This is a genomic window from Streptomyces camelliae, from assembly GCF_027625935.1.
Taxonomy (GTDB): domain Bacteria; phylum Actinomycetota; class Actinomycetes; order Streptomycetales; family Streptomycetaceae; genus Streptomyces; species Streptomyces camelliae.
The window spans coordinates 1,254,064-1,715,436 of the sequence record NZ_CP115300.1 but is presented as its reverse complement, the minus strand read 5'-3'; the positions used below and the strand labels follow the sequence as shown (position 1 = coordinate 1,715,436).

Annotated in this window: 395 protein-coding genes, 4 tRNA genes, 14 pseudogenes and 1 riboswitch (1 of these 414 only partly in view); of the genes and pseudogenes, 213 read left to right on the top strand and 200 right to left on the bottom strand. The window is 72.1% G+C overall.

Going from position 1 to position 461,373, the window contains the following annotated elements; translation table 11 throughout:
• Positions 1–30 precede the first annotated feature (30 nt).
• Complete coding sequence (gene dnaK / locus O1G22_RS07985; protein ID WP_270080675.1) at positions 31–1,893, top strand: molecular chaperone DnaK; 1,863 nt, start codon at positions 31–33, stop codon at positions 1,891–1,893.
• 607 nt (positions 1,894–2,500) lie between these two features.
• On the opposite strand, the gene O1G22_RS07980 is transcribed toward dnaK, so the two are convergent.
• From O1G22_RS07980 to O1G22_RS07960, 5 genes and pseudogenes are all read right to left on the bottom strand, one after another.
• Positions 2,501–2,734, bottom strand: coding sequence for a hypothetical protein (locus O1G22_RS07980; RefSeq protein WP_270080674.1), 234 nt, complete (start codon positions 2,732–2,734; stop codon positions 2,501–2,503).
• Between the two features lie 208 nt (positions 2,735–2,942).
• A pseudogene (locus O1G22_RS44515) lies at positions 2,943–3,242 on the bottom strand (right-handed parallel beta-helix repeat-containing protein); the annotation flags it as partial.
• Between the two features lie 61 nt (positions 3,243–3,303).
• The gene (locus O1G22_RS07970) at positions 3,304–4,113 is read right to left on the bottom strand and encodes an SAM-dependent methyltransferase (protein WP_270080672.1); all 810 of its coding nucleotides are present in this window, start codon (positions 4,111–4,113) and stop codon (positions 3,304–3,306) included.
• A 90-nt stretch (positions 4,114–4,203) separates the two neighbouring features.
• Positions 4,204–5,067 (bottom strand): helix-turn-helix domain-containing protein, encoded by an 864-nt coding sequence (locus tag O1G22_RS07965; protein ID WP_270080671.1) that lies wholly within the window; start codon positions 5,065–5,067, stop codon positions 4,204–4,206.
• 106 nt (positions 5,068–5,173) lie between these two features.
• Positions 5,174–6,028: a helix-turn-helix domain-containing protein gene (locus O1G22_RS07960; protein WP_270080670.1), complete on the bottom strand. Its 855-nt coding sequence runs from the start codon at positions 6,026–6,028 to the stop codon at positions 5,174–5,176.
• A 45-nt stretch (positions 6,029–6,073) separates the two neighbouring features.
• Between O1G22_RS07960 and O1G22_RS07955 the strand changes: the two genes are divergently transcribed.
• The 3 genes from O1G22_RS07955 (at position 6,074) to O1G22_RS07945 (ending at position 8,445) form a co-directional block, all read left to right on the top strand.
• Complete coding sequence (locus O1G22_RS07955) at positions 6,074–7,210, top strand: ADP-ribosylglycohydrolase family protein (RefSeq protein ID WP_428986332.1); 1,137 nt, start codon at positions 6,074–6,076, stop codon at positions 7,208–7,210.
• 174 nt (positions 7,211–7,384) lie between these two features.
• The gene (locus O1G22_RS07950) at positions 7,385–7,690 is read left to right on the top strand and encodes a 4a-hydroxytetrahydrobiopterin dehydratase (RefSeq protein ID WP_225095372.1); all 306 of its coding nucleotides are present in this window, start codon (positions 7,385–7,387) and stop codon (positions 7,688–7,690) included.
• A 5-nt stretch (positions 7,691–7,695) separates the two neighbouring features.
• On the top strand, positions 7,696–8,445 hold the full coding sequence (locus O1G22_RS07945; protein WP_270080669.1) for a class I SAM-dependent methyltransferase: 750 nt from the start codon (positions 7,696–7,698) through the stop codon (positions 8,443–8,445).
• Positions 8,446–8,530: 85 nt separating this feature from the next.
• On the opposite strand, the gene O1G22_RS07940 is transcribed toward O1G22_RS07945, so the two are convergent.
• The gene (locus O1G22_RS07940) at positions 8,531–11,203 is read right to left on the bottom strand and encodes a cellulose binding domain-containing protein (RefSeq protein ID WP_270080668.1); all 2,673 of its coding nucleotides are present in this window, start codon (positions 11,201–11,203) and stop codon (positions 8,531–8,533) included.
• Between the two features lie 158 nt (positions 11,204–11,361).
• Entirely contained in the window at positions 11,362–14,280 is a 2,919-nt protein-coding gene (locus O1G22_RS07935) for a glycoside hydrolase family 48 protein (RefSeq protein ID WP_270080667.1), read from the bottom strand.
• 260 nt (positions 14,281–14,540) lie between these two features.
• Here O1G22_RS07935 and O1G22_RS07930 point away from each other — a divergent pair, with 260 nt between their 5' ends.
• The 5 genes from O1G22_RS07930 (at position 14,541) to O1G22_RS07910 (ending at position 20,504) form a co-directional block, all read left to right on the top strand.
• A complete protein-coding gene (locus O1G22_RS07930) occupies positions 14,541–16,019 on the top strand; it encodes a cellulase family glycosylhydrolase (RefSeq protein ID WP_270080666.1) in 1,479 nt (492 codons plus the stop codon).
• A gap of 30 nt (positions 16,020–16,049) precedes the next feature.
• A complete protein-coding gene (locus tag O1G22_RS07925) occupies positions 16,050–17,786 on the top strand; it encodes a glycoside hydrolase family 6 protein (RefSeq protein ID WP_270080665.1) in 1,737 nt (578 codons plus the stop codon).
• Positions 17,787–17,961: 175 nt separating this feature from the next.
• Complete coding sequence (locus O1G22_RS07920) at positions 17,962–18,879, top strand: class I SAM-dependent methyltransferase (RefSeq protein ID WP_270080664.1); 918 nt, start codon at positions 17,962–17,964, stop codon at positions 18,877–18,879.
• A gap of 87 nt (positions 18,880–18,966) precedes the next feature.
• On the top strand, positions 18,967–19,668 hold the full coding sequence (locus O1G22_RS07915; protein WP_270080663.1) for an SDR family oxidoreductase: 702 nt from the start codon (positions 18,967–18,969) through the stop codon (positions 19,666–19,668).
• A 221-nt stretch (positions 19,669–19,889) separates the two neighbouring features.
• Complete coding sequence (locus O1G22_RS07910; protein WP_270080662.1) at positions 19,890–20,504, top strand: hypothetical protein; 615 nt, start codon at positions 19,890–19,892, stop codon at positions 20,502–20,504.
• Positions 20,505–20,586: 82 nt separating this feature from the next.
• Here the strand turns inward: O1G22_RS07910 and O1G22_RS07905 are convergent, their stop codons facing one another.
• The 3 genes from O1G22_RS07905 to O1G22_RS07895 all read right to left on the bottom strand — a co-directional run bounded on the left by O1G22_RS07905 (position 20,587) and on the right by O1G22_RS07895 (position 24,600).
• Positions 20,587–21,423, bottom strand: coding sequence for an aldo/keto reductase (locus O1G22_RS07905; protein ID WP_270080661.1), 837 nt, complete (start codon positions 21,421–21,423; stop codon positions 20,587–20,589).
• Between the two features lie 169 nt (positions 21,424–21,592).
• Positions 21,593–23,419: an AMP-dependent synthetase/ligase gene (locus tag O1G22_RS07900; protein WP_270080660.1), complete on the bottom strand. Its 1,827-nt coding sequence runs from the start codon at positions 23,417–23,419 to the stop codon at positions 21,593–21,595.
• 311 nt (positions 23,420–23,730) lie between these two features.
• The gene (locus tag O1G22_RS07895) at positions 23,731–24,600 is read right to left on the bottom strand and encodes a LysR substrate-binding domain-containing protein (protein ID WP_270080659.1); all 870 of its coding nucleotides are present in this window, start codon (positions 24,598–24,600) and stop codon (positions 23,731–23,733) included.
• Between the two features lie 174 nt (positions 24,601–24,774).
• Here O1G22_RS07895 and O1G22_RS07890 point away from each other — a divergent pair, with 174 nt between their 5' ends.
• Positions 24,775–25,821 (top strand): bile acid:sodium symporter family protein, encoded by a 1,047-nt coding sequence (locus O1G22_RS07890; RefSeq protein ID WP_270080658.1) that lies wholly within the window; start codon positions 24,775–24,777, stop codon positions 25,819–25,821.
• On the opposite strand, the gene O1G22_RS07885 is transcribed toward O1G22_RS07890, so the two are convergent.
• Both O1G22_RS07885 and O1G22_RS07880 read right to left on the bottom strand, forming a co-directional pair.
• Positions 25,771–27,648 carry a sialidase family protein gene (locus O1G22_RS07885; RefSeq protein ID WP_270080657.1) on the bottom strand — a complete coding sequence of 626 codons (1,878 nt, stop codon included), beginning with the start codon at positions 27,646–27,648 and terminating at the stop codon, positions 25,771–25,773. The genes O1G22_RS07890 and O1G22_RS07885 overlap by 51 nt on opposite strands.
• Before the next feature lie 129 nt (positions 27,649–27,777).
• Entirely contained in the window at positions 27,778–28,695 is a 918-nt protein-coding gene (locus tag O1G22_RS07880) for a quinone oxidoreductase family protein (protein ID WP_270080656.1), read from the bottom strand.
• A gap of 125 nt (positions 28,696–28,820) precedes the next feature.
• On the opposite strand from O1G22_RS07880, the gene O1G22_RS07875 reads away from it, so the two are divergent.
• Together O1G22_RS07875 and O1G22_RS44830 are read left to right on the top strand one after the other, a co-directional pair.
• Positions 28,821–29,258 (top strand): MarR family winged helix-turn-helix transcriptional regulator, encoded by a 438-nt coding sequence (locus tag O1G22_RS07875; protein ID WP_270080655.1) that lies wholly within the window; start codon positions 28,821–28,823, stop codon positions 29,256–29,258.
• A gap of 136 nt (positions 29,259–29,394) precedes the next feature.
• Positions 29,395–29,613: a hypothetical protein gene (locus O1G22_RS44830; protein WP_428986331.1), complete on the top strand. Its 219-nt coding sequence runs from the start codon at positions 29,395–29,397 to the stop codon at positions 29,611–29,613.
• A 37-nt stretch (positions 29,614–29,650) separates the two neighbouring features.
• On the opposite strand, the gene O1G22_RS07865 is transcribed toward O1G22_RS44830, so the two are convergent.
• The gene (locus tag O1G22_RS07865; protein WP_270080654.1) at positions 29,651–30,370 is read right to left on the bottom strand and encodes an SDR family oxidoreductase; all 720 of its coding nucleotides are present in this window, start codon (positions 30,368–30,370) and stop codon (positions 29,651–29,653) included.
• A 120-nt stretch (positions 30,371–30,490) separates the two neighbouring features.
• Here O1G22_RS07865 and O1G22_RS07860 point away from each other — a divergent pair, with 120 nt between their 5' ends.
• A complete protein-coding gene (locus tag O1G22_RS07860; RefSeq protein WP_270080653.1) occupies positions 30,491–31,318 on the top strand; it encodes a LysR family transcriptional regulator in 828 nt (275 codons plus the stop codon).
• Between the two features lie 73 nt (positions 31,319–31,391).
• Here the strand turns inward: O1G22_RS07860 and fdhD are convergent, their stop codons facing one another.
• Positions 31,392–32,240: a formate dehydrogenase accessory sulfurtransferase FdhD gene (fdhD, locus tag O1G22_RS07855; RefSeq protein ID WP_270080652.1), complete on the bottom strand. Its 849-nt coding sequence runs from the start codon at positions 32,238–32,240 to the stop codon at positions 31,392–31,394.
• 7 nt (positions 32,241–32,247) lie between these two features.
• Positions 32,248–32,722, bottom strand: a pseudogene (locus O1G22_RS07850) (2Fe-2S iron-sulfur cluster-binding protein); the annotation flags it as partial.
• A 266-nt stretch (positions 32,723–32,988) separates the two neighbouring features.
• Here O1G22_RS07850 and O1G22_RS07845 point away from each other — a divergent pair.
• The 4 genes from O1G22_RS07845 (at position 32,989) to O1G22_RS07830 (ending at position 36,345) form a co-directional block, all read left to right on the top strand.
• Positions 32,989–34,323, top strand: a complete 1,335-nt coding sequence (locus O1G22_RS07845; protein WP_270080651.1) for an OFA family MFS transporter — start codon at positions 32,989–32,991, stop codon at positions 34,321–34,323.
• Positions 34,298–34,426, top strand: coding sequence for an MFS transporter small subunit (locus tag O1G22_RS07840; RefSeq protein WP_270080650.1), 129 nt, complete (start codon positions 34,298–34,300; stop codon positions 34,424–34,426). Before O1G22_RS07845 ends, O1G22_RS07840 begins: the two co-directional genes overlap by 26 nt.
• 137 nt (positions 34,427–34,563) lie before the next feature.
• The gene (locus tag O1G22_RS07835) at positions 34,564–35,511 is read left to right on the top strand and encodes a beta-ketoacyl-ACP synthase III (RefSeq protein ID WP_270080649.1); all 948 of its coding nucleotides are present in this window, start codon (positions 34,564–34,566) and stop codon (positions 35,509–35,511) included.
• Between the two features lie 156 nt (positions 35,512–35,667).
• Complete coding sequence (locus O1G22_RS07830; protein ID WP_270080648.1) at positions 35,668–36,345, top strand: GntR family transcriptional regulator; 678 nt, start codon at positions 35,668–35,670, stop codon at positions 36,343–36,345.
• Positions 36,346–36,373: 28 nt separating this feature from the next.
• Here the strand turns inward: O1G22_RS07830 and O1G22_RS07825 are convergent, their stop codons facing one another.
• Both O1G22_RS07825 and O1G22_RS07820 read right to left on the bottom strand, forming a co-directional pair.
• The gene (locus O1G22_RS07825) at positions 36,374–36,691 is read right to left on the bottom strand and encodes a hypothetical protein (protein WP_270080647.1); all 318 of its coding nucleotides are present in this window, start codon (positions 36,689–36,691) and stop codon (positions 36,374–36,376) included.
• Entirely contained in the window at positions 36,625–36,831 is a 207-nt protein-coding gene (locus O1G22_RS07820) for a hypothetical protein (protein WP_270086698.1), read from the bottom strand. The genes O1G22_RS07825 and O1G22_RS07820 overlap by 67 nt, the downstream gene beginning before the upstream one ends.
• Positions 36,832–37,104: 273 nt before the next feature.
• On the opposite strand from O1G22_RS07820, the gene O1G22_RS07815 reads away from it, so the two are divergent.
• Positions 37,105–37,189: transfer RNA gene (locus tag O1G22_RS07815), tRNA-Leu, on the top strand.
• Between the two features lie 280 nt (positions 37,190–37,469).
• Here the strand turns inward: O1G22_RS07815 and O1G22_RS07810 are convergent.
• The 13 genes from O1G22_RS07810 to O1G22_RS07750 form a co-directional block, all read right to left on the bottom strand.
• A complete protein-coding gene (locus O1G22_RS07810) occupies positions 37,470–38,258 on the bottom strand; it encodes a hypothetical protein (protein WP_270080646.1) in 789 nt (262 codons plus the stop codon).
• A gap of 34 nt (positions 38,259–38,292) precedes the next feature.
• Positions 38,293–38,781 carry a hypothetical protein gene (locus tag O1G22_RS07805; RefSeq protein WP_270080645.1) on the bottom strand — a complete coding sequence of 163 codons (489 nt, stop codon included), beginning with the start codon at positions 38,779–38,781 and terminating at the stop codon, positions 38,293–38,295.
• Positions 38,778–40,052, bottom strand: a complete 1,275-nt coding sequence (locus O1G22_RS07800) for an MCE family protein (protein WP_270080644.1) — start codon at positions 40,050–40,052, stop codon at positions 38,778–38,780. The genes O1G22_RS07805 and O1G22_RS07800 overlap by 4 nt, the downstream gene beginning before the upstream one ends.
• Positions 40,049–41,332: an MCE family protein gene (locus tag O1G22_RS07795; protein WP_270080643.1), complete on the bottom strand. Its 1,284-nt coding sequence runs from the start codon at positions 41,330–41,332 to the stop codon at positions 40,049–40,051. The genes O1G22_RS07800 and O1G22_RS07795 overlap by 4 nt, the downstream gene beginning before the upstream one ends.
• Positions 41,329–42,438, bottom strand: coding sequence for an MCE family protein (locus tag O1G22_RS07790; RefSeq protein ID WP_270080642.1), 1,110 nt, complete (start codon positions 42,436–42,438; stop codon positions 41,329–41,331). The genes O1G22_RS07795 and O1G22_RS07790 overlap by 4 nt, the downstream gene beginning before the upstream one ends.
• The gene (locus tag O1G22_RS07785) at positions 42,435–43,436 is read right to left on the bottom strand and encodes an MCE family protein (protein ID WP_428986482.1); all 1,002 of its coding nucleotides are present in this window, start codon (positions 43,434–43,436) and stop codon (positions 42,435–42,437) included. Before O1G22_RS07785 ends, O1G22_RS07790 begins: the two co-directional genes overlap by 4 nt.
• Before the next feature lie 236 nt (positions 43,437–43,672).
• Complete coding sequence (locus O1G22_RS07780; RefSeq protein WP_270080641.1) at positions 43,673–44,713, bottom strand: MCE family protein; 1,041 nt, start codon at positions 44,711–44,713, stop codon at positions 43,673–43,675.
• Positions 44,710–45,957 (bottom strand): MCE family protein, encoded by a 1,248-nt coding sequence (locus tag O1G22_RS07775; RefSeq protein WP_270080640.1) that lies wholly within the window; start codon positions 45,955–45,957, stop codon positions 44,710–44,712. The genes O1G22_RS07780 and O1G22_RS07775 overlap by 4 nt, the downstream gene beginning before the upstream one ends.
• A gap of 11 nt (positions 45,958–45,968) precedes the next feature.
• Positions 45,969–46,772, bottom strand: coding sequence for an MlaE family ABC transporter permease (locus O1G22_RS07770; protein ID WP_270080639.1), 804 nt, complete (start codon positions 46,770–46,772; stop codon positions 45,969–45,971).
• 3 nt (positions 46,773–46,775) lie between these two features.
• A complete protein-coding gene (locus O1G22_RS07765) occupies positions 46,776–47,546 on the bottom strand; it encodes an MlaE family ABC transporter permease (protein ID WP_270080638.1) in 771 nt (256 codons plus the stop codon).
• Positions 47,543–48,472 carry an ABC transporter ATP-binding protein gene (locus tag O1G22_RS07760; RefSeq protein WP_270080637.1) on the bottom strand — a complete coding sequence of 310 codons (930 nt, stop codon included), beginning with the start codon at positions 48,470–48,472 and terminating at the stop codon, positions 47,543–47,545. The genes O1G22_RS07765 and O1G22_RS07760 overlap by 4 nt, the downstream gene beginning before the upstream one ends.
• 109 nt (positions 48,473–48,581) lie before the next feature.
• Positions 48,582–49,649: an RNA polymerase sigma factor gene (locus O1G22_RS07755; RefSeq protein WP_270080636.1), complete on the bottom strand. Its 1,068-nt coding sequence runs from the start codon at positions 49,647–49,649 to the stop codon at positions 48,582–48,584.
• Positions 49,650–49,702: 53 nt separating this feature from the next.
• The gene (locus O1G22_RS07750) at positions 49,703–50,728 is read right to left on the bottom strand and encodes a lytic transglycosylase domain-containing protein (RefSeq protein ID WP_270086362.1); all 1,026 of its coding nucleotides are present in this window, start codon (positions 50,726–50,728) and stop codon (positions 49,703–49,705) included.
• Positions 50,729–51,134: 406 nt separating this feature from the next.
• Between O1G22_RS07750 and O1G22_RS07745 the strand changes: the two genes are divergently transcribed.
• Positions 51,135–53,753, top strand: a complete 2,619-nt coding sequence (locus tag O1G22_RS07745) for a LamG-like jellyroll fold domain-containing protein (RefSeq protein WP_270080635.1) — start codon at positions 51,135–51,137, stop codon at positions 53,751–53,753.
• A gap of 105 nt (positions 53,754–53,858) precedes the next feature.
• On the opposite strand, the gene O1G22_RS07740 is transcribed toward O1G22_RS07745, so the two are convergent.
• Positions 53,859–54,278 carry a ribonuclease domain-containing protein gene (locus O1G22_RS07740; protein ID WP_270080634.1) on the bottom strand — a complete coding sequence of 140 codons (420 nt, stop codon included), beginning with the start codon at positions 54,276–54,278 and terminating at the stop codon, positions 53,859–53,861.
• Between the two features lie 542 nt (positions 54,279–54,820).
• On the opposite strand from O1G22_RS07740, the gene O1G22_RS07735 reads away from it, so the two are divergent.
• Entirely contained in the window at positions 54,821–58,153 is a 3,333-nt protein-coding gene (locus O1G22_RS07735) for a lectin (RefSeq protein ID WP_270080633.1), read from the top strand.
• 82 nt (positions 58,154–58,235) lie between these two features.
• Here O1G22_RS07735 and O1G22_RS07730 read toward each other — a convergent pair whose 3' ends face one another.
• Positions 58,236–60,995 carry a trypsin-like peptidase domain-containing protein gene (locus O1G22_RS07730; protein WP_270080632.1) on the bottom strand — a complete coding sequence of 920 codons (2,760 nt, stop codon included), beginning with the start codon at positions 60,993–60,995 and terminating at the stop codon, positions 58,236–58,238.
• Between the two features lie 4 nt (positions 60,996–60,999).
• Complete coding sequence (locus tag O1G22_RS07725; RefSeq protein WP_270080631.1) at positions 61,000–61,341, bottom strand: CU044_2847 family protein; 342 nt, start codon at positions 61,339–61,341, stop codon at positions 61,000–61,002.
• A gap of 316 nt (positions 61,342–61,657) precedes the next feature.
• On the opposite strand from O1G22_RS07725, the gene O1G22_RS07720 reads away from it, so the two are divergent.
• The 3 genes and pseudogenes from O1G22_RS07720 to O1G22_RS07710 all read left to right on the top strand — a co-directional run.
• On the top strand, positions 61,658–63,214 hold the full coding sequence (locus O1G22_RS07720) for a Re/Si-specific NAD(P)(+) transhydrogenase subunit alpha (protein WP_270080630.1): 1,557 nt from the start codon (positions 61,658–61,660) through the stop codon (positions 63,212–63,214).
• A 6-nt stretch (positions 63,215–63,220) separates the two neighbouring features.
• Positions 63,221–64,687: a Re/Si-specific NAD(P)(+) transhydrogenase subunit beta gene (pntB, locus tag O1G22_RS07715; protein WP_270080629.1), complete on the top strand. Its 1,467-nt coding sequence runs from the start codon at positions 63,221–63,223 to the stop codon at positions 64,685–64,687.
• 100 nt (positions 64,688–64,787) lie between these two features.
• Positions 64,788–65,075, top strand: a pseudogene (locus O1G22_RS07710) (class II aldolase/adducin family protein); the annotation flags it as partial.
• Between the two features lie 8 nt (positions 65,076–65,083).
• Here O1G22_RS07710 and O1G22_RS07705 read toward each other — a convergent pair.
• A complete protein-coding gene (locus tag O1G22_RS07705) occupies positions 65,084–66,007 on the bottom strand; it encodes an alpha/beta fold hydrolase (RefSeq protein ID WP_270080628.1) in 924 nt (307 codons plus the stop codon).
• A 384-nt stretch (positions 66,008–66,391) separates the two neighbouring features.
• Here O1G22_RS07705 and O1G22_RS07700 point away from each other — a divergent pair, with 384 nt between their 5' ends.
• The 3 genes from O1G22_RS07700 to O1G22_RS07690 are packed head-to-tail and all read left to right on the top strand — an operon-like array spanning position 66,392 to position 72,221.
• Entirely contained in the window at positions 66,392–67,378 is a 987-nt protein-coding gene (locus O1G22_RS07700) for a hypothetical protein (protein WP_270080627.1), read from the top strand.
• Positions 67,379–67,428: 50 nt separating this feature from the next.
• A complete protein-coding gene (locus tag O1G22_RS07695) occupies positions 67,429–69,285 on the top strand; it encodes an HSP90 family protein (RefSeq protein WP_270080626.1) in 1,857 nt (618 codons plus the stop codon).
• Positions 69,286–69,287: 2 nt separating this feature from the next.
• Entirely contained in the window at positions 69,288–72,221 is a 2,934-nt protein-coding gene (locus O1G22_RS07690) for a hypothetical protein (RefSeq protein ID WP_270080625.1), read from the top strand.
• A gap of 100 nt (positions 72,222–72,321) precedes the next feature.
• On the opposite strand, the gene O1G22_RS07685 is transcribed toward O1G22_RS07690, so the two are convergent.
• Entirely contained in the window at positions 72,322–73,335 is a 1,014-nt protein-coding gene (locus tag O1G22_RS07685) for an ABC transporter permease (RefSeq protein ID WP_270080624.1), read from the bottom strand.
• Between the two features lie 39 nt (positions 73,336–73,374).
• Entirely contained in the window at positions 73,375–74,415 is a 1,041-nt protein-coding gene (locus tag O1G22_RS07680; protein WP_270080623.1) for a substrate-binding domain-containing protein, read from the bottom strand.
• 126 nt (positions 74,416–74,541) lie between these two features.
• Here O1G22_RS07680 and O1G22_RS07675 point away from each other — a divergent pair, with 126 nt between their 5' ends.
• On the top strand, positions 74,542–75,303 hold the full coding sequence (locus O1G22_RS07675; protein ID WP_270080622.1) for an ATP-binding cassette domain-containing protein: 762 nt from the start codon (positions 74,542–74,544) through the stop codon (positions 75,301–75,303).
• Between the two features lie 93 nt (positions 75,304–75,396).
• On the opposite strand, the gene O1G22_RS07670 is transcribed toward O1G22_RS07675, so the two are convergent.
• A complete protein-coding gene (locus O1G22_RS07670; protein ID WP_270080621.1) occupies positions 75,397–75,963 on the bottom strand; it encodes a TetR/AcrR family transcriptional regulator in 567 nt (188 codons plus the stop codon).
• Between the two features lie 79 nt (positions 75,964–76,042).
• On the opposite strand from O1G22_RS07670, the gene O1G22_RS07665 reads away from it, so the two are divergent.
• The gene (locus tag O1G22_RS07665; protein WP_270080620.1) at positions 76,043–76,963 is read left to right on the top strand and encodes an alpha/beta fold hydrolase; all 921 of its coding nucleotides are present in this window, start codon (positions 76,043–76,045) and stop codon (positions 76,961–76,963) included.
• A gap of 81 nt (positions 76,964–77,044) precedes the next feature.
• On the opposite strand, the gene O1G22_RS07660 is transcribed toward O1G22_RS07665, so the two are convergent.
• From O1G22_RS07660 to O1G22_RS07620, 9 genes are all read right to left on the bottom strand, one after another.
• Positions 77,045–78,676, bottom strand: coding sequence for a S53 family peptidase (locus O1G22_RS07660; RefSeq protein WP_270080619.1), 1,632 nt, complete (start codon positions 78,674–78,676; stop codon positions 77,045–77,047).
• Positions 78,677–78,792: 116 nt separating this feature from the next.
• Positions 78,793–81,699 carry a LuxR family transcriptional regulator gene (locus tag O1G22_RS07655; RefSeq protein ID WP_270080618.1) on the bottom strand — a complete coding sequence of 969 codons (2,907 nt, stop codon included), beginning with the start codon at positions 81,697–81,699 and terminating at the stop codon, positions 78,793–78,795.
• Positions 81,700–81,948: 249 nt separating this feature from the next.
• Positions 81,949–82,143 (bottom strand): DUF397 domain-containing protein, encoded by a 195-nt coding sequence (locus O1G22_RS07650; RefSeq protein ID WP_270080617.1) that lies wholly within the window; start codon positions 82,141–82,143, stop codon positions 81,949–81,951.
• Positions 82,140–84,479, bottom strand: coding sequence for a tetratricopeptide repeat protein (locus O1G22_RS07645; RefSeq protein WP_270080616.1), 2,340 nt, complete (start codon positions 84,477–84,479; stop codon positions 82,140–82,142). Before O1G22_RS07645 ends, O1G22_RS07650 begins: the two co-directional genes overlap by 4 nt.
• The gene (locus O1G22_RS07640; protein WP_270080615.1) at positions 84,476–84,895 is read right to left on the bottom strand and encodes a hypothetical protein; all 420 of its coding nucleotides are present in this window, start codon (positions 84,893–84,895) and stop codon (positions 84,476–84,478) included. Before O1G22_RS07640 ends, O1G22_RS07645 begins: the two co-directional genes overlap by 4 nt.
• Positions 84,896–85,076: 181 nt before the next feature.
• Positions 85,077–87,464 carry a protein kinase domain-containing protein gene (locus O1G22_RS07635; RefSeq protein ID WP_270080614.1) on the bottom strand — a complete coding sequence of 796 codons (2,388 nt, stop codon included), beginning with the start codon at positions 87,462–87,464 and terminating at the stop codon, positions 85,077–85,079.
• 147 nt (positions 87,465–87,611) lie between these two features.
• Positions 87,612–88,865 (bottom strand): LacI family DNA-binding transcriptional regulator, encoded by a 1,254-nt coding sequence (locus tag O1G22_RS07630; protein WP_270080613.1) that lies wholly within the window; start codon positions 88,863–88,865, stop codon positions 87,612–87,614.
• An 88-nt stretch (positions 88,866–88,953) separates the two neighbouring features.
• The gene (locus O1G22_RS07625; RefSeq protein WP_270086361.1) at positions 88,954–89,538 is read right to left on the bottom strand and encodes a TerD family protein; all 585 of its coding nucleotides are present in this window, start codon (positions 89,536–89,538) and stop codon (positions 88,954–88,956) included.
• A 45-nt stretch (positions 89,539–89,583) separates the two neighbouring features.
• The gene (locus O1G22_RS07620) at positions 89,584–90,465 is read right to left on the bottom strand and encodes a helix-turn-helix domain-containing protein (RefSeq protein ID WP_270080612.1); all 882 of its coding nucleotides are present in this window, start codon (positions 90,463–90,465) and stop codon (positions 89,584–89,586) included.
• Between the two features lie 144 nt (positions 90,466–90,609).
• Here O1G22_RS07620 and O1G22_RS07615 point away from each other — a divergent pair, with 144 nt between their 5' ends.
• Together O1G22_RS07615 and O1G22_RS07610 are read left to right on the top strand one after the other, a co-directional pair.
• Complete coding sequence (locus O1G22_RS07615) at positions 90,610–91,626, top strand: zinc-dependent alcohol dehydrogenase family protein (protein ID WP_270080611.1); 1,017 nt, start codon at positions 90,610–90,612, stop codon at positions 91,624–91,626.
• Positions 91,627–91,916: 290 nt separating this feature from the next.
• Positions 91,917–92,186 carry a hypothetical protein gene (locus O1G22_RS07610; protein ID WP_270080610.1) on the top strand — a complete coding sequence of 90 codons (270 nt, stop codon included), beginning with the start codon at positions 91,917–91,919 and terminating at the stop codon, positions 92,184–92,186.
• 263 nt (positions 92,187–92,449) lie between these two features.
• Here O1G22_RS07610 and ggt read toward each other — a convergent pair whose 3' ends face one another.
• Positions 92,450–94,300 carry a gamma-glutamyltransferase gene (ggt, locus tag O1G22_RS07605; protein ID WP_270080609.1) on the bottom strand — a complete coding sequence of 617 codons (1,851 nt, stop codon included), beginning with the start codon at positions 94,298–94,300 and terminating at the stop codon, positions 92,450–92,452.
• A 650-nt stretch (positions 94,301–94,950) separates the two neighbouring features.
• On the opposite strand from ggt, the gene O1G22_RS07600 reads away from it, so the two are divergent.
• Genes O1G22_RS07600 through O1G22_RS07590 form a run of 3 tightly spaced genes read left to right on the top strand, consistent with a single transcriptional unit; the run spans position 94,951 to position 97,262 of the window.
• The gene (locus tag O1G22_RS07600; RefSeq protein ID WP_270080608.1) at positions 94,951–95,895 is read left to right on the top strand and encodes a heavy metal-binding domain-containing protein; all 945 of its coding nucleotides are present in this window, start codon (positions 94,951–94,953) and stop codon (positions 95,893–95,895) included.
• Between the two features lie 14 nt (positions 95,896–95,909).
• A complete protein-coding gene (locus O1G22_RS07595; protein ID WP_270080607.1) occupies positions 95,910–96,773 on the top strand; it encodes a heavy metal-binding domain-containing protein in 864 nt (287 codons plus the stop codon).
• Between the two features lie 51 nt (positions 96,774–96,824).
• On the top strand, positions 96,825–97,262 hold the full coding sequence (locus O1G22_RS07590; RefSeq protein WP_270080606.1) for a hypothetical protein: 438 nt from the start codon (positions 96,825–96,827) through the stop codon (positions 97,260–97,262).
• A gap of 37 nt (positions 97,263–97,299) precedes the next feature.
• Here the strand turns inward: O1G22_RS07590 and O1G22_RS07585 are convergent, their stop codons facing one another.
• On the bottom strand, positions 97,300–98,382 hold the full coding sequence (locus tag O1G22_RS07585; RefSeq protein WP_270080605.1) for a LacI family DNA-binding transcriptional regulator: 1,083 nt from the start codon (positions 98,380–98,382) through the stop codon (positions 97,300–97,302).
• A 280-nt stretch (positions 98,383–98,662) separates the two neighbouring features.
• Here O1G22_RS07585 and O1G22_RS07580 point away from each other — a divergent pair, with 280 nt between their 5' ends.
• The 6 genes from O1G22_RS07580 (at position 98,663) to O1G22_RS07550 (ending at position 106,980) form a co-directional block, all read left to right on the top strand.
• Entirely contained in the window at positions 98,663–100,252 is a 1,590-nt protein-coding gene (locus O1G22_RS07580; RefSeq protein WP_270080604.1) for a sugar ABC transporter ATP-binding protein, read from the top strand.
• On the top strand, positions 100,249–101,343 hold the full coding sequence (locus O1G22_RS07575) for an ABC transporter permease (protein WP_270080603.1): 1,095 nt from the start codon (positions 100,249–100,251) through the stop codon (positions 101,341–101,343). Before O1G22_RS07580 ends, O1G22_RS07575 begins: the two co-directional genes overlap by 4 nt.
• Positions 101,344–101,403: 60 nt before the next feature.
• A complete protein-coding gene (locus tag O1G22_RS07570; RefSeq protein WP_270080602.1) occupies positions 101,404–102,423 on the top strand; it encodes a substrate-binding domain-containing protein in 1,020 nt (339 codons plus the stop codon).
• Positions 102,424–102,802: 379 nt separating this feature from the next.
• Positions 102,803–104,884: an elongation factor G gene (fusA, locus tag O1G22_RS07565; RefSeq protein WP_270080601.1), complete on the top strand. Its 2,082-nt coding sequence runs from the start codon at positions 102,803–102,805 to the stop codon at positions 104,882–104,884.
• A gap of 770 nt (positions 104,885–105,654) precedes the next feature.
• Positions 105,655–106,230, top strand: a complete 576-nt coding sequence (locus tag O1G22_RS07555) for a hypothetical protein (protein WP_270080600.1) — start codon at positions 105,655–105,657, stop codon at positions 106,228–106,230.
• A gap of 39 nt (positions 106,231–106,269) precedes the next feature.
• Positions 106,270–106,980, top strand: a complete 711-nt coding sequence (locus tag O1G22_RS07550) for a YcnI family copper-binding membrane protein (RefSeq protein WP_270080599.1) — start codon at positions 106,270–106,272, stop codon at positions 106,978–106,980.
• Positions 106,981–107,049: 69 nt separating this feature from the next.
• On the opposite strand, the gene O1G22_RS07545 is transcribed toward O1G22_RS07550, so the two are convergent.
• Positions 107,050–107,817, bottom strand: a complete 768-nt coding sequence (locus O1G22_RS07545; protein WP_270080598.1) for a CDP-alcohol phosphatidyltransferase family protein — start codon at positions 107,815–107,817, stop codon at positions 107,050–107,052.
• Positions 107,818–107,923: 106 nt separating this feature from the next.
• On the opposite strand from O1G22_RS07545, the gene O1G22_RS07540 reads away from it, so the two are divergent.
• The 5 genes and pseudogenes from O1G22_RS07540 to O1G22_RS07520 form a co-directional block, all read left to right on the top strand.
• Positions 107,924–108,913 (top strand): zinc-dependent alcohol dehydrogenase, encoded by a 990-nt coding sequence (locus O1G22_RS07540; protein WP_270080597.1) that lies wholly within the window; start codon positions 107,924–107,926, stop codon positions 108,911–108,913.
• 144 nt (positions 108,914–109,057) lie between these two features.
• Entirely contained in the window at positions 109,058–109,456 is a 399-nt protein-coding gene (locus tag O1G22_RS07535) for a 6-pyruvoyl trahydropterin synthase family protein (RefSeq protein ID WP_270080596.1), read from the top strand.
• Positions 109,457–109,479: 23 nt separating this feature from the next.
• Positions 109,480–110,664, top strand: a complete 1,185-nt coding sequence (locus tag O1G22_RS07530; RefSeq protein WP_270086360.1) for a glycosyltransferase family 4 protein — start codon at positions 109,480–109,482, stop codon at positions 110,662–110,664.
• On the top strand, positions 110,661–111,791 hold the full coding sequence (locus O1G22_RS07525) for a class I SAM-dependent methyltransferase (RefSeq protein ID WP_270080595.1): 1,131 nt from the start codon (positions 110,661–110,663) through the stop codon (positions 111,789–111,791). Before O1G22_RS07530 ends, O1G22_RS07525 begins: the two co-directional genes overlap by 4 nt.
• Positions 111,788–112,807: pseudogene (locus tag O1G22_RS07520) on the top strand (lysylphosphatidylglycerol synthase transmembrane domain-containing protein); the annotation flags it as partial. The gene O1G22_RS07525 and the pseudogene O1G22_RS07520, both read left to right, overlap by 4 nt.
• Before the next feature lie 101 nt (positions 112,808–112,908).
• On the opposite strand, the gene O1G22_RS07515 reads toward O1G22_RS07520, so the two are convergent.
• Positions 112,909–113,697 carry a creatininase family protein gene (locus tag O1G22_RS07515; protein WP_333492478.1) on the bottom strand — a complete coding sequence of 263 codons (789 nt, stop codon included), beginning with the start codon at positions 113,695–113,697 and terminating at the stop codon, positions 112,909–112,911.
• 37 nt (positions 113,698–113,734) lie between these two features.
• Here O1G22_RS07515 and ribA point away from each other — a divergent pair, with 37 nt between their 5' ends.
• Positions 113,735–114,406 (top strand): GTP cyclohydrolase II, encoded by a 672-nt coding sequence (ribA, locus tag O1G22_RS07510; RefSeq protein ID WP_270080593.1) that lies wholly within the window; start codon positions 113,735–113,737, stop codon positions 114,404–114,406.
• 30 nt (positions 114,407–114,436) lie between these two features.
• Here ribA and O1G22_RS07505 read toward each other — a convergent pair whose 3' ends face one another.
• The 3 genes from O1G22_RS07505 to O1G22_RS07495 form a co-directional block, all read right to left on the bottom strand.
• Complete coding sequence (locus tag O1G22_RS07505; protein ID WP_270080592.1) at positions 114,437–115,696, bottom strand: serine hydrolase domain-containing protein; 1,260 nt, start codon at positions 115,694–115,696, stop codon at positions 114,437–114,439.
• Positions 115,697–115,760: 64 nt separating this feature from the next.
• Entirely contained in the window at positions 115,761–117,110 is a 1,350-nt protein-coding gene (locus tag O1G22_RS07500; RefSeq protein ID WP_270080591.1) for an MFS transporter, read from the bottom strand.
• Entirely contained in the window at positions 117,107–117,685 is a 579-nt protein-coding gene (locus O1G22_RS07495) for a TetR/AcrR family transcriptional regulator (RefSeq protein WP_270080590.1), read from the bottom strand. The genes O1G22_RS07500 and O1G22_RS07495 overlap by 4 nt, the downstream gene beginning before the upstream one ends.
• Positions 117,686–117,774: 89 nt before the next feature.
• Between O1G22_RS07495 and O1G22_RS07490 the strand changes: the two genes are divergently transcribed.
• Entirely contained in the window at positions 117,775–118,215 is a 441-nt protein-coding gene (locus O1G22_RS07490; protein ID WP_270080589.1) for a PPOX class F420-dependent oxidoreductase, read from the top strand.
• Positions 118,216–118,261: 46 nt separating this feature from the next.
• On the opposite strand, the gene O1G22_RS07485 is transcribed toward O1G22_RS07490, so the two are convergent.
• Positions 118,262–119,242, bottom strand: a complete 981-nt coding sequence (locus O1G22_RS07485; RefSeq protein WP_270086359.1) for an NAD(P)-dependent oxidoreductase — start codon at positions 119,240–119,242, stop codon at positions 118,262–118,264.
• A 2-nt stretch (positions 119,243–119,244) separates the two neighbouring features.
• Between O1G22_RS07485 and O1G22_RS07480 the strand changes: the two genes are divergently transcribed.
• Positions 119,245–119,841, top strand: coding sequence for a TetR/AcrR family transcriptional regulator (locus O1G22_RS07480; RefSeq protein WP_270080588.1), 597 nt, complete (start codon positions 119,245–119,247; stop codon positions 119,839–119,841).
• Positions 119,842–119,873: 32 nt separating this feature from the next.
• On the opposite strand, the gene O1G22_RS07475 is transcribed toward O1G22_RS07480, so the two are convergent.
• The 5 genes from O1G22_RS07475 to O1G22_RS07455 form a co-directional block, all read right to left on the bottom strand.
• The gene (locus O1G22_RS07475; RefSeq protein WP_270080587.1) at positions 119,874–120,899 is read right to left on the bottom strand and encodes a magnesium transporter CorA family protein; all 1,026 of its coding nucleotides are present in this window, start codon (positions 120,897–120,899) and stop codon (positions 119,874–119,876) included.
• Positions 120,900–120,966: 67 nt separating this feature from the next.
• Positions 120,967–121,398: a DUF7144 family membrane protein gene (locus O1G22_RS07470; protein ID WP_270080586.1), complete on the bottom strand. Its 432-nt coding sequence runs from the start codon at positions 121,396–121,398 to the stop codon at positions 120,967–120,969.
• Between the two features lie 33 nt (positions 121,399–121,431).
• Positions 121,432–121,875: an SHOCT domain-containing protein gene (locus O1G22_RS07465; RefSeq protein ID WP_270080585.1), complete on the bottom strand. Its 444-nt coding sequence runs from the start codon at positions 121,873–121,875 to the stop codon at positions 121,432–121,434.
• 235 nt (positions 121,876–122,110) lie between these two features.
• On the bottom strand, positions 122,111–122,308 hold the full coding sequence (locus tag O1G22_RS07460) for a hypothetical protein (protein WP_270080584.1): 198 nt from the start codon (positions 122,306–122,308) through the stop codon (positions 122,111–122,113).
• Between the two features lie 86 nt (positions 122,309–122,394).
• Entirely contained in the window at positions 122,395–125,073 is a 2,679-nt protein-coding gene (locus O1G22_RS07455; RefSeq protein WP_270086358.1) for a winged helix-turn-helix domain-containing protein, read from the bottom strand.
• Between the two features lie 237 nt (positions 125,074–125,310).
• Here O1G22_RS07455 and O1G22_RS07450 point away from each other — a divergent pair, with 237 nt between their 5' ends.
• Positions 125,311–125,652, top strand: coding sequence for a VOC family protein (locus O1G22_RS07450; RefSeq protein WP_225095275.1), 342 nt, complete (start codon positions 125,311–125,313; stop codon positions 125,650–125,652).
• Between the two features lie 240 nt (positions 125,653–125,892).
• Here O1G22_RS07450 and O1G22_RS07445 read toward each other — a convergent pair whose 3' ends face one another.
• Both O1G22_RS07445 and O1G22_RS07440 read right to left on the bottom strand, forming a co-directional pair.
• Positions 125,893–127,251, bottom strand: a complete 1,359-nt coding sequence (locus O1G22_RS07445; protein WP_270080583.1) for an MFS transporter — start codon at positions 127,249–127,251, stop codon at positions 125,893–125,895.
• Between the two features lie 185 nt (positions 127,252–127,436).
• Positions 127,437–128,102, bottom strand: a complete 666-nt coding sequence (locus O1G22_RS07440) for a TetR/AcrR family transcriptional regulator (RefSeq protein WP_225095273.1) — start codon at positions 128,100–128,102, stop codon at positions 127,437–127,439.
• 168 nt (positions 128,103–128,270) lie between these two features.
• On the opposite strand from O1G22_RS07440, the gene O1G22_RS07435 reads away from it, so the two are divergent.
• From O1G22_RS07435 to O1G22_RS07425, 3 genes are all read left to right on the top strand, one after another.
• A complete protein-coding gene (locus O1G22_RS07435; protein WP_270080582.1) occupies positions 128,271–129,167 on the top strand; it encodes a shikimate dehydrogenase in 897 nt (298 codons plus the stop codon).
• Positions 129,167–130,966, top strand: coding sequence for a sugar phosphate isomerase/epimerase and 4-hydroxyphenylpyruvate domain-containing protein (locus O1G22_RS07430; RefSeq protein WP_270086357.1), 1,800 nt, complete (start codon positions 129,167–129,169; stop codon positions 130,964–130,966). Before O1G22_RS07435 ends, O1G22_RS07430 begins: the two co-directional genes overlap by 1 nt.
• Positions 130,967–131,142: 176 nt before the next feature.
• Complete coding sequence (locus O1G22_RS07425) at positions 131,143–133,029, top strand: ArnT family glycosyltransferase (RefSeq protein WP_270080581.1); 1,887 nt, start codon at positions 131,143–131,145, stop codon at positions 133,027–133,029.
• Positions 133,030–133,059: 30 nt separating this feature from the next.
• Here the strand turns inward: O1G22_RS07425 and O1G22_RS07420 are convergent, their stop codons facing one another.
• The 7 genes from O1G22_RS07420 to tkt form a co-directional block, all read right to left on the bottom strand.
• Entirely contained in the window at positions 133,060–133,653 is a 594-nt protein-coding gene (locus tag O1G22_RS07420; RefSeq protein ID WP_270080580.1) for a histidine phosphatase family protein, read from the bottom strand.
• 6 nt (positions 133,654–133,659) lie between these two features.
• Complete coding sequence (gene gnd / locus O1G22_RS07415) at positions 133,660–134,538, bottom strand: phosphogluconate dehydrogenase (NAD(+)-dependent, decarboxylating) (RefSeq protein ID WP_270080579.1); 879 nt, start codon at positions 134,536–134,538, stop codon at positions 133,660–133,662.
• Positions 134,539–134,540: 2 nt separating this feature from the next.
• Positions 134,541–136,211 carry a glucose-6-phosphate isomerase gene (gene pgi / locus O1G22_RS07410; RefSeq protein ID WP_270080578.1) on the bottom strand — a complete coding sequence of 557 codons (1,671 nt, stop codon included), beginning with the start codon at positions 136,209–136,211 and terminating at the stop codon, positions 134,541–134,543.
• Position 136,212: 1 nt separating this feature from the next.
• The gene (opcA, locus tag O1G22_RS07405; RefSeq protein ID WP_270080577.1) at positions 136,213–137,139 is read right to left on the bottom strand and encodes a glucose-6-phosphate dehydrogenase assembly protein OpcA; all 927 of its coding nucleotides are present in this window, start codon (positions 137,137–137,139) and stop codon (positions 136,213–136,215) included.
• Positions 137,136–138,782, bottom strand: a complete 1,647-nt coding sequence (gene zwf, locus O1G22_RS07400) for a glucose-6-phosphate dehydrogenase (RefSeq protein WP_270080576.1) — start codon at positions 138,780–138,782, stop codon at positions 137,136–137,138. The genes opcA and zwf overlap by 4 nt, the downstream gene beginning before the upstream one ends.
• The gene (gene tal, locus O1G22_RS07395; protein ID WP_270080575.1) at positions 138,779–139,924 is read right to left on the bottom strand and encodes a transaldolase; all 1,146 of its coding nucleotides are present in this window, start codon (positions 139,922–139,924) and stop codon (positions 138,779–138,781) included. Before tal ends, zwf begins: the two co-directional genes overlap by 4 nt.
• A gap of 67 nt (positions 139,925–139,991) precedes the next feature.
• Positions 139,992–142,067 carry a transketolase gene (gene tkt, locus O1G22_RS07390; RefSeq protein ID WP_270080574.1) on the bottom strand — a complete coding sequence of 692 codons (2,076 nt, stop codon included), beginning with the start codon at positions 142,065–142,067 and terminating at the stop codon, positions 139,992–139,994.
• Positions 142,068–142,213: 146 nt separating this feature from the next.
• Between tkt and O1G22_RS07385 the strand changes: the two genes are divergently transcribed.
• Entirely contained in the window at positions 142,214–143,119 is a 906-nt protein-coding gene (locus O1G22_RS07385; RefSeq protein ID WP_270080573.1) for a helix-turn-helix domain-containing protein, read from the top strand.
• Positions 143,120–143,199: 80 nt separating this feature from the next.
• Here O1G22_RS07385 and O1G22_RS07380 read toward each other — a convergent pair whose 3' ends face one another.
• The 10 genes from O1G22_RS07380 to O1G22_RS07335 form a co-directional block, all read right to left on the bottom strand.
• On the bottom strand, positions 143,200–144,597 hold the full coding sequence (locus O1G22_RS07380; protein ID WP_270080572.1) for a glycoside hydrolase family 16 protein: 1,398 nt from the start codon (positions 144,595–144,597) through the stop codon (positions 143,200–143,202).
• Positions 144,598–145,021: 424 nt separating this feature from the next.
• Complete coding sequence (locus O1G22_RS07375) at positions 145,022–145,780, bottom strand: IclR family transcriptional regulator (protein WP_270080571.1); 759 nt, start codon at positions 145,778–145,780, stop codon at positions 145,022–145,024.
• 145 nt (positions 145,781–145,925) lie between these two features.
• Positions 145,926–147,623 carry a histidinol-phosphatase gene (locus O1G22_RS07370; protein ID WP_270080570.1) on the bottom strand — a complete coding sequence of 566 codons (1,698 nt, stop codon included), beginning with the start codon at positions 147,621–147,623 and terminating at the stop codon, positions 145,926–145,928.
• A gap of 26 nt (positions 147,624–147,649) precedes the next feature.
• The gene (locus O1G22_RS07365) at positions 147,650–149,488 is read right to left on the bottom strand and encodes a LamG-like jellyroll fold domain-containing protein (protein ID WP_270080569.1); all 1,839 of its coding nucleotides are present in this window, start codon (positions 149,486–149,488) and stop codon (positions 147,650–147,652) included.
• A 45-nt stretch (positions 149,489–149,533) separates the two neighbouring features.
• A complete protein-coding gene (locus O1G22_RS07360) occupies positions 149,534–152,467 on the bottom strand; it encodes a glycoside hydrolase family 2 TIM barrel-domain containing protein (RefSeq protein WP_270080568.1) in 2,934 nt (977 codons plus the stop codon).
• A complete protein-coding gene (locus O1G22_RS07355; protein ID WP_270086356.1) occupies positions 152,464–153,366 on the bottom strand; it encodes an alkaline phosphatase family protein in 903 nt (300 codons plus the stop codon). The genes O1G22_RS07360 and O1G22_RS07355 overlap by 4 nt, the downstream gene beginning before the upstream one ends.
• 218 nt (positions 153,367–153,584) lie before the next feature.
• Positions 153,585–154,433, bottom strand: coding sequence for a carbohydrate ABC transporter permease (locus tag O1G22_RS07350; RefSeq protein WP_270080567.1), 849 nt, complete (start codon positions 154,431–154,433; stop codon positions 153,585–153,587).
• Positions 154,430–155,404: a carbohydrate ABC transporter permease gene (locus O1G22_RS07345; RefSeq protein ID WP_333492477.1), complete on the bottom strand. Its 975-nt coding sequence runs from the start codon at positions 155,402–155,404 to the stop codon at positions 154,430–154,432. Before O1G22_RS07345 ends, O1G22_RS07350 begins: the two co-directional genes overlap by 4 nt.
• 34 nt (positions 155,405–155,438) lie before the next feature.
• Positions 155,439–156,716 carry an ABC transporter substrate-binding protein gene (locus O1G22_RS07340; protein WP_270080565.1) on the bottom strand — a complete coding sequence of 426 codons (1,278 nt, stop codon included), beginning with the start codon at positions 156,714–156,716 and terminating at the stop codon, positions 155,439–155,441.
• 46 nt (positions 156,717–156,762) lie between these two features.
• The gene (locus O1G22_RS07335; protein WP_270080564.1) at positions 156,763–157,815 is read right to left on the bottom strand and encodes a carbohydrate kinase family protein; all 1,053 of its coding nucleotides are present in this window, start codon (positions 157,813–157,815) and stop codon (positions 156,763–156,765) included.
• 128 nt (positions 157,816–157,943) lie between these two features.
• Here O1G22_RS07335 and O1G22_RS07330 point away from each other — a divergent pair, with 128 nt between their 5' ends.
• From O1G22_RS07330 to O1G22_RS07320, 3 genes are read left to right on the top strand one after another with little or no spacing between them, the layout of a single operon-like run.
• The gene (locus O1G22_RS07330; RefSeq protein WP_270080563.1) at positions 157,944–158,708 is read left to right on the top strand and encodes a DeoR/GlpR family DNA-binding transcription regulator; all 765 of its coding nucleotides are present in this window, start codon (positions 157,944–157,946) and stop codon (positions 158,706–158,708) included.
• On the top strand, positions 158,705–160,042 hold the full coding sequence (locus tag O1G22_RS07325) for a 6-phospho-beta-glucosidase (protein ID WP_270080562.1): 1,338 nt from the start codon (positions 158,705–158,707) through the stop codon (positions 160,040–160,042). Before O1G22_RS07330 ends, O1G22_RS07325 begins: the two co-directional genes overlap by 4 nt.
• A 45-nt stretch (positions 160,043–160,087) precedes the next feature.
• Complete coding sequence (locus O1G22_RS07320; protein ID WP_270080561.1) at positions 160,088–163,135, top strand: glycoside hydrolase family 38 N-terminal domain-containing protein; 3,048 nt, start codon at positions 160,088–160,090, stop codon at positions 163,133–163,135.
• An 80-nt stretch (positions 163,136–163,215) separates the two neighbouring features.
• Here O1G22_RS07320 and O1G22_RS07315 read toward each other — a convergent pair whose 3' ends face one another.
• A complete protein-coding gene (locus O1G22_RS07315) occupies positions 163,216–164,331 on the bottom strand; it encodes an ATP-grasp domain-containing protein (protein WP_270080560.1) in 1,116 nt (371 codons plus the stop codon).
• A gap of 258 nt (positions 164,332–164,589) precedes the next feature.
• On the opposite strand from O1G22_RS07315, the gene O1G22_RS07310 reads away from it, so the two are divergent.
• Both O1G22_RS07310 and O1G22_RS07305 read left to right on the top strand, forming a co-directional pair.
• A complete protein-coding gene (locus O1G22_RS07310; RefSeq protein WP_270080559.1) occupies positions 164,590–165,495 on the top strand; it encodes a metallophosphoesterase family protein in 906 nt (301 codons plus the stop codon).
• Positions 165,443–166,123, top strand: a complete 681-nt coding sequence (locus O1G22_RS07305) for a 4'-phosphopantetheinyl transferase family protein (RefSeq protein WP_270080558.1) — start codon at positions 165,443–165,445, stop codon at positions 166,121–166,123. Before O1G22_RS07310 ends, O1G22_RS07305 begins: the two co-directional genes overlap by 53 nt.
• 40 nt (positions 166,124–166,163) lie before the next feature.
• Here O1G22_RS07305 and O1G22_RS07300 read toward each other — a convergent pair whose 3' ends face one another.
• The 3 genes from O1G22_RS07300 to O1G22_RS07290 form a co-directional block, all read right to left on the bottom strand.
• Positions 166,164–166,391 (bottom strand): hypothetical protein, encoded by a 228-nt coding sequence (locus O1G22_RS07300; RefSeq protein ID WP_225095247.1) that lies wholly within the window; start codon positions 166,389–166,391, stop codon positions 166,164–166,166.
• A 176-nt stretch (positions 166,392–166,567) separates the two neighbouring features.
• The gene (locus O1G22_RS07295) at positions 166,568–167,110 is read right to left on the bottom strand and encodes a toxin-antitoxin system, toxin component (protein ID WP_270086355.1); all 543 of its coding nucleotides are present in this window, start codon (positions 167,108–167,110) and stop codon (positions 166,568–166,570) included.
• Between the two features lie 32 nt (positions 167,111–167,142).
• Positions 167,143–167,799 (bottom strand): helix-turn-helix domain-containing protein, encoded by a 657-nt coding sequence (locus O1G22_RS07290; protein WP_270080557.1) that lies wholly within the window; start codon positions 167,797–167,799, stop codon positions 167,143–167,145.
• A gap of 261 nt (positions 167,800–168,060) precedes the next feature.
• Between O1G22_RS07290 and O1G22_RS07285 the strand changes: the two genes are divergently transcribed.
• A complete protein-coding gene (locus tag O1G22_RS07285; protein ID WP_225095245.1) occupies positions 168,061–168,732 on the top strand; it encodes an MmyB family transcriptional regulator in 672 nt (223 codons plus the stop codon).
• 97 nt (positions 168,733–168,829) lie between these two features.
• Here O1G22_RS07285 and O1G22_RS07280 read toward each other — a convergent pair whose 3' ends face one another.
• Genes O1G22_RS07280 through O1G22_RS07270 form a run of 3 tightly spaced genes read right to left on the bottom strand, consistent with a single transcriptional unit; the run spans position 168,830 to position 170,987 of the window.
• Entirely contained in the window at positions 168,830–169,759 is a 930-nt protein-coding gene (locus O1G22_RS07280; protein ID WP_270080556.1) for a PDR/VanB family oxidoreductase, read from the bottom strand.
• Entirely contained in the window at positions 169,756–169,926 is a 171-nt protein-coding gene (locus O1G22_RS07275) for a hypothetical protein (RefSeq protein ID WP_270080555.1), read from the bottom strand. The genes O1G22_RS07280 and O1G22_RS07275 overlap by 4 nt, the downstream gene beginning before the upstream one ends.
• Positions 169,923–170,987 carry an aromatic ring-hydroxylating dioxygenase subunit alpha gene (locus tag O1G22_RS07270; RefSeq protein ID WP_270080554.1) on the bottom strand — a complete coding sequence of 355 codons (1,065 nt, stop codon included), beginning with the start codon at positions 170,985–170,987 and terminating at the stop codon, positions 169,923–169,925. The genes O1G22_RS07275 and O1G22_RS07270 overlap by 4 nt, the downstream gene beginning before the upstream one ends.
• Before the next feature lie 201 nt (positions 170,988–171,188).
• Between O1G22_RS07270 and O1G22_RS07265 the strand changes: the two genes are divergently transcribed.
• From O1G22_RS07265 to O1G22_RS07250, 4 genes are all read left to right on the top strand, one after another.
• Entirely contained in the window at positions 171,189–171,611 is a 423-nt protein-coding gene (locus tag O1G22_RS07265) for a cold-shock protein (RefSeq protein ID WP_270080553.1), read from the top strand.
• Between the two features lie 14 nt (positions 171,612–171,625).
• On the top strand, positions 171,626–173,464 hold the full coding sequence (htpG, locus tag O1G22_RS07260; protein ID WP_270080552.1) for a molecular chaperone HtpG: 1,839 nt from the start codon (positions 171,626–171,628) through the stop codon (positions 173,462–173,464).
• 212 nt (positions 173,465–173,676) lie between these two features.
• Positions 173,677–175,725, top strand: a complete 2,049-nt coding sequence (locus O1G22_RS07255) for a phosphocholine-specific phospholipase C (RefSeq protein ID WP_270080551.1) — start codon at positions 173,677–173,679, stop codon at positions 175,723–175,725.
• A 66-nt stretch (positions 175,726–175,791) separates the two neighbouring features.
• Positions 175,792–176,640, top strand: a complete 849-nt coding sequence (locus O1G22_RS07250) for an LURP-one-related family protein (RefSeq protein WP_270080550.1) — start codon at positions 175,792–175,794, stop codon at positions 176,638–176,640.
• A gap of 93 nt (positions 176,641–176,733) precedes the next feature.
• Here O1G22_RS07250 and O1G22_RS07245 read toward each other — a convergent pair whose 3' ends face one another.
• The 3 genes and pseudogenes from O1G22_RS07245 to O1G22_RS45115 form a co-directional block, all read right to left on the bottom strand.
• Positions 176,734–177,696, bottom strand: a complete 963-nt coding sequence (locus O1G22_RS07245; RefSeq protein ID WP_270080549.1) for a hypothetical protein — start codon at positions 177,694–177,696, stop codon at positions 176,734–176,736.
• On the bottom strand, positions 177,693–178,496 hold the full coding sequence (locus O1G22_RS07240) for a phosphatase PAP2 family protein (protein ID WP_270080548.1): 804 nt from the start codon (positions 178,494–178,496) through the stop codon (positions 177,693–177,695). Before O1G22_RS07240 ends, O1G22_RS07245 begins: the two co-directional genes overlap by 4 nt.
• 12 nt (positions 178,497–178,508) lie before the next feature.
• A pseudogene (locus tag O1G22_RS45115) lies at positions 178,509–178,634 on the bottom strand (hypothetical protein); the annotation flags it as partial.
• A 26-nt stretch (positions 178,635–178,660) separates the two neighbouring features.
• Between O1G22_RS45115 and O1G22_RS07235 the strand changes: the two are divergent.
• Positions 178,661–179,305, top strand: coding sequence for a TetR/AcrR family transcriptional regulator (locus tag O1G22_RS07235; RefSeq protein ID WP_270080547.1), 645 nt, complete (start codon positions 178,661–178,663; stop codon positions 179,303–179,305).
• Positions 179,306–179,432: 127 nt separating this feature from the next.
• Here O1G22_RS07235 and O1G22_RS07230 read toward each other — a convergent pair whose 3' ends face one another.
• Complete coding sequence (locus O1G22_RS07230; RefSeq protein WP_270080546.1) at positions 179,433–180,533, bottom strand: DUF2510 domain-containing protein; 1,101 nt, start codon at positions 180,531–180,533, stop codon at positions 179,433–179,435.
• Positions 180,534–180,870: 337 nt separating this feature from the next.
• On the opposite strand from O1G22_RS07230, the gene O1G22_RS07225 reads away from it, so the two are divergent.
• Complete coding sequence (locus tag O1G22_RS07225; protein ID WP_270080545.1) at positions 180,871–183,555, top strand: ATP-binding protein; 2,685 nt, start codon at positions 180,871–180,873, stop codon at positions 183,553–183,555.
• Positions 183,556–183,562: 7 nt separating this feature from the next.
• Here O1G22_RS07225 and O1G22_RS07220 read toward each other — a convergent pair whose 3' ends face one another.
• The 8 genes from O1G22_RS07220 to O1G22_RS07185 all read right to left on the bottom strand — a co-directional run bounded on the left by O1G22_RS07220 (position 183,563) and on the right by O1G22_RS07185 (position 190,914).
• Complete coding sequence (locus tag O1G22_RS07220) at positions 183,563–184,354, bottom strand: SDR family NAD(P)-dependent oxidoreductase (protein WP_270080544.1); 792 nt, start codon at positions 184,352–184,354, stop codon at positions 183,563–183,565.
• A gap of 77 nt (positions 184,355–184,431) precedes the next feature.
• Complete coding sequence (pcaDC, locus tag O1G22_RS07215) at positions 184,432–185,565, bottom strand: bifunctional 3-oxoadipate enol-lactonase/4-carboxymuconolactone decarboxylase PcaDC (protein ID WP_270080543.1); 1,134 nt, start codon at positions 185,563–185,565, stop codon at positions 184,432–184,434.
• Positions 185,562–186,896, bottom strand: a complete 1,335-nt coding sequence (gene pcaB / locus O1G22_RS07210; RefSeq protein WP_270080542.1) for a 3-carboxy-cis,cis-muconate cycloisomerase — start codon at positions 186,894–186,896, stop codon at positions 185,562–185,564. The genes pcaDC and pcaB overlap by 4 nt, the downstream gene beginning before the upstream one ends.
• Positions 186,893–187,495 carry a protocatechuate 3,4-dioxygenase subunit alpha gene (gene pcaG, locus O1G22_RS07205; protein ID WP_270080541.1) on the bottom strand — a complete coding sequence of 201 codons (603 nt, stop codon included), beginning with the start codon at positions 187,493–187,495 and terminating at the stop codon, positions 186,893–186,895. The genes pcaB and pcaG overlap by 4 nt, the downstream gene beginning before the upstream one ends.
• A 5-nt stretch (positions 187,496–187,500) precedes the next feature.
• Positions 187,501–188,274 (bottom strand): protocatechuate 3,4-dioxygenase subunit beta, encoded by a 774-nt coding sequence (gene pcaH / locus O1G22_RS07200; protein ID WP_270080540.1) that lies wholly within the window; start codon positions 188,272–188,274, stop codon positions 187,501–187,503.
• Positions 188,275–188,315: 41 nt separating this feature from the next.
• A complete protein-coding gene (locus tag O1G22_RS07195) occupies positions 188,316–189,518 on the bottom strand; it encodes a thiolase family protein (protein ID WP_270080539.1) in 1,203 nt (400 codons plus the stop codon).
• Positions 189,515–190,159 carry a CoA transferase subunit B gene (locus tag O1G22_RS07190; protein ID WP_225095225.1) on the bottom strand — a complete coding sequence of 215 codons (645 nt, stop codon included), beginning with the start codon at positions 190,157–190,159 and terminating at the stop codon, positions 189,515–189,517. Before O1G22_RS07190 ends, O1G22_RS07195 begins: the two co-directional genes overlap by 4 nt.
• Positions 190,159–190,914 (bottom strand): CoA transferase subunit A, encoded by a 756-nt coding sequence (locus tag O1G22_RS07185; RefSeq protein WP_225095224.1) that lies wholly within the window; start codon positions 190,912–190,914, stop codon positions 190,159–190,161. The genes O1G22_RS07190 and O1G22_RS07185 overlap by 1 nt, the downstream gene beginning before the upstream one ends.
• Before the next feature lie 181 nt (positions 190,915–191,095).
• On the opposite strand from O1G22_RS07185, the gene O1G22_RS07180 reads away from it, so the two are divergent.
• Positions 191,096–191,560, top strand: a complete 465-nt coding sequence (locus O1G22_RS07180; RefSeq protein WP_270080538.1) for a MarR family winged helix-turn-helix transcriptional regulator — start codon at positions 191,096–191,098, stop codon at positions 191,558–191,560.
• A gap of 63 nt (positions 191,561–191,623) precedes the next feature.
• Here O1G22_RS07180 and O1G22_RS44825 read toward each other — a convergent pair whose 3' ends face one another.
• The 3 genes and pseudogenes from O1G22_RS44825 to O1G22_RS07170 form a co-directional block, all read right to left on the bottom strand.
• Entirely contained in the window at positions 191,624–191,905 is a 282-nt protein-coding gene (locus O1G22_RS44825) for a hypothetical protein (RefSeq protein WP_428986330.1), read from the bottom strand.
• Positions 191,906–191,935: 30 nt separating this feature from the next.
• Entirely contained in the window at positions 191,936–192,199 is a 264-nt protein-coding gene (locus O1G22_RS44820; RefSeq protein WP_428986329.1) for a hypothetical protein, read from the bottom strand.
• A 68-nt stretch (positions 192,200–192,267) separates the two neighbouring features.
• Positions 192,268–193,332: pseudogene (locus O1G22_RS07170) on the bottom strand (ATP-dependent DNA ligase); the annotation flags it as partial.
• Positions 193,333–193,406: 74 nt separating this feature from the next.
• On the opposite strand from O1G22_RS07170, the gene ligD reads away from it, so the two are divergent.
• From ligD to O1G22_RS07155, 3 genes are all read left to right on the top strand, one after another.
• Positions 193,407–194,426 carry a non-homologous end-joining DNA ligase gene (gene ligD / locus O1G22_RS07165; protein WP_225095220.1) on the top strand — a complete coding sequence of 340 codons (1,020 nt, stop codon included), beginning with the start codon at positions 193,407–193,409 and terminating at the stop codon, positions 194,424–194,426.
• Between the two features lie 162 nt (positions 194,427–194,588).
• A complete protein-coding gene (locus O1G22_RS07160) occupies positions 194,589–195,527 on the top strand; it encodes an ornithine cyclodeaminase family protein (protein ID WP_270080536.1) in 939 nt (312 codons plus the stop codon).
• Between the two features lie 417 nt (positions 195,528–195,944).
• A complete protein-coding gene (locus O1G22_RS07155) occupies positions 195,945–197,018 on the top strand; it encodes a LacI family DNA-binding transcriptional regulator (RefSeq protein WP_270080535.1) in 1,074 nt (357 codons plus the stop codon).
• Between the two features lie 87 nt (positions 197,019–197,105).
• Here O1G22_RS07155 and O1G22_RS07150 read toward each other — a convergent pair whose 3' ends face one another.
• On the bottom strand, positions 197,106–197,897 hold the full coding sequence (locus O1G22_RS07150; protein WP_270080534.1) for a VOC family protein: 792 nt from the start codon (positions 197,895–197,897) through the stop codon (positions 197,106–197,108).
• 236 nt (positions 197,898–198,133) lie between these two features.
• On the opposite strand from O1G22_RS07150, the gene O1G22_RS07145 reads away from it, so the two are divergent.
• Entirely contained in the window at positions 198,134–198,379 is a 246-nt protein-coding gene (locus O1G22_RS07145) for a WhiB family transcriptional regulator (protein WP_225095216.1), read from the top strand.
• A gap of 28 nt (positions 198,380–198,407) precedes the next feature.
• Here the strand turns inward: O1G22_RS07145 and O1G22_RS07140 are convergent, their stop codons facing one another.
• The 4 genes from O1G22_RS07140 to ssgD form a co-directional block, all read right to left on the bottom strand.
• The gene (locus tag O1G22_RS07140; protein WP_270080533.1) at positions 198,408–199,382 is read right to left on the bottom strand and encodes an acyl-ACP desaturase; all 975 of its coding nucleotides are present in this window, start codon (positions 199,380–199,382) and stop codon (positions 198,408–198,410) included.
• 249 nt (positions 199,383–199,631) lie between these two features.
• Positions 199,632–200,408 (bottom strand): dimethylargininase, encoded by a 777-nt coding sequence (gene ddaH, locus O1G22_RS07135; protein WP_270080532.1) that lies wholly within the window; start codon positions 200,406–200,408, stop codon positions 199,632–199,634.
• Between the two features lie 172 nt (positions 200,409–200,580).
• A complete protein-coding gene (locus O1G22_RS07130) occupies positions 200,581–202,197 on the bottom strand; it encodes an ABC-F family ATP-binding cassette domain-containing protein (protein WP_270080531.1) in 1,617 nt (538 codons plus the stop codon).
• Between the two features lie 298 nt (positions 202,198–202,495).
• Positions 202,496–202,912 (bottom strand): spore wall synthesis regulator SsgD, encoded by a 417-nt coding sequence (gene ssgD, locus O1G22_RS07125; RefSeq protein WP_270080530.1) that lies wholly within the window; start codon positions 202,910–202,912, stop codon positions 202,496–202,498.
• Positions 202,913–203,164: 252 nt separating this feature from the next.
• On the opposite strand from ssgD, the gene O1G22_RS07120 reads away from it, so the two are divergent.
• The gene (locus tag O1G22_RS07120) at positions 203,165–204,274 is read left to right on the top strand and encodes a WD40/YVTN/BNR-like repeat-containing protein (protein ID WP_270080529.1); all 1,110 of its coding nucleotides are present in this window, start codon (positions 203,165–203,167) and stop codon (positions 204,272–204,274) included.
• 13 nt (positions 204,275–204,287) lie between these two features.
• Here the strand turns inward: O1G22_RS07120 and O1G22_RS07115 are convergent, their stop codons facing one another.
• Complete coding sequence (locus O1G22_RS07115; RefSeq protein ID WP_270080528.1) at positions 204,288–204,584, bottom strand: YciI family protein; 297 nt, start codon at positions 204,582–204,584, stop codon at positions 204,288–204,290.
• A 60-nt stretch (positions 204,585–204,644) separates the two neighbouring features.
• On the opposite strand from O1G22_RS07115, the gene O1G22_RS07110 reads away from it, so the two are divergent.
• A complete protein-coding gene (locus O1G22_RS07110) occupies positions 204,645–205,355 on the top strand; it encodes an endonuclease V (protein ID WP_270080527.1) in 711 nt (236 codons plus the stop codon).
• On the opposite strand, the gene O1G22_RS07105 is transcribed toward O1G22_RS07110, so the two are convergent.
• Positions 205,316–205,507, bottom strand: a complete 192-nt coding sequence (locus tag O1G22_RS07105) for a hypothetical protein (RefSeq protein WP_225095208.1) — start codon at positions 205,505–205,507, stop codon at positions 205,316–205,318. The genes O1G22_RS07110 and O1G22_RS07105 overlap by 40 nt on opposite strands.
• Positions 205,508–205,673: 166 nt before the next feature.
• Positions 205,674–206,852 carry a saccharopine dehydrogenase family protein gene (locus tag O1G22_RS07100; RefSeq protein WP_270080526.1) on the bottom strand — a complete coding sequence of 393 codons (1,179 nt, stop codon included), beginning with the start codon at positions 206,850–206,852 and terminating at the stop codon, positions 205,674–205,676.
• Between the two features lie 277 nt (positions 206,853–207,129).
• On the opposite strand from O1G22_RS07100, the gene O1G22_RS07095 reads away from it, so the two are divergent.
• From O1G22_RS07095 to O1G22_RS07085, 3 genes are all read left to right on the top strand, one after another.
• Positions 207,130–208,266 (top strand): CaiB/BaiF CoA transferase family protein, encoded by a 1,137-nt coding sequence (locus O1G22_RS07095; protein ID WP_270080525.1) that lies wholly within the window; start codon positions 207,130–207,132, stop codon positions 208,264–208,266.
• Positions 208,267–208,330: 64 nt separating this feature from the next.
• On the top strand, positions 208,331–209,545 hold the full coding sequence (locus tag O1G22_RS07090) for an acetyl-CoA C-acetyltransferase (protein ID WP_270080524.1): 1,215 nt from the start codon (positions 208,331–208,333) through the stop codon (positions 209,543–209,545).
• 41 nt (positions 209,546–209,586) lie between these two features.
• Positions 209,587–211,779, top strand: a complete 2,193-nt coding sequence (locus O1G22_RS07085) for a 3-hydroxyacyl-CoA dehydrogenase NAD-binding domain-containing protein (RefSeq protein ID WP_270080523.1) — start codon at positions 209,587–209,589, stop codon at positions 211,777–211,779.
• On the opposite strand, the gene O1G22_RS07080 is transcribed toward O1G22_RS07085, so the two are convergent.
• Positions 211,765–212,484: a MerR family transcriptional regulator gene (locus O1G22_RS07080; protein ID WP_270080522.1), complete on the bottom strand. Its 720-nt coding sequence runs from the start codon at positions 212,482–212,484 to the stop codon at positions 211,765–211,767. The genes O1G22_RS07085 and O1G22_RS07080 overlap by 15 nt on opposite strands.
• Positions 212,485–212,719: 235 nt before the next feature.
• Between O1G22_RS07080 and O1G22_RS07075 the strand changes: the two genes are divergently transcribed.
• Genes O1G22_RS07075 through O1G22_RS07065 form a run of 3 tightly spaced genes read left to right on the top strand, consistent with a single transcriptional unit; the run spans position 212,720 to position 215,631 of the window.
• Positions 212,720–214,186: an amino acid permease gene (locus tag O1G22_RS07075; protein WP_225095202.1), complete on the top strand. Its 1,467-nt coding sequence runs from the start codon at positions 212,720–212,722 to the stop codon at positions 214,184–214,186.
• A 42-nt stretch (positions 214,187–214,228) separates the two neighbouring features.
• Positions 214,229–214,717 carry a macro domain-containing protein gene (locus tag O1G22_RS07070; RefSeq protein ID WP_270080521.1) on the top strand — a complete coding sequence of 163 codons (489 nt, stop codon included), beginning with the start codon at positions 214,229–214,231 and terminating at the stop codon, positions 214,715–214,717.
• Complete coding sequence (locus O1G22_RS07065) at positions 214,714–215,631, top strand: PfkB family carbohydrate kinase (RefSeq protein WP_270080520.1); 918 nt, start codon at positions 214,714–214,716, stop codon at positions 215,629–215,631. The genes O1G22_RS07070 and O1G22_RS07065 overlap by 4 nt, the downstream gene beginning before the upstream one ends.
• Before the next feature lie 95 nt (positions 215,632–215,726).
• On the opposite strand, the gene O1G22_RS07060 is transcribed toward O1G22_RS07065, so the two are convergent.
• Positions 215,727–217,229, bottom strand: a complete 1,503-nt coding sequence (locus O1G22_RS07060) for a M1 family metallopeptidase (protein ID WP_270080519.1) — start codon at positions 217,227–217,229, stop codon at positions 215,727–215,729.
• Positions 217,230–217,428: 199 nt separating this feature from the next.
• Between O1G22_RS07060 and O1G22_RS07055 the strand changes: the two genes are divergently transcribed.
• Entirely contained in the window at positions 217,429–219,429 is a 2,001-nt protein-coding gene (locus O1G22_RS07055) for a Xaa-Pro dipeptidyl-peptidase (protein WP_270080518.1), read from the top strand.
• Positions 219,430–219,691: 262 nt separating this feature from the next.
• On the opposite strand, the gene O1G22_RS07050 is transcribed toward O1G22_RS07055, so the two are convergent.
• Complete coding sequence (locus O1G22_RS07050; RefSeq protein ID WP_428986481.1) at positions 219,692–220,606, bottom strand: FAD-dependent oxidoreductase; 915 nt, start codon at positions 220,604–220,606, stop codon at positions 219,692–219,694.
• Between the two features lie 65 nt (positions 220,607–220,671).
• Here O1G22_RS07050 and O1G22_RS07045 point away from each other — a divergent pair, with 65 nt between their 5' ends.
• Positions 220,672–221,733 carry an oxidoreductase gene (locus O1G22_RS07045; protein ID WP_270080516.1) on the top strand — a complete coding sequence of 354 codons (1,062 nt, stop codon included), beginning with the start codon at positions 220,672–220,674 and terminating at the stop codon, positions 221,731–221,733.
• Positions 221,734–221,769: 36 nt separating this feature from the next.
• Complete coding sequence (locus O1G22_RS07040; RefSeq protein WP_270080515.1) at positions 221,770–223,410, top strand: ABC-F family ATP-binding cassette domain-containing protein; 1,641 nt, start codon at positions 221,770–221,772, stop codon at positions 223,408–223,410.
• Positions 223,411–223,578: 168 nt separating this feature from the next.
• Here the strand turns inward: O1G22_RS07040 and O1G22_RS07035 are convergent, their stop codons facing one another.
• Both O1G22_RS07035 and O1G22_RS07030 read right to left on the bottom strand, forming a co-directional pair.
• A complete protein-coding gene (locus tag O1G22_RS07035) occupies positions 223,579–224,148 on the bottom strand; it encodes a DinB family protein (RefSeq protein ID WP_270080514.1) in 570 nt (189 codons plus the stop codon).
• 103 nt (positions 224,149–224,251) lie between these two features.
• On the bottom strand, positions 224,252–226,651 hold the full coding sequence (locus O1G22_RS07030; protein WP_270080513.1) for a Tex family protein: 2,400 nt from the start codon (positions 226,649–226,651) through the stop codon (positions 224,252–224,254).
• A gap of 181 nt (positions 226,652–226,832) precedes the next feature.
• Here O1G22_RS07030 and O1G22_RS07025 point away from each other — a divergent pair.
• From O1G22_RS07025 to O1G22_RS07015, 3 genes and pseudogenes are all read left to right on the top strand, one after another.
• Positions 226,833–227,227: pseudogene (locus tag O1G22_RS07025) on the top strand (VOC family protein); the annotation flags it as partial.
• Between the two features lie 83 nt (positions 227,228–227,310).
• Positions 227,311–228,270, top strand: coding sequence for a GlxA family transcriptional regulator (locus O1G22_RS07020; RefSeq protein WP_270080512.1), 960 nt, complete (start codon positions 227,311–227,313; stop codon positions 228,268–228,270).
• A 22-nt stretch (positions 228,271–228,292) separates the two neighbouring features.
• Positions 228,293–228,928: a DJ-1/PfpI family protein gene (locus O1G22_RS07015; RefSeq protein WP_225095191.1), complete on the top strand. Its 636-nt coding sequence runs from the start codon at positions 228,293–228,295 to the stop codon at positions 228,926–228,928.
• On the opposite strand, the gene O1G22_RS07010 is transcribed toward O1G22_RS07015, so the two are convergent.
• Complete coding sequence (locus tag O1G22_RS07010) at positions 228,915–229,670, bottom strand: enoyl-CoA hydratase/isomerase family protein (protein ID WP_270080511.1); 756 nt, start codon at positions 229,668–229,670, stop codon at positions 228,915–228,917. The two genes, O1G22_RS07015 and O1G22_RS07010, sit on opposite strands and share 14 nt — an antisense overlap.
• Positions 229,671–229,963: 293 nt before the next feature.
• Between O1G22_RS07010 and O1G22_RS07005 the strand changes: the two genes are divergently transcribed.
• Positions 229,964–230,458 carry an ATP-binding protein gene (locus O1G22_RS07005; protein ID WP_270086354.1) on the top strand — a complete coding sequence of 165 codons (495 nt, stop codon included), beginning with the start codon at positions 229,964–229,966 and terminating at the stop codon, positions 230,456–230,458.
• Positions 230,459–230,491: 33 nt separating this feature from the next.
• Here O1G22_RS07005 and idi read toward each other — a convergent pair whose 3' ends face one another.
• Positions 230,492–231,085, bottom strand: coding sequence for an isopentenyl-diphosphate Delta-isomerase (idi, locus tag O1G22_RS07000; RefSeq protein ID WP_270080510.1), 594 nt, complete (start codon positions 231,083–231,085; stop codon positions 230,492–230,494).
• Between the two features lie 397 nt (positions 231,086–231,482).
• The gene (gene galE / locus O1G22_RS06995) at positions 231,483–232,454 is read right to left on the bottom strand and encodes a UDP-glucose 4-epimerase GalE (protein WP_270080509.1); all 972 of its coding nucleotides are present in this window, start codon (positions 232,452–232,454) and stop codon (positions 231,483–231,485) included.
• A 265-nt stretch (positions 232,455–232,719) separates the two neighbouring features.
• On the opposite strand from galE, the gene O1G22_RS06990 reads away from it, so the two are divergent.
• The 18 genes from O1G22_RS06990 to O1G22_RS06910 all read left to right on the top strand — a co-directional run bounded on the left by O1G22_RS06990 (position 232,720) and on the right by O1G22_RS06910 (position 253,068).
• Positions 232,720–234,516 (top strand): DUF5941 domain-containing protein, encoded by a 1,797-nt coding sequence (locus O1G22_RS06990; protein WP_270080508.1) that lies wholly within the window; start codon positions 232,720–232,722, stop codon positions 234,514–234,516.
• Positions 234,513–235,265, top strand: coding sequence for a phosphocholine cytidylyltransferase family protein (locus tag O1G22_RS06985; RefSeq protein WP_270080507.1), 753 nt, complete (start codon positions 234,513–234,515; stop codon positions 235,263–235,265). The genes O1G22_RS06990 and O1G22_RS06985 overlap by 4 nt, the downstream gene beginning before the upstream one ends.
• The gene (locus O1G22_RS06980; protein ID WP_270080506.1) at positions 235,253–236,314 is read left to right on the top strand and encodes an iron-containing alcohol dehydrogenase family protein; all 1,062 of its coding nucleotides are present in this window, start codon (positions 235,253–235,255) and stop codon (positions 236,312–236,314) included. The genes O1G22_RS06985 and O1G22_RS06980 overlap by 13 nt, the downstream gene beginning before the upstream one ends.
• Positions 236,292–237,071, top strand: coding sequence for a CDP-alcohol phosphatidyltransferase family protein (locus O1G22_RS06975; protein ID WP_270080505.1), 780 nt, complete (start codon positions 236,292–236,294; stop codon positions 237,069–237,071). The genes O1G22_RS06980 and O1G22_RS06975 overlap by 23 nt, the downstream gene beginning before the upstream one ends.
• Before the next feature lie 32 nt (positions 237,072–237,103).
• On the top strand, positions 237,104–237,949 hold the full coding sequence (locus O1G22_RS06970) for a glycosyltransferase family 2 protein (protein WP_270086353.1): 846 nt from the start codon (positions 237,104–237,106) through the stop codon (positions 237,947–237,949).
• Between the two features lie 58 nt (positions 237,950–238,007).
• Positions 238,008–238,937, top strand: coding sequence for an ABC transporter permease (locus tag O1G22_RS06965; protein WP_270080504.1), 930 nt, complete (start codon positions 238,008–238,010; stop codon positions 238,935–238,937).
• Entirely contained in the window at positions 238,930–239,730 is an 801-nt protein-coding gene (locus tag O1G22_RS06960; RefSeq protein ID WP_270080503.1) for an ABC transporter ATP-binding protein, read from the top strand. The genes O1G22_RS06965 and O1G22_RS06960 overlap by 8 nt, the downstream gene beginning before the upstream one ends.
• Before the next feature lie 359 nt (positions 239,731–240,089).
• A complete protein-coding gene (gene hpnC / locus O1G22_RS06955) occupies positions 240,090–240,986 on the top strand; it encodes a squalene synthase HpnC (RefSeq protein WP_270080502.1) in 897 nt (298 codons plus the stop codon).
• Positions 240,983–241,945: a presqualene diphosphate synthase HpnD gene (hpnD, locus tag O1G22_RS06950; protein ID WP_270080501.1), complete on the top strand. Its 963-nt coding sequence runs from the start codon at positions 240,983–240,985 to the stop codon at positions 241,943–241,945. Before hpnC ends, hpnD begins: the two co-directional genes overlap by 4 nt.
• Positions 241,945–242,073, top strand: coding sequence for a DUF6380 family protein (locus O1G22_RS44815; RefSeq protein ID WP_428986328.1), 129 nt, complete (start codon positions 241,945–241,947; stop codon positions 242,071–242,073). Before hpnD ends, O1G22_RS44815 begins: the two co-directional genes overlap by 1 nt.
• Positions 242,070–243,506: a hydroxysqualene dehydroxylase HpnE gene (gene hpnE / locus O1G22_RS06945; RefSeq protein ID WP_270080500.1), complete on the top strand. Its 1,437-nt coding sequence runs from the start codon at positions 242,070–242,072 to the stop codon at positions 243,504–243,506. Before O1G22_RS44815 ends, hpnE begins: the two co-directional genes overlap by 4 nt.
• A 233-nt stretch (positions 243,507–243,739) precedes the next feature.
• On the top strand, positions 243,740–244,804 hold the full coding sequence (locus O1G22_RS06940; RefSeq protein WP_225095427.1) for a polyprenyl synthetase family protein: 1,065 nt from the start codon (positions 243,740–243,742) through the stop codon (positions 244,802–244,804).
• A 119-nt stretch (positions 244,805–244,923) separates the two neighbouring features.
• Positions 244,924–246,948: a squalene--hopene cyclase gene (gene shc / locus O1G22_RS06935; protein ID WP_270080499.1), complete on the top strand. Its 2,025-nt coding sequence runs from the start codon at positions 244,924–244,926 to the stop codon at positions 246,946–246,948.
• Between the two features lies 1 nt (position 246,949).
• Complete coding sequence (locus tag O1G22_RS06930; protein ID WP_270080498.1) at positions 246,950–247,591, top strand: phosphorylase family protein; 642 nt, start codon at positions 246,950–246,952, stop codon at positions 247,589–247,591.
• A gap of 5 nt (positions 247,592–247,596) precedes the next feature.
• Positions 247,597–248,619 (top strand): adenosyl-hopene transferase HpnH, encoded by a 1,023-nt coding sequence (hpnH, locus tag O1G22_RS06925; RefSeq protein WP_270080497.1) that lies wholly within the window; start codon positions 247,597–247,599, stop codon positions 248,617–248,619.
• A gap of 4 nt (positions 248,620–248,623) precedes the next feature.
• Entirely contained in the window at positions 248,624–249,757 is a 1,134-nt protein-coding gene (ispG, locus tag O1G22_RS06920; RefSeq protein ID WP_270080496.1) for a flavodoxin-dependent (E)-4-hydroxy-3-methylbut-2-enyl-diphosphate synthase, read from the top strand.
• A gap of 30 nt (positions 249,758–249,787) precedes the next feature.
• Positions 249,788–251,686 carry a 1-deoxy-D-xylulose-5-phosphate synthase gene (dxs, locus tag O1G22_RS06915; protein ID WP_270080495.1) on the top strand — a complete coding sequence of 633 codons (1,899 nt, stop codon included), beginning with the start codon at positions 249,788–249,790 and terminating at the stop codon, positions 251,684–251,686.
• Positions 251,683–253,068, top strand: a complete 1,386-nt coding sequence (locus O1G22_RS06910) for an aspartate aminotransferase family protein (protein ID WP_270080494.1) — start codon at positions 251,683–251,685, stop codon at positions 253,066–253,068. The genes dxs and O1G22_RS06910 overlap by 4 nt, the downstream gene beginning before the upstream one ends.
• A gap of 13 nt (positions 253,069–253,081) precedes the next feature.
• Here O1G22_RS06910 and O1G22_RS06905 read toward each other — a convergent pair whose 3' ends face one another.
• A complete protein-coding gene (locus O1G22_RS06905; protein ID WP_270080493.1) occupies positions 253,082–253,381 on the bottom strand; it encodes a hypothetical protein in 300 nt (99 codons plus the stop codon).
• A gap of 147 nt (positions 253,382–253,528) precedes the next feature.
• Here O1G22_RS06905 and O1G22_RS06900 point away from each other — a divergent pair, with 147 nt between their 5' ends.
• Positions 253,529–254,152, top strand: coding sequence for a helix-turn-helix domain-containing protein (locus O1G22_RS06900; protein WP_270080492.1), 624 nt, complete (start codon positions 253,529–253,531; stop codon positions 254,150–254,152).
• Positions 254,149–254,271, top strand: coding sequence for a DUF6126 family protein (locus tag O1G22_RS06895; protein ID WP_225095170.1), 123 nt, complete (start codon positions 254,149–254,151; stop codon positions 254,269–254,271). Before O1G22_RS06900 ends, O1G22_RS06895 begins: the two co-directional genes overlap by 4 nt.
• 31 nt (positions 254,272–254,302) lie before the next feature.
• Here the strand turns inward: O1G22_RS06895 and O1G22_RS06890 are convergent, their stop codons facing one another.
• The gene (locus tag O1G22_RS06890) at positions 254,303–255,100 is read right to left on the bottom strand and encodes a tyrosine-protein phosphatase (protein WP_225095169.1); all 798 of its coding nucleotides are present in this window, start codon (positions 255,098–255,100) and stop codon (positions 254,303–254,305) included.
• 216 nt (positions 255,101–255,316) lie between these two features.
• On the opposite strand from O1G22_RS06890, the gene O1G22_RS06885 reads away from it, so the two are divergent.
• The 3 genes from O1G22_RS06885 to O1G22_RS06875 all read left to right on the top strand — a co-directional run bounded on the left by O1G22_RS06885 (position 255,317) and on the right by O1G22_RS06875 (position 259,290).
• A complete protein-coding gene (locus O1G22_RS06885) occupies positions 255,317–257,389 on the top strand; it encodes an alpha-galactosidase (protein WP_270086352.1) in 2,073 nt (690 codons plus the stop codon).
• A 254-nt stretch (positions 257,390–257,643) separates the two neighbouring features.
• A complete protein-coding gene (locus tag O1G22_RS06880; protein WP_270080491.1) occupies positions 257,644–258,360 on the top strand; it encodes a DUF6250 domain-containing protein in 717 nt (238 codons plus the stop codon).
• Positions 258,361–258,504: 144 nt separating this feature from the next.
• Positions 258,505–259,290 carry an SGNH/GDSL hydrolase family protein gene (locus tag O1G22_RS06875; RefSeq protein ID WP_225095425.1) on the top strand — a complete coding sequence of 262 codons (786 nt, stop codon included), beginning with the start codon at positions 258,505–258,507 and terminating at the stop codon, positions 259,288–259,290.
• Between the two features lie 81 nt (positions 259,291–259,371).
• Here the strand turns inward: O1G22_RS06875 and O1G22_RS06870 are convergent, their stop codons facing one another.
• Positions 259,372–259,992, bottom strand: a complete 621-nt coding sequence (locus O1G22_RS06870) for a TetR/AcrR family transcriptional regulator (protein ID WP_270080490.1) — start codon at positions 259,990–259,992, stop codon at positions 259,372–259,374.
• Between the two features lie 120 nt (positions 259,993–260,112).
• Positions 260,113–261,297: a glutamate dehydrogenase gene (locus O1G22_RS06865; RefSeq protein WP_270080489.1), complete on the bottom strand. Its 1,185-nt coding sequence runs from the start codon at positions 261,295–261,297 to the stop codon at positions 260,113–260,115.
• A gap of 291 nt (positions 261,298–261,588) precedes the next feature.
• Between O1G22_RS06865 and O1G22_RS06860 the strand changes: the two genes are divergently transcribed.
• The 13 genes and pseudogenes from O1G22_RS06860 to O1G22_RS44810 form a co-directional block, all read left to right on the top strand.
• Complete coding sequence (locus tag O1G22_RS06860) at positions 261,589–262,755, top strand: MBL fold metallo-hydrolase (protein WP_270080488.1); 1,167 nt, start codon at positions 261,589–261,591, stop codon at positions 262,753–262,755.
• A gap of 416 nt (positions 262,756–263,171) precedes the next feature.
• On the top strand, positions 263,172–265,319 hold the full coding sequence (locus O1G22_RS06855) for an ATP-binding protein (protein ID WP_270080487.1): 2,148 nt from the start codon (positions 263,172–263,174) through the stop codon (positions 265,317–265,319).
• A 112-nt stretch (positions 265,320–265,431) separates the two neighbouring features.
• On the top strand, positions 265,432–265,866 hold the full coding sequence (locus tag O1G22_RS06850) for a roadblock/LC7 domain-containing protein (protein WP_225095163.1): 435 nt from the start codon (positions 265,432–265,434) through the stop codon (positions 265,864–265,866).
• A 2-nt stretch (positions 265,867–265,868) separates the two neighbouring features.
• Positions 265,869–266,240 (top strand): DUF742 domain-containing protein, encoded by a 372-nt coding sequence (locus O1G22_RS06845; protein ID WP_270080486.1) that lies wholly within the window; start codon positions 265,869–265,871, stop codon positions 266,238–266,240.
• Positions 266,218–266,817, top strand: coding sequence for a GTP-binding protein (locus O1G22_RS06840; protein ID WP_270080485.1), 600 nt, complete (start codon positions 266,218–266,220; stop codon positions 266,815–266,817). The genes O1G22_RS06845 and O1G22_RS06840 overlap by 23 nt, the downstream gene beginning before the upstream one ends.
• Before the next feature lie 109 nt (positions 266,818–266,926).
• Positions 266,927–267,502: a GAF domain-containing protein gene (locus O1G22_RS06835; RefSeq protein WP_270080484.1), complete on the top strand. Its 576-nt coding sequence runs from the start codon at positions 266,927–266,929 to the stop codon at positions 267,500–267,502.
• Between the two features lie 196 nt (positions 267,503–267,698).
• Positions 267,699–268,727: an L-threonine 3-dehydrogenase gene (gene tdh / locus O1G22_RS06830; RefSeq protein ID WP_270080483.1), complete on the top strand. Its 1,029-nt coding sequence runs from the start codon at positions 267,699–267,701 to the stop codon at positions 268,725–268,727.
• Between the two features lie 46 nt (positions 268,728–268,773).
• Positions 268,774–269,967: a glycine C-acetyltransferase gene (locus O1G22_RS06825; protein WP_270080482.1), complete on the top strand. Its 1,194-nt coding sequence runs from the start codon at positions 268,774–268,776 to the stop codon at positions 269,965–269,967.
• A 31-nt stretch (positions 269,968–269,998) separates the two neighbouring features.
• On the top strand, positions 269,999–270,904 hold the full coding sequence (locus O1G22_RS06820) for a LysR family transcriptional regulator (protein WP_270080481.1): 906 nt from the start codon (positions 269,999–270,001) through the stop codon (positions 270,902–270,904).
• A gap of 46 nt (positions 270,905–270,950) precedes the next feature.
• The gene (locus O1G22_RS06815) at positions 270,951–271,532 is read left to right on the top strand and encodes a helix-turn-helix domain-containing protein (RefSeq protein ID WP_270080480.1); all 582 of its coding nucleotides are present in this window, start codon (positions 270,951–270,953) and stop codon (positions 271,530–271,532) included.
• Positions 271,529–272,050, top strand: a complete 522-nt coding sequence (locus O1G22_RS06810; RefSeq protein ID WP_270080479.1) for a GNAT family N-acetyltransferase — start codon at positions 271,529–271,531, stop codon at positions 272,048–272,050. The genes O1G22_RS06815 and O1G22_RS06810 overlap by 4 nt, the downstream gene beginning before the upstream one ends.
• Before the next feature lie 30 nt (positions 272,051–272,080).
• On the top strand, positions 272,081–272,440 hold the full coding sequence (locus tag O1G22_RS06805) for an MmcQ/YjbR family DNA-binding protein (protein ID WP_270080478.1): 360 nt from the start codon (positions 272,081–272,083) through the stop codon (positions 272,438–272,440).
• Positions 272,441–272,578: 138 nt separating this feature from the next.
• Positions 272,579–273,197 (top strand): annotated as a pseudogene (locus tag O1G22_RS44810) (MFS transporter); the annotation flags it as partial.
• 109 nt (positions 273,198–273,306) lie between these two features.
• On the opposite strand, the gene O1G22_RS06795 reads toward O1G22_RS44810, so the two are convergent.
• Together O1G22_RS06795 and O1G22_RS06790 are read right to left on the bottom strand one after the other, a co-directional pair.
• Complete coding sequence (locus O1G22_RS06795) at positions 273,307–274,230, bottom strand: transketolase family protein (RefSeq protein ID WP_270080477.1); 924 nt, start codon at positions 274,228–274,230, stop codon at positions 273,307–273,309.
• Positions 274,231–274,261: 31 nt separating this feature from the next.
• Positions 274,262–274,969 (bottom strand): thiamine pyrophosphate-dependent enzyme, encoded by a 708-nt coding sequence (locus O1G22_RS06790; protein ID WP_270080476.1) that lies wholly within the window; start codon positions 274,967–274,969, stop codon positions 274,262–274,264.
• Between the two features lie 126 nt (positions 274,970–275,095).
• Between O1G22_RS06790 and O1G22_RS06785 the strand changes: the two genes are divergently transcribed.
• Together O1G22_RS06785 and O1G22_RS06780 are read left to right on the top strand one after the other, a co-directional pair.
• Positions 275,096–275,172 (top strand) — tRNA-Pro (locus O1G22_RS06785).
• A 412-nt stretch (positions 275,173–275,584) separates the two neighbouring features.
• Positions 275,585–276,916 (top strand): alkaline phosphatase family protein, encoded by a 1,332-nt coding sequence (locus tag O1G22_RS06780; protein WP_270080475.1) that lies wholly within the window; start codon positions 275,585–275,587, stop codon positions 276,914–276,916.
• Between the two features lie 174 nt (positions 276,917–277,090).
• Here the strand turns inward: O1G22_RS06780 and O1G22_RS06775 are convergent, their stop codons facing one another.
• The 5 genes from O1G22_RS06775 to O1G22_RS06755 form a co-directional block, all read right to left on the bottom strand.
• Complete coding sequence (locus O1G22_RS06775; protein ID WP_270080474.1) at positions 277,091–277,888, bottom strand: COG4705 family protein; 798 nt, start codon at positions 277,886–277,888, stop codon at positions 277,091–277,093.
• A 183-nt stretch (positions 277,889–278,071) separates the two neighbouring features.
• A complete protein-coding gene (locus O1G22_RS06770; RefSeq protein WP_270080473.1) occupies positions 278,072–278,599 on the bottom strand; it encodes an NUDIX hydrolase family protein in 528 nt (175 codons plus the stop codon).
• A gap of 16 nt (positions 278,600–278,615) precedes the next feature.
• Positions 278,616–279,803, bottom strand: coding sequence for an amidohydrolase family protein (locus O1G22_RS06765; RefSeq protein WP_270080472.1), 1,188 nt, complete (start codon positions 279,801–279,803; stop codon positions 278,616–278,618).
• 2 nt (positions 279,804–279,805) lie between these two features.
• Entirely contained in the window at positions 279,806–281,209 is a 1,404-nt protein-coding gene (locus O1G22_RS06760; RefSeq protein WP_270080471.1) for a type I glutamate--ammonia ligase, read from the bottom strand.
• A 60-nt stretch (positions 281,210–281,269) separates the two neighbouring features.
• A complete protein-coding gene (locus tag O1G22_RS06755) occupies positions 281,270–282,079 on the bottom strand; it encodes an SAM-dependent methyltransferase (protein ID WP_270080470.1) in 810 nt (269 codons plus the stop codon).
• Between the two features lie 193 nt (positions 282,080–282,272).
• On the opposite strand from O1G22_RS06755, the gene O1G22_RS06750 reads away from it, so the two are divergent.
• On the top strand, positions 282,273–283,127 hold the full coding sequence (locus O1G22_RS06750) for a Cof-type HAD-IIB family hydrolase (protein WP_270080469.1): 855 nt from the start codon (positions 282,273–282,275) through the stop codon (positions 283,125–283,127).
• A 91-nt stretch (positions 283,128–283,218) separates the two neighbouring features.
• On the opposite strand, the gene O1G22_RS06745 is transcribed toward O1G22_RS06750, so the two are convergent.
• Entirely contained in the window at positions 283,219–284,016 is a 798-nt protein-coding gene (locus O1G22_RS06745) for an SAM-dependent methyltransferase (protein ID WP_270080468.1), read from the bottom strand.
• Positions 284,017–284,163: 147 nt separating this feature from the next.
• On the bottom strand, positions 284,164–284,973 hold the full coding sequence (locus O1G22_RS06740; RefSeq protein WP_270080467.1) for an alpha/beta hydrolase: 810 nt from the start codon (positions 284,971–284,973) through the stop codon (positions 284,164–284,166).
• Between the two features lie 148 nt (positions 284,974–285,121).
• On the opposite strand from O1G22_RS06740, the gene O1G22_RS06735 reads away from it, so the two are divergent.
• From O1G22_RS06735 to O1G22_RS06725, 3 genes are all read left to right on the top strand, one after another.
• Entirely contained in the window at positions 285,122–286,309 is a 1,188-nt protein-coding gene (locus O1G22_RS06735; RefSeq protein WP_270080466.1) for a thiolase family protein, read from the top strand.
• Positions 286,310–286,370: 61 nt separating this feature from the next.
• Complete coding sequence (locus tag O1G22_RS06730; RefSeq protein ID WP_270080465.1) at positions 286,371–287,888, top strand: long-chain-fatty-acid--CoA ligase; 1,518 nt, start codon at positions 286,371–286,373, stop codon at positions 287,886–287,888.
• A gap of 73 nt (positions 287,889–287,961) precedes the next feature.
• Positions 287,962–288,744 (top strand): sulfite exporter TauE/SafE family protein, encoded by a 783-nt coding sequence (locus O1G22_RS06725; RefSeq protein ID WP_270080464.1) that lies wholly within the window; start codon positions 287,962–287,964, stop codon positions 288,742–288,744.
• Here the strand turns inward: O1G22_RS06725 and O1G22_RS06720 are convergent.
• On the bottom strand, positions 288,733–289,512 hold the full coding sequence (locus O1G22_RS06720; RefSeq protein WP_270080463.1) for an HAD-IIA family hydrolase: 780 nt from the start codon (positions 289,510–289,512) through the stop codon (positions 288,733–288,735). The two genes, O1G22_RS06725 and O1G22_RS06720, sit on opposite strands and share 12 nt — an antisense overlap.
• Before the next feature lie 60 nt (positions 289,513–289,572).
• On the opposite strand from O1G22_RS06720, the gene O1G22_RS06715 reads away from it, so the two are divergent.
• Positions 289,573–290,319 (top strand): cobalt-precorrin-6A reductase, encoded by a 747-nt coding sequence (locus O1G22_RS06715; RefSeq protein ID WP_270080462.1) that lies wholly within the window; start codon positions 289,573–289,575, stop codon positions 290,317–290,319.
• Here O1G22_RS06715 and O1G22_RS06710 read toward each other — a convergent pair.
• The 4 genes and pseudogenes from O1G22_RS06710 to O1G22_RS06695 all read right to left on the bottom strand — a co-directional run bounded on the left by O1G22_RS06710 (position 290,306) and on the right by O1G22_RS06695 (position 292,866).
• Complete coding sequence (locus tag O1G22_RS06710) at positions 290,306–290,803, bottom strand: hypothetical protein (RefSeq protein WP_270080461.1); 498 nt, start codon at positions 290,801–290,803, stop codon at positions 290,306–290,308. The genes O1G22_RS06715 and O1G22_RS06710 overlap by 14 nt on opposite strands.
• 127 nt (positions 290,804–290,930) lie before the next feature.
• Positions 290,931–291,441 (bottom strand): annotated as a pseudogene (locus O1G22_RS06705) (MFS transporter); the annotation flags it as partial.
• Positions 291,442–291,500: 59 nt separating this feature from the next.
• Positions 291,501–292,274, bottom strand: a complete 774-nt coding sequence (cobF, locus tag O1G22_RS06700) for a precorrin-6A synthase (deacetylating) (RefSeq protein ID WP_270080460.1) — start codon at positions 292,272–292,274, stop codon at positions 291,501–291,503.
• Between the two features lie 73 nt (positions 292,275–292,347).
• Positions 292,348–292,866 (bottom strand): DUF309 domain-containing protein, encoded by a 519-nt coding sequence (locus O1G22_RS06695; protein ID WP_270080459.1) that lies wholly within the window; start codon positions 292,864–292,866, stop codon positions 292,348–292,350.
• Between the two features lie 105 nt (positions 292,867–292,971).
• On the opposite strand from O1G22_RS06695, the gene O1G22_RS06690 reads away from it, so the two are divergent.
• Positions 292,972–293,045 (top strand) — tRNA-Pro (locus tag O1G22_RS06690).
• A gap of 366 nt (positions 293,046–293,411) precedes the next feature.
• On the opposite strand, the gene O1G22_RS06685 is transcribed toward O1G22_RS06690, so the two are convergent.
• From O1G22_RS06685 to O1G22_RS06665, 5 genes are all read right to left on the bottom strand, one after another.
• Positions 293,412–294,077, bottom strand: a complete 666-nt coding sequence (locus O1G22_RS06685) for a hypothetical protein (RefSeq protein WP_270080458.1) — start codon at positions 294,075–294,077, stop codon at positions 293,412–293,414.
• A gap of 40 nt (positions 294,078–294,117) precedes the next feature.
• Positions 294,118–295,722 carry a serine/threonine protein kinase gene (locus O1G22_RS06680; RefSeq protein WP_270080457.1) on the bottom strand — a complete coding sequence of 535 codons (1,605 nt, stop codon included), beginning with the start codon at positions 295,720–295,722 and terminating at the stop codon, positions 294,118–294,120.
• A gap of 174 nt (positions 295,723–295,896) precedes the next feature.
• The gene (locus O1G22_RS06675; RefSeq protein ID WP_270080456.1) at positions 295,897–296,178 is read right to left on the bottom strand and encodes a hypothetical protein; all 282 of its coding nucleotides are present in this window, start codon (positions 296,176–296,178) and stop codon (positions 295,897–295,899) included.
• Between the two features lie 97 nt (positions 296,179–296,275).
• Positions 296,276–297,430, bottom strand: coding sequence for a sensor histidine kinase (locus O1G22_RS06670; RefSeq protein ID WP_270080455.1), 1,155 nt, complete (start codon positions 297,428–297,430; stop codon positions 296,276–296,278).
• Positions 297,427–298,122, bottom strand: a complete 696-nt coding sequence (locus O1G22_RS06665) for a LuxR C-terminal-related transcriptional regulator (protein ID WP_270080454.1) — start codon at positions 298,120–298,122, stop codon at positions 297,427–297,429. The genes O1G22_RS06670 and O1G22_RS06665 overlap by 4 nt, the downstream gene beginning before the upstream one ends.
• A 52-nt stretch (positions 298,123–298,174) precedes the next feature.
• Between O1G22_RS06665 and O1G22_RS06660 the strand changes: the two genes are divergently transcribed.
• Positions 298,175–298,303: a hypothetical protein gene (locus tag O1G22_RS06660; RefSeq protein ID WP_270080453.1), complete on the top strand. Its 129-nt coding sequence runs from the start codon at positions 298,175–298,177 to the stop codon at positions 298,301–298,303.
• A 92-nt stretch (positions 298,304–298,395) separates the two neighbouring features.
• A complete protein-coding gene (locus O1G22_RS06655) occupies positions 298,396–300,567 on the top strand; it encodes a TerD family protein (RefSeq protein WP_270080452.1) in 2,172 nt (723 codons plus the stop codon).
• Positions 300,568–300,736: 169 nt separating this feature from the next.
• Here the strand turns inward: O1G22_RS06655 and O1G22_RS06650 are convergent.
• A pseudogene (locus O1G22_RS06650) lies at positions 300,737–300,955 on the bottom strand (IS5/IS1182 family transposase); the annotation flags it as partial.
• 170 nt (positions 300,956–301,125) lie between these two features.
• On the opposite strand from O1G22_RS06650, the gene O1G22_RS06645 reads away from it, so the two are divergent.
• Positions 301,126–301,824, top strand: coding sequence for a hypothetical protein (locus O1G22_RS06645; RefSeq protein ID WP_270080451.1), 699 nt, complete (start codon positions 301,126–301,128; stop codon positions 301,822–301,824).
• 103 nt (positions 301,825–301,927) lie between these two features.
• On the opposite strand, the gene O1G22_RS06640 is transcribed toward O1G22_RS06645, so the two are convergent.
• The 4 genes from O1G22_RS06640 to O1G22_RS06625 all read right to left on the bottom strand — a co-directional run bounded on the left by O1G22_RS06640 (position 301,928) and on the right by O1G22_RS06625 (position 306,130).
• Complete coding sequence (locus tag O1G22_RS06640; protein WP_225095130.1) at positions 301,928–302,815, bottom strand: carbohydrate ABC transporter permease; 888 nt, start codon at positions 302,813–302,815, stop codon at positions 301,928–301,930.
• Positions 302,812–303,792 (bottom strand): carbohydrate ABC transporter permease, encoded by a 981-nt coding sequence (locus O1G22_RS06635; RefSeq protein WP_270080450.1) that lies wholly within the window; start codon positions 303,790–303,792, stop codon positions 302,812–302,814. Before O1G22_RS06635 ends, O1G22_RS06640 begins: the two co-directional genes overlap by 4 nt.
• Before the next feature lie 8 nt (positions 303,793–303,800).
• Complete coding sequence (locus O1G22_RS06630) at positions 303,801–305,114, bottom strand: ABC transporter substrate-binding protein (RefSeq protein WP_270080449.1); 1,314 nt, start codon at positions 305,112–305,114, stop codon at positions 303,801–303,803.
• 224 nt (positions 305,115–305,338) lie between these two features.
• On the bottom strand, positions 305,339–306,130 hold the full coding sequence (locus O1G22_RS06625) for a GntR family transcriptional regulator (protein WP_270080448.1): 792 nt from the start codon (positions 306,128–306,130) through the stop codon (positions 305,339–305,341).
• Positions 306,131–306,306: 176 nt separating this feature from the next.
• On the opposite strand from O1G22_RS06625, the gene O1G22_RS06620 reads away from it, so the two are divergent.
• The 5 genes from O1G22_RS06620 (at position 306,307) to O1G22_RS06600 (ending at position 310,538) form a co-directional block, all read left to right on the top strand.
• Entirely contained in the window at positions 306,307–307,326 is a 1,020-nt protein-coding gene (locus tag O1G22_RS06620) for a sugar ABC transporter substrate-binding protein (RefSeq protein ID WP_270080447.1), read from the top strand.
• Positions 307,326–308,402 carry an ABC transporter permease gene (locus tag O1G22_RS06615; protein ID WP_270080446.1) on the top strand — a complete coding sequence of 359 codons (1,077 nt, stop codon included), beginning with the start codon at positions 307,326–307,328 and terminating at the stop codon, positions 308,400–308,402. The genes O1G22_RS06620 and O1G22_RS06615 overlap by 1 nt, the downstream gene beginning before the upstream one ends.
• A gap of 3 nt (positions 308,403–308,405) precedes the next feature.
• Positions 308,406–309,317, top strand: coding sequence for an ATP-binding cassette domain-containing protein (locus O1G22_RS06610; protein WP_270080445.1), 912 nt, complete (start codon positions 308,406–308,408; stop codon positions 309,315–309,317).
• 2 nt (positions 309,318–309,319) lie between these two features.
• Positions 309,320–310,228, top strand: coding sequence for a sugar phosphate isomerase/epimerase family protein (locus O1G22_RS06605; protein ID WP_270080444.1), 909 nt, complete (start codon positions 309,320–309,322; stop codon positions 310,226–310,228).
• Positions 310,229–310,349: 121 nt separating this feature from the next.
• Entirely contained in the window at positions 310,350–310,538 is a 189-nt protein-coding gene (locus O1G22_RS06600) for a hypothetical protein (RefSeq protein WP_225095122.1), read from the top strand.
• Between the two features lie 47 nt (positions 310,539–310,585).
• Here the strand turns inward: O1G22_RS06600 and O1G22_RS06595 are convergent, their stop codons facing one another.
• The 3 genes from O1G22_RS06595 to O1G22_RS06585 are packed head-to-tail and all read right to left on the bottom strand — an operon-like array spanning position 310,586 to position 313,583.
• Complete coding sequence (locus O1G22_RS06595) at positions 310,586–311,590, bottom strand: Gfo/Idh/MocA family protein (protein WP_270080443.1); 1,005 nt, start codon at positions 311,588–311,590, stop codon at positions 310,586–310,588.
• Between the two features lie 34 nt (positions 311,591–311,624).
• A complete protein-coding gene (locus O1G22_RS06590) occupies positions 311,625–312,401 on the bottom strand; it encodes an SDR family oxidoreductase (protein WP_270080442.1) in 777 nt (258 codons plus the stop codon).
• Positions 312,402–312,416: 15 nt separating this feature from the next.
• A complete protein-coding gene (locus O1G22_RS06585) occupies positions 312,417–313,583 on the bottom strand; it encodes a phytanoyl-CoA dioxygenase family protein (protein WP_270080441.1) in 1,167 nt (388 codons plus the stop codon).
• Positions 313,584–313,709: 126 nt separating this feature from the next.
• On the opposite strand from O1G22_RS06585, the gene O1G22_RS06580 reads away from it, so the two are divergent.
• Positions 313,710–314,741 carry a LacI family DNA-binding transcriptional regulator gene (locus O1G22_RS06580; RefSeq protein ID WP_270080440.1) on the top strand — a complete coding sequence of 344 codons (1,032 nt, stop codon included), beginning with the start codon at positions 313,710–313,712 and terminating at the stop codon, positions 314,739–314,741.
• An 11-nt stretch (positions 314,742–314,752) separates the two neighbouring features.
• Entirely contained in the window at positions 314,753–315,355 is a 603-nt protein-coding gene (locus tag O1G22_RS06575) for a poly-gamma-glutamate hydrolase family protein (protein WP_270080439.1), read from the top strand.
• Here O1G22_RS06575 and O1G22_RS06570 read toward each other — a convergent pair.
• Together O1G22_RS06570 and O1G22_RS06565 are read right to left on the bottom strand one after the other, a co-directional pair.
• On the bottom strand, positions 315,328–315,681 hold the full coding sequence (locus O1G22_RS06570) for a cupin domain-containing protein (RefSeq protein WP_270080438.1): 354 nt from the start codon (positions 315,679–315,681) through the stop codon (positions 315,328–315,330). The two genes, O1G22_RS06575 and O1G22_RS06570, sit on opposite strands and share 28 nt — an antisense overlap.
• 285 nt (positions 315,682–315,966) lie before the next feature.
• Positions 315,967–316,545, bottom strand: a complete 579-nt coding sequence (locus tag O1G22_RS06565) for a TetR/AcrR family transcriptional regulator (RefSeq protein WP_270080437.1) — start codon at positions 316,543–316,545, stop codon at positions 315,967–315,969.
• Positions 316,546–316,696: 151 nt separating this feature from the next.
• On the opposite strand from O1G22_RS06565, the gene O1G22_RS06560 reads away from it, so the two are divergent.
• The gene (locus tag O1G22_RS06560; protein WP_270080436.1) at positions 316,697–318,121 is read left to right on the top strand and encodes an MFS transporter; all 1,425 of its coding nucleotides are present in this window, start codon (positions 316,697–316,699) and stop codon (positions 318,119–318,121) included.
• A 48-nt stretch (positions 318,122–318,169) separates the two neighbouring features.
• Positions 318,170–318,243 (top strand) — tRNA-Pro (locus O1G22_RS06555).
• Positions 318,244–318,394: 151 nt separating this feature from the next.
• On the opposite strand, the gene O1G22_RS06550 is transcribed toward O1G22_RS06555, so the two are convergent.
• A complete protein-coding gene (locus O1G22_RS06550) occupies positions 318,395–318,685 on the bottom strand; it encodes a hypothetical protein (RefSeq protein ID WP_270080435.1) in 291 nt (96 codons plus the stop codon).
• Positions 318,686–318,950: 265 nt separating this feature from the next.
• On the opposite strand from O1G22_RS06550, the gene O1G22_RS06545 reads away from it, so the two are divergent.
• Complete coding sequence (locus O1G22_RS06545; protein ID WP_270080434.1) at positions 318,951–319,724, top strand: hypothetical protein; 774 nt, start codon at positions 318,951–318,953, stop codon at positions 319,722–319,724.
• Between the two features lie 165 nt (positions 319,725–319,889).
• Here the strand turns inward: O1G22_RS06545 and O1G22_RS06540 are convergent, their stop codons facing one another.
• The 3 genes from O1G22_RS06540 to O1G22_RS06530 all read right to left on the bottom strand — a co-directional run bounded on the left by O1G22_RS06540 (position 319,890) and on the right by O1G22_RS06530 (position 323,997).
• Positions 319,890–320,918: an MASE1 domain-containing protein gene (locus tag O1G22_RS06540; RefSeq protein WP_270080433.1), complete on the bottom strand. Its 1,029-nt coding sequence runs from the start codon at positions 320,916–320,918 to the stop codon at positions 319,890–319,892.
• Between the two features lie 111 nt (positions 320,919–321,029).
• Positions 321,030–322,364, bottom strand: coding sequence for a PP2C family protein-serine/threonine phosphatase (locus tag O1G22_RS06535; protein ID WP_270080432.1), 1,335 nt, complete (start codon positions 322,362–322,364; stop codon positions 321,030–321,032).
• 205 nt (positions 322,365–322,569) lie between these two features.
• Positions 322,570–323,997, bottom strand: coding sequence for an amino acid permease (locus tag O1G22_RS06530; protein ID WP_270080431.1), 1,428 nt, complete (start codon positions 323,995–323,997; stop codon positions 322,570–322,572).
• 208 nt (positions 323,998–324,205) lie between these two features.
• On the opposite strand from O1G22_RS06530, the gene O1G22_RS06525 reads away from it, so the two are divergent.
• Positions 324,206–325,366: a hypothetical protein gene (locus O1G22_RS06525; protein ID WP_270080430.1), complete on the top strand. Its 1,161-nt coding sequence runs from the start codon at positions 324,206–324,208 to the stop codon at positions 325,364–325,366.
• Between the two features lie 134 nt (positions 325,367–325,500).
• On the opposite strand, the gene O1G22_RS06520 is transcribed toward O1G22_RS06525, so the two are convergent.
• The 6 genes from O1G22_RS06520 to O1G22_RS06495 are packed head-to-tail and all read right to left on the bottom strand — an operon-like array spanning position 325,501 to position 331,061.
• Positions 325,501–326,196, bottom strand: a complete 696-nt coding sequence (locus tag O1G22_RS06520; RefSeq protein ID WP_270080429.1) for a GntR family transcriptional regulator — start codon at positions 326,194–326,196, stop codon at positions 325,501–325,503.
• Between the two features lie 33 nt (positions 326,197–326,229).
• Positions 326,230–327,231: a proline racemase family protein gene (locus O1G22_RS06515; protein WP_270080428.1), complete on the bottom strand. Its 1,002-nt coding sequence runs from the start codon at positions 327,229–327,231 to the stop codon at positions 326,230–326,232.
• 28 nt (positions 327,232–327,259) lie between these two features.
• On the bottom strand, positions 327,260–328,156 hold the full coding sequence (locus O1G22_RS06510) for a dihydrodipicolinate synthase family protein (protein ID WP_270080427.1): 897 nt from the start codon (positions 328,154–328,156) through the stop codon (positions 327,260–327,262).
• A 40-nt stretch (positions 328,157–328,196) separates the two neighbouring features.
• On the bottom strand, positions 328,197–329,597 hold the full coding sequence (locus O1G22_RS06505) for an FAD/NAD(P)-dependent oxidoreductase (RefSeq protein WP_270080426.1): 1,401 nt from the start codon (positions 329,595–329,597) through the stop codon (positions 328,197–328,199).
• Positions 329,590–329,892 carry a (2Fe-2S)-binding protein gene (locus O1G22_RS06500; RefSeq protein WP_270080425.1) on the bottom strand — a complete coding sequence of 101 codons (303 nt, stop codon included), beginning with the start codon at positions 329,890–329,892 and terminating at the stop codon, positions 329,590–329,592. Before O1G22_RS06500 ends, O1G22_RS06505 begins: the two co-directional genes overlap by 8 nt.
• Positions 329,889–331,061: an NAD(P)/FAD-dependent oxidoreductase gene (locus O1G22_RS06495; protein WP_270080424.1), complete on the bottom strand. Its 1,173-nt coding sequence runs from the start codon at positions 331,059–331,061 to the stop codon at positions 329,889–329,891. The genes O1G22_RS06500 and O1G22_RS06495 overlap by 4 nt, the downstream gene beginning before the upstream one ends.
• Positions 331,062–331,224: 163 nt before the next feature.
• On the opposite strand from O1G22_RS06495, the gene O1G22_RS06490 reads away from it, so the two are divergent.
• The 12 genes and pseudogenes from O1G22_RS06490 (at position 331,225) to O1G22_RS06435 (ending at position 341,103) form a co-directional block, all read left to right on the top strand.
• Positions 331,225–331,347 (top strand): putative leader peptide, encoded by a 123-nt coding sequence (locus O1G22_RS06490; RefSeq protein WP_263635646.1) that lies wholly within the window; start codon positions 331,225–331,227, stop codon positions 331,345–331,347.
• Positions 331,348–331,423: 76 nt separating this feature from the next.
• Entirely contained in the window at positions 331,424–332,311 is an 888-nt protein-coding gene (locus O1G22_RS06485) for a glutathione S-transferase C-terminal domain-containing protein (RefSeq protein WP_270080423.1), read from the top strand.
• Between the two features lie 79 nt (positions 332,312–332,390).
• Positions 332,391–332,503, top strand: a riboswitch (SAM riboswitch).
• 33 nt (positions 332,504–332,536) lie between these two features.
• Positions 332,537–332,686: a hypothetical protein gene (locus O1G22_RS06480; RefSeq protein ID WP_225095100.1), complete on the top strand. Its 150-nt coding sequence runs from the start codon at positions 332,537–332,539 to the stop codon at positions 332,684–332,686.
• Positions 332,687–332,859: 173 nt separating this feature from the next.
• Positions 332,860–333,840 carry an amino acid ABC transporter permease gene (locus tag O1G22_RS06475; RefSeq protein WP_270080422.1) on the top strand — a complete coding sequence of 327 codons (981 nt, stop codon included), beginning with the start codon at positions 332,860–332,862 and terminating at the stop codon, positions 333,838–333,840.
• Positions 333,837–334,634 (top strand): amino acid ABC transporter ATP-binding protein, encoded by a 798-nt coding sequence (locus O1G22_RS06470; protein ID WP_270080421.1) that lies wholly within the window; start codon positions 333,837–333,839, stop codon positions 334,632–334,634. The genes O1G22_RS06475 and O1G22_RS06470 overlap by 4 nt, the downstream gene beginning before the upstream one ends.
• 44 nt (positions 334,635–334,678) lie before the next feature.
• Positions 334,679–335,698, top strand: a complete 1,020-nt coding sequence (locus O1G22_RS06465; protein WP_270080420.1) for an ABC transporter substrate-binding protein — start codon at positions 334,679–334,681, stop codon at positions 335,696–335,698.
• A 50-nt stretch (positions 335,699–335,748) separates the two neighbouring features.
• Positions 335,749–336,535, top strand: a pseudogene (locus O1G22_RS06460) (GNAT family N-acetyltransferase).
• 291 nt (positions 336,536–336,826) lie between these two features.
• Positions 336,827–338,029, top strand: coding sequence for an LLM class flavin-dependent oxidoreductase (locus O1G22_RS06455; protein WP_225095095.1), 1,203 nt, complete (start codon positions 336,827–336,829; stop codon positions 338,027–338,029).
• A gap of 26 nt (positions 338,030–338,055) precedes the next feature.
• Complete coding sequence (locus tag O1G22_RS06450) at positions 338,056–339,438, top strand: NtaA/DmoA family FMN-dependent monooxygenase (RefSeq protein WP_270080419.1); 1,383 nt, start codon at positions 338,056–338,058, stop codon at positions 339,436–339,438.
• The gene (locus O1G22_RS06445; RefSeq protein ID WP_270080418.1) at positions 339,435–340,508 is read left to right on the top strand and encodes an LLM class flavin-dependent oxidoreductase; all 1,074 of its coding nucleotides are present in this window, start codon (positions 339,435–339,437) and stop codon (positions 340,506–340,508) included. The genes O1G22_RS06450 and O1G22_RS06445 overlap by 4 nt, the downstream gene beginning before the upstream one ends.
• A gap of 5 nt (positions 340,509–340,513) precedes the next feature.
• Positions 340,514–340,954 (top strand): annotated as a pseudogene (locus O1G22_RS06440) (LLM class flavin-dependent oxidoreductase); the annotation flags it as partial.
• A gap of 11 nt (positions 340,955–340,965) precedes the next feature.
• Complete coding sequence (locus O1G22_RS06435; RefSeq protein WP_270080417.1) at positions 340,966–341,103, top strand: hypothetical protein; 138 nt, start codon at positions 340,966–340,968, stop codon at positions 341,101–341,103.
• Positions 341,104–341,119: 16 nt separating this feature from the next.
• Here O1G22_RS06435 and O1G22_RS06430 read toward each other — a convergent pair whose 3' ends face one another.
• From O1G22_RS06430 to absR1, 3 genes are all read right to left on the bottom strand, one after another.
• Entirely contained in the window at positions 341,120–341,494 is a 375-nt protein-coding gene (locus O1G22_RS06430; RefSeq protein ID WP_270080416.1) for a hypothetical protein, read from the bottom strand.
• 81 nt (positions 341,495–341,575) lie between these two features.
• Positions 341,576–343,093 carry an MFS transporter gene (locus O1G22_RS06425; RefSeq protein WP_270080415.1) on the bottom strand — a complete coding sequence of 506 codons (1,518 nt, stop codon included), beginning with the start codon at positions 343,091–343,093 and terminating at the stop codon, positions 341,576–341,578.
• A 220-nt stretch (positions 343,094–343,313) separates the two neighbouring features.
• Complete coding sequence (gene absR1, locus O1G22_RS06420; protein WP_270080414.1) at positions 343,314–344,399, bottom strand: beta-glucuronidase AbsR1; 1,086 nt, start codon at positions 344,397–344,399, stop codon at positions 343,314–343,316.
• 94 nt (positions 344,400–344,493) lie between these two features.
• Here absR1 and O1G22_RS06415 point away from each other — a divergent pair, with 94 nt between their 5' ends.
• Positions 344,494–346,221: a LuxR family transcriptional regulator AbsR2 gene (locus O1G22_RS06415; protein WP_270080413.1), complete on the top strand. Its 1,728-nt coding sequence runs from the start codon at positions 344,494–344,496 to the stop codon at positions 346,219–346,221.
• A 3-nt stretch (positions 346,222–346,224) separates the two neighbouring features.
• Here O1G22_RS06415 and O1G22_RS06410 read toward each other — a convergent pair whose 3' ends face one another.
• Positions 346,225–348,828 (bottom strand): CHAT domain-containing protein, encoded by a 2,604-nt coding sequence (locus O1G22_RS06410; protein WP_270080412.1) that lies wholly within the window; start codon positions 348,826–348,828, stop codon positions 346,225–346,227.
• Positions 348,829–348,914: 86 nt separating this feature from the next.
• Between O1G22_RS06410 and O1G22_RS06405 the strand changes: the two genes are divergently transcribed.
• The 3 genes from O1G22_RS06405 to O1G22_RS06395 all read left to right on the top strand — a co-directional run bounded on the left by O1G22_RS06405 (position 348,915) and on the right by O1G22_RS06395 (position 351,741).
• Entirely contained in the window at positions 348,915–350,354 is a 1,440-nt protein-coding gene (locus O1G22_RS06405) for a S8 family peptidase (RefSeq protein ID WP_270080411.1), read from the top strand.
• On the top strand, positions 350,351–350,989 hold the full coding sequence (locus tag O1G22_RS06400; RefSeq protein ID WP_270080410.1) for an RNA polymerase sigma factor: 639 nt from the start codon (positions 350,351–350,353) through the stop codon (positions 350,987–350,989). The genes O1G22_RS06405 and O1G22_RS06400 overlap by 4 nt, the downstream gene beginning before the upstream one ends.
• 260 nt (positions 350,990–351,249) lie before the next feature.
• Positions 351,250–351,741, top strand: a complete 492-nt coding sequence (locus tag O1G22_RS06395) for a hypothetical protein (protein ID WP_428986480.1) — start codon at positions 351,250–351,252, stop codon at positions 351,739–351,741.
• Between the two features lie 6 nt (positions 351,742–351,747).
• Here the strand turns inward: O1G22_RS06395 and O1G22_RS06390 are convergent, their stop codons facing one another.
• The 8 genes from O1G22_RS06390 to O1G22_RS06355 all read right to left on the bottom strand — a co-directional run bounded on the left by O1G22_RS06390 (position 351,748) and on the right by O1G22_RS06355 (position 362,891).
• Positions 351,748–352,971 (bottom strand): cytochrome P450, encoded by a 1,224-nt coding sequence (locus O1G22_RS06390; RefSeq protein ID WP_270080409.1) that lies wholly within the window; start codon positions 352,969–352,971, stop codon positions 351,748–351,750.
• A 59-nt stretch (positions 352,972–353,030) separates the two neighbouring features.
• Positions 353,031–353,810, bottom strand: a complete 780-nt coding sequence (locus O1G22_RS06385; RefSeq protein WP_270080408.1) for an N-formylglutamate amidohydrolase — start codon at positions 353,808–353,810, stop codon at positions 353,031–353,033.
• 69 nt (positions 353,811–353,879) lie between these two features.
• Positions 353,880–355,007: a homoserine O-acetyltransferase MetX gene (metX, locus tag O1G22_RS06380; protein WP_270080407.1), complete on the bottom strand. Its 1,128-nt coding sequence runs from the start codon at positions 355,005–355,007 to the stop codon at positions 353,880–353,882.
• An 8-nt stretch (positions 355,008–355,015) separates the two neighbouring features.
• A complete protein-coding gene (locus tag O1G22_RS06375) occupies positions 355,016–356,329 on the bottom strand; it encodes a bifunctional o-acetylhomoserine/o-acetylserine sulfhydrylase (protein WP_270080406.1) in 1,314 nt (437 codons plus the stop codon).
• A gap of 354 nt (positions 356,330–356,683) precedes the next feature.
• Positions 356,684–358,903, bottom strand: a complete 2,220-nt coding sequence (locus O1G22_RS06370; RefSeq protein ID WP_270080405.1) for an NADP-dependent isocitrate dehydrogenase — start codon at positions 358,901–358,903, stop codon at positions 356,684–356,686.
• A gap of 149 nt (positions 358,904–359,052) precedes the next feature.
• Positions 359,053–360,138, bottom strand: a complete 1,086-nt coding sequence (locus O1G22_RS06365) for a mechanosensitive ion channel family protein (protein ID WP_270080404.1) — start codon at positions 360,136–360,138, stop codon at positions 359,053–359,055.
• A 183-nt stretch (positions 360,139–360,321) separates the two neighbouring features.
• Entirely contained in the window at positions 360,322–361,866 is a 1,545-nt protein-coding gene (locus O1G22_RS06360; RefSeq protein WP_270080403.1) for an amino acid permease, read from the bottom strand.
• A gap of 50 nt (positions 361,867–361,916) precedes the next feature.
• Positions 361,917–362,891 (bottom strand): hypothetical protein, encoded by a 975-nt coding sequence (locus tag O1G22_RS06355; protein WP_270080402.1) that lies wholly within the window; start codon positions 362,889–362,891, stop codon positions 361,917–361,919.
• 254 nt (positions 362,892–363,145) lie between these two features.
• Between O1G22_RS06355 and O1G22_RS06350 the strand changes: the two genes are divergently transcribed.
• From O1G22_RS06350 to O1G22_RS06340, 3 genes are all read left to right on the top strand, one after another.
• Positions 363,146–364,576: an FGGY family carbohydrate kinase gene (locus tag O1G22_RS06350; RefSeq protein ID WP_270080401.1), complete on the top strand. Its 1,431-nt coding sequence runs from the start codon at positions 363,146–363,148 to the stop codon at positions 364,574–364,576.
• Positions 364,573–365,976, top strand: coding sequence for an NAD(P)/FAD-dependent oxidoreductase (locus O1G22_RS06345; protein WP_270080400.1), 1,404 nt, complete (start codon positions 364,573–364,575; stop codon positions 365,974–365,976). Before O1G22_RS06350 ends, O1G22_RS06345 begins: the two co-directional genes overlap by 4 nt.
• 77 nt (positions 365,977–366,053) lie before the next feature.
• Complete coding sequence (locus tag O1G22_RS06340) at positions 366,054–367,445, top strand: NAD(P)/FAD-dependent oxidoreductase (RefSeq protein WP_428986479.1); 1,392 nt, start codon at positions 366,054–366,056, stop codon at positions 367,443–367,445.
• 73 nt (positions 367,446–367,518) lie between these two features.
• Here O1G22_RS06340 and O1G22_RS06335 read toward each other — a convergent pair whose 3' ends face one another.
• The gene (locus O1G22_RS06335; protein WP_270080398.1) at positions 367,519–368,283 is read right to left on the bottom strand and encodes a crotonase/enoyl-CoA hydratase family protein; all 765 of its coding nucleotides are present in this window, start codon (positions 368,281–368,283) and stop codon (positions 367,519–367,521) included.
• A 39-nt stretch (positions 368,284–368,322) separates the two neighbouring features.
• Positions 368,323–369,240 carry a lysylphosphatidylglycerol synthase transmembrane domain-containing protein gene (locus O1G22_RS06330; protein ID WP_333492476.1) on the bottom strand — a complete coding sequence of 306 codons (918 nt, stop codon included), beginning with the start codon at positions 369,238–369,240 and terminating at the stop codon, positions 368,323–368,325.
• A gap of 228 nt (positions 369,241–369,468) precedes the next feature.
• On the opposite strand from O1G22_RS06330, the gene O1G22_RS06325 reads away from it, so the two are divergent.
• From O1G22_RS06325 to O1G22_RS06275, 11 genes are all read left to right on the top strand, one after another.
• The gene (locus tag O1G22_RS06325; RefSeq protein WP_270086350.1) at positions 369,469–371,328 is read left to right on the top strand and encodes an ABC transporter ATP-binding protein; all 1,860 of its coding nucleotides are present in this window, start codon (positions 369,469–369,471) and stop codon (positions 371,326–371,328) included.
• Between the two features lie 242 nt (positions 371,329–371,570).
• Positions 371,571–373,787 carry an RICIN domain-containing protein gene (locus tag O1G22_RS06320; protein WP_270080396.1) on the top strand — a complete coding sequence of 739 codons (2,217 nt, stop codon included), beginning with the start codon at positions 371,571–371,573 and terminating at the stop codon, positions 373,785–373,787.
• A gap of 122 nt (positions 373,788–373,909) precedes the next feature.
• A complete protein-coding gene (locus tag O1G22_RS06315) occupies positions 373,910–374,449 on the top strand; it encodes a (2Fe-2S)-binding protein (RefSeq protein ID WP_270080395.1) in 540 nt (179 codons plus the stop codon).
• A complete protein-coding gene (locus O1G22_RS06310) occupies positions 374,446–375,444 on the top strand; it encodes an FAD binding domain-containing protein (protein ID WP_270080394.1) in 999 nt (332 codons plus the stop codon). The genes O1G22_RS06315 and O1G22_RS06310 overlap by 4 nt, the downstream gene beginning before the upstream one ends.
• 38 nt (positions 375,445–375,482) lie before the next feature.
• Positions 375,483–377,597: a xanthine dehydrogenase family protein molybdopterin-binding subunit gene (locus tag O1G22_RS06305; protein WP_270080393.1), complete on the top strand. Its 2,115-nt coding sequence runs from the start codon at positions 375,483–375,485 to the stop codon at positions 377,595–377,597.
• Positions 377,594–379,969, top strand: a complete 2,376-nt coding sequence (locus O1G22_RS06300) for a glycoside hydrolase family 65 protein (protein WP_270086349.1) — start codon at positions 377,594–377,596, stop codon at positions 379,967–379,969. Before O1G22_RS06305 ends, O1G22_RS06300 begins: the two co-directional genes overlap by 4 nt.
• A gap of 72 nt (positions 379,970–380,041) precedes the next feature.
• Positions 380,042–380,866, top strand: a complete 825-nt coding sequence (locus O1G22_RS06295; RefSeq protein ID WP_270080392.1) for a LytR/AlgR family response regulator transcription factor — start codon at positions 380,042–380,044, stop codon at positions 380,864–380,866.
• Positions 380,867–380,976: 110 nt separating this feature from the next.
• Positions 380,977–381,348 (top strand): hypothetical protein, encoded by a 372-nt coding sequence (locus O1G22_RS06290; RefSeq protein ID WP_270080391.1) that lies wholly within the window; start codon positions 380,977–380,979, stop codon positions 381,346–381,348.
• A gap of 2 nt (positions 381,349–381,350) precedes the next feature.
• The gene (locus O1G22_RS06285; RefSeq protein ID WP_270080390.1) at positions 381,351–383,075 is read left to right on the top strand and encodes a sodium/solute symporter; all 1,725 of its coding nucleotides are present in this window, start codon (positions 381,351–381,353) and stop codon (positions 383,073–383,075) included.
• A gap of 416 nt (positions 383,076–383,491) precedes the next feature.
• Complete coding sequence (locus tag O1G22_RS06280) at positions 383,492–384,682, top strand: sensor histidine kinase (protein WP_270080389.1); 1,191 nt, start codon at positions 383,492–383,494, stop codon at positions 384,680–384,682.
• 37 nt (positions 384,683–384,719) lie between these two features.
• Positions 384,720–384,998 carry a thioredoxin family protein gene (locus O1G22_RS06275; protein ID WP_270080388.1) on the top strand — a complete coding sequence of 93 codons (279 nt, stop codon included), beginning with the start codon at positions 384,720–384,722 and terminating at the stop codon, positions 384,996–384,998.
• A 25-nt stretch (positions 384,999–385,023) separates the two neighbouring features.
• On the opposite strand, the gene O1G22_RS06270 is transcribed toward O1G22_RS06275, so the two are convergent.
• Positions 385,024–385,965, bottom strand: coding sequence for a M56 family metallopeptidase (locus O1G22_RS06270; RefSeq protein ID WP_270080387.1), 942 nt, complete (start codon positions 385,963–385,965; stop codon positions 385,024–385,026).
• A 144-nt stretch (positions 385,966–386,109) separates the two neighbouring features.
• Between O1G22_RS06270 and O1G22_RS06265 the strand changes: the two genes are divergently transcribed.
• Both O1G22_RS06265 and O1G22_RS06260 read left to right on the top strand, forming a co-directional pair.
• Positions 386,110–386,700 carry a Chromate resistance protein ChrB gene (locus O1G22_RS06265; RefSeq protein ID WP_270080386.1) on the top strand — a complete coding sequence of 197 codons (591 nt, stop codon included), beginning with the start codon at positions 386,110–386,112 and terminating at the stop codon, positions 386,698–386,700.
• Between the two features lie 26 nt (positions 386,701–386,726).
• Positions 386,727–387,854, top strand: a complete 1,128-nt coding sequence (locus O1G22_RS06260) for an MFS transporter (protein ID WP_270086348.1) — start codon at positions 386,727–386,729, stop codon at positions 387,852–387,854.
• Between the two features lie 51 nt (positions 387,855–387,905).
• Here O1G22_RS06260 and O1G22_RS06255 read toward each other — a convergent pair.
• A pseudogene (locus O1G22_RS06255) lies at positions 387,906–388,232 on the bottom strand (substrate-binding domain-containing protein); the annotation flags it as partial.
• Positions 388,233–388,279: 47 nt separating this feature from the next.
• Between O1G22_RS06255 and O1G22_RS06250 the strand changes: the two are divergent.
• The 3 genes from O1G22_RS06250 to O1G22_RS06240 all read left to right on the top strand — a co-directional run bounded on the left by O1G22_RS06250 (position 388,280) and on the right by O1G22_RS06240 (position 391,228).
• Positions 388,280–388,912 carry an NAD(P)/FAD-dependent oxidoreductase gene (locus O1G22_RS06250; RefSeq protein WP_270080385.1) on the top strand — a complete coding sequence of 211 codons (633 nt, stop codon included), beginning with the start codon at positions 388,280–388,282 and terminating at the stop codon, positions 388,910–388,912.
• Positions 388,909–389,055, top strand: a complete 147-nt coding sequence (locus O1G22_RS06245; RefSeq protein ID WP_270080384.1) for a hypothetical protein — start codon at positions 388,909–388,911, stop codon at positions 389,053–389,055. Before O1G22_RS06250 ends, O1G22_RS06245 begins: the two co-directional genes overlap by 4 nt.
• Before the next feature lie 103 nt (positions 389,056–389,158).
• Entirely contained in the window at positions 389,159–391,228 is a 2,070-nt protein-coding gene (locus O1G22_RS06240) for a SpoIIE family protein phosphatase (RefSeq protein ID WP_270080383.1), read from the top strand.
• A gap of 62 nt (positions 391,229–391,290) precedes the next feature.
• Here O1G22_RS06240 and O1G22_RS06235 read toward each other — a convergent pair whose 3' ends face one another.
• Together O1G22_RS06235 and O1G22_RS06230 are read right to left on the bottom strand one after the other, a co-directional pair.
• The gene (locus O1G22_RS06235) at positions 391,291–392,430 is read right to left on the bottom strand and encodes an ABC transporter substrate-binding protein (protein ID WP_270080382.1); all 1,140 of its coding nucleotides are present in this window, start codon (positions 392,428–392,430) and stop codon (positions 391,291–391,293) included.
• 240 nt (positions 392,431–392,670) lie between these two features.
• Positions 392,671–395,334: a SpoIIE family protein phosphatase gene (locus tag O1G22_RS06230; RefSeq protein ID WP_270086347.1), complete on the bottom strand. Its 2,664-nt coding sequence runs from the start codon at positions 395,332–395,334 to the stop codon at positions 392,671–392,673.
• Positions 395,335–395,661: 327 nt separating this feature from the next.
• Here O1G22_RS06230 and panD point away from each other — a divergent pair, with 327 nt between their 5' ends.
• A complete protein-coding gene (panD, locus tag O1G22_RS06225) occupies positions 395,662–396,084 on the top strand; it encodes an aspartate 1-decarboxylase (protein ID WP_225095061.1) in 423 nt (140 codons plus the stop codon).
• Positions 396,085–396,126: 42 nt separating this feature from the next.
• Positions 396,127–396,471 (top strand): GNAT family N-acetyltransferase, encoded by a 345-nt coding sequence (locus O1G22_RS06220; protein WP_270080381.1) that lies wholly within the window; start codon positions 396,127–396,129, stop codon positions 396,469–396,471.
• 380 nt (positions 396,472–396,851) lie between these two features.
• On the opposite strand, the gene gndA is transcribed toward O1G22_RS06220, so the two are convergent.
• Positions 396,852–398,291, bottom strand: coding sequence for an NADP-dependent phosphogluconate dehydrogenase (gndA, locus tag O1G22_RS06215; RefSeq protein ID WP_225095059.1), 1,440 nt, complete (start codon positions 398,289–398,291; stop codon positions 396,852–396,854).
• Between the two features lie 272 nt (positions 398,292–398,563).
• On the opposite strand from gndA, the gene O1G22_RS06210 reads away from it, so the two are divergent.
• Entirely contained in the window at positions 398,564–399,727 is a 1,164-nt protein-coding gene (locus O1G22_RS06210; RefSeq protein WP_270080380.1) for a transglycosylase family protein, read from the top strand.
• On the opposite strand, the gene O1G22_RS06205 is transcribed toward O1G22_RS06210, so the two are convergent.
• Positions 399,717–400,856, bottom strand: a complete 1,140-nt coding sequence (locus O1G22_RS06205; RefSeq protein WP_270080379.1) for a DMT family transporter — start codon at positions 400,854–400,856, stop codon at positions 399,717–399,719. The two genes, O1G22_RS06210 and O1G22_RS06205, sit on opposite strands and share 11 nt — an antisense overlap.
• A 174-nt stretch (positions 400,857–401,030) precedes the next feature.
• On the opposite strand from O1G22_RS06205, the gene O1G22_RS06200 reads away from it, so the two are divergent.
• From O1G22_RS06200 to O1G22_RS06175, 6 genes are all read left to right on the top strand, one after another.
• A complete protein-coding gene (locus tag O1G22_RS06200; RefSeq protein ID WP_270086346.1) occupies positions 401,031–401,777 on the top strand; it encodes a (2Fe-2S)-binding protein in 747 nt (248 codons plus the stop codon).
• Positions 401,778–401,817: 40 nt separating this feature from the next.
• Positions 401,818–402,969 carry a glycogen synthase gene (glgA, locus tag O1G22_RS06195; RefSeq protein WP_270080378.1) on the top strand — a complete coding sequence of 384 codons (1,152 nt, stop codon included), beginning with the start codon at positions 401,818–401,820 and terminating at the stop codon, positions 402,967–402,969.
• A 51-nt stretch (positions 402,970–403,020) separates the two neighbouring features.
• On the top strand, positions 403,021–404,241 hold the full coding sequence (glgC, locus tag O1G22_RS06190; RefSeq protein ID WP_270080377.1) for a glucose-1-phosphate adenylyltransferase: 1,221 nt from the start codon (positions 403,021–403,023) through the stop codon (positions 404,239–404,241).
• Positions 404,242–404,375: 134 nt separating this feature from the next.
• Positions 404,376–406,697, top strand: coding sequence for a GH92 family glycosyl hydrolase (locus O1G22_RS06185; protein WP_270080376.1), 2,322 nt, complete (start codon positions 404,376–404,378; stop codon positions 406,695–406,697).
• 164 nt (positions 406,698–406,861) lie between these two features.
• Positions 406,862–408,193, top strand: coding sequence for a wax ester/triacylglycerol synthase family O-acyltransferase (locus O1G22_RS06180; protein ID WP_270080375.1), 1,332 nt, complete (start codon positions 406,862–406,864; stop codon positions 408,191–408,193).
• 333 nt (positions 408,194–408,526) lie between these two features.
• The gene (locus O1G22_RS06175; protein ID WP_270080374.1) at positions 408,527–410,029 is read left to right on the top strand and encodes an SDR family NAD(P)-dependent oxidoreductase; all 1,503 of its coding nucleotides are present in this window, start codon (positions 408,527–408,529) and stop codon (positions 410,027–410,029) included.
• A 162-nt stretch (positions 410,030–410,191) separates the two neighbouring features.
• Here O1G22_RS06175 and O1G22_RS06170 read toward each other — a convergent pair whose 3' ends face one another.
• Positions 410,192–410,992 (bottom strand): SDR family oxidoreductase, encoded by an 801-nt coding sequence (locus O1G22_RS06170; RefSeq protein ID WP_270080373.1) that lies wholly within the window; start codon positions 410,990–410,992, stop codon positions 410,192–410,194.
• Between the two features lie 50 nt (positions 410,993–411,042).
• Positions 411,043–411,438, bottom strand: a complete 396-nt coding sequence (locus tag O1G22_RS06165; RefSeq protein WP_270080372.1) for a hypothetical protein — start codon at positions 411,436–411,438, stop codon at positions 411,043–411,045.
• Positions 411,439–411,858: 420 nt separating this feature from the next.
• Between O1G22_RS06165 and O1G22_RS06160 the strand changes: the two genes are divergently transcribed.
• Both O1G22_RS06160 and O1G22_RS06155 read left to right on the top strand, forming a co-directional pair.
• Positions 411,859–412,032 carry a hypothetical protein gene (locus tag O1G22_RS06160; RefSeq protein ID WP_270080371.1) on the top strand — a complete coding sequence of 58 codons (174 nt, stop codon included), beginning with the start codon at positions 411,859–411,861 and terminating at the stop codon, positions 412,030–412,032.
• A gap of 73 nt (positions 412,033–412,105) precedes the next feature.
• Positions 412,106–412,591, top strand: coding sequence for a GNAT family N-acetyltransferase (locus O1G22_RS06155; RefSeq protein WP_270080370.1), 486 nt, complete (start codon positions 412,106–412,108; stop codon positions 412,589–412,591).
• A 6-nt stretch (positions 412,592–412,597) separates the two neighbouring features.
• Here O1G22_RS06155 and O1G22_RS06150 read toward each other — a convergent pair whose 3' ends face one another.
• The gene (locus tag O1G22_RS06150; RefSeq protein ID WP_270080369.1) at positions 412,598–413,953 is read right to left on the bottom strand and encodes an amidase; all 1,356 of its coding nucleotides are present in this window, start codon (positions 413,951–413,953) and stop codon (positions 412,598–412,600) included.
• Positions 413,954–414,223: 270 nt separating this feature from the next.
• The gene (locus O1G22_RS06145; RefSeq protein ID WP_270080368.1) at positions 414,224–414,952 is read right to left on the bottom strand and encodes a FadR/GntR family transcriptional regulator; all 729 of its coding nucleotides are present in this window, start codon (positions 414,950–414,952) and stop codon (positions 414,224–414,226) included.
• 188 nt (positions 414,953–415,140) lie between these two features.
• Between O1G22_RS06145 and O1G22_RS06140 the strand changes: the two genes are divergently transcribed.
• The 8 genes from O1G22_RS06140 to O1G22_RS06105 are packed head-to-tail and all read left to right on the top strand — an operon-like array spanning position 415,141 to position 422,989.
• Complete coding sequence (locus O1G22_RS06140; RefSeq protein WP_270080367.1) at positions 415,141–416,205, top strand: sugar ABC transporter substrate-binding protein; 1,065 nt, start codon at positions 415,141–415,143, stop codon at positions 416,203–416,205.
• Positions 416,202–417,692 (top strand): sugar ABC transporter ATP-binding protein, encoded by a 1,491-nt coding sequence (locus O1G22_RS06135; protein ID WP_270080366.1) that lies wholly within the window; start codon positions 416,202–416,204, stop codon positions 417,690–417,692. Before O1G22_RS06140 ends, O1G22_RS06135 begins: the two co-directional genes overlap by 4 nt.
• Positions 417,685–418,713, top strand: a complete 1,029-nt coding sequence (locus O1G22_RS06130) for an ABC transporter permease (RefSeq protein ID WP_270080365.1) — start codon at positions 417,685–417,687, stop codon at positions 418,711–418,713. Before O1G22_RS06135 ends, O1G22_RS06130 begins: the two co-directional genes overlap by 8 nt.
• 38 nt (positions 418,714–418,751) lie before the next feature.
• Positions 418,752–420,092 (top strand): L-fuconate dehydratase, encoded by a 1,341-nt coding sequence (locus O1G22_RS06125; RefSeq protein WP_270080364.1) that lies wholly within the window; start codon positions 418,752–418,754, stop codon positions 420,090–420,092.
• Positions 420,089–420,844, top strand: a complete 756-nt coding sequence (locus O1G22_RS06120) for an SDR family NAD(P)-dependent oxidoreductase (protein ID WP_270080363.1) — start codon at positions 420,089–420,091, stop codon at positions 420,842–420,844. The genes O1G22_RS06125 and O1G22_RS06120 overlap by 4 nt, the downstream gene beginning before the upstream one ends.
• On the top strand, positions 420,841–421,821 hold the full coding sequence (locus O1G22_RS06115; RefSeq protein ID WP_270080362.1) for an aldo/keto reductase: 981 nt from the start codon (positions 420,841–420,843) through the stop codon (positions 421,819–421,821). The genes O1G22_RS06120 and O1G22_RS06115 overlap by 4 nt, the downstream gene beginning before the upstream one ends.
• The gene (locus O1G22_RS06110; RefSeq protein WP_270080361.1) at positions 421,818–422,168 is read left to right on the top strand and encodes an L-rhamnose mutarotase; all 351 of its coding nucleotides are present in this window, start codon (positions 421,818–421,820) and stop codon (positions 422,166–422,168) included. The genes O1G22_RS06115 and O1G22_RS06110 overlap by 4 nt, the downstream gene beginning before the upstream one ends.
• Positions 422,165–422,989, top strand: coding sequence for an amidohydrolase family protein (locus tag O1G22_RS06105; protein WP_270080360.1), 825 nt, complete (start codon positions 422,165–422,167; stop codon positions 422,987–422,989). The genes O1G22_RS06110 and O1G22_RS06105 overlap by 4 nt, the downstream gene beginning before the upstream one ends.
• Here O1G22_RS06105 and O1G22_RS06100 read toward each other — a convergent pair.
• The gene (locus O1G22_RS06100; RefSeq protein WP_270080359.1) at positions 422,977–424,398 is read right to left on the bottom strand and encodes a lipase maturation factor family protein; all 1,422 of its coding nucleotides are present in this window, start codon (positions 424,396–424,398) and stop codon (positions 422,977–422,979) included. The genes O1G22_RS06105 and O1G22_RS06100 overlap by 13 nt on opposite strands.
• A 130-nt stretch (positions 424,399–424,528) precedes the next feature.
• Between O1G22_RS06100 and O1G22_RS06095 the strand changes: the two genes are divergently transcribed.
• The 3 genes from O1G22_RS06095 to O1G22_RS06085 all read left to right on the top strand — a co-directional run bounded on the left by O1G22_RS06095 (position 424,529) and on the right by O1G22_RS06085 (position 428,791).
• Positions 424,529–425,683 (top strand): DUF6777 domain-containing protein, encoded by a 1,155-nt coding sequence (locus O1G22_RS06095; protein WP_270080358.1) that lies wholly within the window; start codon positions 424,529–424,531, stop codon positions 425,681–425,683.
• Between the two features lie 116 nt (positions 425,684–425,799).
• Positions 425,800–427,887, top strand: a complete 2,088-nt coding sequence (locus O1G22_RS06090) for a SpoIIE family protein phosphatase (protein ID WP_270080357.1) — start codon at positions 425,800–425,802, stop codon at positions 427,885–427,887.
• A 40-nt stretch (positions 427,888–427,927) separates the two neighbouring features.
• Positions 427,928–428,791: an Fpg/Nei family DNA glycosylase gene (locus tag O1G22_RS06085; RefSeq protein WP_270080356.1), complete on the top strand. Its 864-nt coding sequence runs from the start codon at positions 427,928–427,930 to the stop codon at positions 428,789–428,791.
• A gap of 3 nt (positions 428,792–428,794) precedes the next feature.
• Here O1G22_RS06085 and O1G22_RS06080 read toward each other — a convergent pair whose 3' ends face one another.
• From O1G22_RS06080 to O1G22_RS06070, 3 genes are all read right to left on the bottom strand, one after another.
• Positions 428,795–429,448 (bottom strand): zf-HC2 domain-containing protein, encoded by a 654-nt coding sequence (locus O1G22_RS06080; protein WP_270080355.1) that lies wholly within the window; start codon positions 429,446–429,448, stop codon positions 428,795–428,797.
• A gap of 151 nt (positions 429,449–429,599) precedes the next feature.
• Positions 429,600–430,115, bottom strand: coding sequence for a hypothetical protein (locus O1G22_RS06075; protein ID WP_270080354.1), 516 nt, complete (start codon positions 430,113–430,115; stop codon positions 429,600–429,602).
• Positions 430,116–430,263: 148 nt separating this feature from the next.
• Positions 430,264–430,812, bottom strand: a complete 549-nt coding sequence (locus O1G22_RS06070; RefSeq protein WP_270080353.1) for a sigma-70 family RNA polymerase sigma factor — start codon at positions 430,810–430,812, stop codon at positions 430,264–430,266.
• Between the two features lie 217 nt (positions 430,813–431,029).
• On the opposite strand from O1G22_RS06070, the pseudogene O1G22_RS06065 reads away from it, so the two are divergent.
• Positions 431,030–431,512: pseudogene (locus O1G22_RS06065) on the top strand (CapA family protein); the annotation flags it as partial.
• 51 nt (positions 431,513–431,563) lie between these two features.
• On the opposite strand, the gene O1G22_RS06060 reads toward O1G22_RS06065, so the two are convergent.
• Positions 431,564–432,988, bottom strand: a complete 1,425-nt coding sequence (locus O1G22_RS06060) for an amino acid permease (protein ID WP_270080352.1) — start codon at positions 432,986–432,988, stop codon at positions 431,564–431,566.
• A 212-nt stretch (positions 432,989–433,200) separates the two neighbouring features.
• Between O1G22_RS06060 and O1G22_RS06055 the strand changes: the two genes are divergently transcribed.
• Positions 433,201–434,451 carry an MFS transporter gene (locus O1G22_RS06055; RefSeq protein WP_270080351.1) on the top strand — a complete coding sequence of 417 codons (1,251 nt, stop codon included), beginning with the start codon at positions 433,201–433,203 and terminating at the stop codon, positions 434,449–434,451.
• On the opposite strand, the gene O1G22_RS06050 is transcribed toward O1G22_RS06055, so the two are convergent.
• Positions 434,387–434,869, bottom strand: a complete 483-nt coding sequence (locus O1G22_RS06050) for a universal stress protein (RefSeq protein WP_270080350.1) — start codon at positions 434,867–434,869, stop codon at positions 434,387–434,389. The genes O1G22_RS06055 and O1G22_RS06050 overlap by 65 nt on opposite strands.
• A gap of 133 nt (positions 434,870–435,002) precedes the next feature.
• Between O1G22_RS06050 and lysX the strand changes: the two genes are divergently transcribed.
• Entirely contained in the window at positions 435,003–438,284 is a 3,282-nt protein-coding gene (gene lysX / locus O1G22_RS06045) for a bifunctional lysylphosphatidylglycerol synthetase/lysine--tRNA ligase LysX (RefSeq protein ID WP_270080349.1), read from the top strand.
• Here the strand turns inward: lysX and O1G22_RS06040 are convergent.
• Positions 438,229–439,707, bottom strand: coding sequence for an MFS transporter (locus tag O1G22_RS06040; protein ID WP_270080348.1), 1,479 nt, complete (start codon positions 439,705–439,707; stop codon positions 438,229–438,231). The genes lysX and O1G22_RS06040 overlap by 56 nt on opposite strands.
• Positions 439,708–439,879: 172 nt before the next feature.
• Between O1G22_RS06040 and O1G22_RS06035 the strand changes: the two genes are divergently transcribed.
• Positions 439,880–440,716 carry a polysaccharide deacetylase family protein gene (locus O1G22_RS06035; RefSeq protein WP_270080347.1) on the top strand — a complete coding sequence of 279 codons (837 nt, stop codon included), beginning with the start codon at positions 439,880–439,882 and terminating at the stop codon, positions 440,714–440,716.
• A gap of 40 nt (positions 440,717–440,756) precedes the next feature.
• On the opposite strand, the gene O1G22_RS06030 is transcribed toward O1G22_RS06035, so the two are convergent.
• From O1G22_RS06030 to O1G22_RS06015, 4 genes are all read right to left on the bottom strand, one after another.
• Positions 440,757–441,422 carry a class F sortase gene (locus O1G22_RS06030; RefSeq protein ID WP_270080346.1) on the bottom strand — a complete coding sequence of 222 codons (666 nt, stop codon included), beginning with the start codon at positions 441,420–441,422 and terminating at the stop codon, positions 440,757–440,759.
• Between the two features lie 539 nt (positions 441,423–441,961).
• A complete protein-coding gene (locus tag O1G22_RS06025; RefSeq protein ID WP_270080345.1) occupies positions 441,962–442,525 on the bottom strand; it encodes a hypothetical protein in 564 nt (187 codons plus the stop codon).
• A 186-nt stretch (positions 442,526–442,711) separates the two neighbouring features.
• Positions 442,712–443,476: a bestrophin-like domain gene (locus tag O1G22_RS06020; RefSeq protein WP_270080344.1), complete on the bottom strand. Its 765-nt coding sequence runs from the start codon at positions 443,474–443,476 to the stop codon at positions 442,712–442,714.
• A gap of 31 nt (positions 443,477–443,507) precedes the next feature.
• The gene (locus O1G22_RS06015; RefSeq protein WP_270080343.1) at positions 443,508–443,636 is read right to left on the bottom strand and encodes a hypothetical protein; all 129 of its coding nucleotides are present in this window, start codon (positions 443,634–443,636) and stop codon (positions 443,508–443,510) included.
• Between the two features lie 736 nt (positions 443,637–444,372).
• On the opposite strand from O1G22_RS06015, the gene O1G22_RS06010 reads away from it, so the two are divergent.
• The 3 genes from O1G22_RS06010 to O1G22_RS06000 all read left to right on the top strand — a co-directional run bounded on the left by O1G22_RS06010 (position 444,373) and on the right by O1G22_RS06000 (position 448,580).
• Positions 444,373–445,341 (top strand): SCO0930 family lipoprotein, encoded by a 969-nt coding sequence (locus tag O1G22_RS06010; RefSeq protein ID WP_270080342.1) that lies wholly within the window; start codon positions 444,373–444,375, stop codon positions 445,339–445,341.
• Positions 445,342–445,617: 276 nt separating this feature from the next.
• Positions 445,618–446,430: an SAM-dependent methyltransferase gene (locus tag O1G22_RS06005; RefSeq protein ID WP_270080341.1), complete on the top strand. Its 813-nt coding sequence runs from the start codon at positions 445,618–445,620 to the stop codon at positions 446,428–446,430.
• A complete protein-coding gene (locus O1G22_RS06000) occupies positions 446,427–448,580 on the top strand; it encodes a putative bifunctional diguanylate cyclase/phosphodiesterase (RefSeq protein ID WP_270080340.1) in 2,154 nt (717 codons plus the stop codon). The genes O1G22_RS06005 and O1G22_RS06000 overlap by 4 nt, the downstream gene beginning before the upstream one ends.
• 144 nt (positions 448,581–448,724) lie before the next feature.
• On the opposite strand, the gene O1G22_RS05995 is transcribed toward O1G22_RS06000, so the two are convergent.
• A complete protein-coding gene (locus tag O1G22_RS05995; protein WP_270080339.1) occupies positions 448,725–449,609 on the bottom strand; it encodes a LysR family transcriptional regulator in 885 nt (294 codons plus the stop codon).
• Positions 449,610–449,728: 119 nt separating this feature from the next.
• On the opposite strand from O1G22_RS05995, the gene O1G22_RS05990 reads away from it, so the two are divergent.
• The 5 genes from O1G22_RS05990 (at position 449,729) to O1G22_RS05970 (ending at position 454,986) form a co-directional block, all read left to right on the top strand.
• A complete protein-coding gene (locus O1G22_RS05990; RefSeq protein WP_225095417.1) occupies positions 449,729–450,400 on the top strand; it encodes a succinate dehydrogenase in 672 nt (223 codons plus the stop codon).
• A 1-nt stretch (position 450,401) separates the two neighbouring features.
• Positions 450,402–452,351: a fumarate reductase/succinate dehydrogenase flavoprotein subunit gene (locus tag O1G22_RS05985; RefSeq protein WP_270080338.1), complete on the top strand. Its 1,950-nt coding sequence runs from the start codon at positions 450,402–450,404 to the stop codon at positions 452,349–452,351.
• Positions 452,348–453,097 carry a succinate dehydrogenase/fumarate reductase iron-sulfur subunit gene (locus O1G22_RS05980; RefSeq protein ID WP_270080337.1) on the top strand — a complete coding sequence of 250 codons (750 nt, stop codon included), beginning with the start codon at positions 452,348–452,350 and terminating at the stop codon, positions 453,095–453,097. The genes O1G22_RS05985 and O1G22_RS05980 overlap by 4 nt, the downstream gene beginning before the upstream one ends.
• 249 nt (positions 453,098–453,346) lie before the next feature.
• Positions 453,347–454,117: a GNAT family N-acetyltransferase gene (locus O1G22_RS05975; RefSeq protein WP_270080336.1), complete on the top strand. Its 771-nt coding sequence runs from the start codon at positions 453,347–453,349 to the stop codon at positions 454,115–454,117.
• Positions 454,117–454,986, top strand: a complete 870-nt coding sequence (locus tag O1G22_RS05970) for a lysophospholipid acyltransferase family protein (RefSeq protein WP_270080335.1) — start codon at positions 454,117–454,119, stop codon at positions 454,984–454,986. Before O1G22_RS05975 ends, O1G22_RS05970 begins: the two co-directional genes overlap by 1 nt.
• Before the next feature lie 51 nt (positions 454,987–455,037).
• Here O1G22_RS05970 and O1G22_RS05965 read toward each other — a convergent pair whose 3' ends face one another.
• The 3 genes from O1G22_RS05965 to O1G22_RS05955 form a co-directional block, all read right to left on the bottom strand.
• Positions 455,038–457,368, bottom strand: coding sequence for an excinuclease ABC subunit UvrA (locus tag O1G22_RS05965; RefSeq protein WP_270080334.1), 2,331 nt, complete (start codon positions 457,366–457,368; stop codon positions 455,038–455,040).
• A 32-nt stretch (positions 457,369–457,400) separates the two neighbouring features.
• Positions 457,401–457,595 (bottom strand): antitoxin, encoded by a 195-nt coding sequence (locus O1G22_RS05960; protein WP_270080333.1) that lies wholly within the window; start codon positions 457,593–457,595, stop codon positions 457,401–457,403.
• A 72-nt stretch (positions 457,596–457,667) separates the two neighbouring features.
• Positions 457,668–458,675, bottom strand: a complete 1,008-nt coding sequence (locus tag O1G22_RS05955; protein ID WP_270080332.1) for an LLM class flavin-dependent oxidoreductase — start codon at positions 458,673–458,675, stop codon at positions 457,668–457,670.
• A gap of 64 nt (positions 458,676–458,739) precedes the next feature.
• On the opposite strand from O1G22_RS05955, the gene O1G22_RS05950 reads away from it, so the two are divergent.
• Complete coding sequence (locus tag O1G22_RS05950) at positions 458,740–459,231, top strand: phosphatase domain-containing protein (protein ID WP_270080331.1); 492 nt, start codon at positions 458,740–458,742, stop codon at positions 459,229–459,231.
• Between the two features lie 6 nt (positions 459,232–459,237).
• Here the strand turns inward: O1G22_RS05950 and O1G22_RS05945 are convergent, their stop codons facing one another.
• Entirely contained in the window at positions 459,238–459,453 is a 216-nt protein-coding gene (locus O1G22_RS05945; protein ID WP_225095008.1) for a dodecin, read from the bottom strand.
• A 219-nt stretch (positions 459,454–459,672) separates the two neighbouring features.
• Between O1G22_RS05945 and O1G22_RS05940 the strand changes: the two genes are divergently transcribed.
• On the top strand, positions 459,673–460,926 hold the full coding sequence (locus O1G22_RS05940) for an extracellular solute-binding protein (protein ID WP_270080330.1): 1,254 nt from the start codon (positions 459,673–459,675) through the stop codon (positions 460,924–460,926).
• A gap of 13 nt (positions 460,927–460,939) precedes the next feature.
• Here O1G22_RS05940 and egtD read toward each other — a convergent pair whose 3' ends face one another.
• A protein-coding gene (gene egtD / locus O1G22_RS05935) for an L-histidine N(alpha)-methyltransferase (protein WP_270080329.1) crosses the window boundary here: on the bottom strand, positions 460,940–461,373 show its 3' portion. The gene runs 526 nt beyond the window's last position; 434 of the gene's 960 nt are visible here — the last part of the coding sequence; its start codon lies off the right edge, out of view — the gene reads right to left on this strand; the stop codon is at positions 460,940–460,942.

Genomic DNA, 461,373 nt, shown 5'->3' with positions numbered 1-461,373 from the left:
GAAGACGGCCCTGGCGGAAGGGGACGGATCATGGCACGTGCGGTCGGGATCGATCTCGGGACGACGAACTCGGTGGTGGCCGTCCTGGAGGGCGGCGAGCCCACCGTCGTCACCAACGCGGAGGGCGCGCGGACCACGCCGTCGGTGGTGGCGTTCGCGAAGAACGGGGAGGTGCTGGTCGGCGAGGTCGCCAAACGGCAGGCCGTGACGAACGTGGAGCGTACCGCCCGTTCGGTGAAGCGGCACATGGGCGACGCCGCCTGGCGCTTCCCGGACAGCGGAACGGTCGACGGCTCACGGCTGCGCGCACAGGAGCTGTCGGCGCGGGTGCTGCAGAAACTGAAGCGGGACGCGGAGGCCTATCTCGGCGAGGACGTCGCGGACGCGGTGGTCACCGTGCCCGCGTACTTCGACGACGCCCAGCGGCAGGCCACCAAGGAGGCCGGGGAAATTGCCGGCCTGAAGGTGCTCAGGATCATCAACGAGCCGACCGCCGCCGCCCTCGCCTACGGCCTGGACCGGGGCGAGGAGCAGACGGTGCTGGTCTTCGACCTCGGCGGCGGCACCTTCGACGTGTCCCTGCTGGAGATCGGCGACGGCGTGATCGAGGTGAAGGCCACCAACGGCGACACCCACCTCGGCGGCGACGACTGGGACCAGCGCATCGTCGAGCATCTGGTGAAGCGGTTCAAGGCCGGTCACGGCATCGATCTGGGCGCCGACAAGATGGCGGTGCAGCGGCTGCGGGAGGCCGCCGAGAAGGCCAAGATCGAGCTGTCGTCGTCCTCGGAGACCACCGTCAACCTGCCCTACATCACCGCGTCCGCAGAGGGCCCGCTGCACCTGGAGGAGAAACTGACGCGAGCTCAGTTCCAGGAGCTCACCGCCGACTTGCTCGACCGCTGCAAGCAGCCCTTCCACCAGGCCGTCCGGGACGCCGGGATCCAGCTGTCCGCGATCGACCACGTCATCCTCGTCGGCGGCTCCACCCGGATGCCGGCCGTCACCGACCTGGTCCGCGAACTCACCGGCAAGGACCCGCACAAGGGCGTCAACCCCGATGAGGTGGTCGCCGTCGGCGCCGCCCTCCAGGCGGGTGTCCTGCGCGGCGACGTCAAGGACGTGCTGCTGCTCGACGTCACCCCGCTGTCCCTCGGCATCGAGACCAAGGGCGGCATCATGACCAAGCTGATCGAACGCAACACCACGATCCCCACCCGCCGTTCGGAGATCTTCACCACCGCTGCCGACAACCAGCCCTCGGTCGGCATCCAGGTCTACCAGGGCGAACGCGAAATCGCCGCCTACAACAAGAAGTTGGGAGTCTTCGACCTCACCGGCCTGCCGCCCGCCCCGCGCGGTGTCCCGCAGATCGAGGTGGCCTTCGACATCGACGCCAACGGCATCATGCACGTCTCCGCCAAGGACCTCGCCACGGGCCGCGAGCAGAAGATGACCGTCACCGGCGGCTCCGCCCTGCCCAAGGACGACATCGACCGCATGATGCGCGAGGCGGAACAGTACGCCGAGGAGGACCGCAGGCGCCGCGAGGCCGCCGAAACCCGCAACCAGGCCGAGCAACTCGTCTACCAGACCGAGAAGTTCGTCCGCGACAACCAGGACCGGATACCCGCCGACACCCGCGGCGAGGTCGAGGCGGCCGTCACGGAACTGAAAACCCTGCTGGAACAGAACGCCGACACCACCGCCCTGCGCACCGGGGTGGAGAAACTCGCCACGGTCAGCCAGAAGATGGGGCAGGCCATGTACGCGGCCGCCTCCGCCGCCGGCGGTCAGGCCTCCCCGCAGGAGGAGAGCACCCACGACGCGGACGGCGTGGTCGACGCGGAGATCGTCGACGACGAACCCGACAGCAAGGGCGGCGCCGCCTGACCCCCGCCCGCCCGCTTCACGGCCGCCGCTGGACCGGCACGGCGTGACGCCTGCCCAGGGCCTCCCGCAGCCACCGCCGGACCAGCGGCGCCCGGCATCCGGCCCGTGTGTCCCGCGGCAGCCGCCACCGCACCGGCTCAGCCTGGCGCCCGGCCGGTGCGCCCCGGAGCCGCCCTGGGATCACAGCCGCCCGCCATCCGCCGACTGCACCCCGTAACCGCCTCCGGACCGGCGCGGCAGTGCCGCCTGGCCCTGGCGGTGCCGCAGTGCCGCCTGGCTTCGGCAACCGCCCGGCGGCCCGCCCCGCCCAGGGGCGCGGAGGCGGACCGTACCCGCCGCTGGACCGGTGCGGCAGTGCCGCCTGGCTCTGGCGGTGCCGCAGTGCCGCCTGGCTTCGGCAACCGCCCGGCGGCCCGCCCCGCCCAGGGGCGCGGAGGCGGACCGTACCCGCCGCTGGACCGGTGCGGCAGTGCCGCCTGGCCCTGGCGCCCGCCCGCCCGTTCGCCCTGGGCCAGGGGCCGCCGAGGTGTGCGTCCGTCCAGCGCGGTCAGTCCCGGCCGGGGCCCGCCGAGGCGCCCGCCCAGCGCGGTCAGCCCGCCGCTCCGGCTCACATGAGTGCGGTCAGGTTCCTGATCGCCGCGTGTGCCCACTCCTGTGCGCCGGCCGCCGCCCCGGCCGAGCCGCCCATCGCGACCGGGGCGAGTGCGCCCTTGAGGCCGTTCAGGGCCCGGCGCAGCCGGCCCGGCTCGGGGGTGTCGGGGCCGGTGACCTCCGCCAGTACCTCCTCGGCCGCGGCCTCGGTGTCCGCCCGGTCCCGCTCGGCGAGGCCGGACTCCGGCAATTCCCGCAGCAGTTGGCCCAGGAGCTGCGCGAGCGCCTCGTGGCCGGGGGCGATGGCGGAGTCGTTGCGCCGGTTCTGGGTGACGGTCCGGTTGTTCCAGGCGAACTGGCCGCCCGAGACCGGCCCGTGGAACCCGGCAGCCGCGCACCAGCCCCCGGGACTGCCCGACGAACAGCACCCCCTCGGCGTGTACGGCGCTGATCACACAGTCGGTGACGGACAGCTCGGCGTGGGTGTCCGCGGACATGGCGGCCCGCCCGGTGCCGGTCAGCTCGCACCCCGTCAGCTCGGCCCGCGCGTCGCTGACCCGCACGCCGTGGATCCGGCTGCCCTCGAACCGGCCGGCGCGGACCGTGACCCGGCCACCCTCGATCACCGCGAGCGCGTCGTCGGCCGCATCGGTGAACCGGCACCGCTCCACCGTGCCGGTGCTGCCCGCGAACACCGTCCGGCCGTAGAAGAAGTGACTAACCGTCAGCAGAGCCGAGGTGTCCCGGCGGGCGTGCAGACAGACCCCGCCGTGGCCCCGGACCGTGACCTCGTCCAGGACCAGGGCGCCGGCGTGCAGATCACCGCTTGACCGCCACGCCCGCGTACACCGGCACGATCCCCTCCGCCTGGGCCGCCACGTCCTCCGGCTCCGGGCGCCAGCCGTGCACCGGGATGACCCCGGGGCCCAGCAGGTCGAGGCCGGCGAAGAAGCGGGAGAACTCGGGCAGGGTGCGGGGGTGGAAGGGCGTGCCGCTGCGCTGGAACAGCTCGGCGGCCCGGTTCACCGCCTCGGGGTTCAGGTCCGGGGTGACCTGAGACAGGATCAGGAAGCTGCCCGGAGCGAGCTGCCGGACGTAGGTCTCGACCAGGCCGTGCACATCGTCCTCGGCGTCCGACAGATAGTGGGTCAGCGCCACCAGCGACAGCGCGACGGGCCGTGCGAAGTCCAGGGACGCACCGGCCTGCCGCAGGATGGTGTCCGGGTCGCGGACGTCGGCGTGGAGGTATCGCGTGCTGCCCTCGGCGGAGCTGCGTAGCAGCGCCTCGGCGTGCCGCAGCACGATCGGATCGTTGTCCGCGTACACCACCCGGGACTCCGGCGCCGTGCCCTGGGCCACCTGGTGCAGATTGGGTTCGGTCGGGATGCCGGTGCCGATGTCCAGGAACTGCCGCACTCCCGCTTCGGCCGCCGTGCGCACGGCCCGGTGCATGAACCGCCGGTTGGCCCGAGCCCCGCGCACCACCGTGCCGTCCGCGGCGAGGATCTTCCGCGCCAGCTCCTCGTCCACCGGGTAGTTGTCCTTGCCGCCCAGCCACCAGTCGTACACCCGGGCCGGATGCGGACGGCCCGTTTCGACGGGGACGGGCACGGAATCGGGCGTGGTCATACGGGTGTTCCCCCAAGGGCCGGTCAGGGTCGGGAAGAGCAGGGCAGGGCCGGTCGGGGCCGACCCGGAGGGGATGCCCCCTCCGGCAGGTCACAGGGCCGCGCGGAACTCCCGCAGCAGAGTCTGCGTGCGCTGCGCCGACGCGGCCCGCGCCGTCATGTGGTCCAGCACCTCCAGATGCGCGGCCACCTCCCGCCGCGAGTCCAGATACAGGGCGCCGGTCAGATACTCGGTGAACACCATGTCCGGCAGCTCCGGCTCGGCGAACCGGAACAGCGTGAACGGCGCGTACGTCCCCGGATGCGGGCCTGCCGCGAACTCGGCGACCTGCAGCGTGACCCGGTCCCGCTCGGCGTACTCCAGCAGCCGGTCCAGCTGGTCGCGCATCACCTCGGGGCGTGTGCTCACCGGGCGTCGCAGCACCGTCTCGTCCATGATCACCCACAGGTGCGGCGGATCGTCCCGCTCCAGCAGCCGCTGCCGCTCCAGGCGCAGCGACACATGCCGCTCGACCGTCTGCGGCGAGGTCTGCCCGATCGTACCGGCCTCCATCACCGCGCGCGCGTACTCCTCGGTCTGCAGCAGACCCGGTACGAAGTGCGGCTCGTAGGAGCGGATGATCCGGGCGGCGCCCTCCAGACTGACGTACAGGCTGAACCAGTCCGGCAGCACGTCGTGGAAACGCTGCCACCAGCCCGGCTGGTTCGCCTCCTCGGCCAGCCGCACGAACGCGGCCGCCTCCTCCTCGGGCACCCCGTAGGTGTCCAGCAGCACCTGCACGTAGGGGATCTTCAGCGCGACCTCGGCCATCTCCATCCGCCGTACGGTCGCCGACGCCACCCTGAGGACCTTGGCGGCCTCCTCACGGCTGAGGCCCGACGCCTCGCGCAGTTCCTGCAACCGCTTGCCGAGCACCACCTGGCCGACGGTGGGCGCAGCCCGTCGCTCACTCACGCCACGCCTCCCCAACGCGCCGAAGTACCCGGGCAGTCTGTCATGTGATCGCCTCTCGCACACCGGTCCGAGGGATTCCTGGTGGCGCGATTTCGCCGGGCGAGTGTCAACCGGCAAGCGTGTGCAGGTACTTGGCCGTCGCCGGGTCCGCCGGAAGGAACGTCTCGATGGCCAGCTCGGCGACCGTGACGTCCATCGGGGTGTTGAAGGTGGAGATCGACGACACGAACGACAGGATCCGGCCGTCGTGCTCGATCCGCATCGGAAGCGCGAAGTAGGCGACGGATCCGGCCGGTTCGCCGTCCTCGTCGCCGTGCGCGTCCTCCGGCACCGGGTAGGCCGCCACCTCCTCGTACAGGGCACGCAGCCGCTCCGAGCGTTGCAGGGCGATCTGCCGGTCCATCTGCGCCAGCAGATGCCCGCGCCACGTGTGCAGATTACGGATGCGCGGCGCAAGCCCCTCCGGGTGCAGCGTCAGCCGCATCGCGTTCGGCGCCGGGGACAGCAGCTTCTCCGGCACGCCGTCCAGCAGCATCGCGATGCCCCGGTTCGCGGCGACCACCGTGTAGGTCGCGTCCACCACCAGCGCCGGGTAGGGCTCGTAGCCCTGGATGAGACGCTCCATGCCGTCGCGCAGCGCGTCCAGCGCCGGGTCGTCCAGCGGGGTCTCCGGATAGTGCGGGGCGTAACCGGCTGCCAGCAGCAGGGAGTTGCGCTCACGCACCGGCACGTCCAGATGCTCGGCGAGCCGCAGCACCATCTCCTCGCTCGGCCGGGACCGGCCGGTCTCGATGAAACTGATGTGCCGCGCGGAGGAGTCGGCGCGCAGCGCCAGCTCCAGCTGCGATATCCGCCGCCGCTCCCGCCAGGCGCGCAGCAGCGGGCCGGCGCCCTTGCCGTCGGCGCTGGCGGAGGCGGGGGCAGTGGGGGACGCGGAAGGGCCGGAAGCGACAATGGTCATACGCCCGACGGTAGTCGAGGGGGCGTAGTCGAGGAGTTGCTTCAGGTGCGCAGGAACGAACCGTGGACCAAGCCGTGGCGGACGCCGTCCCTTCAGGCCGCGGCGGTGTACCGGGCCAGAGTCCGAGGCTGTCTCCTCGGCGGCGCGCTCGGTGACGCCCTCGGCTACCCGGTGGAGTTCTCCACCCTGGACCGGATCCGCGCCGCGCACGGACCGCGCGGCGTCACCGGTCTCGTCCCCGGTGCTCACGGTGCCGTCGGCCTGATCAGCGATGACACCCAGATGACCCTGTTCACCGTCGAGGCCCTGATCCAGGCACACGCCCGGCAGCGTGAGAAGGGCACCGGCGGCGCCTGGCCCCTGCTGCTGCGCCAGGCCTACGAGCGCTGGCTGGAGACCCAGTCCAAGCCCGGTCCCGAGCAGCCGGCGCCGCCGCGGCCCGGCGTACCGGTGAACGCCCCGGCAGGCACGCCGTCCGCCGGCCTGGTCACCGAGGCCTGGCTGTATGCCCGCCGCGCCCCCGGCAACGCCTGCCTCTCCGGCGTCGCCCAGATGTACGCACCCGACCCCGCGCTCCCGCTCGACGGCACACCCGGCGAGGTCAACCCCGACTCCAAGGGCTGCGGCACGGTCATGCGCTCGGCCCCCTTCGGCCTGATGGGCGGCCCCGCCGAGGAGGCGTTCGGCATGGCGGCGCGCGGCGCCCAGATCACCCACGGTCACCCCACCGGCTACTACGCGGCGGGCGCGCTCGCCGCGATCGTGGCCCACCTGGTCGCCGGTGACTCCCTGGAGGGCGCGGTGCTGCGCACGGTGCGGCTGCTGGAGCGCCACCGCGGCCACGACGAGACCACCGCCGCCCTGCGCGAGGCCCTGGACCTCGCCGCCGACGGTTCCCCGACGGCCGAGAAGGCGGAGTCCCTCGGTGCGGGCTGGGTCGCCGAGCAGGCCCTCGCCATCGGCGTCTACTGCGCGCTCGCCGAACCTCGCCCCGACGAGGCGCTGCTGCTGGCCGTCAACCACTCGGGCGACAGCGACTCCACCGGCTCGATCTGCGGCAACCTGCTCGGCGCCCTGCACGGCGACACCGGCCTGCCGCACGACTGGGTGGCCCGGGTGGAGGGCCGGGCCCGGATCGCCGCACTCGCCGACGACCTGGCGGCTGAGGCCGTACGCGGCTGACGTGGCGAAGGGCGCATGTGGCCGGCGTGGCGGAGTGCGCACGCGGCCGACGTGGCGGAGTACGTACGCGGCCGACGTGGCAGGCTGAAGTCGTATCCGGTGACCGGCCCGCCGTACACCGCCGCGCCGCCGCCGTACCCCGTCGTCCCGCCGTCGTGAAGGGAGCCGAACGCCATGGCCGTAGAACCGCTGTCGCAGAAGGAGATCGAGGACCGGCTGGCGGAGCTGCCCGGCTGGTCGCTGGACGGCGACCGGCTCACCCGCACCTACCGGCTCGGCTCGCACATCGCGGCGGCGGCGTTCGTCGCGCACATCGCCGCCGTCCAGGACGAGCTGGACCACCACTCCGACCTCACCCTCGGCTACAACACCGTCTCCCTCAGCGTGCACACCCACAGCGCGGGCGGTGCCGTCACCGCGAAGGACTTCGGTCTCGCCCGCAGGGTGGAGGACATCGCCCCAGGTCACGGCGCACACTGAGGGGCGTGCTCGATTACGACAAGGAAGCCGACGCCTACGACGCGTCCCGCGGCGGCGAGGCTCGCGCCCACGCCGCCGCAGCAGCGGTGCTCGACCTGATTCCCGAGAGGCCGGGCCGGCTCCTCGACGTGGCCTGCGGCACCGGCATCGTCACCCGCCGGCTGGCCGCCGGCCGCCCCACGCTGCGGGTGACCGGCACCGACCTCACCTCCGCCATGGTCCGCAGAGCGGGGGCGCGGCTGCCGGGCGCCGTCGTCCGGGCCGACAGCCGCCAACTCCCCTTCGGCACCGGCACCTTCGACGCGGTCACCAGTGTCTGGCTGCTCCATCTGCTGGACGATCCCGAGGACGTCCGCGCGATCATCGCCGAGTGCGCACGCGTGCTGCGGCCCGGCGGGGTCTATGTCACCACCGTCGACAAGGCCGCCGCGCACGACGTCGGCAGTGACATCGACGCCGTTCTCGCGCCCCGGCCGCGCCGTCCCGCCCAGGACGCCGCCGCCACCGTCACCGCGCACGCCGCCCGGCACGGGCTGGAGGCGGCCGGCGGCACCGAGTTCCACGGCGTCGGTCAGGGCCGCAGCCCGCGCGCCACCATCGCCGACCTGCGCCGCGGCTGGTTCACCCTGCTGCCGCCGGGCGAGCCCCGCACCGAGGAGTTCGCGACGCGCCTGGCCGCCCTCCCGGACCAGGACCGCCCCCGCCCGGACCCGGTGTTCGCGGTGCGGGCGTACCGGAAGCCGGAACAAAGCTGAGCTGCACCCAGTTCCCGGGCGGTGGTCCCCCCTGAACGGCAGCGGGCGCGCGCCCGGTTCGACGCGCGCCCGCCTTCGAAGGATGTCAACCGACCGTGCAGCTCTGATCGTTCAGGGCGAAGGAGGCCGGCTTGGAGTTGGTGCCCGACCAGCTGCCCGTGAACCCGAAGTCCACGGACGAGCCCGCCGCCACCGTCCCGTTCCAGCTCAGATTCTTCGCGGTCACCGCCGAACCCGACTGGGTGTGGTCGGCGTTCCACAGTTGCGTGATCCTCTGTCCGTCGGCGAAGGACCAGCCGAGCGACCAGCCGTTCCACGGACCTGAGCCCGTGTTCGTCAGCCGCACATCCGCCTGGAAGCCACCGGACCACTGGCTGGTCACCGTGTACGTCACCGAGCAGGCGCCGGACCCCGGGGGAGTCGTACCCCCGCCCGAGCCCGTGCCGCCGCTCGTGTCGGACGTGTCGCCGTAGACGACCCCCCGGCCGTTGGTGGAGACGTACACGCGGCCGTACACCCTCGGGTCGCCGGTGATCGCCGCTCCGGTCCAACCCCACTGGTGGGCATCGTCGTTGATGCGCGTCCAGGTCGCGCCCTCGTCGGTCGAACGGAAGATGCCCCGCACGCCGCCGATCTTCGCGCTGGTGAAGAGCGTCTGGTACGCGGCTCCGCTCGCCGCCTTGCCGAAGCCGATCGTGTCGGCCTGGTCGACGTTCGACAGCCTGGTGAAGCTCGCGCCGCCGTCCGTGGAGTGCCACAGGCCGTACGCGCCGTCCGTCGCACCGCCCGCCAGCCATACGTCGCCCTTGGTGCCGGGCAGCGCCTTGAAGCGGACGCTGTCACCGCTCGGCAGGCCGGCCGCCGCGGACGCGGTGAACGTGGCGCCGCCGTCCGAACTGACGTAGAACTTCCCGGACTTGAAGCCGTAGAAGGTCTTGGGGTCGACCCGGTCCGACTCGACGATCGCGCCGGCCGGGATGCCGCTCGACGCCGACCAGGAGGATCCGAAGCCCGTCGTGTACTGCACGCCCGTGCCGGCCGGGCTCCACACGAAGCGGCTTCCGTCGGAGGCCGCCGCCACCGTGCCGCCACCGCTCACCCCTGACGGGTCCGTGCCCGCGAACCAGTTGGCGCCGTTGTCCGTCGAGAACGCGATGTGCGGACCGGAGTCCAGATTGCCCACCCGGACCACGGTGTTCGGGTCGGTCTCGGCGAAGTCCAGGCTCGTGGTGGTCGTGAACGTCGGGGACGTGTACATCAGCGACGGCACCTTCGTCGGATCCGTGTGCCGGAAGCCGCCGATGTCACCGAGGGCGCTGAAGAGCTGGGCGCCGCCGGACGGCGGTGAGGCCAGGTCGTTGACCGAGGTCTCCTCCAGACCCTGCACCATCGGCTTCACCGCGAACTGCCCGCCGCTGTCCCAGTCGGTCAGGTTCTCGGTGCCGTACAGGGTGGCACCCGTCCCGTACATCATCCGGTTCGAGTCGAACGGGTCGATCTCCAGCGACTCCGTCATCCAGCCCAGCTTCGGCGTCTGCTCCGGCGGGGACGGATTCGCGCCGAACGTCAGCCAGGGCGAGGAGGACACGTCGATCGTGTAGCGGTTCGAACGGTTGGGATACGACGTGTAGTCCCAGGCCTTGGTCCAGGTGGCCCCGCGGTCGGTCGAGCGGAAGATCTGGGTGTCCGGCCACCAGGAACTGTATGCCGTAGCCATGATGGTCGACGGATGCATACGGTCGACCGTCAGCCCGCTGAAGCCGTAAGAGGTGTCCGACTCCGCCACCGGGCTGATGTTCGTCCACGTGCCCGTCGCGGTCGCGTACCGCCACAGCCGGCCCTTGCCGCCGTCGTACGGACCGCCCTTGTCGCTGTATGCGATATACAGAAAGCCGTTCACCGCATCCAGTACACCCTTGTGCGCCAGATACCCCGTCGGCTGGCCCGGAAGCCGCGACCACGTCGCGCCCGCGTCCGTCGACCGGTACACCGCGTTGTCCTTGTCGGCGACCCCCACGTAGATCGTCTTCGTCGCGCTCCCCGACGTCCCCGTGGACTCGTCGAAGGTGACCCACACGATCCCCTGGTTGTCGCCGGCGTACCCGGTCGTGTCGGTCGGATCCTGCTGGTAGTCGCCGGGATTCGGGAAGCTCGTCACCTGCGACCAGGTCACCCCGGAGTCCGTCGACCGCCACAGGCCCTTGCCGCTGGGCGCGCCCAGATACAGCACACTTTCCTTGTTCGGGTCGATCGCGAGCCGCTCGCCCATGCCCCGGCCCGGCATGTTGCCGCCCAGCTTGAACGGCAGATCCGTCTTCTGCCAGCTCGCGCCCCGGTCCGCGGAGCGCAGCACCGCGCCGTTCGTCGGATCCCAGCTGTTGGTGTACGTGCCGACCGCCGCGTACACCTTGTCCGGGGCGGCGGAGTCGGAGGCGAGGCTGACCACGCCCGTGTGCCCCCACTCGGCCCAGCCGACGGAGTCCAGCAGCGGGGTCCAGGTCTTCGTCGACTGCTGCCAGCGGTAGGCGCCGCCGATGTCGGTGCGGGCGTAGATCAGATTCTTCTCGGAGCGGTTGAAAATGATCCCGGGGACGAAACCGCCGCCGTCGATCCGGGCGTTCTTCCAGGTGTACGTGTCCGCGGCGACGGTCACCTTCGGCGCCGGCGCGGCCGTGGCCGCGGCCAGTGCCGGGGGAGTGCCCGCGAGCAGCCCGGCCGCGAGGGTGAGCACGGCCGCGAGTACGCGGAATCTGCGCATGGCGGGGGTCCTTCCTGCGTGCGAGGGGGTCTTTCCTTGCGTGCGAGGAGGGCATGACGTGACGACCGGGCGGTCCCCTGTGCGGGAGGGGACCGCCCGGCCCTTGTTCGACCCCGTCGCCCTGTGACGGGGTCGTGTACGCGGAGCGTCAGCGGGGACTATTCGAGGAGCTCCGCGTACGAGCCCATGGCCAGGGCGACGTCCGCCTGGGCCCAGAACCGGTGGTACGTGAAGACGGGCGCGGCACCGCCCTTGAGGTAGGCCTCGATCTTCGACCAGGCCGGGTCGTTCTTGTAGAAGGACCTGAGCGAGGTGAAGGTGGCCGAGGAGTTGATCGCGTCGCCGTTCGGCATGGTGCCGCTCCAGCCGCTCGGCACGTACACGCTGTCGCCGAACCGGCTGTAGTCGCTGCGGGTCTCGGGGACGGCGATGCCCAGGCTGTCCTGGTAGTTGTTCCACATGCCGTCCAGCAGCGCCTTCGCCGTCGACTTCGCCGTCGCGTCACCGGACTTGGCACCGTAGTACGTCAGCGTCTTCGCATACGCGGCCGCCACACCGACGTCGTTGGTGTAGTCGGCGACCGTCACGTGAAGTCCGCTGTTGGAGCCGGGACTCGACGGGTTCCAGGTGTCCGGCTGACCGGACCACTGGAGGGTCGAGGGGATCTTGTAGGTGCCGTCCGGGTTGATCGTGGTCTGCGACAGCGCCCACTTGACCCACTTGTCGAGGACCGCCTTGGCGGTCGTGTTCCCCGTCTGCTGGTAGTACTCGGCGACCCGCTCCATCGACCACGCCTGGAAGCCGAACCACTGGTTGGACGGCGGGTCGTGATAGACCGGCTCCCAGTCGTAGTACATGCCGTAGAACGTCGGTGTGCCGGCCGGCGGGGTGGCGTACCGGCCCTGCCAGCTGTTGGTCGCCCCGCCCGCGATCGCGCCTTCGGAGGACTGCAGCCACTGGTAGAACTCCAGCTGCCGCTGCAGCGACTTGCCCCAGTCCGAGGTGCCGGTCGCCGACTTGGGCTCCAGGTCCGGGTAGCTGCTCAGCGCGTAGGCGGCCAGGGGGTTCTGGTAGCCGCCGTGCACATGGCTGGAGCCGATCCGCCAGGCCCAGCCCGAGTTGGTGTCGGTGGCGCCGCCCCAGGCGTAGTACCAGGACAGCAGATAGTGCGAGGCGTCCTTGCCGGTGCCGGCCGCACAGGTCGACGGGCCCACACAGTTGCCGATCTTCTTGAAGTACTTGTCGTACATCGCGTACCGCAGGTAGTCGCCCATCTTCGCGGCCTTGGCGACCGTGGCGGACACATCGCTGCCCTTGCCCTGCTGCTTCGCCCACACGTCCGCCCAGTACGCCGCCTGCACCGCACGGGCGTCCGCGTCCGGGGCGTCGGTGTACTTCCACTGCTTGGCGTAGGAGTTGTCACCCGTGAACAGGTCCAGGTAGCCGTTCTTGCCGCCGTACTTGAAGGCGTCGCACGTCGGCTGCGGGACCGTCTCCCAGACGGACTCCTGCGGCCCGCGCTGGAAGGTGTTCAGGTACGACGGTCCGCTCGCCGTCGGGCCGCCCTCGCAGGTGCCGCCCGGCGTGTCGCCGTAGCCGTAGACGTTGTCGACGTCCTCGATCCAGTGCATGCCGTATACGTCGTCCGTACCGTATGCAGTCTTCAGTTCACCGGCTATGGGATCCGATCCCACGGACACCGACGTGTCCAGCTTCGCCGGGTACTGGTCCGGGGTGTCCTCCTCGGGCGCGTACGTCGCCGGCTTGGAGGCGTTGTAGAAGGAGTTCGTCGGCTGGTCGGCGTGCGTGGGGATCATGTACTTCTCCATCAGCGCCCACGCGCCGTTGAACTTCGACCAGTCACCGGTGACCTTGCCGTACATCGCCTGCAGCCAGAGAAGGTAGCTGTAGGCCTCCGACGTGGTCTCGTGGCCGTAGTCCGGGGCCTCCACGATCAGGGTCTCCACCGAGTGGTAGGGGATGCCCTGAGGGGAGAAGTAACCGTTCGCCGGGTCCGTGATCTTCCCGTACAGATCCAGGAACCGCTGGTCGTACGCCTTCGTCGCCGCCAGCTCCGTCACGGTGACCGTCGCCTTGGAATGGCCCGCGGCCGAGGCGGTGAAGGTCGCCGCACCGGTGCCGGAGGAGTCCGCCGAGACGGTGACCGTCTGCGCGGTGTTCCAGTTCGACGGAGTGAAGGTCAGGGAGGAGCCGCCGGACACGGACAGGCCCGTGTTGCCGGCCGTGCGCGCCACGCTCACCGTCACGTTCGCGCTCGGCTGCGTCGACAGCTTCACCCCGAACGTCCCCGACTTGCCCTGCTGGACACCGAGTTGAGCTGGCGAGGCCACCACCGCCGGGCCCGAGACGACCGTGACGCCCACCGGCGTGGACTCGGCCGACGCGCCCGTGCTGTCGTACGCCTTCGCCACCAGCGAATGACTGCCCACGGTCAAACTGGAGACGGAGAGCGAGTACGGCGCGCTCGTCGCCGTCCCCAGCAGCGTGGTGTCGTCGTAGAACTCCACCTTGCTGATCGTCGCGTTGTCCGCGGCGGCGGCCGTCGCGGCGAGCGGGATCGCGTCCCCTTGCGTGTACACCGCACCCGCACTCGGGCTGGTCAGCACGGTGACCGGCGGCTGGTGCGCGCCGGCGCAGGTCGTGCCGTTGACCGAGAACGAGGCCGGAGCCGTGTTGGTGCCGCTGTAGGTGAACTGCGCACCGGTGGTGACGGCCGTGCCCGCGGCGATGGTGCCGTTGTACGAGGCGTTCTGCACGGTGACCGTCTGGCCGGACTGGGACCAGGTGCCGTTCCAGCCGTTGGTCAGCTTCTGATTGCCGGAGTAGGCGTACGACAGCGTCCAGCCGTTGACGGCATCCGTGCCGCGGTTGGTGATGGTGAGTCCGGCGGTGAAGCCGGAACCCCAGTCGTTGGTCGTGTAGTCGACGCTGCACTGCACGGACGCCGCGTGCGCGGTCGTCGCACCGGCGGCGAGCATCGACAGAGGCAGGGCGAACGCGGCCGCCATGGCGGTGCACCACCGCCGCGCGGCTCTGCGTCTGCGTCCGGGATCCATGTGCTGGTTCCTCCTTGCGGGCTTGCGGCTCGGGAAAAGTCAAGGCTTGAACCAGTGGGAGCGCTCCCATAGTGAGGACGACCCTGTGAGGGGTCAAGGTGCTTGAAGAGTCGAAAAGATTCGACCGGAACTCTTGAGGAAAAGTCAGCAACTCCCCTGGGCAATCAATCCACTTGGCGCTACCTTCCTTCGCACCAGTGGGAGCGGTTCCAGTCAGTCGGCGCGCCTGTCACGGCGCGCCAAACTGCAAGGAGTCGCTCATGCGACACCCCCCGCGTTCAGTACTTTTAGCCGCCATCGGCGCGGTCGCGCTCATCGGGAGCGCCGTCGTCCCGGTGGTGTCGGCTCAGGGGGCCACGCCCGCGTGCACGGTGGAGTACTCCGTCACCAACCAGTGGGCAGGCGGCTTCCAGGGCTCCGTCACCATCACCAACAACCAAGCAGCACTGAGCAGTTGGCAGCTCGGCTTCGACTTCGCCGACGGCCAGAAAGTCACCCAGGGCTGGAACGCCACCTGGTCCCAGTCCGGCACCACCGTCACCGCGGCGAACGAGAGCTACAACGGCTCCCTCGGCACCGGCGCCACCGTCACCGCCGGCTTCCTCGCCTCCTGGTCGGGGAAGAACAGCGTGCCCACCACGTTCAAGCTCAACGGCACCACCTGCAACGTCGATACGCAGCCCCCCACGACACCACCGCCGACCTCGCCACCGCCCTCGACCGGCACCGCGCCCGCCCTGCATGTCTCCGGCACCAAACTCGTGGACACCTCCGGTGCGACCCACCGGCTCCTCGGCGTCAACCGCTCCGGCGGCGAGTTCATGTGCGTGCAGGGCTACGGCATCTGGGACGGGCCGGTGGACGACGCGGCGATCAAGGCGATCGCCGACTGGAAGGCCAACGCCGTCCGCATCCCCCTCAACGAGGAATGCTGGCTCGGCCTCTCCAACGTCAAACCCGAGTACGCCGGCGCCAACTACATAGGCGCCGTCAAGGACCTGGTCACCCGCGTCGAGGCACACGGCCTGACCCCGATCCTCGACCTGCACTGGTCCTACGGCCAGTACACCGGCAACTCCGCCGGCTGCTCCGACATCCACGCCACCTGCCAGAAACCCATGCCCGACAAGCAGTACAGCCCCTCGTTCTGGGCCTCGGTGGCGAGTACCTTCAAGGACGACCCGGCACCGGTGTTCGACCTGTTCAACGAGCCGTACCCGGACCGGGCGACCTCCAGCACGGCCGACGCCTGGAAGTGCTGGCGGGACGGCGGGACCTGCCCCGGGATCTCGTACGAGGTCGCCGGTATGCAGAATCTCGTCGACAGCATCCGGAACACCGGATCCAAGAACGTCATCATGGTCGGCGGTCTGGCGTATGCGAACGACCTCAGCCAGTGGACCGCATACAGACCACAGGATCCAGCAGGCAATCTCGCCGCCTCCTACCACGGCTACAACTTCAACACCTGCTCGTCGACGAGCTGCTGGAACTCCACGCTCGCCCCGGTCGCGGCACAGGTGCCGCTGATCGCCGGCGAGATCGGCGAGAACACCTGCTCGCACGGTTTCGTCGACCAAGTCATGAAGTGGTTCGACGACCGGGACCTGTCCTATCTGGGCTGGACCTGGAACACCTGGGACTGCTCCTCGGGGCCGTCCCTGATCTCCGCCTACGACGGCACACCCACCGCCTACGGCATCGGGCTGCGCGACCACCTGCGCGCCCTCAACCCGTAACTCCCCACACCGGAAGAGGAACCCGCACTCATGAGTCGTACCAGAACGCCGCTGCTCGCGGCCCTGGCGCTGATCGCCGGGGCATCCGGGACGGCGCTGACCACCACCCCGGCCTCCGCTGCGGCCGACGCCATCCCCTGCACCGTGGCCTACACGGTGCAGAATCAGTGGGACACCGGCTTCACCGCCGCCGTCACCATCACCAACAACGCGGCGGCGACGTCGAGTTGGTCGGTGAAGTGGTCGTACGCCGGCAACCAGCAGGTCACCAGCGGCTGGAACGCGCAAGTAAGCCAGAGCGGCAGCAGCGTCACCGCCGCCAACGAGAGCTACAACGCCTCCCTGGCGACCGGCGCCTCGGTCAGCTTCGGCTTCAACGCCTCCTACAGCGGCACCAACGCCCTGCCCACCGCCTTCACCCTCAACGGCGTGACCTGCAACGTCGACGACGGCACCGGCAGCGGAGGAGGCACGGGCGGCGGCACCGGCGGCGGCACGGGCGGCGGTACCGGCAGCAAGGTCGACAACCCCTACGCCGGTGCCAAGGTCTACGTGGACCCCGAGTGGTCCGCGCACGCGGCAGCCGAACCGGGCGGGAGCCGCGTTTCCAACCAGCCCACCGCCGTCTGGCTCGACCGCATCGCCACCATCAACGGCGTCAACGGCGGCATGGGCCTGCGCGACCACCTGAACGCGGCCCTGAAGCAGAAGGGCTCCGGCGACCTCGTCGTTCAACTGGTCATCTACGACCTGCCTGGCCGCGACTGCGCAGCCCTCGCTTCCAACGGCGAACTCGGCCCCGACGACATCGCCAAGTACGAGACGAACTACATCGACCCCATCGCCTCGATCCTTGCCGACCCGGCCTACGCGAGCCTCAGGATCGCCACCATCATCGAGCCCGACTCGCTGCCCAACCTGGTCACCAACTCCGGCGGCACCAACACCAGCACCCCCGCCTGCGAGACCATGAAGGCCAACGGCAACTACGAGAAGGGCGTCTCCTACGCCCTGCAGAAGCTCGGCGCCATCCCGAACGTCTACAACTACGTGGACGCCGCTCACCACGGCTGGCTCGGCTGGGACACCAACCTCGGCCCCTCCGTGCAGGAGTTCTACAAGGTTGCCACCACCAACGGCGCCAGCGTGAACGACGTCGCCGGGTTCATCGTCAACACGGCCAACTACAGCGCCCTCAGGGAGCCGTACGTCAAGATCACCGACACGGTGAACGGCACGACCGTGCGCCAGTCGAAGTGGATCGACTGGAACCAGTACGTGGACGAGCAGTCGTATGCCGTCGCCATGCGCGACAAGCTGGTCGCAGCCGGCTTCGACCCCGGCATCGGCATGCTGATCGACACCTCTCGCAACGGCTGGGGCGGCTCCGCCCGGCCCACCGGTCCCGGCGCGCTGACCTCCGTCGACACGTATGTCAACGGCGGCCGGATCGACCGACGCTTCAACGTGGGCAACTGGTGCAACCAGAGCGGCGCCGGCCTCGGCGAACGACCCACCGCCGCCCCGGCCGCCGGCATCGACGCCTACGTCTGGGCCAAGCCGCCGGGGGAGTCCGACGGGGCCAGCACGTCGATCCCCAACGACGAGGGCAAGGGCTTCGACCAGATGTGCGACCCGAGCTACGGCGGCAACGCCCGCAACGACAACAACCCCAGCGGCGCCCTGCCGAACGCGCCGCTGGCCGGGCACTGGTTCTCCGCCCAGTTCCAGCAGCTGATGCAGAACGCCTACCCGCCGCTGCCGTAACCGCCGTGACACCGGCGCGGTGAACGTCCGCCGGGGCCCCGCCGTCAGCGGCCGGGACCCCGGCGGATCCGCGGTTTTGCGAGAACAGCAACTTTTTGCGACACCGGCAACAGAACTGGCTCCCTCGCGCGGTGCCGTCGCACGCTGGCGGCAACCGAACGAGAGGCTGAGCACCATGACACACGGGCACCACGACCACCAGGAGCACCACACGCACCAGGGACACGCGGGGCACGGCCACGCTCACGGCGACGACATCGACTGGGCCGCGATGGCCGAGATGCTGGAAGCGGAGGCCGGACTGTACGGCCCGGTGTACGCGCGCGCCCTGGCCTGGCTGGGCAAGGACGTGACCGAACCCGGTCTGATCGTGGACGCGGGCAGCGGGCCCGGGGTGATCTCCTGCCTGATGGCGGAGACGTTCCCCGGCGCCCGGGTGGTCGCCGCCGACGCCTCCGCCGAACTGCTGGAGCGCGCCCGCGTCCGCGCCGCCCGCCAGGGCATCGCCGACCGCTTCGACACCCTCACCGGTGAACTCCCCGATTCACTCAAGGAGTTGGATTACCCGGCGGACCTGCTGTGGGCCAGCCGCAGCCTGCATCACCTCGGCGACCAGAAGGCCGCGCTCAGCGCGTTCGGTGCCCGGCTCGCGCCCGGCGGCACGCTGGCGATCCTGGAGGGCGGGCTGCCCGCCCGCTGGCTGCCCCGCGACCTCGGCTTCGGCCGCCCCGGACTCCAGGCCCGCCTCGACGTCGCCCAGGAGGACCGCTTCGCCCGGATGCGCGCCGAGCTGCCCGGCTCCGTCGCCGAGACCGAGGACTGGCCCGCCCTGCTGGGCGCCGCGGGCCTGAAGCACACCGGCACCCGCAGCTTCCTGCTCGACGTGCCCGCCCCCGTACCGGACCGGGCCCGCGCCTTCGTCGCCGCCGCGCTGACCCGCAGCCGGGACGTCCTCGGCGGGGCGCTGGACGCCGAGGACCGCGCCACCCTCGACCGGCTCCTCGATCCGGCCGACCCTGTGAGCGTCCACCACCGCCCCGACGTCTTCGTCCTGGCGGCCGTCACGGTGCACCGGGCGGTACGGCCGGTCTAGCGATACGGCGGGGCGGACGGGCGCTTGACTTCGAGCGCGCTCCACGTGATGGACTCCCCGGCGTCACCGACTCACAGGGGGATCCACGTGAACGACTCTCCGGTCGCACTCATCACCGGCGGCGCCACCGGCATCGGCGCCGCCGTCGCCCGGCAGCTGCTGGCCGCCGGACACCGCGTCACCGTCACCGGCCGCACCGAAGCCCGGCTGCGGGACTTCGCCGACGGGCTCGGCCGGCCCGAGGAACTGCTGACGGTCGCCGGTGACGCGTCGGCATTCGCCGATATACAGAATGCAGTCGACCGCACGCTCAAGGCATACGGTCGACTGGATACAGTCGTCGCCAATGCCGGCTTCGCCACCCATGACACCGTCGCCGAAGGGGATCCGGCCGGCTGGACCGAGATGATCCTCACCAACGTCCTCGGCCCGGCCCTGCTCATCCGCGCCTCCGTCGAGGCCCTGAAGGAGACCCGCGGCCGGATCGTCCTCGTCGGCTCCGTCGCCGGGTTCGTGAACACCCCCGGCAATCTCTACGGCGCCACCAAGTGGGCGGTCACCGGGCTGGCCGAGAACACCCGGCGCCAGGTCACCGACTTCGGGATCGGGGTGACGCTGGTCGCTCCCGGCCGGGTGGAGACCCCGTTCTGGGACGGGCTCGGCAGTCTGCCTCCGGGGCATCTGCTGACCGCCGACCAGATCGCCGACTCGGTTCTGTGGGCGATCCGGCAGCCGGCCGGGGTCGACGTCAACACCGTGGTCGTACGTCCGCTGGGTCAGCCCAACTGAGGTGAGCGCCTTCTATTAGGAAAGTTTCCTTACCTCGCGTCCGCCGCCGTGACCTTGTCGCCATGTCCCCGTCAGTCCCCGGGTTGCGAACCCCCCAATCCTGTGCGTATTGCGGTGATTTGTATGTCCGGGCAAGACTGAAGAGGACGTTTGCTCCGGTTCTTTCGGACCTGTCTGCCGCCGTCGGCCCGGCACGGTCGCGGCTGCGGGAGGTGAGACGCATGTTGTTCGTCCGCACGGTGTACGCGACCGGTGATCCGGCACAGCTGGGCACGGCCATCCGGTCCCTGAACACACAGGGCCACGACCTGCTGGAGGAACGGCCCGGCTTCCGCGGCGCGGGGGTCTTTGTCGACCGGGACCTCGGCACCCTGCTCGCGGTCAGCTGGTGGGAGTCCGCCGAGGCCCGCGACAACAGCGACGAGGTGATGCGCGAACGGCGGCCGGGCCTGCTGCGCCCGTTCGCCGGGACCGTCGCCGTCGAGAACTACGAGGCCACGGTCTTCCCCGTCGGACACCGGCCGCTCACCGGCGGCGGAATGCGCATGAGCCGGCTGGAGTTCGCGCCCGCGGACGCGGACCTGGCCTTCGACACGTTCCACTCCGGCGTGCTGCCCCGGCTGGAGGTGCTGCCCGGCTTCACCGGCGCGGCCCTGTTCCTGGACCGGGGGCGCGGCAAGGGCATGACCGCAGTCCTCTTCACCGACCGTGCCTCACTCGCCGCCTCCCGGGCGGGCCAGGCGGTGATCCGGCGCGAGAGCGTGGCCAAGGCGCACGTGAACGTCGTGGCCCTGGAGGAGTTCGAGATCGTGCACGCGGACGTACGGCCCGACTGAGCGGGGCCGGGCGTCAGCCCGAGCCGGACGCGGCCCGGGCCGACGCCGGGAAAGCGAGGCGGGCCGGCGCCCGGAAGCCGGTTCAGCCGAGGTCGAAGGTGGCCGGGTCGGGGCCCAGGCGCCGGTCCTCGTTGAGCGCGCTGATCGCCGCGAGATCCTCGTCGTCCAGGCTGAAGTCGAAGACCTCGATGTTCTCCTTGATCCGGGCCGGCGTCACGGACTTCGGGATCACGATGTTGCCGAGCTGGATGTGCCAGCGCAGCACGACCTGGGCCGGCGTACGGCCGTGCTTCTGCGCGATGGCGACGATCGCCGGTACCTCCAGCAGGCCCTTGCCCTGGCCGAGCGGGGACCAGGCCTCGGTGGCGATGCCCTGCTCCGCGTGGAACTCGCGGGCGGCGCGCTGCTGCAGATGCGGGTGCAGCTCGATCTGGTCGACCGCCGGGACGACGGACGTCTCGGCGATCAGCCGCTCAAGGTGCTCGGGAAGGAAGTTGGACACGCCGATGGCGCGGACCCGCTGGTCGGCATAGAGCTTCTCCAGCGCCTTGTAGGTGTCGACGTACCTGCCGCGGGAGGGCAGCGGCCAGTGGATCAGGTACAGGTCGACGTAGTCGAGCCCCAGCTTCGCCAGCGAGACGTCGAAGGCGCGCAGCGTCGAGTCGTAACCCTGCTCGCTGTTCCAGAGCTTGGTGGTGACGAAGACGTCCGCACGGGGCAGGCCGGAGGCGGCGATGGCCTTGCCGGTGCCCTCTTCGTTGCCGTAGATCGCGGCGGTGTCGATGCTGCGGTACCCGGCCTCCAGCGCGGTGGCGACGGCCCGCTCGGCCTCGTCGTCCGGCACCTGCCAGACGCCGTAGCCCAGCTGGGGCATCTCGATGCCGTTGTTGAGGATGATCGGGGGGACCTTGCTGCTCACGAGCCTCTTGATCCTTAGGTTGAAGACAGGTGGTACTTCCATCGTCAACGATCACGGCCCGTGCCGCATTCCTGACGGCGCAATCCGTGCCGACGACGCGTGCACGCGAACCGGCCCCGCGCGGCGAAGGCGGCAGCGGAGGCCGTACCGGAGGCGAACGCCGCAGACGTCAGGTCCGGTAGAGGGCCTCGACCTCTCTGTCGTACGCCTTCTCGATCGCCTTCCGCTTCAGCTTCAACGACGGGGTGAGCAGGCCGTGTTCCTCGGTGAACGGCTGCGCCAGGATGCGGAAGGTGCGGATCGACTCGGCCTGCGAGACAAGGGTGTTGGCGGCGACCACCGCCCGCCGCACCTCCGTCTCCAGGTCGGCGTCGCGCACCAGCTGTGCCGGGGTCATCTTCGGCTTGCCGCGCATCTGCAGCCAGTGCTCGACGGCCTCCTGGTCGAGGGTGACCAGAGCGGCGATGTAGGGCCGGTCGTTGCCGACGACGATGCACTGGTTGACCAGCGGATGCTCACGCACCCGCTCCTCCAGCACCCCGGGGGAGACGCTCTTGCCGCCGGAGGTCACGAGGATCTCCTTCTTGCGGCCGGTGATGGTCAGATAGCCGTCCTCGTCGAGCGAGCCCAGGTCGCCGGTGGCCAGCCAGCCGTCGTGCAGCGTCTCGTCCGTGGCCTTGGGGTTGTTGAGATAGCCCTGGAAGACGTTGGCGCCGTACAGCCAGATCTCCCCGTCGTCGGCGATGTGCACGGTCATCCCGGGGATGGCCTGGCCGACGGTGCCGTAGCGGGTGCGCTCGGGCGGGTTGGCGGTGGCCGCCGCCGTCGACTCGGTCAGGCCGTAGCCCTCGTAGATCTGCACGCCCGCGCCCGCGAAGAACAGCCCCAGCCGGCGGTCCATCCCCGAACCACCGGACATCGCATTCCGTATACGACCGCCCATCGCCGCGCGGACCTTGGCATAGACGACCTTGTCGAAGAACTGGTGCTGCATGCGCAGCCCCGCCGAAGGGCCGGGCCCGATGCCCCACGCCTTCGCCTCGACGGCCTCCGCGTACTTCACCGCGACGTCGACCGCCTTCTCGAACGGCCCGGACCGGCCGTCCTTCTCCGCCTTGCGGCGGGCCGCGTTGAACACCTTCTCGAAGATGTACGGCACCGCCAGCACGAACGTCGGCCGGAACGCGGCCAGATCGGGCAGCAGCGCGGCGGCGTGCAGCTGCGGCTGGTGCCCGAAGCGGACCCGGCCGCGGATCGCGGCGACCTCCACCATCCGTCCGAAGACGTGCGCGAGCGGCAGGAACAGCAGCGTGGAGGCCTCGTCGCCCTTCTTGGAGTGGAACACCGGCTCCCAGCGCCGGACCATGGTGTCGGCCTCGAACATGAAGTTGCCGTGCGAGATCACACAGCCCTTCGGTCGGCCGGTGGTGCCGGAGGTGTAGATGATCGTGGCGACGGAGTCCGGGGTGACGGCCTGCCGGTGCCGGTGCACCAGCTCGTCGTCCAGGTGCGCGCCGGCGTCGTACAGCTCCTGCACACAACCCGAGTCCAGCTGCCACAGCTGGCGCAGCTGCGGGAGGCGGTCGATGACGGTGGCGATGGTCATCGCGTGGTCCTCGTGCTCCACGATCGCCGCGGACACCTCGGCGTCGTAGAGCATCCAGAAGCACTGTTCGGCCGAGGACGTGGGGTAGACCGGCACCACCTGGGCGCCGACGGTCCACAGCGCGAAGTCGAAGAGGGTCCACTCGTAGCGGGTACGGGACATGATCGCGACGCGGTCGCCGAAGCGGATGCCGCGTGCCAGCAGGCCCTTGGCGAGGGCCAGCACCTCGTCCCGGAACTCGGCGGCGGTCACGTCCCGCCACTGCCCGGCGGCGTCCTTGCGGCCGAGGGCGATGTGCGTCGGGTCGCTCTGGGCATGCTCGAAGACCACGTCGGCCAGACCGCCCACCGACGGTGCCGACGTGAGCGGCGGGTTGGTGAACTCGCGCAAACCTCGCTCCCCGATCCTCGCTGCTTGGTCACGCCGGTGATATCCGGCACAGCGCGGTGAAAGCTACCCCACGGCGTCACCGGGCGGGAGGGGGCAGGAAACCGAGCAAACCTCACGTTTTTCCCGGGAGGTGACCGGAAAATGCCCTCACATGGGGAAGGGCCGGACACGATACTGACGGGTCAGTAAGTTTCGGTGCCGTAATCTCCACCGAATCTGTACGGGCCGATTACGGCCTGCGCCGGCCGGCCGGGTGCGTCCGCGCGTGGCCACCGGCGAGTCCCGCGCGGCCGTCCGCCGCGTGTGTCCGGTCAGTCGACGGGGCGGCGGAGTCGTTCCCCGCCCGCCAGGATCGCCGCCGCCAGCGCGTTCGCGGCCTCCTCCGCCGCGCCGTGGCGGCGGCCGTGGACCAGGACGAAATCGACCCGGCCCAGGTCGGGCAGGCCGGAGCGGTCGGGGAGGCGGGAGAGGCCGGGCGGGATGAGGCGCCGGGAGTGGGCCATCACGCCGAGCCCGGCGCGGGCCGCCGCGATGAGGCCGTTCAGGCTGCCGCTGGTGCACACGATCCGCCACGGCCGGCCCTCGCGCTCCAGCACCTGAAGCGCGCGGGCCCGGGTGATGCCGGGCGGGGGGTACACGATCAGCGGGACGGGCCGGTCGGCGTCCAGGCGCAGCCGCTCGGCGCCGATCCACACCAGGTCGTCGCGCCAGACCAGCTCGCCCCGGGGGTCCTCCCGGCGGCGCTTGGCCAGCACGAGGTCCAGCTTTCCGGCGGCCAGCTGCTCGTGCAGGGTGCCGGACAGCTCGACCGTGAGCTCCAGGTCGACCTCGGGATGATCGTGACGGAAGCCCTCCAGGATCTCCGGGAGCCGGGTGAGCACAAAGTCCTCCGACGCGCCGAACCGCAGCCGCCCGCGCACCCGGGTGCCGGTGAAGAACGCCGTCGCCTGCTCGTGCACCTGAAGGATCCGCCGGGCGAAGCCCAGCATCGCCTCGCCGTCCTCGGTCAGCTCCACCGAATGGGTGTCCCGGGCGAACAGCTGCCGGCCGGTCGCGTCCTCCAGCCGGCGTACGTGCTGGCTGACCGTGGACTGGCGCAGCCCGAGCCGGTGGGCGGCCTGGGTGAAGCTCAGGGTCTGGGCCACGGCGAGGAAGGTGCGCAGCTGCGTCGGGTCGTACACGGCACCAGCCTACGCGGCTATCACAGAGCATGATGGCAGTCAGAGTGGTGTACGGGATTCCCGATCGGCGTGGAGCGGAGGACGATGGACGGGGCTTCTGCGGGCCCGAGACCGAAAAGACAGCGAACGACCACGTCAACCCCTGACACCCGCACACAGAGCAATCGGAGCACCGTGACACGCCTGCGCCGGCCGAGCTGGATACCGATCGACCCGTACATCGTCCTGCTGCTCGGGACCGTGGGGCTGGCCGCGCTGCTGCCGGCCCGGGGAACCGCCGCCGGCGTGGCCTCGGGCGCGTCGACCGCCGCGATCGCCTTCCTCTTCTTCCTCTACGGCGCCCGCCTGTCCACCCGGGAGGCGCTGGACGGGCTGCGGCACTGGCGGCTTCACGTCACCGTGCTGCTCTGCACCTTCGTGCTCTTCCCGGTCTTCGGGCTCGCCGCGCGGGCGCTGGTACCGGCGCTGCTGACCCAGCCGCTCTACCAGGGCCTGCTGTTCCTGACGCTGGTGCCGTCCACGATCCAGTCGTCCATCGCGTTCACCTCGATCGCCCGCGGCAACGTGCCCGCGGCGATCTGCGCGGGCTCCTTCTCCTCCCTGGCCGGCATGCTCATCACACCGCTGCTGGCGGCGGCGCTCCTCGGCAGCAGCGGCGGCGGGTTCTCCGCCGACTCGCTGGTGAAGATCGTGCTCCAGCTGCTGGTGCCGTTCCTCGCCGGGCAGCTGCTGCGACGCTGGGTCGGTGGCTTCATCGCCCGGCACAAGAAGGTCCTCGGCCTGGTCGACCGCGGCTCCATCCTGCTCGTCGTCTACACCGCCTTCAGCGAGGGCATGACCCAGGGCATCTGGCACCAGGTCAGCCCCGCGCGGCTCGGCGGCCTGCTCGTCGTCGAGGCCGCGCTGCTGACGCTGATGCTGCTGCTGACCTGGTACGGAGGCAAGGCACTCGGCTTCGGCCGGGCGGACCGGATCGCCATCCAGTTCGCCGGGTCGAAGAAGTCCCTCGCCTCCGGGCTGCCCATGGCCGGCGTGCTCTTCGGCGCCCACGCCTCCCTCGCCGTGCTGCCGCTGATGCTCTTCCACCAGATGCAGCTGATGGTGTGCGCGGTCCTCGCCAAGGGCCGCGCCCGCGATCCCGAGGAGACCCTGGACGCCGCTCCCGGGATGTCAGCGGCCCACGTGGTCCAGGGGCAGCCACAGGACCGTGTCCTGCGCTGACCGCAGCGCCTTCGGGTCCGACAGCTCCTGGTCGGTCAGCGCCCGGTTCCATACGTGCACCTCGTCGATGGCGCCGGTGAAGAAGGCCCGGCTGTCCATGCGCTGACCGATGTGCACACCGAAGGGGGAGTTGCGGCTGACGGAACCCGGTATGTCGGCTACGGACGACTGCATACCGTCGACCGACAACATCAGCCGTCCTCCGCCGCGTCGGAGGACGGCGTGGTGCCACCGGCCGTCGTTGTATGCAGTATCCGTGCGAACGTACGCAGTCTGCGGAGCGTTCGCACCGTCCCGCACGGTGATCAGGCCCTGCATCCGGTGGTTCGCCGGCTCCCCGCGCAGCCACACCTGCGGCTGTGTGGTGCCGGCCCCGCCCATCCACAGCATCGGCTGCTCACCGCCGGTGGCCGTGTAGCGGAACCACAGGGACACCGTGAAGTCCTTCGTGCCGAGCGGCAGCCGACTGCTGTACGGCAGGCGTACGGCGTCGTCGGTCCCGTCGAACTCAAGCGCACCGCCGAACACCCCCGCGGTCTCCCGCGCACCGCCGAGCACCGCGGCGGGCCGGGCGTGCGGGGCGAGATCGGCGGTCACCGGGTCGCGGCCGCGGCGCGGGGCGAGCCAGTCCTCGGTGAAGCGGGCGAAACGGATCTCGTCGCGCGCGTCCACCGCACCGCCCTCGTAGACCAGGCCCACCGTGTCCCCGGCGATGCGGACCAGGTCGGAGTAGCCGGACCAGTCCGTCGTGACGACCGTGCCGCGGTCCACGCTGTCCCAGGTGCGGCCACCGTCGTAGGAGGAGCGGATCATCATGGTGCGGCGCCGGTCGGGATCGGCGGGGCAGGCGAGAAGCAGCCGGTCGCCGAGTCGCAGCAGCGAACCCTGCACCATCGGGGCGTACAGGTCGGGCAGGTCGTGGAAGGGCGCGGCGAAGCCGGCGCCGCCGTCGCGGCTGACGGCCTGGGTGCGGTGGCCGAGGTCGGTGCCGTCCTGTTCCCGGGCGCTGACCAGGATCGAGCCGTCCTCGCGCTCGGCGACGGCGAGTTCGGAGGGCTTCTGCCGGAAGGTGCCGTCCTCGGCGATGGGCCAGGTGTCCTGGGCGCCGATCCGCCAGTGACCGCCGTGGTCGTCGCTGACGATCAGTGCCGCGTGGTTGGCGGTGATCCGGATGCCGTCCCAGGACTCGGCGTTGACCCCGAAGACCAGCCGGCCCGCGTACCGGCCGCGGGTGAGCTGGATGCCGTGCGCCGGACCGGTCGCGTACCAGGAGTTCCAGGCGGAGGGCAGGATCTCCGGGCTCAGATCGCGCGGCGCGGACCAGGTCACGCCGTTGTCGTCGCTGTACTGAAGGTGCGGGGTGCGGTCGCACGGCACCGGGCAACCGGCGCTGTCCGTTCGGCCCGTGTTGTACGTCTCCACGAGCCAGACCCGGCCGGTGTCGCGGTCCACGACCGGTGCCGGGTTGCCGTGGGTGTCTCCGCCGCCCTCGGTGACCACCTGGAGCGGGCCCCAGGTGCGGCCGCCGTCGGTGGAGCGCTTGAGCACGATGTCGATGTCGGTGGCGTCCCCGCAGTTGAGGACCCGGCCCTCGGCGAACGCCAGCAGCGTGCCGTCGGCCGCTTTGACGATCGCCGGTATCCGGAAGCAGGCGTAGCCGGGATCCCGCGACGCCTTGAACAGGACCTGCTGCTCGAACTCCGCTGTGTTTTCCACCGGTTGGGCGTGTGCGGGGTGGAGGGAGGCGAGCGGCGCCAGGAGCAGTGCCGCCGCCGTGCACACGAGGGCGAGTACGGATCTGAGACGGGCACGGAGACCTGACGGCATGGTGCGGCCCTTCGCCGGGCGGACATCTGGACATCCGCACATCCCATGTCCAACGGATGCCCCACCGACGGTAGTTGGGGCATCGGGGCCCCACAAGAAGCGTGCGGCACAAGGAGTGCGCCGTCGGCCCTACGGCCGCAGGACGACCTTGCCGAGGTTGGCCCGGGTCTCGATGGCCTCGTGCGCCTTCGCCGCGTCCGCAAGCGCGAACTCGGCGTGCACGGCCGGCTTCAGGGCACCCTCGGCGAACAGCCGCCACAGCTCCTGGCGCCACTGCTCGTACAGCTCCGGCCGGCCGCGGGCGATCAGCGCCATCTGGAAGCCGATCACCGACTTGGCGCCGACCAGGAGGTCGTAGGTCTGGATCGTGCCGCCGCCCGAGCTGTAGGCGACCAGGCGGCCGTGCGGGGCGAGGGCAGCGAGGGCGGGAGCGAGCAGATCACCGCCGACCGCATCCAGTATGCAATCGACCGGATCCCCCCAGCTGTCGTCGGAATACTGGATACAATCGTCCGCACCCTGCGTGCGCACGAACTCTGCCTTCGCGGGATCGGACACGGCCCCCACCACCCGTCCGGCCCCCCGGATCCGCGCCAGTTGTACGGCGAGATGCCCGACCCCGCTCGCCGCCGCCGTGACGAGGACCGCCTCGCCCGGCGCCGGCCGGGCCGCCTCCAGCGCCCCGTACGCCACCAGCCCGCTGCGCACCAGCGCGACCGCGTCCACGGCTGTGGCGTCGTCCGGTATCGGGGAGGCCATCGCCTCGTGCAGCAGGGCGAAGTCGGCGTACCCGTGGCCGAAGCACAGTCCGGTCACCCGGTCCCCCGGCCGGAAGCGGGTCACGCCCTCGCCGGCCGCCGCCACCTCACCGGCGATCTCGCCGCCGAGCGCGATCGGTTCGGCGGCCTCGGTGACCTTGCGGACCACGGGCAGGGTCACGCCGACCGCCTCGCAGCGCACCAGCAGCTCACCGGGGCCGGGTTCGGGGACGGGGGTCTCCTCCAGGAACAGCGGGCCGCCGGTGGATTCGTACCGGACGCGACGCATCAGCACCTCCAGGGCTGGGCGGTCCCGGCGCATCGGTCGTCGGGACAGCCCAGCAACTCGTTGGGAGTTCCAACGGTATCCGGGATTCATTGGGAAGTCCAACGATTCTCGGTTAGGCTGCTGCCATGGCCGAAGCACCCCTGCCCGCGATCCGCTCCCTGCCCAGCTGGCTCCTCGGCCGGGCCGCCGCCCGGGGCCGCGCCCTGGTCGCCGACGCCCTCGCCGCCGAGGGCATGAAGATGTGGCACCACGTGGTCCTCTCCGCCGTCCGCGACCTCGCCCCCGTCGCCCAGGCCGACCTCGGCCGCAGCGTCGGCCTCGACCCCAAGGACCTGGTCGGCGTGCTCAATGACCTCCAGTCCGCCGGCCACGTCGTACGCGCCCCCGATCCCCGGGACCGGCGCAAGAATGCCGTGTCCCTCACCGAGGAGGGCGCCCGCCTCCTCCTGCGCTGCGAGAACGCGGCAAGCGCAGCCAACGATGAGCTGCTCGCCCCGCTGTCGCCCGCCGAACGCGATCGGTTCATGGGCCTGTTGATCCGTATTTCCGGCACGGACGGCTGAGGTCGGCTGACGTTCCGTCATGGCCGCAGCTCCCGTGCTCGATCCACAGCGCACCGCCCTGATCCAGACCGTCTGACGGACACTCGTACGGGTCGAACGCCCCTCGGCTGCCGAACAGCCGCCCGACAGCGCCCTCGTGGCCGGCCTGAGCCAGGACGCCGGCCTGCACGAGCTGCTGCGTGAACGCGGCATCACCACGCTGGTGTTCGGTGGAATCGCCACCAGCCTCGGCGCCGATTCCACCGCCCGCGCCGCCGGCCTCGGCCCGACCTCGTCTTCCGCCGGCCTCGGCCCGACCTCGTCTTCCGCCGGCCTCGGCCCGACCTGGTCTTCCGCCGCCTCGGCACGGTCGTGACCGCGGCCGGCGTACACCTCGCCGCCGGGCCGACCGCTCAGACCAGCGTGCCGCCGCCGTCCACGACCACCACCGATCCGGTGCTGTAACTCCCGCGCATCAGATACAGGTACGCCTCCGCCGCATCCGCCGGCTCGCCGACCCGCCCCACCGGCAGCGACTCGGCGGACGACCGGAACAGCCCCTCCCGCATCTCCTCCGGCAGGTCCCGCCACAGCTCGGTACGCACCAGACCCGGCGAGACCGCATTGACCCGCACCGGCGCCAGCTCCACGGCCAGCGCCCGGGTCAGCGACTCCATCGCCCCGCACAGCGCCGACGCGGCGCTCGAACCGGGCTGCGGCCGGCGCCCCGCCGTCCCCGTCGTCAGCACCACCGAACCGCCCGGACGGAGCCCGGCGACGCCGTACTTCACCGCCGTGTACGCCCCCCACAGCCGCGTGTCCATGAACCGCCGGGCCCGGTCGACACCCGCCTCGGCCACGCTCTGAAGCAGCAGCGGCTCACCGGCCGTGTACACCAGGTGATCGAACGCGCCGATCCGTGCGAAGAATGCCCGCACCGCGTCCTCGTCCGTCGCGTCCAGCACCTGCCCCTCGGTGCCGTCCGGCAGCCGCTTCAGCGCCGCGTCCGCACTCTCCTGCCGCCGTGAGGCGACCACCACGCCGGCACCCTCGCGCGCCGCGCCCTCGGCGACCGCCAGCCCGATGCCCGATGTACCTCCGATGACGACCACACGCTGTCCTTGCAGGCCCATGCCGTTCCCCTTTCGCCGTTGCATGCCGGGATCCAGCCTGTGACCGCCTCCGGCCCGCCGTCCAAGACCTCTTTCAGCCGTGGCGATACCCTGAAGGCATCGCCGAGGAAAGGGGCGGCCATGGACCTCGACCTGCGGAAGGTCCGCTACTTCGTGGCGGTCGCCGAACTGCTCCATTTCGGCCGTGCCGCCGAGCGGCTGCACATCGCACAACCAGTGCTGAGCCGTCAGATTCGCGCCCTGGAGAAGGACTTGGGTGCCGAATTGTTCGTACGCGACAGTCACGGCGTGACGTTGACCGACGCGGGACGGCAACTCATCGCGGAGTCACGGGAGTTGCTGGCCTCGGCCGAGGGAGCCCGGCGCCGGGTCCTGCGGGCCGCGCGCGGGCCCCGGCGGCTCGTCGTCGGCTTCCGCGCGGGAGTCGTGGTCACGGAGGCCCTGCGCGCCTTCCGCGCCGAGCACCCGGACGTCGAGACCACGGCTCGCCGGCTCGAATGGGACGATCAGGAAAGGCTTCTTCTCGACGGCACCCTCGACATCGCCTACGTGCGCTCCCCGTTCCGCGAGGAGGGCCTGGAACTGCGGCCCCTGTACACCGAGTCCCGCGTGGTGATGCTCCAGGCCGGACACCGGCTCGCGGGCAAGCCGGAACTGTCCCTGGCCGACCTCGACGGCGAGACCTGGCTCAGGTACGCCCTTCCCGGGCCCGGCGACCTCCCGGTGCGGACCGTCGAGGAGAAGTTCGAATGCGTGGCCGCCGGAACCGGCATCACGCTCGTGCCGCACTCGGTCGCCGAGCAGTACTCCCGGTCCGACATCAGCTACGTACCGGTCGTCGACGCCGAACCCGACCAGGTGCTGCTGGCCTGGGCGGCCGGCCGGCGCTCACCACTTGTCGCGGCGTTCACCGACATCGCCGAGGCCGCGGCAGCGGTACGCGACTGAGGCGGGGCCCGGGGGCGCAGGGGGCGCTCCCTGCCGGCCGGGGCCCTGCCGCCGTGCCGCGGGCAGCCGGACCTCAGCCCTGGGCGGCCGCCTCTCGCAGGGCGACGCGGTCCTCGCCCGCGTACACGTTCATCGAACTGCCCCGCAGGAAACCCACCAGGGTCAGTCCCGTCTCCGTGGCCAGGTCCACCGCCAGCGACGACGGCGCCGACACCGCCGCCAGCACCGGGATCCCCGCCATCACCGCCTTCTGCGCCAGCTCGAACGAGGCCCGCCCGGAGACCAGCAGGATCGTCCGCGACAGCGGCAGCTCGCCGTTCTGCAGTGCCCGCCCGACCAGCTTGTCCACCGCGTTGTGCCGGCCCACGTCCTCCCGTATGTCCAGCAGCTCACCGTCCTCGGCGAACAGGGCCGCCGCGTGCAGACCCCCGGTCCGGTCGAACACCCGCTGGGCCGCGCGCAGCCGGTCGGGGAGGCTCGCCAGCAGCTCCGGGGTGACCCGGACCGGGGGAGTGTCGGCGATCGGGAAGCGCGCGGTCGTGCGGACGGCGTCCAGGCTGGCCTTGCCGCACAGCCCGCACGAGGAGGACGTGTAGACGTTCCGTTCCAGGGTGAAGTCCGGCAGCGCGACATCCGGCGCGGTCTTCACGTCGACCACGTTGTAGGTGTTCACACCGTCTGCGGTCGCCCCCGCGCAGTAGACGATGTTCTGCAGATCGTCTGCAGCAGCCAGTACACCCTCGCTCACCAGAAACCCCGCCGCCAGCGCGAAGTCGTCGCCCGGCGTCCGCATCGTGATCGCGAGGGGTTTTCCGTTCAGCCGGATCTCCAGAGGCTCCTCGGCGACGAGGGTGTCCGGCCGGGTGGAGACCGCGCCCGCCCGGATGCGGAGGACCTTGCGTCGTTCCGTGACTCGTCCCATGTCCTGATCAGCCCCGGTTCTGTACGTGCTGGCAGCCGAAACGGCCCTTGATGCAGAGATTGCCGTGGGTCACCGGATTGTCGTGCGGCGAGGTGACCTTCACGATCTCATTGTCCTGCACATGGAGCGTGAGGGTGCGGCCCACTCCGCAGTACGCGCACACCGTGGACGTCTCGGTCTGCAGGGACTCGTCCCAGGTGCCCCGGCGACCGCGATCGCGAAGCTGTTCTGCCACGGCTCGCCGCCGGCGTCGACATGTCGACCACGGAGGCGAGCAGCTCCAGCACGATCTTCGGGCTGTGCCGGACCAGTTCGGTGCCGGTGCGCACCTGCATCCCGGCCTCGGCCCTGCGCGAGCAGGCCGGCACCGGCGTCCGCGAATCCTCCACCTCCACCACGCACACCCGGCAGGCGTTTCGCGGCGCCAGCGTGTCGCCTTGGCTCAGGCTCGGGATGTCCTTCCAGGCCGCCTGGCAGGCGTCGTGGACACGCCGCCTATGCGTTGGCCTTCAGGCCGAGGAAGACATTTTCGGTGTGAGGGATACCTCGGAGGTGGGGGAGAGAGGCCGTCGCCGTAGCAGCGGACTGTCGACCCGATGCTGTCGGCGAAATATTGCCAGCAGCATGGAGTCGGCGGCAGCAGGGTTCGCGCGTTGGCGACCGTTGACCGCGTGCCGCATACCGTTCACCGCATACGGTCGACCGCACGCCTTCTCAACTCCCGCTCCCCGCCCTACCGTCCGCGAGCATGAGCAGCCCCCCTCTCGCACCTCCGGGCTGGAGCCGCTGGCTCGTGCCGCCCGCCGCCCTCTCCGTCCATCTCTCCATCGGTCAGGCCTACGCCTGGAGTGTGTTCAAGCCGCCGCTCGAATCCGTGCTGCACCTCGACGGCACCCAGAGCGCGCTGCCCTTCCAGCTCGCGATCGTGATGCTCGGGCTGTCGGCCGCGTTCGGCGGCACGCTCGTCGAGCGCAACGGGCCGCGCTGGGCGATGACCGTGGCCCTGGTCTGCTTCTCCTCCGGTTTCCTGATCTCCGCGCTCGGCGCGCAGACGAAGCAGTACTGGCTGATCGTCCTCGGCTACGGCTTCGTCGGCGGGATCGGACTCGGCATCGGTTACATCTCGCCCGTCTCCACCCTGATCAAGTGGTTCCCGGACCGGCCCGGCATGGCCACCGGCATCGCCATCATGGGGTTCGGCGGCGGCGCGCTGATCGCCTCGCCCTGGTCGGCCCAGATGCTCGCGTCCTTCGGGAGCGGCCACGAGGGCATCGCGCTCGCCTTCCTGGTGCACGGGCTGTCGTACGCCGTCTTCATGACCCTCGGTGTGCTGCTGGTCCGGGTGCCGCGAGCGGCGGACCGGGAAGCGACGGCGAGCGGGCCGGACGCGGTCGCGGGGGTGCGGGTCTCGGCGCGCAGCGCGGTGCGGACCCCGCAGTTCTGGTGTCTGTGGATCGTGCTCTGCATGAACGTCACGGCAGGCATCGGCATCCTGGAGAAGGCCGCACCGATGATCACGGACTTCTTCGCGGGCGGTTCCGCCGCGGTGTCGGCGTCTGCGGCCGCCGGCTTCGTCGCCCTGCTGTCCGCCGCCAACATGGCGGGCCGCATCGGCTGGTCGTCCGCCTCGGACCGCGTCGGCCGCAAGAACATCTACCGCGTCTACCTGGGCGTCGGCGCGCTGATGTACCTGGTCATCGCGGTGTTCGGTGACTCGTCCAAGCCGCTGTTCGTGCTGTGCGCGCTGGTGATCCTCTCCTTCTACGGCGGCGGCTTCGCCACGATCCCCGCCTACCTGAAGGACCTGTTCGGCGCCCACGAGGTCGGCGCCATCCACGGCCGGCTGCTCACTGCCTGGTCCACGGCCGGTGTGCTCGGGCCACTGATCGTCAACTGGATCGCCGACCGGCAGAAGGCGGCCGGCAAGCACGGTCCGTCGCTGTACACACTGTCGTTCGGCATCATGATCGGCCTGCTCGTGGTCGGTTTCGTCGCCAACGAACTCGTCCGCCCGGTCCACGTCCGCCACCACGTCCCCGCCCCGAGGGAGGCCGCAGATGCCCAGCGACAGCAGCCCGCCTAGCCGGTGGGGACTGATCGCCCTGGCCTGGCTGTGGGTGACGGCGCCGCTCGCCTACGGGGTGTACGAGCTCGTACGGAAGGCGACCCAGCTGTTCACGGGGTGAATCCTCGGGCGTCCGAAGGTCTGCGCGAAGCCGACAACCGGGGCTCCCGATTCCTGTGGCTTCACCTGCCGTCGTACTCGCCAGTCACTGTTCAGACTGGTGGATCCCGCTACCTACGGCACGAGGGGATCCCCGCCATGCACGGCTCGCGCATCGCCGCCATCGGTCACTACCAGCCCGCCAGAGTGCTCACCAACGACGATCTGGCCGGCATGGTCGACACGAGCGACGAGTGGATCCGCAGCAGGGTGGGGATCCGCACCCGGCACATCGCCGGGCCGGACGAACCGGTCGACGAGCTGGCCGCGCACGCCGCCGCCAAGGCGCTGGCGGCCGCCGGGCTGACCCCCGGCGACATCGACCTGGTCCTCGTCGCCACCTCCACGGCGATCGACCGCTCCCCGAACACCGCCGCCCGGGTCGCGGCCCGGCTCGGCATTCCGGGGCCGGCCGCGATGGACGTGAACGTGGTGTGCGCCGGGTTCACCCACGCCCTCGCCACCGCCGACCACACGGTCCGGGCGGGCGCCGCGACCAGGGCGCTGGTCATCGGCGCCGACAAGATGTCCGACGTCACCGACTGGAGCGACCGCTCCACCTGTGTCCTTGTCGGCGACGGAGCCGGGGCCGCCGTCGTGGAGGCGTGCGGCGCGGGGGAGGAGCCCGGGATCGGGCCGGTGCTGTGGGGGTCGGTGCCGCAGATGGGGAACGCGGTGCGGATCGAGGGCACGCCGCCGCGGTTCGCGCAGGAGGGGCAGAGCGTCTACCGCTGGGCCACCACCCAGCTGCCGGCCATCGCCCGCCAGGCCTGCGAGAAGGCCGGGGTGGCGCCGGCGGACCTCGCCGGTGTCGTCCTGCACCAGGCCAACCTGCGCATCATCGAACCCCTCGCCGAGAAGCTCGGCGCCGTCAACGCCGTGGTGGCCCGCGATGTCACCGAATCCGGCAACACCTCGGCGGCCAGCATCCCGCTCGCCTTCTCCAAGCTGATCGAGCAGGGCGCGCTGCGCGGCGGCGATCCGGTGCTGCTGTTCGGCTTCGGCGGCAATCTGTCGTACGCCGGGCAGGTCGTACGCTGCCCGTGAGCGGGCGTCGGGTGCACCGGGTCTGTGTATGCAATCGGCCAGGAAGTTCGGAGAGCAGGCCTGCATTCTGTACACCGTAGACTGTAGACAAAAGCCACAAATCGATACCTGAGCGTCAGCGCCCACGCGCCAGTCCTGCCCAGGAGGGGGATCGCGATGTTGCCGACCGGACTGCCGCAGGGGGCCGTGCCTAAGCTGGAACGTCCCGGCCCGCTGCGTGAGCGCGTCTACGAGGCCCTGCTGGAGCTGATCACCACTCGCGTCCTGCAGCCCGGCCGGCATCTGGTCGAGAACGAGCTGGCCGGGCATCTCGGTGTCTCCCGCCAGCCGGTGCGTGAGGCGCTGCAGCGGCTCAACACCGAGGGCTGGGTCGATCTGCGGCCCGCGCAGGGGGCGTTCGTGCACGAGCCGACCGAGGAGGAGGCCGACCAGCTGCTCACGGTCCGCACCCTGCTGGAGGCCGAGGCGGCCCGGCTGGCGGCCCGCAACGCCGACGCGAAGGGTGTCGAGGCCCTCTTCGACATCGTCAAGGCGGGCCGGACGGCGATCGGCAAGAACGACGTGACCAGCGCGGTGGCGCTGAACGCGGCCTTCCATGCCAAGGTCATGGAGCTGGCCGGCAACGCGGTCCTCGCCGAGCTGGCCGCCCAGGTCGACCGCAGAGTCCGCTGGTACTACACCCCTGTCGCCAAGCTGCGCGGCGGTACCTCCTGGAGCGAGCACTCCGACCTGGTCTTCGCGATCAAGGAACGGGACGAGCAGAAGGCCGGCCGGCTGATGCGCGAGCACACCGAGCACACCCGGCACTCGTACCACCACCGCAACGAGTCCTGACCGGGCGCCAGTTGCCCCTCGGGCGCCGTCAGCTTCCGGTCGGCCCGGCCTCCGGGTACCCGGAGCCTTCGGGCCCGGGGTTCGGCGCCGCCGCGGCGCAGTGCCGGGTCTCCATCGTCGGCATCGCCGTCAACGCGGCGACCAGCAGCAGGAGTTCGCCGTAGACCGGCATGCGGACGCCGGCCGTGGCGGTGGCGAGGGCGAGCGGCGCGGCGACCGCCCGGTGGCGGACCGGACGGCCGTGGCTGCGGGTGTGCAGGGCGGTGTGTACGACGACCATCAGCAGGAGGCCGATGCCGAAGACCACACCGGTGTCCTGGAACACCCGGGGGTGGAGAGGGCGCACACCGGGAACGCGCCCATGCCGCACATCGGGAGCAGCCGCGAAGGGCGGTCGGGCGGCACCTGGTCGGTGAGGTGGGCGTGGGCGCCGTGCATCCGGAACAGCACGACGAGGAAGGCCTCCGGCGGCGCGCTCGTCGCCACGCTCGCCACGGACGACCGGGCCGTCTACGACCGGCTCGCCCCGCAGATCCGCGCCTTCAAGACCTGGCACGGGGGGTGCTGCGCTCCCGGTGCCCTGACTCTCACAGCGTGTACACAGAATCTCGCATTCTGTATATCGCCGGCGATCTCGGCGGCCCGTCGGTCCGGGCCGCCGCCCAGGGCACGGATACGCAGGTGAAACGCACTCCGAAACCTTGGTATTGTTGTCCATGTCGCCGCGGGGAACACCCCCGGAAAGGCGGCAGACACCTAGTCCGGGTGGCGGAATGGCAGACGCGCTAGCTTGAGGTGCTAGTGCCCTTTATCGGGCGTGGGGGTTCAAGTCCCCCCTCGGACACACAGTTGCCCCACAACACCCCATTCATGGGCAGGGGACATCGGCACCCGCTTCCGGCCTCCGGCCGGGGCGGGTGTTCTTCGTTGCGGTGCCTTCGGTCCGGGATTCTCCCTTCGTCGGCGGGTTCGGCGGGCTTCGAGTCAGCTGATGGTGATCCCTTCTGCCTGGGTGTATCCGCGGTCAGGGTCCTGGTCGCGGGGTTGTAGGTCAGGGAGACCTCCTGGCCGCGGAGGTGGGAGATCGCCTGTGCGGCCGGACGTCCCCGAATGCGTATGCCGGGTCAGAGGGCGTCGACGCCACTCACCTTCCAGCCGTCGGAGGTGTGCGTGAGCGTCAGTCGCACCCGGTTCAGGTCCAGCCGGGGCTCCGGGACCTGGGTGCTCTGGGTGACCTGGTTGACGAAGAGCAGCACGACGGCCTTGTCCGGTGTGGCCGACACGACGGACGCAGCAGGGGTGCCGCCGTCGGAGGGTGTGGCCACGGTCGCCTTCACCACGGCGTGGTACGTCGTCGCTGTCGGTGCGACCACCGTCTTGGTCGTCCTGCCGTACTGGTCGCGGAAGGGCCCGGTGAGCAGGGCGCGGGCCCGGGCGAAGTCCCGGTCCAGGTGGCGGTAGTCGTACGACAGCACGACCGGCGCCGCCTGCCGCGCGGCCGCGAGGGCCTCGCCCCGGCCCTGCTCCGCCTGCCGCCCCTGCCGGTACTGCCACCCGAGGACGGCGGCCACGACCAGGGCCGTCACGAGGACGAGGACCGGCACCGCGGTGAGCACGCTCCGGCCGGCCCTGCGCGAGGGCGCGCTCTCCTCCGGCTCATCCTCGAAGGACTCGGACTCGGACTCGGACTCGGGCGCGGGCGCGGGCGCGGGTGCAGGCTCGGGCGCGGGTGCGGGCTCGGGCTCCCGCGGGTCGTCCCGGCCGTCCGCCGGGGACTCGACGAGCAGGGTGCGCCCGGGGACGGTTTCCTCTTCCTGGCGGGCGGCGCGCTTGGCCGCCGCGCGGGCGGCCGCGGTCATCGTGCGGCGGGCCGGGGAGCCGGTGCCGCGGGTGCGGGAGGTCGGGTTCGCCACGGTGTCTCTCCTCATTGACGGCCTCACAGTCGGGTCAGCCCACGAACGTGACATCGGAGGTCAGCCAGCGGCCGGCCACGCGCACGAGGTCGAGCTGGAGCCGGTAGGTGCGCGCCTGGCCCTCGGGCGCCGCGGTGTTGGTCACCTTGCTGTCGGCCACGACCAGGACGCGGGCCGAGCGCGCGTCGGACCGCACGATGCCCGCTTCCAGGACCTGCCCCTCGGACACCGACCTGTTCTGGGCGACGAGCTTCGTCAGCTGCGCGGTCTGCGCGGCGAACTGCTTCTTGAAGTCGCCGGTGGCGCCCTGCAGCACGGTGCGGCTGTCCCGGTCGTAGTGCCGGTAGTCGAGCGAGGTGAAGTTCAGCGCCGACTGGCGGGCCGCCGCCAGGATGTCCTGACGGCGCTGCTGCGCCGCGCGCTGGTCGGCCAGCTTCAGGCCCAGCCAGACACACAGCACGGCCGTCAGCACGGTCGCGGCGACGAGCCCCGCCGACAGCAGCCTCGCCCGGCCCCCTGTCATGCCATCGGTCCCACGAGCAGCCATTGCCACGACTCCTTTCCGAACACGGTCTGTTCGCCGCCCGTCGAGCCGAGCTCGACGGGCGTGCCGTCCGGGCCGGTCACGGTGCCGGTCTCCGGGTCGTACGGGGCCACGAACGCGGCCTGGCCGGCGCTGTACCGACCGGTGGTCGCGCCGGGCGCGTTCTGGGCACCGCGCACCGAGGTCGTGCTGCCGCGCGGTGCCGTGCAGCGCGCGCCGGTGTTCGCCGGGCGCGCGGCGGTGTCGGCGGGGTCGCGCCGCTGGGTGCCGTAGCCCTGGGTGCACGCGGGCGGGTCGTCGGCGTTCACGGTCAGCCCGAAGTGGGTGGTGCCGTCGCCGGGGATGACCGTGTAGCTGCCCGCGACCGTGAGCGGAAGCGTGACCAGGGCCTGTTCGACGCCGGGCAGCCGGGCCAGGGTGATCTGGCCGCCGCTGATGAGGTTGGCCAGCAGGACCGGTACGTGCGGCCGGGTGGACTTCAGCAGGGAGTCCAGCTGCTGGGCGGCGGGCGCGGTGTTGCCGATCAGCCTGCGCAGATCGCCGTCGCTCGACTTCAGCTGCTCGGTGAGCGTGGCCAGGTCGCGGGAGAACGACTTGATGGCCGAGCCCTCGTCGGCCTGTGTCTTGAGCACCTTGCGCGAGTCCTCGATCAGCGAGACCGTCTGGGGGAGCGACTGGGATGCCGATTCCACCAGCGCGTTGCCGGAGTCCACCAGCCGGCTCAGGTTCGGTCCGGTGCCGGCGAAGGCCTTGCCCAACTCGTCCACGGTGACCCGCAGATCGTCCTTGCCGACCGAGTTGACCAGCCGGTCGAGGCTGAGGACCAGGTCGGTGACCGGCAGCGGGGTCCGGGTGCGGCTGCGCGGGATCGGGCTGCCGTCCATGAGGTACGGCCCGCCCGACCGCCGCGGCTGGAGGTCGACGTACTGCTCGCCCACCGCCGAACGGTCGGCGACCACCGCGAGCGTGTCGGCCGGGATCCTCGGGGCGCCGTCCTCGATCTTCAGCGCCACCGAGACCCCGGACCCAGTCAGCTGCAGATCGCCCACGCGGCCCACCGGCACGCCCCGGTAGGTGACCTCGGCGCCGGGGAAGACGCCCCCGGACTCGGCGAAGTCGGCGCGCACGGTGTACCCGCGGTGCAGGACGTCGTCCACGAGGCCCGTGTACCGGGCGCCGACGTACGACACCCCGAGGGCGGTGACGGTCGCGAAGGCGAGCAGCTGGGCCCTGACCGTACGTGTGATCACGGCATGATCCCCTTCAGCATCAGCTCGGCGAGGCCGAGATCGATCCCGGGCGGGAGGCGACGCGAGCCGCCCCCGGTGCTGTAGGACGCGGTGCACACAGGCGGGCACAGCAGGGTGCTGCCGTCGGAGGGCGTCGAGGGAACGGCGGGTGCGGAGGGCACGGGAGGCACGGACGGGGTGCCCGGCAGGGACGGGATGGACGGGAGAGGGGTGGGAGTGGGGAGGCCGGGGAGCCTCGGGGTCCCGGGGGCCGGGGGCTTCCCGCCCTGGCTCGGCTTGCCGGTGACGTTGCCGTACAGGTCCGCCAGGTCGAGGTCGGCGGTGATCCTCAAGTTGACGTAGTCGCCCTTGATGGCATCCGTCGCGTTGCGCGGGAACGGGTAAGTGGTGAGGATCTCCAGGGAGTTGGGCAGGTCGTCGCCCGCCTTGTTCAGTTCCTGCAGGATGGGCTGGAGGCTCTTCAGATCGGCGACGGTGTCGTCGTGGGAGGCGTTGACCACTCTGGTGCCGGTCTTGCCGAGGTCGGCCAGGGCGGTGAGCATCTTCGTCAGGTCCTTGCGCTGGTCGGCGAGGGCCTTCAGGGCGGGCGGCATGGTGTCGACGGCCAGGGCGATCGTCTTCTTCTCGTTCTTCAGCCGCTGCGCCAGCCGGTCGACGCCCCCCAGCGCGCGCACGATCTCCGCCCGCTGGTCGTCGAGGCCGCCGAGGAACGTGTCGAGCTGTTTCAGCAGGGACCTGACCCGGTCCTCACGGCCGCTGAGGGCCTTGTTCAGCTCGACGGTGATCGTCTTCAGCTGGGCCACCCCGCCACCGTTGAGCAGCGCGGACAGGGCCGACAGCACCTCTTCGACCTCCGGGTTGCGGCCGCTGCGGGACAGCGGGATGAAGTCGCCGTCGTGGAGCCGTCCGACGGGCGCGGTGCCGGCCGGCGCGGACAGGGCGACGTACTTCTCGCCGAGCATGCTCGTCTGCCTCAGGTCGGCGACCGCGTTGCCGGGCAGCTTCACCGAGTCGGCGATGCGCAGCCGTACCCGCGCGTGCCAGCCGTCCAGTTCCACCTTCTCGACCGCGCCCACGGTGACGTCGTCGACCTTGACCGCCGACTGCGGCACCAGGTCCAGCACGTCCCGGAACTCGACGGTGACGTGGTAGGCGTGGCCGTCCGAGGCGGCGCCGCCGGGGAGCGGGACGTCGTACCAGCCGTTGAACTCGCAGCCCGTCAGCAGCAGCGAGCCGATCGCCGTCCAGGCGGCCACCCGCCCCGAGCGCTTCACGTTCATGCCGGTGCCCCCAGGATTCCGCCGAGGGTCTTGTCGACCGTGCCCGTCGACGCTGGGGCCGACGGCACCTCGGGCAGGGAGTCGAAGAGCTTCTTCAGCCCGGCGCAGTTGTCGTGGTCGTCGCCGGTCGTCTTCAGGATCGAGCAGAGCAGCGATGACGGATCCTGCGGGACTTGCGCGTTGTTGCGGGTGTCGAGGGTGCCGGCGGCGGGGTTGTAGGCGTTCTGCAGGTTCGACAGGCCCGTGGGGGCGACGGTCAACAGCTCCTGAAGTGCGGCCCGTTGGGTGACGAGGACCTTGGTGACCTTGGCCAGGCCCTGCACGTCCGAGGTCAGCGCCTTCTTGTTGCCCTTCACGAAGCCGGCCACGTCACCGAGTGCGGCGGCCAGGTACTTCAGCGCGGCGGCGAGATCCTTGCGCTCCCCGGCCAGCTGCCCGGCCACGTCGGCGAGGTCGCTGTCGAACGACCGCACGCTGCTGTCGTCCGCCGCCAGGGCGGCCGTGAACACCTGAAGGTTCCGCACGGTCCCGAACAGGTCGCCGCGCCCGTCGGACAGCGTGGTGACCGCCTGGGACAGGTCGTCCACCGTCTGGTTGAGGTTCTGGCCCTGCCCCCGGAGGTTCTCAGCGCTCACCCCGAGCAGCCGGGACAGCGAGCCCTGCTTGTTGGCGCCGTTCGGGCCGAGCGCTTCGGCGGTGGTGTGCAGGCTGTCGAAGATGCGGTCCAGCTCGACGGGGACGGCCGTACGGGACTCGGGGATGACGTCTCCGTCCCGCAGGACCGCGCCCTTGCGGTACACCGGCAGCAGCTGCACGTAACGGTCGCTGACCACAGAGGAGTTGACGATGGCGGCCTGTGCGTCCGCGGGGATCTTGCGCCCCCGGTCGTACTCCAGCTCCACCCGGACCCGGTCGCCCTCCGGGGTGATCTTCCCGACCTCGCCGATGCGGACGCCGAGGACGCGGACGTCGGAGCCGGGGTAGATGCCGACGGTGCGCGGGAAGTACGCCGTGACGCGGACGGGGCCGGGGCCCGGCCAGAGGACGACGGCGAGGCCGGCGACGACCGCGAGCGCGGTGAACAGGGCAAGGAGTCTGCGGGTCATCGGGTGCCTCCCGTCCGGGGCGTGACCGGGGCGGCGACCAGGTTCTGGACGTAGGAGTCGAACCAGCGGCCGTTGCCGAGGGTGTTGGTGAAGAGCCGCACGTAGGGGGCGAGGAGCTGGACGCTGCGGTCGAGGCTCGCCTGGTTGCGTTCGAGCATCTTCAGGAAGGTGCTGAGGTTCTTCAGTGCGGGCCCGATCTCCTTGCTGTTGTCGTCGACCAGGCCGGACAGCTCGATGCCCAGCAGCGCGGAACTCTTGAGCAGCGTGTGGATCGCCGCGCGCCGGTTGTCGATCTCCTTGAACAGCGCGTCACCGTCCTTCACCAGTGCGGAGAAGTCCTTGGTGTGACCGGCCAGCACCTTGGTGACCCCGTTCGCATGGTCGAGGAGCCCGCGCAGCGCGCGGTCACGGGAGGCGACGGTCCGGGAGATCCGTGACAGTCCCTTGATCGACGCCCGCACCTCCGCGGGGGAGTCCTGGAAGGTGAGGGAGATCGTGTCGAGTGCCTTCGCGAGCCGGTCCGTGTCGACCGCCTCGGTGGTGGTCGTCAGGTCGCTGAAGGCCTGGACGACGTCGTACGCCGACACGGTCCGGCCGAGCGGGATCTCGCTGCCCGGCTTCAACTGGCCGGGCCCCTTCGGGTACAGGGCCAGGTACTTCGCGCCGAGGATCGTCTTGACGCGGATCGCCGCGCCCGTGTCGGTGCCGAACCCGGGCCGGCCCTTCACCTTGAAGGTGACCTTGACGTGGTCGCCGTCCAGGCCGACGCCCTCGACCTTGCCGACCTTGACCCCGGCGATCCGTACCTCGTCGCCCGGCTTGAGTCCGCCGGCCTCGGAGAAGGCCGCGCTGTAGGCGGTGCCGCCGCCGATCAGCGGCAGGCTGTCGGCGTTGAAGGCGGCGAACGTGAGCAGCGCGAGGACGGTGAGGCCGACGGCGCCCACGACGACCGGGTTGCGCTCACGGAAGGGCTTCAGGCGCGGCCGCTTCAGCCGGATCCTGGGCAGCTTCGGTGGCAGGACGCGCACCGTGACCAAGGGCTGGGGGCGGGGCTTGCGCTTGGGCAGCAGCCGGGGGAGTCTCGGCAGCTTCGGGGGCAGGACGCGCACCGTGACCAAGGGCTGGGGGCGGGGCTTGCGCTTGGGCAGCAGCCGGGGGAGTCTCGGCAGCTTCGGGGGCAGGACCCGTACCTTCACCAGCGGCTCGGGGCGGCGCTGCCGTGGGACACGCAGTCTCATCCGCCACACCTCGCCCGCGCCACGTGCAGGTCCGGGGTGATCACCTGCTTGGTCTTCGGCAGCACGATCCGGCCGTCGAAGTCGCAGAGGTAGAAGTTGAACCAGGAGCCGTACGACGCCGTCCCGGTCAGCGCGTTGAGCTTGTTCGGCAGCCGTTGCAGGACGCCCTCCACGGTGTGCTCGTTCTTGTTCAGCGTTCCGGTGAGATCGCCGAGCCCGGCGATGTCGTCCTTCAGCGGTGGCCGCGCGTCCTTCAGCAGCCCCGACGTGACGTCGGTGAGGTCGCCGATGCTCACCAGCGACTCCCCGATGGGCTTGCGGTCGGCCGACAGGCCCGAGATCACCCGGCGCAACTGCGTGAGCAGGTCCGAGAAGCGGGAGCCGCGCTTGTCGAGCGTGTCCAGGACGGTGTTGAGGTTGTCGACCACCGAGCCGATCAGCTGGTCGCGGTCGGCGAGGGTGGTGGTGAGCGAGGCCGTGTGCGCGAGGAGACTGTTCACCGTGCCGCCCTCGCCCTGGAGGGTCTGGACGATCTCGGTGGCGAGCTCGTTGACGTCGCTCGGGCTGAGCGCGGCGAACAGCGGCTTGAAGCCGTTCAGCAGGGCGTTGAGGTCCAGCGCCGGCTGGGTCCGGGACAGCGGGATGGTGCCGCCCGGCCGCAGCCGGGCGGTGATGTCGCCGGGGCCCTCGGTGAGCGCGATGTACCGCTGCCCGACCAGGTTGCGGTAGCGGACGACCGCGTGGGTCCCCGCGAGCAGCGGCCGGTCCGCGCTGACGGTGAACGTGACCTCCGCGAGGGTCCGGTCCTTGACCCGGATGCCCTCGACCTCTCCCACCCGCACTCCGGCCACACGGATGTCGTCGCCGGTCTCCAGCCCGGTGACGTCGGTGAACACGGCGTGGTAGGTGTCCTTCGGGGTGAAGGAGAGGTTGACGATGGTGGCGGCGAGCAGCGCCGTCGCCGCGATCGTGACCAGTGCGAAGAGGCTGAACTTGACCAGCGGGGCGGCGGTCTGCCGGGCTCCTGACCTGCTCATGCGACACTCACCGCCGTTCCGCGCGCGAGCGGACCGAACAGCAGGGTCGCGACGGGCGGCACCTGGTCGGCGGGGACGCCCATGACGGGGGCCACGAGCGAGCCGACGGCCCGCTGCTCGGCCCGGGTGGCGGACACGTTGACACCTCCGGGGAGCGCGCCGCCGGAACCTCCGGCCGACGTACCGTCGTCGAGATGGGGCTTCGGGCCGGGCACCTGAGGATGCGGCAGGCCACGGCAGTTGGGGCCGGACCGCTCGCCGTACACCGGCTCCTCACCGGGCTGGTACGCCCCTTGCGGCCGGACGACTTCGAGGGTGATCCGCATCTCGCCGCCCCGGAACGCGTCCTCCGAGGCCTTCTCCTGCCGGACCAGTCCCGTCAGCAGGCACGGGTACTCGGGGGAGTAGCGGGCGAACAGCTCCAGCGTGGGGCGGGAGACCCGGCCCAGGGTGATCAGCCGGTCGCCGTTGTCGGACAGGAAGCCGTTCGCCGTGTCCGCCACGGAAGCGGTCGAGCGGAGCGCGGCGGCCAGCTGGTCCTTCTTGTCGACGATCGTGCGGCTGGTGGTGACCGTGTTGCGCAGGATCCGCATCAGGTCGGGCGCGGCGTCGCCGTACACCTCGGCGACGTCCGCGAACCGCGCGATGTCCTCCTTGAGGGAGGGCAGGTGCGGGTTGAGGCGGCGCAGATAGCCCTCGACCCGGGTGAGGTTGTCACCGATCCGGTCGCCGCGGCCCTCCAGCGCCGTGGCGAACGCCGAGAGCGTGGCGTCGAGCTCACCCGGCTGGACCGTGCGCAGCAGCGGCAGCAGGTCGTTCATCAGCTGCTGCACCTCCATGCCGACCTTCGTGCGGTCCTGGGTGATGACGTCTCCGGCGCGGATGGGACGGGCCGAGGAGCGGGCGGGCGCCACGAGGTCGACGTACTTCTCGCCGAACAGCGTCTTGGGCAGCAGGCGGGCGTGCACGTCCGAGGGGATGTACGGGACGTACCGGGGATCGAGCGCGATGTCGAGCGTGGCCTTCGTGCCGTCCGCGTGCACCGCGCGCACCTCGCCGACCAGCAGTCCGCGCAGCTTGACGTCGGCGCGTGGATCGAGCTGGTTGCCGAGGGTGCCGGCCTGAAGGGTGATGGGCACGACGGACGTGAACGCCTGCTGGTAGACGGCCACCGCGAGCGACAGCAGCAGCGCGAGCACGGCGAGGAAGGCGATGCCGTACAGCCTGAGTCTCATTCTGTGCATGCGCACCGCTCTCACCCCGCTATCCGTACGGTCGTGGTGGCGCCCCAGATCGCGAGGCTCAGGAAGAAGTCCAGGACGTTGATGGCGACGATCGAGGTCCGCACCGCACGGCCCACCGCGACGCCGACGCCCGCCGGGCCGCCGCTCGCGTGGTAGCCGTAGTAGCAGTGCACCAGGATGATCAGCACGGCGAAGACGATCACCTTGCCGAAGGACCAGAACACGTCGACGGGCGGCAGGTATTGGTGGAAGTAGTGGTCGTAGGTGCCCGTCGACTGCCCGTAGTAGCCGGTGGTGATGGTGCGGGCGGCCAGATACGAGGACAGCAGCCCGATCACGTACAGCGGGATCACCGCGACGAAGCCGGCGATCATCCTCGTCGTCACCAGGAAGGGCAGCGACGGGACACCCATCACCTCCAGCGCGTCGGTCTCCTCGCTGATCCGCATCGCACCGAGCTGCGCGGTGAACCCGGCGCCGACCGTCGCGGACAGGGCGAGCCCGGCCACCAGCGGGGCGATCTCCCGGGTGTTGAAGTACGCCGACAGGAACGCCACGAAGTTGGAGGTGCCGAGCTGGTTGAGGGCCGCGTAGCCCTGGAGGCCGACCTCGGTGCCGGTGAAGAAGGACAGGAACGCGATCACGCCGACCGTGCCGCCGACGACGGCGAGCGCGCCGCGCCCGAAGCTCACCTCGGCGAGCAGTCGCAGGATCTCCTTCTTGTAGCGGCGCAGGGTGCGGCCGGTCCAGGCGAGCGAGCGGCCGTAGAAGGAGAGTTGGGTGCCCAGTTGCTCCAGGCGGTTCAGCAGCGCCATGCCTCAGCCCCTCTGCGGGACGACTTGGAAGTACACCGCGGTCATCACGAAGTTCGTCACGAACAGCAACATGAAGGTGATCACCACGGACTGGTTCACGGCGTCGCCCACGCCCTTCGGGCCGCCCTGCGCCGTGAGGCCCTTGTACGAGGCGACGATCGCCGCGATCGCCCCGAACACCAGCGCCTTGATCTCGGCCGCCCACAGGTCGGAGAGCTGCGCGAGCGTGGTGAAGGAGGCGAGGTAGGCACCGGGAGTGCCGTTCTGCAGGACGACGTTGAAGAAGTAGCCGCCCGCCACGCCGACCACCGACACCAGGCCGTTGAGCAGCACCGCCACCACCATCGACGCCAGCACGCGCGGTACGACGAGCCGGTGGATCGGGTCGATGCCGAGCACCTGCATCGCGTCGATCTCGTCCCGGATCTTGCGCGCCCCGAGGTCCGCACAGATCGCCGTGCCGCCCGCGCCCGCGATCAGCAGCGCGGTGACGATCGGCGAGGCCTCGCGCAGCACCGCGAGCACGGACGCGGCACCGGAGAAGGACTGCGCGCCCAACTGCCGGGTCAGGCTGCCGATCTGCAGCGCGATGACCGCACCGAAGGGGATCGAGACCAGCGCCGTCGGCAGAATGGTGACGCTCGCGACGAACCACGCCTGCTGGATGAACTCCCGTGCCTGGAAGGGCCGTCGGGGCAGGGTCCGGACGACGTCCAGGGCCATCGCGAAGAGGTTGCCCGAGTGCCGGAGCGCAGCTGTCGGGGAGAGCCTCATGCGCTGCTCACCCCCGTCCCGTGCAGCTCCGCCTCGCGTCTCGCGATCGCCTCCCAGCGGGGCGGGCGGGTGATGCCGGGGCCGGGCAGCAGGCGGGGAGTCAGGTCCCGGACGCGTGGACCCTCGTCGATCTGGGCCAGCTCCTGCTCGACCTGGGCCGCGTCCTTCTCCTCCGCCATGCCGATCGGCCCCTGCATCCGGCCGTTCAGGAACTGCCGTACGACGGGCTCGTCACTGGTCAGCAGTTCCTCGCGGGGCCCGAACAGCACCAGCTCGCGCCGGAACAGCAGCCCGATGTTGTCCGGGACCTGGCGGGCCGAGGCGATGTCGTGGGTGACGATCAGGAAGGTCGCGTCGATCTGTGCGTTGAGGTCGACGATGAGCTGGTTGAGGTAGGCCACGCGGACCGGGTCCAGGCCCGAGTCCGGCTCGTCGAACAGGATGATCTCCGGGTCGAGGACCAGGGCGCGGGCGAGCCCGGCACGCTTGCGCATACCGCCGGAGATCTCGCCGGGCAGCTTTTCCTCGGCGCCGATCAGCCCGACCATGTCCATCTTCTCCAGCACGATGCGCCGGATCTCGCTCTCGGACTTGCGGGTGTGCTCGCGCAGCGGGAAGGCGATGTTGTCGTACAGGTTCATCGAGCCGAACAGCGCGCCGTCCTGGAACAGCACGCCGAACAGCTTCCGCACCTCGTACAGGTCGTGCTCGCGGAGCCTGGTGATGTCCCGGCCCTGGATCGTGATGGAGCCGCGCTCCGGCTTCAGCAGCCCCACGAGCGTCTTGAGGAACACCGACTTGCCCGTCCCCGAGGGGCCGAGCATCACCGAGACCTCCCCGGCGGGCAGCGTCAGCGAGACGTCCTGCCAGATGACCTGGTGGCCGAAGGACTTGGTCAGCCCTTCCACACAGATCTCGACACCCATCCGGTTCCACCCTTCGCCCGTGGAGCAGCTCCGACATCTGCTCTACGGGGAGGGGCGGGGCGTCCGTCGCGGCGACCGGGAAATTTTTTTCGGACGGGTTTACGGCGTGCTACGGCAGCTTCGGCGACGGCGTGCTCGAAGGCGTCCTCGGGGCGGGGACAGGGGCGGAGAGCGGAGCGGCCGGTACCGTCGGGGCCGGGGGAAGCGACGGGAGCGACGAGGCGACCGACCCCGTCGGCAGGTCCGGCACCTTCGGCACGCCGGGCACTTTCGGCACGCCGGGCACCTTCGGGACCTGCGGCGCAGGCAGCCCCGGGAGCGGGGACGAGGACACGCCCGGCAGGGACGGCACGGGCACCGGCAGCGGCAGGACCGTTCCCCCGGTGGGGGAGGGCGTCCGCCTCCGGGCTCCGGGCGCCGTGGGCGAGGAGGTGCGCGACGCGGGGGTGCGCCCTGGGCCCGTGGCCTCGCCGGGCCGGACCTGCGCGTCGCCGGACACGGCCGGCCGCGGCGCCGGACCGGTCCCGCTTCCGCCCGCGTCGAGCGCGTACGGCAGCACCAACCCCGCCACCGCCAGGGTCGCCGCCGTCGAGGTCGCCGCGACCACCTGGGCCTTGCCACCCCCGCGCAGCCGCCCGCGCCCGACCAGGAACAGCACCAGCCCGAGCGTCCCGGCCAGTGAGGCGCGCAGCGTCCGCCGGGCCCGGGCGAGCAGCGACTCGACGGTCCGGTAGCTGAGCCCCATCCGCACCGCGACCTGGCTCACGTCCAGGTCCTCGGACTTCAGCCGGAGCGCCTCCGCCTGCCGGGCGGGCAGCTCACCGCTGCGCACGGCGAGCCACTTCGCCTCGGCCCGGTCGCACACCGCCTCCTCGACGGGTACCGGGCCCGGCGCGACGAGCGTGGGGCGGCTGCCCACCTCGGCCTCGCGGTTGACCTGCCGGTACCGGTCGACGCACAGCCGCATCGTCACCGTCGTCAGCCAGGCGCCGAGCCGCTCGTCGTCGAGGTCCGGGCGTTCCGCGGCCCGCAGCATCGCCTCGTGCACGGCGTCCTCGGCGTCCTCCTGGCTCATGGAGCGGCGCCGGGCCACCTTGAGCAGCTGCTCGCGATGACTCCACATGCGCTGCCAACGCTCGTCGGCGGCCGCTGTGTCCGCAGGCATGTCCGTCGCCATGAGGGCCCCTTCGCACTCACCCGCCGGTCCTGTGCTTCCGGCGGGTGGCGACATTACCGCCGAGTAGTCGCGGTTGTGGAGGGGGAGGCGCTCATCGTGTTCCAGCCGTTGCCGATGGTCAGCGGCCCCGCGTCGGGCAGCACGCCGCCGCCGGGCAGCGTGAGAGTCGGCTCGGGGACGGGGACCGGCGGCGCCCCGGACGCCTTCGGCGCGCCGGCCGTCGGGGACGGGCTGGGGGAGGGCGAGGCGGGCGGCGCCGACGGCGTGCGCGAGGGACCAGGGCCCGGCTTCCGGTCCTCCGAGGGCTTCGACGGCGAGGGCTTCGGCCTCTGCGGGCGGGACGGCTTCGGCCGGTCCGGCCGGGATCCGGTGGACGCGTCCGGCACCACGCGGTGTCCGGTCAGGTAGTACGCGTACCAGGCCTTGACGGTGCGCAGATAGGCGTCCGAGTGGTTGTAGCCCAGGATCGCCCGGTCCAGGTCGGCGGGGTTCGAGAGGTCCCGGCCGCCCGCGCACAGGTAGCGGCCGGCGGCGAGCGCCGCGTCGTAGACGTTGTTCGGGTCCGACCGTCCGTCGCCGTTGCCGTCCGCGCCCCAGCGGGCCCAGGTGGACGGGATGAACTGCATCGGGCCGACCGCGCGGTCGTACACCGCGTCCCCGTCGTACGCGCCGCCGTCGGTGTCCGGTACGACGGCGAAGGCGCCGCCGGTCAGCCGCGGGCCGAGGATGGGCGTCACGGTCGTACCGTCCGGGGTCACCCGGCCGCCCCATGCCTGCCCGGACTCCACCTGGCCGATCGCGGCCAGCAGCTGCCAGCGCAGCCGGCAGCCGGGCGCGCTGCGCGCCAGCTCCTCCTCGGCACGCCGGTACGCGGCGAACACGGTCGCGGGCAGGGCGCCGCCGGCCGCCGCTCCGGGTACCGAGCCGCTCTTCCGTGTCCGCAGCGGGGGGAGGCCGGTGCGGTACGGGGTGTCGCCGGACACGCTGGGGCCGTGCTCGGCGGGCGCCGCCGTCCGCGCGGGCTCCGCGGCCTCGGCCGAGACCGCCCCCGGCGCCTGCGACGCGGTCAGGACGGCCATCGCCGCCGCCGCGATCGCCGTACCCCTGGCACCCCTCAGTGCCCCCTTGAGTGCACGCGCTGTCACTGTGCAGTCCCCTCCGTGGGTGAATCCGTCGTCTGCTCTACGCGCCCGGAGGGCGGGTCCGTCGCGCGGAACCGGGGGGACCTGGATGCGGGTAGGGCGTGGTGCTGCTTGAAGAAGTCCTCCTGCACGGCTGCCTCTTGAGAACCGCGTGGTGAATGAGGCCTGGAGAAGCATTGCCGTACGAGGGGTGTTGACGGGCCTCGCCGACACCTTAAGATCCCTGCTGCTCGAAGTACCGATCGCCGTACGGGATATCGAACAAGGTTAGCTGACGCTTCGGCAGGCTGCCCTGCTCCGGCCGGTACGCAACGCAACGGTCTGTCATAAAGGAATGAGCCGCATGCCTTCAGAAGCCGGAGTGCCCCGCAGAACCGTCCTCACCGTCCTGGGCGCCGCCTCCCTCGCCGGCACCTTCGCCGCCGCCGCTCCCGCCGGGGCCGCCGAACTCACCAGCACATCCGCGAGCGCCACCGCCGCGGACCTCCCCGCCGCAGCCGCCCACTGGACCTTCGACGAAGGCGCCGGAACCCTGGCCGCCGACTCCTCCGGCAACGGTCGCAGCGCGACGCTCCAGGGTGCGGCCGGCTGGGACACGGGCAAGGTGGGCACCCACAGCCTGAGCCTCACGGCGGGCGGCAACGCCACGGCGTCCGGGCCGGCCCTCGACACCTCCAAGGCGTTCTCGGTGGGCGCCTGGGTCAACCTCGCCCAGCTCGGCGGCTACCAGACCGCCGTCAGTGTCGACGGCAAGGTCGTCAGCTCCTTCTACCTGGGGCTGCGCGACGACACCGGCACCTTCGCCTTCGCCCGGCTGGGCTCGGACGCCACCCAGAGTGCCGCGGTGGCGGCCGCCGCTTCGGCGCCCGCCGCCAACACCTGGACCCACCTGGTCGGCGTCAGCGACCCGGCCGCCGGGGTCATCCGCCTCTACGTCAACGGCGTGCTGGAGGGCGAGACCGCCTACACGGCAGGCTGGGCCGGCACCGGCGACACCGCCATCGGCCGCGCGCTCTACGGCGGCGGGCACGTCGATCAGTGGCACGGCCTGATCGACGACGTATGGATGTTCCCGTCCGTCCTCACCTCCGAGCAGGTCGCGGCGCTGGCCGGGGTCCCCGTGGAGACCACGACGCCGCTGCTGAGCGTGGACGTCGCCCACCCCGCGCACGCCGTGTCCCCCGTCCTCCCCGGTTTGATGTTCGAGGACATCAACCACTCCGGCGAGGGCGGCATCTACGCCGAGCTGGTGCAGAACCGCTCGATGATGGCCAGCGACACCACGCCCGTCCACTGGTCCGCCGTCGGCGGGACGACCCTCTCACTCGACACCGCCAATCCGCTCAACGCCGCGCTGAATCGTTCCCTCAAGGTCGTTCTGCCGAGCGGCACCGGGGCCGGAAACCGGGCCGGTGTGGCCAACGACGGCTTCTGGGGCATACCTGTGCGGCCCAGAATCACCTACACCGCCCGACTGTTCGCCAAGGCGTCGCGACGCATCGGCCCGCTCAGGGTGGCCATCGAGTCGGCGGACGGTGCGACGGTGTACGCGTCCGCCCACGTGGCCCACATCGGCACCGCCTTCCCCGGCCGCCCGTTCGAGCTGACTCTGCGCACCGGTTCGCGCACCCCCGTGGTCGGTGACGCACGGCTGACCGTCACCACCGCCGACCCCGCTGCCGCGGGCGAGACCCTGTGGCTCCAGCACGTGTCCCTGTTCCCGCCCACCTACAACAACCGGCCCAACGGCCTGCGCATCGACCTGATGGACAAACTGGTCGCTCTGAAGCCGAAGTTCCTGCGCTTCCCCGGCGGGAACTTCCTGGAGGGCAACACGATCGCGACACGGTTCAACTGGAAGAACACCATCGGTCCGGTCTGGGAGCGCCCCGGCCACATGGACGACGCCTGGGGCTACTGGTCCACGGACGGACTCGGACTCCTCGAATACCTGGAATGGGTCGAGGACATGCGTGCCCAGCCGGTCCTCGCCGTCTACGCCGGCTACGCGCTCAAGGGCGACCACGTCACCGGCGACGCACTCAAGCCGTTCGTCCAGGACGCACTCGACGAGATCGAGTACATCACCGGTCCTGTCACCAGCACCTGGGGCGCACGACGCGCCGCCGACGGACATCCGGAGCCGTTCCCGCTGGAGTACGTGGAGATCGGCAACGAGGACTGGTTCGACTCCTCGGGGTCGTACAACGAGCGGTTCGCGGCCTTCTACGACGCGATCAAGGCGAAGTACCCGCATCTGAAGCTGATCGCCACGACGTCCGTGACGAGCCGCACGCCGGACCTGATCGACGAGCACTACTACCTCGCGCCGTCCGCCGCCCAGGCCTCCACCCACAAGTACGACAACCGGGACCGCAATTCGACGAAGGTGTTCGTCGGAGAGTGGGCCGCGCAGGAGGGCCGCCCCACACCTGACCTCAACGCCGCGCTCGGTGACGCCGCGTGGCTGGCCGGGCTGATCCGCAACTCGGACCAGGTCCTCATGGAGTGCTACGCGCCGCTCTTCTCGCACGTCAAGAACAACGTCTGGGCCACCAATCTGATCGCCTACGACAACCTCACCAGCTATGTGTCGCCCAGCTACTGGGCACAGCACATGCTGACGAGCAGGCTCGGCACCACGGTGCTGCCGGCCAGCGCGCGTGCGCTGCCCGGCCTCGCCACCGTGGCCACCCGCGCCGGGAACCGCCTCTACCTCGCGGTCGTCAACTGCGGGACGGAGAAGGTGAACGTGCCGGTCGAACTGAAGGGGCTGGCCAAGGGGGTCAAGAGGCAGGCCACCGCGACGATTCTGACCGGCCCCTCGCGCACCACCACCAACACGCTGGCACAGCCCGACACGCTGGTGCCCAGGACGAGCACCGTCACCGGCGCGGCAGCGACCTTCACCAGTACCGTGCCGCCGTTGTCGGTCACCGTACTGGAACTCGTCCTGACCTGATCGCGGCGATCGAGGGGCGGTCCCGGGAGGACCGCCCCTGCTGGGCATCAGCCCACCACCCTCACCCGCTCGTCGGAGCAGGCCGGCGGAAGTCCTGCTGGAGGATCAGAGCTGGTAGAAGTCGGTGTAGTGGTTGGGCGAGTACCAGACCGCGCCGGTGTCGGAGTCGACGACGATCCGGTAGGCGTCCCGATGGGCGCCGCACGCGCGCGGGTAGACGTCGTACTCGTAGAAGGTGTCACCGGAAGGCAGCTGCCCGTCGTTGTTGTAGAACTCGCCGCCCGCGTAGCTGCACTCGCCGTCCGGCCAGTCGTACCAGCCCCGACTGGTCGGGTAGCCGAGGTCGGACCAGGTCGAGTTGGCCGAGGCTGCGTCGGAGCATCCGGCGATGTTGCAGGAGCTGTAGACCGCCGCGTTCGCGGCAGGGCTGTTGACGGCGGACACGCTGAGCACGGACGCGATGGCGGCGATCAGCACCGCGAAGCGCTTGGCCCAGGACGGCTGGGGACGTCGCAGAGTCAGCAAGGAACCCTCCAGGTAAATGCGTGCAATGGTGCGTGCATGGACATGACAGTCTGATGATCTTGCGTGACATCCGGGTGTATCGCCGGTTGCGGGGGAGGGACAATTCCCTTGTGACGCAGGCACCTTGTGCGGCTGGGTGGTCGCGGTGGCAGACCGCGGGCGTCCGGTGGAGACGCGCCGAGGTCGTTGAGCATGCCGACGGTGGCGTTCGTCGGCGGCGGCCGGAGGGCGGAGTCTTCGGCATCCGTAGTCGCACGTGCCCGTCTGTGAACTGCGCACTCAGAAAGTTGTGTTGGCCTCGTTGACATGTCACGAGCGCACACGTTTCACTCAACACTCGTGCATGGCAACGTTGTCAGGCTGCGGCAGTGGCCGGAACTGTTGCCTGTCGCCGGCGTTCCGGCGTTCTTCGGTACGCCGTCACCTGATGTGCGAAGCACGAACCGCTGCGGAGGCAACCGATGGTGAGACCCCGACGTTCAGCTGCGCCACGTGACCGCAAGAGATTCCGCCGACGCCTGGCCGTGGTCTCGGTGCTGGGCATGGCCGCCCTCCCGCTCACGGCAGGGGGAAGCGCCCATGCCGCGAGCACCGCGACGCCGGCCTTCGTGAAGGATCCCGCGTCCCTCGTCAACCCCCTCATCGGCACGTCCGGGGCCGTGGACACCTTCCCCGGTCCCGACATGCCGGCCGGCATGGTGCAGTGGGGCCCCGACACCGCGCCCCACCGCCCTGACGGCGGCGGCTACGAGTACAACGACAACAAGATCTCCGGCTTCAGCCTCACCCATGTCTCGGGACCCGGCTGCCCCGTCGCCGGCGACCTGCCCATCCTGCCGGTGACCGGCGCGCTGTCGGGCAGCCTCGGCGGCACGTCCGTCGGCTTCAGTCACGCCGACGAGCAGGCGGGCATCGGCTACTACAAGGTGACCGACGCGAGCGGCGTCAAGACCGAGTTGACCGACACCACCCGCGCCGGCCTGGGCCGCTTCACCTTCCCGGCGGGCCGGCAGGCCAACCTGCTGTTCAAGCTCAGCGGCGGTGCCACGCAGGTGGACGGAACCCGCGTCCAGGTGGTGAACGACCGGGAGATCAGCGGTGCGATCGACAGCGGCCACTTCTGCGGCGCGAGCAACAGATACACGCTGCACTTCGACATCAAGTTCGACCAGCCGTTCACGGCGAGCGGCACCTGGGTGGGCAGCACCATCAACCCCGACGCGACGTCGCTGAAGGCGGGCAAGGTCCAGCAGACCCCCCAGGCGCCCAAGTCCGCGCCGCTGAAGGAGAAGCACTTCACCGTCCCGGCGAAGCCGGCTCCGACGATCCACGGGAGCGGCGCCAAGGCCTCCGGCACGCCGTCACCGACGCCGAGCGCCGGCACCGCATCCCGGTCTTCGGCCACGGTCGAGGCCGCCCAGCCCCCCACGACGGGCGCGAACGGCATGTACCTGACCTTCGACACCTCCACCCACCCCACGGTGAGCGCGAAGGTCGGCATCTCGTACACGGATGACGCGGGCGCGGCGGACAACGTTGCCACCGAGATCAGGACATGGAACCTCGACACCGTCGAGCAGGCCAACCACAAGGCCTGGAACGCGGTGCTGAACAAGCTTCAGATCGGCGGCGGCACCCCGGACCAGCAGGCGCAGTTCTACACCGCGCTCTACCACGCGCTGCTGCACCCGAACATCTTCTCCGACGACAACGGCCGGTACATGGGGATGGACAACCAGGTCCACAAGCTGACCCGGGGGCAGAAGGCCCAGTACGCCAACTACTCGGGCTGGGACACCTACCGCTCCCAGACCCAGCTGATGGCGATGGTCGAGCCCGAGGTCGCCGGCGACGTCGTCACCTCGATGCTCAACGGCTACGACCAGACGGGTCTGCTGCCCAAGTGGGCGTCGAACAACGGGGAGAGCTACGTGATGGTCGGTGACCCGGCCGCCGGCATCATCGCCGACGCGTACGCCTTCGGCGCGACGGGCTTCGACACCGGCAAGGCGCTCGCCGCTCTCCAGCACGAGGCCACCGCCGCGAACAACGACCGCCCCGGCGAGTCGGTACGGGACGCGAGGGGCTATCTCCCGCTGGACGAGGGCGACTACGGCTGCTGCAATTTCTACGGCCCGGTCTCCACGCAACTGGAGTACGACTCCGCCGACTACGCCTTCGCCGCCTTCGCGAAGTCGCTCGGCAACACGGCCGTGTACGAGAAGTTCGCCACCCGCGCCCAGGACTGGATGAACGTCTTCAATCCGCAGACCGGCTACCTGCAGGGCAAGGACAAGGACGGCCAGTTCGCGGGCGGTTTCACCCCCGGCACCTCCAACGGCTTCGTGGAGGGCACGTCGGCCCAGTACACGCCCATGGTCCCGTTCAACCTCAAGCAGCTCATCCAGGCACGCGGCGGTGCCGACGCGTACTCGTCGTACCTGGACAGCCTGCTCGACGACATCACCAATCCCGGCAACACCAACGCCGACCTGAGCAACGAGCCCAGCGTGGAGATCCCCTGGGAGTACGACTACACGGGCCGGCCGTGGAAGACCCAGGCCGCCGTCCGCAAGGCCCAGCAGGAGCTGTACTTCAACGCCCCGGTCGGCTCCTTCGGCAACGACGACCTCGGCGCGATGAGCTCCTGGTACGTCTGGTCCGAACTCGGCCTGTACCCCGAGACCCCGGGCACGGACACCCTGGCGCTCGGCAGTCCGGTCTTCCCGGTGGCCCAGGTGACCTTCGCAGGCGGCAGGACGGTGCGGATCGACGCACCGCAGGCCGCGCCCGACGCGCCGTATGTGCAGTCGCTCAGCGTCAAGGGCAAGGAATGGAAGACCTCCTGGCTGACGTACGGGCAGTTCAAGGGCGCGGGGAGCATCGACTTCACGCTCGGCACCCAGCCCGACCCCTCCTGGGCGTCCGATCCTTCGGCGGCGCCGCCGTCGGACACCACGGGCGGCGGCCGGGTGCTGGCCGCGACCGGTCCCTCCAGCGACGGCCTGGTGCTCCAGCCGGGCACGTCCGGTGACGGCACACTCGACCTGACCAACCTCGGCAGCGCGGCCGTCACGGTCGGCTGGCAGGCGACGGCGCCCTCCGGCGTCACGCTGGACACGGCGTCCGGCTCGCTGACGGTGCCCGCCTCGGGCAGGGCCGAGGCGAAGGTCCATGTGACGGCGGGAGCGAGCGAGGGGACGTTCCCGGTCACCTTCGCGCTGACCGATCACACCACCGGTGCGGCACTGGGCGGGGCGACCCTCCGCGTGGCCGTCGCCAAGGCCGGTGCGCTGTGGCCGTACGACACCAACGAGGGCGTCTACCCCGACGGCAGCAGCTTCTCGGGCGGCTTCGACAACGGTGGCTGGGCGTTGTCGCAGAACGCGCTGTCGGCGGCGGGTGTCACCAGCGGTTCCACCCTCACGGTCGACGGCATCTCCTACACCTGGCCGACGGTGACGTCCGGTCAGCTGGACAACCTGGAGATGGCCGGCCAGACCATCTCGATGCCGGCCGGCACGTCGGGCGCCTCGCTGGGTCTGCTGGGCGCGGCGACCAACGCGCCGACCGACGGCAGCGGGGTCTCGGGCACGGTGACCGTCACCTACACCGACGGCACCGTCTCGAAGGCGACGGTCGGCTTCTCGGACTGGACGCTGGGCGGCGGGTCCGGCAAGCCGCTCCCGGGTGACACCACGGCGGTGACGACGGCCTACCGGAACACCGGGAGCGGGGGCCGGGACAACGTCAAGACCTACGTCTTCGCCACGAAGGTCCCGCTGGATCCGTCCAAGCAGGTGGCGTCGATCACGCTGCCGGTGACGGGATCGACGGGTACCGACCATCTGTTCGCCTACGGCTTCGGCCGGTAAATGACACCGCAGGCACGCACGCCGGCGGGCCGGTTCCCGGGCGCGAGCCCGGGAGCCGGCCCCGCCCGCCCGCACCGGCTCGTCAGCGCGGATCGTCGTCCGTCTCCTCCGGGTACTCGGCTGCGGTGAGCATCAACGAGTAGTCGGTGATCGATTCCCGCGCCAGGAGGCGTGCGACCGTGCGCCGGTACGGTTTCAGGCCGGCCCGTTGCGCGGGTGTCCATGGCTGTGCATCGCTCACGGCGACGGCATTCGCCAGCACCTTCGCGGCTTCTTCCGCTTCCGCCTGCCGGCCGGCCCCGCTCAGCAGCAGGCCGTAGTTGTTGTAGACCGCGGTGACCAGCCCGGCCCATCCCTGCTGGTCCTCGCGGGCCAGGCCGAGTGCGATCCCGGCGGCCTCCTCGGACGCTCGCAGCGCGGCATCCGGTTTCCCGGTCGTGGCCAGCAGGCTGCCCAGGCGAGTCAAGGCCTGCGCGAGGAGCGGCCGGTGGGCCGGGTCGCGCCGCGCCAGGGCCCTGCGTACCTTGACCGCTCGCCGGGCGACCCGCAGGGCCGGGCGGTACCGGTCGAGCTCGACCAGCCGGTAGCCGAGGACGTCGAGGCAGGCGGCATGGACGGGGCCGTAGGTGTCGGGATCGGCTCGGGCGAGCTTCGCGGCGAAGGCCGCGGCTGTGCGGGAGTGCAGCCAGGCGTGCTCCGGCTCACCGCGGGCCGCGAAGAAGTTTGCGATCTCCCACACCGCCTGGAGCAGCTGCGCGGCCCTCTCCCCGCCCTTCGAGGCCCAGATCCGGGAGGAGACGGAGCGGTCGTAGCGCAGCAGCAGCGCGCCGAGGATCGCGTGGACCATCTCCGAGTTCCGCCCCGTACGGGCCACCCGCTGGTGGAGGGGGAGCAGCACATCGACGTAATCGGCGCTCTCCAGCACCTCCCGGAACACGTTCCATCCCGGGGTTCCCGGGCTCAGTACGCCGGCTGCGGGCGGGAGGAAGTCCAGGGGACGGGTGCGGATGAGAGTGCCCATGCTCTGCGTCAGCCAGGTGGCCGGCTCGTGGGAGCCCCGCCGGTGCAGGGCGACACGGGTGCGGTCGAGGACCGTCATGGCCTGCTCGGCCTGTGCGAAGGTGCAGTCGGCGAGTACGGAGGTCAGCAGGCCGACGGACGCCTCGGCGCTGCCGGCGTCGTCGATCACCTGGGACAGCAACTGCTCGGCCAGCCGGTCGGGTTGCAGGGGTGCCCAGTACAGGCCGGGATGCGGGTACAGCCGGTGCAGCACATCGGCGGCGCCCGCCAGCGCGTTCTCCGGCACCGTCTCCAGACGGCCGAGGGCAGCCTGGGCCTGTTCTGCGGAGGCGGCGGAGAACAACGCGGGGAGCAGCAGTACACGCCTGACCGACGCGTCTTTCACGGGCAGTGGCGCCTCGTGCTCCTGCGCCAGGTCGGTCCAGTACTTCTGCTCATGCCTGAGCACGCGTCCCAGTGGGTCCCACGACCCGACGCGGACTCCGTCACGGCGCGCGAGCACCGCGTCCAGGGCCAGTGCGTGCAGGCTCAGTACGTCGTCGGGGCCGTCGGCTTCCGGCAGGGCCGGAGGCGCCGGGGTGGGCTCGCCGATGATGGCGGCGTGGAACGCCTGCCATGCCGCGGACAGCACCGGGCCGGGTCCGGTGCGCTCGCCGAGCGGGGACAGGCGGACCGGGGTGCCGTCCACGACGTCCCCGTTCTTCAGACTGTTCCACCACAGGCCGTCCGACCGGGCGAGCAGCAGAACGCGCACCCTGCCGGGCTCTTCCTGTTCCAGGGCCGTCAGCAGTGCCTTGTTGAGATCGGTGCGCGTTTCGGCGTAGTCGACCACCACCAGCACCCGGTACCCGGCGTCCAGAGCCTCCCATATGTGCGGAACGGTCTCGTGGGAGTCGCCCGGCAGGAACCCGGCGATCCAGCCCTGCTCGTCGAGCACCTGGCACAGCCGCATCGCCAGGCGGGTCTTGCCCGAGCCGCCCGGCGCGGTGACCAGCCGCATGCCCATGCCGTCCTCCCGCAGGCACCAGGCGAGAAGGTCGTCCAGTTCGGGCCGGGCGATGAAGGGCACCACCTCGTTGGCGGTCTGCAGCCACCAGGACGGCGGCCGGTCCGGCCGCGGAGCCGCGACGCGCGCCGGGTGCCGGTCCGCACCGAACAGCTGGGCGTGCAACTCGGATCTGCGCGAGGCCAGATCGAACCAGGCGGTGCCCGGCCGGTGCGGGTTCTCATCCACGGCGGCTGCCGTGTGCTCGGCGATGACGTGGGCCGGGACGATCCAGCCTCCCTGAACCTCTTCGAGTTTGCGAGACGCCTTGACCATGCCGCACACCCTGCCGGTCGTGGTGTCCAGCACCAGAGCGCCGCTGAGGCCCACCTCTATCCGGTCTTCCTTGACGCCCAGCAGGGAGCCGGCCGGGCCACGGACGGTCATCGACAGCGAGTCCCGCTGCACGCCCGGCTCGGCGGTGAACCGGCTGAAGCCGCGGGCCACGACGACCGCGCCGGCCTGCGGCGGCTCCTCGGCGAGCCACACCCCTTGCCGGTCCAGCCGCTCGCCCAGACTTACCAGGGCGATGTCCGGGCTGTCGTAGTACTCTCCGCCGCCCCGCCGGGGTGGATGGCGGGCGATCACGGTGCCGGTCCGGTCGGCGGAGCCGGAGATCCGGACCAGCACCTCGTCCGCGGCCTCCTCGACGACGTGGGCGCAGGTGACGACCAGTTCCGGGGTGAGGACGAATCCGCTGCCCTTGAACCTTCCGCCGACGTGTATCGCCACGGCGTGGCTGTCCGCGAGTTCGGCCAGACGGGGGTCCAGCGTCATGGGTTCAGCTTCCCGTCGCGGAGCCGCTCTCGGTGGCCCGGTCCCAGCCCATCCGGACGGTGACGCTGGCCTCGCCGCCGGTCTCGGCGATGACCGCCACCAGCTTTCCCGTCTTCACGGCCAGCTTGACTCCGAACTCGACGTCGATCCGGTCGGGCGGTTCGGGTAGCGACTCGCGGACGCTCTCCAGTGCCCACCGGCCGACCTCGCCCAGCGCCTGGCGGGCCTGCGACAGCCGCAGGCGTCCGGTGTCGGCCACATCGGAGCCCCCCGCCGACAGAACCTCCGCCAGTACGACCTCACCGCTGTCCAGCTCGACCTCGACCAGATGACTCCGCCCGCTCACCGCAGCCCCCCGCTGTTCCTCAGTCCGTTCGAGTGGTGGCGCGAGTATAGCGCCGCGATCGTCAGGGCGTTGCAGCACAACACGCTTGTCACAGAGGGGAGTTGGGGAGCAGCTCGGCGCGATCGGCGAGTTCGGGGGAGGGCCGCACACACCGGCTCGCTGATGCTGGTTCTCCCTCCCGACGGCCGGGTCCGCCGCCCCGGGCGACTCCGACGGGTAGGTTTCCTGTGGCGCGCGTTCACGGAACGAGTCCCGTGAACGCCCTTTTGAACGCGGATACCCGTCGAACCCTCCTCCCAAGGAGAGAACACGAGACATGTCTGCACAAGAATCTGCGCAACACCCACCCCAGCGCATCGGTGTCGTGGTCGAGTCCGCTCCCGGGGAGACGCGTGTCGCGGCGACACCGACGACGGTGCGTCAACTGCTGGGCCTCGGCTACGAGGTCGTGGTCGAGTCCGGGGCCGGCGCGGCCTCCGGTTTCGGCGACCAGGCCTACCTTGATGCCGGCGCCGGGATCGGCCAGGCCTGGGACGCGGATGTCGTCCTGAAAGTGAACGCTCCCTCCGACACGGAAATCACCCGGCTGCGGGAAGGCACGACCGTGGTCGCCCTGCTGGCCCCGGCGCAGGCGCCCGAGCTGCTCCGGAGACTGGCCGCGGCCGGCGTGACGGCTCTGGCGCTGGACGCGGTGCCTCGCATCTCGCGCGCGCAGTCGATGGACGTGCTGTCGTCGATGGCGAACATCGCCGGGTACCGGGCGGTCATCGAGGCCGCGCACGTCTTCGGCCGGTTCTTCACCGGTCAGGTCACCGCGGCGGGCAAGGTGCCGCCGGCGAAGGTGCTGGTCGCCGGGGCGGGCGTGGCCGGTCTGGCGGCGATCGGCGCCGCCTCCAGCCTCGGCGCGATCGTGCGGGCCACCGACCCGCGGCCCGAGGTGGCCGACCAGGTGAGGTCGCTGGGCGGCGAGTACCTCCCGGTGAACGTCGCCCAGGAGACCGGCACCGACGGCTATGCCAAGGCGACCTCGGCCGACTACGACCGTGCCGCCGCCGAGCTCTACCACGAGCAGGCCGCGGACGTGGACGTCGTGATCACCACCGCGCTGATCCCCGGCCGGCCGGCGCCTCGCCTGCTGTCGGCCGAGGACGTGGCCGTCATGAAGCCGGGCAGCGTCATCGTCGACATGGCCGCCGCCCAGGGCGGCAACGTCGAGGGCACCGTGCCGGGGCGCGCGGTGGTCACGGACAACGGCGTCACCATCATCGGCTACACCGACCTCGCGTCCCGGCTGCCCGCCCAGGCCTCGCAGCTGTTCGGCACCAACCTGGTGAACCTGCTGAAGCTGCTCACCCCCGCCAGGGACGGGCGGCCGGCGGTCGACTTCGACGACATCGTGCAGCGGGCCGTGACCGTGGTGCGGGACGGCGACGTCACCTGGCCGCCCCCGCCCGTGGCGGTGTCGGCCGAGCCCGCCGCGCAGCAGGCGGCCGAGCCCGCCGCACCCGAGCCGAAGCAGCGGAGGCTGACGCCTGCGGGACGCTTCGGCCTGATCGGGCTCGGCATGCTCGCGATGTTCCTGCTGGTGGCCTTCGCTCCCGCGCAACTGGCGGAGAACTTCACGGTGTTCGCGCTGGCGGTGGTGATCGGCTACTACGTCATCGGCAAGGTGCACCACGCACTGCACACGCCGCTGATGTCGGTGACCAACGCGATCTCCGGGATCGTCGTGATCGGCGCCCTGCTGCAGATCGGGCACGAGAGCCGGACCGTCACCGCGCTGTCCTGCGTGGCGATCCTGTTGACGAGCGTGAACATCTTCGGAGGTTTCGCCGTCACCCGCCGCATGCTGTCCATGTTCTCGAAAGGCTGAGCCGAGATGACCTCCCTGACGGCCTCCCACTCGGCCGACCTGGTCGCCGCGCTGCTGTTCATCCTCAGCCTGGCCGGCCTGTCCCAGCACCGCACCTCCCGCGCCGGCGTCGTCTACGGCATCGCCGGGATGGCCTGCGCACTGGTCGCCACGGTCGTGGTGGCGGCGCAGAGCATCACCGCCGGGGCGGTGACCCTGATCGTGCTGGCCATGGCACTCGGCGCGGCGATCGGCCTGTGGCGGGCCCGCCGCGTCGAGATGACGCAGATGCCGGAACTGATCGCGGTGCTGCACAGCTTCGTCGGCCTCGCCGCGGTGCTGGTGGGCTGGAACAGCTACCTGGAGGTGGAGGCGCACGGCACGGCGCAGACGCGGGTCGGCGCCGGCCTGCTGGGCATCCACCATGCCGAAGTGTTCATCGGCGTCTTCATCGGCGCCGTCACCTTCACCGGCTCGATCGTGGCGTTCCTGAAGCTCTCCGCGCGCATCAAGTCCCGTCCGCTCACGCTGCCCGGCAAGAACGTGCTGAACCTCGGCGCGCTGGGCGCGTTCGTCGCGCTGACCGTCTGGTTCACGGTTCGTCCGGACCTGCCGCTGATGATCGCGGTCACCGCGCTGGCGCTGACCCTCGGCTGGCACCTGGTCGCCTCCATCGGCGGCGGCGACATGCCCGTCGTCGTCTCCATGCTGAACAGCTACTCGGGCTGGGCTGCGGCCGCGGCGGGCTTCCTGCTCGACAACAACCTGCTGATCGTCACGGGCGCGCTGGTGGGCTCTTCCGGCGCCTACCTGTCGTACATCATGTGCAAGGCGATGAACCGGTCCTTCATCTCCGTCATCGCGGGCGGTTTCGGCATCGAAGCCCCCACGGGCGGGGGCGAGGAGCAGGGCGAGCATCGCGAGGTGCGGCCCGCGGAGGCGGCCGAGATGCTCGCCCGGGCCCGCTCGGTGATCATCACCCCCGGTTACGGCATGGCCGTCGCCCAGGCCCAGCACCCGGTGGCGGAACTGACGCGGCACCTGCGCGAGCGGGGTGTCGAGGTGCGCTTCGGCGTCCACCCCGTCGCCGGGCGCCTGCCCGGGCACATGAACGTACTGCTGGCCGAGGCGAAGGTGCCGTACGACATCGTCCTGGAGATGGACGAGATCAACGACGACTTCGCCGGCACCTCGGTCGTCCTCGTCATCGGCGCGAACGACACCGTCAACCCGGCCGCGACCGATGACCCGGGCAGCCCGATCGCCGGCATGCCGGTGCTGCGCGTCTGGGAGGCGGAGCAGGTCATCGTCTTCAAGCGCTCCATGGCCTCCGGCTACGCGGGCGTGCAGAACCCGCTCTTCTTCCGCGAGAACAGCAGCATGCTCTTCGGTGACGCCAAGCGGAGCGTCGAGGAGATCCTGCGCGCACTCGGCACCGACGGCGGCCACGGGGCGGCCCCGGCCGCGCGTCAGGCGACGACGGCCGGCCGGTGAGCCGGTTCCGATCCCGTTCGCCGTCCGACCGGCCCGCCGATGGGCGGCCCGGCACACCTCCGTGGCCGCAAGCCCACCACGGAGGTGAGCCGGCGACCCGTACAACACCGGCCGCGTCATCGTGGACACGCTGGAAGAGGGCGACCGGAAGGCCGCGGAGGTGCCCGCCGCACTCGTCGCCCACCACGGGCCCTTCACCTGGGGCGCCACCGCCCGCAAGTCCCTGGAACATGCCATCGTCTGCGAGGCCGTCGCCGACATCGCCATCCACACACTGAACCTGGCGCCCGCCGGCCCGCCGCCCCGTCACCTCCTGGAGCGGCACTACACCCGCAAACACGGCCCCAACGCCTACTACGGCAACCCGGAGATGTCCGTCTCCGGGTGACGGCGCGGTCACCTGGACGCTGCGACCGATGCCGCCGTGAGCCTGTCCACGGCTGCCGCGACCGCCTCGGGGCTGGAGATCGGCGTCAGGTGGCGGGCACCCGGGATGAGCGTGGGCGGCGGTGCGCCGATGCGCCGGGCGGTCTCCTGCGGTGTCTGCCGGGTGAACACGTCGTCCTGGGCTCCGAACACCACGGACTTGGGCAGGCGCACCCCGGTGAGCCGGGCCACCTGGTCCGCGGGCAGACCCGGCACCCCCGCGGCCAGCATGCTCCAGAGCGCGTTCTCCGCGCCCGGCACCCGGAGCGGGCGTCGCCACTGATCCAGACCGGCGGCGTCCAGGCGCGGACAGGAGGGCCCGCACTGTGCGTCGTACACGCTGCGGATCACCGCGTCGATGCCGAGCCCGAGCCGCAGCAGGCTGGTGCGGTACGGGTCGATCAGCACGTACTTCAAGGCCGGCGGCGGCCCGGCGCCCGTGTCGAGGGCGTCGCCGTCGAGGAGCATCACACCCCCCAGCCGGCCAGGGGCCCGCAGCGCCGCCTCGGCGACCACGGCGGCTCCGCTGGAGTGCCCCACCAGCAGCGGGCGCCCGCCCGGGCCGCCGAGGTGCGTGGCGTCCAGGAAGCCCAGGAGCTGCCGGGTGAAATGGGCGACGGTGTACGGGCCGTGGCGCTCGCTGTATCCGTCGCCCGTCAGGTCGAGCGCGTACACCCGGTGGTCGCGGGCGAGCAGCGGGGCAAGGCGCGACCAGGTGTCCACGGATTCGAAGGCGCCGTGCACCAGGACGACGGGTGGGCCCGCCGTACCCCAGGTCTGGTAGCGCGTGCGGATGTCGGCGGCCTGCACGTACCTGAGCCCCCGCGGCGGCGCGGCGCGCCCGGCCGTGACGGCGTTGTAGACGAACGAGGCCGCCGTGACGACCACCAGCACGACGGCACAGCCCAGCGCGGTGCGCCGCAGCCACCGCCGCAGCCGGGAGCGGCGAGGCCGGTGCGCGTGCTCGGCAGGGGGCGACGACGGAGCGGATGCCGGACCGGCGCTCCCGTCTCCGTCTGCGCCTCCGTTCTCGTTTTCGTTCCCGGTCCCGGTCCCTCTCCCGTGCCCGTTTCCGTTTCCGTCTCCGGCTCCGGCTCGGCGAAGATCAGCTGTCACAGCCCACAGCATCACTCATGGGGCACCCGCGGTCATCCTGCGGGGGGAGCCATCATGACTACTCCGCCGGGTGTATGGGGAGCGCCGATCAGCTGCAGGCGGTGTCGGTGGGGCCGCTTATGCTGCACCGGACGATCACGCGGAACCTGGGGAGGGCGCGGCATGTTCGACAGGCTGTTCGGCAGGGGTGGGGAGAGACCGGCGGCGGATCCGTACGCCCTTCCCGTCCCGCGCAGGCAGAAGAACGGGATGTACACACTGCGCGCGCTCGGAGACACGCGGGTGCTCGCGTTGGTGGAGGCGGCCGGCGCGGGTGACTGGGGGGCGGTCAAGGCGGCGCTGGCACCCTTCGACCTCGGCCGAGACCATCAAGTGCTCGGTGAGCTGGCCGACCTGGACGGTGTGCAGAACTGGATCGGCCGGGCCGTCGAGGAGGACAAGGAGCACCGGGCGACGGCTCTGCTGATATCCGGGGCGCGTCACATCACCTGGGGCTGGGAGGCGCGCACGAGCGCGCGTGCCGTGGACGTCACGCAGGAGCAGTGGCGGGTCTTCCACGAGCGGCTCCACATCGCCGAGGAGCAGCTGCTGGAGGCCGCTGAACTGCGGCCGGAGTGGGTCACGCCGTGGCGCCGCCTGCTCACCTCCGGCCGCGGCATGTCGCTGGGCCCCGCTGTCAACGAGACCCGGCTCGACGCCGCCCTGCGCCGCGACCCGCTGGACCTGGAGACCCACGTCGAGTGGGTGTCGCAGTTGCAGCCCCGTTGGGGCGGCGAGCCCGGCGAGGCCCTGGCGTACGCCCGTGAGGCGTTCGCCGCAGCGCCCGACGGCCATCGCCTCGGCTGCGTGATCGCCATGGCGCACATCGAGGACTGGGTCGAGTCCGACCGTAAGAACTGCCTCATCTCGCCCGCGATCCAGGACGAGTTGCTGGAATCGGCCGAGCGCAGCATCCTCCACCCCGCCTATGTGCGCCGCCCGGGCTGGCAGCACGACTTCAACATGTTCGCCATGGCCTTGTCCCTGGCCTCCGAGAGGCTCGTGTTGCCGCGCGTCTTCCGCGAGCTGCAGGGCGCCTACACCACGTGGCCCTGGCGGTACATGGCGAAGCCGGAAGAGATGTACGCCCGCGCCCGGCGCAACGCCTGAACCCGCCACCCCACCCGCCGCTCGTCGCTCACCTCACCCCGGACTGCCCGATGACTCTGCCCGAAACTCCTCTCAGCCCGGCCGGCGCCGACCGCACCTTCCAGGTGGATCTGCGCGGCCTCGTCGATCTCCTCTCCCACCACCTGTACTCCAGCCCTCGCGTCTATCTGCGTGAACTCCTGCAGAACGCGGTGGACGCGCTGACCGCGCGGCACGGCCTCGAACCGGCCGCCCCCGCCGATGCCTTCGGCATCCGCCTGTACGCCGACGGTTCGGTGGTCCGTGTCGAGGACGACGGCGTCGGTCTCACCGAGGCCGACGTGCACACCTTCCTCGCCACGATCGGCCGCAGCAGCAAGCGCGCCGAGAAGATCGCCGAGCAACGCGCGGACTTCATCGGCCAGTTCGGCATCGGCCTGCTGTCCTGCTTCCTGGTCGCGGACGAGATCCATGTCCTGAGCCGTTCCGCGCGTACCCACGACGCCCCGGTCGTGGAGTGGCGGGGCCGCGGCGACGGCAGCTACACCGTCCGCATCCTGCCCGCCTCCGCCCGCCCCCGGCCCGGCACCACCGTCACGCTGACGCCACGCGCCGACGCGGGCGAGTGGACCCGGCCGGCCCAGGTGCACGCGCTGGCCCGGCACTTCGGCTCCCTGCTGCGCCACCCGGTGACCTTCGACGACGGCACAGCCGGTGCGGGCGGCCCGGGCGCACCCGTCAACCCCGAGCCCGCACCCTGGGCGCGTACGTACCCCACGCCGGGAGCCCGCTCCCGCGCGCTGGCCGCGTACGGCGAAGAGGTCTTCGGGTTCACGCCGCTGGACACCATCGAGCTGGACCTGCCGGCCGTGGGCCTCAAGGGCATTGCGTGCGTGCTGCCCGAGACGGTGCCGGCCGGGCGCCGCCACGGCCATCGCGTGCACGTCAAGGGCATGCTGCTGTCCGAGCAGGCCGAGGAGATCCTGCCCGAGTGGGCGTTCTTCGTCCGCTGCGTCGTCGACGCCGAAAGCCTGCGCCCGACGGCGTCCCGCGAGTCCCTGTACGAGGACGACACCCTCGCCGCGGTCCGGGACGCCCTCGCCGAACGGCTGCGCGCGTGGATCGCCCGGACCGCCGCCAGCGACCCGGACCTCCTCGGCCGCTTCCTCCACGCCCACCACCTGGCCGTGAAGTCCCTCGCCGTGCACGACGACGAGATCCTGCGGATGCTGCTGCCGTGGCTGCCGTTCGAGACCACCGACGGACACGCCACGCTGGACGAGTTCGCACGCACCCACCGCACCGTGCTCGTGACCTCCAGCGTGGAGGAGTTCCGGCAGGTCGCGGCGATCGCCGCGGCCGCCGGGCTCGGCGTCGTCAACGGCGGCTACACCTACGACCGTGAACTGGTCCACCGGCTGCCGGAGATCAGACCGGAGGTCAGCGTCGCCGACCTCGACCCGGCCACGCTCACCGCCCACCTCGACCCCGTCGACCGGGAGACCGAACTGGCCGCCGCGGCCTACCTCGCCCTGGCCCGCGACGCCCTCGCCGTCTTCGACTGCGACGTCGCGCTGCGCACCTTCCAGCCCGCCTCCGCCCCCGCCCTCCTCCTCGACAGCCGCGAGGCCCGGCACGAGCGCACCCGTTCCCAACTCGCCCGCGAGCAGCAGGGCGGCCTGTGGGGCGACATCCTCGGCCACCTGCGCCAGGAGGCGCCACGGGCCCAGCTGATCCTCAACCAGCTCAATCCGCTGGTCCGTACGGCCGTCACCATCGACGAACCCGAACTGGCCCGCACCAGCGCCGAAGCCCTCTACGGGCAGGCCGCGATGCTGTCCCGGCGCCCGCTCAGGCCCGCCGAATCGAGCCTCATCAACCGCTCCTTCCTCGACCTTCTCGCCCACGCCCTCCGCAAGGACAGCTGACGATGCCGACCGCACCCCAGACCACCGACGAGCTGTTCCAGGCGCTGAAGGAGAACGACCGGCGCCCCTACGGCCGTACCCGCACCGTCACCGCCGAGGAACTGGTCGACGCCGCCGAGCAGTTCGCGGAGCCCGTCCCGCTCATCCACGCGCTCCTCGAACTCCAGGAGGCGTACAACTACGGCTCCGAACCCAGGAAGTCGCCCGTCGTCTTCGCCCGCCTGCTCACCCTCTTCGACGAGCAGCCCGACGTCTTCGACGAGCGCCTGCGCCACATGCTGTTCTGGCGTTTCAAGTGGGTGGGCCACGCCCTGCGCCAGCTGCCCGAGATACCGCTGGCCAGCCTGCGCCAGTGGCTGGCGGAGATGCGCGACCGGTACGAGAAGGCCGGCCTCGGCCTCCAGCCCTACTACGGACAGGCGTACCAGCTCGCCGCCCACGTCGGAGAGGACACCGCCCTCGCCTACGAGCTGTGGGCGGGCCGTACCCGCACCAGGCTCAGCGACTGCGAGGCCTGCGAGATCTGTGAGCGCGCCCTGTACCACCTCGCGGCGGGCGACGACGAGCGGGCGCTCGGCACCTGGGAGCCCGTCCTGGCCGGGAAGGAATCCTGCCAGGAGGAACCCGCCCGCTCCGTCTCGTACGCGTTGCTTCCCCTGCTGCGCACCGGCCGCACCGACCGGGCGCGTGAGCTGCACCTGGCCGGTTACCGCGGCTGCCGGCGCAATCCCGCGATGTCCGGGGAGGTCGGCCGGCACCTGGAGTTCTGCGCGCTGACCGGCAACGAGGCACGCGGCCTGGAACTGCTCGCGGAGAACCGGAGCCTGTTCGACGACGTCGACTCGCCGCTGGACCAGCTCGGCTTCCTCACGGGCCTGGAAGTCCTCCTCCAGCGCGTCGAAGTCCTCGGCCACGGCGAGCTGCCCGCCGCCGGATACGCGGGCCGCACCTGGACGGTGGCCGGGCTGCGCGCCGAGGTGCGTCGCCGCGCCGACGACCTCGCCGCCCGCTTCGACACCCGCAACGGCACCACGGCCCACACCGACCGGCGCCGGGCCCGCCTCGACCGCGCCCCCCTCCTGGACGCACTGGAACTGACCCTGCGCACCCGCGGCCTCGACGACGTGGCCCCGGCCGCCCCGGCTGCCGCGCCCGCCGCCCGTACGGCAGCCACCGCCCCCGAGTCGCTGCCCGAACTCATCACCCGGGCACGGGCGTTGGACGAGCAGGGGCATCCGGACGCGGCGGCCTGCTGGGCACGGCTTCGCACCCTCGTCGCCGCCCCCGACTACACCCACCCCGACGACCCGGCCGTGGGACCGCTCGTACGTTTGCGCGCGGACCTGCTGGCCGACGAGGCGAGCCGGGCGGGCGAGAAGGACGAGTTCGGCGAAGCCGCCGCCCGGTACGAGGAGGCCGCGCGCCTGTACGACGAGGCCGGAGCGCCGGGTCACGCGGCGCTCGCCCGCGCCTGCACCCTGCTCCCCGCCGCCGAGATCCCCGCGGAGCGTGCCGACGGAGCCGAGGCGAAGGCCGCCGCGCTGACCGCCGCCCACGCGGCCCTCGTGCGGCTGCACGAAGAGACGCCCGGCCTCTCCCCGTACCAGGAGGCCCGTCTGCTCCGGCTGCGGGCGACCGCGCTCGGCCTGCGTCTGCAGACGTCGAGGAATGAGGAGCACATCGCGCCGGTCTTCGCCGAGGCGGACCTGCTGCTCGAATTCGCCACCCGGCACGACATCGCCGGACAGGTCTCCGGCGCCCTCATGCTGCGGGCCAGTACGTACGCCCTCTCCGGCGATCTGCCCGCCGCGGTCACGGAGACCGACGCCCTCCTCGACCGGCTGAAGGCGCACGGCCCCGCCTGGCACCTGCCCCGCACGCTCGGCCTGCGCGGCCGGATCCAGCTCGGCCTCAGGGACGCGCAGGCCGCGCACGCGGACCTGACCGAGAGCCTGCGGCTGGCCGCCGACCGGCCGTCCGACTCGGCCGGCACCGCCCGCCTCCACGGTGATCTGGCCCAGGCCTGCCTGCACCTGGGCCGCCCCGACGAGGCACTGCGGCACCTGACGCGCTCCGCGGAGCTGGAACTGCGCCACGGCAGCCGGACGGACGCGTTCTGCACCTACAGCGACGCGGCCCGGCTCAGCCTCGACCTGGGCCGCGTCGAGGACTGCATCGCGCTGCTCGACTCCCTCCTGGCCGAACCGGACGTCGCCGCCGGAGAGGTGGACGACCGGCTCGTCGCCCAGCTGCGCCTGACCCGCGCCCGCGCGCTGCACGCGGGCGAGGACCTGAAGGCCGCCACCGCGGAGTTCGCCGCTCTCGCGGCCGAGTCGGCCGGCTGGGACGACGACCCCGGGAGCCACGCCATGATCGCCGCGGAGACCGCCGTGCTCCTCGCCGAGTCCGGCGAGTTCGGCCGGGCCCGCGAGGCCGCGGACCAGGCCCTCGCTGCCCACGCCCGGGCGCCGCGCTATGAGCAGCTCAGCAACTGCCTGCGCGAACTCGCCCGTCTCCAGGCCCAGAAGCAGGGTTCCGAGGGCCTGGCCGACGCCCTCGCCTGTCTCGCCGACGCGGGCAGGATCGCCGACGAGGCCCGCGCCGCGGGGTACGAGGCCCGCGGCCGCTCCCTGGACAGTGCCCTGGCCTATGAACACGGACGGGTCAACGCCTACGCCCGTGAGTACGAGACCGCCCTGGCCGCTCTGGACAAGGCGCTCACCCTGCTCGGCGAACCGGGACCCGACGAGGACCTCGCCGGTGAGTGGGCCGAGTGCGTCCGTCTCGCCGCTGCCGTGGAGGGCATCTACCTGGAACGCCCCGCCCCCGCCCTCGCCCGCCTCGACACGGCGGTCTCCCGCCTCACCGCCCTGGGCCACACCGAGGCGACCGAGCCGCTGACCTCCCTGGCGGCCGGGCTGCGCGACAAGGGGTGATGCGGCGGGCGCGGTGCCGGGGCGACAGCCCGCCCCGGCACCGGGGCGCCGCCGGCACCGCCTCCCGTACTTCCGCAGTTGCGCCCGCAGCGCGCCGTCGTCAGTGTGCGCTGCCCCTGCGCAGGACCTTGTCGACGCCGACCGCGACGACGACGAGGGTCCCGGTCGCGACGTCCTGGTAGAGGCTGTCGACACCCGCCTGGGTGAGGCCGGAGCGGAGCACGGTGACGATGAGCGTTCCGATGAGCGTCCCGATGATGCTTCCCCGGCCGCCGAAAAGGCTGGTCCCGCCGATGACGACGGCGGTGATGCTCTCCAGGTTCGCCGTCTGGTAGGAGTTGGGGTCGGCGTTGGGGATGCGGCCGAAGGACTGCCAGGCGGCGATGCCGTAGAGAAGACCGGCGGTGAGGTAGACCGACAGGACCGTGCGCCGCACGCTGATGCCGGTCAGGCGGGCGGACTCGGGTGCGTTGCCGACGGCGTAGATGTGCCGGCCCCAGGCCGTCTTGCCGAGCAAGTACCAGAAGAAGGCGAACAGACCCACGAGCAGGAACGTCCCCCAGGTGATGAGCACGCTGCCGAGGTGGACGCCGTTCCCCCAGAAGAGAAGCAGGCCGCTCGTCACCGGATAGCTGCGGGACTGGGAGTAGAGCCTGCTCACGGCGTAGATGACGGTCAGCGCACCCAGGGTCACGATGAAGGGCGGCAGGTCCAGCCGGGCCACGAGCAGACCGTTGACGAGTCCGAGGCAGGTCGCCACGGCCAGGCCCACCAGCAGCGCCGCCGCGGGGCTGCTCCCCTCGAAGACGGGCTTGGCCATGGCGAGCGTGCCGAGTACCGCGATGGCTCCGTTCGACAGGTCGATGCCCGCGGTGAGGATGATCAGGGACTGACCCAGCGCCAGCGTGCCGATCACGATGGACTGCTGCAGTACCAGTGAAAGGTTTTCCGGTGTCAGAAAGGTGTCTGTCGTGACCGAGAAGACCAGGACGGCGATGGCCAGGGCCACGAGGGGGCCGATGGCCGGTGTGCGCAGGGCGTACCGCAATGTGTCCCGCAGTGCCGTGCCCGGTTCACTGTCGTCGGCGGGACTGGTGGTGACGGGAGATCTCATGATCCGTTACTGATCCCTTCGCCGGTCGGCGTCCGAAGATCACCCCCAGCAGTGCCGGAGTCCCCAGTCGGTGTTCCGGGACGGCAGTCCCGGCACCGGCTTGTCGGTGATGAGTACCGTGCCTGTGTCCGTGAAGCCGGACGGTTTCTTCCCTTTCCTGACGAAGTCGGTGACCGCGGTCACGCCCTGGTCGGCCATCCTGATCGGGAACTGCATGACCGTGGCCGCGTACTTGCCGGATCTGACGTCGCGCACGCCCTCGCATGCGCCGTCGATGGCCCCGATGGTCACCTGCCGGGTCAGGCCGCGTGCGGCGAGGGCCGTGTAGGCGCCGTCGGCCACCGGCTCGTTGATGGCGTAGAGCGAGTTCACATCGGTGGTGCGCTGCAGCAGGTTCTCCGTCGCGGTCTGCGCCCGATTGCGGTCGCCGTTGGTGATGGCCCGTCCGCGGATCGCCGATGAGTCGTCCTTGATCCCGAAGCCGCTGAGGAACCCGTCGTGCCGGAGCCGGCTGACCGTGGACCCTTCCGTACCGTCGAGCATGAACAACTTGGGGGCCCGGCCCGCGAGCACGGCCCTGACGTAGGCGCCCTGGAGGCGTCCGGCGTTGAAGTTGTCGGTCGCGAACGTGGCGTCCGCCGCGTTCGCCGGGTCCGTCGCGGTGTCCAGCGCGATCACCAGGATGCCCTGGCGGCGGGCCTCCGCGATGGCGCCCAGGATCCCCGTCGTGTTCGACGGCGTGATCAGGATTCCCTGCACGTGACGGGCGATGAGGCTCTCGACCGCGGCGACCTGGCCCTCGTTGTCGCCGTCGAACTTGCCGGACAGGGCGATGAGCTCGGCGTTGTTCTTCCTGGCCGTGTCGGCGGCGGCCTTGCGCATGGCCACGAAGAACGGATTGGTCTCGGTCTTGGTCACCAGGCCGATCGTGACCTTCCGCGTCCTGTTGTCACCTGCGGAGTTCTGATTCCCGGCGCAGGCGGCGGCGCCGAGCAGCAAGGTGCCCACCACGAGGAGCGCCGCCCCCTGTCGGGGACGCCGTCGCCGACAGCGCTCGCGGACGGTGTGGTGGTGTGCCATCGGTGACACCCTCCTCAAGCCGGGTGCAGCGTTGCGAAACCCCCAACCCTTTTACACCATATGTCTAGATTGTTAATAAATGTTGCATTATGCTACTTGGGTCTCTCCCTCGGAGGTGAGGTTGGCTTGATTGGGCCGCCCCTGCTCGCGCTACGAGGGGTCTCCAAGCGGTTCGGCGCCGTCCAGGCTCTGAAGGACGTCGACCTGGAGATCCGCGAGGGCGAGGTCGTCGCTCTTCTGGGGGACAACGGTGCCGGCAAGTCCACCCTCGTCAAGGTCATCGCAGGTGTCGAGACCCCGGACAGGGGCGTCATCGAGTGGGAGGGCCGGGGCGTCCACATCACGAGCCCCCGGATCGCTCACCGCCTGGGCATCGCGACCGTGTACCAGACCTTGGCGTTGTGCGACGACCTCGACGTCGCCGAGAACCTCTTCCTGGGCCGGGAGCGGCGGTGCCCCGGTGTCCGGGGCCGCCTGCTCCGGCTGCTGGACTACGGCGGCATGCGCAGGCAGGCGCGCGGCCAGCTCGACGCGATGGGCATCCGGGTCCCCGATGTGCGCGCTCCGGTCGCTTCACTGTCCGCGGGGCAGCGGCAGACCGTCGCGATCTGCCGCGCCCTCCTCGGCCGCCCGAGGGTCGTCCTCCTGGACGAGCCCACCGCGGCGCTCGGCGTCCCCCAGGCCGGCCATGTTCTTGAGGTCGTCGACGAGCTGCGCGAACAGGGCGTCGGGGTGATCCTCGTGAGCCACAACCTGGGAGACGTCAAGGCTGTCGCGGACGAGGCGGCGGTGCTGCGGCTCGGCCGCAACAACGGCTTCTTCCATGTGCCGACGACCTCGCAGGAGCGGATCTTCTCCGCCATCATCGGCGCCACGGACAATCCCTAGTCCGACGTCGTCACCGGTCCTGCCGCGCCGGCCGTTCCCCCGAAGATCACCACTGAGTGACATCGAACGGCGAGGACCGCGCCCGCAGCCGGTTCAGGCGCGCATCCCGTGCAGCATTACGCCCAGGTAGCGGCGGCCGGATTCGAGGCGGGTCTTCCGGTCGTCGGCGTGGACGGTGGCGGCGTAGGCGGCCCCGCACATGAGCGGCCGCAGGTCGTCCCAGGTGACCACGCCGCGCACGGTTCCCGCCGCGTGTGCGCGGTCGAGGAGCCGGCCTGCGAGGGAGTCCAGCGTGGTGGCGAGTTCCGTGGTGCGGGGCAGGACGTGGTCCGGTGCGGCGCGCACGAGGGAGATCGAGGGGTCGGTCAGCTGCGCCTCCAGGGTGGTGCCGAGGAAGTCCGTCAGGGCCTGCCAGGGGTCGTCCTCGGTCAGCGCCTGTTCGGCATGGGCGACCAGTGCCTCCAGGCCGGGGGTGGCCACGGTCTCCATCAAGGCTTCCGGTGTCGGGAAGTGGCGGTAGACCGTGGCCACCCCCACCTCGGCGAGCCGGGCGACGTCGTTGAGCTGCAGCGGGGCGCCGTCGTCCACGAGATGGCGGGCCACGTCGACGATGCGCTGCCAGTTGCGGGCAGCGTCCTTGCGCATGGGTGCAGGGGCCATGTGCACAGCATAACCGGATAGAGCATCCGGTTGTGTCACGGTGAACTGGATACGTTATCCGGTTCGAGGTGGCACCCCCATGCCACGAGGAGGCTCCACCGTGCCGTTCACCGTCACCGACGTGCCGAACCTGCCCGCCGGGTTCACCGACACGTTCACCAGCCACACCGTCAGGACGAGCGACCTGACCCTGCACGCCGTCGTCGGCGGCGACGGGCCGCCGCTGCTGCTCCTGCCCGCCTGGCCCCAGTTCTGGTACAACTGGCGCCTCGTCATGCCCGCCCTCGCCGAGCACTTCACCGTCATCGCCGCCGGCGTCCGCGGCACCGGCGCCAGCGACAAGCCCGCCACCGGCTACGACGGCGCCACGGCCGCCGACGACATGGCCGCGCTGATGACCGGCCTGGGCCACGACCGCTTCGCCGTGGCCGGTTACGACTACGGCCTGCTCGTCGGCCACGCCCTCGCAGCGAAGCACCGTGACCGCGTCACCCGCCTCGTCGTCGGCGAGGCGATCCTGCCCGGCTTCTCCCCGTCGCCGCCGCTGATGTCGGACGCGGTCACCAACGAGTTCCTGTGGCACTTCGCCTTCAACCGCCTGGCCGACATCAACGAACGCATGGTCGCCGGCCGTGAGGAGATCTACTTCGGCCACCAGTTCGCTTCCAAGGCCGCCAGGCCCGACGCGATCCCGCAGCACGCCGTGGACGTCTACGTCGACGCGCTGCGCGACCCGGCCGCCCGGCACGCCAACTTCGAGGTCTACCGCCGCCTCGACGAGACCGCCGAGCAGTTCCAGCGCTGGCACAAGGAGGAGGGGCCGCTGACCATCCCGGTCCTGGCCATCGGCGGCGAGCACAGCACCGGCACCGCCCCGGCGGAGGACATGCGCAAGGCCGCCACGGACGTCACCGGACTGGTCATCCCCGGCTCCGGCCACTTCCTGGCCGAAGAGGTCCCGGAAGCCCTGACCAGGGCACTGCTGGACTTCCTGCGCTGACCCGGGCGGTCGGCGTCACGCCGCAGCGCGGGCCGGGGAGGATCCCCGGCCCGCGCTCTGTCGGTCGTCAGCCGTCGGTCGTCAGCCGAGCAGCTTGCTCGCCAGGGTCGCGGCGTTGTACGAGCCCCAGCCGGTGGTGAAGTCCCAGCCGGTGGCAGCGGAGTAGGCGCCGTTGCTGCCGCTGGTGATGTCGTGGAAGCCGGTGCCGCTCGCCGAGTAGAGGGCGGGGTCGGCGAAGCCGAGGTTGGCCTTGCCGGCCGCCGCGGCCTGCTGGTTGTAGAGGGCCGCGAAGGCCGCCCACTCGGGGGCCGCCGCGCTGGTGCCGCCCACCGAGGACCAGGAACCCTGCGAGTAGATCGAGACGCCGGGGCTGGGGTTGGCGTGGGCCGAGACGTCCGGCACCTGGCGGAATCCGCTGCCGGCGCTCTTCTGGACCGCCTTCTGCCAGCTCGGGATCGTGAAGACGGAGGACTTGCCGCCACCGCCCCCGGACCAGGCCACCTCCTTGCTGAAGGCGTTGGACGAGGTCACCGTCAGCTTGGTGCCACCGACGCCGGTGACGTACGGGTCGCTGGCCGGGTAGTCGACGGAGGTGCCGCCGTCGCCCGCGTCGTCGGAGCCGCTGTCACCGGAGGCCGCGTAGAAGCCGAGGCCCTGGGCGGCACCGGACTTGAAGACGGCGTCGACCGCGTTGATGCCGGAGGTCGTGCGGGCACTCTCGGCGGCACCCCAGCTGATCGAGGTGGTCGGGATGCCGCTGTCGACGATGGCCTGGTAGGTGTCCACCTCGCCGGCGTCGGAATTGGGGCCCTCGAACACGGTGACGTTCGCCTTGGGGGCGATCGCGTGCAACACCTCGATGTCCAGCTCGACCTCGACCTGGCCGTCGCCGAGTGCGCCGGAGCCGCCGTCCACCTTCTGCACGGTCGGGGTGGGCGAACCCAGGCTGTAGTGGTTGTCGTACGTGGTGATGTTGGACTGCTGGAAGCCGTCGAACTCCAGCAGCGCGATCTTCTGGCCGCTTCCGGTGTACGTGCCCGAGACGTTGTAGCCGCCCTTGAGCTGGGCCGGGGTGTAGCCGCCGCCGGGGCCGTCGTGGGGGGAGACGGTGTGCGCGGTCGCCTGGTGGTGCAGCTGGACGCGGTTGTTGAGGCCGGCCACGTCGCTGACCAGGGAGGCGAGGGAGGACGGGAGCGTCGGCGCGGAGTCGTTGGCGTAGAAGGAGCGGCCCGACTCGGTGTCCTTCCAGGTCGACAGCTTGGTGCCGAAGACCTTCTCCAGCTGGGCGGCGGTACCGCTGGCGTCGACCAGGAGGTTGCCCGAGTGGACGGTGCCGACGGTCAGGCCCTGGGCACGCAGGTAGTCCTTGAGCTGCTCGACCTCGGCGTCGGTCCGGCCGAAGCGGGCCGCGAACTGACGCTTCGTCAGGTAGTGGCCGTACGAACGCGACCGCGGGTCACTCACCTTGGCGACGAAGGTGTCAAGTGCCGTGCCACCTCTGGGAGTCAGGCTGATCGCCACGGATATCCGCTTGCCGGCCGCGACGTTTCCGGTGCGGGTCGCGTTCTGCTTCAGGCCCGGCAGGACGTCTCCGGAGATGGCGGCACGAGTCGCGTGCGGCTGCGGGCCGTTCGCGGCATAGGCGGCGGGGACGACCGCGGCGACCAGGGCCGGCGCGGCGGCCAGACCGAGCAGTTTCAGACGTGACTTCACTGAAGTCCTCCGGGGAGTGGGGGAGTTGTTCCGGAAGGGGAACGGCTTCACCGTAGAAACCCCGGCCCCCTCCCCATAAGCGGGGGAACCCTTGTGTCACGTGTTAACAGCCGATGTCACGTCAACGGCGTGTGTCGAGAGCTCGGCGGGGTCCGGGTGGGGCTGGGCCGGCTCACCGTCACGGCCTGTGCCGGGACGTCCGCCTGGCCGCCGTCGCGGGATTCGACGGCCGCCCCGGAGGCGATGACGGCGACCGCCATCGCGTGGGCGAGTGCGGTGCGCGAGCGGACCCCGACCTTGCGGTAGACCCGCGACAGAGTCCCCTCCACCGTCTTGACGCTGATGAACAGCTTCGCGGCGACTTCCCGGTTGGTGGCCCCGCCCCCGACCAGCTCGGCGATCCTGGCCTCGGTGGGGGTGAGTCCGGTTCCGCCCGCGCCCGCCTCACCGCTGCGGTCTCCGGCGTCCAGCCGCGACAGCTCGTCCCTGGCCCGCGCCGCCAGCGGGGCGGCGCCGATCCGGGTGGCGGTTTCCAGCGCCTCGCCGAGCACCGCGCGCGCCGCGCTTCTGCGGCGTGAGCGGCGCTCGACCGCGCCGAGCGCGATCAGGGTGCGCACCAGCTCGACGGGCAACGGGAGTTGACGCAGCTGGTCCACGGCGCCGCGCAGCCGCGCCGCCCCCTCCTTGGCCCGGCCGGTCCCCGCCTCCCGAAGTCCCTCCGCCCGCTCCAGAGCCGCCAGTACGCTGCCGGGCGTGTCACCGGCCGTACGGGCGTAGGCCTCGCGGACGACGGCCTCGGCCTCGTCCGTCTCGCCCAGCAGGACGAGGGCTTCGGCCAGGTCGCCGTACCAGTGCAGCAAGGGCGGGTCGGCGGCACACATGGCGGTCCCGAGTTCTCTGACGCGTTGCAGCGCCTCGACCGCGCTCGCGGCCTCCCGTGGGTCGCCGGTGAGCAGTCCGGCCTGCCCGCGCACGGCCAGCGCACGCAGCAGGAACAGCCGGTCGCCATCGGCTTCCGAGGCGCGTACCGCCTGTTCGGCCAGGTGCCGGGCCTCCTCCGCGGTGCCGCCCGCGGTGGCCGCCAGCGCGGCCGCGTACAGCGCGGGTGCCGCCTGGGGCACGGCGCGTGAGCAGCGCGCCGCGGTGTGCAGTGCCTCGCGGCAGTGTCCGGCCCGCACCTGGATGCGGGTCAGTGACACCAGCGTCGCCATGACCTCCTCGACGCCGGCGAACTCCCCGATCCGGGCGAGGAGTTCGACGACCTGCTCCCGGGCCTCGGGCACCCGGTCGGAGTCCAGGGCGAGGATCGCCCGCATCCGGATCAGCCGCCAGCTCTGCGGACCGCCGTCCGCGCCCCCCGCCAGGGCGAGCGCCTCCTTCAGCGCGACGTCCGCGGCGACGGGATCGCCGGCCAGGGACCGCACCCGGGCGAGCGTGGCGAGCGCCCCGATCCGGGTCTCCGTGTCGCCCGCCACGGCCGCCTGCCGGGCGGCGCGCCGGGCATGCCGGGCCGCCTCCGCCAACTCCCCGCACAGCAGGCCGCGTACGGCCGCCCAGTGATGCAGCCAGGCCTCGGCCTCCGGATCGCCGGCGGCGTCCCGCAGGCCCTCCTGGATCAGCGCGCGGGCACCCTCCAGCGCCTGCCCGGCGCCCCGCAGCAGCACCAGCCGGGCCCGCACCCGCCGGCGTGCCGAGCTCGACGCGGCGAGGACCGTCTCGGCGGCCTCGGCCGCCTCCTGAAGCTGCCCGGCGTCGCACGCGTACTCCGCCGCGGCCAGCAGCCGGTCGGCCCGGTCCGCGGGCCGGTCGCCGGGGGTGCGGCGGGCGGCGAGCCCGGCCAGTTCGCTGGCGGCGCCGAGCGCGCCGTCGCGGCGCGCGGACTCCGCCGCGGCCAGCAGGGTGCGGGCGGTGGCCTCGTCCTCGTGGGGGCGGGCGTGAGCGAGGTGGCGGGCCTGTTCTACAGGCTCGGTGATCGTGCGGGCCAGCAGCGCGTGTGCCTGCCGGCGGTCGTTCTCGGCTGCGTCGGCATAGACGGCGGCCCGGATCAGCGGATGCCGGAAACGTACGGTTCCGCCGGCGTCGGTCGTCGCCACGCCCAGTCGTTCGGCCTGCGCCAGGTCGGCGGCGGGATCGGGGAGCCCGGCGGCACGCAGCAGGGTGAGGTCGGGCCGGGCGGCGGCGCTCGCGAGCAGGAGGGTGCGCCGCGCCGTCTCCGGCAGCGTGCGCGCCTCGTCCAGCAGCAGGGCGCGCAGTCTCCGGGGCACGGGCAACGCCGGGCCGAAGACTCTGCGTTCCGGGCCGCGCAGGGCCACCGCTCGCCCCAGCTCCAGTGCGTACAACGGGTTTCCGGCCGCGGCGTCCTGGATCGCCCGCAGCACTCCTGGGGGCAGGTCGGCACCGATGCCGGCGCGTACGAGACGGGCCACCTCGTCGTCCGTCAGCGGCGGCACCGGAAGTTCGGTCGTGCCCGGCGGGCAGCAGCGCAGCCGCTCGGGCTGTTCACCGTCCGCCACCCGTTCGGCGGCCACCACCCGTACGTCCAGGCCGTCGAGGCGGCGCACGGCGAAGGCCAGCACCTCGGCGGTGAACTCGTCGAGCCACTGCAGGCCGTCGAGGACCAGGACGACGGGGCCGGTGGCGGCCAGCGTGCGCAGCACGTCGAGGACGGCGACGCGCACCGCGAGGCGGCCGCGCCCGTCCGCCGGTTCCGGGCCGCGCAGCAGGGCTGCCCTCAGTGCCGCCCGGGGCTCGGGCGCGAGGAGCTCCAGGGCGCTCTCCGGCACCCGCGTGAACAGGTCGACGAGCCCGGCGAACGGGAGCCCGGCGTCCTCCTGCGCGGGCGAGCAGTGCAGCACGGTGCCGACGGACGGGGCATGTGCCGTCACAGCCGCGACAAGGGCTGCCACGAGCAGGGACTTGCCGATCCCCGGGGGACCGTGGAAGAGCACTCCGGGACGGGCCGTCAGTTCGGCCCGGGCGGCGTCGAGCAGCTCGCGGCGCCCGGTCAGCGACCGCGCTCCCACCGCGGCCGCCCGTCCGTCGCGCCGGGGGCGGCGCCCGTGGCCGTCGCGCCTGATCCGTCCGGTGCCGGGGCACACCCGGCACCGAGGACGGGACCATCGGTACGGCGAGTGCGGCAGGCCTCAGGACACAGGATCATGTGTCCATGACAACTCGCACGGATTCGCCTTGTCAATGAGGGCTGTCACGCGGTCTGTTCCCGGCCCTCGGCGACCGGCCCGGCGGTGCGGCCCCCACCACGGTCGCGATCCCTACAGCTCACCGTGGAGCACGGCCTGGACGAAGGGCACCCATGAGCGGTCCGAGAAGTCGATCACCGGCCCGAGGGGATGCTTCGAGTCACGAATCGGAGCTTTGTGCGGCGGGGGGGGGATCAGCAGTTCCACGCACCCGTTGTCCGCACCGCTGTAGCTGCTCTTGCGCCACACGCGTATCGGCTCGGTCACGACTCGTCGTCCTCCTGTTCGACTTCTCTGCGGCACGCCAGCGTATCCGGGTGATCGGCGCCCAGAACGCGGACGCAGACGTCCAGCGTGCGCGCGGCCGACTCCCGTGCCGCTGCGGAGCGTCCGGTGCCCCGCAGGATCCGGGCCAGCACGATCTCGACGGAGAGCGTGTGGGGGTGTTCCGGGCCAAGGATCCGTTGTCGTACGGCACGCACCGTCTGCGCGGCTTCCAGGGCCTCGTCCCACCGGCCGAGGCGGGACAGGACGTCCGCCAGACGCTGACGTGCGGCGAGCGTCCGAGGGTGCTCCACGCCCAGCACCCGCGCGCTGCCCTCCAGCGTGACGCGGGTGTGGACCGCGGCCTCCTCCCATGCGCCGACGCCGGCGAGCACCCAGGCGAGGGCGATGCGGCTCAGCAGGGTGTGCGGGTGGTCGTCGCCGAGGGCCCGCTCGCTCACCGCGAGGTTCTCGGCGGCCAGCCGGCGGGCCTCGTCCCAGCGCCGCTGCTGCCCGATCGCCTCGGCCAGCCGGCCCCGGCTGTCGATGGTGTCCGGATGCGTGGCACCCAGGACACGGACCCGCCCTTCGGCGGCCCGGCGCATGTACCGCTCGTCCTCCGCCCAGCGCCCGAGCCCGTACAGCGCGATGCCGAGGGCGTGGGCGCTGTCGAGCGTGTCCGGGTGCGCGCGGCCGAGCAGCCCCTCGCGGGCCTCCAGCGTGGCCCGGTGGACCGCGACCGCCTCGTCGAACTGCCCGAGGGCGGCCAGCGCCCGGCCGCGCTCGTGCCGGTCGGCCAGTGCCTCCGCGGAATCCTCGCCGGCGGTGACGCGGGCGGCCTCGTCGGCGAGCGTGCGCGTCGTGGCGTAGTCGCCGCGCACGTACGACTGGTCGCGCAGCGCGCGGACGACGGCCAGCGCCGATGCGGTCGCGGCTTCGGCATGGTGTGCGGCGGCATGCCCGAGCAGGGCCGAGGCGTGGGGCGTGAACAGGCGCAGGGTGTGCGGGTCGACGTACCGGTCCGAGTCCGTGGACAGCAGCCGGCGCAGCAGACCGGCGGCGGATTCCAGCAGCGGCGCCCGCTGGTCGACCGGGATGCGGGACGCGACCGTCTCCAGCAGGAGGGGGTGCGCCTGCACGCTGCGTACGGCGGCACGCTCGGCCCCGGCGGACGCGTCGATGAGCGAGACCAGGGAGTGTGCCGTCAGCTGTTCGAGTGCGAGGTTGGCGCGTTCCCCGGTGAGCGGTGGAAGTGCGTGCGGCAGCGCGGTGGCGTCGAGCCCGGCCGGAGCGAGCACCCCGACGGGCAGTGGCGCCGCGGCGAAGCACGACAGCAGCCTGAGCAGCGTCGTCGCCTCGGGGATGCCCTGCTCGGTCAGGGCGTCCAGGGAGATCTGCCAGGTACCGGTGATCAGCCGGCGCAGTTCCTGCTCCCCGGGTGCCGCTCCGCGGTCGAGCAGCGACGGGTCGGCGTCGAGGCGCCCCAGGTATTCGTCCACGGAAACCGGCTCCAGCAGTTGTCGGCCGAGGTAGGCGCCGGCGAGCGACAGCGCGAGCGGGTGGCAGCCGAGCCGGCCCGCCAGCAGCTTGAGCTTGGCGGTGTCCTCCGCGCTGACCGCGAGGTCCCGCAGCACGTCGACGGCGTAGGAGAGGTCGAGAACGTCCAGTGGATGCCTGACGGCCCGGCGCCACTCGACGGCGTCCCGGAGCCGGCTGGTGATCAGCACGATGCCGCGGCTGCTGGACCGCAGCCACGCGCCGTGCCGGAACACGGAGGGATCGTCCGCGTTGTCCAGGACGAGCAACCAGGGCTCGGGTGACCGCTCCAGACAGTGCCAGACGAGATCGGCGTCCGGACGGCGGCCCTCCCGCGCGGCGTCGACCTCCGCTTGCGCGGCCCCGCGATCGTGGGCCACGGCCAGCATCCCGGAACGGAAGGACGAGCGGTCAGCGGCGTTGACCCACAGCCCGACGACCCCCTGGCCGGCCACGGCCTCGTCGAACACGGTCTGGGCCAGCGCCGTCTTGCCGCTGCCCGGCATGCCGTGCACGACGTGCAGGCCGTTCGGCGCCGCCGCCGGGTCACCGATGGCCTTCAGGAGCGCTTCTCGTACATCGAGACGGTCACGCAGGGGCGAACTCAGGGGAGCGACCAGGGGGGTGCGGACCGATTCGGGGCTCGTCCACCCCAACCCGGTTCCCGGAGCGGGGGGTTCGGACTGCTGGACGGTGTATTCCAGGATGATCTGGTTGCCTGCGGCCTGGTACACCCGACCGTGCCCGTCGGTGACGGCCCGCAGGACATGACCGCCCTGCGGGGCGCCCGGATGGTCCGTCATCGCTCGCCGATGTGCTGGTCCCGCCCGGCCTGGTAGACCCGCGCGTGCCCGGATGCGTGCGCGTGCAACTGCACGGTGGGAACGAGCGGTCGCCGGTCCTCGGGCAGAGAGGCGCGTGCCTGGGCCAGCACCTCCTCAAGCTCCTGGGCGACGGACGGATCCGCGGCCAGCAGGCGCCTCAGCCTGCGGCGCCAGTCCCGCTCCAGATCCTCGGCGCCCGCCGTGTCACCCTCGCGCCGCGCCACGAGGATCTCCTCACGGGTCTCCTCCAGTGCCGTGCCGATCTCGTCGGCCTGCACAGGACGTACCCGGCGCCACAGCGCCACCACACCTTCGCGTGTCCGCTGCCATGCGTCGGTCGCCATCAGCGCGACGACGGTGGTTCCCGCGGTCTGCGCCAGCATCTCCGGATCCATGACCGATTCCCCCGCACCTGTGGACACCTGACGCGATGATAGGCGGAGGGGCCGGTCGGCAGAAGAGATGATCTGCGGCATCGGCTCCGGCAAGCACGTGTGTGGCCGAAAGTGACGCACGGGCAGCCGTGTTCACCCCGGCTGCCGCACTGAGCACGAGAGGCCCGGCCGCGCCTGAGCCTCACCGGGGTCGAGTGCGGGCGAGCGTCTCGTAATGGCGTGTGGCGGGTACGGTGGCGTGCTCCGCGACGAGAGCCCGCCCCTGCTCCGGCAGTGGCGGCGGACCGATCCTGCCGTCACCGGCCCCGGGAACCAGGGCCTCGGCCACGTCACCGGCCGTCGGCCGCCGGCCCGGATCCGGCTGAAGGCACCACCGGACCACCTCCGCGAAGTCTGCGGGCAGCCCGGCGAGATCGGGTGTGCCGGCCCGGATTCCGGCGACCACGGACGGCGTGTCCCGGCCCCAGGGGCTGCGGCCCAGGGCCAGGCGGGCGAGGACGGTGCCCAGGGAGAACACATCGCTGGCGGGTGTGAAGGTCCGCTCCTCGCGCAGTTGCTCGGGGGAGGCGTACGCGTAGGTGCCGGCGAAGCCGCGCCGTGGCTCGGTGAGCCGTTCGATCTGGGCGATTCCGAAGTCGATGACGCGCGGGCCGTCCTCGGTCAGCAGCACGTTGGCCGGCTTGAGATCGAGATGCACGATGCCCTCGGCGTGGATGGCGCTCAGGGCGACGGCGATGCCCGCCCCCAGGGTGCGCACCAGGTCGGTTTCCAGCCGGCCGCACCGCTCGACGAATTCCTGCAAGGACGGGGCGGCCACGTACGGCACCGCCATCCACGGGGCCGGACCGTCGGTGTCCGCAGCGATCACCGGCACGGTGAACCGCCCGTCGACCCGCTGGGCCGCCCGCACCTCGTGGGCGAAGCCCCGCTTGATCGCGGGAGCCGCCGCGAGATGCGCGTGCAGCGTCTTGACCGCGACCATCAGCCCGTCGGGATCCTGGCACAGGTAGACCCGCCCGAAGCCGCCCTCGCCGACGCACTCCAGCACCTCGTACGTGCCGAAGACCGGTGGCCGGTCCGCCTCGTCCGCCCCGGCGGGGCGCCGCGCCCGCTCCATCTCCCGCCAGGTCCCGATGGCCGCGGCCTGCTCGTGAAACGCGACCCGGCCGCCGTCCGCCGCCCCCGCGGACACCCGCCTCTCCGCACCCGGCGAACCCGTCCCCGCCGGCTCGTCCTCCACCACGACGACCCGCGCCCTCGTCGGTTCGCCGTCCCGGAAGACGTATGCCTCGAACCGTACGTTCCCGTCGCTCAGGCGGGACACATAGAGGCCCGGCAGCCCCAACTGCTCGCACGCGCAGGCCTCTTCGGGGGCCGGTCGCAGGTCGTCGCGGGCGAAGCAGAGGGCCGTCGCCTCATAGCCGCGCCGCGTCAGGTCCCGCAGCACGGCCGCCCAGTGCTCCGGCGTCCATGCGGCCCATGTCCCTTCGCCCGCACCGGGGTTCACGACGGCGAGCCAGGTCGCGTGGGAGGTGCCGGCCTCGCGGGCCAGCACCGCGCAGGCCGTCTCGGGCGCGGTCTGCAGCGCCTCGCCCAACGCCGCCGCGGCCCGCTGCGCGATACGGAGCACCGTGCGCCCGGCCATCCGGGCGAGCTCGTCACGCTGCCCGCACAGGATGTCGTACTCCGGCGAACCGGGCCCCTCGCCCCGCAGCTCCATGCACGCGAGCACCTTCCCGAAACAGTCGACAGCCGTCTCGTGGTCCTCCGCCCGCACCGCCGCCTTCGCCTGCGCGACAAGCGCGGAGAGGACCTGGGAGCTGCCCGCCCCGTAGAGCTGCTCGGACCGTTCGGCCATCTGCCCGTACATCCGGCCCGCGCGCGGGAAGTCTCCCGCGGCTTCGACCGCGGCGGCCGTCGCGAGGAGGTCCTGCAGCCCGTCGTGGCCGCCCTCGTTGCCGAACGGCAGTCCGCCGGCGACCTCGGCGTAGCGCTGACGGGCGATGCCGACGAGCTGGTGGCCTGGGCCGAGCTCCTGCTGGGCGGTCTGCAGCATCTGGGAGAACGCGCGCAGCGCGGCCGCGTTGTCGCCGCTCTTCTGCTGCCAGTAGCCCACCTCGCACAGCAGGGTGAGCGCCGTCTCGGTGCGGTTCTCCTGCTCGGCGGACCGGCGCATGGCTTCGTAGCGGCGTACGGCCTCCTCGGGCCGGCCCGACCGGCCGTGCCAGTGGGCCAGTTGATGCCGGGCCAGTTCGGTGTCCGGATGGCCCGGTCCCTGGATCCGCTCACGGTCGGCCATGAGCCGTGCGAACAGCCGCACCGCGGCTTCCGGTTGTCCGGACTCACCGGTCCAGTGGGCCAGTTGGTGCCGCAGTGCCAGGGTGTCGGTGTCCTGCGGTCCCAGGACGCGTTCCGCCTCCGCGACCAGTTCCGCATAGCGTCCGGCGGCCTGAGCCGCGCCGAACTGACGGGCGATCAGCTCAGCCGTCACGCTGTCCGCCCGCAGCGCCGCGACGAGCTCCTCGCGGTCATCCGATGCCGCCTCGCGCCGCCTGCCGAACCACTTCACCGAGCCACCCCCATAGCCGTAGCCGGACGCGCCGAGTGGTCAGTATGCCCTACCCAAACGTTTGCGCCAATCGTTTGGGCAACACCGCCTCCTGGGCTCCGCCGGAACAGAACTGACGGGTGACCGGGGCGGTTTACGGCGTCCCGCTCACCGCAGAGCCGGCCCGATCGGCGCACCCGTGGACGCCCGCACCACGAGCTCGGGCCTGATCACCTCCGAGCGGACGGGCTCGCCCGCGATACGGCGGAGCAGCAGCCGTACGGCGCGTCTGCCCTGCTCGGCCATGGGGGAGTGGACGCTGGTGAGCGGGACGGGCAGTTCGGCGGCGAGGGGGGTGTCGTTGAACCCGGCCAGCGCGAGGTCTTCCCCCAGCCGCAGACCCAGGTCGCGGGCGGCGCCGATGGTGCCGATCGCGGCGAGGTCGTTGACGGCGAAGATCGCGGTCGGCCGGTCGGAGCCGCTCAGCAACTCGGCGGCGGCCCGGTGCCCGCCGGCCGTGTCGAAGCGGCAGTGGCGTACCCAGCGGGCGGGCAGGGGCAGGCCGGCCTCGCGGTAGCGGTCGGTGAAGCCGGTCGTGCGGTCGGTGCCGGTGCTGGCGAAGGGTTCACCGGCGACGACGGCCACCCGGCGGTGGCCCAGGGCCAGGAAGTGCTCGGCCACGAGCCGCCCGCCCAGGTGGTCGTCGCAGGTCACCGCCGGGTGGCCGGTGTCGGTGCGGCGGTTGACGAGCACGAAGGGCGTGCCGTCCAGGGCCGGGCCGGCCAGCGCTGCCCCGTCCAGGTGCGCGTCGCCGATGATGAGGCCGTCCACCCGGCGGCCCAGGACCATGCCGATCCGCTCGCGCTGGGTGGCGGGGTCGTCGTGGGTGTTGGTGACGAAGGTGGAGAGCCCTCGCCGGGTGGCCTCCTCCTCCACACCCTCGTAGATGGTGGCCACCACGATCTCCGACAGCCGGGGGAAGAGCACCCCGACCAGGTTGCTGCGCCGGGTGCGCAGGCTGGTGGCGTGCGGGTTGGGGCGGTAGCCGAGTTCGTCGGCCAGCTCGCGGATCCGGCGCGCCGTCTCGCCGGACGCCGCGCGTCCCTGCTCCCCGGACGGGCCGTTGAGGACCCGGGAGACCGTCGAGACGTGCAGCCCGAGCCGTTCCGCGATCCCGCGCAGTGTCACCGGCCCGCCGTCGCCTGCCATACCCGTCTCCCGCCTCGCCGTTCCTGAACCGCCCCCATTCTCCCCAACGGCACACCTCGGCGGACCCGGCGGACAGCCGCAGCCGAGGACGGCCGCCGTCCCGGTACGGCCGCCGCCGGCCCGGACCGGGGCGAGCCGGTGGTGCGCGGCGGCGACCTGGGCGAGCAGGATCTTCGCGGCGGCGCGGTCACCGACGTCCGTGCCGGTGACCATCACCGCGGGGTCGCCCGCGCGGCCGAGGGCTTCCTCCGGAAGAGCCGGCGGGCAGTCCGCCGGGCGGGAAGGAGCCCCGGGGAAACGGTCAGTGCTGCGGGCTGCCCATCTCCGCGCAGAAGAGCACCGGGTCACTGTCGAAGCCCCGGATCATCTCGCGCATCTCCCACGCTCCGGAGGGGGCCCGGGTGAACTCGGCGACCGTCGTGGCCGTGGCGTCGGCGACCTGGGCGAAGTCGTCCGCCAGCAACTGCTCGTACCTCTGGACGACGACGACCCCGGCGTTGGACATGTCCCCGAACGTCCGGGGCCCACCGTCCTGGTGGATGGCCACGCCGACCACCACACGCCCGTACACGGGCGCCAGCCGGTCGAATTCCAGGACCATCACCTCGACGAACCCGAAGCCCATGCCGGTCTCGCTGTGCCGGGTCATGGTGATGGTGCCGTCCGGTGACCGGCTCTCGTAGTGCACGACATACACCGGCCGCCCGTAGGGATCGTCCGCCGAGTAGGTCGCGGCGATGATGTCGAGGTGCCGGGGCGTCTCCCCGAGCGGGCTCGGGTCCCACTTGAGTCTGACCTCCACCTTGCCCAGCGCCTTGCCTCCACCACTCACCTTGCAAGCTCCCCCGTCAGAACCATGGCGAGACGTTCCCGCGCGATCAAGTATGCGTTTCTGACGGCTTTTTGACGCCTCCCTGCGCCGGCTGAGCTCTCAAGCGACGGACGGGGAGGCCGAGAGGTCCTGGTCGGCCGCCCAGGAAGCGAGGATGCGCAGCCGCTCGTGCGTGGGGGAACCGGGGGCGGCGGTCCAGACGGTCAGGTGCTGGTCCGGGTCGGTGCTCGCGGTGAGGGTGTCCCAGTCCAGGACGAGTTCGCCGACGACCGGGTGATGGAGCGTCTTGGTGCCCACCGTGCGGGCGGCGACCCGGTGTTCGCCCCACCACCGGGCGAACTGCCTGTCATGCATGGACAGTTCACCGACCAGCTCGATCAGGCGCGGGTCCTCGGGGTACTTCGCCGCCTCCATCCGCAGCTGGGCCACGGAGATCTGCGCGGAGGTCTCCCAGTCGGCGTAGAGGGTCCGCATCGCCGGATCCGTGAACTGGATGCGCGGACAGTTGCGGTGCTTTTCCGGAAGGCGGCCGAAATCGGTGACCAGCGCGGCGGCCGGCGCGTTCCACGCCAGGATGTCGCCGCGGCGTCCCTGCACGATGGCCGGGGTGGCGGTGAGGTCGTCCAGCACGCGCTGGAGCTGGGGCTGCACCTTCTGCCTGCCGCGGTGCCGGGCGCGGTTCGCGGTCTTGCCGGCGAGCTGGAAGAGGTACGCCCGCTGGTCGTCATCCAGATGGAGTACGCGGGCGAGGGTGTCCAGCACCGGAGCCGATGCCTGCATACGGCCCTGCTCCAGGCGTGTGTAGTAGTCGGTGCTGATCGAGGCGAGCTGGGCGACCTCCTCGCGGCGCAGCCCGGCCACCCGGCGGGGTGCCGTCGTCTCCGGCAGGCCGACCGTGCGCGGGCTCAGCTCCGCGCGCCGCCTTTTGAGAAATTCTCCCAGCTCATTGAGGGGGACGCTGCTGGTCATGCTTCCCAGCATCGCACCGATCTCACCGAGGCAAGGAGGGAGAAAACACTCCCAGGATGCCGCCCTCCCCGGATGCGTTTCTCCGCTTTTCGCGCCGGCCGCCCCGTGTGACGCTCGACCTGAAGGAGATCCTCTCCCACCGAAGGAAGCACCACCATGCGCGGCGCAGTAATCCACGCCCCCGGCGACGTGCGCTTCGAGGAGCGCGACGACCCCCGGATCATCCGCCCGACCGACGCGATCATCCGCACGGTCGCCACCTGCGTGTGCGGCTCGGACCTGTGGGCGTACCGCGGCCTGGAACCGGTCGACGAACCTCACCCCATGGGCCACGAGTACGTCGGCATCGTGGAGGAGGTCGGCGGCGAGGTCACCTCGGTCAAGCCGGGCCAGTTCGTCGTCGGCTCCTTCGCCACGTCGGACAACACCTGCCCGAACTGCCTGAACGGATGGCAGTCCTCCTGTCTGCACCGGGAGTTCATGAGCACCTGCCAGGCCGACTACGTCCGCATCCCGAACGCCCAGGGCACCCTGGTCGCCACGGACGACCACCCGGACGGCGCGTTCGTGCCCGGCCTGCTCGCCGTCTCCGACGTCATGGGCACCGGCTGGTACGCGGCCCTCGCCGCCGAGGTCAGGCCCGGCTCCACCGCCGTGGTCGTCGGTGACGGAGCGGTCGGCCTGTGCGGTGTGATCGCCGCCAAGGAGCTGGGTGCAGAGCGGATCATCGCGATGAGCCGCCACGAGCCCCGGCAGAAGCTGGCCCGGGAGTTCGGGGCGACGGACATCGTCACCGAGCGCGGGGAGGAAGGCGTCGCCCGCGTGAAGGAGCTGACGAAGGGCATCGGCGCCGACTCCGTCCTGGAGTGCGTCGGCACGTCCGAGGCGATGCGGCAGGCCCTGCACGCGGCCCGCCCCGGCGGCAACGTCGGCTTCGTCGGCGTCCCGCACGAAGTCGCGATCGACGGCCAGGAGCTGTTCTTCTCCCACGTCGGCCTGCGCGGCGGCCCCGCCCCCGTGCGCCGTTACCTGCCCGACCTGATCGACCGGGTCCTGTCGGGCCGGATCGACCCGGGCAAGGTCTTCGACCTCACCCTGCCCCTGGAGCAGGTCGCCGAGGGCTACCGGGCGATGGACGAGCGCCGCGCCATCAAGGCACTGCTGAAGCCCTGACCCGAGCAGCCGCCCGTCACCGGGGCCGGACATCCACGGCCCGGCCCCGGACAGCCGTCGTCTGCCGTGCCCACGCCCGCGGCGCTGCCGCTCGGCGGGAGGGCCCGCCCGCACACTCCTCGTCGCCCGGTACGCCGTGTCCCAGCGGACGAGGACGAGGCCCGCCCGCACCGAGCACGCGCCCGCCCCCGTCCCCCCGAGGAGAGACCACACGTACGCCTTCCACGACCGGGACCCGCCCCGGCAGGCTCCCCTTCGTCGTCTGGGTGCTCGCCGCCGGCACATTCCTGATGGGGACCACCGAGTTCGTAGTCGCCGGCCTGCTGCCGGAGCTCGCCGGCGACCTCGGCGTCAGCGTCTCCCGGGCCGGCCTGCTGATCACGGCCTTCGCGCTCGGCATGATCATCGGCTCGCCGGCGATGGCCATGGCCACCCTGCGTCCGCCCCCGCGCCGGACACGGCATCGCCGCCGGATCGGCGCTGGCGGGTACGGCCCTGGACTCCTCCCTCGGCCTGACCGGCCCGCCCCTGGTGGGCACCGTCCACCCTGGTGCCGCTGAGTGTCCTCGCCGTCCGCGGCTCCGGCCGGCCCGGACGGATCGTGGCGCAGCGCACCGCTCCGGCCGACGCGCGGGACGAGGAGCCCGCGCAGGCGCCGTCGCATCACTGACCGCGGGTGTGGAGACGCGTGGGCCCAGGAGGTCAGGCCCGAGCAGCCGAAGGAGGACGTGCCGACGGTGGGACGCCACAGGGGTGAGCTCCTCCGCGGCGGGAGCGTCGGCCCTCCTGGACCGGCCGGCGCTCCCGTCCTCGGCATCCGGCTTCAGGAGGTCTGATGGACGACCATCGCCGAGCCGCCGCCACGCCGTACGGGCTCGGCCACCGCGGTGACCGTCCCGCGGGGGCCGAACTCCAGCGCGGCGACCGCGCCGATCTCGGGTGACGGGGTGAAGGCCGGCGGGGCCAGGACGAAGTGCTCACCGAGGGCTTCGAGCGCGGGGCGTTCGGGTGAGTCGAGGAAGGCCGGTTCGGCTTCGGTCGTGGTGCGGTTGCGCTGCGAGATGCGCGGTGCCGCGACCGCTTCGGGCAGGGTCATGCCGAGGTCGAGGCGGTTGACCAGGGTCTGCAGGACGGTGGTGATGATGGTGGCACCGCCCGGGGAGCCCACGGCGATCAGGGGCCTGCCGTCGCGCAGCACGATCGTCGGCGACATGCTGCTGCGCGGCCGCTTGCCCGGACCCGGCAGGTTCGGGTCGGGCACGCCGGCCTGCAGGGGCGTGAAGTCGAAGTCCGTGAGCTCGTTGTTGAGCAGGAACCCGCGGCCCGGAACGGTGATGGCCGAGCCTCCGGTCTGCTCGATGGTCAGCGTGTAGGAGACGACGTTGCCCCAGCGGTCGCAGGCCACCAGGTGGGTGGTCGACGGACCCTCGTACGGCTCCTGGCTGCCGGTGCCCGGGGCGGTGCACCCCGCGGGGGCCAGCGGATCGCCCGGGGCGACGGGGCTGGTCAGCGACGTGGTGGGCGGGATCAGACAGGCGCGGTCCTTGGCGAACTCCTTGGCCAGCAGCTCCCTGGTCGGTACGTCGGAGAACGCCGGGTCGCCCACCCAGCGGTTGCGGTCGGCGAACGCGATCCGGCTGGCCTCCAGATAGTCGTGCAGCGCCTGCGCCGTGTCGGAGGGCGACAGGTGGAAGTTCTCCAGGATGTTCAGCGCCTCGCCGACCGTGGTGCCGCCGGAGGAGGACGGTGCCATGGAGTACACGTCCAGACCGTGGTACGTCGTGCGGGTCGGCGCCCGCAGGATTGCTCGGTAGCCGGCGAGGTCCGCACGCTCCATGAGCCCTGGACGCACGGTGCGCGTGGAGCCCTGGGCCACCGGCGGGTTCTGGACGGTGCGCACCACGTCGTGCCCGATGTCGCCGTGGTACAGGGCGTCCACGCCGTCGTGGGCGAGTTCCCGGTAGGTGCGGGCCAGGTCGGGATTGCGGAAGCGGGTTCCGACGACGGGCAGTTGACCGCCCGGCAGGAACAGCTGAGCGGTCGGGGTGAAGTCGCGGAAGCGTGCCTCGTTCATCTCGGTCTGGGCGCGGAACTGGTCGTTGACCACGAACCCGTCGTCCGCGATCCGCGTCGCGGGCCGCAGGGCCTGGGCCAGCGAGAGGGTGCCCCAGGTGTCCAGGGCCCGCTGCCAGGTCGCCGGGGTGCCGGGAACGCCCACGGAAAGGCCGGAGTTGACGGCTTCGTCGAACGGGATCGCCTTGCCGGTGGAGGGGTCGGTGAAGGAGTCGGACCGCATGCGCGCCGGTCCGGTCTCCCGGCCGTCGATGGTGTGCACGGTCCTGGTACGGGCGTCGTAGTAGACGAAGTAGCCGCCGCCTCCGACGCCTGCCGAGTAGGGCTCGACGACACCGAGTGCGGCGGCGGTGGCGACAGCGGCGTCGACGGCGTTGCCGCCGTGGCGCAGCACGTCGATACCGGCCTGTGTGGCATACGGGTTGACGCTGGAGACGGCGCCTCCGCTACCGACGGCGACGGCCTGTTTGGCGGGCGGCCGAAGCCCGGGCGACGTCTCCCGCCGAGCCGTGGAGGACGAAGCGGCGGCGGTGCGGGGGAGCAGGGGGAGAGTGAGGAACGCAGTTGATGCGGCGGTCAGCAGGGTACGGCGGGCGGTCACGGAACCTCCGATTCGCCCCTCGGGGGGGCGCCGACGGGGAGGTGGGGGGTGCGCGAAACCCTGGCAAACGGATGGGGGACCGGCAACCACGTGGATCAAGGTTTGCGGAAGATCTGAGGTTTCCCGTGGTGAGGGAGGGGAGCTGACGCAGGATGATGGGTCGGATCCGGCCAATGACGATCTTGATCCCGTCCGGCGTATCCCCGTTTCTCGTCGATATGCGCTGTTCGGCATTTCGGAGACAGGTCGCGGGGCGGGTTCTCCGGCGGGTCGGTCAACCATGCCGGACCGGAGGAGATGGCGATTGATGGGGTGATGGACGGCTATGGGGGAAAGAGCTGCAAAGCGTTCTTTCCCGGCCCTTGCTCTGCTCGTCCGTGCGATGGCTTGAACCCATGGATGCGCACGCTGCGCGCCTTCTGCGCCGCGGCGGCCAAAATGAGCGCGGCCCGCTCGACCGGTCCGCACAGGCGCTGCGTTCCCTGACCAGGCACTGGAGAACGATCGAGCTCAACGCCCAGTGCCCCGGCGTGATGTGACCGGCACACGGTCCGGCGCGGATCGGCGGCCCGGCTCCGCGTCCCGGGCGGGTGGGCATACACTCAAGCCGCTGTGCCCTCGGTCAGGGCACGAAGCGGGAGTTGGTGTCCATGAGCGGGGAATGGACGGGGGCCGGCCTGCCCCCGGCGGCGGCCGCGCGGATCGCGGAGCTGCGCGGCAGCGGAACCTGGTCCTCGGCGCTGTCCACCGGTGAGTTCGCCGCGCTGCGTGCCGTGGGGTTCGAGCCGGTCGGCCAGGTCATGGGCTCGGCCGTCTACCACGTCGGCCGCAGCGGCCGGTACTGGGGCTATCACGACTGCCTCTACCAGAGCGGGTGGTACGCCGGCGGGGGCGGCTACGCGCGCGTCGCCCTCTCCGGAGGCGGCGCCCCGTCCGCCGGGCTCGTCGAGGTGCTCGACCGGGCACGCCGCTCGGCCCTGGACCGGATGACCGCGGAGTGCTCGGCCCTCGGCGGCGACGGCGTCGTCGCGGCACAGCTGACGGTGGCCCCCTTCCCGGCACAGCCCAACTGCCTGGAGTTCAAGGTGATCGGGACCGCGGTGCGCGCGGCCGGAACGGTACGGCCGCCGCGGCCGTTCACCTGCCACCTCGACGGCCAGGGGTTCGCCAAGCTCGTGACCGCCGGATGGGTTCCCGTCGAGCTGCTCTACGGCATGTCCGTCGGCGTACGCCACGACGACTACACCACCCGCGCCCAGACGCGCTCGTGGAACAACACCGAGGTCAGCGGCTGGAGCGAGCTCGTCCAGGCGGTGCGCTCCGACGCCCGTGCGCATCTGCGGGCGCAGAGCGGGCGGTGGGGCGGCGACGGCGTGATCCTCTCCGCGGGCGGCCTGCGCGTCTGGGGCGAACCCTGCCTGCGCCGCGGCGGCAACAGCGAACAGGAGGACCATGTGGCCGAGGCGACGCTGGTGGGCACCACCGTCGCCCGCTTCAGGGCCCGCGAGGTGCCGCCCCGCACCCTCACCGTGATGCCGCTCGACCCGGAACGACGCCGGCGGGCCATGCGCCGTACCGCCACCGACCTGCGATGAGGGGAACTTCGTTCATGACCGTCTTCAACCCCGCCGACGGCAGCACTCCTGACGGCGTGTCGGCCCAGGGCGTGCCGGCCGACGCGATGCGGCGCCTGGCCGAACTGCAGCCGGGCAAGCCGGGTTCGATCTTCACCAGCGACCTGTCGGTCAACGAGTTCCTGCTGGTGCGCGAGGCGGGATTCCGGCCCATCGGCCTCGTCCTCGGCAGCTCGATCTACCACGTGGGCATCCAGCTGGGCCGCTGGGGCAAGAATCAGGAGCTGACGACGCTCAGCCAGGCCATGTACCACGCCCGTGAGCTGGCGATGACCCGGATGGAGGCAGAGGCGGCCCAGCTGGGCGCGGACGGCATCGTCGGTGTGCGGCTCAGCGTCGAGGCCCGTGAATTCGGCAGCGACATCGCGGAGTTCATCGCCGTCGGGACCGCCGTCAAGGCCGACCAGCCGGCGCCGGGCGCGGGCGGCGGCAGCTGGCGCAACATCAAGGGCCAGCCGTTCACCTCGGACCTCAGCGGCCAGGACTTCTGGACGCTCATCCGGGCCGGCTACGCCCCGCTGGGCATGGTGATGGGCACCTGCGTCTACCACATCGCGCACCAGAAGATGGGGCAGATGTTCTCCAACATCGGCAAGAACGTGGAGATCGAGCAGTTCACCCAGGCGCTGTACGACGCGCGGGAGCTGGCGATGGCACGGATGCAGCACGAGGCGGAGGAGCTGCGGGCCGAGGGCGTCGTCGGCGTGCAGCTCAACGCGCACAACCATCGCTGGGGCGGCCACACGACCGAGTTCTTCGCGATCGGCACGGCCGTACGGCCGCTGCGCGAGGACCATGTCATCGAGCGCCCGACGATGGTGCTCAGCCTGGACGGCTGAGCACCCCGCCCAGCACACCCGGACCGACCGCACCCCACGAGAGGCCCCGCGATGACCTCGGCACCCGACCCCGTCCCGTTCGAGCACGGCGGGGAACCGGACTCCCTCGACCTGCTGACAGCCGCGCTGCGCCGGGACGCCGCCGACCTGGACGTCTACGCCCGGGTGCTCTCCGGGACCCTCGCCGAGGCGCTGCCGCCGGGTTCCGTCGCCGTGGAGCGCAAACGGGGCATGGCCGACCGGCTCGCGGGGCGCGAGGGCCGCGTCCGGCGGGTCGAGGTCCTCCTCGGCGAGCAGCGTCTCGTGCTCGACCTGGCCGGCGGGCATCCCCAGGGCGAGGTGTGCAAGGAGGTCCGCGGCGTGGTGCTCTCCCGGCGCCCGGTGGAACTCGACACGTGGGTGCGGGAGCTCGCGACCGCCGTCGCGGCCCGCGCACGGTCCGACGCGCGAGCCCGGGTGGCACTGGAGCGGCTGGTGCTCGGCGAGTAAGGGCGCGGTTTCCCCGGCCGCGGTCCGAGACCCCTGTTCAGCGGGGGTCTTCCGCAGGGGTCTGCTGCTTTCCGGACATACGGCGCGCCATGCCGGAGCGCGGCCCCGCGGTGGTCCTCCCGATCTGCAGGGAACTGCGCAGCACTACGGTACGCAAGGGCTGTTCCGTCCCCGCGATCCGGTCCAGCAGCAGGCCCGCCGCGGTCCGTCCCAGGTCGTACGAGGGCACCTGGACCGTGGTCAGGCCGGGCTGCACCAGCGCCGCCCAGGGCACCTCGCCGAACGACAGGACACCGATCTCCGGTGGTTCCAGGCCGGCTTCGCGCACCGCCTGCAGCACCCCGACGGCCATCAGGTTGTTGGCCGCGAAGACCGCGTCCGGGCGCCGCGGCAGCGCGAGCAGATCGGCCATGGCCGCGTGCCCGCCCTCGACCTTGAAGTCGGCGTGCCGGATGTAGTCGCGCAGCAGGTCCGCTTCCCCGGCCGGAGCGCCGGGGCCGTCGTCCAGGAACTCCTGGAGCGCCCTGCGATAACCGGCGAGCCGTTCCTCGGCGGTGGAGGTGCCCTGCGGGCCGGTGATGCAGGCGACCCGCCGGTAGCCGCGGGCCAGCAGGTGTGCCGTCGCCGCCGCGCCGCCTTCCTCGTCGTCCACCAGAACGGCGTCCACCGATGCCCCGCGGGGGCGGCGGTCCACGGCGACCACCGGTATGCCGCGGCTCTGCAGGGCGGACACGTCGGTGCGGCTGCGGGACGCGGCGGCCACGATGACGCCCGCCATCCGTTCGGCGATCGCGATGTCCAGATAGCGCCGTTCCTTGTCGAGGTTCCCGTCGGTGTTGCACAGCACCACCGAGAAGCTGGTCCGCTGGGCGGCGTCCTCGACGCCGCGGGCCAGCGCCGTGAAGAACGGGTTCCCGATGTCCGGGATGATCAGTCCGACGAGGCTGCTGCGCCGCATCCGCAGCGAACGGGCGACCCGGTTGGGGGCGAAGCCCAGCTCGGCGGCCGCGCGACGGACCCGTTCGGCGCGCTCGGCCGTGACGCGGCCGCCGTTCAGGACCCGGGAAACCGTGGCGGGGGAGACCCCGGCCGCATGGGCCACGTCGTTGATCGTCGTCATGGGTCCTCCGACCTCTTGCCCGACCCCTACGGGACTCTTGACACCCTCGGAGGCCAAACCCTACGTTCCCCCTGAAAAGGATTTCAAGGATCCGCCGGGGCTCACTGTCGCCGGGCGCCTGCCTTCCCTGAATCGTCACGCTCTCAGCGGAGGGGACTGGTGTGCGATCTTCTGAAATCGTTTTCCAATCTCGGTCTTCCTGCATCACCGAAAGGTCACCGGGTCAACTTGTGCAACATGGGAGGTCCGCAATGGTGCGGATGAACGCGGACGGCGCGGCATGAGCGGCGCGCCGCCCGCCCTGCTGCGAATGCGGGGCATCAGCAAGGAGTTCCCGGGCGTCCGGGCGCTCAGCGACGTCGAACTGACCGTCCACCCCGGCGAGGTGGTGGCACTGCTCGGCGAGAACGGCGCCGGCAAGTCGACGCTGATGAACATCCTCGCCGGGGTGCACGCCGACTACGAGGGCGTCATCGAGATCGACGGCGAGCCGGTGCGGATCCACTCGCCGAAGCATGCCCAGCAGCACGGCATCGCGATGATCCACCAGGAGCTCAACCTGGTGCCCGAACTGTCCGTGTCCGACAACGTCTTCCTCGGCCGCGAACTGCGCACCGCACGCGGCACACTGGACCGCGCGGCGATGCACACCCGCACCGCCGGACTGCTGGCCGACCTCGGCCTCGACCTGCCCCCGCAGCGGCTGGTCCGCGACTGCCGCATCGCCGAGCAGCAACTCGTCGAGGTGGCCAAGGCGCTGAACGGCACCCTGCGGATCCTGGTGCTCGACGAGCCGACGTCCGCGCTCGCCGAGGCCGAGGTGGAGCGGCTGTTCGCCGTCATCCGCCGGCTGGCGGCCCGCGGCGTCGGGCTGATCTACATCTCCCACCGGCTGGAGGAGCTGGAAGAGATCGCCGACTCCGCGACCGTGCTGCGCGACGGCACCTTCGCGGGCCGCCGCCCGATCGCCGGCACCGACCGCGCCGAGCTGGTGCGGCTGATGGTGGGACGGCCCCTGGGGGAGCTCTTCCCCAGGGCGCCGCAGCAGCGGTCCGACGGCCCGGTACGGCTGCGCGTGCGGGGCCTGACCACGGCTCCCGCGCCGGCCGGCACCCGTACGCCGCTGCACTCGGTGGACCTTCAGGTGCGGGCCGGGGAGATCCTCGGCGTCGCCGGGCTGATGGGCGCCGGGCGCAGCGAGGTGCTGGAGGCACTCTTCGGCGCCGGCGACCGCGTGCGCGGCGAGATCACGCTGAACGACCGCCCGTACAGCCCGCACACCCCCCGCACGGCGATCCGCCGGGGCATCGCGCTGGTCGCCGAGGACCGCAAGACGCAGAGCCTGGTGCTCGGCAACACCGTACGGTTCAACACCACCCTGGCCGCCCTCGACCGCTACCTCAGGCCGTGGCGCACCGTGGACGCCCGCCGGGAGAAGGCCGCCGCGGCCGGCAAGGGCGCCGAACTGCGCACCAAGACGCACAGCCTGGACGCCGTCGTCGGCACCCTCTCCGGCGGCAACCAGCAGAAGGTGGTGCTGGCCAAGTGCCTGCTCACCGAGCCCTCGGTGCTGCTGCTCGACGAGCCCACGCGGGGCATCGACGTCGGCGCCAAGGCGGAGATCCACGCCCTGATGGACGCCCTCGCGGCCCAGGGCACCGCGATCATCGCCGTCTCCTCCGAGCTTCCGGAGCTGATCGGCATGTGCGACCGGATCATCGTGCTCTGCGAGGGGCGGCTGACCGGCGAGTTCCACCGCGACCCGGCCCACGGGCCGGCCGCGACCCAGGAAGCCATCCTCACCGCGGCGATGGCACGGCAGAACGTTGTGGCCGGACCACCGGCGGACGAGAACGAGGCAGAGAGATGAGCAAGACACTCCCACCCGCCGGGGACACCGCCACCGGGACCGGCCCGCACCTCCAGACGCTGCGCGGGCGCCTGTCCCGGGCCCTGCCGTCACTCGGCTCGCTGCAGAGCTACATCGGCCTGCTGCTGGTGGTCGCCGTCGGCATCGTCACCAAGGGCCAGATCTTCTGGAACCAGGACAACCTCACCAACGCGGTCACCGCTTTCGCCTCGCGCGGCATCCTCGCCGTCGGCGTCACCCTGGTCATCCTCACCGCGGGCATCGACCTGTCCGTGGGGTCGGTGCTCGGCATCGGTTCCATGACAGCGGCGATGCTGCTGGTCCACCACGGCCTGTCGCCGTGGGCGATCGTCCCGCTGTGCGCGCTGGTGGGCGCGTTCTTCGGCTTCCTCAACGGGATCGGCACCACCTGGCTGCGCATCCAGTCGTTCGTGATGACCCTGGCCATGCTCTCGGTGGTGCGCGGCATCGACCGGCAGATGAGCGACAACGTGGCCGTCGGCGTGCAGTTGGTGGACCCCCACGGCCACCTCACGCCCAAGGCCGCCGCGTTCGCCGCGCTGGGCACCCCGGGGCACACCCTGGTCGCGGGCATCGGCTACCCGGTGATCGCGTTCGTCGCGGTCTGCGTCGCGGCCCAACTGCTGCTCTCCCGGACCCGGTTCGGACGCCATGTGTACGCCGTGGGCGGCAACCCCACCGCCGCCCGGCTCTCCGGGGCCAACGTCAACCTGGTGATCATCGCCGTCTTCACGCTCTGCGGCCTGCTGGCCGGCTTCGCCGGTCCCATCGACGCCGCCTACAGCGCCTCCGCCGACCCGCTGGCCGGCACCTCCTACGAGCTGGACGCCATCGCCGCGGCCGTCATCGGCGGCACCAGCCTGGCCGGCGGCAAGGGCACCATCACCGGCACCGCCGTCGGCGCGCTGATCCTCACCCTGCTCGACAACATCCTCGGGCTCAACGCGATCAGCGACAACATGCAGATGATCATCAAGGGCCTCATCGTCGTCGTGGCCGTCGTGCTGCAGCGCCCGGGCTTCCTGAAGCCCCTCACCGAACCGCTGCGCCGCCTGCGCGCCCGCGCCTGAGCGCCGTCCCCTCCCCGCACCACCCCTCACCCTCACCCTCACCCACGCAAGGAGTCCGCTGTGTCCGCTGTGCCTGCCCTGTCACCGAGCCGTCGTACCTTTGTGGCCCTCGCCGGCGCGGTCGCCACCGTCGCCGCTCTCACCTCCTGCGCCGCCCACGCGCCGAAGACCGCAGCCGCCGGCGGCTCGGGCAGCGGCAAGAAGACGTTCGTGGTCGGCTACTCCCAGTCCAACAACGCCGAGCCGTACCGCGCCCAGCTCAACGCGCAGCTCCAGCACTTCGTCAAGAAGTACCCCGACCTCAAGCTGCTGCCCATCACCGACGCGCACCAGGACAGCGCCACGCAGGTGAGCCAGGTGCAGAACTTCGTCCAGCAGAAGGTCGACGTCCTGATCGTCTCGCCCAACGAGCCGGCCCCGCTGACCGCCGCGGTGCAGCAGGCCTGCACCGCGCACATCCCGGTCATCATCCTCGACCGGACCGTGAACACCGACTGCTACACGTCCTTCATCGGCGGCGACAACTACAAGATCGGCAAGCTCGCCGGTGAGGCGGCGGTGCAGGCCCTGCCGCACGGCGGCAACGTGGCCGAGCTGCAGGGGACCCTGTCCGACCAGCCGCAGATCGACCGCGACAAGGGCTTCAGAGACGCCATCGCCGGACACCACATCACCATCGTGTACCACCAGGAGGCGAAGTGGCTGAAGGCCAACGCCACCGCGATCATGCAGCGTTGGCTCGACCAGAACCAGAAGATCGACCTCGTCTACGGCGAGAACGACGACATGGCCCTCGGCGCGGTGCTCGCGGCCCGCGGCGCCGGCAAGGCCGACGGCATCAAGTTCGTCGGCATCGACGGCCTCGCCATCCCGACCGGGGGCATCCGCGCTGTACAGCTCGGCCAGATGTACACCACCTTCATCTACCCGACCGGCGCCCAGCAGGCGGCGGACACCGCCGAGGCCATCGTGCACGGACAGACCGTCAGCAAGCACCAGACGCTGGACACCACCAGGATCACCAAGGACAACGCGGCGGCCGTCTACAACCAGTACGACATGTCGGCCAAGCTCGGCTGAGCCGGCCCGCCCCGGACACCGTCAGAACCCATGGCCCCGGCCACGGGTTCTGACGGCGTACCCGAAAATCACGTGCCCCGGCCGCGTTCCTCTCGTACCGTCATCGCGTACCGAGCACCGCCACGACCGTACGGCGGTGCCTGTCGTCCGACATCGAGGGGAGCCCGGCCATGCGTGCGCGCAGTGCTGTTCTCGCTCCCCGTTCCCGGTACGAGGTGATCCTCGTGTCTCCGTCCGGCCGGTGCCCGCTGCGCGGCCGGCACCGGACACCCGTCACGCCCTGCTGACCTGTTCCTGAGTCCTGCACGCGGCGGCTCGCACGGGTGAATCGCGCTGCCCTTTTCTTCGGTCGATCCGATCCCCAGAAAGGCCCTGGGCCGTGCGCACGAACACCACCAGCCTCGCCGCCGTCCGCAACCTCGGCATCCTCGCCCACGTCGACGCGGGCAAGACCACCGTCACCGAGCGGATCCTGTACGCGACGGGCACCACCCACAAGCGGGGCGAGGTGCACGACGGCACCACCGTCACCGACTTCGACCCGCAGGAACGCGACCGCGGCATCACCATCTTCGCCGCCGCCGTCAGCTGCGCCTGGGACGGTCACCGCATCAACCTCATCGACACCCCCGGCCACGTCGACTTCGCCGACGAGGTCGAGCGCTCGCTGCGCGTCCTGGACGGCGCGATCGCCGTGTTCGACGCCGTCGCCGGGGTCGAGCCGCAGAGCGAGTCGGTGTGGCGGCAGGCCGACCGGTACGGCGTCCCGCGCATCGCGTTCGTCAACAAGCTGGACCGCGCGGGCGCCGACCTCGACCGGGCCGTCGCCTCGATCCGGGACCGGCTGCACCCGGCGCCGCTGGTCGTGCAGCTGCCGATCGGCGCCGAGGACACCTTCACCGGCGTCGTCGACCTGGTGCGGATGCGCGCGCTGACCTGGCACGACGCTTCGGGTACGGCCGTGGAGGGGCCCGTGCCCGAGCCGCTCGGCGCGGAGGCGGCACGCCGGCGGCGGGTGCTGGAGGAGACCGTGGCCGGGCTGCATCCGGGCGCGCTGGAGGAGTTCTGCGAGCGTGACTCGCTCACGCCCGCCACGCTCGCCGCCGCCCTGCGCGACCTCACCCGCAGCGGGGACGGCGTGGTCGTCCTCGCCGGATCCGCCTACCGCAACCGGGGGATCGAGCCGTTGCTGGACGCGGTCGTCGCCTGTCTGCCCTCCCCGCTCGACGTCCCCGCCGTACGCGGCGCACACGAGGGCGGCGAGCAGGAGCGGGCCGCCGACCCCCAAGTCCCGTTCGCGGGGCTGGTGTTCAAGGTGCAGGCGAGCGGCACCGGACGGCTCGCCCACGTCCGTGTCTACTCGGGCACGCTGGAGAAAGGAGACGTCGTGCGCGAGCAGGGCAGCGGCCGTACCGAGCGGGTGGCGCGCATCCTGCGGGTCATGGCGGACCGGCACGTCCAGCTCGACCGGGCCGTGGCCGGGGACATCGTGGCGCTCGCGGGTGTGAAGTCGGCGCGGGCCGGCTCCACGCTGTGCGACCCCGGCGCCCCGCTGCTCCTCGAACCGCCCGTGGCCGCCGAGCCCGTGGTGTCCGTCGCCGTCGAGGCCCGGCGCGCCACGGACACCGGACGGCTGGCGACGGCGCTGGCCCGGCTGGCCGAGGAGGACCCCTCGCTGACGGTGCGCACCGACACCGAGACCGGGCAGACCGTGCTGTCCGGGATGGGCGAACTCCATCTGGAGGTCGCGGTGGAGAAGGTCCGCCGGGACGGAGGACCGGAGGTCACCGTGGGCCGGCCGCGGGTCGCCTACCGCGAGACGGTCGTCGAGGGGGTGACCGGGTTCGTCTTCCGGCACGTCAAACAGGACGGCGGGGCGGGGCAGTTCGCCCACGTCGTACTGGACGTCGAGCCGCTCGGGCCCGAAGCCGGCGCCACCGGCTTCGCGTTCCGTTCCGCCGTGGTCGGCGGCCGCGTACCGCAGGAGTACGTGCGCGCGGTCGAGGCCGGATGCCGGGACGCGCTCGCCGAGGGCCCGCTGGACGGGCACCCGGTGACCGGGCTGCGGGTCACGCTCACCGACGGCTCCACCCATGTGAAGGACTCCTCCGACACGGCCTTCCGCACCGCCGGCCGGCTCGGGCTGCGCGCGGCCCTGCGCGCCTGCGCGACCGCCCTGCTGGAACCGGTCGCCGAGGTCACGGTCACCGTGCCGGAGGACGCCGTCGGCACGGTCCTCGGCGACCTGGCGGCCCGGCGCGGCCGGGTCGGCGGCTCCCGGACCCGCGGCGGCGCAGCCGTGCTGACCGCGACCGTGCCGCTGGCCGAACTGTTCGGCTACGCCACGCGGTTGCGCAGCCGCACCCAGGGCCGCGGCACCTTCACGGCCCGGCCCGCCGGGTACGCCCTCGCACCGCGACCGGCATCGGCACCGCAAGCGATGAGCGCTCCGGTCCGGTAGCGGACATCCGGGTCCCTCCCGAGAAGGGGCGGGCCGCAGCACGAGCCACCACCCGGCCCGTGCTGCGGCCCCGCGCCGTTCACAGAGCGGCCCCCGCACGCCCGTGCGTCGCCGTGCGCCGCGGGGCCCCGACCGGGAGCGATCCGGTGTGGGCGAGGTCCGAGTCCGGTGGGGGACGCATGTCATTGCCTCAAGACGGGCCTGGTGCTGCTCGGCAGGCGCAGGGCTGGTGCTCGACGAGGAGACCGCAGCCCGACTCGGCCTCCTGCGGACGGGCCGGCGGGGTGGGTCCGGGCCCGGAGGGGTGCGAGCTGACCCGCACCTCGTCCCCCCACTGATGGCGTGCGCGGCACGCGCCCGGCCGGGCAGGAACGCGCCGCCTCGCACCTCGCCGCCGCCCGCGCCCTCGGCGCCGGCCCCTGCCCTGGTACCTGCTGCGCCACGAACTCCTGCCCGTCGCCGTGCCTCCGTCGTCCGCCACGCCCCGCTCCGCCCGCCCGGCACCGCACTCGCCCTCGCCTCCCTCGGCTTCCCAGGCCTCGGCACCCGGCCGCCGTCCTCCGCGTGGGGCCACCTCCTCGTCGAGCACCAGCCCTACGCCGAACGCACCTTCCTGGACGTCCTCGCCCCGGCCGCCGTACGGCCGTGCCGGGGCGCCGGCGGTGACCTCGGCAGGCGTGCCACCACCCCGGCGCCCCCGGCACAGCATCCCGGCCTGAACAGGCCGTCCCTGCCCCGCGTATCACCCCACCGTGGGAGACTCCCTCACCATGAGCGCGTCCCCCGCGGTGAGAGGTCTGCGCGCCGCGGTGTTCGCCGCGGTGTGCGTGCTGCTCGCTGCCGCCGGGCACGGGCTCGCCATGGGGGACATGCCGCCGCTGTGGGCCGACGCGGCCGGGTTCCTCGGTGTGTTCGCGCTCGGCTGGGTGCTCGGCGGACGCGAGCGGTCGCTCGCCGGCATCGGCACCGCCATGCTGCTCACCCAGGCCGGACTCCATGTCGTCTTCGATGCCGCCCACCGCACTCCGGCCCCCGCCATGGCCGCGATGCACATGCAGGCCACGGCCCCGCCGCACGGCACCCTGCACGCCACCGCCGCCCACCTCCTCGCCGCGCTGGCCGCCTCCTGGTGGCTGCGGCGGGGCGAGGCCGCTCTGTGGTCGCTGCTGCGCCGTACCGCCGCCCTCGTGCCCGGCCTCGCCGCCTGGTGGCGCGGCGCCCCGCTGCCCTGCCCCGCCCCGCAGGCCCCGCGCGTCCCGGCCGGCCCCGCACCGCCGCGCCCGACCCCGCTGCGGCACGCGGTCACCCGGCGCGGACCCCCGCCCCCGGTCCCGTACTCGCACTGACCCTTGTCACCACGTCACCGTACGGAGACCGACTCACCCATGACCGTGACCCACCCGACCCTGCGCCGCGCCGCGGCCGTCACCGCAGGCGCCGCCGCCATCGTCCTGCTGGCCGCCGGTGCCGCCTCCGCGCACGTCACCGTCCACCCCGAGAGCTACGCCAAGGGCGCCACCGACGGCGTCCTGACCTTCCGCGTCCCCAACGAGGAGGACAGCGCGTCCACCACCAAGGTGCAGGTCTTCCTGCCCACCGACCACCCCGTCCTCGGCGTCCTGGTCCACCCGCAGGACGGCTGGACCGCCAAGGTCACCACGGCCAAGCTGAAGACCCCGGTCAAGACCGACGACGGCACCATCACGGAGGCCGCCTCCGAGATCACCTTCACGGGCGGCAGGATCGGCGCCGGACAGTACGAGGACTTCACCGTCGCCTTCGGCCAGCTCCCCGACGACACCGGCCAGTTGGTCTTCAAGACCCTCCAGACGTACTCCGACGGCAAGGTCGCCCGCTGGATCGAGGAGCCCACCGGCGGCGCCGAACCGGAGAACCCCGCCCCGGTGCTCAAGCTGACCGCCGGTGACCCCACGGCAGCACCCGCCCCCGCCAAGAGCACCGCCACCACCACCCAGGCGGCCGACTCCAGCGACTCCACGGCCCGCGGGCTCGGCATCGCCGGCCTGGTCGCCGGCGTCCTCGGCCTCGCGGCGGCCGCCTTCGCGCTCGTACGGAGCCGGGGCGCACGGTCGTAACCACGCATGACATGAAGGGCCCGGACCGGCACCCCGGTCCGGGCCCTTCACTCTCGGCCTGCCGCCCGCTCAGCGCGCCGCCAGCTCCAGCTCCCGCATCTGCTGCTCGGCCGGTATCTCCGCCGGCATCCGCGACGTACGCCACAGCCACCGCACATCCCGGCCGAAGGACCACAGCAGCGAGCCCAGGGCCAGCAGGACGATCGCCAGGTTCGCCGGGCGGGGCAGCAGTTCGGCGCCCGCCAGGAGGAGCGCGACGCCCTGCACCGCGGCCACCGTCTTGCGGGCGAACGACGGGGGCAGCGGGGCGTTCAGCCAGGGGGCGAGCCGGGCGGCGGCGACGAACGCGTACCGCATGCCGCCTATCAGCAGCACCCACGGGCCCAGCTGCGTCGCGACGTACACACTCAGCACCAGGATCAGGAACGCGTCGACCTCCATGTCGAAGCGTGCCCCCAGTGCCGTCGACGTTCCCGTACGGCGGGCCACCTTGCCGTCCACGCCGTCCAGGAGCAGGGCTATCGCGGTCAGGCCGACCAGCAGCGTCACCGGCGGCGCGCTCTCGAAGGAGTCCGCGACCAGCGCGGTCACCCCGCCCACCAGGGTCGCCCGGCCGAGCGTCACCCGGTTCGCGGGACCGAAGGAACGCAGTCGGGAGCGGTGCAGCGCGCGGGCCAGCACCGCCCAGGTGGCGAACGCGAAGGCCAGCCCCGTCAGCCAGCCGGCCGGCCCCATGCCGATCGCCGTACCGAGCAGGGCCAGCAGCAGAAGCTGCACGCCCGCTCCCACAGCGGTCTCCTGCTGGAGCCTCGCGTCATACGTGTTGTTCAGGGCCACCGCACACCCTCCGGCCAGTGACAGAGTCGATCAACGCCGCGTACTGTGCGCGGCCTGTGCACTTCTCGGTACGTGAACAACTTGCCTACTGTTCAGGAGGATGCCGATGAACCGCTCGGCCCGCGCGTTCTGGCTGCGCTCGCCCGGCCACGGAGAACTGCGTGACGTCACCCTCGCGGATCCGGCCGACGGCGAGATCGTGGTGCGCGCCCTGTACTCCGCGGTGAGCCGTGGCACCGAGACCCTCGTGTTCCGCGGCCAGGTGCCGGCAAGCCAACACGCCGTGATGCGCGCCCCGTTCCAGGAGGGTGACTTCCCGGGCCCGGTGAAGTACGGCTACCTCAGTGTCGGCGTCGTGGAGGAGGGCCCGGCCGCACTGACCGGGCGGACGGTTTTCTGCCTGTATCCGCACCAGAGCCGTTACGTCGTTCCGGTGAACGCCGTGACCGTCGTACCCGAGTCGGTGCCCGCCGCGCGGGCCGTGCTCGCCGGGACCGTGGAGACCGCCGTGAACGCCCTCTGGGACGCGTCTCCGCTGGTCGGCGACCGGATCGCGGTCGTCGGCGGCGGCATGGTCGGCTGCTCGGTGGCCGCCCTGCTCGCCCGCTTCCCCGGCGTCCGCCTCCAGCTCGTCGACGCCGACCCCGCCCGCGCCAAGACAGCCGAGGCCCTCGGCGTGGACTTCGCGACACCCGACGCCGCCCTCGGCGACTGCGACCTCGTCGTCCACGCCAGCGCCACCGAGGCCGGCCTCACCCGCGCGCTTCAGCTCCTCGCCCCCGAGGGCACCGTCGTGGAACTGAGCTGGTACGGCGACCGGCGCGTGGCCCTGCCGCTCGGCGAGGCTTTCCACTCCCGCCGGCTCACCGTGCGCAGCAGCCAGGTCGGCACCGTCTCCCCGGCCGCCCGCCCCGGCCGCGGTTACGCCGATCGGATGGCGCTCGCCCTCGACCTGCTCGCCGACCCGGCCCTGGACGCGCTCATCACCGGCGAGAGCCCGTTCGAGCAACTCCCCGACGTCATGCCGCAGCTCGCCGCCGGCGAGATCCCGGCCCTGTGCCACCGGATCCGGTACCCGGAGGCGGGTCTGACCTGAGAAAAGAGTGAGAGAGGGCTGAACACGGGGAAGCGAAGAGCCGTACTACACGTCATCCCCGGGCAGGCACGGTCCGGGGGGACACGTCCTCCCCGGCCGGCACCGTCCGGGGGACCAGACGCGCCGTACCTGGAGGGTCGTTCGTTGTTCAGCATCACCGTCCGCGATCACATCATGATCGCCCACAGCTTCCGCGGCGAGGTGTTCGGGCCCGCGCAGCGACTGCACGGCGCCACGTTCCTCGTGGACGCCACCTTCCGCCGCGCAGAGCTGGACCAGGACAACATCGTGGTCGACATCGGCCTCGCCACCCAGGAACTGCGCCTGATCACCGCCGAGCTGAACTACCGCAACCTCGACGACGAACCCGACTTCGCCGGCGTCAACACCTCCACCGAGTTCCTCGCCAAGGTCATCGCCGACCGGCTCGCCGACCGCGTCCACAAGGGCGCCCTCGGCGAAGGCGCCAAGGGCCTCGCCGGAATAACGGTCACCCTGCACGAGTCGCACATCGCCTGGGCGAGTTACGAGCGTGCCCTGTGACCGAGCTGACCGAAGTGACCGAGCTGACCGAAGTGACCCTGGACAGGGCGCGGCTCCCGTACGTGCCCGCGCAGCCCCCCGCCACCCAGCAGCCCGCCGGAATCATCCCCATGTCCCTGCGCACCGTGCACTTCGTCCTGCCGGGCGGCGTCGACGACCCGGCCGCGCCCAGCGGCGGCAACGCCTACGACCGCCGGGTCTGCCTCGACCTGCCCGGCTTCGGCTGGCAGGTCGTCCCCCACGCCGCGCCCGGCACCTGGCCGCACCCCGACCGGGCCGCCCGCGAGGAACTCGCCCGCACCCTGCGGGAGCTGCCGGACGACGCGGTGGTCCTCATGGACGGGCTCGTCGCCTGCGGCGTCCCGGAGCTCGTCACCCCGCACGCCGACCGCCTGCGCCTGGCCGTCCTCGTCCACCTGCCGCTCGGCGACGAGACCGGCCTCGCCCCCGAGACCGCCGCCGACCTCGACGCCCGCGAACGGGCCGTGCTGCGCGCCGTGCCCGCCGTCGTCGCCACCAGCGACTGGGCGGTGCGCCGGCTCGTCTCCCACCACGGCCTCGCCCCCGAACGGGTGCACGTCGCCGCCCCCGGCGCCGACATCGCCCCCCTCGCACCCGGCACCGACGGCGTCTCCCGGCTGCTGTGCGTGGCCTCGGTGACCCCGCGCAAGGGCCAGCACCGGCTCGTCGCGGCGCTCGCCGCGGTACGGGACCTGCCGTGGACCTGCGAGTGCGTCGGCGGGCTCGGCCACGACCCCGAGTACGTGACACGGCTGCGCGCCCTGATCGCCTGCCACGGCCTCACCGACCGGCTCCACCTGACCGGCCCGCGCTCCGGCGCCGCCCTGGACGCCACCTATGCCGCCGCCGACCTGATGGTCCTCACGTCGTACGCGGAGACCTACGGCATGGCGGTGACCGAGGCCCTCGCCCGCGGCATCCCGGTGCTCGCCACCGACGTCGGCGGCCTGCCGGAGGCGGTCGGCCGCGCCCCCGACGGCGGGGTGCCCGGCATCCTCGTCCCGCCGGAGGACCCCGGCGCGCTCGCCGCCGAGCTGCGCGGCTGGTTCGGCGAGCCCGACGTACGCCGCCGCCTCAAGGCCGCGGCCCGCGCCCGCCGCGCCGCACTCGACGGCTGGGCCACCACCGCCCGCAGCCTGGCCACCGTCCTCGGCCGCCTCCCCGAGGCCCCGAGGAGGGCGGCATGACCGACACCATGAAGAGCGGCACCGCCGCGATTCCGGCCCAACCGGGGCCGGCCGAAGCCGAGTCGGTGCGGGGGAGCGAGGGCGAGGAGGAGTCCGTGCGGAGGAAGGGGAACGGGGAGCACAGGATGCCGGCGGGCGTGGGCGGCGGTGAGGGGACGGTCGAGAGTGCCGCCGGTCCCGTGGGGTCCGCGGCGGCCGCCGCCGACTCGGTGCTGTCGGCCGTCGCCGGTGCCGGGCCCGTGGGCCGGCCGGGCGAGCGGGCCACCGTACGGCTGCGCGCAGGCGACCCCGAAGAACCGCCCCGGTACGCGCCCGAGTGGCTCCAGTTGCGGGAAGGGCCCGACGCGGCCGCCCGCGCCCAGGACCTGCTGGACCCGCTCAGGATCCGGCTCGCGAACCAGCCGGGCCGGGCGGGCGGACTCGCCGTGCACGACCTCGGCTGCGGCACCGGCTCGATGGGCCGCTGGCTGGCCCCCCGCCTCGACGGCGCCCAGCACTGGGTCCTCCACGACCGCGATCCCTACCTGCTGCACTTCGCCGCCGTGGCCTCCCCGCGCTCCGCCGCCGACGGCAGCCCCGTCAGCGTCGAGACCCGGCGCGGTGACGTGGCCCGGCTGACCCCGGACGCGCTGAGCGGCGCCTCCCTGGTCACCGCCTCCGCGCTGCTCGACGTCCTCACCCGGGACGAGGTCTTCGCCCTCGTCGACGCCTGTGCCGGCGCCGGCTGTCCCGCGCTGCTCACGCTGTCCGTCGCCGGCCGCGTCGAACTCACCCCGGACCACCCGCTGGACGCCGAGATCGCCGAGGCGTTCAACGCCCATCAGCGGCGCGCCGGCCTGCTCGGCCCGGACGCGGTCACCGTGGCCTGCGAGGCGTTCGCCGCGCGCGGGGCGTCCGTACGGGTGCATCCGAGCCCATGGCGGCTCGGCCCTGATCAGGCCGCGCTGACCGAGCAGTGGCTGCGCGGCTGGGTGGGCGCGGCCGTGGAACAGCGACCCGACCTGCGCGAGCGCGCCGAACCCTATCTGCACGACCGGCTCGCCGCCTGCGCGGCCGGCGCACTGCGCGTGGTGGTCCACCACAGCGATCTGCTGGCCCTGCCCCGCCCGGCGGGCGGCACCTCATGACCGCCCGGACGACGGCAGCCGACCTGCGAGGGCGCGTGACGTCCACCGGCACGGCGGCCCGCGTGCGCGTGCACGGTGTGGACGCGGGTGCCCGGCGTACGACCGTCGAGGCGGCCACCGTACCGCCGGAACCGGTCACACCCCCGTCCGAGCCCGCACCCACCCCCACCTCACCGCAGCCCCCCACCCCCCGCCGTCCCGGCCCCCGCACCCTGCGCACGCACGTCGGGACCGTCGTCGGTGTGGTCATCCTCGGCGTGCTGCTGTGGCGGCTGGGGACCGGTGCGCTGGTCGACGGACTGCGGCGGATCGATGCCGTGACCGTGCTGGCCGCGCTGGGCATCGGCGTGGTCACCACCGTGCTCAGCGCCTGGCGCTGGCAGTTGGTGGCCCGGGCACTGCGGATCCGGCTGCCGTTCGGGCCCGCCGTCGCCGACTACTACCGCGCGCTGTTCCTGAACGCGGCGCTGCCCGGCGGCGTCCTGGGCGATGTGCACCGGGCGGTACGGCACGGGCAGAGCGCCGGTGACCTGCGGCGCGGCGTGAAGGCGGTGGTGCTGGAGCGGGTCGCCGGGCAGATCGCGCTGGCCGTGTTCGGCGCGGCGGCGCTGCTCGTCCTGCCCTCGCCCGTCCGGGACGAGGCGCGCGATGTCGCCCCGCTCGCCGCCCTGGCCGTCACAGGAGCCCTCGCCGTCGTCCTCGCCGTCCGCATGAACCGCGCCTCCACCCGCCGCCGGGGCGCGCTGCGCACCGGCCTCGGCGAGGCGCGGCAGGGGCTGCTGTCCCGGCAGGCCGGCCCCGGTGTCGCGGTGGCCTCCGCCGTGATCCTGGCCGGGCACCTGGCGATGTTCGTCGTCGCGGCCCGGGTCACCGGATCCGCCGCCTCCGTGGCCGTACTGATCCCGCTCGCGGTTCTCGCCCTGGTCGCCATGGGCCTGCCCCTGAACGTCGGCGGTTTCGGCCCCCGCGAGGGCGTCACCGCCTGGGCGTTCGGCGCCGCGGGGCTCGGCGCGAGCAGCGGCGTCGCCGTCGCCGTGGTGTACGGCGTGCTCAGCTTCGTGGCGAGCCTGCCCGGCGCCGTCGTCCTCGTCGCCCGCTGGTACGGCGGGCTGCGCGGCTATTCCCCCGCCGCTGAGGAATCCTCGGCGGGCGTGAGCAACGCGAACGTCTCCGCGAACGATTCCGCCAGGCTCGCCAGCAGTTCCCTCCCCTTTTCCGCCGACCCCAGGGAAGGACGGCCGATGACGCCCGATTCGGTATAGGCGGACATTCCCACAGTGAGCAGATGACGACGGTCATCGGCGACGAAATCGGCGGACTCGTAACCAGGGCGGACGAATTCGGGATGAGCGTGCAGAAGAATCGAGGTCTCGATTTCCCCGGCATGCATGTCGGTGAGCAGCGAGGTCAGCACCCCCGCCCGCTCGCGCGCCGCCTCCCAGTCCTCGGCCGCCGGGAACAGCGCCATCCGCTCACCGCGCGCGGACGCCTCCTGCACGACATTCCCCAGAACGTAGTTGCCGCCGTGCCCGTTGACCACGACGAGCGCGTCCACCCCACCGCGCCGCAGCGACGCCGCGATGTCCCGGACCACCGCGTGCAGGGTCACGGCGGAGATGCTGACGGTCCCCGGCCAGCCGGCGTGCTCGTGCGAGCAGGAGACCGTCACCGGAGGAAGGAGATGCACGGGGTAGGCGGCGGCGATCCGACGCGCCACGGCACAGGCGACCAGTGTGTCGGTCGCCAGCGGAAGGAAGGGCCCGTGCTGTTCGAAACTGCCGACGGGAAGGACGGCGACCTGTGCTGAAACCCCCGTCCCCCGCGCCCGTACGTCTTCCGTGGTGTCCGTCGGCATCACGCCGTGCGCCGATTCACAGGCCGTCGCACGCGCACCCGAACCACTCATCATTCACGGCCTTTCGTCTCGCTTGAGGAAACAGATCATGACAGACAACACCGGCGACACCATCGGCGTTCTCGGCGCGAAGTCCCCGCGGCGATCGGGCGCGGAACGCGTCGTGAACGCACCGCTGCCCACCGTGTACGGCAAATTCCAGGCGGTCGGCTACCTGGACCACGACCGCGGCGACGAGCAAGTGGCCCTCGTATACGGGGAGATCGGCACCGAGAACGTGCTGACCCGGCTGCACTCCGAATGCCTGACCGGCGACGCGTTCGGCTCCCGGCACTGCGAGTGCGGCGACCAGCTGGCGTCCGCACTGCGCGCCGTCGTCGCCGAAGGCAGCGGCATCGTCGTCTACTTGAGGGGTCACGAGGGCCGCGGCATCGGCCTGCTCGCCAAACTGCGCGCGATGGCCCTGCAGGCGGAGGGCCTGGACACCGTGGAGGCGAACCTCGCCCTCGGCCTGCCGGTCGACGCCCGTGACTACGGCGTCGCCGCCGAGATCCTGCGCGACCTCGGCGTACGCTCGGTACGGCTGATGTCCAACAACCCGCGCAAGCGCGAAGCCCTCGTCCGGCACGGCATCCAGGTCGCCGAGCAGGTGCCGCTGCTGATCGAGCCGTGCGAGAGCAACATCACCTATCTGCGCACCAAGCGGGAACGGCTCGACCACATCCTGCCGCACCTGGACGCCGTCGCCCACGGCTCCTGACCGCCCCGGGGCGCCGGGCCGGCCGGGCGGTCAGCAGACGACCGCCTCGTGCACCAGCCGCCGCAGCTCCGGGAACACCTTCAGCGTCTTCGGGCGCACCTGGGTCATGAACTGCACCGTCAGCTCACGGGCCGGGTCCACCCAGAACGCGGTCGTGGCCGCGCCCGTCCAGCCGTACGTACCGAGGCTGGACGGGGCCAGGGTGCGGGACGGGTCGACCACCACCGAGACGTTGAAGCCGAAGCCGAGGCCGTCGTTGCCGGGCTCCTGATGCACGGGGGCACCGAAGGCGCGCAGGACGGCGCCACCGGGCAGCCGGTTGCCGGTCATCAGCGCGACGCTGACCGCCGACAGCAGCCGGACACCGTCCAGTTCGCCGCCCCGGCGCAGCATCTCCATGAACCGGTGGAAGTCGTACGCCGAGGAGACCAGCCCGCCGCTGCCGGACAGGAACCGCGGCCGGCCGTGCACCGGCAGCCCCGGCACCGGTGCGATCCCGCCCTCGTCCGTCTCCCGGTACAACTCGGCCAGCCGGGGCGCCTGTTCGGGCGCGAGGTGGAAACCCGTGTCGGTCATGCCGAGCGGGCCGAGGATCCGCGTCGAGAAGAACGCGTCCAGCGGCTGCCCGGAGACCACCTCGATCACCCGGCCGAGCACGTTCGAGGCGACCGAGTAGTTCCACTGCGTCCCCGGGTCGAACTGCAGCGGCATCCGCGCGTACACCTCGACCGTCTCGGCCAGATCGGCGCCCGGCGGCACCGAGTACTCCAGACCCGATGCGCGGTACAGGGCGTCGACCGGATGGTGATGGTAGAAGCCGAAGGTCAACCCGGCGGTGTGGGTGAGCAGGTGGCGGATCAGGATCGGGCCGGCGGCGGGCCGGGTGCGCACGCCGACGCCTTCGGTGCCCTCTGTGCTGTCGGGGCCCTCGATGCCTGAACCGCCGTCGTACACCCGGGGGCCGGCGAACGCCGGCAGATGGCGTTCCAGCGGGTCGTCGAGGCCCAGCCGGCCCTCCTCCACCAGCAGCAGCACAGCGACGGCGGTGACCGGCTTGGTCATCGAGTAGATCCGCCACAGCGTGTCCGGCCCGACCGGCAGCCCGGCCGCGACATCGCGCAGACCGTACGTGGTGAGATGCGCGACGCGGCCGCCACGGGCCACGGACAGCAGCCAGCCGGGCAGCCGGCCCTCGTCGACGTGACGGGCGAAGTGCTTCTCCAGCCGGTCCAGCGCCTCGCCGTCCAGTCCCGCCTCGTCCGGGCCGACTTCCTGTCGCAGCTGTGTCATCGCTCTCCTCCGGTCGCCTTCGTACGCGATGCCGCCCGGCCGCCCGGTCGGTCCGCACCGGTGCTCATCGTCGCGCAGGAAGCCCGTTCCGTACCCGATCTTCGGCGCCGTGTGTGACCGACGCGACGCCGCCCGCCCCGGACAGCGCGCAGGCCAGGGGCACTCCGAGCGCTGCCACGGCGGCCAGGACGAGCAGCGCCGGCCCGGTCCCGGCACCCTGCAGTGTGCTCGCCGCGGCCACGCCCAGGGCGGGGCCCACGTTGAGCGCGGTCTGCTGCAGCCCGCCCGCGACCCCGGCGGCCGCCGCCTCGGCCTGCGTCACCACGACATGGGTGGCCGCCACCATCACCGTCCCGAACCCGGCGCCCAGCAGAGCGAACCCACCGCCGAACACCGGCGCCGAGGCGGCCTGCGACAGCACGAGGACACCGAGCGCGAGCAGCGCCGTCGCCGCCGCCGTCGTACCGCGCGCCCCGAGCCGGCGCAGCAGCACCGGGCACAGCGCGGCGGACGCCACCATCAGCACCGCCAGCGGCAGGGCGCGCAGCGCGCCGGCCAACGGGTCGAGACCCAGGCCGCGTTGGAGGACGTAGACAGCCGTGAAGAGCGTGCCGAACAGGGCTGCCGAGACCGCGACCAGGACACCGAGCGCCGCCCCGACCGCCCGCGACCCGACGACGCCCGGCGGCAGCAGCGGGCACGCCGTACGCCGCTCGTGCCGGACGAGGACCGCCGCCCCGGCCCCGGCGAGGACGAGCCCCGCCCAGGAGACGGGCCGCGCGGTCAGCGCATGGACCAGGCAGGCCAGCGTCCCCGCGAGCAGCACCGCCCCCGGTACGTCCAGCGCGCTCCGGGCCCCCGCCGCAGCCCGCTCCGGGCGCCGCAGGGCCGGCAGGCCGAAGGTGAGCGCCGGCAGCACGTTCAGGAAGAACGCCGCCCGCCAGCCCAGGGACGTCACCAGAGCTCCGCCGACCACCGGTCCCGCTGCCGCCGCCAGTCCGATCGCCGCCGTCCGCACGGCCAGCGGCTTCGCCAGCGCCTCCGGCGGGAACGCGGCCCGCAGCATGCCCAGCGTGGCCGGCTGCAACAGCGCCCCGAACACCCCCTGCACCGCCCGCAGTCCGACCACCCACCCCACCCCGGGCGCGAGTCCGACGCCCGCCGACACCGCCCCGAACCCCAGCATGCCGAGCGCGAACATCCGCCGGTGCCCGAACCGGTCACCGAGCCTTCCCGCGAACACCAGCAGGCTCGCCACCGCGATCAGATACGCCGTACTGGTCCACTGCACCTCGGCGAACGATGCCCCCAACTCCCGTTGCAGGCGCGGCTGGGCGACCGTGAGGACCGTACCGTCCAGGGCTACGACCACCGCACCCGCGACACTGCTCGCCAGCGTCCACCGCCGGTTCACCGGCCGTCCTCCGCACCCAGGTGCGCGGCCAGCACCGCATCGAGCAGCGACTCGAAGTCCTCTTTCTCGACGGCCAGTTGAAGACTGTGCCAGCGCCACAACTGCGCAATACCGTGCAGATTCGCCCACAACGCGCCCGCCACCAGCCGGGCATCGGCCTCCGGCCGCACCTGCCCGACCAGCCCGGCCAGCAGACCGAACAGCGGCAGACTCGCCTCCCGCAGCCCCAGATGACCGCTTTCCAGCAGATCATGACGGAACATCAGCTCATACATGCCGGGACGGTCCAGCGCGAACTCCAGGTACGTCCGCGCCAGCCCGGCCACCCGCGCCCGCGCCCCGGCGCCCGGGCCGGGCATCCGCTCCACCCGCTCGGCCAGATCGGCGAAGCCCCGGCGCGCGATGGCCGACAGCAGCTCCAGATGGGTGGGGAAGTAGCGGCGCGGCGCCCCGTGCGAGACGCCGGCCCGCCGGGCGATCTCCCGCAGGGTCAGCGCCGACAGCCCCTCGGCGGCCAGCAGCTCCACCCCCACATCGACCAGAAGCTCCCGCAACCCCGTGTCCGACTCAGTCATAGACACTGTCTACCAGTAGGTAGTAGACGCTGTCTACCAACGTCTGGTGTGCGGGAATGCGGGGGCCGCTCCGGCGAGTTGACCCTGCTATGACTCACGACACCGCGCAGGGCGCACTGCTCGAACTGCTGTCGGAAGGCCGCGGCGGCACCCTGGTCACCCTCAAGAAGGACGGCCGCCCCCAGCTGTCCAACGTCAGTCACGCCTACTACCCCGACGAGCGGATCATCCGGATCTCCGTCACCGACGACCGCGCCAAGACCCGCAACCTGCGCCGCGACCCCCGCGCCTCCTACCACGTGACCAGCGCCGACCGCTGGGCGTACACGGTCGCCGAGGGCACGGCCGAACTGACCCCGGTGGCCCAGGACCCGCACGACGACACGGTCGAGGAACTGATCCGGCTCTACCGGGACGTCCTCGGCGAACACCCCGACTGGGACGACTACCGGGCGGCGATGGTCCGCGACCGGCGTCTGGTGGTACGGCTGCGGGTCGAGCGGGTCTACGGGATCCCGAAGAAGGGGTGACGGCCGACTGTCTGCGATCTACCGCATTCCCCATGCCCCATACGGTCTACGCCGTCCCTCCGGCGGTCCGCGCCTCGATCGCCCGCAGTACGGCGACCATGTCCTCGCCGCCGTACCCCTGGGCCACGGTCTCCTCGAACAGGGTGTGGCACGCGTCGAGGAGGGGTGAGGCCAGGTGGGCCTTGCGGGCGGCGTCGGCGATGAGGCGGTTGTTCTTCAGGACGTCCAGGGCGGCCGCCTGTACCGCGAAGTCGCGCTCGCGCAGCTTGGGTGCCTTCATCCGGGAGACCCCGCTGGCCATGGGGCCCGCGTCGAGGACGTCGAGGAACAGCCGTCGGTCCAGGCCCTGCCGCTCGGCGAAGTGGAAGGCCTCGGTCAGCCCGGTCACCAGGGTGATCAGGAACAGGTTGACCGAGAGCTTCATCAGCAGCGCGCCCGGTGCCGGGCCGCATTCGAACGTCTCCCGGCACAGGGGTGCGAGCAGGGGGCGTACGGCGGCCACGGCGTCCTCGTCGCCGGCCAGCATGGCGACCAGCTGACCCTGTTCCGCGGGGACGCGTGACCCGGAGACGGGTGCCTCGACGTAGCGGCCGCCGGCCGTGCGGATGTCGGTCTCCAGGGCGGCGGAGTACTCGGGGGAGGTCGTGCCCATGTGGACGACGGTGCGATCCGCGACCCGGGCAGCGAGGGCGGGGGTGCCGCGGCCGAGGACGCTGTCGATCGCGGCTTCGTCGGCGAGCATCAGCAGCACCACGTCCGCCCGCGAGAACACCTCGTCGACGCTCGCCGCGACGTCGGCGCCGGCAGCGCGCAGGGGTGCGGCGCGCTCCGGGGTCCGGTTCCAGACCACCAGGGGAGTGCCGGCGGACGCCAGGCGCAGGGCCATGGGCCGGCCCATCACTCCGAGACCGATGAAACCGACGTGCACGGGGGCCGTCCTTCCCTCCGGAAATCGACTATGACCGCTGTCATAGTAGCGGCCGTTATGACGCCGGTCATAGGGTGGGGCGGTGAGGAACGGAGGCAGGGATGAGTGAGCAGCGGGGTCCCCGGGAGCGGATGGTCTTCAGCGCGGCCCAGCTCATCCGGCGCCAGGGGGTCGCCGCGACCGGGATGCGCGATGTCGCCGCCCACGCCGGCGCGCCCCGCGGCTCCCTCCAGCACTACTTCCCGGGCGGCAAGGAACAGCTGGTCAACGAGGCGGTCGACTGGGCCGGACGGTACGCCGGCAAGCGGATCGCGCGCTTCCTCGCGGGGCTTGAGGAGCCGACGCCGAGCGGTCTGTTCGCTGCGATGGTCGCGCAGTGGACCGACGAGTACGCGGCGGACGGCTTCGCCGCGGGCTGCCCGGTCGCCGCGGCCACCGCGGAGTGCGCCGGTGTCGGCGGCTCGACGCGAGCGGCCGTGGCCTCCGCGTTCACGGCCTGGCGGACCCCGCTCGCCGAGGCCCTGACCGGCATGGGCGTCCCCGCGGCCCGCGCCGAGTCCCTGTCCATGCTGATGATCAGCACCCTGGAGGGCGCGATCCTGATGGCCCGCGCCGAACAGGACGTAACGCCCCTGACCACGGCCGTACGGGAACTGGGACCGCTGCTCGACGCGGCGGTGCCGCCCCCGGCCCCCTGACACGGCTCGACTCCGGCCCGGTCCCGGTGCCCTCACTCGTCTTCCGGTCCGGTCTCCTGGTCCCCGTCCCGCAGTCTCCGCCAGACACGCGTGCGGTGCAGCACGTAGAAGGCGACGAGCAGGACGACCACCTGAAGTCCCACGGCGAGCAGCCAGAAGACGTCCTTGCTCTCCAACTCGCCGGTGAGGAAGGCGAAGTTCATACCGAAGAAGCCGGTCAGGAACGACAGCGGCAGGAAGACCACCGACACGATGGTCAACCGGTTGATCACGCCGTTCTGTTCGCCCGCGACGAGGGAGCCGTAGCTGGCGAAGGTCCGGCGGGCGGCGTCCTGGAGGGACTCGATGTCCGCGAGGACCAGTCGCGCCGCGCGCTGGAACTCCTGGGCGAGCCGCTGCCGTTCCACCGGGAAGTCGCGGCTCATCATCCTGCGCGTGACCATCTCTTCGACCACCTGCAGGTACGGCAGCAACGAGTGGTGCAGAAGGGCGGCACTGCGGCGCAGCTGGGACAGACGGTAGATCTGCTCGGGCCTCCGCTCCTCGAACATGGCGTCCTCCAGCTCCTCCACCTGGAGCAGCTCACGCACCGCGGCGCGGCGGAACGTCGCCAGCGCCTCCTGGAGCAGCAGGAACAGGGTGGCCACGGCGTCATGGGGCTTCTCCCGTCGCAGGTGCGCGATGACGTCCGCCGTCAGGACGGCCGGGCCCCGGTGGGCGATCACCAGGAAGCGCTCGGAGGCCAGGGCGTGCACATGGGCGACCCGCCCGTGCCGGGCCACCGGCACGACGAAGCCGGCGATGTCGCCCAGGAATTCGGCCCGCGCGGACTGGTCCCGCCTGCCGAACCAGGCCAGTTCCTCGGTGTCCAGCCCGAGCCGGCGGGCCGGCGGTTCGTCCGCCGGCCCGCTCTCCTCCGCTCCGCCCGCCGGTCCGTCCTCCTCCGGCAGCTCGACCCCGAGGAGCAGGAAAGGGTCCGTGGCGAGCCGCTGCCGCGCCTCCGCCACGGAGATCCTGGTCGTGACCCCGTCCGGCATCGACACCATCGTCACGATCATCGCCCTCACCGCTCATCCCGTCGCCCATGGCCGGGCCGCCGGGCCGGGGCCGAGTGCCGTACGGCCCTCAGTCGAACAGGCCGGCGCCGCCGCTCCTGCCCACGCACAGGGCCCAGATGATGAATCCGGAGAAGGCGATCAGCACGATCGACCACACCGGGTAGTACGGCAGGGAGAGGAAGTTGGCGATGATGATCAGCGAGGCGATGGCCACCCCGCAGACGCGTGCCCACAGGGCGCCGGAGAAGAGGCCGAAGCCCACGAGCAGCGCGACGACGCCCAGGATCAGATGGACCCAGCCCCAGCCCGTGAGATCGAACCGGAAGACATAGCTGCGGGTCACGAGGAACACGTCGTCCTTCGCGATCGCCATGATGCCGCGGAAGACGTTCAGTGTCCCGGCGAGTACGAGCATGACCGCGCCGAAAGCGGTCAGGCCGCTCGCCCATTGCTCCCTGGCCGTGGGGGTGGACGTGGGTGTGCTGTGTGTGGCGGTCATCGTGCCACCTCGTTTCTGTGCTGTGCGATGTGCTCAGTGCGCCGAGGCGGACGGCCCGCTGCCGGTGAGGACCAGTTCCTTCGCCCGCCGGAACTCGTCGTCGGTGATGTCGCCGCGGGCGCGCATCCCGGACAGCTTCGCGAGTTCGTCGGCACTGGTGGGCGGCGTGGCCGCCTGGGCCGTCTGCCGGATGTAGGTGTCGACGGCCTGCGCTTGCGCACGGGCCTGTTCGATCTCCCGGCGGCCCATGTTCTTTCCCCGGGCGATCAGGTACACGAAGACGCCCAGGAAGGGCAGGACGACGACGAACACGACCCAGCCGGCCTTGCCCCAGCCGCCCAGGCCGTCGTCCCGGAAGATGTCGGTGATGATCCGGAAGAGCAGGACGAACCACATGATCCACAGGAAGAACACCAGCATGGACCAGAAGACACTCAGCGCCGGATAGTCGTAGGCGAGGTAGGTCTGCGCGCTCATCTGTCCTCCTCCGTTCCGGGTCCGCACCCGGTGGTCGTTCCGTACGGTGTGCGTACGGTGCGGTTCTCAGCCTGCGCGGGGCGGGAGGGCGGCCGCCTCACCCGGGGCGGGTGAACGGCCCGCACGAGAACGACGGATCTGCGGGTCACGACGGACCTGCGGGTCACGACGGACCTGCGGGTCAGGACGGACCTGCGGGTCAGGACGGACCTGCGGGTCACGACGAACCTGCGGGTCACGACGGCATCTGGCGTACTTCGAGGACCCTCAGCCCCAGGGACTGGCAGCGCGCCAGCAGCCCGTACAGGTGTGCCTCGTCGACGACCGTTCCGTAAAGGAGGGTCTGGCCGGCCATCAGCACGTGGTCGAGCTCGGGGAACGCCTTGACCAGCGTCTCGGTCATCTGTCCGTCGACGCGAATCTCGTAGCGCATGAGCTGCCCTTCCCCACGTCTCCCCGCGATCCTCCGCCCCGGCCCACCGCTCTGCCTCACCCGGGCGAGGTGATACGACCGTCGCGTCACAGGAGCCCCAGGTCACGTGCCCGGCGCACCGCGTCGTGACGCCGGTTCACGGCGAGTTTGCGGTAGGCGCTCTTGAGATGGGTCTTGACCGTGTTGACCGACACATACAGATCGGCGGCGATCTCCTCCGTCGACATCATCTGCGCCAGCCGGCGCAGGACGTCGCGTTCGCGTCCGCTCAGTTCTTCCACCACCGGCAGCGGCGGCTGCTCCCCGGCCGGCACCGGCGGGCCGGGGGTGAGCCAGCCCTCGGCCAGGGCGCGCAAGGGCACGGTGCGCAGCAACGGGCGCAGCCACGGTCCGGCGTCCACGAAGGGGCGTCGCAGCCGTTCGTGCCGGGCCTCCCGGAGCGCCTGGGCGACGAGTCCGCGCTGCCGGGCGAGGTCTCCGGCCTCGCCCGCCACCTGGGCTCCGACCAGTGCCGCCCGTACCGCGACGGCGGGGCCGACGTGGCTCTGCGGCCGTACTCTGCCGAGCAGTTCGGCCGCGGCCTCGGGCCTTCCCGCGGCCAGTTCCGCCTGCGCGGCTCCCACGAGGCACACCGGCTCGCCGTCGGGCTGTTCCGCGAGCAGCTTGACGGCCGTCTCCGGCCGTCCCTCGGCGAGGTGGGCGGCGGCGGCCACGCACGCCGTGTGCGCCGCGGCCCAGGGCGACACCTCCTCGGCCACGACGGTCCGGTCCACCGCTTCCAGCGCGGCCTGTGGGTCACCACGGGCCAGGAGCAGACGCCCGGTGACGATGGACTCCCCGGCCTGCGCCACCGGGTCCGGTGGCAGGCCCCGGGGGTCCGCGGCGGCGTCGAGGAGCGCCTGGGCCCGGTCCAGCTCGTCGCGGTCGACGGCCACCGCGGCCAGGACCAGCGGGGTCAGCCCCGGTCCGGGCGCCGGGGGCGGGTCGCGGTGGCCGTCGGCCGCGGTGACCGTGGCCCACGCCGTGCGTTCGGCCCTGCCCGGCCAGCCCTTCAGATAGTCGATCAGCGCGAGGTGGCCCAGACACTCCTGACGTGCCTGGGCCGTCGCCTCCGCCCGGCCGGAGTCGACGACCGTGGTCAGGACGGCGCGTGCCTCCCGCATCCGGCCGGCCCACAGCCGTGCCGAGCCGAGATGGGTGTGCAGGAGCGCGATCAGCTCCGGATGCTCGTCGAGAAGCCTGCCGGGCACGTCGCGCCGAAGCCGCTCAGCGGCCTGTGCCGCCGTCTCCGCCCGTCCCGGGGCACCGGTCAGGCGCGCTGCCAGCGTTTCGAGGAAGGCGCAGCTCAGCCGGGTCGCCGCCAGGCCGTCCGGATCGTCCTCGGTGGATGCGCCGCGCCGTGCGAGGGCGTGTGCCGCGAGGTGCAGGCGGGGCAGGCCGCGTTCCAGGTCGTGCCGGGACAGTTCGCGGGCGGCCCGCACGAGGTCCGTGGCGGGGCCGGCGGGTCCGGGCCCCATCGTGGCGAACAGCTCGGACAGATCGTCGACGCGCAGGCCGGTGAAGATCTCCCCGATGGCGAGATCGCCGACGAGGGCGCCGGCGGCGGTCTCCCAGTCGTGCGCGGCGGCCGCGTGGCCGAGCGTCTCGCCGAGGGACCCCGAGTGCCGCAGCCAGTGAGCGGCGCGGCGGTGGAGTTCGGTTTCCAGCCCGGGAGAGCGCACCCGCAGGTGGGCGCGGAGGATCTCCCCGAACAGCGGATGGAGACGGAACCAGTCGTGGCCGAGATACTCGACGAACGCGTTCTCGCGGTGCAGACCGGTCAGGATGAGTCCGGCGTCGGTGCGGCCGGTGAGGGCGTCGGCGAGACCGGGACAGACCCGTTCGAGGATGCTGGTCCGCAGCAGCAGGTCCTGTGTCCCGGCCTTCTGCCGCTTGAGCACCTCGGCCAGCAGGAAGTCGGCGATCGTGGTGCGGTCGGCCTCGAACTCCTGCAGATACGTGCGCGGATCCGGCTCGTCCCGCGCGGCCAGGGCGCACAGCCGCAGGCCGGCCGCCCAGCCCCGGGTGCGCTCCACCAGCGCGTCCACGTCGTCCGCCGTGAGCCGCAGCCCGTGCAGCGCCAGCAGGTCCGCTGCTTCGTCGCGGGTGAAGGCCAGCTCGGCGTTCCTGATCTCCGTGACGGCGCCGGCCGCCCGGTAGCGGTGCAGGGGGAGCAGCGGTTCGGTGCGCGTGACGAGCACCAGGCGCAGGCCGTGCCCCGCCTGCTGGAGGACGAACTCCAGCTGATCCGCGATCTCGGGGTCGGTCGCCCGGTCGTACTCGTCGACGACGACGATCAACGGCGCGGTCCGGGCGCTCAGTGCGGCGGCGAGCCGGGTGAGGAGGGCGTCGGGCACCCGGCCGGGTTCGGTGGGGAAGCCGACGTCGCTGGTCAGGGGCAGGCCGGCGAGGCGCAGGGCCTGGAGGAGGTACGCCCAGAAGGTTCCGCATCCCTTGTCCGCCACCCGGGCGGTGAGCCAGGCGACGGGCCCGTCCCGCGCCGAGGCCCAGTCGGCCACCAGCAGAGTCTTGCCCGCTCCCGCGGCTCCGTGGACCACGGTCAGCGGGGTCGGCGGGTCGTCGCCGAGATGTCCGAGCAGCCGGTCGCGCCGCAGGAACGTCACGGGACGCGTCGGGACGGCGAACCGCGTCGTGAGGAACGGGTCCCCCCGGGGATCGGCGTGCGAGGGTGCAGGCGCCGACCCGTCCTCGCCCGGTACGGCCATGGTGCTCACCACCACCCGTGATCGTCGGGTCACGGACAACCCCCTCCCACCATGGTCTTCCCGCGCTGTCACGGTGCAACAGGGCCCAGTGGTCCCTCGGCCGGGCGGAACAGCCACGATGGACAGCCAGGGGGTGTCCGAGCCCACCGGCCCGCCGGGACCGAGCCGGAAGCGGCGCCGGCCGCCGGTGGGGCGCCGGTGCTTGTCCGGCCCCGCCCGTCGCACTAACCTCCCCGCGTGATCAACGGTGCACACGTGGTGCTCTACAGCCGGGACCCGGAGGCTGACCGGGCCTTTCTGCGCGGCACCCTCTGCTGGTCGTACGTCGACGCGGGCCGTGGCTGGCTCATCTTCAAGGCGCCGCCCACCGAGGTGGCCTGCCACCCCACCGACGGCGAGCCCGCGCACGAGCTGATGCTGATGTGCGACGACCTGGACGAGACCCGGCGCCAACTCACCGAGCGCGGAGCCGACTTCAGCCGACCGGTGGAGGAGGCACCGTGGGGCCGGGTGACCGCCCTCCGCCTCCCGGGCGGCGCCGAACTGGCCCTGTACGAACCCCGCCACCCGCGCCCTTAGCCGGGGAGGTCCCGCGTGCGCGTGGGGTCACCAGTCAAGGGGTGAGCCCGGCAGGCCTTGATCTCGCACCCCTCAGTCCGGCAGGCCCCACGCGCAGCAGACCGGGCACGCCCCCCGCCCCCACGCCCCCGAAGGCAGGCACACCCCCCCTTAGACCGGCAGGCCCCCCATAGACCGGCGGCAGGCCCCCGGCGTCAGCCCTTCAGGCCGCCTCCAGGCCGCCCTCAGGCCGCCGTCCCCTCAGGCCGTCACCCGCTCCACCCCCGCCGGCTGTCGCCCCTCCCGCTCCCCGAGCAGTTCCGTCGGGACGGTGTGCGTCTCGCGGGCGGACAGTGCGGCGATGACCGGCGGTATGCACAGTGCGGCCGTGAACAGGGCCACCGCTCCCCAGTCGTCGCCGCCCGGACCGGCGATCCCGGCGGCGAAGGTGACCGCGAATCCGGCGACCGCGAAGCCGGTCTGCGTGCCGATCGCCACGCCGGACAGCCGGACCCGGGTCGCGAACATCTCGCCGTAGAAGGCGGGCCACACCCCGTTCGCGGCGCTGTAGACAAGGCCGAAGGCGACGATGCCGAGGGTCAGGGTGAGCGCGTAGGAGCCGGTGGAGATCGCCCAGAGGTAGCCGGCCATCGCCGCCGCGCTGCCGATCGCGCCGATCAGGAACACCGGCCGGCGCCCGATCCGGTCCGACAGCGTCGCCCACAGCGGGATCGCGCCGAGCGCGACCAGGTTGGCGAGGGCGCCGACCCACAGCATCGAGGTACGGGACATGCCGACCGCGTCGCTGGTGGCGTACGCCAGCGCCCACACCGTGAAGATCGTGCTGACCGAGGCGATGAGCGCGCCCGCGATCACCCGCAGCACATCGGCCCAGTGCTCGCGCAGCAGCACCGCGAGCGGCAGCCGCACCACGCCCTCGGTCGCCGCCTGCTTCGCGAAGGCCGGGGTCTCGCGCAGCCGGCGCCGGATGACGAAGCCGGCGACGGCGACCGCCACGCTCAGCCAGAACGGCACCCGCCAGCCCCAGGACAGCAGCTGGTTCTCGGGCAGCCGGGAGACCGGGATGAAGACGAGGGTGGCGATGAGCTGGCCGCCCTGGGTGCCGCTGAGCGTGAAACTGGTGAAGAACCCACGCCGGTCCGGCGGCGCGTGCTCCAGGCTCATGGAACTGGCGCTGGCCTGCTCGCCGGCCGCCGATATGCCCTGCAGGACGCGGCAGAGCACGAGCAGCACGGGGGCGAGCGAGCCGGCCTGGGCACGGGTGGGCAGACAGCCGATCAGGAACGTCGACAGACCCATCAGGAGCAGCGTGAACACCATGATCTTCTTGCGCCCGACCCGGTCGCCGACATGCCCGAGGACCAGCGCGCCGAGCGGCCGGGCGGCGTAGGCGACACCGAACGTGGCGAGTGAGAGCAGCGTGGCGGTGGCGGGGTCGGAGGCGTCGAAGAACACCTTCGGGAAGATCAGCGCGGCGGCGCTGCCGTAGACGAAGAAGTCGTAGTACTCCAGGGCGCTGCCGATCCAGGCGGCCGTCGCCGCCTTCCAGGGCTGGCCTGGAGGGGCTTCGGAGGCAGGCGTGGGGACGGGGACGGACACGGCGGTGCTCCTTCGGGGGAACTCCACCCTACGAGGGCGGAGTGAGCGACGAGGGGAGGGAGCGGGCGAGGGCCGGATCTCGGCTGCTAATTAACCCACTGGGTAGTTAGTCGTGGTGGGTGGGATGTTGCGCGCGTGTTTCCCCTGTGTCAAGAGGTGGCGCCCGAACTCGTCGGGCGCAGGCCTCAGGCGTCCGCCCGCTCCGCCGTCAGATAGGCGATCACCATGTCGCCGAGCATGGTGCGGTAGTGCTCCCGCCGACCGGGGTCCACCAGGTCGCGGCCGAACAGGGCGCCGAAGGTGGCCCGGTTGGCGACCCGGAAGAAGCAGAACGAGCTGATCATGGCGTGCAGGTCGACCGCGTCGACGTCGGCCGTGAACAGCCCGGACTCCTGTCCGGCGGCGAGGATCCGGCGGATCACGTCCAGGGCCGGGGAGCCGATCCGGCCGAGCTTCGCGGAGGCCGCGATGTGCTCGGCGCCGTGGATGTTCTCGATGCTGACCAGGCGGATGAAGTCCGGGTGCTGCTCGTGATGGTCGAGGGTCAGCTCGGCCAGGCGCCGGATCGCCGCGACCGGGTCCAGATGCTCGACGTCGAGCTGCTGCTCGGCGTCGCGGATCACGCCGTACGCCCGCTCCAGCACGGCTGTGAACAGCTGTTCCTTGCCGCCGAAGTAGTAGTAGATCATCCGCTTGGTGGTGCGGGTGCGGGCCGCTATCTCGTCGACCCGGGCGCCGTCGTAGCCGGCCCGCGCGAACTCCTGCGTGGCCACGTCGAGGATCTCGGCCTTGGTGCGGGCGGCGTCGCGCACCCGCCCGCCGGGTCGCAGGGGTTCTTCGACGCTGGTCATCGGTTTCCTTCGGGCCGGGGACACGACACCTGGGCGGAGCGCTCGTCCGTGGTGCCGGTGATTGTAGAAGCAGGGCCCCGGATGCCGTCGGGGGCTTTCTCGGGGACCCCCGCTGCTGATATAGCTAACGTACTGGTTCGTACATTAGCGCTGCCCCGGGAGGCTCGCGTGGCCAAGGACTCGTATCTCGTCGGGCTGATCGGCGCCGGTATCGGCCCCTCGCTCAGCCCCGCCCTGCACCAGCGGGAGGCCGACCGCCAGGGCCTGCGCTACCTCTACCGGCTCCTCGACACCGACGTCCTCGGTGTGGCCCCGCAGGCCGTGGGGGACCTGGTCCGCGCCGCCCGTGACCTCGGCTTCGACGGGCTGAACATCACCCACCCGTGCAAGCAGCTCGTCATCGAGCACCTGGACGCGCTCGACCCGCGGGCCGAGGCGCTCGGCGCGGTCAACACCGTCGTCTTCGAGGACGGCGGCCGGGCCGTCGGCCACAACACCGACGTCACCGGTTTCGCCGCGTCCTTCGCGCGCGGCCTGCCTGACGCCCCGCTGGAGCGGGTCGTCCAGCTCGGCGCGGGCGGCGCCGGCGCGGCCGTGGCACACGCCGTGCTCACCCTCGGCGCCGGGCGGGTGACGGTGGTGGACGCGCTGCCCGGCCGGGCGGCCGGCCTCGCCGACTCCCTCGTACGGCACTTCGGCCCCGGCCGGGCCGAGGCGGCATCCCTCGACCGGCTGCCGGCACTGCTCGCCGACGCCGACGGCACCGGCGGTCTCGTGCACGCGACCCCTACGGGTATGGCCGCCCACCCCGGACTGCCGCTGCCCGCCGAGCTGCTGCGGCCGGGGCTGTGGGTCGCGGAGGTGGTGTACCGGCCGCTGGAGACCGCGTTGGTGCGGGTCGCCCGGGAGCACGGCTGTGCCGTGCTGCCCGGGGGCGGAATGGCCGTGTTCCAGGCCGCGGACGCGTTCCGGCTGTTCACCGGGCTGGAGCCGGACAGCGGCCGGATGCTGGCCGACTTCGAGGAGCTGGCCGGACTGGAGCGCTCGGGGAGCCACGTCGGATGATGCACACCTCCATCGCCACCGTCTCCCTCAGCGGCTCCCTCACCGAGAAGCTCACCGCCGCCGCCCGGGCCGGCTTCGACGGCGTCGAGATCTTCGAGAACGACCTCCTCGCCAGCCCCCTCACCCCCGAGGAGATACGCGCCCGCTGTGCCGATCTCGGCCTGAGCATCGACCTGTACCAGCCGATGCGGGACATCGAGGCCGTCCCGCAGGAGGTGTTCAGCCGCAATCTCCGGCGCGCCCGGCACAAGTTCGAGCTGATGGAGCGGCTCGGCGCCGACACCGTCCTCGTGTGCTCCAGCGTCTCCCCGCTCGCCCTGGACGACGACGCCCTCGCCACCGAACAGCTGGCGCAACTCGCCGATCTGGCACAGGAGTCCGGGATCCGGGTGGCGTACGAGGCGCTGGCCTGGGGGCGGCATGTGAACCGTTACGACCACGCGTGGCGGATCGTCGAGGCGGCCGGGCATCCGGCGCTCGGCACCTGCCTGGACAGCTTCCACATCCTCTCCCGGGGCTCGGACCTCCGGGGCATCGAGGACATACCCGGCGAGAAGATCTTCTTCCTCCAGCTCGCCGACGCCCCGCTGCCGGCCATGGACGTCCTCCAGTGGAGCCGCCATCACCGGTGCTTCCCGGGGCAGGGCGGCTTCGACGTCGCCGGGCTGCTGCGGCACGTGCTCGCCGCCGGTTACCGGGGGCCGCTGTCGCTGGAGGTCTTCAATGACGTCTTCCGGCAGGCCGACGCCGGTTCCACCGCCGTGGACGCCCACCGCTCCCTGCTGCTGCTCCAAGAGGCCGTCGGCGCGGTCCAGTTGCCGCCGCCCGTCGTACCCACCGGGGTCGCCTTCGCCGAACTGCTCACCCCGGACGCCGAACCCGTCACCGCCCTGCTGACCGCCCTCGGCTTCACCCGCGCCGCCCGCCACCGCGGCAAACCCGTCGACCTGTGGCAGCGCGGCGAGGCCCGGATCCTGGTCAACACCGCCGCCACCGACCGCCGTGACGGCACCCGGCTCGCCGCGATCGGCCTCGCCTCCCCGGATCCGGCCGCCGCCGCCCGCCGCGCCGAGGCCCTCCACGCGCCCGTCCTGCCGCGCCGCCGCGCCCCCGAGGACGCCCCGCTCGACGCGGTCGCCGCGCCCGACGGCACGGAACTGTTCTTCGTCGCCACCGCAGACTCCGGTGAGTCCCGACTCGCCGACTGGCGGGGCGACTTCGCCGATCTGCCGGACGCCCCCGCACCGTCCGCCGGCACCCGCATCGACCACCTCGCCCTCACCCAGCCCTGGCACCACTTCGACGAGGCGACCCTCTTCCACCGCAGCGTCCTCGGGCTGGACGCCCAGGACAGCGTCGACCTCGCCGACCCCTACGGGCTGCGCCGCAGCCGGGCCGTCGCCAACCATGACGGCAGCGTCCGTATCGCCCTCACCGTCGGCGCGGCGCCCGCCGACGAGACCCTGCACGCCGCGCACCTCGCGCTGGCCACCGACGACGTGGTGGCCGCGGCCCGAGCCTTCCGCGCGGCCGGCGGCCGGCTGCTGCCGGTCCCGGCCAACTACTACGACGACCTCGCGGCCCGGTTCACCTTCGCCGAGGGCGAGTTGGAGACCTACCGCGAGCTGGGCATCCTCTACGACCAGGACGCGGGCGGCGCCTTCAGGCACTGCTACACCGAGACCATCGGCCACGTCTTCTTCGAACTGGTCCAGCGCGACCCCGGCCACCAGGGCTACGGCGCCGCGAACGCGCCGGTACGGCTCGCCGCCCAGCACACCGGACGGCTCCCGCGCTGAGCCGGCGACCGGCCGGCCTCTTACCGGATTCCCCGCGCTGGTGAGAGGCCGGTGAGACCTCCACCGGGTTCAGCCCGGGTTCAGGCTCCGTACATGTCCGGCGGCTGATACTCCGCGGGATCCGGTATGCGCGCTGCGCCCGGACACGTCCGTTCCGGGAGCCCGAAAGGCCGTTCATGCTCAAGCCCTCCACCGAGTCGGTCGTCCGCAACGACGGCCCACCGCCCGCGGCCGTGCCCCGCCCGTGGACCGACCGGTACGAGCGGCAGGCGCTCGCGGGCATCTGCCTGCTCGCGGCCGTGCTGTGCCTGTGGGGGCTGCAGCACAGCACCTACCACGCGTTCTACGCGAGCGCGGTGCGCAGCATGACCGACAGCCCGGCGGACTTCTTCTACGGCGCTTTCGACCCGGCGGGCTCCATCACCCTGGACAAGCTGCCCGGCTTCCTGTGGCCGCAGGCCCTGTCCGCGCTCGTGTTCGGCTTCCACCCGTGGGCGCTGGTACTGCCACAGGCTCTGGAAATGGTCGGCTGTGTCCTCCTGCTCCATGTGCTGGTGCGCCGCTGGGCCGGGGTGGGCGCCGGGCTGCTGGCCGCCGCGTTCCTCACCCTGACGCCGGTGACCGTCGGCCTCGGCCGGTCGGTCACCGAGGACGCGCCGTTCGTGCTGCTCCTGCTGCTGGCCGCCGAGGCCACCTGGCGGGCCGCCGAGCGGGGCCGCCCGCGCACCCTGCTGCTCGCCGGGACATGGGTGGGGCTCGCCTTCCAGTGCAAGATGCTGGAGGCGTGGGCCGTGCTGCCCGCGCTCGCCGCCACCTACCTCGTCGCCGCGCCCGCCGCAGCGCGCCGCCGGACCGCCCACGTGGCCCTGGCCGGCGCGGTGACCGTGGCGGTGTCCGTGTCGTGGATGCTGGTGGCCGCCCTCACCCCGGCCGGGTCCCGGCCGTACCTCGACGGCACCACGAACGACTCCCCGTTCGCGCTGGTCGTCGGCTACAACTTCCTGACCCGTTTCCACGCCGTCGGCGTCGACGCGGCCGGCACGGGCAGCATCGCGGTGAGCCGGGTCGCCCACGCGGGGCGGGGGGCGGGGCCCGGCATGGGCGACAGCGTGTGGAAGATGGTCGCCCCGGGCCTGGCCACCCAGACCGGCTGGCTGTACCCGCTGGCCGTCCTCGGCCTGGCCGGAGGACTCGTCGCGCTGTGGCGGCGGCGTCCGGCGCGCACCGACCGGCAGCTCACCGGGCTGGTGCTGTGGGGCTCGTGGTTCCTGACCTTCTTCACCGTCTTCAGCTTCGGCAGCGTCACCGGACACACCTACTACATGGGCGTCGTCGCGGTGGCCGTGGCCGCCCTCGCCGCCGCCGGGGTCGTCCAGGCCCGGCGCTCCCGGGTGCTGCTGCCGGCCGTGCTGGCGGTGAACGTCGTCTGGTGTGCGTCCCTGGCGCTCCGGTACCGGCACTTCGAGACCTGGGCGGCGCCCTGCGCAGCGGCCCTCGCCCTGGTCGCCGTGGCTCTCGCCGCCCTGCGCCGGCCCGCCGCACTCGCCGCGGGCCTCGCCGCCGTGCTCCTGGTCCCGGCCGCCTGGTCGGCGTCCGCCCTCTCCCTGCGCTACAACCAGCCCGGCAGCCTCGGCCGGGTCGGCCCCACCAGCGTCCGCGGTGGCAGCGCCCTGGCCACGCTCGCCCCCGGACAGCGACGGCTGCTGGCCTACCTCACCGCGCACCGGGACGGCGCCCGCTATCTGGCCGCCGTGGCCGGCTGGGAGAGCGCGGCACCGTACGTCCTCGCCGCCGACGCGCCCCTGCTGCCGATGGGCGGCTACACCGGCCAGGTCCCCTTCCCGAAGCCGGCGGCCTTCCGCACGCTGGTGGACACCGGCCGGCTCCGCTACGTCCTCGTCCCGCGCGCCGACCTGAGGCACGGCGCCCGCGACGACCGCCGCCCCGTCGGCACGCTGCTGCGCTGGACCGCCGCCCACTGCACGCTCGTACCGCGCTCCGCCTACGACCGCCACGACCGCGGCAAGCTGCTGTACGACTGCGGCCCGGCCCACCAGAGGTGAACCGGGCCGCAGTACAAGGCCGTCGGGTCGTTACGGCCGTCTGTTCCACTCGGTGATCACGGGCCGGCCGTGCTCGGTGGACAGCCGGCTGACCGTGCCGGTGGCCAGCTGGAACAGTCGGCCCTCGGCGGGCGCCAGGCCGAGGCGGCGCGCGGTGAGCACCCGCAGGAAGTGGGCGTGGGCGACGAGGACCACGTCCCCGGCGTCCTCGGCGAGCGCGGCGTCGACGCGGGCCAGCACCCGGTCGGCACGGGCGCCGACCTGCTCCGGTGACTCACCGGGGTGGCCCTCGGGGCCGGGCGGCACGCCGTCGGTCCACAGGTCCCAGGCGGGGCGCGAGCGGTGGATGTCGACCGTGGTGACGCCCTCGTAGCCGCCGTAGTCCCACTCGTGCAGATCGGGCTCGGGCACGATCCCGGTCAGGCCTGCCAGTTCGGCGGTGCGTATCGCGCGGCCCAGCGGGCTGGCCAGCGCGAGGGCGTACGTCCGCTCGGTGAGGAGCGGGGCGAGGGACTTTGCCTGTTCCTCGCCGTGCTCGGTCAGGGGCAGGTCGGTCCAGCTCGTGTGCTGTCCCGACCGGCTCCACTCCGTCTCACCGTGGCGGACCAGCAGGAGGTCGCCCACGGTGGTTCAGTCCTTCTTCTCGACCGCGTGGCCGCCGAACTGGTTGCGCAGCGCGGCGATCATCTTCATCTGCGGGGAGTCGTCCTGGCGCGAGGCGAACCGGGCGAACAGGGACGCCGTGATCGCGGGCAGCGGTACGGCGTTGTCGATGGCCGCCTCGACCGTCCAGCGGCCCTCGCCGGAGTCCTCGGCGTAGCCGCGCAGCTGCTCCAGGTGCTCGTCCTCGTCCAGGGCGTTGACCGCGAGGTCCAGCAGCCAGGACCGGATGACCGTGCCCTCCTGCCAGGAGCGGAACACCTCGCGGACGTTCTCCACGGAGTGGACCTTCTCAAGGAGCTCCCAGCCTTCGGCGTAGGCCTGCATCATGGCGTACTCGATGCCGTTGTGGACCATCTTGGAGAAGTGCCCGGCGCCGACCCGGCCCGCGTGGACGTAGCCGTACGGGCCCTCCGGCTTGAGCGCCTCGAAGATCGGCTGCAGCCGGTCCACGTGCTCCTTGTCGCCGCCGACCATGAGCGCGTAGCCGTTCTGCAGGCCCCACACACCGCCGGAGACACCGGCGTCGACGAAGCCGATGCCCTTGATGGCGAGCGCGGCCGCGTGCTTCTCGTCGTCCGTCCAGCGGGAGTTGCCGCCGTCGATCACCGTGTCGCCGGGCTCCAGCAGGTCGCCGAGCTCGTCGACGACGGTCTGGGTGGCGGTGCCGGCCGGGACCATGACCCACACCTGGCGGGGCGCGTCCAGCTTCTCGACCAGTTCTGCGAGGGACTTGACGTCGGAGACGTCGGGGTTGCGGTCGTAGCCGATGACGGTGTGGCCGGCGCGGCGGATCCGCTCGCGCATGTTGCCGCCCATCTTGCCGAGACCGATGAGACCGAGCTGCATGATCAGTTCACTTCCGATGCGTTCTTGAGGGTGCGGTAGGCGGCTACGAGGGCCTGGGAGGAGGGGTCGAGACCGGGGACGTCAGCGCCCTCGGTCAGGGCGGGCTCGACCCGCTTGGCGAGGACCTTGCCCAGCTCGACGCCCCACTGGTCGAAGGAGTCGATGTTCCAGACCGCGCCCTGGACGAACACCTTGTGCTCGTAGAGGGCGATCAGCTGGCCGAGCACGGACGGGGTCGGCTCGGGCGCGAGGATCGTGGTGGTGGGGTGGTCGCCGTGGAAGGTGCGGTGCGCCACCTGCTCCTCGGCGACGCCCTCCGCGCGGACCTCCTCGGCGGTCTTGCCGAAGGCGAGGGCCTGGGTCTGGGCGAAGAAGTTCGCCATCAACAGGTCGTGCTGCGCCTTGAGTTCCTCGCTCAGCTCACCGGCCGGGCGGGCGAAGCCGATGAAGTCCGCCGGGATCAGCTTGGTGCCCTGGTGGATCAACTGGTAGTAGGCGTGCTGCCCGTTGGTGCCCGGCGTGCCCCACACCACCGGGCCGGTCTGCCACTGCACCGGCTTGCCGTCGCGCTGCACCGACTTGCCGTTGGACTCCATGTCCAGCTGCTGGAGATAGGCGGTGAACTTCGACAGGTAGTGGCTGTACGGCAGCACCGCGTGCGACTGGGCGTCGTGGAAGTCGCCGTACCAGATGCCCAGCAGGCCCAGCAGCAAAGGCGCGTTGGCCTCGGCGGGCGCGGTGCGGAAGTGCTCGTCGACCAGGTGGAAACCGTCGAGCATCTCGCGGAACCGGTCCGAGCCGATCGCGATCATCAGGGAGAGACCGATCGCGGAGTCGTACGAGTAGCGGCCGCCGACCCAGTCCCAGAACTCGAACATGTTGTCCGGGTCGATGCCGAACTCGGTGACCTTGCCGGCGTTCGTGGACAGCGCCACGAAGTGCTTGGCCACGGCCTTGTCGTCGCCGTCGAAGGCCTTCAGCAGCCAGGACCGCGCCGACGTGGCGTTGGTGATCGTCTCGATCGTGGTGAACGTCTTGGACGCGACGATGAACAGGGTCTCCGCCGGGTCCAGGTCGCGGGTCGCCTCGTGCAGGTCGGCGCCGTCCACGTTCGACACGAAGCGGAACGTCAACTCCCGTGCGGTGTACGGGCGCAGCGCCTCGTACGCCATGGCGGGGCCGAGGTCGGAGCCGCCGATGCCGATGTTGACGACGTTCCTGATCCGCTTGCCGGTGTGGCCGGTCCACTCGCCGGAACGGACCCGGTCGGCGAAGTCGGCCATCTTGTCGAGGACGGCGTGCACCTTCGGCACCACGTTCTCGCCGTCGACCTCGACGACGGCGTCCCGCGGGGCGCGCAGCGCGGTGTGCAGCACCGCCCGGTCCTCGGTGACGTTGATCTTCTCGCCGCGGAACATGGCGTCCCGCAGGCCGAACACGCCGGTGGCGGTGGCGAGTTCCGTCAGCAGGGCCAGCGTCTCGTCGGTGATCAGGTGCTTGCTGTAGTCGATGTACAGGTCGCCGACCCGTACGACGTACCGCTCGGCCCGGCCGGGGTCCTGCGCGAACAGCTCGCGCAGGTGCGGCCGGCCCTCGGCGCGGTGGTCGGCGAGGGCCGTCCACTCGGGCCGGTGGGTGAGCTGGGGAAACCCGGAAAGCTGGGACGCTGCCATGTCAGGCGTTCTCCTTGCCGGCCTCGCCCTTCAGGGCGATGGCGTACATCTCGTCGGCGTCGAGGCGGCGCAGCTCCTCGGCGATGAGTTCGGAGGTGGGGCGGACCTTCAGGGCGAGGGTGCGCGGCGGCTGGCCCGGCAGGGTCAGGGTCGCCAGCGGTCCCTCGGGCCGGTCGATGACGATCTCGCCGTTCCCGGTGCCCAGACGTACGGCCGTGACGACCGGTCCGGCGGTGACCACACGGTCCACGCGCACGCCGAGCCGGGCCTCCAGCCAGCGCGAGAGCAGCTCGGCGCTGGGGTTGTCGGCCTCGGCCTCGACGGCCGCCGACGTGATCCGCGCGCGGGCCTGGTCCAGGGCGGCGGCCAGCATCGACCGCCACAGCGTGAGCCGCGTCCAGGCGAGGTCGGTGTCGCCCGGCGCGTAGTTGCGGGCGCGGGTCTCCAGGACCTCCATCGGCCGCTCGAACGCGTACAGGTCGGTGATCCGGCGCTGGGCGAGCGCGCCCAGCGGGTCCTTCGACGGGGCCTCGGGGGCGTCCACCGGCCACCACACGACCACCGGGGCGTCCGGCAGCAGCAGCGGCAGGACCACCGAGTCGGCGTGGTCGGACACCTCGCCGTAGGTGCGCAGCACGACCGTCTCGCCGGTGCCGGCCTCGGAGCCGACCCGCACCTCGGCGTCGAGCCGGGAGTGGGTGCGGTCGCGCAGAGTGCGCACATGCCGCTTGATGACGACCAGGGTCCGCATGGGGTGCTCGTGCGAGGCGTCCTCGGCGGCCTTGATCGAGTCGTAGGCGTTCTCCTCGTCCGTGACGATGACCATCGTCAGGACCATGCCCACGGCCGGGGTGCCGATGGCGCGGCGGCCCTGCACCAACGCCTTGTTGATCTTGCTTGCCGTGGTGTCGGTCAGGTCGATCTTCATGGCCTGCGCCAGCTCCGTCCGTCTCGTGCGAGCATCTCGTCCGCTTCCTCGGGTCCCCAGCTGCCCGACGCGTACTGCGCCGGCCTGCCGTGCGCCGTCCAGTACTCCTCGATCGGGTCGAGGATCTTCCAGGACTCTTCCACTTCCTGGTGACGGGGGAACAAATTCGCGTCGCCGAGGAGCACGTCCAGGATGAGCCGCTCGTACGCCTCCGGGCTCGACTCGGTGAACGACTCGCCGTAGGCGAAGTCCATCGACACGTCCCGGATCTCCATCGAGGTGCCCGGCACCTTGGAGCCGAAGCGGACGGTCATGCCCTCGTCGGGCTGGACGCGGATGACGATCGCGTTCTGGCCCAGCTCCTCGGTGGCCGTGGAGTCGAAGGGGGAGTGCGGGGCCCGCTTGAAGACCACCGCGATCTCGGTGACCCGGCGGCCGAGCCGCTTGCCGGTGCGCAGGTAGAAGGGGACGCCCGCCCAGCGGCGGTTGTCGATGCCCAGCTTGATCGCGGCGAAGGTGTCGGTCTTCGACGCGGGGTCGATGCCCTCCTCCTGGAGGTAGCCGACGACCTTCTCGCCGCCCTGCCAGCCCTCGGCGTACTGCCCGCGCACGGTGTGCTTGCCGAGCTCCGCCGGGAGGCGCACCGACTTCAGCACCTTCAGTTTCTCGGTGAGCAGCGCCTCCGCGTCGAACGCGATCGGCTCCTCCATGGCGGTGAGGGCCATCAGCTGGAGGAGGTGGTTCTGGATGACGTCACGGGCGGCGCCGATGCCGTCGTAGTAGCCGGCGCGGCCGCCGATGCCGATGTCCTCGGCCATGGTGATCTGCACGTGGTCGACGTACGACCGGTTCCAGATCGGCTCGTACATCTGGTTGGCGAAGCGCAGCGCCAGGATGTTCTGGACGGTCTCCTTGCCCAGGTAGTGGTCGATGCGGAACACCTGGTCCGGCTCGAACACGTCGTGCACGATCGCGTTCAGCTCGCGGGCGCTGCCCAGATCGTGGCCGAACGGCTTCTCGATGACCGCGCGCCGCCAGGAACCCGGGGGCGGGGAGGCCAGACCGTGCTTCTTCAGCTGCTGCACGACCTTGGGGAAGAACTTCGGCGGCACCGAGAGGTAGAAGGCGAAGTTGCCGCCGGTGCCGCGGGAGGCGTCCAGCTCCTCCACGGCGTCCTTGAGCTGCTTGAACGCGGTGTCGTCGTCGAAGTCGCCGGGGATGAACCGCATGCCCTCGGCGAGCTGCTGCCACACCTCCTCGCGGAACGGGGTGCGGGCGTGCTCGCGCACGGAGTCGTGGACGACCTGCGCGAAGTCCTGGTCCTCCCACTCCCGGCGGGCGAACCCGACGAGGGAGAAGCCCGGCGGCAGCAGACCCCGGTTGGCGAGGTCGTAGACGGCCGGCATCAGCTTCTTGCGGGACAGGTCACCGGTGACACCGAAGATGACCAGACCGGACGGGCCGGCGATGCGCGGGAGGCGGCGGTCGCGGGCGTCCCGGAGCGGGTTCTCCCAGCCGAACGGGTTCTCCCCGTCGGCGGCGGGGCCCGCCGGCACGGTGACCTCCGCCGGCGCCTGGTCCGGTGCCGGGGCGTCCGGCGCCGGAGCGTCGGGTGCCGGGGCGGCGGGTGCGTTCTCGGTCATCGGGCGTCAGCTCCCTTGCTCGTCAGGGACGTGGCGACGGCGTCCAGCAGGTCCTGCCAGGCCGCCTCGAACTTGGCGACGCCCTCGTCCTCCAGCTGCTGGACGATCTCGTCGTAGGAGATGCCGAGCCCCTCGACGGCGGCCAGGTCGGCGCGGGCCTCGGCGTAGCCGCCGGTCACCGTGTCGCCGGTGATCTCGCCGTGGTCGGCGACCGCGTTCAGCGTGGCCTCCGGCATGGTGTTGACGGTGCCCGGCGCGACCAGCTCGTCCACGTACAGGGTGTCCTTGTACGCCGGGTCCTTCACGCCGGTCGACGCCCACAGCGGACGCTGCTTGTTCGCCTTGTCCCCGGCGAGCGCCAGCCAGCGCTCGGAGCCGAAGACCTCCTCGTACGCCTCGTAGGCGAGGCGGGCGTTGGCGAGGGCCGCGCGGCCCTTGAGGGCGAGGGCCTCGTCGGTGCCGAGGGCGGTCAGCCGCTTGTCGATCTCGGAGTCCACGCGGGAGACGAAGAAGGACGCCACCGAGTGGATCGTGGCGAGATCGATGCCGCGCTCCTTGGCCTTCTCCAGACCGGCCAGGTAGGCGGCCATGACCTCGCGGTAGCGCTCCAGGGAGAAGATCAGGGTCACGTTGACGCTGATGCCGAGGCCGATGACCTCGGTGATCGCCGGCAGGCCCGCCTTCGTCGCCGGGATCTTGATCATCACGTTGGGGCGGTCCACCAGCCAGGCGAGCTGCTTGGCCTCGGCGATCGTCGCCGTGGTGTCGTGGGCCAGGCGCGGGTCGACCTCGATGGAGACGCGGCCGTCCACACCGTTCGATGTGCTGTACACAGCATCCAGAACATCGGCTGCGGCACGCACATCGGCGGTCGTCATCATCCGCACCGCCTCGTCGACCGTCACCCCGCGGACGGCGAGGTCGGTGAGCTGCTCCTCGTAACCCTCGCCGGAGCCGATGGCGGCCTGGAAGATCGACGGGTTGGTGGTGACGCCGACGACGTTCTTGTTCTCGATCAGCTCCGCCAGGTTGCCCGAGGCGATGCGCCCCCGCGACAGGTCGTCCAGCCAGATGGAGACCCCCTCGTCGGCGAGGCGCTTGAGGGCTCCGGCAGTGGCGATTGCTTCGGTCACGTCAGTCATCTCTCTTGTCTTCTCGTCGCGAGGTCGTGTGTCGCGGCGTAGGGAGCGGATTCTTGTCGCGGTCGGGTCAGGCGCGCGAATCGGCGAGGGACTCGCGGGCCGCGGCGGCGACGTTCTCGGGGGTGAAGCCGAACTCGGCGAACAGGGTCTTCGCGTCGGCGGAGGCACCGAAGTGCTCCAGGGAGACGATCCGGCCGGCGTCGCCGACATAGCGGTACCAGGTCAGACCGATCCCGGCCTCCACGGCGACCCTGGCCTTCACGGCCGGCGGCAGCACCGCGTCCTTGTACGCCTGGTCCTGCTCCTCGAACCACTCCACCGACGGCATCGACACCACGCGCGTGCCGATGCCCTCGGCCTCCAGCGCCTCCCGCGCGGCCACGGCCAGCTGCACCTCGGAACCCGTCGCGATGACGATCACCTCCGGGACCTCGGTCGAGGACTCGCGCAGCACGTAGCCGCCCTTGGCCGCGTCCTCGTTCGGCGCGTACACCGGCACGCCCTGGCGGGTGAGCGCGAGCCCGTGCGGGGCGGGGTCGGTGGCGTGCCTCTTCAGGATCTCGGCCCAGGCGATCGCGGTCTCGTTGGCGTCCGCCGGGCGGACGACGTTCAGACCCGGGATGGCGCGCAGCGAGGCCAGGTGCTCGACCGGCTGGTGGGTCGGGCCGTCCTCGCCGAGACCGATGGAGTCGTGCGTCCACACGTACGTCACCGGCAGCTGCATCAGCGCCGACATACGGACGGCGTTGCGCATGTAGTCGGAGAACACCAGGAAGGTGCCGCCGTAGATGCGGGTGTTGCCGTGCAGGGCGATGCCGTTCATCTCCGCGGCCATGGAGAACTCGCGGATGCCGAAGTGGACGGTACGGCCGTACGGGTCGGCCTCGGGCAGCGGGTTGCCCTTGGGCAGGAAGGAGCTGGTCCTGTCGATGGTGGTGTTGTTGGAGCCGGCGAGGTCGGCGGAGCCGCCCCACAGCTCGGGGATCACCGGGCCGAGCGCCTGCAGCACCGTGCCGGAGGCGGCACGGGTGGCGACGGACTTGCCCTCCTCGAAGACCGGGATCTTCTGCTCCCAGCCCTCGGGCAGCTCGCCCTTGCCGATCCGGTCGAACAGCGCGGCCCGCTCGCTGTCGGCGGTGCGCCACTCGGCGATCCGCTTGTCCCAGGCCGCGTGCGCCTCGGCGCCCCGGTCCAGGGCCCGGCGGGTGTGCTTCAGGACCTCGTCCGTCACCTCGAAGGTCTGCTCGGGGTCGAAGCCGAGGAGCCGCTTGGTGGCGGCGATCTCGTCCTCGCCGAGCGCGGAGCCGTGGGAGGCCTCGGTGTTCCGGGCGTTCGGGGCGGGCCAGGCGATGATCGTGCGCATCGCGATGATCGAGGGTCGTCCGGTCTCGGTCTGCGCGGCCTTCAGCGCCCGGTACAGGGCCTCGGTGTCGACGTCGCCCTCGGCGGTCGGCTCGATCCGCTGGGTGTGCCAGCCGTAGGCCTCGTACCGCTTCAGCACGTCCTCGGAGAACGCGGTGGCGGTGTCGCCCTCGATGGAGATGTGGTTGTCGTCGTAGAGGAAGACCAGATTGCCGAGCTTCTGGTGGCCGGCCAGCGAGGACGCCTCGGCGGAGACGCCCTCCTCCAGGTCGCCGTCGGACACGATCGCCCAGATGGTGTGGTCGAAGGGGGAGGTGCCCTCGGGGGCCTCCGGGTCGAACAGGCCGCGCTCGTAGCGGGCCGCCATCGCCATGCCGACCGCGTTGGCGACACCCTGGCCGAGCGGGCCGGTGGTGGTCTCGACGCCGGCGGTGTGGCCGTACTCCGGGTGGCCGGGCGTCTTGGAGCCCTTCGTGCGGAAGGCCTTGAGGTCGTCCAGCTCCAGCTCGTACCCGGCGAGGAACAGCTGGGTGTAGAGGGTCAGCGAGGTGTGGCCGGGGGAGAGGACGAAGCGGTCACGGCCGGCCCACTCCGGGTCCGCCGGGTCGTGACGCATCACCTTCTGAAAGATCGTGTACGCGGCAGGTGCCAGGCTCATCGCCGTGCCGGGGTGCCCGTTGCCGACCTTCTGTACCGCGTCGGCCGCCAGCAGGCGGGCGGTGTCCACGGCGCGCCGGTCGAGGTCGGTCCACTCGAAGCTGTCGGAAGTCTGCGTGGTCATCTTCAAGAAGTCCTCGTTCAGTGCGGAATGGCTGGCCGGACGCGTTCAAACTTAAAAGTCTGACTTTTTCGAGGGAAGGTCGAGGTGTGTCACTCTGTGGTGAATCTGGGACAGCGATCACGGAACACGGACGGCGCGAACAGGACATGGCTGACAGAACGCCACAAGCTGACGGCGGGGCTACGGACGGCGACGGCATCAGGACCTTCCCCTTCCCGACCGAGCTGGCCGTCGGCCGTGTCGGCATGCAGGTCGGCCCGATGGGCACCGACCGCCCCTGGCACGCCGACGCCCCCCTGGAGCGCGTCCACCGCATCGACTTCCACGTCGTGATGCTGTTCACCGAGGGCCCCGTACGGCACATGATCGACTTCGCCGAGTACGAGGCCGGCCCCGGGGACCTGCTGTGGATTCGCCCCGGACAGGTCCACCGCTTCTCCCGCGAGTGCGCGTACCACGGAACCGTCCTCACCATGCAGCCCGGCTTCCTGCCGCGCGCCACCGTCGAGGCCACCGGCCTGTACCGCTACGACCTCCCGCCCCTGCTGCACCCCGACCCGGCGCAGCTCGCCGCCCTCCAGGCCGCCCTGGAGCAACTGCGACGCGAGTACGAGGACACCGCCACGCTCCCGCTCAGCCTGCACACCGCCGTCCTCCGGCACACCCTCACCGCGTTCCTGCTGCGCCTCGCCCACCTCGCGGCCCGTTCCGCGGAGGCCTCCCGGCAACAGACGGACAGCACCTTCACCCGGTTCCGGGACGCCGTCGAGCAGGGCTTCGCCACCAACCACAGCGTCAGCGCCTACGCCGACGCGCTCGGCTACTCCCGCCGCACTCTCGTCCGCGCCGTGCGGGCGGCCACCGGCGAGACTCCCAAGGGCTTCATCGACAAACGCGTGATCCTGGAGGCCAAGCGCCTCCTCGCCCACACCGACCTGCCGATCGGCCGGGTCGGCGTGGCCGTCGGCTTCCCCGACGCGGCGAACTTCTCCAAGTTCTTCCAGCTGCACACCGGGCGGACGCCGGTGGGGTTCCGGGCGGAGCTGCGCTGAGAGCACCGGGGTACGGCGAAAGGGGGCTCCACGCGCGCGTGGAGCCCCCTTTCGGCGGCATGGCGCTGGCCGGGGTGGCGTCAGTGCCCGAAGTCGAACCAGTTCACGTTCACGAAGTCCGCCGGCTGGCCGCTGGAGAAGGTCAGATAGACGTCGTGCGTGCCGGTCACGGAGCTGATGTTGGCCGGGATCGTCTGCCAGGACTGCCAGCCGCCCGTGTTGGCCACCGCGAAGCTGCCGATCGGGGTACTGGTGGGGCTGTCCAGGCGTACCTGCACCAGACCGCTGACCCCGCTCGCGGCACCGCTGGCGACCCGGCCGTAGAACTGCGTGGCCGGCGTCGAGCCGAAGTTCACGCCCTTGTAGAGCGCCCAGTCGCCATTGGCGATGTATCCGATGTCCTGCCCGCCGCCGGTGTCCGTCGTGGTCTCGGTGCTGATGCCGGACTGGCTGTCGAAGGACTCGGCCTGGATCGCGCTGTAGGCGTCCCGGTTGCCGCTCGGCGGGGGAGTGGTGCCACCGCTCCCGCCGGACTGGAGCACCTGCACATAGTCCACGACCATCGGGTGGCCCGGCTCGGTGGCGCTGGTCGGGCCGCCGCCGAACGCCGCCGGGAAGGCACCGCCCATCGCCACGTTCAGGATGACGAAGAAGCCGTGGTTCGTGGCGTTGGCCCACGTCGTGGCGTCCATCTGATTCGCCGTGACCGTCTGGTAGTTGACGCCGTCGACGGAGAAGCGGATCGCCTCCGGGCTCACCGAGCGGTCCCACTCCATCGTGTAGGTATGGAAGCCCGACTGGCAGGTGGTGTTCGGGCAGGCGGTCGAATTGCCCAGGCCCGTCGTCTCGTTGCAGGGGCCGCCGGGGTTGGTGCCGCAGTGCATCGTGGCCCACGTCTTGTTCAGGCCGTTGACGTTCTCCATGATGTCCAGCTCGCCGACGCTCGGCCAGTTCTGGTAGTTGCCCCGGTACGGCGCGCCCAGCATCCAGAAGGCGGGCCAGTAGCCGGCGGCCGCGTTCCCGGTCACGTTCGGCATCTGGATCCGGGCCTCCACCCGCAGCTTCCCGCCGGCCGGCGGCTGGAAGTCGGTGCGGGTGGTCTCGATGCGGCCGGAGGTCCAGTTGCCCGAGGCGTCACGGCGCGGGGTGATGAGCAGATCGCCGTTGCCGTCCAGCGCGACGTTGTTCGTGCTCGACGTCATCGACTCGACCTCGCCGGTGCCCCAGTTCGAGGCGCCGCCCGGGTACGACGTCCCGGTGTCGTACTGCCAGTCGGTGGTGTTCACGCCGGAGCCGGCCGCCCCGTTGAAGTCGTCGAGGAAGACCTGTGTCCAGCCGGACGGGGGTGTGGGCGCGGAGGCGTCCGCGGGGGCGGTGGCGGCCGTCGCGAGGGCAGCCGACAGGCCGAGCGTGGCGACGACGGCGATGAGCGTGCGCCGCAGGGGTCGGGGTCTGGGTATGCCGGAAGGTGAACGCATGGGGGCCCTCTCGGGTATGGGTGCGGGAGCGGGTGTGAGAGCGCTCCCACGCTGATCCAAGGCTGGTCTGAGAGCGCTCTCAGGGTGCCGCCAATGTGCTCCCCGGCCTCGCAGCCGTCAAGCTTTGAAACAAGGAAAGTGCTTGATTCTCAAGGGAGTTCACCGGGTGAAGCCACCCGTACCCGCTCAGACCGCGCTGTCTGCCTGTCTGCCTGTCTGCCTGTCGGCTGGTGCCGGGCGCGGGGATGGCCGTGCGGTCACGGTGAGCCGACGGCGCCGGGACCACCTGCGCAGCCGCTGTCCCGACCGGTGCGACAGACACGCCACTTGTCACTTGTCCGGACCGTTCCTGGCACTCCGGAGGGCGCGTCGTCGTGGCGGCCCTCCGGCACCACCGCGCCCGGAGCGGCCGAGATCCCCGCGGTCAGCGCTCGGGCCGCTCCGGCCGCCAGCCCAGGGCGCGGGAGATGCCCCGGCCGGCCAGCCGGACCGCCGGGGCCAGCGCCGGCACCTGGGCGCCCGCCCGGGGCACCACCACCGACACCGCCGCGACCACCTCCCCGCCCGCACCGCGCACCGCCGCCGCGACGGACAGCGCGTCCTCCGTCACCTGACGCTCACTCACCGCCACACCCGCGCGGCGGACTTCGGCGAGCGTGCGCCGCAGCAGCGCCGGATCGGTGAGCGTGTACGGGGTGAAGGAGGCGAGCGGCCCGGCGCAGTACTCCTCCTGGAACACCGGGTCGGCGTGCGCGAGGAGGACGAGCCCGACCCCGGTGGCGTGCAGCGGCCAGCGCGCCCCGATCCGGATGTGCACGCCCACCGCCGAACGTCCCTGCAGCCACTCGACGTAGACGACCTCGCGTCCGTCCCGCACGGCCAGCTGCACGTTCTCGTGCGTCGCCTCGTACAGATCCTCCAGATACGGCAGTGCCAGCTGGCGCAGGCCGAGCCCGCGCGGGGCGAGCGCGGCCACCTCCCACAGCCGCAGGCCCACGTGGTAGACCCCGGAGGTGTCCCGCTCCAGCGCGCCCCAGGCCGTCAGCGCGCCCGTCAGCCGGTGCGCGGTGGTCAGACTGAGCCCGGCCCGGCGGCTGATGTCGGTCAGCGACAGGGCGGGATGCTCGTGGTCGAACGCGCCGAGCACGGCCAGCAACCGGTCGGCGGCGGAGAGTTCGCTCACCGGCACACACCCACCTCACCCTGTCGCCGCGCAGCCCCGCCGGCCGGGTCCGGCGGGGACGTCACTGCTGACAGTATGCGGACGAGGCCGCCGGATCAGCGGGCGCGGGTGAGAGACCGGTGTTTCGGCCGGTGTGTCACCGGGCTCACCGGGCTCCCGTCACGTCGACGAAGACCGGGTTGGAGTAGAACCAGGTGTCGGCCCACGGGTCGCCGTTCCCGGGCTCGTGCGGGACCGGGCCGTGCGGGTCGACGGACGCACCGAGGTAGCCGGCTCCGTGCCGGTTTCCGTCGCTGCCGCGCAGCCGCACGTAGAACGACTCGTCGCCGGCGGTGAGCGGGATGCGCAGGGTGTAGGTGCCGGTACGGCCGCTGACGTCCGCGGTGTGCACCACCGTGGTGTCCGGCGCCCGCCAGCTGTCCCGGTCGGTGGCCGGGCCGCGCACGGCGCCCCGGACGACGTCCACGTGCGCGAGGCGCGGCAGGATGCCGTGCGGGTTGGCGCGGGAGGCCGTCGTGACCGTCACCGACAGCGTGATCCGCTCGCCCGCGCGGACCCGCAGCCGCCCGCCGAGCGTGACGCCCGGGCCCTGGTCGCAGTCCCGCCGCACGCGCACGTCGAGCCCGTCGAGCAGATGCCCGTGGTCGACCCACACCCGGCCGGCGCGCAGGCCCGCCATCACCGCGCGGTAGCCGTAGCGGGTGACACCGACGTGGGTGCGGCTGAACTCGCCCGGCCAGAAGTCGCTGCCGGGCTGCGGGGTGTCCGTGTTCACCGGGTCGGGCAGTCTGCCGGTGTTGTCGAAGTTCCGGCCGGGCGCCCAGTCGCCGTTCTTCCAGGTGTCGAAGACCGTGCGGTGGTTGTCGGAGTTGGAGGTGATCGTGAACAGCCTGCCCTCGGCGAGCATCGAGTCCCACAGGCCGCCGACGGTCGCGGTCGCCCAGTCGAAACCGCCGTAGGTGAGGTAGGCGTCGGCCGGATAGCCGGACCACGACTGCGCGGACGGCTTGTTCTCGTACTCGCCGCGGATCGACGCCGGGCCCCGCCAGCCGGGGATGGCCGCGCCCTGGGCGCCGGGCGCGCCCTCCATGCCGATCACGATCTCGGGGGCCCACTCGTTCCCGCCGCCCCACCCTGCGTCCCGCCAGTTGCGCATCTCGTGCGGGGAGTCGATGCCGAGGCGCAGGGGGTGGTTGGCGAGCACGAGGACGTCGTCGACGTAGCCGGTGCGGCGCTGTTCGGCCAGCCACTGGATGGCCTTGACGGCGTGGGCCTCGTTGCGGGCGGTGTCCGTGCCGGTGGCGGAGCCGTCGGTGTAGCCGAGCAGCTTGCCGTCGTAGGCGAGCTCGAACCGGGTGAGCAGCTCGGTCTCGTTGGGGCCGGGCGCGGCGAACACGGTGGCGTGCTCGGCGGCCGGGATGTACCACTCCAGGCCCTGGAAGATCAGCTGACGCGGGTTCTCCGCACGGGCCTTGAGGATTTCGGCGTGCTCCAGCTTCGCGCCGTAGTAGGCGTGCCCGAAGTTGGAGTGCTCGTTGAACACCATCCAGTCCAGGCCGTACTGCGCGGCGGCCCGGGCCTGCTGGGAGAACGTGTACTTCGCGTCGTGGCTGTACACGGAGTGGACGTGGTGGTCGCCGACCAGGTAGGCGAGGTGCGGGTCCTCCCCGCCCAGGTTGTGCTGCGGGGACGCGAACGCGGGGGTCGCCGCCGACCCGAGCGCGAACGCGGCACCGAACAGGCCCGCGCGGCGCAGGAGCCCGCGTCTGGACACGCCCTGGGCGTCGAGGTCGGTGGGGGAGACGGAAGGATCGGCCCAGGTGGGCAGCTGCTGCTCGGTCATGATCGGGTAAGTCCTCTTCGAGGGCGTCAGTGGGTCATGAAGGAGGAGACGGGCAGCGCCCGGGAGACGATCCGGACGTCGCCGAGGCGGCCGTGCAGGATCTGGTCGATCTTGTCGGCGTACGTGTAGCCGCCGAGCAGCCACGGCAGTCCGACCGAGGCGATACCGGTGGCGGAAGCCTTCGGGTTGCGGACGACCGGACAGCCCTCGACGTACAGGGTCGTGTGCGTGCCGTCGTTGACGACGGCAAGGTGCCACCAGGTCTCCAGCGGCGTCTCCTGGCCCCAGTTGGTGGCGATGCCCTCCTGGTTGAGCGGGCGCATCGCCCACTGCGGCTCGCGGTCGTTGGACAACGAGAGGGTGGCCAGCGGCTCGTCGGGGTCGTCGGCGGTCTTGCCGGCCGCGCCGCCCGTGCCCCTGCGGCTGACGAGGCCGGCCCACGCGTTGTGGCCGGGGTCCCAGTCGGCCGGCAGACGGTAGAACGCCTCGATGGTGTAGCCGTCCTTGAACGTCGCCGCGTTGAGCGGCGCACCGTCGACGGTCTGGAGGTACGCGCCCTTCAGCGGGGACTTGTACCCGGTGAACTCCAGGCTGCCGTGGCCCGGCTGGTCCGGGTGGTGGTCCGCCGACCAGCCGAGGGTGCCGCCGCCCACCGAGACGACGGTGAGGTCGTTGCCGTTGCCGGACAGGTCGCGGACCGTGCCGGAGACGGCCGAGTCGAACCGCCAGTAGGCGGCCGTGCCCCGGATCAGCATCTTCGACGCGGGCCGCGCCGGGCGGGCCGGTACCGGGTCGAAGCCTGCGAAACGCTCCGCGAAGTCGATGCCGACCGAGAAGCGGTCCGCATCACCGCTCAGCTCGATCTCCTGCCGCTCCAGCTCGTTGAGGCCCTTCGCTGCCCGGCCCAGGATCCACGGCGAGACCGTCTCCACGTCGATGACGTTCCGGTCCAGGTCGAAGCGGTACAGGCGGATCATCGCCGCGCCGCCGAAGTAGCGGTTCTGGTAGTTGGTGAGGTGCAGGTGCACCTCGTTGCCGGCCGCGTTCTTGCGGGTCGCGCGGCCCGCCGGCCAGTAGTGGCCGTTGAGGGTGAGAAAGATCTGGTCGTGATCGTCGATCAGCTGGTCCCACAACTGCCGGCCGTACGTCGACAACTGGTCGTCCTCGACGACGAGTTCGTGCGTGGTGAGGATGACCGGAGTCTTCGGGTGCGCGGCGAGGACGTCCTTCGCCCAGGCGTACCCCTTCGCCGACAGCCGCCAGTCCAGCGCGAGCACCATCCACTCGCGGCCGGCCGCCTTGAAGAGGTGGTAGGTGTTGTAGCCGTCCGAAGAGGCCCCGCCGAACGTCGGCTTGCCCTGGAAACGCTGCGGCCCGAACGCGTCCAGGTACGGTGTCGGGCCGCGCTGGTCGTCCGTCGACGACTTCACGTCGTGGTTGCCGGCCAGGACGCTGTAGCCGACGCCCCGCCGGTCCAGCAGCCTGAACGCCTCGCTGATCGCGGCGAATTCGGCCTGCGCGCCGTTCTGGGTGAGGTCGCCCAGGTGGGAGAGGAAGACGATGTTCTCGCCGGATTCGCCGCCCTGCTCCAGCAGATAGCGCAGGGACGCCTCGACCGGCGCCTTGTCGATGCTGGGCCCGTCGAAGAGGTACTGGGTGTCCGGCATCACGGCGAGCGTGAAGCGACGGCTCTCGGTATCGGGCCGCCAGCCGTTCGCGCCCGCGGGAGCCGCCTCGGCGACGGCCGGCAGGCCGAGCCCGGCCGTGGCGGCGGCGCCCAGCAGCGCGGTGGCCCTCAGGAAACTGCGTCGTGCGGCACCGGCCTGCGCGGCCTCGCCCTGGTTGTGGTCATGCGACGTACACACGTGTGCTCCGTGAGAGGCGATGTGACAAGGAGGGAAGGCGGGGGGTTACAGAACGCGCAGGGTCCAGCTCCAGCGGTGGATGCCCGGGGCGATGCGGTAGGAGGGGAAAGTGTCGGGGCCGCACGAGGCCGTGCCCAGGCCCCGGTGCGCCGCGTCGATGTGCACGACACAGCCCGGACGAGGCATGAGCTCGTCGTGGTGCGCCGCGGTGGTCAGGTCCTCGGCCCGGTACCGGGTGACGGAGATCTGCCGCGGTTCGTCCAGGACGACCACGAGACCGGTGGCGTCCGGCGCCGACAGCGTGAACTGCCGTACGCCGTGCCGGCCGCCGCTCTCCTGCGGACGAAGATAAGGGGTGAACAACGCGTCGACCGGCAGCGAGTGATGGCCGACGGGCGCTCCCGCGCTCCGGTCGGGATACGACTCCCAGGGCCCCTGCCCGAACCACTCCAGCAGGTCGAGGCCCGGGGTCGTCTCGAAGACCGTGCCGACCCGCGCCACGTCGTCGAACTGCTCGGGCAGCTCGGCCTGTTCGTCGATCCGGACGCCGCCCTCGACCCGCGTGAACACCTGCCGGTGCGTGACGACCCCGACCGTGCCTGCGTACTCGGCCTCCACGGTCACCCGGCCGCCGTCCTCGCGCACCGACACGACCTTGCGGACGAGTGAGTCGAGCCCCCACGCCCGCCAGCGCTCCGCCATGCCGCCCAGCTCGTCGTTGTCGGTGGGCGCCCGCCACAGCGACAGCGTGGGGGCGGCCGCCAGCAGCGGATGGATCAGCAGGCCCTCGCCGTCGACCTCGACGGGCCGGTCCACGTGCGCGTCCTCGGCCGCGTCGGGCCCGCGCAGCCGGACCTGCGGCACGCACACCTCGGTGCCGCGCGGCGCCCACGGCTGGTCCTCGGCCACGGTCACCCGCAGCGTCAGCCAGGCCTCGCCGCCGTCGCGCGGCACCTCGAAGGGGAGCGGCACGGCGGCCGTCTCGCCGGGCCGCAGATCGGGCAGTTCAGCGGGTGCGGTCAGCGTCCGGCCGTCGGCCAGGGACAGCTCCCACTCGCCGGTCAGCCAGTCCAGGCCCCGGAAGTGCTGGTGGTTGCCGAGGACGATGCCCTCGTGCTTGAAGCACTCGATACGCACCGGCGCCGCGATCTCCCGGTGCTCGTACAGGGCGGGCTTCGGGGTGCGGTCCGGGAAGACCACGCCGTCCGCGATGAACGCGCCGTCGTGGATGGTCTCGCCGAAGTCGCCGCCGTACGCCCAGCGGTGGCCCGGCGCGGCGACACCGTTGTCATACAGTCCGGCGCCCCCACGCCCGACCGGTCTGCCGTCGTTCACACGCTGGAGAATGCCGTGGTCCCAGAACTCCCAGATGAACCCGCCCTGAAGACCTGGCGTTGACTCGATGGCCGCCCAAAGGTCCGCGAGGGTGCCGTTGCTGTTGCCCATCGCGTGGGAGTACTCGCACTGGATGAGCGGCCTGGTCTGCCGGCCCGACAGGGCGTGGGCGACGCAGTCCTCCAGCGGGGCGTACATCGGGCAGGCGATGTCGGAGCAGTCGTCCGTGGCCGCCCAGTCGAGCTTGGCGGCACCCTCGTACTGGATCGGCCGCGTCGGATCGTGCCGCCGTACCCAGCCCGCGGCCGCGTCGTGGTTCGCGCCGTAGTCGGACTCGTTGCCCAGCGACCAGACGATGACCGACGGGTGGTTCTTGTCGCGCAGCACCATCCGCGAGACCCGGTCCACGAAGGCGTTCAGATAGCGCGGGTCGTCGGCGATCTCGTGGGCATGGTCGTGCGCCTCGATGTCCGCCTCGTCCACGACGTAGAAGCCGAGTTCGTCGGCGAGGTCGTACAGCGCCGGATCGTTCGGGTAGTGCGAGGTGCGGATCGCGTTGAAGCCGAAACGCTTCAGCAGCACGAGATCCGCGCGCATGTCGTCGTACGACACCGTCCGGCCCGTCAGCGGATGGAAGTCGTGCCGGTTCACGCCCCGGATGAACACCCGCTCACCGTTGATCAGCAGGTCCCGGCCGACGATCCGGACGTCCCGGAAACCGATACGGTGCTGCGAGGTGTCGGCGACCGTCCCGTCGGCGCGGTGCAGGCGGACGGTGAGGCCGTACAGCTCGGGCGTCTCGGCGTTCCAGGTGCGCACCTCGGGGACCGTGGTGTGGATCCGGGCCTCGCCGAGGAAGTCGGAGACGCGTTCGTCCTCGACGTTGACGCGGTCGAACTCGTCGTCCTGGGCGAGGAGTCGACCCTCCAGTTCGCCGCTGACGTACCACCCGTCGGGCAGCGCCCCGCGCGCGTCCCGCACCCGGCAGTCGACGCGCAGCTCGCCGTCGAACCCGGCTCGCACGCTCACGTCGGCCAGGTGCAGCGGGTCGGTCGCGTACAGCAGTACCGACCGCGTCACGCCCCCGTGCCACCACTGGTCCTGGTCCTCGATGTGCGAGGCGTCGGACCACTTCACCACGGTCAGCCGTACGACCGACCGCTCGCCGGGACGTACGACATCCGTGAGGTCGAACTCGGCGGCCAGGTGGGAGTCCTTGGAGATGCCGGCGGGCCGCCCGTCCACGTGCACGAGCAGCACGCTCTCGGCGGCCCCGACCTGCAGCACGATCCGACGCCCGGTCCACTCGCCGGGCACGTCCACCTCGCGCTCGTACACGCCCGTCGGGTTGGCGGCGGGCGACTGCGGAGGGAATTCTGTATACGGCATACGGACGTTTGTGTACTGCGGACGGTCGTCCGTGTCCTGCATGGTCCAGACACCCGGAACGTGTGCCGACGACCACACATCGGACACCTGTGCGTCCGGAGCGGGAAGCAGCTGGAAGTGCCAGTCGCCGTCCAGGGAGAGGGCGTCGGACCGCCGGTCGACGGCGTTCATGGGGAGGCGCCCCCAGGAGGTCACCTCGGGGGCCTCCCAGGGGCGGAGGGAGATCAGGGGATCGGCGGGGAGTACGTCGGTCATGACCATTCCGGAGTCGGTGGTGGGGTGGGCCGGGGCAGGGGGCGGCCCTGCAGGCCCCAGGCGGGGTCGACGGGGATGCCGAGACGGTCCAGGACGGTGGGGGCGATGTCGACGAGGCGGGGTGTGTCGAGCCGGGTGGAGCCGGGGTCGGGCTCGGCGAGGATCACGAAGACCTCCTGTTCGGCACGGGTGTCGCCGCCGTGGCCGCCGGAGTCGAGGTGGCCGTGGTCGGTGGTGACGAGCACGGTCCAGTGCTCGTCGGCGCGTGCGGCGATCGCGTCCAGCAGCCGCCCGAGGTGGGTGTCCTGGGTCAAGAGGGCGTCGTCGTAGGCGGGGGAGAGGGGGCCCGTGGCGTGGCCGGCCTCGTCGGTGGCGCCGAAGTACACGAACACGGCGTCCGGGTCCTCCTCGGTGAGCCAGCGTTCGGCGGTGCGGGCGACCAGGCGGTCCGCGGTCTCGTAGCCGTCGGACTCGCCGTCGTAGTGCACCCGGTGGCCGATGGCGGTGCCGAGGGCGCCGCGGCGGACCAGCTCCGGCCAGGACACCGCGGCCGCGGTGCGCAGACCGGGGCGGGCGGTGCGGGCACGGCTGAGGAAGTCGGGGTAGCGGGCGTAGTCGGCGCCGGTGAAGTCGTTGCCGGTCACCCCGTGTCGGTCGGGCCACACCCCGGTCAGCACGCTCGACCAGCCGGGCCCGGAGTCGGTGTAGGCCATGCTGGTCGACGGCCCGCCCTCGGCCTGCCCGTCCGCCTCGCCGTACGGCAGCAGGCTGGTGCCGTGGGCGCCGGCGGCCATCAGGCCGTGCAGCACGGGTGCGTGGGACGGCGAGCGAAGCGAGACGGGGGTCCCGCCGGCCGGAGGCCGGGGGAGGGGCAGCCGGTCGTAGCGCAGCCCGTCCATGCCGACCACGAGCACCCTGCCGTGCGTGGTGCCGTCCCCTCCGGGGGCAGCGGCACGGTGACGAGGGAACGGCAGCCGTGCGGAAGGCCCCGTCCTCTCCCGCGCACCCTCACTCGGCGCCCGCCGTCCCCCGGCCTCGACGTCCGTCACCACGTTCCCCTCTCGTCTCTCGCGTTCTCCGGACAGGCACTGACCGCCCCGCCCCGCCGCACGCCGGATCAGCTGCCCTGCACCGCTCCCTCCGTGGCCCCCGCGATGAAGCCGCGGGCGAAGATCGTGAAGACGATCACCAGCGGGACGGACGCCATGAGCACGCCGGCCATGACCATGCTGTAGTCGGTGGTGTGGCCGACGTGGAGCTGGGCGAGCGCCACCTGGAGGGTGAGGTGGCCCGGGTCGGTGAGCACGACGAGCGGCCAGATGTAGTCGTTCCAGGCGCCGACGAAGGCGTAGATGGCGAGGAAGGACAGCGCGGGCCTGATCATCGGCAGCACGATGTTCCAGTACTGGCGGAAGAACCCGGCGCCGTCGATGCGCGCGGCGTCGAGGAGTTCGTCCGGCACGCCGCCCTCGATGTACTGGCGCAGCCAGAAGATGCCGAAGGCGTTGGCGAGGGCGGGCGGGATCAGCGCCTGGAGCGTGCCGACCCAGCCGAGGTGGGACATCAGGATGAACTGCGGCAGGACGGCCAGTTGCAGCGGCAGCATCATGAACCCCAGCAGCGTGGCGAACAGCACCCGGCGTCCGGGAAAGTCGAACTTGGCGAAGGTGAAGGCCGCCAGGGAGTCGACGAACAGGACCAGGACGGTGGTCACGCACGCGACGACGACCGTGTTGAGCATCGACCCGAAGAAGTCGATGGTGTCGAGCACGTGCCGGATGTTCTCCAGCAGGTGCGAACCGGGGGTCATCTTCGGCGGGCTCTTGTAGATGTCCTGGGTGGTGTTGGTCGCCATGACGATCGTCCACACGAACGGGAAGACCGAGATCAGGACGGCCAGGATCAGGACGATGTGCGCGGTCAGGCCCCTGGGGCGCCGGGACCGCCTCGTGTTCGTCGCGGTCATGACTTCCTCCCGCGCTGCACGATGCGCCAGTTGACGACGACCAGCACCATGATCAGTACGAAGAAGGCCCACACGATGGCCGCGCCGTAGCCGTAGTCGTTGTTGAGGAAGGCCGACTGGTAGAAGTACAGCAGCGTGGTCAGGCCGGCCTGGCCGGGGCCGCCGAGGTTCGCGTTGGCGGCGTTGCTGGCGAACAGGACCTGGGGTTCGCTGAAGCTCTGCAGACCGTTGATGGTCGAGATGACGACGGTGAACAGGATGATGGGCCGCATGACCGGCAGGGTGATCTGGAAGAAGGTACGCACGGGCCCGGCGCCGTCCAGCTTCGCCGCCTCGTAGATCTGCGTGGGGATGGCCTGGAGGCCGGCCAGGTAGATGATCATGTTGTAGCCGGTCCACATCCAGGTCATCAGCAGCGCGATGACCAGTTTGATCAGCCACGGATTGCTCAGCCACGGGACGGGCGAGATGCCGACCATGCCGAGGATCGCGTTGACCAGGCCGAAGTTGTCGCTGAACACCGCGCCGAAGAAGATCGACACGGCGACGATCGAGGTGACGTTCGGCACGTAGAGGGCGATGCGGTAGAAGCCCTTGAAGCGGCGCACCGAGTGCAGCAGCGTCGCCAGGACCAGCGCGCCGAACAGGGTGGGAACGGTGGACAGGACCCAGATCACCAGGGTGTTGCGGACCGACAGCCAGAAGACCGGGTCCTTCCACAGGAACCGGAACTGCTGCAGGCCCACGAACCGCATGGTGCCCAGGCCGTCCCAGTGCTGGAAGGCCAGATACAGCGAATAGAAGACAGGGAAGAACGAGAAGGCGAGGAAGACCAGGTAGAAGGGCGAGATCGCCAGGTACTGCCGCCAGTACGACAGCGGCCCGCGACGCCTGGGCGGCACGCTGCCCGCCGGTGGCGTGCGCCGCGGGCGGAAGCGGGCCGGGCCCGGCCCGCCGAGGCGCCCGGGCAACTCGGCGGAACCGGTGACCGGAGGTGACGTCACCTCAGCTCACCCCCTGGCGCTGGGCGATCTGCCTGGCCTGGCTGACGGCGTCCTTCCAGGCGTCGTCGGGCTTCTTGCCCTTGGCCTCGACGTTGGTCAGTTCCGTCATGTAGGGGGCCATGACGGCGGCGTCGGCGGGCGCCTCGTAGCTGTCCGGAATGGCCTGGGCGGCAGGGCCGAAGACCTCGATGATCTTCTGCCCGCCGAAGAAGGCGTCGGGGCCCGTCATGGCCGGCATCGAGTAGGCGGCCGGGGCGGCGGGGAAGATGGCGGCGTCGGTGAAGCCGCGGGCGTCGTTGGCCGGGCTGAGGATCCAGCTGATGATCTTGAAGGCCTCTTCGGGGTTGCGGCACTGCCGGGGCAGGGCCAGGTAGGAGCCGCCCTGGTTGGCCGGTCCGCCGGGCATCGCGCACACCCGCCACGTGCCCTTGGTGGCCGGGGCCGCCTGCTCGATGTCCAGCGCGTGCCAGGCCGCGCCGAGTTCGGTGGTCAGGCTCTTGCCGATGGCGGCGTTCCAGCTGTTGTCGTTGATCTTGGCGTCGAGGCCGAGCGTGTAGGGGCGGATCGCCGTGGTCCACGCGGCGCGTATGTGGTCCTGGTCGCCGATGAAGTGGTTGTTCTTGTCGATGAACCGCTTGGTGCCCTGGCCGACGGCCATGGTGAACACCGAGCTGATGTTGTTGACGAGGTAGGTGCCGGGCACCTTCTTCTTCAGCTCGGTGCCGAGCGCGAAGTAGTCGTCCCAGGTCTTGGCCGCCGCGGCGACCTTGTCGGGGTCGGTGGGCAGCCCGGCCTTCTCGAACTGGTCCGCGCGGTAGAAGAGCGCGGTGGGGCCGATGTCGATCGGGAAACCGATCTGCTTGCCGTCGGAGGTCTGGGCGAGCTTGGTCTTCCATCCCAGGTACTGGGACGAGATCTGCTTGAAGCCCAGGTCGTTCAGGTCGAGGAAGCGGGCGGCGTTGGGCAGGAAGGAGGCCATGTCCTCGCCCTTGATGCCGGTGATGTCGGGCACGGAGCTGCCCGCCGCGAGGGTGGTGGTGAGCTTCTGCTTGAAGTCGCCGCCGATGGAGGCGACGGTCAGCTTGGCCTCGCCGGCGAAGTGCGTCCTGGCCTCCGCGACCACCTTGTCGCTGAGTGCGCCACCCCAGTACCACAGGGTGAGGTTCTTGCCGTTCTTGGTGCCGCCCGAGCCCGAGCCGCCGCCGCATGCGACGGTCAGGCCGGAGGCGGCCGCGGTGAGCGCGGCGGCCTGGAGGAAGCCTCTACGAGAAAGGTCCACGGTCACTCCTGTTGTTCCTGTTCGACGTGGAGAGGGGGTTCGAGGGTCAGGGCCGCCGTTCGCGGGCGTGCGGGCCGACGGTCGGGTGAGGGGCCGGCGGGGTGACGGGGGCGTGGCGCACGGGCGGGCCGACGTCGACGGGGATACGGTCGGCCAGGAAGCCGTACGCGCGGCGCAGTTCGGGGTCCGTCAGCGAGCGCCACCAGCGGTCGACGCCGTACCAGCCGGGAGCCGCGAGCGCCCCGCCGTGATGCCGGACGGACAGGCCCGCGGCCAGGACCGCGAACCGCAGCCGCTCCGCCAGCGGCCAGCCGCCGAGCGAGGCCGCGACGAAGCTCGCGCCGAAGACGTCCCCGGCGCCCGTCGGGTCCAGGACATCGACGGCGAGGGCCGGGACCTCCGCGTACTCGCCGGTCGTCTGGTCGACGGCCATCGCGCCGTCGCCGCCCCGCGTGACCACCGCCACCGGCACCAGCTCGGCGAGCGTGCCGAGGGCCGCCGTCGCGCTGTCGGTGCGGGTGTAGGCCATCGCCTCGGTCTCGTTGGGGAGGAAGGCGTGGCACAGGGCGAGCTGGTCGAGCAGGTCCGAGGACCACTCCTGGGCCGGGTCCCAGCCGACGTCGGCGTAGATCCGGGTGCCGTTCGCGGCGGCCTTGGCGAGCCACTCGCGCGGTTCGGCCTCGATGTGCACGAGGGCCGTGCGCGCCTCGGGCGGGTCGCCCATCAGTGCGTCCTGCGAGTACGGGGGTTCCTGGCCGTGGGTCACGAGGGCCCGGTCGTGGCCGGAGGCGAGCGAGACGGTGACGGGGGTGGGCCAGTCGTCCGCGATACGGGAGAGCGAGAGGTCGACGCCTTCCTGCTCGTCGAGGACGCCACGGCAGTACGCGCCGTAGAAGTCGTCGCCGAAGACCGTGGCCAGCGAGGTGCGCAGACCGAACCGGGACGCGGCCACGGCGAGGTTGGCGATGCCGCCCGGGCCGCAACCCATGCCGGCCGTCCAGATCTCCTCGCCCGGCGTCGGCGGCTTCCCGAGCCCCGTGAGGACGAGGTCGTAGAAGAGCAGCCCGGTCAGCAGTACATCGGGCCTGTCGTCGTCCACGCGCACAGCCTCTCGTCAAAACTCGTCATTTTCGATGACCGGAATCGTGCGCTGCTCTGCGAGATTGGTCAATACCCGAGCAGAAGTGAGCATGGATTTGATTGAAGATGACGAGTAGTGTTCGTGGCGTGCTGGCAGAACGACGACACCAACTCATCCTGCGGGCCCTGCGCTCCGGCGGCCCCGCAGCTGTGACCGACCTCTCCGAGCGGCTGGGTGTGAGCCCCGCCACGATCAGACGCGATCTGGTCAAGCTGGAGGAGGACGGGCTGCTCACACGTGTCCACGGCGGCGCCGTCGTCGAGGAGGGCGACCAGCCCTTCGCCGAGGTCGCCGAGGTGCGCGTGGCCGAGAAGGACGCGCTGGCCGCGTGCGCCGCGGCGATGGTCGAGGACGGCCAGTCGGTGCTGCTCGACATCGGCACCACCGCCTTCCGGCTCGCCCGCCAGCTGCACGGTCGCCGCCTCACCGTCATCACCAGCAACCTGGTGGTGTACGAGGAACTGGCCGACGACGAGGGCATCGAGCTGGTGCTGCTCGGCGGCATGGTCCGCCGCGAGTACCGCTCCCTGGTCGGCTTCCTCACGGAGGACAACCTGCGGCAGCTGCACGCCGACTGGCTCTTCCTCGGCACCAGCGGGGTGCGCCCGGGCGGCCAGGTGATGGACACGACGGTCGTGGAGGTGCCCGTCAAGCGCGCCATGATCAAGGCGAGCGACAAGGCCGTGCTGCTTGCCGACTCGGCCAAGTTCCCGGGTACGGGCATGGCGAAGGTCTGTGGTCCCGAGGACCTGGACATGGTGGTGACCAATGCGCCGGTGGACCCGGTGACCCGAGCCGCCCTGGAGGAGGCCGGTGTCGAGGTGGTCCTGGCAGGAAAGGCTCAAGCGTGAAACTGACGATTCTGGGCGGCGGCGGGTTCCGGGTGCCGCTCGTGTACGGGGCACTGCTGACGGACCGCGGCGAGGGGCGGGTCACCGAGGTCGTGCTGCACGATCTCGACGACAGCCGACTGTATGCAGTCGCCCGTGTACTGGCTGAACAGGCGTCGACCGTCGCCGACGCCCCCACCGTGACCGCCACCACCGACCTCGACGAGGCCCTGCGTGGTGCCGACTTCGTCTTCTCGGCGATCAGGGTCGGGGGCCTGGAGGGCCGCGCCGACGACGAGCGGGTCGCGCTGGCGCAGGGCGTCCTCGGCCAGGAGACGGTCGGCGCGGGGGGTATCGCATACGGTCTGCGCACCGTCCCCGTCGCCGTCGACATCGCCCAGCGGGTGGCCCGCCTCGCCCCTGACGCCTGGGTCATCAACTTCACCAACCCCGCCGGACTGGTCACCGAAGCCATGTCCCGCCACCTCGGCGACCGTGTCATCGGCATCTGTGACTCCCCGGTCGGCCTCGGCCGCCGTATCGCCCGAGTTCTCGGTGCCGATCCGAAGGAGGCCTGGATCGACTACGTCGGCCTCAACCACCTCGGCTGGGTGCGCGGCCTGCGCATCGCGGGCCGCGACGAACTCCCGCGCCTGCTCGCCGACCCGGACCTGCTCGGCTCCTTCGAGGAGGGCAAGCTCTTCGGTGTCGACTGGCTCCGGTCCCTCGGTGCCATTCCCAACGAATACCTGCACTACTACTACTTCAACCGCGAGGCGGTCCGCGCCTACCAGCAGGCCGAGAAGACCCGCGGTGCTTTCCTGCGCGACCAGCAGGCGCATTTCTACGAGGAGGTCAGGAACCCGGGTGCGAACGCTCTGGAGGCCTGGGACCGTACCCGCGCCGAGCGCGAGGCGACCTACATGGCGGAGAACCGGGAGACGGCCGGCGCCGGCGAACGCGACGCCGACGACCTGTCCGGCGGCTACGAGAAGGTCGCTCTGGCGCTGATGCGGGCCATCGCCCGCGACGAGCGCACCACCCTGATCCTCAACGTCCGTAACCGCGGCACCCTCTCGGTGCTCGACACGGAGGCCGTCATCGAGGTGCCCTGCCTGGTCGACGCCAACGGCGCCCACCCGGTCGCCGTCGACCCGCTGCCCGGCCACGCCACCGGCCTCGTCTGCTCGGTCAAGGCCGTCGAGCGCGAGGTGCTCGCGGCCGCCGAGTCCGGTTCGCGTGCGACGGCCGTCAAGGCGTTCGCGCTGCATCCGCTGGTCGACTCGGTGAACGTGGCCCGCCGGCTGGTCGACGGGTACACCGAGGTCCATCCCGGTCTGGCCTATCTAAAGTAGTCAGCGGTCGGAAAGCGCTTTCTCACCCTCTTCTGGAGACTTCCCATGCACGACGAACGCCGCCGTATCGAGGAGCGTGTCGCACGCCTCCACGACCAGCGCATCAAGCCCGCGATCTACGCGGCCAGCGTCCCCCTGGAGGTGGCGGCCTGGCAGGCGCCCGGGGAGCCGGTTTCCTTCGAGGAGGCCGCGGCCGCCCCGTACGCGCCGTTCGCCATGGACACCCCGTGGGGTCCGCCCTGGGGTACGACCTGGTTCCGGATGAACGGCCGGGTGCCGGCCGAGTGGGCGGGCCGGCGCGTCGAGGCCGTCATCGACCTCGGCTTCACCGGCGACTGGCCCGGCAACCAGGCCGAGGCGCTCGTCCACCGCACCGACGGCACCCCGCTGAAGGCGGTCAACCCGCTCAACCAGTACGTGCCGGTGGCCCGCCCGGCAGCCGGCGGGGAAGTGGTCGAGTACCTGGTGGAGGCGGCCTCCAACCCCGACATCCTCGCGAACGAATTCGTGGCGCCCACTCCGCTCGGCGATGTACGGACGGCAGGCGACCGTCCACTGTACACATTCCGCCGCGCCGATCTCGCCGTCCTCGACGAGGAGGTCTGGCACCTCGACCTCGACCTCCAGGTGCTGCGCGAACTGATGCGGGAGCTCGGCGAGCACGACCCGCGCCGGCACGAGATCACCCACGCCCTCGACCGGGCCATGGACCTGCTCGACCTGGACGACGTCCCCGGCTCGGCGACTGCCGTACGCGAGGCCCTGCGCCCGGTCCTGGCCAAGCCCGCCCACGCCAGCGCGCACATCGTCTCCGGCGTCGGCCACGCGCACATCGACTCCGCCTGGCTGTGGCCGATCCGCGAGACCAAGCGCAAGACGTCCCGGACCTTCTCCAACGTCACCGCGCTCGCCGACGAGTACGAGGAGTTCGTCTTCGCCTGCTCCCAGGCCCAGCAGTACGAGTGGGTCCGCGACAACTACCCGCACGTGTGGGAGCGGATCAAGAAGTCCGTGGCCAAGGGCCAGTGGGCGCCGGTCGGCGGCATGTGGGTGGAGGCCGACGGCAACCTGCCCGGCGGCGAGGCGCTCGCCCGCCAGCTGATCCACGGCAAGCGGTTCTTCATGGACCACTTCGGCATCGAGACCAAGGGCGTCTGGCTGCCCGACTCCTTCGGCTACACCGCGGCCTACCCGCAGCTGGCCAAGCTTGCCGGCAACGACTGGTTCCTCACCCAGAAGATCTCCTGGAACCAGACCAACACCTTCCCCCACCACACCTTCTGGTGGGAGGGCATCGACGGCACCCGGATCTTCACCCACTTCCCGCCCATCGACACCTACAACGCCCGCTTCAGCGGCGAGGAGATGTCCCGGGCCGTACGCAACTACGCCGAGAAGGGCGGCGCCACCCGCTCCCTCGCCCCCTTCGGCTGGGGCGACGGCGGCGGCGGCCCCACCCGCGAGATCATGGAACGCGCCCGCCGCCTGAAGGACCTGGAGGGCTCGGCGAAGGTCGAGATCGAGCACCCGGACGCGTTCTTCGCCAAGGCCCGAGCCGAGTACCCGAACGCCCCGGTGTGGGTGGGCGAGCTGTACCTGGAGCTGCACCGCGCCACGTACACCACCCAGGCCCGCACCAAGCAGGGCAACCGGCGCAGCGAACACCTGCTGCGCGAGGCCGAGCTGTGGGCCACCACGGCAGCCCTGCACGCGCCGGGCTACGCCTACCCGTACGAGAAGCTCGACCGGCTGTGGAAGACGGTCCTGCTGCACCAGTTCCACGACATCCTGCCCGGCTCCTCCATCGCCTGGGTGCACCGCGAGGCCGAGGCCGAGTACGCCCGCGTGGCCGGGGAGCTGACGGCGCTCACCGGCGAGGCGATCGCCGCCCTGGGCACCGGTGCGCCCCGCGTGTTCAACACGAGCCCCCGGGACCGCGCCGAGGTGGTCCGCACCCCCGAGGGCGCACCGGTGTACGTCCGGGTGCCCGCGAACGGCTCCGCGCCCCTCGCCCCGGCCGAGCCCCCGCACCCGGTGACGGTGAGCGGCGGGCGGTGTATGGAAAATGGGATCGTCCGTGTACAGGTGACAGACGACGGAACACTGTCTTCTGTATACGATCTGCGCGCGGGCCGCGAAGTCCTCGCCGGTCCCGGCAACCTCCTCCGTCTCCACACCGACCTGCCCAACTACTGGGACGCCTGGGACATCGACGAGCACTACCGCAACCGCTACACCGACCTGCTGGAGCCGGACTCGGTCACCGTGGTCGAGGACACCCCGCTCGTCGGCGCGATCCGCGTGGTCCGCTCCTTCGGCAAGGGCTCCCGGATCACCCAGACGATCACCGTCCGCGCGGGCAGCGCCCGCGTCGACTTCGAGACGGACATCGACTGGCACGAGACGGAGAAGATCCTCAAGGCGGGCTTCCCGGTCGACGTGCGCGCCGCGCACTCCTGCGCCGAGATCCAGTTCGGCCATATTCAGCGGCCCACCCACACCAACACCACCTGGGAGGCGGCCCGCTTCGAGGTCTCCGGCCACCGCTGGGTGCACATCGCCGAACCCGGTTACGGGGTCGCGGTGATCAACGACTCCACCTACGGCCACGACGTCACCCGCACGGTCCGCGAGGACGGGGGTACGACCACCAGGGTCGGCCTCAGCCTGGTCCGCGCCCCGCGGATCCCCGACCCCGAGGCCGACCAGGGCCGCCACCGCTTCACCTACGCCCTGCTGCCCGGTGCGAGCATCGAGGACGCGGTCGCCGAGGGCTATGCCCTCAACCTCCCGCTGCGGGTGGCCGATTCGGCGGGCGAGCCCGAGCCGGTCGTCTCCGCCGAGGGCGAGGGCGTGACCGTGGAGGCGGTCAAGCTCGCCGACGACGGCTCAGGCGATGTGGTGGTCCGGCTGTACGAGTCCCGGGGCGGCCGCGCGAGCGGTGTCCTGCGCACCGGATTCCCGCTGGCCGGGGCCGAGATCACCGACCTGCTGGAACGCCCGCTCGAACCGGCCCAGACGGGCGGGAACGCCGTACCGGTGACGCTGCGGCCGTTCGAGGTACGGACACTGCGGCTGGCGGTTGCGCGCTGAGACGCCGGTAACCCCCGCGCCCCGAAGGGGCGCGGGGAACTGCGCGAGCAACCACAACGGACCCGCACGCGGCGTACGTCCTAAAGCGGCAGTACCTCCGCCGCCGAAGCCGCCTGCAAAGGCATCGCCGCCACCGGCAGCGGAACCTCGGCCTCCCGCTGCCGCGGAAACGCCGTGGGCAGCAGCGGCCGGGGCCCCGACACCACCGTGTAGTCCTGCCCCAGGAACGGCGGCTCGACCACCCCGGGGTCCTCGCCGAGGGCCAGCTGCACGGCGGCCCAGGGGGCGTTGATCCCGCACAGCGACAGCTGGTGCAGCCCCCCGGCCGGCCGGGTGTTGACGTCCAGCAGCACCGGCTCGTCGCCGTACATGCGGAACTGGATGTTGGACAGATAGTGCAGCCCGAAGCCCTCCGCGATCAGCCGGGCCGGGGCCAGCCAGCGCTCGTCCAGGGTGAAGCCCCGCCGGCGGCCGTTCTTCGTCCGGCCCACCGCGAGCCGCACCCGGTTGTCCGGCCCGGCGAGGACGTCGACGGACACCTCGGGCTGCTCCAGGCGCGGCATCACCAGCCAGTCCACCGGCTCCTCCGCCCGCCGCAGCGCATCGAGGACCAGGTCCAGCTGCACGTACGGGCCGGGGAAGCCTTCGAGGTGGGCCAGCGAGAACGGGGCGCGGGTGATCACCCGGAAGCCGACCCCGCCCGCACCGGCGGCCGGCTTGAAGCACGCCTTGTGCCCGGTTTCCTCCAACTCCTCCACAGCGGCGAGGAGTTCGTCCGCCGTGTGCACCCGCCACCACGGCGGCACCGGGACGCCCACCGAGCGGACCGCCTCGTACGCGGTCGCCTTGTCCTCGAACACGGCCACCGCCTCGGGCGTCGGCGCCAGCAGCGCCGTACCGGCCGCCGCGAACTCGGCGCGGTGTGCCACGATCGCCGCCTGGTGCAGCCGGGGCACGAAGACGTCGATGCCGCGCCGGGCGCACTGGTCGAGGGCGTACTCGACGTAACCGGCCGGGGACAGGCCGTCCGGCTCCAGGTCGGCGGTGTCGGCGGCGGCCAGCACGGGGGAGTCGGGGTCCGCGTGCGTCGCATGGATCTCCACGGCGCGGTCGCTGGGATTTCTCCGCAGCTGTTCCATGAAGAAGACGTTCTCCGCGTACGTGCGGTTGAGCCAGACGCGTACGCGAGAGAGCATGCAGGCCGCCTTTCGGGGGTTTCCGGGCAGGGCGCAGCGGCCCGTGCCCGGGCAGGAAGAAGGAAGGGACACCGAACAGCCCCCGTCAGAAGGGAGGTTGGGGCATCGGTGTTGGGGCGATCATACGGCTTTCAAGAGCCCGCGCGTGCAACGCGGGTGTTACGGATTCGCGGGGCCTGTCGGCCGGGGATCCTCTTGTCCCGGATCCGGGAATGTGCTCTTGTGGTCCGGGCGACGATGATCGGAAAGGGGCACGGGGTGGAGTCGACGGCCGGGGCCGGACAGCTGCTGGCCATCAGCGACCTGCACATCAGCTACCCGGACAACCGCGCCCTGGTCGAGAACATGCGTCCGGCGAGCGCCGACGACTGGCTGATCGTGGCCGGCGACATCGCCGAGACCGTCGCCGACATCCGCTGGACCCTCGCGACGCTCGCCGGCCGGTTCCGCAAGGTGCTGTGGGCACCGGGCAACCACGACCTGTGGACCCACCCGAAGGACACCGTCACCCTGCGCGGCGTCGCCCGTTACGAGCACCTGGTCGAGGTGTGCCGGGAGCTCGGTGTCGTCACTCCCGAGGACCCCTACCCGGTGTGGGAGGGCCCGGGCGGTCCGGTCGCCGTCGCCCCGCTGTTCCTCGGCTACGACTACTCGTTCCTGCCTGCCGGCTGCGCCACCAAGGCCGAGGGCCTGGCCTACGCGGAGAGCACGGGCATCGTCTGCAGCGACGAGTACCTGCTGCACCCCGACCCCTATCCGACCCGGGACGCCTGGTGCCGGGCCCGGGTCGCCGAGACCGAGCGCCGGCTCGCCGCGCTCCCCGCCGGCCTGTCCGTCGTACCGGTCAACCACTATCCGCTGCACCGGCACCCCACCGATGTGCTGTGGCATCCCGAGTTCGCGATGTGGTGCGGGACCACGCTGACCGCCGACTGGCACCGCCGGTTCCCCGTCGCCACGATGGTCTACGGCCATCTGCACATCCCGCGCACCACCTGGCACGACGGAGTCCGCTTCGTGGAGGTCTCCGTGGGCTACCCCCGAGAGTGGCGCAAGCGTCCGGAGCCGCCGGGCCGGCTGCGCCGTATCCTGCCGATGGAGGTCGAAACCGGTGATCGAGGAGCTGCTCCCGGAGTCGGTCGTGGTCGTGGAGGCACACCGTGACGACCCGCTGTGGGACGCCCCGCTCTTTCCCGAGGAGGAACCCCTCGTCGAGCGCGCGGTGACCAAGCGCCGCCGTGAGTTCGCCGCCGTCCGCGGCTGCGCCCGGCGCGCCATGGAGAAGCTCGGCGTGCCCGCGCAGCCCGTCGTCAGCGGCGAGCGGGGCGCGCCGGTCTGGCCGGCCGGCCTGATCGGCAGCATGACCCACTGCGACGGCTACTGCGCCGCCGTCCTCGCCCGCGCGAGCGACCTGCTCTCCCTCGGTATCGACGCCGAGCCGCACGGGCCGCTGCCGGAGGGCGTCGCCAAGACGGTCTGCCTGCCGGCCGAGTCCGTCCGGCTCGCCCGGCTCGCCGCACGGCGGCCCGACGTGCACTGGGACCGGATCCTGTTCAGCGCCAAGGAGTCCGTCTACAAGGCGTGGTTCCCGCTCACCCGCACCTGGCTGGACTTCTCCGAGGCCGACATCACCCTGCACCCGGGCCCGGACGGTACGGCGCACGGCACCCTGCGCGCCGAACTTCTCGTCCCCGGCCCCCAGGTCGCGGGCCGCAGGCTCCAGGTCTTCGACGGCCGGTGGGCCGTACGCGACGGGCTGGTCGCCACCTCCGTGGTCGTACCGCACGGGTGAGACCCGCCGACGGACCGGGCCGTCCGGCACGGCGGGCCGGTCAGGCGGTCGGGCACCATTCCCGCAGCAGGCGGAAGAACTCGGCCTCGTTGCCCGCGAGACCCGCCCGCGCCAGTGCCTGCTCCGCCTCGGCCAGCACGGCGGGCGGCACCACGGCGGGCCGGGCGTCGTCCGGCGGCCCGTCGAAGACGGCGCGCACGGTGTGCAGCAGCCGCAGGTAGGCCTGTACGGCTGTGCGCTCGCGGTCGGTCAGTACGGCGGTGGGCATCGGTCGGCTCTCCCCGAGTAGGCGTCACGGTCGTGCCCCGCGGCGGGGCACCTCTCCAGCTTGCCGCCCACCACTGACAACGCCGTCCGGCTCGGCTCCGGTCTCGCCCGCTCAGCGCAGGCCGGACCCCGGAAATCCCCTGGACGCAGCACCACGCGCGCCGCGCCGCGAAAGGCTCAGCCCTGCGGCCCCGGATAGCCCAGCGACGCCTCGATCCGGCCGGCCACATCGTCGCGCCGGCCCGCCCCGCGCAGGGCCGAACCGGCCAGCCACGTACGGCACTTGCTGGCCAGCAGCAGGCCGAAGGTCTCGGCCTGGCGCTCCTCGGCGAGGTCGAAGCGGGTCCGGGCCGCGACCCGCCGCACCGCGGCCTCAAGCGCCGCCTGGTCGGTGTCGTCGTCGTCCAGCAGCCGTGTGGCGACCCCGACCCCGTCGGTCCGGTGCCCGCGGTGGTCGGCCTGCATGTGCCACAGCTCGTGGCCGAGGATCACCAACTGGTGGCCGGGGGCGGTCCGTTCCTCCACGACGACGATGTCACGGTCGGTCAGGTCCAGCCACAGCCCGCTCGCCGTGCCGGGCGGGAAGACGGCCGTACGGAAGTGCACCGGGCGGCCCCGGCGGCGGCTCATCGCCTCGCACAGCGCGCGGTACAGCTCCTGCTCGGGCGCCGGCACGGGCAGGGTCAGCCCGCCCACCAGCTCGCCGCACAGCCGGCGCATGTCCCTGCCGATGCCCACTGTCCTCCCCCGGCTCACGACTCGGGCCGCTTGACGCTCTCCAAGAGCATGTCCAGCCACTCCGCGACCTTGTCCCGGTGCTGGTCGGTCGGCAACTGCGCCGCCCGCCAGGCGATCCCGCGCACCCCGTGGTCCTGCAGCAGCCTCTCCAGCGGATCCTCGGCGGCGTCGGCCGCGGCCCGCTCCCGGTCGGCGAGCTTCTGCAGCATCTCCTGCTCGGTGCGCTGCAGCGCGCCCGCCAGTGCCTCGGGGTCCTCCGCGGTCAGAAATCCGGCGTGCACCCGGAAGAAACGCTGCAGCGCGTCGCAGTGCTCCATGGTGGGCCGCCGGTCGCCGTTGATGAGGGCGCCGGCCTGCTGGCGGGACATGCCCGCGCCGTCGGCGATCTCCTGCTGGGTGTACTTGCGGCCGTTGGGCTTGAGCCGGGTGCGGCGCAGCAGGCTCAGTCGCTGCAGGAAGCGTGCCTGGACGTCCGGCTCGCCCGCAGGCCGGCCGCTGAGCAGGGCCCGGACCACCGGCTCCGGCACACCGCAGGCCACGGAGAGCCGGCCGACGGCGAAGACCTCCGTGTGCGGCACGCCGAGCCGGTCGGCGAGCGCGGTGACGCGGGCGACGACGGCCGGCAGCTGGGCGGTCGCCGTGGCGCCCGGATCCTCGTAGCCATCCGTCACCGACAGAACTCCTACGTCTCTTCGCGGGTTTGCAGTTGCGTCCTTCGCGCCCGCCTCGGGCATGCGTCTCGCGAGCGGTCGCCGTGAACTTCCCGGAGATTAGCCGGTGCCTCGAACTCACATCCAGGTGTCGCCACAACTGTGGCGAATTTCAGCCGTCAACAGGCAGGAAATGCCACGATAGTTGACATCGCGCTGGTCGGAGCCGCAGGATCGCAGGGGCCGCGTCAAGGCCGCAGAGGCAAGAGGGGTGACCTCCCGATGGCACATCAGGCAGGAGGGCAGCGGCCGGCGCCGCGGCCCGTCCCCGAGACGTGCGACACCCAGGCGTACCTTCAGGACTACGCCGCACTGCTGGAGTCCCTCGCCCTGCCCTCCCTGGTCGTGGACCACTGCTGGAACGTGGTCATGGCCAACGGGGCCTACACGGCGCTCTTCCGCGGGGTGGGCCCCCACCCCACCGCCATGCCCGGGGACAGCTTCCTGCGGTTCGTGCTCTTCCACCCGGACGCGGCCGAGGTCCTCGGCGAGCACGAGCAGGGCTGGTGCCTGCCGATGCTGGCCCACCTCAGGGCCGCGCTGGAGACGTACGGCCACGACCATGAACTCCAGGCGGTCCGCCGGGACATCGCCCAGGACCCGATCATGGAGGCCGCCTACCGGCAGGGTCTGCCGCACTGGATGCGCTCCGTCGGCGAGTCCGCGACCCGGCTCGACGGCGCCGTCCGCCTGCTCCTCCACCCCGACCCGCGCCGGGGCCCCACCGAGTGCCGGGTCGTCGACGAGACCCCGCAGACCCTGCGGGACATCGGCTACCGGCGCCTGACGATGGTCCTGCGCGACCCCCGCCGCCCCGCCGTCCCCGTACGCCGCCCGCGCCGCGCACGCGGCACGGCCCCCCATCTCTCCGTCGTCCCGGCCACTCAGGACTGACCCGGCACCGCCGGCGTTCAGGTCGCCGGCGGCGCCGGGCCGGGAGACCGGCGCCCCGAAGGGGTGGGACCGTACCGACGTCCGGTGTGCCGGCGTCTCACAGATCCAGCACCAGACGGGCGCCCCGGCACCGGGAGACACAGATCATCATCGTGTCGCCCGCGGCCCGCTCCTCCTCGGTGAGGACCGAGTCCCGGTGATCCGGGACGCCTTCCAGCACATCCGTCTCACAGGTGCCGCACGTCCCCTCGGTGCACGAGTACAGCACCTCGACGCCGGCGGCGCGCACCGTGTCCAGCACCGACACCCGCGGCGCGACCGTGAGGACACGGCCGCTGCGCGCGAGCTCCACCTCGAACGCGGTGTCGGAGCCGGTCGGTTGAGACTTGGGCTGAAAGCGTTCGACCCGCAGCCGGCCGGCCGGGCAGCGTTCCTCGACGGCGTCCAGCAGCGGCCCCGGGCCGCAGCAGTACACCAGGGTGCCGTCGGGGGCGCCGTCCAGTACCGGGCCCAGATCGAGCAGGCCCGTCTCGTCCTGCGGGGCGAGGGTCACCCGGTCGCCGTAGCGGGCCAGTTCCCCGGTGAAGGCCATGGAGGCGCGGGACCGGCCGCCGTACAGCAGCGACCAGGCGGCGCCCGCCGCCTCGGCCGCCGCGAGCATCGGCAGCAGCGGGGTGATGCCGATGCCGCCCGCGATGAACCGGTAGCCGGGCGCGGACTCCAGCGGGAAGTGGTTGCGCGGCCCGCGCACCCGCACCTTGTCGCCCTCGCCCAACTCCTCGTGCACATAGGTCGATCCACCCCGGCCGTGCTCCTCCCGCAGCACCGCGATCCGCCAGGCGGAGCGGTCCGCCGGGTCGGAGCACAGCGAGTACTGCCGTTCCAGCTCCGGGCCGAGCAGCAGGTCCACATGGGCGCCGGGTTCCCAGGCGGGCAGCTCCTGCCCGAGCGGATCGCGCAGGGTCAGCGACAGCACCCCGTCCGCCGCCGACTCCCGCCGCGCCACGACGAGTTCGATCTCCGTCACCGTACGTCCTCCCGGGCCTCGTGCCCCTCGGGGTGTGCCAGCATCCACTCCCACATCTCCACCGGATCCTGCGCGGTGTGCTCCGCCCCGCAGTGGCAGGTGCCGTGCAGCACGTCCGTGCCCGGCAGCCAGTCCACCCGGTAGACCTCACCGGTGGGCGTGCTCACCGGACCTCCTCCACGGGCTTGTCGCCCTCCTCGGCCAGCCGGGCCAGGATGCGGCGCGCGGCCAGGCCGCCGGTGTCGATGTTGATGCTCAGCTCCTGGTAGCCGGTGCGCTCCGAACCCAGCGTCCGCTGCAGGAGGTTGAGGGCGTCCACGTCCTGCATGACCACCGTGTGGTTGTTGCCCCGCAGGAACTCGGTGACCTCGGCGTCGTCCGTCGCCCAGTCCCGGGAGACCATCCAGAAGTCGTACACCTTGCCGTCCGCGGACGGGGTGATGGCGTAGGTGATCTCGGTGTGGATGCCGTGCGGGTCGCTGCCGTCCGGCTCGGGCACGACCCCCGTCGGCGCGATGCGGCTGTGCAGCAGATACAGGCAGGGCGCGTGGTACTCGATGTCCTGCCAGCGGGTGATCCGGCCGGTGATGCCGGTGGAGCGGGCGTAGAACGGCGGGCACTCGGCGTCGGCCATGTGCCGGCTGACCCGGACGATGCCCGCGCCCTCGTCCACCTCGGTGGTGATGGGTGTCTCGGCGACCTCCGGGGTGCCGATGTACCCGCCGTGCAGATAGGTCTCGTGGGAGAGGTCGAGGAGGTTGTCGACGAGCAGGCCGTAGTCGGCGTCGATCGGCTCCATGCCGCGGACCGTCACCCAGCCGGGGGAGTCGAGATGCCGGGCCCGCGGGACGGTGTCCGGGTCGGCGAGGGCCGGGTCGCCGATCCACACCCACACCAGGGAGTCCTGCTCCACCACCGGGTAGGCGGCGACGCGCGCGGTGCGCGGGATGCGTTTCTGGCCCGGCACATACACACAGGTGCCGGTGCGGTCGTAGGTGAAACCGTGGTAGCCGCAGACGATCCGGTCGCCGTCCAGACCGCTCTCGGAGAGCGGATAGCGGCGGTGGACGCACCGGTCGTGCAGGGCGACCGGGGTGCCGTCCTCCTCGGCGCGGTAGAGGACGAGTGGTTCGCCGAGAATCGTCCGGCCGAGCAGCTCGCGCCCGACCTCCTGGCTGTAGGCGGCGACGTACCACTGATTCCGTGCGAAGGCGGTTACATGGGGCATCGGTCCGGCTCCCGTCTGTCGTGGTGGTCGCATCGTCGAGGAGCGCGTCGCAGGGTCGCAACGCTCCTTCCGCCTCGCGGAAACACCGTGCTGGGGCACGGTGCGCGGAGCGTCGCCCGGGAATGCCGGCGGGCCTCGCGCGTCGCGTACGCTGAGCGGCGGTACAGAGGATGAGTGCGGCTTGGAACGTGGGGGTTGCGGATGGCTGTCGGTCGGGTGGTCCGGTTCGATGGGATGCGCGGGTACGGCTTCATCGCTCCGGACGAGGGGGGCGAAGACGTCTTCCTGCATGTGAACGACCTGCTGATTCCCGAGTCGTCCGTGCGCGCGGGCCTGGCGGTGGAGTTCGAGATCGAGAACGGCGGCCGCGGGCTCAAGGCCGCGTCCGTCCGTCTCGCGCAGGAGCCGGGAAGCCCGGCGGCACAGGCGGCCGAGCGGGCCGTCCCCGCGGCCACCGCGGAGGGCCAGGAGCCGATGTGTGACGTGCTCGGCTCGGCCGAGTACACGCGCGAGGTGACGGAGCTGCTGCTGACCTCCGTACCCGACCTGACGGGGCAGCAGATCGTCGCCGTACGCAGGCAGCTGGCCCTGTTCGCCAAGCGGCACGGCTGGATCGAGGACTGAGGGGAAAGGACACAATGAGCACCGAGACGCTGGAGTTCCAGGCCGAAGCGCGGCAACTCCTGCAGCTGATGGTCCATTCGATCTACTCGAACAAGGACATCTTCCTGCGGGAACTCATCTCCAACGCCTCCGACGCCCTGGACAAGCGGCGCCTCGCCGGCCTCACGGACGACCGCCTGAAGGCCGACGACCCGCACATCGCGCTGGAAGCCGACAAGGACGCCCGCACCCTGACCGTGCGCGACAACGGCATCGGCATGACACGCGACGACGTCGTCGGACTCATCGGCACCATCGCCCGCTCCGGCACGGCCGAGACCCTGCGCCGGATGAAGGAGAACGCCGAATCGGCCGAGCTGATCGGCCAGTTCGGCGTCGGCTTCTACTCCGTGTTCATGGTCGCCGACAAGGTCACCCTGGTCACCCGCAAGGCCGGCGAGGACACCGGCGTGCGCTGGGAGTCGGACGGCGGCGGCACCTACACCATCGAGACCGTCGAGGACGTGCCGGAGGGCACGGCGGTCACCGTCCACCTGCGTCCCGCGGACGAGGAGGACGCCCTCCACGACTACGCCGACGAGTGGAAGATCCGGGAGATCGTCAAGCGGTACTCGGACTTCATCGCGTTCCCCATCCGGATGGGCGACGACACCCTGAACTCGATGAAGGCGCTGTGGGCACGCCCGCGTTCGGAGGTGCAGGACGAGGAGTACCGGGAGTTCTACCGGCACATCAGCCATGACTGGACCGACCCGCTGGAGACCATCCGGATGCGGGCGGAGGGCACCTTCGAGTACGAGGCGCTGCTCTTCCTCCCCGCGCGCGCCCCGCACGACCTGTTCCAGCGCGACGCCCGCCACGGTGTCCAGCTGTACGTCAAGCGCGTGTTCATCATGGCCGACACCCGCGAACTCCTGCCGTCCCACCTGCGGTTCGTCAAGGGCGTCGTGGACGCCGCCGACCTGTCGCTGAACATCTCGCGCGAGATCCTGCAGCAGGACCGGCACATCCAGCTGATCCGGCGCCGTCTCGCCAAGAAGGTCCTGTCCACCGTCAAGGACCTCATGACGAACGACACCGACAAGTACCGTACGTTCTGGCGGGAGTTCGGTCCCGTCGTCAAGGAGGGCCTGCTCGCCCCGGGCGAGGACCACAAGGCGATCCTCGACATCGCGTCGTTCGCCACCACCGCCGGCGACGAGCCCACCACCCTCGCCGACTACGTCTCCCGGATGAAGGACGGCCAGGACAAGATCTACTTCATGACCGGCGAGAGCCGCGCCCAGGTCGAGAACTCCCCGCACCTGGAGGCCTTCCGGGCCAAGGGGTACGAGGTCCTGCTGCTCACCGACCCCGTGGACGAGATCTGGGTCGAGGCGGTGCGCGACCACGACGGCAAGGAGTTCCAGTCCGTCGCGCGAGGCACGGTCGACCTGCCCGCCGACGAGGCCGACGAGGAGCTGTCGGAGGAGAGGTCCGGCGCCTACGCCCCGCTGCTGACCTGGCTGGGCGAGACGCTCGACGCCGTCAAGGACGTACGGCTGACCACCCGCCTGACCAGCTCGCCGGCCTGCCTGGTCAGCGACGCCGACGGCATCCCGCCGGCGCTGGAGAAGATGTACAAGGCGATGGGCCAGGACCTCCCGCCGGTCAAGCGCATCCTCGAACTGAACCCCGAGCACCCGCTGGTCAGCGGGCTCAGGGCGGCGTACGAGCAGCGCGCCGGGGACCCGGAGCTGACCGAGACGGCCGAACTGCTCTACGGCACCGCCCTGCTCGCCGAGGGCGGCGACCTGGCCGATCCGGCACGCTTCGCCAAGCTGCTCGCCGACCGCCTCACCCGCACGATCTGACCGAAGCACCCGGCATGTCCGCTCTGTGAGCGGTGCCCGCCGACCGCGGCCCGTACCGGCCGCGGTCGGCGGGCACCTCACGGACAGCCGACTTTCACATGGGCGCCACCGGACCCTTCCCTGACGTTTGTTGCTCTTGGAACACTCGCTCCGCGCGGATTCCGTCATATGGGCGGCATCGCGTACGTCAGGACGAGAGGACCCGAACACCCATGCCCGAAGTCAACCGGCGCCGTTTCCTCCAACTCGCGGGCGCCACCACGGCGTTCACCGCGCTGTCCAACAGCATCCAGCGCGCGGCCGCCCTGCCCGCCCACCACCGCACCGGGACCGTCCAGGACGTCGAGCACATCGTTGTCCTCATGCAGGAGAACCGTTCCTTCGACCACTACTTCGGCTCGCTGCGCGGCGTCCGCGGCTTCGGCGACCCCCGTTCGGTCTCCCAGAACGGCACGTCCGTCTGGAAGCAGTCCGACGGCACGAAGGACATCCTGCCCTTCCACCCCGACGCCGACGACCTGGGCCTCGCCTTCATCCAGGACCTGCCGCACGGCTGGAACGACACGCACGCGGCCTTCAACGGGGGTAAGTACGACAAGTGGGTGCCGGCCAAGGGCACCACCACCATGGCGTACCTGAACCGCGAGGACATACCGTTCCACTACGCGCTCGCCGACACCTTCACCCTCTGCGACGCCTACCACTGCTCCTTCATGGGTTCGACCGACCCGAACCGCTACTACATGTGGACGGGTTACGTCGGGAACGACGGCCAGGGCGGCGGCCCCGTCCTCGGCAACGACGAGAAGGGCTACGGCTGGACGACGTACCCCGAGCGGCTGGAGAAGGCCGGGGTCTCCTGGAAGATCTACCAGGACATCGGCGACGGCCTCGACGCGAACGGCTCCTGGGGCTGGATCCAGGACGCCTACCGCGGCAACTACGGCGACAACGCGCTGCTCTACTTCAACCAGTACCGCGACGCGAGGCCCGGCGACCCGCTGTACGACAAGGCCCGCACCGGCACCGACGCCAAGAAGGGCGAGGGCTTCTTCGACCAGCTGAAGGCCGACGTCAAGGCCGGCAAGCTGCCCCAGGTCTCCTGGGTCGTCGCCCCCGAGGCCTTCACCGAGCACCCCAACTGGCCCGCCAACTACGGCGCCTGGTACGTCTCCCAGGTGCTCGACGCGCTCACCTCCGACCCCGAGGTCTGGAGCAAGACGGCGCTGTTCATCACCTACGACGAGAACGACGGCTTCTTCGACCACGTCGTACCGCCCTTCCCGCCGGCCTCCGCCGCGCAGGGCAAGTCGACCGTGGACCCCTCCCTCGACTTGTTCAAGGGCGACGCGAGCCACGTGCCCGGCGCCTACGGGCTCGGCCAGCGCGTGCCGATGCTGGTCGTCTCCCCCTGGAGCAAGGGCGGTTACGTCTGCTCGGAGACCTTCGACCACACCTCGATCATCCGGTTCATCGAGCGCCGCTTCGGGGTGCACGAGCCGAACATCTCGCCCTGGCGGCGGACCGTGACCGGCGACCTGACCAGCGCCTTCGACTTCTCCCGCAAGGACACCAAGCCGGTCGCGCTGCCGTCCACGGCCGCCTACGAGCCGCCGGACCACAACCGTCACCCCGACTATGTTCCGAAGCCCCCGGCCAACCCCTCGCTGCCCAAGCAGGAGCGCGGCCACCGGCCCACCCGCCCGCTGAAGTACGCCCCGGTGGTGGACGGTGCCGCGGACACCGTGACCGGCAAGCTCACGCTCACGTTCGCCTCGGGGGCGCACGCGGGCGCCGCGTTCCTGGTGACCTCCGGCAACCGCGCCGACGGCCCCTGGACGTACACCACCGAGGCCGGCAAGCACCTCTCCGACTCCTGGAACTCGGCGTACTCCGGCGGCATCCACGACCTCACCGTGCACGGCCCGAACGGCTTCCTGCGCGTCTTCAAGGGCAAGGGGAAGGCCGCGGGACCGGAGGTGACCGCCCGGACCGCCGGCGACAACCTCGAACTCACCTTCACCAACAAGGGATCCGGCACGGTGAAGCTGAAGGTGACGAGCGGCTACGGCGGCCGGCCGGCCACCGTGGCCGTCCGGCCCGGCGCGACGGTCAGGCACACCGTCGACCTCACGGCGAGCAAGCGCTGGTACGACGTGACGGTCACCTGCGAGGGCGACCCGGCGTTCCTGCGCGGCTTCGCCGGGCACGTCGAGAACGGCCGTCCCGGCGTCAGCGACCCGGCCATCGCCACGGAGTGAACGACCGATGAACACCGCTCCGTGCGGACTGGTCAGGTACCGGTCAGATCAGGGTAGTGTGCCCCGGTGACCACACAATCGAACACTCCTGCAGGCTGGTACCCGGATCCGCACGGAGCGCCCCAGACGCTCCGCTACTGGGACGGCACCCAGTGGACGCAGCACACCAACCCGGCGCAGGCCCCCGCCGGCCAGGCCCCGCAGCCGCAGGCCCCCGCCCAGCAGTACGGCGTCCCGCAGCAGCAGGCCGCCGACCCCAAGGTGCAGCGGCAGGTGCAGCAGCAGGCCGGGATCCAGGGCGGCGGCCCCGGCGGCGGCACGATCTTCACCGAGCCCATCCTGGTCGTGAACCAGAAGGCCAAGCTGATCGAGGTGACCAACGAGTACAAGGTCATGGATCAGCACGGCCGGGACATCGGCTCGGTCACGGAGGTCGGGCAGGGGGTGCTGAAGAAGATCATGCGCTTCGTCTCCAGCCTCGACCAGTTCATGACCCACAAGCTGGAGATCCGTGACGCCTACGGCCAGCCGCAGCTGCTGCTGACCCGGCCCGCGAAGTTCTTCAAGTCCCGGGTCGTCGTGTCCCGTCCGGACGGCTCGCCGGTCGGCGAGATCGTCCAGCAGAACATGATCGGAAAGATCAACTTCGCGATGAACGCGAACGGCCGGCAGGTCGGCGCGATCAAGGCGGAGAACTGGCGGGCCTGGAACTTCGCGATCGTCGACCACGCGGACAACGAGGTCGCCCGGATCACCAAGACCTGGGAAGGCCTCGCCAAGACGCTCTTCACGACCGCGGACAACTATGTCCTGCAGATCCACTACCAGCTGCCCGAGCCGCTGCTGAGCCTCGTGGTCGCGACGGCCCTGACCGTCGACACGGCCCTCAAGCAGGACTCGCGGGGCTGGAACTGAACAGCGTCCCATGGGGAGAACTGGGTCGGGGGAGTACGACCACGGCGGCCGGTGCGCGCGGAAGAGGTGCGCACCGGCCGCCGTTCTGTGTGCTCACAGTGCGGTGAGGTGTCCCGGCTGTTCCGGTTGCCGTGGCACCAGCGCCGGTTCGGCGGTCGCCGTGCCCGGTTCCAGCGCCAGGACCGCGGCCACGGGGTGGTCGTCGACCTCGGGCATCGGAGCCTCGGGCGCCGGCCCCGGGGTGACCCGGGTGAGCAGGACCACTCCCCAGGAGGCCAGTACCGCTCCGGCGAGGGCCAGCAGTATGCCGCCGGCGCCGCCCTGGAGGCCCTGGCCGAGCAGGGTGAGGCCGATCGTCGCGGCCGCGACCGGGTTGGCGAGGGTGACCACGGCGAGCGGGGCGCCGAGACCGCCGCGGTAGGCCGTCTGGGACAGCAGCAGCCCGCCGACGGCGAACGCGGCGACGAGGACGGCGACCACGATCACCTCGGTGCCCAGGCCCGGGCCCGTGCGGTCCGTGGCCGCCACGGTCACCGTCTGGGTGAGGGCCGAGGCGACGCCGGAGGCGAAGCCGGACGCCGTCGCGTGCCTCAGGCCGGGACGGGCGCCGGGCCGGGAGAGCATGCCGATCGCGGCGGCCGTCGTACCGGCCACCGCCAGCGCCTCGGGCAGTGACAGCACCCGCTCGGGCGCCGGACCGGAGGCGGTCACGAGCAGCGCGGCGAGCCCGAGCAGCGTCAGCGCCGTACCGCGCCACTCCACCGCGCTGACCCGCCGCCCGGCCGCCCGCGCCCCGAGCGGCACGGCCGCGACCAGGGTGAGCGCTCCGAGCGGCTGGACGAGGGTGAGCGGGCCGTACTTGAGGGCGACGACGTGCAGCAGCGCGGCGGCGGCATTCAGGCCGACCGCCCACCACCAGGCGCCGTTGCCGAGCAGCCGCAGCAGTCCGGCGCCGGCGGTGCGGGAGGCGAGCCGTTCCTGGGCCACGGCGGCGAGGGCGTAGGCGACGGCCGAGACGAGGGACAGGGCGACGGCGACCAGGGCGGCGGCGCTCATCGGACCGCTCCCACCAGGACGCTCTCGCGAGGGGCGAGCCGGCCGGCGCCGCGCCCGGCCGTGCGCGGCGTCCGCCGCGGCGGACGGATCACGGCGAGGGCGATGCCGAGCATGGCGGTGGCGACGATCGCGTCGAGCCAGTAGTGGTTGGCCGTGCCCACGATCACCAGCAGGGTGATCAGCGGGTGCAGGAGCCACAGCCAGCGCAGGCGGGACCGGGTGGCCACGATGAGGCCGATCGCCACCATCAGCGCCCAGCCGAAGTGCAGCGACGGCATCGCCGCGAACTGGTTGGACAGATGGTCGCTGGACGGCGGGCCGTACACGGACGGGCCGTAGATCTTCGCGGTGTCCACCAGGCCGGTCCCGGCCAGCATCCGCGGCGGGGCCAGCGGGAAGGTGAACGGCAGCACCAGCGCGGCCGTGGTGACGACCGCGAGGACCCGGCGCGCCCAGGTGTAGTGGGCGGGCCGCTTGACGTAGAGCCAGACCAGGAAGGCCAGCGTCGCCGGGAAGTGGACAGTGGCGTAGTAGGTGTTGGCGATGCGGACGAGGGTGTCGCCGTGCAGCAGTGCGGACTGCACGGCGTTCTCGTGGGGGAGGTGCAGCGTCCGTTCCAGGTCCCACACGCGGTGGGCGTTGTGGACGGCGTTGCCGGTGTGACCGGTGGCGAGCTGCCGGCCGAGCTTGTAGACGAGGAACAGCCCCGCGACCAGCAGAAGCTCACGTATGAGCGCCGGGCGCGCGGTCGCGTCCGGCGGCTCCGCCTCTGCCTCGCCAGGCTCGGTTCGCGCAGTCATCCCCCGGCCCCTTCACTGACGGTGGTGCGTGTAGAACTCATCGATACGATGTCGTACCGAAACGTCAGTGTACCGATACGGGTCGGTACCGGTACACTGGCGTATCGATTGATGTGCGCCACACTGAGGACAGGGCCCGGCCCACGAGCGAGAGGAAGCACCGCATGACGTCGCAGGCCGCGGACGGACCGGAGACGGTCGCCGCCTCGCGCCGCTCCAAGATCACGCCGGCGCGTGAGCGGGAGTTCTTCGACGCCGTGCTGGAGCAGATCCGCGAGTGCGGGTACGAGTCCGTCACCATGGAGGGCATCGCCGCCAGCACCCGGTGCAGCAAGTCCACGCTCTACCGGCAGTGGAAGACCAAGCCCCAGTTCGTCGCGGCCGCGCTGCGCGCCAGCCGCCGGGTGCGCTTCGCCGGCATCGACACCGGATCCCTCGCCGAGGACCTGCGCCAGGCCGCACGGGCCGCGGGCGACTGGTCCGGCAAGGACACCAAGCTGCTCCAGGCGCTGGGACACGCGGTGACCGCCGACCACGAACTGGCGCTGGCACTGCGCGAGGCGCTCGTCCACCCGGAGGTCGCCGCGCTGCAGGAGATGCTCGCGCGAGGCGTGGCACGGGGCGAGGTCCCTGCCGGCCATCCGGCGCTGGAGTACATCCCCGCGATGATGTTCGGCGTCCTGCGCGTACGGCCCGTGCTCAGCGGCCAGTACGCCGACGCCGAGTACCTCGCCCGGTTCGTGGACGCCACCGTGCTGCCCGCGCTCGGGCTGACACAGGACCCAGGCCGCCGTTCACGGGATGACTGAACGGCGGTCTGCCCGCGCCGCACCGTGGGGACGGGGGCGGCGCGCACCCCCGGCCGGGTGGGGCTCCCCTTGAGCGGAGGGGCGCCCCACCCGGCCCTTTCACGTCCGGCGTCCGGGCGGTCCCGGCTCAGACGTTCTGGCCGTTGCCGCCGCCGGACGAGACCTTGATCCCGTTCAGGATCTCCTCGATGACCGAGGTCTGCTGTCCGACGTCGATGCCGAAGCGCACCACGACGATCTGCTTGGCGTCGTTGGGCGAGGGGAAGGCGACCGACTCGACGTAGCCGTCGGAGCCCTTGCTGGTGACCGCCTTCCAGCGCACCATGTAGCCCTTCTGCCCGGCCACCGTCACCGCCTGCGATGCCAGCACCTGGTGCGAGGTGATGCTGCCGTAGGTGGTGCCGCCGTAGGACTGCCTGGCGTTGGCCGCGATGTCCGCCTTGGCGACTTCCTCGGCCGTCGTGCCCTTCAGGCCCAGCGCCACCGCCGGAGCCGTGTAGGCGCCGCCCGCGGTGCAGGTCTGGCCGGCGTTGCCCGGGCACTTGTAGGAGTCGTCCGAGGTCACCTCCGCGCCGACGCTGATCGTCTGCCCGGTCCAGCCCTTCGGCACCGGCAGACTGATCCCGTTGACCGGGTCCGACACCGTGCCGCCGCCCTGCACCTTGGGCGCGTCGGACTGCCCCGGCGACGGCGCGCCGCCGCCGGAACCGCCGGAACCCCCGGATCCGCCGGCACCTCCGGAGCCGCCCGAGCCGCCGCCGAACGGCCCGCCCTGGCCGCCGTTCTGCCCGCCCGGCGCGCCCTGCTGCGATCCGGCGCGGTCGCCGCTGCCGCTGCCGTCGCCCTTGGTCAGCGCCCAGACGCCGATCCCGATGCTCGCCAGTACCACGGTCGCCACCGTGACGGCTATGCCGTTGCGCAGCCGGCGCCGGGACCCGGCCGGCGGCTCGGCGGGGTACGCCGGATACGTCCCGTACCCCGGCGCCTCGCCGTAGCCACCGGGCCCGCCGGGCCCGAGGGGCGCGGCGGGCGCCGGCTGTGCGCCGAACACCGGAGACGGTGAGGGTGCCGCAGGCGCCGGCTGCGGCGGGGGACCCCACGCGGCGGCCGTCCCGGCGGGGCGGGTCTGGTCCGTCCAGGCCTTGCCGTCCCACCAGCGCTCGGTGGGCGGACCGTCGTTCGTCTGCCCGGGGTCGGGGTACCACCCGGGGGGAGTCACCTGCGTCATGCCCCCACCGTATGAGGCGACCGTGAAAGTGTGATGAGAGGATCTGCCGCGAACAGAACAGACCGGATTATTTCGCCTCGGATTTCTCTCGCTCTTTTTCTCCCCACCCCCTTTTCCGACGGCGACTCCGGGCCCGCGCCCCTCGCCACCGGCCTCCGGTGGCCCGGTTGACGCCCCGTCGGCTGCTGACCGGCGGTTCGGGCCGGGCGGGCGTCGCCTGTGCGCACCCGCTTTCACCCGGCGGGGCAACAGCTGGGCGTACCGCCCACCACAGGCCCTGCCGGACGGCTACGCTCGTGCTCTGTACGTCATTCGGGCGACCTGGGGAGGTAACGGGATGACGGAGGGACGGCCGCCGACGGCCGCCTCGGCTTCCCTGTGGGAGCGGGACGCGGAGATGGCCACCGTCGCAGACGCGCTCGACGCCCTGTGCGCCGACCGGTCGTCCGCGGGCAGCCTGCTGGTCTTCCGCGGCGAGGCGGGGCTCGGCAAGACCGCGCTGCTCGCCGAGACCCGCCGGATCGCCGAACGCCGCGGCTGCACCGTCTGGTCCGCACGCGGCGCGGAGACCCTGAAGTCCGTCCCGTTCACCGTGGTACGGCAGTTGCTCCAGCCCGCCCTGCTGTCCCTGCTGCCGGAGGAGGCCCGCGAGTACCTCGGCGACTGGTACGACATCGCCGGACCCGCCCTCGGCATAGCCGACCCGCAGGAGGGCAGCCCCGACCCGCAGTACGTGTGCGACGGACTCGTCGCCGCGGTGCGTCGGCTCGCCCGCCGGGAGTGGCCCCTCGTGCTGCTGATCGACGACGCGCACTGGGCCGACCAGGAGACCCTGCGCTGGCTCGCCGCGTTCGCCGAGCGCCTGGACGACCTGTCCGTACTGGTCGTGGTCGCCCGCCGCCCCGGTGAGGTCAGCGGGGACAGTGCCCGCCACCTCGACGCGGTGGCCGCCGCCGCGGGCCGCCCCGTCAGCGACCTCAGCGCGCTCACCCCGAACGCCACCGCGGGCCTCACCCGCACCACCCTCGGCCGGCACGCCGACGACGCGTTCTGCCGTGAGGTGTGGGCCGTCACCGGCGGCAATCTCTACTACACCGTCGAACTGCTCGCCAAGGTACGGGACGGCGAACTCCCGCCCGTCGAGTCCCGCGCCGGGGAACTGCGCGCCCTCAACCGCTCCGCCCGCAGCGGCGGACTGGTCGACCGGCTCAAGGACCTCGGCCTGGAGGCCACCCGGTTCGCCTGGGCCGCCGCCATCCTCGGCACCTCCATCACCGTCCACATGGTCGCCCGCCTCGCCACCATGAACGACGACCTCGCCCGGCACTGCGCCGAACTCCTCTGCAACGCCCGCATCCTCACCAGGCCCGACCGGGCGGCCGACGCCGAACGCCGGGAAGACGAGCTGGAGTTCGTCCACCCGCTGATCGCCACCGCCGTCTACAACTCCATCCCGCCCGCCGTGTGCACCGCCATGCACGGCGTGGCCGCCCAGATCATCACCGAGCTGGGCCGCGGCGCCGCCGAGGCGGCCCAGCACCTGCTCAAGGTGCACCCGGACGACGACGAGGAACTCGTCGCCCAGCTGCGCGAGGCGGCCCGCGAACACCTCGCCGTCGGCGCGCCCGACGCGGCCCGCCGCTGTCTCGAACGGGCCCTGCAGGAGCCGCCGCGCCCCGACGTCCACGCCCATGTCCTGTACGAACTGGGCTGCGCCACCCTGCTGACCGCGCCCGCCGTCACCATCGACCACCTCCAGGACGCGCTCGGCATGCCCGGCCTCGAAGGCGACCGGCGCGTCGACGCGGTGATCCGTCTCTCCCAGGCACAGCTCCACAACGACCAGCTGGAGGAGGCCGTCCGCACGGTCGAGGCCGAGGCCGCCCGGCACGAACCGGGCCCCGCCCGGATGCGGCTCACCGCCGTGCAGTTCATGTGGGAGACCATCCACGGCGAGACCGTCTCCCCGGCCCGCTCCCGGCGCCTGGCCGAACTCGCGAGCACCCGCACCGGCCGCGACAACGCCGAGCGCGCCCTGCTCATCCTGCGCGCCTTCGACGCCATGACCCACGGCGAGAACGCCGAGGAGGTCGTCGAGCTGTGCGACCGCGCCCTGGTCAACGGCCGTCTCGCGCCCGGTCTCGGCTGGACCGACCAGGAGTGGGGCATGGAGCTGCTGATGATGCTCGGCAACACCTACGCCTACGCCGACCGGCTCGACCGCGCCGAGAGCCTGTTCGCCGAGGCCCTGCGCGCCTACACCACCGCCGGCTGGCGCGGCGGCCACCTCTCGCTCGCCAATGCCTTCCTCGGCCTCGCCTACCGCAGACAGGGGCGCCTGCGCGACGCCGAGTCCACCCTGCGCGAGGCCCTGGTCCTCGCCGAACGGGTGGGCCGCGGCCTGCCGTTGTACTGGTCGGCCACCTGCGGACTGGTCGACACGCTGCTGGCCCGCGGCCGGGTCCAGGAGGCCTGGTCGATCGCCGGACAGTACGGCTTCGCACCCCCGTACCCGTCCACGATCGTGCTGCCCGACATCCGCTCCGTGCGCGGCCGGCTGCTGCTCGCCGTCGGCCGCGTCGAGGACGGGATCAACGAGCTGGAGGCCGCCGAGAAGACGGCCGCCTCGCGCGGCGGCCACAACCCCGTGCTCGCGCCCTGGTCGATCGACCTCGCCAAGGCGCTCGCCGCGCAGGACCCGCCGCGGGCCGCCCAGCTCGCGGCCGACGCCCGCCGGCAGGCCGAGCGGTTCGGCACGGACACCGCGATCGGCGAGGCCCTGCGCTGTGCCGCCGCCCTGGAGACCGGCAGCCGCGCGGTGCAGCTCGCCGCCCAGGCCGTCACCTACCTGGAGGCCTCACCCTGCCAGTACGAACACGCGGCGGCCCGCGTCGAGTACGGCATCGCCGCCCGCTCCGTCGCAGAACTGGGCCGTGGCCTCGACCTCGCCCGGGCGTGCGGGGCGGAGGGCCTGGTGGCCCAGGCGAGGGAGGTGCTGGAGACAGGGCGGGGGCTGCGCTGAGAAGACGTCACACCGCGAGCAGCTGGTCCGTCACCGCCGTCAGCCGCCTGCGGACCTGTGGGTCGTACGTCCCCTCGTGCGCCCGCGCCCGCCGGGTGCCGTCGAAGTAGCCCCCGCTGCCCCTGTCTTCCGTGGCCAGCGCCAGGACGCCCGGCGCCCCGTCGGCGACGGTGTGCCACGGGGTGACGGCGCTCTCGCGGACCATCGCGGTGTCCATGAAGGTGGCCGGGTGCAGGACGTTCACCGACACCCCGGTGTCCGCCAGTTCCTCGGCGAGGGTGAAGGTATGTGCGGCGAGGGCGAATTTGCTGCGGCAGTACGCGGACAGTCCGCTGTAGCCGCGGGTGAGTTCGGGGTCGGCGAAGTCGAGGGGTTCCTGGCCGGCCGAGCCGACGTTGACGACCCGGGCCGGTGTGTTCTCCCGCAGGACCGGCAGCAGGGAGCGGGTGAGGGCGACCGGCGCCAAGTAGTTGACGGCGAGGCGCAGTTCGTGTCCGTCGGCGCTCACCTCTCGTCCGGAACCGGGGGTGCCGCCGCCCACCCCGGCGTTGTTGATCAGCACATCCAGCTCCGGGTGGGTGGCGGCGACCCGGGCGCCCAGCTCGCGCACCTCGGCGAGGCGGGCCAGGTCGGCGACGAACCCCTCGGCCGTCCCCTCGGTGCGCAGCTCGGCGACCAGGTGCTCGGTGCGTGCCCGGTCGCGGCCGTGGGCGAGGACGACATGGCCGGAGCGGACCAGCTCGAAGGCGACGTAGCGGCCGAGTCCGGAGGTGGCACCGGTGATCAGAACAGTCGACATGCTGCCAGCCTAGGCACGCGCCGCCGCCGTCAGAGGGGTGCTGTCGAAGATACGACCAGCAGGGTCACCCTCCGCCCTCAGTCCGTGCCCTCCTCCTCGGCGAGTTCGGCGAGCACCCGCTGGGCCGTCGCGAACGCGGAGTTGGCGGCCGGCACCCCGCAGTACACGGCGGTCTGCAGCAGCACCGCGCCGATCTCCTCGGGCGTCAGCCCGTTGCGGCGCGCCGCGCGGACGTGCATGGCCAGTTCGTCGTAGTGGCCGTGCGCGACGAGTGCGGTCAGCGTGATCATGCTGCGCTCGCGCCGGGACAGCGTCGGGTCGGTCCAGATCTCGCCCCAGGCGTAGCGGGAGATGAAGTCCTGGAAGCGGGCGGTGAACGGGGTCTGCCGGGCCTGCGCCCGGTCCACGTGTGCGTCGCCCAGTACCTCGCGGCGCACCCGCATCCCGCCGGACGGCGGCCCGTCGAGCTGGGTGCGCAGCGCGGCCAGCACGGCCCGTGGGCACTGCGCGGGCGCGAGGTGTGAGGCCCCGGGCAGCTCCATCAGCGTCGAGCCGGGCACCGCGTCGGCGATCTCCCGCAGATGGGCCGGCGGTGTCGCCGGGTCCTGTCGGCCCGCCACCAGCAGGGTCGGTACGGCGATCTCGCCGAGCCGGTCGCGCAGATCGAACGCGGCGAGCGCGTCGCAGCAGGCGGCGTACGCCTCCGGGTCGGCCTCCCGGTGGTCCCGGACCAGGCGCGGCACGGTGAACCCGGGGGTGAACCAGCGTGCGTCGGCGCTCTCCACCAGCCACTCCAGACCCTCGCGCCGCACCCGCTCGGCCCGTTCCCGCCAGGCCGCGCCGCCGCCGAAGTGGGCGGAGGAGCACAGGACCGCCAGCGAGGTCAGCCGGTCGGGGTGGTGCACGGCCAGATGGAGGCCGACGGCGCCGCCGAGGGATACCCCGGCGTAGCCGAAGCGGTCGATGCCGAGTGCGTCGGCGAGGTCCAGCACCAGCGCCGCGAGGTCGCCGACGGTCGCGCCCGGCCCGATCAGGTCCGCCGCCGAGCCGCCGTGCCCGGGCAGGTCCCAGCGCACCACCCGGTGGCCGGCGGAGAGTTCGGGCGCGACGGCGTCCCACAGGGCGTACGAGGTGCCCAGCGACGGCCCGAGCAGCAGCGGGGGAGCGGAATCCGGGCCGTCCGCCCGGTGGTTGAGGAGTTTCACGGTCAACGTCGCTCCAGGGCACGGTCGGTGAGGGCACCGGCGAAGCCGGTGTAGTGCGTGGGGTCGGTGAGGTCGGCTAGGTCGAGATCCTTCAACTCTGGCTCCTCGCCGAGGAGTTCGGCGAGCGGACGCTGCTCGGTGTGGGTGCGGCGGGCGAGTGCGGTGAGCAGTTCCTTCGCCCGGGCACGGCCGAGTCGGGGTGCCAGTGCGGCGGACAGCCGCTCGGAGACGATCAGGCCCCCGGTGAGGTCCAGATCGCGGCGCATCGCTTCGGTGTTCACGCGCAGGCCCTCGGCGAGGCCGGCCGCGTCCCGGGCCGCGCCGCCGGCCAGCCGGAGCAGATCGCGCAGCGGCTCCCACTCGGCGTGCCAGGCCCCGGCCGGCCGTTCGTCCCCGGCGGCGAGTGAGCCGTACAGCGTGGCCGCGAGCTGCGGGGCGCGGCGGGCGGCGGCTGCGAGGAGGGTGGCGCGCACGGGGTTGGCCTTGTGCGGCATGGCCGACGAACCGCCGCCGCTGCCCTCGGCCACCTCGCCGATCTCCGTCCGCGACAGGGTGAGCACGTCCTCGCCGAGCTTGCCCAGCGCACCCGTGGTGAAGGCCAGGCAGCCGGCCAGGTCGGCGACGGGGGTGCGCAGCGTGTGCCAGGGCAACGGCAGTGCGGCCAGGCCCAGTTCACGGGCGTACGCCTCGGTCAGCGCGGTCGCGTCCTGGGCGCCGTACGCCTGGAAGGCCGCCAATGTCCCGGCGGCGCCGCCGAGTTGGACCGGCAGGGTGTGCCGTACGTGCGAGACGCGGTCGCGGGCGTCCAGGACCAGTGAGCGCCAGCCGGCCGCCTTCAGGCCGAACGTCGTCGGCACCGCGTGCTGGGTGAGCGTGCGCCCCGGCATCGGGGCGTCCCGGTGGCCGGCGGCGAGCCTCGCGAGCGCGCGCTCGGTGTGGGCGAGACCGTCGAGGACCAGGTCCAGGGTGCGTACGGCGACCAGCATGGCGGCGGTGTCCAGGATGTCCTGGCTGGTGGCGCCCCGGTGGACGTACGGGCCGTACGGCTCGCCCACCGCGGCGGTGAGGTCGGCGACGAGCGGGATGACCGGATTGCCGCCGGCCCGGGCGCGGCTGGCGAGGGAGCGGATGTCGAAGCGCGCGGGGTCGGCCGCCCCGGTCACCGCGTCGGCGGCCTCGGCGGGGGCGAGGCCCAGCGCCGCCTGGGCGCGGGTGAGGGCCGTCTCGGCGTCGAGCAGGGCGTGCAGGAAGGCGGTGTCGCTCGTCGCGTCCGCCGCCGGGGAACCGGCCCACCCGGGGGCGAGCAGGCCGGTGTCGCTCGTGTGATCAGCTGTCACTGGTACTCCAGGAAGACCGTCTCGCCTTCGCCCTGAAGGCGGATGTCGAAACGGTAGGTGCCCCGGCCCTCGTCCCCGGCGATCAGCGTGCCACGCCGCTCGCCCACCTGGGTGAGCAGCGGGTCGGCGGCGAGCGCGGCCTCGTCGCCCGGGAGGTAGATCCGGGTGTACAGGTGCACGAGGAGGCCGCGCGCGAAGACGCACACGCTGAGGTACGGTGCGTTGTTCCCGCGGGCGCCGGGCCGGAGCGTACGGGCGTACCAGTGGCCGTCGGCGTCCGTCTGGATGCGGCCCCAGCCGGTGAACTCCACGCCGTTGCGGCCGAGATACCCGCCGGTCGCCGGATCGCGCCGGATGGAGCCGTCGGCCTGCGGGACCGTGCCGTCGGGCCGAGGCCCCCACAGTTCCACGAGCGCGTCCGGCAGCGGGTTGCCCTCGCCGTCGGTGACGTATCCGTGGACGGTGATCGTGTCCGGGTGGCCGAGCGGTGCGATGTCCTCGCCGCCGCGGAAGGGCAGCGCGTAGCCGTAGAAGGGGCCGACCGTGTGGGACGGGGTGGGGAGCACCTGGTCGGGGCTGCTCGTGTCGATCTTCGTCATGGCGGTCAGCGTCCTTCCTCGATCCAGGTGGCGGCCGGGCCGTCGAGCACGATGTCCCAGTGGTAGCCGAGCGAGAACTCCGGCACCGACAGGCCGTGGTCGTAGGTGGCGACGAGCCGCTGCCGGGCGGCGTCGTCCGTCACCGACTGCAGGATCGGGTCGTACGGGAAGAGCGGGTCGTTCGGGAAGTACATCTGTGTCACCAGCCGCTGCGTGAACGCCGTGCCGAACACCGAGAAGTGGATGTGGGCCGGGCGCCAGGCGTTCACGTGGTTGCGCCACGGGTAGGGGCCGGGCTGGACCGTCGTGAAGTGGTAGCGGCCCTCGGTGTCGGTGAGGGTGCGGCCGACGCCGGTGAAGTTCGGGTCGAGCGGGGCGTCGTGCTGTTCACGCTGGTGGGCGTAGCGGCCGGCCGAGTTGGCCTGCCAGATCTCGATCAGCTGGCCGCGCACCGGGCGTCCGGCGCGGTCCAGCAGCCGCCCGGAGACGGTGATCCGCTCGCCGATCGGCTCCCCGGCGTGCTGCCGGGTGAGGTCGTTGTCGATACCGGTGATGTCGCGTTCCCCGAAGGCGGGGGAGTGCAGCTCCACCAGCTCCGGGTCCTTGCCGGTGTCGATGGCGACCAGCGGCTGCTTGGGGTGGCGCAGGACGGAGGAACGGTAGGGGGCGTAGTCGCGGCGGGGGTGGTGCTCGACGGGGGCGCCGTCGGCGACGCGCTTTTCGTACGCGGCGCGCTCGGCGGCGATTTCGAGGTCGAGGTCGGCTTGGGTGAGAGGCATGGGGATACCTGACGCTTCCTTGGCGTGCGGGGACGAGGTCCTCAGCGGTCCAGTACGAGGGCGAGGCCCTGGCCCACGCCGATGCAGAGGGTGGCCACGCCGGTGCCGGAGCCGCGGCGGGCGAGCTGGTGGGCGACCGTGCCGGCGAGCCGGGCACCGGAGGCGCCGAGCGGATGGCCGAGCGCGATGGCCCCGCCCTGGGGATTGAGGACCGCCGGGTCGAACTCGGGCCACTCGGCCAGGCAGCCGAGCACCTGGGCGGCGAACGCCTCGTTCAGTTCGAGGACGGAAAGGTCGTCGAACCCCTTGCCCGCCTTGGCGAGTGCGCGGTGGACGGCCTCGACCGGGGCGAGCCCGAAGTAGTGCGGGTCGGTCGCGCTGACGCCGGTCGCCGAGATGCGGGCCAGGGGCTCACGGCCGGTGGCCTTCAGACCTTCCTCGTCGGCCAGGAGCAGGGCGGCGGCGCCGTCGTTGAGCGGAGAGGCGTTGCCCGCGGTGACGGTGCCTCCCGCACTGCGGAACGACGGCTTGAGCCTGGCCATCGCGGCGAGCGAGGCGTCCGGCCGTACGCACTCGTCGGCCGCGAAGGCGACCGGCTCGCCCTTGCGCTGCGGGACGGGCACGGGAGCCGACTCGACGTCGAACAGGCCCTGTTCGCCGGCGACTGCGGCCTTGCGGTGGGAGGCGAGGGCGAACTCGTCCTGCTGCTCGCGGCTGATCTTGTGCTTGTCGGCGATCAGCTCGGCGCTCTCTCCCAGCGGAATGGTCCACTGAGGGTCCATCCGCGGGTTGACCATGCGCCAGCCGAGCGTGGTGGAGTACAGCTCCGCGTGTCCGGCCGGGAAGGGCCGGTCGGACTTGGGCAGTACGTAGGGGGCGCGGGTCATGGACTCCACACCGCCGGCGAGCGCGATGTGCGCGTCGCCGACGGCGATGGCGCGCGCCGCCTGGATCACCGCCTCCAGGCCGGAGGCGCACAGCCGGTTGACGGTCACGCCCGGCACGGAGGTGGGCAGACCGGCGAGCAGCGCGGCCATGCGCGCCACGTTGCGGTTCTCCTCGCCGGCGCCGTTGGCGTTGCCGAGGTAGACGTCCTGGATCCGGGCCGGGTCCAGGTCCGGGGTGCGGTCGAGGAGCGCGCGGAGGGTGTGGGCGGCGAGGTCATCGGGGCGGACGGAGGCCAGGGCGCCGTTGTAGCGGCCGAAGGGGGTGCGGACGGCGTCGACGATGTACACAGGATTCACAGCACGTTCTCCCCGATCCTCATTTCCGCGTCGGTCCTGGTGACGACGTCTTCGACGGAGACGCCCGGCGCGGTCTCCGCCAGGACGAGCCCCTCCTCCGTGACGTCCAGCACCGCCAGATCCGTGATGATCCGGTTCACACACGCCTTGCCCGTGAGCGGCAGCGTGCACTGCTCCATGATCTTCGGTGAACCGTCCTTCGCGGTGTGCGTCATCACCACGATCACCTGCCGGGCACCGTGCACCAGGTCCATCGCGCCGCCGATCCCGGTGACCAGCTTGCCGGGCACCGCCCAGTTGGCCAGGTCGCCGCCGGCGGAGACCTGCATCGCGCCGAGCACGGCCACGTCGATGTGCCCGCCGCGGATCATCGCGAAGGACAGCGCCGAGTCGAAGAAGGACGCGCCCGGCAGGACGGTGACGGTCTCCTTGCCGGCGTTGATCAGATCCGGGTCGACCCGGTCCTCGGCCGGGTACGGCCCGGTGCCCAGGATCCCGTTCTCCGACTCCAGGACCACCTCGACACCCGGCGGCAGATGGTTCGGGATCAGCGTCGGCAGGCCGATGCCGAGGTTGACGTACTGTCCGTCCCGCAGCTCCCGCGCCGCCCGTGCGGCCATCTCCTCGCGTGTCCAGGCCATCAGCTGCTCACCGTCCGCTGCTCGATCCGCTTGTCCGCCGCCTGCTGAGGGGTCAGCGCCACGACGCGCTGTACGAAGACGCCCGGCAGGTGCACGGCGTCCGGGTCGAGCTCGCCGGGCTCGACCAGCTCCTCCACCTCGGCGATCGTGACCTTGCCGGCCATCGCGGCGAGGGGGTTGAAGTTCCGGGCGGACTTGTTGAACACGAGATTCCCGTGCCGGTCGCCCTTGGCCGCCCTGACCAGCGCGAAGTCGGTGCGGATGGCGCGCTCCAGGACGTACTGGACGCCGTCGAACTCCCGCACCTCCTTCGGCGGCGAGGCGAGCGCCACGCCGCCCTGTCCGTCGTAGCGCCAGGGCAGTCCGCCCTCGGCGACCTGGGTGCCGACCCCGGCCGGGGTGTAGAAGGCGGGGATGCCGGCGCCGCCCGCGCGCAGCCGCTCGGCCAGGGTGCCCTGCGGGATCAGCTCCAGCTCCAGCTCGCCGGCCAGGTACTGGCGGGCGAACTCCTTGTTGGCGCCGATGTAGGAGCCGGTCACCCGGGCGATCCGCCCCGCGGCCAGCAGCACCGCGAGCCCGGTCTCCATCGCCCCGCAGTTGTTGGAGACGACCGAGAGAGCGCCGACCCCGCGCTCGTACAGTGCCTGGATCAGCACGTTCGGCACACCGCTCAGCCCGAACCCGCCGACCGCGAGGGACGCGCCGTCCGGCACATCGGCCACCGCCTCAAGGGCCGTGGCGACCACCTTGTCCATCCGTGAAGCCCCATCTCATCAATTAATCAGGGCACTGAGTATTTCAGCGAGGTGCTCCTCACGCTGCCATCGGAGCGGAAAGTCGTCAAGACCCCTGCATACAAGCGTCCGGGTTGGAAGACAGGCAGGTCCATCGCCGGTTATCGTTCAGTACACCGACTAATTGATCAGGGGAGCGCGCATGGCCGCCGTGGATCTCGGCACCCATCCCGGGCATCTGGCCCGGCGGCTCCAGCAGGCGCACTACCTGCTGTGGAACACCATGGTCTCCGAGGAGATCACCTCGCCGCAGTTCGCCGTCATGAACGCACTCGTCGCCGAGCCCGGCCTCGACCAGCGGACCGTGGGCGAGCGGGTGGGCCTGGACCGGTCGACCATCGCCGAGGTCATCAGCCGGCTCGGCCGCCGGGGACTGCTCACCAAGGTCCGCGACCCGGAGGACGGCCGGCGCTTCCTGCTCCGTCTCACCGACGACGGTCTGCGCACCCACCGCAAGCTCACCGTGCGCACGGCCCGGATGAACCAGGTCTTCCTCGCGCCCCTCTCGGCCGAGGAGCAGACCGTCTTCTTCGACCTGATCCGGCGGGTGGCGGATGCGGCGGAGGGCCTGCGCAATCCGGCGGAACCGATGGCGGCGCGGGGCTGACCTCGCCGTTGCGCACCGGGCTCACGGCGTTCCGCGCAGGGCTCGTGGCGTTTCGCACAGGGCTCACGGGCGGCGGGGCGAAGACCACCCGCACCTGGCCGGGGCGAAGGCCGGCCGGCTGCCGCCTCGGCCGCCCTGAACGTCGTACCGCCCGTCGCGCAGCACCTCCGCGTTTCCCGAGCCGACCGTCTCGGTGTACGGGGAGCGGGGCCCGGCGGGCGACTTTGCCCGCAGTGGAGCCCCGCGGATCAGCGGCAGCAGTTCGCGCCGGCCTCCGGAGAGGGGGAGCGTCGGCCTGTCGATCCGGCGCAGCAGCTCCAGACCGGACTCAGGCGCCCTGCGCACCGATCCGACGGCCGTCGGCAGCCTGGTGGCCTACACCGCCATCAGCCGGCTCGGGCCGACCTCCACCTCCTTCATGTACGCCACGTGCGCCACCTCCACCTCCTCCGTGTGCGCCACGTGCGCCACCTCCAGCCCGGTCTGCGGGCGGGCCACGGGTACGTTGCCGATCTTCACGGCGGCGGTGATCCGGCGCTCCTCGCCGAACGCGTCGGCGTCGGGGTGGGCCTCAGGTGAGTGTCGGGGCGGGGCGGGAGCTGCCGGGGTGTGCCGGCGGCTCCCGCCCCACCCGATCATTTACGGTCGTGCGTGCTCGGTGGGCCGTTCGGGTGCAGGGTGTGACCCGGGAGGGGCGCGGGCGGGCCCGGCTGGCTGAGGATCTCCGCCAGGTCGTACCGCACCGGCTCCTCCAGCTGGGCGTAGGTGCAGCTCTCCGGTGTGCGGTCCGGGCGCCAGCGGCGGAAGCGGGCGGTGTGCCGGAAGCGCTGCCCGTTCTCCATGTGGTCGTAGGCCACCTCCACGACCCGCTCCGGCCGCAGCGGCACCCAGGACAGGTCCTTCGTGCCCGACCAGCGGCTCGGTGCGCCCGGCAGCCGGGCCGACTCATGGGCGGACTCGTCCGACCAGGCCGCCCACGGATGCCCGGTCACGTCGTCCATGCGCAACGGCTCCAGCTCCTCGACGAGTTCGGCGCGCCGCTTCATCGGGAAGGCGGCCGAGACGCCCACGTGCTGGAGCCTGCCGTGGTCGTCGTACAGCCCGAGCAGCAGTGAGCCGACCACCGGGCCGCTCTTGTGGAAGCGGTACCCGGCCACCACGACATCGGCCGTACGCTCGTGCTTGATCTTGAACATGGCCCGCTGGTCCGGCAGATAGCGCAGGGTGAGCGGCTTGGCGACGATCCCGTCCAGCCCGGCGCCCTCGTACTGCTCGAACCACCGCTCCGCCACCTGGAGGTCCGTCGTCGCGGGCGCCAGATGCACCGGCGGGGTCGATGCGGCGAGCGCCCGGTCCAGCAGGGCACGGCGGTCGGTCAGCGGCGCCTCCATCAGCGACTCGTCGTCCAGCGCGAGCAGGTCGAAGGCGACGAAGGAGGCGGGGGTCCGCTCGGCCAGCATCCGCACCCGGGAGTCCGCCGGGTGGATCCGCTCGGTCAGCGCGTCGAAGTCCAGCCGCCCGTTCCGCGCGATCACGATCTCCCCGTCCAGCACGCACCGCCTCGGCACCCGTTCCCGCAGCGCCCCCACCAGCTCGGGAAAGTACCTGGTCAGGGGCTTTCCGGTACGGCTGCCCACCTCGATGTCGGAGCCGTCACGGAACACGATCGCCCGGAACCCGTCCCATTTCGCCTCGTAGTGCATACCCGGCGGGATCGTCGCCACGGACTTGGCGAGCATGGGTTTCACGGGCGGCATCACCGGCAGATCCATGCCTCCGATTCTGCTCGCATACGTACCCGTGTGCCCGGTGTGCGCACGGTGCGGGGTACGCCTACCGTGGCCGCATGGGTGATGCGGTGGAACTGGAGGTGGCCGGCCGGACCGTACGGCTGTCCAGCCCGGACAAGGTCTTCTTCCCCGAGCGCGGTTTCACCAAGCTGGACCTCGCCCGGTACTACGTCTGCGTCGGCCCCGGCATCCTGCGCGCCCTGCGCGACCGGCCCACCACCCTCCAGCGCTATCCGGACGGCATCGACGGCGAGTGGTTCTACCAGAAGCGCGCCCCCAAGGGCATGCCCGACTGGATCCCGACCGCCCACATCACCTTCCCCAGCGGCCGCAGCGCCGACGAGATGTGCCCCACCGAGGAGGCCGCCGTGGTGTGGGCCGCGCAGTACGGCACCCTCACCTTCCACCCCTGGCCGGTGCGCCGCACCCTCGTCGACCACCCCGACGAACTCCGCATCGACCTCGACCCGCAGCCCGGCACGGACTACGCCGACGCCGTCCGCGCCGCCCACGAACTGCGCGCCGTCCTCGACGAGTTCGGCGGACTGCGCGGCTGGCCGAAGACCTCCGGCGGCCGTGGCCTGCACGTCTTCGTCCCGATCGCACCACGCTGGACCTTCACCCAGGTGCGCCGCGCCGCGATCGCGGTCGGCCGCGAGCTGGAACGCCGGATGCCGGACCGGGTGACGATCAAGTGGTGGAAGGAGGAACGGGGGAGCCGTATCTTCCTGGACTACAACCAGACGGCCCGCGACCGCACCATCGCCTCCGCCTACTCGGTACGACCCCTGCCGCACGCCCCCGTCTCGGCACCGCTGCGCTGGGAGGAGGTCGGCTCGGTCCACCCCCGCGACTTCGACCTCGCCACCATGCCCGCCCGCTTCGCCGAAGTCGGCGACGTACACGCCGACATGGACGACCACGCCTACTCCCTGGACGCCCTCCTGGAACTGGCCCGCCGCGACGAACACGACCACGGCCTCGGCGATCTGCCCTACCCGCCGGAGTACCCGAAGATGCCGGGCGAACCAAAACGGGTCCAGCCGAGCCGGGCGCGCCGGGAGGGGGCGTCCTGAACGCGCCGGCCCGGTCCCCCTCAGCCGGTCCGCCGGTCCTCGCACGCGGCTACGATCCGCCGACAGCCGCTCAACAGACAGTTCATGGCGCCCGTCCCGCCACTGATCACAGCATGCACCACGGCACTGACAACGCCACCACGGGCGGGTGATCATGAGGATATGACCCGTGTCCTGACCCGAAGCGACCTTGAGGCCCTGCTGGAGCCCACGGCCTGTCTCGCCGCACTGCGCGACGGCTTCCGCACCGCGGGCGCGGCGGCCGTACCCGGCCGGCGAGTCCGTACCGACCTGCCGTTTCCGGGCACCGCCACCGCGCTCATTCCCGGTCTGCTGCCCGGTGTCGACGCCTACACGGTGAAGGTGAACGCCAAGTTCCCTGCGGCCCGGCCCGCGTTGCGCGGGGTGATCTGCCTGCACAGCGGCGCGGACGGGGAGTTGCTCGCACTGCTGGACTCGGCGACCGTCACGGCCTGGCGGACGGGGCTGGCCGCTGCCCTCGGGACCGCGCTGCTGGCCCCGTCCGGGTACGAGATTCTCGGCGTGATCGGAGCGGGCGCCCAGGCCGAGTTGACGCTGCGCGGCCTGACCGGTGAGCACCGGCCCCGGGAACTCGTCGTCCACGACACGGACGCCGAGCGAGCCGCCGTGTTCGCCACACGGCACGGCGGTCGGGTGCTGGACTCCGCGGTCGCGGTGGCCGAGGCGGCCGGCACCGTCCTGCTCGCGACCTGGTCCCGGACACCGCTGCTCGCCCTCGCCGACACGCGCGCCGGCCAGCATTTCACCAGCCTCGGCACCGACGAGCCCGGCAAACGGGAACTCGCCGCCGACCTGCTGGACGCCGCACTGCTCGTCGTGGACGACGAGGAACTCGCCGCCGGAATGGGTGCGTTGGCCGCGCCCGGGCTCGCCCGGACCACCGCCGACGCCACTCTCACCGACGTCCTGCGCGGCACCCGCCCCGGGCGCACCTCGGCCGGGCAGCGCACGGTGTACGCCCCGGTCGGGCTGCCCTGGCAGGACCTCGCCCTCACCTGGCTCGCCTGGCGGGAGGCCGAGCGCCGGGGAGTCGGGGCGACGATCGACCTGCTGGGCTGAAGCCTCGGGCCGCGCGACCGGTTGGACTGAAGTATGGGTCACGCCCCCTGCCGAGCTCAAGTCACGGGTCACGCCCCCTGCCGGGCTGAAGTCATGGGTCACGTCCCCTGCCGGGCTGAAGTCATGAGTCACCCCCCCTTGCGGGCCGAAGCCACGGGTCATACCCCTACCGGGCTGACGCCATGGGCACGCGGGCCGGCCGATCGGGTCCGGCACCGTGTTCCGTTCCATTCCGTTCCCTTCCGTTCCGTCCATCGCCCGTACGGCGCGCATTCCGTCCTGCCCGGACCGCGTCACCGCCCGGGACATGGCGCCGAATGCCGTGCAACCCGCCCTGGCCGGAGAGCCGTTGCCGCTCCGACCGCGGTCTCACCTCGCGGTTATCCTGACCGGCAGCCGCCGATGAGGAGTCCCGACGTGACCGACGCAGTGCCGCGCCCCACGCTGGAGGCTGTCGCCGCGCGGGCCGGTGTGTCCCGGGCCACCGTGTCGCGCGTGGTCAACGGTGGGGACGGGGTGCGCGAGCCGCTGGCCGAGCGGGTCCGGCGGGCGGTGGCGGAGCTGGGCTACGTCCCCAACCAGGCGGCGCGCAGCCTGGTGACCCGGCGGCACGACGCCGTCGCGGTCGTCATCGCCGAGCCCGAGACCCGGGTCTTCGCCGACCCCTTCTTCGCCCTCCAACTGCGCGGCATCAGCAAAGAGCTGACCGCCCACGACAACCAGCTGGTGCTGCTGCTCACCGAGGGCCGCGACGATCACGCGCGCGTGGCCCGGTATCTCGCCGGCGGACACGTCGACGGCGCGCTCGTCTTCTCGCTGCACCTCGCCGATCCGCTGCCCGGCCTCATCCACGACGCCGGTGTGCCCACCGTCTTCGGCGGGCGGCCCGGCTGGAGCGACGACGGCCGCGCGGGCGCCGACGGGGGCGTGGTGTACGTCGACTCCGACAACCGGGGCGGGGCCCGCACCGCCGTACGCCATCTTGTGGACCTCGGCCGCCGGCGCATCGCCCACCTCACCGGCGCCTTGGACCAGACCTCGGCCGTGGACCGGCTCGACGGATACCGGGACGTCATGGCCGACGTGCCCGGCGGGAACGACCCTCGGCTGGTCGTGGAGAGCGACTTCACCCCGGCCGGCGGTGAGCGCGCGATGCGGGAACTCCTCGACCGCTGCCCGGACGTGGACGCCGTGTTCGCCGCCAACGACCTGAGCGCGCTCGGTGCGCTGCGCGTGCTGCGCGCGAGCGGGCGGCGGGTGCCCGAGGACGTGGCCGTGATCGGCTTCGACGACATGCTGCCCGTCGCCGAGCAGACCGATCCGCCGCTGACGACGGTCCGTCAGGACATAGAGGAGATGGGCCGCCTGATGGCCCGCCTGCTGCTGCGCGGCCTGCCCGGCGCCCGCGATCGCGCCGCAGCGCCGGCGGACCCGCCGCCCACCGGCGGCGTCATCCTCCCGACGACCCTGATCCGCCGCGCCTCCGCGTAGCCCCGGACGGGCCCGCCCCGCCCCGTCCAGGCCACCCTGTTCGACCGGCAGACCCAGCCGAACCGACGAACCGGCTGCCGACCCGGCTCAGCCTTGCTGTGACGCGCTCCGGATCACCGCGAAGTGGGCGCCGTACGGGTCGGTAAGGTGGGCCATGCGGCCGACGCCCTCCAGGGTCGTCGCCGGCATGCGTATCGTGCCGCCGAGCTCCTGCGTCTTGTCGGCCGTGGCATCCGTGTCCGTCACCTCGAAGTACGGCAGCCAGTGCGGGCGGTCAGCCGCCGCGCCGGGGGCCTCGGACAGCGGCATGATGCCGCCGAACATCGTGTCCTCACCGGCATGTGCCGGGTTGACGCACGTGTACAGCCCGCCCGGGAACGGTACCGAGGACGTCTCCAGGCCGAGCAGCTTGTGGTAGAAGGCCGCGCCCGCCGCGACGTCCGGTGTGTAGAGCTCGACCCAGCACAGCGATCCCGGCTCGTTCGCGACGTCCACGCCCGTGGTCCGGCCGGGCTGCCAGATCCCGAACGGCGCGCCCGCCTGGTCGGCGAGGACCGCCATGTGCCCCTGGCCCATCACGTCCACCGGCTGGAGCAGCACGCTGCCGTGGGCCTGCTCGGCCGCCTCGGCCGTGGCGTCGGCGTCCGCGCTCTGGAAGTACACCGTCCAGGTGGGCGGGCCCTGCTCGGGGCCGCCCGGCCCGCAGCCCGCCACGGTCCTCCCGCCCAGCTGGAAGAAGCCGTAGCCGCCGGCGTCCGGTCCCGCCGACCGGAACTCCCAGCCGAAGAGACCGCCGTAGAAGGAGCGGGCGCCGTCGATGTCGGACGTGGTGACATCGATCCAGTCCGGGGCGCCGTCGACGAAACGGGTGGTGAGCATCTTCGCCCTCCTCGAAAAGGGTCCCGTCCTCTGCACTGCCGAGTCTGGCACCCCCCACTGACACTCGCCGCCGGAGGATCACCTGGAACCCACCCCGTACGCACCTCGCACACGCCCCGCGCGCCGCCGTGCACCGGGCCGGACCGGGGGCGCATGATCGGGGTGGCCGCAGCCGTGACGGAGACGTTGAGCCGGCGTTGATCGAATGTTTTTCGCCGCCCGGCACGATCCTGCCCATGCACTTCGACACGATCACCCCGGCCGACGACACCTGGCAGGCACAGGCCCTGTGCGCCCAGACCGGGCCGGACTTCTTCTTCCCCGAGCCCGGCAGCTCGGTGCGCGAGGCGAAGCGCATCTGCGCGATGTGTGAGCTGCGCCCGGCCTGCCTGGACTACGCCCTGGCCAACGACGAGCGCTTCGGCGTCTGGGGCGGGCTCTCCGAGAAGGAGCGCCTCGCCCTGCGCCGGACCTCCCACTGACACCGGCCTGGCACCGGCCGGCCCGAGGTCAGCCCGCGGCCCGCGCCGCCATCCGAGCCTTGCGCGCGGCCAGCTTCTCGTCGAACTTAAGGGCCTCGGCGTTCAGCCCGCCCATGAACAGGCCGAGTTCCTCCTGTGCCTGACGGCCCTCGGGGCCGAGGCCGTCGATCTCCATGACCTTCAGGAAGCGCAGCACGGGCTGCAGGACGTCGTCGTGGTGGATGCGCAGGTTGTAGACCTCGCCGATGGCCATCTGCGCGGCGGCCCGCTCGAAGCCGGGGATGCCGTGGCCGGGCATCCGGAAGTTCACCACGACGTCCCGGACCGCCTGCATCGTCAGGTCCGGCGCGAGCTCGAACGCGGCCTTCAGCAGGTTGCGGTAGAAGACCATGTGCAGGTTCTCGTCGGTCGCGATGCGGGCCAGCATGCGGTCGCAGACCGGGTCGCCGGACTGGTGGCCGGTGTTGCGGTGGGAGATCCGGGTGGCCAGCTCCTGGAAGGCGACGTAGGCGATCGAGTGCAGCATCGAGTGCCCGTTGTCGGACTCGAAGCCCTCGCTCATGTGCGCCATGCGGAACTGTTCCAGCTTGTCGGGGTCCACCGCGCGCGAGGTGAGCAGATAGTCACGCATCACGATGCCGTGCCGTCCCTCCTCGGCCGTCCAGCGGTGCACCCAGGTGCCCCAGGCGCCGTCGCGGCCGAAGAGCGTGGCGATCTCGTGGTGGTAGCTCGGCAGGTTGTCCTCGGTGAGCAGGTTGACCACGAGGGCGATCCGGCCGATCTCGGTCACCTTGGACTGGTCCTTGTCCCAGGCCTCACCGTCCTCGAACAGGCCCGGGAAGTTGCGGCCGTCGCTCCAGGGCACGTACTCGTGCGGCATCCAGTCCTTGGCGACCTGCAGATGCCGGTTCAGTTCCTTCTCGACCACTTCCTCCAGTGCGTACAGCAGCCGCGCGTCGGTCCAGGCGGACGGGCTGCCGAGGTGAGGGGTGGTGATCGTCACGGGAACTCCAGGGGGACGCCGAGCAAGAAGGGAGGGAAGGGGCGGTCCGGCGAGCGGTGCCGGGAAACCTACGAGATCGTAGGCTACGAATCCGTAGGTTACGAAGCCGTAGGTTAAGTTCACTGTAAAGATCGCTGATCAGCACCCCTGGCACGGGCTTTCGAAGCGACGGGTGTTCCCCGCAGGGGCATGCGAAACGGTCCTGGGACGGCGAGGTCCCAGGACCGTTGCAGTGACGGGATCATCCGGTCAGGCGTACAACTCCCGCAGGCGCACCGAGAGGCAGGTCACACAGCCCTCCAGCTTCTCGAACTCGCTGATGTCGACCGTGACGACCTCGTGGCCGAGATCGGTCAGCAGCTCCGCCGTCTTCGGGGCGCTCGCCGCCATCAGCAGGGTGTGGCCGCCCAGCAGTACCACGTGCGAGCCGGACTCCTCGGGCACCGACAGGAAGCCCGGGAACAGCGAGGGCCGGTCCAGCTTCGGGATGTGCCCGATCACCGTGCCGTCGGGCAGCGCCGTCACCGCGGACTTCAGATGCAGCACCCGGCTCACCGGGACGGCCACCACGCGCGCGCCCAGCGGCTCGAAGGCGGCCCGCAGCTGCTGCACGCCGGCCGCGTTGGTGCGCCCGCCCCGGCCGACGTAGATCGTGTCGCCGATCTTCAGGACGTCGCCGCCGTCCAGCGTGCCCGGCTCCCATATCCAGTTCACCGAGCAGCCGAGGCGGGCCACGGCCTCCTCGACCCCCACGGTCTCCATGCGCCGGGACTCGGCGCCGGGCCGGGTGATCAACGCCACGTTCTTGTACATGACGACGGTGTCCTCGACGAACACCGAGTCCGGGCAGTCGTCCTCCGGGTCGACCTCGATCGTCTCCCAGCCGTGCGTGCGCAGGGCCTCGACGTAGGCGTCCCACTGCTCCAGGGCGAGCCCCACATCGACCTTCTCCCGCTCGACGTGCGTCACCAGGCCTTCGGCCAGGCGGGGGCTGGGGCGGCGGACGAGGGCCTTCTTGCTGGGCACGAGGGGCCTTTCGAATCGGTGGTGCGGTTTCCGGCGCCGGTGATCGCGGCACCGGTTTCAGCATCATGCAGCCCGTTCGGGCGAGGGCAAAACCCTCGTTGTCAGGCTGTGCCCCTCCTGAGACGTCGAGGCCGTGTCACTCCCGGGGCACCGGGCCCGACGCCGGGCGGGATCACCCGACGTCCTCCGGTGTGGTCTCCTTCAGCTCCCCCTCCTCCATCAGCAGCCAGCGGGTGATGCCGATCGACTCCAGGAACGGCATGTCGTGGCTGGCCACGAGCAGCGCGCCCTCGTACGACTCCAGGGCCGAGGTCAGCTGCCGCACGCTCGCCATGTCGAGGTTGTTGGTCGGCTCGTCGAGCAGCAGCAGCTGGGGTGCCGGCTCGGCGAGCATCAGCGCGGCCAGTGCCGCCCGGAACCGCTCGCCGCCGGACAGGGTGGCCGCCTTCTGGTCGGCCCGTGCGCCCCGGAACAGGAAGCGGGCGAGGCGCGCCCGGATCCGGTTGTTGGTGGCGCCCGGCGCGAACCGGGCCACGTTCTCGGCGACGGTCAGTTCGTCGTCCAGCACATCCAGCCGCTGGGGCAGAAAACGCAGCGGCACGTGCGCGCGTGCCTCGCCGGCCGCCGGCGCCAGTTCCCCGGCGACGGTCCGCAGCAGCGTCGTCTTCCCGGCGCCGTTGCGGCCGACGAGCGCGATCCGCTCCGGGCCGCGCAGATCGAGGATCCCCTCGACGCGCGCCCCGTACGCCAGCCCCAGGTTCTCCAGGGTGAGCACCTGACGGCCGGGCGGTACGGCCGTGTAGGGCAGTTCGACGCGAATCTCGTCGTCGTCCCGTACGGCCTCCACCGCCTCGTCCAGCCGCTCGCGTGCCTCGGCGAGCCGCTCCTCGTGCATGATGCGGTGCTTGCCCGCGGACTCCTGGGCGGCGCGTTTGCGGGCACCCATGACGATCTTCGGCTCGCGCTTCTGCTCGTACATCTTCTGTCCGTACCGCTTGCGGCGGGCCAGTTTGACCTGGGCGTCGGCGAGTTCGCGCTTCTGCTTGCGCACATCCGCCTCGGCCACACGCAGCATGCGCTCAGCGGCCTCCTGCTCCACGGCGAGGGCCTCCTCGTAGGCCGAGAAGTTGCCGCCGAACCAGGTGACTTCGCCGGAGCGCAGGTCCGCGATCTGGTCGACCAGGTCGAGCAGTTCCCGGTCGTGGCTGACCACGACGAGCACGCCCGGCCAGGCGGTGACGGCCTGGTACAGCCGGCGGCGCGCGTACAGGTCGAGGTTGTTGGTGGGTTCGTCCAGCAGCAGCACGTCAGGGCGGCGCAGCAGCAGCGCGGCCAGCCGGAGCAGCACCGACTCGCCGCCGGAGACCTCGCCGACGGTGCGGTCCAGGCCGATGTGGCCGAGACCGAGCTCGCCGAGCGTGACCAGGGCGCGCTCCTCGACGTCCCAGTCGTCGCCGACCGTCTCGAAGTGCTCCTCGGCGACGTCGCCCGCCTCGATGGCGTGCAGCGCGGCCCGCTTCCCGGCGATGCCGAGGGCCTGGTCGACGCGGAGCGTGGTGTCGAGGGTGACGTTCTGCGGGAGGTAGCCGACCTCGCCGGCCGTCTTGACGGTGCCGTCGGTCGGGGTGAGTTCCCCGGCCAGCAGCTTCAACAGGGTTGATTTCCCCGATCCGTTGACGCCGACGAGCCCGGTGCGGCCGGGACCGAAGGCGATGTCGAGGCCGTCGAAGACGGCGGTGCCGTCGGCCCAGGTGAAGGTCAGGGACGTACAGGTGAGAGAGGATGACATGGAGGCCTCGCAATGAAGGTGCGTGCGGTCGGGTGGACGCATCTGGAGACACCGCGAGGCGGGAACCGAAGGGTCTGGGGCACGAGGAGGCCATGAAAAACGGCCTGTGCCGGAGGACGGCTCGGACGCCGAGGTCGTACGCCGCGCACACACCTCACCGGTGCGACGCGATGCCTCAGGACCTCAGACGAGCAACGTCCTTCTCCAATCGACGGCAACAGGACCGGGATAAACGGTAGGAGGGGGCCCGCCGGCTGTCAACGCGATTAAATGCCCCCCTCGGCGCAGGGCGTGACGGTCAGCAGGCGTCCCGCATCAGCTCGGCCAGGTCGTGGTCCAGGTCGAACTGGAGGTGCTCCAGGCCGACCGGCACCAGCTCGTCGGCCGCCGCCAGGAAGCGCCGGATCTCGCCCGAGCGCACATGCACGATTGCGGTGCCCTCGGGGGCGTGGAACTCCAGCACCGTGCGGTCGTAGCCGTACGGCCGCACCCGGACGTCCCCCTGGCCCTCGGGCCCCTGCAGCCCGGCGATCAGCAGCTCGCGGGAGAAGGCCCAGCACACCTCGACGCCTTCCAGGGTGGCCGGGGCCGGGAAGGTCATGACGACGGCGAACGGGTCGCTTCGGTCGTAGCGCAGCGTGGCGGGAATGCTCGGCATGCGCGGTGCGGCGGCGACGAGACGGGCCTCTACGGGCTGCTCGATGACGGTGGACAACGCCTTGCTCCCTCGTGACGGCTGGACTACGGCCGGATGTGCGGCACCCGGCACCGGTAGAGACGACGGATCCGGCCCGGGCGTGCACACCGAGTACGAGTGACCTCGGTCACCGCGTTCATGCACGATGAAATCCCACTGCCCGCCGCGCGACGACGGGCCGTTCGCCTTGCGACGAGGGGCAGTTGGCCCCGCACGGCGGGCGGTCGGTCCCCTGGACGGCGCCCGCTCGGTGGGCTAGCTTCGCCCGCCATGAAGCGCTTGGGGAACACGCGACGCAAGGGACGGACGGGCCGGCTGGTGGCGGCGGGGGTGGCGTGCGGGGCGGCGCTGGCCGCGCTGACCGTCCCGGCGGCCGAGGCCGGGCCCCTCGGCCCGGGCGGTGGGGGAGTGCACTGGGCGGCGAAGGACCCCGGGACCCCACAGGTCCGCTTCCGGGGTCTCGCGGCCGTCGACCACCGCACCGCCTGGCTGGCCGGCACCGAGGGGACCGTGCTGCGCACCACGGACGGCGGCGCCGGCTGGCGGAACGTCTCCCCGCCGGGAGCGGGCGACCTTCAGTTCCGGGACGTGGAGGCGTTCGACGCGCGGCACGCGGTGGTGCTGGCCATCGGCGAGGGTGAGGCATCCCGCGTCTACCGCACCGATGACGGCGGGGCGAGCTGGACCGAGCCCTTCCGCAACACCGACCCGAACGCCTTCTACGACTGCCTGGCCTTCTTCGACCGCCGCCACGGCCTCGCCGTGAGCGACCCCGTGGACGGGCGGTTCCGCATGCTGTCCACCAGCGACGGAGGCCGCTCCTGGCGGGTGCTGCCCGCCGCGGGCATGCCGCCCGCCCTGGCCGGCGAGGCCGGTTTCGCGGCAAGCGGCCAGTGCCTGGTCACCTCGGGCCCGCGGGACGTCTGGCTGGCCACCGGCGGCGGTGCCCACGCGCGCGTGCTGCACTCCGCCGACCGCGGACTGACCTGGACGGCGGCCGACACCCCCGTCCCGGCCGGCGACCCGGCCAAGGGCGTGTTCGCGCTCGCCTTCCGCGACCGCACCCACGGCCTCGCCGTCGGCGGCGACTACCGCCCCGATCAGCCCTCGCCCCAGGCCGCCGCCGTCACCGCCGATGGCGGCACCACCTGGACCCCTGCCGGCGCACCCCCGCCCGCCTACCGCTCCGGCGCCGCCTGGCTGCCGCACAGCCGCACCGCCGCCCTCGCCGTCGGCCCCACGGGCACCGACCTGACGACCGATGGCGGCCACACCTGGCGGACGGTCGACACCGGCTCGTACGACACCGTGGCCTGCACGCCCGACCTGAGCTGCTGGGCGGCCGGCGAACAGGGCAGGGTGGCCCGGCTGGAACGCTGAGCGCGGGGCCGGCTCAGCTCAGCGTCTGGCGGTGCCGGTCCAGCTCGGGGGCCGTCTTCGTGGCTATGAACTCGGTGACGCGGTACGTGCACACGCCGCCGGCGCTGAACGGGTCGCGCGCGACGATCTCCTCGATCGCGGCACGGTCCTCGGCGACGGCCAGGATCACCCCGCCGTCCCGGGGGTTCTTGCGCCCGGAGGCCAGGAAGAAGCCCTTCTCGTACTGCTCCTCCAGCCAGGCCACATGGTCGGGCAGCAGGGCGTCGACGGCGTCCAGCGGTGCGGTGTAGGTCAGCTCCAGTACGAACATGATCACGAGGCTACCCCCGGGCACTGACAACGGACCCCGGGCCGTACAGTTCTGGTCACCATGACGACCGTAGGCGTACCCGCGGGCTGGCCCGCGACCGAGGAAGAGGCCCGCGCCGTACAGGACGAGCTGCGCGGGCGGGTGGTGCTGGACCAGCCCGGACCGACGCCGGGGCAGGGGCATGTCACCGGCGTCGACGTCGCCTACGACGACGGCCTCGACCTCGTCGCCGCGGCGGCCGTCGTGCTGGACGCCGCCACCCTGGAGGTGGTGGCCGAGGCGACGGCCGTGGGCCGGGTGTCCTTCCCGTACGTGCCCGGGCTGCTCGCCTTCCGGGAGATCCCCACCGTCCGGGCCGCGCTGGACCGGCTGCCGTGCCCACCCGGCCTGGTCGTGTGCGACGGCTACGGCCTGGCCCACCCGCGCCGCTTCGGGCTCGCCAGCCATCTGGGCGTGCTCACCGGGCTGCCGGTCTTCGGCGTCGCCAAGAACCCGTTCACCTTCACGTACGACGAACCGGCCCCCGCGCGGGGCGCCTCTGCCCCGCTGCTCGCGGGAGCCGAGGAGGTCGGACGCGCCCTGCGCACCCGGGACGGCGTCAAGCCGGTCTTCGTGTCGGTCGGCCACCGGGTGAGCCTGGACAACGCCCTGGCCCACACCCTCGCCCTGACCCCGCGCTACCGGCTGCCGGAGACCACCCGCCGGGCGGACGCCCTGTGCCGCCGGGCCCTTCAGGAAGCGGCGACCACGCGCCAGGCACCGACCTCCTGATACGCCGAGTCGTAGACGGCCGAGCCGTCTCCCGGTTCGAGGGCGTAGTGGTGAAGATTGCCGCCCCAGTAGCGCAGGATCCGGCCCAGCTCACTCGCCCGGTCCTGCGCCGACGCGCCCTCGTCCACCGTCACTTCGAGCACGAACTTCACGCTCTCCTCGCCTCCTTGCGGCTGCTGCACACTGAGGCTTCCATCGTTTCATTGAAAGACCCAGTGAGAGTTTTCCGTGCAGGTCAGCTGCCAGGCGCCACTTCCTCGCGGCAAAGTCTCAAACCGGAGGGAAGGTGGGGAGGCGAGGAGGCTGGGCGGCGGGCGGTCACCCGCCGACCGCGACCCGGAAGGTGATTCCCGCGGCGCGCAGCCGCCCGGTCAGGGCGTCGCCCATCGCCTGCGCCGTGGTGACCTGCCCCGCCGTGTCCGGCAGGTCGTCGAAGGCCAGGGACAGGGCCGCCTCGGCGAACATCTTCGCCGTCTCGTCGTAGCCCGGGTCGCCGCCCGCGACCTCCGTGCACACCCGCCGGCCGCCGCCCTCGCCGACGAACCGCACCGCGAACCGGCTCCGCGCCCGCTTCTCGGCGCTCGGCCCGTCCCCCGGCTCCAGCCGCCCCGACAACCAGCGCCGCGCGGGCGGCAGTTGGGCGGCCGCCACTGCCGCGCCGACGGCGGCGACCCCGCCGAGGGCGACCGGCAGATGCCGCACCGCCGCGTAGTGCCGGTAGCGGAAGTCCGGCCCGTACCGCTCCAGCGCCCGCGCCGAACGGCGCACGATCTGCGGGTCGATGGTCGGCAGCGGCAGCGCCCACGCGCCCACCTCCCCGGCGAAGCGCGGCGCGCCCGTCGGCGCCGTGACCCGGCGTCCCGGCAGCCGCGGCTCGTGCCGTCCCCGGTCCCGGGCGGCGGCCAGCATCTGCCGGCCGCGGGCGAACTGGTTCAGCGCCGAGGCCAGGGTGCCGCCGGAGAAGGCCGCGTCGGCGGTCACGTACCCGTCCACCCGCAGCGGCACCCCCTCCGGCAGCTGCCGGACCGTGAAGTACACGCCCAGGTCGTGCGGTACGGAGTCGAAGCCGCAGGCGTGCACCAGGCGCGCACCCGTCTCCCGCGCGCGTGTGTCGTGCCGGACGTACATCAGGTCCACGAACTCCGGCTCGCCGGTCAGGTCCAGGTAGTCGGTGCCGGTGTCCGCGCAGGCGGCGACCAGCTCCTCGCCGTACAGCACGTACGGTCCGACGGTGGTGGCCACCACGCGCGCGTGCTCGGCGAGGGCGCGCAGCGTGGCCGGTTCGGTCACGTCGGCCCGCAGCACGCCGATGTCCGCGCCGCCGGGCAGCCGTTCGCGCAGCCGCTCCAGCTTCCGCTCGTCGCGGCCGGCGATCGCCCAGCGCAGATCGTCCGGCGCGTGCGCCGCGAGATACTCCGCGGTGAGGGTGCCGACGAAGCCGGTGGCTCCGAAAAGCACGAGGTCGTAGGGACGGTCCGTCCTTTTTAGCCTGCTCATGACACCCCTTGGTCGTGCGGCCCGCGCCGTTGTCGGTGGCTGAGGCTAGCGTGAGGAGTGCGCGCTCCGACGACCGGCCGCACTCCGGCGACGAGCGGGGGGCGGAGGCGGGCCGGCCCGGCGCATGGCGCACCCGCCTCTCACCCCTTCGGGTGATCTCCGACGTGCCGGGCATTTGGCTAAGCGCTTGCTCGTTCAGGTCTTGTGTCAGATGGAACGCGTTCTTAGCATCACGGGTGTTACATCAGTTGTGTCACACACGCTTGGGGGCTGGAGCATGACGACGGCAGCGAAGCCGGGGCAGGGCCCGCTCTCCGGTGTGCGCGTGGTCGAGCTGGCCGGCATCGGGCCGGGCCCGTTCGCGGCCATGCTCCTGGCCGACCTGGGCGCGGACGTGGTCCGGGTGGACCGGCCGGGCGGCCCAGGCCTCGCGATCGACCCCGCGTACGACGTCACGAACCGCAACAAGCGGTCGGTCGTGGTCGACCTGAAGACCCCGGACGGCCCCGCGCGGGTGCTGGACCTCGCCGAGCGGGCCGACATCCTCATCGAGGGGTACCGCCCGGGCGTCGCCGAGCGCCTCGGCGTCGGCCCCGGGGAGTGCCACGCCCGCAACCCCCGCCTGGTCTACGGCCGGATGACCGGCTGGGGCCAGGACGGCCCGCTCGCCCAGCGCGCGGGTCACGACGTGGCCTACATCGCGCTCACCGGCACCCTCGGCATGATCGGCCGCCCCGACGAGCCCCCGGCCGTCCCCGCCAACCTCCTCGGGGACTACGCGGGCGGGTCCCTCTACCTGGTCGTCGGCGTCCTCGCCGCCCTGCACCACGCGCGCGCGACCGGCACCGGACAGGTCGTCGACGCCGCCATCGTCGACGGCGCCGCCCATCTGTCCGCGATGATCCACGGCATGCTCGCCGCCGGCGGCTGGCAGGACCGGCGCGCCGCCAACCTCCTCGACGGCGGCTGCCCCTACTACGGCACCTACGAGACCGCCGACGGACAGTACATGGCCGTAGGCGCCCTGGAAGGCCGGTTCTACGAGGAGTTCCTGCGCCTGCTCGGCCTGGACGACCTGAGCGGCGCCCGCAAGGACTGGACCCGCTGGGGCGAGCTGCGCGAGCGGATCGCCGCCCGCTTCAAGTCCCGCACCCGTGACGAGTGGGCGGCCGTCTTCGAGGGCACCGACGCGTGCGTGGCGCCCGTGCTGTCCCTGCGCGAGGCCCCGCACCACCCGCACCTCGCCGCCCGCGGCACCTTCACCGACCACGGCGGCATCACCCAGCCAGCCCCCGCCCCCCGCTTCTCCGCGACCCCCACCGCCGTCCGCACCGGCCCGGCCCTGCCCGGCGCGGACACCGAGGCGGTGGTGCGGGACTGGGGAATACCGACGACGGTGAACGACGACTCGTGAACGACGACCTGGTCGCAGGCAGCGACCGCCCCCGCTCGGCCCACCCTTTCCGAAAGGCACACCAGTGAGCACCGAAGCGTACGTGTACGACGCGATCCGTACCCCGCGCGGCCGCGGCAAGGCGAACGGCGCCCTGCACGGCACGAAGCCCATCGACCTGGTCGTCGGCCTCATCCACGAGATCCGCGACCGCTTCCCCGGTCTCGACCCGGCCGCGATCGACGACATCGTCCTCGGTGTCGTCGGTCCGGTCGGCGACCAGGGCTCCGACATCGCCCGGATCGCCGCGGTCGCCGCAGGCCTGCCGGACACGGTCGCCGGCGTGCAGGAGAACCGCTTCTGTGCCTCCGGCCTGGAGGCTGTCAACCTGGCCGCCGCCAAGGTGCGTTCCGGCTGGGAGGACCTCGTCCTCGCCGGCGGCGTGGAGTCGATGTCCCGGGTGCCGATGGCCTCCGACGGCGGCGCCTGGTTCAACGACCCGATGACGAACCTCGCCGTGAACTTCGTGCCGCAGGGCATCGGCGCCGACCTCATCGCCACCATCGAGGGCTTCTCCCGCCGGGACGTCGACGAGTACGCGGCACTCTCCCAGGAGCGCGCCGCCACGGCCTGGAAGGAGGGCCGCTTCGACCGCTCGGTGGTCCCCGTGAAGGACCGCAGCGGCCTGGTGGTCCTCGACCACGACGAGCACCTGCGCCCCGGCACCACCGCCGACTCCCTGGCGAAGCTCAAGCCGTCGTTCGCCGACATCGGCGAGCTGGGCGGCTTCGACGCCGTGGCGCTGCAGAAGTACCACTGGGTGGAGAAGATCGACCACGTCCACCACGCGGGCAACTCCTCCGGCATCGTCGACGGCGCCTCGCTCGTCGCGATCGGCTCCAGGGAGGTCGGCGAGCGCTACGGCCTCACCCCGCGCGCGCGGATCGTCTCCGCGGCCGTCTCCGGCTCCGAGCCCACCATCATGCTCACCGGGCCCGCCCCCGCCACCCGCAAGGCGCTCGCCAAGGCCGGCCTCACCATCGACGACATCGACCTGGTCGAGATCAACGAGGCGTTCGCCGCGGTGGTGCTGCGCTTCGTCAAGGACATGGGCCTCTCTTTGGACAAGGTCAACGTCAACGGCGGCGCCATCGCGCTGGGCCACCCGCTCGGCGCGACCGGCGCGATGATCCTCGGCACCCTCGTGGACGAACTGGAGCGCCAGGACAAGCGCTACGGCCTCGCCACCCTGTGCGTCGGCGGCGGCATGGGCATCGCCACGATCGTCGAGCGCATCTGAACTCCCGGCGGAACCAAGCGACTTCAACGGAGACGACTGTAATGACCGAAAGCACGACCATCCGCTGGGAGCAGGACGACACCGGTGTCGTCACCCTCGTCCTGGACGACCCGAACCAGTCCGCGAACACCATGAACCAGGCGTTCCGCGCCTCCATCACGGCGATCGCCGCGCGCGCGGAGGCGGAGAAGGACTCCATCCGCGGGATCATCTACACCTCCGCCAAGAAGACCTTCTTCGCGGGCGGCGACCTCAAGGACATGATCAAGGCCGGTCCCGAGGACGCCCAGCAGGTCTTCGACACCGCGACCGAGATCAAGAACGCCCTGCGCCGCATCGAGACCCTCGGCAAGCCGGTCGTCGCCGCCATCAACGGCGCTGCCCTCGGCGGCGGTTACGAGATCGCGCTCGCCTCCCACCACCGCATCGCCCTCGACGCCCCCGGCTCCAAGATCGGTCTGCCCGAGGTCACCCTCGGCCTGCTGCCCGCGGGCGGCGGTGTCACCCGCACCGTGCGCCTGATGGGCATCACGGACGCCCTGCTGAAGGTGCTGCTCCAGGGCACCCAGTACAACCCCCGCCGCGCCCTGGACAACGGCCTGGTCCACGAAGTGGCCGCCACCGAGGAGGAGATGCTGGCCAAGGCCCGCGCCTTCATCGACGCGCACCCCGAGTCGCACCAGCCCTGGGACGTCCCCGGCTACAAGATCCCGGGCGGCACTCCCGCGAACCCGAAGTTCGCCGCCAACCTGCCCGCCTTCCCGGCCAGTCTGCGCAAGCAGACCAACGGCGCGCCCTACCCGGCCCCGCGCAACATCATGGCCGCGGCCGTCGAAGGCTCCCAGGTCGACTTCGAGACCGCGATCACCATCGAGACCCGCTACTTCACCGAACTGGTCACCGGCCAGACCGCGAAGAACATGATCCAGGCGTTCTTCTTCGACCTCCAGGCCGTCAACTCCGGCGCCAACCGGCCGAAGGGCGTCGAGCCCCGCCAGGTCCGCAAGGTCGCCGTCCTCGGCGCGGGCATGATGGGCGCCGGCATCGCCTACTCCTGCGCCCGCGCGGGCATCGACGTCGTCCTCAAGGACGTCTCCGCGGAGGCGGCCGCCAAGGGCAAGGGCTACTCCGAGAAGCTGTGCGCCAAGGCCGTCGCCAAGGGCCGTACCAGCCAGGAGAAGGCGGACGCGCTGCTGGCCCGGATCACCCCGACCGCCGAGGCGGCCGACCTCGCCAGCTGCGACGCGGTGATCGAGGCCGTCTTCGAGGACACCGCGCTCAAGCACAAGGTGTTCCAGGAGATCGAGTCCGTCGTCGCGCCCGACGCGCTGCTGTGCTCCAACACCTCCACCCTGCCCATCACCACCCTCGCCGAGGGCGTGGAGCGCCAGGCCGACTTCATCGGGCTGCACTTCTTCTCACCGGTCGACAAGATGCCGCTGGTCGAGATCATCAAGGGCGAGCGCACCGGCGACGAGGCCCTGGCACGGGCCTTCGACCTGGTCCGGCAGATCAACAAGACGCCGATCGTCGTCAACGACTCGCGCGGCTTCTTCACCTCCCGGGTGATCGGCCACTTCATCAACGAGGGCGTCGCCATGGTCGGCGAGGGCATCGAGCCGGCCTCCGTGGAGCAGGCCGCCGCCCAGGCCGGCTACCCGGCCAAGGTGCTCTCCCTGATGGACGAGCTGACCCTCACCCTCCCCCGCAAGATCCGCAATGAGACCAGGCGGGCGGTCGAGGAGGCGGGCGGCACCTGGACGGCGCATCCGGCGGAGGCGGTCATCGACCGCATGGTGGACGAGTTCGGCCGCCCCGGCCGCAGCGGCGGCGCCGGCTTCTACGACTACACCGAGGACGGCAAGCGCGCCGCGCTCTGGCCGGGCCTGCGCGAGCACTTCACGAAGCCGGGGTACGAGATCCCGTTCCGGGACATGCAGGAGCGGATGCTCTTCGCCGAGGCGCTCGACACCGTACGCCTTCTGGAGGAGGGCGTCCTGACCTCGGTCGCCGACGCCAACATCGGCTCGATCTTCGGCATCGGCTTCCCCGGCTGGACCGGCGGCGTGCTCCAGTACATCAACGGCTACGAAGGGGGCCTGCCCGGTTTCGTGGCCCGCGCGCGGGAGCTCGCCGAGACCTACGGCGAGCGGTTCAACCCGCCCGCGCTGCTCGTGGAGAAGGCGGAGAAGGGGGAGAAGGGGGAGCCGTTCGCCGACTCAGTCCGTTCCTGACCCGGTGACCCACTCGCTCAGCTCTTCCCGCAGCGACCGCTGGAACGTCGTCAGCAGCGCCTGTACCACCAGCGGGTGCATGTGCGCCGACAGGGACTTCACGTCCCGCGCGGCACGCTCGGCCACCTCGCCGCGGAAGAGCTGGGACAGTTCACGGGCCGCGGCGCGCGAGTGCTCGATGAGCACGGTGCGCGCCGCGAGGATCGCCTCCTGCGACAGCGGGACGTCGAGGAGCCGCACCCCGAGCCGGAGCAGCCCGGAGTCGACCCGGAAGGTGTCATCGCCGGCCGCCATGACGACGTTCATCGCGGCGAGCCGCTCCACGTCCTCGGCGGACAGGGGCCGCCCGGCCCGCCGCTCCAGCTCCTGCCGGGACACGGTGTCCACCGCGTCCGGCGCCCAGGAGGCGACGACCGCGCGGTGAATGGCAAGGTCGTGCGGGCTGAGGCCGGGCGGCAGCTGCCGCAGATAGCGTTCGATCGCCGCCAGTGTCATGCCCTGCTGCCGGAGCTCCTCGATGAGGGCCAGCCGCGCCACATGCCCGGTGCCGTACCGGCCCACCCGGCGCGGACCGATCTCCGGCGGCGGGAGCAGCCCCTTGCTGCCGTAGAAGCGGACGGTGCGGACCGTGACGCCCGCGCGGGCGGCCAGCTCGTCGATGGTGAGGGTCTGCTCCCCGGTGTCGCTCGTGGCGTCGGTCGTCATGTGCAGCAGTATCGCTGTCTCACCAGAAGTGTGAAACCCGTGGTGAACAGTCTGTGATCACCGGGTGGATCGTGTGAGAAGTAACGCTCTGTGACGTAGGCCACCGCATATCCGGCGATCTCTCTGGGAAGCTGCTGGCTTGGTCTGTGCCGCGACTCACCAGGGTGGTGCGGGCCAAGAAAGCAAGCCCCCTGGGCCCACGAGGTCCGGGCGCACCAGGAAAGTGGTACCACCCGTGAGCAAGGACGCCGTGGATTCGGCACAGGCCGTAGCCCCTGCGCAGGCGGCCGCAACGCCCGCGGACGCGGGCGACGCCGGTTACAGCAAGGACCTCAAGGCCCGCCACATCAACATGATCGCCATCGGCGGTGCGATCGGCACCGGTCTCCTCCTCGGAGCCGGCGGCCGACTGCACAACGCCGGCCCGGCGCTCGCCCTGGCCTACCTGGTCTGCGGCGTCTTCGCCTTCTTCGTCGTGCGCGCCCTGGGCGAGCTGGTCCTGTACCGGCCGTCCTCCGGCTCCTTCGTGAGCTACGCGCGCGAGTTCCTCGGTGAGAAGGGCGCCTACGTCGCCGGCTGGATGTACTTCCTGAACTGGTCGACCACCGGCATCGCCGACATCACCGCGATCGCGCTCTACACGCACTACTGGAGCTTCTTCACCTCGATCCCGCAGTGGGTGCTGGCGCTGATCGCCCTCGCGGTGGTCCTCGCCGTGAACCTGATCTCGGTGAAGATCTTCGGCGAGATGGAGTTCTGGTTCGCGATCATCAAGGTCGCCACCATCGTCGGCTTCATGCTGGTCAGCATTTTCCTGCTCGCCACCCAGCACAAGGTCGGCGGCCACACCCCCGGCCTGAGCGTGATCACCGACCACGGCGGCATCTTCCCGCACGGTCTGATGCCGGTCGTCCTGGTCATGCAGGGCGTGATCTTCGCGTACGCCGCGCTGGAGCTGGTCGGCGTGGCCGCCGGCGAGACCGCCGAGCCGGAGAAGATCGTCCCGCGCGCGGTGAACTCGATCATGTGGCGCGTCGGCCTGTTCTACGTCGGCTCGGTCGTCCTGCTCGCGCTGCTGCTGCCCGGCTCGGTGTACTCCGCCGACGAGAGCCCGTTCGTCACCGTCCTGTCCAAGATCGGTGTCCCGGCGGCCGGTGACGTGATGAACCTCGTCGTCCTGACCGCCGCCATGTCCTCACTGAACTCCGGCCTGTACTCCACCGGCCGCATCCTGCGCTCGATGGCCATGGCGGGCTCCGCCCCCAAGTTCACCGCCAAGATGAGCCGCAGCCAGGTGCCCTACGGCGGCATCCTGCTGACCTGCGCGGTCTGCGTGCTCGGCGTCGGCCTGAACTACCTGATGCCCAGCCAGGCCTTCGAGATCGTGCTGAACGTCGCCTCCCTCGGCATCATCAGCACCTGGGTGATCATCATGATCTGCCACATGGTCTTCGTCCGCCGCGCCCGCGAGGGCCTGGTGACCCGGCCGCACTTCCAGTTGAAGTTCAGCCCCGTCACCGAGATCGCCACGATCGCCTTCCTGCTGGTCTGTCTCGGCATGATGTGGAACGACCCCGATGTCGGCCGCAAGACCATTCTGCTGATCCCGGTGATCGCCGTCATGCTGGTCGCCGGCTGGTTCGGCGTGCGTCGCCGGGTGTCCGCGAACGCCGACAAGGAACTGGCGCAGCTGACGAAGTAGCAGGTCAGAGCCACTGTCAGTGGCATCGCCTACGGTGGCGTCATGTCGGGGATCACATACATCCGGGGTGACGCCACCGTTCCGTCGGTCAAGGGCGCCAAGGTGATCGCCCATGTCTGCAACGACCTGGGCGGCTGGGGCAAGGGCTTCGTCCTCGCCCTCTCGCGCCGCTGGCCGGAGCCGGAGCGGGCGTACCGCGCCTGGCACCGCGACCGCGCGCACAACGACTTCGGACTGGGCGCGGTCCAGCTGGTCCGGGTCGAGCCGTACGTGTGGGTGGCCAACATGATCGGCCAGCGTGGGATCAGGACGGGCAGCAAGGGCGTCCCCGTCCGCTACGAGGCGATCGACACCGCCCTCGCCCGCCTCGCAGACGAGGTGACCGAACGCGGCGCGTCCGTGCACATGCCCCGCATAGGCTGCGGTCTGGCCGGCGGCAAGTGGTCCCGCATAGAACCGCTCATCACCGAGCGGCTGGTGAAACGCGGGATCGCGGTGACGGTATACGACCACGGGGAGGGCGGGGGATGACCTCACAGAGTGAGGCCACGGATGTGCTGGTGCTGGGCGGGGCCGGTGTGGACACGGTCGTCCACGTCCCCGAGCTGCCCCTGCCGTACGCCGACAGTTACATGATCGACTCCGGGATCCGCACCCGGGCCGGACAGACCGGCGACTTCGTCGCGCTGGGGCTCGCCGCCCTCGGCCTGCGCACCCACCACCTCGACCTGCTGGGCGACGACCCCGAGGGCGACCTCGTGCGCGCACTGCACCGCGAGCACGACATCGCCCTCACCGCGCTCCCGCAACCCGCCGGCACCAAGCGCGCGGTCAATCTCGTCGGTCCCGACGGCCGCCGCCTGTCCCTGTACGACACCAGCCGCGCCCGTCCCGGCGACCGCTTCCCGGAGGAGACGCTGCGCACGCTCGCCACCGCGAGCCGGCACGTCCACGTGACCATCACCCAGCCCTGCGCCGAGGCCCTGCCGGTGCTGGCCGCGACCGGCGTGCCGCTGTCCACGGACCTGCACGACTGGGACGGCGAGAATCCCTACCACGAGCCGTTCGCCCTCGCCGCCGACGTCGTCTTCCTGTCGGCCGCCTCCCTGGCCGACCCCGAGCGGACCATGCGGCGGATCGCCTGTGAGGGCCGGGCCCGGACCGTCGTCGCCACCGCCGGGGCCGAGGGCGCGTATCTGCTGGCCGATGGCGAGCTGACCCGGGTGCCCGCCGAGACCCCGCCCGCGCCGGTGGTCGACTCCAACGGCGCGGGCGACGCCTTCGCCGCCGCGTTCCTCTACGGCCGCCTCACCGGCGAGCCGCCCGCGACCTGCGCCCGCTACGGCGCCTTCGCCGGGGCCTACGCCTGCACGGTCCCGGCCTCCCGCGCGGACGCGATAGGCCGGGACCGGCTCCTCAAGCGGGCGGCGGAGCCGAGACCCTAGGCCACCGAGCCCCTAGGTCGCCGAGCCCAGGTCACCGAGTCCCTCGGCCACGAGACCCCTGGACCGCCCCGAGCCCCCGGGGTCAGTGCCCGCGGTCAGTGCCCGTGCGTGTCGTGGAGGTCGTTCGTCGCCTCGATCTTCTTCCAGGACTTCGGCTGGGCCGCCGTCGTACCCGGCTTCGCCAGGGACACCGCGCGGGCCGCGGCCACGGCCGGCTTCGACGGCTGGAACAGCCAGGTGTCGAACAGCGCGGCGAGAGGCTTGCCGGACACCTGCTCGGCGTACCGCTGGAAGTCGGCCACCGAGGCGTTGCCGTATGCGTGCTCCTTCGGCCAGCCCTTCAGGATGGCGAAGAACGCGTCGTCGCCGACCTCGTTACGCAGCGCCTGGATCGCGGCCGCGCCCCGGTCGTAGACGGCGATGTCGAACTGGTTGTCCGGGCCCGGGTCGCCGGGCTCGACCTTCCAGAACGGGTCGTCGGCCGGGTGCGAGGCGTACACGTAGTCCGCCAGCTGCTGCGTCGTGCCCTCGCCCTCGTGCTCGGACCACAGCCACTGCGCGTACCGGGCGAAGCCCTCGTTGATCCAGATGTCCTTCCAGCCCTTGAGCGACACGTCGTCGCCGTACCACTGGTGGGCCAGCTCGTGCACGACCACGGAGGTGTTGGAGCCATTGGCGAACTGTTTGGGGCTGTAGTACACCCGGGTCTGCGTCTCCAGCGCGTACCCGGTGGTGGTGTTCGGTACATACCCGCCGGCCGAGCTGAACGGATACGGCCCGAAGTAGTTGCTCAGCCAGTCGACGATCTCCCCGGTGCGCTCCACGCTCGCCCGCGCGGCGCCGTCGTTGTCGCCGAGGTCCTGGCTGTAGGCGTTGACGACCGGCACACCGCCGTCGGAGGTGCTGGTGGTGATGTCGAATTTTCCGATGGCGAGCGTGGCCAGATAGGTCGCCTGCGGCTTGTTCTGCCGCCAGTTGTAGCGGGTCCAGCCCAGCTTCGAACTGGTCGACTGCAGTGTGCCGTTGGAGATGGCCTGGGTGCCGTCCGGCACGGCCACCGACACGTCGTAGGTGGCCTTGTCGCTCGGGTGGTCGTTGCTCGGGAACCACCACCAGGCGGCCTCGGGCTCGTCGGCGGCCACGGCGCCGTCGGGCGTGCGGTGCCAGGTGTTGAAGCCGTAGGCGGTCTTCGTCGACGGCACCCCGCTGTAGCGGACGACGACGGTGATCGGCGTGCCCTTGGCCAGCGGCGTCTTCGGCGTGATGACCAGTTCGTGCTGCCCGGAGGTGGTGAACGCGGCCTCGGCGCCGTTGACCCGTACGTCGCTGACGTCCAGCAGGAAGTCCAGGTCGAAGCTGGACAGGTCCTGGGTGGTCTTCGCCAGGATCGTCGCCGTGCCCTGCAGCTCGTCCGTCTTCGGCTGGTACTGCAGCCTCAGGTCGTAGTGCGAGACGTCGTAGCCGCCGTTGCCGTAGTACGGGTAGTAGGGGTCGCCGATGCCCGGCGCGCCGGGGGAGTAGCTCGCGGCCGATGCCGGGATCGCCAGCAGGACGGAGGCCGCCGCGAGTGCGCCCGGCGCGATGATTCTGCGGTGCACGTCAGCTCCAAGTCGTCGGGAATGCAAGTCCGTTCGGTGGATCTGTTCGGTGGATCTTTCCGGAGCCTATTCATTCCCTGTGACCCCTGGCCTGTCCACAGCACCCGCTGTCACACGATCGCCATTCAGCCGTCATGCGTCACCCGGGTCGCCCTGAAGCCCTCTTCTGCACGGGAGTTGACCGGAGTACCGTCCGCGCATGCCGAAAAGCACGCCGACACGCACGCGGATACACCCGCGGATACGCACGCGCTTCACGATCTGGAGAGCGCTCGCGACAGCGGTCGCCGTCATCCTGACGGCCGCCTTCCTCACCCCGGCCGCCGCACAGGCCGCCGGCCGCGCCAGCGGGACACCCCGCGAGAGCCGGCCCGTCTACTCCTACGCCCACGCCATCCGCGAGTCCGTCTGGGTGGACACCGGCCTCGACGGGGACGGCGACGGAAAGACCGACCGGGTCGCCGCCGACATCGTCCGGCCCGCCGAACCCGCCCGGCAGGGCCGCAAGGTGCCCGTCGTCATGGACGCGAGCCCCTACTTCTCCTGCTGCGGACGCGGCAACGAGAGCCAGGTCAAGACGTACGACGCGCAGGGCCGTGTCGTCCAGATGCCGCTGTTCTACGACAACTACTTCGTGCCCCGCGGCTACGCCTTCGTCGGCGTCGACCTCGCCGGCACCAACCGCTCCGACGGCTGTACGGACGTCGGCGGCCGCTCCGACATCCAGTCCGCGAAAGCGGTCGTCGACTGGCTGAACGGCCGCGCCCGCGCGTACACCAGCCGCACCGGCACGCAGACCGTCAAGGCGACCTGGACCAACGGCACCACAGGCATGATCGGCAAGAGCTGGGACGCCACGATCGCCAACGGCGTCGCCGCGACGGGCGTCAAGGGCCTGAAGACCATCGTCCCGATCAGCGGCATCTCCTCCTGGTACGACTACTACTTCGCGCAAGGCGCCCCGCTGTACGACGGCGGCCCCGCCGAGCTGGCCGGCTACGTCGAGAGCGACGCGGCCAAGGCCCACTGCGCGGCCGTACAGAAGAAACTCACCGACGGCAGCCCGCGCAGCGGCGACTGGACACCGCTGTGGACCGAGCGGGACTACGTCGGGAACGCGGCCAAGGTGCGCGCGAGCGTGTTCCTCGTGCACGGGATGCAGGACCTCAACGTGCGCACCAAACACTTCGGACAGTGGTGGGACGCCCTGGCGAAACACGGTGTGAAGCGCAAGATCTGGCTCTCCCAGACCGGGCACGTCGACCCGTTCGACTACCGGCGCGGCGCCTGGGTCGACACCCTGCACCGCTGGTTCGACCACGAACTCCTCGGCTACGACAACGGCATCGACCGCGAGCCGATGGCCGACATCGAACGCCACCCCGACCAGTGGGTGACCTCCCGGGTCTGGCCCCCGCAGACCACCCGCATCACCGTCCTGTACCCGGCCCCCGGCACCGAGCCCGGCGTCGGCACACTCGGCCTGCGCCCCGCGACCGGCACCTCGGCCTTCACCGACGACCCGAAGCTGAGCGAGACCGAGTGGGCGGCCCACCTCACCGCGCCCACCCCGGAGAAGGCGGGCTTCCTCACCGCACCGCTCACGCACGACCTGCGCCTGTCCGGTTCGTCCACAGTGACGGTGACGGCGACCCCGACCACCGCCTCGGCCCACCTGTCCGCCGTCCTGGTCGACCTCGGCCCCGACACCATCCGGGACTACGCCGATGCCGCCGAGGGCATCACCACGCTGAAAAGCCGCACCTGCTGGGGCGAGAGCACGGCCGGGGACAGCGCCTGCTTCAAGGAGACCAAGGCCAAGACAGCCACGGTGGACTACACCGTGTTCAGCCGAGGCTGGGCCGACCTCGGCCACTACGCCTCCCTCGGCAAGGGCGTCCCGCTCACCCCGGGCAAGGCGTACACGATGACTCTCCGTCTGGCGGCGACCGATCACGTCGTCCCGAAGGGGCACCGGCTGGCGCTGATCATCGCGGGCACGGACAAGGACCTCATCGACCCCCCGTCCACGAAGCCGACCCTCACGATCGACCTGGCCGGTACGACGGCCGGCCTTCCGCTGGTCGGCGGCGCGTCCGCGTTCACTCGCGCCACCTCCGGCAGCACGGGCAGGACTCCCACGCCGACGGCCGTGAACGGCGTCCGCGTACCGGGGGTGGCTCGGCACGTCCCGGCGTAGCGCTGAGCGGCCGTGCGCCGTCGGGTTACCTGACCGTTGCCGGGTGCGGGTGCGGGTGCGGGTGCGGGTGCGGGTGCGGGTGCGGGTGCGGGTGCGGGTCCGTCGTGGCCGGTCGCTCCCCCACGTTCTCGGCTTCGCTCGAACCCGGGGTGACTCCCAACGCGGCGGAGCCGCATAGCGACACAGCCCCGCACCCTTTCGGGGCTCCGCCCACCGTCGCGGGCAAGCCACCCACCCGCCCGACCACCGCACGGGTGCCCTTTCAGGCGGCCGGGAGCGCCAACCCGGCCGCCTCCCGCGCACATCCCCACGCCACCGTGACCCCGGCCCCGCCGTGCCCGTAGTTGTGCACCAGGACGCGGCCGTCCGGCAGCCGCCGCCGTTCGAGTCGTACCGCGCTGCGGGCCGGGCGCAGGCCCACGCGGTGGGCGAGGATCCGCGCGGCCGCGATCTCCGGGCGGACCGCCGAGCACCGGGCGACGATCGCCGCGGCGGTGGCCGGGTCCGGCGCCAGGGACCAGTCGTCCTCCTCCGCCGTACCGCCCAGCAGCAGGCCCCACGGCTGCGGGATGAAGTACGTGGAGGCGGCGGAGGAGTGGTCCACGGACGTGAACCAGGTCGTGATCCCCGGATTCTCCACGACCACCAGCTGCCCGCGCACCGGACGCACCGCGGGATCCGGCACCAGAGAACGCGCGCCCAAGCCCGCGCAGTTGACCACGACCGGCGCGGGCACCGCCGCGAGGTCGGTCACCTCGCGTGCCTCGACCACGCCTCCCGCCCGTGCGAGCCGCTCCCGCAGCCACGCCAGATGCACCGGCATGTCGATGACCGGCAGCCGCGCCGCCAGGCCGCCGGCCACCGCCCGCAGTCCCGGCACCCGGCCCGCCCACGCGCCCAGTTCGTCCAGCCGGATCCCCCGGTGTACGCCGTCGACCAGGCGTACGCCCGTCTCCTCCGGCCGCCGCGCCGACTCCTCGTACTCGGCGAGGGACGCAAGCGCCCAGGCGCCCACCAGCGGCTCCGGTTCGATGCGGTACGGCCACCACAGACCGCCGGCGACCGCCGAGGTCGTACGCTCGGCGGGTTCGCGCGCCCACACCCGTACCCGGCGCCCGGACTCGGCCAGCACCACGGCCGTCGTCAGCCCGGCGACCCCGCTTCCGATCACGATCACTTCGTCATTCGGTTCGCTGTCCACACCAGGACGATAGGTCGCGCCGGTGTGGGGATACTCACAGCATGTCTGCCGCATACGCGACCTTCGGCCTGGCTCCGGCGACCCGCGCCGGCGGTGTCCTCGCCGACGGCGGCTACCAGGTGCACCGCGACTTCGTGGACTTCGTCGTGGACGGCCGCCCGCTGCTGTTCCAGCTGTCCGACCTGGACGCGGTCTCCCCGCTCGCCTCGGACATCCCGCCCGCCATCTTCACCGAGCAGGTGCGCGCACTGCTGCTGGAGGCCGAACCGCCGCTCCCGGACGGCCGGTTCGTCCTCTACGGCTGCCCCGAGTGCGAGGACCTGGGCTGCGGGGCGGTCACCGCCGTCATCGAGCGCGACGGCGACGACTACGTCTGGCGGGACTTCGCCTGGCAGACGGACGAGCACGCCGACCTGGAGCGCGACGGCTACCCCGGCATAGGGCCGTTCCGCTTCCGCGGCCCCGAGTACCGTGCCGCGCTGACCGCCCTGGGCGAAGGCCCGCCGCGCCGCCGCGTACTGCTGATCGGCGCCCGGGTCGCCGTCCTCGCCCGGCTGGCCGCCGCGCTGCGCACCATCGGCATCGGCGCCGACATCACTCAGGACGCCCGGGCCGTTCCCGCCGAGGAGCTGCGCGGGTACGGCGCGGTCGCCTTCGGCCGCGCGGTCGGCGAGGCCGAACGGGCCGCCGTACTGCGGGCCTTCGAGCAGGCCGGGGTCGAGGCCGCGGCGGTGGACGGCCTGGCCCCGATCGTGCCGCTGCTCGTCGCCCAGATCGAGCACGCCCTGGACCGCGGCCCGCTCGCGCGGCGCAGGCTGACCGGGCTGGCCGCCGCCGGCCACGCGGTGGACGTCGAGGTGAGCGCGCCGTGCCGGGTGCGGATCACCGCGTACCGTCTGGACCGGTTGCACCGCACCCGCACCCGGGAGGTGTACGACGGTGTCCTGGAGCCCGGCCGGCACCGCGTCGCCCTGGATCCGCGCGCGGTGAAGGGGGAGGCGTACCTCGTCGCCCGGACGACGGGAGGGGTGCTCGTGACGGCGGTCGCCGCCGGGCACGGCGGGCGTGCTCGCGGCGCGGTGACCGGCGGGAAACGGAGCTGAGAGCGGGACGCCGGGCCCATTAGGATCGGCGTCCTGATGACTGCCACCCTCGTCGCCAAGAACCTCGCCGCCGGGCACGCCGACCGCTCCCTCTTCTCCGGGCTGGACCTCGTCGTCGCGCCCGGCGATGTGATCGGGCTGGTCGGTGCCAACGGTGCGGGCAAGTCCACCCTGCTCACGCTGCTCGCCGGGCTCACCCCGCCCGAGCAGGGCGAGCTGCGGCTGTCCCCGCCCACCGCCACCGTCGGCCATCTGCCGCAGGAGCCGGAGCGCAGGCCGGGGGAGACGGTCCGGGAGTTCCTGGCCCGCCGCACCGGCGTCGCCGAGGCGCAGCGCGTGATGGACGAGGCCACCCAGGCCCTGGTCGACGGCGCGCCCGGTGCCGACGACGCGTACGCGGTGAGCCTGGAGCGCTGGCTCGGCCTGGGCGGCGCGGACCTGGAGGAACGCGCGGAGGAGGTCGCCGACTCCCTCGGCCTGGCCGTGGACCTGGACCAGCCGATGACGGCCCTCTCGGGCGGCCAGGCCGCCCGCGCCGGCCTCGCCTCGCTCCTGCTGTCCCGCTACGACGTCTTCCTCCTCGACGAGCCCACCAACGACCTCGACCTCGACGGCCTGGACCGCCTGGAACGCTTCGTGACCGGCCTGCGCGCGGGCACGGTCGTCGTCAGCCACGACCGCGAGTTCCTCACCCGCACGGTCACCAAGGTCCTCGAACTCGACCTCGCCCAGCGGCAGATCAACCTCTACGGCGGCGGCTACGAGGCCTACCTGGAGGAGCGCGAGGTCGCCCGCCGGCACGCCCGCGAGGACTACGAGGAGTACGCCGACAAGAAGGCCGCCCTCCAGGACCGTGCGCAGATGCAGCGGACCTGGATGGACAAGGGCGTGAAGAACGCCCGGCGCAAGGCGGGCAACGACAACGACAAGATCGGCCGCAAGTTCCGCAGCGAGGCCAGCGAGAAGCAGGCTGCCAAGGCCCGGCAGACCCAGCGGATGATCGAGCGCCTGGAGGTGGTCGAGGAGCCGCGCAAGGAGTGGGAGCTGCGGATGGAGATCGCGTCCGCCCCGCGCTCCGGAGCGGTCGTGGCGACGCTGCGGGACGCCGAGGTCCGGCGTGGCGGCTTCACCTTCGGCCCGGTGTCCCTGCAGATCGACTGGGCGGACCGGGTCGCGATCACCGGGGCCAACGGCGCGGGCAAGTCCACCCTGCTCGGCGCACTGCTCGGCCGCGTCCCGCTCGACGCCGGGCACGCCACCCTCGGCTCCGGCGTCCTGGTCGGCGAGGTCGACCAGGCCCGCGGTCTGTTCCACGGCCCCGAGGCGCTGCTCGACGCCTTCTGCGCCGCCGTACCGGACACCGAGCCGGTCGAGGTGCGGACCCTGCTCGCCAAGTTCGGCCTGAAGTCCGACCATGTGCTGCGCCCGGCCGCCACCCTCTCCCCGGGCGAACGCACCCGCGCCGCCCTCGCCCTGCTCCAGGGCCGGGGCGTGAACCTGCTGGTCCTGGACGAGCCGACGAACCACCTCGACCTGCCCGCCATCGAGCAACTGGAGTCGGCCCTCGACTCCTACACCGGCACACTGCTGCTCGTCACCCACGACCGCCGCATGCTGGACGCGGTCCGGGTGACCCGCCGGCTGGAGGTGGCGGACGGGAAGGTGACCGAGCGGTAGCGCTCCGCGGGGACGAGCCGCGTGGGGCCGTCGATGGTCTGCGGCGCCGTTGTGGCCGGTCACTCCCCCACGTTCTCGGCTTCGCTCGAACCCGGGAGGACCCCCAACGCGGCGGTAGCCGCACATCGGCTCGGCCCCGTGACCCTGCGGGGCGCGTCACCGGGCGAGTTACGAGGAGCGCGCCGCGGCCTCCTTCGCGGCTCGCTCGACCCGGTCCCGGTGCCCGGGATCGTACGGCGCCACATTGAGCCCGTCCGGTCGCTGGCCCACCGTGCCGTCGATCAACTCCCGTACGACGTCGGCGTGTCCGGCGTGCCGCTGGGTCTCGGCGATCATGTGGGTGAGCACCCGGTGCAGGGTGATCTCGCGCGGTGCGCCCGGCACCCGGCCCAGCGCGTCCAGGGGGAGGCCGGCGATGGTCGCGTCGGCATGGGCCCATGCCTGGCGGTAGTGGCCGACGATGTCCTCGCGCGACTCGTCGGCCCGCGCCCACAGATCGGTGTCCGGCTCCGCCTCCCCGGTGATCCACAGCGGTGTCCCGGCGAAGGGCCGGCCGAACGTCGCGCCGAAGTACAGGGCCTCGGCGCCGGTCAGATGCTTGACCAGGCCGAGCAGATTGGTGCCCGTCGGGGTCAGCGGGCGGCGGACGTCGTACTCGGACAGGCCGTCGAGCTTCCACAGCAGGACGTCGCGGGCGTCCTGGAGATAGACCCGCAGGTCTTCCTTGGGATCGGTCATGCGGGAAGTCTGCCGTCCGGGCGATCCGCGTCCACCCGGTTTTCGCGGGCCCTGCCCCGGGACGGCGCGGGGCCGGAGCCGCGGTGGCCCCGGCCCCTGCCGGTCAGCGCTTCTTCGGGTCGAGCAGGCCCGCGCGGCGCAGGGCGTCGGCCATCGCGCTGTTGGCCGGTGCCGGCGCCTGACGACCGCCCCGGTCGCCACCTCCCCGGACCTGCCGCTGTGCCTGGCCCTGTCCCTGGCCGCCCTGCCGCTGCTGGGGCGGGCGTCCGCCGCCGCGCTGCTGCCGGCCGCCGCCCTGGCCGCCCTGCGGGGCCGCCTCGTCGTCCAGACGCAGGGTCAGCGCGATCCGCTTGCGCGGGATGTCCACGTCCAGGACCTTCACCTTGACGATGTCACCGGGCTTGACGACATCGCGCGGGTCCTTGACGAAGGTCTTCGACATCGCCGACACGTGCACCAGACCGTCCTGGTGGACGCCGATGTCCACGAACGCGCCGAAGGCGGCCACGTTCGTCACCACGCCCTCCAGCACCATCCCGGCGGACAGGTCGGAGATCTTCTCCACACCCTCCTTGAAGGTGGCCGTCTTGAACGCGGGACGCGGGTCGCGCCCCGGCTTCTCCAGCTCCTTCAGGATGTCCGTCACCGTCGGCAGACCGAAGGTGTCGTCCACGAAGTCGGCGGGCCGCAGCGAGCGCAGCACGCCCGTGTTGCCGATGAGGGAGGCCACCGCCTCGCCGCTGGTCTTCACCATGCGGCGCACCACCGGGTACGCCTCGGGGTGCACGCTGGAGGCGTCCAGCGGGTCGTCGCCGCCGCGGATGCGCAGGAAGCCCGCGCACTGCTCGTACGCCTTCGGGCCGAGCCGTGCCACCTTCTTCAGCTCGGAGCGCGACCGGAACGGCCCGTTGGCGTCCCGGTGCGCCACGATGTTCTCGGCGAGGCCGGAGGAGATGCCCGACACCCGCGAAAGCAGCGGCACGGACGCGGTGTTGACGTCCACCCCGACGCCGTTCACACAGTCCTCGACCACCGCGTCCAGCGAGCGGGACAGCTTCACCTCGGACAGGTCGTGCTGATACTGGCCGACGCCGATGGACTTCGGGTCGATCTTCACCAGCTCGGCCAGCGGGTCCTGCAGGCGCCGGGCGATGGACACCGCGCCACGCAGCGACACGTCCATGCCGGGCAGCTCCTGCGAGGCGTACTGCGACGCCGAGTACACCGACGCGCCCGCCTCCGACACCATCACCTTGGTGAGCTTCAACTCCGGGTGCTTCGCGATCAGTTCACCGGCGAGCTTGTCGGTCTCGCGGGACGCCGTGCCGTTGCCGATCGCGACCAGGTCGACCGCGTGCTCCTGGGCGAGCCGGGCCAGCTTGGCGAGGGCCTCGTCCCACTTGTTGGCCGGGACGTGCGGGTAGATCACGTCGGTGGCGACGACCTTGCCGGTGGCGTCGACCACGGCGACCTTCACGCCCGTACGGAAACCCGGGTCCAGGCCCAGCGTCGCGCGCGTGCCCGCCGGGGCGGCCAGCAGCAGGTCGCGCAGGTTCGCCGCGAAGACGTTCACCGCCTCGTCCTCGGCGGCCGTGCGCAGCCTGAGGCGCAGGTCGATGCCGAGGTGGACGAGGATCCGGGTGCGCCAGGCCCAGCGGACCGTGTCCGTCAGCCACTTGTCGGCGGGGCGGCCCCGGTCGGCGATCCCGAACCGGTGCGCCACGATCCCCTCGTACGAGGAGGGACCCTCCGTGGCCTCCTCCGGCTCCAGGACGAGGTCGAGGACCTCCTCCTTCTCGCCGCGCAGCATGGCCAGGATCCGGTGCGAGGGCAGCTCGGTGAACGGCTCGGCGAAGTCGAAGTAGTCGGCGAACTTGGCGCCCGCCTCCTCCTTGCCCTCCCGCACCTTCGCGGCCAGGCGCCCGCGCACCCACATGCGCTCACGCAGCTCGCCGATCAGGTCGGCGTCCTCGGAGAACCGCTCGGTGAGGATCGCCCGCGCGCCCTCCAGCGCGGCCTGCGGGTCGGCGACGCCCTTGTCCGCGTCCACGAACGCGGCGGCCGCCGCCTGCGGTTCCACCGACGGGTCGCCCAGCAGGCCCTCGGCCAGCGGCTCCAGACCCGCCTCGCGTGCGATCTGCGCCTTGGTGCGCCGCTTGGGCTTGTAGGGGAGGTAGATGTCCTCCAGCCGCGCCTTCGTCTCGGCGCCCCGGATCCGGGCCTGAAGCTCGTCGGTCAGCTTGCCCTGCTCGCGCACCGACTCCAGGATCGCGGCCCGCCGCTCCTCCAGCTCCCGCAGGTAGCGCAGCCGCTCCTCGATCGTGCGCAGCTGCGCGTCGTCGAGCATCTCGGTCGCTTCCTTGCGGTAACGGGCGATGAAGGGCACCGTCGAACCGCCGTCGAGCAGCTCCACCGCGGCCTTCACCTGCCGCTCCCGTACGCCGAGCTCCTCGGCGATCCTGCCTTCGATGGACCCTACTTCGATGGACCCGGGTGTCGTCACGATCCCGTACCGCCTTCTCCACTGAGGTTGCGCGGCAATTGTGGCAGGTGGAACCGACAACCGGTGCTCAGGGCGCTCCACCGGCGGGCCGCGGGCGGTTTCACCGATCGCGGAGGTGGCCGCCCTCCGGCACGCGGCCGACGCCCGACGACGCCCGGCCGGTCTCCGTACTCCGCCGGACATGGCATGCCGCATCAGCGAGTCGGTCCTCGACGCCGCCGACCCCGAACGGCTCGCCGCGTTCCGGAGCCAGGTCCTCGGCTACATCGAACTCGGCCGGCCAAGACGACGACGGAAGCATCGAGAGCGGGCCGCCCGGCACCGGCTTCGGCGGCCCGCAGCCCACCCTCGTCATGAGCCCCGGCAGCGACCCGCGGACCGGGGAACTCCCCCTGCGCATCGACGTCAACGCCACCGACCGCGACCAGGACGCCGAGCGGGAGCGGCTGCCCGCGCTCCGCGTCAGGCCCGCCGACGCCGACGCCGACGCCGACCGGACCGGAACCGAGAGCCGGCATCCTGGCCGGCCCGGAAGGCAACGAATTCTGCCTCCTGCGCGCCCGGATCCAGCCCCTCCGACACGGACCGCGCCTGCTGTGGCCGGAAAGGTGGGAAACACGTCATTGCGGCCATGCTCCGGGCGCCGAAGAATCGATGACATGCCCCACCGCACGCTCCTCTTCGTCCTCTTCGACGGGGTCCAGAGCCTCGATGTCACCGGCCCGCTGGAGGTGTTCGCCGGCGCCGAGAAGCACACGCCGGGCACGTACCGGATCCGTACGGCCTCCCTGGACGGCGGCCCGGTGCGCTGCTCCAGCGGGCTGACCCTCGTACCCGACGAGGCGCTCACCGCCGTATCCGACCCGCACACCCTCGTGGTCCCCGGCGGCCAGGGCACCCGCGCCCCCGACCCGCGGCTGGTCGACTGGCTGCGCGCCCACGGCCCGCGCGCCCGGCGCCTGGTCTCCGTGTGCACCGGCGCCGCCCTGCTCGCCGCCGCAGGGCTGCTCGACGGCCGCCGGGCGACGACCCACTGGGCCTACTGCGACAAGCTCGCCCGCGACCACCCGGCCGTCACCGTGGACCCGGAGCCCATCTACGTCCGTGACGGGGACGTCGCCACCTCGGCCGGGGTGACCTCCGGCATCGACCTCGCCCTCGCCCTGGTGGAGGAGGACCTGGACCGGGACGTCGCGCTCACCCTCGCCCGGCACCTGGTGGTCTTCCTGCGCCGGCCCGGCAACCAGGCGCAGTTCAGCGCCCAGCTGGCGGCCCAGACAGCGCAGCGCGCGCCCCTGCGGGAGGTCCAGCGGTGGGTCACCGAGCACCCGGCCGGGGACCTGACGGTCGAGTCGCTGGCCGCCAGGGCCCGGCTCTCCCCCCGCCACTTCGCGCGCGCCTTCCGCGCGGAGACCGGCACGACCCCCGGCCGCTACGTCGACCAGGTCCGCCTCGAACACGCCCGCCGCCTGCTGGAGGACACCGCCGACAGCATCGAGGAGATCGCCCGCGCCAGCGGCTACGGCACCCCCGAGGCCATGCGCCGCGCGTTCGTGCGCGCCCTCGGCACACCGCCCGCGGAATACCGCAGACGCTTCCACCCGGCCCCGGCCCGCTGAAGACCCGCTCGAAGGAGCCCCCATGCAGATCGCCCTGGTCGTCTACGACCGCTTCACCGCCCTGGACGTCGTAGGCCCCTACGAGATCCTCAGCCGGCTCCCGGACGCGGACCTCGCCTTCGTCGCCGAGCGGCCCGGGCCCGTCCGTACCGACACCGGGTTTCTCGCCGTCACCGCCGACCGGGCGCTCGACGAGGTGCCGAGTCCCGACCTCGTGGTGGTCTCCGGCGGTCCCGGCACGATGGACCAGCTGGAGAACCCGGCCCTGCTGGACTGGCTGCGCGCGGCCGACGCCACCAGCACCTGGACGACCTCGGTCTGCTCCGGTTCGCTGCTGCTCGCCGCCGCGGGACTGCTGCGCGGGCGCCGGGCGACCTGTCACTGGGCCGCCCTGGAGCTGCTGGAGAAGTCCGGCGCCGAGCCGACGGGGGAGCGGGTCGTGACCGACGGGAAGTACGTCACCGCCGCCGGGGTCTCCGCCGGCATCGACATGGCGCTCACCCTGACCGGCCGGATCGCCGGCGACGAGCACGCCCGGGCCGTCCAGCTGCTGACCGAGTACGATCCCCAGCCGCCGTACGACGCCGGAGCCCCGCACAAGGCGCCCGCGCACCTCGTGGCTGAGATCCGGGCCGGCAGCCGGTTCAGCCTGACGTAGCCGTGGTCCAGGTGAAGCACGGCCGCCGGCGCTCCAGGAACGCGGCGACCCCTTCGGCGGTGTCGGGGTTGCCGCGCGCCTGCTCGGCCCAGTGGGCGTCCCGGTCCGTCCGGCCGCCGGTGAACTCCTTCGCGGCGGCCTGGGTGAGCTGGGAGCGGGAAGTCAGGATCCGGGTCAGCTCCGCGACCCGCTTGTCCAGTTCGCCCTCCGGCAGCACCTCGTCGACGAGCCCGGTGCACAGTGCCCGGCCGGCGTCGATCAACTCGGCCGTGAACAGCAGGTACTTGGCGGTGGCCGGGCCGACCAGCGACATCAGCCGGCGGGTCGAGGACGCCGGGTAGACGATGCCGAGCCGCGCCGGAGTCACCCCGAACAGCGCGCTCTCCTCCGCCAGCCGCAGATCGCAGGCCGCCGCGAGCTGTGCCCCGCCGCCCACGCAGTGCCCGCGCACGGCGGCGACGGTCGGCTTGGGGAACGCGGCCAGCGCCTCCTCGGCCGCCACCGCGAGCCCCTGCGCCTCCTCCGGCGAGCCCTGGAGCGTGCTGATGTCCGCACCCGCGCAGAAGGTCCCGCCCTCCCCGGTCAGCACCAGCGCCCGCACCCCGGGATCACGCGCCAGCGTGTCCAGCAGCGGGGGCAGCGCCCGCCACATCGCGGCGGTCATGGCGTTGCGTTTGGCCGGATGACGGATGACGACGGTGGCGACGGCGCCTTCGACACGGTGCGACAGCTGGGGCTCCATGGCCGGGATGCTATGCGCCGGCCGAGGCATGCCGAACCCCACCCCGCAGCCTGTCGTCAGCCTGTCGTCGAGCTCGTCCCGGGCGAGGGCCGCCCCAAACCCGTACAACCCGAATAGTTCGCGAAGCGGCGTCGGGGGCGACAGGAAACAGTCCCACACGTGACCGTGTCATACGCACTCGGTCATAAACCGCTCGATACCCGCTGACTTGTGTTCAGGTATCCGGGCCGGAGCCGATCGTTACCAACACTCGACGTGTGGTGACAATCGAGCGCGAGGGTGGCGACCGGACGATGGACAACCACGGGCGCGGGGACGACCCGCGCCCAGCGGGGGGCGCCGAGCGGCCGCCCGATCCACTTCCGTACGAGGGCGTCTGGCGGTTCACCGCCGCCGCGGTGGACGCCTCCGTCCCGCAGGCCCGGCACGCCGTCCGGGACCTGCTGCTGCGCCAGGGCGTGCCGGTCTCCGAGGACCTGGTGTACGGCCTGCTGCTGATCGTCTCCGAACTGGTCACCAACGCGGTCCGGCACGCGGCGCTGCTGTCGCCGATGCTGGCCGTGGAGGTCGCCGTCGGAGCCGAGTGGGTGCGGGTGTCCGTGGAGGACAACCACCCCTACCGGCCGACCGCCCTGGAGGCCGACCACGGCCAGACCGGCGGCCGGGGTCTGCTGCTGGTCCGCGAGGTGGCCCAGGAGGCGGGCGGCACGGTGGACGTGGAGCACACCGCGAGCGGCGGGAAGGTGATCTGGGCCGCCCTGCCGCTCAAGCCCGCGGGCCTGCCGTAGCACCGCAGGCCCGTGACACCGCCGTGGCGCCGCTCACCAGCCCGCGGACGGGCCGGTCAGTTCCCTGATCGCCGGGCGGGCGGCGTCCAGCACGGTCATGAACCACGCCGAGAACGGGTCGCGGGCATGCCGCTCGGCCAGCTCGGCGGCCGTCACGAAGGCGGTCTGGGCGACCTCCTCCTTGTCCAGCGCGAGCTCCGCCTGCACCAGGCCGACGAACAGGTGGTTGAACTCCTGCTCGACCAGGCCCGAGGCCGGGTCCGGGTGGTTGTAGCGGACCGTGCCCGCCTCCGCGAGCAGCGAGGGCGACACGCCCAGCTCCTCGAACGTGCGCCGGGCCGCCGCCGCGAACGGCGCCTCGCCGGGGTAGGGGTGGCCGCAGCAGGTGTTGGACCACACACCGGGGGAGTGGTACTTGCCGAGCGCCCGCTGCTGGAGCAGCAGCCTGCCCTGCTCGTCGAAGAGGAACACCGAGAACGCGCGGTGCAGCTGCCCCGGCGGCTGGTGCGCGGCGAGCTTCTCCGCCGTGCCGATCGTCACACCCTTCTCGTCGACCAGTTCCAGCAAAATCGCCTCTGCGGTGTCCTGCGACGAGAGTTGCGTCGCGGTGGCAGGTGTGATCGGCATACCCATCCTTCGCCTCGTTCTTCGCACCCCAAGTCTGCCGTACGAATCCGGCACTCCCGGCACTTCCCCGCACGTCCGCGCGCGGCGCCGTACCGGGACGGGGACCCGGTAGATCATCGTGCCCTGCGGCCGCCGCCGGGAACCGCCCACGGGCGCCATCACCCGTACGTGCGTTCCGTGGCACAGATGTGCCTCGTGCTCCGCGTGTCCGCCCGGCTCCAGCCGGAAGGTGCGGTGCTCCACGCCGAAGGGATCGCCGAGGCAGCCCCGGAGCTCGTGCACCATCTTCCCGTGGGCGGTACGGGGCAACGCGGCACCGAACATCTATGCCCCCTTGACCTGGGGAAACGTTCCGCAGGTCAAGGGGGCGCGGGCTGGGCCCGGCCGGTGCCCTCGCTCAGGCGCCGTGGTGCCGCTGCCAGCCCTGCCAGGCCGACGTGACCATCTCGTGGACGTCGCGCCGGGCCCGCCAGCCCAGTTCCTTCGCGGCGAGCTCGGCCGAGGCGACCGCGCGAGGGGCGTCACCCGGCCGTCGCGCCTCCACCAGCGGCTCCCGGCGGTCCCCGGTGACCTCGCCGATGACCGTGATCAGCTCCCGCACCGAGACGCCCTCGCCCCGGCCGATGTTCAGCGTCAGGTCGCCCGACGCGCCGCTCTCGGAGAGACGGCGGGCCGCGGCCAGGTGGGCCTCGGCGAGATCGGCCACGTGGATGTAGTCCCGGACGCACGTGCCGTCGGGCGTCGGATAGTCGTCACCGAAGATCCGCGGGGCCTCGTCGCGGGTGAGCCGGTCGAAGACCATCGGCACGATGTTGAACACCCCCGTGTCCGCCAGCTCCGGCGTCGCCGCGCCCGCCACGTTGAAGTAGCGCAGGCACACCGTGGAGATGCCGTACGCCTGCCCCGCCGCCCGCACCAGCCACTCACCGGCCAGCTTGGTCTCGCCGTAGGGGTTCACCGGGGCGCACGGGGTGTCCTCGGTGATCAGGTCCACGTCCGGATTGCCGTACACGGCCGCCGACGAGGAGAACAGCAGCCGCCGGATCCCGGCCGCTGCGACCGCGTCCAGGAGTGTGGCCAGACCGCCGACGTTCTCCCGGTAGTAGCGGGTGGGCTCCGCCACCGACTCCCCGACCTGCTTGCGCGCCGCGAGATGGACGACGCCCGTGACGCCGTACTCCGCGAAGACCCGCTTCAGCCGGTCCCCGTCCAGCGTCGAGCCCTCGACGAGCGGGACGTCCGCGGGCAGCCGCTCGGGTACCGCCGCCGACAGGTCGTCCAGTGCCACGACGCTCTCCCCGGCGCCCGTCATGGCCCGTGCCACATGTGCTCCGATGTATCCGGCTCCGCCGGTGATCAGCCATGTCATGGTCGACCAGCCTAAGCCGGTCCCCGGTGTGTCCCGGTTGCCCGGGTCTGCGCCGACGGGTTTGTGGGCCGGGCCCCGCATCCCCGATGATGATCGCGGCAAAGGCCGGGGCAGCCGCCGAGGACGGGGCCGTGAACGGCCGGTGAACACGGGTCCGGAACCATCCGATAGCCTTCGCCGACATGCCGCCCGGGTGCCGCAGACAGGCGCCCCCATCATGCGATCGACCGGCGCCAGCGCGCCGGTACCCAGGGAGTGAGTTCGGTTGCCGACCGCCATCGTCACCGGTCAGCCGGTCCCCGGATCGGCCCTTGAGAACGATCTGCGGTCCCTCGGCTTCGACGTCCGGACCGCGGCGGACGCCTCCGAGGCCGAGACCCTGCTCGCCGCCGCTCCCGCCGGTGAGCGCGTGGCCCTGGTCGACGCCCGCTTCGTCGGCCACCCGCACGCGCTGCGCCTCGGCCTGACCGACCCGCGCTTCCCGCTCTCCGCGATCCCCGGCGCCGTCACCGCCCAGCCGGCCGCCCGGCAGGCGCTGACCCGGGCCGTGGCCCGCGAGACCTCCGCCGGGGGCGGTATCGCGCTCGCCGTGGACAGCCTCGCCGACCGCATCGTCACCGTCCTGGACGCCGACGGCGGCGAGGTGCACCGGCCCGAGCTGGGCAGCCTGGTCGCCGCCGTCCCCGCCGACCCGCAAGGACGCAACGAGGCCCGGCAGGCCGTCGCCGCCGTCGACGACGAGGCCGTACGCCTGAAGTCGGCCGTGAAGTCCCGTGACGGCTTCTTCACCACGTTCTTCATCAGCCCCTACTCGCGCCACCTCGCCCGCTGGTGTGCCCGCCGGGGCCTGACCCCGAACCAGGTCACCACGGCCTCGCTGCTCACCGCCCTGATCGCGGCCGGCTGCGCGGCGACGGGCACGCGCGCGGGGTTCATCGCGGCCGGCGTGCTGCTCATCGCGTCCTTCGTGCTGGACTGCACCGACGGCCAGCTCGCCCGGTACGCCCTGAAGTACTCCACCCTCGGCGCCTGGCTGGACGCCACCTTCGACCGGGCCAAGGAGTACGCCTACTACGCCGGCCTCGCCCTCGGCGCGGCCCGGGGCGGCGACGACGTATGGGCCCTCGCCCTCGGCGCGATGGTCCTCCAGACCTGCCGGCACGTGGTCGACTTCTCCTTCAACGAGGCCAACCACGACGCCACCGCCAACACCAGCCCCACCGCCGCCCTCTCCGACAAGCTGGACAGCGTCGGCTGGACGGTGTGGGTGCGGCGGATGATCGTCCTGCCCATCGGTGAGCGCTGGGCGATGATCGCGGTCCTCACCGCGGCCACCACGCCCCGGATCACCTTCTACGTCCTGCTCGTCGGCTGCGCCTTCGCGGCGACGTACACCACGGCCGGCCGGGTCCTGCGGTCGCTGACCCGCAAGGCGAAGCGCACCGACCGGGCCGCGCGGGCGCTGGCCGACCTCGCGGACAGCGGACCGCTCGCGCAGGGGCTGACCCGCGTCGCCCGCCGGGTGTCCCTGCGGGCCCCCGCGTACACCGCCCTGGTCGGCGGCGCCGTCGTCGTGCTCGCCGCCCGGCTCGCCCCGTACGGCAGCTGGTGGCCCGTCCTCGGCGCCCTCTTCTACGTCCTGCAGTCCCCGCTGGCCGTCGCCCGCCCCCTCAAGGGCGCCCTCGACTGGCTGGTCCCGCCCTTCTTCCGGGCCGCGGAGTACGGCACCGTGCTCGTGCTCGCGGACAAGGCGGGGGTGAACGGAGCCCTGCCGGCGGCTTTCGGGCTGGTGGCCGCCGTCGCCTACCATCACTACGACACGGTGTACCGCATCCGCGGCAACGCCGGAGCACCCCCGGCCTGGCTGACGCGCGTCATCGGGGGGCACGAGGGGCGGACGCTGCTCGTCGCCGTCCTGGCCGCGGTGCTCACCGCTTCGCAGTTCACGGTCGCGCTCACGGTCCTCGCCGTGGTCGTCGCCCTCGTGGTGCTCGCCGAGAGCATCCGCTTCTGGGTGTCCGCAGGGGCGCCCGCCGTACACGATGAAGGAGAACCCGCATGATCGGCCTCGTGCTGGCGGCCGGCGCCGGACGGCGTCTGCGCCCCTACACCGACACCCTGCCCAAGGCGCTGGTGCCGGTGGGGCCGACGGGAATAGAGGACTCCATCACGGTGCTCGACCTCACCCTCGGCAACTTCGCCGAGATCGGTCTGACCGAGGTCGCGATCATCGTCGGCTACCGCAAGGAGGCCGTGTACGAGCGCAAGGCGGCCCTGGAGCAGAAGTACGGCCTCAAGCTCACTCTCATCGACAACGACAAGGCCGAGGAGTGGAACAACGCCTACTCCCTGTGGTGCGGCCGTGACGCCCTCAAGGACGGCGTGATCCTCGCCAACGGCGACACCGTCCACCCGGTCTCCGTCGAGAAGACCCTGCTCGCCGCGCGTGGCGACGGCAAGAAGATCATCCTCGCCCTCGACACCGTGAAGTCCCTCGCGGACGAGGAGATGAAGGTCGTCGTCGACGCCGAGAAGGGCATGACGAAGATCACCAAGCTGATGGACCCCGCCGAGGCCACCGGTGAGTACATCGGCGTCACCCTGATCGAGGGCGACGCCGCCCCCGAGCTGGCCGACGCGCTGAAGGCGGTCTGGGAGACCGACCCGCAGCAGTTCTACGAGCACGGCTACCAGGAGCTGGTCAACCGCGGCTTCCGGATCGACGTGGCGCCGATCGGTGACGTCCAGTGGGTCGAGATCGACAACCACGACGACCTCGCCAAGGGACGGGACATCGCGTGCCGCTACTGACCCGGCTCATTCCCTCGCCGGTCGTCGTGGACATCCGCCCGGGTGCCCTGGACGACCTGGCCGGCGTCCTCGCCGACGAGCGCATCGCGCAGTCCGGCCGGCTCGCCGTCGCCGTCAGCGGCGGCTCCGGTGCCAGGCTGCGCGAGCGCATCGCCCCCTCGCTGCCGGGCGCCTCCTGGTACGAGGTGGGTGGCGGCACGCTCGACGACGCCATCCGGCTGGCCGGCGAGATGAAGTCCGGCCACTACGACGCCGTGGTCGGGCTCGGCGGCGGCAAGATCATCGACTGCGCCAAGTTCGCGTCGGCCCGCGTCGGCCTGCCCCTGGTCGCCGTACCGACGAACCTCGCGCACGACGGCCTGTGCTCGCCGGTCGCCACCCTCGACAACGACGCCGGGCGCGGCTCCTACGGTGTGCCGAACCCGATCGCCGTCGTCATCGACCTGGACGTGATCCGCGAGGCCCCGGCCCGCTTCGTCCGGGCCGGCATCGGCGACGCGATCTCCAACATCAACGCGGTCGCCGACTGGGAGCTGTCCAACCGGGTCAACGGCGAGAAGATCGACGGTCTCGCCGCGGCCATGGCCCGCCAGGCCGGCGAGGCGGTCCTGCGCCACCCCGGCGGCATCGGTGACAACGACTTCCTCCAGGTGCTCGCCGAGGCGCTGGTCCTCAGCGGCATCTCGATGTCGATCTCCGGTGACTCGCGCCCGTCCTCCGGCTCCTGCCACGAGATCAACCACGCCTTCGACCTGCTGTTCCCCAAGCGGGCGGCCGCCCATGGCGAACAGTGCGGGCTCGGCGCGGCCTTCGCGACGTACCTGCGCGGGGCCCACGAGGACGCGGTCCACACGGCGGAGGTGCTGCGCCGGCACGGGCTTCCGGTGCTGCCGGAGGAGATCGGCTTCACCGTGGACGAGTTCGTCCGCGCCGTGGAGTTCGCTCCCGAGACCAGGCCGGGCCGCTACACGATCCTCGAACACCTCGCCCTCAAGCCGAACCAGATCAAGGACATCTACGCCGACTATGTCAAGGCCATCGGTAGCTGAACTCCGTCCGGTCGTCCACCCCGCCGGGGTGAAGGACCGGCGCAGCGGTGAGCACTGGATGGGACGCCTCTACATGCGTGAGGTGTCCCTGCGGGTCGACCGCTACCTGGTGAACACCAGGGTCACGCCCAACCAGCTCACGTACCTGATGACCGTCTTCGGCGTGCTCGCGGCCCCGGCCCTGCTGGTGCCGGGGATCTGGGGCGCCGTGCTCGGCGTGGTCTGCGTCCAGATGTACCTGCTGCTGGACTGCGTCGACGGCGAGATCGCGCGCTGGAAGAAGCAGTACTCGCTGAACGGCGTCTACCTGGACCGGGTCGGCGCCTACCTCACCGATGCCGCGGTGCTCGTGGGCTTCGGGCTGCGCGCCGCCGACCTGTGGGGCGGCGGCCGTATCGACTGGCTGTGGGCCTTCCTCGGCACGCTGGCCGCGCTCGGTGCCATCCTCATCAAGGCCGAGACCGACCTCGTCGGCGTCGCCCGCCACCAGGCGGGCAAGCCGCCGGTGCAGGAGTCGGCGTCCGAGATGCGCTCCTCCGGTATGGCGCTGGCCCGCAGGGCCGCCGCCATGCTGAAGTTCCACCGGCTGATCCTCGGCATCGAGGCGTCCCTGCTCATCCTGGTCCTGTCGATCGTCGACCAGGTGCGCGGCGATCTGTTCTTCTCCCGGCTGGGTGTCGCGGTGCTGGCCGGCATCGCCCTGCTGCAGACCCTGCTGCACCTGGTGTCCATCCTCGCCTCCAGCAGGCTGAAGTGAGCGCCGTGAAGGTCGGCGCCGTCATCATCACGATGGGCAACCGGCCCGAGGAGCTGCGGGCCCTGATCGACTCGGTGGCCAAGCAGGACGGCGACCCGGTCGAGGTGGTCGTCGTCGGCAACGGTTCGCCCGTCCCGGACGTCCCCGAGGGTGTCCGCACGGTCGAGCTGCCCGAGAACCTGGGCATCCCCGGCGGCCGCAATGTCGGCATCGAGGCGTTCGGTCCCGGCGGTCGTGAAGTCGACATATTGCTGTTCCTGGACGACGACGGCCTGCTCGCCCGCCACGACACCGCCCAGCTGTGCCGGGAGGCGTTCGAGGCCGACCCGGAGCTCGGCATCATCAGCTTCCGCATCGCCGACCCCGACACCGGCGAGACCCAGCGCCGCCACGTGCCCCGGCTGCGCGCCTCCGACCCGATGCGCTCCTCGCGCGTCACCACCTTCCTGGGCGGCGCCAACGCCGTACGCACCAAGGTCTTCGCCGAGGCCGGCGTCCTGCCGGGCGAGTTCTTCTACGCCCATGAGGAGACCGACCTGGCCTGGCGGGCCCTGGACGCCGGCTGGCTGATCGACTACCGGTCGGACATGGTCCTGTACCACCCGACGACGGCGCCCTCGCGGCACGCGGTCTACCACCGCATGGTCGCCCGCAACCGCGTCTGGCTGGCCCGCCGCAACCTGCCCGCGCTGCTCGTCCCCGTCTACCTCGGCGTCTGGCTGCTGCTCACGCTGCTGCGCCGCCCGTCGGTGCCGGCCCTGAAGGCCTGGTTCGGCGGCTTCAAGGAGGGCTGGACGACCGAGTGCGGCCCGCGCCGCCCCATGCGCTGGCGCACGGTGTGGCGGCTGACCCGGCTGGGCCGGCCTCCGGTGATCTGAGAAGCTTCTCTTACCTGAAGAGAGCAAGCTTCTTACCAAGAGATTCCGGATTCCACTCGTGAGTCACACAACGCATGACGGCGGTGTCGCGGTGAGCGCGATACCGTCGCCCGACGAGGGACTGACGGCCGCGCAGCTCGCCGCCAGGTACGGCCTCGCCGTCAGCGGCGCCCGCCCCTCGCTCGCCGAGTACGTCCGCCAGCTGTGGGGCAGGCGCCACTTCATCCTCGCCTTCTCCCAGGCGAAGCTGACGGCCCAGTACAGCCAGGCCAAGCTCGGCCAGCTCTGGCAGGTGGCGACCCCGCTGCTGAACGCGGGCGTGTACTACTTCATCTTCGGCGTCATCCTGCACGCGAGCCGCGGCCTGTCCCAGGACGTGTACATCCCGTTCCTGGTCACCGGGGTCTTCGTGTTCACGTTCACGCAGAGTTCGGTCATGTCGGGCGTCCGGGCGATCTCCGGCAATCTGGGACTGGTGCGCGCCCTGCACTTCCCGCGCGCCTCGCTGCCGATCTCCTTCTCGCTCCAGCAGCTCCAGCAGCTGCTGTTCTCGATGATCGTGATGTTCATCGTGGCGATCGGATTCGGCAGCTACCCGAGCCCGGCCTGGCTGCTGATCGTGCCGGTCCTGCTGCTGCAGTTCCTGTTCAACACCGGGCTCGCGCTGATCGTGGCCCGCATGGGCGCCAAGACGCCGGACCTCGCCCAGCTGATGCCGTTCGTCCTGCGCACCTGGATGTACACCTCGGGCGTGATGTTCTCCATCAGCAAGATGATGGAGGGCCGCTCCGAGATCGCGGTCCGGCTGCTCCAGGCCAACCCCGCCGCCGTCTACATGGACCTGATGCGCTACGCGCTGATCGACGGCTACGGTGCCGCGAACCTGCCCCCGCACGTGTGGGCCATCGCCCTGTTCTGGGCCGTGGCCGTCTTCGCCGGCGGCTTCGTGTACTTCTGGCAGGCGGAGGAGAGGTACGGCCGTGGCTGAGCCGCTGACCGCACCGGGTACGGGCGGGCGCCGGCCCACCGTCATCGCGGACGACCTGCACATCGTCTACCGGGTCAACGGCGCCGGAGGCGGCAAGGGCAGCGCCACGGCCGCGTTGAGCCGCATCCTCAGGCGGGGCTCCGGCGACGCGGCAAGGGGCGTGCGCACGGTGCATGCCGTGCGTGGGGTGTCCTTCGTCGCCCACCGCGGCGAGGCCATCGGCCTGATCGGCTCCAACGGCTCCGGCAAGTCGACCCTGCTGCGCGCCATCGCCGGTCTGCTGCCCGCCGAGCGCGGCAAGGTCTACACCGACGGCCAGCCCTCGCTGTTGGGCGTCAACGCGGCCCTGATGAACGACCTCACCGGCGAGCGCAACGTCATCCTGGGCGGTCTCGCCATGGGCATGTCCCGGGAGCAGATCAAGCAGCGCTACCAGGAGATCGTCGACTTCTCGGGCATCAACGAGAAGGGCGACTTCATCACCCTGCCGATGCGCACGTACTCCTCCGGCATGGCCGCCCGGCTGCGCTTCTCCATCGCCGCGGCCAAGGACCACGACGTCCTCATGATCGACGAGGCCCTCGCCACCGGTGACCGGGGGTTCCAGAAGCGCTCCGAGGAGCGCATCCGGGAGCTGCGCAAGGAGGCCGGCACGGTCTTTCTGGTCAGCCACAACAACAAGTCCATCCGGGACACCTGCGACCGGGTCCTGTGGCTGGAGCGCGGCGAGCTGCGGATGGACGGGCCGACCGACGAGGTGCTGAGGGAGTACGAGAAGTTCACGGGCAAGTAGCCTGTTTTCGGCCAGGGGTCCGCCGGCAGCCGTCCGGCCGGGCCCCGCGCCGCAAAGGAAACGTCAACTCCGGTCGGTGCAAGGAATCTTGATGCCGATCGGTGTGTTGTTGTGATCTGCAGGACACCCCGACGAACCTCGATGCGTTGTACAACGTAAGCTGTACCGGTGCCGGAAAGCGGCAAGTGGGGCGATAATGCGCGACACCCTGCGCCAGGGCGTCCCCCGGATTGCCGGGCGGCGTGTCCGAAATAGTGTGTATTGGATCCGCAGTGTAGAACGGGAGATGTGACGGCGATGGCTACGGAGACTCCCCTGCTCAACGCAGCATGTGCCGTCCCCGCCCCGGGCAGCGGGCGATGACGGCGACCGAGACGGCGCCGGGCCCGGAACGCGCCACCCTGGACAAGGCCGCGAGCGAGAACTTCCCCGTGGCCCCCTTCTTCCTGCCCCGGGCCTGGCGCGACGACCTCATGGCCGTCTACGGCTTCGCCCGCCTCGTGGACGACATCGGCGACGGCGACCTCGCCCCCGGCGGCGCCGACGCCCGGCTGCTCGGCGTGCCGGCCGCCGACGCCGAGGACCGCCTGGTCCTGCTCGACGCCTTCGAGGCCGATCTGCGCCGGGTCTTCGACGGCATCCCGGGCCACCCGCTGCTGCGCCGCCTCCAGCCCACCGTCCGGCGCCGCGGCCTGACCCCCGAGCCCTTTCTCGGCCTGATCGCCGCCAACCGTCAGGACCAACTCGTCAGCCGGTACGAGACCTACGACGACCTCCTCGCCTACTGCGAACTGTCCGCCAACCCCGTGGGCCGCCTCGTCCTCGCCGTCACCGGCACCGCGACCCCCGAGCGGATCCGCCTGTCCGACGCCATCTGCACCGCCCTGCAGATCGTCGAGCACCTCCAGGACGTCGCCGAGGACCTTGGCCGGGACCGGATCTACCTCCCGGCCGAGGACATGAAGCGCTTTCACGTCCAGGAAGCGGATCTTGGCGAGAAAACCGGGGGCGCATCGGTGCGCGCCCTGGTTGCATACGAAGCGCAACGCGCCCGCGATCTGCTGAATGAAGGCGCCCCCCTCGTGGGTAGCGTCCACGGCAGGTTGAAGCTGCTGCTCGCAGGGTTCGTGGCGGGGGGAAGGGCGGCGATCCGGGCGATCGCCGCCGCCGAATACGACGTACTTCCCGGCCCGCCCAAGCCCGGCAAGGTCCAGTTGCTGCGTGAGGCGGGCGTGATCCTGCGAGGAGAGGGGTGATCCGGACCGTGGAGTCTCCGTCGCATGTGTCCGCGCCGGTACTCGCCGCCTACAGCTACTGCGAGGCCGTCACCGGGCAGCAGGCCCGTAACTTCGCGTACGGCATCCGGCTGCTGCCCACGCCCAAGCGCCGCGCCATGTCGGCGCTGTACGCGTTCTCCCGGCGCGTGGACGACATCGGCGACGGCGACCTGCCCGGCGAGACCAAGCTGACCCGTCTTCAGGACACCCGGGCCCTGCTCGCCCGGGTCAGCGACGGCCGGGTCGCGCAGGACGACACCGACCCGGTGGCCGTCGCCCTCGACCACGCCGCCCGCGCCTTCCCGATCCCGCTCGGCGGCCTGGACGAGCTGATCGACGGCGTCGAGATGGACGTACGCGGGCAGACCTACGAGACCTGGGACGACCTGAAGGTCTACTGCCGGTGTGTCGCCGGTGCCGTCGGCCGGCTCTCGCTCGGCGTGTTCGGCACCGAACCGGGAGCGCGCGGCGCCGAGCGCGCCGGTGAGTACGCCGACACCCTCGGCCTCGCCCTGCAGCTCACCAACATCCTCAGAGACGTCCGCGAGGACGCCCAGAACGGCCGTACCTATCTGCCCGCCGACGACCTGGCCAAGTTCGGCTGCTCGGCCGGGTTCGGCGGGCCGACGCCACCGGAGGGCTCCGACTTCGCGGGCCTCGTGCACTTCGAAGTACGGCGGGCCCGCGCCCTTTTCGCCGAGGGCTACCGGCTGCTGCCCATGCTCGACCGGCGCAGCGGCGCCTGCGTGGCCGCCATGGCCGGCATCTACCGCCGGCTGCTGGACCGCATCGAGCGCGACCCCGAAGCCGTACTGCGCGGCCGCGTCTCGCTGCCCGGCCGCGAGAAGGCCTACGTCGCCGTGCGCGGTCTGTCCGGGCTCGACACCCGGCATGTGACCCGCCATGTCGCGCCGCGGTCCGTCAGGAGGCGCGCCTGATGGACCTCACCGAACCAGGAGACGTGCGGCAGGCAACCCTCCACTGCGGCGTGGCGTCCCTGACTGCGACGGCCGAGCGTGCACCGTTCAACCAGCACGGTCGGCAGGCAGGGAAGGACGCACGATGAGCGACGGCTCGCGCCCCGCGCAGGCGCACGCTGACATCGCGGGAGCCGAGGGTCCGGCAGGCCGCAGCGCCGTCGTGGTCGGCGGCGGGCTCGCCGGCATCACCACCGCGCTCGCGCTCGCGGACGCGGGTGTCCGCGTCACCCTGCTCGAAGGCAGACCGAGGCTGGGCGGCCTCGCCTTCTCCTTCCAGCGCGGCGAACTGACCGTCGACAACGGCCAGCACGTGTACCTGCGCTGCTGCACCGCCTACCGCTGGTTCCTCGACCGGATCGAGGGCACGGCGCTGGCACCGCTGCAGGACCGCCTCGACGTGCCCGTCGTCGACGTCGCCAGGCCCGAAGGCAGACGGCTCGGCCGGCTGCGGCGCGACGCGCTGCCCGTCCCCCTCCACCTGGGGCGCAGCCTCGCCACGTATCCGCATCTGTCGCTGGCCGAGCGGGCCGCGGTCGGGCGTGCCGCGCTCGCGCTCAAGGGGCTCGACCTCGCCGATCCGACCCTGGACACGCAGGACTTCGGCAGCTGGCTGGCCGCGCACGGCCAGTCGACACGCGCCGTCGAGGCCCTGTGGGACCTGGTCGGGGTCGCCACCCTCAACGCGGTCGCGGGCGACGCCTCGCTGGGGCTCGCCGCGATGGTGTTCAAGACCGGTCTGCTGTCCGACCCGGGCGCGGCCGACATCGGCTGGGCCCACGTCCCGCTGGGCGAACTGCACGACCGGCTGGCCCGCAAGGCGCTCGACTCCGCGGGCGTCCGCACCGAAGTCCGTACACGCGTCACCTCCGTCTCTACCAACGAGAACGGCACCTGGAGCGTTCAGGTTCCCGGCGAGACGCTGCACACCGACGCCGTCGTCCTCGCCGTACCCCAGCGCGAGGCGTACGACCTGCTGCCGCCCGGCGCCCTCGACGCCCCCGAGCAGCTCCTGCGGATCGGCACCGCGCCGATCCTCAACGTGCACGTCGTCTACGACCGCACGGTGCTCGCCCGCCCCTTCTTCGCCGCCCTCGGCACCCCCGTGCAGTGGGTCTTCGACCGCACCGACGCCTCCGGGCTCGACCAGGGGCAGTACCTGGCGCTGTCGCAGTCGGCCGCGCAGGACGAGATCGACCTGCCGGTCGCCGCGCTCCGCGCGCGCTATCTGCCCGAGTTGGAACGGCTGATCCCGGGCACCCGTGGCGCGGTGGTGAAGGACTTCTTCGTGACCCGGGAGCGCACGGCGACGTTCGCCCCCACCCCCGGCGTCGGGCGGCTGCGGCCCGGCGCCCGTACCAAGGCATCCGGCCTGTACCTGGCCGGAGCGTGGACCGCCACCGGGTGGCCCGCGACCATGGAGAGTGCGGTCCGCAGTGGAGTGAGTGCGGCCGACGCCGCGCTGAACGCCCTGGGCCGGCCCCGTCCCCGCCGTCTCTTCGCGTTCGAGGAGGCGGCCTGATGCCAGTGCCCCAACAGGCGACGTCCACCCCGTCGCGACGCCCGGCACGCCCTCTCGCCGCACCGGCCGAAAGTCCGAGTACGTCCAGTACGAGGACTCCCGGCCGGCACGCCGAGAGCACGCACCGGACGCCGCTCCTTGACGGGCAGACATCGCCTGCCGGGGCACTGGACGAGCGCGCGGCAGGCCCCCGCACCCCCGGTACCGCAACAAGAGGAGAGACTGTGCCCACTGTGCCCCCGGCCTCGACACCCGCTCGGAGGACCGCGGTGGACGTCACCGCGCTGCTGGAGCGCGGCCGGACCCTGGCCACACCGGTCCTGCGTACGGCCGTCGACCGCCTGGCGCCGCCCATGGACACCGTCGCCGCCTACCACTTCGGCTGGATCGACGCGGCCGGCAACCCCGCCGAGGGAGACGGCGGCAAGGCCGTACGGCCCGCCCTCGCCGTGCTCTCCGCCGAGGTCACCGGCGCGGCGCCCGAGGTGGGCATCCCGGGGGCCGTCGCGGTCGAACTCGTCCACAACTTCTCGCTGCTGCACGACGACCTGATGGACGGCGACGAGCAGCGCCGGCACCGCGACACCGTCTGGAAGGTGCACGGGCCCGCCCAGGCCATCCTGGTCGGCGACGCCCTGTTCGCGCTCGCCAACGAGATCCTGCTGGAGCTCGGCACCGTCGAGGCCGGCCGCGCCACGCGCCGGCTGACCGCCGCCACCCGCGCCCTGATCGACGGTCAGGCGCAGGACATCTCCTACGAGCACCGCGACCGCGTCAGCGTCGAGGAGTGCCTGGAGATGGAGGGCAACAAGACCGGTGCGCTGCTCGCCGCCTCCAGCTCCATCGGCGCGGTCCTCGGCGGCGCGGACGACGCCACCGCCGACGCGCTGGAGAAGTACGGCTACCACCTCGGCCTCGCCTTCCAGGCCGTCGACGACCTGCTCGGCATCTGGGGCGACCCGGAGGCCACCGGCAAGCAGACCTGGAGCGATCTGCGCCAGCGCAAGAAGTCCCTGCCGGTCGTCGCCGCCCTCGCGGCCGGCGGCTCCGCCTCCGAGAAGCTCGGCGAGATGCTCGCGGCGGACGCCAAGAGCACCGACTTCGAGAACTTCTCCGAGGAGGAGTTCGCCGCCCGCGCGGCCCTGATCGAGGAGGCCGGCGGCCGCGACTGGACGGCCGGTGAAGCACGCCGTCAGCACACCATCGCCATCGAAGCCCTCGACGCCGTCGACATGCCCGGCCGGGTCCGGGACGCCTTCGCGGCGCTCGCCGACTTCGTCGTCGTACGGAAGAGATGATCATTATCGGCTCGACAAGCCTCGCGTAGTCGCCGGCCGGTGTCGCAGGAAGACGCAGGACACCGGCCGACGGCGGACCCACAGCAGCACGACTCGCACGACTGCACGAAGGGGAAGCCATGACAGCGACGACCGACGGAAGCACCGGGGCAGCCTCGCAGTCCCACGCGGCCGCGGCCAGCGACACCACTCTCACCACCCCCGAGGCGGCCGGGGTACACCAAGCCGCCGCACGCGCCGCCCGGCGCGCCACCGACTTCCTGCTGTCGCGGCAGGACGCCCAGGGCTGGTGGAAGGGCGACCTGGAGACCAACGTCACCATGGACGCCGAAGACCTGCTGCTCCGTCAGTTCCTGGGCATCCGCGACGAGAAGACCACGCAGGCCGCCGCGAAGTTCATCCGCGGCGAGCAGCGCGACGACGGCACCTGGGCCACCTTCTACGGCGGACCCGGCGATCTGTCCGCCACCGTCGAGGCGTACGTCGCCCTGCGGCTGGCCGGGGACGCGCCCGACGCGCCGCACATGGCGAAGGCGTCGGCCTGGATCCGCGAGCGCGGCGGGATCGCCGCCTGCCGGGTCTTCACCCGGATCTGGCTCGCCCTGTTCGGCTGGTGGAAGTGGGAGGACCTGCCCGAACTCCCGCCGGAGCTCATCTACTTCCCCACCTGGTTCCCGCTCAACATCTACAACTTCGGCTGCTGGGCGCGGCAGACCATCGTGCCGCTCACCATCGTCTCCGCCAAGCGACCGGTGCGCCCGGCGCCCTTCGCACTGGACGAGCTGCACACCGACCCGGCGAACCCGAACCCGCCGCAGCCACTTGCCCCGATGACCAGCTGGGACGGGCTTTTCCAGCGGCTCGACAAGGTGGTCCGCGGCTATCGCAGGGTCGCCGTGCGCCGGCTGCGCAAGGCCGCGATGAACAGCGCGGCCCGCTGGATCGTCGAGCGGCAGGAGAACGACGGCTGCTGGGGCGGCATCCAGCCACCGGCCGTGTACTCGGTCATCGCCCTGCACCTGCTCGGTTACGACCTTGAGCACCCGGTGCTGCGCGAGGGACTCGCCTCGCTGGACCGTTTCGCCGTGTGGCGCGAGGACGGCGCCCGGATGATCGAGGCCTGCCAGTCCCCGGTGTGGGACACCTGCCTCGCCACCATCGCACTGGTCGACGCCGGGCTGCCCGTCGATCACCCGCAACTGGTCAAGGCCGCCGACTGGATGCTCGGCGAGGAGATCGTCCGGCCCGGCGACTGGGCCGTACGCCGGCGCGGGCTCCCGCCCGGCGGCTGGGCGTTCGAGTTCCACAACGACCAGTACCCGGACATCGACGACACCGCCGAGGTCGCGCTCGCGCTGCGCCGGGTCCGGCACCACGACCCCGTGCGGATGGACAAGGCCATCGGGCGCGCGGTGCGCTGGAACCTCGGGATGCAGTCGAAGAACGGGGCCTGGGGCGCCTTCGACGTCGACAACACCAGCCCGTTCCCCAACCGGCTGCCGTTCTGCGACTTCGGCGAGGTGATCGACCCGCCGTCGGCGGACGTCACCGCGCATGTCGTGGAGATGCTCGCCGCCGAGGGCCTCGCCCACGACCCGCGCACCCGGCGCGGCATCGACTGGCTGCTCGCCGAACAGGAGCCGGACGGCTCGTGGTTCGGCCGCTGGGGCGTCAACTACATCTACGGCACCGGGTCGGTGGTCCCCGCGCTGACCGCGGCCGGACTGCCCGGCTCCCACCCGGCGATCCGGCGTGCCGTGACCTGGCTGGAGAGCGTCCAGAACGACGACGGCGGCTGGGGCGAGGACCTGCGCTCATACAAGTACGCCAAGGAGTGGAGCGGCCGCGGTGCCTCCACCGCCTCGCAGACAGCGTGGGCGCTGATGGCGCTGCTCGCGGCGGGGGAGCAGGACTCCAAGGCCGTCGAGCGCGGCATCCGGTGGCTGGCCGACACCCAGCGCGAGGACGGCAGCTGGGACGAGCCGTACTTCACCGGCACCGGCTTCCCCTGGGACTTCTCCATCAACTACCACCTGTACCGGCAGGTCTTCCCGCTCACCGCGCTCGGCCGCTACCTGCACGGCGACCCTTTCGAGCGCCGGCTGCTCGCGAAGAAACCTCACGCCGAGGCCCAGGTGAACTGAGGTGACCGCCGAACCCGTCCCGGCCCCGCTGCTGATCGCCTGCGCGCTCGGCATCGAGCACTTCGCCCTGCGCACGGGGGACCGCAGCGGGGCGGGCGGGCCGTACTCCGTCGTCCGTACGGGTATGGGCCCGAAGGCGGCGGAACGCTCCGTCACCCGGCAGCTCGCCGGGCCGGCGCTCGCCGACGCGGCCGTGCTGGCCACCGGGTTCTGCGCCGGGCTCGCCCCCGGTATGCACCCCGGCGATCTGGTGGTCGCCGAGGAGACCCGGGACCCGCGTGGCTCGGTCGCCTGCGTGGCGACCGAGCTGCTGGTCAAGGAGCTGGTGCGGCTGCTGCCCGGACGTACGGTGCACACCGGGCCGCTCACCGGCTCCGACCACGTCGTGCGCGGCCCCGAGCGGTCCCAGCTGCTCGCGACCGGCGCGATCGCGGTCGACATGGAGTCGGCGGCCACGCTCCTCGCCGCCGTCCGCGCCGGCGAACGCCCGGTTGCGGCCGTCCGGGTGGTCGTGGACGCTCCCGAACATGAACTCGTCCGGATCGGAACGGTGCGCGGAGGAATATCAGCCTTCCGTGTTCTTCGTTCCGTTCTTCCCGCATTTTTCGAATGGCACCGTTCTTTGTTGCTCCCCCGGAGGTGAGCCAGATGGTCATGCCGTTGCGTCAGACCCTCAAGGTCGCTACATATCTGCTGGAACAGAAGGTGAGGAAGAGGGACAAGTTCGCCCTGCTGGTCGAGTTGGAGCCGTTGTTCGCGTGCAACCTCAAGTGCGAGGGCTGCGGCAAGATCCAGCACCCGGCGGGTGTGCTCAAGCAGCGCATGCCCGTGGCGCAGGCGGTCGGCGCGGTCCTGGAGTCGGGTGCGCCGATGGTGTCGATCGCCGGCGGCGAACCTCTGATGCACCCTCAGATCGACGAAATCGTACGGCAGTTGGTGGCACGGAAGAAGTTCGTCTTCCTCTGCACCAACGCGCTGCTGATGCGCAAGAAGATGGACAAGTTCAAGCCCTCGCCGTATTTCGCGTGGGCGGTGCACATCGACGGGCTGCGTGAGCGGCACGACGCCTCGGTCGCGAAGGAGGGCACCTTCGACGAGGCGGTGGAGGCCATCAAGGAGGCCAAGCGGCGCGGCTTCCGGGTGACCACCAACTCGACCTTCTTCAACACCGACACCCCGCAGACCGTCGTGGAGGTGCTCAACTTCCTCAACGACGACCTGAAGGTCGACGAGATGATGCTCTCGCCCGCCTACGCCTACGAGAAGGCCCCCGACCAGGAGCACTTCCTCGGCGTCCAGCAGACCCGGGAGCTGTTCAAGAAGGCGTTCTCGGGCGGCAACCGCGCGAAATGGCGGCTCAACCAGAGCCCGCTCTTCCTGGACTTCCTGGAGGGCAAGGTCGACTTCCCGTGCACCGCGTGGGCGATCCCGAGCTACTCGCTGTTCGGCTGGCAGAAGCCCTGCTACCTGATGAGCGACGGCTATGTGCCCACCTACCGGCAGCTGCTGGAGGAGACCGACTGGGACAAGTACGGCCGCGGCAAGGACCCGCGCTGTGACAACTGCATGGCGCACTGCGGCTACGAGCCCACCGCCGTCCTCGCCACCATGGGCTCCCTGAAGGAGTCGCTGCGGGCCATGCGCGAGACCGTCTCCGGAAACCGGGAGTGACGCCATGACCGCCGTTCCCTTGGGCGTTCCCGAGGTACCGGCCCGGCCGGTCGCGCCGCGGCGTACGTCGCGGCAGATCCACGTCGGGCCGGTGGCGGTCGGGGGCGGTGCCCCGGTGTCGGTGCAGTCGATGACGACGACCCGTACGTCGGACATCGGCGCCACCCTGCAGCAGATCGCGGAACTCACCGCGTCCGGCTGCCAGATCGTCCGCGTCGCCTGCCCCACGCAGGACGACGCGGACGCCCTCGCGACGATCGCGCGGAAGTCGCAGATTCCGGTGATCGCGGACATCCACTTCCAGCCGAAGTACGTGTTCGCGGCGATCGAAGCCGGCTGTGCGGCCGTTCGCGTCAACCCGGGCAACATCAAGAAGTTCGACGACCAGGTGAAGCAGATCGCGCGCGCCGCCAAGGACCATGGCACGCCGATCCGCATCGGGGTCAACGCCGGTTCCCTGGACCGGCGGTTGCTGCAGAAGTACGGCAGGGCGACGCCCGAGGCGCTGGTGGAGTCGGCGCTGTGGGAGGCGTCGCTGTTCGAGGAGCACGACTTCCGGGACATCAAGATCTCGGTGAAGCACAACGACCCGGTCGTGATGATCGAGGCCTACCGGCAGCTCGCCGAACGGTGCGACTACCCGCTCCACCTCGGCGTGACGGAGGCGGGCCCGGCCTTCCAGGGCACGATCAAGTCGGCCGTCGCCTTCGGGGCGTTGCTGTCGCGGGGCATCGGCGACACCATCCGGGTCTCGCTGAGCGCGCCGCCGGCCGAGGAGGTCAAGGTCGGCATCCAGATTCTGGAGTCCCTGGGCCTCAGGCAGCGGCGCCTGGAGATCGTCTCCTGCCCGTCCTGCGGGCGGGCCCAGGTCGATGTGTACAAGCTCGCCGAGGAGGTCACGGCGGGACTGGACGGCATGGAAGTGCCGTTGCGTGTCGCGGTGATGGGGTGTGTGGTCAACGGTCCGGGCGAGGCCCGCGAGGCAGACCTCGGGGTTGCCTCGGGCAATGGAAAGGGGCAGATCTTCGTCAAGGGCGAGGTCGTCAAGACCGTACCCGAGTCGAAGATCGTGGAGACCCTCATCGAGGAGGCCATGAAGCTCGCCGAGCGGACGAGCCCCGCAGAGCAGTCGAATTGAGGCAAGGCACGGACCGAGAGGGGGCCGAGCGTGACCATTCTGGAGAACATCCGGGGACCACGCGACCTGAAGGCGCTGTCCGAGGCGGAACTCGGCGAACTGTCCCACGAGATACGTGAGTTCCTGGTGCAGGCGGTCTCCAGGACCGGGGGGCATCTCGGCCCCAATCTGGGCGTGGTGGAACTGACCCTCGCCCTCCACCGGGTCTTCGAGTCGCCGGTCGACCGGATCCTGTGGGACACCGGCCACCAGAGCTACGTACACAAGCTTCTGACGGGACGTCAGGACTTCTCCAAGCTGCGCGGCAAGGGGGGCCTGTCCGGCTATCCCTCGCGCGAGGAGTCCGAGCACGACGTCATCGAGAACAGCCATGCCTCCACCGCGCTCGGCTGGGCCGACGGCCTCGCCAAGGCCCGCCAGGTGCAGGGGGAGAAGGGCCATGTGGTCGCGGTCATCGGCGACGGCGCGCTGACCGGCGGCATGGCCTGGGAGGCGCTGAACAACATCGCGGCCGCCAAGGACCGGCCGCTGATCATCGTCGTCAACGACAACGAGCGCTCCTACGGCCCCACCATCGGGGGCCTCGCCAACCACCTGGCCACCCTGCGCACCACGGACAGCTACGAGAAGGTTCTGGCCTGGGGCAAGGACGTCCTGCTGAGGACCCCGGTCGTCGGGAACACCATCTACGAGTCCCTGCACGGCGCGAAGAAGGGCTTCAAGGACGCCTTCGCCCCGCAGGGCATGTTCGAGGACCTGGGTCTGAAGTACGTCGGCCCGATCGACGGCCACAATGTCAAGGCCGTCGAGTCGGCGCTGCGCCGCGCGAAGCGCTTCCACGGCCCGGTGCTGGTCCACTGCCTCACGGAGAAGGGCCGCGGCTACGAGCCCGCCCTCGCCCACGAGGAGGACCATTTCCATACCGTCGGCGTGATGGACCCGCTCACCTGCGAGCCGCTCTCGCCGTCCGACGGCCCGTCCTGGACCTCGGTGTTCGGCGACGAGATCGTGAAGATCGGCGAGGAGCGGGACGACGTCGTCGCCATCACCGCGGCCATGCTGCACCCGGTCGGGCTGACCCGGTTCGCCGAGCGCTTCCCCGACCGCGTGTGGGACGTGGGCATCGCCGAGCAGCATGCGGCCGTGTCGGCGGCCGGGCTCGCCACCGGTGGTCTGCATCCGGTCTTCGCCGTCTACGCCACCTTCCTCAACCGCGCCTTCGACCAGCTGCTGATGGATGTCGCCCTGCACCGCTGCGGGGTCACCTTCGTCCTCGACCGGGCCGGCGTCACCGGCGTCGACGGCGCCTCGCACAACGGCATGTGGGACATGTCGGTCCTCCAGGTCGTGCCCGGCCTCAGGATCGCCGCCCCGCGTGACGCCGGCCAGCTGCGCGCCCAGCTGCGCGAGGCCGTCGCCGTGGACGACGCGCCCACCCTGGTCCGCTATCCGAAGGAGTCGGCCGGCCCGGACATCCCGGCGCTCGACCGTGTCGGCGGCATGGACGTGCTGCACCGCGGCGAACGCCCCGAGGTGCTGCTGGTGGCCGTCGGCGTGATGGCACCGGTCTGCCTCCAGGCCGCCGACCTGCTCCAGGCTCGCGGCATCGACTGCACGGTGGTGGACCCTCGTTGGGTCAAGCCTGTCGACCCGGCCCTGCCCGGCCTCGCCGCCGAGCACCGGCTGGTGGCCGTCGTGGAGGACAACAGCCGCTCCGCGGGCGTCGGTTCGGCGGTCGCCCTGGCCCTCGGCGACGCCGACGTGGACGTGCCGGTACGGCGGTTCGGCATCCCGGAACAGTTCCTCGCGCACGCCAAGCGCGGCGAGGTGCTGGCCGACATCGGACTCACGCCCGTCGAGATCGCCGGGCGGATCAGCGCGAGCCTGGCCTTCAGAGACGCGGGCGGACCGGCCAAGGAGAAGGAATGAGCACGGAGTTCGACCTCGGCGCAGCTCTCGCCGAGCGCGGAGCCGAACGCTACGAGCTGCACACGAAGTACCTCAATCCGCAGCTCCCACGCATGCTGCACACCATCGGCTTCGACAAGGTCTACGAGCGGGCCGAGGGCGCCCACTTCTGGGACGCGGACGGCAACGACTACCTGGACATGCTCGCCGGGTTCGGGGTGATGGGCCTCGGCCGCCACCATCCGGTCGTCCGCAAGGCGCTGCACGACGTCCTCGACCTCGGCCTCGCCGACCTCACCCGCTTCGACTGCCAGCCGCTGCCCGGCCTGCTCGCCGAACGGCTCCTCGCCCACAGCCCGCACCTGGACCGGGTGTTCTTCGGCAACAGCGGCACCGAAGCGGTCGAGACGGCCCTGAAGTTCGCCCGCTACGCCACCGGCAGGCCGCGGATCCTGTACTGCGACCACGCCTTCCACGGTCTGACCACCGGCTCGCTGTCGGTCAACGGCGAGGACGGCTTCCGTGACGGCTTCGCCCCGCTGCTGCCCGACACCGCCGTACCCCTCGGCGATCTGGACGCCCTGGCACGGGAGTTGAAGAAGGGCGACGTGGCCGCGCTGATCGTCGAGCCGATCCAGGGCAAGGGCGTGCACGAGGCGCCGCCCGGCTATCTGCGCGCCGCCCAGGACCTGCTGCACCGGCACAAGGCGCTGCTGATCGCCGACGAGGTGCAGACCGGTCTCGGCCGCACCGGTGACTTCTACGCCTACCAGCACGAGGACGGGGTGGAGCCCGACCTGGTGTGCGTGGCCAAGGCGCTGTCCGGCGGGTACGTCCCGGTCGGGGCCACTCTCGGCAAGGACTGGATCTTCAAGAAGGTCTACTCGTCCATGGACCGCGTGCTGGTGCACTCGGCGAGCTTCGGGTCCAATGCCCAGGCGATGGCGTGCGGCCTGGCGGTGCTGTCGGTCATGGAGAACGAGCAGATCGTCGCGGGCGTGCGCAGCACCGGCGAGCTGCTGAAGTCCCGGCTGACCGCCCTGATCGACACGTACGAGCTGCTCGCCGACGTGCGCGGCCGGGGCCTGATGATCGGCATCGAGTTCGGCAAGCCGTCCTCGCTGAAGCTGCGCAGCCGCTGGACCATGCTCCAGGCGGCCCGCAAGGGCCTGTTCGCGCAGATGGTCGTCGTACCGCTGCTGCAGCGGCACCGGATCCTCACCCAGGTCTCCGGCGACCACCTGGAAGTGATCAAGCTGATCCCGCCGCTGGTCGTCGACGAGGCGGACGTCGACCGGTTCATGGATGCCTTCACCGCCGTCATGGACGACGCGCACAGCGGCGGCGGCCTGATGTGGGACTTCGGCAAGACCCTGATCAAGCAGGCGGTCGCCCATCGCTGACGGCAGCGGGTGCTCAGGACATCAAGGTGAGAAGAAGGAGGGAGGCGCCGAGCCCGACCGCGCCCAGGACGGTCCCCGTCACCGAGGTCCACAGCCGGCCGTACCCGCGGCCGGCGTAGTGGATCCCCATGCAGCCGAAGGTGACGGCGAAGGCGGCGGCGAGCACCGACCAGGGCAGCAGGAAGAACGTGAGCGTGGGCCAGGTGCTCACGGCGGCGATGGTTCCGAGGCCGAGGGAGAGCGGGCCGAGGGCGCCGGCGGGCGAGCCGGCCGGACGGGTGCCGGTGGGGCGGGGCGTGCTCGATGCGGACATGATGCGGTCCCCCATTTTTGAACGTGTTCAAGTCCTGGGGAGAGCGTAGCAGCGGCCCGATCGCGTGGCTCAGAGAGATCACCCGCGCTTTTTTGCCTCTCAGGCAAGAAAATTGCCGATAAGGCAAAACGGAGGCTGAATAGAGGCATGAACGCCTCAGACGCCGGGTCACCGGCGGAGCCGGGTGGCGCACTGCCCGTGGTCGCGCCGCAGTTGCGCGCCCTGCGCCGGCGCGCCGGCCTCACCCTGGAGGCCGCGGCCCGCGACGCCGGACTCTCGCCCGCCCATCTGTCCCGGCTGGAGACCGGGCAGCGCCAGCCGTCCCTGCCGATGCTGCTCGCCCTCGCGCGCATCTACGGTACGACGGTCTCCGAACTGCTGGGGGAGACGGTCACCGGCCGGGACGCGATCGTGCGGACCGGCGACATGGAGCCGACCCGGGCGGGCGGCTGGACGTACTTCCAGGCCGGGGCGCCCGGCCGCGGTATGCAGGCCCTGCGGGTGCGCGTGCCGTACGGCTCGCAGGGCGACATCGTGCGCGTCCACCCCGGCGAGGAATGGCTCTACGTCCTCAGGGGCCGCCTGCGTCTGCGCCTCGGCGACACCGCTCATCTGCTCGGCCCCGGCGACAGCGCCCACTTCGACTCGCTCACCCCGCACCGCCTCGCCGCCGAGGACCACGACGGTGTCGAGCTGCTGTTCGTCCACACCCTGCTGCAGAGCCCCACGGCCGCGCTGTGCCTGGGGCCGTCGACCGGAGAGCTGCCATGAGCAACTTCGAGACGAAGTTCCCCCGTTCCCTGTGGATCCGCCTGATCATCTACATCGCCGTCGGCCACCTGTTCGCCGCGTTCCTCTACCTGCTGTTCGCGGTGGGCGGCAAGGGCTGACCGGGGTGGCAGGCCGGGTGCACCCCGACGGTCAGTCCAGCAGGCGCTCGCGCAGCCGGTCGCGGCCGCCGGGGGTGAGGCCGAGGCCCCGCTCCAGGTAGGTGTCGACCGCGCCCCAGGTCTCCTCGATGCTCTCGAAGGCCGCCTGGAGATACTCGGCGCGGGCGTCGAACAGCGGGCTGAGCAGCTCCATCACCTCGGGGGTGTACGCGCTCTCGGCGCTGCCGCTGCGGCGCACCTTGTAGCGGCGGTGCTTGGCGTTGGACTCCAGGTAGTCGGCGACGATGGCGTCCCGCTCCACACCGAGGGCGAGGAGCGTGACGGCTATGGAGATGCCCGCGCGGTCCTTGCCGGCCGCGCAGTGCATCAGCGCGGGCACGCTGTCCTCGGTGAGCGCGCGCAGCACCCGGGAGTGCTCGGCGGTGCGCTCCTTGACGATCTTCCGGTACGAGGCGACCATCCGGGCCGCGCCCTTGCCGTCGGCGAGGATCCCGCGCAGCTGGTCGAGGTCGCCGTCCCGGACCATGGTCCAGAACTCGGCGCCGTCCGCCGGATCGCTCAGCGGCAGGTTCACATTCCGCACGCCGGGCAGCGCGACGTCCGGGCCCTCCAGCTTCTGGTCGGCCGCGTTGCGGAAGTCGAAGATCGTGTGCAGGCCCAGGGAGGCGAGGAAGGCCGCGTCGCTCTCGGTCGCGTGCGCCAGATGCCCGCTGCGGAACAGCACGCCGTGGCGCACCCGCCGCCCGTCCGCGGTCGGCAGACCGCCGACATCGCGGAAATTACGCACACCGGCCAGCTCCGGCTCGGTCGACGGGACCTGCTGCGTCACGGGGGCTCCTCCCGGTCGGGCCCCGCCGTCGCGGCTCGTCGGCGGGCGCTCCGTCGACCATACGACATCGGTTTCCTCGGGCAAGGAGTTGTCCACAGGCAGGGAAACGACAGCCGTCGGCGGGGAAACGAGGAGGCCCAGGCATTGAAACGGAGGCCGTGGAACTCTCATGATGTTGGCACTTGAGCGGATCTGTTGGCACCTGTGAGGTATCTAGTGGTGGACATCGCCGAAGACGGTCGTACCTGGCTCCTTTCGGGGCCCGCCAGCAGCTACGCCCTGCATCTCACCGATGCGGACGAACTGCTCCACCTCCACTGGGGGCCACGGATCGCCCTCGCGGACGCCGAGGCCCTGGCCCGGCACCCGCTGCCCGCCTACTGGCCCTTCGAGTCCCCGCTCGACGGCCGCGAGGAGTACCCCGTCGAGGGCGGCCCCCGCTTCGTCCGCCCCGCCCTGTCCGTACGCACCGAGGAGCGGCGCGGCACCGAGTGGCGTTTCGTGTCGTACGCGGCCGACGGTGACGAGCTGGGGCTGCGCTTCGAGGACGGCGGAATCGCGATCACCCTGCACTACCGGATGCGCGGCGATGTCGTCGAGCGCAGGGTCACCGTGGCCAACGGCGGACACGCGCGCGTGGAGCTGCTGCGGGCCGACGCGGCCACCTGGACCCTGCCCGACCGCGAGGGCTGGCGGCTGTCCCAGCTGCACGGCCGCTGGGCCGCCGAGTCCCGCCTCACCACCGCACCCCTCACCTACGGTGAGAAGGTCATCGGCAGCCGCCGCGGCCACACCGGCCACCAGCACCTGCCCTGGGTGGCCCTCGACACCGACGCCACCGAGGAACGCGGCGAGGTCTACGGCTGCGCGCTCGGCTGGTCCGGCTCCTGGCGCATCGCCGTCGCCCAACTCCCGGACGCGCGCGTGCAGATCACCGGCGGCGCCGGCTACGACGACTCGGGCCTGCTGATGCTGGAGGCCGGGGAGTCGTACACGAGCCCGGTCTTCGCGGGTCTCTGGTCCGACGGCGGCTTCGGCGGCGCCAGCCGCACCTGGCACGCCTACCAGCGCGCGTACGTCGTCCCGGACGCGGAGCAGGACCGCCCGGTGCTGTTCAACTCCTGGGAGGCGACGAACTTCGACATCTCCGAGGAGCAGCAGCTCGCGCTCGCCCGCCGGGCCGCCGAGATCGGGGTCGAGCTGTTCGTGGTGGACGACGGCTGGTTCGGCGCCCGCACCAGCGACCGCGCCGGCCTCGGCGACTGGACGCCCAACCCCGACCGCTTCCCGCAGGGCCTGAAGCCGCTGGCCGACCAGGTGCACGGCCTCGGCATGCAGTTCGGCATCTGGGTCGAGCCGGAGATGGTCAACCCGGACAGCGAGCTGTACCGCGCCCACCCCGACTGGGTGCAGTACCAGAGCGGGCGCCAGCGGACGGAACTGCGTAACCAGCTCGTCCTCAACCTCGCCCGCGAGGACGTCCAGGAGTACCTCTGGGAGCAGCTCGACACCCTGCTCTCCAGCGCGCCGATCGACTACGTGAAGTGGGACTTCAACCGCTGCTTCACCGACGCCGGCTGGCCCGGCGAGCCGTACCCGCAGCGGCTGTGGGTGGACCACGTCCGCGCCCTGTACGCCCTGCTGGACCGGCTGCGCGCGGCCCACCCCCAGGTCGCCTTCGAGTCCTGCTCGGGCGGCGGCGGCCGGATCGACCTCGGGGTGCTCGGCCGCACCGACCAGGTGTGGACCTCCGACAACACCGACCCGCTGGACCGGCTCGCCATCCAGCACGGCTTCACTCAGATCCATCCGGCCCGGGTGATGGCCGCCTGGGTCACCGACAGCCCGAACATCCAGCTCAACGGGCGGGTCAGCTCGCTGCGGTTCCGGTTCGTCAGCGCGATGGCGGGCGTCCTCGGTGTCGGCGGCGACCTCACCGAGTGGAGCGCCGAGGAGCTGGCCGAGGCCCGGGGCTGGGTGGATCTGTACAAGGAGATCCGCCCGGTCGTCCAGCACGGCGAGCTGTACCGGCTGCGGCCTCCGGCCGGCGGGCTGAGCGCCGTCCAGTACGTCCGGGGAGAGGAGGCGGTCGTCCTCGCGTGGCTCCAGGCGCAGAGCTACGGCGAGCCGGTGCCGGCGCTGCGACTGCGCGGACTCGACCCGACGGCGTCGTACGAATGCCGCGAAACCGGCGAAGTGCATCGCGGGGCCGTGCTGCTGCACCATGGTCTGCGCACCGGACTCAAGGGCGACCTGGATGCCACGGTTCTCCGGCTGCGGCGCATCTGATGATGCGTGAGCAGCGCCTCGCTCGCTGACGTTCGACCCCGTCCGGGCGGAACGCCGCATTCTGCCGCCGCCCGGACGGGGGCTTGTTCGGCCTCCGCCCTGTGTCATGTGTTGCGGTCACATGGCGGACGCGCCCAGGGTGTCGACAGAAGGGGTGGGCGCGGGACACAGTGGTCGCCGTCGACAGCAAGCGCTTACTGCGTGCGTGCGTGCCGACGACGTCACCCCCTGGTCCTCCGGAAGGAGCCCCGCACATGACGACCACCCGCCGGGCCTTCACCGCCCTCGCGGCCTCGGCCGCCCTGGCCGCGCTCGCCCCCGCCCCGGCCGTAAGCGCCGCGCCCGGCCGTCGCCGGCTCCTCGCCCACGACGACTTCCGGCACGGCCTCGGCCGGTGGGCGAGGGAACTCCAGGACGGCGGCAGCGTCACCGCCGGCCGCGGGGTCCTGGACATCGACGTGCCGAGCGGCGCGACGGTCTGGTTCCGGCACCGGCTCGACGGGCCCTACGTCCTGGAGTACACCGCCACCGCGGTCTCGGAAGGCGGCCCCAACGACCGCGTCTCGGACCTGAACAACTTCTGGAACGCGACGGACGTCCGCTCCCCGGCCGACCTGTTCGCCACGCACCGCACCGGCGCGCTCGCCGAGTACGACTACCTCACGACCTACTACGCGGGCTACGGCGCGAACTACAACACCACCACCCGGCTGCGCCGCTACGTCGGCGAACCCGGAGTCCGGCCGCTCGTCTACGACTACACCGAGCCGCTGCTGGTCCCGAACCAGCCCAACCACGTGCGCATCGTCTCCGACGGCTCGCTCGTGCAGTGGTGGAACAACGGCCGCCTGGTGTTCGACTACACGGACCCCGAGCCGTACACCGGCGGATACTTCGCCTTCCGGACCGTGTGGAGCCACTTCAGGGTCACCGGCTTCCGGGTGTGGCGACCGCACACTCAACAGCGCTGAAAGCCGGCGTATTCCTGAATGGCAAATGATTTAAGAGTGGCTCATCTCACCGTTCGTCAACCCCTGCCTACGGTCGCGTAGGTCACATCCGAAGGTGAATCATGGTCCGACGTGGCAGACGATTCGAAGAATGACAACAGATCAGTGATCGGGTCGTACGTGGCGGTGGGGGACAGCTTCACCGAGGGCGTCGGCGACCCCGGGCCCGACGGGGCGTTCGTGGGCTGGGCCGACCGGTTCGCGGTCCTGCTCGCCGACCGGCGCCCCGAGGGCGACTTCAAGTACACCAATCTCGCGGTCCGCGGGAAGCTGCTCGACCAGATCGTGGAGGACCAGCTCCCACAGGCGGTCGAACTGGCCCCGGACCTGGTCTCCTTCTGTGCGGGAGGCAACGACATCATCCGCCCGGGCACCGACCCGGACGAGGTGGCCGAGCGTTTCGAGCGGGCCGTGGCCCGGCTGACGGAGGCCGCGGGCACCGTGCTGGTGACGACCGGCTTCGACACGCGGGGCGTTCCCGTGCTCAAGCATCTGCGCGGCAAGATCGCCACGTACAACGGACATGTGCGGGCCATCGCCGACCGGTACGGCTGCCCGGTGCTCGACCTGTGGTCCCTCAAGTCCGTGCAGGACCGCAGGGCGTGGGACAGCGACCGGCTCCACCTCTCTCCCGAGGGGCACACGCGCGTGGCGCTGCGCGCCGGCCAGGCGCTCGGCCTGGAGATCCCTGCCGACCCGGAGCAGCCGTGGCCGCCGCTGCCGCCCCGGGGCACGCTGGACATCCGCCGCGACGACGTCCACTGGGCCCGCGAGTACCTCGTCCCGTGGATCGGCCGCCGACTGCGCGGCGAGTCCTCCGGCGACCACGTGACCGCGAAGGGCGCCCTGTCCCCGGACGACATCAAACACCGCATCGCCTCGGTGGCCTGACCGTCACTCCTCCCACCCCGCCTGCGCCGGCGGGGTGGGGCGGGTGGGGGGCTTCCGGGCGTTGCCCGTCCCGATGGCCGTTCAGTGCCCCCGTTCGGTCAACGCCCCTCGGTCCAGGCCCAGTTCGCGGGCGAGAGCGTCGTCCACCCACTCCTGTGCCCGGCTGCGCGGCATCGCGCCCGGGTACGACGTCAGCTGCACCGCCAGCCCGTCCAGCAGCGCGGTCAGCCGCAGGGCGGCAGTGGCCGGGTCGGCACAGGTGAACTCGCCCGCGGCCACGCCCTCGCTGATCACCTCGGCGATCGCCGCCTTCCACTGCTTGTCCAGGTCCCGGGTGACCTCGCGCAGCGCGGGCTCGCGCAGGGCCACCGCCCAGCCCTCGATCCACAGCCGCCAGCCCTTGGCCTGGCCGGTCGGCGCGTACCAGCGCACCGCCGCCCGTAGCCGGCGCAGCGCGGACGTACGCCGCCCCAGCAGCTTGCGCAGATGCGTGAGGTCGTCCTCGGCGGCGTAGGCGAACGCGGCGGCCACCAGCTTCTCCTTCGTGGAGAAGTGGTACAGCACCAGCGCGCTGCTCACCCCGAGCGCCGCGGCCACGTCGGCGATCCTGACCGCCGCCACGCCCCGCGCCTCGATCTGCCCGATGGCGGCCCGCAGCAACTCCTCCCGCCGCTCGGCCACGCTCAACCGCACTCTCGCCACGCCGTCACCCTACACAGCCGTCCGGACCGGCACCGAAGACCTCAGGCACACCCGTGCGGCCGGGGGCGCAGGCTCAGCAGCCCATTGGTTGCTGCCAGTTGAGTCAGTTGCGCGCCGCCGTCACCGGTACCACCCGAAGCGTTCCGCGATCACCGGCAGCCGGTCGGCCACCAGGGCGTGGGCGGCCGCGCGGGGTGTCGTACCGTCGGCGTCCGCGCGGTCGAGCATCAGGCCGGTCAGGGCGCGCATGGAACGCCGGAGGCGGGCGAAGGCCTCGCCGGCGTCCGCGCCGATGTCCCCGAACAGGGTCCACCACCACCAGGCGTTCGTACCGGAGTTGACCACCACGTCCGGCAGCACGGTCACCCCGCGCGCGGCCAGCAGCGCCTCCGCCTCCGGCAGGACCGGCATGTTGGCGGCCTCCACGATCCAACGGGCACCGATCCGCTCCTGGTTGCCGGTGTCGATCGCGTACGACACGGCCGCCGGCACCAGCACCTCCGCGCCGGCCGACAGCCAGGCGTCGCCGGGCAGCTCACGGTCGCCGGGCCGCAGCACACGGCGGTCGACGGTGCCGTACCCGTCCCGCGCGGCCAGCAGTGCCTCGACGTCGAGCCCCGCCGGATTGGCCATCGTGCCCTTGATGTCGGCGACCGCCACCACCGTCAGCCCCGCGCGCGCGAGGAACCGCGCGGTGGCCCCGCCCATCGTGCCGAACCCCTGGACGGCCACGCGCGTGCCCGCGTACGGAACCGACGCCCGGTCCAGGGCCGTGAGCACCGACTCGGCGACCCCGCAGCCGCCGGCCAGCTCGTCCAGTCCGATGCCGTCCACCTCGACGGCGAAGGCGTCCGCGAGCCGTGCTCGGGCCGCCGTCTCGTCGTCCAGCAGCGGGTACACCGCCTGCACGGAGGAGACCAGGCCCGCCTCGGCCGCCGCGCGGTCGACCAGGTCCTGGGAGAGGCCGAGATCCTCGCCGGTGGCCCAGAGGGTCTCGATGTACGGCCGCATGGCCCGCAGATAACGCACCAGCAGCCCGTACGCCTCCGGCGCCCGGGGATCGCAGTCGATGCCGCCCTTGGCGCCGCCGAGCGGGATGTAGCGGCCCTCGGGGTCGTAGTGCAGGGCCTCCTTCATCGTCATGCCGCGGGCGAGCCCCGCCACCTCCTCCAGGGTGCAGCCGGGGCGCATCCGCAGCCCGCCGCCGGCCACGCCGCGCACCAGCCGGTCCACGACCAGGAAGCCCTGACGGCCGGTGACGTGGTCGGTCCAGACGAGCGACATCAAGGGGGCGGGGGCGGACATGGGTCTCCTCGGGAACGCGAACGCGGGGACGGGGGAGGGAGATGGGGCGGTGACGGCGTCGGCCCCGTCCACGGCCGCGCGCGCGTGGAGGCGCCTCTCGCACACGGCGCCCCCGGGGACCACCCCATTACTGAATCCTGAGTCAGTATCGGGAGCCCGTTCGCACCCTGTCAACGCGCTGAACGGCGGTTCAGTAGTGCACGGCAGGAGCGGACCGGCACCCCGGGGGGCCCGGACTGTCGGAGGCGCCGACCATAATGGGGAGCCTCACCCACTCCACCGGGAGGTACCGTGACCGGACTGCGTTCCTCGATCTCCGGGCTCCGCGCACTGCGGCCGGCTGCCTTCGGCGCGGACCCGGGCGGTGAGCGCATGGCACGCATCCGCCGCTCCCCCCACTTCAAGGACGGCGTCTTCCAGAACCCCGGCGGCATCGCGCGCACCCGGCCCTCCGGCTCCACGCTGGACTTCGCGAAGGTGTTCTTCGACAAGGAGACCCGGCCCCTGCGCGCCCCGGAGGGCACCGTCCCGGTGCACCCCACGACCTTCGCCGACCTGGCCAAGCCGCCCGCCACCGGGCTGCGGCTGACCTGGATGGGACACTCCAGCGTGCTGGCGGAGATCGACGGCCACCGGGTGCTGTTCGACCCGGTCTGGGGCGAGCGCTGCTCCCCGTTCCCGTTTGCCGGACCGCGGCGGCTGCACCCCGTGCCGCTGCCGCTGGCCGCGCTCGGCGAGGTCGACGTGGTGGTGATCTCCCACGACCACTACGACCACCTCGACCTGCCCACGATCAAGGCGCTGGCCGGCACGGACACCGTGTTCGCCGTGCCGCTCGGCGTCGGCGCCCACCTGGAGCACTGGGGCGTCTCCGCGGACCGGCTGCGCGAGCTGGACTGGCACGAGTCCACCAGAATCGGCGGCCTCACCCTCACCGCCACCCCGGCCCGCCACTTCTGCGGCCGCGGTCTGCGCAACACCCAGCACACCCTCTGGGCGTCCTGGGCCGTCGCCGGTGAGGAGCACCGGATCTACCACAGCGGCGACACCGGCTACTTCGAGGGCTTCAAGGACATCGGCGCGGCCCACGGCCCGTTCGACGCGACGATGATCCAGATCGGGGCCTACAGCGACTTCTGGCCCGACATCCACATGCGCCCCGACGAGGGCCTGCGCGCCCACCTGGACCTCCAGGGCGGCGCACCGCACGGCGTGCTGCTGCCGATCCACTGGGGCACCTTCAACCTCGCTCCGCACCCGTGGGCCGAGCCGGGGGAGTGGACCAAGGAGGCGGCCGAGGAGGCCGGCCAGGCGGTGGCCCTGCCCCGGCCCGGCGAGCCCTTCGAACCGGAGGGCAAGCTTCCGGCGGAGGCCTGGTGGCGCGGAGTGGCGGGCACGGAGCGCCGCACCTGGCGCTCGGTCGGCGCACTGGTGGCGGAGCCGCCCGCGCGGGGCTGACGCGCGCCTGACGACAACGGCCGCTGCGGGAGGAGCACGATGTGCTCCTCCCGCAGCGGCCGTTGTCGCGTGCCGCGCGTGCGCGAGCGAACGCAGCACCTGTGACAGCCCGGTCGATTCACAGAACCAAGGCCAAAACCGAAACTCTCCGTAACCAAGCGACAGGGTGCCGCCCTTGCCGTCGGGCGACCCCGGCCGGTTATCGGTCTGTCGTACGAGGCTTCATACCAGAGCGGGACGCTCCTCGGGGGACTTTGTCAACTGCCCACCGCACATGATGCTCAGGCAACTACTGTGAGTGTCCGTCGGCGACGGGTGGCCGGAGTCCCCGGTTCCGCCGGCCGACGCGATGACGCATGCCCGCCTCGCGCACCCCGCGAGAACAGGCACCACGGACCAGTACGAGGACGCAAGCGATGTCTCACCTCCGAGCACCGGCCACGCGCGCCGACCGCCGGGAGGGCGGCCGGCACGGGCGGCCGGTCGCCCGAACGACTCCCGCACTGCCCGAGACGCACATACGGCCCCAGCTCATGCGGCTCGCCGTACTGCCGCCCCTCGCGGTCGCGCTCAGCGCCACCGCCGCGGTCCTGTTCAGCATCCGCTCCACCGGCGCCCGCACGGGTCCCGTCCTGTGGGCGGTGCTCGCCGGCGCGGTCGCCGTGACGATCGCCGGCATTCTCATCGCCGCCGTGGCCGCCGACCGCGCCGCCCGTTCGGTCGCCGACCGCGTCGACGCGCTGCGCCGTACCGCCGCGCGCGGCGAGGCCGACCTGCACGCCCTCGTGGACACGCTGCGCCAGGGTGCGACCCCGCCGCAGCGCACCCCGTCGCGCCGGCCGCCCGCGGACGCCGACGAACTCGAACTGCTCGCCGCCGACCTCGCCCGCGCGCACGACGGCGCCGTCACCGCCGTCGTGCGCGCCGCCCAGCTCTCCAGCCACACGGGCAGCGAGCAGAAGCTGGAGGTCTTCGTCAACCTCGCGCGCCGGCTGCAGTCCCTCGTGCACCGGGAGATCTCGATCCTCGACGAGCTGGAGAACGAGATCGAGGACCCCGACCTGCTCAAGGGTCTGTTCCACGTGGACCACCTGGCCACCCGGATCCGGCGGCACGCGGAGAACCTCGCCGTGCTCGGCGGCGCCGTCTCCCGGCGGCAGTGGAGCAACCCGGTGAGCATGACCGAGGTGCTGCGCTCCGCCATCGCGGAGGTCGAGCAGTACTCCCGGGTGAAGCTGGTGCCGCCGATCGCCGGCGAACTGCGCGGCCACGCCGTCGCCGACGTCATCCATCTGCTCGCCGAACTCATCGAGAACGCCTCGGTGTTCTCCGCCCCGCACACCCAGGTGCTGCTGCGCGCGGGCCTCGTCACCTCGGGGCTCGCCGTGGAGGTCGAGGACCGCGGACTCGGCATGCCCGTCGGCGAACAGAACCGGATGAACGCCCTGCTCGCCGACCCCGACCAGGTCAACGTCGCCAGCCTGCTGGCCGACGGCCGCATCGGGCTCTACGTCGTCTCCCAGCTCGCCCGCCGGCACGGCATCCACGTGCGGCTGCAGACCAACATCTACGGTGGTGTCCAGGCCGTACTCGTCGTCCCGCAGGCGTTGTTGGGCACGGCACAGCCCCAGGAGGCGGCCGGCACCGGTGCGTCGCCGCAGACGGGACCGCAGGGGCACGGGCCGCACGCGCAGGCAGCGGTGCCGGCGCAGGTACAGGTGCAGACCCGGACACCGGCTGCCGCGCCGGGGTCCTCGCAGGTGACAGGCGGCTGGTCGGGGGACGGGACCCCCGCCGCGCAGGCCGGCGCCGGACAGACCGGTGCCGGACAGGCTCCGGGCACCGGACGGCGGCGGCACGCCCAGCGCGGGACCGGGCGGCACGGTACCGAGACCGGTTCCGGTTCCGGATCCGGGGACAGCGGTTCCATGACCGGCGGTTCAGCGCCCGGTGGATCAGTGGCCGGCGGTTCAGCGGTCGATGGTTCGGTGCCCGGTGGTTCCGGGCGGTCCCGTGCCGAGGCCGGCTCGGGGCAGACCGGCGGCGAGGGACCGCACGACCGGCACGGTGGTGGCGTACCGGCCCCCCTTCCCGTACGCGGTGCCCGGCAGGACCGGCCCACGCCCGCCGCGGCCGTGCCCGGCATCGGCGCCGGGGACCGGCCGGCCGTCGAGGCGCACGCCGGCATCCTGCCCACCCCGCGCGCCGGCACCGTGCGCGGCACCATGGGCAAGCCCCAACTGCCCCGCCGACGCGCCCAGGAGCACATCGTGCCCCAGCTGCGCGGTGGCCCCGCACCCCGCCAGGACGCCGACACCGTCCCGGGCCACGACCCGGGACTGATGGCGGCCTTCCAGCGCGGGATCGGACTCGCCGAGGCGCAGCAGCACATGGAACACCTTGAACACATCGACAGTACGGCGGCCGTACCCATGGCGCCCGTACGCATGGACGGGGCAGAGCACCTGGACCCGACGCCCATACCCCAGGGGCGCGGCCACGCGCCCGGACTCGACGGTGCCCGTGGCGCCGGCCGGACCGACGGGAGCGCACCGGCCGACTGACCACCCGCACCGCACCCACCCCGCGCCACCCCGCACGACCGTGCACCACCCCGTTCCGCCTCCCCCCTGCCCGCGCTCCCGCAGATCTTCGTACCCAAGGAGTCGATCCACCATGGCGAGCGATGCGCCGACCGCCCACGCAACCGACCTCGACTGGCTGCTGAGCGGCCTCGTGCAGCGCGTACCGCACACCAGCAGCGCGGTGCTCCTGTCCTGCGACGGGCTGGTGAAGTCCGTGCACGGCCTCGACATCGACAGTGCCGACCACATGGCGGCCCTGGCGTCCGGTCTGTACTCCCTCGGCCGCAGCGCCGGCGTCCGGTTCGGCGACGGCGGGGACGTCCGCCAGGTCGTCGTCGAACTCGACTCGACCCTGCTGTTCGTCACCACGGCCGGGTCCGGCACCTGTCTCGCCGTGCTCGCCGGCCGGGAGGCCGACGCGGCCGTGCTGGGCTACGAGATGGCGATGCTCGTCAAGAGCGTCCGCCCCTACCTGGTGACCGCACCCCGCCAGCACCCCGTCGACTCCGCGGCGACGAGGCCTTGAGCGTGGCCGCAGCCGGCGACGGGCCCTGGCTGGACGACGCGGCCGGACGGCTGGTGCGCCCCTTCACCGTCAGCAACGGACGGACCGAGCCCAGCGTCGCCCTGGACCTGATGTCGCAGGTGATGGCCACCGGCGTCACCCCGCTCGGCTATCTCGGCCCCGAGCACGCCCAGGCGCTGGACCTGTGCCGCGCGCCCGTCTCGGTCGCCGAGGTCGCCGCGCATCTGAAGCTGCCCGCGGTGGTCACCAAGGTGCTGCTCGCGGACCTCGTCGACTGCGGGGTGCTGACCACCAAGCCCCCCGTCTTCCACCACACACCCACTGACCGGTCTCTGCTGGAGGCAGTGCTCGATGGACTACGACGACAGCTCTGACCCGTTCCCGACCGCGCTGAAGATTCTCGTGGCGGGCGGGTTCGGGGTGGGCAAGACGACCTTCGTGGGCGCGGTCAGCGAGATCGCCCCGCTCAGTACGGAGGAGCTGCTCACCACGGTCAGCGTCGGAACGGACAGTCTCGACGGCATCGAGAACAAGATGGAGACCACGGTCGCCATGGACTTCGGCCGGATCACCCTCGATCCGGAACATGTGCTGTACCTGTTCGGCACGCCGGGGCAGGAGCGGTTCTGGTTCATGTGGGACGAGCTGTCCGAGGGCGCGCTCGGCGCGGTGATCCTCGCCGACACCCGGCGCCTGGAGGACTGCTTCGCCGCCGTGGACTTCTTCGAGGAGCGCGGGCTCGGCTTCATCATCGCCGTCAACGAGTTCGACGGCTCCTACCGCTACGACCCCGAAGAGGTCCGCTCCGCCATCGACCTCGACCCCGAGATCCCCGTCGTCCGCTGCGACGCGCGGATCTCCAGTTCCGGCGTGCAGACCCTGCTCACCCTCGTACGCCACCTCCTCGCCCACGCTCCGGCGACCACGCCGAGCCATGGCGCCCACATGTGATCCCGTCCTACCGTTCACGGAGTCCCTGTATGAGTTGCACCTACAACACCGAAGCCCGGCTCGATGCCCGGACCGAAGCCGGGCCAGGCGTACGGCCCGGAGTCCGGCCATGAGCTACGAGCCGCCCCGGCCGGTCCGGGGTCTGCTGCTCACCCCCGAGGACAGAGAGGCCCCCGCCCGTGTCCACCGGCTGCGCCGGCTCGGCCTGGTGGACCGCCCCGATCCCGCGCTCGACGGCTTCGCCGCCCATCTCGCCCGGCTCACCGGCGCGCCGTACGCCATGGTCAACTTCATCGGCGAGGAACACCAGTTCTTCGCCGGGCTGAGCGCCCCCGCCGTCGCGCCGGTCGTCCGGGAGGACGGCAGCCGCGCCGAGCTCGGCCGGGTCCTGCCCCGCGACCACGGTTTCTGCCCCCATGTGGTGGTCCGCCGCAAGGCGCTGGTCCTGGAGGACGTCCGCGACTATCCGCGCTTCGCCGGCAACCCGATCGTCGACGCCTATGGCATCCGCACCTATATGGGCGCCCCACTCATCGACAGCTCCGGCATGGTGCTGGGCACCGTGTGCGCGGCCGGCACCGAGCCCCGTGTCTGGGGGAGGGACGGCCTGGACACCATCAAGGAGCTCGCCGCCGACCTCGTCGTTCGCCTCGAACGGAGCGCCGAGGACGGGTTACCCCTCTGACCCCGCCCCCTGGCTCGGACCGGGGCGTGGGAAACCCCGGAGGCGTGAAGGAAAGCTGAGGCGGCGGTTAAGAAAAGCTCGATGGACCCGCGGCCCGCGCATACGGCAGATTGCAGGGTGATTCCACCCCTCTGACCCGGTGCGGGCTCCTTCGGCGTGCCCGCGGGCCGGGATCTCACGCACAGGAGCCGCATTCGTGAAGGCGCTGGTCAAGGAGAAGGCGGAGCCCGGACTCTGGCTGACGGACGTACCGGAGCCCGAGATCGGCCCCGGTGACGTACTGATCAAGGTCATGCGGACCGGTATCTGCGGCACCGACCTGCACATCCGGGCCTGGGACGGCTGGGCGCAGCAGGCGATCCGCACCCCGCTCACGGTCGGGCACGAATTCGTCGGGCAGGTCGTCGAGACCGGCCGGGACGTCACCGACATCCGCATCGGGGACCGGGTCAGCGGCGAGGGCCATCTGGTGTGCGGCAAATGCCGCAACTGCCTGGCCGGCCGGCGTCACCTGTGCCGGGCCACCGTCGGTCTCGGCGTCGGCCGCGACGGCGCGTTCGCCGAGTACGTCGCCCTGCCCGCGACCAACGTGTGGGTGCACCGCGTCCCCGTCGACCTCGACGTCGCCGCGATCTTCGATCCGTTCGGCAACGCCGTGCACACCGCGCTGTCCTTCCCGCTGGTCGGTGAGGACGTCCTGATCACCGGCGCCGGACCGATCGGCCTGATGGCCGCCGCCGTCGCCCGGCACGCCGGCGCCCGCAACGTCGTCGTCACCGACGTCAGCGAGGAACGCCTGGAACTGGCACGCAAGATCGGCGTGAGCCTCGCCCTGAACGTCGCGCAGTCCACCATCGCCGACGGCCAGCGCGAACTGGGCCTGCGCGAGGGCTTCGACATCGGCCTGGAGATGTCCGGCCGGCCCGAGGCCATGCGGGACATGATCGCCAACATGACGCACGGCGGCCGGATCGCCATGCTCGGCCTGCCCGCCCAGGAGTTCCCGGTCGACTGGTCCCGGATCGTCACCTCGATGATCACCATCAAGGGCATCTACGGCCGCGAGATGTTCGAGACCTGGTACGCGATGTCGGTGCTGCTGGAGGGCGGCCTGGACCTGGCCCCCGTGATCACCGGCCGCTACGGCTACCGCGACTTCGAGGCGGCCTTCGCCGACGCCGCGAGCGGCAAGGGCGGCAAGGTCATCCTGGACTGGACCGCGTAAGCGACGTAAACCCCCCTTCTGCGCACGCACTTTCAGGAGCTTCCCCATGTTCGACACCGTCCGCGACGACCTGCGCGCCACCCTCGACGAGATCCGCGCCGCCGGTCTGCACAAGCCCGAGCGGGTCATCGGCACCCCGCAGTCCGCGACCGTCGGCGTCACCGCCGGCGGCCGCCCCGGCGAGGTCCTCAACTTCTGCGCCAACAACTACCTCGGCCTCGCCGACCACCCCGAGGTGATCGCCGCCGCCCACGAGGCCCTGGACCGCTGGGGCTACGGCATGGCCTCCGTCCGCTTCATCTGCGGCACCCAGGAGGTGCACAAGGAGCTGGAGGCGCGCCTGTCCGCCTTCCTCGGCCAGGAGGACACGATCCTGTACTCCTCCTGCTTCGACGCCAACGGCGGTGTCTTCGAGACCCTGCTCGGCGAGGAGGACGCGGTGATCTCCGACGCCCTCAACCACGCCTCCATCATCGACGGCATCCGCCTGTCCAAGGCCCGCCGCTACCGCTACGCCAACCGTGATCTGGCGGACCTGGAAGCCAAGTTGAAGGAGGCGTCCGACGCGCGCCGCCGCCTGATCGTCACCGACGGCGTCTTCTCCATGGACGGCTATGTGGCGCCCCTGCGCGAGATCTGCGACCTCGCCGACCGCTACGACGCGATGGTCATGGTCGACGACTCGCACGCCGTCGGCTTCGTCGGCCCCACCGGCCGCGGCACCCCCGAGCTGCACGGCGTCATGGACCGGGTCGACATCATCACCGGCACCCTCGGCAAGGCCCTCGGCGGCGCCTCCGGCGGCTATGTCGCCGCCCGCGCCGAGATCGTCGCCCTGCTGCGCCAGCGCTCCCGGCCGTACCTGTTCTCCAACACCCTGGCCCCGGTGATCGCCGCCGCCTCCCTGAAGGTCCTCGACCTGCTGGAGTCGGCGGGGGACCTGCGGGAGAAGCTCGCGGCGAACACCGCCCTGTTCCGCCGCCGGATGACCGAGGAGGGCTTCGACATCCTCCCCGGCGACCACGCCATCGCCCCCGTCATGATCGGCGACGCGGCGAAGGCGGGCCGCATGGCCGAGCTGCTGCTGGAGCGCGGCGTGTACGTGATCGGCTTCTCCTACCCGGTCGTGCCGCAGGGCCAGGCCCGGATCCGCGTCCAGCTGTCCGCCGCGCACTCCACGGCGGACGTCGACCGCGCGGTGGACGCGTTCGTCGCCGCCCGCGCGGAGCTGGCGGCCTGACCAGCGCCGACAGCTTGGGATAATTGAGGACATGATCGAAGCACGGCGGCTCCACATCCTCCGTGCGGTGGCCGACCACCGCACGGTCACCGCGGCGGCCGCCGCGCTCTATCTCACCCCCTCCGCGGTCTCCCAGCAGCTGACGGCCCTGGAGCAGGAGACCGGCCACCGCCTGGTCGAGCGCAGCGCCAAGGGCGTACGGCTCACCCCGGCCGGCGAGATCCTGCTGAGCCACACCAACGCGGTCCTGGCCCAGCTGGAGCGGGCCGAGGCGGAGCTCGCGGCCTACGGTTCGGGCGAGGCGGGCACGGTCACCGTGGCCGCCTTCGCCACCGGCATCGCCCAGGTCGTGGCCCCGGCCGTGGCGCGGCTCGCGGACAGCGCGCCCGGCATCCGGATCCGGGTCCAGGACGCGGAGGGCGACGCGAGCCTGCCGATGGTGCTGGACCGGCAGGTCGACGTGGCGGTCGCGGTCGAATACCGGGGTGCACCGCCCGCCGACGACCCCCGGCTCACCCATGTCCCGCTCTACGCCGAGCCGTTCGACGCGGTCGTACCCGTCGGGCACCGGCTCGCGGACCTCGCCGAGGTCCCCCTCGCCGAGCTGGCCAAAGACCCCTGGATCGGCCCGTACCCCGGCAACCCCTGCCACGACGTGGTCGTCCTCGCCTGCGAGAGCGCCGGCTTCCAGCCTCGTCTGGAGCATTCGTCCGACGACTTCCGCGCCGTGGTCGCGCTGGCCTCGGCGGGCGCGGGCGTGGCCCTCGTACCGCGCTCTGCCCTGAACGGCATGGACCTGACGGGGGTGATCGTCCGCCCCGTCGACGGCGTGGCCCCGACCCGCCGCGTCTTCGCCGCCGTACGGCGCGGAGCCGAGGGACACCCGCTGATCCGCCCGGTGCTGGACGCGCTGGGGCGGGCCGCACAGCAGGCGTGAGGATTCCGTAACGCGGGCTTCTCGTATCCGGGATAACGTCCCGCATATGAGAAGCCCGGAGGATCCCCTCGACACCCGGCTCGACACCCGACTCGGTACCCGGCTGGCCGAGCTGCGCGCCCAACATGGCTGGTCCCTGGGCGAGTTGGCGGAGCGCAGCGGAGTGAGCCGGTCGACCCTGTCGCGTGCCGAACGTGCCGAGATCAGCCCCACCGCCGCCCTGCTGAACCGGCTCTGCCACGTCTACGGCCGCACCATGTCCCAGCTGCTCAGCGAGGTCGAGGCGGAGCCCGCCCCGCTGGTCCGGGCCGCCGACCAGCGGCTCTGGGAGGACCGCGCCTCCGGCTTCGTCCGGCGCTCCGTCTCCCCGCCCCACCCCGGCCTGCGCGGCGAACTCGTCGAGGGCCGGCTCACGCCCGGCGCCGACATCGCCTACGACCGCCCGCCCGTGACCGGCCTGGAACAGCATCTGTGGGTGCTCGACGGCGCCCTGGAGGTGACCGACGGGGAACAGGTCCACCGCCTCGGCACCGGGGACTGCCTGCGGATGCGGGTCTTCGGCCCGACCCGGTTCCGCTGCGCCGGATCCGGCGAGACGCGCTACGTACTGGCGGTGGTGCGGCCGTGAACGTGGAGCGCTGGGACGGTACCCGCGTACGGGAGCGGGCCGGGGAGCTGGCGGAGCTGCTGGCCGACGCCGTGGCCGGCGGCGCCTCCGTCGGCTTCCTGGCCCCGCTCGGACGCACCGAGGCCGCCGCCTGGTGGCGGGAGCGGGCGGACGCGACGGCGGCGGGCCGGCTCGCCGTGTGGGCGGCCGTCGACGCCACCGGCCGGGTCACCGGCACCGTCAGCCTCGCCTACCCCGACAAGCCGAACAGCCGCCACCGCGCGGAACTGGTGAAGCTCATGGTGCATCGCACCGCGCGCGGGCAGGGCCTCGGCCGCCGTCTCCTCACCACCGCCGAGCAGGCGGCCGCCGCGACCGGCATCACCCTGCTCCACCTCGACACCGAGACCGGCAGCCCCGCCGAGCTGCTGTACCGCTCGGCCGGCTGGACACGGGCCGGCGTCATCCCCGACTACGCGCTGAGCCCGGCAGGCGAACTGCGGCCGACGACGCTGTATTTCAAGCGGCTCCAAGGGTGACTGTCAGTGCCAGCAGCTACGGTGCGTTGCATGCCGGACGCTGAAGATGTACGCCGTATCGCCCTGTCCCTGCCGGACACCACGGAGAAGATCGCCTGGAGCATGCCCACGTTCCGGGTCGCTGGGAAGATGTTCGCGACCCTGCCCGAGGAGGAGACGTCCATCGCCGTGCGCTGCCCCAAGGAGGAGCGCGACGAACTGGTGCTGGCCGAGCCGGAGAAGTTCTGGGTCGCCGACCACGAGGCACAGTTCGCCTGGGTGAGAGCGAGACTCGCCGCGCTGGAGGACGAGGACGAGCTACGGGACATCCTCGCCGACTCCTGGCGCCAGGCCGCCCCGCCCCGACTCCTCGACGCCCACCCCGAGTTGGGCCGTCCGTCCGTGGAGTGAAAATGCCCGACGCACGGCACGACAGAACCACCGAGGACACACGCCGGACTTGGGGGATTCGGGGGGCTGGGGGACGGGGGGGAACTGAGGGGGCTCGGGCGACTCGGGCGACTCGGGGGCCAGGGGGCACCAGGGGGACTGGCGGAGCCCGGCGTGTCCGGGCGCCCCGAGGCCGGTGCCCCGGCCGTCCGGTCCCGGGACTCCGCCCTGTTCTTCGTGGCCCGGGCCGCCGCCGCCCCGGAGACACCATGCTGCCCGTGGCCCGGAGGCCCTTCTGGATCATGTCGGCGACGCGGGGCATGGCACGCTCGGGTCGGCCAGAAGGCTCGGTCATTTCCCGCCGACAAGACGCCCCCCTCGCCGACGGCCTGTTCTTCACCGGGCACGTGATGCTGTGGCAGATCTGCGCCGTCGGCTGCGTCAACGGCGTCGCGGGGGCGGTCTTCCAGCCGGGCGTGGCCAGTACGGTGCCCCGGCCGGCCGCCGGCATCCGGGGCGCGAACGGCGCGATCTGCATCGCCGAATCCGCCGCCCAGCTCGCCGGTCCTGCCGTCGCGGGTCTCCTGGTCGGCCCTCGCCTCGTCCGCCGGCGTCGCCGCCGCGCACGCCGCCACCCAGGCCGTCAGCGCCCTGTGCCTGCTGCTCCGGGGGTGCCCCGGGGGGGGGTGCCCGCACGGTGGACGGCCGTGGGATGCGCGCCTTCCGGGCCGATCTGGTCCAGGGCCGGCGGGAGTCCACAGCCCAGACGTGGTTGTGGGGGAGTGATCGCTGTCCGGCGCCTGCGTACCGGCGATGGTGGCCGGGGCGGCCGTCGCCGGTGCCGGACGCCATTGGCGGGGCCCCAGCGGCACAGGGCACATCGTGTGTCACACCCCGGCAGCCACCCGCGCCGCCGACCCCACGAACGAAGCGATCCGCTCCCGCAGGCTGTGCGCGTCCAGCCCGTGCGCGGCCACATGCTCCTCGACCGTCCCGTAACGGCGCAGCTCCCGCCGCCCCACGCCCAGGCCCAGCACCCGGTGCGGTACATCGGACAGAGCCTCGGCCGCCGCGGCCGTCGAGGTGCCCGCGAGGTACGGCTCGACCAGCACGACGTCGGTGCCCGCCGCCTCGGTGGCCCGGCGCAGACCGGCCGTGTCGAAGGGCCGCACGGTCGTCGCATACAGCACGGTGACGTCCAGCCCCTCCGTGGCGGCGAGGACCGTGTCGAGCAGCGGGCCGACGGCGACGACGACACCGGAGCGGCCCTCGCGGACCGTCACGAAGCGCCGTCCGTCGACCACCCGCGCCCGCTGGTTGGACTGCACGGAGAGCCGTACGTACACCTTGTCGTCGTGCGCGCCGACCGCGCGGCACAGCAGGCTCTCGGCCTCGTCCGGGTGTCCGGGCACATGGACGGTCCAGCCGTCCAGCGTGTCGATGAGCGCGACGTCGCCCGGCGACATGTGCGTGTAGCCACCCGCCGGCCAGTCGAACGAGGCCGCCGCGCTGACCAGCACCGCCCCGGCGTCCTGGTGTCCCAGATCCAGCTTGACCTGCTCGAAGGGCCGCTCCACGAGGAAGCTGGCGAAGGTGTGCACGACGGGCCGCAGCCCGGTGAGCGCCAGCCCGGCGGCCGCCCCGACCAGCAGCTGCTCCCGGATGCCGACGTTGATCACCCGGTCGGGATGCCGGGCCATGGCCTCGCGGAAGCCGTCCTTGCCGATCTCGGCGAGGACGACCGCGACGCGCGGATCCTCGTCCAGCATCCGGGAGAGAACGGGGGCGAAACGGTCACGCATGGTTTCCATGAAAGGTGCCCTTCAAGAATGTGGGGGAGAGTCAGGCGGTCTTCGGCTCGACCCGGGCCACGACCACATGCGGCCGCCCGGGATGCGGCGCGGTGAACGCGGCGTACAGGGCCTCGTGGTCGCGCCCGTCGACGGTGACCGCGGACCAGCCCGCGGCCTCGAACCGGGCGGCGATGCCGCCGGGCCGCGCATGGCTGGCGGAGGAGTTGTCGACCACGACCGTGTGCAACCGCTCCAGACCGGCCGGCCCCGCGAAGGCGATCGCCTCGTGGTTGCTGCCCTCGTCCAGTTCGGCGTCCCCGATCAGTACCCAGACCGCCGGGTCGTCCATCCCCTGCGCCCGCAGGCCCAGGGCGCTGCCCACGGCGATGGGCAGCCCGTGCCCGAGCGACCCGCTGGCGATCTCGGCCCCCGGCACCAGCACCCGGTCCGGGTGGTGCCCGAGCGGGGAGTCGTACGACCCGAAGCCGGGCAGCCAGTCGACCGGCACGAACCCCTTCGCGGCCAGCACCGCGTAGTACGCCATCGGCCCGTGCCCCTTGCTCAGCAGAAACCGGTCCCGGGCCGGATCGTCCCGCCGCTCCGGCGTCACCCGCAGCACCCGGTCGTAGAGCACCCACAGCACGTCGAGCGTGGAGGTGGCCGCCGGTCCGTGCTTCTCGTCGCCGGTCATGAGGCCCATCAGCCCCGGCAGGTCGTCGTAGCCGTACGTACGGCCGAAGTCTGCTGTGATCGTCATGCAGTCGATCGTGCAACCTCAACCAAACTTGAGGTCAACAGCGAAAAGCGGGGCGCGACCACCGATCCGAGTGCGGTATGGTTTCTCTGCACGTTTCGACCGGGGAAATCCCAGGTCAAACGGCATCGGGACGTGGCGCAGCTTGGTAGCGCACTTGACTGGGGGTCAAGGGGTCGCAGGTTCAAATCCTGTCGTCCCGACCAGCTTTTGGCAGGTCGGAGGCCGCTCTCTCACTCGTGGGAGGGTGGCCTTCCGTGCGTTCAGGGCGGCGATGGTCGCCGTGTCCCGCCGTCGTGCGGTGCGGCGTCGCACGCGTCGGTCAGGGATCCGCCGACTCCCCGGTCGCCGCTCGGTCTCTTCTGGAGTGACGGCCCGTCAAGCGGCTCCGATCGCGGTGAGCGGGTGCGGTATGCCGGGAAATATCGTATATTTGATCTATATGCGGAGAAGCCGCCATGCCTGCGAGATCCAGGATGCTTGCGAGATCCAGGCTCAGCCCATGGAGTGATGGCGGGTCGCCGCAGCCGGTGGAGTCGGCGACGGCGATGTCCGTCCGGGCCGACGGTGAACCGCCAGGCTCTCCCGCTTTCAACCATCGCCTGACGGGGGCGTGTCATGCCTGACAACACCCGACTGGGACAGATCGACCACATCGTGGTCCTGATGGAGGAGAACCGTTCCTTCGACCACATGCTGGGGTTCCTCTACACCGGCAGACAGACCCCGTCAGGCAAGCCTTTCGAAGGTCTGACGGGGCAGGAGAGCGTCCCCGGGGACAGCGGCAGGGTCACGGTCTTCCCGATCGACCGGACCACGCCGGATGCGTACTTCATGCCCGGCGCCGATCCCAGAGAGGGCTATGCGCCGACCAACAGCCAGTTGTTCGGGACGCCGACTCCTTCCGTACCGGCCCCTGCCGCGACCATGGACGGATTCGTGGCCGGCTTCGCCGACGCACTGCAATACGACAGCCAGAAGCACCGCCCGATATACCCCGGCACCAAGCCGGAGAACATCATGGGCTGCTTCACCCCGGAAGCCCTGCCGGTGCTGTCCGGTCTCGCACGGGGCTACGCGGTCTGCGATCACTGGTACAGCTCAGCGCCGACCGAGACCCTGCCCAACCGGGCCTTCGCCCTGGCCGGCACCAGCCTGGGCCGCATGGACGACAACGTGCGCGGCATCCCGATCCCCTTCGACACCCCCAGCATCTTCGGACTGCTCGAAAAGAACTCCGTGGACTGGGCGATCTACAGCGACGGCAAGCTGCTGACCAGACACGACTTCCCCGACACCCAGCAAGCCGACCAGCGTCACTTCGGCAGCTTCACCGACTTCGAGCGTGCCGCAGGCACCGGCACGCTCCCGCGGGGTTTCACCTTCCTTGAGCCCGACTGGTCACCGACGACCGGCAACGACCAGCACCCCAACTACGATGTCGCCGCCGGCGAGCAGCTCATTCACGACGTCTACTACACACTGCGCAACGGGCCGAACTGGAACAGGACCCTGCTGGTCGTCACCTATGACGAGCACGGCGGATGCTACGACCACGTCGCCCCGCCCTCCGGAGCGGTCCCTCCCGACGACTCACAGGGGGAATTCGGATTCGACTTCACCCGGTTCGGAGTGCGGGTGCCCGCCGTACTGGTCTCCCCCCTGATCGAGCCCGGGACCGTGTTCCGCGTCGACGGTACGACACCGCTGGACCACACCTCACTGCTCAAGACGATCGAGCAGCGGTGGAAGCTTCCCCCGCTGACCCGCCGCGACGAGGCGGCACCCGGGATCGGCGAGGTCCTCACCCTCGACCAGCCCCGCACCGATGACCCGCTCGACGGCGTTGCGGTGCCCACCTCAAGCGGCAACAACCCGGCCCGGGGCACGACGTCCCACCTCGACACGGTCTGTGAAGCCCTTGCCGCCCAGCACCTTTCGTCGGCCTGACGCACGGACGAGCAGCGGGAGAAGTCCCGGGCGGCTCCGCGGGAGAAGCGGAACGCGGGGCACCAGGCCGGGAAGTTCCCCGTCACCCGGTCCCGTTCGACGGTGACCCGCCAGACCGACTGACGTACGTCGGCCGGGCCGGTGGTCTCCGGCCCGGCCGGCTGCCGGCTGTCGTCAGCTCGCCGGCTCGGTGTCCCGGCGCGACAGTGCCAGGAACGCCACGAACCCGACGATCGCCACCGTCCAGGACAGGGTCACCGGGCCCAGCCCCCACGCCAGGCCGCCGCGCTTGGCCGGCAGGGCCATCCAGTCGGCGAGGGAGGCGCCGAGCGGGCGTGTGATGACGTACGCCGTCCAGAAGGCGGTCACCGCGCCGAGCAGGCGCATGCGGTGGGCGAGAGCGGGGACGCAGATCGCCGCGGCGAACAGGGCGACGGAGCCCAGGTAGCCGAGGCCGATGGTAGCGGAGAGGTCGCCGGCGGCGGTGCCCAGGGCGAACGTGGCGAGCACGGCCGCCCAGTAGAAGAACTCGCGGCGGCGGGTGCGGATGGAGTGGATGGACAGCGTGCGCTCGCTCCTGTACCAGAAAGCGAAGACGGCCGCGAGGGCGATGAGGAAGAGCGGGGTGGACAGGGTGTACGGGACGCCGACGACCACGTGGAGCGCGTCGGCGGCCATCGTGCCGAACACGCTGACCATGACGATCGCCGTCCAGTAGATCCAGGCCACGTACCGGCGGACGGCGAACTGGAGCACGAGCGAGGCGACGAAGGCGAGACCGCCGAGGCCGACCGCCGGGATGTTGCCCAGCGTGTGGGCCAGGAAGTCGGAGGCGGTCTCGCCCATGCCGGTCGTGAGGACCTTGATGATCCAGAAGTAGACGGTGACCTCCGGCACCTTGTTCGCGCTCTCGCGTATGCGCGCGCGTGCGTGACCGTGCGGCCGGTCCGTCAGGACGTGCTCTGTGCTCATGATCCGCACCCTCGCACGGCCAACTGTCCGTTCCCCAGCCCCCTTTGCCATTGTTTTGGGGCTTCTGGTGCAGCTGTTGCCACGGGGTGCGGCGAACCTGAACACAACCTGAACGCATCGGCGCCGGCCCTGGCCTGCGGCCGGACTGGCCTGATAGACAGGCCGGTCGGGCGGCCGCCGGTGTCAGTACGTCAGACCCACGTGCGCCAGCGCCTGCCTCAGCAGCACCCCGTGCCCGCCCGGCATCTCGCTCTGCACGGCCGCCGACGCGGCCTCCTGGGGGCTGAACCAGACCAGGTCCAGGGCGTCCTGGCGGGGGCGGCAGTCGCCGGTGACCGGGACGATGTAGGCGAGGGAGACCGCGTGCTGGCGTGGGTCGTGGTACGGGGTGATGCCCGCGGTCGGGAAGTACTCGGCGACGGTGAAGGGCTGGATCGAGGTGGGGATGCGGGGGAGGGCGACCGGGCCGAGGTCCTTCTCCAGGTGACGCAGCAGGGCGTCGCGGACCCGCTCGTGGTGCAGGACGCGGCCGGAGACCAGGGTCCGGCTGACCGTCCCGTCCGGGCCGATGCGCAGCAGCAGTCCGATGCTGGTGACTTCGCCGCTGTCGTCCACGCGCACGGGCACGGCCTCGACGTACAGGATCGGCATGCGGGCCCTGGCCATTTCCAGCTCGTCCGTGGTGAGCCAGCCGGGCGTGGTTTCGGTCATGTCTGACATTGCTTGATCATACTTTCCGGGTGGGGCGCTCGCTGGGGTCGCGCGCCGGTTCGGGTGCGGGCGGTCCGTAGAGTCCGTAGAGGCGGCGGGCGTTGTCGCGGCCCGTCCAGGCGGCGATGCGCAGGGCGTCGGGCAGGCTCAACTCGTCGGCCTCGACGCGGGATTGGAGGATACCGGCCAGTCCCTGGCGGAAGCACAGGGCGCCGAGGTGGTGGAATTCGGCCACGCCGTAGGCGTCGGAGCTGTACAGCAGTTTCCGGAACGGGGTGATCTCCAGCGCCTCCTCCAGCACCGCCCGGCAGCGGGCCGGGCCGGTGTGGTGCAGGGCGAGGCCGACGTCCAGGTACACGTGCTCGAACACCGCTGCCAGATACGCGGCTTGGCGGTGGTACGGCCAGCAGTGCAGGAGCAGGACCGGGATCGTGCCGGAAGCCAGGCGCAGCCAGTCGGTCAGCAGGGCCGGGTCGGCGCGGTGCAGCCGCAGGTCGGCGTCGCCGAAGCCGGTGTGCAGCTGGAGGGGCAGGCCGAGGTCCACGGCGGTCCACAGCAGGTGCCGGGTCAGGACCGGGTCGGTCAGGCGGCCGCCGGCCGCCAGCCAGTTCCCGGCTGCCCGTGTGACCTCCCGCGCCGCCGGACGGGCCGGGTCCAGGGCGAAGCCCGTGCGGTAGGCGGCGACCGACTTCACCGCCACCACGCCCGGCCGGCGCACCGCCTCCTCGGCCGCCGTACGGAACACATCGGCATACGCGTCCGGCTCGACGCCCCGCGCCGCCACCGCCTCCGCCACCTGTTCCAGGCGTACGACCTCCCGCGCCGCGGCGCCGGAGGCGGCCGCCAGTTCGGCGGGGGAGGTGAGGGGGTGCGCGGTGTAGCCGGTGTCCACGAAGAACGCCTCGGCTCCGGCGGCGGTCAGGAAGCGGCGGTTGACCTCCTGCCAGCCCAGCTCCGCGCGGCGGGCCGTATAGGTGTCCGGCGGCGCGTGCCGCGGGAGGTCCAGCAGGGGCGCGCAGTGCCGGCGTACGGCCACCCCGGCGGGCGTGTCGAAGGGCGAGCTGCCGGGCCAGGCCTCGCCCTCCGTGAGGAGCGCGGCGAACTCCCGCGGCGCGAGGTCGGCCGTCACCGCGCCGTGGCAGTGGTGGTCCACCAGCGGCAGTGCGGCGAGGGCCTCGTGGACCGGTCCCGGTGCGGTGGCCACGGTCAGTACACCCAGCGGTAGGCCGCCGCCACCTGGGCGTCGTCCAGGCCCTCGACGGCCGCCGCCTCGCCCAGCCGTACGGCGGTCACCGCGTCCGCGAGGACCGGGCCCAGCGCGGCCCGCAGCACCTCGTCGGCACGGAACTCCCGGGCGGCCTCGGGCAGGGACCGCGGCAGGCGGCGTACGCCGAGCCTCTCCGCCTCGTCCGGCGTGTACCGGGCCGGGTCGCCGGTGATCTCCCCGGGCAGCTCCAGCGCCCCGGCCAGACCGTCGAGGCCCGCGGCGATGACGCAGCCGAGGGCGAGGTAGGGGTTGGCGGCCAGGTCGACCGGCTTGACCTCCAGGTTGGCGTCCTGCGCCTGGCGGCCCGCCGTACCGGTGATCACCCGCAGCGCCGCCTCCCGGGTCTCCCGCCCCCACGCGGTGAACACCCCTGCCCACTGGGAGGGCCGCAGCCGCAGACGGCTGGCCGGGCTCGGGGCGGTGACCGCCGTCAGCGCGGGCAGGCGGGCCAGGATCCCGGCGGTGAAGGACTCCGCCTCGGGCGTCATGCCGTAGCGGCGCTGCCCGCCCGCGTGCAGGTTCACCCCGCCGCGCCAGCAGGACAGATGCAGATGGCCGCCGTTGCCGACGCCCTCGGCGGACACCGCGGGCGAGAACGAGACCCTGAGGCCGTGCCGCTGCGCGACCGCGCGGATCGTCTGCCGGACCAGCACGCTGCGGTCGGCCGCCGCCACCGGGTCCAGCGCGCCCACGGAGATCTCGAACTGCCCGGGGGCGTACTCCGGATGGAGCTGGTCGACGGGCACGTCCTGCGCGGCGAACGCGGCCAGCAGGTCGGCGGTGTAGTCGCTCAGGCCGACCTGCCGGACCGCGCCGTACGCCGGACCGGAGACCGCAGGGACGAACTCCCCGGCGGGCGCCGAGCCGAGCCCGACCGACCACTCGACCTCGATCGCCGCCTTGAAGGCCAGCCCGTGACGCTCGGCCGCGCCGGCCACCGTCCGGCGCAGAAAGGTCCGGGCGCAGCCGGGGTGCCGGGCGCCCTCCTGGGTGATCCGGTCCACCGGCGCCCACGCCCAGCCGGGCTGCCCGGCCAGCGTGACCAGCTGGTCGAGGTCCGGGTAGAGGCGCAGATCGCCGTCCGGGGAACCGAGGACGTCGGTGGTGACGATCGAGTCGTCGGCGAGGAAGGTGTCGAACACCGGGGACATGCCGACGCCCCAGGACACGGCCGCCGCCAGCCGCGCCGTCGGGACCGTCTTGACCCGGCACACGCCGGCGGTGTCGACGTACGCGAGCACGATCCCGCGCACGCCCTGTCCGGCCAGGCCGGCGGTGAGCGCGGCGACCCGGCGCAGATCCTCCGGGCGCCCGCCGGGCACGGGGTCGGCAAGGGTGGTCATACGTCCTCCTCGGCTGCGTCCGCCTCGACGTGGTCCGCGTCGTGCTGCCGTCGACGGGCGTCAGGGTTTCACGGCCACCGCGCCGAACTGCGGCACCGGCGCCGCGTCCGCCGGGTCGGCGCGCCACTGGGAGCAGGGCACCAGGCCCGGTTCGACCGGCTCCAGGCCGTCGAGGAACGAGGCGATCTCCGCGCGGCTGCGGGCGGTGATCGGCGGGGTGGCGTTGGCGTTCCAGAACTCCATCGCCGCGACGTTGCCCTCGCCGCCCACGTCACGGTCGTACGTCGGATGGGTCAGGGCCAGGCAGCTCCCGGAGGGCAGGGCCGCCATGAGCCGGCGCACGATGTCCCGGGCCTCGCCGGTGTCCAGGACGAAGTTCAGGATGCCCAGCATCATCAGCGCGACCGGCCGGGTGAGGTCCAGGGTGTCGGCGGCGCGCTGCAGGATGGTGTCCGGGTCGTGCACATCGGCGTCGAGGTAGTCCGTGACACCCTCGGGCGAGCTGGTGAGCAGCGAGCGGGCGTGCACCAGCACGATAGGGTCGTTGTCGACGTACACGATCCGGGACTCCGGTGCGATGCGCTGCGCGATCTCGTGGGTGTTGTCCACGGTCGGCAGACCCGTGCCGATGTCCAGGAACTGGCGGATCCCGCGCTCGGCGGCCAGGTACCCGACCGCCCGCGCCAGGAACTGCCGGTCCGCGCGGGCCACGTCCCGGATCACCGGGAACATCCCGGCGACGTGCTCACCGACTTGCTGGTCGACCTCGTAGTTGTCCGTGCCGCCGATCCAGTAGTTCCACACCCGGGCGTTGTGCGCCACGGAGGTGTCCAGTCTCTCCGGTCCGGCCGTCGGGGAGCCCTCGGTCACATCGCCGCCCTTCTCGCACGCGGTTGCCCGCCGTCATTGTGCCGTCCGGTGATCGAGCTGTCCCGGGAACCGCCCGGCCCGGGCGGTTCGGGGCGGCTTCGGGACGTACCGGAACACCGGGGACCGGCTCCGGGACGCCGCGCCGCATGAGGAACACTGGACGGCGTACCCCTCCCCCGACCGGAAGCAGGACATGCCCGCCACGCCCACGCCCCTCCTCGACACCCCGGACCTGCCGGCGGGCCCCGCCGACATCCGGCTGATCGTCACCGACATGGACGGCACCCTGCTGGACGACGCCAAGCGGCTCCCCGAGGGCCTGTGGCCGCTGCTCGCCGAACTGCGTCGCCGCGGTGTGCTGTTCAGCCCCGCCAGCGGCCGCCAGTACGCCACGCTGGCCCGGCAGTTCGCCGAGGTCGCCGAGGGCATGGTGTTCATCGCGGAGAACGGCACCTACGTGGTCCGCGACGGCGTGGAGCTCAGCTCCGACACCCTCGACGCGTCCGTGGCCCCCCGGATCGCGCGGACGGTGCGGCGGCTGGTCGCGGACGGCGCGGACGTGGGCGCGGTGGTGTGCGGCAAGCGGGCGGCGTACGTCGAGCGGTCGGACGAGGCGTTCCTCGCGGAGGTGCGCAAGTACTACGTCGAGCACCGGGTCGTGGCCGACCTCACCGCCGTCGACGACGCTGCGATCAAGATCGCGCTGTTCGACTTCGGTCCCGCCGAGCACTCCACGGCCCCCGCGCTCGCCGAGTTCGCCGGCACCCACCAGGTCGTCGTCTCCGGCGAGCACTGGGTCGACGTCATGAACCGCACGGCCGACAAGGGCACCGCCCTGCGCGGCCTCCAGCGGGCGCTCGGCATCACGCCCGCGCAGACCATGGTCTTCGGCGACTACCTCAACGACCTGGAGATGCTCGACGCGGCCGACTGGTCCTTCGCCATGGCCGGCGCCCACCCGGAGGTCGTCCGCCGGGCGCGCTACCTGGCCCCGTCCAACAACGACAACGGCGTCCTGCGCACCATCGCGCACGTGCTCGGCCTGTGACCCTGCTGCCGGGGAGGGCGTACCCGTGCGGCCGGGCCCGGACCGCGATCCCGACGCGGTTCCGGGCCCCCGGGCTTGTGCCGGCCGCCCCTCAGGGCTTGCGGCCGACCGCCCCGTACAGCGAGACGGGCCCCGGGCCGTCCGGTGCCTGTGCGGGGCGCCACGCGTCGACCGGTACGACGCCCGGCTCCAGCAGGTCGAGTCCCGCGAAGAAGGCGGCCACCTCGGCGCGGGAGCGGGCCACCAGGGTCACCCCGCCCGCCGCGTAGGCGGCGATGCCCTTCTCGACGTTCTCCGGCTCGAAGTCGGCCGTCATCGTCGACAGGACCAGACGGCTGCCCGGCGCCAGCGCGTCCACCAGGGTCGACACGAGTTCGTGGGCACCGTCCTCGTCGGCGACGAAGTGCAGCAGCGCGATCAGGGACAGGGCCACCGGCCGGCCGAAGTCCAGGACACCGGCGGCCTGTTCGAGGATGGCGCGCGGATCGCGGGCGTCGGCCTGGACGTACTCCGTGACCCCCTCCGGGGTGCCGCGCAGCAGCGCGCCTGCGTGGGCCAGCACGATCGGGTCGTTGTCGACGTAGACCACCCGGGCGTCCGGGGCCACCGACTGGGCGATCTGGTGCAGGTTGGGCTCGGTCGGTATGCCGGTGCCGATGTCCAGGAACTGGCGGACGCCGTCCTCGGCGAGTGCGCGCGTGGCCCGCTGCATGAACGCGCGGTTGGCGCGGGCCGCTCGCACGGCGCCCTCGTCGATCGCCATGATCCGGCGGCCCAGTTCCTCGTCGACGGGATAGTTGTCCTTGCCGCCGAGGAACCAGTCGTAGACCCGGGCCGGATGCGGCCGGGTGGTGTCGATGCGGGATACGGCCGGCTCGGTCCCCGTCACGTGCTGCTCCTCCGCTCGGCTGGTCCCGGTGCCGTCGCACCGGGGCGTGCGGGCAGCAGTGTGACACGATCACCGCGTGCGGCGCAGGGCCCGCTCACCAAGCGCCCGGGGCCCCAACACGGCTGCCGGGTGCGCCGGTTGGCGCTCTCAACGGGGCAGCGTACGGTCCAGGAAGCGGAGCACCTCCGCGAACGCCTCCTCCTTGTCCGTCTCGTGGAACACCTCGTGCCGCGCCCCGGGGAAGATCCGCTCGGTCAGCCGGCCGCCGCTCAGCCGCTCCGCACCGATGCGGCTGCTGGGCAGCGGCACCAGTTGGTCGTCGTCCCCGTGCAGCCACAGCAGCGGCAGCGCGCCGACGTCACCGCCCTCGGCGACGGCCGCCAGGGTGCGGGCGAACGCCTCCAGCGTCGGGCGCTTCATCGGCCCGTGCCACACCAGCGGATCGGCGGCATAGGCGGCGCCCACGGCCGGGTCCCGGGAGAGCGCGGCCGGGCTGACCGGGACGTCCGGGATCTCCGGCAGGGCCAGCAGCCGCCCCGGCAGCTCCCAGGCGCCGATCACCGGCCCGGACAGGATCAGTGCGCTCAGCTCGGCGCCGTACCGCTGGGCGTAACGGGCCGCGATCAGCCCGCCCATGGAGTGGCCGGCCAGGACCAGCGGCAGCCCGGGGTGGGCGGACCGGGCGAGGTCCGCCACGGCGTGCGCATCGGTGACCACGTCCTCGAAGTCCTCGATCACCACCCGCTCCCCGGCCGACCTGCCGTGACCGACGTGATCGGGCGCGTAGACGGCCGCCCCGTGCCCGGTGAGCCGGGCCGCGAGTCCGTCGTACCGGCCCGCGTGCTCGCCGTACCCGTGCACCACCAGGGCCAGGTACCGGGGCGCCGGGTGCGGCCACTCGCGTACGGCGACGGAGCCGTGGACGCCGTCGAGGGTGTGCTCGCGGACGTGGGGCATGTCTCCTCCGGAGGGTTCGGTGACGGCTCGGGGGATCTTCCCAGCGGGCCGGTCCGAGGTCTATAGTCTAAAACTAGCAGTGCTAATTAAGTGTCCGAGTGGCTGGTCGACAGTGTCGTGGATCAGTCGTAGGTCAGGAGTCGAAGCCGTGCGTCCCGTCCACTTCGCGGCCGCCCGCCGCACCCCCATCGGCAAGCTGCGCGGAGCCCTGTCCGGCATCCGGCCCGATGATCTGGCCGCCGCGGTGATCCGCGACCTCGTGGCCGACGTGCCCGCGCTCGACCCGGCCCGGATCGACGACGTCTACTGGGGCGCGGCCAACCAGGCCGGTGAGGACAACCGCAACGTCGCCCGCATGGCCGCCCTCCTGGCCGGCCTGCCCGAGTCCGTGCCCGGCGCCACCGTCAACCGGCTGTGCGCCTCCGGCCTGGAAGCGGTCACCGCCGCCGCCCGCACCGTCGCCGCCGGCGAGGCCGACATCGTGATCGCGGGCGGCTCCGAGTCCATGAGCCGCGCCCCCTTCGTGCTGCCCCGCCCCGACGAGGCCCTGCCGCAGCGCATCGAGACGTACGACACCCGCCTCGGCTGGCGGCTGGTCAACCCGGCGATGAAGGACCTGCACGGCCTGCTGTCCATGGGCGAGACCGCCGAGAAGGTCGCCGAGCGGTACGGCATTTCCCGTGAGCGGCAGGACGCGTTCGCGCTGCGCAGCCACCAACTCGCCGCCGCCGCACGGAAGAACGGCGACTTCGAGGACGAACTCCTGCCCGTGCGGCGGCCGGACGGCATCGTGGTCGAGCAGGACGAGTGCGTCCGCGAGGACACCTCGCTGGAGAAGCTCGCCCGCCTGAGGCCGGTCTTCCGCCAGGGCGGCACGGTCACGGCGGGCAACGCCTCGCCGATGAACGACGGCGCGGCCGGGCTGCTGCTGGTCAGCGAGGAGGCCTTGAACGAGCTGGGCCTGGAGTCCCTCGGCCGCTATGTCGCGGGTGCCTCCGCAGGGGTCCACCCCGACGTCATGGGCATCGGCCCCGTCCCCGCCACGCGCAAGGCGCTCGCCCGCGCCGGCTGGGACATCGCCGACCTGCAGGAGGCCGAGTTCAACGAGGCGTTCGCCGCCCAGGCCCTCGCCTGCGTCGACCAGCTCGGCATCGACCCCGACCTGGTCAACCCGACCGGCGGCGCCATCGCCCTCGGCCACCCCCTCGGCTGCTCGGGCGCCCGCATCCTGACGACCCTGCTGCACCGGATGCGGCGCACGGGCGCGGAGCGCGGGCTGGCGACCATGTGCGTGGGAGTCGGGCAGGGGAGCGCGGTGCTGGTCGAGAGGCACTAGCGCCCTTCCAACGGGGGGATCTGGTCAGTCGAGCCGCAGCAAGGAAACGGAGCAGCACTCCATGGCAACCCTGTCCGTCGCCGCCATCCTCGCCGAGAACGCCAAGCGCCGACCCGGCAAGACCGCCCTCGTGGAAGGCGAACTGCGGCTCACCTTCGGGGAGGTGTGGCGGCGCTCCCTCGCGCAGGCCGGCGCCCTCGCCGGCCTCGGTGTACGGCCCGGGGACCGGGTCGCCCTCATGGCTCCCAACACCGCCGAGTTCCCGATCGCCTACTACGCGATCGCCGCGGCCGGCGCGGTCGTCGTCCCCGTCCATCTGCTGCTGTCGGCCGGCGAGGTCGAGCACGTGCTGCGGGACAGCGGGGCGGTCCTGCTGCTCGTCCATCCGAACCAGGCGGAGACCGGGCAGGCCGCCGCCGAGGCTCTCGGGGTCCACGTGGTCACCCTGGGCGAGGAGTTCGACAAGCTCGCGGCGGACACCGAGCCGCTGCCCTCGTACGTCACCCGCGCCGCCGACGACCCGGCGGTGATCTTCTACACGAGCGGCACCACCGGCGTCCCCAAGGGCGCGGTGCTCAGCCACTTCAACATCGTGATGAACGCGACGGTCAACGCCTTCGACGCCAACGACATCCGTGCCGACGACATCGCCCTGGGCGCGCTGCCCCTCTTCCACGCCTTCGGCCAGACCGTCTCCCTCAACTCCACGTGGCGGGCGGGCGCCACGCTCGTCCTGCTGCCCCGCTTCGACGCGGCCCGCGCCATCGAGCTGATGGTCGCGGAAGGCGTGAACACCTTCCACGGGGTGCCGACCATGTACGTCGCCCTCGCGGCGGCGGCTCCCCACGCCGCCGACCTCCCCGAGCTGCGGGTCTGCATCTCCGGCGGGGCCTCGCTGCCCGTCGCCGTGCTGGAGCGGTTCGAGGAGGCGTTCGGCGCGCGGATCTACGAGGGGTACGGGCTGTCGGAGACCTCGCCGACGGCCACCGTCAACCAGCCGCTGTTCGGCACCAGGGCCGGCACCATCGGCCACCCGCTGTGGGGCGTCGACGTGGAGATCGCGCGGGCCGAGTCGGAGGACCGCATCGAGCTGCTGCCGGCCGGCGAACTGGGCGAGGTCGTCATCCGCGGCCACAACGTCTTCTCCGGCTACCTCGGCCGGCCCGAGGCCACCGCCGAGGCCCTGGTCGACGGCTGGTTCCGCACCGGCGACCTCGGCACCAAGGACGACGAGGGCTTCCTGAGGATCGTCGACCGCAAGAAGGACGTCATCATCCGCGGCGGCTACAACGTCTACCCGAGGGAGGTCGAGGAGGTCCTGATGCGCCACCCCTCGATCGCCCAGGCCGCCGTCATCGGCCTGCCCGACGAGCTGCACGGCGAGGAGGTGTGCGCCGTCGTCGTACCGGCGCCGGACACCGCCCCCGACGCCGCCGCGCTCACCGAGTGGTCCAAGGAACACCTGGGCCGGCACAAGTACCCGCGGCGCGTGGAGTTCACGGACGCACTGCCGCTGGGGCCGAGCATGAAGGTGCTGAAGCGGGAACTTCGGGCGAAGTACGCGGAAAAGGGAGCGTAGCGGGCGGGCAGGGATCACCTGGCGAGACGGTCCTTACGCCGGTGAGTTGTCCGGACATAGCATCGGTCCCCGCATGAACACGATGACGCTCTGGCACATATCCGGCTGGGGGTTCGCGGCGCTCGCCTTCGCGGCCCTGCTCGTCGGCTTCTCCAAGACCGCGGTGAGCGGCGCCAACACGGTCAGCCTCGCGATCTTCGCGGCCGTCCTGCCCGCCCGCGCCTCCACCGGCGTGCTGCTGCCCGTCCTGATCGCCGGCGACGTGCTCGCCGTCCTCACCTACCGTCGGCACGCCCATTGGCCCACCCTGTGGCGGCTGTTCCCGGCCGTCGCGGCGGGGGTCGTGGTCGGCACGCTGTTCCTGGTGTGGGCCGACGACGGGGTCGTACGGACCTCGATCGGCGCGATCCTGCTGCTGATGGCCGGTGTCACGCTGTGGCGGAGGCGCCGGGCGGAGAGCGCGGACGGGGCGGACGAACCGGACGCGGTGACGAGCCGGGCGGGCCGGATGAAGGCGCGCTCGTACGGCGTGCTCGGCGGGTTCACGACGATGGTCGCCAACGCGGGCGGCCCGGTGATGTCGATGTATCTGCTCTCGGCCGGTTTCCGGAAGCTGGGTTTTCTGGGCACGTCGGCGTTCTTCTTCCTGATCGTGAACGTGTCCAAGGTGCCGTTCAGCGCGGGCCTCGGCCTGATCGACGGGCGCTCGCTGCTCCTGGACGCCGCGCTCGCGGTGTTCGTCGTGCCCGGTGCGTTGTTCGGCAAGTGGGCTGTGAACAGGATCAACCAGCGGCTCTTCGAACAACTCGTGATCGCGGCGACGGTCGTGGGCGGGGTGCAGCTGCTACTGCGCTAGCCCCAGCAGGTCCGGGAGGTCCGCGAAGGAGTCCAGGACGTGGTCCGGTGTGCCGCTCGCCCGCTCCAGGGTCTGCTGCTGGAACTTGCCCGTGCGGACCAGCACCCCGGTGATGCCGAGCCGCTGCGCCGCCAGGACGTCGTGCTCGACGTCGTCCCCGATCATCAATGCCTGCTCCGCGCCGGCCCCGAGACGCCCCAGCGCTGCTTCGAAGAAGGCCCGCGACGGCTTCCCGGTGACCTCCGCCTCGACCCCCGCGGCGGCCTCCAGGCCCGCCAGGAACGCCCCCGCGTCCAGCTGGAGCCCCTCGTCGGTCCGCCAGTACAGGTTCCGGTGCAGGGCGACCAGCCGCGCGCCCCGCTGGAGCCGGCCGAAGGCACGGTTGAGCGCCTCGTAACCGAACTCCGGTCCGGCGCCGCCGAGCAGCACGACGTCCGGAACCTCGTCGTCGCCGTCCCCGACGAGGGTGATCCCCGTCAGATCCTCGCCGATGTCCCCGCTGTTCAGCAGCGCGACGCGGGCTCCGGCCAGATGGGCGGCGGTGGCCGAGGGTGCCGTCAGGATGTCCTCGGCCCCCACCGGGAACCCCGCGTCCACGAGCGCTGCGGCGATGGACGCCCGGGACCGGGAGGTGGTGTTGGTCACCAGCACCACGCCCAGTCCCGCGTCCCGGACGGCGCGCAGCGCCTCCACCGCGCCCGGCAACGGCTTCCAGGAGACGGTGAGGACACCGTCGATGTCGATCAGGACGGCACGCACGGATTCCATGCCCCGACCGTAGCGACCCGGACGCCGGACGGGCCCCTACGACCTCGTACGCTCACCCCTATGCCCGCGCACGTCCTGATCCTCGGCGGCACCACCGAGGCCCGCCGCCTCGCCGCCGTCCTGGCCGCCCGCCCCGGCGTCCGGGTCACCACCTCCCTGGCCGGCCGGGTCGCCCGTCCGGGAGCGGTGGCCGGCGAGGTGCGGACCGGAGGCTTCGGCGGCGCGGACGGCCTCGCCGACTGGCTGCGCGCCCACCACGTGGACGCCCTTGTCGACGCCACCCACCCCTTCGCCGAGGCGATCACGGCCAACGCGGCCCGCGCGGCGGCGGCCACCGGGGTACCGGCGGTGGTGCTGCGACGCCCCGGCTGGCGGCCCGGCCCCGGCGACCGCTGGTACGACGTCCCGTCCCTGGCCGGCGCCGCCGAGGCACTGCCCGCTCTCGGCCGCCGGGTGTTCCTCAGCACCGGACGCCTGGGCCTCGCGGCCTTCGCCCACCTGAGAGACCTGCACTTCGTCGTCCGCTCGGTGGAACCGCCCGAGCCGCCCATGCCGCCGGACACCGAACTGGTCCTCGCGCGCGGCCCGTTCACAGTCGCCGAGGAGACGGAGCTGCTGCGCACCCACCGCATCGACGTGCTGGTGACCAAGGACAGCGGCGGAGAGGCCACGGCCGCGAAACTGACCGCCGCGAGGGAACTCGGGCTGCCCGTCGTCGTCGTACGCCGGCCTCCGCTGCCGCCGGGGGTGACGGCGGTGCCGGACGTGGCGGACGTCCTGGAGAGGCTGGGCCTCAGCCCGGCGTGAGGACCGACGCCCGGATCCGGTCGACGGTGCGCAGCACCTCGTCCCGGTGCTTCGCGCTCTTGATCCAGGTGGGGAGGCGGGCGACGAGGGTCATCTTCTGTCCGGTGTCGTACCAGTCGGCGCGCTCGCGCAGGCCCGCGTCGACATAGCGCCGGATCAGATCCAGGTGCCCGAGGTCGTAGGCCCACAGCCAGCCGTGCCGGGTCTCGCGCTGGAGCCACAGCCGGGCGCGGAGGTACGGGTCCTCGGCGGGACCTCTCGAACCGGCCCAGAGGCCGATGCCCCGGCCCGTCCATGCCCGCATGAGCCCGCACGACCGGCAGACCAGCCGCCGGGGCGCGAACAACGGCCGCTCCTCGGCGTGCGGTTGGCGCCGCACGCGGGCGAGGCGGTCGCAGCGCGGACAGTGCACCAGGATCGAGTCCAGGAAGTCGTACTCCGTGCTGCGCGGGTCGCGGAAGCGGACGGGGGAGGCGGCGGACATGGCCCGAGTATGACCGTCGCCCGGCACCCGGCTCACCCGGTTTTCGTCACGCCGCGCACGGCTCCGGCTCCGCGGGGGCCCGGTCGGGCAGGCCGTCGGACAGGTCTTCCACGAGCAGCCGCTTGGCGATCCCGTCCAGCAGCGGCCCGATGACCGTCGCCCACCCCGAACACCGCGCCGATCGCGCCCTGGTACCTGCCGCGCTCACGCAGCGGGATGACGTCCGCGATGAGTGCCATCGCCGTCACCATCAACCCGCCCGCGCCGACGCCCTGCACCGCACGCCACACGATCAGGAGCGTCATGTTCGTGGCCGGCCCGCACAGGAACGAGCCGGTGATGAACACGATCGCCGAGACCTGGAAGACCACCTTGCGGCCGAACAGGTCACCGAACGTGCCGACCAGCACGGTCGCCACGGTCTCCGCGAGCAGATACGAGGTGACCACCCACGACATGTGCGCGGCACCGCCCAGGTCCGACACGATCGTCGGCAGCGCCGTGCCGACGATGGTCTGGTCCAGGGCCGCGAGCAGCATGCCCAGCACGATCGTCACGAAGACGACGTTGCGCCGGCGGGCGTCCAGCACGGGAGTCTGCGCGGCGGCGGGCGGTGCGGGTTCCTCGGCCAGGGGCACGAGGTCACGATCACACGGGTGGCCCAGTGCCGCATGCCGGGCGGTCCGCCCGAGTACCGCTACGCGTCTTCGGGGTTTCTGCGCAGCAGATACGTGTCCATGATCCAGCCCTTGCGCTCGCGCGCCTCGGCCCGCACCCGCTCGATCTCGGGGCCGGCCTCGGCGAGCGGTCCGGAGACGAGGAGTTCGTCCGGGGTACCGATGTAGGCGCCCCAGTAGATGTCGATGTCCTCGCCGGCGAACTGCCGGAAGGTCTGGTGGGCGTCCAGCATCACCACCACGTCGTCCACCCCCTGCGGGAAGCCCTCGGCGAGCCGCCGGCCGGTGGTGATCTGCACCGGGCGCGCCACCCGGTTCAGCCCCGTGCGATGCCGGGCCACCAGCGCGGAGACACTGCTGATGCCGGGTATGACGTCGTACTCGAAGACGACCGCGCCCCGCTCCAGCACCTCCTGGAGGATCCCGAGCGTGCTGTCGTAGAGCGCGGGATCGCCCCACACCAGGAAGGCGCCGGTGCCGTCCTCGCCCAGCTCCTCGGCGATCAGCCGCTCGTAGATCCCGGCGCGGGCGCTGCGCCAGTCCTCCACGGCCGGTGAGTACGCCGCCCCGCCCGCCGCGCGGTCTCGCTCCGGGTCACGGGCCGCCACCACCCGGTACGACCCCTCGGGCAGATGCGCGTCGAGCATGTCCCGGCGGAGCCCCGTGAGATCGCTCTTCACCTCGCCCTTGTCGAGCAGGAAGAACACGTCCGTGCTCCGCAGCGCCTTGACGGCCTGCAGGGTCAGCTGGTCGGGGTCGCCCGCGCCGATACCGATGACATGAATCTTTCGCACGCCCCGAGTCTGCCCCATGCCACTGACAACGCGTCCACCGCCTCCGTACGCACGGTCATGGCCGCCTGCCCGGTCAGCGGATCTCCTCCCACCCGAGCCGAGGCGCCTCGGCCACCGGATCCACCGGCCCGGCCCCCCGCTCCACCCGCTCCGCCAGCTCCCGCGCCCACCGGGCGAGCCCGGCCAGATCCAGCCCGTACGGCCGGTCCTCGCCCCGCTCCTGCTCCCACGTCTCGACCGCCCCCGCGCCCCGCCGCAGCAGGCGCGCCCCGCCGACGACGTTGCCCCGGGCCGCGTGGGTCAGCCCGACCGCCAGCTGGGCCAGGCCCCGCCACAGCGCCCGCTCGGCGCGCGGCCCCGATTTCCAGGCGTCCTCGAACACCTCGTGCGCGTGGAACGGCTTGCCCGCCGCCAGCAGCGCCTGCGCCTCGGCCACCGTCCGGTCAGGCGTCCGTACGACCCCCTCCGGCTGGCGGGGGACGCCCTCGGCGCCGTAGGGCAGCGGCCGGCCGAGCCCGTCCCGGGGCCGTGCGTTGCGCGCCCGTCCGTCGGTGTCGCGGTCCCTGGCGTCCGATGCGCCCGCGTTCGTCATACCGCCGATTGTCCTCCGCCCTGTCCGGGCCCTCTTCGGCGCACCCCCGGACGTGGGGTAAAGTTCTGTTCGCGCGATCACGCGGAACACCGCGAGTCAGCGCATCGGGACGTGGCGCAGCTTGGTAGCGCACTTGACTGGGGGTCAAGGGGTCGCAGGTTCAAATCCTGTCGTCCCGACGGGAGCAATGCTCCGTAGTCGCAGGTCAGGGGCCGTTTCAGACGAGATCTGAAACGGCCCCTCGATCTTTCTCGGGGACCGGATGGGGACCAGCGCACTTGAACGAAGCCGCTGACGTGTGGTCTGGAGACGGGCTGTGGCGTGATGGCGTAGAGGTGATGGTCGGAGTTACCGCCGTACAGGACGCCGTTGGCGACGGTTGGCGGTGACCTTCACCGCGAGCACGCGCCCGGAGCGCGACGCCCCAAGGTACGCCTGGCCCATGCCGCCGGCACCCAGCCGTGCTACGACGCGGTAGGGCCCCACCGGCTCCGGGTCCCCGGTGCGCAATGCCTGGAATGCCTCCACTTCAGGCCCTCCTCGTCTCACTCCCCCACTCCTTTCACGGTTCCGGAGGCGTCAGGGGCGGTGCAGGCGCGGCGGGCCCGGACGGCGCACACCAGGGTGATCGCGGCGGTGGCCAGGGCCGCGAAGGGGCCGATGCTCGGGTGGGCGGCGTAGCCGTTCTCGTTGTCGGTGATCGACAGCGTCTCCAGGTAGAGCGCGGCGCCGTTGACGGCGGCGAGCAGGACCATGGCCACGGAGACGGTGACCATCGCGTGGCCGAGCATGGGTTCGCCGGAGAGCAGCCACACCACGGCGCACAGCGCGCACAGCGCGGAGGAGATGACCAGCAGGATCGCCCACACCGAGGTGGAGGTCGACGCGCAGGTGAGGAAGCAGTTTGAGGGGATGGTGTGGAAGCCGTTCGAGGAGAGGCTTTCCGGGTCCCCGTAGCTCTGCCAGGTCACGTCGGTCCACGGCAGCCAGAGCCAGACGAGGGTGAGCAGTGAGGTGCCCGCCGAGGTGAGGAAGAGCCGTGCCGAGCGCGGATTTCTGGTGGGCCGGCCCGGTGCCTGCCCGGGGATGTACTGGGGCGGCCAGACGGGAGCGGGTGGCGGGCTCTGCGGAGGGGGTGGTGGATTCTGGAGAGGTGGCGGCGGCCCTTGAGGGGGAGGCGGGAAGGACGGCGTGCCGGTGTCGTCGGACATGGCGAGTTCCTCTTCTGCTGCTGCTGATCTGCCGGAGGGGTCAGCGGGTCAGTTCCGGATCGCCGAGGGCCACCTCGGTGTACCCCTGGGCGGCGAGGCCGGAGCAGGCTATTTCCACCTGTGAAGCCCCGTTGAGATCCACGTGGATCTTCTGCGGTTTGCCCACTGAGACGTTGATGGTGGGGCCCAGTTGGTCGGCGGCGCTGTCTTTGAAGAAGTTCACGGCCAGGCTGTTGCCGATGGCGTAGTCGGCGTCGTTGGGTGAGCCGACGGTGGCGGAGAGGGTGCTGTAACCGGCCACGTCGTAGACGACGTGGGACTGGAATCCCGCCCCGCAGGTGAAGATGACGCTGTTCGGATAGGTGTGCGTACCGATGTGAGCAGGGCCGGTGGTGAAGGGGCCGTCGGCGTTCGCGTCCTCACTGACGGGCGTCAGCGCTGACAAGTCCGTGCCGCTGTTCTGTTCCGTGCCGCTGTTCTGCGCCGGGGTGGGCGATGCGGAGGGCGGATCGGCTGGTGGCGTCGTGGTGCTGTGGGTGGCGGAGGGAGGGGTGGCCGCAGTGGCAGCGCCTGCGGACGTCTTGTCGCGGTCGTGGGCGTAGGAGGTGATCAGGACACCGGCCGTGACCAGGAGGACGAGGGCCACCGAGCCGATGACTGCCCTGAGGCTGCTTCTGGTGTGCCGTTTCGGTGCCGAGGTGGCCGTCGGGGGGAGTATCGGTCGAGGCGGGAGTCGGGTGGACGCCGTGGTGGTGGATACGGCCGCGTGGCGCAGGGCCCGGACCCAGGGGGTGAGTGCTTCGGGGCGGGAAGCGGGATCGGCCGAGAAGAGGGACAGCAGGCGGTCGGTGCCGTCGGCATCGGCGGCGAGCGTGGCCAGGCAGGGCAGGCCGGCGAACGCCTCGCGCAGTTGCTGCGGTGTGGTGGCCGGCGACTCGCCGCTGAGCAGGAAATAGGCCAGGGCGCCGAAGGCGTAGCGGTCGGTGGCAGGGGAGCGCTTGCCCTCGAAGACCTCCGGCGCTGCGAAGCCGGGCGTGAACCAGACCTCGGCGGTGAGGTGGTCGGCGGTGAGTTTGCTCAGGCCGAAGTCGACGAGGGCGGCCTGCCCGTTGGTGTCGATCATGACGTTGCCGGGGGACAGGTCACCGTGGACGACAACGCGGCCGGAGGGCGTGGCGGAACCGGAGTGCAGCCAGTCGAGGACTTCGGCGAGCTGCTCGATGCAGCGGATGGCCTCCCGGCGTTCGGCGGAGGTGGCCAGGGTGTGTTCGGCGCGCCAGTCCCGCAGGTCGAGGCCCTCGACGTGGTTCATCACGAGGTAGAGCGCACGCCCGGAGACGGCCTGGGAGGTTCCGCGGGGGTGGGTGGGCGGTCCCTCGAAGTGCTCGCGTACGCCCACCACGCCGGGCCGGTGCACGAAGCGGAGCAGTTCGGCCTGGTCACGCCACTTGGTGCTGATCCGCTGGAAGTCGGCGGGGGTCAGCGTCGCGCGCGAGTCGAGAATCTTGACCACGACAGGCTCGGTCGCGCCGGCGAGTTCGAGTTCGGCGAGGTACAGGGTGGCCTCGCCGCCGCGCCCGATCGACTTCAGCAGGCGGTAGCGGTCAGGCTCCTGATCGGGGCCGATGTAGAGCCTGGCGTTCATGGCGCGTCGATCCTCCTTCTTGATCACCCGATGGACGGCAGGGTGTCCGCCGATCCGTCGGCCGGTGTGCGCCTGAAGGCGCCGGACGGGTGCGTGCCGCCGCCCGCTGCCGGGCAGGCCTGCCGCAGGTGCTGGGTGGTTCGTCGCCGGGTCGGGTGCGAGGGTGAGTGGCCGTCAGCCGTCCGCTTCCTGTGCGGCGCTGGTCCGTTGGATGCTCCGCAGGGCGTCCGACGCCGTGTCGAGGAGGTCGGCGGTGGCGGTCCTGACACTGTTGACGAGGCCGGGCCAGGCGGCCCGGAACACGCCGGCGTCGGTGCCGTTCCAGACGGTCGGCTCGACCAGCGGTGCCGCCGTGGAAACCATCTCCGCGACAAGCGCGTTCACATGCCGCGCTCGTGCGACGAGTTCGGTCGCGGCGGGCTGTGCGATCGGATCTACGACTGGCCCGGTGTCCATGGAGCCTCCCGCGTCAGTGGTGGCGGATCCTCACCGTAAACCGGCGCGGGGATGCTCCAACATCCTGCGGACTGTGGGCAGTTCGCAGGACAGAGGGCTACGGTTTTAGAAGGACGGCCAGCCGGACGCAGGTTCCGGCGCCCGGCGCCGAGTCGACGAGGACGGTGCCGCCCACTTCCGCCAGCCGCTGGGTGATGGATCGCTCCAGGCCGGAGCGGCGCGGCAACGCGGACGGGTCGAAGCCGCGTCCCGCGTCGGTGACGCTGACCAGGACGCAGCCGCCCTCCACCGTGGCGCGGACCACCGCCCGGTCCACGCCCGCGTGCTTGCGGGTGTTGGCCAGGGCCTCGGCCGCCGCGTCGGCCACTGCTGCCACCTGGTCCCTCTCAAGACGACTGTGCGGGCTCCCGCCCTGGGTCAGCGCCGCCGCGTTCACCTCCACCTTCAGGCCCTGATGGGCCATCCGGGCCGCGACCGAGTCCAGTGCCGCGAGCAGGTCGCCGGAGGAGCGCTCGTCACCGGTCTCCACCAGGTGCCGTAGCCACGCGGCCTCGGTCGCGAGATAGGAGCGCGGCTCACCCGCGGTCACCAGGCCGTCGCGCAGCAGTGCCTCGAAAGTCTGCAGCACCCGGTCGTGCAGGATCCGGTAGTACCGCGTGCGCTCCTGGCCGCGGGCCAGGTCCTCGCTCAGTTCGCGTTCGCGGTCGATGGTCCGTGCGTTCGAGTCCAGCTCGTGGGTCACGAGCCACACCAGTGGCGTCAGCCCGAGGTAACTCACGACGTTGGGCACCCCGTTCCATCCCTGCCCGGGCACCGTCCATACCGACAGCAGGTAGACCAGGGCGAGTGCCACCGCGGCCGCCGCCGTGACGGCGAGGCGCCGGTACGCCATGCCCACCCCGACCAGGGAGAGCAGCGAGTACGGGTAGCTGAAGTACGCCCAGCCGGTCTGCGGCCCCGGGCGTACCAGCTGCGCGTTCAATGCGAGTGCCACCCCTGTCACCAGGATGTCCGCGGTCACCCATCCGGGCAGGACTCGGCCTCGCCGGAAGCCGGCCACCACCACCCCCACCCCGGTGGGCAGCAGTCCCGCTGCCAGGCACAAGCATCCCGGCACGGAGCGCATTTCCGCGCGATCCGTGAGCAGGCCGGCCCCGATATTGAGGAATCCGCCCGCCTTCGCCAAGGCCAGTGCGAGGAGTTCCAGACGTCTCAACCGGGCGACCGCACCCGCGCCGCCTGTCTCGCTCACGCCTTGCCGCGCCGTTGCCGTTCCAGGGCGATCCGGGTCAGGTCGGCCTTGTTCCCTGCGTGCAGCTTGACGCGGATCCGCTCGACGTGGGTGTCCACCGTCGATTTCTTGATCCCCAGGCGGAAAGCGATCTGTTGGTGCGTGAACCCTTGCGCGATCATGTCCAGCACCCGTGCCTCCTGCTGCGACAGGCGTCCTGGACCGGTGTCCGGCTCCGGATCCTGTTCCAGCTCCACCTTCAGGATGTCGGCCAGTTGTGCGGAGAGTGCGAAACCTCCCGCGGCCACGGTCCGGGCGGCGGAGACGATCAGCTCCGGATCGGACTGCTTGGTCACATACCCGCCCGCGCCTGCCCTGATCACCGCCCGCACATCGCCCTGCCGACGTGACGCCGACATCACCAGCACCCGGTTGGTAGCCGCCAGCCGGGCCACCAGCGGCACACAGGGGGTGTCGTCCTCCAGATACAGATCGACCAGGATCAGGTCGAAGGCCCCGAGATCGCCCAGCTCCCCGGGATCCGGCGTGGACGCGGTGACGGCGAACCCACCTGCGTCGGTGAGGATCGCCGCGACGCCTCGGCGTGTCATGGGATGGTCATCGACCACCGCGACGCAGACCAGCGCATCATCCCCGGGCACCTGGGTATCGTGCCAAACCCTGCCCCTGACGCCAAGGGCCTTTCGCCACAAGGGTGTTCACGGTGAGGAGGTCGCAGGCAGCCTGCGAGCGGTTCCCTGAGGCGTGGCGGTCACGGAGGTCGGCCTGGCACCGCTGATGATCCTGCTCGCGCTCATCGCCCTGACCACGGTCGGTGCCTGGGACGACCGCGCGGCGCAGGCGTCCAGCCTGGTGACTGTCGCTCGCGGGTGACATGATCTTGCGGTGGCGGGTGTGATCACAGCGTCGGAGAGCGTACAAAAACTCCTGTGCACCGGCTCGCGCACCTCTGCGATCATCCCCGAATGGCGCACAGTCTCGAATCGCTGGTCATCCGGCACACCCACCGCCTTTCCTCCCCCAAGGGCTCTGCCGGGGAAGGAGCCATCGCCGCACGGCAGTTCGACGCGGCACTGACATCCGTGGGGTTCAAGCTCTCGGCGGAGCTGCTGGAGCGGCTGTCGGGGCTGTCCGAGGCCGCGGTCGTGCACACCGCCAAGCGGACGCTGCGCACCGTGAGCGAGATGGTGGGCGACCACGTCCGGCACAACTCGTACTTCATCGACTTCCCGGCGAACGTGCCGGACACCGAAGAGTTCTGGATGCAGTGCGTGGCGAAAGCGCTCGGCGACGACAAGTCGCGCAAGAACGTGCTGACGCAGCTGAGGAACGGGGTGCTGGACCTGCTCAGCCTCCCCACGTACGGCCGGTACCAGCACACCTACGAGGAAATGCTCGCGGCGCAGGACGAACTGATCGCCTCGGCGGGCGACCGGGTCACCGTCCTGCATCTCGGCCGGGACCTGGACGACGAACTCACCGACTTGTACCTGGCCCTGGCCGGCAGCACGACCCCGCTGGGCGAGGACGATCTGCGCGACCTCAAGGCCCTCGCCGAGCGGTGCGCGCTCGGCCCCCAGCCGGAGGCCATCCCGGTCCGGGAGAACCGGGCGGTCATCAACGAAGCCCGGGTCGGCGTCGGGGCGGACCTCCTCCTCGACACCGTCACCGATGTGCTGCGGCTGGCCTGCGCGCTGTCGGGCGGCGACGTGACGTTGCAGGAACCGACCCGGTTTCGGGCGCTGTCGCGGCCGCTGCGGCGGGCACTGCTCGCGGGTCTCGACGCCGTGGTCGCGGCGAACCCCGCGAAGCTCGCCGATGTGCACGCGCACCGGGAACCCTTCAAGCGGCTCGGCGAGCGCCTCCACCCGCACGAATACCCGCGCTGGCCGCACGCCGCCGATGTGTTCGCGGTCGCGCGGGGCGAGAAGGAGGCACCGTCCTTCGACAGCCGGATCGAGAAGCTGCTCGACGCGTACGACGTCCGCGGGGCTGTGGAACTGCTGAAGTCCGCTCCCGGCAAGCTGTTCCGCGCCCTGGACCTCCTGCTGCGCATCGCCGCCGACCAGGAGGAACGGGACGCGGTGGTGGCCGCCGCGGTGCAGGCCGCTCCCCACGTCTCCGGCCGGGTCGTGCTCTCGGTGCGCGAGCATCTCCACAACCGGGCACGTGAGAGCGACGAACCCCGGGTCTTCGTCAACCGCCGGGGTCGCGCCTGGGTGACCCCCGACTTCCGACCGCCGGTACCGGCCGCAGACCGCGATCGTCTGATCGCCGCCCTCGACACCGAGATGCGTCGTCGGCTCCCGGCGCCGGGCCGGCTGCTGCTCGACCCCGATGTCGTGGACGTGGCGCTTCCGCTCAGCGGCCGGGCAACCGCGGCCGGGCTCGGCGTATTGCCGCGAGGGTCGGTCTCCGCGGTCGACGGCGAAGAGCTGCGCTTCTTCGTGTACTGGAAGCAGACCAAGGACCGGACCGACTACGACCTGTCGGCGCTGCTTCTGCACGCCGACTACAGCACCGATTCCTGGCTCTCCTACACGTCCCTCAAGGCCGTCGGGGGCAGGCATTCGGGCGACATCACCGAGGCGCCCGACGGGGCCTCGGAGTTCATCAGCCTGTCCCTGGGCCGAGTGCGCAGCACCTTCATCGTTCCGCAGGTCAACATCTACGCCGGCGAAGGCTTCGAAGAGGTCGAGGAGTCGTTCTTCGGCTTCATGCTGCGCGACGGTGAGCAGAAGGGCCGGCCGTTCGATCCGCGCACAGTGCGGATGAAGTCGGAGCTGCGTGGGGTGGGCCGGGTGGCGCTGCCGCTGGTGTTCCAGCGTGGGGACGACGGCCGGTGGTGCGCGAAGTGGCTGCACCTGTATCTGAAGGGCATCTCGTCGGCCAATCGGGTCGAGGAGAACCAGGCATCCGTGTCGAAGGTGGTGCGCGCCATCGTGGAGCGCGAGCAGCTGACGGTGGGGTACCTGATCGACCTGATGTCCGGCGGCACCACGACCGTGGACCGGTGGGACGGCGAGTCGGTCCCGGACGGGCCCGTGATGTACATCGGCCTCGAACGTCCCGAGGGACTGCATCCGGACTCACGGATCATCACCCTCGAAAATCTGCGCGACTTGATCCCGGGCTGAGTGCTAGCGTTGCCCACGGCGAGGCCATGAAGGGGCTTCCTTCTCAACTCCTTTCCAGAAACGAGTTCCTTCGCTTTCCTCGCCGTCGACCTCGACTGGGAGGCGCCCGCCCGGCGCCTCCCAGTTTTCGTGTGCGCCGATGCAGCCGCGCGCGGTGCGGGCCGCTGCATCATCCGGCGAGGGCGTGGTTGTGCAGGCGGGCGATGCCGAGCATGGCGTGATGGACACCGGCGCCATTCAGGCGGCAGTCGCGGAGGATCTTCCAGCCCTTCGGCCGGGTGAAGGCGTGTTCAATGCGGGCACGCACTTCGCGGTGGGAGGCGTTGTGTTCAAGGGGTCGCAGGTTCACATCCTGTCGTCCCGACGGAAGCGATGGACCGGTTCCGGGCCGTACCACATCGGGTTGGCCAAGCCGGATTGATGCATTCGGGTTCGACGCTCTGCCGTGCGGGCGGCATCGGTGTGCCAGAAGGGTTGTTGCCGTGACGGCGGGCCGTAGCTGCGGAAAACCTGCCTCGGTGTCCGCGACTCCCATGTCCCCGCCGAGGAGGAACTCCCGTGATCACCGTGGTGAACAAGTCGACTCTCTGCACCGATGACGAAGTGAAGGCCATGACCCGCGCCTGTGCCACTCAGGTGGAAATGCACGCGGCGCCGATCTGGGGTCAGACGCCGACTCCGGTCGTCTATGCCGCCGACGAGGAGGAGGCCCCTCCCGGGGCTTGGTGTATCGCGATCATGGACGACGCCGACCAGGCCGATGCGCTCGGCTGGCACACCGAGGAACAAGGAGACGTGATCTACGGCAGGGTCTTCGCCCGCCCCGTGCTCGACAACGGCGGCGCCGTCCTCACCGGCCCGCTCACCGTCTCCAGCGTGCTGAGCCACGAAGTGCTCGAAACGCTGGTCGACCCGCACGTGAACCTCTGGGCCGACGCCGGTAACGGTGAGGCCTATGCGCTGGAATGCTGCGACGCGGTGGAATCCGACTCGTACCCGGTCGATGTGCTCGGTGTCGGCCGGGTGAGCGTGTCGAACTTCTGCAGCCCGCACTGGTTCGACCCCAGGGCTGCCAAGGGCGAGAAGTTCGACTTTCTCGGCAAGGTCACCGCTCCCTTCCAGATGTCCAAAGGGGGCTACGTCGTCATTACACGCGAAGGGAAGGTGCACCAGAAGTACGGCGAGGAATACCCGGAGTGGCGCAAGCAGACCAAGCTCGCCGATACCTCCCGCAACGCGCGGCGCGTCCGGCGCTGATGTCAGGCTCGGGGGTCCCGAAGCATGACGACGGCTGAAACGCAGGTCGAGGGGGGTGCCGGAGTAATCCGGCACCCCCCTCGGTCGTTTATCGCCCGGTCCGTCAGCCCTTGTTGGAGCCCAGGGTCAGGCCGCTGACGAATTGGCGCTGGAGGGCGAAGTAGACGATCAGGGTGGGGATCGCGGTGAGCAGGGAGCCTGCGGCGACCAGGTTGGGGTCGGTGAAGTACTGGCCGGAGAGGTTGTTCAGGGCCGAGGTGATCGGCATGTTGTCGCCGGTCGAGATCAGTACCAGTGCCCAGAAGAAGTCGTTGTAGATCCAGATCGACAGCAGCGTCGCCAGGGCCGCCATCGCGGGTTTGCACAGCGGCAGGGTGATCTGCCAGTACAGCCGCCACACCGAGGCCCCGTCGACCAGCGCGGCCTCGGTCAGTTCGTGGGGCAGTGAGCGCATGTAGTTGCTCAGCACGAACGCGCAGAACCCGGACTGGAACGCCACGTGGATGAGGACGAGGCCGAGGGCGGAGTCGTACAGTTTGCCGCTGGCGGTGATGCCGGGCAGGTTCGTCAGCAGGTACAGCCGGTACAGCGGGGTGATGATGACCTGCTGGGGCAGGAGGTTGCCGGCGGTGAAGACCAGCAGCAGGGCGAGGTTGAGGCGGAAGTCGAAGCGGCTGACGTAGAACGCCACGCAGGAGGACAGGAACAGGGTCAGCAGCACGGCCGGCACCGCGATGATCAGCGTGTTGCCGAAGTAGTGCAGCATGTCCGACTGCTGGAAGGCGTTCGTGAAGTTCTCGAACGTCAGCTTGCTCGGCCAGGAGACGTAGCCCTTGGCGCTGGTCTCGCTGTACGGCCGCAGGGCCGAGAAGATGGCCCAGAGCAGCGGGGCCAGCCAGGCCAGTGCCGTACCGGCGAGGAAGACGTGCAGCAGGACGCGGGCCGGGCGGATCGGGGCGCGCCGCTTCAGCGGCAGAGTGGTGCTGCTCATGCGCGCCGCTCCTTCCGGAAGGTGGCGATCAGGTACGGGATGATCACCGCGAGGGAGATCACCAGCAGGACGACAGCTATCGCCGACCCGTATCCGATGCGGCTGGACTCGCCGATGATGTTGTTCGTCACCAGGATCGACAGCAACTCCGTGCCCTGGGCGCCCTTGTTGAAGACGAAGACCAGGTCGAAGGCGCGCAGGGCCTCGATGATGGTGACGACGAGGACGACGGTGTTGGTCGGGCGCAGGGTGGGGAAGATGACGCTCTTGAACGTCTGCCACTCGTTGGCGCCGTCCAGGGCCGAGGCCTCCCGCAGCGACGGGTCGACGCTCTTCAGGCCGGCCAGGTAGAGGATCATCATGTAGCCGGTGTGCCGCCAGGACGCGGCGATCAGGACGGCCCACAGGTTCAGGTGCGGGTTGCCGATCCAGTCGATGTAGTGGCCGGGTTTGTTGGCGCCGATGATGCTGTTGATCAGGCCGGTGTCGGGGTTGTAGACCAGCTGCCAGACGAAGCCGATGCAGGCCATCGAGATGACGACGGGCAGGAAGAACGCGGTCTGGTAGAGGCGGCTGAAGCGGATCTTCTTGTCGAGCTGGACGGCGAGGAACAGGCCGAACGGTGTCGGGATCAGGATCAGGACGACGAACCAGATGATGTTGTGCTGGACGGCCGGCCAGAACTGCGGGTTGTCGTTGAAGAGTTGCTTGAAGTTGTCCAGGCCCACCCATTTGATCGAGTCGAACCCGATGCCGTCCCAGGTGGTGAAGGCGAGGAAGATCGAGGCGATGGCGGTGACCCAGACCAGGGCCACGTGCAGGACCGTCGGCACCCCGGCCATGAGGCCGAGCGTGATGCGGTCACGGCGGGTCAGCAGGCGCCGGTGGCCCTGCGTGGCCCGCTTCTTCTCGGGCGTGGGCCCCGGGGGCGCCGTGGCGGCCGCCTCCGGGGTCTGCGTCGTCGTGTCGGTCGTCATCGGGTCGCTCACGAGGACGCGAAGATCGTCTTCTTCTGGCGCTCGATGGACGACAGCAGGCTGTCCACGCCCTGCGGGTTCTGGAGGAACTTCTGCAGCCCTGGCTGCATCACGGTGGAGGTGAAGTCGGGCCGGGAGTCGCGGTCCATGAACTGGGTGAGGTTCTTGGCGGCGCCGATCATCTCGAACGCCTTCTTCTGCAGCGGCGAGTACGCGGAGGTGGAGGCCTTGTCGGAGGCGGCGACCACGCTCGGGTCGGTCTTGAGGTACATCTCCTCGGCCGCCGGGCTGCCCAGGTACTCCAGCAGCTTGAGGACACCCGCGTGGTTCTTCGGGGACTTGCTGACCATGAAGCCGTCGGTGGGGGCCTCGACGGTCTCCTGGCCGTACGCGGAGTTGATCTCCGGGAAGGGGAAGAAGTCGAGGTCGTCCAGGTCGGCCTTGTTGGTGAACTGCTGGGCCACGAAGGAGCCCAGCAGGTACATGCCGGCCTTCTTCGACACCAGCGTCTGCGCCGCGTCCTCCCAGGTACGGCCCATGAAGCCGTCCTGGTGGTAGGGCAGGATCTCGGCCCAGTGGTCGAAGACCGCCCGCACCTTGGAGTCCGTCCAGGAGGCCTTGCCCGCCATCAGCTGGACGTGGAAGTCGTAGCCGTTGAGACGGAAGTTGATCTGGTCGAAGGTGCCCATCGCCGGCCAGGCGTCCTTGTCGCCGAAGGCGATCGGGACCAGGCCGTCCTTCTTCATCTGCTTGCACAGGGCCACCAGCTGGTCCCAGGTGGTGGGGACCTGGTAGCCGTGCTGCGAGAAGACGCTCTTGCGGTAGAAGATCGCCCAGGGGTACGTCGTCACCGGCACGAAGTAGTACTTGCCGTCCTCGCCCTTGCTGAGCTTCTTCATCGCGTCCGGGAAATTGTCCCCGATCTTCGCCCACACGTCGTCGATCGGTGAGGCCAGCCCCTTCGCCGCGAAGAACTGCATGCGGTAACCGGCGAACCAGTTGAACACGTCGTCCGGCGTGCCCTGCAGATACGAGTTGATCTGCTCCTGGAAGGTGTTGTGGTCCTTGGTGTTCACCTTGACCGTGATGCCGGACTGCTTCGTGAAGTCCGCGTAGACGCTTTCGAAGGCCTTCTTCGGCACCGCGTCGGAGGCGTTGGAGCCGACCGTGACCGTCTTCGGGTCGGAGGAGGAACCGCTGCTCCCGCACGCGGACAGCAGGGGTATGCCGGCACCGGCGAGCAAGGCGGCACCGCCTGCTCCGCGGAGCAGTGAGCGACGGCTGGGACCCGGGACGGAAAGACCGGAGGGGGAGAGGCGCATGGCGGCTCCTGAAGAATGCAGGGCTCGGTCAAGGGGATGAGTTGATCACCGAAAGATCGCCGAAACCGCTCAGAAATCAACTCGACCGAACATCGTGGGCGTCATAACACCCCCATGTCCGCTCATGCGTCAATAGGTCGGGTCGCACTCGGGAGTCTCTTGCCCGAAACGTAATCGTCACCGTTACCTGCAACTTCGTTGAACTGCGGGCCGGATGGGCCGGTTCAGGGCCTGACCAGCAGCTGGAAGTCGAAGGCGTAGCGCGAGGCCCGGTAGACATGGCTGCCGTACTCCACCGGCCGGCCCGTGTCGTCGTAGGCGGTGCGGCGCATGGTGAGCAGGGCCGCGCCCTCCTTCTCGTCGAGCAGGGCGGCCTCCTCGGCGGTGGCGCTGCGGGCGCCGATCGACTGCCGGGCACTGTGCAGGGCGATGCCGGCGGACCGCAGCATCCGGTACAGGCCCGTCGACTCCAGCCGCTCCGTGGGGAGTTCGAGCAGTGCGGGGGGCAGGTAGTTGCACAGGAACGCCACCGGTTGGCCATGGGTCGAGCGCAGCCGCTCCAGTACGGTGACCTCGGTGCCCTCCGCGAGGCCGAGGGCCGCGGCCACATCGGGGGAGGCGGGGATCCGCTCGTTGCGCAGCACCCGGGTGCTCGGTCCCTGCCCGGCCGACTCCAGGTCGTCGTAGAGGCTGCTGAGTTCCAGGGGCCGCTTGACCTGACTGTGGACGACCTGGGTGCCCACCCCGCGGCGGCGCACCAGCAGGCCCTTGTCGACCAGGGACTGGATCGCCTGGCGGACCGTGGGGCGGGACAGGCCGAGCCGCACGGACAGGTCGACCTCGTTGCCCAGGAGATTGCCCGGAGCCAGCACTCCGTGTTCGATGGCCGCCTCCAGCTGCTGGGCGAGCTGGTAGTACAGGGGCACCGGACTCGTGCGGTCCAGGTCGAAGGTGAGGGAGTCGACCGCCCGGTCACCCGGTGCCGTTCGCTGCGGTGTGCGGTGTACTGGGCTCATGCCTGTCAGGTGTAGGCCCGCGGGGGTCCGAGTGTCAATGATTTGTACTTACATTCGGACCTGCTCGTGAAATGATGTCTTAACAAAGTATTGACATCGGGCCTCACCAGGGACTTGGATCGCGTCCCAACGCAACAGCCCTTCCCCCGTCGCACGCACAGTGAGGTGCTGGAAAGATGGACCGCTCTTCTCGCTCCCGCTCCCGCAGACTGGCCCCCGTCGTGGCGGTGGCCGCAGCGGCAGCTCTGACCCTCGCCGGCTGTTCCAGCAGCCACGGCGGGAAGAAGTCCGAGGAGGCGGCGCAGAGCGCCTCGGCAGGCAAGGCCAACACCCCTCGGATGACCGTCGCGCTCGTCACGCACCAGGCACCCGGTGACACCTTCTGGGACACCGTCCGCAAGGGTGCCGAGGCCGCCGCGGCCAAGGACAACATCAAGCTGATCTACTCCGCCGACCCGAACGCGGGCAACCAGGCGAACCTGGTGCAGAACGCGATCGACCAGAAGGTGGACGGCATCGCGGTCACCCTGGCCAAGCCGGACGCCATGAAGAGCGTCATAGGCAAGGCGGAGCAGTCGGGAATCCCGGTGGTGGGCCTGAACTCCGGACTGAGCGACTGGAAGAACCTCGGCCTGCTGGAGTTCTTCGGGCAGGACGAGAGCGTGGCGGGCGAGGCGTTCGGCAGCAAGCTGAACTCGACCGGCGCCAAGAAGGTCGTGTGTGTCATCCAGGAGCAGGGCAACATCGGCCTCACCCAGCGCTGCGACGGCGTGAAGAAGACGTTCCAGGGCACCACTGAGACCCTGTATGTGAACGGCACCGACATGCCGTCGGTGAAGTCGACCATCACGGCCAAGCTGAAGCAGGACAGCGCCATCGACACCGTCGTCACCCTCGGCGCCCCCTTCGCCCTGACCGCCGTGCAGTCGGTGGGCGACGCGGGCAGCAAGGCCAAGGTGGCCACCTTCGACCTGAACAAGGACCTGGTCAAGGCCGTCCAGAACGGCTCCATCGAGTTCGCCGTCGACCAGCAGCCCTACCTTCAGGGCTACCTGGCCGTGGACTCCCTGTGGCTCTACAAGAACAACGGCAACTACAGCGGCGGCGGAGTGCAGCCGGTGCTCACCGGTCCGGCCTTCGTCGACAAGTCGAACGTCGACAAGGTCGCCGAGTTCGCCGCGAAGGGCACCCGGTGATGAGCATGGCCCAGCACGCCGAGCCGGCGGTGACCACACCGCCGGCCTCCGGCCCGGAGCAGACCGACGGCCGTACCGCCCAACGCCCCCTGGCGCTGCGGCTGCTGGCCCGCCCGGAGGTGGGGGTCTTCCTCGGCGCCGCCGCCGTCCTGGTCTTCTTCCTGGTCGTCGCGCCCTCGGTCCGCCAGGGCAGCTCGATGGCGACGATCCTCTACCAGTCCTCGACCATCGGCATCATGGCTCTGCCGGTGGCGCTGCTGATGATCGGCGGCGAGTTCGACCTGTCTTCCGGCGTCGCCGTGATCTCCTCGGCCCTGACCGCGAGCATGCTCAGCTACCAGCTGACCATGAACGTCTGGGTCGGCGTGTTCGTCGCGCTGCTGGTGTCGCTGGCGATCGGGTTCTTCAACGGCTGGGTGGTGGTCAAGACCGGGCTGCCGAGCTTCCTGGTCACGCTCGGCACGTTCCTGATCCTCCAGGGTGCGAACCTGGCCGTGACCAAGTGGGTGACCGGCAATGTCGCCACCGACGACATCAGTGACATGGACGGCTTCAGCCAGGCGAAGAAGGTCTTCGCTTCGTCGTTCGACGTCGGCGGGGTCCAGGTGAAGATCACGGTGGTGTGGTGGCTGGTCTTCGCCGCTCTGGCGACCTGGGTGCTGTTGCGCACGAAGTACGGCAACTGGATCTTCGCGGTCGGTGGCAACAAGGACAGCGCGCGGGCGGTCGGTGTGCCGGTGACGTTCACGAAGATCTCGCTGTTCATGCTGGTCGGCTTCGGGGCCTGGTTCATCGGCATGCACAACCTGTTCTCCTTCAACACCGTGCAGTCGGGCGAGGGTGTGGGGCAGGAGCTGATCTACATCTCCGCGGCGGTGATCGGCGGGTGTCTGCTCACCGGTGGCTCCGGCTCCGCGATCGGCCCGGTCTTCGGGGCGTTCATGTTCGGCATGGTGCAGCAGGGCATCGTCTATGCCGGCTGGAACCCGGACTGGTTCAAGGCCTTCCTCGGCGTGATGCTCCTCGGCGCCGTCCTGATCAATCTGTGGGTCCAGCGCACGGCGACCCGGAGGTAACCGATGACTGACAACACGGCAGGCACCCACGGCACGGTCGTCCAGGACACCCCGCCCGCCGCCGACGGCCTCCTCGTCGAACTGCGGGGTGCGGGCAAGTCCTACGGCAACATCCGGGCGCTGCACGGGGTCGATCTGAAGGTCCACGAGGGCCGGGTGACCTGTGTGCTGGGTGACAACGGCGCGGGCAAGTCGACCCTCATCAAGATCATTTCGGGGCTGCACCAGCACACCGAGGGCGAGTTCCTCGTCGACGGCACCCCGGTGCGTTTCTCCAGCCCGCGTCAGGCCCTGGACAAGGGCATCGCGACGGTCTACCAGGACCTGGCGACCGTGCCGCTGATGCCGGTGTGGCGGAACTTCTTCCTGGGCTCGGAGATGACCAGGGGTCCCTGGCCGCTGCGGCGGCTGGACATCGCGGGGATGAAGGCGACCGCCGACCGGGAGCTGCGCAACATGGGCATCGTCCTGGACGATCTGGAACAGCCCATCGGTACCCTGTCCGGCGGCCAGCGCCAGTGCGTGGCCATCGCCCGTGCCGTCTACTTCGGCGCCCGTGTGCTGATCCTGGACGAGCCGACGGCGGCGCTGGGCGTGAAGCAGTCGGGGGTGGTGCTGAAGTACATCGCGGCCGCCCGTGACCGGGGACTGGGCGTCATCTTCATCACCCACAACCCCCACCACGCCTACATGGTCGGCGACCACTTCAGCGTCCTGCGGCTGGGGACGCTGGAACTGTCCGCCGACCGCAGCGAGGTCGGTCTGGAGGAGCTGACCAACCACATGGCCGGCGGCGCCGAACTCGCCGCGCTCAAGCACGAACTGGCCCAGGTACGAGGCGTCGACACCGAGGAACTCCCCGAGGAGAGCGACCTGACCGCACCCGTGGCGAACTCCCCGGAAGGAACCCCCTGACCATGGCGCACCCCACCCCCCTGGACCGCATCCGGGTCGGCTCGGCCCCCGACTCCTGGGGCGTCTGGTTCCCGGACGACCCGCAGCAGGTCCCCTGGGACCGCTTCCTGGACGAGGTGGCCGAGGCCGGCTACGAGTGGATCGAGCTCGGCCCGTACGGCTATCTCCCCACCGACCCGGCGCGGCTCAGGGACGAGGTGGCCCGGCGCAACCTCAAGGTCTCGGCGGGCACGGTCTTCACCGGCATGCACCGCGGCCCGTCCGTCTGGGAGCAGACCTGGGCGCACGTCAGCCAGGTCGCCGCGCTCACCCAGGCCATGGGCGCGCGCCACCTGGTGGTCATCCCCTCCTTCTGGCGGGACGACAAGACCGCCGAGATCCTGGAACCCCAGGAGCTGACCGCCGAGCAGTGGGCGCACCTGACCAAGGGCATGGAGCGGCTCGGCCACGAGGTCAAGGAGACGTACGGCCTGGACATCGTGGTCCACCCGCACGCCGACACCCACATCGACACCGAGGACCACGTCGAACGGTTCCTGGACTCGACCGACACCGAGCTGGTCAACCTCTGCCTGGACACCGGGCACTACGCCTACTGCGGCGGGGACAGCGTCAAGCTGATCGAGACCTACGGCGAGCGCATCGGCTATCTGCACCTGAAGCAGGTGGACCCGGAGATCCTGGCCGAGGTACAGGCCAAGGGCATCCCCTTCGGGCCGGCCGTCGCCCAGGGAGTGATGTGCGAACCGCCCTCGGGTGTACCGGAGCTGGGCCCGGTGCTGGCGGCGGCGCAGCGGCTGGGCGTGGAGCTGTTCGCGATCGTCGAGCAGGACATGTACCCCTGCGAGCCGGACAAGCCGCTGCCGATCGCGGTCCGCACCCGCCGGTTCCTGCGCTCCTGCGGGGCCTGACGAGCCGCGCGCTTTCCTACGTGCCCCCGGTGGATTCGGCCAGGAAACGGCCGGGAACCAACCGGGGGCACGCGGGCGTTGTGAGGATGACGGGGGAAGCCCGCGCAGACGGGAGGACGCGATGACACACCGTACGGAAGCACGCACGTCCCAGGACACCGACGCCGCGGCGGCCCGCCGCACCCGCTTCGGCACGCTGCCCGAGCGGATACGCCCGCAGGACACGGTGGAGACCAGCCCGGCGACCGTACCGGACCCGGCGCGGGACACGTACAACCCCGACGAGTGGCTGATCCGGTACTGCGGCTGAGACACGAAAGACGGCGCCGGGCACCGGCCCGGCGCCGTCCCGTCGGCTCAGGCCTGGCGGACCTCCGCGATGGTCACCGGCCGGTGCTCGTGCAGGGACAGGGTGCAGGCCTCGGCGATCCAGCCGGCCTCCAGGGCGTCCTCGATGGTGCACGGGGACGGGCGGGCGCCGGTCACGACCTCGGTGAACGCGGTCAGTTCGGCGCGGTAGGCGTCCGTGAAGCGGTCCATGAAGAAGTCGTGCGGGGTGCCGGAGGGGAAGGTCACACCGGGCTCGACCGAGCGCAGCGGGAGCTTGTCGTCCAGGCCGACCGCGATGGAGTCCGTGAAGCCGTGCAGCTCCATGCGGACGTCGTAACCCCGGGCGTTGTGGCGGGAGTTGGACACCACCGCGATCGTGCCGTCGTCGAGGGTGAGGATCGCGCCGGTGGTGTCGGCGTCGCCCGCCTCCTTGATGTAGTCGGCGCCGCGGTTGCCGCCGACCGCGTACACCTCGGTGACCTCGCGGCCCGTCACCCAGCGGATGATGTCGAAGTCGTGCACGGAGCAGTCGCGGAAGATCCCGCCCGACGCGGCGACGTACGCGGCGGGCGGCGGCGCCGGGTCCAGGGTCGTGGAGCGGACCGTGTGCAGCTTGCCCAGCTCACCGGCCTGCACGGCGGCCCGGGCGGCGGCGAAGCCCGTGTCGAAGCGGCGGTTGTAGCCGATCTGGATCGGTACGCCGCTGTCCCGGACGGCCTTGAGCACCTCGACGCCCTCGGCCATCGTCTTGGCGACGGGCTTCTCGCAGAAGACCGGGACGCCGGCCTCGACGCCGGCCAGGATCAGGGCCGGGTGGGCGTCGGTGGCGGCCGCCACCACGATGCCGTCCACACCGGCGGCCAGCAGCGCCTCGGGCGAGTCCACGACCTCGGCCCCGAACCGCTCGGCGGCGGCCTTGGCCGCGTCCGCGAACGGGTCGGTGACGACGAGCGACTCGACGGCGTCGAGGCTGGAGAGGGTCTCGGCGTGGAAGGCACCGATACGGCCGAGGCCGAGGATTCCGATACGCATGGGGGTGTTGCTCCTAGGGTGTTGGTGCGGAGTTCTAGTCGAGGCCGCCGAGCACGTTCTGGTCCCAGTCGATCACCGAGCCGGTGACCACGCCCGAGCGGTCGGACAGCAGCAGGACCACGAAGTCGGCGATTTCGTCCGGCTGGCCGAGCTTGCCCATCGGCAGCTTCGCCGCGGCCTGCTCGCGCCAGTCGTCGCCGGCGCCGTGGAAGGCGCGCTGGGTGGCGTCCTCGCCCTCCGTCGCCGTCCAGCCGATGTTCAGGCCGTTGATCCGGATCCGGTCCCAGCGGTGGGCGTGCGCCGCGTTCCGGGTCAGGCCCACCAGGCCCGCCTTCGCGGCGACGTACGGCGCCAGGAACGGCTGCCCGCCGTGCGCCGACGAGGTGATGATGTTGACGATCGTGCCGGGCGCCGTGCGGGCCACCATGTCGGCGACCGCGGCCTGCATCGCGAAGAACGGCGCCTTCAGGTTGATCGCGATGTGCTGGTCGAACAGCTCCGGGGTGGTGTCCAGCAGAGTGCCCCGGGAGGTCAGCCCCGCCGAGTTCACCAGGCAGTCGATCCGGCCGTGCGCGTCCACCACCTCGGCGACCGCGGCCTTGGCCTGCTCGGCGTCCGCGAGATCGGCGCGGACGAACATCGCTTTGCCGCCGGCCGCCGCCAGCTCCGCCACCAGCGCTTCCCCCGGTTCGCTGCGGCGGCCGGTGAACGCGACGACGGCGCCCTCGCGGACGGCGGCCCGCACGATCGCGGCCCCCACGCCCTGGCTGCCGCCGTTGACGAGCACCACCTTGCCGTCGAGAAGTCCCATGATGTGCTTGCCCTTTCAGCTCTCGCGGCGTTCGGCGCCCGCCCGCAGCCGCGCCCGCAGCAGCTCCGGATCCCATCCCTCGCGCACCGCCCGCCGTACCAGGTCCGCCTGCGAGGGCGGGGCCAGACCGTCCACCGGCGGGTCGCTGTCGAGGTTCGTCGGGAAGGGGTAGCCCTCGGCGCTCGCCGCGATCACATGCTCCAGCCACGCCTGCTCCACGCCCTGCGCCGCACGCCGCAGCAGCACCGGGAACACGGCGTTGGCCACCGCCTCCCGGTCCACCGTCTCCATCGCTCGCCCGAACGCGGACGAGACCTGGAGCAGATTGGCGGTGCGCCGTACGCCGGCGGTGCGGTTGCTCCCGGCGGCGTGGAAGAGCGCGGGGTTGAAGAAGACCGCGTCGCCCTTGGCGAGCGGCAGCTGGACGTGGTGCTCCTCGAAGTACGCCTGGAACTCCGGGAGCCGCCAGGCCAGATAGCCCGGCTCGTACAGCTGGGAGTACGGCAGATACAGCGTCGGACCCGACTCCACCGGCATGTCGCAGTGGGCGACCGCGCCCTGCAGCGTGAGCACGGGGGAGAGCCGGTGGACGTGCGCCGGATAGGCGGACGCCACCGCGTTGCTCAGGAAGCCGAGGTGGTAGTCCCGGTGCACCGTCTGCCCGGCGCCGCCCGGGTTGACCACGTTGACCTGCGAGGTCACCTGGTAGCCGGGGCCCAGCCAGGCCGATGAGACCAGGGCGAGGATGTCGTTCGCGTAGTAGTCGGCGAACGCCTCCGGGTCGTACAGGGCCGCCTTCTCCAGCGCGTTCCACACCCGGTCGTTGGCACCCGGCCGCGCGAAGTGGTCCCCGGCGGCCGCCCCGGAGGCGTGCTGCTCGGCGATCAGCGCGTCGAAGACGGCCGTGAGCCGGTCGACGACCACTGGGTCGAGGAAGGCGCCCTGGACGACGACGATGCCGGGGCCGTCGGCGAGGGCCCGCACCAGCTCGGCCCGCAGCCCGTCCTGGTCACCGGCCGTGCGCAGCCGCTCGGCGTCGTACAGCAGGACGTCGTCGCGTACGGCGGCGGCGTGCGGGTGGTCCGCGAGGCGGGTCGTCCGGTCGGTCAGGGCGCGGAAGGCGTCGAGGTCGCAGTCCTGCTCGGACAGCCAGGCGCGGCCTGGCGCGGAGGCGACGGACATCGGTGTCCTCTTTTCGGGAGCGGGGACGTTCGGCCACGCGGGCGGCCCGGCCCTGTCATTCTTGTCAGTACAAACCCCTCGAACAACCAGCAGCCAGCCATCAAAAACCCCTCAAGGAGGCGAGCCGTGGGCCATCCGTTCCCGATCCGGGAAATCGCACGTCAGGCGGGTCTCAGCGAGGCCACCGTGGACCGTGTGCTGAACGGCAGGGGAGGGGTGCGGGAGAGCACCGCCCAGGAGGTGCGCCGGGCCATCGCCGACCTCGACCGGCAGCGCACCCAGGTCCGGCTGGTGGGCCGTACGTTCATGGTCGACATCGTGGTACAGGCGCCCGAGCGGTTCTCGACCGCCGTCCGCGCCGCTCTGGAGGCCGAACTGCCCGCGCTGCACCCGGCCGTGGTCCGCTCCCGCTTCCAATTCCGCGAGACCGGCCCGGCCGCCGAGCAGGTCAGGACGCTGGACCGGATCGCCCGGCGCGGCTCCCAGGGCGTGATCCTCAAGGCGCCGGACGTCCCCGAGGTCACCGCCGCCGTGGGCCGGCTCACCGCGGCCGGCATCCCGGTCGTCACCCTGGTCACCGACCTGCCCGCCAGCGGCCGGATCGGCTACGTCGGCAGCGACAACCGGGCCGCCGGCGCCACCGCCGCCTATCTGATGGAGCAGTGGCTCGGCGACCGGCCCGGCAATGTCCTCACCAGCCTCAGCAGCGGCTTCTTCCGCAACGAGGAGGAGCGCGAGATGGGCTTCCGCAGCGTGATGAGGGCCCGGCAACCGCAGCGCACCCTGGTGGAGATAGCCGAGGGACAGGGCCTGGACGCCACCCAGTACGACCTCGTCCGGGCCGCCCTGGAACGGGACCCGGAGATCCGTGCCGTGTACTCCATCGGCGGCGGCAACAACGCCACCCTGCGCGCCTTCGCCGACCTCGGCCGCGCGTGCGCGGTCTTCATCGCCCATGACCTCGACCACGACAACACCCGCCTGCTGCGCGAGCACCGGCTGTCCGCCGTGCTCCACCACGATCTGCGCCAGGACATGCGCGAGGCCTGCCACCTCGTGATGCGGGCGCACGGCGCGCTGCCCCCGGCCGGACCGGCGCTGCCCTCCGCGATCCAGGTCGTGACGCCGTACAACATGCCCGCCCAGCCCGCCGAGTGAGGGAGAGCCCGTTGAGCCGCACCGAACGCCTGGAGATCGAGGGCGTACCCCTGCTCGCGACCCTCGAACCGGGCCGCGGCGACATCGGCCTGCTCGCGCTGCACGGCTCCGGCGAGGGCGGCACGGCCCAGCTCGCCGGGTCGGTCGCCCGGCGCTGCGGCGTCACCAGCCTCGTCTTCACCCAGCCGGAGACAGCCGTGCCCGTGCATCTGCCGTCCCCGCGCATGGCCGTCGACCACTGCGCGCTCCTGCACGAGTTCCGCTCCCGGGTGTCGCTCACCGTCTCCCTGCACGGGCACCTGCGGCAGGAGGCCTGGCACACCCTCTTCCTCGGCGGCGCGAACCGTGCGGCCTCGCTCGTCCTCGCGCGTGAACTGGCCGTCCTGGAGCCCCGGTTCAGGATCGTGACGGACCTGGAGGAGATACCGGCCGGACTGCGCGGACTGCACGCCCGGAACCCGGTCAACCTGACCCGGCTGGCCGGGGTCCAGGTGGAACTGCCGCTCCCCGCGCGGACCACGGGCGCGTCGGACGACCCGCCGCAGGCCGTGGTCGACGCCTTCGTCGCCGGCGTCGGGCGACTGGCTCAGGCGCTCCCGACGTTCATCGCGTAGGCCTTGCGCAGCGTCTCGTGCACCGTCCACGTCGTACGGTCCCCGGCGCGCAGCACCGCCATGTCGCCCGGCCCCACCCGCAGCACCGGTCCGCCCGCGACCTCGATCGTCGCCGAGCCGCTGATCACCACGAACAGCTCGTCCGCCTCCGTGTCCGTGACCACGCCCGGGGTGATCTGCCAGATCCCGCGGATCTGCCTGCCGTCGGCCGACTCCCAGACCACTTTCCCGGTGACCTCCGGGGTCCCGGAGACGATCTGCTCCGGGTCGAGGGGCTCGGGTTCGAGGTCGGCGTCGGGGATGTGGAGCGCGAAGCTGTGCGTCATGAGGCCGACCCTAGCCAGCGCGCGGCGCGGGCCGGGGCCGACAGGGTGTGCGGCATCGGGGCCGGTCACGGGACACTTCGTCGGGTGCCACCGCCGGCGGGCGGGGCGGGCCCGGGGGACTGTGGGGAGCATGGCCGACTCGGCGGCGGTACGACGAGGCCGACGGCACGGGAGTCTCCCAAGGGGCCCAGGGCAGTGTCGATGTGCGGCTCCGCCGTGTGGGCGCGACCGGCCACAACGGACCCGCAGCCGAGGGATCTCCCGCGGTGCATCGGCGATTTCCGCTCAGCGGTGGGTGCGTACGCCGTCCAGGGCGATGGCCAGCACCCGGTCGCGCTGGGCGTCGTCGTCGAAGGCCGTGGCCGTGATCCCGGCGACCATCCGCAGCAGATCGCCGAAATCCATGTCCGCCCGCGCCACCCCGGCCTGCTGCGCGCGCTCCAGCAGCGGGCCCCCGGCCGAGTACATCGACTCGCGGCAGGACTGGAAGATCTCCGACTCGTCGTTGAGCGCCTCCCGCACCGCGCGCTTGGTCACCATGTACCCGGCGAACCGGTCCAGCCAGGCCGTCAGCGCCTCCCACGGCTCCCGGTCCGCGACCTCCACGGCTGCCTGGCACAGGGCGTTGACCTCGTCGGCGTAGACGCTCTCGAACAGGTCGCGGCGGGTGGGGAAGTTCCGGTACAGGGTGCCGATGCCGACGCCCGCGCGGCGCGCGATGTCCTCCAGGGAGGCGTCCGAGCCGTGCTCGGCGAAGGCCTCGCGGGCGGCAGCGAGCAGGGCGTCGTAGTTGCGGGCGGCGTCCTTTCGGTGCGGCCGGCGGGCCGCCACGATCTCGCTGACGGGGAACGGCGTGGCCGTCACTGCTGTCTCCTGAGGGCTCGGTCGATCTGGAGGGTGGCCTCCGCATCTTGAACCGGAGGCACTCCTCCGTTAGAGTGGAGGGGCACCTCCACTTTAGCAATCGCTCGTGCACTTCACCTTCCCTGTCCCGGATTTCCGGAGAGGCTCCGTCATGCCCCGCACGTCCACGCGCCTCACCTTCGCGGTCCTCGCGACCGGTGCGGGCGTGTTCTCCATGCTCCAGTCGCTGATCGCGCCGGCTCTGCCGACCGTCCAGCACGCCCTGCACACCTCCCAGTCCACCGCGACCTGGGTGATGACGGCGTATCTGCTGTCCGCGTCGGTCTTCACCCCGATCCTCGGCCGGGTGGGCGACCTCGTCGGCAAGAAACGCACGCTCGTCGCCGTCCTGCTCGCCGTTCTCGCCGGCTGCCTCATCGCCGCGCTCGCCCCGGACATCGGCGTGCTCATCGTCGCCCGGGTCGTCCAGGGCGTCGGCGGCGCACTCTTCCCGCTGTCCTTCGGCATCATCCGGGACGAGTTCGCCGCCGCCGAGGTCAGTGGCAGCATCAGCAACCTCTCCGCGGTGATCGCCGCCGGCGGCGGGGTCGGCATGGTGGCCGCCGGGCCGATCGTCTCCGCGCTCGACTACCGCTGGCTCTTCTGGATCCCGGTGGCGATCGTCGCCGGCGCGGTCCTGATCGCCGTGGCCTACGTCCCCGAGTCACCCAAGCGGGCCCAGGGGAAGGTGAGTTGGGCCGGCGCCGGGCTGCTCTCCGCCTGGCTGGTGGCCCTGCTGCTGCCGCTGAGCCAGGCCGGGCGGTGGGGCTGGGGCTCGGCGAAGGTCCTCGGCCTGTTCGCCGCCGCCCTCGTGCTGTTCGCCGTGTGGCTGACCGCCGAGGCCCGCTCCCGCAACCCGCTGATCGACCTGCGCGTGATGCGGCTGCCGGCGGTGTGGACGACCAACGCGGCAGCCCTGCTCTTCGGCGCCGGCATGTACGCGATCTGGTCCTTCCTGCCCGGCTTCGTCCAGACGCCGTCCACGGCCGGGTACGGCTTCGGCGCGAGCGTCACCGCGTCCGGCCTGCTCATGCTGCCGATGCTGCTGGCGATGTTCCTCTCCGGCGTCCTCTCCGGCCGCCTGGAGCCCCGCGTCGGCGCCAAGGCGCTGCTCACCACGGGTGCCGCGCTCGGCGCGCTGGCCTGCGGCTTCCTCACTCTCTGGCATGACGCCCAGTGGCAGATAGCCGTGGTCGCGGGTCTCTTCGGCCTGGGGATCGGCCTCGCGTTCGCCTCCATGGCCAACCTGATCGTCGGCAGCGTCCCGCCCGAGCAGACCGGCGCGGCGACCGGCATGAACGCCAACATCCGCACCATCGGCGGCTCCATCGGCGCCGCGCTCACCAGCGTCCTGGTGACCGGCCGCCTCCAGCCCTCCGGCCTGCCCTACGCCTCCGGCTACACCCACGGCTGGGCTCTGCTCGCCCTCCTCTGTCTGGCCGCGGCCGGCGCCGCCCTCCTGGTCCCGGCCCGCCGACCGGGCCGTACGACACCTGCCGCGCCGGGAGTGACGCGGGCACCGGCCCAGGTGCGGTAGGGTTGACCTGCGTGATCACGCGGGGGAACACCCCGGGTGGGACCGCGGCGGGACGTGGCGCAGCTTGGTAGCGCACTTGACTGGGGGTCAAGGGGTCGCAGGTTCAAATCCTGTCGTCCCGACAGTCGGATGAACTGTCATCACGGGTCAGGGCCTTGTTCTCACTTCGGTGGGACAAGGCCCTCATCTTTTTGTCGCGCGAAGAATGTATTTCTCTTCAAGTGACGGGGAATGTCGTTCAGCCGTGGCATATCCCGGCTTGCATCAACACGCTCAATTCTCCGGGCCACCGACCTTGGGTTCGTCATCCGGGTGCAATGACTTAACCGCAGCTACGGCCGATTGAGCGGAGTTGGTCGCCGCCCTGATCCCGAAGTACGCAGTGGTTATCGCGGTGATGGCCGTGAATGCGCTTGTGAGGATCGAAACGGCCTCTGTTCCCGATGCGGTGCTTATCGTCACCCAGATTGCACCGACTGCGATGGCAACGTCTCCGACGAGGACGACCAAGAGACCTGTCCACGCACGAGTCGTCTCGATCGCCGTGAGGTCTTTAGCGCCCATCAGTCCTCCTGTGCGCGTGAGGACGTCGGCTTCCAGGCTTGCATGGACCGCCCTTGGCTGCATTTCGAAGAAGCATTGAGTGAATTACAAATTATTGAAAAAGTAACGAGTTTCGCCGAGGTGCCAGAAAGAACCCTCTCCTCCCTGTGGGTCACCCATTCCGGTTATGCTCCCCGACCTCTCGGTAGCTCGGGACGGAATGGGGGCACATGCCACAAGCAAGATTGAAATGCCTGCACAGGTAGGCACGACCTAGAGGAGGGTCATGGCACCTCGCAATGGTCAGCCCGTCGTCGGCCGGTTGGGAAAGGCGCCCGCCAGAGTCGACAGACGTACGCTCAACTTCGCGCAGTACCTTCATCCCACACTGCCGCCGGCTCCTGCGGCGAAGAACTGGACCGACAAGGTCATCGACTGGCAGACGCTGGGTAATGACCAGTACGGCGACTGCGTGGAGGCCGCTGCGCTCCACATGGAGCAGAACTGGTCGGCCTACGAGGGCCCGGAAGAGTTCGAGCCCACGACAAAAGAGGCGCTGGACGCCTACACCGCTCTCACCGGTTTCCAGGCGGGAGATCCCTCCACGGATCGCGGCACCAACATGCTCGACGCGCTGAACTTCTGGCGCAACCAGGGCATCGGAGGAAACACGATCTTCGGCTTCGCCGCCTGCGAACCGGGTAACACCGAGCATGTGCGAGACGCCATCGAACTGTTCGGTGCCGCGTACATCGGGTTGCAAATGCCGTACAGCGCTCAAGGGCAGACCGTCTGGATGGTGCCCCCCGGGGGACCAGTGGGACCTGGGCAACCCAACAGCTGGGGCGGCCACTGCGTGCCGGTCATCGGGTATACCCCCACGCAGCTGATCTGTGTCACCTGGGGAGCACTCCAGCCGATGACCTGGCAGTTCTTCCAGACCTACTGCGATGAGGCCTATGCGGTGCTCAGTAAGCAGTGGGCCGACACCAGCCGTCCCGACCCCGACGGCTTCACCCTCGACCAGCTGCGGCAGGATCTGGCAGCGATCCCCGGTTAACCGCCGGAGCGGCACGGAGCCAGGTCGGCCGTGGGCTTACCCGCCGTTCCGAGCAGGGCGCCCTGCCGGACACAGCCCGAACGTGGTCGACCTGGCGTCGGAACGCCGGCGCGATACAGGTAGATCAGACGCAGAGCTGAGCTCGACCGGTCGCAGGTCGTCTCCTCAGGGATGAGGGGACGGCCTTTCGCCTGTCTGCGGGGGTTTCCGGTGCTTCTCGGCCGCCGCGGCGGGGCGCGTCGCGAGGTGGTCGCCGGCGGCGATCCTGGCCGCCATCGCGGCGAGCTGCCCGCAGGCCCGCGCGATCTCCCGCTGGGTCTGGTCCCGCTCGCTGATGACCGCCGAGAGCAGCAGCGCGGTCAGCGCGGCGGAACCGTTGAAGGCCTGCAGAGTGATCATCGCGGTGAGCAGGTCGTGACCGGCGAACGGACCCGATCTCTCGGTACCGGCGATGATCGCGAAGGAGGACATGGCCAGCGCGCAGGGCGCGGCCCCGGCCAGCCGGAAGCGGAAGGCCGCCCAGATCAGCAGCGGGAACCCGAGGAACAGCAGGGGCGTGTGCGCGGTCACGAGGAATCCGACGCCGGCCGTGGCCGCCAGGAGCAACAGCGCCTCCGCCCACCGGGACGGCCGCGGGTGCTCCGGCCGGCGTGCCGAGCGCAGGACGAGCAGGACGGGTGTGACCACCAGGACGCCCATCGCGTCGCCGGTCCACCAGACCGACCACGTGGGCCAGAACCCGGCGGGGCTCAGGACCCCGGAGAGGAGCAGGGTCCCGCTGCCCGTGGTCGCGCTGACCAGCATCCCGGTGAACCCGCCGAGGAAGATCAGACCGAGCGCGTCCCGCAGACGGTCCAGTTCCTCACGGAACCCCGTGCGGCGGAGCAGCAGATAGGAGCAGACGGGCGCGAGGGTGTTCCCCGCCATGATGGCGAGCACGGCCGGGAGAGTCGGCCCCAGCGAGATGTTGACCAGGAACGCGCCGAGTGCGACACCGGGCCAGAGCCGCGGGCCGCGCAGCAGCAGGCTCGCCACCGCGATTCCGCTCGGCGGCCACAGCGGGGTGACCTGGCCGCGCACCAGCTGCTGGAGCAGTCCCAGCCTGGCCGAGCCGTAGTACAGCGCGGCGAGGGCACAGATCTCCAGGGCGGTCAGTGCACCGCGCCCGAGTCCTTGACGCCGCGCGACAGCCATCGGGCGACCTCCGCTTCGACATCGCCCCGAACCCATCATCCGCCGGATCCCCCGGATCCTCCACGGCGGGCCGGCCGGCCCAGGAGCGGCGACGCGCGCGACGAGCCGGGGTCAGACGGGCGGGGTGCGCAGGGCGAGGATGGCCATGTCGTCGTGACCGTCGCTGGGGTGGTGATCGGCCAGTGCCTGGACGAACTCCGGCAGCGGAAGCCCGGCATGAACCGCGGCGAGACCGGCGAGTTCGCTCAGGCTCTCGTCGATGGGATGGGCGGGATGCTCGATCAGCCCGTCGGTGAAGAAGACGACGGTGGCCTCCGGGGGCAGCGGGCGGGAGTGGTCGGGACGGGGCTGACCGGTGTCGACACCGAGCGGCAGTCCGGGCTCGCCGAGCAGGTAGACCACATGGCGGTCGCGGGTGACCAGCAGGGGCGGGACATGGCCCGCGGTGCTCCAGCACAGTCGCCAGCCCGGGCCCTCCGGTTCGATGCGGGCCAGGGTGGTGGTCGTGACGCGGTTGTTCGTGATCGTCTCAAGGGTCCGGTCGAGCTGGGCGAGGATCGCGCCGGGCGGACTGCTCTGGTCGAACACGAGAGCGCGCAGCATGTTGCGGGTGGCGGCCATGGCGGCGGCGGCCTGCAGATCATGGCCGCCCACGTCGCCGATGACGATCGCCACGACGTCGTCGGGCAGGGGGATGGCGTCGTACCAGTCCCCGCCGAGCTGACTGGGCTCGGCGGCGGGCCGGTAGATGGCGGCGGCGGTGAACGGCCGCAGGTCGGGCAGTGTGGGCAGCAGCAGCCGCTGGAACTGCTCGGCTCCGACGCGGATCCGTTCGAACAGGCGGACGTTCTCGATCGCGATGCCGGCGGCGCCGGCCAGGGCGGCGACGACGTTCTCGTCGTGCACGTCGAAGGGCTGTCCGTCGAGCCGCTCGGAGAGGTAGAGGTCGCCGTAGATCTCGCCGCGCACCGTGATGGCGACGCCGAGCAGGGTGGTCAGGCGCGGGTGCCCCGGTGGAAATCCGGCCGAGGCGGGATGGCCCTGGATGTCGACGATCCGCAGCGGGTCCGGATAGCGGATCAGGTGGCCGAGGACGCCGCGACCACGGGGAAGTCCGGCATTGGCCAGCGCCGTGCGTTCCTCGTCGGACAGACCGGCCGAGATGAACTGCTCCAGGCGTTCTCCGGACGCGTCGAGCACGCCCAGGGCCCCGTAGCGGGCGCCGACCAGGTCCATCGCGGCCGTCACGATACGGTGCAGCACCCCGGGCAGTTCCACCTCACGGCTGATGGCCAGCACCGCGTCCAGCAGCCCCTGCAGCCGGTCCATCGAGGACTGCATGGCGCGCAGCTGCTCGTCGATCCGGCCCAGCTCGGAACGCAGGCGAACGTGCAGGTCGGGGAGGCGTGGCCGCCTCAGTGGTCGTCCCTGCCGCTCTTCCGCCATCACTGGCGCCCAGTGGTCGAGCGCTGCATCACGGCCTCCTTCCACGGCCCCGATCACGACCAGGGCCGACGGCCATCGCTGCCTCGTCTTTGATTGTGTCGCATGTCACAGGCGTGTCACACGGTCAGGACAGAGCATCGTTCGATTTCCGGCGAGAAGCCGGCCGCTCTGCACCCTGCGGCACCTGGCCGCCGACGACCGTGGCTCAGCCGTGCCGTCGGCGGCGCCGGGCCGCCATCACCGCGTAGACGAGGACCCCGGCGAAGAGGAACAGCGTGCCCTGGTACACCGCCGCGTACCCGGCGCCCGCCATCAGCCACAGGGAGAAGCCCGCCGCGACCGCGGTGACCACCGCGTCCCGCACCAGCCGGGCGCGGTTCACCGACGCGCCGTCGCCGGAGATCAGGTGGAAGAGCTGCGCGGCCGTCGCCAGCAGGTACGGCACGGTCGCGGTGAACGTGGTGACCAGGACCAGGACCTCGAAGACCTTCGCCGAACCCGACAGGTAGTTGTACGCGGTGAGCAGGGAGGACAGCACGACCGTGACGGCGACGCCGAAGGTCGGCACGCCCCGGCGGCGCCGGGCGAAGGTGGCCGGGAACAGGCCGTCCTGGGCGGCGGCGTACGGGGTCTGCGCGCTCAGCAGCGTCCAGCCGTTGAGGCAGCCCGTCATCGAGATCACCGCGGCCAGCGCCACGGCCGTACCACCCCAGCCGCCGCCGAACATCGCGTTCACGGCGTCCGAGAACGGCGCGGTGGAGTGCACCAGACGGTCGTGCGGGACCGTGCCGAAGACGGACAGGGTGCCCAGCAGGTACACCAGCGCGGCGCCCGTGGTGCCGATGACGGAGGCGCGGCCCACGTTGCGGCGCGCGTCCCGGACCTCGCCCGCGCTGACGGCGGCGGACTCGACGCCCAGGTAGGAGAAGAGCAGCAGGGCGGCGGAGGCGGACACCGCGCCGACCGGACCGTGACCGCTCGAATTGAACGGCCCGAGCCGCGAGGGGTCGAAGAAGAACAGCCCGCCGACCGCGACGAGCAGCAGCGGCACGAACTTCAGCACCGTGGACACGAGTTGTACGGCGCCCACGTACCGGGTGCCGGCGAAGTTGGCGACGGCGGGCAGCCACAGCAGGGTCAGGGCGGCCAGGCATGCGGACCAGTGGTGTCCGCCCACGGGGATCAGTACGTCGAGGTAGCCGACGGCGGCCACGGCGAGCGCGGCGTTCGACACCCAGCCGGTGATCCAGTACGACCAGGCGGCCAGGAAGCCGGCGAAGTCACCGAAGGCCTCGCGGGCGTAGACGTACGGCCCGCCGGTGCGGGGATCGCGTGCGGCGAGCCGGCCGAAGACCAGGGCCAGGGCGATGGCGGCGACGGTCAGTACGCCGAAGGCGACCAGGCTGACCGTGCCGTAGGGGGCGATGGAGGCGGGCAGTGTGAAGATGCCGCCGCCGATGATGTTGCCCATGACCAGCGCGGTGGCGACGGGCAGGCCGAAGCCGCGGTCGTGCTTGCTGGTGGTGCCGGGGGCGTCCGCGCCGCCGGTGGGGCCGTGCGGGTCTCCGACAGCGACCGTGAGGTCCTCGGAGGGGGCCGGAGCCGGCTGTGGGGCGGTTCCGGTGACGTGCATGGGTGGTGCGCCTCTCATCGAACAGATGTCCCAGGATCGCCGGGACCCGGCCATGGTCCGGGAAGCCGCCGCCCGCCGCAAAATCGCCGCTTCTTGTGTCGTCCGGCCCGGCCGATCGTGAAAAAAGTGCATCGATACGGCCTTTGTGCCGCGAGATGTCCGGCGCACGGGCCTCAGCGGATCGGCCCGGATGCCATGATCCGGCCTCATGAGAACGGAAGAGGCCACCCCGGAGACCGAACGAGTCCTGTTCGTCGAGTCCCGCGCCGACGCGAGGGTGCTCGCCGACCTCGGCACGGCCCTGCCCCCGCGCGCCGCAGGCGAGGAGGTCCTCTTCCTGTCGTTCGCCTACGCGGACGTGCCCCTGGGGCGGCGCTACGAGTGCTGCTTCCCGAGGGCCGACGAACGGGACGTCACCTGGGTCACGGCCACCGTCGTCGCCGTGACCCAGCAGTTCGGCAAACCCTTCACCCACATCCCGCACGGCTGGAAGACGCTGGCCCTGCTGAGGTTCGAACCCGAGGTGCCGCAGCTCGTCCGCGCCCTGCCCACGGCGTCGGCCTGGTACGAGCATCCGGCCACCGTCCACATCGCGGACCGGGCCACGTGGGAGGCGCGCAGACGGGAGTACGGCGGCGACGACGGCTTCGGTGCGGTGCTGCGGCGCTGGACGGAGCACCGGCGCACGGACTCCGGCGAGCTGTCCCGGCAGACGGGCCTGCCCGAGGAGCGGGTGCGGGGCGTGCTGGGCGGGGGCCCGGCCTCACCCTCGCTCCTTCGGCGGCTCGGCCCGGCCCTCGGCCTGCCCGCGGCCGATGTCTTCGTGCTCGCCGGCCAGGAGGTCCCGGACGATCTGGCCCCCCTCGACCCCTGGGCCGGCCGCCTCGTGCCGGACCTCGTGCGGCACGCCGTGGAGCTGTCGCCCGACGGCATCCGTGCCGTGCGCGGCTTCGTCGCGTCCTTGCCGCAGGAGAAGCCCGTTGCGAGGCCGCGGGAGGGAGCCGCGGGCCCCGCTCCCCGGGCCGGCGGCACCGGCCCGGGCGCCCTGCTGATGCGCCTGGTGGGCAACCGGAACCTGGGTCTTACGGCCACGGCGAAGACCTTCGCGCTGCTCACCGGCCGGTACTGGCCGCCGGCGACGTACGGCGTGGTCGCCCGCGGCGGCATCGAGGTGACCGCCGATCTGCTGGCCGACTTCGCCGCCGTACTGGGTGTTCCCGCCCCGGACCTGGCCGTGCTGTGCGGCGTCCCCGCAGCCGAGGCGCCGGCGCCGGCCACGGGTCCCGGCGAGCTGATCTCGGACGCGCGGCGGCTCACCGCCGACCAGATGCGCCAGGTGATCGAAGTGGCCCGCGCCCAGCCGTCCTAGGCCTGTCCGGCGGACCTTGCCGGAATCGTGGGGGCTGGCACGCCCATCTGCGGGGTTGTCGTCGGTTGCCGACGCTCCGCCTCGACGCCCCCTCCGCCCCTTGCCTTGAGCCGGCCTGGTCCGCCGGACGGGCCCTAGCCCTGGCCGCCCGCCCACAGACTGCGTACATGCCCCAGATGCCGGGTCATGACCGCGCGCACGGCCTGCTCGTCCCGCTCCAGCAGGGCGTCGAGGAGTTCGAGGTGCTCCTCGGCCGAGGCGAGCAGCCGGCCGGCCGCCACCAGGGCCGTCAGACCGTAGAGACGGGAGCGGCCGCGCAGGTCGGCGACCACCTCGACCAGATGGGCGTTGCCGGCCAGGGCGAGCAGGCCGAGGTGGAAGCGGGTGTCGGCCTCGACGTAGGCGATCAGATCACCGGCCTGCGCCGCGGTGACGATCTCGCGGGCCGCCGGGCGCAGCGCCTCCAGCGAGACCCGGTCGGCCGTGCGGGCCAGGGCCACCACGGTGGGGATCTCGATCAGCGCCCGGATGTGCGTGTACTCGTCCAGCTGCCGGTCGGACACCGCCGTGACCCGGAAGCCCTTGTTGGGCACGGTGTCGACCAGGCCCTCCTTGGCCAGGTCGAGCATCGCCTCCCGCACCGGCGTCGCCGAGACACCGAAGCGGGCGGCGAGCGACGGCGCGGAATAGACCTCGCCCGGCCGCAGCTCGCCCGCGATCAGCGCGGCGCGCAGCGCGTCGGCGACCCGCTCGCGGTAGCTGCTGCGCCGGCCGCCGAGCCGGGGGAGCGCCGGCAGGTCCGTGTCCGGCTTGTTCTCTGGCTGTGCCATGTCACGCATCACCGGCGGGATTCTAGAGGACGGCTAGAGCACGAAGCCTTCCGGGAAGGGGTCGGTGGGGTCGAGCAGATACTGGGCGGTGCCGGTGATCCACGCGCGGCCGGTGAAACTCGGCAGCACGGCCGGGACTCCGGCGACCTCCGTCTCGCCGAGCAGCCGTCCGGTGAACCGGGTGCCGATGAACGACTCGTTCACGAACTCGGTGTGCAACGGCAGTTCACCGCGCGCGTGCAGCTGCGCCATGCGTGCGCTGGTGCCCGTACCGCACGGGGAGCGGTCGAACCAGCCCGGGTGGATGGCCATCGCGTGCCGTGAGTGCCGTGCGGTGGCGCCGGGCGCGTAGAGGTGGACGTGGTGGCAGCCGCGGATCGACGGGTCCTCGGGATGCACCGGCTCCGCCTCGGAGTTGATCGCCTCCATCAGCGTGAGGCCGGCCGCGAGGATGTCGTCCTTGCGGGCGCGGTCGAAGGGCAGACCGAAGGCGTCGAGGGGGAGGATCGCGTAGAAGTTGCCGCCGTAGGCGAGGTCGTAGGTGACCGTGCGGCCGTCCGGGAGGGTGATCTTGCGGTCCAGGGCGACGGCGAACGACGGCACGTTCTTCAGGGTCACGTGCCGCGCGGCGCCGTTCTCCACCGCCACCTCGGCCACCACGAGCCCCGCCGGGGTGTCCAGCCGGATTGTGGTCACCGGCTCCACGACCTCCACCATGCCGGTCTCGACCAGCACGGTCGCCACCCCGATGGTGCCGTGCCCGCACATCGGCAGATAGCCGGAGACCTCGATGTAGATCACGCCCCAGTCGCAGTCGGGGCGGGTCGGCGGCTGGAGGATCGCGCCGCTCATCGCGGAGTGGCCGCGCGGCTCGTTCATCAGCAACTGCTTGATGGGGTCATGGTGTTCACGGAAGTACAGCCGCCGTTCGTTCATCGTCGCACCCGGTACGGTGCCGATCCCGCCGGTGATCACGCGGGTCGGCATGCCCTCGGTGTGCGAGTCGACGGCGTGCAGGACGAGCTTGCTGCGCATATCCGACTCCCTTGTGCGAGCTGCGAGCTTATGCGAGTCCCGCGGCGGCGGCCTTCTCGGTGGCCGCCCGGACCATGGCCTGCTGTTCCGGCGTCAGCGGGACGCGCGGCGGGCGCACCGGGCCGCCGTACCGGCCGACGACGTCCATGGACAGCTTGATCGCCTGCACGAACTCCGTCCGCGAGTCCCAGCGCAGCAGGGGATGCAGCTGCCGGTACAGGGGGAGCGCGGTGGTGAGGTCACCGGCCGTCGCGGCACGGTAGAGCTCCGCCGAGGCGCGGGGCAGCGCGTTGGGATAGCCGGCCACCCAGCCCTTGGCGCCCGCCACGGCCAGCTCCAGCAGGACGTCGTCGGCGCCGGTCAACAGGTCCAGCTCCGGGGCGAGTTCGGCGATGCGATAGGCGCGGCGCACGTCGCCCGAGAACTCCTTGACGCCGTGGATGTGCCCCTCGCCGTGCAGCCGGGCGAGGAGTTCGGGCACCAGGTCGACCTTGGTGTCGATCGGGTTGTTGTACGCCACCACCGGCAGGCCCGCGCGGGCGACCTCCGCGTAGTGGGCGAGCACGGAACGCTCGTCGGCACGGTAGGCGTTGGGCGGCAGCAGCATCACCGACGCGCAGCCGGCCTCGCCCGCCTGCTCGGCCCAGCGCCGGGCCTCGGCCGAGCCGTACGCGGCGACGCCCGGCATCACCCGCTCGCCGCCGATCGCCGCCACGGCCGTCTCCACCACCCGGGCCCGCTCCTCCGGGGTGAGCACCTGGTACTCGCCGAGCGAGCCGTTGGGTACGACGCCGTCGCAGCCGCTCGCCACCAGCCAGGAGCAGTGCTCGGCGTAGCGGTCGTAGTCGACCGACAGGTCGGCGCGCAGCGGGAGCGCGGTGGCGACGAGGACGCCGCGCCAGGGACGGTTCTCCGGGTGAGTCATGAGGGGTCCTCTTCGTGGATAGTGTGTGACATGGCACTGGTCATCGAGTGGGCGTCTCGTCGTCCGGCACGTTCGCCAGGACGCCGAGCGGTACCGGGCGCGCGAACGGCCGCCGCCCCGGGGTGAGCGGGCAGCCGGTCAGGCCGGCCACGGCGGGCGCGCACATCCGGCCCTGGCACCAGCCCATGCCGGCCCGGGTGAGCAGTTTCGCGGTGCGCAGGTCGGCGGCGCCCAGCGGGCCGGCGGTACGGACCTCGCCCGCGGTGACCTCCTCGCACCGGCACACCACCGTGTCGTCCGGGATCCGTTCCGCCCAGCCCGCGGGCGGTGCGTACACCGTGTCGAGGGCCGCGAAGAACGCCCGCAGCCGGGTCCTGGCCCGGTCGGCCGCGGCCCACGTGCGCGGGTCGGGAACGGTGCCGTGCAGGCGGGCGGCGGCCGAGCGGCCGGCGATGTGGCCCTCGGCGAGGGCGAGGGCCGCGCCGCCGATGCCGGTGGTCTCCCCGGCGGCCCACACCCCGGGCACGTCGGTGCGCTGCTCCGCGTCGACGTCCACGTCCGTCCCGTTCAGCGTGCAACCGAGGGTCTCGGCGAGGTCGGTGTGCGGCAGCATGCCGTGGCCGACGGCAAGGGTGTCGCAGGGGATGCGGCGGGCGCTGCCGGGCCGGATCCGCCCGGCGCGGTCCAGCGCGGCGACGGTGACCGCCGTCAGCCGGTCCGTGCCGTGCGCCTCCACCACGGTGTGCCGGGCCAGGGTGCGCACCCGATGGCGCACCAACTGCCCCGCGTACCAGGCGCCTTCGGCGAGTTTGCCGGGCTGGGCGGCGAGCTCCGGCGTCCGCCGCAGCAGGGCCGCGGGGCCGGCGGACTCGACCAGCGCGGCCACCTCGGCGCCCGCGGTGGCGAGCCCGGCCGCCACCGGCAGCAGCAGCGGCCCGGTGCCCGCGACCACGATCCGCCGGCCCGGCAGCACCAGGCCGCCCTTGAGCATGGCCTGCGCGCCGCCCGCCGTGACGACTCCCGGAAGCGTCCAGCCCGGGAAGGGCAGCACCCGCTCGTAGCCGCCGGTGGCGAGCAGTACGGCGTCGGCGCGGACGGTGACCCCCTCCTCCTGCGCGGGACCGAGCAGTGCGTGCACTCTGAAGGCGTCCGACTCGCGCCGCACACACCAGACATGATGCTCCGTCAGATGGGTGATCCGCCCGGCCGCGAGGTGTCTGGCGAGGCCGTCCGACAGGCGCTGCCAGGTGCGCCACTGGTGGTGCAGGGCCTCGGGGCGGCGGGCGTTCAGGGCGGGGGCGGGCTGCCGGTAGAACTGGCCGCCTGCCTGCCCGGCCGCGTCGATCAGGGTGACGTCCACGCCCCGGGCGGCCGCCGCCAGCGCCCCGGCGAGACCCGCCGGACCCGCCCCGACGACGGCGAGACGCATACGCTCAGTCATCGACCCGTCCCGTCCCCTCCTGGGTGCGGATCACATCGCCCGGGTGTACGGGGACCAGGCAAGCCCGTTGGTTCGCCCGGCCGTTGACGGTCACCAGGCAGTCGAAGCACACCCCGATCCCGCAGAACACCCCGCGTGGCCGGCCCGCGCCCCGCGTGCTGCGCCAGGCCGTCACACCCGCCGCCCACAGCGCTGCCGCGACCGTCTGCCCGGGCAGCGCCTCGACGGACCGCCCGTCCAGGGTGACGGTGCAGGTCTCACCCGGCCGGGCCCGGGCCAACTCCAGGGGATTCACGATGCGTTGCCTCCATCGATGGTGGCGTCGGTGTCGAATCGCTCCGGCCGGAACGGTGTGAGGTCCAGCTCCGGTGTCTTCGCGGTGAGCGCCTGGGCGATCAACTGCCCGGTGCCGGGGGCGAGTCCGATGCCGGCGCCCTCGTGGCCGCAGGCGTGGAACAGGCCGGGCAGCCGGGGGTCGGGGCCGATGGCCGGGAGGTGGTCGGGCAGATACGGCCGGAAACCCGCGTACGTCCGCAGCGCGCGGACCCGCTCCAGGAAGGGGAACAGGCCGATCGCCCCGGCCGCGAGCGCCCGTACCGCGGGCAGGGACAACGCGCGGTCGAAACCGACCCGTTCGCGGCTCGCGCCGATCAGCACCGGCCCGGCGGCCGTACCCTCCACGACCGGCGAGGTGCGCAAGGCGGCCGCGTCGCTCGCCACATCGGCCACGTAGTCCGCCGCGTACACCTTGTGCCGGACCATCCGCGGCAGCGGCTCGGTCACCAGCACGAAGCCGCGCCGGGGGAGCACCGGCAGCCGGACGCCCGCGAGCGCCGCGAGGTCTCCGCCCCAGGCCCCGGCCGCGTTCACCACCGCCGGTGCGTACAGGTCGCCCCGGTCGGTGCGGACACCGGCCACCGCGCCGTCCGCCGTGCGGGCCACCCCGGTCACCGTCCAGCCGGTGTGCAGCCGGGCGCCGGAGGCGCGGAGCAGGTGGGCCGCGGCCAGGGCGGGCATGACCTGGGCGTCCTGCGGATAGTGCACCCCGCCCGCCATGCCGGGGGCCAAGTGGGGCTCCAGTTCGCGGAGTTCGGCCGCGCTCACCGGATCGGCGGTCACTCCGGCGGCACGCTGTCCGGCCGCGAGGTCCGTCAGCGCGGCCAGGGTGCGGGGGGTCGAGGCGACCACCAGGCCGCCCTTGGGGTCGTACTCGATCTCCGTGCCGAGCTCGTCCGCCAGCCGCTCCCACAACCGGGCCGACAGCAGGGCGAGTCCGAGCTCCGGGCCCGGTTCCTTGTCGGAGGCGAGCAGGTTGCCCTCGCCCGCCCCGGTGGTGCCGCCGGCCACCGGCCCCCGGTCCACCACGTGTACGTCGAGGCCGGCCCGCGCGGCGTACAGCGCACAGGCCGCGCCCACCATGCCGGCTCCGACGACCACGACATCGCAGGTCAGTCGCTTTGCCACGGCAGTACTATGTCACATGGCGCACCGTCTGAGGAGACCCCGGACATCGCTTGTCGCCCTTCATGTCACCCACCCCGAGTCCCAGGCGTGGACGCCCCCTTGACGTCGTACGACACCCGATCGACACTCCAGGGAGGAAATCCTAGTGAAAAGGTAGGGAATGATGGCGCGCCTCGACACGGTCACCGGCCGAGCCGGCCGTACGCCGCTGCGCGCCCCCCTGCTCACCTCCCGCCGGCACATCGATCTGCTGCGCGTCTGCAGCGCCATCAGCCCGCGCCGCTGAGCCGGCCCCCGCGCCCACCGGCCGACGACGTCCGTCGGCGCGCGCCCTGAACCATGCCCACCACCAGGGGAGACGCATGTCCATCGCTCCGCTCGCCGCCGTCCCGTCCGTCCACCGCGCCGCCCCCGTCTTCCGGGGCCGGATCGGCCGGGACGCTCGCAGCGGCCACTACGCCGTGCCCCACCGCTACCGGCTCCATCTGTCCACCGCCTGTCCCGACGGACTGCGCCTCGCCGTCGGGCACAGCCTCCTCGGCCTGGGCGACAGCTGTCCGGTCACCGTCCTGCCCGCCGTCCCGGACGGTCCCGGCGGCGGCCACGCGGCCCTCAGCCCGCTGTACGAGGCCAGCGCCCACCACTACACCGGCCCCGCCCTCGCCCCCGTGCTCAGCGACGACTGGTCCGGACGCATCGTCAGCACCCGGGCCCGTGACATCCTGCGCGACCTCGACCGTTTCCCGGGCGAGGAGCGGGCCGCGCTGTATCCCTGTGGCCAGGAGTCCGTGATCGAGGCCGTGGAGCAGATGTGCGACGAGGGCATCGAGGAGGCCGCGCAGCGCGCCGGGCGGGCGGGCGCCGGCCCGGCCGAGCGGGCCGCCGCCCTCGATGTGCTGCTCGACACCCTGGGCCGGCTGGAGAACCGGCTGGCGGGGGAGGAGTACCTGGTCGACGGCCGGCTCACCGCCGCCGACGTCGAACTGTGGGTGACCCTGGTGCAGCTCGACACCGTCCATCGCTGCCACCTCGACGCCTCCGCCGTGCACCGCGTGGCCGGCCACCGCGCCCTGTGGGCCTACGCCCGCCGGCTGGCCGCCCACCCCGCCTTCGGCCGCCATCTCGACCTCGACGGCATCTCCCGCCGCCACCACGGCCGCTGCCAGGGCCTGGAGGCCGCCGGGGCTGCCGTCCAGATCCTGGACTGGGCCGGCCATGCCGCCGACGCCGAGGACGCTTCCCGCAGGTGAACGAAGGCCGATGAACGTCCATCAGGCGGACAGTCGTTGACATCTGAACGGACGACCGCCTTAACTTACGGCAAAGAACGGTCATGAGCGTCAGCACCAAGCCCTGGCTTGCTGACCGGCAACCCTCGCAGCGCGGTGGGGTGCCCCAGGTGACGACCGGACCGGAACGAAGCATTTCGGTAAGCGCGAGGGCCCCGCGGGGCCGGAACAGTGACAGGTGACACCATGGACGCAAGCCCCCGGACGGCCCTGAGCCGCCCCCAGGGCCGCGTCCCGTCGTCCGCCGGGCTCCTCGTCGCCGACCGCGCCGTCGATCTGCTCCGGGTCAACAGCGCACTGTGTACCGCACCGGGCACCGCCCGCTGTCACGGCTGACCTCCTTCCCCAGCCCCGCGTTCCCGACGCACACCGTCCCCGTGGTGTGCCGTCATCCGTCCAGCCTCCGGTCCCCGTGCGCTGCCGCGGGCCGCCTCGTGCCGTAGTGCCGTCGCGGCCGGCGCGGCTCGTCCGCCGCCGACCGGGGTGCCGACCCAAGCCGGAGCCCCGCCATGAGTGAACCCCCAGGCGCCGCCGTCTCCCTGGCCGAGGCGCCAGCAGCCGACGCACCGTCACCCCACCTCAGAGCCCAGCGCGTTCAGCCGCTGCGCCGACCCGGCCGGTGGATCGCCACCGCCGTCGTCCTGGTCCTCGTCGCCCAGATCGCGCACGGACTGGCCACGAACCCCTTCTACCAGTGGGACCGCTTCCGCTACTGGTTCCTGCGGCCCACCATCCTCGACGGGCTCGGCGTGACCCTCGAAGTCGCCGCTCTGAGCGCCGTGCTGGGCCTCGCCGGCGGCATCGTGCTGGCCCTGGGCCGGCTCTCCGGGAGTCCGGTGCTGCGCGCGGTCAGCTGGACGTACACCTGGCTGTTCCGCTCCGTGCCGCTGATCGTGGTCCTGATCTTCCTGTACAACTTCTCGGCCCTGTACAAGACGCTGAGCCTCGGCGTGCCGTTCGGCCCGGCGTTCGTCACCTTCGACGAGTCGAGGCTCGCCACCGACCTCGCGATCGCCGTCATCGGCCTCAGCCTCAACGAGGCGGCCTACGCGGCCGAGGTGGTCCGCGGAGGCCTCCTCTCCGTCGACCAGGGACAGCACGAGGCGGCGGCCGCGCTCGGCCTGCCCAAGGGCTACCAGTTCCGCAGGATCGTCCTCCCGCAGGCCCTGCGGTCCATCGTCCCGAACTACGTCAACCAGCTGATCGGCCTCGTCAAGAGCACGTCCCTGGTGTTCTACGTGTCCCTGCTCGACCTGTTCGGCTCGGTGCAGACGATGGGCAGCACCTACCCCGGCGACGTCGTGCCGCTCCTGCTCGTCGCCACCGTCTGGTACCTGATCCTGACCAGCGCCGTGTCCGTCGTCCAGTTCTACGTCGAGCGGTACTTCGCCCGGGGCGCCACCCGCACCCTCCCGCCGACGCCGCTGCAGAAGGCCCGGACGGCCCTCACCGAGTTCCGGGCCCGGCTGCGCAGGGAGGCCGCCGTATGAGCACCACCGCACCGACCCTCCCGAAGACCGCCCCCGTCTCCCTGGAACTGCACGACGTCCACAAGTGGTACGGCGCCCACCGCGTCCTCGACGGCATCGACCTGACCATCCGCCCCGGCGAGGTCACGGTGATCATCGGGCCGTCCGGCTCCGGCAAGTCGACGCTCCTGCGGGTCGTCAACCACCTGGAGAAACCCGAGATCGGGTACGTCAGCGTCGGCGGCGAGCCGATCGGCGTCCGGCGCGGCAGCGGGGGCCGGCTGAAGGAGCTGAGCGAGCGCGCCATCCTCGCCCAGCGCGGCAGGATCGGCTTCGTCTTCCAGAACTTCAACCTCTTCCCGCATCTGACCGTCCTCGACAACGTCGCGGCCGCGCCGGTCGCCACCGGCCGGCTGACCAAGCCGGAGGCCCGGGAGCTGGCCCGTGAACTGCTCGGCCGGGTCGGCCTCGGCGACAAGGCCGGCGCCTACCCGCGGCAGCTGTCCGGCGGCCAGCAGCAGCGCGTCGCCATCGCCCGCGCCCTCGCGCTGCGGCCCGGCGTCATCCTCTTCGACGAGCCGACCTCGGCCCTCGACCCCGAACTCGTCGGCGAGGTACTCGCCGTCATCAAGGATCTCGCCGGCAGCGGCACCACCCTCGTCATCGTCACCCACGAGATCGGCTTCGCCCGCGAGGTCGCCGACCGGATCGTCTTCCTCGACGGCGGCCGCATCGTCGAACAGGGCCCGCCGAGCGAGGTGCTGGACAAGCCCCGGCACGCACGCACCCGCGACTTCCTCGCCAAGGTCCTCTGACGCCACCACCCGACCCACCGCCCCACCGAATGACAAGGACAGCCATGCCCAGCCACCTTTCCCGACGCGCCCTGATCAGAGGCATCACCGCGGCGACCGCCGTCGCCACCCTCGCCACCGGGCTCGCCGCCTGCGGGGGCGACAGCGAGGCCGCGACCACGACCGACGCGGCGGGCACGGTCACCGTGGGCCGGGTGTCCAACGGCGCCGCGAAGGAGACCGTGCTGAAGGTCTCCGAGGTGAAGTCGATCAGCGCCGAACTGCCCGCCGCCGTCCGCAAGAGCGGCAAGCTCGTCATCGGCGTCGGCGCCCTGCCCGCCGGGTCCGCGCCGCTCGACTACGTGGGCAGCGACCAGAAGACCCTCACCGGCTCCGAGCCCGACCTCGGCCGCCTGGTCGCCGCCGTGCTCGGCCTGAAGCCCGAGGTCAGGACCTTCACCTGGGAGAACCTCTTCGTCGGCGTCGACAGCGGCAAGATCGACGTGGCCTTCTCCAACGTCACCGACACCGAGGAGCGCAAGAAGAAGTACGAGTTCGCCACCTACCGCAAGGACAACCTCGCCTTCGAGACGCAAGCGAAGAGCACCTGGAACTTCGCCGGCAACTACGAGAACCTCGCCGGCAAGACGGTGGGCGTGGGCTCCGGCACCAACCAGGAGAAGATCCTGCTGGAGTGGCAGGCCAAGCTGGCCAAGGAGGGCAAGAAGCTCACCGTCAAGTACTACCCGGACCAGAACGCCTACAGCCTGGCGCTGAACAGCGGCAAGATCGACGCCTACTTCGGCCCCAACCCCGGCGTCGCCTACCGGGTCCAGAAGACCGCGAACACCCCCCAGGCGACCCGCAACGCGGGCACCTTCTCCGGCGCCGGCGCCTCCCTCCAGGGCCTGATCGCGGCCACCGCCAAGAAGGACAGCGGCCTCGCCAAGCCGCTCGCCGACGCCATCAACCACCTGATCCAGAACGGGCAGTACGCCAAGTGGCTCGCCGCCTACAACCTCTCCAACGAGGCCGTCGCCACGTCCGAGATCAACCCGCCGGGGCTGCCGCTCAGCAATTCCTGACCAGCCGTCATGCCCCTGGCCGAGTCGATACGAGAGAGGACTCCGCCCTCGTGCCCCCGTACACCCCGCTCCTCGACAACGCCGTCTGGGCCGCCCTCGACGGCCCGCACGCCCACCTCGCCGAGCGAAGCGAGATGGGGGTCCCCCCGGCCGAAGGCTGGGGGAGTGTCGGCCGCGCCGCCCGCTACCAGGACGGCATCTCCGCCTTCGCCGCGCTCGCCGACCCGGCGGACCCGGCCGCCTGGGACGACCTGCGCACGCTCGTCGGCCCGGGAGCCGCCGTACGGATCAAGCCCGTCGACCGGGTACCCGACGGCTGGCGGGCCGAAGGCGAGGGCGAGGGCGTGCAGTTGGTGGACACCCGCTGCGCGCCGAGCCCGCGCCGGAGGCGGTGCGGCTCGGGCCCGCCGACGTCCCCGAGATCCTCGACCTCGTCGCCCGCACCCGGCCCGGTCCGTTCCTCAAGCGCACCGTCGAGATGGGCACCTACCTCGGCATCCGGCACGAGGGGCGGCTGGTCGCGATGGCGGGCGAGCGCAGCGAGATGGGGGTCCCCCCCCGGCCGAAGGCTGGGGGAGGCTGCGGCTGCCCGGCTGGACCGAGATCAGCGCCGTGTGCACCGACCCCGGGTACCGCGGCCTGGGGCTGGCCACCCGGCTGGTCCGGGCGGTCGCGTGGGGGATCCGGGAGCGTGGGGACACGCCGTTCCTGCACGCCGCCGCGGACAACGCCCCGGCGATCCGGCTCTACGAGTCGATCGGGTTCACCCTGCGCCGCCGCTCGCGGATCGTGCGGGTCCGCAGCGCGGGAACAACCGAAGCGGGCGGCGCGTTGTGAGTGTTGACGAGATGTGCCGGGCGGGCGAGACGACCCGCTCCGGCCGACGGACCGAACGGACGGAGGCGACGGACGTGACCCGCGTGCTCCCGCCGTGCCTGCCGCACCCATACCGCTCCGTCCGTCTGCACTCCCGGCCGCACATAGACCTCCAGCGCGTGTCCGCCGCGCTCTGTCGCCACTGACCTTCTTCCCGGCCGCAAGGCCGCGTCTTCGCCGAGCGGACGCCCGTCCCCGCGAGCCGGTGTCCGCCGTGCCCACCCTCGTACGGATCCCAAGGAAGGCACCGTCGTGTCCTCAACTCCCCCTTCCCGTCTGCACCTCGCCGTCGCCCTGGACGGCACCGGCTGGCACCCCGCCTCCTGGCGTGAGCCGGTCGCCCGCCCCCGCGAGCTGTTCACCGCCGGCTACTGGGCCGACCTGGTCGCCGAGGCCGAGCGCGGTCTGCTCGACTTCGTGACCGTCGAGGACGGCCTCGGTCCGCAGTCCTCGCACCTCTTCGACCCCGACGAGCGCACCGACCAGGTCCGCGGCCGGCTCGACGCGGTGCTCATCGCCTCCCGGGTCGCGCCGCTCACCCGGCACATAGGCCTGGTCCCGACCGTGGTGGCCACGCACACCGAGCCGTTCCACATCTCCAAGGCGATCGCCACCCTCGACTATGTGAGCACCGGCCGTGCGGGCCTGCGCGTGCAGATCAGCGGCCGGCCGAACGAGGCCGCCCACTTCGGCCGCCGTACCATCGGCCGGATCGAGGCCTATGACAGCCCGGCCGCGCAGGAGGTCGTCACCGAGCTGTTCGACGAGGCCGCCGACTACGTCGAGGTGGTGCGCCGGCTCTGGGACAGCTGGGAGGACGACGCCGAGATACGGGACGCGGCGACCGGCCGCTTCATCGACCGGGACAAGCTGCACTACATCGGGTTCGAAGGCCGCTTCTTCAACGTCAAGGGCCCGTCCATCACGCCCCGGCCGCCGCAGGGCCAGCCGCTGGTCACCGCCCTCGCCCACCAGACGGTGCCGTACCGGCTCGTGGCAAGGCAGGCCGACGTCGGCTACGTCACCCCGCACGACGCGGCGCAGGCCCGCGCGATCGTCACCGAGATCCGCGCCGAGCAGGAGGCGGCGGGCCGGGCCGGTCAGACCCTGCACGTCTTCGGCGACCTCGTCGTCCTCCTCGACGACAGCCGGGCCGAGGCGGAGGCCCGCCGCGACCGCCTGGACACGCTCGCCGGTGAGCCGTACACCAGCGACGCCCGGATCTTCACCGGTACGGCTGCCCAACTGGCCGATCTGCTGGAGGAGCTGGCGTCGGCCGGGCTGACCGGGTTCCGGCTGCGGCCCGCCGTCGCCGGCCACGACCTGCCCCGCATCAGCCGCGACCTGGTACCCGAACTCCAGCGCCGGGGCCGCTTCCGGGACGCCTACGAGGCCGGCACGCTGCGCGGCCTGCTGGGCCTCGCCCGCCCCGCCAACCGCTACGCAGCCGCCTGAACAGCCGGAGAGGACGACCGCACCCCATGAGCAAGCCCCTGAAGCAGATCCACCTGGCCGCCCACTTCCCCGGCGTCAACAACACCACCGTGTGGAGCGACCCGGCCGCCGGCAGCCACATCGAGTTCAGCTCCTTCGCCCACTTCGCGCGCACCGCCGAACGCGCCAAGTTCGACTTCCTGTTCCTCGCCGAAGGCCTGCGGCTGCGCGAACAGGGCGGGAAGATCTACGACTTGGACGTCGTCGGGCGTCCGGACACCTTCACCGTGCTGGCCGCGCTCGCCGCCGTCACCGACCGGCTCGGGCTGACCGGCACCATCAACTCCACGTTCAACGAGCCCTACGAGGTGGCCCGCCAGTTCGCGAGCCTCGACCATCTCTCCGGCGGCCGCGCCGCCTGGAACGTGGTCACCTCCTGGGACGCCTTCACCGGCGAGAACTTCCGCCGCGGCGGCTTCCTGCCCCAGGACGAGCGCTACTCCCGGGCCAAGGAGTTCCTCGCCACCGCGCACGAGCTGTTCGACTCCTGGCACGGCGACGAGATCCTCGCCGACCAGGCCACCGGCACCTTCCTCCGCGACGCCAAGGCCGGGGCCTTCACACACCAGGGGCAGCACTTCGACATCCACGGCCGCTTCAACGTGCCCCGCTCCCCGCAGGGCCGCCCGGTGATCTTCCAGGCCGGCGACTCCGACGAGGGCCGCGAGTTCGCCGCGTCCGGCGCGGACGCCATCTTCAGCCGCTACTCCACCCTGAAGGAGGGCCAGGCCTTCTACACCGACGTCAAGTCCCGCCTCGCCCGGTACGGCCGCCGCCCCGACCAGCTGCTCATCCTGCCCGCGGCGACGTACATCCTCGGCGACACCGACCAGGAGGCCGCCGAACTCGCCCGCGAGGTGCGCCGGCAGCAGGTCAGCGGCGCGACCGCCATCAAGCACCTGGAGTTCGTCTGGAACCGCGACCTGTCGGCCTACGACCCGGAGGGGCCGCTGCCGGACATCGACCCGCTCGTTGCCGAGGAGCACATCTCCAAGGGCCGCGCCCAGGTGCGGATGTACCGGGACCCGGTCGCCATCGCCCGTGAGTGGCGGCAGCTCGCCGAGGCCAACAAGTGGTCCATCCGCGAGCTGGTCATCAACACCGGCACCCGGCAGACCTTCGTCGGCTCCGCGGCCACCGTCGCGCGGACGATCAACGACTTCGTGCAGGCGGACGCCTCCGACGGCTTCATCCTCGTCCCGCACATCACCCCCGGCGGCCTCGACGGCTTCGCCGACCGGGTCGTCCCCCTGCTCCAGGAGCAGGGCGTCTTCCGCACCGACTACGAGGGCACCACCCTCCGCGACCACCTGGGCCTCGCCCACCCGGACGCCCGCCCCGCCGGCTCGTCCGAGCGGGCCGCATCGTGAAGTTCCTCGCGATCACGCTCATCGTGCACCGGCCCGACCCGGTCACCGGTGTCCAGAAGCCCACGCACGACCGCTTCCGCGAGGTCCTGGACAACGCGGTGCTGGCCGAGGAGCTCGGCTTCGACGGGTTCGGTGTGGGGGAGCGGCACGAGCGGCCGTTCATCTCCTCCGCGCCGACGGTGGTCCTGAGCCACATCGCCGCACTGACCCGGCGCATCCGGCTCTTCACCGCCGTGACGACACTCAGCCTGCTGGACCCGGTCCGGGCCTACGAGGACTACGCGACGCTGGACCACCTCGCCGACGGCCGCCTGGACCTGATCATCGGCAAGGGCAACGGCGCGGCCCAGCGGGAACTGTTCCAGGTCACACCCGAGGACCAGTGGGACCGCAACGCCGAGAGCTACGAGGTGTTCCGGCGGCTGTGGCGGCAGGACAAGGTCACCGCCGACACCCGCTTCCGCCCGCCGCTGAAGGATGCCGAGGCGTGGCCGCGGCCGTACCAGCAGCCGGTCCGGGTCTGGCACGGCAGCGCCACCAGCAAGGAGTCGGTGGACCTGGCCGCCCGCTACGGCGACCCGCTGTTCTCGGCGAACGTCACCCACCCCATCGAGCCCTACGCCGAGCTGATCCGGTACTACCGGGAGCGCTGGGAGCACCACGGCCACGACCCGGCGGACATCGCCGTCGGCGCGGGCTCGGCGGGCCTGTACGTGGCCCCCACGTCCCAGCAGGCGCTGGAGGTCTACCGGCCCGTTTCCGAGAGCAATCTGGCGTTCCAGAAGCGGACGGGCCTGCCGGTGGTCTTCGAGACGCTGGAGGATTTCGTCGAACGCAGCTCGGCCCTGATCGGCAGTCCGCAGCAGGTCATCGACAAGGTGCACCGCTATCACGAACGGTTCGGGCACACCGTGCAGCACGTCCAGGCCGACGCGAGCGGGCTGACCGGCAGCCGGCACCGGGCCTCCCTGGAGCTGTTCCAGTCGGAGGTCGCCCCCGTCCTGCGCAAGGACATACCGGACCCGCCGTTCCCCTGGGCACCGGTCCTGCCCGAACCCGCTCAGGAGTGATGCCCATGTCCTCCGGCACACCGCTCGGCGTCCTCGACCTGGTGCCCATCGCATCCGGTTCGAGCGCGTCCGAGGCGCTGCGCAACTCGATCGATCTCGCCCGCCGCGCCGAGGAGTTCGGCTACACCCGCTACTGGTTCGCCGAGCACCATCTCAACCCGGGCGTGGCGGGCACGTCGCCCGCGGTCCTGCTGGCCCTGACCGCCGGCGCGACCTCCACGATCCGGCTCGGCTCCGGCGCCGTCCAGCTCGGCCACCGCACCGCGCTGTCCACGGTCGAGGAGTTCGGCCTGGTCGACGCCCTGTATCCGGGCCGGCTCGACCTGGGCCTCGGCCGCTCCGGAGGCGGTCCGCCGTCGTCGCGGGCGACCGCGCCCCCCACAGTCCTCCCGGTGGTCGACGGCCGCGCGCCGAACGGCCTGCTCGTCCCGCCCCGCTTCTCCTTCCCCGGGCCCGGGTGGCGGACCGGCTCGAACAGCTCCGCGAGGCCACCGGCGCCGACGAACTCCTCATCACCATCACGCACGACCACGCGGACCGGGTCCGCTCCTACGAGCTGCTCGCGCAGGAGTGGCGGCGCAGACAGCGGGGCTGACGCGGGCGTCCCCGGCTCACTCCCGCCAGTCGAGCTGGTGAGCCGGGGTGCCCACGGACCTGCCGTAGGCGATCGCCGCGGCGCGGCCGGCCTCGTCGCCCTGCCGGTAGCGGAACACCTTCCCGGCGAAGACGACGACCCGTTCGTCGCCGGCGGTGAAGTCGGCATACCAGCCGAGCGCGGGCTCCAGCACGTCGGCGAGCGCCTGCGCGAGGCCGGCGACATCGTCCCCGTCGGTCTCCCACTCGACGAGGGTCCAGTGCGGCGGCTGTCCGTCGGCCGCGCTCTCGGACATGTCGATCCGCCCGACCTTGCGCAGCCGCAGCCCGGCCGGCGGGACGAACTCGGAGCCGGGACGCAGCGCTTCGCCGATGACATAACCGGTGATCACGGTGATCCTCTCCTCACTGTGCACGGTGGTGGTGCCATGGCTCGTAGGTGACCGCCGAGGACGATGAGCATGCAGTCATCCTCACCCAGAGCGTGGCCCGGGCCCGGGAGCAGTGGGCGGATGTTCGTACGCGTGCAATCGTGGCGCCTGATCGGCAGGGCTCACGCCCGTCCCGTCGGCGACCGCTCCACCGCTCCTGCGGCCGCGGCGGTGGCCCGGGCCGAGGAGAGACAGGGGCAGGGCCGCCGTGAGCAGGCCCGCGCAGATCAGGATGGCCTGGGTGTACGCGGTGCGGGGTGAGCCGGTCGTACCGGTCGCGTTCCGCAGGTAGACCCCGGAGACGGCGCTCAGGCACACCGCGGCCGCCACGCGCTGCGCCATCTGCAGGATGCCGCCCGCCACCCCGGCCGCTTCGACGGGCGCGTGCTGCAGCACCCGGGCCTGGTTGGGCGAGACGGTCAGCCCGGACGCGGCGCCGGAGCCCAGCTGGGCCAGGGCCAGCGCGTACGGCAGCGCGGCGGCGGGAAGCACCGCCGTGGCCAGCGCGGCGGACAGGAACGCGAGGACGCCCAGCGCCAGACCGGCCGTCACCGTCCGCTCGCCCAGCCGCCGTACGACCCGCCAGGCCACCGCGGACGCCAGGCCCATCGCGACGGCCGACGGCAGGGTCACCGCCGCCGTGGCCGGCGCGGACAGACCGAGGCCCGACTGGAGGAACAGGGTGAGCACCAGACCCGCTGCCAGCGAGGAGCCGAACTGGGCCATCGCCACCGCGGTGCCCAGCGCGTACGGTGCCGACCGCACCAAGGACGGATGCACCAGCGGCGGGCGGCCCCCGCGCATCCGCCACCACTGCCCGAGCGCCAGCGCGCCCGCCGCCCCGGCCGCCGCCCCCGCCCACAGCAATGCCGTGCGGACGCTGCCGGGCGGACGGATGAACGGCAGCATCAGCGACAGCGTCAGCGCGGCCACGCATCCGATGCCCCACAGATCGACCCCGCCGGCCGCCGGCGCCCGCCGGGCCGGGGGCAGCCGGCGGGCCGCCAGCCACAGGGTGACCAGACCGCAGGGCGTGCTCAGCAGCAGACACACCCGCCAGCCGGTGTCCGGTCCGCACCACGCGACCAGGACGCCGCTCAGCGCCGGCCCGAGTGCGGCGGCGACCCCGCCCGTGACCGCGTACAGGCCGAGCGCGCGGGCCCGCTCCACCCCCTGGAAGACGTCCTGAAGGGTGCCGATCACCTGCGAGTTGACCAGCCCGGCCCCCGCCCCCTGCACCAGCCGCGCCGCCACCACGGTGGTCGCGGCGGTGGCCGTCGCCGCGACCAGGCCGCACAGTACGAACACCGAAAGGCCCAGCAGGAAAAGGGGCTTGCGGCCGCGCACATCCCCGAGCCGGCCGCCGGGCACCAGGGCCAGTCCGAAGGCGAGCGAGTACCCGGCCACGATCCACTGCACGTCGGTGGCGCCGACGGACAGCGAACGACGCAGGGCCGGGACGGCGATGTTGAGGACCGACTGGTCGAGCAGGGTGGTCACCCCGGCGGCCAGGCAGACCGTCAGCACCCGTCGGGCGGCACGATCCTCTCCCGGGAGCATGACGTCATGCTCACACCCACCGACGCCCCGGTCGGCGGAGCCGGCGATCCTTTCGCGCAACGGAAACACCGCATTCGCAGGCGGAGACGGGCCGTTCACGCACGGACACACGCTGTTCGCACCGCAGGGACACCGGTGTGGCCGCGGACGTCACCTCCCCCGTAGGTGACGTCCGCGGCCGCTCCCCCGGCGCCGGACTGTGGCTGTCGTCCCTGTGCTGTCACCAGCACATGACCGCTGTCTCCCCCGAACCCCAGGTCGAGTACAGCCGGACCCGGACCACATAGCGGCGGCCCTTGACGAGCCGGACGCGGACGGCGGCGTTGTCCGGCGTGCCGCCGTCGTCGTGGCCCGCGAGGAAGCGCGGCTCCCCGTCACGCTCCTCGAAGACCACGAGCACGGTGTCGGCGTCGCCGAAGGTGCCCACGGTGTAGTCGCGGGTCTCCGGCGGCTCGACGGTGAAATCGGCCTGCTCGCCCGGCCCGAGACCGAGCGGAGCCGAGCGGAACGGCACCAGCGCGGCCGGCCCCGCCGGGGCGGCCGGCGGATACCAGCGGAGCACGAACTCCTTGTCGGCCGGGGACGGAGCACCGGACGGACGCAGCCCCCCGCGGTACTGCTCCGGCTCCAGCACGAGCCCCGGCCCGAACGGAAACGTCATCACCGACTGCGGATCCCACACCGAGCCGCTCGCCTCGCCCGCGTCCAGCGAGCGCAGGACGTTCGTGTCCGTGGTCTCCCGGCTCCAGAAGTTCGGCGGGCCCGCCAGCTCGGCGTACACGGCCTCGTCGTCCCAGTGGAGCCCGGCGTACGGGCTCTGGTGCTCGTGCACCATGCCGAACGCGTGCCCGATCACATGCAGGACCGTGCCCCGCTCCCCGGGCCCGGTGACGTCCCAGCCCAGGTTCATGGTGCGTTCGCCCCGGCCGACCGACAGCGCCTCCCGGCCCACCGCCGACCAGGAGCCGCCGCTGGCCTGGAACCCGATCCGCAGCTCCGCCTCGTGGCGGTCGCCGACCTCGGTGAACGTGACACCGATGCCGAGCTCCTGCCACTCGCGCAGACAGTCGCGGACCGCCTCCCGCTGTGCTTCCCCGCCGGCCCACGGCACCCGGCGCAGCTCCCCGGTCCCGGGCACCGGGATCACGGAGGCGTCGGAACCGTGGCCGTAGAAGTAGTAGTGCAGAACCGTGCCGTTGACCCAGATCCGCCGCCCCGCGAGCAGCGCGCCCAGCCGCTCGGCCGTCAGCCCCGGTGCGAAGCACGGGGCCGGCTGCCGCGGCAGCGAGCAGAGGCGTCGGGTCATGCGCCCAGCGTGCCGTCCACCGGTGCCGGACACCTGAGTCGAGGGCTACTCAAGTCACCCTGTATCAAACCTGAGTACCCGCGCTCTTGATGGTGTGAGGACTTACGAACAGGACGCGACAACCGCGACGACACCGCAGCCGCCCTGGCCGTTCACCGGCCGGGAGGACGAACTGGAGCGGGTGCGCGGATCGTGGGCCGCCGGGCGGCACGGCATCGTGGTGACCGGACCGGCCGGCCACGGCAAGACCCGGCTGATCACGGAGGCGGTGCGGGGCACCGACCACGCCCGGGTCACCGGCACGCCCGAGGCCCGCGACCTGCCGTTCGCCGCCTTCGCGCACCTACTGCCCGACGCCGTCTCGGCCCAGCGCGCCGTGCGGATCCTGTCCGGGCTGCGGCTGCTCGTCGTGGACGACGCCCATCTGCTGGACGAGGCCTCCGCCGCCCTCGTCCACCAGCTCGCCGTGCACGGCCGCACCAGGCTTCTCGTGGCGGCGGTGGACGGCGCCCCCGCGCCCGGCGCGGTGTCCCGGCTGTGGACCGGGGAACTGCTGCCCCGGCTGGCGCTGGCGCCGCTGCCGTACGAGGACACCGCGCAGCTGCTCGCCGCGGCCGGCCTGGAGCCGCTCACCGTGCGCCGCCTGCACACGGTGTGCCAGGGTGATCTGCGGTTGCTGCGGGACCTGATGGCCGCGCTGACCGGTGCCGGCCGGCTGGCGTCCGTCGCGGGCACCGGCGAGCGGGCCTGGCGCGGCGCGCTGCCGGTCACCCCGGCCGTCCGTGAACGGCTCGCCCCGCTGCTGGAGCGCTCCGGTCCCGGCGAGCGCGACACGCTGGAGCGGCTGGCCTTCGCCGAGCCGCTGCCGCTGCCGCTGGACGACCTCGACCTCGGCGTCCTGGAGCGGCTGGAGACGGACGGCCTGATCCACGTCGACGACGACGGTGGCGCCGTCACCCTCGCCCACCCCCTGCACGGCCCGGCCCTGCGCGCCACCACCGGCCGCCTGCGTGCCCGCCGCCTGAACAGTGAGCCCCGCGACCTGGGACCGGCCCTGGAGGCCGAACGGCGGGCCCTCGCACGGCGGATCGAGCAACTGGACGTCCGGGCCGTGCCCACCCCGGTGGGGGAGTGGCTGGTGGCCGAGGGCGCTGCGGTCCCGGCCGGATACGCCGCCGTGCGCTCCCGGTTCGCGCGGCTGCGGGGCGAACTGAGGGACGCGGCGGTGTGGGCCCGGGAGGGGTTGCGGGAGGCACCGGGGGACGAGGGCTGCCGCGCCGAACTCTCGCTGATCGACGGTGAGTCGGCTGCGGGCGACGACGTGTACGCGCGGTACGAGTCGGTACGCCGGGGTGAGCCCGGGCCGGTCGTGGGGCGGCTGCCGCGGGACAGTGCGTTCGCGCGGCACGCCGAGGCGCTGACGCGGGGGGACGGGGCCGGACTGGACCGGGCCGCCGAGGCGCTGGAGGAGCGGGGGTTCCTGCTGTTCGCGGCGGAGGCGTGCGCACAGGCCGTGCGCGCACACCGGGATCCGCGCGCGGCCCGGCTGTCACGCACCCGGGCCGTCGCGCTCGCCCGCCGCTGCCAGGGGGCGCGGACGCCCGCGCTGGCCGGGCTGGTCCTCGGTGAACTGACCGTCCGGCAGCGGCAGATCGTCTCGCTGGCGGCGGCGGGGCTCAGCAACCGGGAGATCGCCGAGCGGCTGACGCTGTCGGTGCGGACGGTGGGCAATCACCTGTACAGCGCCTACACCCGCTTGGGGACGGGAGACAGGGGGGCGCTGCCGTGGCTGGTCGAGCTGCCGGAGTGTGCGCCGGCGTGACCCTCATGCCGCCCCGAACGCCGCGAAAGCCCACCCCGTCGCCTGGTGCACCGCGTCGCCCGGGAGGGCCGTGCGGGCGTCGCGGAGGGCCTCGGCCAGGGAGAGGCCCGTGTCGAGGCCCTTGTGCAGGGCCAGCATCAGCGGGACCACCGCCGCGTCGTTGACCGGGGCGCTGCTCGCCACCACCCCGGCGGTGCCCAGCGGGAGCAACGCGGTGACCAGGCCGAGGAGTTCGTCGGCGCCGACCGAGGCGAGGCGGGCGGTGTCGCAGCTGGAGAGGATGATCCGGTACGGGCTGCGGGCCAGGCGCTCGAAGTCGTGCACGATCAGCGGGCCGTCGGCCATCCTCAGGTTGCTGAACAGCGGGCTGTCCGCGCGGAACGTGCCGTGCGCGGCGAGATGGGCGAGGGCCGCGCCGTCGAGCTGCTCCAGGACCCGGGGGACGTGGGCGTCGTCGCCCTCCAGGACCGTCGCCGTACCGTACCGGCCGGCCACTTCGGGGACTTCGGCGCCGCCCGTGGCGAGGCCGGGGCCGCGGACGAGGACGTGTCGGCCGCCGGGCGGCGGCTCGGTCTCGCGGGCGCGCAGCCAGCTGCCCGCCGACGGCGACACGCTGAGCACCCGCTCGCGCAACGCGGGCAGCAGCGCCCACGGCACCCGGTGCAGGGCGCCCGGCGGCACGATCACCACGGGACCGGCGCCGAGATGCCGCGCCGCCCCACCCAGCAGCAGCTCCTGAAGGCGCCGGCCGCCCGCCTCCACCAGCGGCAGCCGGGCGTCGGCGCCGGGGTGGGCGAGCCGGCGCAGACCCGCCTGGACGTACTCGGCCTCGGCCAGCGCCTCCGCCACGCAGCCGCCGGCGAACCGCCGTACCCGGCCCTGCCCGCACAACAGGACATGCACCCGCCCGTCCACGACGGCGAGTTCGACCAGGCAGGCGTCGCCGAGCCGGTCCAGCAGCCGGGCCACCTCGAAACGGTCCGCGTCGTGCGGCGCGGCACCCCGGATGTGGTGGGTGCGGGAGCGGATCTCCCGCTCCAGGCGCCGCTGTTCGCGCTCCAGCGCGGGCACCGGGCGGCCCTCCATCCGGGCCTCCTCCGCGCGGGCCGCTATCTCCCGGTAGGCGGTCAGCCCGCTCAGCAGCGCCGGGTCGGCGGGCGGCCGGGTGGGGGGTGCGGACAGGACGGTCGCCCGCCAGCGCTCGCTCCACTCCAGCAGCCGCCGCGGACTGCCCTGGGCGAGGCTCACCTCCTGGGCCAGCGCGGCCAGTTCGGCGCCCTGCGCGGTGATATGGGCGCGCAGCTCCGAGGCGCCGAGTGTCATCCGGTGGTCGTCCAGCACGTCCAGACCGCGCCGGCAGGCCTCCAGCACCCCGCGCCGGGACCCCGCGGCACGGGCCCGCAGCGCCTGCGCCACCCAGCCCGTCACCCGGGCCTGCGGCGGGCCGCCGTACCGGCTGCGCGCGGCCACCGCCAGGTGCCGCTCCGCGTCCGCCGTCCAGCCCAGCGCGAGCGCGATCCGGCCCGCGAGCAGCGAGGCCTCCGGCGCGGCGGGCGAACCGAACGAGGCCAGCTTCTCGGCGACGGCCGCCGCGTCCGCGACCATCCGCCCCGAACGGCGCCCGGCCGTCACCCGGGCCTCGATCAGCACCAGCCGCGCATGCGTCTCCCACCACATCCGCCGCTGGGCCGCGAACAGCCGTACGGCGACGGCGGCGCGGGCGACGGCGGTGTGCGCGTCCCCGGCCGAGCGGGCGGCACACGCGGCGGCCAGCAGCAGCTCGGCCTTGCGGGTGGTCTGCCCGCCGATCCGGTCCAGCAGCGCGATCGTCGCGTCGGCCTCGGCCAGCGCCTCCGGGGCCAGCCCGGCCGCCATCAGCACCTCGCAGCGCCGGATGGACAGCATGTACGTCGGGGTGCCGAGCTTGGCGTAACGCTCCTCGGCCTCGTCCAGCAGCCGCAGCGCCGCCGGGATGTCCCCGGAGCGGAACGCGGCCAGGCCCCGGCTCTCCACCACGTCGGCCTTGTCGTGCTCCTGGCCGGTGGTCTCCCACAGCCGCTCGGCCGCCGTGAAGTCCGCGACCGCCCGGTCCACCGCGCCGAGCGCCAGATGCACGGTGGCCCGTAGGGTCAGCGCCCGCGCCGTCCAGATGTCGTCGCCGGCCTGCCGCAGCACCGGCAGCGCCCGCCGTACGTCCTCCAGCGCCTCGCGGTGATGCCCCAGCACCCACCACACGTACGCCCGCCGGTACAGCACCCGGGCCCGGGTGTGTCCGGTGCCCCGGGCGACACCCCGCTCGAAGGAGGTGAGCCCCTGCCGGGTGCGCCCCGCGTGCACCAGTGCGACCCCGAGGGTCGCGAGCACGTCGGCCTCCCGGTCGGCCGACTCGGCGCGGGCGGCCAGGTCCCGGGCCCGGCGCAGATGCCCGAGCGCCACCTTGAGATCGCCGAAGTCCCGCTGCCAGATGCCGAGTACCTGATGGGCGACGCTGGCGTGCAGCGGCGGCGGTGCGGCCCGCAGCACCTGTTCCGCGCGCGTTCGGGCCTCGCCCGGGTCGGCGAAGACCAAGGGCAGCAATTCGGAAACTGACTCGCTTCCCGCCGTCACGTCTCGCATGGTAGTGGCCAGCTGTATCAGACGGTGTCCTCGGGACTCTCACTGTCGAACACCGTCTTGTCGGGGGAGGAGACACCATGGCACCACAGCGTTTCCACGAGCAGTTCGATCACATCCAGCGGGCGATGCCCGGCACCGCTCTGGCGATGGGCCCGTACGACGACGGCGACGCGCACTTCCTGTACGAGAAAGGCGTCGTCCTCGCCCGGGACGGCGAGGAGGCCCGCCTCGTCGAGGACACCGTGCGCGCCCACTTCACCGAGACCGCGGGCCTCGTGCCCGACCATGTGCGCCGGGACGGCCCGCACACCAACCGCACGGGCGTCACCCGCATCCGCATCGGCGACCCGGCCGAGGGCGCCGACACCGTCCCGCACGCCCTGCGCGCCCTGCGCGAGGCCGAGGCCCGCCGGAGCCGCCGGCTGGTGAGCCGCAACCACGTGGTGCACATCGCAGGCGGAGTCAACGCCTGCCCCGGCGACGAGCCGGTGCCGGTCGCGCGCACCCAGCCGGCCAACCCGGCCGTCGCCGAGGGCCGTTACGACGCCGACACCGCCGCCCGCGTCCTCGTGATCGACACCGGCCTCGTGCACGACCACGACGCCTACCCGCCGCTCGCCCACACCGCGGGCGACATCGAGCCGGCCGAGACCGACGCCGACGGGGTGCTGCGCCAGTACGTCGGCCACGGCACGTTCATCGCCGGGATCCTCGCGGCCGTCGCGCCCAACACCGCGGTGACCGTCCGCAACACGCTGAGCGACGCGGGCGCGATCCTGGAGTCCGAGTTCGGCGCCCGGCTCTTCGCGGCGGTCGACGAGGGCGGCTGGCCCGACATCATCAGCCTCTCCGCCGGCACCACCACCGAGGGCGTCACGGACGGCCTCCTCGGCCTCGACGCGTTCATGCGCGAACTGCGCGAGCAGCGCACCCTGCTGGTGGCCGCCGCCGGCAACAACTCCAGCCACGCCCCGTTCTGGCCCGCCGCCTACGCCGGCCTGCCCGAGTACGCCGACAGCGTTTTGTCGGTCGGCGCACTGAGCGCGGACGGCGAGAGCGAGGCCTGCTTCAGCAACCACGGGCCCTGGGTACAGGTCTTCGCCCCCGGCGAGCGCCTCACCAGCGCCCTCGCCGGCTTCGACACACCCGTGCCGTACATCTACCAGCACTCCACCTACGACGGCTGCCGGTTCGACTACGACTACTCCTGCACCTGCCAGTTCCCGCGCCACACCGGCGTGCTGAGCGAGGGCCGGGAGAGCACCGGGGCCAAGCCGCACCAGGTGATGTTCGACGGGCTCGCCCAGTGGAGCGGCACCTCCTTCGCCACGCCGGTGGTCGCGGGCCTCGTCGCCGCGCACATGACGGCGTACGGCGAGCGCGACCCGCGCGCCGCCCGCGACGGGCTCCTCGCGGCGGCCACCGGCAGCGCGGAGGTGCGCGGGGCGCGTGTCCCGGTGCTCAGGCCGCCCACCTGGCGCCCGGTATCCGTCGCCGACCCGGCCGTGCCCGTATGAGGACCGGGACTCTCCGCTCCACGGCGTACGATGACGTGCCGTACACGAGGGGTGGAGCCGTGGACCGTACAGAGGTCGGGGCGTTGGTCCAGTCCGCCGTCGACGGGGACGCCGCGGCCTGGAAGGCGCTGGTGGAAGGGATGAGTCCGCTGGTGTGGTCGGTGGTGCGCGCCCACCGGCTCTCCGACGCCGACGCACACGAGGTCTACCAGACCGTCTGGTTCCGCTTCGCCCAGCATCTGGGGCGGATCCGCGAACCCGACAAGGCCGGCTCCTGGCTGGCCAGCACGGCGCGTCACGAATGCCTGAAAGTGCTCAGGAGCCTGGCCCGGCTGACCCTGACGGACGATCCGCAGGTGCTCGACCGGGCCAGCGACGACCGGACGCCCGAGGAGTCGCTGATCGACTCCGAGGAGGAGGCGGACCGTGCCGAGCGGGCCCGCCGCCTGTGGCAGGAGCTGGACGGGATGGGGGAGCGCTGCCGGCAGCTGCTGCGCGTGCTGGTCGCCTCCCCGCCGCCCAGCTATGTGGAGATCTCGGCCGCGCTCGGTATCGCGGTCGGCAGTATCGGGCCCCTGCGCCAGCGCTGTCTGCGCCGGCTGCGGGCCCGGATGGACGCACGGGGTGCGGCATGAGCGGCGACGACGGCAACGGGGTGCGCCCCGAGAGCGCGGACGAGGGCAGCGGCGTGCCCCACGGGGGCGGGAGCCCGGGCGGCGGCCTGTCCCCGGAGGGCATGGGAGGTGGCCTGCCCCTGAACGGCGCGGGGGGCGCCGGCGGCTCGCCCGATGAGCGTGCGGAGGCCGTCAGTGGTCCGGCCGGTGAGGGTCCGCTTCCCGGGGGCGTGGAGGACGGGGGCGGCTTGCGTGGCGCGGGTGCGGAGGCCGTCGGCGCTCTGCCCGGCGCGGGTGCGGACGGTGACGGTCCGCCCCACGAGGTCGCCGATGACGGCGAGTTCGTGGACGCGCTGCTGGAGGAGGAGCTGCGGCAGGCGGCCGCCGTGCTGGACCCGGTCCCGGACGTCCTGCGCCAACTGGCCCTGGACGCCTATGCGTTGCACGACCTGGACGCGCAGATCGCCGAGCTGACCTTCGACTCGCTGGTGGACGCGCTGCCGGTCAGGGGCGTCACGGACCCGCCGCGGATGCTGACGTTCCGCGCGGGCGAGGTGACGGTCGACGTCGAGGTCACCGAGGACGGCCTGATCGGGCAGGTGCTGCCGCCGAGCTCGGCGCGCATCGAGGTGCTCGGCGGCCCGCAGACCGTCCGCCCTGTCACGGTCGACACCCTCGGCCGCTTCACCAGTGACACACCCCCGGCCGGCCCCTTCGCCCTCAGGCTGCGGACCGGCGTGGACGTGATCGTCACGGAGTGGCTGCGGGCCTGAACCCGGTCAGGCGGACCAGGTGGCGGGCAGCGTCCGCGGCCCGCGGATCATGGTCCGGTGCCGCCACCGCACCTGCTCCGGCGGCACGGCGAGCCGCAGCCCCGGCAGCCGCTCCAGCAGCGTGTCGACCAGCAACTCGGTCTGCAGCCGGGCCAGCAGCGTGCCGGTGCAGAAGTGCGGGCCGTTGCCGAACGCCACGTGCGGGTTCGGGTCGCGGTCGGGGTCGATGCGGTCCGGGTCGGGGAAGACGGCCGGGTCACGGTTGGCGGCGAGGTAGGAGACGTACACCGGCTCGCCCGCCGCGATCCGGTGACCGGCGATCTCCACGTCCTCCCGCGCGATCCGGGCGAGCCCGACCGAGCTGCGGTGCGGGATCCACCGGAACAGCTCGTCCAGCACCGGGCCGCGTGCCTCGGGCCGCGCTCGCATCCGCTCCATCAGCTCCGGCCGGGTCAGCATCAGATACAGCATCTGGCCGCAGTTGTGCGTGACCGCCTCGCCGCCGATCTGCAGCGGGCCGGCGAGCCCGACGGCCTCCTCCTCCCCGATGTCCCCCCGTGCGACGGCCGCGCCGAGCATCGAGTAGACGTCCTCTCCCGGGCTCGCGGCCCGGGCCCGGATGGTCGCGGTGATCCACCCGTACAGGCCCTCCTTGGCCGCGCCCGCCGCCTCGACCCCGTTGGTGGAGATGATCTCCCGGGTCCAGGCGTGCACCTGCGCCCGGTCGGCGGCGGGCACGCCCATCACCTCGCTGACCACGGAGAGCGGGAACGGCTCCAGCACCCGCTCGATCAGATCGGCGGGCGGCCCGTCGCGTACGACGCCGTCCACCAGCTCGTCCAGGATCGCCTGGGCGCGGGGCCGCAGCCGCTTCATGGCGCTCACCGTGAAGGCACCGGCGACCGGCTTGCGCAGCCGGTTGTGGTCGGGCTGGTCGGCCCAGGCGAGCGAGCCGGGACGGGGAGCGAAGTTCGGTGCCATCCGGGTCACTTGACGGTGTGTCACCTCGGTCCGGCTGAAGCGCGGGTCGTTGGTGATCAGCTTCACGTCGTCGTAGCGGGTCGCCAGCCACGCCCAGCCCTCGCCGAACGGCAGCCGGATCCGGGTCAGCGGACCCTCGCGCATCAGGCCGGCGAGGACCGGGTCGAAGTCCGTCCCGTCCAGGTCGGGCGTGGACCAGTCCCGCACGGGGGGCGGGGCCTGGCCGGTGAGCGTGGTCTCCTCGGTCATGCATTCCACCCTGGTACGGGGGCGGGCCGGTGTCCTGCGGGAATGCTCCAGCCGGAGTCCTACACCGTGTCGACGAGCGCGGCCAGCGCTGTGGCCAGCCGCTCCAGCCCCGGCCCGGCAGCCCCTCCAGGCTCCGCCATATACGTGTCCCGCCGGATCTCCACCATCAGGGCACTGACCCGGGCGTCGGTGCCGTAGAACTCCAGCGGTACGTACGTCCCCGCGAACGGGCTGTCCAGCCCGGTCCCCCCGAAGCCCGCGAACGCCTTCCGGGCCGCCTGAAGCAGTTCCGGCGGGGTGTGGAAGGCGTCCGTGCCCAGGCACACGGGTGGGCGCGGTCCGGTGCCGTGCAGCTCGTAGGGCAGCGGCTCGGTCGGATACGAATGCACGTCGATGATCACGGCCCGTCCGGTGGCCGTCAGCCGGGCCACCACCGCCTCGGTCACGGCCCGTGCGTACGGCCGGAAGTACCGGGCCAGCAGCGGCTCCGGATCGGTGTCCGGCCGGCGCAGCTCGTCCTTGTGCGTGGTCCGGGTGTACACGGCGCCCATTCCGACGGCCGCCATCTCCTCCCGCTCGTCCGGGAACCGCTCCGGGTCCACGACCAGCCGGGACAGCCGGTTCACGAGCCGCCAGGGGGTGAGGCCCGCCAACTCGGCCGCTCGCTCGGCCAGTTCGGCGGTGTGCGCGTCCGTGATGTGGTCCAGCTCCCGCTCCAGAGCGGTGTCGTCCAGCACGATTCCGCGGCGCACGTCCTCGGGAATCGCCCGCGCCGAGTGGGGCACGTGCAACAGTACCGGTGAGTCGGGGGCGCCGGGGAGCAGATCGAAGGCGGACACGGGCGGCTCCGGGAGGTCTGGGTGACGGCGTCGGGACCACCGTGCCACACCCTGACCCCGGCGCCTGCGTCAGCCGAGCAACTCCCGCACCAGCACACCCACTTGCCCCGTCTCGATCAGGAACCCGTCGTGCCCGTACGGCGACTCGATCACGCGTACTGCGTCCGCGCCCGGGATCAGCGCGGCCAGCTCCCGCTGCTGGGCGAGCGGATAGAGGCGGTCGGAGTCGATGCCGGCCACCAGGGTGGGAGCCGTCACGCGAGCCAGGGCGGTGCGGAGTCCGCCTCGGCCCCGGCCGACGTCGTGGGCGTTCATCGCCTCGCTGAGGACGACGTAGCTGCCCGCGTCGAATCGGCGCACCAGCTTCGCCGCGTGATGGTCCAGGTAGGACTCGACCTGGTAGCGGCCGCCCTGCCAGGGGTCCTCGGTGTCCTGCGGGGCTCGGCCGAAGCGGGCCGTCAGTTCCGGTTCGCTGCGGTAGGTGACCTGGGCGAGGCGGCGGGCCAGGCCCAGGCCGGCGTGCGGGCCGTGGCCCGTGCCGTGGTAGTCGCCGCCCTGCCAGTGCGGGTCGGCGCGGACGGCGTGCAGCTGGATGCCGGCCCAGGCGATCTGTTCCGCGCTCGCCGCCGCCGTGGTGGCGAGCAGCAGCAGCGCACCGGTCCGCTCCGGGTACGACACCGCCCACTCCACGGCCCGCATCCCGCCCATCGAGCCGCCGACGACCAGCGCCCAGCGCGCGATGCCCAGCGTGTTCGCGAGCGCGGCCTCCGCCGCCACCTGGTCGCGCTGGGTGAGGAACGGGAAGGCACCGCCCCAGGCCCGGCGGCCGTCCGGACGCGGGGAGGCGGGGCCGGTGCTGCCCTGGCAGCCGCCCAGCACATTGGGCGCCACCACGAACCAGCGGTCGGTGTCCAGGGCCAGACCCGGGCCCACCAGCCCCGCCCACCAGCCGGGGGAGGGGTGGCCCGGGCCGGCGGGGCCCGAGGCGTGGCTGTCGCCGGTCAGCGCGTGGAGGACCAGCACCGCGTTGGACGCGTCCGGCGCGATCCGCCCCCATGTCTCGAACGCCAGCCGCACACCCGGGAGTTCACCGCCCGCCTCCAGCGGGAGCGGCTTCTCGGCCGTCCACCACTGCCGGTGGCCCGGCGGATCCCCCTCGCGCCAGGCACCGGTGACCGGCGCCCCGCTCTCGGTCATCCGCGTGCTCAGGACGTGCCCTTGGCCGCGCGGAAGCCGGCCTCCAGGTCCGCCTTGAGGTCGGCCAGGTTCTCGATGCCGACCGACAGCCGCACCAGGCCCGGAGCGGTGCCGGTCGCCGCGAGCTGCTCCTCGGTGAGCTGGCTGTGCGTGGTGGACGCCGGATGGATGATCAGGCTGCGCACGTCACCGATGTTGGCGAGATGGCTGAACAGCTCGACGGCGTCGACGAACCGCTTGCCCGCCTCGACCCCGCCGCGCAGCTCGAAGGAGATCACGGCACCGGCCCCGCGCGGCAGGTACTTCTGCCCGGCGTCGTACCACGTGCTGGACTCCAGGCCCGGATAGTGGACGACCGACACTTCGTCGCGTTGCTCCAGCCACTCCGCGAGGGCCTGTGCGTTGGCGGTGTGCCGCTCCAGCCGCAGGCTCAGCGTCTCCACGCCTTGGAGCAGCAGGAACGCCGAGTGCGGGGAGAGCGCCGGGCCGAGGTCGCGCAGCAGCTGCACGCGCAGCTTGACCGCGAACGCGCCCGGGCCGAGCGCCGGCCAGTAGCGCAGACCGTGGTAGCTCGGGTCGGGCTCGGAGAAGTCCGGGAAGCGGTCGGCGTGCGCGCCGAAGTCGAAGGTGCCGCCGTCCACCACGACACCGGCGATGGCGGTGCCGTGCCCGCCCAGGAACTTGGTCGCCGAGTGCACCACGATGTCGGCGCCGTGCTCGATCGGCCGCAGCAGATACGGGGTCGGCACGGTGTTGTCCACGATCAGCGGGACCCCGGCCGCGTGGGCCACGTCGGCGACCGCACGGATGTCCAGCACATTGCCGCGCGGGTTGCCGAGCGACTCGGCGAACAGCGCCTTGGTGGTCGGCCGGATCGCCGCCCGCCAGGCGTCGGGGTCGTCCGGGTCGTCCACGAAGGACACCTCGATGCCGAACTTGGGCAGGGTGTGCCGGAAGAGGTTGTACGTGCCGCCGTACAGCGAGGTGCTGGAGACGATGTGGTCCCCGGCGCCGGCCAGCGTCAGGATCGCCAGGGTCTCGGCCGCCTGCCCCGAGGCGAGCGCGACCGCGCCGACCCCGCCCTCCAGCGCGGCGATCCGCTGCTCGAACACGTCCGTGGTGGGGTTGTGGATCCGGGTGTAGATGTTGCCGGGCTCGGCCAGCGAGAACAGGTCGGCCGCGTGTCGCGTGTCGCGGAAGACGAAGGACGTGGTCTGGTACACCGGTGTCGCCCGGGCGCCGGTCGCCGGGTCGGGGGCGGCTCCGGCGTGGATCTGCTTCGTCTCGAAGGACCAGGCCGACGTGTCGGGCTGCGTGCTCATGGTGCTCCTCGTGCGGGGGAGAGCGGCGGGACGTGGCACGAGGGAAGCACGGCGGGGCAGGGCCCGACAGGCGTGCGCGGAACGTGACATGAGGACGTCACGGACGACATGCCGGCGCAATGTCCGGCAACACGGGCGACCGGATTCCGTGAACCCGCACACGGCTCCGCCCCGGCCGGGAGGTACCGGCCGGGGCGGAGTCAGGGGGTCGGCTCGGGCGCCGTGGCGACTAAGCACTCCGCTGGAAGTGCCGCGATGTGTAGTCGGTCGTCTGCGGCTCCATCGTGGCTGGTCGCGCAGTTCCCCGCGCCCCTTTGGGGCGCGACCCAACCCAGTCGAGTTTGCCCGACTTGCTTAGCTCAGGGACGCGAGCGCCGCGTTCCAGGTGGCCGACGGGCGCATGACGGCGTCCGCCTTGGCCTTGTCGACCTGGTAGTAGCCGCCGATGTCGGCCGGCTTGCCCTGGACCGCGATCAGCTCGTCCACGATCTTCTGCTCGTCGACCGCGAGGGACTCGGCCAGCGGCGCGAACGCCTTGGCCAGGTCGGCGTCGTCGGTCTGCCGGGCCAGCTCCTGCGCCCAGTACAGGGACAGGTAGAAGTGGCTGCCGCGGTTGTCGATGCCGCCGACGCGACGGGTCGGGGACTTGTCCTCGTTGAGGAAGGTCGCCGTGGCGCGGTCGAGGGTGTCGGCGAGGACCTTGGCGCGGGCGTTGCCGGTGGCCTCGGCGTACTGCTCGAAGGACGGCACCAGGGCGAAGAACTCACCGAGGGAGTCCCAGCGCAGGTAGTTCTCCTTGACCAGCTGCTGGACGTGCTTCGGCGCGGAGCCGCCGGCGCCCGTCTCGAACAGGCCGCCGCCCGCCATCAGCGGGACGACCGACAGCATCTTGGCGCTGGTGCCCAGCTCCAGGATCGGGAACAGGTCGGTCAGGTAGTCACGCAGCACGTTGCCGGTGACCGAGATGGTGTTCTCGCCGCGGCGGATGCGCTCCACCGACAGCTTGGTGGCCTCGACCGGGGGCAGGATCCTGATGTCCAGGCCCTCGGTGTCGTGCTCCGGCAGGTACTGCTTGACCTTGGCGATCAGCTGGGCGTCGTGGGCGCGGTCCTCGTCCAGCCAGAACACGGCCGGGTCGCCGGTGGCGCGGGCGCGGGTGACGGCCAGCTTGACCCAGTCGCGGATCGGGGCGTCCTTGGTCTGGCAGGCGCGGAAGATGTCGCCGGCCGAGACGGTCTGCTCCAGGACGGCGTTGCCGGCCTGGTCGACCAGGCGGACGGTGCCGGTGACCGGGATCTCGAAGGTCTTGTCGTGGCTGCCGTACTCCTCGGCCTTCTGCGCCATGAGGCCGACGTTCGGGACGGAGCCCATGGTCGAGGGGTCGTAGGCGCCGTGGGCGCGGCAGTCCTCGATCACGGCCTGGTAGACACCGGCGTAGGAGGAGTCCGGCAGCACCGCGAGGGTGTCCGCCTCCTGGCCGTCCGGGCCCCACATGTGGCCGGAGGTGCGGATCATGGCCGGCATCGAGGCGTCCACGATCACGTCGGAGGGGACGTGCAGGTTGGTGATGCCCTTGTCGGAGTCGACCATGGCCAGCGCGGGGCCCTCGGCCAGCTCGGCGTCGAAGGAGGCCTTGATCTCGGCGCCCTCGGGCAGGGCCTCGATGCCCTTGAGGATGCCGCCCAGACCGTCGTTCGGGGTCAGACCGGCGGCGGCGAACGTCTCGCCGTACTTCGCGAACGTCTTCGGGAAGAAGGAGCGCACCACGTGACCGAAGATGATCGGGTCGGAGACCTTCATCATCGTGGCCTTCAGGTGCACGGAGAACAGGACGCCCTCCTGCTTGGCGCGGGCGACCTGCGCGGTCAGGAACTCGCGCAGCGCGGCGACGCGCAGCACGGAGGCGTCGACGACCTCGCCCTCAAGGACCGGGACGGACTCGCGCAGCACGGTGGTCGAGCCGTCGTCACCCTTGAGCTCGATGCGCAGCGCACCCGCCTCGGAGATCACCACGGACTTCTCCGTGGAGCGGAAGTCGTCCACACCCATGGTGGCCACCTCGGTCTTGGAGTCGGAGCTCCAGGCGCCCATGCGGTGCGGGTGGGTCTTGGCGTAGTTCTTCACCGAGGCCGGGGCGCGGCGGTCGGAGTTGCCCTCACGCAGCACCGGGTTGACGGCGGAGCCCTTGACCTTGTCGTAGCGGGCGCGGATCTCGCGCTCCTCGTCGGTCTTCGGGTCGTCCGGGTAGTCCGGCAGCGCGTAGCCCTTGCCCTGGAGCTCGGCGACGGCGGCGCGCAGCTGCGGGATGGACGCCGAGATGTTCGGCAGCTTGACGATGTTGGCCTCGGGCGTCTTGGCCAGGTCGCCCAGTTCGGCCAGCGCGTCCGGGATGCGCTGGTCCTCGTTCAGGTACTCCGGGAAGTGGGCGATGATGCGCCCGGCCAGCGAGATGTCGCGCGTCGTGACCGGCACACCGGCCTGCGAGGCGTACGCCTGGATCACCGGCAGGAACGAATGCGTCGCCAGGGCCGGGGCCTCGTCTGTGTAGGTGTAGATGATGGTCGAGTCAGTCACCGGGTGCTCCGCTCCACGTCTGCAACATTGCTCGACATCAAGATATCTCGTGATCGGGGCAGGCTCGACAGGGGTCCGGGAGTGGCCCGCCGTTTTCCCGTCGTCCGGCCCCGCCGGCCGGGGCACTCCCGTCATTTCGAACGTGCGTACTACTCCACGGCTCCCGGGATCACGTCCTCCCCGCTGCGCTGCTGCGGAATCACCACGGCCCCCTGCTGGAGTGCGACCGTGCGGGCCGGGGCCGGGATGCGGATGCCCTCCGCGCGGTAGCGGCGGTGCAGGCGCTTGATGAATTCATGTTTGATGCGGTACTGGTCGCTGAACTCGCCGACGCCGAGGATCACCGTGAAGCCGATGCGGGAGTCGCCGAAGGTGTGGAAGCGGACCGCGGGCTCGTGGTCGGGGACGGCGCCCTCGACCTCGCGCATGGTCTGCGCGACGACCTCCGACGTCACCCGCTCGACGTGTTCCAGGTCGGCGTCGTACGACACACCGACCTGGACCAGGATCGTCAGCCGCTGCTCGGGGCGCGTGTAGTTGGTCATGTTGGCCTTGGCGAGCTGGCCGTTGGGGATGACCACCAGGTTGTTGGACAGCTGACGGACCGTCGTCTGGCGCCAGTTGATGTCGACGACATAGCCCTCCTCGCCGCTGCTGAGGCGGATGTAGTCGCCGGGCTGGACGGTCTTGGCGGCCAGGATGTGGATGCCCGCGAAGAGGTTGGCGAGCGTGTCCTGGAGGGCCAGGGCCACCGCCAGACCGCCGACGCCCAGGGCGGTCAGCATGGGTGCGATGGAGATGCCCAGCGTCTGCAGGACGACCAGGAAGCCGATCGCGAGCACCAGGACGCGGGTGATGTTGACGAAGATGGTCGCCGACCCCGCCACGCCCGAGCGGGACTGGGTGACCGTGCGGACCAGGCCTGCGATCACCCGGGCCGCGGACAGGGTCACCACGAAGATCAGCCACACCTGGAGGAACTGGTTCGTGTGGTGCTGCACGGTCCGGGTCAGCGGCAGCACGGCCGCTGCCGCCGCCGCGCCACCCGCGATCGCCGCCCACGGCACGACCGAGCGCAGCGCGTCCACGATGACGTCGTCTCCGCTCCACCTGGTCCGCTTGGCGTGCTTCGCGAGCCAGCGCAGCAGGGTGCGCGAGAGGAAGGCGAGCAGCAGGCCCGCCGCGAGGGAGATGCCGGCGAGGACGAGGTCGTCCAGGGTCAGCGCCCGGTTCACCGGTCACCTCCGGGGACTGCGGCGGCTGCAAAGGGGGGACGTCTCGTCACGTGGTCACCTGCTTGCTGTGCGGGATGTGCGAACGCGCCGGCCGGAGGAACTCCGCCCACCGGCGCGATCGTTCATCCTGCCGTATCCGGAACACCAGTTCGTACCCGGACCGGTGTCCCGCGGGCAGCCGGCTCAGATGATGCCCTCCGCGAGTTCGGCCTGGTCACGGTCGTTGCCGTACGCGGCGGCCGTCGGCGTGCCGTACGAGCGGCGGGCGACGTACCACCAGACACTCGCGAGGACCAGGACCACGGCGAGCGCCACCGAGGCGTAGTTCATCGTGTCGACGGTCACCGGCGAGGCCTGCGGCAGGCAGAACAGCACGGTCACAGCGGCGACCCAGATCACCGCGATCCAGCCGATCGGCTTGCTCCAGCGGCCCAGTTGCCACGGCCCCGGCTGGAAACGGTCGCCCGCGCGCAGCCGCAGCAGCACCGGGATGGCGTAGGCGGGCGTGATCCCGATGACGTTGATGGCGGTCACGGCGTTGTACGCGGTCGCCGAGTACAGCGACGGCAGGGCGAGGACGCCGGCCACGACGGCGGACAGCCAGACGGCGGCGACCGGTGTCTGGGTGCGGCCGCTGACCTTGCGCCACAGGTGCGAGCCGGGCAGCGCGCCGTCCCGGCTGAACGCGAACACCATCCGGCTGGCCGCGGCCACCTCGGCGTTGCCGCAGAAGAGCTGGGCGATGATCACGACCAGCAGCAGCGCGCTCGCGCCGTCGGTGCCGAGCCCGTCGAGCAGGATCTGCGCGGGCGGCACCCCGGTCGCGGTGTTGCGGGTGGCGTCGTAGTCCTGGATGGCGAAGGTCAGTCCGGCGAGCAGGACGAAGCCGGCGATCCAGGACGCCCAGATGGAGCGCACGATGCCCTTGGCCGCGGCCACCGACGCCTGCGAGGTCTCCTCCGACAGATGCGCGGAGGCGTCGTAGCCGGAGAACGTGTACTGCGCGAGCAGCAGGCCGATCGCCGCCACGTAGACCGGGTTGTGCCAGCCGGTCTCGTTGACGAACTTCGTGAACACGAAGGAGGCCGACCGGTGGTGGTCGGGGACGATCGCGAGCACGCCGACGATCAGCGCGACGCCCGCCAGATGCCACCACACGCTGATCGAGTTGAGCAGGCTGACCAGGCGGACGCCGAACAGGTTCAGCACCGCGTGCAGCAGGAGGATGGCGCAGAAGATCAGCATGGTCTTGCCGGGCGTCGGAGTGAAGCCCCACTGGAGGTTCGCGAACGCGCCGGCGAACAGGGCCGCGCCGTAGTCGATGCCGGCGATCGCACCGAGCAGACCGAGCAGATTCAGCCAGCCCGTGTACCAGCCCCAGCGCGGCCCGCCGAGGCGGTCGGCCATGTAGTACAGCGCGCCGGAGGTCGGATAGGCGCTGGTGACCTCGGCGAGCGCGAGACCGACGCACAGCACGAACAGGCCGACGCCCGCCCAGCCCCACAGCATCACGGCGGGACCGCCGGTGTTCAGGCCGAAGCCGTAGAGCGTCATGCAGCCGGACAGGATCGAGATCACCGAGAAGCTGATCGCGAAGTTGCCGAAGCCGCCCATACGGCGGGCCAGCACCGGCCGGTAGCCGAGTTCACGCAGCCGCTGCTCCTCGTCCTGCTGGAGCAGGGCGGACGAGAGTGATGGCGAGGGCGATGGATCGGGGGTGGCGGACATGCGGGGGAGGCCTCCGGGTCGACAGGGGGAGCGGACATGGGGATGTGCGTTCAGGGGCGGGCCGCCCGGCAGCGGTCGCGGGCCTGGAGGAAGATCTCCAGGGCCCGGTGGCGGTCGGGGGTGCGGTACATCCAGGGCGGGGGTGTGAAGTACGGGCCGATCGCGTCGAACACCCGTGCCGCGTCGGGGAATTGCAGGGACCCCCACAGGGCGTGGGCCAGATGGTTGAGGTCCGGCAGCGAGCGTTCGTCGCGGTGGGTGTGCTCGAACCACGCGTGCAGGGCGCGCCGCGCCTCGCGGGCCGCGTCCTCCGCCACCCAGTGCAGGTCGAGCGCCGCGTCATGGCCGCTGTCGCGCCGGTAGCGCTCGACCCGGACGTACAGCGGCAGCACGTGCAGCGCGGAGCCGGCCGGGGCCTGCGCGGCGGCCCAGTGCGCGTAGCCGGCGGCCTCCGCGAGCCGGCCCGTGCCGCCGCGCGCGTACAGGAACTGCAGCATCCGGTGGTGCGCCTCGCGGTTGTGCGGGTCCCGCTTGCCCGCCTCGGCCAGCAGTCCCCAGGGACCCGGCGGCAGCATCGGCTCGGGCGCGGCCGTCCGGTGCTCCTCCCAGCGCTGCTCCGGGTCCAGCTGGGCGAGCGCCAGCAGACACACCCAGGGCACCGGGTCGTGCGGGGCGCTGCGGGTGGCGGACTGGGCGGCGTCCCAGGCCTCGATCCACAACTCGTGGGTACGGCGGTGCCGTTCGCGCTGGGCGCGCAGGGCCCGCTCCACCGCGACCCGGGCGTGCATCACCACGGCGTGCACGCTGCCCGGCTCCTCGGCGAGCCAGGCCCGCACCACGTCGGTGCCGGCGGCGGCCGCCGCGAGGACCTGGGTGCGCTGGGTCCACTGCCACCAGTCCCGGGTGTCCGCGAGCAGCGTCCGCATGGCCATCCAGCGGCCGGTGCGCAGATCCTGCAACGCGGCGCGCAGGGCGCGGTCCGGACCGGCGGGGTCATAGGAGGGGCGTGCTCCTTCTCGGGCCATCAGCCGTCGGTCCCGGGCCACTGGCCCATGGGCGAGGTGGCGGGGTGGCGTAGCAACAGCACTCCTGTGGGCGGCGATTGAGGTGCGGCGCGGTGGTCGGCGGTCACTATAGAGGGGGCGGTTGCGCCCCACCATTGTTGCCAACTCAACTATTTATCCAGGTGAGTTGAATGTCCGCCGGTGCTTGACTCCGGACGCGGCGCGACGGCAGGCTGACGCGGTGTGATCTTCGAGGCGCGACGGGAGAAGGTGCGATGACGGGGCCGGTGCTCGCCGTCGACCAGGGCACGTCCGGCACCAAGGCGCTCGTGGTCTGCCCGGAGCGAGGGGTCATCGGCACCGGCTTCGCCGAGGTCCGCCCCCGGTATCTGCCCGGAGGCCTGGTCGAGGTGGACCCCGCCGAGCTCTACGACTCGGTGCTCACCGCCGGCCGCCAGGCGCTCGCCGAGGCCGCGGAGCCCGTCGTGGCCCTGGGCCTCGCCAACCAGGGCGAGACCGTCCTCGCCTGGGACCCGGTCACCGGCCGCCCGCTCACCGACGCCCTGGTCTGGCAGGACCGCCGCGCGGAGTCGGTCTGCGCCGAACTCGCCGATCACGCCGACGAGTTGCGCCACCTGACCGGCCTGCCCCTCGACCCGTACTTCGCCGCCCCCAAGATGGCCTGGATCCGTCGCAGGCTCACCCGCGAGGGCGTCGTCACCACCTCCGACGCCTGGCTGGTCCACCGCCTCACCGGCACCTTCGCCACCGACGCCGCCACCGCCGGCCGCACCCAGCTCCTCGACCTGGACAGCGCCCAGTGGTCGCAGCGGGCGCTGGAGATCTACGGCCTGGCGGACGAACAGCTCCCGCGGGTGACGGACAACGCCCAGCACATCGGCACGACCACGGCATTCGGCGACGACATCCCGCTCACCGGCCTGGCCGTCGACCAGCAGGCCGCCCTGCTCGCCCAGCGCGTCACCCGCCCCGGCACCGCCAAGTGCACCTACGGCACCGGCGCGTTCCTGCTCGCGCACACCGGCGACCGGCCCCGGCGCAGCACCTCCGGCCTGGTCGGCTGTGTCGCCTGGCGGCTCGCCGGCACCACCGGCTACTGCCTCGACGGCCAGGTCTACACGGCCGCCTCCGCCGTCCGCTGGCTCACCGATCTCGGCGTCCTCTCCGGCGCCGCCGACCTCGACCCCGTCGGCGGCACCGTCCCCGACAGCGGCGGTGTCACCTTCGTCCCCGCCCTCGCCGGACTCGCCGCCCCCTGGTGGCGCGGCGACCTGCGCGGCTCCCTCACCGGACTCGGCCTCGACACCACCCCCGGCCACCTCGTGCGCGCCCTGTGCGAGGGCATCGCCGCCCAGGTCGCCGAACTCGCCGACGCGGCCGCGACCGACCTCGGCACCGGCCTCGACCGCTTGCGCGTCGACGGCGGCCTGACCCGCTCCGCGCTCCTCATGCAGACCCAGGCCGACCTGCTGCAACGCCCCGTCGAGGTGTCCGCGCTGCCCGACGCCACCGCCCTCGGCGCCGCCACGCTCGCCCGGCTGGGCGCGGACCGTACCCTGGGCGTCGACCAGGCCCTGCCCGACGGGGAGCCCGCCGCCGTGTACGAACCCCGCATCAGCGCCGACCAGGCCGCCGAACGCCGCGACCGTTTCCGCGCCGCCGTCCAGTCCCTGCTCGGCTCATGACCGTCACCGCGGACGGGCCACTGCCCGAGACGGCGTACGACGTGGCGGTCGTCGGCGCCGGAGTGGTCGGCTGCGCCATCGCCCGCGCGCTCGCCCGCCACCCCCGGCTGCGCATCGCCCTGGTGGAGGCCCAGGACGACGTCGGCCAGGGCACCTCCAAGGCCAACACCTCGATCCTGCACACCGGTTTCGACGCGGCCCCCGGCACCCTGGAGGCCCGCCTGGTCCGCGACGGCTACGAGCGGCTCGGCGCCTACGCGGCCGAGACCGGCATCCCCGTGGAACGCGTCGGCGCCCTGCTGGTCGCCTGGGACGAGGAGCAGCTCGCCGCCCTGCCCCGGCTGGCCGCGAAGGCCGAGCGCAACGGCTACCACGACACGCGCCCGCTGAGCCCCGGCGAACTGTACGCCCGCGAACCCCGCCTCGGACCCGGCGCGCTCGGCGCCCTGCACGTCCCCGGCGAGAGCATCATCTGCCCCTGGACGACGACTCTGGCGTACGCCACGCAGGCGGTCCACGCGGGAGTGGACCTGCACCTCAACACACCTGTGCAGCACGCGAGTCGGCAGGACGGCGGTCACCGCCTGCTGACCTCGCGCGGCACCCTGCACGCCCGCCGCCTGGTCAACGCGGCCGGACTGCACGCCGACACGGTCGACCGCCTCCTCGGTCACGAGGACTTCACCGTCACCCCGCGCCGCGGCCAGCTCCTGGTGTACGACAAGCTCGCCCGCCCCCTCGTCCGGCACATCCTCCTGCCGGTCCCGACCGCGCTCGGCAAGGGCGTCCTGGTCGCTCCCACCGTCTACGGCAACGTCCTGCTCGGCCCCACCGCGGAGGACCTGGACGACAAGCGGGCCACCGGCTCCACCGCCGAGGGCCTCGCCGGACTGCGGGACAAGGGCCGCCGTATCCTGCCCGACCTGCTTCAGGAGGAGGTCACCGCCGTCTACGCCGGACTGCGCGCGGCCACCGGCCAGGAGGACTACCGCATCGCCGCCCACCCCGGGCAGGGCTACGTCACCGTCGGCGGCATCCGCTCCACCGGCCTGACCGCGTCCCTGGCGATCGCCGCCCACGTCACCGGCCTGCTGGCGGAAACAGGCCTCGACCTCGGCCCGCGACGCGAACTGGAACCGGTGACCATGCCCAACCTCGGCGAGTCCTTCCCGCGCCCCTACCAACGCCCCGAACTCATCGCCGCCGACCCCGAGTACGGCACTCTGGTCTGCCACTGCGAACGCGTCTCCCGAGGCGAGATCCGCGACGCCCTGGCCGGCCCGATCCCACCCCGCACCCTGGAGGGCCTGCGCCGCCGGACCAGGGCCCGCGCGGGTCGCTGCCAGGGCTTCTACTGCGGGGCGGCGGTGCGGGAGTTGTTCGAGAGGGCGCGGGCGTGACGGCCGGGGGAAGCGCGTCGGGGGCCGGCGGGACGGGGCATGGCGTACCGGGCCCGTCCAGCCGACGGGTCGACGTCCTGGTCGTCGGCGCGGGGCCCGCGGGGCTGGTCGCCGCCGCCCGGCTGGCCTCCTCCGGAGCCGGCCGGGTCGAGGTGCTGGAGCGGGAGCAGGAGGCCGGGGGAGTGCTCCGGCACTGTGCCCACGGCGGCTTCGGGAGCCGCAGCCGCCCGCGGACCGGCCCCGAGTACGCCCACCTGCTGGCGGAGGCGGCAGCGCGGGCGGGCGCCGTGATCCGGACCGGGGTGACCGTCCTGGACTGGGGGGCGTCGTCGGGTGCCATGGCATCCCCGGGCCTGCCGGCGGCGAGGGTGTCCGAGGCGGGACGGGGTACCCCGGATCACGGCGGGGCGTCTGCGGCGGTGCCGCCCGGGGCGGGCCGGGGCGTGCCGGAGGGAGTAGGTGGTGCCGGTGGTATCGGGCTCCACACCGTAGGTCCGGAGCGAGAGCCGGTGCTTCGCGTCGTCGGTCCCCGCGGTCACGAGACCATCGCCGCGCGGGCCGTCGTCCTCGCCACCGGTGCCCGTGAACGCCCGCGCACGGCCCGGCTGGTGCCCGGGACCCGTCCCGCCGGGGTCTACACCACGGGTGAACTCCAGCAGGCCGTCCACCTGTTCGGCCAGCACATCGGCACCCGCGCGGTCGTCGTCGGCGCCGAGAACGTCTCGTACGCGGCGGCCGACACCGTACGCGCGGCCGGGGCGGAGGTCGTGGCGCTGGTCACGGAACAGCCTCGCGCCCAAGTCCCACTGTGTCGTGCCCAGTCGGTCCGCCTGGGCCGCGGCATCGCGTTGCTGACGGACACCACGGTCACCGAACTCCTCGGCCACGGACGCCTGTCCGGGGTCCGAGTGCGCCACCGTGACGGCCGTGCCACCGTCCTGGCCTGCGACACCGTCGTGTTCACCGGCGACTTCATCCCCGACCACGAACTCGCCCGCCGCGGCGCCCTCGTCCTGGACGCCGGCACCCGCGGCCCCGCCGTGAACGGCTCCCTGCACACCTCGCGGTACGGGGTCTTCGCCGCCGGGAACGTCCTGCATGCCGTCGAACCCGCCGCCACCGCGGCCCGCGAGGGCGCCCGCGCGGCCGGAGCCGTCCTGGACTTCCTCGGCACGGGCGCGGGCGCGGGCTGGCCCGGCCCCGGACTTGCGCTCACCGTCGAGGCTCCGCTGCGCTGGATCGCCCCGAACCGCATCAGCCCGGCGAACCGGCCGGAGCAGTACGTCCTGCGCACCGAAGTCACGCTGCGCCGACCCGCGTTGTACGTCCGCCAGGGCGGCCGCCTCCTGCACCGCGAGCGCCGCGTCCCCGGCACCGCCCTGCCCCATCGCACCCTGACCCTCGGTGCCGGCTGGCACGACCGCGTCGACCCCGAGGGCGGACAGGTGCGGGTGAGTGCGGAAGCGTGACCGGCACCTGCCCCGGACTGGACTGCACGCGGTCTCGCCCCGGACGGGACTGCACGCGGTCCCGCCCGCCCGCTCAGATCTCGCTGAACGACCCGTGCCGCCCCGCCCCCGACGCGAACCGGGCGGCGCCCTGGATGCTCTGTGCCAGTACGCCCATGCCGTGCCGGAGTTCGGTGCGCAGTGCCGCCTCCTCGTCCGGGCCCTCCTGGTCGAGGACCGACGCGCGGTCGCTGCGCAGACAGGCCTGCGGGAAGCGGGCGATCTCGGCCGCCAGCGTCTCGGCCTCGGCGCGGGCGGACCCCGTGGGCACCACGCGGTTGGCGAGGCCCATCTCGTACGCCTCCCGGGCCGGGACCGGGCGGCCGGTCAGGATCATGTCCATGGCCCGGCCGGCGCCGATCAGCCGGGGCAGCCGGAGCGTGCCGCCGTCGATCAGGGGTACGCCCCAGCGGCGGCAGAACACGCCGAAGACGGCGTCCTCCTCCGCGACCCGCAGATCGCACCACAGGGCGAGTTCCAGACCGCCCGCGACCGCGTGCCCGGCCACCGCCGCGATCACCGGCTTGGACAGCCGCATCCGGGTCGGCCCCATCGGCCCGTCCCCGTCCTCGGTCACGCGGTTGCCGCGCTCCGTACCGATCGCCTTCAGGTCCGCCCCCGCGCAGAACGTCCCGCCCTCACCCCACAGCACCGCCACCCGGGCACCGCCATCGGCCTCGAACTCCCGGAAGGCGGCGGCGAGTTCGGCCGCCGTGGGACCGTCGACCGCGTTGCGGGCCGCGGGCCGGGACAGGACGACCGTGGTGACGTACTCCTTGCGCTCCACGCGGACCGGCACGGCGCACTCCCTTGCTTCGGCTGGGAGGGCCACTCTGCCTCAGATGACCTTCAGCCGCACCAGCGCCCCCAGGGTCAGCGCCCCCGGCACCAGCGGCACCCACACGGTGATGATCCGGTAGGCGAGCACCACCGCCGTGGCCACCGCCACCGGGCCGCCCGCCGCCACCAGCGCCACGATCAGCGCGGCCTCGACGGAGCCGAGCCCGCCCGGGGTGGGCACCAGCGCCACCGCCACCGTCGCGGCCAGGTACGCCAGCGCCATGTGGGTCGGAGGCACCCCCAGCCCCAGCGCCTGCCCGACCGCCACCAGACCGGCGGCCTGCAGCGCCGGGAAGGCCAGCGAGCCGCCCCACAGCGCGAGTGCCCGCGCCGGGCGCATGTGCACCGAGCGGGCCTCGCCGAGCGCGGTGCGGACGAAGCCGAGCACGGCCGCGCGCAGCCGTCGTACGAGGGACAGCGCGGCCACCGCCACCGCGAGCACGGCGCCCGCGACCGCCAGCAGTGGGGCGACCGCCCCGGCCGGGATCAGGGTGCCGAGCCGCAGCGCGTCGGGGAAGGCGAGCAGCAACGCGGTCAGCAGGCTCAGCCGGCCCACCGACTCGGCGAGCAGATACAGCGCGAGCGCGGCGGAGGAGCGGGCGAGCGGCACCCCGCACACCGTCATGAACCGCAGGTTGACCGCGCCGGCGCCGAGCCCGGTCGGCAGCAGGTGGTTCGCCGAGCCGGCCGCGAACTGCGTGGCCAGCAGCCGCCAGCGGGGCAGCGGCTGGATCACCGCGCCCTGCCGGGTGACGGCGGCGGCCACCCAGGTCAGACACGTGGCCCCGCCCGCCGCGAGCAGCCAGGGCCACGAGGCGGTCCGCAGATGGCGGAAGCCCTCGACGAGCACCGACCGGTGCTGTACGGCGACGACGGTGACGAGCAGGAGCGGGAGCAGACACAGGATCTGCCGCACCGGCAGCCGCCGGGCGAGCCTCGGCAGGCGGCCCTGGCGCAGCTCGGAGGGGTGTACGGGGGTCACACCCCGAGAGGTTTTCCGTGCCGTCCCAACGGTGGGTGGCGCGAGCGCGGACGGCGGATTACAGACTGTGGTCATCGGGGTCCGTGGGAGTCTCGGCGGGGGTGAAAAGCGGCGGACATTGACCTCAACGAAGCTTGAGGTTCTACGTTCTTGCACATGAGCATGGAGACCACCGCATGGACGCAGCTGCACAGCGTCATGAACGCGCAGAACGACCGCCGCCCCCTCGCCCGCGCCACGCTGCGCCGTATCGCCGCCTTCGCCCGCCCGCATCGCGCGGGCATCGTCCGGTTCGTACTGTTCGGGGTGGTGTCGGCCCTGCTCGCCGTCGCGACCCCCGTGCTCGCCGGCCGCGTCGTCGACGCGATCGTGGCGGGGCACGACTCCGGCCGGGTCGTCCGGCTCTCCCTGCTCATCGCGCTCGTCGCGCTCGCGGAGGCGGGGCTCGGCATCCTCGGACGGCGGCTGTCGTCGTCGCTCGGGGAGGGACTCATCCTCGACCTCAGAACGGCTGTGTTCGATCATGTGCAGCGCATGCCCGTCGCGTTCTTCACACGGACTCGTACGGGCGCGCTCTTCAGCCGTCTCAACAACGACGTCATCGGCGCCCAGCGCGCCTTCGCCAACACCCTCTCGGGCGTGGTGAGCAACCTGGTCACGCTGGTGCTCACGCTCGCGGTGATGCTGACCCTGTCCTGGCAGATCACCCTGCTCGCGCTGGTGCTGCTCCCGGTGTTCGTGCTCCCGGCCCGCCGCATGGGCAGCCGGATGGCCAGGATGCAGCGGGAGGCAGCGGCGCTGAACGCGGCCATGGGCACCCGGATGACCGAGCGGTTCTCCGCGCCCGGCGCGACCCTGGTCAAGCTGTTCGGCCGCCCCGAGGAGGAGTCGGCGGAGTTCGCGGCCCGCGCCGCCCGCGTCCGGGACATCGGGGTGCGGACGGCCACCGCCCAGTCGGTGTTCATCACCTCCCTCACCCTGGTCTCCGCGCTCGCGCTGGCCCTGGTCTACGGCCTCGGCGGCTGGTTCGCGCTGCACGGCACCCTCCAGGCCGGCGCGGTCGTCTCCCTCTCCCTGCTGCTGACCCGGCTGTACGCCCCGCTGACCGCGCTCGCCGGCGCCCGGGTGGAGGTGATGAGCGCGCTCGTCAGCTTCGAGCGGGTCTTCGAGGTGCTGGACCTCAAGCCGCTCATCGAGGACAAGCCGGACGCGGCCGAGGTCCCCGAGGGCCCGGTCGCGGTCGAGTTCGAGGACGTCCGCTTCGCCTACCCGGCCGCCGACCAGGTCTCCCTCGCCTCCCTGGAGGAGGTCGCCGCCCTCGACACCCGCGGCGGCTCCGAGGTCCTGCACGGCATCTCCTTCCGCGCCGAACCCGGCCAGACCGTCGCCCTCGTCGGCTCCTCCGGCGCCGGGAAGTCCACCATCGCCCAGTTGCTGCCGCGGCTGTACGACGTCGACGCGGGCGCCGTCCGCATCGGCGGGACCGACGTGCGCGACCTGACCGCCGCCTCCCTGCGGGCCACCCTCGGCATGGTCACCCAGGACGGCCACCTCTTCCACGACACCGTCCGCGCCAACCTGCTGCTGGCCCGCCCGGGCGCCACCGACGAGGAGCTGTGGGACGCCCTCGACCGCGCCCGCCTGGCGGAGGTCGTACGGTCCCTGCCCGACGGCCTGGACACGGTCGTCGGCGAGCGCGGCTACCGGCTCTCCGGCGGCGAGCGCCAGCGCATGACCATCGCCCGGCTGCTGCTGGCCCGCCAGCGCGTGGTGATCCTGGACGAGGCCACCGCCCATCTGGACAACACCTCCGAGGCGGCCGTCCAGGAGGCGCTCACCGAGGCGCTGGAGGGCCGTACCGCCGTGGTCATCGCCCACCGGCTGTCCACGGTCCGGGCCGCCGACCAGATCCTGGTCGTGGAGGCCGGGCGGATCGTGGAACGGGGGACGCACGAAGAGCTGCTGGCCGCGGAGGGGCGGTACGCCGAGCTGTACCGAACGCAGTTCGCCGCTGCGGCGTGAGCGGTTGCGGGGTCTCGCCGTAGGGGCGGGGGACTGTTTCCGGCTGCGGGTGCGTCGTGGCTGGTCGCGCAGTTCCCCGCGCCCCTTCGGGGCGGGCCCAGCAGGAGTCGGTCATTGCTGCACTCCTTGACTCCACTGGTCCGTACCTTTAGTTTCACGCCTTAAACAAAGCCTGCGGACTCTTCAACGCCCGCTCCTCCCATGGGTGATTGGACCACTCCCCACGAAGGGCCACCCCACACATGGCCAGACCTCTCCCCTCCCTTTCCCGCCGCCGCAGATCCGCGGTGGCCGCCCTGGTCGGCGCGGCGGCCGCCTGTGTGCTCACCGCCGCACCGACCCCCCTGCTCAGGGCCACGCCCGCGCATGCCGCCACCGCCCTGCCCACCGGCTTCGCCACCCTCATCAACGCGGCGAGCGGCACGTGCCTGGACGCCAAGGCCGCCGCCACCGCCAACGGCACCGTCGTGCAGCAGTACACCTGCAACGGCACCACGGCCCAGCAGTGGAGCCTCACCGACGCCGGCAGTGGATACGTCCGCGTCGGCAACGCGCACGACACCGGCCAGGTCCTGGACGTCACCGACGTCTCCACCGCCGACAACGCGCCGGTCCAGCTGTGGAGTTACGGCGGCGGCGCCAACCAGCAGTGGCAGGCCGTGGACGACGGCGGCGGAGCCTTCCACTTCGTCAACAGGAACAGCGGCAAGTGCCTGGACGATCCGGGCGCATCGCTCGCCGACAGCACACAGCTCCAGCAGTACACGTGCAACGGCACCGCCGCCCAGCGCTTCCAGGTGGTCCCCGTGACCCAGTCCACGAGCGACCCCGACCTCGGCCCGAACGTCGTCGTCTTCGACCCGTCGATGCCGTCCTCGACCATCCGGAGCAGGCTGGACACCCTCTTCAAGCAGCAGGAGACCAACCAGTTCGGATCCCAGCGCTACGCCGTCCTGTTCAAGCCCGGCGCCTACAACGCGGACGTCAACGTCGGCTTCTACACCCAGGTGCTGGGGCTCGGTCCGACCCCGGACGCGGTGACGGTCGACGGCGCGGTGCACGCCGAGGCCGACTGGTTCCAGGGCAACGCCACGCAGAACTTCTGGCGCGGCGCCGAGAACCTCTCCGTCAACCCGACCGGCGGCAGCGACCGTTGGGCCGTCTCGCAGGCCGCGCCGTACCGGCGGATGCATCTGCGGGGCAACCTCGCCCTGGACGACGGCGGCTGGTCGTCCGGCGGCTATCTCGCCGACAGCAAGATCGACGGGCAGGTCGACTCCGGTACGCAGCAGCAGTGGATGACCCGCAACTCCCAGCTCGGCAGCTGGACCGGGGCCAACTGGAACATGGTGTTCACCGGCAGCCAGGGCGTGCCCTCCACCAGCTTCCCGAACCCGCCCTACACCACCGTCGCACAGAGCCCCGTCGTCCGGGAGAAGCCGTTCCTGTACGTCGACGGCTCAGGGAACTACCAGGTGTTCGTGCCGGCCACGCGCTCCGACACCACGGGCACCAGCTGGGGCAGCGGCAGCCCGGCCGGGACCTCGCTGCCGCTCAGCCAGTTCTACGTCGTGAAGCCGGGCGCGAGTGCCGCGCAGATCGACGCGGCCCTCGCCGCCGGCCAGAACCTGCTGGTCACGCCCGGCGTCTACCACCTCGACCAGACCCTGAAGGTGACCCGTCCCGACACGGTCGTCCTGGGCCTCGGGCTCGCCACCTTCGTCCCGGCGGGCGGCATCACCGCGATGACCGTCGCCGACGTCGACGGCGTCCAGCTCGCGGGCCTGCTCTTCGACGCCGGCACCACCAGCTCGAAGACCCTGGTCGAGGTCGGGCCGGCCGGCTCCGCCGCCTCCCACGCGGCCGACCCGACCTCCCTGCACGACGTCTACTTCCGCATCGGCGGCGCGGGCGCCGGCAAGGCGGCCACCAGCCTCGTCGTCAACAGCAACGACGTCATCGGCGACCACATGTGGCTCTGGCGCGCCGACCACGGCAGCGGCGTCGGCTGGACCAGCAACACCGCCGACACCGGGCTGGTGGTCAACGGCGCGGACGTGACCATGTACGGGCTGTTCGTCGAGCACTTCCAGAAGTACCAGGTGATCTGGAACGGCAACGGCGGCCGCACCTACTTCTTCCAGAACGAGATGCCGTACGACCCGCCGGACCAGGCCTCCTGGATGAACGGCGGCACAAAGGGCTACGCCGCCTACAAGGTCGCGGACTCCGTCACCAGCCACCAGGCGTACGGCCTCGGCAGCTACTGCTACTTCGACGTCGACCCGAGCGTGACGGCCGACCGCGCCTTCGAGGTGCCGGACACCGCGAACGTCCGCTTCACCGGCATGGTCACGGTCTCCCTCGGTGGCACGGGCACCATCAGCCATGTCGTCAACGGCAGAGGAGGGCCGTCGAACTCGTCGTCGAACGTGGCGGACCTGGTCGGCTACCCGTGAGTGAGCGGACCTGGTCGGCTACCCGTGAGTGAAGGGTGTGGCCCTTTCGGACGTGTGAGGCGCCCTCGCGTGGATACGCGGTGAGGACGGAACCCGGGTTCGTCCGGAAGGCCACCCCTGTCATGACCAGCGAAAACCAGCTGCCAGTCGATTCGGAGGTCACCCTCCGGGTCAACGGGAAGCCCCACACCCTGCGCGTCGACCACCGGCGTGTCCTGCTGGACCTGCTCCGTGAGGACCTCGGCCTGACCGGGGCGAAGAAGGGCTGCGACCACGGCCAGTGCGGTGCGTGCACCGTGCTGGCCGACGGCCGCCGGGTCAACAGCTGCCTGCTGCTCGCGGTCGCCCTCGACGGCAGCGAGATCACCACCGTCGAGGGCCTCGGTGGGGACGGCGAGGAGCCGCACCCGCTGCAGCGGGCCTTCCTCGACCGCGACGCCTTCCAGTGCGGCTACTGCACCCCGGGACAGATCTGCTCCGCCGTCGGCATGCTCGCCGAGGCCGCGGCCGGCCACCCCTCCCTCGTCACCGACCCCGCGGCCCCCTCCGGCCGGCCCGTCCCGCTGGACCGGCCCGAGATCCGCGAGCGCCTGAGCGGCAATCTGTGCCGCTGCGGCGCCTACCCGCGCATCGTCGAGGCGGTGGAGGACGTGATCCGGTGAACGGCTTCGGATACCTCAGGCCCGCCACCGTTCAGGAGGCCGTGGAGGCGTACGCCGCCCACCCCGGCGCCCGCTATCTGGCCGGCGGCACCAACCTGGTCGACCTGATGAAGCTCGGCGTCGAGCGGCCGGCCGTCCTGATCGACGTCGGCCGGCTGCCGCTGGCCGGCATCGAGGAGCTGCCCGACGGCTCGCTGCGCGTCGGCGCCACCGTCCGCAACAGTGACCTGGCCGCCGACCCCCGCGTCCGCGACCGCTACCCGGCGCTGTCCCAGGCCCTTCTCTCCGGTGCCTCCGGGCAGTTGCGGAACGCCGCCACCACCGGCGGCAACCTGCTCCAGCGCACCCGCTGCCCCTACTTCCAGGACCTGGACAAACCCTGCAACAAACGCGAGCCCGGCAGCGGCTGCGGCGCCCGGGAGGGCGTCCACCGCGACCACGCCGTCCTCGGGCACTCGGAGCACTGCATCGCCACCAACCCGTCCGACATGGCCGTCGCCCTCGCCGCCCTCGACGCCCAGGTCGAGCTGTACGGCACCCAGGGCACCCGGCGTCTGTCCGCGGCCGAGTTCCACCGGCTGCCCGGCGAGCACCCCGATCGGGACACCTGGATCAGCCCCGGCGAACTGATCACCGGCGTGCTGCTCCCGGCCGCGACCGCCGGCGTCCCGTCGGCCTACCGCAAGGCCCGCGACCGGGCCTCGTACGCCTTCGCCCTTGCCTCCGTGGCCGTCGTGCTGAAGGTCGCGGAGGACGGCATCGTCGACCAGGTGGGGCTCGCCTTCGGCGGGCTCGCCCACCGCCCCTGGCGGGCCCATCACGCCGAATCGGCCCTGCTGGGCGCCCCCGCCACCCCGGCCGCCTTCGAGGGAGCCCTGGCGCTGGAACTCGCCCACGCCGAGCCGCTGCGGGACAACGCCTACAAGGTGCCCCTCGCCCGCAACCTCGCCCTGGACGTCCTGAACCGCCTCACCCCCGCACCCGCGCCTGCCTGAGCCGGCACGGGAGGGACAACAGGGACAGGAGGAAACCCATGACCGGCAACTCGGCCCCCCACAAAGTCCTGGGTGCCCCCGTCGAGCGCCGGGAAGGGCTGCAGAAGGTCACCGGTGCCGCCCGTTACGCCGGGGAGTACCCCCTGCCCGGTCGTGCCCATGCCTGGCCCGTGCCTGCCGCGATCGCGCGCGGGCGGGTCAGCGCCGTCGATGTCTCGGACGCCCTCGCCCTGCCCGGCGTTCTCGCCGTGCTCACCCCCGACGACGCCCCCCGCCTCGCCGCACCCGAGGACGCCACCCTCGCCGTACTCCAGGGCCCGGGCGTGCCGCACCGGGGCTGGTGCGTGGCCCTGGTCGTCGCCGAGAGCCCGGAGGCGGCCCGCGGGGCCGCCCGGGCGGTGCGGGTCACCTACACGGCCGAACCGCACGACGCCGACCTGGATCCCGGCGACCCCGACGCCTACGAGCCGCGGGAGACCAACGCCGGCTTCCCGGGCCGGGTCGAGCACGGCGACCCGGCGGGCGCCTTCGCCGCCGCCGAGGTCCGCGTCGATGTCACCTACCGGGTGCCGCCGCTGCACAATCACCCCATGGAGCCGCACACCAGCACGGCCCACTGGGACGGGGACCGGCTCACCGTGTACACCTCCAGCCAGGGCGGTACGACCGTGCGGGAGGTGCTCGCCCAGCTGTTCGAGCTCCCCGAGGACCACGTCACCGTCGTCACCGAGCACGTCGGCGGCGGCTTCGGCGCCAAGGGGACCCCGCGCCCCGACGTCGTCCTCGCCGCCATGGCCGCCCGGCGCACCGGCCGGCCCGTCACCCTCGCCTACCCCCGCCGGTACCTGCCCACGACCGTCGGCCACCGCGCCCCCACCGTGCAGCGCCTCCGCCTCGGCGCGGGCGGGGACGGCCGGCTCACCGCCCTGCTGCACGAGGTGACCACCTACACCTCCCGGGTGCGGGAGTTCGTCGAGCAGGCCGCGGTGCCCTCCCGGGTCATGTACGCCACCCCGGCCCTGCTCAGCTCCCACCGTGTGGTCCCGCTCGACGTGCCCAGCCCGTCCTGGATGCGCGCCCCCGGCGAGGCGCCCGGCATGTACGCCCTGGAGTCGGCCGTGGACGAACTCGCCGAGGCGCTCGGCATGGACCCGGTGGAACTGCGGATCCGCAACGAACCCGAGCGGGAACCGGAGAGCGGCAAGCCGTTCAGCAGCCGGCACCTCGTCCAGTGCCTGCGCGAGGGCGCCCGCCGCTTCGGCTGGGCCGAACGTGATCAGCGTCCGGGAACGCGCCGCGAGGGCCCGCTGCTCATCGGCACCGGCGTCGCCGCGTCCACCTATCCCGCCGCGGCCGTCCCGGCCACCGCGACCGCCCGCGCCCTGGCCGACGGCACCTTCGCCGTGCGGATCAACGCCACCGACATCGGCACCGGCGCCCGTACCGTCCTCGCCCAGATCGCCGCCGACGCCCTCGGCGCGCCCCTCGACCGGGTCCGCACCGAGATCGGGCACAGCGACCTGCCGTCGGCCTGGCTGGCCGGCGGCTCCATGGGCACCGCCTCCTGGGGCTGGGCCGTGCACGATGCCTGTGCCGAGCTGGCCGCCCGGCTCGCCGCGCACACCGGGCCGCTGCCCGCCGACGGCATCGGGACCCGCACCGACACCGCCGGACGGGCCGACGCCGACAGCCCCTACGCCCGGCACGCCTTCGGCGCCCAGTTCGCCGAGGTCGCCGTCGACACCGTGACCGGTGAGACGCGCGTACGGCGCCTGCTCGGGATCTTCGCCGTCGGCCGGATCCTCAACTCCCGTACCGCGCGCTCCCAGTTCACCGGCGGCATGACCATGGGCCTCGGCATGGCTCTCACCGAACACAGCACCCTGGACCGGGCGTTCGGCGACTTCACCGAGGCCGATCTCGCCTCCTACCATCTGCCCGCGCACGCCGACGTCCCCGACGTCGAGGCCGACTGGATCGACGAGGACGACCCGCACCTGAACCCCATGGGCAGCAAGGGCATCGGCGAGATCGGCATCGTCGGCACCGCCGCCGCCCTCGGCAACGCGGTCCATCACGCCACCGGCATCCGCTTCCGTGACCTGCCCCTCACCCCCGACCGGATCCTCGCCGGTTTGCTGTCCGAGGGCTGACCGTGACCGGGCCGACCTGGGAGTACGACGGCTACCGGCCCGAGGAGGAGCGGCTGCGGGAGTCCCTGTGCACCCTGGGCAACGGCTACTTCGCCACCCGCGGCGCGCTGCCGGAGTGCGCCGCGGACGACGTCCACTACCCGGGCACCTACGCGGCCGGCTGCTACGACCGGCTCACCTCCGAGGTCGCCGGCCGCCGGGTCGAGAACGAGGACATGGTCAACCTGCCCAACTGGCTCGCGCTGCGCTTCCGCCCCGCCGAGGGCGACTGGCTGCGCCCGGACACCACCCCCGTCGCCGGGCACCACCAGATCCTCCACCTCGACCCCGGTCTGCTGGAGCGCCGCACCGACTACGGCCTGCCCGGCGGCGGCACGCTCCAGGTGCACCAGCTGCGCCTGGTCCACCTGGCCGACCCCCATCTCGCCGCCCTGCGCACGGAGTTCACCGTCGAGGGGCGCACCCTCGGCCTGGAGGCCGAGGCCGCGCTGGACGGCAGCGTCACCAACTCCGGGGTCGCCCGCTACCAGGAGCTGGACGGCCGGCACCTCACCCGCTTCGACACCGGCACCGCCGCACCGGGCACGGTGTGGCTGAGCTGCCACACCCGCACCTCCGACATGCGCTTCGGGCTGGCCCACCGGCTGACCGCGAACTTCCCGGTCACCCACGCCAACGAGGCCCACCGCGCCGTCCAGCGCGTGAGCCTGCATCTGACGCCCGGCCGTACCGTCACCGTGGACAAGACCGTCGCCCTGCACACCTCCCGCGACCCCGCCATCGGCGACCCCCTGCACGCGGCCGTCGAGCGCGTCGAGGCCGCTCCCGGTTTCGACGAACTGCGCGCGTCGCACGCCACGGCCTGGGAGCAGCTGTGGCGGCGCACCGCCCTGGAGGTCCCCGGCGAGGCGGGCAGCATCCTGCGCCTGCATCTGTTCCACGTCCTGCAGACCCTCTCCCCGCACACGGCCGACCTCGACGCCGGCGTCCCCGCGCGCGGACTGCACGGCGAGGCGTACCGGGGCCATGTCTTCTGGGACGAACTCTTCGTCCTGCCCTACCTCAACCTCCATCTGCCCGAGGTCTCCCGCGCCCTGCTGCACTACCGGCACCGCCGCCTGGACGCCGCCCGGCACGCGGCGCGGGAACGCGGCCGTCGCGGCGCGCTCTATCCCTGGCAGAGCGGCAGCGACGGCCGCGAGGAGACCCAGCAGCTCCACCTCAACCCCCGCTCCGGCCGCTGGCTGCCGGACCACTCCCAGCTCCAGCACCACGTGGGTTCGGCGGTGGCGTACAACGTCTGGCAGTACTACGAGGCCACCGGCGACACCGACTTCCTGCACGGCGAGGGCGCCGAGATGCTGCTGCACATCGCCCGCTTCTGGGCGGACTCGGCCACCTACGACCCCGCCCTCGGCCGGCACCGCATCCGGGGCGTGGTCGGCCCCGACGAGTATCACGACGGCTACCCCGGCGCGGACACTCCCGGCCTGGACGACAACGCCTACACCAACGTCACCGCCGCCTGGGTGCTCGCCCGCGCCCTGGACCTGCTGAACGCCCTGCCCGAGCCGCGTCGCCGCGAACTCACCGACGGTATCGGCCTGGAGGAGGACGAGCCGGACCGCTGGGAGGACGTCTCCCGCAGCCTGTACGTCCCCTACCACGACGGTGTGATCAGCCAGTTCGACGGCTACGGCGACCTCGCCGAGCTGGACTGGGACGGCTATCGCAGACGGTACGACGACATCCGGCGCCTGGACCGGATCCTGGAGGCCGAGGGTGACACCGTCAACCGCTACAAGGCGTCCAAACAGGCCGACGTCCTCATGCTCGGCTACCTCTTCTCGGCCTCCGAACTCCGCGCTCTCTTCGGGAGGCTGGGCTATCACCTGGACGACCGCACCTGGGCCGCCACGGTCGACCACTATCTGCACCGCACCAGTCACGGTTCCACGCTCAGCGGCCTGGTGCACGGCTGGATCCTGGCCCGCGCCCGCCGCGCGGACGCCTGGGCCTTCGTCCAGGAGGCGCTGCGCGGCGACATCGCCGACCTGCAGGGCGGCACCACCGGCGAGGGCATCCACCTCGGCGCGATGGCCGGTACCCTCGACCTCGTCCAGCGCGGACTGACCGGCCTGGAGACCCGCGGTGGCGTCCTCAGCCTCGACCCCGTCCCGCTGCCCGAACTCTCCTCCTACGGCTTCCCCATCCGCTACCACGGCCACTGGGGCGTCCATCTGCGCCTGCGCAGCGGCCTGCTGGAGATCGCCGTACCGGCCTCCCACCACTCGCCGATCGGCGTCCGGCTGCGGGAGCAGGTGATCCCGGTGGTGCCGGGCGAGACGGCCCGCCTGGTGCTGCCGGAGTAGGTGTCGACGCCGGCGGCACGGGGGACGACGATGCAACGGTAAGTGGTAGAACGGAGAATGGAGTTGGCGGAGATGAGCGCGACCGACGCCCCCTTGCGCGTGCTGGCGGTGGACGACGAGGAACCGGCGCTCGAAGAGCTGCTGTATCTCCTGGGGCAGGACCCGCGGGTCGGCAGTGTGCTGCCCGCCACGACGGCCGGCGAGGCGCTGCACCGGCTCGGCCGGACCCTGACGGACGGACCGGAGGGAGCGGAGGGAGCGGAGGGCGGCCCGGCCGTCGACGTCGTCTTCCTCGACATCGACATGCCGGGGCTGGACGGCCTCGAACTGGCTCGCCTGCTGGGCGAGTTCACCACACCGCCGCTGATCGTCTTCGTCACCGCCCACGACGACTTCGCCGTACGCGCCTTCGACCTCAAGGCCGTCGACTACCTGCTCAAGCCGCTGCGCAAGGAGCGCTTCGCGGAGGCCGTACGCCGGGCCGCCGAACTGGTCCGCGCCGGACAGGGCCCCCGCCCGGCCACCGCCCCCGCCGGCCCGGCGCCCGGCCTCGCCGACCAGGTCCCCGTGGAACTGGGCGGGGTGACCCGCTTCGTGCCCATCGCCGACATCACCTACGTCGAGGCCCAGGGCGACTACGCGCGGCTGCACACCCGGCGCGGCAGCCACCTGGTGCGCGTTCCGCTGTCCACGCTGGAGGAACAGTGGCGCGAGCGCGGCTTCGTCCGCATCCACCGCAGCCGGCTCGTCGCCCTCGGCCGCATCGAGGAACTCCGGCTGGACGGCGGCAACGTGACCGTACGGATCGGCGACCGGATCCTCGCCGTGAGCCGTCGCAACGCGCGCGAACTGCGCGACCTGCTGGCCCGGCACGCGGCCGGATCGGTCCGGAGGTGACGGACGTGTGGCGATTCTCGTCCGGTCCCGTCCGGCGGCTGTCGACCGGGACGCCCGCTGCGTACACTCGCCGCACACAAGGTGATCACCGCGGCGTCGGGGAGTGCGTCATGGGTGCGGAATCCGTCCCTCGCAGAGAGGTGGTCACCGGACGGCCGCGCCCCGGCGACCGCACGGCACCCCGCTCCGGCCCCCGCCCTGCGCCTGCTGAAAGCGACGCCGCCGTACGGCTGTTGATGCGCCGTCAGATACGCGCCGCCCTCGCCGCGACGGCTCTCCTGGTGCTCCCGCTCGGCCTGCTCCCCGTCCTCCTGCGGCTGCCGCCGTTCACCGACACGGCACCCCGGGTCCCGCCGGCCGTCTGGTTCGTCCTGGGCGTGGCGCCGTACCCTGCGCTGCTCGCCATCGGCGCCTGGTACGTCCGCCGCGCCGAGCGCAACGAGACCGGCCCGGCCGCCCGCGCTCCCGTGGAACGCCCCTGACCGTGAACCAGACGTACGGCATGGTCGGCGTGACGGCCGTGGTCCTCGCCACGGTCCTCGTCGGCGCGCTCGGCCTGCGCATCTCCCGCACCACCTCCGACTTCTACGTCGCCTCGCGCACCGTCGCGCCCCGGCTCAACGCCACCGCGGTCAGCGGCGAGTACCTGTCCGCCGCGTCCTTCCTCGGTGTCGCCGGACTCGTCCTCGCCCAGGGCGTCGACATGCTCTGGTTCCCGATCGGCTACACCGCCGGCTTCCTGGTGCTGCTGGCCTTCGTCGCCGCCCCGCTGCGCCGCTCCGGCGCCTACACCCTGCCCGACTTCGCCGAGGCCCGGCTGGAGTCCCGGGCGGTGCGCCGGGTCGCCGGGGTGCTGGTCGTCGGCATCGGCTGGCTCTATCTGCTGCCCCAGCTGCGCGGCGCGGGCCTCACCCTGCGGCTGCTCACCGGCGCCCCCGGCTGGCTCGGCGGGCTGGTCGTGGCCGTGGTGGTGACCGCGGCCGTGGCCGCCGGCGGGATGCGCAGCATCACCTTCGTCCAGGCCTTCCAGTACTGGCTGAAACTCACCGCCCTGCTGGTGCCCGTGGTGTTCCTGCTGCTCGCCTGGCACGCCGACCGGGCCCCGGCGCCCGTCTGGGACGACCGACCCGTCTTCCACCGTGCCACCGAGGTGCGCGTCGACCGGCCGCTCACCCTCACCGTGCGCGAGCCGGTCCGGGTGACGGCGTCCGGCCGGGTCGACGACCGTGCGGTGCACGGCGTGTCGCTGCGGCTGGACGAGGGCCGGCACCGGCTCGGCGCGGACACGACCGTGCGTTTCCCGGCCGGCGCGGTCGTCCCCCTGCCGGACCGGGCCCCCGACCGCATCTCCTCCAGCTGGGGCACACCCCTGTCGGCCTCCCGCGAACAGCACGGCCTGTACGCCACCTACGGGCTGATCCTCGCCACGTTCCTCGGCACCATGGGCCTGCCGCACGTCGTCGTCCGCTTCTACACCAACCCCGACGGGCGCGCGGCCCGCCGCACCACGGTGAGCGTGCTGGCCCTGCTGGGCGCGTTCTACCTGCTGATGCCGCTGTACGGCATGCTGGGCCGCCTCTACGCCCCCGACCTGCTGCTGACCGGCGACACCGACGCGGCGGTCCTCGTCCTGCCGCAGCGGCTGATCGGCGGCGTCCCCGGGGACCTGCTCGGCGCGCTCGTCGCGGGCGGCGCCTGTGCGGCCTTCCTGTCCACCGCGTCCGGGCTGACGATGTCGGTCGCGGGCGTACTGGCCCAGGACGTCCTGCCGACCCTGGGCGTACGCCACTTCCGGCTGGCCACGCTGCCCGCGATCGCGGTGCCCACGGCCGCGTCGGCGCTGGTCGGCGAGCTGCCCGTGGCCGACGCGGTGGGCCTGGCCTTCGCGGTCTCCGCGTCCTCGTTCTGCCCGCTGCTGATCCTGGGCATCTGGTGGCGCGGTCTGACCCCGCCGGGCGCGATCGCCGGGCTCCTGCTGGGCGGCGGCTCGGCGCTGACCGCGGTGACGGCCACCATCGCCGGCGGCGCCGACTCCGGCTGGCCGCACACCCTGCTGGCCTGGCCCGCGGTGTGGTCCGTCCCGGTCGGTTTCGCGGCGATGATCCTCACCTCGCTGGCCACCCGCGACCGCGTCCCGCCCGGCACCGCCGCCACCATGGCCCGCCTCCACCTCCCCGAACCCACCCACCCCCACCCGGCCACCCCCTGACCGAGGAGCCCCGTGCCCACGACCGACCCCACCCCAGCCACCCGAGCCCCCCGGGCAGACACGGGCCGCCATGCCGTGTGGACCTGTGCGGGGCGCTCGCGGGTGGGGGTGGGTCGTCGAGTGGTCGGGGTCGGCGGGGGTGACGGTGCCGGTCGTTCCGGCATGGGGGCGGGCGCCGGTCAAGCGGCTGGGGCCGGTCCCGGCCACCGGGCGACGCCGGTCTGCCGGGGGCACTCCGAAGCCGACGATCGCACGGGGCGCCCGGACATCCCGGCCGGCGCCGGTCGCCGTACCGCCCTGTCCGTCGCCGGTCGTGCCGCGGTCCTGGCCCGTGCCGGTCACCGCGGTGCGCGGGAGCGTGGCGGCCGCCACGATGTCCGGATCCGCTCCGGGCACCACCAGCCCCAGGCCCGCGCATGACCGTCCTCGGGACCGCGGCCCTCGTGCTGGTCGGGCTGGCGGTGTTCGTGCTCGGGGCCGGGCTGGGGCACGGGGCGGCGCGGCGGCAGCAGGAGCATGCGGACGGCACCGACGAGGCACGTGCCCTGGTGCGTACCCTGCATGCCGTCGAACTCGCCGCGGCGCCGTTGCGTGCCGGGCTGACCCCGGACACGGCCCGCCGGGCCGCCCGCCGGCTGCGTCCGCTGCTCGGCACGCCCGCCCTCGCCCTCACCGACGGCACCTCCGTCCTCGCCTGGGACGGCGCCGCCGACCACCATCGCGAGCAACTCCTGGCCCTGCTCGCCGATCCGTCCCGCGGCCGGACCCTCGCGCTGTCGTGCGACGACGGCAGCTGCCCCGTCCGATGGGGCGCGCCGGCCCCGCTCACCGCCGACGGCCGCTGCGTCGGCGCGCTCGTCGTGTTCGCCGCCGCGGAGTCCGGCGTCCACGTCCGGGCGGTGCAGGCAGCGGCCGGCAGGCTCTCGCTCGAACTCGATCTCGCCGGCCTGGACCGGGCCCGGGCCGGCGCCCACGAGGCCGAGATGCGGGCCCTGCGCGCCCAGATCTCCCCGCACTTCATCTACAACTCCCTCGCGAGCATCGCCTCCTTCGTCCGCACGGATCCCGAGCGGGCCCGCGAACTCCTCCAGGAATTCGCCGACTTCACCCGCTACTCCTTCCGTCGCGACGGCGATTTCACCACCCTCGCCGAGGAGTTGCGCTCCATCGAGCAGTACCTGGAACTCGCCCGCGCCCGCTTCGGCCGCCGTCTGAGGGTCACCCTGCGCATCGCCCCCGAGGTGCTCCCGGTGACCCTGCCGTTCCTCTGCCTGCAACCCCTCGTCGAGAACGCCCTCAAACACGGCCTGGAGGAGTCCGTGGAGCGCAGCGTCGTCACGATCACCGCCGAGGACGAGGGCACCGAGGCCCGCGTCGTCATCGAGGACAACGGCATCGGCATGGAACCGGAACGCCTGCGCGCGATCCTGCGCGGCACGGCCGGCCCGTCCACCGGCATCGGCCTGAGCAACGTGGACCGCAGGCTGCGCCAGGTCTACGGCGACGACCACGGCCTCGTCATCGAGACCGGGGTCGGAGCGGGTACGAAGATCACGCTGCGCGTCCCGAAGTTCCGCCCGGGCGTCCAGGCCCCGCCACCACCGTGACCCTCTCGCGGCCGGGGAGCAGAGTTACGCTGCGAGCGTGGAACTGACGGTCCTGGTCGTGCCCGAGTGCCCCCACACCGCGCCGCTGCGCGAGCGACTGGCACGCGCCCTGGAGGGGCGTGCCGACGTCACCGTGACCTGGCACGAGGTGGCCGACCCGGAGGAGGCCCGGCGGCTGGGCATGCACGGCTCGCCGACGCTGCTGGCCGACGGAGCCGATCCGTTCGCCCGCCCCGGTCAGGAACCGAGCCTGTCCTGCCGGGTCGGCGCCCTTCCGTCGGTACGGCAGTTGCGCGAGGTCATCGCGTCCGGCTGAACCCCGTCCGGGCCGAGCCAGGGCGTCACCCGGCGCCGACTGCCTCGAGCAGCCGGTGGAGGTCGTGGGCGGCCTCGGCCGTGGCCAGCACGGCCGCGACGACGACGGCCGCGGTGACCGCGGTGAGGGCGCGGGGGCGTCCCGGCGGCGGGGCGAGGAGCGCCGCGACCCGGCGGGGGACCGGACCGGCCGAGGCGAGCGGACCGCGGCGCCCGAGGATGCCGAGGACCGCACCGGCGGCGCGGGCGAGCGCCGGGGCGCGGTGGGCGGCGAGCGCGGCCTTGCCGACGGCGCGCGCGACCCGCCTGCGGTCACCGGTCGAGGCGGCCGCGCTCTCGTCGGCCCAGCGCTCGATCGTGTAGGTGACGGCTGTCGCGAGGGGACGCAGCAGCGGATTGGCGGCGGCGCCGAGCTGGGCGAACGCGACGAACGCGTAGTGATGGGCGGCCAGATGGGCGCGCTCGTGGGCGAGCAGGACGTCGTGCTCGGTCTCGTCCAGGGTGTGCAGCATGCCGGTGGAGACGACGACCCGGCCGGGCAGCCCGGGGATGGCATAGGCGTCGGCGGCGTCGTCCTCCAGGACGACCAGGCCGTCGCGGGCGGGCATGCAGGCCGCGTCCAGTGTCGCGGCGGCCAGCGTACGGGTCCGGCGCCAGAACATGCGGGCGGCCGCCCACACCGCGCCGCCGAGCAGCACTCCCGCGACGACGGAGACGGAGAGCGCGGTGGGATCCTGGTGCCGCGCGCTGCCGGCCGACCAGTGCCCGAGGGCGGCCAGTTGCGGGATGCGGATCAGGCCCGTGACGGCCAGCAGGCCCAGCGCGACGGTGCTCGCCGCGCCCAGGACCAGGGCGGAGACGGTGAGCAGCCAGGTGGCCAGGCGGGGTTCGCACCGCTCCGACAGCGGCCGCGCGCCGAGCGGCGCGAGCAGCGACAGCAGCAGCGGCACATAGACGGCGAGACGCATCCGGCCCTTCTTCTCGGTCGGTGTCCGGCTAGGGGCCGAGTCTGCCATCGGACGGCCGGCGAGCGCCATCGGCCCCCCGGTACCCGTCTGCACGGTGAATCACCGGGCACAGACTGATATGTAACGCCTGCTACATTCCCTCGTGTGCCGAAGCCTGTGTCGAAACCCCTGCCGACGGAAGAGCGGGAGAGCCGCTGGCTCGTCCTCGTGATCAGACTGCCGGCCGGGCCGAGCAGGCACCGGGTCGCGGTCTGGCGGGAGCTGCGCAATGCGGGTGCACTCTCGCTGGGCCAGGGAGTCTGGGCCGTACCCGACGTGCCGGTCTTCGCGGACGGTGTCGCCCGCGCCCTCGCGCTCACCGAGCGGGCCGGCGGGCAGACCGTGACCCTGAACGCCGCCGGGCGCGGCGCCGAGGACGCGGCCCGCCTCCGGGCGCTGTTCACGGCCGCCCGGACCGCGGACTGGACGGAGTTCCTCGCCGACTGCGGCACGTTCGAGGAGGAACTGACCAAGGAGATCCGCATCGGCACGTTCACCCTGGCCGAGCTGGAGGAAGAGGAACAGTCGCTGGAGCGGCTGCGGCGCCGGCACCGCGACCTGACCGCGCGGGACGTGTTCGGCGCCCCGGAGGCGGCCGAGGCCGGCCGGCGGCTCAAGGAGTGCGCCGCGGCCTGCGAGGACTACGCCGAGCGCGTCTTCGCCGCGCTGCACCAGAACCCCGAGGGGGAGCGGTGACCGGGCGGGCGGCCCCGCCCCGCCGGATGTGGCCGCTGTACGCGGCCGGGTTCACCACCGCCTTCGGCGCGCACGGCATCGCCGCCAGCCTCGGCGGTCGCGCCCAGGGCGCGGTCACCTCCCTGCTGGTCCTGGGCGGGCTGCTCGCCCTCTACGACGCTGCGGAGGTGCTGCTCAAGCCGCTCTTCGGCACCCTTGCCGACCGCGTCGGCGCCCGCCCGGTCCTGCTCGGCGGGCTCGTGGCCTTCGCCGTCGCGTCCGCGCTGTACGTCGTCGCGGACAGCCCCGGCTGGCTCTGGGCCGCCCGGCTCGGGCAGGGCGCCGCGGCCTCCGCGTTCTCGCCGTCCGCCTCCGCACTGGTCACCCGCCTCAATCCGGCCGCCGAACACGGCCGTGCCTTCGGCAGTTACGGCTTCTACAAGTCCATCGGCTACACCCTCGGCCCGCTGCTCGGCGGCGTTCTCGTGTGGGCCGGGGGACTGCGACTGCTGTTCGCCGTGCTCGCGGTGCTCGGCGCCACGGTCGCCGCCTGGGCCGCGCTCGCCGTCCCCGTCGTACCCCCGCTGCCCAAGGCCCGGCAGACGGTGCTCGACCTCGCCCGGCGGCTGGCCGACCCGGCCTTCCTCGCCCCGACGTCGGCACTCGCGGCGGCGACCGCCGCGCTGTCGGTCGGGGTCGGGTTCCTGCCGGTCTCCGGCCGCGCCGCCGGGCTGGGCACGGTCGCGACCGGCGCGGCGGTGTCGGTGCTCGCAGGCTGCGCGGCCGTCGTCCAGCCGCGTGCCGGACGCGCCCTGGACGACGGCCGGCTGACCACCCGGACCGGTCTGGCCGCAGGCCTGCTGCTCACGGCGGTGGGCCTGGCCTGCGCGATGCTGCCGGGCCTGACCGGGATCCTGATCGCGGCCGCTCTCACCGGTATCGGTACGGGCCTGATCACCCCGCTCGGCTTCGCCGCACTGGCCGCGAGCACCCCCGTGGAACGCCTCGGCCAGACCATGGGCGCCGCCGAACTCGGCCGCGAACTCGGCGACGCCGGCGGCCCGTTGCTGGTCGCCGGCGTCGCCTCCCTCACCACTCTGACCTACGGCTTCGGAGCACTCGCGGCCGTCGTCGGGGCGGGCGCGGTGGCAGCCCTCGCCCACCGCCGCCGATGAGCGGATCACCGAGCGGCCAGAGCCATTCGCTCGTCCGACTCGACGCCGACCTCAGCGTGGAGAGCGCACCGACTGCCGAATGACCAGTTGGGTGCTCGGCACGACATGGTCGTCACCGGAGACACGCTCCTCGCGCTCCAGCGCAAGACGTACCGCCGTTCTGCCCAGTTCCTCGTACGGAACGCGGACGGTGGTCAACGCCGGGGTCAGCTCGACGGCGAAGGGAACGTCGTCGAAGCCGACGACCGAGACCTCGCCCGGGACGTCGAGGCCGGCTTCACGCAGGGCCGCCGGCGCGCCGAGGGCCACCATGCCGGTGCCGGCGAAAACCGCGGTGAACTCGGCCGGACCCGCGGGCCTGGAAGCGGTCCGGGTCCTCGCCGAACGCGGCCACGACGTGCAACCTCTTCGAGGCCGCCGACAAGGTGGGCGGACAACTGCTGCTCGCCTCGCTCGCCCCGCGCCGCCGTGACCTCCGAGGAATCATCGACTGGCGCACCGACGAGCTCGCCCGCCTGGGCGTTCCGATCTCGCTGAACACCTACGTCACCGGCCCGATGCTTCTCGAACTGCCGTGGGACGTCGTGATCGTCGCGACCGGCGGCACGCCCGCGGCACCCCGCATTCCCGGGGCCGGCCTTGTCGACGACACCTGGGACGTCCTCGCGGGGACGCGAAGACTGCGCGGGCATGTGCTGGTCCACGACGACCACGGCGGCAACCAGGCACTCGACGCGGTCGAGGCCCTCGCCCGAGGAGGCGCCACGGTCGAGATCGCCACAGCCGAGCGAACGCTCTCACCCGACGTCGGCTCGCTCACGGCGTCCGGTTACTTCAATGCGCTCGCGGAGAACGGTGTCGCGGTGACAGTCCTTCGACGGCTCCACGGGGTCGCCAGGACTGGGGAGGGCCTGGAAGTGGAACTCGGTGTGGACGGCTCCGGTTCCGTGAGCGCCGCGCCTTCGATGCCGTCGTGGCCGAGACGGGTACCGATCCGGTCCAGGAGCTCAATGACGAGCTGCTGGACTCCTCGACCGACCTCGGCGCCGTCGATGTGACGAGCCTCCTGGCCCGCAAGCCCCAGACACTGGTGAGCAACGAGGACGGTTCGTTCCAGCTGTTCCGCATCGGCGACGCGGTGGCGAGCAGGAATGTCCACGCGGCGATGCTGGACGCGGCCCGCCTCTGCCGAGCTGTCTGAGTACTCAGGCATAGGGGCGGGTTCTGGGCCGACCATGGACGAAGGCAGAACAACCCGCCGGTACGGCGAGAGCCGAGGCGCCGAGCGGGAGGGAAAATGAGGTATGGGCACGACGGACTCCTCCCGAGCAGGCGGCGACCGGTCGGTGGCGGGTCCCGCCGCGCCGCCCAGTGGCCTGCTCGATCTGCTCAGCGTCGCCGCGGTGGTGCTGAATGCGCAGGGGCAGGTGGTCTTCTGGAGCCCGAAGGCCGAGGAACTGTTCGGCTACACCGCGACGGAAGCGCTGGGTCGGCACGCGGCTCGGCTGACGGTCCACGAGGAGCACCGGGACGCGGTGATCAAGCTGTTCGCCGAGGTCATGGAATCCGGCACCGACTGGGCAGGGGTGTTCCCGATCCGGCACAAGGACGGCAGCACCCGCCTGGTGGAGTTCCGCAACATGCGGCTGCTGGACGACCTGGGTGACGTCTACGCCCTGGGCCTTGCCGCGGACCAGGCCGCTGTGGAGCGGGTCGAGCGAGATGCCGCCCTGGCCATGTGTCTGGTGTCCCAGTCCCCGGTCGGGCTGGCCATTCTGGACCCGGACCTGCGGTACCTGGCCGTGAACCCTGCTCTCGAACGCCTCACCGGTCAGTCCGCCGCCGAGCGTCTGGGGCGGCCGGTCGGCGAGGTCCTGACCTTCCTGGACACGGACCCCGAGGCACGTCTGCGCCGTGTCCTGGAGACGGGCGAGCCGGTCGTGGACCGGCACATCGTCTGTCGTCCCCCCGCCGATCCGGACCACGAGCACGCCTGGTCCGTCTCGTACTACCGGCTGGAGGATTCCGGTGGGCGGGTGCTGGGCCTGGCCTACTCCGTCATCGACGTCACCGAGCGTCATCGAGCCGCTGCCGAAGCGGCACAGGCCCGGCAACGGCTGGCACTGATCGCCAGAGCTTCCGCCTGCGTGGGCACCACCCTCGATCTGGAAACGACGGCGCGCGAGCTTGCCGACGTCGTCGTACCGGTCCTGGCCGATGTGGCGGCCGTGGACGTACTCGACAGCGCTCTCGACGGCCGGACCGACCCGCACGAGGGACCCGCCCTCTTCCGCGCCCTCGCGGTCAGCGCGGCCCACTCCACCGAGGCGGTCCGCGCGGCCGACCCGCCGGGGGAGCTCGCCCCCTACGACAGCGACCGCCTGATCACCCAGTGCGTGCGCACCCGCCGACCGGTACTGGTGCCACACACCTCCCGTCAGGATCTGGAGCGCATCGCCCGGCACGGCGAGGCCGCCTCCCTCCTCGCGGCGGCCGGCGTTCACTCCTACCTGGCCGTACCGCTCCTCGCCCGGGGCGAAGTCCTTGGCGCCCTCGACCTCATACGCACCCGGAACCCCGCGCCTTTCGACGACGACGATGCGCTTCTCGCCCGGGAGTTGGCCGCCCGAGCCGCGGTCTGCATCGACAACGCCCGCGGATACCAGGCCCAGCGCCATGCGGCCCTCATCCTCCAGCGCAGTCTGCTGCCCGAGCGCCCGTCGCACCTGCCCGGCCTGGAGGTCGCCTGCCGCTACCAGCCCGCCGGCTCCGCGAGCGAGATCGGCGGCGACTGGTACGACGCCATCCCTCTCCAAGGTGACAGAACCGCCCTGGTCGTCGGAGACGTCATGGGCAGCGGCATCGATGCCGCCGCCACCATGGGGCAGCTCCGCAGCGCCACCCGTGCCTTCGCCGAACTCGCCCTCGCCCCCGCCGAGGCCCTTCATCACCTGGATCACCTGACCGAAGGTGTCGAGCAGACCATCACCACCTGCATCTACTGCGTCTACGACCCTCACCGGGACCAGTGCGAGATCTGCCTGGCCGGCCACCTGCCCCCGGCCCTGATGCGCAGCGGCCACGCGGCACAGCTTCTGGACCTTCCCCCCGGCGCACCGCTGGGCGTCGGCGGGGTGCCCTTCGAGGCCGCCACGATCACCTTCCGCCCCGGCGACGAGCTGGTCCTCTACACCGATGGCCTGGTCGAAACCCGAAGCGAACCCATCGACGCCCGCCTCGACACCCTCCTCGACACCCTCACCGCGACACATGGCGACGACCTGGAGGGCACGTGCGACCGCCTCCTGGAGATTCTGCGCTCGCCCGGTGGTGAGGACGACGTGGCACTGCTCATCGCCCGAGCCCGGTCCTGAGCCACCATGTGTGCGGAGGCGGCCTCGCCCGGCTCGAAGCCGAGCGGGTCCACATCGGCCGGCTAGCCGGAGACGGCCTTCGCCCAGCCCTGGGTGACCGTCCGCCTCGCCTTCTCCAGTTGCGCGTCCGTCGGGAACTGCGGCGTTCCCTCGACCGTCGGCAGTCGTGCGGCGGCGGCCTCGTCGAGGGTGCCGTCCCGCCGCATGGCGTCCATGAGCACCGGGCGGGCATAGGCGCGCAGCCGGAGGTTCTGGCCCTCCGGGCTGAAGAGGTACTCGTGCCACAGGCGGGCAGCCGCCGGGTGCGGGGCGTGCTTGTTGATCGCCAGCGCGAAATACTGGGCGAAGCTGCCGTCGAAGGGGATCGCGACCTGCCAGTTCACGCCCTTGTCGCGGAGCTGGTCGGCGTAGTCGAGGTTGATGTAGTCCCAGTTGATGCTGATCGGGGTCCGGCCGCTCGCGACCGTCGCCGAGGTGGAAGCGAGCGGGTTGAAGTTGCCGCGATGCTTGAGTTCGGTGAAGAAGCCGAGACCCGGCTGGACGTCGTCGAACGACCCGTTGTTCGCCAGCGCGGCCGCGTAGACACTGGCGAAGGCGGTGGCCGACCGCCGCGGATCGCCTTCGAGTGCGACCTGGCCCTTGTACCGTGGCTTCAGCAGATCGGCGAAGGTCTGCGGACAGGGTTTGACCCTGTTGGCGTCGCAGCCGATGGAGATGTAGCCCCCGTAGTTGTTGGCCCAGCGGGCCTTCGAGTCCTTCTGATTTCCGGGGATCGAAGCGTAAGCGGCCACCTTGTACGGCGCGAGAAGATTCTTCGCCGCTGCTTTCCGTGCGAACGTGTCGCCCACGTCGATCACGTCGGGTGCTGTCGGCCGGTTCCCCCTCTTGCTCAGGGCGTCGATCTCGTCCTCGCTGTGGCCCAGCGGCTGCTCGACGGTGACCTTGATCCCGTACTTCTTCTCGAAGCCGTTGATCAGGCTGCCGTAGCCGGCCCAGTCACGCGGCAGCGCGATCGCTCTGAGCGTGCCCTCCTGTTTCGCTGCGGTGACCAGTGCGCGCATGCCGCCCATGCTCTCGGCGGACGTGGCGGCCGACGGCTTGGCGTGGCCGGCGGTCGGTGTGTTCTCGCAGGCGCTCAGGCCCAGTGCCACGAGAGCGAAACAGCCGAAGACCGCCGCTGCTCGGGCACACGGTGTGGTCACGGCTGCTCCCGGACGTGGGGGATGAGGTGGTCACCTCGGCCGGCTGCCGGCGGTGCCACCGGGGCCGCAGCGGCGGGCCTGCCGCTGTGCGTCCCGGCTTTTTCGGCTCCACGGCGCCGGCGAAGTGGTCATCGAGGCCAGCGTACCCGGCCGCCTCGACGGCGGAATGCCGCCCGGGAGGCCCGAGATCACCGTCTTCCCCCGGCACCCGGCTTCTCCGTACGGACGTACCGGCTCACCTCACAGCGCGGTGTCGTCCCATTGGTCGAGCAGGAGCTCGTCGAGTCCTTCCCCCTCGGGCGTGGCGTCGGGGCGCAGGGAGTGTTCCGCCCAGATGACCTTGCCGGTGGCCGTGTAGCGGGTCCCCCAGCGTTCGGCGAAACGGGCGACCAGGAAGAGACCGCGGCCGCCTTCGTCGGTGACCTTCGCCCGGCGCAGCCGGGGCGAGGTGCTGCTGCCGTCGGCGACCTCGAAGATCAGGCTGCCCGCATCGGGGCTGCCGACCGGCTCCGTGCGCAGCAGCCGCACGGCGATGGGCTCGGCTCCGTAGCGAATGGCGTTGGTGATCAGCTCGCTGAGGATGAGTTCGGCGGTGAAACCGATCCGCTCCAGCCCCCACTCGGCCAGCCGACGGGCGCAGGCGGTGCGCACGGGGGCCACCGCAGCCGGGTCACGGGGCACCTCCCACTCGGCGACCTGATCCGGTCCGAGACGGCGCGTGCGGGCCACCAGCAGTGCGATGTCATCCCGGGGCCGGTCGGACAGCATGGCCTCCATCACCGCCGCGCAGGTGGCCTCCGGTGTGCGACCGGGCCCTGTCAGAGCGTCGCGCAGGGCCTGCAGGCCGGCGTCCAGGTCCCGGGTGCGGTCCTCGATCAGCCCGTCGGTGTACAGCACCAGCCGGGCGTCCTCGGGCACGGTGAGCTCGGCGGTCTCGACCGGCAGGCCGGCTCCGAGTCCCAGCGGCGGGGAGACGGGCAGCTGAGGGAAGTCGACGGTCCCGTCGGGCCGGACGACCGCCGGTCCCGGGTGGCCGGCGGTGGCGATGGCCAGCCGCCCGGAAGTGGGGTCGTAGACGGCGTACTGGCAGGTCGCTCCGGTGATCACCCCCTGCTCGTGCTCCGCTGCCGTGACCTCCTCGGCGTCGATCTGCGCCACCAGCTCGTCCAGCCGGCCCAGCAGCTCCTCGACGGGCATGTCCAGGGCGGCGAAGTTGTGCACGGCGGTGCGGAGCCGGCCCATCGTCGCCGCGGCGTGCAGACCGTGGCCGACGACATCGCCCACGACCAGCGCCACCCGGGTACCGGACAGCGGGATGACATCGAACCAGTCCCCGCCCACCCCGGCCTGAGCCGGCAGATAGCGGTAGGCGACGTCGAGGGCGGACTGCTCGGGCAGCGCGCGGGGCAGCAGGCTGTGCTGCAGGGTGACGGCCATGGCGTGTTCGCGGGTGTAGCGGCTCGCATTGTCGATGCACACCGCTGCCCGGGCGGCCAGCTCCTCGGCGAAGGTCACGTCCTCGTCCTCGAACGCAGGGGAGCCCTCCGCGCGCCGGAAGACCACCGCGCCCAGCATCACGCCGCGGGCGCGGAGGGGCACCGCGAGCATGGAGCCGATGCCGTGATCGAAGATCCGCCCGGCACTGTCCGGCTGCTGGGCCCGCCAGGCGTCGGAGGCGGACAGGTCCCTGATCAGGACCGGGCGGCCCTCGGCCAGCGCGGTGGAGACGGGGTCGGCCGGGACGAGCCGGATCAGCTCGCCGACGGGGTGGAAGGGAGGACCTGCGTCGATACCGGCGACGGCGCTGCGGCGCAGCTCGGTGATCCCGGCGCCCCCCGAACTCTCCTCGCCACGCAGGACCGGGTCCAGCAGATCGACCGTGACGACGTCGGCGAACCGGGTCACCGCCACCTCGGCCAGTTCCTCGGCCGTGCGCTTCACATCGAGCGTGGTGCCGATCCGCAGTCCGGCGTCGTAGAGCGACTGCAACCGTTCACGCGCCTGCTCCGCCCGGCCGGACACGGCACGCAGCTCGGTGGTGTCCCGGAGCGTGACCACGCTGCCGTCCGGTCCGTGCGGTGCGGTGAGCCGCTTGCTGACCGCGAGCAGCCGGTCGGCCGCCAGGTACACCTCGTCGGTGGCGGGGCGGTCGCCGGCCAACAGCCCGGCGAGGTCCTCGTCCAGCCCCAGATCGGTGACGTGCCGCCGCTCCGCGTCCGCCGGCAGGTCCAGAAGCCGTCGTGCCTCGTCGTTGGCGAGCAGCAGCCGGCCGTCACCGCCGACGATCAGCACTCCTTCCCGCACCGCGTGCAGCACCGCGTCGTGGTGCTCGTACATCCGGGTCATCTCGGTCGGCCCCAGGCCGTGGGTCTGCCGCCGCAACCGCCGGCTCACCAGGCCCGAACCGCCCGCGGCGACGACCAGGGCCGTGGCGGCGCCGCCGAGGAGCACCGGCAGCTGATGGTTCACCCGGTGCCGCACCCTCTCGACCCTGACGGGCACGGAGACGATGGCGATGACCGAACCGCCGGGACCCCTGACGGGCACCGCCGAGATCACGGAGAGCCCCAGCGAGCCCCTGAACGTACTCGTGAACGGCGTGCCGGTCGCCGCCGCCGCGTAGGGCCCGATGACGCGTTTCCCGACCTGACGCGGGTCGCTGTGCGCGAGGGTGATCCCGTTCAGCCCGTACACGATGACGGCGTCGACGCCTGTGGCCGTCCGGGTCGCCTCGACGTGCGGCTGCAGCGCCGCCGTCGGGTTCGCACTGTTCAGTGCCGACACGATCCCCGGGGAGTTCGCGAACGTCTGCGCCACGGTGAGCGTCCGGTGGCTGGCGTCCGTCATCACGTCGCGTCGGGCCTGTACGACGAGCGCCACGAGGGCGGCGGCGACGAGCAGCATCACCACCGCCAGCTGGAGCACGAAGACCTGGCCCGCGAGGCTGCGCAGACTCAGCAGTGAACCCGGCCGCCGCGGCTGTCTCGCCCTGCGTGGCCGACCGGGTCGGTGAACCCTCAGGGACGCGTCAGACACATCCTGCCCGGATTGACCCGGAACTCCGCTCATATCCCCTTTCTATCGTTTCCTGGCCGACCTCGAAGCGACAGGGGCGGACTCGGCGCGAAACTCAAGCGTCGGCTGACCGGCCACGCGAAACGATGTAGCCTCCGGAGACCGCCCTTGACCTGCAGAAGCAGGCAGGGAGCAGAGTGAATCGGGAGTTTCCTCGTGTTTCGTACCATGTTCAAGTCCAAGATCCACCGGGCCACCGTCACCCAGGCCGACCTGCACTACGTGGGATCGGTGACCATCGACGCCGACCTCCTCGACGCCGCCGATCTGCTGCCCGGCGAGCTCGTGCACATCGTCGACATCACCAACGGCGCCCGCCTGGAGACGTACGTCATCGAGGGCGAGCGCGGGTCCGGGGTCATCGGGATCAACGGGGCCGCGGCCCATCTGGTGCATCCCGGAGACCTGGTGATCATCATCAGCTACGCTCAGGTCACCGACGCCGAGGCGCGTGAGCTGCGGCCACGGGTGGTGCACGTGGACGGCGCCAACAGGATCGTCTCCCTCGGCGCCGACGCGTCCGAACCGGTGCCCGGCTCGGACCAGCGGCGCAGCCCGCAGGCTGTGCCGACGGCCTGACCGTACCGCCTGATGAGGACCGGACCAGGAGCGTGTGAGTCCATGAGCGAGATCGAGATCCGCGACGACCGGGCGGCGGGCCGCCTGGAGGCCGTCGGCGAGGGCGAAGTCGTCGGCCGTATCGAGTACTTCGTGCTGGAGTCGCCCGCGCGCGCCCTGGTCCCGGTCCACACCATCGTCGAGCCCGCCCACGAGGGCAAGGGCATCGCCGGCTCCCTCGCCCGCGAGCTGTACGCCGTCGCCGAACGCGAGGGCGTCCCGGTGGCCCCGCTGTGCCCGTACGTGGTCACGTGGGCCGCCCGCCACCCCGAGGTCGCCCCGCCGGCCGACCCGGCGCTGCTGTCGGCCGCGAAGGACTGGCTGAGGGGCCACCCGGGCCGCTTCTGAACACCCGGCTCGCCCTGTCGGGTGAGTGACCGAGGGCTCGCCGGGCAGGCGTGGGACGAGTCCAGAGGGACGATGGATCCAGAGGGACGACGAGTCCGGAAGGGCGACGTCCCACGACTGCCCGGAGGCCCCCATGACCACCCCGGATCCCTACCCCACCCCGGTCCCACCCCCCGCACCCCCACCCGGCCCCACCCCGCCGGAGCCGGGACCCCAGCCCCCGCCACCCCCGCCACCCCCGGGCCCGGTACCGCCGGAACCGTCCCCGTCCCCGATCCCCCCGGGCCCGGAGCCGGTACCGAACCCCGAGCCCGGACCGCCCCTCACGTGAGGCATCGAGGGAAAGCGTCGGGCCGAACGACAAAGGGCCGCACGGAAAACTACGCCGAGACCTCACTCCGGTCCCCGCCCCACAGCGTGTGGAACGCACCCTCCCGGTCCACCCGCCGATACGTGTGCGCCCCGAAGAAGTCCCGCTGCCCCTGCGTCAGCGCCGCCGGCAGGCGAGACGCCCGCAGCGCGTCGTAGTACGCCAGAGCCGCCGAGAACCCGGGCGTGGGCACACCCTGCCGCACGCCCGCGATCACCACCTCACGCCAGTCGTCCTGCGCGTCGGCGATCTCGCGGGCGAACGTCTCGTCCGACAGCAGGCTCGGCAGGTCGGCGCGGGCGTCGTACGCGGCGCGGATGCGGTCCAGGAAGGCCGCACGGATGATGCAGCCGCCCCGCCAGATCGCGGACACCGCACCGAGGTCGACGTCCCAGCCGTACTCCTCGCTGCCCGCGGCGATCTCGTGGAAACCCTGCGTGTACGACACGATCTTGGACGCGTACAGCGCCTGCTCGACCCGGTCGGCGAAGGCCGCCGCCTCCTCCTTGCCCAGCGGCGCCGCCTTGGGCCCCGCCAGCCCCTGCGAGGCCTCGCGGAGCCCCGCGTGCCCGGACAGCGAGCGCGCGAAGACCGCCTCGGCGATGCCGGACACCGGAACGCCCAGGTCCAGGGCGATCTGCACCGTCCAGCGGCCGGTGCCCTTCTGCTCGGCCTGGTCGACCACGACGTCCACGAACGGCTTGCCGGTCGCCGCGTCCACGTGGGACAGCACCTCGGCCGTGATCTCGATGAGGTAGGAGTCCAGCCGGCCCTGGTTCCAGGTGCGGAAGATCTCCGCGATCTCGGCGGGGGAGTATCCGGCGACATCGCGCAGCAGCTGGTAGGCCTCGCCGATGAGCTGCATGTCGGCGTACTCGATGCCGTTGTGGACCATCTTCACGAAGTGCCCGGCACCGTCCGGACCCACGTGCGTGACACACGGCGCGCCGTCCTTCGCCTTCGCCGAGATCTTCTCCAGCATCGGGCCCAGCGAGTCGTACGACTCCTTCGGCCCGCCCGGCATGATGCTCGGCCCGTGCAGCGCGCCCTCCTCACCGCCGGAGACGCCCATGCCGACGAAATGGATGCCCTGCTCGCGCAGCGCCTTCTCCCGGCGCCGGGTGTCCGCGAAGTGCGCGTTGCCGCCGTCGATGATCATGTCGCCGGGCTCCAGCAGCGGCGCGAACTCCTCGATCACGGCGTCCGTCGGACCGCCCGCCTTGACCATGATCACCAGGCGGCGCGGGCGCTCCAGCGCCGCCACGAACTCCTCGGCGGTCTCGGTCCCGATGAAGTCGCCCTCACTGCCGAACTCCTCCACCAGCGCCTTGGTCCGCGCCACCGTACGGTTGTGCACAGCGACGGTGTAGCCGTTGCGGGCGAAGTTCCGGGCGAGGTTGCGGCCCATGACCGCGAGGCCCGTGACACCGATCTGCGCTGAAGTGCTCATGCCGCCTGCTCCCTGATTGCCTCATTGACTACGGCTCCGTCAGTACGGGTCCTCGCCCATCCTTACGTGCCGCTGTGGCGAGTGCACATCCGACCCGCCAGCCTTGAGTACGCGGCGACGGCGTCTGGAGCCTCAGTGTTCGGCGGATCAGGCCAAGCAGGGGCCGTTCCCGGCCACTTGGGCGGTGCGGGAGGCCGGATTTCCGTCTTGTCATGGCCTGTTCGCGGCGCTTACTTTTTCCCCTCCTGACGCATGCCGAGGGGACATCGGACATGGCCGTACGCGGCCGGCATCGCCGGTACCAGCCGAAAAGGATCAACCGCGCCTCACTCACCGTCACGGCGGGCGGCGCCGGCCTCGCCATCCCGCTGGTCGCCGCCGGCACCGCCGACGCGGCCGACGCCGCCTCCTGGAACAAGGTCGCCGCCTGCGAGTCCAGCGGAAACTGGAGCATCAACACCGGCAACGGCTACTTCGGCGGGCTGCAGTTCACCCAGTCCACCTGGGAGGCGTACGGCGGCACCCGGTACGCGCCGCGCGCCGACCTCGCCGGCCGTGACCAGCAGATCGCCGTCGCCGAGCGGGTCCTCGACGGACAGGGGCCCGGCGCCTGGCCGGTGTGCTCGGTGCGGGCCGGGCTGACCCGGGGGGACGCCGACCCCGCAGTGCACACGGACAGCGCGGCGACCCGGCCCGTGCACGCCGCGAAGAAGAGCTCCGTACGGGATGTGACGCCGCAGACCACTCCGCAGTCGCGCGCGGGCCGGGCCGAGATGTACACGGTGGTGCACGGCGACACGCTGTCCGGGATCGCCGAGGACCACCATGTGCGCGGCGGCTGGCGCACGCTCTACGCCGGCAACCGCTCCACGATCGGCGCCGACCCCGACCTGATCCTGCCGGGCCAGCGGCTCAGCCTGCGCGGCACGGCCGCCGCCGACACCAAGTCACCTCAGCGGAAAGCCCCTTCGGAGCACAAGACCGCACCCCAAAAGTCCGCACCGCACAAGACCCGGACCAGGACCACCGGCCGTACGCTCGTCGCCCCGGTCAACGCCCCCATCGGCACCGGCTATCGCGTGGCAGGCGGGCACTGGTCGAAGGGGTATCACACCGGCGTCGACTTCCTCGTGCCGACCGGGACCTCCGTGAAGGCCGTGGAGGCAGGGGAGGTGGTGGCCGCGGGCTGGGGCGGCTCGTACGGCTACCAGGTGGAGATCCGGCACGCCGACGGCCGCTACAGCCAGTACGCCCACCTGTCGGCGATCTCCGTGCGGATCGGGCAGCAGGTCGGCGCCGGGCAGCGCATCGGCCGTTCCGGGGCCACCGGCAACGTCACCGGCCCGCACCTGCACTTCGAGGTGCGGACCGGACCCGGCTTCGGTTCGGACATCGACCCGCTCGCCTATCTGCGGGCCGGCGGCGTCACGATCTGACGCCCGTACGGTCCAAGGCCGGCAGCCGTACGAGGACGCCCGGTGCGGGGAGCACCCAGGCGGCGAGCGGTTCGCCGGCCTCGGCGTCCTCCCCGGTGCCGGCCGGCGCCGGCAGCAGGCCCCGCGCGGCCGGCCCGTCGAGCGTGCCGTCGGTCCGCGCGGGCCCGCCGGGCCGCTCCGCCTCGGGCGGTGTCGTCACCCGCTGCTGCGGCACACCGGGGAGCGCCGCCGGCGCCTCCGGCTTCGCGGAGGCCGGGTCCGCGTCCGGCGCGGGGGCCTGTGCCGCCGCCGGCGTTCCGGTGCGCTCGATCCGTTCGGTCGTCAGCAGGACCAGGCCGCCCGCCGCCACCACCCCGCAGGTGATGGCGAGCCCGGAGCCCAGGTCGCCGTAGCGGAACGCCTCGCCGAACATCAGGATGCCGATGGCCGCCGCCAGCACCGGGTTGACCACGGTCTGCGTGGACAGCGGGGCGGCGAGGCCACCGCCGCGGTAGGAGGCCTGGGACAGTGCGACGCCGGCGACCGCGAACACCCCGATCAGGCCGAGCCACGGCAGGTCGACCGGGTCGACGCCGTGGGTCCAGTCCTCGGCGACGGTCTTGGTGAACACCGAGGACATGCCGAACGCGATGCCGGAGGCGGTGGCGAGCAGCACGCTGCGCACCGCGGGGTGCCGGTGCGCGGCCACTCCCGCGCCCGTCAGCGCGGCCACCGCGGCACCGGTCACCAGCGCGACCGCGACCCGCTGGGCCGTGTCGAGGGAGTGGGTGTCGGAGGAGCCGACCAGGGACAGCAGGCCGGCGAGGCCCACCGTGGCCATGACGGCGCCGCGCCAGGCGGCCGACCCGGCCCTGCGGCCGACGCACAGCGCCGCCATGGGCAGCGCGAAGACGATGGTCAGCGCGCCGAGCGGCTGGACCAGACTGAGCGGCCCGTAGGCCAGCGCCACCACGTGCAGCACACCGCCGAGCCCGTTGAGCGCGAGCGCTCCCCACCAACTCGGCCGGCGCAGCGGCATGTACGCACTGTCCGGGGTGGACACCGCGACCTGCTCCTGCACGATCGCGCCGCCGGCGTAGGCGAGGGCGGACACGACCGACAACAGCACGGACAGCGCGAGGGCGCTCATCAGCGTCTCCTCTGCGCGGGACGGGGGCCCTGAGCCCGGTGCGGCGTACGGTCGGCATCCATGCCCAACACTCTGCCCGCCCGCGTCTGTTCCCGTCGTCGTCCCTGAGCACGCAATGCGTCCTACTGCCGATGGAGTACGACGGTGCCCTGATCATCCTTGGGACGGGTGTGCCTGGTAGTACTGCCCGTCGTGGACCTCGACCCCGAACTCGCCGCCCTCCGCCCGCTCGGCGGCTTCTTCGCCCTGCGCACCGACGAAACGGCGCCGCCGACCACTCTCGCGCAGGTGTACGCGAAGACGCCCTCCGGCGTTCACCGCGACGCCCTCGCCGCGCGTGTCGCCGTGGTCGCCGAGCGGCTGCGCACCCCCGAGCCGCGGGTCGCCGCCTCCCTCGCCCAGCAGGGGCTGGCGGCCCGGCTGTGGTCGGCGGCCCTCGGCTGCGCCGCCCTGTACGGACGGCTGCCCGACCTCGACCCCCGCCGCTTGCGCTGGGACCCCCTGGGGTCCGCCCCCGACGACCTGTGGCTGACCGGCGTACGCCCGCTGCCCGGGGACCCCGACCTCGTCGCCGGGGTACTGCACCGACACCTGGAACCCCTGGGGGAGACCCTGAGGGATCGTTACGGTGTCGCGGCCGGGCTGCTGTGGGGCAACGCGGGCTCCGCGCTCGCCGGTGCCGCCCGGGAACTGGACCGCTGGGCCCGGGCGAACGGCCGCCGTGACGTGGCGGACCGGGCCCGCACGCTCACGGACGCCCTCTTCGCCCACCCCCTGCTGCGCCCCACCGGAACCCGCACCGGCACCGCGTTCCGCCGCCGCAGCTGCTGCCTGTACTACCGGGTGCCCGGCGGCGGGGTCTGCGGCGACTGCTGCTTCACGCGGCCTCCGCGCTCTTCCCCGGGGGCCGTTTCCGGGTGACCATGAGGGGGACCTGCCACCGAGACCAGGGGGTTGTCGGGTGCGAGTGGGACTGCTGACCCGGGAGTACCCCCCGGACGTGTACGGCGGCGCCGGAGTCCATGTGGAGTTCCTGGCGCGGGAGTTGACCGCCCTGGTGGACCTGGAGGTGCACTGCTGGGGCGAGGGCCGCGCAGTGGGCGTCGTACGCCACCGGCCCTGGTCCGCGCTCGACGGCGCCAACGACGCGCTGCGCACCTTCTCCGTGGACCTCTCCGTCGCCGCCGCCCTCGAAGGCCGCGAACTCGTCCACTCCCACACCTGGTACGCGAACCTCGCCGGCCACCTCGCCAAGCTGCTGTACGGCATCCCGCACGTGGTCACCGCCCACTCCCTGGAGCCGCTGCGGCCCTGGAAGGCGGAGCAACTGGGCGGCGGATACGCGCTGTCGGGCTGGGCCGAGCGCACCGCCGTGGAGGCCGCCGACGCGGTGATCGCCGTCTCGGGCGCCATGCGCGAGGACATCCTCACCTGCTATCCGGCGCTGGACCCGAAGCGCGTCCACGTCGTGCACAACGGCATCGACACCCGCCTGTACCGCCCGGACCACGGCACCGACGCGCTCCTGCGCCACGGCGTCGACCCCGACCGCCCGTACGTACTGTTCGTCGGCCGCATCACCCGCCAGAAGGGCGTGCCCCACCTGCTGCGCGCGGTACGGGAGATCGACCCGGCCGCCCAGGTCGTGCTGTGCGCCGGCGCCCCCGACACCCCGGAGATCGACCGCGAGTTCCGGGAGCTGTACGAGGAGGTGCGCCGCGTCCGCGACGGCGTGCTCTGGATCCCGCAGATGCTGCCGCGCGCGGAGGTCATCCAACTCCTCACGCACGCCGCCGTGTTCGTCTGCCCGTCGGTGTACGAGCCGCTCGGCATCGTCAACCTGGAGGCGATGGCGTGCGGCACCCCGGTCGTGGCCTCCCGGGTCGGCGGCATCCCGGAAGTGGTGGCGGACGGCAGGGCGGGGCTCCTGGTGGACGTGGACGACGGTTTCGAGGCGGGCCTGGCCCGGGCGCTGGACACCGTCCTCGGCGACCCGGAGGGGGCCCGGCGGATGGGAGAGGCCGGACGGGTGCGCGCGGTGGGGGAGTTCGGCTGGGACGCGGTGGCCCGCCGCACCGCCGGACTGTACGAGGAGATCCTCAAGGGGGCTTAGTCCGTGCGGGGTCGGGGCAACCATGGTTCTACCAGGGTGAGGGGAGCGGCCATGCGTCGTGGAGGGCCTTCCGTACTCGGGATCGTGCTGGCGGGCGGGGAGGGCAAGCGTCTGATGCCGCTCACCGCGGACCGCGCCAAACCCGCGGTCACCTTCGGCGGCACGTACCGCCTCGTCGACTTCGTCCTGTCCAACCTCGTCAACGCCGATGTGCTGCGCATCTGTGTGCTGACCCAGTACAAGTCGCACTCGCTGGACCGGCACATCACCACCACCTGGCGGATGTCCAGCCTGCTCGGCAACTACGTCACCCCGGTCCCGGCCCAGCAGCGCCTCGGCCCGCGCTGGTACCTGGGCAGCGCCGACGCGATCCTGCAGTCCCTGAACCTCGTCCACGACGAACAGCCTGAGTACGTCGCGGTGTTCGGCGCCGACCACGTGTACCGGATGGATCCGCGGCAGATGCTCGCACAGCACATCGAGGGCGGTGCCGGGGTGACGGTGGCCGGTATCCGGGTGCCGCGCGCGGAGTCCTCGGCCTTCGGGGTGATCACGCCCGGCACGGACGGCCGTACGATCCGCCGCTTCCTGGAGAAGCCGGCGGACCCACCCGGACTGCCGGACGCCCCGGAGACCGTGTTCGCCTCGATGGGGAACTACATCTTCACCACCAAGGCCCTCGTCGAGGCGCTGCACCGGGACGCCGAGGACGGGCAGTCCGTGCACGACATGGGCGGCTCGATCCTGCCCCAGCTCACGGTGCGCGGCGAGGCCCAGCTGTACGACTTCGGCGACAACCACGTGCCCGGTGAGACCACCCGCGACCAGGGCTACTGGCGGGACGTGGGCACCCTGGACGCCTACTACGAGGCGCACATGGACCTCATCGCCGAGCGCCCCGCCTTCAACCTGTACAACCGGCAGTGGCCCATCTACACCCACTCGGGCCAGCTCTCCCCGGCCCGCTTCAGCGCGGGCGGCATCGCGAGCGAGTCCATCATCAGCGCGGGCTGTCTGATCCGTGGTCAGGTCACCCGTTCCGTGCTGTCGCCCGGCGTACGGGTCGACCCGGGCGCGGTGGTCCAGGGCTCGGTGCTGCACGACAACGTGCACATCGGCCGGGGCGCGGTGGTCCGCGGTGCCGTCCTGGACAAGAACGTCGAGGTCCCGCCGGGTGCGACGATCGGCGTCAACCCGGAACGGGACGCGGAGCTGTACACGGTCTCGGCGGGCGGGGTGATCGCTCTGGGGAAGGGTCAGCGGGTGACCTGACCGCCGGACGGACACCCCGTCAGACGGCGCGCGGACGCGACGCGTTCCGCGCCGATCCCTCCGGTTGCCCGGGTTTGCGTCGTCAGCCCCTCAGGATGCAGGGAACGATGTCGAACCTCCGGAGGTCATCCGACATGAGAGGGACCCGGCGTACACGGCTGTGCCTGGCCGGGGTGATGACAGCGTCCGCGCTGATCGCCACCCCCTCCGCAGACGCCGCCGAGCGGACCGACGGACACCTCACCGACCTGGTCAACCCCTTCATCGGGAGCCAGGACGAGGGCAACACCTTCCCCGGCGCGGCCGTGCCCTTCGGCATGGTGCAGCTCTCCCCGGACACCGGCCACTTCGCCGGCTACGACTACACGCAGAACCGGGTCCGCGGCTTCTCCCTCGTCCATCTCTCGGGCGTCGGCTGCCGCATCGGCGGCGACCTGCCCGTGCTGCCGACCACCGGCGACGTGACACAGACGGACTACACCACGTACGCGGCCTCCTTCGCGCACCAGGACGAGGCGGCGAGCCCCGGCTACTACCGCGTCGGCCTCTCCTCCGGCATCCGCGCCGAACTGACCGCCACCGAGCGCACCGGCGTCCAGCGCTACACCTTCCCGGCCACCGACAAGGCCAACGTCCTGCTGAACGCCGCCCAGTCGCTGCACAAGCCGGTCTCCGCCACCGTCGAGGTCCTCGACGACCACACCGTGCGCACCGAGATCACCGGGCACGGCTTCTGCCGGGACACCGGCCCCTACACCGTCTACACGATCACCCGCTTCAGCCGGCCCTTCACCGCCTACGGCACCTGGGACGGCCAGAACGTCACCCCGGGCTCGCGCAGCGGACACGGCGGCGCCTACGTCCGCTTCGACACCAGCAAGGACCGTACGGTCGAGGCGACCACCGCGCTGTCGTACGTCGACTCGCGCGGCGCGGCCGGAAACCTCGCCGCGGAGGGCGGCCGGTCCTTCGACACCGTGCGCGAGCGGGCCCGCGAGGAGTGGGAGCGGCGGCTCGCCGGCGTGCACGTCCGGGGCGGCACCCAGACCCTGCGCCGGACCTTCTACTCCTCGCTGTACCGGTCCTTCCTGGCGCCGAACATCGGCGGCGACACCGACGGCCGTTACTTCGGCTGGGACCGCCGGGTCCACCACGCCGACGGGTTCACGTACTACCAGAACTGGTCGCTGTGGGACACCTACCGCACCCAGGTGCAGCTCCTCGCCCTGCTCGCCCCGCGCGAGGCACGGGACATGGCCCGCTCGGTGGTGGCGATCGACGAGGACGGCGGCTGGCTGCCGAAGTGGGGCTACGGCCCGGTCGAGACGAACGTCATGAGCGGCGACCCGGTCACCCCGTTCCTGACCGCCGCCTATCAGACAGGTCTGCTCAAGGGCTTCGAGGAGCGGGCCTACCGCGCGCTGAGGAAGAACGCCGACGGCGTCCCGCCCGCCGAGTACCCGGGCATCGGCCGGGAGGCCAACGCCGAGTACATCGCGCACGGCTTCGCCCCGTTCATCGAGAACCGCCCGCTGGCCAAGATGGGCGACTCCGACTACCACCACGGCGCCTCCGTCACCCTGGAGTACGCGCTCGCCGATGCCATGCTGGCCCAGATGGCCCGCGGCCTCGGCCATGACGCGGACGCCGCCCGCTACGCCGCCCGCGCGCAGAACTACCGGAACATCTTCGACCCCGGCACCGGCTTCTTCCGCGCCCGCGACGCCTCCGGCGCCTTCACCGGCTCGGCCGACCCGGCCCGCGGCACCGGCTTCCACGAGGGCACCGCCTGGCAGTACCAGTGGCTCGTCCCGCAGGACGTACCCGGCATGGTCCGGCTCATCGGCGGCGAGCGCACGGCCAACGCCCGCCTGGACTCCTTCTTCGCCTACGACAAGCTGCTGGCCGACCCCGCGAGGACCGCCCGCGAAGTGTGGGTGCACGGCGACGCGTACGACTACTACAACGCCGCCACGTACAACCCGATGAACGAGCCCGACCTCATCGCGCCGTACACCTATCTCGCCACCGGCCAGCCCTGGAAGACCACCGACGTGGTCCACGCCGCCCTGACCCTGTTCACCGACGGACCCGGCGGCATCACCGGCAACGACGACCTGGGCACCATGTCCGCCTGGAACGTGCTGTCGTCCATCGGCCTGTTCCCGATCCAGCCCGGCTACGGCACCTGGGGCCTGTCCACGCCCGTCTTCGACCGGGTCGACCTCACCCTGGACCGCCGCTACTGGCCGAGCGGCGGGCTGACCATCGCCGCTCCCGGCACCTCGGCCACCGACCGCTACATCCAGGCCGTCCACACCGACGGCACCCCGCACGGGCGGACCTACCTCACGAACGACGCGCTGCGGTCGCTGCGCTCGCTCGCGTTCACGGTCGGCCCGCGCCCGTCTGAGTGGGGTACGTCACCCGGGGTGGCGCAGCCCGTCCTGAAGTGAGCTGACATATCACGTGGTCCCGCCCCTGCCCACCCCTGTTGGAGGGGCGGGACTTAATCTGCTGTTAACTGAGCGTAGCCTGATCATACTTGACCGTAATCGCTTGTCGGAGATTCACTGCGAGTGACTGCACATCCACCCGTCGTCGCGCGTGAGGCAAGCCCTTGACTTCCGATCTGCTCGCTCCACTCGACCTGGCGTTCTGGAACATCGAGTCCGACCGGCATCCGATGCACCTCGGCGCGCTCGGCGTCTTCGGTGCCCACTCGCCCACCGCCGGCGCCCACGCGGCCGACCTGCTCGCCGCCCGCGCCGCCGCCGTACCCGGGCTCCGCCTGCGCATCCGCGACGTGTGGCAGCCGCTCGCCTTCGGCGGCGCCGCCCGCGAGACCGACCCGGACTTCGACCCGCTGAACCACGTCCGGCTGCACGCCCCGACGGCCGACTTCCACGCGGTCGCCGGCCGGCTGATGGAACGCCCGCTGGAGCGCGGCCGCCCGCCGTGGGAGGCGCACGTCCTGCCCGGCGAGGACGGGATGTCCTTCGCGGTGCTGTTCAAGTTCCACCACGCCCTCGCCGACGGGCTGCGCGCGCTGAAGCTCGCCGCCGGTGTCCTGGACCCGGTGGACCTGCCCGAGCGGCCGCCGCGCGCCCTGGAACCGCCGCGCGGCCTGCTGACGGACGTACGCAGGCTGCCGGGCATGGTCCCCGGGCTGGTCCGGGGCGCCCTGTCCGACGCGGGCCGGGCCCTGGACATCGGCGCCTCCCTCGCCCGCTCCACGCTCGGCATGCGGCCCTCCTCCGCGCTCACCTCGGCCCCGAGCGGCACTCGCCGCACCGCCGGTGTGGTCGTCGACATCGACGACGTGCACCGGGTGCGCAAGAGCGCCGGCGGCACGGTCAACGACGTCCTCATCGCCGTCGTCGCGGGCGCCCTACGCCGCTGGCTGGAGGAGCGCGGCGAGTCCACCAAGGGCGTGGCGCCCCGCGCCCTCATCCCCGTCTCCCGGCGCCGCCCGCGCACCGCGCACCCGCAGGGCAACCGGCTCTCCGGCTATCTGATACGGCTTCCGGTGGACCAGTCCGACCCGCTCGGCCGCCTCGACACCGTGCGCACGGCGATGGTCCGCAACAAGGACGCAGGGCCGAACCGGGGCGCCGGCGCGGTCGCGTTGCTCGCCGACCACGTCCCGGCGCTCGGGCACCGGCTCGGCGGGCCGCTGGTCGGCCAGGCCGCCCGGCTCTGGTTCGACATCCTGGTCACCAGCGTGCCCCTGCCCGGGCTGGGGCTGCGCCTCGGCGGACAGGAGCTGAGGGAGGTGTATCCACTGGCCCCGCTCGCGCCCGGGCAGGCACTGGCGGTGGCGATCTCGACGTACCGCGGCCGTGTGCACTACGGGCTGGTCGCCGACGCGGAGGCCGTGCCGGACCTGGACCGGTTCGCGTACGCGGTGTCGGCCGAGGTCGAGACGTTGCTGTCGGCCTGCGAGCTGTGAGGGACGACCACCCGCCCACCCGTGCCGCTCTCGTCGTCGGGTGCGGGTGGCCCCCGTGGGGCCTCTTCGCCCGTCGGCGGCCTGCGGGTTCGATGTTCGAGGGTTCCCACCCGCACCACCAGCACCACCGGCACCACACCGCACCACCCGCACCACCCTCGTCCGGGGTGCGGGTGGCTCCCGTGGGGCGTCCTCGCCGTCGGCGGCCGCGGGTGTCCCCAGGGGGTTTCCTGAGACGGTTTGGTTCCTGACCCCCGCTCTCCGTAAAATTCCCCGTTCGAAAGCGGGCGCGAGTCGGCGCGCTGCGCGGGTGATCAGGGAAGCGGCAGCGCGATGACGGTGACAGAGGACGGCTCCATGGCCTCCATGGCCACGGACGAGGTGGTCTACGGGCCGGGGATCGACCCGGAGCGGCTGGCTGTCTGCCTGAGCGTGCTGGAGGAGCTCGACCAGCTCGACGTCGACCACCCCGACGCGATCAGGGTGCGGCGGGCCACCTCGCACATCTACCGAACGGTCAAGCAGCGCCGCCGCCAGGAGCGCCGGGCCGCCAAGACCGCGCACGACCGCGCCGTCACCGAGGCCACCGCGACCGGCTCCGCCGAGCGCATCGACGACGAGACCGAGGGCCTGCTGCCCTCCTCCAAGATCGAGGAAGGCAAGATCGCGGGCATACTCCAGCGCCCGCGTTCCTGCTACACCTGCAAGGGCCGCTACGTCGAGGTCGACTACTTCTACCACCAGCTCTGCCCGGACTGCGCCCGCACCAACCGGGCCAAGCGCGACGCCCGCGCCGACCTCACCGGCAAGCGCGCCCTGCTCACCGGCGGCCGGGCCAAGATCGGCATGTACATCGCGCTGCGGCTGCTGCGCGACGGCGCCCACACCACCGTCACCACGCGCTTCCCCAAGGACGCCATCCGCCGGTTCAAGGCGATGGAGGACTCCGCGGACTGGCTCCACCGCCTGGAGGTCGTCGGCATCGACCTGCGCGACCCGGCCCAGGCCGTCGCGCTGGCCGAGCAGGTCGCCGAGGCGGGCCCGCTCGACATCCTGATCAACAACGCGACCCAGACCGTCCGCCGGCTGCCCTCCGCCTACGCGGCCCTGGTCGAGGGCGAGGCCGCCCCGCTGCCCGCCGGTGAGCTGCCCGCCCACTCCGTCATCGGCGCCTTCAACTCGGGCGCGGTCGACGGCATCGCCGCGCTGCCCGTCGGCACCAGCGGCCTGGACGCGCAGAAGGTCGCCGACCTCGCCCTCGTCGCGGGCAACGCCAGCATCGCCCGCCATGTCGAGGGCACCGCGATCGACGCCGGCGGCCTCGTGCCCGACGTCGTCGACACCAACACCTGGGTGCAGACCATCGAGCAGATCTCCCCGGTGGAGCTGCTGGAGACCCAGCTGTGCAACTACACCGCGCCGTTCATCCTCATCAGCGCGCTGCGCCCGGCCATGGCCGACGCGGCGAAGAAGGCGGCCAGCAAACGCGCCTACGTCGTCAACGTCTCGGCGATGGAGGGCGTCTTCAGCCGTGGCTACAAGGGCGCCGGGCACCCGAACACCAACGCGGCGAAGGCGGCCATGAACATGGTCACGCGGACCAGCGCCCAGGAGATGTTCGACACCGACGGCATCCTCATGACCTCCGTCGACACCGGCTGGATCACCGACGAGCGCCCGCACTTCGAGAAGCTGCGCCTCGCCGAGGCCGGCTTCCACGCCCCGCTCGACCTGGTCGACGGCGCCGCCCGCGTCTACGACCCGATCGTGCGCGGCGAGGCGGGCGAGGACCTGTACGGCGTCTTCATGAAGGACTACGCGCCCGGCAAGTGGTGAGCCCCCTCACCTAATCCGGTGGCCGGCACGGGCGGGTGTCCCGTACGGTGAAGCGGTCGTGCCGGAGTGCCCGGTGCGCAGGTGACGCGTTCTTCGTGGTTGAAATCCTCTTGCAGACCCCATGGGACTGCGGCCCCTTCGGGGGCCGGGCCGCGTCGCCGCCTAGATCTCGGGCACCCCGCGCAGTCGCCCGTGCACCGCGTACGGCCCCGCGGTGGACGCGGCGCGCACCCGCGTCCCGCCGTCCACCAGCAGATCCGCGCCTGTGATCCACTCGGCGGCGTCCGACGCGAGCCACACCACCGCCCGCGCCACGTCCGTCGGCTCCCCGATCCGCCCGAGCGGCAGCCCCGCGGCCACCTCCTCCTCGCCCGGATCCCACACGAACCGGGCCATCTCGGTGCGCACCAGCCCGGGGGAGACGGAGTTCACCCGCACCCGGGGCGCGAGTTCACCCGCGAGCTGCCCGGTGAGATGGAGCAGGGCCGCCTTGGTCGTGCCGTACGCCCCGACGTTCGGGCCCACGTGACCGGCGCCCTCGGTGCACACGTTGACGACGGCCCCGCCGTGCTCGCGCATCCAGCCCCGCCAGGCGCACCGCACCAGCCGCAGCGGAGCCTCGACGTTGACGGCGAACGCCGCCCGCCACTCCTCCGGGCCGGCGTCCATCAGCGGGCCGTACGGTCGGTTCGTCGCCGCGTTGTTGACGACGACGTCCAGCCGTCCGAACTCACGCAGCGCCAGGTCCGTCAGCGCCTCCAGATGCCCCGGCGCGGCGACGTCCCCGGCCAGCCCGATCCCGCCCAGCGCGGCGGCCGTGCGCCGTACCTCGGCCGCGTCCCGCGCTGTCACGCACACCAGCGCCCCGGCCGCCGTGAGCCCCTCGGCCACGGCCCGCCCGATCCCCCGTGTGCCGCCGGTGACGACGGCCGCCCTGCCGCTCAACGCGTACGACGACGTCATCGCCGTACCGTCTCATGACGGACCGTCAGAAGACAGGGGTGTGCAAGCCCTCAGTCCACGGCGCCGAGCCTCGCGTGCCGGGCCGCGAGGAGTTCCAGGACGGTGCGCCAGTCCTCCAGCACACCGGCGTCGAAGGCCGCGGTCCGGCCCTCCTCGGCGGCCTGGCGCAGCCGCAGCAGATCGTCGTCGGCGGGCGAGCCGTCCCCGCGTACCAGCCGGAACACCCGCTCCCCGAGCAGCGGACGCACCGCCTCGGCCGCGCTGCGGGCCCGGCCCGCCTCGTCACCCGGGCGCAGTACCGGCCCGATCCCGTGCACCAGCCCCGCCACCTGGAGCTCCTTGTCGGCGGGACGGCTGCGGCGCAGCAGCGCCGCGGTCCGCAGCGCGTCCTGATGCCGGCCGGCGTACAGCAGATCCATCAGCTCCTCGACGCTGCGCAGCTCCATGCGTCAGTCCTTCCGCGAGACAGCCGTTGTCCGCCACCAGCAGATCAGGGCGAGCTTGCCGCTCGGCCAACAGCACCTGAACCGTGCCGCGTCGCCCAGTAGACCAACCGGGTGAATCGCGGTGTGGGGCGAGTGATGCGCGTTATGGCATATAGCGGCATATTGAGGGTCATTGAGGTGCCGCATGACTCATAGGAGTTACAGCTTGTTTGCACTCCCTATCGAGCGGACCTCCGCTCATTTGGTTACCCTGTAAGGAACGGACAGCAGTACTGGGTCCCACCCACACCCGACGTCCGTACGTACCGGCGCCACCGCGTCCGAACTGGCCTTCCATCCAGACCCGAGCGGGCGTCCAGCACCGGAGCACATGCTGTCCGGCAGGTCCCCGAGGGTGACCCGACACATAAGGAGTGCGCGGTGACACCGGAGAAGACGAATCGCGAGCAACGCCCCGAGGAACAGACGGAGCGCGGGGGCCGACGGCCCGGCGAGCTCGGCAGCCTCGACGTGTGGGCCCGGTCGGCGCCCATCCGTCTCGCGGGCTACGAGGACGACCTCGCCGAGCCGCACATCCTGCCCAGCGTCGACTGAGCCGGGCGGATCCGTTCGCGATCGCCGTACGCGTGGGCGTGGCTGCCGGGGCCGGCCTGGCAGACTCACGCCCATGCTGATCAGAGAAGCCGCGGCCGCCGACTGGCCGCGGATCTGGCCTTTCTGGCACCGGATCGTCGCCGCCGCCGAGACCTACGCCTGGGACCCGGAAACGAGCGAGGACGACGCCCGCGCCCTGTGGATGAGCCCGGCCAAGCGCGTGTATGTCGCCGAGAACCCCGCGGGAGACGTGGTCGGCTCGGCCTACCTCACCTCCAACTACGGCGGCCCCGCCGCCCGCGTGGCCAATGCCGGCTTCATGGTCGACCCCGACTGCACCGGCCAGGGCGTCGGCCGCGCCCTCGCCGAACACGTCCTGGCCGAGGCCAGGGCGCACGGCTACCGCGCGATGGTCTTCAACGCCGTGGTCGAGACCAATCCCGCCGTCGCCCTGTGGACCTCCCTCGGCTTCACGATCCTGGGCACGGTCCCGCAGGCGTACGACCACCCCCGGCACGGCCGGGTGGGGCTGCACATCATGCACCGGTCCCTGGAGTAGACAGGTTCAGGAGCCGGCACCGGTCATCGGTGCCGTCCGCTGCCAGGGCCGCCGCTTCTCCAGCTCCTCCGCCAGCCCCAGCAGGACATCCTCCGAGCCCGGCCGTCCGACGAGCTGTACGGCGCAGGGGGCGCCCGAGGGCAGGGTGCCGACGGGGACCGACATCGCGGGCCAGCCCGTCAGGTTCCACGGCGGGGTGAACGGGGAGTACGCGGTGTTGGCGAGGATGTTGCGCAGCCAGCCGCGCTCGTGCCACGGGCCGGCCGCGGGGGAGCGGCGGGCCAGGGCCGGGGTGAGCAGGACGTCGTGCTCGGTGAAGAAGGGCGTCAGGTGCGCGCGAAGCCGCTCGCGGGCGTCGCCGGTCCGCACCGAGCCGACGGAACGCCGGCCCAGCGCCGCGTGCACGCGGGTCCGCCGGGCCAGCCGGGCCGGGTCCAGGCCCTCGGCGTCCACAGCCGTCCCCGCCGTCCAGTGCCGCAGCGCGGTCACGCCCAGGGAGAGGGGATACGGCGGCTCGGCCCGCCGCACCTGGTGCCCGCCCCGCGCCAGCACCCCGGCCGCCTCCCGGACCGCGGTCGTATACGGCCTGCTCACGCTGATCCCGGCCAGCGGGCTGCGCAGGGCCACGGCGATCCGCAGCGACACGGGCTCCGACGTCCGGGGGAGCGCGCTGCCGGCGAGCACGTCCAGCATCAGCCGCAGATCCTCGACCGTGGTGGCGAGCGGGCCGTTCTCCGCCATGCCGAACCAGTCGCCGTGGCCGATCCCGGCCGGCACCACCCCGTGTCCGGGCTTCAGTGTGACCAGACCGCAGTTCGCCGCCGGGATGCGCAGCGAGCCCATGCCGTCGTTGCCGAGCGCGAGCGGCACCAGCCCCGCGGCCACGGCGGCCGCGCTGCCGCCGGAGGAGCCGCCCGCCGTACGGGAGAGGTCCCACGGATTGCGGGTCGTGCCGTACACACCCTCCGTGGTGCCGAAGACACACAGCTCGGGCACGTTCGTCAGCCCCACGACCACCGCACCGGCCGCCCGCAGCCGGGCCACCGTGACATGGTCCGCGTCGGCCGGGGTGCCGGGCGTGGCGGCCGAGCCGTCGCGATGCGCCTCGCCGCGCACCGCCAGGTTGTCCTTCACGGCCAACGGCACACCCGCGAGCGGCAGTTCGGCCAGGTCGGCGCGCGAGGCCAGCTCGTCGGCCTCGGCGAGCGCCGCCTCGGCCCGCACCTTCCGGAACGCCCCGACCCGCCCGTCGAGCCGCTCGATCCGCGCGAGGTGCTCCGCCACCACCTCCCGGGGCGTGACCTCCTTGGCGCGTACGGCGGCGGCGATCTCTGCGGCGGTCCGGCCGGCCCAGTTCCCCACGGGCACTCCTAGTTACTCGCTGGTATCAGGCAAGGTGCACGGAGAACTGTGCCGGTTCGGCGGCGCTACGTCGAGAGGCCGCCGGCGGCGCGCTCTCGCAGGTCCCCCGGCAGCAGGCCGAGTATCCGCGGCCGCTCCTCGTCGGGTACCGGCACGACCAGTGGCACCCCCGCCTCTTCGGGCCCGTGCGCATGAGGCCATGGCCCAGCCGCCGCCGCGCCACGGTCTGGCGTGACCTCCGGAAGGCGCGCGATGCGGTCGTGCCATCGCCTACTCGCCGGCCTGTTCGCCCTTGCTCCGCTGCCCGAGCTGTGCCCGCAGCCACTCCTCCACCTCGCCGACATGGGCTGCTGCCGCCGCTCGTGCAGCCTCCGGATCCCGGGCGGCCAGAGCCCGGTGGATGGCGGCGTGTTCGCGGCGGGTACGCGCGAACGCCCCCTCCTCCTGATACCCCCGCCACACCCGGGCCCGGAAGGTGCGCGACGACAGCCCCTCCAAGATCGCCGCCATGGTCTCGTTGCCCGCAGCGGCGGCGATCTCCCGGTGGAAGGCGAGATCGTGGGCGAGGATCTCCTCGGGGTCGTCGGAGGCGTTCATCGCGGCCAAGTGCTTCTCCACGGTGGCGAGTTGACTGTCGGTGATCCGCGCGGCGGCCAGCGCCACAGCCGTGGACTCCAGGATCCGCCGTACTTCCAGCAGCTCCACCAGCCGTGGTCCCCGGGACAGATCCGCGACCACCCCGAAGGTCTCCAGCAGGTCGCCGGCCTCCAGTGCGGTGACGTAGATGCCGGATCCGTGCCGGGCCTCCAGGACGCCCAGTACCGTTAGCGCGCGGATCGCCTCCCGCATCGAGCTGCGCGAGATGCCGAGCTGGACCGCGAGATCCCGCTCGGTGGGCAGTCGCTGGCCCGGCTCCAGCCGGCCCTCGGCGATCATCGCCTTGATCTGCTCGATGGCGCGCTGGGTCACCGTGCCCTTCTGCGGTGCTGCCTCGTCCACGCCACTCCTCCAGTCACCCGGTGCGACGCAGTCTAAACGGCGTAGTGGTCCGACCACTACGCCGCGCTGGGCGGGAATTTCGCTGCACGAGGGTGTTGTCTCGCCTTATTGGTCTGATAAGTATGCCGCGTCTGCTCGAAAACCATCGGACCACACCCTCGACACCACCCTCGACGAGGAGCCGCGAGATGCCCGCCAGCACAGTGTGGAAGCGCAGCAGGTCACGGATCATCGGCGCGGTGGCTCTGGCCGCCGGCGCCTCGCTCATGCTCGCCGCCTGCGGCAGCACCAAGGACACCGCGAGCGCGGGGGGCGGCGGCACCGGCAAGGTGGGTGTGATCCTGCCGCTGCTGACCTCGCCGTTCTGGCAGTCGTACAACGACTACGTGCCCAAGATGGCGAAGTCCGAGGGCGTCGAGGTGCTGAAGACGGTCAACTCCAACAGCGACCCCTCGCAGCAGATCACCGATATCGACAACGAACTCACCCAGGACGTCAAGGGACTGGTGGTCGCCCCGCTGGACAGCGCCGCCATCCAGGCGGGGCTCGACCAGGCCGAGCGCAAGGGCGTTCCCGTGGTCGCCGTGGACGTCGCGCCCGACAAGGGCAAGGTCGCCATGGTGGTGCGCGCCGACAACGTGGCGTACGGCGAGAAGGCCTGCGACTACCTCGGACAGCACGTCGGCAGCGGCAAGGTCGTGCAGATCATGGGCGACCTCGCCTCGGTCAACGGCCGCGACCGCTCCGAGGCCTTCCGGTCCTGTGTGACGAAGAAGTACCCGAAGCTGAAGGTGCTGGAGATCCCCGCCAAGTGGGAGTCCGACACCGCCGCCGCCAAGCTCGACACCCTGCTGGGCGCCAACCCCGACATCAAGGGCATCTACCTCCAGGCCGGCGGCGTCTACCTCGCGCCGACCCTGCAGACCCTGAAGTCCAAGAACATGCTCAAGCCCGCCGGGCAGCAGGGCCACATCACCATCGTCTCCAACGACGGCATCCCGCAGGAGTTCGACGCCATCCGCAAGGGCGAGATCGACGCCACGGTCTCCCAGCCCGCCGACGCCTACGCCCAGTACGGCCTGTACTACATCAAGGCCGCGATGGCCGGGAAGACGTTCCGGCCCGGTCCGACCGACCACGGCTCCACGATCGTCAAGCTGCCCAGCGGCATCCTGGAGGACCAGCTGCCCGCACCCCTGGTCACCAAGGCCGACGTCGACGACCCCAAGCTGTGGGGCAACACGGTCAAATGAGTACACCGCTCGTTGAAGCCGAAGGCATCGTCAAACGGTACGGCCCCACCGTCGCCCTCGCCGACGGCCGGCTCACCGTCCACGCGGGCGAGTCCCACGCCCTGGTCGGCCGCAACGGTGCCGGCAAGTCCACCCTGGTCGACATCCTCACCGGACTCCAGGCCCCGGACGAGGGCACGGTCCGCTTCGACGGCGAGCCCGCGCCCCCGCCGGCCGACCGGGACGCCTGGCGCCGCAAGGTCGCCTGCGTCTACCAGAAACCGACGGTCGTCCCGGAGCTGACCGTCGCCGAGAACCTGTTCCTCAACCGGCAGCCCACCGGCCGCGGTCTCATCAGCTGGCGCCGGCTGCGCCGGGACGCCGCCGAACTGCTCGGCACCTGGGACGTGCACGTCGATCCCGAGGCGCGCACCGCCGACCTCCGGGTCGAGGACCGCCAGATGGTGGAGATCGCAGGGGCGTTGAGCCTCGGCGCCCGGTTCATCGTGCTGGACGAACCCACCGCCCAGCTCGACAACCGGGAGATCGAGCGGCTCTTCACCCGCATGCGCTCCCTGCAGGAATCCGGCGTCACCTTCCTGTTCATCTCGCACCACCTCCAGGAGGTCTACGAGGTCTGCCAGGCCGTCACCGTGCTGCGCGACGCCCGCTGGATCACCACCGCCCCGGTCGCCGGCCTGCCCAAGGCGGCCCTGGTGGAGGCCATGGCGGGAGAGACCGTCGCCGAACAGGCCGTAGGAGCACGGCAGTTCGATGACGGCGCCGCCGTGCTGCTGGCGGCGCGCGGGCTCACCTCACCGGCGTACGAGAACGTCGACCTCACCGTCCGGCGCGGCGAGGTCGTCGGACTCGCCGGGTCCAGCGGCAGCGGCAAGACCGAACTCGCCGAGTCCTTCGCCGGACTGCACACTCCGACCGGCGGCACCGCCCGACTGGACGGCGAACGGCTTCCGTTCGGCGATGTGCGGGCCGCGCTGCGGGCCGGGGTCGGCTGTGTGCCGCGCGACCGGCACGAGCAGGGACTGGTGTCCGGCATGAGCATCGGCGACAACGCCACGCTCAGCGTGCTGGACCGGCTCGGCCGGGCCGGCTTCGTCGGCACCGACCGGCGGCGCCGGTTCGCCGCCGACCTGATCGACCGGCTCGACATCCACGCCGAAGGCCCCGACCAGCCCGTGTCCGACCTGTCCGGCGGCAACGCGCAGAAGGTCGTCATGGCCCGCGCCCTCGCCTCCGGCCCCCGGCTGCTGGTCCTGATCAACCCCACCGCCGGCGTCGACGTGAAGTCCAAGGAGTCCCTGCTCGCCCGCATGGACAGCGCCCGCGACGACGGCACCGCCGTGCTCGTCGTCTCCGACGAACTCGACGACCTGCGCCGCTGCGACCGCGTCCTCGTCCTCTTCCACGGCCGTGTCGTCGCCGAGCACCCGGCCGGCTGGCACGACCACGAGCTGATCGCCTCCATCGAAGGAGTTGACCATGGCTGAGACCCGGGCGGCCGCACAGCTCGCGCCCCCGAAGACCCCGGACGCGCGGCCGGCCAGAGCCGTCCTGCTCCGCCGCGCCCGCGAACTCGCCCTCGTTCCCGCCCTGTTGCTGCTTCTGGTGCTCGGCGCCCTGGTCAACGACTCCTTCCTCACCGAGCGGAACCTGATCTCCGTCATCGGTGCCTCCGCCGCGCTCGCGATGGTCGTGCTCGCCGAGTCCCTCGTCCTGATCACCGGCAAGTTCGACCTGTCCCTGGAGTCGGTCGTCGGCATCGCACCGGCCGTCGGCGCCCTGCTGGTGCTGCCCGCGAGCCAGTCCGGCTGGGGCACCGAACTCCCCGCCGCCCTCTCCCTGCTCGCGATTCCCCTGGTCGGCGCGGCCATCGGCGCCTTCAACGGCGTGCTCGTCGTGAAGTTCCGGCTCAACGCCTTCATCGTCACCCTCGCGATGCTCATCGTGCTGCGCGGCCTGCTCGTCGGCGCCACCAAGGGCAAGACCCTGTTCGGCATGCCCGACAGCTTCTCCTCCCTGGCCACCACCACCTTCCTCAACGTCCCGATGTCCGTGTGGCTCGCCGCCGTCGCCTTCACCGTCACCGGGTTCCTCCTGAAGTACCACCGCACCGGCCGCGCCCTGTACGCGATCGGCGGCAACGCGGACGCCGCCCGTGCGGCCGGGGTCCGGGTGGACCGGGTGATGCTCGGCGTGTACGTCGTCGCCGGTGTCCTCGCCTCGATCGGCGGCCTGCTGCAGACCGGGTACGTCGGCGCGATCAGTGCCAACCAGGGCCAGAACATGATCTTCACCGTGTTCGCCGCCGCGGTGATCGGCGGCATCAGCCTGGACGGCGGCAAGGGCACGATGTCCGGTGCCCTGACCGGCGTCCTGCTGCTGGGCGTCGTACAGAACCTGCTCACCCTCGCCCAGGTCCCGTCGTTCTGGATCCAGGCCATCTACGGCGGCATCATCCTCGTCGCGCTCATGATCGCCCGCGTGACGACGGGCCGCGCCCAGGACTGACCCCAGCCACCAACCGCCCCCTGACGGAAAGGACTTCAGTGTCCCAGCCCCCCGCCCGCATCACCGCGGTCGACACCCACGACATCCGTTTCCCCACCTCGCGCGAGCTCGACGGCTCCGACGCGATGAACCCGGACCCCGACTACTCGGCGGCCTACGTGGTGCTGCGCACCGACGCCGCCGACGGGCTGGAGGGACACGGATTCGTCTTCACCATCGGGCGGGGCAACGACGTCCAGGTCGCCGCGATCGACGCGCTGTGCGACCATGTGCTCGGCCGTGACGTGGCGGAGCTGTGCGCCGACCCCGGCGTGCTCTTCCGGGACCTGATCGGTGACAGCCAACTGCGCTGGCTCGGCCCCGAGAAGGGCGTGATGCACATGGCGATCGGGGCCGTCGTCAACGCCGTCTGGGACCTCGCCGCCCGCCGGGCCGGCAAGCCGCTGTGGCAGCTGCTCGCCGACGCCGACCCGGAGTGGCTGCTCGCGCAGATCGACTTCCGGTACCTCACCGATGCCCTCACCCCCGAGGAGGCCCTCGACCTGCTCAGGCGGGGCAAGGAGGGTGCCGAGGGGCGCCGGGCGCGGCTGCTGGAGCGCGGCTTCCCCGCCTACACCACCTCCCCGGGCTGGCTCGGCTACGACGACGACAAGCTCGGCCGGCTCGCCGCGCAGGCCGTCGCCGACGGCTTCACGCAGATCAAGCTGAAGGTCGGCGCCGACCTCGACGACGACATCCGGCGATGCCGGGTCGCCCGCGCCGTGATCGGACCGGACATCCGCCTCGCCGTCGACGCCAACCAGCGCTGGAGCGTGGACGAGGCGATCCGCTGGACCCGGGCCCTCGCCGAGTTCGGCCCGTACTGGATCGAGGAGCCCACCAGCCCCGACGACGTCCTCGGGCACGCCGCGATCCGCCGCGCGGTGGCCCCGGTGAAGGTCGCCGCCGGCGAACACGTCCACAACCGCATCATGTTCAAGCAGATGCTCCAGGCGGGTGCCCTCGACATCGTCCAGATCGACGCCGCCCGCGTCGCCGGCGTCAACGAGAACCTCGCCGTCCTGCTGCTCGCCGCCAAGTTCGGCGTCCCGGTCTGCCCGCACGCCGGCGGGGTCGGCCTGTGCGAGCTCGTCCAACACCTCTCGATGTTCGACTACATGGCGGTCTCCGGCACCACCGAGGACCGGGTCATCGAATACGTCGACCACCTCCACGAACACTTCGTCACCCCGGTCGTCATCCGCGCCGGCCACTACACCGCGCCCACCGAGCCCGGCTTCTGTGCCGCCCTGCGCCCGGAGTCCGTCGCGCGCTACACCTTCCCCGGCGGCACCTACTGGGCCGCCGACCCCGACACCCAGAAGGGAGAGGCCGCATGAGCGAGTTCGCCGGCCTGAAGGCCCTGGTCACCGGCGGCGCCTCCGGTATCGGCCGGGCCACCGCCGACCTCCTCGCCGCCCGCGGCGCCCAGGTCGCCGTCCTCGACCGGGACACCGCCGGCGTCGACAAGCCGCTCCTGGCGTACCGGGCCGACGTCACCGACGACGCCTCGGTACGGACGGCGGTCGAGCGCGCCGCCGACGACCTCGGCGGGCTGGACATCCTGGTCAACAACGCCGGCATCGGCGCCCAGGGCACGGTCGAGGACAACGACGACACCGAGTGGCGGCACGTCTTCGACGTCAACGTCCTCGGCATGGTCCGCACCGCCCGCGCCGCCCTGCCGTATCTGCGCCGCTCCGGGCGCGCGGCGATCGTCAACACCTGCTCCATCGCGGCCACCGCCGGACTGCCCAGCCGCGCCCTGTACAGCGCCAGCAAGGGCGCCGTGTACTCCCTGACCCTCGCCATGGCCGCCGACCATGTCCGCGAGGGCATCCGCGTCAACTGCGTCAACCCCGGTACGGTGGACACCCCGTGGGTCGGCCGGCTGCTGGACGCGGCCCCCGACCCGGCCGCCGAACGCGCCGCCCTTCAGGCCCGCCAGCCCACCGGCCGCCTCGTCTCGACCGCCGAAGTCGCCGGTGCCATCGCCTACTTGGCCGGGCCCTTCTCCGGTGCCACCACCGGCACCGCGCTCGCCGTCGACGGCGGCATGCAGGGGCTGAGGCTGCGCCCGGCGGGCCGGTGAGACGGCTCGGCCGCAGCGGCGTCGAGGTCACCCCCCTCGGCTTCGGCGCCGCCTCGATCGGCAACCTCTACACCGCGCTGGACGACCGGCAGGCGCACGACACCGTGGCCGCCGCCTGGCAGCGCGGCATCCGCTACTTCGACACCGCCCCGCACTACGGCCTCGGCCTGTCCGAACGCCGGCTCGGCGCGGCCCTGCGGGATCACGACCGCGCCGCCTACACGGTCTCCACCAAGGCCGGCCGCCGCCTCGAACCCGCCGACGACGCCGACGGCACCGGCGACGACCTGGCGCACGGCTTCGCCGTACCCGCGACCCACCGGCGCGTGTGGGACTTCAGCGCCGACGGCGTCCGCCGCTCCCTGGAGGCCAGCCTCACCCGGCTCGGCCTGGACCGCGTCGACATCGTGTATCTGCACGACCCCGACGACCACGCCGAACAGGCCTTCCAGGAGGGCTATCCGGCCCTGGAGAAGCTGCGCGGCGAGGGCGTGGTGGGCGCGATCGGCGCGGGCATGAACCAGACGGAGATGCTCACCCGGTTCGTCCGCGACACCGACGTGGACGTGGTTCTGTGCGCGGGCCGGTACACCCTGCTCGACCGGAGCGCCGCCACCGCACTGCTGCCGCTGGCCGCCGAGCGCGGGGTGTCGGTGGTCCTCGGCGGGGTCTTCAACTCGGGTCTGCTGGCCGACCCGAGACCCGATGCGACGTACAACTACGGCCAGGCCCCCGATGAGTTGCTTGCGCGGGCCGTGCGGATGAAGACGGTCGCCGAACGGCACGGCACCACCCTGCGCGCCGCCGCACTGGCCTTCTCCGCCGCCCACCCGGCCGTCGCCTGCGTGCTGACCGGACCCCGTTCCGCAGCCGAAGTCCACGACTGTGCCGACCAGTTCGCGGCCCGCGTCCCGGTGGAATTCTGGCAGGAGCTGCGGGAGTCAGGCCTCCTGCGCACCGAGGAGGGTCCGTCATGAGAGTCGCCCTGCACACCAAGGTCCGTGGCGACCGGATCGCCGACTACGAGGCCGCCCACCGGGAGGTCCCGACGGAACTCACCGATGCCATCCGGGCCGCCGGTGTCACCTCCTGGACGATCTGGCGATGGGGGTCCCCCCGCGCGAGCGAAGCCGAGCGTGGGGGAGGTACTGACCTGTTCCATCTGCTGGAGTGCGCGGACTACGCCCGCCTGCTCGCCGAACTGGAACACCTTCCGGTGAACGTGGCCTGGCAGGCCCGCATGGCCGAGCTGCTCGACGTCGTGCACGACTACTCCGGCGAAGGCGCCGACGCCGCACTGCCCGTCGTCCGGGAGCTGCCGTGACCGTCGACGCCCACCACCACGTGTGGGACCTCTCGGTGCGGGACCAGGACTGGATCCCGCACCACAGCCCGCTCAGGCGCGACTTCGGCCTCGCCGACCTCGAACCCGAGGCGCGCGCGGCCGGAGTCACCCGCACCGTCCTCGTCCAGACGGTCACCGTGCCCGAGGAGACCCCGGAGTTCCTGGCCCTGGCCGACGCGCACGACCTCGTCGCCGGCGTCGTCGGCTGGACCGACCTGACGCGCCCCGGCATCGCCGAGGAACTGTCCCGGCTGCGCGAACTCCCGGGCGGCACCCACCTGAAGGGCATCCGGCACCAGGTGCAGGGCGAGCCCGACCCGCGGTGGCTGCTGCGCCTGGACGTCCTGAGGGGCCTGAGGGCGATCGCGGACGCCGGCCTCGTCTACGACCTCGTCATCCTACCGCACCAGCTCCCCGCCTGCGCCGAGGTGGCCGCGTCCCTGCCTCAACTGACCTTCGTCCTCGACCACTTGGGCAAGCCCCCGATCGCATCCGGGGCCCTCGAACCCTGGGCCACCGACCTGCGCTCCCTCGCCGCCCTGCCCAACACCGTCTGCAAACTCTCCGGCATGGTCACGGAGGCCGACCCCGCCTCCTGGACCGTCGCCGACCTGCGCCCGTACGCCGAGACCGTCCTGGACGCCTTCGGGCCGGACCGCCTGATGTTCGGCTCGGACTGGCCGGTGTGCACGACCGCCGGAACGTACGGGGAAGTCCTCGACGCGACCGTCCAGTTGATCGGCCCGGCCGATCGCACCCGCATCCTGGAGACCACCGCCACCCGCGTCTACGACCTCTGAGCCACCTCTGCCAGCCGCGTCGGCGGGAGATACTCGCGCACGTACGTCCGCTCCCAGCACGCCCCCGTCTCCCGCAGTTCGCGCCAGGTGGTGTAGCGGTAGAGGAAGAGGCGGGCCCGGACATAGCGGGGCGGCGTGTCCGGCGGGAAGGGGGAGCGGCGCAGGAGGCGTAGCGTGTCGCGGTCGTTCTCCAGCAGCCGCTCCACCAGACCGCCGAACCACTCACCGGCATAGGCGGGGGACAGCGCCGCGAACCACATCAGCCAGTCCAGCCGCAGGTGGTACGGCGCGAACTGGCGCGGCCAGTGCCGGGTGTCCCCGGGCTTGCCCCGGAACTCGTACTCCCGCCAGTCCGAGTCCTCGCGCGGCATGTCGTCCAGCGTGCCCTCGACCACCACCTCGTAGCGGACCCGGCTGACGCTGCCGAACGCGCCGTAGGTGTTCACCAGGTGCAGCGGGTCGAAGGAGCGGTTCATGATTTGGCGCCGGGAGATCATGTTCGTCACCGGGCGGTAGCTCAGGTACAGCAGCAGCGCGGCGAGCGCGAGCACCACGATCTCGTACCCGAGGGGTGTGTGCGGTACGGACGGTGCGGAGCCGGGGATCCGGAGCGCCGACAGGGCCAGCACGATGGTGATCCAGTTCAGCCAGGAGAAGTTGCCGGACAGCACCAGCCACAGCTGGGTGGCGATCATCAGCGCGGCGGCGGCCGAGGCGATCGGCTGCGGGGTGAACAGCAGGACCGGCACGACGAGTTGCGTGACGTGGTTCGCGGCGACCTCGACGCGGTGCAGCGGCTTGGGCAGATGGTGGAAGAACCAGCTCAGCGGGCCCGGCATGGGCTGGGTCTCGTGGTGGTAGTACAGGCAGGTCAGCTTGCGCCAGCACGCGTCGCCGCGCAGCTTGATCAGACCGGCGCCGAACTCCACCCGGAACAGGATCCAGCGCAGCAGGAACAGCACCACGACCGGCGGCGCGACCTGGTCGTTGCCGAGGAACGCGGCCAGGAAACCCGTCTCCAGCAGCAGCGACTCCCAGCCGAACGCGTACCAGGTCTGGCCCACGTTCACGATCGACAGATACAGCGCCCACGGCACCAGCCACAGCAGGATCCCGGCCCACAGCGGCAGCAGGGAGTCCGCCCCGGCGAGCAGGGCCGCCGACACCGCGCAGCCCGCCCAGGCGCAGCCCGCGAAGAAGCGGTCCGAGTAGTACAGATGGAACAGGCTCGGGGCCCGCTTGAAGGGGGCCAGTGCCACGAAGCGGGGGATCGGCAGCATGCCGCGCTCGCCCAGCAGGGCACGGAACTGCCGGGCCGCCGTCAGGAAGGCGACCAGGTACAGCGCGGCCAGTGCCCGCTGGAGGACCAGCCGGCTCAGCCAGTAGTCGGGAGCGGTGAACCAGTTCACGGCTGCGTGCCCTTCGTCATGGCCGCACCGCCGGGGCCGTTTCCATCATGACCGCCCCCCGAGTTGCCAGCCAAACGGGTGCAATGCAGACAATAGAGGGTAAGTCACCCACAGTGATGCGGAGTGTACGGTGCGGATACCCACCGGATCCATCGTCACGGCCCTCGTCCTCGCGGCCGCGCTCCTCGTGACCGGCTGCATCCGCCCCGGCGTCAAGGAGGCCCCGCTGGGCGCGGAGGTCTACCTCCAGCCCGCCGCCTCCCAGGGGCCCGACCCCTTCACCGACTCCACGGCCACCGAGCCGACCGTGCCCCAGACTCCGGGCCCGGGCACCACGGGCTCCATCGGTCCTGCCGTTCCGGACGGACCCGGTTCCGCCCTTTCCACCGGCTCCGTCCCCGCCGTTCCCCGCGCCCCCACCGCCGCCCCACCCCCCGGCGTCGGCCCCACCGCTCCGACCGTCCCCGCATCCGCCCGGCGGCCGGCCCTCCCGGCCGCGCTGCCCGTCGTACCCCTGCCGGCGATGCGCGCGCTGCCGGGCGGGACGCCCGGCCTCTACAGCGGGACCGAGCGCGTCGCCGGCTGCGACGTCGAGCGGCAGATCGGGTATCTGACGGCGGACCGGGGCCGGGGCGGCGCCTTCGCCGGTGCGGCCGGGATCTCGGCGCCGGACCTGCCGGGCTATCTGCGCGGCCTGACCCCCGTCATGCTGCGCGCCGACACCCGGGTCACCAATCACGCCTACCATGCCGGGCAGGCGGCCGCCTACCAGGCCGTGCTCCAGGCCGGCACCGCCGTCCTCGTGGACAACCGGGGCGTGCCCCGGGTGCGCTGCGCCTGCGGCAACCCGCTGGGGCCGCCCGCACCGGGCCACGACCGCGACGGCCTCGGCACCCGCGGCACCGTCTGGTCCGGGTACCGGCCGGGCCGGGTCGTCGCGGTGACCCCGGCACCCCGCGCCGTCGCCGGCTTCACGATCCTCGACGTCGCGACGCACACCTGGATCGAGCGCCGCATCGGCCATGACGTCCGCCGCGACCAGGTCGTCCCCGCGCCCGCCCGGACCACCACCGCCCTGCCCGACCCGGACCCGGCGGACACGGCACTTACGGGCACGGGACCGCCGTACAGCCTGCTGCCCAGCCCGCGGCCGGGCACCACCGCGCCCTCCGCCCCGGCCCCCGGGCTGGCCCGCCGGCAGAACCCGCCGTCCCTCGATCTCACCCTGGACCCGCCCTACGACATCGGCCCGCCCGACGCCCCCGCCGATGCCTCCGGCGGCTGACGGCCACACCCCTGACCACACCCCCTGACCACACCCCGAGACGCACCGCCCGGTGGGCTCCCCGGTCTCGTCCCGATCAGGTCGAAGAATCCGGCAAACCCTGGCAAGGTGGCCCCATGGCTGATCGGGGAGCGAGTGCCCTGTCACTCCCGGCGGACTGGCCCGCCCACCCGGACCCGATCCTGGCGCTCAACCGTATGGGCACCTTCGACTGGGACCTGGACGCGGGACTGTTCCACATGGACGCCCAGGCCTACACGATCTTCGATCTGCGGCCCGAGGAGTACGACGGCCGTGCCGAGTCCCTCACCGTCCGGGTGCCGCAGCCCGAGGCGGCCCGGATGGACGCCGTGGTGGCCCAGGCCATCAAGGACGGCAGCGAGAACTACGGCGGCTACTTCCGCATCCGCTGCCGCGACGGCACCCTCCGCTGGACCCACACCCAGGGCTACATCCGGCGCGACGAGACCGGCCGCCCCCGCCGGGTCGTCGGCATCCTCCGCGACGCCACCGAGGAACTGGCCGACAGCAGCGCCCGCAGCCTGCGCGCCGCCCAGGACGAGGCGTTCCGCCAGCAGACGAACATCGTCCAGGCCGTCTCCGCCGCCCTCGCCCACGCCCGCACCGTCCAGGACGTCATCGACGTCCTCAAGGACACCCACGGCGTCCGCCATCTCGGCGCGGCCAGCCTGGTGATGGGCCTGGTGGAGGCCGGCCGGATCCGGCTCGTCGCCGAGGGCCCCGCCTACGCCTCCGTGCCCGGCACCAAGGTCACCCGGATCGAGGAGCCGTACCCGATGGGCGAGGTCGTGCGCACGCTCCTGCCGCGCTTCATCGAGTCGCCCGAGGAGTTCGCCGAGGGCTACCCGATCCTCTGGCCGCACCTCACCGACCTGCACATCACCTCGGCCGCCTATCTCCCGCTGATCGCCCAGGCCCGCCCGATCGGCGCCATGGGCCTGCTCTACAGCGACCGGCGCGGCTTCTCCGCCGAGGAGCGCGCCGTCCTGGTCGCGCTCGGCAGCAGCATCGCGCAGAGCCTGCAGCGGGCCATGCTCTACGAGCAGGAGAAGGACCTCGCCCAGGGCCTGCAGCAGGCCATGCTGCCGCGCACCATCCCCAGCGTCCGCGGCGCCGACGTCGCCGTCCGCTACCGCGCCGCCACCGCCGGGGGCGCCCTCGGCCGGGACATCGGCGGCGACTGGTACGACCTGATCCCGCTGCCCGGCGGCCGGGTCGGCGCGGTCATCGGCGACGTCCAGGGCCATGACACCCACGCGGCGGCCGTCATGGGCCAGCTGCGGATCGTGCTGCGCGCCTACGCCGCCGAAGGGCACACCCCGGCCACCGTGATGGCCCGCGCCTCCGTCTTCCTGTACGAACTCGACACCGACCGCTTCGCCACCTGCCTGTACGCCGAGGCCGACCTGGCCACCGGAGTCGTACAGGCGGTGCGCGCCGGGCACATCGACCCGCTGATCCGGCACACCGACGGCACCTGCCGCCGGGCCCCGGTCCACGGCGGGCTGCCGCTCGGCCTGTCCGCCGAGTTCGGCCGGCTGGAGTACCCCGTCTCCACCCTCGAACTCGACCCCGGCCACACCCTGCTGCTGTGCACCGACGGCCTCGTCGAACGCCCCGGAGCCGACCTCGACGACGGCATGCGCGGCCTGGAGGCGCACATCAGCGAGGGCCCGGACGATGTCCGGGCCCTCGCCGACCGGCTGATCCAGCTCGCCGAGGAGCGCGGCGGCGACGACGACGTGGCGCTGCTCCTGCTGCGCCGCCGCGTCCCGGAGGCCCCCCGGGCCGGCGGCCGGCTCCAGCAGCACGTGGCCCCCGGCGATTCCGAGGCCCTCGTACAGGCCCGGCACATGGTCCGCGCCGCGGTCCGCGCCTGGGACGCCGGCGCGCGGGCCGACGAGATCGAGCTGGTCGCCGACGAGCTGGTCACCAACGTCCTGCTGCACACCGAGGGCTCCGCGATCGTCACCCTGCGGGTGCTGGACGGCAGCGACCGCAGGCTCCGTATCGAGGTCGAGGACTCCTCCAGCGCCCTGCCCCGCCGCCGTGACGCGGGGGAGGACGGCGTCTCCGGCCGCGGCCTGCTCCTGGTGGACCTGCTCACCGACGTGTGGGGCGTGGAGGCGCGCGGCGGCGGCAAGGCGGTGTGGTGCGAGTTCCTGACACCCGGGCCGGCCTGACCGCACGGGCCGCGGACGCCGCGCATGGCACGCTGGACGTATGCCGGAACTGCCCGAGGTGGAAGCCCTCCGGGACTTCCTGACCGAGCACCTGGTCGGCCACGAGGTCGTCCGGGTGCTGCCGGTCGCGATCAGCGTCCTGAAGACGTACGACCCTCCCCTCGGGGCGTTCGAGGGCAGCGAGGTCACCGCCGTGCACCGGCACGGGAAGTTCCTCGACATCGCAGGGAGCACCGGCCTGCACCTGGTCACCCATCTGGCCCGCGCGGGCTGGCTCCAGTGGAAGGACCGGCTGCCGGACGGCCCGCCCAAGCCGGGCAAGGGCCCGCTCGCCCTGCGGGTGGCGCTGGAGACCGGCGCGGGCTTCGACCTCACCGAGGCCGGCACCCAGAAACGGCTCGCGGTGTACGTCGTCCACGACCCGCGGCAGATCGAGGGCATCGCCCGGCTCGGCCCGGACCCGCTCGCCGACGGCTTCGACGAAGGCCGCTTCGCCGCGCTGCTCACGGGCGAGCGGCGGCAGCTGAAGGGGGCCCTGCGGGATCAGTCCCTGATCGCGGGCGTCGGCAACGCCTACAGCGACGAGATCCTGCACGCCGCGAAGATGTCCCCGTTCAAGCTGGCCTCCTCGCTCACCCCGGAGGAGACCCGTCGGCTCTACGGGGCGCTGCGCACCACGCTCACCGAGGCGGTCGAGCGCTCCCGGGGAGTGGCCGCGGGGCGGCTGAAGGCGGAGAAGAAGAGCGGGCTGCGCGTCCACGGCCGTACCGGCGAGCCCTGCCCGGTGTGCGGTGACACGATCCGCGAGGTCTCCTTCAGCGACTCCTCGCTCCAGTACTGCCCCACCTGCCAGACGGGCGGCAAGCCGCTGGCCGACCGCAGGCTGTCCCGGCTGCTGAAGTGAGCCTCAGGGTGCCTGGACGGACACCAGACGCTGACCGTCGGCGGTGCGCACGTCGTAGCGGGCGATCTGGTCAGGGCGCAGCGGGGAAGCGCCCTGCGCGGTGACGGTGCCGGTGTCGCGGCCGGTCTCGGTCCAGGTGCCGGCGATCTGTTCGGAGCCGTCGCGGCCCACGACGACGAGCCGGCAGGTGTGCGGGCCGGTGTGGTCCTGGACCCGCAGCAGCAGCCGGCTGCCGGTGTCCCCGTCGTCGGCCGTGACCTCGGCCCACACCCCGGTCCGCGGATCGGTCGCCGCGGTGACGTGCGCGGCCGCCGCGTCATGCCCGGTGAAGGCCATCAGGCCGGAGCCGGCCACGGCCAGCACCACGGAGGCGGCCAGGCCGTACAGGAAACGCCGCCGGCCCGCCCGCCGGCGGCGGGCGACGTCGCCGAGCAGCCGTTCCAGCAGCCGGGTACCGGGCTGTGCCATGGGGTGCACGAAGCGCGGCGTGGTCCGGCGGTACAGCATCAACTGCCGTGCGGCAGGGCCGAATTCGGTCACCTGTGCCGCGCACCGAGGGCACTCCATGAGGTGGTCCTCGAAGCGGAAGGCGTCCGCCTCGTCCAGCACGCCGAGCGCGTACGCGCCGACATCGCGATGCCTTTCCTGGGACCTCATGCCGAATCCTCGTGCCGTTGGGTGTGGGTGGGGTTACTCCTTGCTCCCACCCGTACGCAGCCGACAGCGGAATCACTCAAGCCACCCACGGAATCCGGGTCAAGAGATTCGGAGCGGCCCGGCCCGCGGATTGGTCGGGTTTCCGGAAACCTCAGAAAAGGTGGATCGCCAGATGCCCGAGCGGCAGCCCGAGCCGCCAGGCCGGTGTCCACACCTTCGGCCCGTCGTCCTCGCCGAGCACCCCGGCCCCGCCCGGCACCGCGTCCAGATCGGGCGCGAGCAGCTCGGTCTCCTCCAGCCAGCGCCAGGCGTCGGCGGCCAGGGCCAGGTCCGGCGAGCGGGTGCCGGCCTCGGCGGCCCGCTCGGTCAGCTCGGCCATGCGCTCGCGCACCCAGTCCTGCCACGGCTGGTCGTACGCCGTCAGCGACAGCCAGTTCTCCAGCTGGGAGATCACCCGGATACCGGACAGCTCCCCGTCGGTGTCGGACAGGAAGACGGTCAGCGCCAGCGCGTCCCGGCCGGCCCGGAACTCGAAGGACGTCGGCGGCATGAGGTCGCCGGTGCGCAGCAGCTCGTCGGCGATGTACTCGGCGTACAACCAGGCCATGGGGACGGCCAGTTCACCACCACCGGTGCCGTCCGTGCTCTCGTGCCCTCTGTGCAGCATCCCTTCCTGCCCTTCCTCCGGTACGCGCGTGGCCCGACCCCCGTCGGGTCGCGGCCCGGTCCCCGCCCGGAACACCGTGAGGACAGCCCATTGCCCCAATGGGGGCCACAGCAAGGCGCTTTACCGAGGTTTGACCAAGGCTCCGGTTTCAGTGCAGGTCGGCCGCGTAACCCGGCAGGACCCGGCGCAGCGCGCGCAGCGCGTAGTACGCGCGGGACTTCACGGTACCGGGTGGCACGCCCAGGGTCTGCGCCGCTTCCGCCACACTGGCCCCGAGGAAGTACACCAGTACAAGGACGTCACGGTGCTCCGGCGTGAGGGTCTTCACAGCCTCGCGCACATCGAGCATCGCGGCCGCCCGTTCGGCGTGATCGGCGGTCACCCGGGCGGTCTCGGGGACCTCGCCGTCGGCCTCGGGGGGCCGCGCCTGGCGGGCCCTGCGGGCGTCGATCGCGAGCCGCCGGGCGACGGTCAGCAGCCAGGGCCGTACCGAGTCGAAGTCCTCGGCGTGCAGCGCCTCGGGGTGCTGCCAGGCGCGCACCAGCGTCTCCTGGACGAGGTCCTCCGCGCGCTGCCGGTCGCCGTCGCAGAGCCGGAGCAGGAGGGCGAACAGGGGGCCGCCGTGCTCGCGCTGGAGCGCGGCCAGTTCGTGTTCGGCGGTCGTCGTCCCGCGGGTGAGTGAGGTTGCGGCCGTCATGGCCGTATGCCAGCGCAGTGCGCGGGCGGGGGACAGGGGGCGGGCGCGGCCCTGCGACGGGCGGTCGATCGCGTCGGCGAACGGTCGGACGGGCGGCCCGGCGGTGCGCCGGACGGGCTAACGGGAGTGGATGGTCCGTTTATCTGCCGGGCGAGATTCGTACCCATATGCCCGTCACGGCTTTTGTCAGTAAATACGACATTCCTGGGGTGAGCTGATGTTCGGACGCAGACAAAAAGTGGCCCTGGCCCTCACCGCCGTCCTCGCGGCGGCGGCCGCCTGCACGAACCACGCACGGCAGCAGAGCGCGGACCCGGCGACCGGCGCCGCCGCCCGCGGCTTCGCCCTCGTCGCCTCCGGGGACGTCCTGCCCCGCACCCCCGTCATCGACCGCGCGGCCCACGACGGCGCCGGGCGCGGCTAGGACTTCGGGCCCCTGCTCGCCGGTGCCGAATCCGTCGTCTCCCGCGCCGGTCTGGCGCTGTGTCACATGGAGGCCGTGCACGGCACCGGCGGCCACTTCGGCAGCGACCCCGCCTCCGGCTCCGCGCCGCGGATCGCCCAGGCCCTCGCGGCGACCGGCTACGACAGCTGCTCCACCGCCTCCGACCACGTGCTGGACGACGGCGCCGCCGGCGTCCGCCGCACCCTGGACGCCATGGACCGGGCCGGCCTGTGGCACGCCGGCACCGCCCGCAGCAACGCGATGTGCGGCCACCGGGGCGTCCGGGACCCGCGCGGCGGCCGGAGCTCAGGCGGCGGGCGCCCGCTCGGCCAGCGCCGAGTGCCGGTAGGAGTAGCGGAAGTAGATCACGCAGCCGATCACGAACCACACCGCGAACCGCACCCACGTCTCCCACATCAGGTACGTGATCAGCCAGATCGAGAAGACGACCCCCAGCGCGGGCACGACCGGCATCCACGGCGTGCGGAAGGTGCGCGGCAGGTCCGGCTGCCGGTAGCGCAGCACGATGACCGCCGTGCACACCACGACGAACGCCAGCAGGATGCCGATGTTGGTCAGCTCGGCCGCCGAGCCGATCGGCACGAACCCGGCGATGGCCGCCGAGCCCGCCCCGACGATCCAGGTCACCCGGGTCGGCACATGCCGGGTCGGGTGCGTCTTCGCGAACCACTTGGGCAGCAGCCCGTCGCGGGACATGGAGAACCACACCCGCGTCACGCCCAGCATGAACGTGAACATCACGGTGAGGATGCCGATGATGGCGCCCACCGCGATCACGTCCGCCAGCGCGTTCAGGCCCACCGACTTGAACGCCGTGGCGAAGCCGCTCTCCTTGTTGATGTGGCGGTAGTTCTGCATGCCCGTCAGGACCAGACAGGCCGCCACGTACAGCACCATCGAGATCGCCAGCGAGTAGATGATCGCCTTCGGCATGTGCCGCTGGGCGTCCTTCGACTCCTCGGCCGCCGTCGACATCGCGTCGTAGCCGAACACCGCGAAGAACACCGTGGCCGCGCCGGTGAAGGCGCCGCCGATGCCGTACGGGAAGAACGGGTGATAGTTCGCGGAGTCGATGTGGAACACGCCCACCCCGATCACCAGCAGCACCACGAGGACCTTCAGTGCCACCACGAGCGTCTCGAAGCGGGCCGCGCTGCGGATGCCCAGGTTCAGCAGCCAGGCGATCAGCAGGCACAGCACGACCGCGAACAGATCGACCCGGTGCCCGTCGCCGGTGCCGGGCGCGCCCAGCATCCAGTGCGGCAGGTTGGCGCCCATCTCCTGGACCAGGAAGCTGAAGTAGCCCGAGATGCCGATGGCCACCACCGCCACGATCGCGGTGTACTCCAGCAGCAGGTCCCAGCCGATGAACCAGCCGGCGAACTCGCCGAGCACCGCGTAGCCATAGGTGTACGCCGACCCCGCCTTCGGGATCAGCCCGGCGAACTCGGCGTACGACAGCGCCGCGCACGCGCTCGCGACACCGGCGATCAGGAACGACACCAGCACCGCCGGTCCGGCCGTGCCGTTGGCCACCGTGCCGGCCAGCGTGAAGATGCCGGCGCCGATGATGCCGCCGACGCCGATCGCGGTGAGCTGCCACAGGCCCAGCGACCGGTCCAGCCGGGGGCCCTCGCGGACCTCCGTCTCCTCGATGTGCTCGATGGGTTTGCGCCGGAGAATGCCTTCGCCCGCGCGGATCCTGACCATGAGCCTCACCTCTTCACCGACGGCAAACGGCTGCCGGCGGCTCATGATGGCCGAGCAGGGACCCGCACGGAAGACGCCACGCATGGGTGCCCCCACCTGACCAGTGCGTCTCGGTAGTCCTACAACCATTGGTTGTGATCGGCGCCCCTCCGGTTGTTTGCCCCCAGTGGCGTCCAGCAGATTTCATGTCCTCCGGCAACGGGAGGTTGTGCATGAAGCTGGGGCGGCAGTTCGGATGGCTGTGGGGGGCCTACGCGGTCAGTACCTTCGGCACCTGGCTTGCCTTCGACGCCTTCGCGATGATCGCGGTCCTCGTGCTGCACGCCGGCTCCGCCCAGGTCTCGCTGCTGGCTTCCGCAGGCGTGGCCGTCGGCGCGGTGGCCGCCGTACCCGTCGGACCCTGGGTGGAATTCCGCCGCAAGCGCCCCGTGATGATCACCGCCGACCTGGTGCGCTGCGCCGCGCTGCTCAGCCTGCCCGCCGCCTACGCGCTCGGCATGCTCGGCTTCGGACAGCTGCTCACCGTCTCGGTGATCGTCGCGGCGGCCGACATCACCTTCACCGCCGCCTCCGGCGCCCACCTCAAGGCCCTCGTGCCGGCCGCGGACCTGCTCACCGCCACCAGCCGATTCGAGTCCACCACCTGGACCGCCACGGTGCTCGGCCCCCCGCTCGGCGGCGCCGCGATCGGCCTGCTCGGACCCGTGACGACCGTGGTCGCGGACGCCGTCAGCTATCTGCTCTCCGCCCTCGGCATCCGCGCCATCGGCTCCGGCGAGCCCCGCCCGCAGCGCACCGCCGCACCCCGCGCCGGCGACCTCCTCGACGGCTGGCGGCACCTGCTCACCAGCCCCGCCCTGCGCCCGCTGTTCCTCAACTCGCTGGCCAACAACGCCCTGATCATGGCCACCTCGCCGGTGCTGTCGGTCCTCATGCTCGGACACCTCGGCTTCACCCCCTGGCAGTACGGCCTCGCCTTCGCCGTGCCCTGCCTCGGCGGACTGCTCGGCTCCCGGCTGGCCCGCCCGCTCGCCACCCGCTACGGCCGCCGGCGGATCCTGCTCACCACCGGCGTGCTGCGCGCGCTGTGGTCCGTCGGCCTCGCCTTCGTCCGCCCCGGCCTGCCCGGTCTGCTGGTCGTGATGGTGACCGAGGCCGGCCTGATCACCTGCTCGGGCATCTACGGCCCCGTGCTCGCCGCCGAGCGCCTGGAACTGACCCCGGACGACCGGGTGGCCCGTACCCTCGCCGCCTGGTCCGTCACCGGCAAGGCCACCACCGCCGCCGTCACCGCCCTGTGGGGCCTGCTGGCCGCCGCCACCAGCCCGCGCACGGCGATCGCCGTGGCCGGAGTCCTGCTCCTCGCCACCCCGCTGCTGCTGTGGCGCCCCACGCGCGCTACGGAACGACCGTCACCGGCCAGCGCCCCGCCTTCACCAGCCGCACCGCCACCGAGCCGATGATCCGGTGCCCGGCCTGCTCCGAGGCACCGACGACCACCGCGTCCGCCTGGAGCTCGTCGGCCGCCTTCACCAGCCCGGTGTAGGGGTCGCCGCGGAAGGTGTGGAACTCCCAGCGCACCTCGAATATCCCCTTGACCCGCTCGGCCGCCTCCCGGATGTACGTGACCAGGTCCTCGGCGATCTCGTCGGTCGTCTCGGCCACCGGCGCACCGAGGGCCGCCCCGGCCGCGAGCACCGGCTGCACGTACACCACGGCCAGCAACGCGTGCTGGCGCCGGGCGAGCCCGCCCGCGTACGCGGCCGCGCGCAGCGAGGAGTCCGAGCCGTCCACCCCGACCACGATGACCTTCGGCCCGTCCGTACCCCGCTCGAATCGGTGCGCGGGCGAGTGAGAGTGCTGCCCCTGCTGTTCCGTCACGGCTGTGAGGCTATCGGAACCGGCGGTTCCCGCTACGGCACGGGGCCGTATCGCAGCAGGACAACGCGCCGTTCCGGCCCGGCGCCGGCCTCTCGACGGGCGAGCCGCCCGGCCGCTTCCTACAGTCGGAACCATGACCGCGAGCGCCGGGCCCGCCGAACGGAGGGACCCCACGACGCCGGTACGCCCGTCCGCCGGCGGGCGCCTCGGCTGGGTGCCCAAGGCCTTCGCGACCCTCTTCGGCGCACTCGGCCTGCTGTGCGCCCTGGTCGCGCTCATCGAGCCCCTGCGGGACCTGCTCCAGCCGGTCATCCACACCCTCGACATGCTCCTGGTGCCCATCAGCGCCAACCTCGCCTACGCCGTCTTCCTGTTCCTGCTGGCCGGCGCCATTGCCGCCCGCAAGAAGATCGCCTGGTGGCTGGTCGTCGTCTACCTCGGCCTGGTCGTCCTCAGCGACGCACTCGGCGTGGGCGTCGGGCTGTACACCGAGTCGCTGCTGTCCCTGGCGGTGTCCGGCCTGCTGCTGGTCCTGCTCGTCGTGGCCCACGGGGAGTTCTACGCCGCCTCCCGCCGCGGCGCCGTGTGGCGGGCCCTCGGTGTGCTGCTGGCCGGGCTCGTGGTGGCGATCCTGCTGGGCTGGGGCCTGGTCATGATGTTTCCGGGCACGCTCCCGGCGAACGAGCATCTGGCCTGGGCGGCCGACCGGGTCCTCGGCGGACTGTTCCCGCCCGGCGCGTTCGCCGGCCGCCCGCCGCGCAAGGTCACCTTCGTCCTCGGCCTCCTCGGCGCCCTCGCCCTGCTCAACGCCGCCGCCACGCTGTTCCGCTCCCAGCGCCTGGAGGCCGCCCTGCACGACGACGAGGAGGCCCGCATCCGCGCCCTCCTCGCCGACTACGGCGAGCGGGACTCGCTCGGCTACTTCGCCACCCGCCGGGACAAGGCCGTCGTCTTCTCGCCCAGCGGCAAGGCCGCCGTCACCTACCGCGTCGAGGCCGGGGTGTGCCTGGCCAGCGGCGATCCCGTCGGCGACATGGAGGCCTGGCCGCACGCGATCGCCGCCTGGCTGGACGTGGCCCGTCGCTACGCCTGGGCGCCCGCCGTGATGGGCGCCTCCGAGGACGGTGCCCGTGCCTATGTCCGCGCCGGGCTCGGCGCCCTCCAGCTCGGCGACGAGGCGATCCTGCAGGTGGCCTCCTTCGACCTGAACGGCCGGGACATGCGGGTGACCCGGCAGGCCGTGCACCGCGTCGCCCGCACCGGCGCCACCACCCGGATCCGCCGCCACGCCGCACTCGGCGAGCGGGAGATGGAGGAGGTCATCGGCAAGGCCGACGCCTGGCGCGACACCGAGACCGAACGCGGCTTCTCCATGGCCCTGGACCGGCTCGGCGACCCCGCCGACGGCGACTGCCTGCTCGTGGAGGCCCTCGGCGAGGACGGCCGGCTGCTCGCCCTGCTCTCCTTCGTGCCCTGGGGGCGCGACGGCATCTCCCTGGACCTGATGCGCCGTGACCGGGCCGCCCCCAACGGGGTCATGGAGTTCATGATCGCCGAACTGTGCGCCGCCGCGGCGAAGTTGGGCGTCCGCAGGATCTCGCTGAACTTCGCCGTCTTCCGCTCCGCCTTCGAGGAAGGCGCCCGTATCGGCGCCGGACCCGTCCTCAGATTCTGGCGCCGTCTGCTGCTGTTCTTCTCCCGCTGGTGGCAACTGGAGGCCATGTACCGGTCCAACGTCAAGTACCACCCCGAGTGGTACCCGCGTTTCATCTGCTACGGCGAGACCGCCGCCCTCGCCCGCATCGGGCTCGCCTCCGGAATCGCCGAAGGCTTCGTCCCCGTACCGTCGTTGCGCAAGCTCTGGGGCAAGGGGCATCCGAAGGCCGGGCCGCGGCCCGCCACCACAGCGGGCCTGCCGTCCCTGACGGCGCCCGGCCGCGAAGCCGGGGAGGGGGCCGGGCCGGCGGCCCCGGAGGCGGGCCTGCCCGACCAGGTCCGCGTCCGCCGCCGCACCCTGGACCGGCTGCGCGCCGCCGGCACCGACCCCTACCCGGTCGGCGTCCCCGCCCCCAGCCACGCCCTCTCCGACGTCCCCGAAGGAGCGGACGTCACCGTCGCCGGACGGGTCATGCTGGTCCGCGACTTCGGCGGCATCGTCTTCGCCGTGCTGCGCGACTGGTCCGGCGACCACCAGATCGCCCTGACCCGCGACGGTACCGGCGCGGCCGCCCTCGACCGCTTCACCGCCGACGCCGACACCGGCGACCACGTCACCGCCACCGGCCACGCAGGCCGCAGCGACCACGGCGAGCCCACCGTCTTCGTCACCGACTGGCAGCTCACCGGCAAGTGCCTGCGCCCGCTGCCCGACAAACGGCGCGGCCTCACCGACCCCGAGGCCAAGGTCCGCCGCCGCTACCTCGACCTCGCGACCAGCCCCGCCGCCCGCACGGTCCTGCGGGCCCGCTCCGCCGCCGTACAGGCTCTGCGCCAGGGCCTGCTGGACCGTGGCTACGTCGAGGTCGAGACCCCGATGCTCCAGCCGATCCACGGCGGCGCCACCGCCCGCCCCTTCACCACCCACATCAACGCCTACGACCTCGACCTGTACCTGCGCATCGCCCCCGAGCTGTATCTGAAACGGCTGTGCGTCGGAGGCCTGGAGAAGGTCTTCGAACTCGGCCGCACCTTCCGCAACGAGGGCGTCTCCTACAAGCACAACCCCGAGTTCACGATGCTGGAGGCCTACCAGGCGCACGCGGACTACACCGTGATGCTCGACCTCACCCGCGAACTGATCCAGGGCGCCGCGAGCGCCGCCTTCGGCTCCCCGGTGGCCCGCAGGGACGGGCAGGAGTACGACATCTCCGGGCCCTGGCCGGTCAGGACCGTGTACGGGGCGGTCTCCGAGGCGGTGGGCGAGGAGATCGGCCCCGGCACCGAACTGCTGAGGCTGCACCGGCTGTGCGACCGCACCGCAGTGCCGTACACCGCCGACGACACCCCGGCCGACGTCGTCCTGGAGATGTACGAACGGCTGGTCGAGGAACGCACCCGGCTGCCCACCTTCTACAAGGACTTCCCGACCGACGTCTCCCCGCTGACCCGGCAGCACCGCACCGACCCGCGGCTCGCCGAGCGCTGGGACCTCGTCGCCTTCGGCGTCGAACTCGGCACCGCCTACTCGGAGCTGACCGACCCCGTCGAGCAGCGCCGGCGGCTCACCGAGCAGTCGCTGCGGGCCGCCGGCGGCGATCCGGAGGCCATGGAGCTGGACGAGGACTTCCTTCAGGCCCTCGAATACGCGATGCCCCCGACCGGCGGCCTCGGCCTCGGCGTCGACCGGCTCGTCATGTTCCTCACCGGCCTGACGATCCGGGAGACCCTGCCGTTCCCGCTGGTGCGCCACCGCTGACCCTCGGCTCCGGGCCGGCCGCGGGGACGGCTCGGCGGGGCAGGGCCAGCAGCGCGATCAGCGCGGCGGTCAGGCACAGCGCCGTACCGAGGTCGAAGCAGTGGCGGACCTCGTGCGCGAGGACGACCTTGTACTCCTTCAGACCGGCGAGCGTCCCCGTCGTCGTGTTCCGCTCGGCGACCGTGATGACGCCGACGAACATGGAGGCGCCCAGACCGGCGCCGAACTGCCGGGAGGAGTTCAGCTCCTGGGGGAGCGCACCGCTGCCGCCCCGCGCGAAACCGGCGGGCAGGGCGAGCACCCCGCAGCCGAACGCGATCAGCAGCAGCGGCAGCTGCACCGCGCCGAAGCCGTAGCCCGCACCTGGGCGGCCCAGCAGCACGAACCCGCCGGCCGCCACCACGCACGCTCCGGCCACCGTACCGGCGAGCCCCGCGCGCGCGGCCACCACGGGCAGCACCGCACACCCCAGCACCACCCCGGCGACCGCGGGCAGCAGGGCCCAGCCGACCTGCATCGGGGACAGATTGCCGAGCAGCTGCAGGGCGAACATCAGGACGATCATGGCCCCGGCCAGGCCCGCCGCCAGCAGCGCCACCACCGTGTAGGCGCCGAACGCGACCCGCTCCCGGTACAGCCGGGACAGCAGGGCCGGCACCCGCTCGCCACGGCCCAGCCAGCCCAGCGCGGACGGCAGCAGCGCGGCGCCCACGGCGATGACGATGACCGTCGTGACGGACACACTCCGGCCGCCGAGCCAGTCCGCGAACCACGCGAGGAAGCCCAGCGGCACGACGGCCAGCGCGGCACCGCCCACCCGGCTCCGCGCCCCGGGCACCGGCTCCGTCTCGGCCAGCGCCACCGGGGTCAGCACCAGGAGCACCAGCCCGGCCACCGCCTGCACCCAGAAGACCGTGTTCGCCGTCCGCACGCTGTCCAGCAGCATCGTGCACGGCAGCAGCACGGCCGGGGTGGCGCAGGCGACGACCGCGAAGTGCATGTTCAGCGCCCGGTCCCGGTCCCGGCCCGCCGGATGCGTGGCGTCGATCAGCGCCAGCGCGCCCGCCGTGATCACCGCCGCCGCCACACCCTGCACCGCCCGCGACGCCAGCAGCACCCAGGCGGCGGTCGACAGCGCGGGCGCCGCCGCGGCGAGGCTCGACAGCGCGAACCCGCCCATCAGCACCCGCCGGTGCCCGAGCGCCCGGCCGAGCGCCCCCGCGAGCACCGGCAGCGCCGCGAAGCACACGCTGTACACGGACAGCAGCCAGGTCAGCCCGGAGAACGACAGATGCCGGTCGAACTGGATCAACGGCAGCCCCACCGCGAAGACCGCGGTGTCGAAGACGACCAGGATCTGGGCGACGGCCAGCAGCACCACCGCCAACGCCCCGCGGCCCGGCCCGCGTTCTCCCCCGTGCACCAATTCGGCTCGCCCCCCGTGTCCGTTCTCCGGCAGTGTGTGCGGACTGAATGACTATCAGAGCCGCCGGACGGTTCCCCACCGGGCCCCCGCTGGTCCGACCGGGTGCTTTCCCACCCTCGCACCGGTGTCGTTGTGGTGTGCCGGAGGCCGGTGGGGCGAGTGATGAGTCATGCAGAAGGATCAGTTCTTCACCCGGCGCCGGATGCTCCTCGCCGGCGCCGCGGCAGTGGGGGCCGCGGGCACTGCCGGAGTCGTTCTCGCGGGCGGCACCGAGGAGACCGCCCGGATCCCCGCCGCCCCCGCCCCCGGCCCGCAGGCCCGTCAGGCGCTCAAGCCCTCCGCGTTCCGGCTCCAGCCGCTCACCGGATACGGCCCGCCCCGCCCCGCGCCGCGCAAGCTGAAGGTGCGCACCGAGCCGATCCTGAAGATCTCCGGGCGCGGCCGGCACATGATGCTGACCTTCGACGACGGCCCCAACCCCGAATACACCCCGCACATCCTGGACACCCTCGCCAGGTACGACGTGCGGGCGATGTTCTTCCTGTGCGGCGAGTGCGTCGTCGACAACCGGGAACTCGTGGCCCGGATGGCCGACGAGGGCCATGTCGTCGGCAACCACACCTGGACCCATCCGCTGCTGACCACCCTCAACCGCAGGCAGATCCGCGACGAGATGGAGCGCACCAGCGACGCCATCGAGGACTCCTACGGCGAGCGGCCCCAGTGGTTCCGGGCCCCCTACGGCGCCTGGAACCGGGCCGCGTTCCAACTCGGCGCCGAGATGGGCATGGAGCCGATGGCCTGGACGGTGGACACCACCGACTGGATGACGCCGGGCACCTCCACCATCATCGACCGGGTGGAGAGCGGCGCCGCCCCCGGTGTCGTGGTGCTCTCCCACGACGCCGGCGGCGACCGTTCGCAGACCGTCCACGCGATCCGTGAATGGCTGCCCCATCTCCTCGACTCCGGATATCACATGACCGTGCCGCGCCGCCGCACGTGACCCTTGGCCAGGGGTTTCGCCCGGCCCGGCCGAGGTGGCTTCAGTCCACCGCGACCAGCCGGGCGAAGACCACGACATTCCCGTCGTAGCCCTTCTGTTTCGAGAAACCGCCCCCGCAGGTGATGACCCGCAATTCCGGGGTGCCCTTCGAGCCGTACACCCGGTCACCGGGGAAATTGGCCTTCGAGAAGACCTCGATTCCATAGATCTCGAACACCGCGGTCTTTCCGTCCCTGCGCAGAGTCTCGACCCGGTTTCCCTGTTTCAGGGCCCCGAGTCCGTAAAAGACGGCGGGGCCCTGCTGGTTGTCGACGTGCCCCACGACGACCGCGGTGCCTTTCTCGCCGGGGGAGACCGCACCGGTGAACCAGCCCGCGAGGTTGGGGTCCCCGGGCGGGGGTGCGCCGATCCAGCCGTCCGCGTCCAGGCCGACCGGCATCACCGGCGCGTCCACCTGGATCGCGGGGATCCGCACCCGCTCGACGGCCGAGAACGCGAGCGGCGCCGGAGCCCCGGCGAACGTGCCCGTACGGCTGTCCGGGGCCGCCGCCGAGGCCGGCTGCGGCGGGCCGATGTCGAACTCCCCCGAACCGTTCCGGATGAGCGCCAGGCCGGTCAGCAGAACAAGCGCTATCACGCCCCACGGGGCGCGCTTGCGCCGCCGCTCCTCCTCTTCGGCGAGCTCGTACAGTCCGGACGCAGACATTCGCCATCCCCTCTCGCCGCGGCCGCCGCCGCGTGCGTCGCGCATGGGAAAACGCTAAATCCCGCGCGCGGTGCGGGCGACGGGGTGAGCGGCGAACGGGTGGCCCGCGGCGGATGCGGTGCGCCATCCGAGGTGCCGTTCCCAGGAATTTCCTGACGGCCCGTGACCTGCGTCAATATCCGATTGTGTGATTTCGGTCCGATGTGTTGCCTCACCAGGACGGACCATTCTCGGCATGCGGGAGTGTTCCCGGGGTCCGAGGGTCTTTTCCGGGAGGTGTTGTCTCGCCGATCGACCGGGAACCGGACCCGGGGCGCCTCCCGCGGAGGATCACTTGACAACGGCATCAGCTGCCACTTCGACGACAGCGGGAACCACGTCGGCAACCGCGACCGAGGGGACTTCGGTCGTGATCCCGGCCGCGGGGCCGGCGGGCGGGACTCGGATCGCGGGTCGGATCGTGGGGACGACTTCGGGCGGCGTGTTCTGGCTGCGCCGCCGGCACGAGCAGTGGATCTGACGCCGTTGCCCGTGCGGTGTCAGAGGCCGTCCTCGTGGGCACGGCGGCGCGCCAGGCGGTAGGCCGTGCCGAGCGAACCGGCGATCAGTAGCGCGCCGAGGCCGATCTCCTTGACGTCGAACCCGCCGACACTGCCGCCCGCACCGGCCCGCACCCCGTGCTGCACCGGCGGGAGCGGCGCGTAGCGCTGGTCGTAGGGCTGGTCGCGCTGGTCGCCCTCGCGGCCGTCGGCGATGGTGAGGTCGGTGGCCCCGCTCGCCCCGTCGCAGCGGAACGTCACCGAGTGGGCGGCCCCGGGTCTGGCGTTCCGGTCGACCACAGCGGTCGCCGAGGAGCGCTCCGGCGGGATCCGTAGCGTGTCGAAGACCCCGGAGGACACCGTGGCGGTGCCCCGGCAGCCGCCGCCGTCCCGGTCGACCTGGAGGCGCACCCGGTTCCCGGCCGTGATGGCGGACGGGGCGACCCGGAAACCGAACGGCGTGCCGTCGTGGTCGTCACCCGCGAGGGCGGCCGATGCGCCGAGGGCGAGGGCGAGGGTGCCGGCGCCCAGCAGAGCGGCCGAAGCGACGCGTATCGCGCGCATACTGCTTCCTCCGGTCCCCGAGGAGCGGCCGCGGACCTGTTTCCGCCTGGGCCAGGAACGCACCTCGATGACCGCAACGTTAGGAACGTCCGCACACCCGCGCGATCGGAGTAGCGCGAATGGGGCACGGGTGTGCGTCGTCCGGGGGAAAACGGTCCTGCGGCCGGGTGGCATCCGGCCGCGAGGCTATTTGGTGAGGCCCGGGAACAGATTCGTGAACGGTTCCGCGGTCACCGCGATGCCCCGGCTGAAGGGGGCGTCGAAGTCCCAGATGAGGAACAGCATGAAGGCGATGGTCGCGGAGAACAGCCCGGCCAGCACCAGTTCGCGCTTCGTGCGCCGGATCTGCAACGCGAACACCATGCCCACGGTGATCAGCCCGCCGACGAGCAGCCCCCACCACACCACCGCCGGCATGGTGGCCCCGGTGGAGTCGGCCCGGTCGTTGCGCGCCTGGTCGGCGGCGGTCATCTGGTCCAGCAGCGGCTGGTAGGCCTGCGCCTCGAAGTCGTTCTTCGGCTGGTAGTCGGTGACGTCGTGACGGACCTTCTGCAGCAGCTCGGCACCGCGGTCGGTGACGCGCTCCTGGTTCGACATCGTCTTCCACTCGTGGTCGACGACATAGCTGACATAGGTGTTGACATCAGTCCGGATCCGGTCACGGACGTCCGGCGGATAGACCCGGACCCGCTCCGAGATCTCGTGCAGCGCCTGGGCCTCGCTCTGTACGTAGTCCTGGGCGGAGCTGCGGGCCTCCCACACGCCCGCGATGGCCAGACCGAGGACGATGGCGTACACGACACCGATCCACATCGTCATGTACTCGATGACGTCCGGGGTCTCGCTGGGGTCCTCGTCGTCGGGTGCCCGCCGGTTGCGCAGGACGGTGACGACCACCACGACGGCACAGGCCGCCAGCATCGCGAGGACGAGAACAAGCCAATCCGGCAACGGATACCTCCAGGGTGAGCGGGCCGGCGCGTCAGCGCGGGCGCAGGGCCGCGACGGCGACGATCGCGGGGACGGTGATGAGCAGGACGTAGGTGACGGGCGTGGTGGTGCCCGTCGCCCGGTGACTGACGGGATGGGAGCGGTACGCGGGGTAGCTCACCGGGGTCACCGAGGGCCGCGGCGCGGGCTTCGGCTTCGGCGCCGGTGCGGGCGTCGGGGTGGGCTTCGGGACCGGGCGTGGGGCCGGCGGAGGCGGCGCGGGCCGGACCGGGCGCTTCGGCTTCGGGGCGGGCTTCGGCGTCGGGCGCGGAGGCGGCGTCGGCTTCGGGGGTGGTGGGGGCGGTGGCGGTGGGGGAGGCGGTGGCGGTACCGGCGGCGGGGTGGGCGTCGGCGTCGGCGGGCACGGCGGCGGGGTCGGCGTCGGGCAGGGCGGGTCGGGCCAGTGAGCGCCGTCACCGGCCCACGCCACCGCCACCGTGCCGTCCGGTCCCGTGGAGGCGGACGCGCAGGCGTCGGCCCGCGCGCTGCCGGCCGGGCAGCCCACCAGGGTCCAGCTCAGCGTCAACAGGGCCAACACCCTTACGGCGGGCGCGCATCGAGTCACTTCGGGTCCATGCACGACGAAGATCATGGGGCGCGGGAACCGGAAGCACGCCGTAGTGCGCCGGGATTGCTTCGAAGGAAGGACATTGCGTGATCAGGTGTTTGACGCGGCCAAGTACGCGCTTGGCGTGAAATGTGCGCCCCGCGTACGCCTGCCATCGAGGGGCCGGACACAGGTTCCGGAAAGATTTTCGCGTCCGCGTTGAACACTCCACCCCCTGCGCCGCGTACCCATGGCCGTGCGGCGGCGCAGCAAGGCGCTGCAACATCCAGGCGATGATGGGGAGTTGACGATGAAGACCTCCGGGCGGACCGCCTCGCTGGTGGCGACAGCCGCCGCGGTGCTGGCGCTGACGACGGCGTGCGGTCAGGACAACAGCACCACCCCGGCCTCCGCGGCCCAGAACGTCGGCGCCACCGCGCCCGCGGGCAGCCCGACCACCGGCGCCGGCCTCGGCACGGGCACCGGCGCGGGCAACGGTTACGGCGCCGACGGCAACCAGAGCTCCAGCTCCCCCACCGCGGCCGCGCCCGCGGGCAAGCTCACCGTGGCCGCCAACCCCGATCTCGGCAACGTGCTGACCGACGGCTCCGGCCTCACCCTCTACCGGTTCGACAAGGACACCGCCAACCCGCCCAAGTCGAACTGCGTCGACGACTGTGCCAGGACCTGGCCGCCGGTCCCCGCCAATGACGCCACCGCCGGCGCCGGCATCGACAAGTCGCTGCTCGGCGAGGTGACCCGCGCCGACGGCACCAAGCAGCTCACCATCGGCGGCTGGCCGGCGTACCGCTACGCCAAGGACGTCAACGCCGGTGACGTCAACGGCCAGGGCGTGGGCGGCAAGTGGTTCGCGCTGGCCCCCGACGGCAAGAAGGCCTCGCTGGCCTCCCTGCCCGGTCTGTCCGTGCGCAAGGACCCCAAGCTCGGCGACATCATCGTGGACAAGAACGGCAGGACGGTCTACCGCTTCCTGAAGGACAAGGCCTGGCCCAAGGTCATCTCGAACTGCGCCGGAGCCTGCCTCCAGAAGTGGCCCGCCGTCGCTCCGGTCAAGCCGGAGGACACCCAGGGCGTCAAGAAGAAGGGGCTGATGGGCTTCACCCGTCCCGACGGCGCGAAGCAGATGACCGTCAACTGCTGGCCGATCTACACCTTCTCCGGGGACACCGCCCCCGGCGACACCAACGGTCAGGGCGTGGGCGGCACCTGGTACGCCGTCGCGCCCGACGGCAAGCCGGTCGGCGCTCCGAGCAGCTGATCACCTCCCCAGGGTCGATCGTCCCGCCCGGCCCGGGGCGCCACCGCCGGTCCGCCCCCTCCGCACCGCACGGAGGGGGCGGACCCTTGTGCTGGGCGGGAGAAGCCCAGGCCGGCACAGCCGTCACACAGCGGGGTCATACGGGCACATGCCGCAGGCAGTGACCGGGAACGGACGGTCAATTTCCGGTTCAGGTCGCTCCTTTGGCGGACGATCAGTAGCCTCAGCTCGAACACCGGATCGCCTGCCCCTGCCGTCCACGCCTTGGAGAGATACATGGAGCGTCCCGCCTGGGCCCCACGGAGCATCGACATCTCGGTGCCGAGCGTCTCGCGGATCTACGACTTCTACCTGGGCGGTTCGCACAATTTCGAGGTCGACCGGGAAGCGGCGCGCAGGGCCATGGCGTTCATGCCGGGCCTGCCGAAGATCATGCAGGCCAACCGGGCCTTCATGCGCCGGGCCGTGCGCTTCGCGGCCGGGCAGGGCGTCACCCAGTTCCTCGACATCGGCTCCGGCATCCCGACGTTCGGCAACGTCCACGAGGTGGCCCAGGCGGCCGCACCGGGCGCGCGCGTGGTCTACGTCGACCACGACCCGGTCGCCGTGGCGCACAGCCAGGCGGTGCTGGCGGGCAACGCGGACGCGGACGTGGTCGCGGCGGACCTGCTGGGGCCCCAGGAGATCCTCGCGAGCCCCCAGGTGGAGCGGCTGATCGACCTGAACCGGCCAGTGGCCCTCCTGCTCGTTGCCATACTGCACTTCGTGGAAGACGCGGACGATCCCTACGGTGCGGTGGCCGAGCTGCGCGAGGCGCTCGCGCCCGGCAGCATGCTGATCCTCACCCATGCCTCGTACGAGGGAATCCCGGTGCCGGCCGAGCGGGCCGAGGGCGCGGTGGACGTATACAAGGACATTCGCAACCCGCTGATCATGCGCTCGCGCGACGAGATCGCGCGGTTCTTCGAGGGGTACGACATGGTGGAACCCGGACTGGTGCCGATGCCGCACTGGCGCCCGGATGCGGCGTTGGAGGACGAGGATCCGTTCGCCTTCTCCGGATTCGCCGGCGTGGGGCGCACGGCGTGAGCGCGGAGCCGGACGCGCCGGAGGGCAGACTGCGCCGGTTCGCGACGATCTGGAGCCGGGCGGTCTACCCGGTGACCTCCACCTCGCTGACCCGCGCCGAGTTCGAGGAGCAACTGCTGCCACTCGCCCGCCGGTTGAGCGAGCTGCTGCGGGCGCACAGCTTCGACGCCGACGGCGCGAAGGCGGTCGGTGCCGCCCTGGTGGACGCGCACTGCACCGACCCCGAGGCGCTCACCCGCACCCTCGACTGCGTCGACGCGTATCTGGTGCTGTACTGCGGTGCGGACGATCCCGAGGCGCCGCAGGACGAACTGCGGCTGCGTTCCTCGCGGTTGCAGCACGCGATGGCCGCCGGGTTCGCGCAGGCGCTGCGCGAGCGCACCCTGGCCGAGCAGGAGGCCATCGCCCAGGCCGCGTTGCGGGCCCAGGGTGTGGTCGCACAGGCGCTGCACGCCAGCGAGGCCCGCTTCCGCGCGGTGTTCGAGGGCGCGGCCATAGGAATCGGCATCGCCGGCCTCGACGGAACCGTCCTGCAGGTCAACGAAGCGCTGCTGCGCATGTTCGGCCTGTCCGAGCCGACGCTGCGCGGCCGCCGGGTGCAGGACTGGGTGCACCCCGAGGACGCCCCGCAGACCTGGAAGCTCTACGAGGAGCTGGTCCGCGGCGAGCGCGAGCACTACCACATGGAGAAGGCGTTCAACCGCCCCGACGGCACGGTCCTGTGGACCAACCTGACGGTCTCCCTCCTGCGGGACGCCGACGGCGCGCCGCAGTACCAGCTCGCCCTCATGGAGGACACCACCGAGCGCCGCCTGCTCAACCTCCGGCTGCGCTACGAGGCCACGCACGACGCCCTCACCGGTCTGCCCAACCGCACCCTGTTCTTCGAACGCCTGGAGAAGGCGCTGGGGGCGGGCGAGGGCCAGCGGTTCGGCCTGTGCTATCTCGACCTGGACGGCTTCAAGACCATCAACGACAGCCTCGGGCACGCGGCCGGCGACCGGCTGCTGGTGGAGGTCGCCGACCGGCTGCAGTCCTGCGCGACCGCGCCCGGCGAGATGGTCGCCCGGCTCGGTGGCGACGAGTTCGTGGCCCTCACCACCGGCCCCGGCACCGAGCGCACGGTGGACGAGCTGGCCGAGCGCATCATGAACGCGCTCGTGACCCCCATCAGCATCGACGGCCGGGACCTGATGGTGCGCGGCAGCCTCGGCATCGTCGAGGGCCCGGCGGGCGAACGCACCGCCGCTGAAGTCCTCCGCAGCGCTGACATCACCATGTACCGGGCGAAGTCGGCGGGCGGCAACCGTTCCGAACTGGCCGACCCGGAGGCCGACGCCCGCGCCATCACCCGTCACGGCCTCACCACGGCCCTGCCGACGGCCCTGGAGCGCGGCGAGTTCTTCATCGAGTACCAGCCGCTGGTCCACCTCGGCGACGGCAGCGTGCGCGGCGCCGAGGCCCTGGTGCGCTGGCTGCATCCGCAGCACGGCGTCCTCGGCCCGGACCGCTTCATCCCACTGGCCGAGCACACCGGCCTGATCGTTCCGCTCGGCCGCTGGGTGCTGGAGGAGTCCATCCGGCAGGCCCGCGCCTGGCGAGAACGGTACGGCGAGGAGACGGCGGCCGGGCCGCTGCGCATCAACGTCAACCTGTCGCCGTGCCAGCTCAGTCATCCGGGCCTGGTCCAGGACACGGTCGAGATCCTGGAGCGCGCCGGCGTCACCCCGGACGCCCTGTGCCTGGAGGTCACCGAGTCGGCCCTGATCGGCGCCGACGACGATCTGCTCAAACCGCTGCGCCGGCTGGCCGAGATGGGCGTCGACATCGCCCTGGACGACTTCGGCACCGGCTACTCGAATCTCGCGAACCTGCGCCGTCTGCCGGTGCGCATCCTCAAGCTGGACCGCTCCTTCACCCAGGGCATGCAGCAGTTCCCCGCCGACCCGGTCGACCTGAAGATCGTCGAGGGCATCGTCACCCTCGCCCACAGCCTGGACCTCGCGGTCACGGTCGAGGGCGTGGAAACCGGCGCCCAGGCCGAGCAGCTGCGGATACTGGGCTGCGACACGGCCCAGGGCTGGTACTACGCCCGTCCGGGCCCGCCGGAGAGGCTGCACGACTTGGCGTTGGTGGACGCGACGGGCTGAACTTTTCAAGGAGGGGCGGGGCGGTTCCCCAAGGGACGCGGGGCCGCATTGATATGCGGCCCCGCCGCGGGGCGCGACAAGCCACCACGCACCCGCACCCCGAAACGGTGCTTCCCAGGCAGACGAATCCGAACGAAAGCACCCTCACTGCTCAAGCAACATCCGCTGCAACTCCCGCGCAGCCCGCGGCGGAGCCACATCGCTGCGATGCGCCAGCGCAATGGCCCGCTGCAACCCCGGCCGAGCCAACGGAGTGACCCGCAGCCCGCGTCCGGACCTGGACGCGACCATGCGCGGAACGACCGACACCCCCAGGCCCGCCCGGACAAACCCCAACACCGCATCCATCTCACCCCCCTCAACGGCAAAATCCGGCTCGAACCCAGCGGAGCGACACGCGGCCACCGTCAGCTCCCGCAGGTCGTACCCGTGCCGGAACATCACCAGCCGCTCACCCTCCAGGTCGGCGATGCGTACCACCCGCCCGCCCCGGCCAGGAGCCGGCGCCTCCGGTGAGGACACCACCACCAGCTCCTCCCGCAGCAACTCCACGGTGGTCAGCGCGGGCGCGGCCGTCGGCAGCGGCAGCACGACCAGCGCGAGATCGAGCGCACCGCGCGCCAGCTCCCGCACCAGGTCGTGCGAGCCGCTCTCCTCGATCAGCAGCTGAATGCCGGGATAGCGGTCGTGGAAGGCACGCAGTACGTCCGGCAGCAGGCCCGTGCACAGGCTCGGCGTCGCCCCCAGCCGCACCCGCCCCCGGCGCAGCTGCACCAGCTCCTGCACCTCGTGGCGCGCGGTGTCCGCGTCGGCCAGGATCCGCCGGGCCAGCGGCAGCAGCGCCTCGCCCGCGTCGGTGAGCGTGATGTTGCCCCGGGCGCGCAGGAACAGATCCGCGCCCAGCTCCCGCTCCAGCGCCTTGATCTGCTGCGACAGCGACGGCTGGGCGACATGGACCAGCTCCGCGGCCCGGGTGAAGTGCCGGGTCTCGGCGACGGCGACGAAGTACTGAAGCTGCTGGAACTGCATGGTGTCACGATAGCTTCCACCTATGGAATCCAGGTGGACCATGTCTTGGACCGATCGGGCCGTCCGGCCCTAGCGTGCTGGGCATGGCTCTGGCAACGCGGACGGACCGACGGCCGTCCATGGCGCGCACGATGTGGGACTCCTCCGTCGGCAAGAAGACCGTGATGGCCGTCAGCGGCCTGATCATGCTGGCGTACCTGGTGGCGCACATGATCGGCAACCTGAAGATCTACTTCGGTCCGGGCGAGTTCAACGACTACGGTCACTGGCTGCGCCGGATCGGCGAGCCGTTCATGCACCACATGTGGACGCTGTGGCTCGTCCGGATCGTCATGGCCGTCGCCGTGGTCGCCCACGCCACGTCCGCGTACCAGCTCAGCCGCCGGGACATCAAGGCACGGCCCAGCAAGTACGTGCACACGAAACCCCGGGCGAGCTACGCCACCCGCACCATGCGCTGGGGCGGGATCATCCTCGGCCTGTTCGTCGTCTGGCACGTCCTGGACCTGACCACCGGCACCGTGCACCCGGGCCGCTTCGAGCACGGCCACCCGTACCAGAACGTCGTCTCCGACTTCTCCCACTGGTACAGCAACGTCATCTACATCGTCGCGATGCTGGCGCTCGGCCTGCACATCCGGCACGGCTTCTGGAGCGCCGCGCAGACCCTCGGCGTCGGCAGCCGCACCCGCGACCGCGCCCTGAAGACCATCGCCAACGTCCTCGCGCTGCTGCTCACGGCCGGCTTCATCGCCGTACCCGTGGGCGTCATGACCGGAGTGGTGAGCTGACATGACCGACTACGCGAACTACACGACCGGCGAACCCGCCGTCGACACCAAGGCGCCCTCCGGCCCGATCCACGAGCGCTGGGACAAGCGCCGCTTCGAGGCCAAGCTCGTCAACCCCGCCAACCGGCGCAAGCACACCGTCATCGTCGTCGGCACCGGACTCGCCGGCGGCTCGGCGGGCGCCACCCTGGCCGAACAGGGCTACCACGTCGTCCAGTTCTGCTACCAGGACTCCCCGCGCCGCGCCCACTCCATCGCCGCGCAAGGCGGCATCAACGCGGCGAAGAACTACCGCAACGACGGCGACTCGATCCACCGGCTGTTCTACGACACCGTCAAGGGCGGCGACTTCCGCGCCCGCGAGTCCAACGTGCACCGGCTCGCGCAGATCTCGGTCGAGATCATCGACCAGTGCGTGGCCCAGGGCGTGCCCTTCGCCCGCGAGTACGGCGGCCTGCTCGACACCCGCTCGTTCGGCGGCGTCCAGGTGTCGCGGACGTTCTACGCCCGTGGCCAGACGGGACAGCAGCTCCTGCTCGGCGCCTACCAGGCCCTCAGCAGGCAGATCGCCGCGGGGAACGTGGAGATGCACCCGCGCACCGAGATGCTGGACCTGATCGTCGTGGACGGGCGGGCCCGGGGCATCGTGGCCCGGGATCTGATCACCGGTCGTGTCGACACCTACTTCGCCGACGCGGTGGTGCTGGCCTCCGGCGGTTACGGCAACGTCTTCTACCTCTCCACCAACGCCATGAACTCCAACGCGACCGCCGTGTGGCGGGCGCACCGGCGCGGCGCATACTTCGCCAACCCCTGCTTCACCCAGATCCACCCCACCTGCATCCCGCGCACCGGCGACCACCAGTCCAAGCTGACCCTGATGAGCGAGTCGCTGCGCAACGACGGCCGGATCTGGGTGCCCAAGGCCAAGGGCGACACCCGCCCGCCGCACCAGATCCCCGAGGACGAGCGCGACTACTACCTGGAGCGCATCTACCCGTCCTTCGGCAACCTCGTCCCCCGGGACATCGCCTCCCGCGCCGCTAAGAACGTCTGCGACGAGGGCAGGGGAGTGGGCCCCGGCGGCCAGGGTGTCTACCTGGACTTCGCCGACGCCATCCAGCGGATGGGCCGTAAGGCGGTCGAGGCGAAGTACGGCAACCTCTTCGACATGTACCAGCGGATCACCGACGAGGATCCGTACGAGGTGCCGATGCGGATCTACCCGGCCGTGCACTACACGATGGGCGGACTGTGGGTCGACTACGACCTCCAGACCACCATTCCCGGCCTGTTCGCCGTCGGTGAGGCCAACTTCTCCGACCACGGCGCCAACCGGCTCGGAGCCTCCGCGCTGATGCAGGGCCTCGCCGACGGCTACTTCGTCCTGCCGGCCACCATCAACGACTACCTGGCCCGCAACCCGCACCAGGAGCGGGTGACCGCCGAACACCCCGTCGTGCAGGAGGTGCTGGCCGAGACCGAGGACCGGCTCAATCTGCTGCTGTCCGTCGACGGCGACCGCACCCCGGACTCCTTCCACCGCGAACTCGGCGAGCTGATGTGGGAGTTCTGCGGCATGGCGCGCACCGACGCAGGGCTGCGCAAGGCCCTGGAGCGCATCCCGCAGATCCGCGAGGAGTTCTGGCGACGCATCAAGGTCCCCGGGACCGGCGAGGAGTTCAACCAGTCGCTGGAGAAGGCCAACCGGATCGTCGACTACCTGGAGCTCGCCGAGCTGATGTGCCTCGACGCGCTGCACCGCGCCGAGTCCTGCGGCGGCCACTTCCGCGAGGAGTCCCAGACCCCGGACGGCGAGGCCGCCCGCAAGGACGAGGAGTTCTCCTACGCGGCCGCCTGGGAGTTCACCGGCACCGGCACGGCTCCCGTCCTGCACAAGGAAGACCTGGTCTTCGAGTACGTCCACCCCACCCAGCGGAGCTACGCATGAAGCTCACCCTGCGCGTCTGGCGGCAGAAGAACGCCGGCGCCGACGGAGCGATGTCCACGTACGAGGTGGACGGCATCTCGTCCGACATGTCCTTCCTGGAGATGCTGGACGTCCTCAACGAACAGCTCATCCTGTCCGGCGAGGCCCCCGTCGCCTTCGACCACGACTGCCGCGAGGGCATCTGCGGCGCCTGTTCCCTCGTGATCAACGGCGACGCGCACGGCCCGGAGCGCACCACCACCTGCCAGCTGCACATGCGGTCCTTCAAGGACGGCGACACGATCGACATCGAGCCGTGGCGGGCGGCCGCGTTCCCGGTGATCAAGGACCTGGTCGTCGACCGGTCCGCGTTCGACCGGATCATCCAGGCCGGCGGCTATGTCACCGCGCCCACCGGCTCCGCGCCCGAGGCCCACGCCACGCCGGTGCCGAAGGCCGACGCCGACTTCGCCTTCGAGCACGCGGAGTGCATCGGCTGCGGGGCGTGCGTGGCCGCGTGCCCCAACGGCGCGGCGATGCTGTTCACCTCCGCCAAGATCAACCATCTCAACGTGCTGCCCCAGGGGGCACCCGAGCGGGAGACGCGGGTGCTGGACATGGTGGCGCAGATGGACGCGGAGGGCTTCGGCGGGTGCACGCTGACCGGTGAGTGCGCGACGGCCTGTCCGAAGGGCATTCCGCTGGTGTCGATCACCGGTATGAACAGGGAGTGGCTGCGGGCCACCCGGAAGGCGGGCAAGCGGTAGCGCCACCGGAAGAAGAAGAACGTTCGCCGACAACAGGGGGCGGACGGGCGGGGCCGGGAGTGGTGCTCATCCCCGGCCCCGTCTGGTTTCCCCGATCATGAGGCCCCCGGCGTTCAGCATTCCCACATCCGCTCTCCCCGCTCAGGTCACGCTGACGCCAACCGGCGTCGGAAGAACAGGAGCGACGGGCCGTACACACCGAGCCCGCCGCCGCTGTCGCCGAACCGGCCCGTGACCATGGAGAGAGCCATGACCGGCGTGTCCACCCTCGACCGTCCCCCGCAGCCCGCGGCACCCACCCGCTACAGCGTCACCCTCGCCCGCGACGAGGACGACGTGCGTGCCGCGCAGCGGCTGCGGCACGACGTCTTCGCCGGGGAGCTGGGGGCCCTGCTGGCCACCTCGGAGCCGGGCCTCGACATCGACGCCTTCGACGCCTACTGCGACCACCTGCTGGTCCGCGACACCGTGACCGGCCAGGTCGTCGGCACCTACCGGCTGCTGCCCCCGGAGCGGGCCGCGGTCGCCGGGCGGCTCTACTCCGAGGGCGAGTTCGAGCTGAGCGCCCTCGACGCGATCCGGCCCGGCCTGGTCGAGGTCGGCCGCTCCTGCGTGCACCCCGACCACCGCGACGGCGCCGTCATCAGCCTGATCTGGGCCGGCATCGCCCGCTACATGGTCGACCGCGGGCACGAGTGGCTGGCCGGCTGCTGCTCGATACCGCTCGCCGACGGCGGCGCCCTCGCGACCGCCACCTGGGAGCGGGTGCGCGCCAAGAACCTGGCCCCCGAGGAGTTCCGGGTACGGCCGCTGCTGCCCTGGACCCCGAACGCCGGGGCCCCCGCCGGGCACAGCGAGCTGCCCGCCCTGCTGCGTGGCTACCTCCGCCTCGGCGCCTGGGTGTGCGGTGAACCCGCGCACGATCCGGACTTCGGGGTCGCCGACCTGTACGTGCTGCTGTCGATGCGCCGGGTCAACGCGCGCTATCTGCGGCACTTCCTCTCCCTCGTGCCGGCCTGATGAGCGTCTGGCTGCCCAGCGCGCCCTGCACCCCGGGCGCCTGTGTGGAGCAGGCCCGCACCGCGGCGGCCGTACCCCGGGCGGTGCTGCGGCTGACCGCCGTCGTGGCTCTGGTGCTGGCCGGGATCGCGCTGTCCCCGTTCGGCGGCCGGATCCCCGCCGAGTGGGTCAGGCGGTGGTGCCGGGCGATCGTGCGGGCCGTCGGGGTCCGGGTCCGCCTCACCGGGACCCCCGCTCCGGCGGGCGGGCTGCTGCTGGTCGCCAACCACGTCTCGTGGCTGGACATCCCGCTGCTCACCGCCGTACGCCCGGCCCGCATGCTCGCCAAGACCGAGATCCGGCAGTGGCCGGTGGCGGGTGCACTGGCCGCGCGCGGCGGGGCTCTGTTCATCGAGCGGGACCGGCTGCGCGCCCTGCCCGAGACGGTCGACCGGATCGCCGGGGCGCTGCGCGCGGGCGCGGCCGTGGCCGCCTTCCCCGAGGGCAGCACCTGGTGCGGACGGGCCCACGGCCGCTTCCACCGGGCCGTCTTCCAGGCCGCGCTCGACGCGGGCGTGCCCGTGCAGCCGGTCGAACTGCGCTACCGGCAGCAGGACGGCGGCCCCGGCACGGCGGCGGCGTTCGTCGGCGAGGACACCCTGCTCGCCTCCCTGTGGCGGGTGGCCCGCGCCCGGGGCCTGATCGCCGAAGTGGAGATACGGCCGCTCATCCCGCCGGGCGCCCACCCCGACCGCCGTACCCTGGCCCGCGCGGCCACGCCGGTGAGCCCGGAACCGGCCTGGACGCACACGGCCCTGGTCGCGGGCGGGCCCGGGACGGGCGGTTACCGGGACTCTTCCATTCATCCCCGGCGTTCACGCCGGGGATGAATGCATCTCGTGGGTGGTGGGTATGCCGCACGCGTCGGCGACGCGCGGCACTCACGGCATGACCCGGGCCAGATACGGCGCGGTGGCGCTGGCCGCCGACCGGGCCACCTGTTCCGGCGGACCGGACGCCACGACCCGGCCGCCCCGGTCGCCGCCGCCCGGACCCAGGTCGATCACCCAGTCGGCGCCCGCGACGACCGTCATGTCGTGCTCGACCACCACGACCGTGTGCCCGGCGTCGACCAGCCCGTGCAGCCGCTCCATCAGCACCTCGACGTCGGCCGGATGCAGCCCGGTGGTGGGCTCGTCCAGCAGGTACAGGGTGTGGCCGCGCCGGCCGCGCTGCAGCTCGCTCGCCAGCTTGATCCGCTGGGCCTCGCCGCCGGACAGCTCGGTCGCCGGCTGCCCGAGCCTCAGATAGCCGAGGCCCACGCCGAGCAGGGTGCCCAGGCTCCGGGCGGCGGCCGGGACGTCCGCGAAGAACCTCGCAGCCGCCTCCACCGTCAGATCGAGCACCTCGGCGATGTTCCGTTCCCGGTACGTCACCTGAAGTGTCTCGGGGTTGTAGCGGGCACCCCCGCAGTCCGGGCAGGGCGCGTAGGTGCTCGGCAGGAACAGCAGCTCGACGCTGACGAACCCCTCGCCCTGACAGGTCTCGCAGCGGCCCCCCGCCACGTTGAAGGAGAACCGTCCGACGCCGTACCCGCGCGAGCGCGCCTCCTCGGTGCCGGCGAACACCTTGCGGACGACGTCGAACAGGCCGGTGTAGGTGGCCAGATTGGAGCGCGGGGTCCGTCCGATCGGCCGCTGGTCGACCCGGACCAGCCGCTCCACGCCCGCCAGCTCCTCGGTCAACTCGCCGATGAGTGTGGACTTTCCGGAACCGGAGACACCGGTGACAGCGGTGAACGCGGCCCGCGGGAACCGCGCCGTCACCGCGCGCAGGTTGTGCCGGCTCACGGGGCCGACCGTCAACCAGCCGCGCGGCTCGCGGACTTGGCGAGCGGCCCCCGGAGACTCGTCGAACAGATAGGCCGCCGTCGCCGACTCCTCGACGCACTCCAGCTCGGCGGGCGGCCCGCTGTACAGCACCTGTCCGCCGTGCTCGCCCGCGCCGGGGCCGACGTCCACCAGCCAGTCCGCGCCGCGCACCACCTCCAGATGGTGCTCCACCACGAACACCGAGTTCCCGGCCGCCTTCAGCCGCTCCAGCACGGTCAGCAGCGCCTCGGTGTCCGCCGGGTGCAGTCCGGCCGACGGCTCGTCCAGGACGTACACCACGCCGAACAGCCCGGAGCGCAACTGGGTGGCCAGGCGCAGTCGTTGCAGCTCGCCCGCCGAGAGGGTGGGAGTGGACCGGTCGAGGCTGAGGTAGCCGAGGCCCAGTTCGACCACCGGTGCGATCCGGGACCGCAGGTCCTCGGTGAGCACCCGGGCGGTCTCGTCGTGGCCGTCGAGCAGTCCGGCCAGGTCCGTCAGCGGCAGCGCGGCCAGCTCGGCGATGCTGCGGCCGCCGAAGGTCACCGCGAGCGCCTCCGGCCGCAGTCGGCTGCCCCCGCACACCCGGCACGGCGCGGCGGTCAGAAAACGTTCCGCCTTCGCGCGCAGCGCCTGGGACTTGGTGTCCGCGAAGGTCTTCAGCACATACCGGCGAGCGCTCATGTACGTGCCCTGGTACGGCCGTTGGATGCGGTCGGCGTCCCGTACCGGGTGGACGGTGACGACCGGCTGCTCGTCCGTGAACAGGATCCACGCGCGCTCTTCGGCCGGGAGTTCGCGCCAGGGCCGGTCGACGTCGTGGCCGAGAGTGTCGAGGATGTCCCGCAGGTTCTTGCCCTGCCAGGCACCCGGCCAGGCGGCGATCGCGCCCTCGCGGATCGACAGCGCGGGGTCCGGGACCAGCAGTTCCTCGGACGTGTCGTGGACCTGGCCGAGGCCGTGGCACTCCGGGCAGGCACCGGCCGCCGTGTTCGGCGAGAACGCGTCCGAGTCCAGGCGTTCGGCGCCCGGCGGATACTCCCCGGCGCGCGAGAACAGCATGCGCAGGGAGTTGGAGAGATTGGTGACCGTGCCCACCGAGGAACGGGAGGTGGGAGCCGCGCGGCGCTGCTGGAGCGAGACCGCGGGCGGCAGCCCGGTGATCTCCCCGACCTTGGGCGCCCCGACCTGGTGGATGAGCCGGCGCGCGTACGGCGCGACCGACTCGAAGTAGCGCCGCTGGGCCTCGGCGTAGATCGTGCCGAACGCCAGGGACGACTTCCCCGAGCCGGACACGCCGGTGAACACGGCCAGTACGTCCCGCGGGATGTCCACGTCGACGCCCTTCAGGTTGTGCTCGCGGGCGCCGCGGACGCGGACGTAGGGGTCATGTGGGTGGTGCATAGACGCGCAACTCTATCCGCGCCCGCGCACCGCTACTGCGGAGGGTTGTCCCGGTCTTGTTCCTGGATTCCGAGCTGCTCGTCGATCTTCTTCTGCGCGGCGTCGGTCTGGGAGCTGTATTTGTTCTGGGTCTTCGCGTCGAACGCGTCGCCCGCCTTGTCGACACCCTGCCGGGCCTGGTCCTCGTGGCCCTTGAGCATCTGCTTGAGCTTGTCCATCACGGACATGGCAGCCCTCCTGGTCGTGTGAGGCTTCCCCTCCCAGGGTCACCGGCCCCGGCCGCGCTCGCATCTCGGGCGTCAGCGGCCCGGGGCGAAGAGGCCGGCGAGCCGCCGGTAGGAGTCCAGCAGGGCCGTACGGTCGTAGGCGCTGGTGGTGACCAGGACCTCGTCGGCGCCCGACTCCTTCAGCACCGTCTCCAGCTCGTGGGCGACCTGTTCCGCCGTGCCCGCGATGTGCCCCGCGAGCCCGGACTCGTAGAGATCCCGCTCCTTCGCGGTCATCGCGCGGGCCTCGGTCTCCTCGGCGGGGGCGAGCGGCGGGAAGGTGCCGTGGGTGCGGGAGTACGCCATCGACCAGGCCTCGGGCACCAGCAGCCGCCGCGCCTGCGCCTCGGTGCCGGCGACCGCGATCGTGCCGGAGACCACGACGTACGGCGCGGACGCCCAGGGGGAGGGGCGGAACTCGGTGCGATAGCGGTCGATGCCGCGCAGCATCTTCTCGCGGTGCCGGAGGTCCCCGATGACCATGGGCAGCCCGGCGCGCGCCGCGATCCGCGCGCCTTCGCCCATGGCCAGCACGAACGGCGGCACCCGCAGGCCCTCGGCGGGGCGGGCGTGCACCCCGGTCGGCGAGGTGCCCTCGAACCAGCCGAGCAGCTCGCCGAGCTGGGCCGCGAAGTCCTCGGCGTCCTCCTTGTCCCGGCCGAGGGCCCTGCGCACCCCGTCGGTGAAGCCGACGGACCGCCCGAGCCCCATGTCGATCCGCCCGGGGAACAGCGCCTCCAGTACGCCGAACTGCTCGGCGACGACGAGGGGCCGGTGGTTGGGCAGCATCACCCCGCCGGTGCCGACCCGGATGGTGCGGGTGGCCGCGGCGACAGCGGCGGCGAGCACGGTCGGCGCGGACCCGGCGACACCGGGCACGCCGTGGTGCTCGGACACCCAGAAACGGTGGTAGCCCAGGGCCTCCGCACGACGGGCCAGCGCGACGGTGTCCCGCAGCGCCTCGGCGGGCGGCCGTCCCGCGCGGGTGCGGGAACGGTCGAGGACGGAGAACCGGGTCCGGGCGATCACTGAGCTGCTCACACAGGTGTCAACGCGCTGCGGGACCGGGGATTCCCGGGCGGCGGGTCCTGGCTAGGGTGGCGGGGTGACCGACAGCAGCAAGCGGCCGCTCGCCGTGTTCGACCTCGACAACACCCTGGCCGACACCGGCCACCGGCAGCACTTTCTCGAAGAACGGCCGCGGGACTGGGACGGGTTCTTCGCGGCCGCGCCCCAGGATCCGCCGATCACCGAGGGCATCGCGCTGGCCGTGGAGAGCGCCCGCGCGTGCGAGGTCGTCTATCTCACCGGCCGCCCCGAGCGGTGCCGGCGAGACACTCTGGACTGGCTCGCGGCCCACGGGCTGCCCGAGGGGCGGGTGTTCATGCGGGGCAACGCCGATCGCAGGCCCGCTCGGTTCACCAAGCTGGAGATCCTGCGCCGGCTCGCCCAGGGCCGTGAGATCCGCTTCGTCGTGGACGACGACGAACTGGTCTGTGACGACGCCGAACGCGCCGGGTTCCGCGTCGTACGGGCCCGCTGGACCGCGAAGTCCGTCGTGCTGGAAGAGGTTCAGGAGCGGGAGGGCCGCACCTGAGGGGCGTCAGGTGCCGTCCTCGATGCGGAAGCCCACCTTCAGCCCCACCTGGTAGTGCTCGATCCGCCCGTTCTCGATCTGCCCGCGCACCTCCGTCACCACGAACCAGTCCAGATTGCGCAGCGTCTGGTCGGCGCGCGCGATGCCGTTGCGGATGGCCTGGTCGATACCTTCGTGCGAGGTGCCGACGATCTCGGTGACGCGATAGGTGTGATTCGACATGAGGGTGCTCCTCTCGGGTCAGGCCACCCTCCACCGTGCCGCATCCCCGCCCCGCCCGCACGGCGTCCCGGAACTACCGCGGGTAGCCCATGGCCCCGCCCTTGACCTCTGCATTGGTCCATACCAAAATCCAGCACACCCGTGCGAGCGCCGCCGCTCGTCCCCCCACGTCGGGCCCCCACGCCTGTCCGCACCTTGCCAGACAGAACAGGACCCCTCGTGAGACGTCGTCTGCTCGCCCTCGTCTGTGCCACCGGCTGCCTCGTGAGCGCCTGCGGGATGCTCCCGGGCGGGCACGGGCGCAAGACCGTCACCGTGTGGCTGATGAAGGACAGCGCCTCCGAGGAGTTCCTCCGGCGCTTCACCGGGGACTTCGAGCGCACCCACCAGGACCTGCGCCTCGACATCCGCATCCAGCAGTGGACCGGCATCGTCGAGAAGGTCCGCACGGCGCTCAAGGACACCTCCGGCGACGGACCCGACGTCATCGAGGTCGGCAACACCCAGGTGCCGCTGTACGCCGACGGCGGCCGACTCGCCGATCTCACCCTGGAGTCGATGCGCGACTGGGGCAAGGACCAGTGGCTGCCCGGCCTCGCCGAGCCCGGCAAGGACGGCAACGCGCAGTACGGCATCCCCTGGTACGCGGCCAACCGCGTCGTCATCTACCGCAAGGACCTGTTCGAGGCGGCCGGCATCAGCGGCCCGCCGAAGACCCGCGACGAGTGGCTCGCCGATACCGAGAAGCTCAACTCCGGCCGCAACCAGGGCATTTACCTCGCCGGACAGGACTGGTACACGCTCTCCGGCTTCATCTGGGACGAGGGCGGCGACCTCGCCGTGCAGAAGGACTACGACTGGAAGGGCACCCTGGACACCGCGGCCGCGCTGCGCGGCATGGACTTCTACCGCCGGCTCCAGGCCCTCGGCCGGGGTCCCGTGGGCGCCGACGAGGAACACCCGCCCCAGGCCGGGGTGTTCGCCGGCGGCCAGGTCGCGCAGATCGTCGCCGTACCCGGGCTCGCCCAGTCGATCGTCCGGCAGAACCCGGGTCTGAAGGGCAAGCTGGGCTTCTTCCCGGTGCCCGGGAAGACCGCCGCCCGGCCGGGCGCCGTGTTCACCGGCGGCTCCGACCTCGTCGTCCCCCAGAACACCAGGGACCAGTTCGCGGCGACCGCCGTCGTCGGCGCGCTCACCGGCGCCACGTGGGACACCGAACTCGCCCGCACCATGAACTACGTGCCCAACAAGACCACGCTGACGGGCGCGGTCGCGGGCGAGGAGGGGGTCGCCGCCATGGCCGCGGGCGCGGCGCACGGGCGGGCGACCCCCAGCACCCCTCAGTGGGCCGACGTCGAGGCCGACAATCCGATCAAGGAGTACATGACCCGGGTGCTCCGCGGCGCGGACCCGGCGACCGAGGCCCGCCGCGCCTCCCGCAGGATCACCGAGGAGCTGACCCCCAGCCTCTGATCCCGCCTCCGCTTCACTGGGCCACGCTCAGCGACAGCGCGAACCGGCCCTCCGCGTCGGTCCACCAGTGCGTCAACTCAAGCCCGGCATCGGCCAGTTCGCCGGTGATTCCGTCCCGGCGGAACTTCGCCGACACCTCGGTGCGCAGCTCCTCGCCCGCCGCGAAGTCCACGGCCAGGTCCAGCGCGGGCACCTTCACGGTCTGCGCGGTACGGGAGCGCAGCCGCATCTCGATCCACTCGCGCTCGGCGTCCCACAGGGCCACGTGGTCGAAGGTGTCCGGGTCGAAGTCGGCGCCCAGTTCCCGGTCGACGACGGCCAGCACGTTCTTGTTGAACTCGGCCGTCACTCCGGCCGCGTCGTCGTAGGCCCGCACCAGCACGTTTTCGTCCTTGACGAGGTCGGTGCCGAGCAGCAGCCCGTCGCCCGGCGCGAGCAGCCCGCGCA

Excerpts from the sequence above, each read along its gene's own strand:
- dnaK (WP_270080675.1), top strand. The coding sequence starts at position 31 with ATGGCACGTGCGGTCGGGATCGATCTCGGGACGACGAACTCGGTGGTG.
- O1G22_RS07970 (WP_270080672.1), bottom strand. The coding sequence starts at position 4,113 with ATGACCACGCCCGATTCCGTGCCCGTCCCCGTCGAAACGGGCCGTCCG.
- O1G22_RS07960 (WP_270080670.1), bottom strand. The coding sequence starts at position 6,028 with ATGACCATTGTCGCTTCCGGCCCTTCCGCGTCCCCCACTGCCCCCGCC.
- O1G22_RS07950 (WP_225095372.1), top strand. The coding sequence starts at position 7,385 with ATGGCCGTAGAACCGCTGTCGCAGAAGGAGATCGAGGACCGGCTGGCG.
- O1G22_RS07940 (WP_270080668.1), bottom strand. The coding sequence starts at position 11,203 with ATGCGCAGATTCCGCGTACTCGCGGCCGTGCTCACCCTCGCGGCCGGG.
- O1G22_RS07935 (WP_270080667.1), bottom strand. The coding sequence starts at position 14,280 with ATGGATCCCGGACGCAGACGCAGAGCCGCGCGGCGGTGGTGCACCGCC.
- O1G22_RS07930 (WP_270080666.1), top strand. The coding sequence starts at position 14,541 with ATGCGACACCCCCCGCGTTCAGTACTTTTAGCCGCCATCGGCGCGGTC.
- O1G22_RS07925 (WP_270080665.1), top strand. The coding sequence starts at position 16,050 with ATGAGTCGTACCAGAACGCCGCTGCTCGCGGCCCTGGCGCTGATCGCC.
- O1G22_RS07920 (WP_270080664.1), top strand. The coding sequence starts at position 17,962 with ATGACACACGGGCACCACGACCACCAGGAGCACCACACGCACCAGGGA.
- O1G22_RS07910 (WP_270080662.1), top strand. The coding sequence starts at position 19,890 with ATGTTGTTCGTCCGCACGGTGTACGCGACCGGTGATCCGGCACAGCTG.
- O1G22_RS07885 (WP_270080657.1), bottom strand. The coding sequence starts at position 27,648 with ATGCCGTCAGGTCTCCGTGCCCGTCTCAGATCCGTACTCGCCCTCGTG.
- O1G22_RS07880 (WP_270080656.1), bottom strand. The coding sequence starts at position 28,695 with ATGCGTCGCGTCCGGTACGAATCCACCGGCGGCCCGCTGTTCCTGGAG.
- O1G22_RS07875 (WP_270080655.1), top strand. The coding sequence starts at position 28,821 with ATGGCCGAAGCACCCCTGCCCGCGATCCGCTCCCTGCCCAGCTGGCTC.
- O1G22_RS07865 (WP_270080654.1), bottom strand. The coding sequence starts at position 30,370 with ATGGGCCTGCAAGGACAGCGTGTGGTCGTCATCGGAGGTACATCGGGC.
- O1G22_RS07860 (WP_270080653.1), top strand. The coding sequence starts at position 30,491 with ATGGACCTCGACCTGCGGAAGGTCCGCTACTTCGTGGCGGTCGCCGAA.
- fdhD (WP_270080652.1), bottom strand. The coding sequence starts at position 32,240 with ATGGGACGAGTCACGGAACGACGCAAGGTCCTCCGCATCCGGGCGGGC.
- O1G22_RS07845 (WP_270080651.1), top strand. The coding sequence starts at position 32,989 with ATGAGCAGCCCCCCTCTCGCACCTCCGGGCTGGAGCCGCTGGCTCGTG.
- O1G22_RS07840 (WP_270080650.1), top strand. The coding sequence starts at position 34,298 with ATGCCCAGCGACAGCAGCCCGCCTAGCCGGTGGGGACTGATCGCCCTG.
- O1G22_RS07835 (WP_270080649.1), top strand. The coding sequence starts at position 34,564 with ATGCACGGCTCGCGCATCGCCGCCATCGGTCACTACCAGCCCGCCAGA.
- O1G22_RS07830 (WP_270080648.1), top strand. The coding sequence starts at position 35,668 with ATGTTGCCGACCGGACTGCCGCAGGGGGCCGTGCCTAAGCTGGAACGT.
- O1G22_RS07805 (WP_270080645.1), bottom strand. The coding sequence starts at position 38,781 with ATGACAGGGGGCCGGGCGAGGCTGCTGTCGGCGGGGCTCGTCGCCGCG.
- O1G22_RS07795 (WP_270080643.1), bottom strand. The coding sequence starts at position 41,332 with ATGAACGTGAAGCGCTCGGGGCGGGTGGCCGCCTGGACGGCGATCGGC.
- O1G22_RS07790 (WP_270080642.1), bottom strand. The coding sequence starts at position 42,438 with ATGACCCGCAGACTCCTTGCCCTGTTCACCGCGCTCGCGGTCGTCGCC.
- O1G22_RS07780 (WP_270080641.1), bottom strand. The coding sequence starts at position 44,713 with ATGAGCAGGTCAGGAGCCCGGCAGACCGCCGCCCCGCTGGTCAAGTTC.
- O1G22_RS07775 (WP_270080640.1), bottom strand. The coding sequence starts at position 45,957 with ATGCACAGAATGAGACTCAGGCTGTACGGCATCGCCTTCCTCGCCGTG.
- O1G22_RS07770 (WP_270080639.1), bottom strand. The coding sequence starts at position 46,772 with ATGGCGCTGCTGAACCGCCTGGAGCAACTGGGCACCCAACTCTCCTTC.
- O1G22_RS07765 (WP_270080638.1), bottom strand. The coding sequence starts at position 47,546 with ATGAGGCTCTCCCCGACAGCTGCGCTCCGGCACTCGGGCAACCTCTTC.
- O1G22_RS07760 (WP_270080637.1), bottom strand. The coding sequence starts at position 48,472 with ATGGGTGTCGAGATCTGTGTGGAAGGGCTGACCAAGTCCTTCGGCCAC.
- O1G22_RS07755 (WP_270080636.1), bottom strand. The coding sequence starts at position 49,649 with ATGGCGACGGACATGCCTGCGGACACAGCGGCCGCCGACGAGCGTTGG.
- O1G22_RS07750 (WP_270086362.1), bottom strand. The coding sequence starts at position 50,728 with ATGGCCGTCCTGACCGCGTCGCAGGCGCCGGGGGCGGTCTCGGCCGAG.
- O1G22_RS07745 (WP_270080635.1), top strand. The coding sequence starts at position 51,135 with ATGCCTTCAGAAGCCGGAGTGCCCCGCAGAACCGTCCTCACCGTCCTG.
- O1G22_RS07735 (WP_270080633.1), top strand. The coding sequence starts at position 54,821 with ATGGCCGCCCTCCCGCTCACGGCAGGGGGAAGCGCCCATGCCGCGAGC.
- O1G22_RS07730 (WP_270080632.1), bottom strand. The coding sequence starts at position 60,995 with ATGACGCTGGACCCCCGTCTGGCCGAACTCGCGGACAGCCACGCCGTG.
- O1G22_RS07720 (WP_270080630.1), top strand. The coding sequence starts at position 61,658 with ATGTCTGCACAAGAATCTGCGCAACACCCACCCCAGCGCATCGGTGTC.
- pntB (WP_270080629.1), top strand. The coding sequence starts at position 63,221 with ATGACCTCCCTGACGGCCTCCCACTCGGCCGACCTGGTCGCCGCGCTG.
- O1G22_RS07700 (WP_270080627.1), top strand. The coding sequence starts at position 66,392 with ATGTTCGACAGGCTGTTCGGCAGGGGTGGGGAGAGACCGGCGGCGGAT.
- O1G22_RS07695 (WP_270080626.1), top strand. The coding sequence starts at position 67,429 with ATGACTCTGCCCGAAACTCCTCTCAGCCCGGCCGGCGCCGACCGCACC.
- O1G22_RS07690 (WP_270080625.1), top strand. The coding sequence starts at position 69,288 with ATGCCGACCGCACCCCAGACCACCGACGAGCTGTTCCAGGCGCTGAAG.
- O1G22_RS07685 (WP_270080624.1), bottom strand. The coding sequence starts at position 73,335 with ATGAGATCTCCCGTCACCACCAGTCCCGCCGACGACAGTGAACCGGGC.
- O1G22_RS07680 (WP_270080623.1), bottom strand. The coding sequence starts at position 74,415 with ATGGCACACCACCACACCGTCCGCGAGCGCTGTCGGCGACGGCGTCCC.
- O1G22_RS07670 (WP_270080621.1), bottom strand. The coding sequence starts at position 75,963 with ATGGCCCCTGCACCCATGCGCAAGGACGCTGCCCGCAACTGGCAGCGC.
- O1G22_RS07665 (WP_270080620.1), top strand. The coding sequence starts at position 76,043 with ATGCCACGAGGAGGCTCCACCGTGCCGTTCACCGTCACCGACGTGCCG.
- O1G22_RS07645 (WP_270080616.1), bottom strand. The coding sequence starts at position 84,479 with ATGACGGACCATCCGGGCGCCCCGCAGGGCGGTCATGTCCTGCGGGCC.
- O1G22_RS07640 (WP_270080615.1), bottom strand. The coding sequence starts at position 84,895 with ATGGATCCGGAGATGCTGGCGCAGACCGCGGGAACCACCGTCGTCGCG.
- O1G22_RS07630 (WP_270080613.1), bottom strand. The coding sequence starts at position 88,865 with ATGGTCACCGGCACGGACGTCGGTGACCGCGCCGCCGCGAAGATCCTG.
- O1G22_RS07620 (WP_270080612.1), bottom strand. The coding sequence starts at position 90,465 with ATGCTGGGAAGCATGACCAGCAGCGTCCCCCTCAATGAGCTGGGAGAA.
- O1G22_RS07615 (WP_270080611.1), top strand. The coding sequence starts at position 90,610 with ATGCGCGGCGCAGTAATCCACGCCCCCGGCGACGTGCGCTTCGAGGAG.
- O1G22_RS07610 (WP_270080610.1), top strand. The coding sequence starts at position 91,917 with ATGGGGACCACCGAGTTCGTAGTCGCCGGCCTGCTGCCGGAGCTCGCC.
- O1G22_RS07600 (WP_270080608.1), top strand. The coding sequence starts at position 94,951 with ATGAGCGGGGAATGGACGGGGGCCGGCCTGCCCCCGGCGGCGGCCGCG.
- O1G22_RS07595 (WP_270080607.1), top strand. The coding sequence starts at position 95,910 with ATGACCGTCTTCAACCCCGCCGACGGCAGCACTCCTGACGGCGTGTCG.
- O1G22_RS07590 (WP_270080606.1), top strand. The coding sequence starts at position 96,825 with ATGACCTCGGCACCCGACCCCGTCCCGTTCGAGCACGGCGGGGAACCG.
- O1G22_RS07585 (WP_270080605.1), bottom strand. The coding sequence starts at position 98,382 with ATGACGACGATCAACGACGTGGCCCATGCGGCCGGGGTCTCCCCCGCC.
- O1G22_RS07580 (WP_270080604.1), top strand. The coding sequence starts at position 98,663 with ATGAGCGGCGCGCCGCCCGCCCTGCTGCGAATGCGGGGCATCAGCAAG.
- O1G22_RS07575 (WP_270080603.1), top strand. The coding sequence starts at position 100,249 with ATGAGCAAGACACTCCCACCCGCCGGGGACACCGCCACCGGGACCGGC.
- O1G22_RS07555 (WP_270080600.1), top strand. The coding sequence starts at position 105,655 with ATGAGCGCGTCCCCCGCGGTGAGAGGTCTGCGCGCCGCGGTGTTCGCC.
- O1G22_RS07550 (WP_270080599.1), top strand. The coding sequence starts at position 106,270 with ATGACCGTGACCCACCCGACCCTGCGCCGCGCCGCGGCCGTCACCGCA.
- O1G22_RS07540 (WP_270080597.1), top strand. The coding sequence starts at position 107,924 with ATGAACCGCTCGGCCCGCGCGTTCTGGCTGCGCTCGCCCGGCCACGGA.
- O1G22_RS07525 (WP_270080595.1), top strand. The coding sequence starts at position 110,661 with ATGACCGACACCATGAAGAGCGGCACCGCCGCGATTCCGGCCCAACCG.
- O1G22_RS07515 (WP_333492478.1), bottom strand. The coding sequence starts at position 113,697 with ATGAGTGGTTCGGGTGCGCGTGCGACGGCCTGTGAATCGGCGCACGGC.
- ribA (WP_270080593.1), top strand. The coding sequence starts at position 113,735 with ATGACAGACAACACCGGCGACACCATCGGCGTTCTCGGCGCGAAGTCC.
- O1G22_RS07505 (WP_270080592.1), bottom strand. The coding sequence starts at position 115,696 with ATGACACAGCTGCGACAGGAAGTCGGCCCGGACGAGGCGGGACTGGAC.
- O1G22_RS07495 (WP_270080590.1), bottom strand. The coding sequence starts at position 117,685 with ATGACTGAGTCGGACACGGGGTTGCGGGAGCTTCTGGTCGATGTGGGG.
- O1G22_RS07490 (WP_270080589.1), top strand. The coding sequence starts at position 117,775 with ATGACTCACGACACCGCGCAGGGCGCACTGCTCGAACTGCTGTCGGAA.
- O1G22_RS07480 (WP_270080588.1), top strand. The coding sequence starts at position 119,245 with ATGAGTGAGCAGCGGGGTCCCCGGGAGCGGATGGTCTTCAGCGCGGCC.
- O1G22_RS07475 (WP_270080587.1), bottom strand. The coding sequence starts at position 120,899 with ATGATCGTGACGATGGTGTCGATGCCGGACGGGGTCACGACCAGGATC.
- O1G22_RS07470 (WP_270080586.1), bottom strand. The coding sequence starts at position 121,398 with ATGACCGCCACACACAGCACACCCACGTCCACCCCCACGGCCAGGGAG.
- O1G22_RS07465 (WP_270080585.1), bottom strand. The coding sequence starts at position 121,875 with ATGAGCGCGCAGACCTACCTCGCCTACGACTATCCGGCGCTGAGTGTC.
- O1G22_RS07460 (WP_270080584.1), bottom strand. The coding sequence starts at position 122,308 with ATGCGCTACGAGATTCGCGTCGACGGACAGATGACCGAGACGCTGGTC.
- O1G22_RS07455 (WP_270086358.1), bottom strand. The coding sequence starts at position 125,073 with ATGGCCGTACCGGGCGAGGACGGGTCGGCGCCTGCACCCTCGCACGCC.
- O1G22_RS07440 (WP_225095273.1), bottom strand. The coding sequence starts at position 128,102 with ATGACCAGCGTCGAAGAACCCCTGCGACCCGGCGGGCGGGTGCGCGAC.
- O1G22_RS07430 (WP_270086357.1), top strand. The coding sequence starts at position 129,167 with ATGCACACCTCCATCGCCACCGTCTCCCTCAGCGGCTCCCTCACCGAG.
- O1G22_RS07425 (WP_270080581.1), top strand. The coding sequence starts at position 131,143 with ATGCTCAAGCCCTCCACCGAGTCGGTCGTCCGCAACGACGGCCCACCG.
- gnd (WP_270080579.1), bottom strand. The coding sequence starts at position 134,538 with ATGCAGCTCGGTCTCATCGGTCTCGGCAAGATGGGCGGCAACATGCGC.
- pgi (WP_270080578.1), bottom strand. The coding sequence starts at position 136,211 with ATGGCAGCGTCCCAGCTTTCCGGGTTTCCCCAGCTCACCCACCGGCCC.
- opcA (WP_270080577.1), bottom strand. The coding sequence starts at position 137,139 with ATGAAGATCGACCTGACCGACACCACGGCAAGCAAGATCAACAAGGCG.
- zwf (WP_270080576.1), bottom strand. The coding sequence starts at position 138,782 with ATGACCGAGAACGCACCCGCCGCCCCGGCACCCGACGCTCCGGCGCCG.
- tal (WP_270080575.1), bottom strand. The coding sequence starts at position 139,924 with ATGACTGACGTGACCGAAGCAATCGCCACTGCCGGAGCCCTCAAGCGC.
- tkt (WP_270080574.1), bottom strand. The coding sequence starts at position 142,067 with ATGACCACGCAGACTTCCGACAGCTTCGAGTGGACCGACCTCGACCGG.
- O1G22_RS07385 (WP_270080573.1), top strand. The coding sequence starts at position 142,214 with ATGGCTGACAGAACGCCACAAGCTGACGGCGGGGCTACGGACGGCGAC.
- O1G22_RS07380 (WP_270080572.1), bottom strand. The coding sequence starts at position 144,597 with ATGCGTTCACCTTCCGGCATACCCAGACCCCGACCCCTGCGGCGCACG.
- O1G22_RS07370 (WP_270080570.1), bottom strand. The coding sequence starts at position 147,623 with ATGACCGAGCAGCAGCTGCCCACCTGGGCCGATCCTTCCGTCTCCCCC.
- O1G22_RS07360 (WP_270080568.1), bottom strand. The coding sequence starts at position 152,467 with ATGACCGACGTACTCCCCGCCGATCCCCTGATCTCCCTCCGCCCCTGG.
- O1G22_RS07355 (WP_270086356.1), bottom strand. The coding sequence starts at position 153,366 with ATGGACGGGCTGCGCTACGACCGGCTGCCCCTCCCCCGGCCTCCGGCC.
- O1G22_RS07350 (WP_270080567.1), bottom strand. The coding sequence starts at position 154,433 with ATGACCGCGACGAACACGAGGCGGTCCCGGCGCCCCAGGGGCCTGACC.
- O1G22_RS07320 (WP_270080561.1), top strand. The coding sequence starts at position 160,088 with ATGCACGACGAACGCCGCCGTATCGAGGAGCGTGTCGCACGCCTCCAC.
- O1G22_RS07315 (WP_270080560.1), bottom strand. The coding sequence starts at position 164,331 with ATGCTCTCTCGCGTACGCGTCTGGCTCAACCGCACGTACGCGGAGAAC.
- O1G22_RS07300 (WP_225095247.1), bottom strand. The coding sequence starts at position 166,391 with ATGCCCACCGCCGTACTGACCGACCGCGAGCGCACAGCCGTACAGGCC.
- O1G22_RS07295 (WP_270086355.1), bottom strand. The coding sequence starts at position 167,110 with ATGCGCCGGCTGTGCGGCGAGCTGGTGGGCGGGCTGACCCTGCCCGTG.
- O1G22_RS07285 (WP_225095245.1), top strand. The coding sequence starts at position 168,061 with ATGGCACATCAGGCAGGAGGGCAGCGGCCGGCGCCGCGGCCCGTCCCC.
- O1G22_RS07270 (WP_270080554.1), bottom strand. The coding sequence starts at position 170,987 with ATGCCCCATGTAACCGCCTTCGCACGGAATCAGTGGTACGTCGCCGCC.
- O1G22_RS07265 (WP_270080553.1), top strand. The coding sequence starts at position 171,189 with ATGGCTGTCGGTCGGGTGGTCCGGTTCGATGGGATGCGCGGGTACGGC.
- htpG (WP_270080552.1), top strand. The coding sequence starts at position 171,626 with ATGAGCACCGAGACGCTGGAGTTCCAGGCCGAAGCGCGGCAACTCCTG.
- O1G22_RS07255 (WP_270080551.1), top strand. The coding sequence starts at position 173,677 with ATGCCCGAAGTCAACCGGCGCCGTTTCCTCCAACTCGCGGGCGCCACC.
- O1G22_RS07245 (WP_270080549.1), bottom strand. The coding sequence starts at position 177,696 with ATGAGCGCCGCCGCCCTGGTCGCCGTCGCCCTGTCCCTCGTCTCGGCC.
- O1G22_RS07240 (WP_270080548.1), bottom strand. The coding sequence starts at position 178,496 with ATGACTGCGCGAACCGAGCCTGGCGAGGCAGAGGCGGAGCCGCCGGAC.
- O1G22_RS07235 (WP_270080547.1), top strand. The coding sequence starts at position 178,661 with ATGACGTCGCAGGCCGCGGACGGACCGGAGACGGTCGCCGCCTCGCGC.
- O1G22_RS07230 (WP_270080546.1), bottom strand. The coding sequence starts at position 180,533 with ATGACGCAGGTGACTCCCCCCGGGTGGTACCCCGACCCCGGGCAGACG.
- O1G22_RS07225 (WP_270080545.1), top strand. The coding sequence starts at position 180,871 with ATGACGGAGGGACGGCCGCCGACGGCCGCCTCGGCTTCCCTGTGGGAG.
- O1G22_RS07220 (WP_270080544.1), bottom strand. The coding sequence starts at position 184,354 with ATGTCGACTGTTCTGATCACCGGTGCCACCTCCGGACTCGGCCGCTAC.
- pcaG (WP_270080541.1), bottom strand. The coding sequence starts at position 187,495 with ATGACGAAGATCGACACGAGCAGCCCCGACCAGGTGCTCCCCACCCCG.
- pcaH (WP_270080540.1), bottom strand. The coding sequence starts at position 188,274 with ATGCCTCTCACCCAAGCCGACCTCGACCTCGAAATCGCCGCCGAGCGC.
- O1G22_RS07190 (WP_225095225.1), bottom strand. The coding sequence starts at position 190,159 with ATGGCCTGGACACGCGAGGAGATGGCCGCACGGGCGGCGCGGGAGCTG.
- O1G22_RS07185 (WP_225095224.1), bottom strand. The coding sequence starts at position 190,914 with ATGGACAAGGTGGTCGCCACGGCCCTTGAGGCGGTGGCCGATGTGCCG.
- O1G22_RS07180 (WP_270080538.1), top strand. The coding sequence starts at position 191,096 with ATGGCCGCCGTGGATCTCGGCACCCATCCCGGGCATCTGGCCCGGCGG.
- O1G22_RS44820 (WP_428986329.1), bottom strand. The coding sequence starts at position 192,199 with ATGATCGGGTGGGGCGGGAGCCGCCGGCACACCCCGGCAGCTCCCGCC.
- ligD (WP_225095220.1), top strand. The coding sequence starts at position 193,407 with ATGGGTGATGCGGTGGAACTGGAGGTGGCCGGCCGGACCGTACGGCTG.
- O1G22_RS07160 (WP_270080536.1), top strand. The coding sequence starts at position 194,589 with ATGACCCGTGTCCTGACCCGAAGCGACCTTGAGGCCCTGCTGGAGCCC.
- O1G22_RS07150 (WP_270080534.1), bottom strand. The coding sequence starts at position 197,897 with ATGCTCACCACCCGTTTCGTCGACGGCGCCCCGGACTGGATCGATGTC.
- O1G22_RS07145 (WP_225095216.1), top strand. The coding sequence starts at position 198,134 with ATGCACTTCGACACGATCACCCCGGCCGACGACACCTGGCAGGCACAG.
- O1G22_RS07130 (WP_270080531.1), bottom strand. The coding sequence starts at position 202,197 with ATGTCATCCTCTCTCACCTGTACGTCCCTGACCTTCACCTGGGCCGAC.
- O1G22_RS07120 (WP_270080529.1), top strand. The coding sequence starts at position 203,165 with ATGAAGCGCTTGGGGAACACGCGACGCAAGGGACGGACGGGCCGGCTG.
- O1G22_RS07115 (WP_270080528.1), bottom strand. The coding sequence starts at position 204,584 with ATGTTCGTACTGGAGCTGACCTACACCGCACCGCTGGACGCCGTCGAC.
- O1G22_RS07110 (WP_270080527.1), top strand. The coding sequence starts at position 204,645 with ATGACGACCGTAGGCGTACCCGCGGGCTGGCCCGCGACCGAGGAAGAG.
- O1G22_RS07100 (WP_270080526.1), bottom strand. The coding sequence starts at position 206,852 with ATGAGCAGGCTAAAAAGGACGGACCGTCCCTACGACCTCGTGCTTTTC.
- O1G22_RS07095 (WP_270080525.1), top strand. The coding sequence starts at position 207,130 with ATGACGACGGCAGCGAAGCCGGGGCAGGGCCCGCTCTCCGGTGTGCGC.
- O1G22_RS07085 (WP_270080523.1), top strand. The coding sequence starts at position 209,587 with ATGACCGAAAGCACGACCATCCGCTGGGAGCAGGACGACACCGGTGTC.
- O1G22_RS07080 (WP_270080522.1), bottom strand. The coding sequence starts at position 212,484 with ATGACGACCGACGCCACGAGCGACACCGGGGAGCAGACCCTCACCATC.
- O1G22_RS07070 (WP_270080521.1), top strand. The coding sequence starts at position 214,229 with ATGTCGGGGATCACATACATCCGGGGTGACGCCACCGTTCCGTCGGTC.
- O1G22_RS07065 (WP_270080520.1), top strand. The coding sequence starts at position 214,714 with ATGACCTCACAGAGTGAGGCCACGGATGTGCTGGTGCTGGGCGGGGCC.
- O1G22_RS07055 (WP_270080518.1), top strand. The coding sequence starts at position 217,429 with ATGCCGAAAAGCACGCCGACACGCACGCGGATACACCCGCGGATACGC.
- O1G22_RS07045 (WP_270080516.1), top strand. The coding sequence starts at position 220,672 with ATGTCTGCCGCATACGCGACCTTCGGCCTGGCTCCGGCGACCCGCGCC.
- O1G22_RS07040 (WP_270080515.1), top strand. The coding sequence starts at position 221,770 with ATGACTGCCACCCTCGTCGCCAAGAACCTCGCCGCCGGGCACGCCGAC.
- O1G22_RS07035 (WP_270080514.1), bottom strand. The coding sequence starts at position 224,148 with ATGACCGATCCCAAGGAAGACCTGCGGGTCTATCTCCAGGACGCCCGC.
- O1G22_RS07020 (WP_270080512.1), top strand. The coding sequence starts at position 227,311 with ATGCCCCACCGCACGCTCCTCTTCGTCCTCTTCGACGGGGTCCAGAGC.
- O1G22_RS07015 (WP_225095191.1), top strand. The coding sequence starts at position 228,293 with ATGCAGATCGCCCTGGTCGTCTACGACCGCTTCACCGCCCTGGACGTC.
- O1G22_RS07010 (WP_270080511.1), bottom strand. The coding sequence starts at position 229,670 with ATGGAGCCCCAGCTGTCGCACCGTGTCGAAGGCGCCGTCGCCACCGTC.
- O1G22_RS07005 (WP_270086354.1), top strand. The coding sequence starts at position 229,964 with ATGGACAACCACGGGCGCGGGGACGACCCGCGCCCAGCGGGGGGCGCC.
- idi (WP_270080510.1), bottom strand. The coding sequence starts at position 231,085 with ATGCCGATCACACCTGCCACCGCGACGCAACTCTCGTCGCAGGACACC.
- galE (WP_270080509.1), bottom strand. The coding sequence starts at position 232,454 with ATGACATGGCTGATCACCGGCGGAGCCGGATACATCGGAGCACATGTG.
- O1G22_RS06985 (WP_270080507.1), top strand. The coding sequence starts at position 234,513 with ATGATCGGCCTCGTGCTGGCGGCCGGCGCCGGACGGCGTCTGCGCCCC.
- O1G22_RS06975 (WP_270080505.1), top strand. The coding sequence starts at position 236,292 with ATGTCAAGGCCATCGGTAGCTGAACTCCGTCCGGTCGTCCACCCCGCC.
- O1G22_RS06970 (WP_270086353.1), top strand. The coding sequence starts at position 237,104 with ATGGGCAACCGGCCCGAGGAGCTGCGGGCCCTGATCGACTCGGTGGCC.
- hpnC (WP_270080502.1), top strand. The coding sequence starts at position 240,090 with ATGACGGCGACCGAGACGGCGCCGGGCCCGGAACGCGCCACCCTGGAC.
- O1G22_RS44815 (WP_428986328.1), top strand. The coding sequence starts at position 241,945 with ATGGACCTCACCGAACCAGGAGACGTGCGGCAGGCAACCCTCCACTGC.
- hpnE (WP_270080500.1), top strand. The coding sequence starts at position 242,070 with ATGAGCGACGGCTCGCGCCCCGCGCAGGCGCACGCTGACATCGCGGGA.
- shc (WP_270080499.1), top strand. The coding sequence starts at position 244,924 with ATGACAGCGACGACCGACGGAAGCACCGGGGCAGCCTCGCAGTCCCAC.
- hpnH (WP_270080497.1), top strand. The coding sequence starts at position 247,597 with ATGGTCATGCCGTTGCGTCAGACCCTCAAGGTCGCTACATATCTGCTG.
- ispG (WP_270080496.1), top strand. The coding sequence starts at position 248,624 with ATGACCGCCGTTCCCTTGGGCGTTCCCGAGGTACCGGCCCGGCCGGTC.
- O1G22_RS06910 (WP_270080494.1), top strand. The coding sequence starts at position 251,683 with ATGAGCACGGAGTTCGACCTCGGCGCAGCTCTCGCCGAGCGCGGAGCC.
- O1G22_RS06905 (WP_270080493.1), bottom strand. The coding sequence starts at position 253,381 with ATGTCCGCATCGAGCACGCCCCGCCCCACCGGCACCCGTCCGGCCGGC.
- O1G22_RS06900 (WP_270080492.1), top strand. The coding sequence starts at position 253,529 with ATGAACGCCTCAGACGCCGGGTCACCGGCGGAGCCGGGTGGCGCACTG.
- O1G22_RS06895 (WP_225095170.1), top strand. The coding sequence starts at position 254,149 with ATGAGCAACTTCGAGACGAAGTTCCCCCGTTCCCTGTGGATCCGCCTG.
- O1G22_RS06880 (WP_270080491.1), top strand. The coding sequence starts at position 257,644 with ATGACGACCACCCGCCGGGCCTTCACCGCCCTCGCGGCCTCGGCCGCC.
- O1G22_RS06865 (WP_270080489.1), bottom strand. The coding sequence starts at position 261,297 with ATGTCCGCCCCCGCCCCCTTGATGTCGCTCGTCTGGACCGACCACGTC.
- O1G22_RS06855 (WP_270080487.1), top strand. The coding sequence starts at position 263,172 with ATGTCTCACCTCCGAGCACCGGCCACGCGCGCCGACCGCCGGGAGGGC.
- O1G22_RS06850 (WP_225095163.1), top strand. The coding sequence starts at position 265,432 with ATGGCGAGCGATGCGCCGACCGCCCACGCAACCGACCTCGACTGGCTG.
- O1G22_RS06840 (WP_270080485.1), top strand. The coding sequence starts at position 266,218 with ATGGACTACGACGACAGCTCTGACCCGTTCCCGACCGCGCTGAAGATT.
- O1G22_RS06835 (WP_270080484.1), top strand. The coding sequence starts at position 266,927 with ATGAGCTACGAGCCGCCCCGGCCGGTCCGGGGTCTGCTGCTCACCCCC.
- O1G22_RS06825 (WP_270080482.1), top strand. The coding sequence starts at position 268,774 with ATGTTCGACACCGTCCGCGACGACCTGCGCGCCACCCTCGACGAGATC.
- O1G22_RS06820 (WP_270080481.1), top strand. The coding sequence starts at position 269,999 with ATGATCGAAGCACGGCGGCTCCACATCCTCCGTGCGGTGGCCGACCAC.
- O1G22_RS06815 (WP_270080480.1), top strand. The coding sequence starts at position 270,951 with ATGAGAAGCCCGGAGGATCCCCTCGACACCCGGCTCGACACCCGACTC.
- O1G22_RS06805 (WP_270080478.1), top strand. The coding sequence starts at position 272,081 with ATGCCGGACGCTGAAGATGTACGCCGTATCGCCCTGTCCCTGCCGGAC.
- O1G22_RS06795 (WP_270080477.1), bottom strand. The coding sequence starts at position 274,230 with ATGGAAACCATGCGTGACCGTTTCGCCCCCGTTCTCTCCCGGATGCTG.
- O1G22_RS06790 (WP_270080476.1), bottom strand. The coding sequence starts at position 274,969 with ATGACGATCACAGCAGACTTCGGCCGTACGTACGGCTACGACGACCTG.
- O1G22_RS06780 (WP_270080475.1), top strand. The coding sequence starts at position 275,585 with ATGCCTGACAACACCCGACTGGGACAGATCGACCACATCGTGGTCCTG.
- O1G22_RS06775 (WP_270080474.1), bottom strand. The coding sequence starts at position 277,888 with ATGAGCACAGAGCACGTCCTGACGGACCGGCCGCACGGTCACGCACGC.
- O1G22_RS06770 (WP_270080473.1), bottom strand. The coding sequence starts at position 278,599 with ATGACCGAAACCACGCCCGGCTGGCTCACCACGGACGAGCTGGAAATG.
- O1G22_RS06760 (WP_270080471.1), bottom strand. The coding sequence starts at position 281,209 with ATGACCACCCTTGCCGACCCCGTGCCCGGCGGGCGCCCGGAGGATCTG.
- O1G22_RS06750 (WP_270080469.1), top strand. The coding sequence starts at position 282,273 with ATGCCCGCCACGCCCACGCCCCTCCTCGACACCCCGGACCTGCCGGCG.
- O1G22_RS06740 (WP_270080467.1), bottom strand. The coding sequence starts at position 284,973 with ATGCCCCACGTCCGCGAGCACACCCTCGACGGCGTCCACGGCTCCGTC.
- O1G22_RS06730 (WP_270080465.1), top strand. The coding sequence starts at position 286,371 with ATGGCAACCCTGTCCGTCGCCGCCATCCTCGCCGAGAACGCCAAGCGC.
- O1G22_RS06725 (WP_270080464.1), top strand. The coding sequence starts at position 287,962 with ATGAACACGATGACGCTCTGGCACATATCCGGCTGGGGGTTCGCGGCG.
- O1G22_RS06720 (WP_270080463.1), bottom strand. The coding sequence starts at position 289,512 with ATGGAATCCGTGCGTGCCGTCCTGATCGACATCGACGGTGTCCTCACC.
- O1G22_RS06715 (WP_270080462.1), top strand. The coding sequence starts at position 289,573 with ATGCCCGCGCACGTCCTGATCCTCGGCGGCACCACCGAGGCCCGCCGC.
- O1G22_RS06710 (WP_270080461.1), bottom strand. The coding sequence starts at position 290,803 with ATGTCCGCCGCCTCCCCCGTCCGCTTCCGCGACCCGCGCAGCACGGAG.
- O1G22_RS06695 (WP_270080459.1), bottom strand. The coding sequence starts at position 292,866 with ATGACGAACGCGGGCGCATCGGACGCCAGGGACCGCGACACCGACGGA.
- O1G22_RS06685 (WP_270080458.1), bottom strand. The coding sequence starts at position 294,077 with ATGTCCGACGACACCGGCACGCCGTCCTTCCCGCCTCCCCCTCAAGGG.
- O1G22_RS06680 (WP_270080457.1), bottom strand. The coding sequence starts at position 295,722 with ATGAACGCCAGGCTCTACATCGGCCCCGATCAGGAGCCTGACCGCTAC.
- O1G22_RS06675 (WP_270080456.1), bottom strand. The coding sequence starts at position 296,178 with ATGGACACCGGGCCAGTCGTAGATCCGATCGCACAGCCCGCCGCGACC.
- O1G22_RS06655 (WP_270080452.1), top strand. The coding sequence starts at position 298,396 with ATGGCGCACAGTCTCGAATCGCTGGTCATCCGGCACACCCACCGCCTT.
- O1G22_RS06640 (WP_225095130.1), bottom strand. The coding sequence starts at position 302,815 with ATGAGCAGCACCACTCTGCCGCTGAAGCGGCGCGCCCCGATCCGCCCG.
- O1G22_RS06635 (WP_270080450.1), bottom strand. The coding sequence starts at position 303,792 with ATGACGACCGACACGACGACGCAGACCCCGGAGGCGGCCGCCACGGCG.
- O1G22_RS06630 (WP_270080449.1), bottom strand. The coding sequence starts at position 305,114 with ATGCGCCTCTCCCCCTCCGGTCTTTCCGTCCCGGGTCCCAGCCGTCGC.
- O1G22_RS06625 (WP_270080448.1), bottom strand. The coding sequence starts at position 306,130 with ATGAGCCCAGTACACCGCACACCGCAGCGAACGGCACCGGGTGACCGG.
- O1G22_RS06620 (WP_270080447.1), top strand. The coding sequence starts at position 306,307 with ATGGACCGCTCTTCTCGCTCCCGCTCCCGCAGACTGGCCCCCGTCGTG.
- O1G22_RS06615 (WP_270080446.1), top strand. The coding sequence starts at position 307,326 with ATGAGCATGGCCCAGCACGCCGAGCCGGCGGTGACCACACCGCCGGCC.
- O1G22_RS06610 (WP_270080445.1), top strand. The coding sequence starts at position 308,406 with ATGACTGACAACACGGCAGGCACCCACGGCACGGTCGTCCAGGACACC.
- O1G22_RS06605 (WP_270080444.1), top strand. The coding sequence starts at position 309,320 with ATGGCGCACCCCACCCCCCTGGACCGCATCCGGGTCGGCTCGGCCCCC.
- O1G22_RS06600 (WP_225095122.1), top strand. The coding sequence starts at position 310,350 with ATGACACACCGTACGGAAGCACGCACGTCCCAGGACACCGACGCCGCG.
- O1G22_RS06595 (WP_270080443.1), bottom strand. The coding sequence starts at position 311,590 with ATGCGTATCGGAATCCTCGGCCTCGGCCGTATCGGTGCCTTCCACGCC.
- O1G22_RS06590 (WP_270080442.1), bottom strand. The coding sequence starts at position 312,401 with ATGGGACTTCTCGACGGCAAGGTGGTGCTCGTCAACGGCGGCAGCCAG.
- O1G22_RS06585 (WP_270080441.1), bottom strand. The coding sequence starts at position 313,583 with ATGTCCGTCGCCTCCGCGCCAGGCCGCGCCTGGCTGTCCGAGCAGGAC.
- O1G22_RS06570 (WP_270080438.1), bottom strand. The coding sequence starts at position 315,681 with ATGACGCACAGCTTCGCGCTCCACATCCCCGACGCCGACCTCGAACCC.
- O1G22_RS06560 (WP_270080436.1), top strand. The coding sequence starts at position 316,697 with ATGCCCCGCACGTCCACGCGCCTCACCTTCGCGGTCCTCGCGACCGGT.
- O1G22_RS06550 (WP_270080435.1), bottom strand. The coding sequence starts at position 318,685 with ATGGGCGCTAAAGACCTCACGGCGATCGAGACGACTCGTGCGTGGACA.
- O1G22_RS06545 (WP_270080434.1), top strand. The coding sequence starts at position 318,951 with ATGGCACCTCGCAATGGTCAGCCCGTCGTCGGCCGGTTGGGAAAGGCG.
- O1G22_RS06540 (WP_270080433.1), bottom strand. The coding sequence starts at position 320,918 with ATGGCTGTCGCGCGGCGTCAAGGACTCGGGCGCGGTGCACTGACCGCC.
- O1G22_RS06535 (WP_270080432.1), bottom strand. The coding sequence starts at position 322,364 with ATGGCGGAAGAGCGGCAGGGACGACCACTGAGGCGGCCACGCCTCCCC.
- O1G22_RS06530 (WP_270080431.1), bottom strand. The coding sequence starts at position 323,997 with ATGCACGTCACCGGAACCGCCCCACAGCCGGCTCCGGCCCCCTCCGAG.
- O1G22_RS06525 (WP_270080430.1), top strand. The coding sequence starts at position 324,206 with ATGAGAACGGAAGAGGCCACCCCGGAGACCGAACGAGTCCTGTTCGTC.
- O1G22_RS06520 (WP_270080429.1), bottom strand. The coding sequence starts at position 326,196 with ATGGCACAGCCAGAGAACAAGCCGGACACGGACCTGCCGGCGCTCCCC.
- O1G22_RS06515 (WP_270080428.1), bottom strand. The coding sequence starts at position 327,231 with ATGCGCAGCAAGCTCGTCCTGCACGCCGTCGACTCGCACACCGAGGGC.
- O1G22_RS06510 (WP_270080427.1), bottom strand. The coding sequence starts at position 328,156 with ATGACTCACCCGGAGAACCGTCCCTGGCGCGGCGTCCTCGTCGCCACC.
- O1G22_RS06505 (WP_270080426.1), bottom strand. The coding sequence starts at position 329,597 with ATGACTGAGCGTATGCGTCTCGCCGTCGTCGGGGCGGGTCCGGCGGGT.
- O1G22_RS06490 (WP_263635646.1), top strand. The coding sequence starts at position 331,225 with ATGGCGCGCCTCGACACGGTCACCGGCCGAGCCGGCCGTACGCCGCTG.
- O1G22_RS06485 (WP_270080423.1), top strand. The coding sequence starts at position 331,424 with ATGTCCATCGCTCCGCTCGCCGCCGTCCCGTCCGTCCACCGCGCCGCC.
- O1G22_RS06480 (WP_225095100.1), top strand. The coding sequence starts at position 332,537 with ATGGACGCAAGCCCCCGGACGGCCCTGAGCCGCCCCCAGGGCCGCGTC.
- O1G22_RS06475 (WP_270080422.1), top strand. The coding sequence starts at position 332,860 with ATGAGTGAACCCCCAGGCGCCGCCGTCTCCCTGGCCGAGGCGCCAGCA.
- O1G22_RS06470 (WP_270080421.1), top strand. The coding sequence starts at position 333,837 with ATGAGCACCACCGCACCGACCCTCCCGAAGACCGCCCCCGTCTCCCTG.
- O1G22_RS06465 (WP_270080420.1), top strand. The coding sequence starts at position 334,679 with ATGCCCAGCCACCTTTCCCGACGCGCCCTGATCAGAGGCATCACCGCG.
- O1G22_RS06450 (WP_270080419.1), top strand. The coding sequence starts at position 338,056 with ATGAGCAAGCCCCTGAAGCAGATCCACCTGGCCGCCCACTTCCCCGGC.
- O1G22_RS06425 (WP_270080415.1), bottom strand. The coding sequence starts at position 343,093 with ATGCTCCCGGGAGAGGATCGTGCCGCCCGACGGGTGCTGACGGTCTGC.
- absR1 (WP_270080414.1), bottom strand. The coding sequence starts at position 344,399 with ATGACCCGACGCCTCTGCTCGCTGCCGCGGCAGCCGGCCCCGTGCTTC.
- O1G22_RS06405 (WP_270080411.1), top strand. The coding sequence starts at position 348,915 with ATGGCACCACAGCGTTTCCACGAGCAGTTCGATCACATCCAGCGGGCG.
- O1G22_RS06400 (WP_270080410.1), top strand. The coding sequence starts at position 350,351 with ATGAGGACCGGGACTCTCCGCTCCACGGCGTACGATGACGTGCCGTAC.
- O1G22_RS06390 (WP_270080409.1), bottom strand. The coding sequence starts at position 352,971 with ATGACCGAGGAGACCACGCTCACCGGCCAGGCCCCGCCCCCCGTGCGG.
- metX (WP_270080407.1), bottom strand. The coding sequence starts at position 355,007 with ATGACCGAGAGCGGGGCGCCGGTCACCGGTGCCTGGCGCGAGGGGGAT.
- O1G22_RS06375 (WP_270080406.1), bottom strand. The coding sequence starts at position 356,329 with ATGAGCACGCAGCCCGACACGTCGGCCTGGTCCTTCGAGACGAAGCAG.
- O1G22_RS06360 (WP_270080403.1), bottom strand. The coding sequence starts at position 361,866 with ATGTCCGCCACCCCCGATCCATCGCCCTCGCCATCACTCTCGTCCGCC.
- O1G22_RS06355 (WP_270080402.1), bottom strand. The coding sequence starts at position 362,891 with ATGGCCCGAGAAGGAGCACGCCCCTCCTATGACCCCGCCGGTCCGGAC.
- O1G22_RS06350 (WP_270080401.1), top strand. The coding sequence starts at position 363,146 with ATGACGGGGCCGGTGCTCGCCGTCGACCAGGGCACGTCCGGCACCAAG.
- O1G22_RS06345 (WP_270080400.1), top strand. The coding sequence starts at position 364,573 with ATGACCGTCACCGCGGACGGGCCACTGCCCGAGACGGCGTACGACGTG.
- O1G22_RS06325 (WP_270086350.1), top strand. The coding sequence starts at position 369,469 with ATGGAGACCACCGCATGGACGCAGCTGCACAGCGTCATGAACGCGCAG.
- O1G22_RS06320 (WP_270080396.1), top strand. The coding sequence starts at position 371,571 with ATGGCCAGACCTCTCCCCTCCCTTTCCCGCCGCCGCAGATCCGCGGTG.
- O1G22_RS06315 (WP_270080395.1), top strand. The coding sequence starts at position 373,910 with ATGACCAGCGAAAACCAGCTGCCAGTCGATTCGGAGGTCACCCTCCGG.
- O1G22_RS06305 (WP_270080393.1), top strand. The coding sequence starts at position 375,483 with ATGACCGGCAACTCGGCCCCCCACAAAGTCCTGGGTGCCCCCGTCGAG.
- O1G22_RS06295 (WP_270080392.1), top strand. The coding sequence starts at position 380,042 with ATGAGCGCGACCGACGCCCCCTTGCGCGTGCTGGCGGTGGACGACGAG.
- O1G22_RS06290 (WP_270080391.1), top strand. The coding sequence starts at position 380,977 with ATGGGTGCGGAATCCGTCCCTCGCAGAGAGGTGGTCACCGGACGGCCG.
- O1G22_RS06280 (WP_270080389.1), top strand. The coding sequence starts at position 383,492 with ATGACCGTCCTCGGGACCGCGGCCCTCGTGCTGGTCGGGCTGGCGGTG.
- O1G22_RS06270 (WP_270080387.1), bottom strand. The coding sequence starts at position 385,965 with ATGCGTCTCGCCGTCTATGTGCCGCTGCTGCTGTCGCTGCTCGCGCCG.
- O1G22_RS06260 (WP_270086348.1), top strand. The coding sequence starts at position 386,727 with ATGTGGCCGCTGTACGCGGCCGGGTTCACCACCGCCTTCGGCGCGCAC.
- O1G22_RS06240 (WP_270080383.1), top strand. The coding sequence starts at position 389,159 with ATGGGCACGACGGACTCCTCCCGAGCAGGCGGCGACCGGTCGGTGGCG.
- O1G22_RS06230 (WP_270086347.1), bottom strand. The coding sequence starts at position 395,334 with ATGCTGCTCGTCGCCGCCGCCCTCGTGGCGCTCGTCGTACAGGCCCGA.
- O1G22_RS06220 (WP_270080381.1), top strand. The coding sequence starts at position 396,127 with ATGAGCGAGATCGAGATCCGCGACGACCGGGCGGCGGGCCGCCTGGAG.
- gndA (WP_225095059.1), bottom strand. The coding sequence starts at position 398,291 with ATGAGCACTTCAGCGCAGATCGGTGTCACGGGCCTCGCGGTCATGGGC.
- O1G22_RS06210 (WP_270080380.1), top strand. The coding sequence starts at position 398,564 with ATGGCCGTACGCGGCCGGCATCGCCGGTACCAGCCGAAAAGGATCAAC.
- O1G22_RS06205 (WP_270080379.1), bottom strand. The coding sequence starts at position 400,856 with ATGAGCGCCCTCGCGCTGTCCGTGCTGTTGTCGGTCGTGTCCGCCCTC.
- glgC (WP_270080377.1), top strand. The coding sequence starts at position 403,021 with ATGCGTCGTGGAGGGCCTTCCGTACTCGGGATCGTGCTGGCGGGCGGG.
- O1G22_RS06185 (WP_270080376.1), top strand. The coding sequence starts at position 404,376 with ATGAGAGGGACCCGGCGTACACGGCTGTGCCTGGCCGGGGTGATGACA.
- O1G22_RS06175 (WP_270080374.1), top strand. The coding sequence starts at position 408,527 with ATGACGGTGACAGAGGACGGCTCCATGGCCTCCATGGCCACGGACGAG.
- O1G22_RS06170 (WP_270080373.1), bottom strand. The coding sequence starts at position 410,992 with ATGACGTCGTCGTACGCGTTGAGCGGCAGGGCGGCCGTCGTCACCGGC.
- O1G22_RS06165 (WP_270080372.1), bottom strand. The coding sequence starts at position 411,438 with ATGGAGCTGCGCAGCGTCGAGGAGCTGATGGATCTGCTGTACGCCGGC.
- O1G22_RS06155 (WP_270080370.1), top strand. The coding sequence starts at position 412,106 with ATGCTGATCAGAGAAGCCGCGGCCGCCGACTGGCCGCGGATCTGGCCT.
- O1G22_RS06140 (WP_270080367.1), top strand. The coding sequence starts at position 415,141 with ATGCCCGCCAGCACAGTGTGGAAGCGCAGCAGGTCACGGATCATCGGC.
- O1G22_RS06135 (WP_270080366.1), top strand. The coding sequence starts at position 416,202 with ATGAGTACACCGCTCGTTGAAGCCGAAGGCATCGTCAAACGGTACGGC.
- O1G22_RS06130 (WP_270080365.1), top strand. The coding sequence starts at position 417,685 with ATGGCTGAGACCCGGGCGGCCGCACAGCTCGCGCCCCCGAAGACCCCG.
- O1G22_RS06120 (WP_270080363.1), top strand. The coding sequence starts at position 420,089 with ATGAGCGAGTTCGCCGGCCTGAAGGCCCTGGTCACCGGCGGCGCCTCC.
- O1G22_RS06110 (WP_270080361.1), top strand. The coding sequence starts at position 421,818 with ATGAGAGTCGCCCTGCACACCAAGGTCCGTGGCGACCGGATCGCCGAC.
- O1G22_RS06090 (WP_270080357.1), top strand. The coding sequence starts at position 425,800 with ATGGCTGATCGGGGAGCGAGTGCCCTGTCACTCCCGGCGGACTGGCCC.
- O1G22_RS06085 (WP_270080356.1), top strand. The coding sequence starts at position 427,928 with ATGCCGGAACTGCCCGAGGTGGAAGCCCTCCGGGACTTCCTGACCGAG.
- O1G22_RS06080 (WP_270080355.1), bottom strand. The coding sequence starts at position 429,448 with ATGAGGTCCCAGGAAAGGCATCGCGATGTCGGCGCGTACGCGCTCGGC.
- O1G22_RS06075 (WP_270080354.1), bottom strand. The coding sequence starts at position 430,115 with ATGCTGCACAGAGGGCACGAGAGCACGGACGGCACCGGTGGTGGTGAA.
- O1G22_RS06070 (WP_270080353.1), bottom strand. The coding sequence starts at position 430,812 with ATGACGGCCGCAACCTCACTCACCCGCGGGACGACGACCGCCGAACAC.
- O1G22_RS06060 (WP_270080352.1), bottom strand. The coding sequence starts at position 432,988 with ATGGTCAGGATCCGCGCGGGCGAAGGCATTCTCCGGCGCAAACCCATC.
- O1G22_RS06055 (WP_270080351.1), top strand. The coding sequence starts at position 433,201 with ATGAAGCTGGGGCGGCAGTTCGGATGGCTGTGGGGGGCCTACGCGGTC.
- lysX (WP_270080349.1), top strand. The coding sequence starts at position 435,003 with ATGACCGCGAGCGCCGGGCCCGCCGAACGGAGGGACCCCACGACGCCG.
- O1G22_RS06035 (WP_270080347.1), top strand. The coding sequence starts at position 439,880 with ATGCAGAAGGATCAGTTCTTCACCCGGCGCCGGATGCTCCTCGCCGGC.
- O1G22_RS06030 (WP_270080346.1), bottom strand. The coding sequence starts at position 441,422 with ATGTCTGCGTCCGGACTGTACGAGCTCGCCGAAGAGGAGGAGCGGCGG.
- O1G22_RS06025 (WP_270080345.1), bottom strand. The coding sequence starts at position 442,525 with ATGCGCGCGATACGCGTCGCTTCGGCCGCTCTGCTGGGCGCCGGCACC.
- O1G22_RS06010 (WP_270080342.1), top strand. The coding sequence starts at position 444,373 with ATGAAGACCTCCGGGCGGACCGCCTCGCTGGTGGCGACAGCCGCCGCG.
- O1G22_RS06005 (WP_270080341.1), top strand. The coding sequence starts at position 445,618 with ATGGAGCGTCCCGCCTGGGCCCCACGGAGCATCGACATCTCGGTGCCG.
- O1G22_RS05995 (WP_270080339.1), bottom strand. The coding sequence starts at position 449,609 with ATGCAGTTCCAGCAGCTTCAGTACTTCGTCGCCGTCGCCGAGACCCGG.
- O1G22_RS05990 (WP_225095417.1), top strand. The coding sequence starts at position 449,729 with ATGGCGCGCACGATGTGGGACTCCTCCGTCGGCAAGAAGACCGTGATG.
- O1G22_RS05985 (WP_270080338.1), top strand. The coding sequence starts at position 450,402 with ATGACCGACTACGCGAACTACACGACCGGCGAACCCGCCGTCGACACC.
- O1G22_RS05980 (WP_270080337.1), top strand. The coding sequence starts at position 452,348 with ATGAAGCTCACCCTGCGCGTCTGGCGGCAGAAGAACGCCGGCGCCGAC.
- O1G22_RS05975 (WP_270080336.1), top strand. The coding sequence starts at position 453,347 with ATGACCGGCGTGTCCACCCTCGACCGTCCCCCGCAGCCCGCGGCACCC.
- O1G22_RS05970 (WP_270080335.1), top strand. The coding sequence starts at position 454,117 with ATGAGCGTCTGGCTGCCCAGCGCGCCCTGCACCCCGGGCGCCTGTGTG.
- O1G22_RS05965 (WP_270080334.1), bottom strand. The coding sequence starts at position 457,368 with ATGCACCACCCACATGACCCCTACGTCCGCGTCCGCGGCGCCCGCGAG.
- O1G22_RS05960 (WP_270080333.1), bottom strand. The coding sequence starts at position 457,595 with ATGTCCGTGATGGACAAGCTCAAGCAGATGCTCAAGGGCCACGAGGAC.
- O1G22_RS05945 (WP_225095008.1), bottom strand. The coding sequence starts at position 459,453 with ATGTCGAATCACACCTATCGCGTCACCGAGATCGTCGGCACCTCGCAC.